The sequence below is a fragment of the Haloarcula sp. MBLA0163 genome (assembly GCF_055632435.1).
On the sequence record NZ_CM145745.1, the window covers coordinates 2,559,583 to 2,990,681 of the forward strand.

General features: G+C 68.1%; 473 protein-coding genes, 9 tRNA genes, 3 rRNA genes and 3 pseudogenes (2 of these 488 only partly in view). 241 read left to right on the forward strand and 247 right to left on the reverse strand.

Going from position 1 to position 431,099, the window contains the following annotated elements:
- A protein-coding gene (gene mutL, locus ACV7GQ_RS13600; protein ID WP_470310772.1) for a DNA mismatch repair endonuclease MutL crosses the window boundary here: on the reverse strand, positions 1–274 show its 5' portion. 1,808 nt of this gene lie to the left of the window's left edge; the window shows 274 of its 2,082 coding nt (coding positions 1–274); it begins with the start codon at positions 272–274; its stop codon lies off the left edge, out of view.
- 129 nt (positions 275–403) lie between these two features.
- Between mutL and ACV7GQ_RS13605 the strand changes: the two genes are divergently transcribed.
- Together ACV7GQ_RS13605 and ACV7GQ_RS13610 are read left to right on the forward strand one after the other, a co-directional pair.
- A complete protein-coding gene (locus ACV7GQ_RS13605) occupies positions 404–559 on the forward strand; it encodes a hypothetical protein (protein WP_470310773.1) in 156 nt (51 codons plus the stop codon).
- Between the two features lie 84 nt (positions 560–643).
- On the forward strand, positions 644–1,900 hold the full coding sequence (locus ACV7GQ_RS13610; protein ID WP_470310774.1) for an HAD family hydrolase: 1,257 nt from the start codon (positions 644–646) through the stop codon (positions 1,898–1,900).
- A gap of 5 nt (positions 1,901–1,905) precedes the next feature.
- Here ACV7GQ_RS13610 and ACV7GQ_RS13615 read toward each other — a convergent pair whose 3' ends face one another.
- On the reverse strand, positions 1,906–2,514 hold the full coding sequence (locus ACV7GQ_RS13615) for a DUF4397 domain-containing protein (protein ID WP_470310775.1): 609 nt from the start codon (positions 2,512–2,514) through the stop codon (positions 1,906–1,908).
- Positions 2,515–2,665: 151 nt separating this feature from the next.
- Between ACV7GQ_RS13615 and ACV7GQ_RS13620 the strand changes: the two genes are divergently transcribed.
- Positions 2,666–3,175, forward strand: a complete 510-nt coding sequence (locus ACV7GQ_RS13620) for a hypothetical protein (protein ID WP_470310776.1) — start codon at positions 2,666–2,668, stop codon at positions 3,173–3,175.
- Here the strand turns inward: ACV7GQ_RS13620 and ACV7GQ_RS13625 are convergent.
- Entirely contained in the window at positions 3,172–3,930 is a 759-nt protein-coding gene (locus ACV7GQ_RS13625) for a hypothetical protein (protein ID WP_470310777.1), read from the reverse strand. The two genes, ACV7GQ_RS13620 and ACV7GQ_RS13625, sit on opposite strands and share 4 nt — an antisense overlap.
- Before the next feature lie 85 nt (positions 3,931–4,015).
- Between ACV7GQ_RS13625 and ACV7GQ_RS13630 the strand changes: the two genes are divergently transcribed.
- From ACV7GQ_RS13630 to ACV7GQ_RS13655, 6 genes are all read left to right on the forward strand, one after another.
- On the forward strand, positions 4,016–4,615 hold the full coding sequence (locus ACV7GQ_RS13630; RefSeq protein ID WP_470310778.1) for a class I SAM-dependent methyltransferase: 600 nt from the start codon (positions 4,016–4,018) through the stop codon (positions 4,613–4,615).
- A 54-nt stretch (positions 4,616–4,669) separates the two neighbouring features.
- Positions 4,670–4,858, forward strand: coding sequence for a hypothetical protein (locus ACV7GQ_RS13635; protein ID WP_470310779.1), 189 nt, complete (start codon positions 4,670–4,672; stop codon positions 4,856–4,858).
- A gap of 38 nt (positions 4,859–4,896) precedes the next feature.
- Complete coding sequence (locus ACV7GQ_RS13640; protein WP_166968223.1) at positions 4,897–5,067, forward strand: hypothetical protein; 171 nt, start codon at positions 4,897–4,899, stop codon at positions 5,065–5,067.
- Positions 5,068–5,141: 74 nt separating this feature from the next.
- Positions 5,142–5,627, forward strand: coding sequence for a DUF7992 family protein (locus ACV7GQ_RS13645; protein WP_470310780.1), 486 nt, complete (start codon positions 5,142–5,144; stop codon positions 5,625–5,627).
- Between the two features lie 133 nt (positions 5,628–5,760).
- Complete coding sequence (locus ACV7GQ_RS13650; protein ID WP_470310781.1) at positions 5,761–6,174, forward strand: hypothetical protein; 414 nt, start codon at positions 5,761–5,763, stop codon at positions 6,172–6,174.
- Positions 6,175–6,268: 94 nt separating this feature from the next.
- Entirely contained in the window at positions 6,269–6,559 is a 291-nt protein-coding gene (locus ACV7GQ_RS13655; protein WP_470310782.1) for an SUI1 family translation initiation factor, read from the forward strand.
- 8 nt (positions 6,560–6,567) lie between these two features.
- On the opposite strand, the gene mutS (ACV7GQ_RS13660) is transcribed toward ACV7GQ_RS13655, so the two are convergent.
- From mutS (ACV7GQ_RS13660) to ACV7GQ_RS13670, 3 genes are all read right to left on the reverse strand, one after another.
- Complete coding sequence (gene mutS, locus ACV7GQ_RS13660; protein ID WP_470310783.1) at positions 6,568–9,261, reverse strand: DNA mismatch repair protein MutS; 2,694 nt, start codon at positions 9,259–9,261, stop codon at positions 6,568–6,570.
- 51 nt (positions 9,262–9,312) lie between these two features.
- Complete coding sequence (locus ACV7GQ_RS13665; protein ID WP_470310784.1) at positions 9,313–9,861, reverse strand: hypothetical protein; 549 nt, start codon at positions 9,859–9,861, stop codon at positions 9,313–9,315.
- Positions 9,862–10,087: 226 nt separating this feature from the next.
- Positions 10,088–14,746: a multicopper oxidase domain-containing protein gene (locus ACV7GQ_RS13670; RefSeq protein WP_470310785.1), complete on the reverse strand. Its 4,659-nt coding sequence runs from the start codon at positions 14,744–14,746 to the stop codon at positions 10,088–10,090.
- A 292-nt stretch (positions 14,747–15,038) separates the two neighbouring features.
- On the opposite strand from ACV7GQ_RS13670, the gene ACV7GQ_RS13675 reads away from it, so the two are divergent.
- The 3 genes from ACV7GQ_RS13675 to ACV7GQ_RS13685 are packed head-to-tail and all read left to right on the forward strand — an operon-like array spanning position 15,039 to position 18,717.
- Entirely contained in the window at positions 15,039–15,467 is a 429-nt protein-coding gene (locus ACV7GQ_RS13675) for an arsenate-mycothiol transferase ArsC (protein WP_470310786.1), read from the forward strand.
- A 40-nt stretch (positions 15,468–15,507) separates the two neighbouring features.
- On the forward strand, positions 15,508–17,637 hold the full coding sequence (locus tag ACV7GQ_RS13680; protein WP_470310787.1) for a peptidase: 2,130 nt from the start codon (positions 15,508–15,510) through the stop codon (positions 17,635–17,637).
- A 57-nt stretch (positions 17,638–17,694) separates the two neighbouring features.
- The gene (locus ACV7GQ_RS13685) at positions 17,695–18,717 is read left to right on the forward strand and encodes an AIR synthase family protein (RefSeq protein ID WP_470310788.1); all 1,023 of its coding nucleotides are present in this window, start codon (positions 17,695–17,697) and stop codon (positions 18,715–18,717) included.
- Positions 18,718–18,719: 2 nt separating this feature from the next.
- Here the strand turns inward: ACV7GQ_RS13685 and ACV7GQ_RS13690 are convergent, their stop codons facing one another.
- Entirely contained in the window at positions 18,720–18,884 is a 165-nt protein-coding gene (locus tag ACV7GQ_RS13690) for a DUF7331 family protein (RefSeq protein ID WP_470310789.1), read from the reverse strand.
- Between the two features lie 171 nt (positions 18,885–19,055).
- Between ACV7GQ_RS13690 and thiD the strand changes: the two genes are divergently transcribed.
- Complete coding sequence (gene thiD / locus ACV7GQ_RS13695; RefSeq protein ID WP_470310790.1) at positions 19,056–20,420, forward strand: bifunctional hydroxymethylpyrimidine kinase/phosphomethylpyrimidine kinase; 1,365 nt, start codon at positions 19,056–19,058, stop codon at positions 20,418–20,420.
- A gap of 120 nt (positions 20,421–20,540) precedes the next feature.
- A complete protein-coding gene (locus ACV7GQ_RS13700) occupies positions 20,541–21,176 on the forward strand; it encodes a DsbA family oxidoreductase (protein WP_470310791.1) in 636 nt (211 codons plus the stop codon).
- Here ACV7GQ_RS13700 and ddh read toward each other — a convergent pair.
- From ddh to ACV7GQ_RS13720, 4 genes are all read right to left on the reverse strand, one after another.
- Complete coding sequence (gene ddh / locus ACV7GQ_RS13705) at positions 21,173–22,099, reverse strand: D-2-hydroxyacid dehydrogenase (RefSeq protein WP_470310792.1); 927 nt, start codon at positions 22,097–22,099, stop codon at positions 21,173–21,175. The two genes, ACV7GQ_RS13700 and ddh, sit on opposite strands and share 4 nt — an antisense overlap.
- 107 nt (positions 22,100–22,206) lie before the next feature.
- Entirely contained in the window at positions 22,207–22,467 is a 261-nt protein-coding gene (locus tag ACV7GQ_RS13710) for a hypothetical protein (protein WP_470310793.1), read from the reverse strand.
- A gap of 105 nt (positions 22,468–22,572) precedes the next feature.
- Positions 22,573–22,755: a hypothetical protein gene (locus ACV7GQ_RS13715; protein WP_470310794.1), complete on the reverse strand. Its 183-nt coding sequence runs from the start codon at positions 22,753–22,755 to the stop codon at positions 22,573–22,575.
- A 140-nt stretch (positions 22,756–22,895) separates the two neighbouring features.
- Positions 22,896–23,717: an IS5 family transposase gene (locus ACV7GQ_RS13720; protein WP_470310795.1), complete on the reverse strand. Its 822-nt coding sequence runs from the start codon at positions 23,715–23,717 to the stop codon at positions 22,896–22,898.
- 158 nt (positions 23,718–23,875) lie between these two features.
- Here ACV7GQ_RS13720 and ACV7GQ_RS13725 point away from each other — a divergent pair, with 158 nt between their 5' ends.
- Together ACV7GQ_RS13725 and ACV7GQ_RS13730 are read left to right on the forward strand one after the other, a co-directional pair.
- Positions 23,876–24,970, forward strand: a complete 1,095-nt coding sequence (locus tag ACV7GQ_RS13725) for a sulfite exporter TauE/SafE family protein (RefSeq protein WP_470310796.1) — start codon at positions 23,876–23,878, stop codon at positions 24,968–24,970.
- A 24-nt stretch (positions 24,971–24,994) separates the two neighbouring features.
- A complete protein-coding gene (locus tag ACV7GQ_RS13730) occupies positions 24,995–25,435 on the forward strand; it encodes a universal stress protein (RefSeq protein WP_470310797.1) in 441 nt (146 codons plus the stop codon).
- Positions 25,436–25,445: 10 nt separating this feature from the next.
- Here ACV7GQ_RS13730 and ACV7GQ_RS13735 read toward each other — a convergent pair whose 3' ends face one another.
- Genes ACV7GQ_RS13735 through ACV7GQ_RS13745 form a run of 3 tightly spaced genes read right to left on the reverse strand, consistent with a single transcriptional unit; the run spans position 25,446 to position 27,285 of the window.
- The gene (locus ACV7GQ_RS13735; RefSeq protein ID WP_470310798.1) at positions 25,446–25,778 is read right to left on the reverse strand and encodes a thioredoxin family protein; all 333 of its coding nucleotides are present in this window, start codon (positions 25,776–25,778) and stop codon (positions 25,446–25,448) included.
- A gap of 54 nt (positions 25,779–25,832) precedes the next feature.
- Positions 25,833–26,675, reverse strand: coding sequence for a hypothetical protein (locus ACV7GQ_RS13740; protein WP_470310799.1), 843 nt, complete (start codon positions 26,673–26,675; stop codon positions 25,833–25,835).
- Positions 26,668–27,285 (reverse strand): DUF7344 domain-containing protein, encoded by a 618-nt coding sequence (locus tag ACV7GQ_RS13745; protein ID WP_470310800.1) that lies wholly within the window; start codon positions 27,283–27,285, stop codon positions 26,668–26,670. The genes ACV7GQ_RS13740 and ACV7GQ_RS13745 overlap by 8 nt, the downstream gene beginning before the upstream one ends.
- A 423-nt stretch (positions 27,286–27,708) precedes the next feature.
- Between ACV7GQ_RS13745 and ACV7GQ_RS13750 the strand changes: the two genes are divergently transcribed.
- The 8 genes from ACV7GQ_RS13750 (at position 27,709) to ACV7GQ_RS13785 (ending at position 36,389) form a co-directional block, all read left to right on the forward strand.
- Complete coding sequence (locus tag ACV7GQ_RS13750) at positions 27,709–28,323, forward strand: hypothetical protein (protein ID WP_470310801.1); 615 nt, start codon at positions 27,709–27,711, stop codon at positions 28,321–28,323.
- A 5-nt stretch (positions 28,324–28,328) separates the two neighbouring features.
- Positions 28,329–28,886 (forward strand): hypothetical protein, encoded by a 558-nt coding sequence (locus ACV7GQ_RS13755; RefSeq protein WP_470310802.1) that lies wholly within the window; start codon positions 28,329–28,331, stop codon positions 28,884–28,886.
- Positions 28,887–29,087: 201 nt separating this feature from the next.
- Complete coding sequence (locus tag ACV7GQ_RS13760) at positions 29,088–29,918, forward strand: hypothetical protein (protein WP_470310803.1); 831 nt, start codon at positions 29,088–29,090, stop codon at positions 29,916–29,918.
- 3 nt (positions 29,919–29,921) lie between these two features.
- Entirely contained in the window at positions 29,922–30,839 is a 918-nt protein-coding gene (locus ACV7GQ_RS13765; protein WP_470310804.1) for a hypothetical protein, read from the forward strand.
- A 56-nt stretch (positions 30,840–30,895) separates the two neighbouring features.
- Positions 30,896–32,044, forward strand: coding sequence for a S26 family signal peptidase (locus ACV7GQ_RS13770; RefSeq protein ID WP_470310805.1), 1,149 nt, complete (start codon positions 30,896–30,898; stop codon positions 32,042–32,044).
- A gap of 81 nt (positions 32,045–32,125) precedes the next feature.
- A complete protein-coding gene (locus ACV7GQ_RS13775) occupies positions 32,126–33,274 on the forward strand; it encodes a DUF5305 domain-containing protein (protein ID WP_470310806.1) in 1,149 nt (382 codons plus the stop codon).
- Positions 33,275–33,325: 51 nt separating this feature from the next.
- Entirely contained in the window at positions 33,326–36,052 is a 2,727-nt protein-coding gene (gene mutS, locus ACV7GQ_RS13780) for a DNA mismatch repair protein MutS (protein WP_470310807.1), read from the forward strand.
- Positions 36,053–36,125: 73 nt separating this feature from the next.
- Entirely contained in the window at positions 36,126–36,389 is a 264-nt protein-coding gene (locus tag ACV7GQ_RS13785) for a HalOD1 output domain-containing protein (protein ID WP_470310808.1), read from the forward strand.
- Here ACV7GQ_RS13785 and nucS read toward each other — a convergent pair.
- The 3 genes from nucS to ACV7GQ_RS13800 form a co-directional block, all read right to left on the reverse strand.
- On the reverse strand, positions 36,386–37,114 hold the full coding sequence (nucS, locus tag ACV7GQ_RS13790; protein ID WP_470310809.1) for an endonuclease NucS: 729 nt from the start codon (positions 37,112–37,114) through the stop codon (positions 36,386–36,388). The two genes, ACV7GQ_RS13785 and nucS, sit on opposite strands and share 4 nt — an antisense overlap.
- Positions 37,115–37,123: 9 nt before the next feature.
- Complete coding sequence (locus tag ACV7GQ_RS13795; RefSeq protein ID WP_470310810.1) at positions 37,124–37,558, reverse strand: DUF6735 family protein; 435 nt, start codon at positions 37,556–37,558, stop codon at positions 37,124–37,126.
- 68 nt (positions 37,559–37,626) lie between these two features.
- On the reverse strand, positions 37,627–39,024 hold the full coding sequence (locus ACV7GQ_RS13800; RefSeq protein ID WP_470310811.1) for a PAS domain S-box protein: 1,398 nt from the start codon (positions 39,022–39,024) through the stop codon (positions 37,627–37,629).
- 179 nt (positions 39,025–39,203) lie between these two features.
- Between ACV7GQ_RS13800 and ACV7GQ_RS13805 the strand changes: the two genes are divergently transcribed.
- Positions 39,204–39,491, forward strand: a complete 288-nt coding sequence (locus ACV7GQ_RS13805; RefSeq protein ID WP_220617266.1) for a DUF7577 domain-containing protein — start codon at positions 39,204–39,206, stop codon at positions 39,489–39,491.
- A gap of 63 nt (positions 39,492–39,554) precedes the next feature.
- Here ACV7GQ_RS13805 and ACV7GQ_RS13810 read toward each other — a convergent pair whose 3' ends face one another.
- Genes ACV7GQ_RS13810 through ACV7GQ_RS13825 form a run of 4 tightly spaced genes read right to left on the reverse strand, consistent with a single transcriptional unit; the run spans position 39,555 to position 43,199 of the window.
- On the reverse strand, positions 39,555–40,097 hold the full coding sequence (locus tag ACV7GQ_RS13810) for a hypothetical protein (RefSeq protein WP_470310812.1): 543 nt from the start codon (positions 40,095–40,097) through the stop codon (positions 39,555–39,557).
- Positions 40,098–40,157: 60 nt separating this feature from the next.
- Positions 40,158–42,278, reverse strand: a complete 2,121-nt coding sequence (locus tag ACV7GQ_RS13815) for a type B DNA-directed DNA polymerase (protein WP_470310813.1) — start codon at positions 42,276–42,278, stop codon at positions 40,158–40,160.
- Positions 42,278–42,565, reverse strand: coding sequence for a DUF8156 family protein (locus ACV7GQ_RS13820; protein ID WP_470310814.1), 288 nt, complete (start codon positions 42,563–42,565; stop codon positions 42,278–42,280). Before ACV7GQ_RS13820 ends, ACV7GQ_RS13815 begins: the two co-directional genes overlap by 1 nt.
- A 1-nt stretch (position 42,566) precedes the next feature.
- On the reverse strand, positions 42,567–43,199 hold the full coding sequence (locus tag ACV7GQ_RS13825) for a hypothetical protein (RefSeq protein ID WP_470310815.1): 633 nt from the start codon (positions 43,197–43,199) through the stop codon (positions 42,567–42,569).
- Positions 43,200–43,307: 108 nt separating this feature from the next.
- On the opposite strand from ACV7GQ_RS13825, the gene ACV7GQ_RS13830 reads away from it, so the two are divergent.
- The 3 genes from ACV7GQ_RS13830 (at position 43,308) to ACV7GQ_RS13840 (ending at position 44,574) form a co-directional block, all read left to right on the forward strand.
- A complete protein-coding gene (locus ACV7GQ_RS13830; RefSeq protein WP_470310816.1) occupies positions 43,308–44,147 on the forward strand; it encodes an aldo/keto reductase in 840 nt (279 codons plus the stop codon).
- 9 nt (positions 44,148–44,156) lie between these two features.
- Positions 44,157–44,342 (forward strand): hypothetical protein, encoded by a 186-nt coding sequence (locus tag ACV7GQ_RS13835; RefSeq protein ID WP_470310817.1) that lies wholly within the window; start codon positions 44,157–44,159, stop codon positions 44,340–44,342.
- A gap of 94 nt (positions 44,343–44,436) precedes the next feature.
- A complete protein-coding gene (locus ACV7GQ_RS13840) occupies positions 44,437–44,574 on the forward strand; it encodes a hypothetical protein (protein ID WP_166968190.1) in 138 nt (45 codons plus the stop codon).
- A gap of 152 nt (positions 44,575–44,726) precedes the next feature.
- On the opposite strand, the gene ACV7GQ_RS13845 is transcribed toward ACV7GQ_RS13840, so the two are convergent.
- The 5 genes from ACV7GQ_RS13845 to ACV7GQ_RS13865 all read right to left on the reverse strand — a co-directional run bounded on the left by ACV7GQ_RS13845 (position 44,727) and on the right by ACV7GQ_RS13865 (position 50,569).
- The gene (locus ACV7GQ_RS13845) at positions 44,727–44,891 is read right to left on the reverse strand and encodes a DUF1059 domain-containing protein (RefSeq protein WP_470310818.1); all 165 of its coding nucleotides are present in this window, start codon (positions 44,889–44,891) and stop codon (positions 44,727–44,729) included.
- Positions 44,892–45,057: 166 nt separating this feature from the next.
- Entirely contained in the window at positions 45,058–45,282 is a 225-nt protein-coding gene (locus ACV7GQ_RS13850; protein WP_470310819.1) for a hypothetical protein, read from the reverse strand.
- A gap of 258 nt (positions 45,283–45,540) precedes the next feature.
- Positions 45,541–45,663 (reverse strand): 5S ribosomal RNA (rrf, locus tag ACV7GQ_RS13855).
- A gap of 129 nt (positions 45,664–45,792) precedes the next feature.
- Positions 45,793–48,721, reverse strand: a 23S ribosomal RNA gene (locus ACV7GQ_RS13860).
- 377 nt (positions 48,722–49,098) lie between these two features.
- A 16S ribosomal RNA gene (locus ACV7GQ_RS13865) occupies positions 49,099–50,569 on the reverse strand.
- The 16S, 23S and 5S rRNA genes sit together here, the layout of an rRNA operon.
- 648 nt (positions 50,570–51,217) lie before the next feature.
- On the opposite strand from ACV7GQ_RS13865, the gene ACV7GQ_RS13870 reads away from it, so the two are divergent.
- The 4 genes from ACV7GQ_RS13870 to ACV7GQ_RS13885 all read left to right on the forward strand — a co-directional run bounded on the left by ACV7GQ_RS13870 (position 51,218) and on the right by ACV7GQ_RS13885 (position 54,578).
- Positions 51,218–51,901 (forward strand): hypothetical protein, encoded by a 684-nt coding sequence (locus ACV7GQ_RS13870; protein WP_470310820.1) that lies wholly within the window; start codon positions 51,218–51,220, stop codon positions 51,899–51,901.
- Positions 51,902–52,261: 360 nt separating this feature from the next.
- Positions 52,262–52,963, forward strand: coding sequence for a hypothetical protein (locus ACV7GQ_RS13875; protein ID WP_470310821.1), 702 nt, complete (start codon positions 52,262–52,264; stop codon positions 52,961–52,963).
- 208 nt (positions 52,964–53,171) lie between these two features.
- Entirely contained in the window at positions 53,172–53,369 is a 198-nt protein-coding gene (locus ACV7GQ_RS13880; protein ID WP_470310822.1) for a hypothetical protein, read from the forward strand.
- A 564-nt stretch (positions 53,370–53,933) separates the two neighbouring features.
- Positions 53,934–54,578, forward strand: coding sequence for a helix-turn-helix domain-containing protein (locus tag ACV7GQ_RS13885; RefSeq protein ID WP_470310823.1), 645 nt, complete (start codon positions 53,934–53,936; stop codon positions 54,576–54,578).
- A 59-nt stretch (positions 54,579–54,637) separates the two neighbouring features.
- Here ACV7GQ_RS13885 and ACV7GQ_RS13890 read toward each other — a convergent pair whose 3' ends face one another.
- Together ACV7GQ_RS13890 and ACV7GQ_RS13895 are read right to left on the reverse strand one after the other, a co-directional pair.
- A complete protein-coding gene (locus ACV7GQ_RS13890; RefSeq protein WP_470310824.1) occupies positions 54,638–55,282 on the reverse strand; it encodes a class I SAM-dependent methyltransferase in 645 nt (214 codons plus the stop codon).
- Complete coding sequence (locus ACV7GQ_RS13895; protein ID WP_470310825.1) at positions 55,279–55,977, reverse strand: hypothetical protein; 699 nt, start codon at positions 55,975–55,977, stop codon at positions 55,279–55,281. Before ACV7GQ_RS13895 ends, ACV7GQ_RS13890 begins: the two co-directional genes overlap by 4 nt.
- A 786-nt stretch (positions 55,978–56,763) precedes the next feature.
- Between ACV7GQ_RS13895 and merB the strand changes: the two genes are divergently transcribed.
- The 4 genes from merB to ACV7GQ_RS13915 all read left to right on the forward strand — a co-directional run bounded on the left by merB (position 56,764) and on the right by ACV7GQ_RS13915 (position 61,045).
- Positions 56,764–57,444 (forward strand): organomercurial lyase, encoded by a 681-nt coding sequence (gene merB, locus ACV7GQ_RS13900; protein ID WP_470310826.1) that lies wholly within the window; start codon positions 56,764–56,766, stop codon positions 57,442–57,444.
- 13 nt (positions 57,445–57,457) lie between these two features.
- Positions 57,458–58,087 carry a class I SAM-dependent methyltransferase gene (locus tag ACV7GQ_RS13905; protein WP_470310827.1) on the forward strand — a complete coding sequence of 210 codons (630 nt, stop codon included), beginning with the start codon at positions 57,458–57,460 and terminating at the stop codon, positions 58,085–58,087.
- A gap of 654 nt (positions 58,088–58,741) precedes the next feature.
- Positions 58,742–59,851 carry a hypothetical protein gene (locus ACV7GQ_RS13910; RefSeq protein ID WP_470310828.1) on the forward strand — a complete coding sequence of 370 codons (1,110 nt, stop codon included), beginning with the start codon at positions 58,742–58,744 and terminating at the stop codon, positions 59,849–59,851.
- A gap of 378 nt (positions 59,852–60,229) precedes the next feature.
- The gene (locus ACV7GQ_RS13915) at positions 60,230–61,045 is read left to right on the forward strand and encodes a hypothetical protein (protein ID WP_470310829.1); all 816 of its coding nucleotides are present in this window, start codon (positions 60,230–60,232) and stop codon (positions 61,043–61,045) included.
- Positions 61,046–61,368: 323 nt separating this feature from the next.
- Here the strand turns inward: ACV7GQ_RS13915 and ACV7GQ_RS13920 are convergent, their stop codons facing one another.
- From ACV7GQ_RS13920 to ACV7GQ_RS13945, 6 genes are all read right to left on the reverse strand, one after another.
- Positions 61,369–61,653: a type II toxin-antitoxin system RelE family toxin gene (locus tag ACV7GQ_RS13920; RefSeq protein WP_470310830.1), complete on the reverse strand. Its 285-nt coding sequence runs from the start codon at positions 61,651–61,653 to the stop codon at positions 61,369–61,371.
- A complete protein-coding gene (locus ACV7GQ_RS13925; RefSeq protein ID WP_220617978.1) occupies positions 61,643–61,939 on the reverse strand; it encodes a ribbon-helix-helix domain-containing protein in 297 nt (98 codons plus the stop codon). The genes ACV7GQ_RS13920 and ACV7GQ_RS13925 overlap by 11 nt, the downstream gene beginning before the upstream one ends.
- Positions 61,940–62,186: 247 nt before the next feature.
- Complete coding sequence (locus tag ACV7GQ_RS13930) at positions 62,187–63,191, reverse strand: tyrosine-type recombinase/integrase (protein WP_470310831.1); 1,005 nt, start codon at positions 63,189–63,191, stop codon at positions 62,187–62,189.
- Entirely contained in the window at positions 63,188–63,523 is a 336-nt protein-coding gene (locus ACV7GQ_RS13935) for a hypothetical protein (RefSeq protein WP_470310832.1), read from the reverse strand. Before ACV7GQ_RS13935 ends, ACV7GQ_RS13930 begins: the two co-directional genes overlap by 4 nt.
- A complete protein-coding gene (locus ACV7GQ_RS13940) occupies positions 63,516–64,100 on the reverse strand; it encodes a J domain-containing protein (RefSeq protein WP_470310833.1) in 585 nt (194 codons plus the stop codon). The genes ACV7GQ_RS13935 and ACV7GQ_RS13940 overlap by 8 nt, the downstream gene beginning before the upstream one ends.
- Positions 64,097–64,423: a hypothetical protein gene (locus ACV7GQ_RS13945; protein ID WP_470310834.1), complete on the reverse strand. Its 327-nt coding sequence runs from the start codon at positions 64,421–64,423 to the stop codon at positions 64,097–64,099. The genes ACV7GQ_RS13940 and ACV7GQ_RS13945 overlap by 4 nt, the downstream gene beginning before the upstream one ends.
- 359 nt (positions 64,424–64,782) lie before the next feature.
- On the opposite strand from ACV7GQ_RS13945, the gene ACV7GQ_RS13950 reads away from it, so the two are divergent.
- On the forward strand, positions 64,783–65,028 hold the full coding sequence (locus ACV7GQ_RS13950) for a PhiH1 repressor (protein ID WP_470310835.1): 246 nt from the start codon (positions 64,783–64,785) through the stop codon (positions 65,026–65,028).
- Between the two features lie 6 nt (positions 65,029–65,034).
- Here ACV7GQ_RS13950 and ACV7GQ_RS13955 read toward each other — a convergent pair whose 3' ends face one another.
- On the reverse strand, positions 65,035–65,271 hold the full coding sequence (locus ACV7GQ_RS13955) for a hypothetical protein (RefSeq protein ID WP_470310836.1): 237 nt from the start codon (positions 65,269–65,271) through the stop codon (positions 65,035–65,037).
- A gap of 207 nt (positions 65,272–65,478) precedes the next feature.
- Between ACV7GQ_RS13955 and ACV7GQ_RS13960 the strand changes: the two genes are divergently transcribed.
- A complete protein-coding gene (locus ACV7GQ_RS13960; protein WP_470310837.1) occupies positions 65,479–65,991 on the forward strand; it encodes a hypothetical protein in 513 nt (170 codons plus the stop codon).
- Here the strand turns inward: ACV7GQ_RS13960 and ACV7GQ_RS13965 are convergent.
- On the reverse strand, positions 65,986–67,050 hold the full coding sequence (locus ACV7GQ_RS13965; RefSeq protein WP_470310838.1) for a Cdc6/Cdc18 family protein: 1,065 nt from the start codon (positions 67,048–67,050) through the stop codon (positions 65,986–65,988). The genes ACV7GQ_RS13960 and ACV7GQ_RS13965 overlap by 6 nt on opposite strands.
- A 132-nt stretch (positions 67,051–67,182) precedes the next feature.
- On the opposite strand from ACV7GQ_RS13965, the gene ACV7GQ_RS13970 reads away from it, so the two are divergent.
- Positions 67,183–68,136, forward strand: coding sequence for an AAA family ATPase (locus ACV7GQ_RS13970; protein ID WP_470310839.1), 954 nt, complete (start codon positions 67,183–67,185; stop codon positions 68,134–68,136).
- Between the two features lie 2 nt (positions 68,137–68,138).
- Positions 68,139–68,783, forward strand: a complete 645-nt coding sequence (locus ACV7GQ_RS13975) for a hypothetical protein (protein WP_470310840.1) — start codon at positions 68,139–68,141, stop codon at positions 68,781–68,783.
- 29 nt (positions 68,784–68,812) lie between these two features.
- Here ACV7GQ_RS13975 and ACV7GQ_RS13980 read toward each other — a convergent pair whose 3' ends face one another.
- The gene (locus ACV7GQ_RS13980; RefSeq protein ID WP_470310841.1) at positions 68,813–69,106 is read right to left on the reverse strand and encodes a DUF7692 domain-containing protein; all 294 of its coding nucleotides are present in this window, start codon (positions 69,104–69,106) and stop codon (positions 68,813–68,815) included.
- A gap of 401 nt (positions 69,107–69,507) precedes the next feature.
- Positions 69,508–70,185 (reverse strand): annotated as a pseudogene (locus ACV7GQ_RS13985) (IS6 family transposase).
- Between the two features lie 150 nt (positions 70,186–70,335).
- Between ACV7GQ_RS13985 and ACV7GQ_RS13990 the strand changes: the two are divergent.
- From ACV7GQ_RS13990 to ACV7GQ_RS14015, 6 genes and pseudogenes are all read left to right on the forward strand, one after another.
- Positions 70,336–71,841, forward strand: coding sequence for a PKD domain-containing protein (locus ACV7GQ_RS13990; RefSeq protein ID WP_470310842.1), 1,506 nt, complete (start codon positions 70,336–70,338; stop codon positions 71,839–71,841).
- 868 nt (positions 71,842–72,709) lie between these two features.
- Positions 72,710–73,444, forward strand: a complete 735-nt coding sequence (locus ACV7GQ_RS13995; protein ID WP_470310843.1) for a hypothetical protein — start codon at positions 72,710–72,712, stop codon at positions 73,442–73,444.
- A gap of 4 nt (positions 73,445–73,448) precedes the next feature.
- On the forward strand, positions 73,449–74,399 hold the full coding sequence (locus ACV7GQ_RS14000) for an MPN domain-containing protein (protein WP_470310844.1): 951 nt from the start codon (positions 73,449–73,451) through the stop codon (positions 74,397–74,399).
- 237 nt (positions 74,400–74,636) lie between these two features.
- A complete protein-coding gene (locus ACV7GQ_RS14005; protein ID WP_470310845.1) occupies positions 74,637–74,930 on the forward strand; it encodes a hypothetical protein in 294 nt (97 codons plus the stop codon).
- A gap of 300 nt (positions 74,931–75,230) precedes the next feature.
- Positions 75,231–75,467: pseudogene (locus ACV7GQ_RS14010) on the forward strand (tyrosine-type recombinase/integrase); the annotation flags it as partial.
- 203 nt (positions 75,468–75,670) lie between these two features.
- Complete coding sequence (locus ACV7GQ_RS14015) at positions 75,671–76,396, forward strand: hypothetical protein (protein ID WP_470310846.1); 726 nt, start codon at positions 75,671–75,673, stop codon at positions 76,394–76,396.
- A 181-nt stretch (positions 76,397–76,577) separates the two neighbouring features.
- Here ACV7GQ_RS14015 and ACV7GQ_RS14020 read toward each other — a convergent pair whose 3' ends face one another.
- The gene (locus tag ACV7GQ_RS14020; RefSeq protein WP_470310847.1) at positions 76,578–76,835 is read right to left on the reverse strand and encodes a DUF8053 family protein; all 258 of its coding nucleotides are present in this window, start codon (positions 76,833–76,835) and stop codon (positions 76,578–76,580) included.
- Positions 76,836–76,990: 155 nt separating this feature from the next.
- Between ACV7GQ_RS14020 and ACV7GQ_RS14025 the strand changes: the two genes are divergently transcribed.
- The 15 genes from ACV7GQ_RS14025 to ACV7GQ_RS14095 all read left to right on the forward strand — a co-directional run bounded on the left by ACV7GQ_RS14025 (position 76,991) and on the right by ACV7GQ_RS14095 (position 87,688).
- Positions 76,991–77,167 carry a hypothetical protein gene (locus ACV7GQ_RS14025; RefSeq protein ID WP_470310848.1) on the forward strand — a complete coding sequence of 59 codons (177 nt, stop codon included), beginning with the start codon at positions 76,991–76,993 and terminating at the stop codon, positions 77,165–77,167.
- Complete coding sequence (locus tag ACV7GQ_RS14030) at positions 77,164–77,433, forward strand: hypothetical protein (protein WP_470310849.1); 270 nt, start codon at positions 77,164–77,166, stop codon at positions 77,431–77,433. The genes ACV7GQ_RS14025 and ACV7GQ_RS14030 overlap by 4 nt, the downstream gene beginning before the upstream one ends.
- A complete protein-coding gene (locus ACV7GQ_RS14035; RefSeq protein ID WP_470310850.1) occupies positions 77,430–78,920 on the forward strand; it encodes a hypothetical protein in 1,491 nt (496 codons plus the stop codon). Before ACV7GQ_RS14030 ends, ACV7GQ_RS14035 begins: the two co-directional genes overlap by 4 nt.
- 2 nt (positions 78,921–78,922) lie before the next feature.
- A complete protein-coding gene (locus ACV7GQ_RS14040; protein WP_470310851.1) occupies positions 78,923–79,375 on the forward strand; it encodes a hypothetical protein in 453 nt (150 codons plus the stop codon).
- Between the two features lies 1 nt (position 79,376).
- Positions 79,377–79,721: a hypothetical protein gene (locus tag ACV7GQ_RS14045; RefSeq protein ID WP_470310852.1), complete on the forward strand. Its 345-nt coding sequence runs from the start codon at positions 79,377–79,379 to the stop codon at positions 79,719–79,721.
- Entirely contained in the window at positions 79,711–80,142 is a 432-nt protein-coding gene (locus ACV7GQ_RS14050) for a hypothetical protein (protein ID WP_470310853.1), read from the forward strand. Before ACV7GQ_RS14045 ends, ACV7GQ_RS14050 begins: the two co-directional genes overlap by 11 nt.
- 2 nt (positions 80,143–80,144) lie before the next feature.
- Complete coding sequence (locus ACV7GQ_RS14055; protein ID WP_470310854.1) at positions 80,145–80,432, forward strand: hypothetical protein; 288 nt, start codon at positions 80,145–80,147, stop codon at positions 80,430–80,432.
- A gap of 82 nt (positions 80,433–80,514) precedes the next feature.
- Positions 80,515–80,898: a hypothetical protein gene (locus ACV7GQ_RS14060; RefSeq protein ID WP_470310855.1), complete on the forward strand. Its 384-nt coding sequence runs from the start codon at positions 80,515–80,517 to the stop codon at positions 80,896–80,898.
- Positions 80,891–81,367 (forward strand): hypothetical protein, encoded by a 477-nt coding sequence (locus tag ACV7GQ_RS14065; protein ID WP_470310856.1) that lies wholly within the window; start codon positions 80,891–80,893, stop codon positions 81,365–81,367. The genes ACV7GQ_RS14060 and ACV7GQ_RS14065 overlap by 8 nt, the downstream gene beginning before the upstream one ends.
- A complete protein-coding gene (locus tag ACV7GQ_RS14070; protein ID WP_470310857.1) occupies positions 81,360–81,587 on the forward strand; it encodes a hypothetical protein in 228 nt (75 codons plus the stop codon). Before ACV7GQ_RS14065 ends, ACV7GQ_RS14070 begins: the two co-directional genes overlap by 8 nt.
- Positions 81,584–83,269: a hypothetical protein gene (locus ACV7GQ_RS14075; RefSeq protein WP_470310858.1), complete on the forward strand. Its 1,686-nt coding sequence runs from the start codon at positions 81,584–81,586 to the stop codon at positions 83,267–83,269. The genes ACV7GQ_RS14070 and ACV7GQ_RS14075 overlap by 4 nt, the downstream gene beginning before the upstream one ends.
- Positions 83,259–84,026 carry a hypothetical protein gene (locus tag ACV7GQ_RS14080; RefSeq protein ID WP_470310859.1) on the forward strand — a complete coding sequence of 256 codons (768 nt, stop codon included), beginning with the start codon at positions 83,259–83,261 and terminating at the stop codon, positions 84,024–84,026. The genes ACV7GQ_RS14075 and ACV7GQ_RS14080 overlap by 11 nt, the downstream gene beginning before the upstream one ends.
- Positions 84,023–85,171 (forward strand): ATP-binding protein, encoded by a 1,149-nt coding sequence (locus ACV7GQ_RS14085; protein WP_470310860.1) that lies wholly within the window; start codon positions 84,023–84,025, stop codon positions 85,169–85,171. The genes ACV7GQ_RS14080 and ACV7GQ_RS14085 overlap by 4 nt, the downstream gene beginning before the upstream one ends.
- A gap of 172 nt (positions 85,172–85,343) precedes the next feature.
- Entirely contained in the window at positions 85,344–85,640 is a 297-nt protein-coding gene (locus ACV7GQ_RS14090) for a hypothetical protein (protein WP_470310861.1), read from the forward strand.
- Positions 85,641–85,642: 2 nt separating this feature from the next.
- On the forward strand, positions 85,643–87,688 hold the full coding sequence (locus ACV7GQ_RS14095) for an outer membrane protein assembly factor BamB family protein (protein ID WP_470310862.1): 2,046 nt from the start codon (positions 85,643–85,645) through the stop codon (positions 87,686–87,688).
- A 111-nt stretch (positions 87,689–87,799) separates the two neighbouring features.
- On the opposite strand, the gene ACV7GQ_RS14100 is transcribed toward ACV7GQ_RS14095, so the two are convergent.
- From ACV7GQ_RS14100 to ACV7GQ_RS14170, 15 genes are all read right to left on the reverse strand, one after another.
- Positions 87,800–88,399, reverse strand: coding sequence for a hypothetical protein (locus tag ACV7GQ_RS14100; RefSeq protein ID WP_470310863.1), 600 nt, complete (start codon positions 88,397–88,399; stop codon positions 87,800–87,802).
- Positions 88,400–89,037: 638 nt separating this feature from the next.
- The gene (locus ACV7GQ_RS14105; RefSeq protein ID WP_470310864.1) at positions 89,038–90,669 is read right to left on the reverse strand and encodes a DUF7845 domain-containing protein; all 1,632 of its coding nucleotides are present in this window, start codon (positions 90,667–90,669) and stop codon (positions 89,038–89,040) included.
- Complete coding sequence (locus ACV7GQ_RS14110; RefSeq protein ID WP_470310865.1) at positions 90,666–91,262, reverse strand: hypothetical protein; 597 nt, start codon at positions 91,260–91,262, stop codon at positions 90,666–90,668. The genes ACV7GQ_RS14105 and ACV7GQ_RS14110 overlap by 4 nt, the downstream gene beginning before the upstream one ends.
- A 221-nt stretch (positions 91,263–91,483) precedes the next feature.
- Positions 91,484–92,002, reverse strand: coding sequence for a PD-(D/E)XK family putative nuclease (locus ACV7GQ_RS14115; protein ID WP_470310866.1), 519 nt, complete (start codon positions 92,000–92,002; stop codon positions 91,484–91,486).
- Positions 91,999–92,130: a hypothetical protein gene (locus ACV7GQ_RS14120; protein ID WP_470310867.1), complete on the reverse strand. Its 132-nt coding sequence runs from the start codon at positions 92,128–92,130 to the stop codon at positions 91,999–92,001. Before ACV7GQ_RS14120 ends, ACV7GQ_RS14115 begins: the two co-directional genes overlap by 4 nt.
- Positions 92,123–92,488 (reverse strand): hypothetical protein, encoded by a 366-nt coding sequence (locus ACV7GQ_RS14125; protein WP_470310868.1) that lies wholly within the window; start codon positions 92,486–92,488, stop codon positions 92,123–92,125. The genes ACV7GQ_RS14120 and ACV7GQ_RS14125 overlap by 8 nt, the downstream gene beginning before the upstream one ends.
- On the reverse strand, positions 92,485–92,901 hold the full coding sequence (locus ACV7GQ_RS14130) for a hypothetical protein (protein ID WP_470310869.1): 417 nt from the start codon (positions 92,899–92,901) through the stop codon (positions 92,485–92,487). Before ACV7GQ_RS14130 ends, ACV7GQ_RS14125 begins: the two co-directional genes overlap by 4 nt.
- Before the next feature lie 219 nt (positions 92,902–93,120).
- Positions 93,121–93,450: a hypothetical protein gene (locus ACV7GQ_RS14135; RefSeq protein ID WP_470310870.1), complete on the reverse strand. Its 330-nt coding sequence runs from the start codon at positions 93,448–93,450 to the stop codon at positions 93,121–93,123.
- Between the two features lie 173 nt (positions 93,451–93,623).
- Positions 93,624–93,695 (reverse strand) — tRNA-Ala (locus ACV7GQ_RS14140).
- Between the two features lie 142 nt (positions 93,696–93,837).
- Entirely contained in the window at positions 93,838–94,149 is a 312-nt protein-coding gene (gene rpsJ / locus ACV7GQ_RS14145) for a 30S ribosomal protein S10 (protein ID WP_135305362.1), read from the reverse strand.
- A 3-nt stretch (positions 94,150–94,152) separates the two neighbouring features.
- The gene (tuf, locus tag ACV7GQ_RS14150; protein ID WP_470310871.1) at positions 94,153–95,418 is read right to left on the reverse strand and encodes a translation elongation factor EF-1 subunit alpha; all 1,266 of its coding nucleotides are present in this window, start codon (positions 95,416–95,418) and stop codon (positions 94,153–94,155) included.
- Positions 95,419–95,571: 153 nt separating this feature from the next.
- Positions 95,572–96,525, reverse strand: coding sequence for a homoserine dehydrogenase (locus ACV7GQ_RS14155; protein ID WP_470310872.1), 954 nt, complete (start codon positions 96,523–96,525; stop codon positions 95,572–95,574).
- Complete coding sequence (locus tag ACV7GQ_RS14160) at positions 96,522–97,055, reverse strand: amino acid-binding protein (protein ID WP_470310873.1); 534 nt, start codon at positions 97,053–97,055, stop codon at positions 96,522–96,524. Before ACV7GQ_RS14160 ends, ACV7GQ_RS14155 begins: the two co-directional genes overlap by 4 nt.
- 89 nt (positions 97,056–97,144) lie before the next feature.
- A complete protein-coding gene (locus ACV7GQ_RS14165; RefSeq protein WP_470310874.1) occupies positions 97,145–97,366 on the reverse strand; it encodes a hypothetical protein in 222 nt (73 codons plus the stop codon).
- A gap of 165 nt (positions 97,367–97,531) precedes the next feature.
- Positions 97,532–99,718 carry an elongation factor EF-2 gene (locus ACV7GQ_RS14170; RefSeq protein WP_470310875.1) on the reverse strand — a complete coding sequence of 729 codons (2,187 nt, stop codon included), beginning with the start codon at positions 99,716–99,718 and terminating at the stop codon, positions 97,532–97,534.
- Positions 99,719–99,905: 187 nt separating this feature from the next.
- Between ACV7GQ_RS14170 and ACV7GQ_RS14175 the strand changes: the two genes are divergently transcribed.
- Positions 99,906–100,703 (forward strand): DUF5781 family protein, encoded by a 798-nt coding sequence (locus ACV7GQ_RS14175; protein ID WP_470310876.1) that lies wholly within the window; start codon positions 99,906–99,908, stop codon positions 100,701–100,703.
- Here the strand turns inward: ACV7GQ_RS14175 and ACV7GQ_RS14180 are convergent.
- The 5 genes from ACV7GQ_RS14180 to ACV7GQ_RS14200 all read right to left on the reverse strand — a co-directional run bounded on the left by ACV7GQ_RS14180 (position 100,700) and on the right by ACV7GQ_RS14200 (position 103,865).
- Positions 100,700–101,413: an energy-coupling factor transporter transmembrane component T family protein gene (locus ACV7GQ_RS14180; RefSeq protein WP_470310877.1), complete on the reverse strand. Its 714-nt coding sequence runs from the start codon at positions 101,411–101,413 to the stop codon at positions 100,700–100,702. The genes ACV7GQ_RS14175 and ACV7GQ_RS14180 overlap by 4 nt on opposite strands.
- On the reverse strand, positions 101,407–102,111 hold the full coding sequence (locus ACV7GQ_RS14185; protein WP_470310878.1) for an energy-coupling factor ABC transporter ATP-binding protein: 705 nt from the start codon (positions 102,109–102,111) through the stop codon (positions 101,407–101,409). Before ACV7GQ_RS14185 ends, ACV7GQ_RS14180 begins: the two co-directional genes overlap by 7 nt.
- The gene (locus tag ACV7GQ_RS14190; RefSeq protein WP_470310879.1) at positions 102,108–102,692 is read right to left on the reverse strand and encodes a biotin transporter BioY; all 585 of its coding nucleotides are present in this window, start codon (positions 102,690–102,692) and stop codon (positions 102,108–102,110) included. The genes ACV7GQ_RS14185 and ACV7GQ_RS14190 overlap by 4 nt, the downstream gene beginning before the upstream one ends.
- A 124-nt stretch (positions 102,693–102,816) precedes the next feature.
- Complete coding sequence (locus ACV7GQ_RS14195) at positions 102,817–103,434, reverse strand: 30S ribosomal protein S7 (protein WP_188999249.1); 618 nt, start codon at positions 103,432–103,434, stop codon at positions 102,817–102,819.
- Positions 103,435–103,436: 2 nt separating this feature from the next.
- Positions 103,437–103,865, reverse strand: coding sequence for a 30S ribosomal protein S12 (locus ACV7GQ_RS14200; protein ID WP_470310880.1), 429 nt, complete (start codon positions 103,863–103,865; stop codon positions 103,437–103,439).
- A gap of 218 nt (positions 103,866–104,083) precedes the next feature.
- Between ACV7GQ_RS14200 and ACV7GQ_RS14205 the strand changes: the two genes are divergently transcribed.
- A complete protein-coding gene (locus ACV7GQ_RS14205; RefSeq protein WP_470310881.1) occupies positions 104,084–105,469 on the forward strand; it encodes a HAMP domain-containing protein in 1,386 nt (461 codons plus the stop codon).
- Positions 105,470–105,481: 12 nt separating this feature from the next.
- Here the strand turns inward: ACV7GQ_RS14205 and ACV7GQ_RS14210 are convergent, their stop codons facing one another.
- Genes ACV7GQ_RS14210 through ACV7GQ_RS14235 form a run of 6 tightly spaced genes read right to left on the reverse strand, consistent with a single transcriptional unit; the run spans position 105,482 to position 113,616 of the window.
- The gene (locus ACV7GQ_RS14210; RefSeq protein ID WP_470310882.1) at positions 105,482–105,907 is read right to left on the reverse strand and encodes a NusA-like transcription termination signal-binding factor; all 426 of its coding nucleotides are present in this window, start codon (positions 105,905–105,907) and stop codon (positions 105,482–105,484) included.
- Complete coding sequence (rpoA2, locus tag ACV7GQ_RS14215; protein ID WP_470310883.1) at positions 105,907–107,082, reverse strand: DNA-directed RNA polymerase subunit A''; 1,176 nt, start codon at positions 107,080–107,082, stop codon at positions 105,907–105,909. The genes ACV7GQ_RS14210 and rpoA2 overlap by 1 nt, the downstream gene beginning before the upstream one ends.
- A gap of 2 nt (positions 107,083–107,084) precedes the next feature.
- Positions 107,085–109,994, reverse strand: a complete 2,910-nt coding sequence (locus ACV7GQ_RS14220) for a DNA-directed RNA polymerase subunit A' (RefSeq protein ID WP_470310884.1) — start codon at positions 109,992–109,994, stop codon at positions 107,085–107,087.
- 1 nt (position 109,995) lies between these two features.
- The gene (rpoB, locus tag ACV7GQ_RS14225; RefSeq protein WP_470310885.1) at positions 109,996–111,822 is read right to left on the reverse strand and encodes a DNA-directed RNA polymerase subunit B; all 1,827 of its coding nucleotides are present in this window, start codon (positions 111,820–111,822) and stop codon (positions 109,996–109,998) included.
- 1 nt (position 111,823) lies between these two features.
- Positions 111,824–113,389 (reverse strand): DNA-directed RNA polymerase subunit B'', encoded by a 1,566-nt coding sequence (locus tag ACV7GQ_RS14230; protein ID WP_470310886.1) that lies wholly within the window; start codon positions 113,387–113,389, stop codon positions 111,824–111,826.
- Positions 113,389–113,616: a DNA-directed RNA polymerase subunit H gene (locus tag ACV7GQ_RS14235; protein ID WP_166968171.1), complete on the reverse strand. Its 228-nt coding sequence runs from the start codon at positions 113,614–113,616 to the stop codon at positions 113,389–113,391. Before ACV7GQ_RS14235 ends, ACV7GQ_RS14230 begins: the two co-directional genes overlap by 1 nt.
- 288 nt (positions 113,617–113,904) lie before the next feature.
- On the opposite strand from ACV7GQ_RS14235, the gene ACV7GQ_RS14240 reads away from it, so the two are divergent.
- From ACV7GQ_RS14240 to ACV7GQ_RS14255, 4 genes are all read left to right on the forward strand, one after another.
- Positions 113,905–113,977: transfer RNA gene (locus ACV7GQ_RS14240), tRNA-Asp, on the forward strand.
- A gap of 301 nt (positions 113,978–114,278) precedes the next feature.
- Positions 114,279–114,929: a hypothetical protein gene (locus ACV7GQ_RS14245; RefSeq protein WP_470310887.1), complete on the forward strand. Its 651-nt coding sequence runs from the start codon at positions 114,279–114,281 to the stop codon at positions 114,927–114,929.
- 136 nt (positions 114,930–115,065) lie between these two features.
- Positions 115,066–115,377: a winged helix-turn-helix transcriptional regulator gene (locus tag ACV7GQ_RS14250; protein ID WP_470310888.1), complete on the forward strand. Its 312-nt coding sequence runs from the start codon at positions 115,066–115,068 to the stop codon at positions 115,375–115,377.
- A gap of 41 nt (positions 115,378–115,418) precedes the next feature.
- Positions 115,419–115,907: a metallophosphoesterase family protein gene (locus ACV7GQ_RS14255; RefSeq protein WP_470310889.1), complete on the forward strand. Its 489-nt coding sequence runs from the start codon at positions 115,419–115,421 to the stop codon at positions 115,905–115,907.
- 12 nt (positions 115,908–115,919) lie between these two features.
- Here ACV7GQ_RS14255 and ACV7GQ_RS14260 read toward each other — a convergent pair whose 3' ends face one another.
- The gene (locus tag ACV7GQ_RS14260) at positions 115,920–116,258 is read right to left on the reverse strand and encodes a hypothetical protein (protein WP_470310890.1); all 339 of its coding nucleotides are present in this window, start codon (positions 116,256–116,258) and stop codon (positions 115,920–115,922) included.
- 117 nt (positions 116,259–116,375) lie between these two features.
- Here ACV7GQ_RS14260 and ACV7GQ_RS14265 point away from each other — a divergent pair, with 117 nt between their 5' ends.
- Together ACV7GQ_RS14265 and ACV7GQ_RS14270 are read left to right on the forward strand one after the other, a co-directional pair.
- Positions 116,376–117,149: a coenzyme F420-0:L-glutamate ligase gene (locus ACV7GQ_RS14265; protein ID WP_470310891.1), complete on the forward strand. Its 774-nt coding sequence runs from the start codon at positions 116,376–116,378 to the stop codon at positions 117,147–117,149.
- Entirely contained in the window at positions 117,136–118,119 is a 984-nt protein-coding gene (locus ACV7GQ_RS14270) for a 5,10-methylenetetrahydromethanopterin reductase (RefSeq protein ID WP_470310892.1), read from the forward strand. The genes ACV7GQ_RS14265 and ACV7GQ_RS14270 overlap by 14 nt, the downstream gene beginning before the upstream one ends.
- Here the strand turns inward: ACV7GQ_RS14270 and ACV7GQ_RS14275 are convergent.
- The gene (locus ACV7GQ_RS14275; protein WP_470310893.1) at positions 118,067–118,294 is read right to left on the reverse strand and encodes a DUF8024 family protein; all 228 of its coding nucleotides are present in this window, start codon (positions 118,292–118,294) and stop codon (positions 118,067–118,069) included. The genes ACV7GQ_RS14270 and ACV7GQ_RS14275 overlap by 53 nt on opposite strands.
- 91 nt (positions 118,295–118,385) lie before the next feature.
- On the opposite strand from ACV7GQ_RS14275, the gene ACV7GQ_RS14280 reads away from it, so the two are divergent.
- The 5 genes from ACV7GQ_RS14280 (at position 118,386) to yciH (ending at position 123,347) form a co-directional block, all read left to right on the forward strand.
- A complete protein-coding gene (locus ACV7GQ_RS14280; protein ID WP_470310894.1) occupies positions 118,386–118,682 on the forward strand; it encodes a DUF7573 domain-containing protein in 297 nt (98 codons plus the stop codon).
- A gap of 171 nt (positions 118,683–118,853) precedes the next feature.
- Complete coding sequence (locus tag ACV7GQ_RS14285) at positions 118,854–119,813, forward strand: AAA family ATPase (protein WP_470310895.1); 960 nt, start codon at positions 118,854–118,856, stop codon at positions 119,811–119,813.
- A gap of 1 nt (position 119,814) precedes the next feature.
- Positions 119,815–120,789 carry a DUF58 domain-containing protein gene (locus tag ACV7GQ_RS14290; RefSeq protein ID WP_470310896.1) on the forward strand — a complete coding sequence of 325 codons (975 nt, stop codon included), beginning with the start codon at positions 119,815–119,817 and terminating at the stop codon, positions 120,787–120,789.
- Positions 120,786–122,999, forward strand: coding sequence for a transglutaminase TgpA family protein (locus ACV7GQ_RS14295; RefSeq protein WP_470310897.1), 2,214 nt, complete (start codon positions 120,786–120,788; stop codon positions 122,997–122,999). Before ACV7GQ_RS14290 ends, ACV7GQ_RS14295 begins: the two co-directional genes overlap by 4 nt.
- 54 nt (positions 123,000–123,053) lie before the next feature.
- Positions 123,054–123,347 (forward strand): stress response translation initiation inhibitor YciH, encoded by a 294-nt coding sequence (gene yciH / locus ACV7GQ_RS14300; RefSeq protein WP_004516073.1) that lies wholly within the window; start codon positions 123,054–123,056, stop codon positions 123,345–123,347.
- 93 nt (positions 123,348–123,440) lie between these two features.
- Here yciH and ACV7GQ_RS14305 read toward each other — a convergent pair whose 3' ends face one another.
- Together ACV7GQ_RS14305 and engB are read right to left on the reverse strand one after the other, a co-directional pair.
- Positions 123,441–123,779: a HalOD1 output domain-containing protein gene (locus ACV7GQ_RS14305; protein WP_470310898.1), complete on the reverse strand. Its 339-nt coding sequence runs from the start codon at positions 123,777–123,779 to the stop codon at positions 123,441–123,443.
- Between the two features lie 179 nt (positions 123,780–123,958).
- Entirely contained in the window at positions 123,959–124,576 is a 618-nt protein-coding gene (gene engB, locus ACV7GQ_RS14310; protein WP_470310899.1) for a GTP-binding protein EngB, read from the reverse strand.
- A gap of 115 nt (positions 124,577–124,691) precedes the next feature.
- Here engB and ACV7GQ_RS14315 point away from each other — a divergent pair, with 115 nt between their 5' ends.
- The 3 genes from ACV7GQ_RS14315 to ACV7GQ_RS14325 all read left to right on the forward strand — a co-directional run bounded on the left by ACV7GQ_RS14315 (position 124,692) and on the right by ACV7GQ_RS14325 (position 127,804).
- Positions 124,692–125,972, forward strand: a complete 1,281-nt coding sequence (locus tag ACV7GQ_RS14315) for a TIGR00341 family protein (RefSeq protein ID WP_470310900.1) — start codon at positions 124,692–124,694, stop codon at positions 125,970–125,972.
- Between the two features lie 61 nt (positions 125,973–126,033).
- Positions 126,034–126,747 (forward strand): SIMPL domain-containing protein, encoded by a 714-nt coding sequence (locus ACV7GQ_RS14320; protein ID WP_470310901.1) that lies wholly within the window; start codon positions 126,034–126,036, stop codon positions 126,745–126,747.
- A 76-nt stretch (positions 126,748–126,823) separates the two neighbouring features.
- On the forward strand, positions 126,824–127,804 hold the full coding sequence (locus ACV7GQ_RS14325; RefSeq protein ID WP_470310902.1) for a calcium/sodium antiporter: 981 nt from the start codon (positions 126,824–126,826) through the stop codon (positions 127,802–127,804).
- A gap of 3 nt (positions 127,805–127,807) precedes the next feature.
- Here ACV7GQ_RS14325 and ACV7GQ_RS14330 read toward each other — a convergent pair whose 3' ends face one another.
- Positions 127,808–128,806 (reverse strand): NOG1 family protein, encoded by a 999-nt coding sequence (locus ACV7GQ_RS14330; protein WP_470310903.1) that lies wholly within the window; start codon positions 128,804–128,806, stop codon positions 127,808–127,810.
- 147 nt (positions 128,807–128,953) lie between these two features.
- Between ACV7GQ_RS14330 and ACV7GQ_RS14335 the strand changes: the two genes are divergently transcribed.
- Positions 128,954–129,982, forward strand: coding sequence for a DUF7972 family membrane protein (locus ACV7GQ_RS14335; RefSeq protein WP_470310904.1), 1,029 nt, complete (start codon positions 128,954–128,956; stop codon positions 129,980–129,982).
- A 73-nt stretch (positions 129,983–130,055) separates the two neighbouring features.
- The gene (locus tag ACV7GQ_RS14340) at positions 130,056–130,373 is read left to right on the forward strand and encodes an ASCH domain-containing protein (protein ID WP_470310905.1); all 318 of its coding nucleotides are present in this window, start codon (positions 130,056–130,058) and stop codon (positions 130,371–130,373) included.
- A gap of 52 nt (positions 130,374–130,425) precedes the next feature.
- Here the strand turns inward: ACV7GQ_RS14340 and ACV7GQ_RS14345 are convergent, their stop codons facing one another.
- From ACV7GQ_RS14345 to pdxT, 4 genes are all read right to left on the reverse strand, one after another.
- Positions 130,426–131,142: a hypothetical protein gene (locus tag ACV7GQ_RS14345; RefSeq protein WP_470313170.1), complete on the reverse strand. Its 717-nt coding sequence runs from the start codon at positions 131,140–131,142 to the stop codon at positions 130,426–130,428.
- Positions 131,143–131,265: 123 nt separating this feature from the next.
- Positions 131,266–133,176: a PAS domain-containing sensor histidine kinase gene (locus tag ACV7GQ_RS14350; protein ID WP_470310906.1), complete on the reverse strand. Its 1,911-nt coding sequence runs from the start codon at positions 133,174–133,176 to the stop codon at positions 131,266–131,268.
- Positions 133,177–133,294: 118 nt separating this feature from the next.
- Positions 133,295–133,588, reverse strand: a complete 294-nt coding sequence (gene hisE, locus ACV7GQ_RS14355; protein ID WP_220617941.1) for a phosphoribosyl-ATP diphosphatase — start codon at positions 133,586–133,588, stop codon at positions 133,295–133,297.
- Between the two features lie 42 nt (positions 133,589–133,630).
- Positions 133,631–134,224, reverse strand: a complete 594-nt coding sequence (pdxT, locus tag ACV7GQ_RS14360) for a pyridoxal 5'-phosphate synthase glutaminase subunit PdxT (RefSeq protein WP_470310907.1) — start codon at positions 134,222–134,224, stop codon at positions 133,631–133,633.
- 120 nt (positions 134,225–134,344) lie between these two features.
- Here pdxT and ACV7GQ_RS14365 point away from each other — a divergent pair, with 120 nt between their 5' ends.
- Positions 134,345–135,379, forward strand: a complete 1,035-nt coding sequence (locus ACV7GQ_RS14365; protein ID WP_470310908.1) for a PrsW family intramembrane metalloprotease — start codon at positions 134,345–134,347, stop codon at positions 135,377–135,379.
- On the opposite strand, the gene ACV7GQ_RS14370 is transcribed toward ACV7GQ_RS14365, so the two are convergent.
- The 3 genes from ACV7GQ_RS14370 to gap all read right to left on the reverse strand — a co-directional run bounded on the left by ACV7GQ_RS14370 (position 135,376) and on the right by gap (position 138,589).
- A complete protein-coding gene (locus ACV7GQ_RS14370) occupies positions 135,376–135,954 on the reverse strand; it encodes a riboflavin synthase (RefSeq protein ID WP_470310909.1) in 579 nt (192 codons plus the stop codon). The genes ACV7GQ_RS14365 and ACV7GQ_RS14370 overlap by 4 nt on opposite strands.
- Before the next feature lie 278 nt (positions 135,955–136,232).
- On the reverse strand, positions 136,233–137,435 hold the full coding sequence (locus tag ACV7GQ_RS14375; RefSeq protein ID WP_470310910.1) for a phosphoglycerate kinase: 1,203 nt from the start codon (positions 137,433–137,435) through the stop codon (positions 136,233–136,235).
- 146 nt (positions 137,436–137,581) lie between these two features.
- On the reverse strand, positions 137,582–138,589 hold the full coding sequence (gap, locus tag ACV7GQ_RS14380) for a type I glyceraldehyde-3-phosphate dehydrogenase (protein ID WP_470310911.1): 1,008 nt from the start codon (positions 138,587–138,589) through the stop codon (positions 137,582–137,584).
- 198 nt (positions 138,590–138,787) lie between these two features.
- On the opposite strand from gap, the gene ACV7GQ_RS14385 reads away from it, so the two are divergent.
- Entirely contained in the window at positions 138,788–139,174 is a 387-nt protein-coding gene (locus tag ACV7GQ_RS14385; RefSeq protein WP_470310912.1) for an Hsp20/alpha crystallin family protein, read from the forward strand.
- Positions 139,175–139,374: 200 nt separating this feature from the next.
- Here the strand turns inward: ACV7GQ_RS14385 and ACV7GQ_RS14390 are convergent, their stop codons facing one another.
- The 3 genes from ACV7GQ_RS14390 to ACV7GQ_RS14400 form a co-directional block, all read right to left on the reverse strand.
- Positions 139,375–140,253 carry an ATP-grasp domain-containing protein gene (locus ACV7GQ_RS14390; protein ID WP_470310913.1) on the reverse strand — a complete coding sequence of 293 codons (879 nt, stop codon included), beginning with the start codon at positions 140,251–140,253 and terminating at the stop codon, positions 139,375–139,377.
- A gap of 61 nt (positions 140,254–140,314) precedes the next feature.
- The gene (locus ACV7GQ_RS14395) at positions 140,315–140,515 is read right to left on the reverse strand and encodes a hypothetical protein (protein ID WP_470310914.1); all 201 of its coding nucleotides are present in this window, start codon (positions 140,513–140,515) and stop codon (positions 140,315–140,317) included.
- 180 nt (positions 140,516–140,695) lie between these two features.
- Positions 140,696–141,229 carry a 50S ribosomal protein L16 gene (locus ACV7GQ_RS14400; protein ID WP_470310915.1) on the reverse strand — a complete coding sequence of 178 codons (534 nt, stop codon included), beginning with the start codon at positions 141,227–141,229 and terminating at the stop codon, positions 140,696–140,698.
- 171 nt (positions 141,230–141,400) lie between these two features.
- On the opposite strand from ACV7GQ_RS14400, the gene ACV7GQ_RS14405 reads away from it, so the two are divergent.
- Together ACV7GQ_RS14405 and ACV7GQ_RS14410 are read left to right on the forward strand one after the other, a co-directional pair.
- A complete protein-coding gene (locus ACV7GQ_RS14405) occupies positions 141,401–142,399 on the forward strand; it encodes a glutathione S-transferase family protein (RefSeq protein ID WP_470310916.1) in 999 nt (332 codons plus the stop codon).
- Positions 142,400–142,472: 73 nt separating this feature from the next.
- Positions 142,473–142,976, forward strand: coding sequence for a type IV pilin domain-containing protein (locus ACV7GQ_RS14410; RefSeq protein ID WP_470310917.1), 504 nt, complete (start codon positions 142,473–142,475; stop codon positions 142,974–142,976).
- Here the strand turns inward: ACV7GQ_RS14410 and ACV7GQ_RS14415 are convergent.
- On the reverse strand, positions 142,973–144,022 hold the full coding sequence (locus tag ACV7GQ_RS14415; protein ID WP_470310918.1) for a TrmB family transcriptional regulator: 1,050 nt from the start codon (positions 144,020–144,022) through the stop codon (positions 142,973–142,975). The genes ACV7GQ_RS14410 and ACV7GQ_RS14415 overlap by 4 nt on opposite strands.
- Before the next feature lie 136 nt (positions 144,023–144,158).
- Between ACV7GQ_RS14415 and ACV7GQ_RS14420 the strand changes: the two genes are divergently transcribed.
- Positions 144,159–146,558, forward strand: a complete 2,400-nt coding sequence (locus ACV7GQ_RS14420) for a glycoside hydrolase family 15 protein (RefSeq protein WP_470310919.1) — start codon at positions 144,159–144,161, stop codon at positions 146,556–146,558.
- A gap of 80 nt (positions 146,559–146,638) precedes the next feature.
- The gene (locus ACV7GQ_RS14425; RefSeq protein WP_470310920.1) at positions 146,639–148,645 is read left to right on the forward strand and encodes a DUF7997 domain-containing protein; all 2,007 of its coding nucleotides are present in this window, start codon (positions 146,639–146,641) and stop codon (positions 148,643–148,645) included.
- Positions 148,646–148,762: 117 nt separating this feature from the next.
- On the opposite strand, the gene ACV7GQ_RS14430 is transcribed toward ACV7GQ_RS14425, so the two are convergent.
- Positions 148,763–149,935 carry an ABC transporter ATP-binding protein gene (locus tag ACV7GQ_RS14430; RefSeq protein ID WP_470310921.1) on the reverse strand — a complete coding sequence of 391 codons (1,173 nt, stop codon included), beginning with the start codon at positions 149,933–149,935 and terminating at the stop codon, positions 148,763–148,765.
- Positions 149,936–150,074: 139 nt separating this feature from the next.
- On the opposite strand from ACV7GQ_RS14430, the gene ACV7GQ_RS14435 reads away from it, so the two are divergent.
- Positions 150,075–152,618, forward strand: coding sequence for a glycoside hydrolase family 15 protein (locus ACV7GQ_RS14435; protein WP_470310922.1), 2,544 nt, complete (start codon positions 150,075–150,077; stop codon positions 152,616–152,618).
- A gap of 18 nt (positions 152,619–152,636) precedes the next feature.
- Here ACV7GQ_RS14435 and ACV7GQ_RS14440 read toward each other — a convergent pair whose 3' ends face one another.
- Positions 152,637–154,706, reverse strand: a complete 2,070-nt coding sequence (locus tag ACV7GQ_RS14440; RefSeq protein WP_470310923.1) for an alpha-amylase family glycosyl hydrolase — start codon at positions 154,704–154,706, stop codon at positions 152,637–152,639.
- Positions 154,707–155,001: 295 nt separating this feature from the next.
- On the opposite strand from ACV7GQ_RS14440, the gene ACV7GQ_RS14445 reads away from it, so the two are divergent.
- The 3 genes from ACV7GQ_RS14445 to ACV7GQ_RS14455 are packed head-to-tail and all read left to right on the forward strand — an operon-like array spanning position 155,002 to position 158,342.
- Complete coding sequence (locus ACV7GQ_RS14445; RefSeq protein WP_470310924.1) at positions 155,002–156,285, forward strand: extracellular solute-binding protein; 1,284 nt, start codon at positions 155,002–155,004, stop codon at positions 156,283–156,285.
- A gap of 12 nt (positions 156,286–156,297) precedes the next feature.
- On the forward strand, positions 156,298–157,260 hold the full coding sequence (locus ACV7GQ_RS14450) for a carbohydrate ABC transporter permease (protein ID WP_470310925.1): 963 nt from the start codon (positions 156,298–156,300) through the stop codon (positions 157,258–157,260).
- On the forward strand, positions 157,260–158,342 hold the full coding sequence (locus ACV7GQ_RS14455; protein ID WP_470310926.1) for a sugar ABC transporter permease: 1,083 nt from the start codon (positions 157,260–157,262) through the stop codon (positions 158,340–158,342). The genes ACV7GQ_RS14450 and ACV7GQ_RS14455 overlap by 1 nt, the downstream gene beginning before the upstream one ends.
- A gap of 18 nt (positions 158,343–158,360) precedes the next feature.
- Here the strand turns inward: ACV7GQ_RS14455 and ACV7GQ_RS14460 are convergent, their stop codons facing one another.
- Positions 158,361–159,095: a sugar phosphate nucleotidyltransferase gene (locus ACV7GQ_RS14460; RefSeq protein ID WP_470310927.1), complete on the reverse strand. Its 735-nt coding sequence runs from the start codon at positions 159,093–159,095 to the stop codon at positions 158,361–158,363.
- A gap of 75 nt (positions 159,096–159,170) precedes the next feature.
- On the opposite strand from ACV7GQ_RS14460, the gene ACV7GQ_RS14465 reads away from it, so the two are divergent.
- Positions 159,171–159,332, forward strand: a complete 162-nt coding sequence (locus tag ACV7GQ_RS14465) for a hypothetical protein (protein WP_470310928.1) — start codon at positions 159,171–159,173, stop codon at positions 159,330–159,332.
- Between the two features lie 54 nt (positions 159,333–159,386).
- The gene (locus tag ACV7GQ_RS14470; RefSeq protein ID WP_470310929.1) at positions 159,387–160,130 is read left to right on the forward strand and encodes a DUF429 domain-containing protein; all 744 of its coding nucleotides are present in this window, start codon (positions 159,387–159,389) and stop codon (positions 160,128–160,130) included.
- A gap of 67 nt (positions 160,131–160,197) precedes the next feature.
- Here the strand turns inward: ACV7GQ_RS14470 and ACV7GQ_RS14475 are convergent, their stop codons facing one another.
- Genes ACV7GQ_RS14475 through ACV7GQ_RS14485 form a run of 3 tightly spaced genes read right to left on the reverse strand, consistent with a single transcriptional unit; the run spans position 160,198 to position 160,786 of the window.
- Positions 160,198–160,392, reverse strand: coding sequence for a cold-shock protein (locus ACV7GQ_RS14475; RefSeq protein ID WP_162317206.1), 195 nt, complete (start codon positions 160,390–160,392; stop codon positions 160,198–160,200).
- Positions 160,393–160,394: 2 nt separating this feature from the next.
- Positions 160,395–160,589, reverse strand: coding sequence for a cold-shock protein (locus ACV7GQ_RS14480; protein WP_250874649.1), 195 nt, complete (start codon positions 160,587–160,589; stop codon positions 160,395–160,397).
- A gap of 2 nt (positions 160,590–160,591) precedes the next feature.
- The gene (locus tag ACV7GQ_RS14485) at positions 160,592–160,786 is read right to left on the reverse strand and encodes a cold-shock protein (protein WP_166968122.1); all 195 of its coding nucleotides are present in this window, start codon (positions 160,784–160,786) and stop codon (positions 160,592–160,594) included.
- A 155-nt stretch (positions 160,787–160,941) separates the two neighbouring features.
- Between ACV7GQ_RS14485 and ACV7GQ_RS14490 the strand changes: the two genes are divergently transcribed.
- Both ACV7GQ_RS14490 and ACV7GQ_RS14495 read left to right on the forward strand, forming a co-directional pair.
- Positions 160,942–162,003, forward strand: coding sequence for an ATP-binding protein (locus tag ACV7GQ_RS14490; protein ID WP_470310930.1), 1,062 nt, complete (start codon positions 160,942–160,944; stop codon positions 162,001–162,003).
- 38 nt (positions 162,004–162,041) lie between these two features.
- Positions 162,042–162,551, forward strand: coding sequence for a hypothetical protein (locus ACV7GQ_RS14495; protein WP_470310931.1), 510 nt, complete (start codon positions 162,042–162,044; stop codon positions 162,549–162,551).
- Here ACV7GQ_RS14495 and ACV7GQ_RS14500 read toward each other — a convergent pair.
- The gene (locus tag ACV7GQ_RS14500) at positions 162,545–163,570 is read right to left on the reverse strand and encodes an NADP-dependent oxidoreductase (protein ID WP_470310932.1); all 1,026 of its coding nucleotides are present in this window, start codon (positions 163,568–163,570) and stop codon (positions 162,545–162,547) included. The two genes, ACV7GQ_RS14495 and ACV7GQ_RS14500, sit on opposite strands and share 7 nt — an antisense overlap.
- Before the next feature lie 117 nt (positions 163,571–163,687).
- Here ACV7GQ_RS14500 and ACV7GQ_RS14505 point away from each other — a divergent pair, with 117 nt between their 5' ends.
- Positions 163,688–164,029, forward strand: a complete 342-nt coding sequence (locus ACV7GQ_RS14505; protein WP_470310933.1) for a hypothetical protein — start codon at positions 163,688–163,690, stop codon at positions 164,027–164,029.
- Positions 164,030–164,109: 80 nt separating this feature from the next.
- Entirely contained in the window at positions 164,110–165,105 is a 996-nt protein-coding gene (locus tag ACV7GQ_RS14510) for a DUF7972 family membrane protein (RefSeq protein WP_470310934.1), read from the forward strand.
- Position 165,106: 1 nt separating this feature from the next.
- Here ACV7GQ_RS14510 and ACV7GQ_RS14515 read toward each other — a convergent pair whose 3' ends face one another.
- Together ACV7GQ_RS14515 and ACV7GQ_RS14520 are read right to left on the reverse strand one after the other, a co-directional pair.
- Complete coding sequence (locus ACV7GQ_RS14515; protein ID WP_470313171.1) at positions 165,107–166,924, reverse strand: outer membrane protein assembly factor BamB family protein; 1,818 nt, start codon at positions 166,922–166,924, stop codon at positions 165,107–165,109.
- Between the two features lie 129 nt (positions 166,925–167,053).
- On the reverse strand, positions 167,054–167,593 hold the full coding sequence (locus ACV7GQ_RS14520; protein ID WP_470310935.1) for a hypothetical protein: 540 nt from the start codon (positions 167,591–167,593) through the stop codon (positions 167,054–167,056).
- A 149-nt stretch (positions 167,594–167,742) separates the two neighbouring features.
- Here ACV7GQ_RS14520 and ACV7GQ_RS14525 point away from each other — a divergent pair, with 149 nt between their 5' ends.
- Both ACV7GQ_RS14525 and ACV7GQ_RS14530 read left to right on the forward strand, forming a co-directional pair.
- Complete coding sequence (locus ACV7GQ_RS14525; protein ID WP_470310936.1) at positions 167,743–168,615, forward strand: DUF5995 family protein; 873 nt, start codon at positions 167,743–167,745, stop codon at positions 168,613–168,615.
- Between the two features lie 92 nt (positions 168,616–168,707).
- On the forward strand, positions 168,708–169,682 hold the full coding sequence (locus ACV7GQ_RS14530; RefSeq protein WP_470310937.1) for a succinylglutamate desuccinylase/aspartoacylase family protein: 975 nt from the start codon (positions 168,708–168,710) through the stop codon (positions 169,680–169,682).
- Here ACV7GQ_RS14530 and ACV7GQ_RS14535 read toward each other — a convergent pair.
- The 3 genes from ACV7GQ_RS14535 to ACV7GQ_RS14545 all read right to left on the reverse strand — a co-directional run bounded on the left by ACV7GQ_RS14535 (position 169,652) and on the right by ACV7GQ_RS14545 (position 171,249).
- Positions 169,652–170,455 carry an HpcH/HpaI aldolase family protein gene (locus ACV7GQ_RS14535; RefSeq protein WP_470310938.1) on the reverse strand — a complete coding sequence of 268 codons (804 nt, stop codon included), beginning with the start codon at positions 170,453–170,455 and terminating at the stop codon, positions 169,652–169,654. The genes ACV7GQ_RS14530 and ACV7GQ_RS14535 overlap by 31 nt on opposite strands.
- A 251-nt stretch (positions 170,456–170,706) precedes the next feature.
- A tRNA-Phe gene (locus ACV7GQ_RS14540) sits at positions 170,707–170,780 on the reverse strand.
- 395 nt (positions 170,781–171,175) lie between these two features.
- A tRNA-Val gene (locus ACV7GQ_RS14545) sits at positions 171,176–171,249 on the reverse strand.
- Positions 171,250–171,334: 85 nt separating this feature from the next.
- On the opposite strand from ACV7GQ_RS14545, the gene ACV7GQ_RS14550 reads away from it, so the two are divergent.
- From ACV7GQ_RS14550 to ACV7GQ_RS14560, 3 genes are read left to right on the forward strand one after another with little or no spacing between them, the layout of a single operon-like run.
- Positions 171,335–171,913: a DUF192 domain-containing protein gene (locus ACV7GQ_RS14550; RefSeq protein WP_470310939.1), complete on the forward strand. Its 579-nt coding sequence runs from the start codon at positions 171,335–171,337 to the stop codon at positions 171,911–171,913.
- Positions 171,914–171,953: 40 nt separating this feature from the next.
- Entirely contained in the window at positions 171,954–173,870 is a 1,917-nt protein-coding gene (locus tag ACV7GQ_RS14555; protein WP_470310940.1) for an ABC transporter ATP-binding protein, read from the forward strand.
- Positions 173,871–173,914: 44 nt separating this feature from the next.
- A complete protein-coding gene (locus tag ACV7GQ_RS14560) occupies positions 173,915–174,826 on the forward strand; it encodes an NAD(P)H-binding protein (RefSeq protein WP_470310941.1) in 912 nt (303 codons plus the stop codon).
- On the opposite strand, the gene ACV7GQ_RS14565 is transcribed toward ACV7GQ_RS14560, so the two are convergent.
- Both ACV7GQ_RS14565 and ACV7GQ_RS14570 read right to left on the reverse strand, forming a co-directional pair.
- Positions 174,823–175,482: a potassium channel family protein gene (locus ACV7GQ_RS14565; RefSeq protein WP_470310942.1), complete on the reverse strand. Its 660-nt coding sequence runs from the start codon at positions 175,480–175,482 to the stop codon at positions 174,823–174,825. The two genes, ACV7GQ_RS14560 and ACV7GQ_RS14565, sit on opposite strands and share 4 nt — an antisense overlap.
- Entirely contained in the window at positions 175,482–176,930 is a 1,449-nt protein-coding gene (locus ACV7GQ_RS14570; RefSeq protein WP_470310943.1) for an APC family permease, read from the reverse strand. Before ACV7GQ_RS14570 ends, ACV7GQ_RS14565 begins: the two co-directional genes overlap by 1 nt.
- 150 nt (positions 176,931–177,080) lie before the next feature.
- Here ACV7GQ_RS14570 and ACV7GQ_RS14575 point away from each other — a divergent pair, with 150 nt between their 5' ends.
- Together ACV7GQ_RS14575 and ACV7GQ_RS14580 are read left to right on the forward strand one after the other, a co-directional pair.
- A complete protein-coding gene (locus ACV7GQ_RS14575; RefSeq protein ID WP_470310944.1) occupies positions 177,081–177,524 on the forward strand; it encodes a hypothetical protein in 444 nt (147 codons plus the stop codon).
- Positions 177,525–177,600: 76 nt separating this feature from the next.
- Positions 177,601–178,470, forward strand: a complete 870-nt coding sequence (locus ACV7GQ_RS14580) for a hypothetical protein (protein ID WP_470310945.1) — start codon at positions 177,601–177,603, stop codon at positions 178,468–178,470.
- Between the two features lie 33 nt (positions 178,471–178,503).
- Here ACV7GQ_RS14580 and ACV7GQ_RS14585 read toward each other — a convergent pair whose 3' ends face one another.
- From ACV7GQ_RS14585 to coxB, 3 genes are read right to left on the reverse strand one after another with little or no spacing between them, the layout of a single operon-like run.
- Entirely contained in the window at positions 178,504–178,770 is a 267-nt protein-coding gene (locus ACV7GQ_RS14585; RefSeq protein ID WP_470310946.1) for a cytochrome C oxidase subunit IV family protein, read from the reverse strand.
- Between the two features lie 9 nt (positions 178,771–178,779).
- Positions 178,780–181,338 (reverse strand): cbb3-type cytochrome c oxidase subunit I, encoded by a 2,559-nt coding sequence (locus ACV7GQ_RS14590; RefSeq protein ID WP_470310947.1) that lies wholly within the window; start codon positions 181,336–181,338, stop codon positions 178,780–178,782.
- The gene (coxB, locus tag ACV7GQ_RS14595) at positions 181,335–182,090 is read right to left on the reverse strand and encodes a cytochrome c oxidase subunit II (protein ID WP_470310948.1); all 756 of its coding nucleotides are present in this window, start codon (positions 182,088–182,090) and stop codon (positions 181,335–181,337) included. Before coxB ends, ACV7GQ_RS14590 begins: the two co-directional genes overlap by 4 nt.
- A 120-nt stretch (positions 182,091–182,210) precedes the next feature.
- Between coxB and ACV7GQ_RS14600 the strand changes: the two genes are divergently transcribed.
- Positions 182,211–182,732: a DUF6789 family protein gene (locus ACV7GQ_RS14600; protein ID WP_470310949.1), complete on the forward strand. Its 522-nt coding sequence runs from the start codon at positions 182,211–182,213 to the stop codon at positions 182,730–182,732.
- A gap of 191 nt (positions 182,733–182,923) precedes the next feature.
- On the opposite strand, the gene ACV7GQ_RS14605 is transcribed toward ACV7GQ_RS14600, so the two are convergent.
- The 3 genes from ACV7GQ_RS14605 to ACV7GQ_RS14615 form a co-directional block, all read right to left on the reverse strand.
- Positions 182,924–183,367 carry a DUF5790 family protein gene (locus ACV7GQ_RS14605; RefSeq protein ID WP_470310950.1) on the reverse strand — a complete coding sequence of 148 codons (444 nt, stop codon included), beginning with the start codon at positions 183,365–183,367 and terminating at the stop codon, positions 182,924–182,926.
- 100 nt (positions 183,368–183,467) lie between these two features.
- A complete protein-coding gene (locus ACV7GQ_RS14610; RefSeq protein WP_470310951.1) occupies positions 183,468–184,571 on the reverse strand; it encodes a DUF7544 domain-containing protein in 1,104 nt (367 codons plus the stop codon).
- A 70-nt stretch (positions 184,572–184,641) separates the two neighbouring features.
- Positions 184,642–184,989, reverse strand: coding sequence for a dihydroneopterin aldolase family protein (locus ACV7GQ_RS14615; RefSeq protein WP_470310952.1), 348 nt, complete (start codon positions 184,987–184,989; stop codon positions 184,642–184,644).
- Positions 184,990–185,064: 75 nt separating this feature from the next.
- Here ACV7GQ_RS14615 and azf point away from each other — a divergent pair, with 75 nt between their 5' ends.
- Positions 185,065–185,838, forward strand: coding sequence for an NAD-dependent glucose-6-phosphate dehydrogenase Azf (gene azf / locus ACV7GQ_RS14620; protein ID WP_470310953.1), 774 nt, complete (start codon positions 185,065–185,067; stop codon positions 185,836–185,838).
- On the opposite strand, the gene ACV7GQ_RS14625 is transcribed toward azf, so the two are convergent.
- Both ACV7GQ_RS14625 and ACV7GQ_RS14630 read right to left on the reverse strand, forming a co-directional pair.
- Positions 185,835–186,446, reverse strand: coding sequence for a DUF309 domain-containing protein (locus ACV7GQ_RS14625; protein WP_470310954.1), 612 nt, complete (start codon positions 186,444–186,446; stop codon positions 185,835–185,837). The two genes, azf and ACV7GQ_RS14625, sit on opposite strands and share 4 nt — an antisense overlap.
- A 141-nt stretch (positions 186,447–186,587) precedes the next feature.
- Positions 186,588–186,660 (reverse strand) — tRNA-Arg (locus ACV7GQ_RS14630).
- Positions 186,661–186,794: 134 nt separating this feature from the next.
- Between ACV7GQ_RS14630 and ACV7GQ_RS14635 the strand changes: the two genes are divergently transcribed.
- The 4 genes from ACV7GQ_RS14635 to ACV7GQ_RS14650 all read left to right on the forward strand — a co-directional run bounded on the left by ACV7GQ_RS14635 (position 186,795) and on the right by ACV7GQ_RS14650 (position 190,355).
- A complete protein-coding gene (locus ACV7GQ_RS14635) occupies positions 186,795–187,283 on the forward strand; it encodes a hypothetical protein (protein ID WP_470310955.1) in 489 nt (162 codons plus the stop codon).
- A 149-nt stretch (positions 187,284–187,432) separates the two neighbouring features.
- Positions 187,433–188,854 carry a single-stranded DNA binding protein gene (locus tag ACV7GQ_RS14640; RefSeq protein WP_470310956.1) on the forward strand — a complete coding sequence of 474 codons (1,422 nt, stop codon included), beginning with the start codon at positions 187,433–187,435 and terminating at the stop codon, positions 188,852–188,854.
- A 55-nt stretch (positions 188,855–188,909) separates the two neighbouring features.
- On the forward strand, positions 188,910–189,347 hold the full coding sequence (locus tag ACV7GQ_RS14645) for a histone (protein ID WP_470310957.1): 438 nt from the start codon (positions 188,910–188,912) through the stop codon (positions 189,345–189,347).
- Positions 189,348–190,355: a histone deacetylase family protein gene (locus ACV7GQ_RS14650; RefSeq protein WP_470310958.1), complete on the forward strand. Its 1,008-nt coding sequence runs from the start codon at positions 189,348–189,350 to the stop codon at positions 190,353–190,355.
- Here the strand turns inward: ACV7GQ_RS14650 and cca are convergent.
- Positions 190,334–191,731, reverse strand: coding sequence for a CCA tRNA nucleotidyltransferase (gene cca / locus ACV7GQ_RS14655; protein WP_470310959.1), 1,398 nt, complete (start codon positions 191,729–191,731; stop codon positions 190,334–190,336). The genes ACV7GQ_RS14650 and cca overlap by 22 nt on opposite strands.
- A gap of 96 nt (positions 191,732–191,827) precedes the next feature.
- Here cca and ACV7GQ_RS14660 point away from each other — a divergent pair.
- The 3 genes from ACV7GQ_RS14660 to ACV7GQ_RS14670 all read left to right on the forward strand — a co-directional run bounded on the left by ACV7GQ_RS14660 (position 191,828) and on the right by ACV7GQ_RS14670 (position 192,427).
- Positions 191,828–191,900: transfer RNA gene (locus ACV7GQ_RS14660), tRNA-Asn, on the forward strand.
- A gap of 108 nt (positions 191,901–192,008) precedes the next feature.
- Positions 192,009–192,083 (forward strand) — tRNA-Ile (locus ACV7GQ_RS14665).
- A gap of 113 nt (positions 192,084–192,196) precedes the next feature.
- Entirely contained in the window at positions 192,197–192,427 is a 231-nt protein-coding gene (locus tag ACV7GQ_RS14670) for a HalOD1 output domain-containing protein (protein ID WP_470310960.1), read from the forward strand.
- An 86-nt stretch (positions 192,428–192,513) separates the two neighbouring features.
- On the opposite strand, the gene ACV7GQ_RS14675 is transcribed toward ACV7GQ_RS14670, so the two are convergent.
- Complete coding sequence (locus ACV7GQ_RS14675) at positions 192,514–193,239, reverse strand: hypothetical protein (protein WP_470310961.1); 726 nt, start codon at positions 193,237–193,239, stop codon at positions 192,514–192,516.
- Positions 193,240–193,403: 164 nt separating this feature from the next.
- On the opposite strand from ACV7GQ_RS14675, the gene ACV7GQ_RS14680 reads away from it, so the two are divergent.
- Complete coding sequence (locus ACV7GQ_RS14680) at positions 193,404–193,583, forward strand: HVO_0416 family zinc finger protein (RefSeq protein WP_220617875.1); 180 nt, start codon at positions 193,404–193,406, stop codon at positions 193,581–193,583.
- Positions 193,584–193,779: 196 nt separating this feature from the next.
- Here the strand turns inward: ACV7GQ_RS14680 and ACV7GQ_RS14685 are convergent, their stop codons facing one another.
- The gene (locus tag ACV7GQ_RS14685; protein WP_470310962.1) at positions 193,780–194,277 is read right to left on the reverse strand and encodes a PadR family transcriptional regulator; all 498 of its coding nucleotides are present in this window, start codon (positions 194,275–194,277) and stop codon (positions 193,780–193,782) included.
- Positions 194,278–194,409: 132 nt separating this feature from the next.
- Between ACV7GQ_RS14685 and ACV7GQ_RS14690 the strand changes: the two genes are divergently transcribed.
- The 3 genes from ACV7GQ_RS14690 to ACV7GQ_RS14700 all read left to right on the forward strand — a co-directional run bounded on the left by ACV7GQ_RS14690 (position 194,410) and on the right by ACV7GQ_RS14700 (position 196,999).
- Positions 194,410–194,760 (forward strand): ArsR/SmtB family transcription factor, encoded by a 351-nt coding sequence (locus ACV7GQ_RS14690; RefSeq protein WP_220617873.1) that lies wholly within the window; start codon positions 194,410–194,412, stop codon positions 194,758–194,760.
- 26 nt (positions 194,761–194,786) lie between these two features.
- Entirely contained in the window at positions 194,787–195,086 is a 300-nt protein-coding gene (locus tag ACV7GQ_RS14695; protein WP_220617872.1) for a DUF7521 family protein, read from the forward strand.
- 71 nt (positions 195,087–195,157) lie between these two features.
- Positions 195,158–196,999 (forward strand): UvrD-helicase domain-containing protein, encoded by a 1,842-nt coding sequence (locus tag ACV7GQ_RS14700; RefSeq protein WP_470310963.1) that lies wholly within the window; start codon positions 195,158–195,160, stop codon positions 196,997–196,999.
- Between the two features lie 4 nt (positions 197,000–197,003).
- On the opposite strand, the gene ACV7GQ_RS14705 is transcribed toward ACV7GQ_RS14700, so the two are convergent.
- Positions 197,004–198,119: an RNA ligase gene (locus ACV7GQ_RS14705; RefSeq protein WP_470310964.1), complete on the reverse strand. Its 1,116-nt coding sequence runs from the start codon at positions 198,117–198,119 to the stop codon at positions 197,004–197,006.
- 88 nt (positions 198,120–198,207) lie between these two features.
- Here ACV7GQ_RS14705 and ACV7GQ_RS14710 point away from each other — a divergent pair, with 88 nt between their 5' ends.
- Positions 198,208–198,882 carry an RNA ligase partner protein gene (locus ACV7GQ_RS14710; protein WP_220617869.1) on the forward strand — a complete coding sequence of 225 codons (675 nt, stop codon included), beginning with the start codon at positions 198,208–198,210 and terminating at the stop codon, positions 198,880–198,882.
- Here ACV7GQ_RS14710 and ACV7GQ_RS14715 read toward each other — a convergent pair.
- Complete coding sequence (locus tag ACV7GQ_RS14715; RefSeq protein ID WP_470310965.1) at positions 198,879–199,127, reverse strand: DUF7533 family protein; 249 nt, start codon at positions 199,125–199,127, stop codon at positions 198,879–198,881. The two genes, ACV7GQ_RS14710 and ACV7GQ_RS14715, sit on opposite strands and share 4 nt — an antisense overlap.
- A gap of 91 nt (positions 199,128–199,218) precedes the next feature.
- Between ACV7GQ_RS14715 and ACV7GQ_RS14720 the strand changes: the two genes are divergently transcribed.
- On the forward strand, positions 199,219–199,710 hold the full coding sequence (locus ACV7GQ_RS14720; RefSeq protein ID WP_470310966.1) for a metallophosphoesterase: 492 nt from the start codon (positions 199,219–199,221) through the stop codon (positions 199,708–199,710).
- A gap of 15 nt (positions 199,711–199,725) precedes the next feature.
- Here the strand turns inward: ACV7GQ_RS14720 and ACV7GQ_RS14725 are convergent, their stop codons facing one another.
- Complete coding sequence (locus ACV7GQ_RS14725) at positions 199,726–200,790, reverse strand: type II glyceraldehyde-3-phosphate dehydrogenase (RefSeq protein ID WP_470310967.1); 1,065 nt, start codon at positions 200,788–200,790, stop codon at positions 199,726–199,728.
- Between the two features lie 172 nt (positions 200,791–200,962).
- Between ACV7GQ_RS14725 and ACV7GQ_RS14730 the strand changes: the two genes are divergently transcribed.
- The 4 genes from ACV7GQ_RS14730 to ACV7GQ_RS14745 all read left to right on the forward strand — a co-directional run bounded on the left by ACV7GQ_RS14730 (position 200,963) and on the right by ACV7GQ_RS14745 (position 204,086).
- Entirely contained in the window at positions 200,963–201,916 is a 954-nt protein-coding gene (locus ACV7GQ_RS14730; protein WP_470310968.1) for an aminopeptidase, read from the forward strand.
- 91 nt (positions 201,917–202,007) lie between these two features.
- Positions 202,008–202,661: an HVO_0476 family zinc finger protein gene (locus ACV7GQ_RS14735; RefSeq protein ID WP_470310969.1), complete on the forward strand. Its 654-nt coding sequence runs from the start codon at positions 202,008–202,010 to the stop codon at positions 202,659–202,661.
- A gap of 1 nt (position 202,662) precedes the next feature.
- The gene (locus ACV7GQ_RS14740; RefSeq protein ID WP_470310970.1) at positions 202,663–203,292 is read left to right on the forward strand and encodes a protein-L-isoaspartate(D-aspartate) O-methyltransferase; all 630 of its coding nucleotides are present in this window, start codon (positions 202,663–202,665) and stop codon (positions 203,290–203,292) included.
- A 65-nt stretch (positions 203,293–203,357) separates the two neighbouring features.
- Positions 203,358–204,086, forward strand: coding sequence for a protein-L-isoaspartate O-methyltransferase family protein (locus tag ACV7GQ_RS14745; protein WP_470310971.1), 729 nt, complete (start codon positions 203,358–203,360; stop codon positions 204,084–204,086).
- Here ACV7GQ_RS14745 and ACV7GQ_RS14750 read toward each other — a convergent pair.
- The gene (locus ACV7GQ_RS14750) at positions 204,083–204,526 is read right to left on the reverse strand and encodes a DUF7382 domain-containing protein (protein WP_470310972.1); all 444 of its coding nucleotides are present in this window, start codon (positions 204,524–204,526) and stop codon (positions 204,083–204,085) included. The genes ACV7GQ_RS14745 and ACV7GQ_RS14750 overlap by 4 nt on opposite strands.
- Positions 204,527–204,601: 75 nt before the next feature.
- On the opposite strand from ACV7GQ_RS14750, the gene ACV7GQ_RS14755 reads away from it, so the two are divergent.
- From ACV7GQ_RS14755 to ACV7GQ_RS14765, 3 genes are read left to right on the forward strand one after another with little or no spacing between them, the layout of a single operon-like run.
- The gene (locus tag ACV7GQ_RS14755; RefSeq protein ID WP_470310973.1) at positions 204,602–205,654 is read left to right on the forward strand and encodes an ATP-binding protein; all 1,053 of its coding nucleotides are present in this window, start codon (positions 204,602–204,604) and stop codon (positions 205,652–205,654) included.
- Between the two features lie 28 nt (positions 205,655–205,682).
- Positions 205,683–206,078: a CrcB family protein gene (locus tag ACV7GQ_RS14760; RefSeq protein ID WP_470310974.1), complete on the forward strand. Its 396-nt coding sequence runs from the start codon at positions 205,683–205,685 to the stop codon at positions 206,076–206,078.
- On the forward strand, positions 206,075–206,422 hold the full coding sequence (locus ACV7GQ_RS14765) for a fluoride efflux transporter FluC (RefSeq protein WP_470310975.1): 348 nt from the start codon (positions 206,075–206,077) through the stop codon (positions 206,420–206,422). Before ACV7GQ_RS14760 ends, ACV7GQ_RS14765 begins: the two co-directional genes overlap by 4 nt.
- A 21-nt stretch (positions 206,423–206,443) precedes the next feature.
- Here the strand turns inward: ACV7GQ_RS14765 and ACV7GQ_RS14770 are convergent, their stop codons facing one another.
- Genes ACV7GQ_RS14770 through ACV7GQ_RS14780 form a run of 3 tightly spaced genes read right to left on the reverse strand, consistent with a single transcriptional unit; the run spans position 206,444 to position 209,276 of the window.
- A complete protein-coding gene (locus ACV7GQ_RS14770) occupies positions 206,444–207,451 on the reverse strand; it encodes a metal ABC transporter permease (protein ID WP_470310976.1) in 1,008 nt (335 codons plus the stop codon).
- Positions 207,451–208,194, reverse strand: coding sequence for a metal ABC transporter ATP-binding protein (locus ACV7GQ_RS14775; protein ID WP_470310977.1), 744 nt, complete (start codon positions 208,192–208,194; stop codon positions 207,451–207,453). Before ACV7GQ_RS14775 ends, ACV7GQ_RS14770 begins: the two co-directional genes overlap by 1 nt.
- A complete protein-coding gene (locus ACV7GQ_RS14780; RefSeq protein ID WP_470310978.1) occupies positions 208,191–209,276 on the reverse strand; it encodes a metal ABC transporter substrate-binding protein in 1,086 nt (361 codons plus the stop codon). The genes ACV7GQ_RS14775 and ACV7GQ_RS14780 overlap by 4 nt, the downstream gene beginning before the upstream one ends.
- Before the next feature lie 120 nt (positions 209,277–209,396).
- Here ACV7GQ_RS14780 and ACV7GQ_RS14785 point away from each other — a divergent pair, with 120 nt between their 5' ends.
- Entirely contained in the window at positions 209,397–210,500 is a 1,104-nt protein-coding gene (locus ACV7GQ_RS14785; protein WP_470310979.1) for an aminotransferase class V-fold PLP-dependent enzyme, read from the forward strand.
- 4 nt (positions 210,501–210,504) lie between these two features.
- On the opposite strand, the gene ACV7GQ_RS14790 is transcribed toward ACV7GQ_RS14785, so the two are convergent.
- Both ACV7GQ_RS14790 and ACV7GQ_RS14795 read right to left on the reverse strand, forming a co-directional pair.
- Positions 210,505–211,266, reverse strand: coding sequence for a hypothetical protein (locus ACV7GQ_RS14790; RefSeq protein ID WP_470310980.1), 762 nt, complete (start codon positions 211,264–211,266; stop codon positions 210,505–210,507).
- Entirely contained in the window at positions 211,263–212,009 is a 747-nt protein-coding gene (locus tag ACV7GQ_RS14795) for a hypothetical protein (RefSeq protein ID WP_470310981.1), read from the reverse strand. Before ACV7GQ_RS14795 ends, ACV7GQ_RS14790 begins: the two co-directional genes overlap by 4 nt.
- 119 nt (positions 212,010–212,128) lie before the next feature.
- Here ACV7GQ_RS14795 and ACV7GQ_RS14800 point away from each other — a divergent pair, with 119 nt between their 5' ends.
- A complete protein-coding gene (locus ACV7GQ_RS14800; RefSeq protein ID WP_470310982.1) occupies positions 212,129–213,442 on the forward strand; it encodes an eIF2B alpha/beta/delta subunit family protein in 1,314 nt (437 codons plus the stop codon).
- Between the two features lie 8 nt (positions 213,443–213,450).
- On the opposite strand, the gene ACV7GQ_RS14805 is transcribed toward ACV7GQ_RS14800, so the two are convergent.
- From ACV7GQ_RS14805 to ACV7GQ_RS14830, 6 genes are all read right to left on the reverse strand, one after another.
- Positions 213,451–214,197 carry an MBL fold metallo-hydrolase gene (locus ACV7GQ_RS14805; RefSeq protein ID WP_470310983.1) on the reverse strand — a complete coding sequence of 249 codons (747 nt, stop codon included), beginning with the start codon at positions 214,195–214,197 and terminating at the stop codon, positions 213,451–213,453.
- A 53-nt stretch (positions 214,198–214,250) separates the two neighbouring features.
- Positions 214,251–215,294 carry a PhoU domain-containing protein gene (locus tag ACV7GQ_RS14810; protein ID WP_470310984.1) on the reverse strand — a complete coding sequence of 348 codons (1,044 nt, stop codon included), beginning with the start codon at positions 215,292–215,294 and terminating at the stop codon, positions 214,251–214,253.
- A 105-nt stretch (positions 215,295–215,399) separates the two neighbouring features.
- On the reverse strand, positions 215,400–216,314 hold the full coding sequence (gene pstB / locus ACV7GQ_RS14815; protein ID WP_470310985.1) for a phosphate ABC transporter ATP-binding protein PstB: 915 nt from the start codon (positions 216,312–216,314) through the stop codon (positions 215,400–215,402).
- Positions 216,307–218,958: a phosphate ABC transporter permease PstA gene (gene pstA / locus ACV7GQ_RS14820; protein ID WP_470310986.1), complete on the reverse strand. Its 2,652-nt coding sequence runs from the start codon at positions 218,956–218,958 to the stop codon at positions 216,307–216,309. The genes pstB and pstA overlap by 8 nt, the downstream gene beginning before the upstream one ends.
- Positions 218,955–220,076, reverse strand: coding sequence for a phosphate ABC transporter permease subunit PstC (gene pstC, locus ACV7GQ_RS14825; RefSeq protein ID WP_470310987.1), 1,122 nt, complete (start codon positions 220,074–220,076; stop codon positions 218,955–218,957). Before pstC ends, pstA begins: the two co-directional genes overlap by 4 nt.
- 68 nt (positions 220,077–220,144) lie before the next feature.
- A complete protein-coding gene (locus ACV7GQ_RS14830) occupies positions 220,145–221,296 on the reverse strand; it encodes a substrate-binding domain-containing protein (protein WP_470310988.1) in 1,152 nt (383 codons plus the stop codon).
- A 303-nt stretch (positions 221,297–221,599) separates the two neighbouring features.
- Here ACV7GQ_RS14830 and ACV7GQ_RS14835 point away from each other — a divergent pair, with 303 nt between their 5' ends.
- From ACV7GQ_RS14835 to ACV7GQ_RS14845, 3 genes are all read left to right on the forward strand, one after another.
- Positions 221,600–223,510, forward strand: a complete 1,911-nt coding sequence (locus ACV7GQ_RS14835) for an alpha-amylase family glycosyl hydrolase (protein ID WP_470310989.1) — start codon at positions 221,600–221,602, stop codon at positions 223,508–223,510.
- Between the two features lie 2 nt (positions 223,511–223,512).
- Positions 223,513–225,150, forward strand: coding sequence for an alpha-amylase family protein (locus ACV7GQ_RS14840; RefSeq protein WP_470310990.1), 1,638 nt, complete (start codon positions 223,513–223,515; stop codon positions 225,148–225,150).
- A gap of 878 nt (positions 225,151–226,028) precedes the next feature.
- The gene (locus tag ACV7GQ_RS14845) at positions 226,029–227,108 is read left to right on the forward strand and encodes a TrmB family transcriptional regulator (RefSeq protein ID WP_470310991.1); all 1,080 of its coding nucleotides are present in this window, start codon (positions 226,029–226,031) and stop codon (positions 227,106–227,108) included.
- Here the strand turns inward: ACV7GQ_RS14845 and ACV7GQ_RS14850 are convergent.
- From ACV7GQ_RS14850 to ACV7GQ_RS14860, 3 genes are read right to left on the reverse strand one after another with little or no spacing between them, the layout of a single operon-like run.
- Positions 227,099–229,330 (reverse strand): glycoside hydrolase family 3 N-terminal domain-containing protein, encoded by a 2,232-nt coding sequence (locus tag ACV7GQ_RS14850; RefSeq protein WP_470310992.1) that lies wholly within the window; start codon positions 229,328–229,330, stop codon positions 227,099–227,101. The genes ACV7GQ_RS14845 and ACV7GQ_RS14850 overlap by 10 nt on opposite strands.
- A 56-nt stretch (positions 229,331–229,386) precedes the next feature.
- A complete protein-coding gene (locus tag ACV7GQ_RS14855; protein WP_470310993.1) occupies positions 229,387–231,060 on the reverse strand; it encodes a CRTAC1 family protein in 1,674 nt (557 codons plus the stop codon).
- 2 nt (positions 231,061–231,062) lie between these two features.
- Positions 231,063–232,382 (reverse strand): DUF7405 family protein, encoded by a 1,320-nt coding sequence (locus tag ACV7GQ_RS14860; protein WP_470310994.1) that lies wholly within the window; start codon positions 232,380–232,382, stop codon positions 231,063–231,065.
- Positions 232,383–232,573: 191 nt separating this feature from the next.
- On the opposite strand from ACV7GQ_RS14860, the gene ACV7GQ_RS14865 reads away from it, so the two are divergent.
- The 5 genes from ACV7GQ_RS14865 to ACV7GQ_RS14885 are packed head-to-tail and all read left to right on the forward strand — an operon-like array spanning position 232,574 to position 238,574.
- On the forward strand, positions 232,574–234,361 hold the full coding sequence (locus tag ACV7GQ_RS14865; protein WP_470310995.1) for an ABC transporter substrate-binding protein: 1,788 nt from the start codon (positions 232,574–232,576) through the stop codon (positions 234,359–234,361).
- Between the two features lie 21 nt (positions 234,362–234,382).
- Complete coding sequence (locus ACV7GQ_RS14870; protein ID WP_470310996.1) at positions 234,383–235,387, forward strand: ABC transporter permease; 1,005 nt, start codon at positions 234,383–234,385, stop codon at positions 235,385–235,387.
- Positions 235,374–236,393: an ABC transporter permease gene (locus tag ACV7GQ_RS14875; protein WP_470310997.1), complete on the forward strand. Its 1,020-nt coding sequence runs from the start codon at positions 235,374–235,376 to the stop codon at positions 236,391–236,393. The genes ACV7GQ_RS14870 and ACV7GQ_RS14875 overlap by 14 nt, the downstream gene beginning before the upstream one ends.
- A gap of 1 nt (position 236,394) precedes the next feature.
- A complete protein-coding gene (locus ACV7GQ_RS14880; RefSeq protein WP_470310998.1) occupies positions 236,395–237,483 on the forward strand; it encodes an ABC transporter ATP-binding protein in 1,089 nt (362 codons plus the stop codon).
- A complete protein-coding gene (locus ACV7GQ_RS14885) occupies positions 237,480–238,574 on the forward strand; it encodes an oligopeptide/dipeptide ABC transporter ATP-binding protein (RefSeq protein WP_470310999.1) in 1,095 nt (364 codons plus the stop codon). The genes ACV7GQ_RS14880 and ACV7GQ_RS14885 overlap by 4 nt, the downstream gene beginning before the upstream one ends.
- A 127-nt stretch (positions 238,575–238,701) precedes the next feature.
- Here ACV7GQ_RS14885 and ACV7GQ_RS14890 read toward each other — a convergent pair whose 3' ends face one another.
- Positions 238,702–239,799 carry a Gfo/Idh/MocA family protein gene (locus ACV7GQ_RS14890; RefSeq protein ID WP_470311000.1) on the reverse strand — a complete coding sequence of 366 codons (1,098 nt, stop codon included), beginning with the start codon at positions 239,797–239,799 and terminating at the stop codon, positions 238,702–238,704.
- A 202-nt stretch (positions 239,800–240,001) separates the two neighbouring features.
- Here ACV7GQ_RS14890 and ACV7GQ_RS14895 point away from each other — a divergent pair, with 202 nt between their 5' ends.
- Positions 240,002–240,463 (forward strand): hypothetical protein, encoded by a 462-nt coding sequence (locus tag ACV7GQ_RS14895; RefSeq protein WP_470311001.1) that lies wholly within the window; start codon positions 240,002–240,004, stop codon positions 240,461–240,463.
- Positions 240,464–240,482: 19 nt separating this feature from the next.
- Here ACV7GQ_RS14895 and ACV7GQ_RS14900 read toward each other — a convergent pair whose 3' ends face one another.
- Positions 240,483–240,941 carry a universal stress protein gene (locus ACV7GQ_RS14900; protein WP_470311002.1) on the reverse strand — a complete coding sequence of 153 codons (459 nt, stop codon included), beginning with the start codon at positions 240,939–240,941 and terminating at the stop codon, positions 240,483–240,485.
- A 152-nt stretch (positions 240,942–241,093) separates the two neighbouring features.
- Here ACV7GQ_RS14900 and ACV7GQ_RS14905 point away from each other — a divergent pair, with 152 nt between their 5' ends.
- Positions 241,094–241,327, forward strand: a complete 234-nt coding sequence (locus ACV7GQ_RS14905) for a hypothetical protein (protein WP_470311003.1) — start codon at positions 241,094–241,096, stop codon at positions 241,325–241,327.
- A gap of 7 nt (positions 241,328–241,334) precedes the next feature.
- On the opposite strand, the gene ACV7GQ_RS14910 is transcribed toward ACV7GQ_RS14905, so the two are convergent.
- Positions 241,335–242,237 (reverse strand): HEAT repeat domain-containing protein, encoded by a 903-nt coding sequence (locus tag ACV7GQ_RS14910; protein WP_470311004.1) that lies wholly within the window; start codon positions 242,235–242,237, stop codon positions 241,335–241,337.
- Between the two features lie 139 nt (positions 242,238–242,376).
- Between ACV7GQ_RS14910 and ACV7GQ_RS14915 the strand changes: the two genes are divergently transcribed.
- A complete protein-coding gene (locus tag ACV7GQ_RS14915; protein ID WP_470311005.1) occupies positions 242,377–242,535 on the forward strand; it encodes a hypothetical protein in 159 nt (52 codons plus the stop codon).
- Between the two features lie 912 nt (positions 242,536–243,447).
- On the opposite strand, the gene ACV7GQ_RS14920 is transcribed toward ACV7GQ_RS14915, so the two are convergent.
- The 9 genes from ACV7GQ_RS14920 to ACV7GQ_RS14960 form a co-directional block, all read right to left on the reverse strand.
- The gene (locus ACV7GQ_RS14920) at positions 243,448–243,813 is read right to left on the reverse strand and encodes a rhodanese-like domain-containing protein (protein ID WP_470311006.1); all 366 of its coding nucleotides are present in this window, start codon (positions 243,811–243,813) and stop codon (positions 243,448–243,450) included.
- A gap of 67 nt (positions 243,814–243,880) precedes the next feature.
- The gene (locus ACV7GQ_RS14925) at positions 243,881–244,423 is read right to left on the reverse strand and encodes an NUDIX hydrolase (protein ID WP_470311007.1); all 543 of its coding nucleotides are present in this window, start codon (positions 244,421–244,423) and stop codon (positions 243,881–243,883) included.
- A complete protein-coding gene (locus tag ACV7GQ_RS14930) occupies positions 244,420–244,842 on the reverse strand; it encodes a hypothetical protein (protein WP_470311008.1) in 423 nt (140 codons plus the stop codon). Before ACV7GQ_RS14930 ends, ACV7GQ_RS14925 begins: the two co-directional genes overlap by 4 nt.
- Positions 244,842–245,255 (reverse strand): DUF5809 family protein, encoded by a 414-nt coding sequence (locus tag ACV7GQ_RS14935; RefSeq protein ID WP_470311009.1) that lies wholly within the window; start codon positions 245,253–245,255, stop codon positions 244,842–244,844. Before ACV7GQ_RS14935 ends, ACV7GQ_RS14930 begins: the two co-directional genes overlap by 1 nt.
- A 24-nt stretch (positions 245,256–245,279) precedes the next feature.
- The gene (locus ACV7GQ_RS14940; RefSeq protein WP_470311010.1) at positions 245,280–245,687 is read right to left on the reverse strand and encodes a DUF5810 domain-containing protein; all 408 of its coding nucleotides are present in this window, start codon (positions 245,685–245,687) and stop codon (positions 245,280–245,282) included.
- A gap of 43 nt (positions 245,688–245,730) precedes the next feature.
- Positions 245,731–246,225, reverse strand: a complete 495-nt coding sequence (gene rimI / locus ACV7GQ_RS14945; protein WP_470311011.1) for a ribosomal protein S18-alanine N-acetyltransferase — start codon at positions 246,223–246,225, stop codon at positions 245,731–245,733.
- A gap of 315 nt (positions 246,226–246,540) precedes the next feature.
- Positions 246,541–247,623, reverse strand: coding sequence for an aminopeptidase (locus ACV7GQ_RS14950; RefSeq protein WP_470311012.1), 1,083 nt, complete (start codon positions 247,621–247,623; stop codon positions 246,541–246,543).
- A 38-nt stretch (positions 247,624–247,661) separates the two neighbouring features.
- Entirely contained in the window at positions 247,662–248,129 is a 468-nt protein-coding gene (locus tag ACV7GQ_RS14955; protein ID WP_470311013.1) for a DUF4188 domain-containing protein, read from the reverse strand.
- Positions 248,126–248,416: an SHOCT domain-containing protein gene (locus tag ACV7GQ_RS14960; protein WP_470311014.1), complete on the reverse strand. Its 291-nt coding sequence runs from the start codon at positions 248,414–248,416 to the stop codon at positions 248,126–248,128. The genes ACV7GQ_RS14955 and ACV7GQ_RS14960 overlap by 4 nt, the downstream gene beginning before the upstream one ends.
- Positions 248,417–248,543: 127 nt before the next feature.
- Between ACV7GQ_RS14960 and ACV7GQ_RS14965 the strand changes: the two genes are divergently transcribed.
- The 6 genes from ACV7GQ_RS14965 to ACV7GQ_RS14990 all read left to right on the forward strand — a co-directional run bounded on the left by ACV7GQ_RS14965 (position 248,544) and on the right by ACV7GQ_RS14990 (position 253,233).
- Positions 248,544–249,611, forward strand: coding sequence for a Brp/Blh family beta-carotene 15,15'-dioxygenase (locus ACV7GQ_RS14965; protein ID WP_470311015.1), 1,068 nt, complete (start codon positions 248,544–248,546; stop codon positions 249,609–249,611).
- Positions 249,612–249,663: 52 nt separating this feature from the next.
- A complete protein-coding gene (gnd, locus tag ACV7GQ_RS14970; protein ID WP_470311016.1) occupies positions 249,664–250,566 on the forward strand; it encodes a phosphogluconate dehydrogenase (NAD(+)-dependent, decarboxylating) in 903 nt (300 codons plus the stop codon).
- A 96-nt stretch (positions 250,567–250,662) separates the two neighbouring features.
- Positions 250,663–251,247, forward strand: a complete 585-nt coding sequence (locus tag ACV7GQ_RS14975) for a 2Fe-2S iron-sulfur cluster-binding protein (protein ID WP_470311017.1) — start codon at positions 250,663–250,665, stop codon at positions 251,245–251,247.
- A gap of 49 nt (positions 251,248–251,296) precedes the next feature.
- Positions 251,297–251,369, forward strand: a tRNA-Arg gene (locus tag ACV7GQ_RS14980).
- Positions 251,370–251,471: 102 nt separating this feature from the next.
- On the forward strand, positions 251,472–252,173 hold the full coding sequence (locus tag ACV7GQ_RS14985) for a lysostaphin resistance A-like protein (RefSeq protein ID WP_470311018.1): 702 nt from the start codon (positions 251,472–251,474) through the stop codon (positions 252,171–252,173).
- A 46-nt stretch (positions 252,174–252,219) separates the two neighbouring features.
- Complete coding sequence (locus ACV7GQ_RS14990) at positions 252,220–253,233, forward strand: Gfo/Idh/MocA family protein (RefSeq protein WP_470311019.1); 1,014 nt, start codon at positions 252,220–252,222, stop codon at positions 253,231–253,233.
- Here ACV7GQ_RS14990 and ACV7GQ_RS14995 read toward each other — a convergent pair.
- Positions 253,220–254,281 carry a zinc-dependent alcohol dehydrogenase family protein gene (locus ACV7GQ_RS14995; RefSeq protein ID WP_470311020.1) on the reverse strand — a complete coding sequence of 354 codons (1,062 nt, stop codon included), beginning with the start codon at positions 254,279–254,281 and terminating at the stop codon, positions 253,220–253,222. The two genes, ACV7GQ_RS14990 and ACV7GQ_RS14995, sit on opposite strands and share 14 nt — an antisense overlap.
- Positions 254,282–254,360: 79 nt before the next feature.
- Here ACV7GQ_RS14995 and ACV7GQ_RS15000 point away from each other — a divergent pair, with 79 nt between their 5' ends.
- The 3 genes from ACV7GQ_RS15000 to ACV7GQ_RS15010 all read left to right on the forward strand — a co-directional run bounded on the left by ACV7GQ_RS15000 (position 254,361) and on the right by ACV7GQ_RS15010 (position 257,015).
- Entirely contained in the window at positions 254,361–255,683 is a 1,323-nt protein-coding gene (locus ACV7GQ_RS15000) for a M28 family peptidase (RefSeq protein ID WP_470311021.1), read from the forward strand.
- A 146-nt stretch (positions 255,684–255,829) separates the two neighbouring features.
- Positions 255,830–256,252, forward strand: coding sequence for a DUF7344 domain-containing protein (locus ACV7GQ_RS15005; protein WP_470311022.1), 423 nt, complete (start codon positions 255,830–255,832; stop codon positions 256,250–256,252).
- A 16-nt stretch (positions 256,253–256,268) separates the two neighbouring features.
- Positions 256,269–257,015, forward strand: a complete 747-nt coding sequence (locus ACV7GQ_RS15010; RefSeq protein WP_470311023.1) for a DICT sensory domain-containing protein — start codon at positions 256,269–256,271, stop codon at positions 257,013–257,015.
- Positions 257,016–257,434: 419 nt separating this feature from the next.
- Here the strand turns inward: ACV7GQ_RS15010 and ACV7GQ_RS15015 are convergent, their stop codons facing one another.
- Positions 257,435–258,127 carry a hypothetical protein gene (locus tag ACV7GQ_RS15015; protein WP_470311024.1) on the reverse strand — a complete coding sequence of 231 codons (693 nt, stop codon included), beginning with the start codon at positions 258,125–258,127 and terminating at the stop codon, positions 257,435–257,437.
- A gap of 109 nt (positions 258,128–258,236) precedes the next feature.
- Here ACV7GQ_RS15015 and ACV7GQ_RS15020 point away from each other — a divergent pair, with 109 nt between their 5' ends.
- Genes ACV7GQ_RS15020 through queC form a run of 3 tightly spaced genes read left to right on the forward strand, consistent with a single transcriptional unit; the run spans position 258,237 to position 260,194 of the window.
- The gene (locus ACV7GQ_RS15020; protein ID WP_470311025.1) at positions 258,237–258,686 is read left to right on the forward strand and encodes a 6-pyruvoyl trahydropterin synthase family protein; all 450 of its coding nucleotides are present in this window, start codon (positions 258,237–258,239) and stop codon (positions 258,684–258,686) included.
- The gene (locus ACV7GQ_RS15025; protein WP_470311026.1) at positions 258,686–259,468 is read left to right on the forward strand and encodes a 7-carboxy-7-deazaguanine synthase QueE; all 783 of its coding nucleotides are present in this window, start codon (positions 258,686–258,688) and stop codon (positions 259,466–259,468) included. The genes ACV7GQ_RS15020 and ACV7GQ_RS15025 overlap by 1 nt, the downstream gene beginning before the upstream one ends.
- A 27-nt stretch (positions 259,469–259,495) precedes the next feature.
- On the forward strand, positions 259,496–260,194 hold the full coding sequence (gene queC / locus ACV7GQ_RS15030; RefSeq protein WP_470311027.1) for a 7-cyano-7-deazaguanine synthase QueC: 699 nt from the start codon (positions 259,496–259,498) through the stop codon (positions 260,192–260,194).
- Between the two features lie 4 nt (positions 260,195–260,198).
- Here the strand turns inward: queC and ACV7GQ_RS15035 are convergent, their stop codons facing one another.
- The 4 genes from ACV7GQ_RS15035 to ACV7GQ_RS15050 all read right to left on the reverse strand — a co-directional run bounded on the left by ACV7GQ_RS15035 (position 260,199) and on the right by ACV7GQ_RS15050 (position 262,345).
- Positions 260,199–260,582 carry a methylglyoxal synthase gene (locus ACV7GQ_RS15035; protein WP_470311028.1) on the reverse strand — a complete coding sequence of 128 codons (384 nt, stop codon included), beginning with the start codon at positions 260,580–260,582 and terminating at the stop codon, positions 260,199–260,201.
- A 41-nt stretch (positions 260,583–260,623) separates the two neighbouring features.
- Positions 260,624–260,902 (reverse strand): HalOD1 output domain-containing protein, encoded by a 279-nt coding sequence (locus ACV7GQ_RS15040; RefSeq protein ID WP_470311029.1) that lies wholly within the window; start codon positions 260,900–260,902, stop codon positions 260,624–260,626.
- Between the two features lie 91 nt (positions 260,903–260,993).
- Positions 260,994–261,656, reverse strand: a complete 663-nt coding sequence (locus ACV7GQ_RS15045; protein WP_470311030.1) for a helix-turn-helix domain-containing protein — start codon at positions 261,654–261,656, stop codon at positions 260,994–260,996.
- A 224-nt stretch (positions 261,657–261,880) separates the two neighbouring features.
- Entirely contained in the window at positions 261,881–262,345 is a 465-nt protein-coding gene (locus tag ACV7GQ_RS15050; protein ID WP_470311031.1) for a deoxyuridine 5'-triphosphate nucleotidohydrolase, read from the reverse strand.
- A gap of 137 nt (positions 262,346–262,482) precedes the next feature.
- Between ACV7GQ_RS15050 and ACV7GQ_RS15055 the strand changes: the two genes are divergently transcribed.
- Positions 262,483–264,459, forward strand: a complete 1,977-nt coding sequence (locus tag ACV7GQ_RS15055; RefSeq protein WP_470311032.1) for an aconitate hydratase — start codon at positions 262,483–262,485, stop codon at positions 264,457–264,459.
- A gap of 179 nt (positions 264,460–264,638) precedes the next feature.
- Here the strand turns inward: ACV7GQ_RS15055 and flaJ are convergent, their stop codons facing one another.
- The 17 genes from flaJ to ACV7GQ_RS15140 form a co-directional block, all read right to left on the reverse strand.
- A complete protein-coding gene (flaJ, locus tag ACV7GQ_RS15060) occupies positions 264,639–266,387 on the reverse strand; it encodes an archaellar assembly protein FlaJ (protein WP_470311033.1) in 1,749 nt (582 codons plus the stop codon).
- Positions 266,388–266,389: 2 nt separating this feature from the next.
- Positions 266,390–268,063, reverse strand: a complete 1,674-nt coding sequence (locus ACV7GQ_RS15065; protein WP_470311034.1) for a type II/IV secretion system ATPase subunit — start codon at positions 268,061–268,063, stop codon at positions 266,390–266,392.
- A gap of 15 nt (positions 268,064–268,078) precedes the next feature.
- Positions 268,079–268,840 carry an archaellum protein ArlH gene (gene arlH, locus ACV7GQ_RS15070; protein WP_220617814.1) on the reverse strand — a complete coding sequence of 254 codons (762 nt, stop codon included), beginning with the start codon at positions 268,838–268,840 and terminating at the stop codon, positions 268,079–268,081.
- Complete coding sequence (arlG, locus tag ACV7GQ_RS15075; RefSeq protein WP_470311035.1) at positions 268,837–269,295, reverse strand: archaellum stator protein ArlG; 459 nt, start codon at positions 269,293–269,295, stop codon at positions 268,837–268,839. The genes arlH and arlG overlap by 4 nt, the downstream gene beginning before the upstream one ends.
- Complete coding sequence (gene arlF, locus ACV7GQ_RS15080) at positions 269,296–269,739, reverse strand: archaellum stator protein ArlF (protein WP_470311036.1); 444 nt, start codon at positions 269,737–269,739, stop codon at positions 269,296–269,298.
- Positions 269,723–271,324 (reverse strand): FlaD/FlaE family flagellar protein, encoded by a 1,602-nt coding sequence (locus tag ACV7GQ_RS15085; RefSeq protein WP_470311037.1) that lies wholly within the window; start codon positions 271,322–271,324, stop codon positions 269,723–269,725. The genes arlF and ACV7GQ_RS15085 overlap by 17 nt, the downstream gene beginning before the upstream one ends.
- A 240-nt stretch (positions 271,325–271,564) precedes the next feature.
- The gene (locus ACV7GQ_RS15090; RefSeq protein WP_470311038.1) at positions 271,565–272,086 is read right to left on the reverse strand and encodes a chemotaxis protein CheD; all 522 of its coding nucleotides are present in this window, start codon (positions 272,084–272,086) and stop codon (positions 271,565–271,567) included.
- Complete coding sequence (locus tag ACV7GQ_RS15095; protein ID WP_470311039.1) at positions 272,086–273,303, reverse strand: chemotaxis protein CheC; 1,218 nt, start codon at positions 273,301–273,303, stop codon at positions 272,086–272,088. Before ACV7GQ_RS15095 ends, ACV7GQ_RS15090 begins: the two co-directional genes overlap by 1 nt.
- On the reverse strand, positions 273,304–273,663 hold the full coding sequence (gene cheY / locus ACV7GQ_RS15100; RefSeq protein ID WP_220617808.1) for a chemotaxis protein CheY: 360 nt from the start codon (positions 273,661–273,663) through the stop codon (positions 273,304–273,306).
- Between the two features lie 108 nt (positions 273,664–273,771).
- A complete protein-coding gene (locus tag ACV7GQ_RS15105) occupies positions 273,772–275,829 on the reverse strand; it encodes a hypothetical protein (protein WP_470311040.1) in 2,058 nt (685 codons plus the stop codon).
- Positions 275,826–276,302 carry a hypothetical protein gene (locus tag ACV7GQ_RS15110; RefSeq protein ID WP_470311041.1) on the reverse strand — a complete coding sequence of 159 codons (477 nt, stop codon included), beginning with the start codon at positions 276,300–276,302 and terminating at the stop codon, positions 275,826–275,828. The genes ACV7GQ_RS15105 and ACV7GQ_RS15110 overlap by 4 nt, the downstream gene beginning before the upstream one ends.
- Before the next feature lie 45 nt (positions 276,303–276,347).
- The gene (locus ACV7GQ_RS15115; protein WP_470311042.1) at positions 276,348–276,917 is read right to left on the reverse strand and encodes a DUF7500 family protein; all 570 of its coding nucleotides are present in this window, start codon (positions 276,915–276,917) and stop codon (positions 276,348–276,350) included.
- Between the two features lie 102 nt (positions 276,918–277,019).
- Complete coding sequence (locus ACV7GQ_RS15120) at positions 277,020–277,631, reverse strand: archaellin/type IV pilin N-terminal domain-containing protein (protein ID WP_470311043.1); 612 nt, start codon at positions 277,629–277,631, stop codon at positions 277,020–277,022.
- A gap of 352 nt (positions 277,632–277,983) precedes the next feature.
- Positions 277,984–278,259, reverse strand: a complete 276-nt coding sequence (locus tag ACV7GQ_RS15125; protein ID WP_220618007.1) for a DUF7521 family protein — start codon at positions 278,257–278,259, stop codon at positions 277,984–277,986.
- Positions 278,260–278,351: 92 nt separating this feature from the next.
- Complete coding sequence (locus tag ACV7GQ_RS15130) at positions 278,352–278,687, reverse strand: ArsR/SmtB family transcription factor (protein ID WP_470311044.1); 336 nt, start codon at positions 278,685–278,687, stop codon at positions 278,352–278,354.
- 155 nt (positions 278,688–278,842) lie between these two features.
- A complete protein-coding gene (locus ACV7GQ_RS15135) occupies positions 278,843–279,568 on the reverse strand; it encodes an RAD55 family ATPase (RefSeq protein WP_470311045.1) in 726 nt (241 codons plus the stop codon).
- Positions 279,569–279,652: 84 nt separating this feature from the next.
- Positions 279,653–280,087, reverse strand: coding sequence for a chemotaxis protein CheW (locus ACV7GQ_RS15140; protein WP_470311046.1), 435 nt, complete (start codon positions 280,085–280,087; stop codon positions 279,653–279,655).
- A gap of 171 nt (positions 280,088–280,258) precedes the next feature.
- On the opposite strand from ACV7GQ_RS15140, the gene ACV7GQ_RS15145 reads away from it, so the two are divergent.
- The 5 genes from ACV7GQ_RS15145 (at position 280,259) to ACV7GQ_RS15165 (ending at position 286,253) form a co-directional block, all read left to right on the forward strand.
- Positions 280,259–281,329 carry a protein-glutamate methylesterase/protein-glutamine glutaminase gene (locus tag ACV7GQ_RS15145; RefSeq protein WP_470311047.1) on the forward strand — a complete coding sequence of 357 codons (1,071 nt, stop codon included), beginning with the start codon at positions 280,259–280,261 and terminating at the stop codon, positions 281,327–281,329.
- Positions 281,329–283,272: a chemotaxis protein CheA gene (cheA, locus tag ACV7GQ_RS15150; RefSeq protein WP_470311048.1), complete on the forward strand. Its 1,944-nt coding sequence runs from the start codon at positions 281,329–281,331 to the stop codon at positions 283,270–283,272. Before ACV7GQ_RS15145 ends, cheA begins: the two co-directional genes overlap by 1 nt.
- Complete coding sequence (locus ACV7GQ_RS15155; protein ID WP_470311049.1) at positions 283,269–284,078, forward strand: CheR family methyltransferase; 810 nt, start codon at positions 283,269–283,271, stop codon at positions 284,076–284,078. Before cheA ends, ACV7GQ_RS15155 begins: the two co-directional genes overlap by 4 nt.
- A complete protein-coding gene (locus tag ACV7GQ_RS15160) occupies positions 284,075–285,307 on the forward strand; it encodes a HEAT repeat domain-containing protein (protein ID WP_470311050.1) in 1,233 nt (410 codons plus the stop codon). Before ACV7GQ_RS15155 ends, ACV7GQ_RS15160 begins: the two co-directional genes overlap by 4 nt.
- Positions 285,308–285,380: 73 nt before the next feature.
- Positions 285,381–286,253 carry a CheF family chemotaxis protein gene (locus ACV7GQ_RS15165; RefSeq protein ID WP_470311051.1) on the forward strand — a complete coding sequence of 291 codons (873 nt, stop codon included), beginning with the start codon at positions 285,381–285,383 and terminating at the stop codon, positions 286,251–286,253.
- Here the strand turns inward: ACV7GQ_RS15165 and ACV7GQ_RS15170 are convergent, their stop codons facing one another.
- The 5 genes from ACV7GQ_RS15170 to tenA all read right to left on the reverse strand — a co-directional run bounded on the left by ACV7GQ_RS15170 (position 286,254) and on the right by tenA (position 291,659).
- Positions 286,254–288,179 carry a hypothetical protein gene (locus tag ACV7GQ_RS15170; RefSeq protein WP_470311052.1) on the reverse strand — a complete coding sequence of 642 codons (1,926 nt, stop codon included), beginning with the start codon at positions 288,177–288,179 and terminating at the stop codon, positions 286,254–286,256.
- Complete coding sequence (locus ACV7GQ_RS15175) at positions 288,176–288,640, reverse strand: hypothetical protein (RefSeq protein WP_470311053.1); 465 nt, start codon at positions 288,638–288,640, stop codon at positions 288,176–288,178. The genes ACV7GQ_RS15170 and ACV7GQ_RS15175 overlap by 4 nt, the downstream gene beginning before the upstream one ends.
- An 87-nt stretch (positions 288,641–288,727) precedes the next feature.
- Positions 288,728–290,254 (reverse strand): sodium:solute symporter family transporter, encoded by a 1,527-nt coding sequence (locus ACV7GQ_RS15180; RefSeq protein WP_470311054.1) that lies wholly within the window; start codon positions 290,252–290,254, stop codon positions 288,728–288,730.
- Entirely contained in the window at positions 290,254–290,997 is a 744-nt protein-coding gene (locus tag ACV7GQ_RS15185) for a TenA family protein (RefSeq protein ID WP_470311055.1), read from the reverse strand. Before ACV7GQ_RS15185 ends, ACV7GQ_RS15180 begins: the two co-directional genes overlap by 1 nt.
- Entirely contained in the window at positions 290,994–291,659 is a 666-nt protein-coding gene (tenA, locus tag ACV7GQ_RS15190) for a thiaminase II (protein WP_470311056.1), read from the reverse strand. Before tenA ends, ACV7GQ_RS15185 begins: the two co-directional genes overlap by 4 nt.
- 109 nt (positions 291,660–291,768) lie before the next feature.
- Between tenA and ACV7GQ_RS15195 the strand changes: the two genes are divergently transcribed.
- Positions 291,769–292,695, forward strand: a complete 927-nt coding sequence (locus tag ACV7GQ_RS15195) for a thiamine-phosphate synthase family protein (RefSeq protein WP_470311057.1) — start codon at positions 291,769–291,771, stop codon at positions 292,693–292,695.
- A gap of 152 nt (positions 292,696–292,847) precedes the next feature.
- Here ACV7GQ_RS15195 and ACV7GQ_RS15200 read toward each other — a convergent pair whose 3' ends face one another.
- From ACV7GQ_RS15200 to ACV7GQ_RS15210, 3 genes are all read right to left on the reverse strand, one after another.
- Entirely contained in the window at positions 292,848–293,726 is an 879-nt protein-coding gene (locus tag ACV7GQ_RS15200) for a CheF family chemotaxis protein (RefSeq protein ID WP_470311058.1), read from the reverse strand.
- 82 nt (positions 293,727–293,808) lie between these two features.
- Entirely contained in the window at positions 293,809–294,237 is a 429-nt protein-coding gene (locus ACV7GQ_RS15205) for a DUF7112 family protein (protein WP_470311059.1), read from the reverse strand.
- Positions 294,234–294,623 (reverse strand): 30S ribosomal protein S6e, encoded by a 390-nt coding sequence (locus ACV7GQ_RS15210; protein WP_470311060.1) that lies wholly within the window; start codon positions 294,621–294,623, stop codon positions 294,234–294,236. Before ACV7GQ_RS15210 ends, ACV7GQ_RS15205 begins: the two co-directional genes overlap by 4 nt.
- 155 nt (positions 294,624–294,778) lie before the next feature.
- On the opposite strand from ACV7GQ_RS15210, the gene ACV7GQ_RS15215 reads away from it, so the two are divergent.
- Complete coding sequence (locus tag ACV7GQ_RS15215; protein ID WP_470311061.1) at positions 294,779–295,081, forward strand: hypothetical protein; 303 nt, start codon at positions 294,779–294,781, stop codon at positions 295,079–295,081.
- A gap of 1 nt (position 295,082) precedes the next feature.
- Here ACV7GQ_RS15215 and ACV7GQ_RS15220 read toward each other — a convergent pair whose 3' ends face one another.
- Both ACV7GQ_RS15220 and ACV7GQ_RS15225 read right to left on the reverse strand, forming a co-directional pair.
- Positions 295,083–295,505 (reverse strand): dCTP deaminase/dUTPase family protein, encoded by a 423-nt coding sequence (locus ACV7GQ_RS15220; protein WP_470311062.1) that lies wholly within the window; start codon positions 295,503–295,505, stop codon positions 295,083–295,085.
- Between the two features lie 56 nt (positions 295,506–295,561).
- Positions 295,562–295,867 (reverse strand): Hsp20/alpha crystallin family protein, encoded by a 306-nt coding sequence (locus tag ACV7GQ_RS15225; RefSeq protein ID WP_470311063.1) that lies wholly within the window; start codon positions 295,865–295,867, stop codon positions 295,562–295,564.
- Between the two features lie 113 nt (positions 295,868–295,980).
- Here ACV7GQ_RS15225 and ACV7GQ_RS15230 point away from each other — a divergent pair, with 113 nt between their 5' ends.
- A complete protein-coding gene (locus ACV7GQ_RS15230; RefSeq protein WP_470311064.1) occupies positions 295,981–296,412 on the forward strand; it encodes a DUF5807 family protein in 432 nt (143 codons plus the stop codon).
- A gap of 153 nt (positions 296,413–296,565) precedes the next feature.
- Here the strand turns inward: ACV7GQ_RS15230 and ACV7GQ_RS15235 are convergent, their stop codons facing one another.
- Positions 296,566–297,657 (reverse strand): DHH family phosphoesterase, encoded by a 1,092-nt coding sequence (locus ACV7GQ_RS15235; protein ID WP_470311065.1) that lies wholly within the window; start codon positions 297,655–297,657, stop codon positions 296,566–296,568.
- 43 nt (positions 297,658–297,700) lie between these two features.
- Positions 297,701–298,168, reverse strand: a complete 468-nt coding sequence (locus ACV7GQ_RS15240; protein ID WP_470311066.1) for a universal stress protein — start codon at positions 298,166–298,168, stop codon at positions 297,701–297,703.
- 99 nt (positions 298,169–298,267) lie between these two features.
- On the opposite strand from ACV7GQ_RS15240, the gene ACV7GQ_RS15245 reads away from it, so the two are divergent.
- Positions 298,268–298,705, forward strand: coding sequence for a universal stress protein (locus tag ACV7GQ_RS15245; protein WP_470311067.1), 438 nt, complete (start codon positions 298,268–298,270; stop codon positions 298,703–298,705).
- Here ACV7GQ_RS15245 and ACV7GQ_RS15250 read toward each other — a convergent pair.
- Positions 298,702–299,223, reverse strand: a complete 522-nt coding sequence (locus ACV7GQ_RS15250; RefSeq protein ID WP_470311068.1) for a GNAT family N-acetyltransferase — start codon at positions 299,221–299,223, stop codon at positions 298,702–298,704. The two genes, ACV7GQ_RS15245 and ACV7GQ_RS15250, sit on opposite strands and share 4 nt — an antisense overlap.
- Positions 299,220–299,591 (reverse strand): universal stress protein, encoded by a 372-nt coding sequence (locus ACV7GQ_RS15255; protein ID WP_470311069.1) that lies wholly within the window; start codon positions 299,589–299,591, stop codon positions 299,220–299,222. Before ACV7GQ_RS15255 ends, ACV7GQ_RS15250 begins: the two co-directional genes overlap by 4 nt.
- A gap of 100 nt (positions 299,592–299,691) precedes the next feature.
- On the opposite strand from ACV7GQ_RS15255, the gene ACV7GQ_RS15260 reads away from it, so the two are divergent.
- Positions 299,692–300,357: a DUF5806 family protein gene (locus ACV7GQ_RS15260; protein ID WP_470311070.1), complete on the forward strand. Its 666-nt coding sequence runs from the start codon at positions 299,692–299,694 to the stop codon at positions 300,355–300,357.
- A 15-nt stretch (positions 300,358–300,372) separates the two neighbouring features.
- Here the strand turns inward: ACV7GQ_RS15260 and ACV7GQ_RS15265 are convergent, their stop codons facing one another.
- From ACV7GQ_RS15265 to ACV7GQ_RS15275, 3 genes are all read right to left on the reverse strand, one after another.
- On the reverse strand, positions 300,373–300,552 hold the full coding sequence (locus ACV7GQ_RS15265; protein ID WP_470311071.1) for a hypothetical protein: 180 nt from the start codon (positions 300,550–300,552) through the stop codon (positions 300,373–300,375).
- Between the two features lie 84 nt (positions 300,553–300,636).
- Complete coding sequence (locus tag ACV7GQ_RS15270; protein ID WP_470311072.1) at positions 300,637–301,941, reverse strand: dihydroorotase; 1,305 nt, start codon at positions 301,939–301,941, stop codon at positions 300,637–300,639.
- 54 nt (positions 301,942–301,995) lie between these two features.
- The gene (locus ACV7GQ_RS15275) at positions 301,996–302,676 is read right to left on the reverse strand and encodes a lipoate--protein ligase family protein (RefSeq protein WP_470311073.1); all 681 of its coding nucleotides are present in this window, start codon (positions 302,674–302,676) and stop codon (positions 301,996–301,998) included.
- A gap of 80 nt (positions 302,677–302,756) precedes the next feature.
- Here ACV7GQ_RS15275 and ACV7GQ_RS15280 point away from each other — a divergent pair, with 80 nt between their 5' ends.
- Both ACV7GQ_RS15280 and ACV7GQ_RS15285 read left to right on the forward strand, forming a co-directional pair.
- Positions 302,757–303,944: an MFS transporter gene (locus ACV7GQ_RS15280; RefSeq protein WP_470311074.1), complete on the forward strand. Its 1,188-nt coding sequence runs from the start codon at positions 302,757–302,759 to the stop codon at positions 303,942–303,944.
- 45 nt (positions 303,945–303,989) lie between these two features.
- Entirely contained in the window at positions 303,990–304,820 is an 831-nt protein-coding gene (locus tag ACV7GQ_RS15285; RefSeq protein WP_470313172.1) for a DUF8155 domain-containing protein, read from the forward strand.
- Between the two features lie 12 nt (positions 304,821–304,832).
- Here the strand turns inward: ACV7GQ_RS15285 and ACV7GQ_RS15290 are convergent, their stop codons facing one another.
- On the reverse strand, positions 304,833–305,405 hold the full coding sequence (locus ACV7GQ_RS15290) for a cysteine hydrolase family protein (protein WP_470311075.1): 573 nt from the start codon (positions 305,403–305,405) through the stop codon (positions 304,833–304,835).
- Positions 305,406–305,485: 80 nt separating this feature from the next.
- Between ACV7GQ_RS15290 and ACV7GQ_RS15295 the strand changes: the two genes are divergently transcribed.
- The 8 genes from ACV7GQ_RS15295 (at position 305,486) to ACV7GQ_RS15330 (ending at position 313,136) form a co-directional block, all read left to right on the forward strand.
- A complete protein-coding gene (locus tag ACV7GQ_RS15295; protein ID WP_470311076.1) occupies positions 305,486–306,967 on the forward strand; it encodes an Hvo_1808 family surface protein in 1,482 nt (493 codons plus the stop codon).
- Entirely contained in the window at positions 306,960–308,294 is a 1,335-nt protein-coding gene (locus ACV7GQ_RS15300) for an Hvo_1808 family surface protein (protein WP_470311077.1), read from the forward strand. Before ACV7GQ_RS15295 ends, ACV7GQ_RS15300 begins: the two co-directional genes overlap by 8 nt.
- Before the next feature lie 99 nt (positions 308,295–308,393).
- A complete protein-coding gene (locus tag ACV7GQ_RS15305; protein WP_470311078.1) occupies positions 308,394–309,890 on the forward strand; it encodes an ATP-binding protein in 1,497 nt (498 codons plus the stop codon).
- 102 nt (positions 309,891–309,992) lie between these two features.
- Positions 309,993–310,184, forward strand: a complete 192-nt coding sequence (locus ACV7GQ_RS15310; RefSeq protein WP_470311079.1) for a hypothetical protein — start codon at positions 309,993–309,995, stop codon at positions 310,182–310,184.
- A 96-nt stretch (positions 310,185–310,280) separates the two neighbouring features.
- Entirely contained in the window at positions 310,281–311,432 is a 1,152-nt protein-coding gene (locus tag ACV7GQ_RS15315; protein ID WP_470311080.1) for a nicotinate phosphoribosyltransferase, read from the forward strand.
- Between the two features lie 135 nt (positions 311,433–311,567).
- Positions 311,568–311,852 carry a DUF6360 family protein gene (locus ACV7GQ_RS15320; RefSeq protein WP_470311081.1) on the forward strand — a complete coding sequence of 95 codons (285 nt, stop codon included), beginning with the start codon at positions 311,568–311,570 and terminating at the stop codon, positions 311,850–311,852.
- 74 nt (positions 311,853–311,926) lie between these two features.
- The gene (locus tag ACV7GQ_RS15325) at positions 311,927–312,226 is read left to right on the forward strand and encodes a CPCC family cysteine-rich protein (RefSeq protein ID WP_470311082.1); all 300 of its coding nucleotides are present in this window, start codon (positions 311,927–311,929) and stop codon (positions 312,224–312,226) included.
- A 34-nt stretch (positions 312,227–312,260) separates the two neighbouring features.
- Complete coding sequence (locus ACV7GQ_RS15330; protein WP_470311083.1) at positions 312,261–313,136, forward strand: winged helix-turn-helix domain-containing protein; 876 nt, start codon at positions 312,261–312,263, stop codon at positions 313,134–313,136.
- Here ACV7GQ_RS15330 and ACV7GQ_RS15335 read toward each other — a convergent pair.
- Positions 313,133–313,711 (reverse strand): NADPH-dependent FMN reductase, encoded by a 579-nt coding sequence (locus tag ACV7GQ_RS15335; RefSeq protein WP_470311084.1) that lies wholly within the window; start codon positions 313,709–313,711, stop codon positions 313,133–313,135. The two genes, ACV7GQ_RS15330 and ACV7GQ_RS15335, sit on opposite strands and share 4 nt — an antisense overlap.
- 76 nt (positions 313,712–313,787) lie before the next feature.
- Positions 313,788–314,642, reverse strand: coding sequence for a ZIP family metal transporter (locus tag ACV7GQ_RS15340; protein WP_470311085.1), 855 nt, complete (start codon positions 314,640–314,642; stop codon positions 313,788–313,790).
- Positions 314,643–314,729: 87 nt separating this feature from the next.
- Here ACV7GQ_RS15340 and ACV7GQ_RS15345 point away from each other — a divergent pair, with 87 nt between their 5' ends.
- On the forward strand, positions 314,730–316,085 hold the full coding sequence (locus ACV7GQ_RS15345; protein ID WP_470311086.1) for an aryl-sulfate sulfotransferase: 1,356 nt from the start codon (positions 314,730–314,732) through the stop codon (positions 316,083–316,085).
- Here the strand turns inward: ACV7GQ_RS15345 and ACV7GQ_RS15350 are convergent.
- Together ACV7GQ_RS15350 and ACV7GQ_RS15355 are read right to left on the reverse strand one after the other, a co-directional pair.
- Complete coding sequence (locus tag ACV7GQ_RS15350; RefSeq protein WP_470311087.1) at positions 316,082–317,218, reverse strand: site-2 protease family protein; 1,137 nt, start codon at positions 317,216–317,218, stop codon at positions 316,082–316,084. The genes ACV7GQ_RS15345 and ACV7GQ_RS15350 overlap by 4 nt on opposite strands.
- Positions 317,219–317,277: 59 nt before the next feature.
- Positions 317,278–318,123, reverse strand: coding sequence for a PPC domain-containing protein (locus ACV7GQ_RS15355; RefSeq protein WP_470311088.1), 846 nt, complete (start codon positions 318,121–318,123; stop codon positions 317,278–317,280).
- Positions 318,124–318,281: 158 nt separating this feature from the next.
- On the opposite strand from ACV7GQ_RS15355, the gene thiE reads away from it, so the two are divergent.
- Positions 318,282–318,926, forward strand: a complete 645-nt coding sequence (thiE, locus tag ACV7GQ_RS15360; protein WP_470311089.1) for a thiamine phosphate synthase — start codon at positions 318,282–318,284, stop codon at positions 318,924–318,926.
- Here thiE and ACV7GQ_RS15365 read toward each other — a convergent pair whose 3' ends face one another.
- On the reverse strand, positions 318,927–319,175 hold the full coding sequence (locus ACV7GQ_RS15365; protein ID WP_470311090.1) for a glutaredoxin family protein: 249 nt from the start codon (positions 319,173–319,175) through the stop codon (positions 318,927–318,929).
- Between the two features lie 80 nt (positions 319,176–319,255).
- On the opposite strand from ACV7GQ_RS15365, the gene ACV7GQ_RS15370 reads away from it, so the two are divergent.
- The 3 genes from ACV7GQ_RS15370 (at position 319,256) to ACV7GQ_RS15380 (ending at position 322,207) form a co-directional block, all read left to right on the forward strand.
- On the forward strand, positions 319,256–320,191 hold the full coding sequence (locus ACV7GQ_RS15370; protein WP_470311091.1) for an oxidoreductase: 936 nt from the start codon (positions 319,256–319,258) through the stop codon (positions 320,189–320,191).
- Positions 320,192–320,263: 72 nt separating this feature from the next.
- The gene (locus tag ACV7GQ_RS15375) at positions 320,264–321,052 is read left to right on the forward strand and encodes a VOC family protein (protein ID WP_470311092.1); all 789 of its coding nucleotides are present in this window, start codon (positions 320,264–320,266) and stop codon (positions 321,050–321,052) included.
- A 69-nt stretch (positions 321,053–321,121) separates the two neighbouring features.
- Entirely contained in the window at positions 321,122–322,207 is a 1,086-nt protein-coding gene (locus ACV7GQ_RS15380) for a hemolysin family protein (protein ID WP_470311093.1), read from the forward strand.
- On the opposite strand, the gene ACV7GQ_RS15385 is transcribed toward ACV7GQ_RS15380, so the two are convergent.
- Positions 322,204–322,506, reverse strand: a complete 303-nt coding sequence (locus ACV7GQ_RS15385) for a cupin domain-containing protein (RefSeq protein ID WP_470311094.1) — start codon at positions 322,504–322,506, stop codon at positions 322,204–322,206. The two genes, ACV7GQ_RS15380 and ACV7GQ_RS15385, sit on opposite strands and share 4 nt — an antisense overlap.
- Before the next feature lie 42 nt (positions 322,507–322,548).
- On the reverse strand, positions 322,549–323,784 hold the full coding sequence (locus ACV7GQ_RS15390; RefSeq protein WP_470311095.1) for a DUF2238 domain-containing protein: 1,236 nt from the start codon (positions 323,782–323,784) through the stop codon (positions 322,549–322,551).
- Positions 323,785–323,861: 77 nt separating this feature from the next.
- Between ACV7GQ_RS15390 and ACV7GQ_RS15395 the strand changes: the two genes are divergently transcribed.
- Both ACV7GQ_RS15395 and ACV7GQ_RS15400 read left to right on the forward strand, forming a co-directional pair.
- Positions 323,862–324,392 (forward strand): hypothetical protein, encoded by a 531-nt coding sequence (locus ACV7GQ_RS15395; protein WP_470311096.1) that lies wholly within the window; start codon positions 323,862–323,864, stop codon positions 324,390–324,392.
- Positions 324,393–324,474: 82 nt separating this feature from the next.
- Positions 324,475–324,636 (forward strand): ribbon-helix-helix protein, CopG family, encoded by a 162-nt coding sequence (locus ACV7GQ_RS15400; RefSeq protein WP_470311097.1) that lies wholly within the window; start codon positions 324,475–324,477, stop codon positions 324,634–324,636.
- 20 nt (positions 324,637–324,656) lie between these two features.
- Here ACV7GQ_RS15400 and ACV7GQ_RS15405 read toward each other — a convergent pair whose 3' ends face one another.
- From ACV7GQ_RS15405 to ACV7GQ_RS15420, 4 genes and pseudogenes are all read right to left on the reverse strand, one after another.
- A complete protein-coding gene (locus ACV7GQ_RS15405) occupies positions 324,657–325,889 on the reverse strand; it encodes an MBL fold metallo-hydrolase (protein ID WP_470311098.1) in 1,233 nt (410 codons plus the stop codon).
- Between the two features lie 25 nt (positions 325,890–325,914).
- Positions 325,915–326,592, reverse strand: a complete 678-nt coding sequence (locus ACV7GQ_RS15410) for an SOUL family heme-binding protein (RefSeq protein ID WP_470311099.1) — start codon at positions 326,590–326,592, stop codon at positions 325,915–325,917.
- A 326-nt stretch (positions 326,593–326,918) separates the two neighbouring features.
- A pseudogene (locus tag ACV7GQ_RS15415) lies at positions 326,919–327,215 on the reverse strand (WNWW family protein); the annotation flags it as partial.
- Between the two features lie 141 nt (positions 327,216–327,356).
- Positions 327,357–328,211 (reverse strand): sulfurtransferase, encoded by an 855-nt coding sequence (locus ACV7GQ_RS15420; protein ID WP_470311100.1) that lies wholly within the window; start codon positions 328,209–328,211, stop codon positions 327,357–327,359.
- Positions 328,212–328,478: 267 nt separating this feature from the next.
- Here ACV7GQ_RS15420 and ACV7GQ_RS15425 point away from each other — a divergent pair, with 267 nt between their 5' ends.
- Positions 328,479–329,264, forward strand: a complete 786-nt coding sequence (locus ACV7GQ_RS15425; RefSeq protein WP_470311101.1) for a sulfurtransferase — start codon at positions 328,479–328,481, stop codon at positions 329,262–329,264.
- An 18-nt stretch (positions 329,265–329,282) separates the two neighbouring features.
- Here the strand turns inward: ACV7GQ_RS15425 and ACV7GQ_RS15430 are convergent, their stop codons facing one another.
- A complete protein-coding gene (locus ACV7GQ_RS15430) occupies positions 329,283–330,287 on the reverse strand; it encodes an AI-2E family transporter (protein ID WP_470311102.1) in 1,005 nt (334 codons plus the stop codon).
- Between the two features lie 65 nt (positions 330,288–330,352).
- On the reverse strand, positions 330,353–331,033 hold the full coding sequence (locus ACV7GQ_RS15435; protein WP_470311103.1) for a class I SAM-dependent methyltransferase: 681 nt from the start codon (positions 331,031–331,033) through the stop codon (positions 330,353–330,355).
- 90 nt (positions 331,034–331,123) lie between these two features.
- Between ACV7GQ_RS15435 and ACV7GQ_RS15440 the strand changes: the two genes are divergently transcribed.
- From ACV7GQ_RS15440 to ACV7GQ_RS15450, 3 genes are all read left to right on the forward strand, one after another.
- Entirely contained in the window at positions 331,124–331,567 is a 444-nt protein-coding gene (locus ACV7GQ_RS15440; protein ID WP_470311104.1) for a DUF2391 domain-containing protein, read from the forward strand.
- A gap of 46 nt (positions 331,568–331,613) precedes the next feature.
- Entirely contained in the window at positions 331,614–332,192 is a 579-nt protein-coding gene (locus tag ACV7GQ_RS15445) for a DUF7090 family protein (RefSeq protein ID WP_470311105.1), read from the forward strand.
- 88 nt (positions 332,193–332,280) lie between these two features.
- On the forward strand, positions 332,281–332,439 hold the full coding sequence (locus tag ACV7GQ_RS15450; RefSeq protein WP_044952319.1) for a DUF7563 family protein: 159 nt from the start codon (positions 332,281–332,283) through the stop codon (positions 332,437–332,439).
- A gap of 84 nt (positions 332,440–332,523) precedes the next feature.
- Here ACV7GQ_RS15450 and glmM read toward each other — a convergent pair whose 3' ends face one another.
- Entirely contained in the window at positions 332,524–333,846 is a 1,323-nt protein-coding gene (gene glmM / locus ACV7GQ_RS15455; RefSeq protein WP_470311106.1) for a phosphoglucosamine mutase, read from the reverse strand.
- 52 nt (positions 333,847–333,898) lie between these two features.
- Entirely contained in the window at positions 333,899–334,069 is a 171-nt protein-coding gene (locus ACV7GQ_RS15460; protein ID WP_470311107.1) for a hypothetical protein, read from the reverse strand.
- 59 nt (positions 334,070–334,128) lie between these two features.
- Between ACV7GQ_RS15460 and rpiA the strand changes: the two genes are divergently transcribed.
- Positions 334,129–334,809, forward strand: coding sequence for a ribose-5-phosphate isomerase RpiA (rpiA, locus tag ACV7GQ_RS15465; protein ID WP_470311108.1), 681 nt, complete (start codon positions 334,129–334,131; stop codon positions 334,807–334,809).
- A gap of 47 nt (positions 334,810–334,856) precedes the next feature.
- On the opposite strand, the gene ACV7GQ_RS15470 is transcribed toward rpiA, so the two are convergent.
- On the reverse strand, positions 334,857–335,024 hold the full coding sequence (locus tag ACV7GQ_RS15470) for a DUF1931 domain-containing protein (RefSeq protein ID WP_220617743.1): 168 nt from the start codon (positions 335,022–335,024) through the stop codon (positions 334,857–334,859).
- 255 nt (positions 335,025–335,279) lie between these two features.
- Here ACV7GQ_RS15470 and larB point away from each other — a divergent pair, with 255 nt between their 5' ends.
- The 5 genes from larB (at position 335,280) to ACV7GQ_RS15495 (ending at position 338,532) form a co-directional block, all read left to right on the forward strand.
- Positions 335,280–336,053 (forward strand): nickel pincer cofactor biosynthesis protein LarB, encoded by a 774-nt coding sequence (gene larB, locus ACV7GQ_RS15475; protein WP_470311109.1) that lies wholly within the window; start codon positions 335,280–335,282, stop codon positions 336,051–336,053.
- A 105-nt stretch (positions 336,054–336,158) separates the two neighbouring features.
- Positions 336,159–336,308 carry a DUF7563 family protein gene (locus ACV7GQ_RS15480; RefSeq protein ID WP_220617741.1) on the forward strand — a complete coding sequence of 50 codons (150 nt, stop codon included), beginning with the start codon at positions 336,159–336,161 and terminating at the stop codon, positions 336,306–336,308.
- 27 nt (positions 336,309–336,335) lie between these two features.
- Positions 336,336–336,623: a GIY-YIG nuclease family protein gene (locus ACV7GQ_RS15485; RefSeq protein ID WP_470311110.1), complete on the forward strand. Its 288-nt coding sequence runs from the start codon at positions 336,336–336,338 to the stop codon at positions 336,621–336,623.
- A 43-nt stretch (positions 336,624–336,666) separates the two neighbouring features.
- On the forward strand, positions 336,667–338,055 hold the full coding sequence (locus ACV7GQ_RS15490; protein ID WP_470311111.1) for a phosphoglucomutase/phosphomannomutase family protein: 1,389 nt from the start codon (positions 336,667–336,669) through the stop codon (positions 338,053–338,055).
- A gap of 24 nt (positions 338,056–338,079) precedes the next feature.
- A complete protein-coding gene (locus ACV7GQ_RS15495; RefSeq protein WP_470311112.1) occupies positions 338,080–338,532 on the forward strand; it encodes a pyridoxamine 5'-phosphate oxidase family protein in 453 nt (150 codons plus the stop codon).
- A gap of 9 nt (positions 338,533–338,541) precedes the next feature.
- On the opposite strand, the gene ACV7GQ_RS15500 is transcribed toward ACV7GQ_RS15495, so the two are convergent.
- The 3 genes from ACV7GQ_RS15500 to samp2 are packed head-to-tail and all read right to left on the reverse strand — an operon-like array spanning position 338,542 to position 339,707.
- On the reverse strand, positions 338,542–338,961 hold the full coding sequence (locus tag ACV7GQ_RS15500) for a GNAT family N-acetyltransferase (RefSeq protein WP_470311113.1): 420 nt from the start codon (positions 338,959–338,961) through the stop codon (positions 338,542–338,544).
- A 3-nt stretch (positions 338,962–338,964) separates the two neighbouring features.
- Entirely contained in the window at positions 338,965–339,456 is a 492-nt protein-coding gene (locus tag ACV7GQ_RS15505; protein ID WP_470311114.1) for a peroxiredoxin family protein, read from the reverse strand.
- A gap of 50 nt (positions 339,457–339,506) precedes the next feature.
- Positions 339,507–339,707, reverse strand: coding sequence for a ubiquitin-like small modifier protein SAMP2 (samp2, locus tag ACV7GQ_RS15510; protein ID WP_470311115.1), 201 nt, complete (start codon positions 339,705–339,707; stop codon positions 339,507–339,509).
- Between the two features lie 164 nt (positions 339,708–339,871).
- On the opposite strand from samp2, the gene ACV7GQ_RS15515 reads away from it, so the two are divergent.
- Positions 339,872–340,849 carry a replication factor C small subunit gene (locus tag ACV7GQ_RS15515; RefSeq protein WP_470311116.1) on the forward strand — a complete coding sequence of 326 codons (978 nt, stop codon included), beginning with the start codon at positions 339,872–339,874 and terminating at the stop codon, positions 340,847–340,849.
- A gap of 3 nt (positions 340,850–340,852) precedes the next feature.
- Here ACV7GQ_RS15515 and ACV7GQ_RS15520 read toward each other — a convergent pair whose 3' ends face one another.
- Positions 340,853–341,734: a hypothetical protein gene (locus tag ACV7GQ_RS15520; protein ID WP_470311117.1), complete on the reverse strand. Its 882-nt coding sequence runs from the start codon at positions 341,732–341,734 to the stop codon at positions 340,853–340,855.
- A gap of 234 nt (positions 341,735–341,968) precedes the next feature.
- On the opposite strand from ACV7GQ_RS15520, the gene ACV7GQ_RS15525 reads away from it, so the two are divergent.
- The 7 genes from ACV7GQ_RS15525 (at position 341,969) to ACV7GQ_RS15555 (ending at position 348,983) form a co-directional block, all read left to right on the forward strand.
- Entirely contained in the window at positions 341,969–342,589 is a 621-nt protein-coding gene (locus tag ACV7GQ_RS15525) for an archaellin/type IV pilin N-terminal domain-containing protein (RefSeq protein ID WP_470311118.1), read from the forward strand.
- A gap of 46 nt (positions 342,590–342,635) precedes the next feature.
- Positions 342,636–345,419 carry an alanine--tRNA ligase gene (alaS, locus tag ACV7GQ_RS15530; RefSeq protein ID WP_470311119.1) on the forward strand — a complete coding sequence of 928 codons (2,784 nt, stop codon included), beginning with the start codon at positions 342,636–342,638 and terminating at the stop codon, positions 345,417–345,419.
- An 88-nt stretch (positions 345,420–345,507) separates the two neighbouring features.
- Complete coding sequence (locus tag ACV7GQ_RS15535) at positions 345,508–346,395, forward strand: DUF4013 domain-containing protein (RefSeq protein ID WP_470311120.1); 888 nt, start codon at positions 345,508–345,510, stop codon at positions 346,393–346,395.
- Positions 346,396–346,440: 45 nt separating this feature from the next.
- Positions 346,441–347,214 carry an alpha/beta fold hydrolase gene (locus tag ACV7GQ_RS15540; RefSeq protein ID WP_470311121.1) on the forward strand — a complete coding sequence of 258 codons (774 nt, stop codon included), beginning with the start codon at positions 346,441–346,443 and terminating at the stop codon, positions 347,212–347,214.
- Positions 347,215–347,240: 26 nt separating this feature from the next.
- Entirely contained in the window at positions 347,241–347,762 is a 522-nt protein-coding gene (locus ACV7GQ_RS15545; RefSeq protein ID WP_470311122.1) for a zinc-ribbon domain and TM2 domain-containing protein, read from the forward strand.
- Positions 347,763–347,772: 10 nt separating this feature from the next.
- Complete coding sequence (locus ACV7GQ_RS15550) at positions 347,773–348,210, forward strand: DUF2085 domain-containing protein (protein ID WP_470311123.1); 438 nt, start codon at positions 347,773–347,775, stop codon at positions 348,208–348,210.
- Between the two features lie 59 nt (positions 348,211–348,269).
- The gene (locus tag ACV7GQ_RS15555; protein WP_470311124.1) at positions 348,270–348,983 is read left to right on the forward strand and encodes a type 1 glutamine amidotransferase; all 714 of its coding nucleotides are present in this window, start codon (positions 348,270–348,272) and stop codon (positions 348,981–348,983) included.
- Here ACV7GQ_RS15555 and ACV7GQ_RS15560 read toward each other — a convergent pair.
- Positions 348,980–349,474: an HPP family protein gene (locus ACV7GQ_RS15560; protein WP_470311125.1), complete on the reverse strand. Its 495-nt coding sequence runs from the start codon at positions 349,472–349,474 to the stop codon at positions 348,980–348,982. The genes ACV7GQ_RS15555 and ACV7GQ_RS15560 overlap by 4 nt on opposite strands.
- 80 nt (positions 349,475–349,554) lie before the next feature.
- On the opposite strand from ACV7GQ_RS15560, the gene ACV7GQ_RS15565 reads away from it, so the two are divergent.
- Positions 349,555–350,082: a hypothetical protein gene (locus ACV7GQ_RS15565; protein WP_470311126.1), complete on the forward strand. Its 528-nt coding sequence runs from the start codon at positions 349,555–349,557 to the stop codon at positions 350,080–350,082.
- Here the strand turns inward: ACV7GQ_RS15565 and ACV7GQ_RS15570 are convergent.
- The 4 genes from ACV7GQ_RS15570 to ACV7GQ_RS15585 form a co-directional block, all read right to left on the reverse strand.
- Positions 350,060–350,200 (reverse strand): hypothetical protein, encoded by a 141-nt coding sequence (locus ACV7GQ_RS15570; RefSeq protein WP_470311127.1) that lies wholly within the window; start codon positions 350,198–350,200, stop codon positions 350,060–350,062. The genes ACV7GQ_RS15565 and ACV7GQ_RS15570 overlap by 23 nt on opposite strands.
- A 32-nt stretch (positions 350,201–350,232) precedes the next feature.
- Positions 350,233–350,700, reverse strand: coding sequence for a cupin domain-containing protein (locus tag ACV7GQ_RS15575; RefSeq protein ID WP_470311128.1), 468 nt, complete (start codon positions 350,698–350,700; stop codon positions 350,233–350,235).
- Positions 350,701–350,793: 93 nt separating this feature from the next.
- Positions 350,794–350,958 (reverse strand): DUF6757 family protein, encoded by a 165-nt coding sequence (locus tag ACV7GQ_RS15580; protein WP_166967712.1) that lies wholly within the window; start codon positions 350,956–350,958, stop codon positions 350,794–350,796.
- 54 nt (positions 350,959–351,012) lie between these two features.
- Positions 351,013–351,786, reverse strand: coding sequence for a PHP domain-containing protein (locus ACV7GQ_RS15585; RefSeq protein WP_470311129.1), 774 nt, complete (start codon positions 351,784–351,786; stop codon positions 351,013–351,015).
- A gap of 146 nt (positions 351,787–351,932) precedes the next feature.
- Between ACV7GQ_RS15585 and ACV7GQ_RS15590 the strand changes: the two genes are divergently transcribed.
- On the forward strand, positions 351,933–352,220 hold the full coding sequence (locus ACV7GQ_RS15590) for a DUF5789 family protein (RefSeq protein WP_166967708.1): 288 nt from the start codon (positions 351,933–351,935) through the stop codon (positions 352,218–352,220).
- A 69-nt stretch (positions 352,221–352,289) separates the two neighbouring features.
- Here ACV7GQ_RS15590 and ACV7GQ_RS15595 read toward each other — a convergent pair whose 3' ends face one another.
- The 6 genes from ACV7GQ_RS15595 to ACV7GQ_RS15620 form a co-directional block, all read right to left on the reverse strand.
- Positions 352,290–352,529: a DUF7120 family protein gene (locus ACV7GQ_RS15595; protein WP_470311130.1), complete on the reverse strand. Its 240-nt coding sequence runs from the start codon at positions 352,527–352,529 to the stop codon at positions 352,290–352,292.
- A gap of 48 nt (positions 352,530–352,577) precedes the next feature.
- On the reverse strand, positions 352,578–352,988 hold the full coding sequence (locus ACV7GQ_RS15600; protein ID WP_470311131.1) for a DUF8057 family protein: 411 nt from the start codon (positions 352,986–352,988) through the stop codon (positions 352,578–352,580).
- The gene (locus tag ACV7GQ_RS15605) at positions 352,985–353,671 is read right to left on the reverse strand and encodes an RAD55 family ATPase (protein WP_470311132.1); all 687 of its coding nucleotides are present in this window, start codon (positions 353,669–353,671) and stop codon (positions 352,985–352,987) included. Before ACV7GQ_RS15605 ends, ACV7GQ_RS15600 begins: the two co-directional genes overlap by 4 nt.
- A 73-nt stretch (positions 353,672–353,744) precedes the next feature.
- Positions 353,745–354,449 (reverse strand): Nmad3 family putative nucleotide modification protein, encoded by a 705-nt coding sequence (locus ACV7GQ_RS15610; RefSeq protein ID WP_470311133.1) that lies wholly within the window; start codon positions 354,447–354,449, stop codon positions 353,745–353,747.
- A 30-nt stretch (positions 354,450–354,479) separates the two neighbouring features.
- The gene (locus ACV7GQ_RS15615; protein WP_470311134.1) at positions 354,480–354,728 is read right to left on the reverse strand and encodes a DUF7577 domain-containing protein; all 249 of its coding nucleotides are present in this window, start codon (positions 354,726–354,728) and stop codon (positions 354,480–354,482) included.
- Positions 354,729–354,816: 88 nt separating this feature from the next.
- Positions 354,817–355,719: an acyltransferase gene (locus ACV7GQ_RS15620; RefSeq protein ID WP_470311135.1), complete on the reverse strand. Its 903-nt coding sequence runs from the start codon at positions 355,717–355,719 to the stop codon at positions 354,817–354,819.
- Positions 355,720–355,853: 134 nt separating this feature from the next.
- Here ACV7GQ_RS15620 and ACV7GQ_RS15625 point away from each other — a divergent pair, with 134 nt between their 5' ends.
- Positions 355,854–356,864, forward strand: coding sequence for a lysostaphin resistance A-like protein (locus tag ACV7GQ_RS15625; protein WP_470311136.1), 1,011 nt, complete (start codon positions 355,854–355,856; stop codon positions 356,862–356,864).
- A gap of 57 nt (positions 356,865–356,921) precedes the next feature.
- A complete protein-coding gene (locus ACV7GQ_RS15630; RefSeq protein WP_470311137.1) occupies positions 356,922–357,974 on the forward strand; it encodes an aldo/keto reductase in 1,053 nt (350 codons plus the stop codon).
- A gap of 381 nt (positions 357,975–358,355) precedes the next feature.
- Here the strand turns inward: ACV7GQ_RS15630 and radA are convergent, their stop codons facing one another.
- The 4 genes from radA to htpX form a co-directional block, all read right to left on the reverse strand.
- Positions 358,356–359,402, reverse strand: coding sequence for a DNA repair and recombination protein RadA (radA, locus tag ACV7GQ_RS15635; protein WP_470311138.1), 1,047 nt, complete (start codon positions 359,400–359,402; stop codon positions 358,356–358,358).
- Positions 359,403–359,554: 152 nt separating this feature from the next.
- Complete coding sequence (locus ACV7GQ_RS15640) at positions 359,555–359,995, reverse strand: hypothetical protein (protein ID WP_470311139.1); 441 nt, start codon at positions 359,993–359,995, stop codon at positions 359,555–359,557.
- A gap of 3 nt (positions 359,996–359,998) precedes the next feature.
- Entirely contained in the window at positions 359,999–360,616 is a 618-nt protein-coding gene (gene pspAB / locus ACV7GQ_RS15645) for a PspA-associated protein PspAB (protein ID WP_470311140.1), read from the reverse strand.
- A 178-nt stretch (positions 360,617–360,794) separates the two neighbouring features.
- Entirely contained in the window at positions 360,795–361,676 is an 882-nt protein-coding gene (gene htpX, locus ACV7GQ_RS15650) for a zinc metalloprotease HtpX (RefSeq protein ID WP_470311141.1), read from the reverse strand.
- 123 nt (positions 361,677–361,799) lie between these two features.
- On the opposite strand from htpX, the gene ACV7GQ_RS15655 reads away from it, so the two are divergent.
- From ACV7GQ_RS15655 to ACV7GQ_RS15670, 4 genes are read left to right on the forward strand one after another with little or no spacing between them, the layout of a single operon-like run.
- Positions 361,800–362,693: an NAD-dependent epimerase/dehydratase family protein gene (locus ACV7GQ_RS15655; protein WP_470311142.1), complete on the forward strand. Its 894-nt coding sequence runs from the start codon at positions 361,800–361,802 to the stop codon at positions 362,691–362,693.
- Between the two features lie 53 nt (positions 362,694–362,746).
- Positions 362,747–363,880: a 60S ribosomal export protein NMD3 gene (locus ACV7GQ_RS15660; RefSeq protein ID WP_470311143.1), complete on the forward strand. Its 1,134-nt coding sequence runs from the start codon at positions 362,747–362,749 to the stop codon at positions 363,878–363,880.
- Positions 363,873–364,910, forward strand: coding sequence for a class I SAM-dependent methyltransferase (locus ACV7GQ_RS15665; protein WP_470311144.1), 1,038 nt, complete (start codon positions 363,873–363,875; stop codon positions 364,908–364,910). Before ACV7GQ_RS15660 ends, ACV7GQ_RS15665 begins: the two co-directional genes overlap by 8 nt.
- A 41-nt stretch (positions 364,911–364,951) precedes the next feature.
- The gene (locus ACV7GQ_RS15670; protein WP_470311145.1) at positions 364,952–365,845 is read left to right on the forward strand and encodes a hypothetical protein; all 894 of its coding nucleotides are present in this window, start codon (positions 364,952–364,954) and stop codon (positions 365,843–365,845) included.
- Here the strand turns inward: ACV7GQ_RS15670 and ACV7GQ_RS15675 are convergent.
- Entirely contained in the window at positions 365,842–366,993 is a 1,152-nt protein-coding gene (locus tag ACV7GQ_RS15675) for a tubulin/FtsZ family protein (RefSeq protein ID WP_470311146.1), read from the reverse strand. The two genes, ACV7GQ_RS15670 and ACV7GQ_RS15675, sit on opposite strands and share 4 nt — an antisense overlap.
- A gap of 175 nt (positions 366,994–367,168) precedes the next feature.
- Entirely contained in the window at positions 367,169–368,896 is a 1,728-nt protein-coding gene (locus tag ACV7GQ_RS15680) for a helicase C-terminal domain-containing protein (protein ID WP_470311147.1), read from the reverse strand.
- Between the two features lie 168 nt (positions 368,897–369,064).
- Between ACV7GQ_RS15680 and ACV7GQ_RS15685 the strand changes: the two genes are divergently transcribed.
- Positions 369,065–369,259, forward strand: a complete 195-nt coding sequence (locus ACV7GQ_RS15685; RefSeq protein ID WP_166967680.1) for a cold-shock protein — start codon at positions 369,065–369,067, stop codon at positions 369,257–369,259.
- A gap of 110 nt (positions 369,260–369,369) precedes the next feature.
- On the opposite strand, the gene ACV7GQ_RS15690 is transcribed toward ACV7GQ_RS15685, so the two are convergent.
- A complete protein-coding gene (locus ACV7GQ_RS15690; protein ID WP_470311148.1) occupies positions 369,370–369,585 on the reverse strand; it encodes a DUF7561 family protein in 216 nt (71 codons plus the stop codon).
- Between the two features lie 66 nt (positions 369,586–369,651).
- Between ACV7GQ_RS15690 and ACV7GQ_RS15695 the strand changes: the two genes are divergently transcribed.
- The 3 genes from ACV7GQ_RS15695 (at position 369,652) to ACV7GQ_RS15705 (ending at position 372,366) form a co-directional block, all read left to right on the forward strand.
- Positions 369,652–370,512, forward strand: coding sequence for a YkgJ family cysteine cluster protein (locus ACV7GQ_RS15695; protein WP_470311149.1), 861 nt, complete (start codon positions 369,652–369,654; stop codon positions 370,510–370,512).
- 86 nt (positions 370,513–370,598) lie between these two features.
- Complete coding sequence (locus ACV7GQ_RS15700) at positions 370,599–371,642, forward strand: NAD(P)H-binding protein (protein ID WP_470311150.1); 1,044 nt, start codon at positions 370,599–370,601, stop codon at positions 371,640–371,642.
- Complete coding sequence (locus ACV7GQ_RS15705; RefSeq protein WP_470311151.1) at positions 371,632–372,366, forward strand: DUF7530 family protein; 735 nt, start codon at positions 371,632–371,634, stop codon at positions 372,364–372,366. The genes ACV7GQ_RS15700 and ACV7GQ_RS15705 overlap by 11 nt, the downstream gene beginning before the upstream one ends.
- Here the strand turns inward: ACV7GQ_RS15705 and ACV7GQ_RS15710 are convergent.
- A complete protein-coding gene (locus ACV7GQ_RS15710) occupies positions 372,353–372,526 on the reverse strand; it encodes a DUF5786 family protein (RefSeq protein WP_220617700.1) in 174 nt (57 codons plus the stop codon). The genes ACV7GQ_RS15705 and ACV7GQ_RS15710 overlap by 14 nt on opposite strands.
- 157 nt (positions 372,527–372,683) lie before the next feature.
- On the opposite strand from ACV7GQ_RS15710, the gene ACV7GQ_RS15715 reads away from it, so the two are divergent.
- Both ACV7GQ_RS15715 and ACV7GQ_RS15720 read left to right on the forward strand, forming a co-directional pair.
- Positions 372,684–373,658: a DUF5784 family protein gene (locus ACV7GQ_RS15715; protein ID WP_470311152.1), complete on the forward strand. Its 975-nt coding sequence runs from the start codon at positions 372,684–372,686 to the stop codon at positions 373,656–373,658.
- Positions 373,659–373,714: 56 nt separating this feature from the next.
- Positions 373,715–374,158, forward strand: coding sequence for an acyl-CoA thioesterase (locus tag ACV7GQ_RS15720; protein ID WP_470311153.1), 444 nt, complete (start codon positions 373,715–373,717; stop codon positions 374,156–374,158).
- 97 nt (positions 374,159–374,255) lie between these two features.
- On the opposite strand, the gene ACV7GQ_RS15725 is transcribed toward ACV7GQ_RS15720, so the two are convergent.
- Positions 374,256–374,327: transfer RNA gene (locus tag ACV7GQ_RS15725), tRNA-Thr, on the reverse strand.
- 65 nt (positions 374,328–374,392) lie between these two features.
- Positions 374,393–375,049: a DUF7114 family protein gene (locus tag ACV7GQ_RS15730; protein ID WP_470311154.1), complete on the reverse strand. Its 657-nt coding sequence runs from the start codon at positions 375,047–375,049 to the stop codon at positions 374,393–374,395.
- 60 nt (positions 375,050–375,109) lie between these two features.
- Between ACV7GQ_RS15730 and ACV7GQ_RS15735 the strand changes: the two genes are divergently transcribed.
- From ACV7GQ_RS15735 to ACV7GQ_RS15745, 3 genes are all read left to right on the forward strand, one after another.
- Entirely contained in the window at positions 375,110–375,814 is a 705-nt protein-coding gene (locus ACV7GQ_RS15735; protein WP_470311155.1) for an enoyl-CoA hydratase/isomerase family protein, read from the forward strand.
- Between the two features lie 66 nt (positions 375,815–375,880).
- A complete protein-coding gene (locus tag ACV7GQ_RS15740; RefSeq protein ID WP_470311156.1) occupies positions 375,881–377,854 on the forward strand; it encodes a DUF460 domain-containing protein in 1,974 nt (657 codons plus the stop codon).
- Positions 377,855–378,026: 172 nt separating this feature from the next.
- Positions 378,027–379,019, forward strand: coding sequence for a sensor histidine kinase (locus tag ACV7GQ_RS15745; protein WP_470311157.1), 993 nt, complete (start codon positions 378,027–378,029; stop codon positions 379,017–379,019).
- On the opposite strand, the gene ACV7GQ_RS15750 is transcribed toward ACV7GQ_RS15745, so the two are convergent.
- Positions 379,016–379,213: a DUF7470 family protein gene (locus ACV7GQ_RS15750; protein WP_220617693.1), complete on the reverse strand. Its 198-nt coding sequence runs from the start codon at positions 379,211–379,213 to the stop codon at positions 379,016–379,018. The genes ACV7GQ_RS15745 and ACV7GQ_RS15750 overlap by 4 nt on opposite strands.
- A 38-nt stretch (positions 379,214–379,251) precedes the next feature.
- The gene (locus ACV7GQ_RS15755) at positions 379,252–379,665 is read right to left on the reverse strand and encodes an SCP2 sterol-binding domain-containing protein (RefSeq protein WP_470311158.1); all 414 of its coding nucleotides are present in this window, start codon (positions 379,663–379,665) and stop codon (positions 379,252–379,254) included.
- 106 nt (positions 379,666–379,771) lie between these two features.
- Here ACV7GQ_RS15755 and eif1A point away from each other — a divergent pair, with 106 nt between their 5' ends.
- The 5 genes from eif1A to ACV7GQ_RS15780 all read left to right on the forward strand — a co-directional run bounded on the left by eif1A (position 379,772) and on the right by ACV7GQ_RS15780 (position 383,299).
- Complete coding sequence (gene eif1A / locus ACV7GQ_RS15760; RefSeq protein ID WP_220617691.1) at positions 379,772–380,059, forward strand: translation initiation factor eIF-1A; 288 nt, start codon at positions 379,772–379,774, stop codon at positions 380,057–380,059.
- Positions 380,060–380,101: 42 nt separating this feature from the next.
- Positions 380,102–381,040 (forward strand): serine/threonine-protein kinase Rio1, encoded by a 939-nt coding sequence (rio1, locus tag ACV7GQ_RS15765; protein WP_470311159.1) that lies wholly within the window; start codon positions 380,102–380,104, stop codon positions 381,038–381,040.
- 108 nt (positions 381,041–381,148) lie between these two features.
- Positions 381,149–381,697: a KH domain-containing protein gene (locus ACV7GQ_RS15770; RefSeq protein ID WP_470311160.1), complete on the forward strand. Its 549-nt coding sequence runs from the start codon at positions 381,149–381,151 to the stop codon at positions 381,695–381,697.
- 91 nt (positions 381,698–381,788) lie between these two features.
- Positions 381,789–382,154: a cupin domain-containing protein gene (locus tag ACV7GQ_RS15775; protein WP_470311161.1), complete on the forward strand. Its 366-nt coding sequence runs from the start codon at positions 381,789–381,791 to the stop codon at positions 382,152–382,154.
- A 149-nt stretch (positions 382,155–382,303) separates the two neighbouring features.
- On the forward strand, positions 382,304–383,299 hold the full coding sequence (locus ACV7GQ_RS15780) for an AAA family ATPase (RefSeq protein WP_470313173.1): 996 nt from the start codon (positions 382,304–382,306) through the stop codon (positions 383,297–383,299).
- Between the two features lie 30 nt (positions 383,300–383,329).
- Here the strand turns inward: ACV7GQ_RS15780 and ACV7GQ_RS15785 are convergent, their stop codons facing one another.
- Positions 383,330–383,491 (reverse strand): FmdB family zinc ribbon protein, encoded by a 162-nt coding sequence (locus ACV7GQ_RS15785; RefSeq protein WP_470311162.1) that lies wholly within the window; start codon positions 383,489–383,491, stop codon positions 383,330–383,332.
- 221 nt (positions 383,492–383,712) lie between these two features.
- On the opposite strand from ACV7GQ_RS15785, the gene thsA reads away from it, so the two are divergent.
- Entirely contained in the window at positions 383,713–385,395 is a 1,683-nt protein-coding gene (gene thsA, locus ACV7GQ_RS15790; RefSeq protein ID WP_470313174.1) for a thermosome subunit alpha, read from the forward strand.
- Positions 385,396–385,525: 130 nt separating this feature from the next.
- On the opposite strand, the gene ACV7GQ_RS15795 is transcribed toward thsA, so the two are convergent.
- Positions 385,526–386,704: a thiolase family protein gene (locus tag ACV7GQ_RS15795; RefSeq protein ID WP_470311163.1), complete on the reverse strand. Its 1,179-nt coding sequence runs from the start codon at positions 386,702–386,704 to the stop codon at positions 385,526–385,528.
- Between the two features lie 330 nt (positions 386,705–387,034).
- Between ACV7GQ_RS15795 and ACV7GQ_RS15800 the strand changes: the two genes are divergently transcribed.
- Positions 387,035–387,187 (forward strand): hypothetical protein, encoded by a 153-nt coding sequence (locus ACV7GQ_RS15800; RefSeq protein ID WP_470311164.1) that lies wholly within the window; start codon positions 387,035–387,037, stop codon positions 387,185–387,187.
- A 54-nt stretch (positions 387,188–387,241) separates the two neighbouring features.
- Entirely contained in the window at positions 387,242–388,192 is a 951-nt protein-coding gene (locus ACV7GQ_RS15805) for an AEC family transporter (RefSeq protein ID WP_470311165.1), read from the forward strand.
- Between the two features lie 9 nt (positions 388,193–388,201).
- On the opposite strand, the gene ACV7GQ_RS15810 is transcribed toward ACV7GQ_RS15805, so the two are convergent.
- Positions 388,202–388,465 (reverse strand): hypothetical protein, encoded by a 264-nt coding sequence (locus ACV7GQ_RS15810; RefSeq protein WP_470311166.1) that lies wholly within the window; start codon positions 388,463–388,465, stop codon positions 388,202–388,204.
- Between the two features lie 90 nt (positions 388,466–388,555).
- Between ACV7GQ_RS15810 and ACV7GQ_RS15815 the strand changes: the two genes are divergently transcribed.
- A complete protein-coding gene (locus ACV7GQ_RS15815; RefSeq protein ID WP_470311167.1) occupies positions 388,556–389,086 on the forward strand; it encodes a Rieske (2Fe-2S) protein in 531 nt (176 codons plus the stop codon).
- Between the two features lie 5 nt (positions 389,087–389,091).
- On the opposite strand, the gene ACV7GQ_RS15820 is transcribed toward ACV7GQ_RS15815, so the two are convergent.
- The 4 genes from ACV7GQ_RS15820 to lrp all read right to left on the reverse strand — a co-directional run bounded on the left by ACV7GQ_RS15820 (position 389,092) and on the right by lrp (position 393,175).
- On the reverse strand, positions 389,092–390,495 hold the full coding sequence (locus ACV7GQ_RS15820) for a protein kinase domain-containing protein (protein WP_470311168.1): 1,404 nt from the start codon (positions 390,493–390,495) through the stop codon (positions 389,092–389,094).
- Between the two features lie 65 nt (positions 390,496–390,560).
- The gene (locus ACV7GQ_RS15825; RefSeq protein WP_470311169.1) at positions 390,561–392,045 is read right to left on the reverse strand and encodes an MATE family efflux transporter; all 1,485 of its coding nucleotides are present in this window, start codon (positions 392,043–392,045) and stop codon (positions 390,561–390,563) included.
- The gene (locus tag ACV7GQ_RS15830; protein WP_470311170.1) at positions 392,042–392,638 is read right to left on the reverse strand and encodes a TetR/AcrR family transcriptional regulator; all 597 of its coding nucleotides are present in this window, start codon (positions 392,636–392,638) and stop codon (positions 392,042–392,044) included. The genes ACV7GQ_RS15825 and ACV7GQ_RS15830 overlap by 4 nt, the downstream gene beginning before the upstream one ends.
- Before the next feature lie 78 nt (positions 392,639–392,716).
- Positions 392,717–393,175, reverse strand: coding sequence for an HTH-type transcriptional regulator Lrp (gene lrp / locus ACV7GQ_RS15835; protein ID WP_470311171.1), 459 nt, complete (start codon positions 393,173–393,175; stop codon positions 392,717–392,719).
- A 126-nt stretch (positions 393,176–393,301) separates the two neighbouring features.
- Here lrp and glnA point away from each other — a divergent pair, with 126 nt between their 5' ends.
- Positions 393,302–394,657 carry a type I glutamate--ammonia ligase gene (glnA, locus tag ACV7GQ_RS15840; protein ID WP_470311172.1) on the forward strand — a complete coding sequence of 452 codons (1,356 nt, stop codon included), beginning with the start codon at positions 393,302–393,304 and terminating at the stop codon, positions 394,655–394,657.
- A 12-nt stretch (positions 394,658–394,669) separates the two neighbouring features.
- On the opposite strand, the gene ACV7GQ_RS15845 is transcribed toward glnA, so the two are convergent.
- Genes ACV7GQ_RS15845 through ACV7GQ_RS15855 form a run of 3 tightly spaced genes read right to left on the reverse strand, consistent with a single transcriptional unit; the run spans position 394,670 to position 398,289 of the window.
- Positions 394,670–395,560 carry a phosphatase PAP2 family protein gene (locus ACV7GQ_RS15845; protein ID WP_470311173.1) on the reverse strand — a complete coding sequence of 297 codons (891 nt, stop codon included), beginning with the start codon at positions 395,558–395,560 and terminating at the stop codon, positions 394,670–394,672.
- Positions 395,557–396,801 carry a YihY/virulence factor BrkB family protein gene (locus ACV7GQ_RS15850; protein ID WP_470311174.1) on the reverse strand — a complete coding sequence of 415 codons (1,245 nt, stop codon included), beginning with the start codon at positions 396,799–396,801 and terminating at the stop codon, positions 395,557–395,559. The genes ACV7GQ_RS15845 and ACV7GQ_RS15850 overlap by 4 nt, the downstream gene beginning before the upstream one ends.
- 51 nt (positions 396,802–396,852) lie before the next feature.
- On the reverse strand, positions 396,853–398,289 hold the full coding sequence (locus ACV7GQ_RS15855; RefSeq protein ID WP_470311175.1) for an MATE family efflux transporter: 1,437 nt from the start codon (positions 398,287–398,289) through the stop codon (positions 396,853–396,855).
- A gap of 89 nt (positions 398,290–398,378) precedes the next feature.
- On the opposite strand from ACV7GQ_RS15855, the gene ACV7GQ_RS15860 reads away from it, so the two are divergent.
- Complete coding sequence (locus ACV7GQ_RS15860; protein ID WP_470311176.1) at positions 398,379–398,795, forward strand: hypothetical protein; 417 nt, start codon at positions 398,379–398,381, stop codon at positions 398,793–398,795.
- Positions 398,796–398,799: 4 nt separating this feature from the next.
- On the opposite strand, the gene ACV7GQ_RS15865 is transcribed toward ACV7GQ_RS15860, so the two are convergent.
- On the reverse strand, positions 398,800–399,903 hold the full coding sequence (locus ACV7GQ_RS15865) for a tRNA (guanine(26)-N(2))-dimethyltransferase (RefSeq protein WP_470311177.1): 1,104 nt from the start codon (positions 399,901–399,903) through the stop codon (positions 398,800–398,802).
- Between the two features lie 44 nt (positions 399,904–399,947).
- Entirely contained in the window at positions 399,948–401,633 is a 1,686-nt protein-coding gene (locus tag ACV7GQ_RS15870; protein WP_470311178.1) for a histidine kinase N-terminal 7TM domain-containing protein, read from the reverse strand.
- 95 nt (positions 401,634–401,728) lie between these two features.
- Here ACV7GQ_RS15870 and ACV7GQ_RS15875 point away from each other — a divergent pair, with 95 nt between their 5' ends.
- Positions 401,729–402,076, forward strand: a complete 348-nt coding sequence (locus tag ACV7GQ_RS15875; protein ID WP_470311179.1) for a hypothetical protein — start codon at positions 401,729–401,731, stop codon at positions 402,074–402,076.
- 216 nt (positions 402,077–402,292) lie between these two features.
- Here the strand turns inward: ACV7GQ_RS15875 and hisH are convergent, their stop codons facing one another.
- From hisH to ACV7GQ_RS15900, 5 genes are all read right to left on the reverse strand, one after another.
- Complete coding sequence (hisH, locus tag ACV7GQ_RS15880; RefSeq protein WP_470311180.1) at positions 402,293–402,943, reverse strand: imidazole glycerol phosphate synthase subunit HisH; 651 nt, start codon at positions 402,941–402,943, stop codon at positions 402,293–402,295.
- 326 nt (positions 402,944–403,269) lie between these two features.
- A complete protein-coding gene (locus ACV7GQ_RS15885) occupies positions 403,270–403,857 on the reverse strand; it encodes a uracil-DNA glycosylase (protein WP_470311181.1) in 588 nt (195 codons plus the stop codon).
- Positions 403,858–403,901: 44 nt separating this feature from the next.
- On the reverse strand, positions 403,902–404,453 hold the full coding sequence (locus tag ACV7GQ_RS15890; protein ID WP_470311182.1) for an endonuclease dU: 552 nt from the start codon (positions 404,451–404,453) through the stop codon (positions 403,902–403,904).
- Positions 404,450–404,641, reverse strand: a complete 192-nt coding sequence (locus tag ACV7GQ_RS15895; RefSeq protein ID WP_470311183.1) for a DUF5786 family protein — start codon at positions 404,639–404,641, stop codon at positions 404,450–404,452. Before ACV7GQ_RS15895 ends, ACV7GQ_RS15890 begins: the two co-directional genes overlap by 4 nt.
- A 122-nt stretch (positions 404,642–404,763) precedes the next feature.
- Positions 404,764–405,483, reverse strand: coding sequence for a ThuA domain-containing protein (locus ACV7GQ_RS15900; protein ID WP_470311184.1), 720 nt, complete (start codon positions 405,481–405,483; stop codon positions 404,764–404,766).
- 103 nt (positions 405,484–405,586) lie between these two features.
- Here ACV7GQ_RS15900 and ACV7GQ_RS15905 point away from each other — a divergent pair, with 103 nt between their 5' ends.
- On the forward strand, positions 405,587–406,198 hold the full coding sequence (locus ACV7GQ_RS15905; RefSeq protein ID WP_470311185.1) for an MBL fold metallo-hydrolase: 612 nt from the start codon (positions 405,587–405,589) through the stop codon (positions 406,196–406,198).
- A gap of 72 nt (positions 406,199–406,270) precedes the next feature.
- Here ACV7GQ_RS15905 and ACV7GQ_RS15910 read toward each other — a convergent pair whose 3' ends face one another.
- The gene (locus ACV7GQ_RS15910) at positions 406,271–406,420 is read right to left on the reverse strand and encodes a 50S ribosomal protein L40e (protein ID WP_166967608.1); all 150 of its coding nucleotides are present in this window, start codon (positions 406,418–406,420) and stop codon (positions 406,271–406,273) included.
- Positions 406,421–406,501: 81 nt separating this feature from the next.
- Here ACV7GQ_RS15910 and ACV7GQ_RS15915 point away from each other — a divergent pair, with 81 nt between their 5' ends.
- Positions 406,502–407,569: a hypothetical protein gene (locus ACV7GQ_RS15915; RefSeq protein WP_470311186.1), complete on the forward strand. Its 1,068-nt coding sequence runs from the start codon at positions 406,502–406,504 to the stop codon at positions 407,567–407,569.
- A 148-nt stretch (positions 407,570–407,717) separates the two neighbouring features.
- Here ACV7GQ_RS15915 and ACV7GQ_RS15920 read toward each other — a convergent pair whose 3' ends face one another.
- Entirely contained in the window at positions 407,718–408,233 is a 516-nt protein-coding gene (locus tag ACV7GQ_RS15920) for a DUF367 family protein (RefSeq protein ID WP_470311187.1), read from the reverse strand.
- An 89-nt stretch (positions 408,234–408,322) separates the two neighbouring features.
- On the opposite strand from ACV7GQ_RS15920, the gene ACV7GQ_RS15925 reads away from it, so the two are divergent.
- The 3 genes from ACV7GQ_RS15925 (at position 408,323) to ACV7GQ_RS15935 (ending at position 410,674) form a co-directional block, all read left to right on the forward strand.
- The gene (locus ACV7GQ_RS15925; protein WP_470311188.1) at positions 408,323–409,672 is read left to right on the forward strand and encodes a redoxin domain-containing protein; all 1,350 of its coding nucleotides are present in this window, start codon (positions 408,323–408,325) and stop codon (positions 409,670–409,672) included.
- Positions 409,665–410,012: a nuclear transport factor 2 family protein gene (locus ACV7GQ_RS15930; RefSeq protein WP_470311189.1), complete on the forward strand. Its 348-nt coding sequence runs from the start codon at positions 409,665–409,667 to the stop codon at positions 410,010–410,012. The genes ACV7GQ_RS15925 and ACV7GQ_RS15930 overlap by 8 nt, the downstream gene beginning before the upstream one ends.
- A gap of 185 nt (positions 410,013–410,197) precedes the next feature.
- Positions 410,198–410,674 carry an NUDIX hydrolase gene (locus ACV7GQ_RS15935; RefSeq protein WP_470311190.1) on the forward strand — a complete coding sequence of 159 codons (477 nt, stop codon included), beginning with the start codon at positions 410,198–410,200 and terminating at the stop codon, positions 410,672–410,674.
- Positions 410,675–410,677: 3 nt separating this feature from the next.
- Here ACV7GQ_RS15935 and serS read toward each other — a convergent pair whose 3' ends face one another.
- Complete coding sequence (serS, locus tag ACV7GQ_RS15940; RefSeq protein ID WP_470311191.1) at positions 410,678–412,060, reverse strand: serine--tRNA ligase; 1,383 nt, start codon at positions 412,058–412,060, stop codon at positions 410,678–410,680.
- Positions 412,061–412,207: 147 nt separating this feature from the next.
- Here serS and ACV7GQ_RS15945 point away from each other — a divergent pair, with 147 nt between their 5' ends.
- From ACV7GQ_RS15945 to ACV7GQ_RS15955, 3 genes are all read left to right on the forward strand, one after another.
- The gene (locus tag ACV7GQ_RS15945) at positions 412,208–413,110 is read left to right on the forward strand and encodes an MBL fold metallo-hydrolase (protein WP_470311192.1); all 903 of its coding nucleotides are present in this window, start codon (positions 412,208–412,210) and stop codon (positions 413,108–413,110) included.
- Positions 413,111–413,168: 58 nt separating this feature from the next.
- Positions 413,169–415,145 carry an AMP-dependent synthetase/ligase gene (locus ACV7GQ_RS15950; protein WP_470311193.1) on the forward strand — a complete coding sequence of 659 codons (1,977 nt, stop codon included), beginning with the start codon at positions 413,169–413,171 and terminating at the stop codon, positions 415,143–415,145.
- Positions 415,146–415,253: 108 nt separating this feature from the next.
- Positions 415,254–417,200 (forward strand): cation:proton antiporter domain-containing protein, encoded by a 1,947-nt coding sequence (locus tag ACV7GQ_RS15955; RefSeq protein ID WP_470311194.1) that lies wholly within the window; start codon positions 415,254–415,256, stop codon positions 417,198–417,200.
- Here the strand turns inward: ACV7GQ_RS15955 and ACV7GQ_RS15960 are convergent.
- Both ACV7GQ_RS15960 and ACV7GQ_RS15965 read right to left on the reverse strand, forming a co-directional pair.
- Positions 417,197–417,646, reverse strand: coding sequence for a PaaI family thioesterase (locus tag ACV7GQ_RS15960; protein ID WP_470311195.1), 450 nt, complete (start codon positions 417,644–417,646; stop codon positions 417,197–417,199). The two genes, ACV7GQ_RS15955 and ACV7GQ_RS15960, sit on opposite strands and share 4 nt — an antisense overlap.
- A 281-nt stretch (positions 417,647–417,927) precedes the next feature.
- Entirely contained in the window at positions 417,928–418,593 is a 666-nt protein-coding gene (locus tag ACV7GQ_RS15965; RefSeq protein WP_470311196.1) for a DUF47 family protein, read from the reverse strand.
- Between the two features lie 207 nt (positions 418,594–418,800).
- Here ACV7GQ_RS15965 and ACV7GQ_RS15970 point away from each other — a divergent pair, with 207 nt between their 5' ends.
- A complete protein-coding gene (locus ACV7GQ_RS15970) occupies positions 418,801–419,841 on the forward strand; it encodes a TrmB family transcriptional regulator sugar-binding domain-containing protein (protein WP_470311197.1) in 1,041 nt (346 codons plus the stop codon).
- A 21-nt stretch (positions 419,842–419,862) separates the two neighbouring features.
- Here the strand turns inward: ACV7GQ_RS15970 and ACV7GQ_RS15975 are convergent, their stop codons facing one another.
- The 3 genes from ACV7GQ_RS15975 to ACV7GQ_RS15985 all read right to left on the reverse strand — a co-directional run bounded on the left by ACV7GQ_RS15975 (position 419,863) and on the right by ACV7GQ_RS15985 (position 423,170).
- On the reverse strand, positions 419,863–420,996 hold the full coding sequence (locus ACV7GQ_RS15975; RefSeq protein ID WP_470311198.1) for a thiolase family protein: 1,134 nt from the start codon (positions 420,994–420,996) through the stop codon (positions 419,863–419,865).
- A 72-nt stretch (positions 420,997–421,068) separates the two neighbouring features.
- The gene (locus tag ACV7GQ_RS15980; RefSeq protein WP_470311199.1) at positions 421,069–421,551 is read right to left on the reverse strand and encodes a pyridoxamine 5'-phosphate oxidase family protein; all 483 of its coding nucleotides are present in this window, start codon (positions 421,549–421,551) and stop codon (positions 421,069–421,071) included.
- A 53-nt stretch (positions 421,552–421,604) separates the two neighbouring features.
- Positions 421,605–423,170: a YegP family protein gene (locus ACV7GQ_RS15985; RefSeq protein WP_470311200.1), complete on the reverse strand. Its 1,566-nt coding sequence runs from the start codon at positions 423,168–423,170 to the stop codon at positions 421,605–421,607.
- Positions 423,171–423,320: 150 nt separating this feature from the next.
- Here ACV7GQ_RS15985 and ACV7GQ_RS15990 point away from each other — a divergent pair, with 150 nt between their 5' ends.
- From ACV7GQ_RS15990 to ACV7GQ_RS16010, 5 genes are all read left to right on the forward strand, one after another.
- Positions 423,321–424,676, forward strand: a complete 1,356-nt coding sequence (locus ACV7GQ_RS15990) for an ATP-binding protein (protein WP_470311201.1) — start codon at positions 423,321–423,323, stop codon at positions 424,674–424,676.
- 83 nt (positions 424,677–424,759) lie between these two features.
- Positions 424,760–425,032, forward strand: a complete 273-nt coding sequence (locus tag ACV7GQ_RS15995; RefSeq protein ID WP_470311202.1) for a hypothetical protein — start codon at positions 424,760–424,762, stop codon at positions 425,030–425,032.
- Between the two features lie 49 nt (positions 425,033–425,081).
- Positions 425,082–425,957, forward strand: a complete 876-nt coding sequence (locus ACV7GQ_RS16000) for an MBL fold metallo-hydrolase (protein ID WP_470311203.1) — start codon at positions 425,082–425,084, stop codon at positions 425,955–425,957.
- A gap of 66 nt (positions 425,958–426,023) precedes the next feature.
- Complete coding sequence (locus ACV7GQ_RS16005; protein ID WP_470311204.1) at positions 426,024–426,323, forward strand: hypothetical protein; 300 nt, start codon at positions 426,024–426,026, stop codon at positions 426,321–426,323.
- 24 nt (positions 426,324–426,347) lie between these two features.
- Positions 426,348–426,521: a hypothetical protein gene (locus tag ACV7GQ_RS16010; protein ID WP_470311205.1), complete on the forward strand. Its 174-nt coding sequence runs from the start codon at positions 426,348–426,350 to the stop codon at positions 426,519–426,521.
- Between the two features lies 1 nt (position 426,522).
- Here the strand turns inward: ACV7GQ_RS16010 and ACV7GQ_RS16015 are convergent, their stop codons facing one another.
- On the reverse strand, positions 426,523–427,473 hold the full coding sequence (locus tag ACV7GQ_RS16015; protein ID WP_470311206.1) for a DUF5787 family protein: 951 nt from the start codon (positions 427,471–427,473) through the stop codon (positions 426,523–426,525).
- Between the two features lie 135 nt (positions 427,474–427,608).
- Between ACV7GQ_RS16015 and ACV7GQ_RS16020 the strand changes: the two genes are divergently transcribed.
- Both ACV7GQ_RS16020 and ACV7GQ_RS16025 read left to right on the forward strand, forming a co-directional pair.
- Positions 427,609–428,994 carry an APC family permease gene (locus ACV7GQ_RS16020; RefSeq protein WP_470311207.1) on the forward strand — a complete coding sequence of 462 codons (1,386 nt, stop codon included), beginning with the start codon at positions 427,609–427,611 and terminating at the stop codon, positions 428,992–428,994.
- Positions 428,995–428,997: 3 nt separating this feature from the next.
- Positions 428,998–429,648, forward strand: coding sequence for a potassium channel family protein (locus ACV7GQ_RS16025; RefSeq protein ID WP_470311208.1), 651 nt, complete (start codon positions 428,998–429,000; stop codon positions 429,646–429,648).
- On the opposite strand, the gene ACV7GQ_RS16030 is transcribed toward ACV7GQ_RS16025, so the two are convergent.
- On the reverse strand, positions 429,645–430,529 hold the full coding sequence (locus ACV7GQ_RS16030) for a DUF7351 domain-containing protein (RefSeq protein ID WP_470311209.1): 885 nt from the start codon (positions 430,527–430,529) through the stop codon (positions 429,645–429,647). The genes ACV7GQ_RS16025 and ACV7GQ_RS16030 overlap by 4 nt on opposite strands.
- Before the next feature lie 324 nt (positions 430,530–430,853).
- Here ACV7GQ_RS16030 and ACV7GQ_RS16035 point away from each other — a divergent pair, with 324 nt between their 5' ends.
- A protein-coding gene (locus ACV7GQ_RS16035; RefSeq protein ID WP_470311210.1) for a translation initiation factor IF-2 subunit gamma crosses the window boundary here: on the forward strand, positions 430,854–431,099 show its 5' portion. Its footprint extends 987 nt past the window's final position; the window shows 246 of its 1,233 coding nt (coding positions 1–246); the start codon lies at positions 430,854–430,856; its stop codon lies beyond the right edge, outside the window.

Genomic DNA, 431,099 nt, shown 5'->3' on the forward strand with positions numbered 1-431,099 from the left:
CCACCCCGCCCTCGAGGTCGGCGATGTCGCGAATCTTCGAGGTGGTGTGTTGCTCGACGGCGCGCTGGACGCTCTCGCGGTCCATCCCGACGCCGTCGTCGGTGACGCGGATGCCCTCGGTGCCGCCCGCTTCGACGGCCACGGTGACGCGGTTCGCGTCGGCGTCGATGGCGTTCTCGACGAGTTCCTTGACCACGGAGGCGGGTCGTTCGACCACCTCGCCGGCCGCGATGCGTTCGACGGTCCGGTCGTCGAGTTGCTGGATGTCGGTCATGGCGGCCCTCGCATAGTCGTTGCCCCTCGGTAACGGACGGGGCGACTTGAGACTGTCTCCGGCGAGTGTCGGTCGGCATATGAAAATAGTTAACACGACACAGTCCTGAGCCCCGCTCGGTGAGCTACCATGTGCCACCACAGAGGCGACATCCCCGATTGGAGCCGTGAACGCGCCGACGAGCCGGCCGACGAGGACGCGGACGGAGAGCCGGAGACGCCGTCGTTCATCAACGAGGAGGAGACGGACGTCGAGGTGCTGACCGACGGCGGCGACGACGAGTAGGTCGGCGCCCGTCACCCGCTTTTTCGACGGCGCGAACCGTACAGTGAAGTGTACGGACAGCGACAGCCACGGCAACGGAGACAGATGGAACAGTACGACCAGCTCTACCGCCTCTACGAGACGGCAGACACCGAGACGTTGCGGGCCTATCAGGAGTTCGTGGACCTCCTGCCGCCGCTCAGCTCCCCCGTCGCGCTGGACCAGTGGGAGGACGCCCGCGAGGAACTGGACGCGCGGAAGGCCGAGATAGCCGAGGCGTTCCCCGCCACGGGCGAGACGTACGCCGACATCGCCGCCCGGCTGACCCGCGAGGAGGCGTTCACCGCGCTCGACCTCTTCTCGAAGTACGACCGGTCGGTGAACGTCCTCGTCCTGGACGTCGACGAGACGCTCCGGTCGGCCGGCGACACCGACAACGAGATCCCGCGTGACACGCTGTACCTCCTCACCGAGTTCCAGGAGCGGGGCGTCCCCATCGTCGTCTGCACCGGGCAGACCCTGGAGAACGTCAAGGGGTTCATGATCCAGGGCCTCGGCAACGAGGTCGTCTCGTCGGGCTCGCTCTCTATCGTCTACGAGTCCGGCAACGGCGTCTTCACGCCGAAACACGGCGCTCAGACCAAGCAGTTGCTGTACGAGCGACTGGACGAGGAGGTGGTCGACGTGTTCGACGCCGTCCGCGGGCGGGTCCTCTCGGAGGCCCCCGACGACGTGAGCCACGGCACGCACCTGCAGGGCAACGAGTTCAACGTCACGCTCAAGCCCAACGCCGAGGTGGGGAGCGACACCGCCGTCGAGATCGTCGACGAGGCGCTGTGTTACCTCTGCGGGCTGGTCGGTGAGTGCGTCGCCGAGGCCGTCGGCGTCGACGTCGCGGACCCGGCCGCTCTCGCCCGGGCGTACTTCGCGCGGGACCCGGAGATTCAGGCGGTGTTCGACGAGGCGGGCCTCTCGACCGACGCCGACCTCGACGCCGCGCCGCCGGCGTTGCTTGACCTCTTCGAGCGCATCGACCTCGGCTACTACGAGGGCGACGCCGCCGAACTCGTCAGTCTGGAACTGGACAAGTCCGCCGGCGTCGAGCAGGCCTTCGAGGTGCTGGGCATCGACGACCCGTTCGCGCTGGTGATGGGCGACAGCAAGAGCGACCTGCGGGTGATGGAGTGGGTCGCCGAGAACGACGCGGGCATCGCCGCCGCCCCGGACCACGCCTCGAAGGCGGTCCTAGACCACGTGCGGGCCCACGACGACCTCGTCTACGAGGCCGGCGAGGCGAGCTCGGTCCTCAACATCGTCTACGGGCTGGACCTCATCGCGCGGCTGAACGAACGCCGGTCCTGAACGCCTCACTCCCCGGGCGCGACCAGTTCGACCGCGTCCGCCTCGACGACGGCGGCGAGCGTCCCGGCCTCCAGCTGCCCGAGCGCGATGGCCGAGTACGCGGTCCCGCCCTCGAGGGAGATGCCGTCGAGTTCGAGTTCGACCCGGCCGCGGTCCGTCGGCCGAACGGACAGGTCGTGCGTGCCGGCCTCGACCGGGCGGTACTCGCTGGCCTCGCGGAACTCGACGGCCTCGACGACCGACGCCGTCTCGCCGACGTCGAGCGAGATGGTCGGTGCGTCCGGCGACGCGTGGACGAGTCGGAGGTGCGCGACGTCCGCGGGGACCTCGCCGGCGTCGTCGCGCAGGAGCGTCGCCTCGATGTCGGTTATCAGCCCCGTCGCCAGCACCGTGTACGCGGTGGCCGGCGACAGCGAGACGGTCCGTTCGACGACGGTGGCGGTGCTCCCCGCCGGAGCGATGGCCACCTCGTGGTCGCCGGGGTCGACGGCGGCGTAGTCGCTCAGCGTCGCGTACTCGACCTCCTCGAACCGCGTCGTCCCGTCGACGCTGACGTCCACGTTCGGCGCGTCCGGACAGCAGTGCCCGATGCGCAGTTGCGTACTGTCTGCCATGTCTTGCTCACCGACCGAGTCGACACCGCCGGCGCGTTTCGTTATGTGGCTGATAGGGGCGAGTAAGGCCGGGGAACCCGACGCACCCCCGCCCCTACCGTGGTACACGCTACCACGGAACAGTTAGACGGCTCGCGGTCGTACCCCGACCATGGACCTCGAACAGGTGTTCGGTCAGGTTCCGGATCCGGCCTCGCACTCGTTCCCGGAGTACGCCCTCGGTCAGGGGGACCCGGTGCGCCCGGTGGCGGTCACCGAGGCGGAACTGTCGACGTTGCTGTCGCTGTACGAGCGGTTCGCCGGCGTCGACCCGGGCGGCGTCGACTCGAACCCGTTCTTCCGGGCGACGAGCGAGTTCCTCGAGCAGACGTTCGGGACGACGCTCAAACGCCCCGACGAACAGCTCCACGACGACATCGCCGCGATGCTCAACGACTTCTCGGACGACCTCGGGGGCCGAGCGATAGGCGTCGTCGACGCCACGCCGGCCCACCACCGGACGCTGTACTTCTTCCTGACCAGTTGCAAGGCCTACCACGTCGCGCCGTACGTCCGGTTCACGCCCGACGCGGAGGCCGTCCAGACGCTGTACGACGTCTACGAGCGCGTGAGCGAACAGGAGTTCTACCTCAAGCGACCGAAGTCCGTCCTAGAGAGCTAGCGTCGGCCCATCGGCGTCGAACACCGCAGACAGAGCGTGTGGTCGGCCGCCCAGTTCACGTCCGTCGACCCACACGCCGGGCACCGGAAGCTCGCGTTGTCGTACTCGGTCGTGCCGCGGTGGGCCGCGAGGTGGCCCGCCTCGACGCACCGGTCGAGCAGGCTCGGGAACCGCTGGCGCTTGAACGCCGCGCGGTGTCCGAGGAACCGACCGGCGTCGGCCGGGTCGGGCCCGTGGAGGTCCGACCACGAGACGGCGATTTCGCCGTCGTCGAGCCCCCGGGCGACCTGCTGGATGGGGAGCGCGGCCGCCTGCAGCAGCGGCGTCGTCGCCACCGACTGCGGGTCGTCGATGGCGTCGCCAGCCGTCTCGTAGGCCGTCTCGGCGTCGTCGTAGGCGTCTGCCACGCCGTCCAGTCCGCCGACGACCCGGAAGTCCGCCGCGAACTCGCGGAGACAGGCCGCCTGCGCGGGCCCGTCGAGCGCGCTCGTCAGGTCTCGCGTGACGGCTTCGCCTTCGACGGCACGGTGCGTCGCGCGCTCCGGTGCCCCGGCCACCCGGTAGCTCACGCCCGCGAGGACGAGCAGCTGCAGGGCGCGGCTGACCCACCCCTTCTCGTCGGCGTCGAACGGTGACTGCCCCTCGCGTGGTTCGGCTAACGTCGCCCACGCCGCCCGGGAGTAGGCGTCGCCCGCCGCCCGGTAGTCCCGCTCGGCGAGGGCCCCGACCGCGTCGGACCGATAGTCGCTGTCCATGTCTGCCGGTAGGCCCGGACGGCAAGAAACGTTCCGTCGTCGGCGGGTCCCGGGCGCTGATACCGCTGGCGCCCTACTGGCCGGTATGGAGCCAGACGAGATACGGCGAGCGTGGGACGACGTCGCCGAGACGTACGCACGGCGGCGCGACCCGGACGGGTCCGACGCCGCTCTCGTCGCGGACTTGCTGGACGAACTGCCACCGAACCCGACCGTTCTGGACGTGGGGTGTGGCGACGGCGCGCGCACGCTGGCGAACCTCCCGCCGGGGAGCATCGGCCTCGACTTCTCCCGCCGGGGCCTAGAACTGGCGACGGAAACGGTCCCCGGCGCGCGGCTGGTGCAGGGTGACATGACCGCGCTCCCGATCGCCGACGACAGCGTCGACGGCATCACCGCCTACCACGCCGTCTTCCACGTGCCCCGGGAGCGCCACCCCGAGGTGTACCGGGAGTTCGCACGCGTCCTGCGTCCGGGGGGCCTCGTCCTCACGACGCTCCCTACCGGCCGGTTCGAGACCGTCCGCCGGGGCTGGATGGGCGGATCGATGTTCTTCTCCGCGCCCGGGCGGTCGGCGACGCTCGACCAGTTGCGCGCGGCGGGGTTCGCCGAGGTGTGGACCGAGACGGCCGACGACCCGCTCGGCACGTCGACGGAGTTCGCGTTCGCTCGACGCGGGCCCTGACGGCGGTGGCGCCGCCGGACAAGACATTTACCGGAGGCGTGGGAGCGGACGGCTATGGTCCACTGTCCCGACTGCGAGACCTCCCTCACCGACGCCTCGGACGTCGAGTTCGCCGAGATGGACGCCACCACCGGTTTCCTCGCGGCCTCCAAGCGGTTCTACGTCGCCAGCTGTGCCGAGTGTGGCGAGACCCTCGGGAGCGGCGTCGCCGGCGCGAAAGCCGGGGGCGGCGGGGCCGTCTAGGAAGAAGACATTTATCGCCGCCCGACGAGTCGGCGGCCATGGTCCACTGCCCTGAATGCGACGCGACCCTCGAAGCGAAAGACGACGTGGAGTTCGTCGAGATGGACGCCACCACCGGCTTCTTCGCCGCCTCCAAGCGGTTCTACCTGGTCGCCTGCACCGAGTGCGGCGCGGCCATCGGGAGCGGCGTGGCGGGCGCGAAGGCCTGATTCGGGGGGTGGCCCCCGCCGTGAGAGCGCCGGTCAGCGGTGCGTATTTCTAGTTGGGCGGTCTACACGACGACATGGCGCTCGACGTCTCGGTTCCGGACCCGCCGTCGCTCCGCGGCCCGCAGCCGCGGGGCGGGTACCAGGCAATCGACGACCCGGACGAGGAGGAGGTCGAGGACGACTACCGCCGCGAGGAGGTCGAGCGCGTCCTCGCCGACGGCGCGTGGCACGACGCCTTCGAGGAGTGGACGACACAGACCGGCCTGACGGCCGCCGACTTCGACGTGGTCACGCGATACGACCTCGTCGAGGGGTTCGACTTCTACTGGGACCCCGCGACCGACGAGGTAGACTACCGCGCGCCGGCCGTGCCCGACGAGGCCCGCGACGACCTCGACGCCGACGACGTGGAGGAGATAGAGTCCGAACTGGACGCGCTCGGCCGCGTCGTCTCGGAGATGCTGGAGAACGACTACCTCCTGCGGGACGACGAGACGTTCGGCTTCTTCGACGACGAGGCGCCCGAGGAGACGTTCGACCACGACGACCGCGAGGGGTGAGTCGGGACCGGCCGCGCTCCGTCGCCCGGACCGCGGGACACCACCGGCCCAGTCGACGGCGGCGACGCCGTCGGATGCGGCGACGGGACACGTCACCCCAAGAGTGAGGCGTCGACCCGTGCTAGCTCGGAACATGGGCCCACAGCAGAGCGGCGGCGGCGACGGACCCGCACGGTCGGTCCGGGCCGGGGTGGTCGTCGCGGCGGCCGTCACGCTGCTCGGTGTCGGCACGCTCGGCGCGCTGGCGTACGCCGACCTCACCACGACGGTGACGCGCGAGGAGTTCGCGGCGTACCACGAGAACTGCTCGGCCCTCGCCGGACAGACCCGCCTCGTCGACGGCGGCCTCGGCCTGCGCGAGGTGACGTTGAACGAGACCCACGTCCGGCAGTGTGAGAACACGACCTACGAGGCGTACCGGCGACAGCGGCGGCAGTCGCTCCGCACCGCACCTATCGGACTGGCCCAGTGGGGGTGGTTCGGCGGGATGGGACTGCTGTTGACGGTCGGCGGCGCGCTCCTCCTCCGGCGTGAACTGGCGTCGTAGCGCCCGACGGCGGCGCTCGGTGGCGTCCGGGCGAGCCTTCGGCGTTCGCCGACGACACGGTCTTGTCCCGCGGCCACCTAGAGAGCGTGTTACAGTGACCGACGACGACCCGTTCGAGAACCTGGACGTCCCGGAGGACCCGACCGCCGACCTGGACCGCGCGACCCAACGCCTCTCGGTGCGCACCGAAGAGCGGCGCTACGGCAAGCAGATGGTGCTCGTCGAGGGGTTCGAGGGTGACACCGACGTCGAGTCGCTCGCCTCGGAGCTGAAGAGCGCGCTCGGCACCGGTGGCACGGTCAAGGAGGGACACATCGAACTGCAGGGCGACCACGCGGAGCGCGTCCGCGAACTCCTCGCAGAGAGAGGGTTCGAGGTCGCCTGAGACCGCCCTCACGCCTCGTCTAGCTCGTCCTGCCACTGCTGGACTGTCGCCATCAGCTCGACCGGCGGCGTCTCGTTGACGTCCAGTTCCGACAGCGCCGCCAGCACGTCCTCGGCGTCCTCGCCGAAGCGGTCGGCGAGCGTGTCCTCGACCGTTTCGGCCGGGCCGCCGTCGGCGCTCGTCGGTTCGTCGCCGGCCCCGCCGAACGTCCCCGAGGAGAGGTCGAAGACGGCCTGTGTCGTCCCGCCACCGCCGCTCCCGCGGGCCTCGATGGCCTTCTCCTCGCGCAGACGGTCCAGCACCTCCTGCGAGCGGTCGACCACCGGGCCGGGGACGCCGGCCATGTCGGCGACGTGGATTCCGTAGCTCCGGTCGGTCGGACCGTCCCTGACGGTCCTGAGGAACGTCACGCCGTCCTCGCCGGCCGATTCGGGTTCGCCGGCGACGGCGACGTGGACGTTCTCGACGCGGTCGAGGTGGTCCGCGAGCGTCGTCAGTTCGTGGTAGTGCGTGGCGAACAGCGTCTTCGCGCGCACCTCGTTGTGGAGGTACTCCGTCGCGGCCCACGCGATGCTGATGCCGTCGAACGTCGCCGTCCCGCGGCCGACCTCGTCCAGAATCACGAGCGAGTCCTCGGTCGCGGAGTGGAGGATGTTCGACAGCTCCTGCATCTCGACCATGAACGTCGAGCGGCCCTGCGCGAGTTCGTCTAAGGCGCCGACGCGGGTGTAGATGCCGTCCACGAGGCCGACGGTGGCGTCCCGCGCGGGGACGAAACTCCCGGCCTGCGCGAGCAGCGTGATGAGCGCGGCCTGTCGCATGTACGTCGACTTCCCGCTCATGTTGGGCCCGGTGACGACGAGGAACTGCCGGTCGCGGTCCAGATAGAGGTCGTTGGGGACGAACTCGGTGGTCTGCTCGACGACCGGGTGGCGACCGGCCTCGATGGAGAGGTCGTCGCCGTCGGTGACGTCGGGTCGGGTCCAGTCGTTCTCGACGGCGTGGACCGCCAGCGACGCCAGCGCGTCGATTTCGGCGAGGGTCCGACCCACGTCCTGCAGGAGCGTCGCGTGCTCGGCCACCCGCTCGCGCAGGGCCTCGAACAGCTCGTACTCCATGTCGTGGCGGCGCTCCTCCAGTCGGAGGACCGCCCGCTCCTTCTCGTCGAGTTCTGGGATGGTGTAGCGTTTAGAGTTCTTCAGCGTCTTTATCTCCTCGTACTCGTCGGGGACCGTGTCGGTCTCCGATTTCCCCACCTGAATGTAGTAGCCGTCGGTCTTGTTGCGGTCGACCGAGAGGTGGGTGATGCCGGTTCGCTCCTTCTCCCGCTGGGGGAGCGTCTCCAGCCACTCCAGCGCGCTCTCGTGGTCGTCGATGACCTCGTCCAGACCGTCGTCGTAGCCCCGCCGGAACAGGCCGCCCTGCGTGACCGTCCCGGGCGGGTCAGAGACGAGGGCGTCGTCCAGCTCCGCGGCTAAGTCGGCGGCGGCCTCCCGGTCGGCGCCCGAGAGCGCGTCGGCCAGCGGCGAGTCGGCCAGTCGCTCGGTCTGCTCGACGGCGTCGGCCACCTGCGGGAGGAGTTCGAGCGTCTCCTGTGCGGCCCGGAGGTCGCGGGCGTCGGCGCTCCCGGAGGTGGCACGGGAGGCCAGTCGTTCGAGGTCGTAGGCGTCCGAGAGGGTCTCCCGGATGGTCTCGCGGGCCATCGCCTCGCGGGTCAGCGCCGCCACCGACGACTGCCGGCGGTGGAGTTCCCCGCGGTCACGGCGGGGGCGCTGGAGCCACCGCCGGAGGAGTCGCCCGCCCGCGGCCGTCGTCGTGTGGTCGACGGTGTCGAACAGCGACCCCGACGTCCCGCCCTGCATCGTCTCGGTAAGTTCGAGATTCCGCTGGGTGGTCGCGTCCAGCGCGACGTGTTCGCGGGCGCCGTAGGCCTGCAAGCGGGTGACCGCTGCGAGCGTCCCGACGCCGGTCTCCTCGACGTACGAGAGGACGGCGCCGGCGGCGGCGATGGCCGCGTCGTCGTCGGCGATGCCCACGCTCGATAAGGTCTCGGCGCCGAACTGCTCGCGCACCCGGTGGCGGGCCCGGCCGGGCGCGAACGCCTCCGAGGCGTGCAGGGAGACGGCGGCGTCCGAGCGCTCCGAGAGGGCGTCCAGGAAGCCGTCGTCGTTCCGCAGGTCGGGGCCGGGCAGGACCTCCGCCGGGGCGAACGTGTACAGTTCGGTGAGGACGGCGCCGGGGTCGGCGTCGTCCAGTTGGGTCACCTGGAACTGGCCCGTCGTCACGTCGGCGAAGGCCAGTCCGTAGGTGTCGCCGTCCCGGCCAGACTGCCGGACGACGGCGGCGAGATACTGGGCCGAGGCGTCGCCGGTCTCGAGGTGCGTGCCGGGGGTCACCACCCGCGTTATCTCGCGGGCGTGGCCGTCGGCCGTCTCGTGTTGGTCGGCGACGGCGACGCGGTAGCCCCGTTCGACCAGCGCGGAGACGTACGGCGTCAGGTCGTCGACGGGGACGCCGGCCATGGGATAGGAAGACCCGTGGGAGGACTTCTGGCTCACCTTCAGGTCCAGTTCCTCGGCGACCAGTTCGGCGTCCTCGGCGAAGAACTCGTAGAAGTCGCCGCACTGCATCGTCAGAATGTCGGCGTCGGTCTCCTCCTTGAGCGAGAGGAACTCCCCGACGATACCCGTCGCCTCTGTCATGACCGTTCATCTGTCCGTCCCCGGGGTAAGGATTGCGGGAGCGGCGCGACCCTACGGCGCTAGTCGCTCCAGTTTCTCGACCTGGAGTTCGGTGACGTCCCGAAGACTCTCCAGCGGCCCGTCGTCGTAGAGTCCGACGTTGAGCGAGAGGTTGCGGTAGGTGACGATGGCGTGAGCCTCGTCGCCGAAGGTCACGAGCGTGCCCACGTCGCCGTAGGAGAGGGACGTGGCCGTGGCGTCGTACTCCTCACGGTAGAGTTCGACGAGGTTGTCGTGGTCGAAGACGGCACCGTCGACGCCCATCCGTCGAGAGAGGTCCAGACTCATCTGGTGGGACAGTTCGCCGTCGACGAACACCTCGTAGCCGACACTGAAAGTATCTTCCCGACGGTTCGAGGGGCTCTGCACCCACGTCGCTCCCGACGGGAGTTCCTCGCGCGTGAGGACCAGCGTCTCCGGATGGGTCTCGAACAATGCGACGGTCGGTGTCGACGTCGGCGTCGGGCCGACCGTCGGCAGCGAGTCGGAACAGCCAGCCAGTACCGCGACGCCGGCCAGCGAGAGAAACCCGCGGCGGTCGTAGCGAGGGATATCGGACATACACCTGAAAATTCAGGTGCAAAGGATAATGTTGCTGGTCCCGGCATGTCCCGACCACGACAGGCCCCCTCCGCGTGGTCGTCCCCGTACGGAACGCGGGCCGCACGTAGCTGTCGACCGCGCGCCGAGGAGACAGTCACGGAGTGCGCCCTCGAGAACCGCGTCGAGTAGCCACCGGCGCAGGGATTGTGGGAGCGGACGGCGAGACCGGGCGTCACCGACGGAGTTAGCCGTCGGTCTCGGTTTCGTCGTCGGTCGTGGTGCCGTTCCCGTTCCCATTCCCGTTTCGGTCCATCGGGGTCGCGGCGTCGGCGAACGCGGCGACGGCCTCGACACGCGTGTTGGTCGTCCGGCGGACGAACTCGGCCACGTCCGACCGTGGCGGCGAGTCCACGAGGTCACGGAACGGTCGCCCGCCCGGGACGACGAACGTCTCGTCCATCCCCGTCTCGACCACGATGTCGCTGGCGCCCTCGCCCTGTCGCGGCCGGAGACGGACGACGGAACCGACTCGCTCACCCGTCGTCGTCCCGAGCAACTGGAGCGTCGCGTCGGCGAGACTCGTCACTTCGCCCGGGTTCGTGTCGGTGAACACGTAGACCGCGCCGGCGTTCATCGCCCCGACGTCGCTGTCGGGAACGCCGACGACCACGTCCTGTTGGCCCGTGCCGGTCACGTCGCCCACCTGCACGACGTAGCCGGGTCGCGCGGACAGCGGGACGTTCCCCGCCCGGTCGGGCAACGGCTGGATGGCCTCGTCGGGGAACCGGTCCGGTTGCTGGCGGACCCGGAAGATACCCCACAGGCCCGCTTCGAGGCGGCGGCGCTGTTTCGTCTCCTGATAGATGTAGTCGCCGTTGCCGCTGCCGCTCCCTAACCCGCCGGCGCCGCCGAGCAGGCTGAACGTCTCGGCCTTGCCGGGGCTGAGTTGGCCGTCGACGCCGATGACCGGCGACTGAGCGACACCCTGGAACCGCTCCCACTGGTGGTCCGCGAGGTGGAACGCGACCGCCCGGGCCTTGTCGGCGCCGCTGGCGACGCGGAACCGGACCGGGTCGTCCGTGAGCGCCTTCCAGATGGGCGTGTTCGGGTCGCCGTGGACGCGCGAACTGTAGACGAGGTGCTGAGCGTCGTTGTTCTCGAACCGGCGGATGAACGGCTCCGAGCGGTAGTTGACGCCGCCGTACCCCTGGTCCTCGGTGTCGCCGAGTTGGGTGCAGGGGTCGTTCGGGTTCTCGATGTCGGGTCCCGGCGGGACCACGCAGTCGTCCGGGTCGTCGCGGTTCAGCACGAACTGGCCGTCGGCGAAGATGAGCGCGTTCTCGCGGAAGTCCGGAACGTCGCCGGCGGTCTGTATCATCGACTCGGCGCTGGTGACGGACGCTTCGCCCGTCCGCGAGTCGAGCGTGACCGAGTCGCGCGGTTCGACGACCAACTGACCGAACGCGCCGTGGTGTCGCGTGCTCCGGACGTCGGCCATGTCCCACAGGAGCGAGGTGCCCACCGCGCCGCTGGCGAACCAGCGGTAGGTGATGGTCTCCCCCCGGTCGACGGTCGTGTCGTAGTTGAACCCGACCGTCGACCCGTTCGAGCCGTTGACGTCGTAGTCGAGCAAGAGTGGGTGGAGTGAAATGCGCTCTGACCGATCCCACGGCTGTGAGACGCGCATCTTCGGGTGTGGGTGGTCGTCGTCGGGGTCTTCGGGCAGGTCGTTGGTGAGGTTTATCTCGATGCAGTCGCCCTCGTTGGCGTGGAGCGTCAGCGGTTCGACCGGGCGCTCGCCGTTCCTGATCTCCTCGACGTAGCGGTCCAGCGCGAAGACGACGCCGTACTCGTCGTGGTCGCCGTAGTCGTTGTAGGGGATGTCCACCTGAAACGCCGTCACGTCGAACGACCGCACCGTCGCGTCGTCGGGACAGGGGTCGCCCGGGTCAGGTGCCTGTGGTGGGATTTCCCCGACGTTCCTGTTCTGTCGGGCGTCTTTATCCGGTGGCCGCGTCATGTCGTCGCCCTCTGCATAGCGGAGTTTCGCTCGCTGGCCCTCCTCGGTCCAGTCGAAGTCGGCGAACGGGGCCGGGTGGCCCATCGCTTCGAGGTCATCCTCGTCGATCGACTCGTCTGGGGCCGCCCGGCCGGGAAGCGCCTGAAGGTGGGCCACCTCGCTGCCCCAGATACGGGTCAGGCCCCACATCCCGGTCCACATGTCGTCTATCATGTTCGCGCCGTATCGGTAGTCCCGCACCGGCAGGTCGTCCGGGTTCGTGATGTGGTCGAAGTCGGGGTCCGTCTCCGTGGACGGCACCGTGAACGTGAACGCTTCCGAGGTGCCGATGACCTGCGAGACGGTATCCTGCTGTGCGAACCCTTCGGGGTCGAACTGGAGGCCGTGGAGGCCGAAGTTGTGCTGTTCCTCCCAGGATCCCTGGAAGAGCCGGAACCGCAGTTGGTCGCCCGCGTAGGCTTCGAGAACCGGCGTCTCGGGGTCGCCGTGAACCTGCGAACTGTGGACGTAGGCCGGGTCTTCGTCGTCGCGGTGATAGAACGGCGAATTGCGGTAGTTGATGGCCATCGTCCCGGCGTTCTGGTTGTGCTCGCTGTCTGGGTTGACGAAGTCGCCGGTGTCCGGGTCTCTCAACTGCGCGAAGTCGTGGTAGTGGAGCGCCTGCTCGCGGAAGGCCTCTCCCCCGGGCGGGTCGATGATGGCCTGCGCGCCGCTGTAGATGGGGTCACCCGAGTAGGGGTCGGTCCACGTGGAGCCCTCGGGCTCGACGATGAGCCCGCAGAACAGGCCGTGCATCCCCTCTTCGACGCCGACGATGTGGTCGTGGAAGAAGATGGCGCCCTCCTCGTCGGCGTACCAGCGATACCGCATCGTGTCGCCGGGGTCGGTCGCCTGGTCGTAGTTGAACCCCGTCGTGACCGACTCCGAGCCGAGCTGGTCGAACCCGACGAAGTGCGGGTGGACGGAGGCGGGGAATTCCTCCTCGACGAGTTCGTTCTGAAGGCGGACCTCAATACAGTCGCCGACGTTGGCCCGGACGAACAGCGGTTCGGGGTTCAATTCCGCGTCACGGAGCAGTTCGGCATCGTCGACGTCGATAGTCTCCTCCACGCTCCCATCGGGGTCCTTGAGACGGACCTGGTCGAGGACGTAGACCAGTGCCTCCGGGTCGTAGTCGCCCGAATCGTTGTAGACAATGCGGCCGTCGTTGCCCGGTCGCATCACCGAGATGGTGTACTCGACGATGCGCTCTGGGTCGGGGCGCTGACAGGGGTCGGCGTACGGCGCGCCGGGGACGATGTCCTCGGCTGGACCGAACACCTGCTCTTCGACGTCGGTCGGCTGACGCGGGTTGTTCTCCGACGAGAGCGGCGGCTTCGGTGCCAGATTGCCGATTGGACTCTCGTCCGGGTCGAGGTCGTACACCTCGCGGATGGCGTCGGCGACGAACTCCGGGTAGCCCGGCGTGTCGTCGTCCGGCCCGATGAGGCCGCTGGAGTTCGGGAGCGGCACCAGGTCGGGTTGCACCTCGTCGTGGATGCGCATGATGGCCCACATCCCCTCGGCGTAGTGCGGGAACAGGTGGCAGTGAAAGAGGACGTCACCGGTCGACTCGTGGACGTAGCCGGCGCCTACCTCGAACGCGTCCTCGAAACTGGTGCCCGGGCGAAGCGTCCGGGGGCCGTGACCGGCGACAAGGTACGCGTCGAACGTATCCCCGAGGCCGATGGTCTGGGCGTCGATCGTGTCGGCCGCCGTCCGCGGCACCTCCTTCCAGCGGTGCTGGTGGAGGTGGTGGACGTGGTTCTCCTCCAGCGAGGCCCCGACGAAGGTGTACTTCACCGGGTCGCCCTTGTACGTCTCGAAGACGTTGTCACCCCCGCCGGGGTCCCCGTTGGTCCAGGAGTTGTAGAACTCAGCGTCGCGTTGGCCGAGCGGGTCCGCCCGGTAGTTGATGGCGTGTATCGTCTGTTCCACGTCGCTGTCGGGCCACTGTACCTCCGGTTCCATCCCCTCGGGCGTGTGGTAGAACGGGACGAACTCCCGGTAGGTCGTCCCCAGCCCGTTGGGGTCGTGGACGACGGCGCGGGTCCCGCTCCGGAGTTCGCCCCCGGTCTCGGGGTCGGTCCACGTCGCACCTTCGGGTTCGACGACGACGGCCCCGAACAGGCCCCGCGAGAGGAGGTTCGCCTCCTCGGGGGGTTCGTCGGCGCTGTCGACGGCCTGATTGGCCCCGTCGTAGAAGAAGTGCGTCCCCGTGTGGGTCGCCTCCCAGCGGTACTGGACGGTGCCCCCCGGCGGTGCGGTCGTGTCGGGGTTCAGGCCGACGGCCATCCCGTCGGAGGTGCGCACGTTGTACGGCAGGGCCGTCTGGTGCATCGAGGCACGCCGGTCGAGGTGGTTCACGAAGCGAATCTGTATCGTGTCCCCCTCGTTGGCCCGGATGACCAGCGGTTCGATGACCGAGGTGTCGACCGCGTCTTCGTCTGGGTCGTCGTCCGGTGGTCCCTGTCCCTGTCCGGGGTTGGAGTCCGTCTGGGACGTCGTCGCCTCATCTTCGACCAGCGAGAACCCGTCGTCGGGGGCGACGCCCGACGCCGCGCGCACGGCGTCGAGGTTCTCCTCCAGCACGTACATCACGCCGTTCGGTTGGTGGAGACCGTACTGGTTGTAGAAGATGTCCACCTCGACGGCGTGGACGGTGAACCGCCGGGTCCGACCCTCGTTCGGTCGGTTCTGTGACCGAGCGGTCTGTGAGTCCGCCTCGCCGTCGAGCAGCGTCGTCGAGAGCGGGAGCACGCCGAGTCCCTGAACGAACGTCCGGCGCTGGACCGGCGCCACGTCATTTGGGGTGTCGATGTCGTCGTCTGTGTCCGATGGCATTCGCCTTACCAGTCAGACGGGGTAAGTTTGGTAACGACCCAGTTTCCGGTTGTAAAATCATACTAACACGTCGCAGGGCGTGGCTGGTGTGCCACACCATCTCATCTCACAGAGACGTACGCGGCGACGAACCGGTGACACGGACGCTTGGGGGGGGGTTCTGCAAATAGCACTCAGGAGTGGTATATAGACCATACTGCACCGAAACCGCCATTTAGCCGTCTCCGAAACACCCCGTCACAGACCGGACGACTGGTCCCGAGCGACGGCGACTACCCGGTCTCGACCGACTATGACAGACACGTACCGCGTCGCCTTCGTCTGCGTACAGAACGCCGGCCGCTCCCAGATGTCGACCGCCTTCGCCGAACGGGAGGTCGCCGAACGCGGCCTCGACGACCGCGTCGAGATCGTCACCGGCGGGACCCACCCCGCCGACCACGTCCACCCGGAGGTCGTCGAGACCATGCGGGCACTCGGTTTCGACCTCTCCGAACGGACCCCGCGCGAGGTCACCACCGAGGAACTGGCGGCCTGCGACCTCGTCGTCACGATGGGGTGTTCGACCCTCTCGCTGGACGCCGACGTCGAGGTCCGCGACTGGGCACTGGACGACCCCGACGGGCGGGACGCCGAGGCCGTCCGGGCGATTCGCGACGAGGTGCGTGAGCGGGTGGCCGACGTGTTCGACGACGTCGAAGCGCGGTTAGAGGCGGCGTAAGCGGTCAGCTATATCAACCGTGAGGCGGTAACGGGTCACAATGCGCGTGGCGCACCGCGGCTGGGGGGCCCTCGCCGTCGCACTCCTGCTCGTTCTCACGTCGGTCGCTCCAGTGGCCGGGACGGGCGACGCGTCCCAGGAGGTCCGCCCGCCGGACACCGATATCGAGTACCCGGCGACGGGTCCCAGGGGCACCTCGCCGAGCACCGCCCCGGCGCAGATGGCGGGCCCCACCCTGACGCAGGTGGCCGACGAGGACGCCATCCGCCAGACCCAGACGTACGCGCTGACGCCGGAGACTCCCGGTGAAGTGGGGGTCGAACTGGCCTACGCGATTCCGGACCGCGTCGTCTCGCTGGAGACGCGGATTCCGGCCAACGCGACGGGCGTCGAGGCCGACGGTTTCGAGCGGGTCAACGAGACCACCTTCGAGTGGGACGGCACCACCGCGACGGCGACCATCGACTACCGCGTCGAGCCCAACAAGACCATCGAGCAGAGCGGTCCCGAGGGGGCCGACGGTCGGTACGTCTACGTCGACGCCGGCGAGTGGGCGCTCATCAGCCGGTCCCAAACGCCGACGCGGTGGCGCTACACCGGTACGGACCCGGTCGTCTTCCGACAGAACGTGACGACGGCCGGGCCGGGCGCCGCCGGCGACCAACTGGTGTATCTCGGTCCGGTCGCGACCTTCGAGCGGACCGACAACGGGCAGACGTTCCGCCTCGTGGTCCCGGAGCGCGCACAGCTGATGGCGTCGCCGACCGAGATACTCGACTCGCTCGTGAACGCCTCGGACGCCCTGCAGGTCGGCGCCCGCGACGAGGACGTGTTCGTCGTCGCGGCCCCGACCGACGACGTCGGCTGGGGCGTCCGGGGGTTGGAGACCGGCGGGTCGGACATCTGGGTACGCGACAGCGAGCGGCTGGCCACCCCCGACAACGTCTGGCTCCACGAGTACGTCCACAGCAGGCAGGCGTTCACGACGACGCGCGAGACCCGCTGGCTGACCGAGGGGACCGCGGTGTACTACGCGGCGCTCCTGACGCTCGAACAGGACCGCATCGACTTCGCGGCGTTCCGCGACGCCATGGCCGACGGCCAGCGCGACGTCTACGCGGACGTGGTGCTGGCCGACCCGTCGACGTGGGACCGCAACGCCAACTACGTCAAGGGGCCGCTGGTGGCCGGCCGCGTCGACGAGGAGGTGCGCCGCCAGACCGACAAGGAATCGACGTTGCAGGCGGCCTTCAGGCGACTGAACGGACTGAACCGGCCGGTGACACAGGAGACCCTCCTGGGCGCTATCGAGCGGGTCGGCGGCGACACCGCGCGGGCGGAGACGGTCGACTACACGGAGACCACGGCGCCGGTGACGATGTGGAACCAGACGGTCCACGCCCGCGTGTTCGCCCAGTTGCCCGCCAGAATCGGCTACGCCCTCCCCAACGGGACCGTCGACAGCGGCTACCGCGTCGACGGGCCCTACCGGACCGCCACTCTGACGAACACCACGCCGATACGGCTGGCGACCGGGGAGACGCTGACCGTCGACGCCGTCGTGCGCAACGCCGGCGGGACCGAGGGGGCCTACAACGCGACGCTCGCGGTCAACGACACGGTCGTGGCCAACGAGACGGGGCGCATCGGGCCCGGCAACGAGACGGTCGTCCCGCTCTCGCACACGTTCGCGACGCCCGGGCGGTACGTCCTGAGCGTCGACGGCGACACCGTCACCGTGGTCGTCGAGCGGCCGGCCGAGACGCGCGTCACCGGCGTCGAGGTCAGTTCCCGCACGGCGACGCAGGGCGGGTCCGTCGTCGTCACCGCGACGGTGGTCAACGACGCGCAGGTGCCCGCCGACGGGACGGTCGTGTTCACCCGGGACGACGAGACGGTGGCGACCCGCGAGGTGTCGCTCCCGCCCGAGAACACGACCCGCGTGGCGAGCGGCGTCACCCTTCCGCAGTCCGGCGACGTCTTCCTCTCGGCGAACGACGCCCCGCCGGTCGCGGTGACGGTGACGCCCGCGAACGAGTCGACCCCGACGGTCGTGACGGAGACGCGGACGACCAGCACGACCGGCGGGTCCGGGCCCGGATTCACCGCCGTCGGGTCGCTGGTGGCGCTCCTGGTGGCGCTCGGGGCCCTCGCCCGTCGGCGCCGGTAGCGACAGCGCGGCCCGTCGATAGCCACCGATTAGTACCACCCCGTAGTAGCCACCGCCATGCCAGAGCTAGGTAAGGTCGACCGCGAGTTCTTCGGCGAGTACATCTACCCGAACCTCGGTGCCGACCGCGAGGACGTGACGCTCGGCCCGCAACACGGCGTCGACTTCGGCGTCGTAGACGTGGGCGGAAAGGCGGTCGCGATGGCGACCGACCCGGTGTTCGTGATGCCGTCGCTCGGGTTCGAGCGCGCGGCGTGGTTCGCCTTCCACATCCTGCTGAGCGACGTCGCGGTGTCGGGCCTGCCGCCGACGCACCTCTCCGTCGACTTCAACCTCCCGCCGGAGATCACCGACGAGGAGTTCCGGACGGTCTGGGAGACCTTCGACGCGGAGGCCCGCGAGCTGGGCGTCTCGGTCGTCACCGGCCACACCGGCCGCTACGCCGGGTGCAACTACCCGATGGTCGGCGGCGCTACCTCCATCTCGGTCGGCGAGTTCGACCAGTTGGTCCGCCCCGACGGCGCGCAGGTCGGCGACCGCGTCGTCGTCACGAAGGGGCCGGCCATCGAGGCCACGGGCCTGCTCTCCATCCAGTTCGAGTCGCTGATGGAGGGCGAGATGGCCGCCGACGACGTCGCCGCCGCCACCGACCGCTTCTACGACATGAGCCCCGTGCAGGACGCGCTGACCGCGGCCGCGGCCGGGCCGGTGCACGCGATGCACGACGCCACGGAGTGTGGCATCTACGGCGGCCTCTACGAGATGGCCCGCGCCGCCGACGTGGGGGTCGAACTGGAGACGGAGAAGGTCCCGATACAGCCGGGGGTCCGGGCGGCCTGCGAGTTCTTCGGTATCGACCCGTGGATATCAATCAGCGAGGGGACGCTGCTGGCGGCCGTCGACCCCGACGGCGTCGACGACGTGCTGGACGCACTCGAAGCGGAGGGCATCCCCGCCGCCGACGCCGGTGTCGTCACTGACGGGAGCGGGTTAGTGGTCGACGGCGAACCCACGGACCACCCCGGGGTCGACCCCTTCTGGGGGACCTTCGAGGAGTACATGGGGAAACTGCAGGAGTGAGTCTACGCGCTTGTTCGCTCCGACGAGGCGCCTACTTCGACGGCGTAGCTGGACTGTAACCACGCTTCTGGGTTGTCCGTGTCGTAGACGACGACGTCGCCGCCGCCCGTGGTGAAACTGCCGTACCGCTCGTCTGCCTCGCCGGAGTCGTTCGGAGCCGGTTCCATTGTCGTACACCGGTTGTGGGAGGTTCTCACACATAAGCGTTTCTCGGGTGTGATATGAAGTATTATTAGCATACTAGGACGGGGCGCTGGCTGTCGGTTTCGTCGGCGCGCTGTCACGCCGGCACCTGCCAGACCAGCACCGCTTTGGGGCCGCCGGTCCAGTCGCCGAACATGACACGCGCGGACGCACCGGTCACGCCGCCAGTCGTCCTCACCATCGCGGGCAGCGACTCGGGCGGTGGCGCCGGCATCCAGGCGGACCTGAAGACCATCGAGGCCGGCGGCGCCTTCGGCACCAGCGCCGTCACGAGCGTCACGGCACAGAACACGACCGGCGTGCAGGGGAGCCACCTCCTGCCGACCGAGGACATCGCGGCCCAGATTCGAGCGGTCCGCGAGGACTTCGACGTGGCCGCCGTCAAGACCGGGATGCTCGCGGTGAGCGACGTCGTCGACCTCGTGGTCGCGGAGACGCCCCTGCCGAACCTCGTCGTCGACCCGGTGATGGTCGCCACCTCGGGCGACCGCCTCCTGGAACCCGAGGCCGAGGCCGCCTACGAGCGGCTTATCGCCGAGGCGACGCTGGTCACGCCCAACGCCGACGAGGCCGAGGTGCTGACCGACCGGCCCATCGACGAGCCCGGCGACGCCGAGGCGGCGGGCCGGGACCTCGTCGAGATGGGCGCCGACGCCGCCCTCGTCAAGGGCGGACACGTCCCCGGCGACGACGTCGTGGACGTGCTGGTGACCGAGGACTCGGTGACGACGTTCCGTCACGACCGGGTCGACACCGCGGCGACCCACGGGTCCGGGTGTACGCTCTCCTCGGCCATCGCCACCAGACTGGCCCACGGCGACGACCTCTCGGACGCCGTTGCGGCCGGGGTCGACCTGCTCGCCCGGGCGGTCCGCTACAACCTCGACGTGGGGGAGGGCCCCGGCGCGGTCCACCACGCGGTCGAGACGCGCAACGAGGCCGCGCGCCACGAGACCAGCGAGGCCGTCGAGCGGGCGGTGGCGGCCCTCGTCGACCGCGACGTCTCGCCGCTCGTCCCCGAGGTGGGGCTGACCGTCGCCGGCGCGACCCCCTACGCCGAGACGCCCGACGAGGTGGCCGCCGTCGAGGGCCGCATCACGCGGACGCTGGACGGCGTCCGGCCGAACCGCGGGGTGCGCTTCGGCGCCGGCGGCACCGTCGCACAGTTCCTGCTCGCGGCCCGCGAACACGACCCGGCGCTGCGGTTCGCCGTGAACTGTCGCCTGACCGACGCCGTCGAGGACGCCCTGTCGGACCTCGCCGGCACCGTCTCGGACTACGACCCGAGCGAGCGACCGGCCGACGTGGCCCCCGGCGGCGCGACGGCGTGGGGCGTGGGGCGGGCCTTCGAGACGAGCGAGGAATCGCCGGTGGCCGTCGTGGACCGCGGCGAGGTGAGCGTCGCCGGGAGCGTCACCCTGTTGGCGGCCGACAGCGAGACGCTGGTCGGGCGGGTCGAGACCCTGCTGGACGCCGTCGCGGGCGAGAACACCGACTGAAACGACGGCGACGAGCATCCGTCCCGCACCGCGCGGACCGACCGGTCGAAGCCGCGGTCGTGCGCCAGTCGGACACGACCGGGCCCCGCTCTTAACGAGTGAGGGGGTAAGAGGCCGTACATGAGCGAGACACAGGGGAACGAGCGCATCACGGTGTACTCGGACTACGTCTGCCCGTTCTGCTACCTCGGGCGCGAGTCCCTGCGGCAGTACCAGTCGACGCGGGAGTCGGACCTGGAGATAGACTGGCACCCGTTCGACCTGCGGAGCCAGAAGCGCAACCCGGACGGCACCATCGACCACTCCGTCGACGACGGGAAGGACGACGAGTACTACGAGCAGGCCAAACAGGGCGTCCGCCGTCTGCAGGAGAAGTACGACGTGGAGATGGACCTCGACATCGCCACCGACATCGACTCCCTGCCCGCGCAGGTCGTCTCCTACTACGTCAAGGAGCACTACGACTACGAGACGTGGCTGGCGTTCGACGTGGCCGTCTTCGAGGCGCTCTGGCAGGAGGGACGCGACATCGGCGACGAAGACGTGCTGGTCGAACTTGCCGCGGACGCCGGCGTCGACGCCGACGAGGTGCGCTCGGCGCTGGACGACGACGACCTCCGGGCGAGGGTCCGCGAGCAGTTCACCGCGGCTCAACAGCAGGGCGTCACGGGCGTCCCGACGTTCGCCTACGACGGCTACGCCGCCCGCGGGGCGGTGCCGCCGGAGCAGCTCGAACGGCTGGTCGAAGGGACCTAGGCGACGCGGTTCCGCAGCGACTCGCCGCGCATCGCCCGCTCGACGTTCTCGCTGACGAGTCCGGCGATGTCCTCGTGGTAGTGGTTCGTGAACGCCGCACAGTGCGGCGACATGATGACGTTCTCGTAGTCCCACAGCGGATGCTCTTCGGGGAGCGGTTCCTCCCAGTAGGCGTCGATGGCGGCTCCCGCGATGTCGCCGTCCTCGAGCGCCGACAGCAGGGCGTCCTCGACGACGACGGCCCCGCGAGCGACGTTGACGAGGTAGGCGTCGTCGGGCATGGTGTCGAGGACGCCGGCGTCGATTAGCCCCTCGGTGGCGTCGGTCAGCGGGACGGCGAGGACGACGAAGCGAGCGTCGGCGACGGCGGTGTCCAGTTCGTCGGGCGTGTACACCCGCTCGACGCCGTCGACGGGGTCGCCCGAGCGCCGGACGCCGACCACGTCCATCCCCATCGCGTCGGCCCGTCGCGCGACCCCCTGTCCGATGGTCCCGAGGCCGACGACGCAGACCCGTTCGCCGGTCAGCGTGAACGGCACCTCGTAGGCCTCGTGGTCCCAGACGCGGTCGTGTTGCTGGTCCCGGTAGACGTGGAGGCGGCGAGCGAACATCGTGAGGTAGCCGACCACCGTCTCGGGCACCGTGTCGCCGTGGATGCCCGTGCTGTTGGTGAGGGCGGTGCCGCTGGCCGCGTACGCGTCGGTGTCGAACTCGTCGTACCCCGCCCGGACACCGTGGACCCACGCCGCGTCGTGGAAGGCCTCGCGGGGCGAGAACGTCACGACGCAGTCGCCGGGACCGTACCGTTCGCCGTCCGTGACTCGTTCGACGGGGACCGACAGCGACGACAGCGACTCGACGAGCGACGACAGCGGGAACGCCCGGCCGGCCGACTCGTGGACCGCGATGCGTTGGATGTCCATACCGACCCGTTGTGGAGGGGCCTGTTAGTGGTTTCGTGCTCGGCGGGCACCGTCTCCGGAGAGCCCCTCCGCGTGCGACACGAGTCCCCCGACCCGGGGAGGGCGGGTCAGGGTTCCCAGAACGCGTCCGGGCCGTGGTCGTCCTGCCACGCGAACGCGAACAGCGTCCGGGCCGGGAGCTGTGGCGGCGAGCGACCGTCCTCGCTCTCGTCCGTGAGCGGGCCCCAGACCGTCTCGTCCGAGCTGAACGTCGTTTCCCCCTCGCTATCTCGCTCGAACGCGTGGCCGTCGTTCTCGTAGGCGTACAGCGACCCGTCGGCTTCGAAGACGACGACATCCCGGCCGCCGACCGTGTCGGTGACGGTCACGGTGGCGTCGCTACCCGGGTCGCGTGCAAAGCCGTTGCCGGTGAAGCGGTGCGGACACCCGCTGGTACGGGCAGAACGTCAGAGAAGAACGGTCGACCGACGCCGCTAGCGACGACCGGTACGGGCCTCGACGCGCATCTCAACGTAGCGGTCCGACCACGTCTCGACGTGGGTCCGGATGGCCCGTCTTACCGTCGCGATGAGTCCGTCCGTCGGGGCGCGGTCGACTGCGTCGTGACTGTCGTCGTAGGACTGCTCTGCCTCCATGGGCCCCTCTGGAAAACTCATTACGTCACAGAGTAGCACAGCCGGTACAATAAACATTAGGGATTCACCTACGCGTGTGCGACCGCAGGCGTGTTGAACAGTTAGTGACCCCTCAGGCCCGGTATTTGTGGCTCTGTAGTTTCGGTACACGGCGGTTGATTTCACGGATATCGAACGCTCCGGCGAAGGTTGTAGACGGTGGCTTTCAGCAGCATCTCACGGAACTCCAGCCACCAGCTTCGCGCACGCACGGCAGCGCCGAGCGTGCGCTTGATCGACGAGAAGACGGTTTCTGACATGGATCGCTGGTGGTACCGATCACCGTCTATGCGGGCGTTATGGGCGTGATCGAGCGGGTTCATGATCCTGTGCTTGATCAGCGGTCTGATGCCGTTGTCGCGGAGTTCGTCGCGGAAGGCTTTGGCGTCGTAGCCTCGGTCGGCGGCGAGGCTCCGCAGGTCGCCGGCGTTGCGCCGGGCGACCTGCGGGCCGATCTTCGCATCGTGTTTCTTGCTCGTTGTGGAGTGGATGTCGGTGATGTACAGCGTTTCGACATCCACCAAGGCAGTGACTTTCAGCGCTCGGACGCGGTAGTTCGTGCGGTTAGCGTAGTGGCGGCTGGGCTGATCACGGTCGAAGCCGGTCGAATCGATAGCAGCGTGGCCAGTGCGTTTCTCGGCTGATGCGCCGAGAAACGCACGCCACGTCTTGGTCGGAATACGCTCAAACCACGTGCGGAGAACGGTGTAGTGTGGAAGTCTGGTGAGCCCAATCTCGTCGAGAACGCCGGGCATTTCGGAGAGCAAATCCACGGCGACGCGGTAGGATTTGCCCAGCTCGATACGGAGTGCATGCACGGTGAGCATCGCCCATTCAGCGAACCCGCCACCCCCTTCGGGGTCGGCGGGTTCGTCCGGATTAGCGACAACTGATTTAGCCTTCGCCACCGTAACACGCGTGAAGAGACGGAATTCCGAAGTCACAACACTCCGTCTCTTCGCTTTCTACCGAGATAACGCAGTCGTAGCCCTCGCGTCTAGCGAAACTACAGAGCCGTATTTGTAACGAATCATCGCTCGAAATATCGAACGATACGACAACGCACTTAAGTCCCGATTTACTACACTGGCTTCACGATTCAATGACCACGTCGTCATCGTCCGGTAGCATCCAGAAGACCTTCCTCAAGTACCAACACGTCTTCGTGTTCCTCGCGCCACTGGCGTTCGTGGTCGGTGTGTACTTCTTCGCACCTACCAGTGGCTCCGGGACGGGCTACTGGCTCGAATACTGGTGGCTGTTCCTCGCGTTCATCACCGGCGCCACCATCGTCAACACGGTCGGGATAAGCGGGTCGGCGCTGTTCGTGCCCTTCCTCATCTTCGTCTTCCCGGTCGTCGCCGGCGAGACGCTCACGCCGGAGACGCTGGTGAAGATCGGCCTCATCAGCGAGTCGTTCGGCCTCTCCAGTTCGGCGCTGGCGTTCATCCAGTACGGCCTCGTCGACCGCCGGCTGGCGCTCAGCCTCGTCCTCGGCGGCATCCCGTTCGTCGTCGCGGGCGCGCTCCTCTCGTTCGTCATCCCGGCACCGGTGTTCCACGCGCTGCTGGGCATCGCCCTCATCGCCGCGTCGTTCCTGCTGTTCAAGGCCGACCTCGGACACGAGGAGCCCGGCGCCGCCGGCGACGAGGAGGCCGGCGTCTCCGCGGACGGCGGCACCGGCGCCAACCTCCCGAACGATGCCGACAAGCTCGGTCCCGCCGGCGTCGAGAAGGACGAGAACGGCACCGTCACGCGGGTCGACAAGGACGGGAACGACTACACCTACTCACACGGCGGCTACCTCGAGCGCTTCGCCAACTACAGCATCGGCGGGGTCTTCCAGGGCCTCGCCGGGTTCGGTATCGGCGAACTGGGCATCATCTCGATGCTCCGCACCGACGTGCCCGTCCGGGTCGCCATCGGGACGAACCACATCGTCGTGGCGACGACGGCCATCCTCGCGTCGCTCGTCCACGTCTTCGGCGGCGGCCTCGTGCCCGGCGCCCACAGCATCGACCTCGCGTCGACGCCGTGGAACATGGTCGTCTGGACGGTGCCGGCGACGGCCACCGGTGGCCAGATCGCCCCCTACGTCTCCGCCGCGCTCGATACGTCACTCATCAAGAAGGGCGTCGGCGCGCTGTTCGCCGTCATCGCCGTCGCGCTGTTCCTGATGGCAGCCGGTGCCTTCTAACCGCGGCGCGTTCTCCCTTCGAGTATGTACGACGACATCCTCCTACCGACCGACGGCAGCGACGGTATCGCCGCGGCCGCCGAACACGCCGGGCACTTCGCCCACCGCTTCGACGCGACGGTCCACGTCCTCTCCGTAATCGACACGCGCAACCGCTTCGAGAGCCCGACCGCCGGCCTCTCGGCCGAGGCGTGGACGGAGGCCGAGCGCGAGCGGGCCGAACAGGCCGTCGAGGACACCGTCGCGGCGCTCCCCGACAACCTGCCCGTCGAGACGGCCGTCGTGGAGGGCGTCCCGCGGTCGGAGATCCTCTCACACGTCGAGGACGAGGCGATGGACCTCGTCGTGATGGGGACCCACGGCCGGACCGGACTGGACCACTACCTCATCGGGAGCGTCGCGGAGAAAGTCGTCCGTCGCTCGCCGGTGCCGGTCGTCACGGTGCGGTTGACCGGCGAGGAGTAGCGTCCCCGACTCAGCCGGACTCGACGAACGCGACGAGGTCGGCCGTCGGGACGAACCCGTCGGCCCGCCGGTCGACTAGCTCGCCGTCGACGAACAGCAGGAAGGTCGGCACACTCCGGACGGCGAACGCCTCGACGGCGTCTAAGTCCTCGCGAGGGTTGAACACGAGGACGGTGGCGTCGGTGGCGCGGGCGACGTTGTCGAGGATGGGCTCCATCGACCGGCAGATGGTACACCCCTCGGTGCGGACCATCACCAGCACGCGGTCGCCGTCACGCAGGTGTTCGTCCATCTCCTCGCGGGTCCGGACGGTCACGGGCCGGTCGTGGTCTGACGTGCTCATGGCGTCGGTAGGCGCTCGACCCGGGTAAGCGTTACAGCGCCGCCCGTCCCGGGGCTACCCTGGACACGTCAGTCCGTCGTCCGTCGACGCGAGGTCGGCGGGGTCGACGGCGCCCGCACACACCGGGTCGGCCGGGTCGTTCGAGCCCGCCGGGTCGCCCTGGCCTGCTGACTGGACGACCAACCCGTCGTCGGTCCGTCGCAGGTCCGGGTGGACGTAGGTCCGGTCCGTCGCGTCGAGCGTGACCGCGACGACGGTCTCGTTCCCGCCGACGGCGGGGCGGACGTTCTCGCCGCCAGCGGCGAGGTCCACGTCGCGGGCGGCGAGTTCACCCGATTCGAGGGTCCAGACCGTCCCCTTCGTGCCCGCGAGGGCCTCGGGGCCGTCGACCCGTGCGTTACCGGCGCCCTGGAACAGGACCGTCACGGAGGGGCACTCGACGGCGTACTCGACGTGGCGCGGCTCGGTCGTCTCGGCGAACACGTCGGCGCCGTCGGCCGTCACGTCGAAGGAGACGTTCGCGTCCTGCGTCCCGGACGCCCCGCACCGCAGCGCGACCGGGACGTCGAACTCCTCGCCGACGCCGACCGACCCGCGTGTGACGGTGTCGCCCGTCGGCGTCGCGTCCAGTCCGTCGTCGGTGTCGACGGTGTACGTGACGGTGAAATCGACCGGCTGCGTGAACTGGTTCCGGACGGTCAGGAACGCGTTCTCGACCGTCGCCCCGTCGAGCGACACCTGAGTGTCGGGGTACGTCAGCGACATGTACGCGTCTGCGTCGCCGACGACGTCGACGCGCACCTGCCGGTCGGCGGAGACGGCGCTGAACCCGCCGCTGCCGACGGCGAGGGCGGCGACGGCGGCCACGGCGAGCACCACGGCGAAGCGGCTAGACATCCTCCACCTCTGGGGGCGACTCACCCGACCCCAGTCGCATCCGTCGCGAGAGGTAGTAGTGCGAGGCCGACGAGACGCCGAAGGTCCCCAGCAGGAACACCGTCCACCCGACGAACGGGACCACGGCGAACGGCTGGACGCCCATCCAGGAGAGCGTGACGAGGATGCACCCGATGGCGCTGAGGCCCATGTAGTAGAAGCTCCACGGGATGTCGTAGCGGTCGACGAGCTCCAGATAGATGTCGAGGTCGGCGGCGGCGTCGGTCAGCTCGACGGTGCCGTCGCGCTGGTGGAACTCGACGACGCCGGTCTCGTCCATCTTCGGGAGGTGGAACTGCTGGAGCGACGTGTACACCGTCTTTCGCTCGCTGGCGGAGATGTCCCGGACCGTCGTGTCGTTCTCCCACGCCGCGACCTGCTCGGCGAGGTCCGACAGCGGGACCGCACGCTCGGTGTCCTGCAGGTGGTGGAGCGTGTACCGCCGTCGGCGGTTGCTCAACATCTCGAACGTCTCGTCCCGCGAGAGTTCCGTCGAGTGGTCGTCTCGCTGTGTCTCTGTCTCGGCGCGTTGCGACTGGTCTCGTGGCGACGGTGACGTGGCCTTGCTCATTCGGACATCCCACCCCTGGGAGACGGCGGTGTGGACGGTACCCACACGATAGCTGACAGTTCGCACTTCTGTTGAAAAGTGAACACGACATAAAGGTATTGACTGTTCATCACTTCGTACCCGTTTCCGTACCGGTTTCCGGAACTCCCGCACAGTCGACGGCAGCGGCCGTCAGAACCGCAGAAAACGGCGATATACGCGCTTCAAACACTGTATGCGGTCGTCCGGTCGCCGAGACGCGGCCCGGTATAGAGTGCTTGCTTCCCGACGGCGACCGACAAAGACCGTTTGCCGATGCTCAATCAGACTGAGTGGTACTTTCAAAGTCCTTACTACAATGCGGATAGGGGGTGTGGCCTCAGGTAGCGTCCGACCCACCGGCGGTCGGTGGGGGGTGCGGGCGCCCAACGAGGTAGACCAACGATGCAACGACGCAAGTTCCTGATCGGAATGGGATCGCTCGCCGCCGGCTCGGCGGCTGCAATGGGTACTGGTGCGTTCTCGAGCGCACAGGCGAATCGGACCGTCTCTATTGATGTCGAGGGAGATGCAGACGCATACCTCGCACTATCGGAAGGTCCGAACGGGGATGTCGCCGAAGATGTTGTCGTTGACAACGGTGGCGAAATCAAGCTCGCATTCAACGGTCGCAATACCCTTGGTCAGGGCCTGAACCAGGACGCGATTACCGAGTTTACGAACGTCCTGACGGCAAAAAACCACGGTACGACGGATGTGTGGCTAGCTGCCGATACGAGCTCAATTCGGAACGCAGACGCTATTGACGACTTTAGCGTATTTGCACACTCCACCGAGCTTAAAGAATCAGTCGAATATGACGGCGAATACGTAAATAAAAACGGTGGCTACGCAGCCTCGCTTGAACAGCCAGACGGAACTGGCCAAACTCATATCGGTCTCGCGCCGGGTGACGATGTGAATCTCTCATTCGAAATCGACACGAACGATGAGAGCCTTGACAAGGACCTGACGCTCCCGATAATCGCGGTTGAGCAGGGTGGCCGCTACGGGTATTAGACAGTATGAACCGACGGAAGCTCCTACAACTGATAGGAGCTTTGACGGCGACAGCCGTGCCCGTCGGTGCGGGGGCGTTCTCCAGCACGAGTGCAGCGCGAACAGTGTCGATGTCGGTCGTAGAGGACAGAAATGCGTATCTAAAGTTCATCCCCGACGACGACTCGGGACTGGTCCGGTCCAACGTCTCGGACGGGACCATCGAGTTCGCAATCCCCGGGTTGCGAAACTATCCGGGGAACGAGGACGCGCCCGAAGGCGAGGGCCTCAATCCGGGATCGACATACGCGTTTACCGACCTCGTCGAAGTGACAAACCAGGGAACCGACAACGTCGAACTCTTCAGCCGGTCCGGGCCGCTGCCACCAGAGCTCAATGCGGTCGGCCTCGTCGGCCCATCAGGCGAGTCGCTCGTCGGTCAGGATGACGCGCTCCCCCTCAGTGTGGGTGAAACGGTATCAATCGGGCTTCTCGTCGAGACTGCCCCGGACGCCGACACGGCTGGCGGGCGGTTCGACGCGTCCTTCGAAATCGTGGCTGAGGCACCCGAAGCATCCGGGTAGTCAGATTTTGATTCCGTTCGGCTCGTCGGAGCGTCCGTTGTTCCGACACCGACCGACTATCTGGGCCCCTTGGTCAGAGCCTCAACGACCCGGCGGTACCCGCTCGCATTCTTTGAACCGTGTTCAAACACCGGAATACAACAAATAAATAGCGTATAGAGGTAGCCACACGAGCAACCTGAAACGCCATCTCGTTCCGCGATGAACAGAACACTCCCACTCTTCCTCGCCGCCCTCGCCCTCGCGTCGACAGCCCTGCTCGTCCCGACCGGCGCTGTCCCGTTCGACCCGCTCGGGACCGACACAATCGGCGACGACCTCGTCCTCCAACCGGCAGATACCGAGAACGGGGACTACGCCGTCCTGAACGAGGACGACGAGATAGAGCTCCTCCTCACGGACGCGAACCCCTACGTCGACGGGGAGGGCGTCGATGACGGCGCGGTCACGACACTCCCGCGCGTGTTCACGATGACCTACACCGGCGACCGGTACGCCGACGTGTGGCTCACCGACGACGCCGACGACGTGCGGTTCTACCGCGGCGAGGACGCGACCGAGAGCATCGAGAGCGCCGAGCACAGCGTCTCTCTGGGGCCGGGCGAGACCGTCGCGGTCGGCCTTCGCGTCGACACCCGCGGCGACCACGACGTCGAGGACGCCCAGCAGTTCACCGTCCACGCCGGCCTCGCCGAACCACGTGACGATGGAGACGACGACGACGATGACGACGAGGACGACGAGGACGACAGCTACGAGTCGCAAGTGGTGACACCAACGCCGACGGAGACGTCGACAGCCACGGGCAGCGAGACGGCGACCGAAACGGACACCGAGACGGCGACCACGACCGAGACGACCGAGCGGCCGGGACGGCCGACGGCGAGCGAGACGGAGCCAGCGCCGACCCGGTCCCCGGAGGGGAGCGGGACGACGGAGATCGCCGGCCTCGGTCTCGGGCCGCTGCTGGCCGTGGTCGCCTTCCTGGCGGGACTGGTCGTGGCGCTCGTCGCGGTGCGGCGGTACAGCTGACCGATGCTCGGGAGCGACCGGCCGGCGTCGGCGCGCCGCACGCTGTGGTCCCGGGCGACGGCGGCCGACCTGCTGTTGCTGTGTTCGGTCCCCGTGATACTGCTGGCGGTGGCGTCGCTGCCCCGCGCGACCCGCCAGTCGCTGGCGTTCGAGTACACGGCACCGACCCTCGGGACGGCCCTCGCGTCGTCGTTCGTCCACCTCGACACGGCCCACCTGGTGACGAATCTGGTGGGCTACGCGCTCGTCGTGCCCGCCGCGTACCTCCCGAGCGTCCTGAGCGGGGACCGGGAGCGGTTCCGCGTCGCGTTCGTCTCGTTGCTCCTCGTCTGCCCGGTCGCGCTGCCGTACCTGAACCTGGCGGTCGCGCGCCGGGGCGCCAGTCTCGGCTTCTCCGGCGTGTTGCTGGCCCTGTACGGCTACCTCCCGCTGGCGCTGGCGACCTACCTCGACCGGCAGTTCGGCGTCGGCCGGGACCGGAAGACGGCGCCGCTGCTGTTCTTCGTCGGCGTGACGGTCGTCTCGCTGCTGACGCTGGCCGCCGTCGCCACGAACCCCGTCCGGGTCCCGGTCCGCGGCGTCGTCGTCCCGGTCACGCGGGTCCTCGTCGCGACGCTGGTCGGACTCGTCGCCGCACTCGTCCTCGTCGTGGCGCTGTACGCCCTGTCGACGGTCGACGAGTGGCGGGCGGTGGGGCCGACGCTCCACGCCGCGACGCGCCAGTCGGGGCACTTCGAACTGGCCGTCGTGGCGACGGTGGTGTTCCTCGCGGTCCCGGTCGCCACGTTCCCGGTCGACCCCGTCGTCGACGGCGCCGTCGTGAACCTCTACACGCACCTCGTCGGTTACGCGCTGGGGTTCACCGGCCCGTACGTGACACTCGAAGTCCGGCGGTCGCTGGTCCCCCCGACGGAGGCGTGAGTGCGCGTCGTCGACTCGTCACCAGACTTATATGACAGCGAGGCAGACACTCGGTGATGGCACTGCGGAGAGGGGTGGCGATAGCGGTGGAGGGAGCGGTCGCGCTGTTCCTCGTCGCCATGGTCGCCGGACAGGTACTCGGCCAGCCGGTGCTGCTCGGCTACGTCACGACGGGGAGCATGCAGCCGACGCTGGAACCGGGCGACGGGTTCGTCGCCGTCCCGGCGGAGGTGGCCGGCCCCGTCGAGGAGGGCGACGTCGTCACGTTCCGCGCCGAGGAGATCCAGGGCGGCGGGCTCACCACCCACCGCGTCGTCGGCGAGACGGAGCGGGGGTACGTCACGCGCGGCGACAACAACCCGTTCACCGACCAGGACGGCGACGAACCCCCGGTGACGGAGGCACAGATAGTCGCCGTCGCCTGGCGACCCGGCGGCGAGGTGCTGGCGGTCCCGGGCGTCGGAGCGTTCGTCGGCCTGACACAGGACGTACTGACCGAGGGACAGCGGCGACTGGCCGCGGCGCTGGGCACCCGCTCGCTCCTGGGCACGCAGGGGGTGGCCTACCTGCTCGTGGGCCTCTCCGTCGTGGCGTACGTCGTGGATCTGGTGGTCGGCGGCGGCCGGCAGCGCCCCGAGCGGGACGCCAGCCGCGAGACGGGGACGAGCGTCCGTCTCGTCGTCGCCGTCTTCGCGGCGGCGGTCGTCCTGTCGGCGACGGCGACGATGGTCGTCCCGGCCGGCCCGCAGGAGTTCGGCGTGGTCAGCGCCGAGAGCGACTCGCCCGGTATCCGCATCATCGAACAGGGGACGACGGAGTCGGCGCGCTACGTGCTGGGCAACGGCGGGTTCGTGCCGATGGTGACGTACGTCGACCCGGCCAGCGACGGCGTCGCGTTCGAACCCAGTGCGGTGGTGATACCGCCCCAGTCGACGGTCAACGCGACGCTCACGCTGACCGCCCCGCCGGACACCGGCTACTACCGCTACTTCGTCGTGGAGCACCGGTACCTGCTCCTGTTACCACAGTCGACGATACGGTCGCTCTACGAGGTCCACCCGTGGGCGCCCATCCTCGCCATCGACGGCCTGCTGGGCGGGTCGTTCTACCTGCTCGGCGTGGCGCTCGTCGACACCGGGCGGGTCCGGTCGCGGTCCCGTGACGGCCCGTCCCGCCTCGACCGCCTCCGCTCGCGGCTCACGTAGTGTTAGAACCCAACAAGTTACCACACACTAACTATTATGTCTGACAGCATGCGTCGCCGGACCAGTCGGTTTCGGAGGATAGTGGCCGACAACGTCGCGCTCGTGGTCGTCTGCGTCCTGCTGGTCGGGGCCGTCGGGGGGTACCTCACCTACGCCACACACGTCGCCCCCGGGACAGAGACCCAGACGCGCCAGACCGCCTCGTGGGAGTCCAGCGGTGCGTTCACCCACCGGGCGACGGTCGTGAACGGGAGTCGAGCCTTCGACGAGGGGGCCGTGCTCCGGAACCGGACGGTGTACTTCCAGCAGGTGACGCCGCGCCTGAACGGGTCGTTCGCGTACACCTACGCGGCCAGCAGGGGTGGTGACCTCGGCGTTGACACCACCGTGTCGCTCGTCTTCCGGTCCGTCGAACCGTCCGAGGAAGGGGACGACACCGTCTACTGGCGCGTCGAACGGACGCTGAACCGGGCGAGCGAACGGTCGCTGGCGCCCGGCGAGCGGACGACGGTCCCGTTCTCGGTCGACGTGAGCGAGGCCGCCGCCGAGGCGGCTCGCATCGACGAGCGGGTCGGTGGGACGCCGGGGACCGTCGAGGTCGCCGTCGTCGCTCGAACCGTCCTCTCCGGGCAGCGGAACGGCCGGTCGGTCGACGCCACCAGGACCTACCGCCTCCCGATGACGGCCGAGGGGAACGTCTACCGCGTCGAGGACCCCGGGGCGGTGACGACCTCGGGCGGCCAGACCGAACGCGTCACCGTGCCCGCCGAGTACGGGCCGCTCCGCCGCGTCGGCGGGCCGGGGCTGCTGGTCGTCGCGCTCGGCGCCCTCGCCGGCCTCGGCTACGGCCGGCGGACCGGCTGGCTGACCGTCACCGACGCCGAACGGCGGTGGCTGGCCTACCAGTCCGCCCGCGAGGAGTTCGACGAGTGGATAACGACCGGACGCGTGCCGCCCGAGGTGGGCGCGCCGCCCGTCGTGGAGGTCGACTCGCTCTCCGGACTCGTGGACGTGGCCATCGACACCGACGACCGGGTCGTCGAAGACGAGCGCCGGAACGCCTGCCTCGTGCTCGGCGACGACCACTGGTACCGCTACGACGTCCCGACGGACCCGGCGACCGAGGAACGGGACGCCCCGATCGAGGCCGAAGCGACGACCAACGGCGACGGTCCCGCCGACGCGGCGGCACGCGACGTCGAACTCGCCGCGGACGACGAGGGCGAGTGACGCCGGGACGCGACCGCGGGGTATTTCTACGGGCCGGTCCGGTGTGAGGGCATGGACGCTGCGCTTGGCCCGCCCGAACAGATGGCCGAGCTGGACGACGACCTGACGCCGATGATGGCGCAGTACTACGAGCTCTGCGAGCAGTACGACGACGCGCTCGTCCTCTTCCAGGTCGGGGACTTCTACGAGGCCTTCTGTGCCGCCGCCGAGCGGGTCGCACGGCTCTGTGAGATAACGCTGACCCAGCGGACCGACTCCACCGGCGAGTACCCGATGGCGGGCATCCCCATCGACAACGCCGAGTCCTACGTCGAGACGCTGCTGGACGCCGGCTACCGTGTCGCCATCGCCGACCAGGTCGAGGACCCGGACGAGGTCAGCGGCGTCGTCGAGCGCGCGGTCACCCGGGTCGTCACGCCGGGGACGCTGACCGAGTCGGAACTGCTGGGCGGGGCCGACAACAACTACGTCGCGGCGCTGGCCGCCGGCGACGGGTACGGCCTCGCGCTCGTGGACGTCTCGACCGGCGACTGCTACGCCACGAGCGTCGCCAGCGAGACGGCCGTCGCCGACGAGCTGAGCCGGTTCGGCCCCGCCGAGGCCATCGTCGGTCCCGACGTCGACGTGGACGAGGACGCGGTGTTCGGCCCGGCCTGTCTCGTCACCGCGTACGACGCCGCCGCCTTCGGGCGCGAGCGGGCCGAGGAGCGCATCAAGCGGTACTTCGGGCCGCCCGAGCGGTTGCTGGCCGGCGACGCCGAGCGACGCGCCTGTGGCGCCCTGCTGTCGTACGCGGAGTACACCCGCGGGAGTGCGGGTGCCGTGGGACCGGACGGCGAACCGGTCGACCCCGACGTGGACCCCGAGCGGACGCTGGACTACCTCAACCACCTCACGCGGTACGACCCCCGCGAGTACATGCTGCTGGACGCGGTGGCCGTCGAGAGCCTCGAGCTGTTCGAGCGCCGCTCCGTGCGGGGCCACGAGAACCGCACCCTCGTGGACACGCTGGACGAGACGGCCTGCGCGCTGGGTCGGCGCGAGTTGACCGACTGGCTCCGCCGACCGCTGCTGGACACCGACCGCATCGACGCGCGCCACGAGGCCGTCGCAGAACTTCAGCGGGACCCCGCGACCCGCGAGCGCCTGCACGACCTGCTGGCGGACGTCTACGACCTCGAGCGGCTCATCTCCCGGGTCTCGCGGGGTCGGGCGAACGCGCGGGACCTGCGCTCGCTGGCGGCGACGCTGTCGGTGGTGCCGGACGTGCGCGACGCCCTCAACGACGCCGACGCCCGCCTGCTGGCGGACCTCCACGCGACGCTGGACCCGCTGACGGAGACCCGGGAGGAGATAACGGCCGCGATTCGCCCGGACCCGCCGCAGGCGGTCACGGAGGGCGGCGTCGTCCGCGAGGGGTACGACGACGAACTCGACGCCCTGCGCTCGACGGAGCGGTCGGGCAAGGAGTGGATAGACAGCCTCGAGGCCGACGAACGGGAGCGGACCGGCATCGACTCGCTGAAGGTCGGCCACAACTCGGTCCACGGCTACTACATCGAGGTGACCAACGCCAACCTCGAGTCGGTGCCCGACGACTACCAGCGCCGCCAGACCCTCAAAAATAGCGAGCGGTTCTACACCCCCGAACTGAAGGAGCGCGAGGAGGAGATTCTGCGCGCCGAGAGCGAGGCCGACGACCTGGAGTACGAGCTGTTCTGTCGGGTCCGGGACGCCGTCGCCGACGAGGCCGAGCGCGTGCAGGCGCTGGCCGACCGCCTCGCCCGACTGGACGTCCTCGTCGCCTTCGCCGAGGTGGCCGCCCGCCACGACTACTGCCGGCCGACCGTCGGCGGCGACGGCATCGACGTCGAGCGGGGTCGCCACCCCGTCGTCGAGCGAACGGAGGACGCGTTCGTCCCCAACGACACCCACCTCGGGAGCGGTCCCGTCGGGGACCGCAGTGCAGACGAAACCGACCCCTTCTTCGCCGTCCTCACCGGCCCCAACATGAGCGGGAAGTCCACCTACATGCGACAGGTCGCGCTCGTCTGTCTGCTGGCACAGGCGGGCAGTTTCGTCCCCGCGTCGTCGGCCGACCTCCCGGTGCTCGACCGCGTGTTCACCCGCGTCGGCGCCAGCGACGATATCGCCGGGGGCCGGTCGACGTTCATGATAGAGATGACCGAACTGGCGACCATCCTGCAGGAGGCGACGGCGGACTCGCTGGTGCTGCTGGACGAGGTCGGGCGTGGCACCTCGACGGCCGACGGCCTGGCCATCGCCCGCGCCGTCACCGAGTACCTCCACGACGAGGTGGGCGCCTACACCCTCTTCGCGACCCACCACCACGACCTGACAGAGGCGGCCGGCGACCTCGCCGGCGTCGCGAACCGCCACTTCGAGACGAGTCGGGAGGACGGCGACGTGGTGTTCGACCACGAACTCGCGCCCGGCGCGGCGGCGGCCTCCTACGGCGTCGAGGTCGCCGAGATGGCCGGCGTCCCCGAGCGGGTCGTCGAGCGGTCGCGGACCGTCCTCGCGGCCGACGAACCCGACGACACGTCGGCGGACGCCGCCCCGACCGGGGCCGCCCTCTCGGCCAACGGCCACGGAGCGACAGACGAGGGAGGACGGGGGGAAACGGCCGAGGTGGTCCGGGAGACGACGGCCGCCGACCTCGAGCGGACCCTCCGCGAAATCGACGTCGCGACGACGACGCCGGTCGAGGCACTGACCCTGCTCGCAGAGCTCAAGGACCGCGCCGAGCGAGAGTGATGCCTGAGGAGAGTTTACCGAATACTAACCAGTTAGGTAGACACGTTTTATTTCACTCTACCTAGTGGCAGGTATGCACACGACACCAGACGCCGCGGCGACCACGCCGGACCTCTCGACGACGGTCGACCAGACGGACTCGGTCGCCGAGACCGTCGTCCGAGCGGTCGCGGCGGTCGAAGACGACCCCGTCGAGGCGTTGCCCCCGCTGACGACGGCCGTCGACCCCGACGCGTTAGCGGCGCTGTTCGGTGCCGAGACGGTCGGCCACGTCTCCTTCACTTACTACGGGCACACCGTCGTCATCTCGTCGGCCGGCGACGTCGCCGTCTACTAGGGCGGTTCCAGCGAGACGAACTCCAGTCCCTTCTCGGCCAGCAACTGTCGTGCGCGGTCGGTCACCGACGGCGCGACGAGGATGCCCCGGACCTCGGTGTCGGCGTGGAGGTCCCGCCGGAGCGCCTCGACGTACCGGTCCAGTTGCCCGACCGCGTCGGGGCCGACGCGGCGGCGCTTCAGCTCCACGACGACGGTCCGGCCGGCCGCGTCCTCGCCGTAGACGTCGACGGCGCCGGCGGGCGTCTCCCGTTCGGTCGCCAGCGGCGTGAACCCCGACTCGACGAGGTCCGGCGCGTCCAACACCCGCTCTTTCAGGTCCGCCTCGGTCCCCGTGACGGCCAGTTCCTCGGGGTCGCTCACGTCGAAGGCCGCGGCGTGGGCCACCGTCTCGAAGACGATCTCCAGTTCCTCCTCGGGCGTCGTCCGCTCGGACCGGACCACGAGTGCGCCGTCGGCGACGGCGACGCTGTGGTCACACCCCGGCGGTTGCCAGTTGACCGGTTGCTGGCCCTCGTCGGTGTGGACCAGCGCGGCCCCGTCGGGTTTCAACGTCACGTGGCGGTCCCCGGGGCCGAGCGAACTGGCCGCTCGCCCCTCGTACTCGACGGTGCAGGGGCCGAACAACGTCACCATCGCCCCACGGGCTATCGCCCGTTCGACGAGGTCGCGGGCGACGTCGGGGGCGGGGTAACTGAGCGTCTCGACGGCGCTGTCGGCGGTCACGGCCGGCGGTTAGCGGTCGCCGCGTAAAAAGGGCGCGTCGTCGGGCAGGTGGACCGCGTCGGCCCGGTCGCGGAGCGCGGCCAGCAGCCCGTGCCGGACCGTCTCGGCGTCGACGCCCCGGGCGACCGCCTCACAGCCGCGCGACTTCTCCTCGACCCACCACGCCCGCAGCGCCGCCGGCTCGTCGGTGCGTGCGAGGGCGACGTCACCGGGGTCGTCGAGCGTCGGGTCCAGCCAACAGACACAGTACCGCCGGACCGACCCGTCACGGACGACGACCTGTTCGACCGTCGCGTCGAGTCGGTCCCGGACTGTGGCGGCCGACCACCCGCTCCCGAGCGGGCGCGACTGCGCGACCGGGTCGGCGTCGACGCCCCAGTGTGCGACCCGGCAGTCGAAGCGGCCGTCCCCGCGGGCGACGAGGACGAGGGTCCGGCGACCCATCAGCGGCCACTGGCCTCCAGCGCGGACATACCGGTCGGTGGTCGCCTCCCCCTACTTGAACGCTCGCGCTACGCGTCGGCCCGCGGGAGCAACACCGTGACGGTGTTGCCCGCCCCCTCCTCGTCGGCGAACTCGATGGACCCCCCGGAGAGGTCGACCACCCAGTACACCAGCCAGAGCCCCAGGCCGGTCGTGTGGTAGACGTCGTCCATCTCGTGGTCGCCGGTCAGCACCTCGACCTCCTCGTCGGGAATCGGGGAGCACCCGTCCCGGACGGACAGTTCGACCCACTCGTCGAGCGTCCGGATCGCGAGCGAGACGTTCGGGTCGCCGGCCTCGGAGTGTTCGATGGCGTTCTCGAGGAGTTCCTCGACGGCGAGGCGAACCCGCGGGAGTGCGACCACGTCGGCCCGGTCGGGCGCGGTCGTCTCGATGGTCGCCTCCGGGGCGGTGGCCCGCACGTCCCGCATCACTTCGTCGACGGCGGCCACGAGGTCGAACGCCTGTGGGACGCCCGCGTCGGTCAGCAGCGAGATTATCTCGCGCTGCTTGTCGGCGCTGTCGAGCAGGTCCGTCACGACCCGTTCTATCGTCTCGACGCGTGGCTCGACGGCGTCGCCGGTCTCGTCGGCGATGACGTCTAAGTTGCCGAGCAGGGTCGTCATGTCGTTGCGGAGGTTGTGCCGCAGGACGTTCTCCATCACGACGAGGTGTCGCTCGCGGCGGCGCCGGTCCGTGACGTCGCGCGTGAACCCCGCGATGCGGACCACCTCGCCGTCTTCGATAACCGGGTTCCCCCGCACCCAGACCCAGACGCTGTAATCGCGCTCCGGGTTCACGCGGTACTCGATGTCGGCCGGTTCGCCGGCCGAGAGCCGGGCCATCGCGGCCTTCACGTCCGGCACGTCCTCGGGGTGGATGGCGTCGATGAACGTCTGGGGGTCGTCCTGGAGCGCCTCGGGTGACATGCCGTATATCTCCTCGAAGGCGCCGTTGACGAACAGCAACTCCTCCCAGTCGCCGTCGAACAGCCACAGCACGTCGCTGACGGTGCGGGCCAGTTCGAGCAGGTGCGCCTCGGTCTGTTCGCGCTCCTGCCGGGCCTCGATGCGCGGCGTCACGTCCCGTGACGTGACGACGTAGCCGCCGAGAGCGGCGTCGGTGTGGTTCGAGAACCGGCTCTCCAGCCAGACCCACGAGTCGTCGCTGGCGGCGTGGCGGTAGGTGACCGTGTCGCTCTGCTCGCTGTCGGCGTCGACGACGCGCTCGAAGGTCGCCCTGACGGTGTCGAGGTCGTCGGGATGGATGTAGTCGAAGGCGTTCGTCCCGACCAGCGTGTCCGGTTCGTACCCGAGGATGCGCTCCGCTGCGTCGTTGACGAACTGGTACTCTCCGTCGGCGTCGACCACGACGATCTTGTCCCGCGTGTGGTCGAGGAGGAGAGAGAGCTCCTCGGCGAACCCCATACTGCTTGTCTAAACCCTGGTGGCATAAACTATTAGACAGACTCAGTGACAGGTCCGGAGAGCCTGCCTCGGCGGCGGTCGACCCGTGGCGACCGGTGTACGGTCGCCGCAGGGGTCCGGTACGGCGGCCATGTGAACCATGCACAACCCTCAAGTATAGCGTCACCGTATAATCACGTATGATGGGGAGCGAATGGCTGTACGGCGCCATCGCCCTGCTCGTCGGTCTACACGTACTGACGATGCTGTACGCCTACCGGCGGCAGAGCGACCCCGCCTCCGGCGCCACGCAGTCCGACCCCGAGATGACGCCGCGGGCCCCCAGCGACGACGCGACCGAGACCATCGACTGTGCCCACTGCGGGGCCACCAACGAGCGTGGGTACCAGTTCTGTCGGGAGTGCGTCGCCGACCTCTCCAGCGGCGCGCCACAGCGCCAGTCCGTCGAACACAGCCAACCCTACTGACAGGCGTCTTCGACCCGAGACGGTTCTCTCCGCAGCGACGAGCGCCGAGACCGGAGTCCGCGGTCAGCTCTCGCGGTCGCTCGTGGCGGCGGCCGACCCGCCCGCGCTCCCACCTGCCCCCGCGCTCGCCGACCCGCCGGAGGCGTTCGCGTCGCTGAAGTACGTCCCGACGAGCCGGTCGTCGTGCGTGACGACGAGCGTGAAGTCCTCGGGCGTCGAGACGTTCAGCGTCGCGTTGTACCGCACCGAGAGGTCGCAGTTCGCGCTCGCCGCGCCCGGGTCGCGGGCGACGTCGAGGACGTACCGCCCCGGCCCGAACCGGTCCAGCGAGGCCGAGAGCGTCGTGTCGTGGGCGTCGACGGCGATGGTCCGGTTGATGTGGACCCGTCGGCCGCCGGGGACCGGTCTGCTGACCGTGGCGTCGGGACCGGTCCGCGCGTCCGCACAGCGGGTGTCTATCTGCTCGAACGTGTGGAGTGACGTCTCCTCGAAGGCCGGGTCCTCGCCGCCGAACTGCAACGGCGTCGTCGAACCGACCGCGACGGTGGCCGCGCCGCTGACGGCGACGAGGGTCAACAGGCCGGCGAGGGCGTATCGTCGGTCCATACGCGAACGTCGTGTGCACTGCCCTAAGCGGCGGCGGTGGCTACAACCGCGGTTTGAGCGTCAGTCGAACGCCGACAGCGTCGTCTCGGTGGTGTCCCGGAGGTGTCGACGCACCCGCTCGCGGTCCCACCCGAGCGGCGACACCACCTCGGCGGCCGCCCGGACGAGACGCGCCCGGTAGCAGTCGGCGTCGTACCCGGTGGGAGCCTCGAAGTCGAGGCGGACGCGGTCGCGCGACTCCGTCCCGTCGTCGACGACCACGTAGCGGACGTCCTGTCCCGGGCGGCGCTCGATACCGTGGTCCCGGTAGCGCTCCAGCGCGGCGACGGTGCGCGACCGCCGGTCGTACCCCGAGAGGGGCTTCGAGACGCGCGTCCGAACGACGAGGTCCGCGGGGTCGACGGCGCCCCGCTCCAGTCTGGCCAGGTGACGACCGAGGCGGTCACAGACGGCGGCGGGGTCGCGGTGCCGGTCCAGCGACCGCAGGAGGTCGCGCTGGGCCGACGCGACGAACTCGCAGGTCGAGCGCCGCCGGGCCGCGAGCCCGCGAATCTTGAACGCGTCGTCGTCGGCCACCTTCCCGACGTAGCTGGTGAGCGACCCGCCGCGCCCGGTCTGCTGGGGGACGAACGCGGCCCACGCGAAGTCGTCCTCGTGCTCCAGCGGGATGCCCACGGCCTCGCTGATGGCGGCCGTGAGGTCGGCGACGGGCGTCGGGTCGGCGACGCGGGGCGTGATCCAGAGGCTGTCGACGATGCCGTGGAGCACGCGCCAGCCGCCCGCTTCGAGGCGCCGTTTCGCGTCCAGCAGTATCTCGCGGGCGTAGGCGTTGATGGCCTCGTGACACTCGATGCGGCCGAACTTGCTGTTGCGGTACCCCTGATAGCCGAAGCAGGTTACCAGAATCCATTTCAGCGCGTCCGAGCGTGCGGCCAGTCGCTCCTGGGCCTCGCCGTCGGCGTCGGCGAGGGCCGACTTGAGGTCGGCCCGGTCGTCGAGGATTGGCTTCAGTACGCTCGGGACGAAGCCGGGGTCGTCACAGACGCTGTAGTCCAGTCCCGGCACGTCGTCGCCGTCGTGGCAGTCACAGCGGACCGTCTCGGGGCTGAGGTTGTACTCACACATGATGCGCGGGTACAGCGAGGCGAAGTCGACCTCGACGACGTCCTCGTGGAATCCCACGTCGGGTTCGAACGTGAACCCGCCCCGGTCGGCGTCGTGGAGCGTGCGGGCGGGCTTGAACGCCTCCGGTTCGCGGGCACGCCACGGGACCAGCACGTCCCGGGACCGCGCCTCGCGTATCTGGATGGCCGTGAACACCGTCCCGATAGAGGACCGGGAGAGCGCCTGCAGGGGGAGCCACGACCGCTCGACGAGGTCCAGCAGGCCCGGGAGGCCGGCCTCGCCCCAGAGGAAGCTGTTCGACCGGTCGACGATGGCCCGCCCCGGGACGGCGTAGCGCGCCGGCGAGTGGCCGACGCGACCGTAGCTCTGGTAGGTGTTCGCGCCGGCGAGCCGACGGTGGCCCGGCTCGCGGCCGAGGTGGCAGTCGACGCCGAGGGCGTCGGCCCGGTCGTGGAGCAGCGGCACGAGGTCGGCGCTCGACAGCACCAGCACGTCGGGGTCGCGCGCGGCCAGTCGGCGAGCGAGCGCGCGCAGGACAGCGCCGTCGTCGGCGCGCCGCGTCTCGACCAGCCGCCGGCCGTCACAGCGCAGTTCGGTCAGGTCGCCGTCGGCCAGCGCCGCGGTCGGGAGCGAGAGCGAGAGCGAGCGCAGGTCCGCTTCGGGCACCGGACTCGTCCCCGTCGTGAGACAGTAGCGCGCCGTCGGGTCGAGGTCGACGTCGTACAGCCTGACGGTCCCCGGCGCCCACCGGTCGGGTTCGTGGACACAGCGTATCTCACGGGCGAGCGTCCGGAGTTCGCCGGGCCGCTCGCAGTCCACCCGCAGGACCCGGTCCCTGTCGTCCGCCCGGAGCGACGTGAACCGGCGCTCGAACCCCGTGTCGGCCACCTTCGGGTCGACGGCCAGTCGCTCCCGGAGCGTCGTCAGGACGTCCCCGGGCGCGGCGGCGTACAGCGACGGCGCGTACCGGCGGTCCTCGCGGACGGTCGCCCGTTCCCCGTCCGCCCGTGACCAGACGCGGACGCACTCGTCGGTCACCGCGACGGCGAACGCCATCAGCGGGGCCCTCCGTCGGTGTCGCCCTCGGCCTCGCCCTCCAGTTCGGCCACGCGCTCGCGCAAGCGCCGGAGCTCCGTCTCGTGGGCGAGGAGCATCGACACGAGGACGAGCGTCTCCCGGTCCGGGTCGTTGGCGTACCCCGCGGCGTCGGCGTGTCGGCGAGCGCGCTCGAACAGGCGCTCGAAGTCGTCGGCCGCCTCGTGTCGCAACGCCCGGCGGTAGTCCCGCCAGCGACCCTCGTAGTCGGCGAGGAAGTCGCGGTAGGTGGGGTTCGTCCGCCCCATCTCAGCCCACCACCAGTTCGACCGGGTCCGCCGTCGTCGGGCCTGGGTCGCCGACGGCGCCGCAGACGTCGACCCAGTACGGGATGGTCGTCTGCCACCAGCCGTCCCGCCAGTAGCCCGGCGGCGTGTGTCCCGGGGCGTCGACGGCGTAGCCCAGCGGCGTGTCCCGGCAGGTCAGCTCCGTGTCGGCCCGGTCGCGGAGCGACTCGCGGTGCGCGTCGGTCGCCGTCGGTGCGGAGACGAGGACCGGAACGTCGAGTGCGTCCGCGAGCGTCGCCAGCAGTTCGCAGGTCGCGCCGTAGAGCCGGTCGTACTCGCTCTCGGGCCCGTCGGCCCCCTCGTACAGCGCCGGGACGTTCGGCGCGACGACGAGGTCCGTGCGGCCCGAGGCGGCGTCGACGGCACGGCGGACGAGCGCGTGGTGCTGGTGGGCCGTGAACGCGCGAGCGACGCGGACGCCGCGGAGCGCGCCTCGGTCGCCGTCGGCCGTCAGGGCGTACGTCGAGGCCGCGCCCCCGGCGTCCACCCACAGCGTCTCCGCCGCCTCGGTCGACCGGACGAGGCGGGCGACGGCCCCTCGGCCGTCCGGCTGGTCGACGTAGACGAGTCCGGGTTCGAGCGGTGGCGTCTGCATGGCACGCCACACCATTGCGGGTGGTCGGGCCTAAAGTCGAGCCTCGGGTGCGGAGTGGAACTGGAAGTGGTCCAAACGGTTTTGCCGGCGGGGGGCCTCCGACCGACCATGTCAGTCCCAACGACGACACTCCCCAGTGGCGACGAACTCCCGATGGTCGGCGTCGGCACGTGGAACCTCGACTCCGACACCGTCGGCGACTCGGTTCGAGCGGGGTTAGACGCCGGGTACGCCCACATCGACACCGCCGAGGGGTACCACAACGAGGCCGCTATCGGCGAGGCACTCACGGACTACGACCGCGAGGACGTGTTCCTCACCTCGAAGGTCCTGCCGAAACACCTGGACTACGAGTCCGTCATCGCGTCCTGCGAGGCGTCGCTGGAGCGCCTCGGGACCGAGTACCTGGACCTGTACCTGGTCCACTGGCCCAACCCGGCCATCTCGCTCCGGGAGACGCTGGACGCGATGGCCACGCTCCACGACCAGGGGAAGGTGCGGAACGTCGGCGTCTCGAACTTCAGCGCCTACCAGCTCAGCGCCGCCCACCACGTCAGCGACGTGCCCATCGCCGTCAACCAGATCGAGTACCACCCGTGGAACACCCAGGACGACGTCGTCGAGTACTGCCGGGAGACCGACACCGTCGTCGAAGCCGCGGCACCCCTCGGCCGGACGGAGGTGTTCGACGACCCGACGGTACGGGCCATCGCCGACGCCTACGACCGGCCGCCGGCGCAGATCGTCCTCAAGTGGGCCGTCGAGAACGGCGTCGTCCCGCTCCCGAAGTCCACCTCGGCCGAGCACGTCCGCGCGAACCGCGACCTGTTCGACTGGGAGCTCGCCGACGAGGACCGCCGGCGCATCGACGACATCGACCACCACCAACCGGTGTACGACTATCCCGCCCGTGACTGGTCGGGCGACACCTACGGCATCTCGCGGTGAGCCGGGTCGATGGTGACGCCCCCCGCGCCCGGTCGCTGGGACGCCGCGGCCGCCGCCAGCGTCGCCGCCCTCCTCGTCGTCGCGTACGTTGTCGTCCCCGACGCGACGGTCCAGTACGGCGCGTGGCTCCTCGTCTTCTGTATCTGGATGGCGTGGTTCGTCGCCTTCGGCGCGCGCTGGCTCTACGGTGAGTGACACTCAACCATCACGCGAAATCGCAGGACGTGAAGCTTTTACTCGAATCCGTGTCAGCGAGAATTTATTTACTCCCGGTCGCTATACACACTCGATGCCTCGCATCGAAGTCTCGGAGAACCTGTACCGGCAACTCGAGGACGAAGCCGACGGCGAAACAATCGACGACACCCTCTGGAAGATGGTCGGTACCTACCGCCGCAAGCACAACCCCGAATCAGACCGACGATAAGACGCCCGTGACGATTCCTCTGTCGCCCGTGTGGTGAGCGGCTGCTGTCCAGTGACCCGAATCCAGACCGCGACGCAACCCGTTGGTGGATAACCGCTACCAGACAGACCGCGAATAAAACTGCCCGAGCGATGGGTGGTTATGCCGTCGACTCAGACAGTCGTCCAGGCGCCCCTGATGTCCGCCGCAGACATCTCCGTGTCGTGCGTCTCTTTCGCGTGTGTCTGAACGAACTCGATGAGCTCGTCCTCGTTCTCGGAGCGAATCACGAAGTCACAGTCGTATCCCGAATCTCGACAGACTATCTCTTTTGCCATCGTTTCGTACCTCGATAAGAGAGAGCGCAGCGACCCATTTGGTTACGAAGTCGCTAGCTGACCGGTGTTGACGCCGCCGTCGAGAAAGGTCGTCTTGTCCGTTCCTCCGACCGGTGGTCGAGACGACGAAGGGCGGTCGCCGCCCGCGGCACGTAACCGACCGATATCAGCCACTGTGACGTTCTTCCTGTAGCGCCCGTGCCTCTTCGACCGGGACGGTAATCCAGCCCTCGTCCTCTTCGAACTTGAGTTGGACCATCCCCTCAGGAATGTCCACGTCCACCGTGGTCGAGTGTTCGGCGACGAGATGGTGTGCGTACTGCCCCCAAGCCGCGTCCTCCGCGGGCGCGATGGGTCGCCACGAGCAGTCCGGGTGCGAGCAGTGTACCATACCTTACCACGCTTTTGCTCGACGGCCATATGAGGCTTTCTCAGCCCGGAAATCTGGTAGTTCGGTCCTATAGACACGACGTTCTGCTGTCGCTGTACGGGAACCTCGAGTCGGGCGACCTGGCACAGCGAAACGGGATTACGTGCGTCGTGCGCGGTCGAGAACCGTCTGCTCGACAGCGCCGCCGCTCGCTCTACATGCAAAAAGCCCCGCGGAGAGATGACTCTCCGCGAGGCTCGATGAAAGTATGAGTATGAATGGTGGCGGCGAACCAGCTTTCCCAGAGGCTCGCGCACTCCAGTACTCCCTGGAACGCTGGCGGGCTTATCTTCCGTGTTCGGGATGGGTACGGGAGGCAACCCCGCCGCTATGGCCGCCTAACGCCGAGTCGCGGAGTCGAACCGCGATACTCCAACTCGGTCGGGTCGATACGTGTACGTGCGATCCAGTTTGCGCCTGGACTCGTCCAGTCGACGAGTAAATCGTCGGTGAAGCGAGTCACAGTGCGTATGAATGATGGCTTCAGGTTGTTAGTTCTCGTGGGCTCAACACTTCGTTACCTCAGTGCGTACACCCCGAGTCTATCGACCCTGTCTTGTACAGGGACCTTCGGCGGTGTCTCTTTTCCAGGTGGGTTTCGAGCTTAGATGCGTTCAGCTCTTACCCCGTGCCGCGTGGCTACCCGGCGACTGCCCTCTCGGACAACCGGTACACCAGTGGCGGCCAATCGTAGTTCCTCTCGTACTATACGATCGTTCCCGTCAGACACCATGACACACCCAGTAGATAGCAGCCGACCTGTCTCACGACGGTCTAAACCCAGCTCACGACCTCCTTTAATAGGCGAACAACCTCACCCTTGCCCGCTTCTGCACGGGCAGGATGGAGGGAACCGACATCGAGGTAGCAAGCCACTCGGTCGATATGTGCTCTTGCGAGTGACGACTCTGTTATCCCTAGGGTAGCTTTTCTGTCATCAATTGCCCGCATCAAGCAGGCTAATTGGTTCGCTAGACCACGCTTTCGCGTCAGCGTTCCTCGTTGGGAAGAACACTGTCAAGCTATCTTTTGCTCTTGCACTCTTCGCCGGGTCTCTGTCCCGGCTGAGATAGCCTTAGGGCGCGCTCGATATCTTTTCGAGCGCGTACCGCCCCAGTCAAACTGCCCGGCTACCGGTGTCCTCCTCCCGGAGTGAGAGTCGCAGTCACCGACGGGTAGTATTTCACTAGTGCCTCGGTGGCCCGCTAGCGCGGGTACCTGTGTAGCGGCTCCTACCTATGCTGCACATCGGCGACCACGTCTCAGCGACAGCCTGCAGTAAAGCTCCATAGGGTCTTCGCTTCCCCCTGGGTGTCTCCAGACTCCGCACTGGAATGTACAGTTCACCGGGCCCAACGTTGGGACAGTGATGCTCTGGTTAATCCATTCATGCAAGCCGCTACTGATGCGGCAAGGTACTACGCTACCTTAAGAGGGTCATAGTTACCCCCGCCGTTGACAGGTCCTTCGTCCTCTTGTACGAGGTGTTCAGATACCTGCACTGGGCAGGATTCAGTGACCGTACGAGTCCTTGCGGATTTGCGGTCACCTATGTTGTTACTAGACAGTCCGAGCATCCGAGTCACTGCGACCTGCTCCGTTCCGGAGCAGGCATCCCTTATCGCGAACTTACGGGACTAACTTGCCGAATTCCCTAACGTCGGTTGCTCCCGACAGGCCTTGGCTTTCGCCGCCATGGACACCTGTGTCGGTTCTCGGTACGGACACCATGCTCGTCTTTTCACGGGCCCCAGGTTGAATCACGTTTCCCTATCCCGCCGTTCGTCCGCTTCCTGCCGTTACGGCTTCCACGGAGTTGGACGGTTCGACCGGGCGAAAACCCGGCGTGATCGACCCCAGGGCGTCGACTTTCACTGCATAGTGGCACGGGAATATTAACCCGTTTCCCATTTTGTCTCAGTCGAGTTGCGGTGAGACTTAGGACCGGCTAACCCTCAGCTGATCAGCAGTGCTGAGGAACCCTTATCCATTAGGCCGTCGGGGTTCTCACCCGACTATCGCTGCTACTATGGCCAGGATTTTCGTCACTATTCGGTCCACAGGAGTTCTCACCCCTGCTTCCATCCAAATAGAGCGCCAACCTACTCGGTCACCTTTTGACAGGTGCGGATAGGTCTCGGTGGTGGATTTGAGTCCCGATCATTTTGGGCGCCTCAAACCTCGGCCGGTAAGCTGTTACGCTTTTCTTAGAGGGTAGCTGCTTCTAAGCTCACCTCCCGGCTGTCTAGGGCTCGAGACCACCTTCAGAGGATTACACTTAATCCACACTTGGGGACCTTAACCTATCTCTGGGTTGTTCCCCTCCTGGTGCACAGGCTTACCCCGCACACCGGAATCCCCGCGTCGAACGGCGTTCGTAGGTTTGGAGTTTGACAGGTGTGCCGACTCCTCTCGGAGGCGGTCACACCAATCGGTCGCTCTACCCCACGAACTACCTCGGCGGAGGTCATGCTTCGACATGTTTCGGTTGGAACCAGCTGTTGCCGGACTCGATGGGCCTTTCACCCCTACACATAGATCACGAGAGGGTATTGTAGGACACCAACTCTAACAGGCTTCCACGTGCCTTTCGGCACGCTTCACCTTGTCCATGCGTAGATCGTCCGGATTCGGGTCGTGTCCACGTGGCTCCCCGCCCTTGAAGACGGCGGCCCTCGCCGTGAGGCTGCGGCCATGTCGGTTTCCCTGTGCCTCCCCGGATGCTCCGGTTAGACTTGCCATGTAGACACACTCCCTGGCTCGTTTTTCAAAACGTACGATAGAACATCGGCTTCCCGTGAGTCTTACTGGACGCTCGCGCGTCGGTCATTCGTCAGGGGACCTTGTATGCCCTATCGCTCCATCGCCAACTGAGTTCAAGCTCTATTTCGCCTCCCTTCTGAGGGTACTTTGCAGCGTTCGTTCACACTACTTGTGCACTATCGGTCTCGAGGAGTGTTTAGCCTTCGCAGTCGATGCCTGCGACGTTCGCGAGGGATATCCAACCCCCGCTACTCTGGAACTGACGCACGCCGTACTGGCCGTCATTACGGGGTTGTCACCCTGTATCACGCCCTGTTCCAAGGGACTTCATGCCGACGGTCGAGCGATGGGAGTCAGTCCGAACACCACATTGGTCGTGAGACCTTCGGTTTGGGCTGTATCGCGTTCACTCGCGGTTACTGACGACATCACGTTGCGTTTTCTTGTCCTCCCGATACTGAGATGTTTCAGTTCTCGGGGTTCCTCATTGCGCGAAGCAATTGCTGTGGGGATTCCCATTCGGAAATCCTGAGTTCTTCGCCTCCGTGCGGCTCCCTCAGGCTTTTCGCAGCTTGGCACGTCCTTCTTCAGCTCTCGAGCCGAGCTATCCACCAGTTGGCATAGTAGCCAACGTCGTTGTGACTCGTTACACTGAACGAGTCCAGTGGACGCCTGGATCGCACGTACACACGGTTTCATCCTCGCCCCCAAGGTGGTAGGTGGTGGGCGAATCGACCCTTCCCAGCCTCGGTTTCACCCGGGCTGGTGCATCTGTCGTCGTACCGTGTTCGAGCGCCGGCCCCCACTTGAGGGGCACGGTTTCGAACGCGGCACGAAGTACGGACCTGCCGGGAGTTGCACCCGGCGTCTCCGTGGGGAGACTCCGTCTCGGAGGGGTCTTTGTGAGCCCAGCGGGCCCATACAGTCGTCAGTGGTTACGCGCTGACAGTGCGGGTGACTTGTGGTCACCAGTCAGTTAAGGTGGGTCGAGGCAGAGCCTCGATCCCGGGCTGTAGGAGGTGATCCAGCCGCAGATTCCTCTACGGCTACCTTGTTACGACTTAAGCCCCCTTGCGGAGCCCAGATTCAACCAGGGTATCCTGGCTTCATCCGGACCCCACTCGGGTGCTTTGACGGGCGGTGTGTGCAAGGAGCAGGGACGTATTCACCGCGCGCTTCTGACACGCGATTACTACCGAATCCAGCTTCATGCGGGCGAGTTTCAGCCCGCAATCCGAACTACGACCACGTTTGGAGATTAGCTCCGCCTCTCGGCGTGGCATCCCACTGTCGTGGCCATTGTAGCCCGCGTGTTGCCCGGTCCATTCGGGGCATACTGACCTACCGTTGCCCGTTCCTTCCTCCGCTTTAGCAGCGGCAGTCTCCGTAGTGTACCCGACTACCTCGAGGGTATCGCTGGCAACTACGGATGCGGGTCTCGCTCGTTGCCTGACTTAACAGGACGCCTCACGGTACGAGCTGACGGCGGCCATGCACCTCCTCTCAACAGCTCGAGTAAGTTCGTCAAACTGACTGTCGTTACTGTTGTCGGGACCGGTGAGATGTCCGGCGTTGAGTCCAATTAAACCGCAGGCTCCTCCGGTTGTGGTGCTCCCCCGCCAATTCCTTTAAGTTTCATCCTTGCGGACGTACTTCCCAGGCGGCTCGCTTATCGTCTTCACTACGGCACATCACGCACTCATGGTGCGTGACATACCTAGCGAGCATTGTTTACAGCCAGGACTACCCGGGTATCTAATCCGGTTCGAGACCCTGGCTTTCGTCCCTCACCGTCGGGTCCGGTCTCTCGACGTGCTTTCGCCATTGGTGGTCCGTCCAGGATTACGGGATTTCACTCCTACCCCGGACGTACCCGTCGAGTCTCTCGGCCCCAAGCTGTGTAGTTTCCACCGGACGCCGGCCAGTTGAGCTGGCCGATTTCCCAATGGACTTACACAGCAGGCTACGGACGCTTTAGGCCCAATAATATCGGCCATCACTTGGACTGCCGGTATTACCGCGGCGGCTGGCACCGGTCTTGCCCAGTCCTTGTTCCTGTACCACCTTACGGTACAGAAAAGCGAGGACTATATGCCCTCGCACTCGGAGTCCCCCTATCGCACTGGCGTGCAGTGTAAAGGTTTCGCGCCTGCTGCGCCCCGTAGGGCCCGGTATCTTGTCTCAGATACCGTCTCCAGGCTCTTGCTGTCACAACCTGTACCGATTATGGGCATGGTGGGCCGTTACCCCACCATCTACCTAATCGGCCGCAGCCACATCCTACAGCGCCGGGGCGTTTCTCACTCTCGACACTCCAGTCTGAGAGTGATATCCGCTATTGGCCTCAGTTTCCCGAGGTTATCGCGGTCTGTAGGGTAGTTTGGCCACGTGTTACTGAGCTATACGCCGCGAGTCTGAACTCGCACGACTAGCATGGCTAAATCGGACTCCGATAGCAATGGCCTCCGGCAGGATCAACCGGAATGTGCTGACATGGGTCAGCGGCGGAAGTGGTTGCACTCCGTCGGAAGCGTAACCCATCGACTCCTACGTCGATGGTGACTACTGTATGGGTCCGTGGGCTCACATCAGATTCCATCTTGACGGCGGACCGCAGGGGTGGAATCCTCATGTTGGGTGGCCCGTCGCCGGGTGGCGACGGACCGTGTCGGCCCGGGGCGACCCGGGGCGACCTTCGCATCATATCCGATGGGAGGGGTATACATAAATGACTCGTCTCACGGACGCCCTGTGCCGACCCCACATAGCGCATACGTGTGGCGGTTTCACACGCTTTTGGTCCGTAGATGGAAAGTTAGAGCCCAATATAAAACACGACGGGGTCGGCAGGTAGCAGCACGACCCGCCGTTAAACGCCTGAACACCACTGTCGTCCCACTGCCCCGTTCGAGAATCGATGCCGGAGGGACGTACCCACGGTCGGGGAGGTAAGTGACGCCACAGCGGATCGAAGCTACCGTCGGCACGTCGGCAGGCGCGGCCGGCAGTAGCGCGCTGGCTTCCGCGAACACCGCCTCGAGTCCATCCAATCGCTCGTACTCCCGACCGAGAAAGGTCGTCCGCCGTTTTAGTCACCAGAAAGCACTTCCAGACACCACCGAGAATCGAGGGTATGAAGCGGCGAGCCCTCCTCGCAGCGGCCAGCTGTGTATCTGTCGGCGTTGCTGGGTGTCTGAGCACGCTCGACTCCGAACGTAGTGGCAGGAGGTACGAGAGATGCGACCAGACGTTCGTGAGACTGGGGTCGCTCCCGACTCCCGCAGAAGAAGAGGCGACCACCGCCATCACGGATGGGGTGTACGAGACTGATGGCGAGCTGTTGCTCCCCGACGTGATCGACCTCGACACCAGCTATCTCCACGGTGGTGAGACGACGTACTACGAGATGACCGCCACGAGTGGTGATGGCGTCGAACGCCTCCGTACCGAGAGGGTACGACCCAAGAGAACCAGCCTCCCGGCGATTATCAACAGGATGGAGACTGAGCTGACCGTCGATACCCGCATAACCAGTGCAGACGAGCTGGTGTTCGAGGACACGGTCATCCTCCCCTCGGGGACTGAGAGCGACCTCGACGATGGGACGTACGGATATGGGGGGTATCAGGCCGAACTCACTATTTCGACTGGTACGGAGACCCGGGAGGCGACGGTGGGATGGCGCGTCAACCACATCCACGGGCTGGGCGACCTCGTCATTTCCGCGGACGGCGTGCAGATGACCGACGGCCCAACGGCGGAGCGAGAGGGGTGTGAGTGGAACGACGAGGGGGACCTCGTGAGCGACGACAGGTGAGCGCCGCTGTACCTACGCCGGCACAGGGCCGTCAGTCTGCCCTGCGTTCTCGGGTTCGTCGTCGGCTTCCGTTCCTGTCGACCATGCGCCTCGTAACACAAATTTGCGCCGTTGTACTGGATGAGTGGCATACTTCGAACGTCAACTCGCGTCTGGATGCCGACTCGTGCTGAACACGCCCTCTGTACGGGTCACCCCGCTACCGACAGCGGTCGGGTAGTCCGACCGGCTCCTGGTGAATACAGGGCGCGCATGCCCCACTTTTTGCCAGGAATTCGTCCCTCTACACTATGCCCCGCGTCAACAGCTTGTGTAGTACTGAAATGTACTTTTATTGTTGTTTGTTACCAAGGTGCTCACATGACCACCGTAGAGTCAGGGGCGACGGCAGACGAACAACCAACCTCACAACGTACCGGGACCCTCCAGCCGTTCCCCGGTCGGTTCATCCCGGGCGTGTGTTTCGAAAGTGGTCACTGTGTCTGGCTACTCGATTTCACGGATTCGCCGACCCGATTTGCGTCGTATACTGAGTTGTGGATCATCACACCGGATGGCGAGCGAGTGCTGTACACTGACCCCGGGGCGGCCGCCGAAGAGGTACTCACGTACCACGACTTTGACCGAACCGTCGGTGCTGACATCCGGCACCAGCGACAGACGGGGACTACCGAGTTGGAGATGGAAGCATCCGACGGAACAACATTCGAGATGCGGGTGACGACCGGCCAGACCATCGGCACACGCATATTGAACGCCGTCATTGCCCTGACGCCACAGTCGGTTTTGCAAAGTAATCTGGGAACGACGATCAGCACCGCGTCGCTGAACCTCCTCGTCGATGCGAACGGATTGAGAATTGCTGGGCGCACAGAGACCGGCCGACGATACCGACTTGACGCCGACAGCTTGGAGCGGCTCACTGGTGGGACCGCAGTTCTAAACGGGACGGACCTTGGCGACGTCGTTTCTCCGTCCCGAGCCATCGAATTCGGCGACGCGAAAACGACTGCCGACGGGTTGTACGCCCCTGGAACGCTCCATTTGGAACGGGTCAGCTAACACTCCACTGAATACGCCTCTGTATCGGTCACGTCGGTACTGACAGACTCCGAGTAGTTCGCAAGGGCAGTGCTGCATGCAGGGCGCTAATCGGTCAGAGGTTGTCCGCTGAAAGACGGGGTCGTGAATCAGCCAGTACGGGGGATGGGGTCACCACTGTGATGCTTCTCTGGAAAAAACCTATACGCCATTCGAGGTAGGTGTCGCTATGGAGGAGTGGGTCAAATTCATACTCCTCGCCGTAGCTCTGTTCGTCGTTATCGCCGGTAGTGCCTCGCTCTTTCTCCCACCGGACGTTGTTTCAACGGTGCCGGTGAGCATCGCGGCTCTCGTGGTTTGTTGGTCTGGTGCGTATTGGGTCGTCTATTATCGAGGCGGTAAGGGCCTCCTCGGGTCTGGTGGATAAGCACTCACTGAGCAGTTGGTACAGAAGAATAGCCGAAAGGAACGAGGGCCAGTGCTGCACACAGCCTCTGTGTTCAGCAGCGAACGACTGACGAAACCCTATGACAATGCGCGAATGGACTCGCCGGGATACCATGACGCCGCATGAAAGAATCGAATAAATCCTGTCGCCGTCAGGCAGTCTCGAAAGCAGACTCAGCACCAGCAGTGGGTCGGTAGTGGAACCGGCTAAGTCTCGACACACAAATCAAGGGTTGTCCAGTATCTTCCAGATACGCCGTGGCCGATACAAAGGCTAGATTCAGCAACAGCGGTTGGTTCTATCCTGCTCATGTCGGCGGACAGCGGGACACTGAGTTGCGCCGTAGTACCCGCTCACGGGACTGCTGCAGCCCGCGATTGCGTGCCGAGACGTTGGCTGATGGACAGGAAACACGACCCCAATTGATCACTTCGCTCTCCGAGGTGGGGGGAGCGTAGTCGGTTGCCAGCGTCTGCGAACCCTGTTTCGGACATTGCAAGACTGGAGTAGGATTTATTGAAAAGACTCGTCTATAGTCGTATAATGCGCGAAGCTATCGTCACGATGAGTGACGAAGCACTCCAGGAGATGGGGCTCGGTGACTTGGTTGCCTACACCAAGGACGCCGGTATCCGTGAACTAGAGGAACTCGACTGCCACGGAAACGGCGGCGTGATGCAACTCGAAGTCGAGGAGAAACTCGAAGGCGAGCGCCTCTCGGCGTTCGAGGCAGTCTCCCAGTGGGAATTCGTCGCAGAGAAAGAAGATACCTATCTCTACCTGATCGAAATCATCGCGCCGGATCTGACCGACGAAATCACCGACTACGGCGATAAGCTGGTCGGGACCTGTGATCCCTCGATGACCGAACACGGTGCCACGATGGAACTTGTCGGTCCCCAGCAGACGATCAGCAAGACTCTCCAGGAGTACGAGGCTGCCGGCATCTCGCCGGAACTGGAGAAACTCGGCGACTACGACGGCACCGACACAGATCTCGATGCGCTCACAGAACGCCAGAGGGAGATCGTGCACACTGCCTACGATATGGGGTTTTACGAGGTTCCCCGTGAGGTGTCGACAGAAGAGGTGGCCGCTGAACTGGCTGTAGACGCCTCGACTGTGGCCGAACACCTTCAGCGGGCCGAGCGAAACCTCCTCTCCCAGAAATTCGGGGCACAGGGGTAACCCGCTGGTTGCGTGTCGTCTGTTCTTGGAACGGTCCGGTAGCCTCGGGTATCCCGCAGTCAGACGTTCGCTGTCGTGATCGAGGACACCTTGTGGGATGGCGCTGCGATCGTCACTGTGTAGACTCCGCCGAGGAACGATTCCCCGGTAGTGAGTTCGAGGTCGGTATCGGCCATCATCGGTTCCAGGCGACGGGTGAGGTCAGCAAACAGAAACCGAGCGAGTGGGTTGATCGCACGACGAAGCAGCGACGGCTTCGTGCCCTCGGGAACGAACTTGTCATAGATTGAGACACGTCCTTCGGAATCGAGGACGCGTTCTGTCTCGGCGACGACTCTCTCGGGCTGGGGGACCACCGACAGGATCAGATGGAGCAAGACGGCGTCGAAGGAGTCGTCGTCGAACGAAAGCGACCGGCCGTCCCCGACTCGGGCGTCTACATCCAGCCCAAGCGAGTCGCCTCGTCTCTCCGTCCGTCGAACCATCGCTGGCGTCACGTCGACGGCAGTGACCTCCACTCCTGCGGGCAGGTATTCGAGATCGATTCCGGTTCCGGATCCCGGGATGAGGACGCGGTCGCCGGGCTGGATGTCGAGCCGTTCGATAGCACGTCTGCGGCCCCGCTCCAGCGGCTTCGCCCCCCAGTCGTAGACCGGCGCGTACAGCCCGTATCTGGCTCGATTTAGCCAGTTTGACAGATTCATACTGTGCTTCTCGATTGGGACTCGGGACTATCGCGATACAGCGTGACACCCACGACGAACAGCCATGCGAAGCTGAGTGCCTGGGAGACGATAGCAACCAGACTCGCCGGGGACCGGACGGGCGCAAACGTTACGAGCGCCACGACACCCGCAAGTGCAGTCGTCACGCCGACGAGACCACCGAGCCAAAGGAGCGCCCGATGAGTCAGTCGCGTCCCCGCCAGCGCCAGCGCGAGTGCCGTAATCGCACTTCCGAGGACGATCGCGAACATGAGCATGTGACCAGTACCGAAGGGGTGGAGGAGCGGCGGTGACAGCATCTCGTGGGCGTGCTGCTGGTAGGCAATCACATCGACATACACCCACGTCGCCCACTGGAGTGTGTGGAGTACACCTAGTCCGACGAGCCCACTAGCCACGTAGCCGGCGATACCAGTCCGTGACGCAGGAATGGCGACGACGAGCCGTACCGTTCCGATAGCGACGAATGCCGACGCCACGAACCATAGCACGTGACTCAACATCCACGGGACCGGTGTGGATGCGCCTGGCTGACCACTCTGTGTGAGGACGGCACTTCCCGCGAAGAACGCAATCGCCCCACAGAGAAACGCCGCCCCTCTCTTCCGGGTCATGTCGGCAATCAACTCGCTGGCCGTCCGTTCGGTGCCTGCTGTGGTTGGTTCAGTCGCCACGTTGTCTCACCGTATTCCGCAACTCGAACGGGAGTCTAATCGGGATTCCTCCCTGTCTGCTGGGCAGATTTAAGTCGTGTTGATGGTAGGACCGCTGTCGATACGGCCGGCAAACGTATCTGACGAAGAGTTGATGCTTGACGCGACCGACTGCGGTGACGATTTCTATCACTGGAAGGGACGATGGCCACCGCAGTTATTCGACCACTCAGTCAGAACGAAGCCACAACGAGTATCGGGTGTATCAGGAGGGTCGAGACCATCAGTAGCGTCGCAGAGACGATCGCTGCATAACTCAGCGATACCAGTAGGGGGAGAGGCACGCCGACTAATCCCCTCTTGTGTGTGCGTGTTGGCGATCGTTCTCCGGGGTGGAGGTTGTGGATACACTGGGTGTCACCTCGAGAGTACAGAGGGCATACTGGGAAGTTTCTCTGACGCCCATGATACTGGATGGTTTGTGTGACGCTCTCATCGGCCAGGCGAAGGATCACCGTCCTCGAGGACAGTGACGACGTGCCATGCATTTTGCACTGCGACGAGACTGGCTCCAGCCAGAGCCTGCCGATATCCACTTCCTTCTCGACGAAACCGATTGTACAGGGGATCGAAACGGGACCAACGGGTGTTCGTGGGTCGAATCGTTGGGAGGGGATACACGAACAGGAACAGCGGAATCACCTGTTCTCGTCATCGCGCGCAGTATAACACACGGTTCCAGTAATAAACCAGCCCACATCACTGGGAGCAAAGACGACGCTGTAGCGTCTCGTATGTTTAGATGCGATGTACGACACAGACAGCGAGACTACGACAGTCGGCGTCACCGATGGATGCTGTGGCGTCAACGCACAGGAGACGAATGCCGAAGATGGCCCCCGTCACTGGCTCGGGGAAGGCGGGCTCGACCAGCGCCTCCCCGAGGACTTTCGAACAGCGCTCGGACGCTTCGTCGGGGTCGACTCAGTCGATACGCTGGCCGAATGGTGCGCGCAGATCCGGCGACAAACCGGCGGTGGCGCCATCGATATCGGTCAGCTTTGCCACACCGAGGAGGAAACAGACCACTGGGGAGAGGTAACTGGCGAGCGCCACCACTTCCAGTGTTTCTACGACGCGATCATCCTCGCTGCACTGGAAGACAAACCCGTCGACGTTCACACGGTCAGCCCCGGCGGAGTGGTTATCGAAGCCCACGCAGTGGGTACCCAAGAACTGTCAGTCAATCCCGAAACGGCTGTCTTCTCGCTGGGCATCGGACTGGATGCTCACGAACGGTCAGGTGGCGACCCGACGCTTGAGGACAGTTATGCTGCTATCTGTCCGTACGTCAAAGCCTTTCCCGATCGCGGTGCGTACGACACGTGGGCCGATGTCGTTCCCGCCGCAACCGTAGCCACGCCACTCGCAGGTGCGACAGCGTTCGCTCGAGCGCTGACCGCGGAGGGCGATGATGACCGAAAATAACACGAGCCCGTCCATGCCCACCGGATATCGGCGACATACCCTCGCCGATGTCAGGGAAACCTACCGTGAGCAGGCCACGACGATGGCCAGGATGGACTGGCTCAATCGGGCGTTCACGGGTCGGTATCGTCGAGCGCTGTTTGGCGATGCGACCGGCCGAGTCCTCGACGTGGGCTGTGGCGTCGGAACCAACGCCCAGTATCTCGGACCAGAGACTGAGTACGTTGGCATCGACATCAGTAATGCGGTGCTCACAGAGGCAAGTCAACGTCTTGCCGACAGCCCTCAGGAAACGACACTGTACGAGATGGATGCCCAGGATCTCGACTTTCCAGACGGTAGTTTCGATACCGTCATATCCTCACTGTCGACGTGTACGTTTCCTGATCGGGTCGAGGCACTCTCGGAGATGGGGCGTGTCTGTTCGCCCGATGGACGGATTCTACTGTTAGAGCACGGTCGAAGCAGCGTCGGACCCATCGCCCGTTTTCAAGACTGGCGGGCAGATGCACACTTCGAGAAACATAGCTGTCGGTGGAATCAGGAACCACTCGCCGTTGTCGCCGAGTCGCCACTGACGACTATCGAGTCATCATCCGCCTTCCTCGGCATGATTACTGCTATCGAAGCCCGTCCAGCGTAACGATGGTGTTTGTGGAGACAAGCGAGTGAATCTACGCACTGGAACGGGGGGACGCCACGTAGTTGCCCCAGACGAGTGCTGTGTAGCTACTTTGTTGTTTGGCTACGGATTTGGCGGCGATACGAGTTCTGCTGCATGTGTGCGGTGTATGCAGCACTCACTCTGAAACGTATCAGTTCGCATGGTCGTCAAATACGGCAAATCACAGGACGACGACGGATGCGACACGATTCGTGATGATATCACATGTCGGCAGAAAGAGCTAATTAGAATATAAAGGCCCTATACTGGTCGAAAATAGGCGATTCATCAAGAGTGGACTCGCCGGGATACGATGACGCTGCGTGCAAGAATCGATTAAACCCCGTTGCCTTCGGGTGGTTTCGAGAATCGTCTCGCCACAAGCGTCGAGTCAGCTATCAATCCCCCAGATCAAGAGTGTATCCCGTATCTGTCAGAAGCGTCGTGCGAGATACAGAGAGTGAGTTCAGCACGACGACTCCGTTTCTTCCAAGTGGTTCCTGCTGAACGTCCACTTAGTTTGAGTGCGTCGTCAGCACTCACTCCGCTCTGGTAAGTTCATCCTATTGCCACTATGGAGCCAATAGCAATCGTCGATACAACTCGATAAACGAAAAGATCTCAATGGCCCGGATGGTCCTCGTTGCACTGGTTCTCGCAGCAGTCACCCTAGCTGGGGCAGCAACTGCTAGTGTCCCAATGTCCCAGCAAACGCCTGCACAGTCACCAGTGACGACACCACAGGAGAAAGCGAACGAGACGGTCGATTATCCACCTGGCACGTCTGCGGACGGTATCGACAACGTCACACGACTCCTCGAGGCCCACCGATCGGCGTTGAACACCACCAACCACACGGCGCACTTGGAGTGGGACTACGTCACCCCTGCATCCAGTCGGGAATCTGCTGGCTTCACGGTTGTGCCGATATCGATCACGAGTACTCGTGGCGCGAACCGGTCCCTCGTCAGGTTTGATGATCAAGTTGTGAATACATTCTGGGTCACCGACAACGCAACCGCGGTCAAAACGAGTATCGAATCCGCTGAAGCCCAGAACGCGCATTATTCGTATCACAATCGCCCGCAACACTGGGAGGCAGCGATGAGTGAGACGCTACACCAGTGGGTGAACACGTCCACGTATGTGTTCACGGGGACTTTTACACGAAACAACCGGACCCTGTACGAGTTCTGGGCCACCGGGCTCCGTGGTAACGCCACGACCGTCCAGAGCGCTCACGCGCGTGTGTCGGTTGACCGCAATGGCTTGATCCACGACGTCGTCACGACACGAACTCTCCGCCGCGGGAACCATACGGTGACGGCCCGACTGAACTACAACGTTCAAGGAATTGGTACAGCTGCACCGACTCGGCCAGACTGGGTCACCGAAAAACTCCCCCATCTGGACGCAGAAGCCATGGGGAACGGCACGGTCATCGCACTCGAACACCGCGGCGGCATGACCGTCAGGAACGCAACCATCAGTACCTACATCCCTGGTGGTCTGGAGATTAGGACGCAGATCACGGGTTTCGAGCCTGGCGAAACCCTATATCTCTATCGAACCCAAGACAATCCCGACCGCATACTGGTGCGCGAGAACGAGGCGCCCGCAATAAACGAGTCCTTCACTCCCGTCGGCGAAAACCCGGTTGGCGTCAGCATCTTCAGATACCCGACATACAGTTCAGGAGAGAATGAACGCCTCCGTATCGAACTTGAGCCGAGCAATAGCTGAGTTGTGGTGGATGTGCTCCCGTGTATCTGTGAGACTTCTTTGGCCGTGAACACTTGGCTCTGCTCGCTTTCTTGCCTATACTAATCGGTCACTCCACTTCGCTGATTGCCACTGGATCATGCTGACTATGCGCTGTGTATGCAGCAACGTCTTTTCGATCTACTCTGAGTCTGTCAGTAACGGTGTGACCGATACAGAGAATGAATACAGCAAACCACCGTCGTTTCTTCCAGCCTACTTCTGATGAATCACCCGAACAGTAGACCCGCTCAATGACCAAACGACTGTTTCGACCTTCTTACGAATCAATCCGTTTTCCGAGCCAATCTGGCCCTTGACCCACAACAGTTAATTGTGTGATTCTTCTGTCATAGCATCGTGAATAGTTGGAGCAATTGGCTAGCATCCGGCTCAGAGATTCTGCGCGAGCAGGCAGTTCGAATTCCGCTCCCAGATGTGGAGGCAGAACGGGATTTCCATCAAAATATGATGCGAATTGCAGCCGCTGGCGACCGAAAGAGTGAGTTACTCGACAACCCAGATGTCCCGTTAACAGAAGTCTACGAGGACGAGCTGGGTGAAATGAGACAGAGTTTCGAGCACCGCTTGCAACAAGTCGCTGGCGAGGATTACTACGATATTGCAACTGCGTATCTCGAAGGGGAACGTGACGACTGGATTGGGGCACTCGCAGCGTACTATCTGGAGTGCTATTATCGGTTACAGGAACGCTATACGGTTGACGAGCAAATCTTCTTCTTGATAATCCTCCGGTACCCGGAGTGTTTCACTGTAAACCTTAGTTTCCTCACCGGCGATTTCAGCTCCGACGCAGTCAGATACGAGTCCTCCAAGCACGTTGATGCCGATCTCGACGACCATGGTCGAGAACAGCTCCACGCCGACTGCCAGTACTCACAGCACCGGGCTGCGCAATACCTTCGAGAGAACGTCGATTGCATTCGAGACGCCGTCCCTGACCCGGATACTACCCCGTTCGAACAGCGCCAATACGGAGGGTTTGTACATGTTACGGGTAGACACGGATCGACGTTCAAAGAGATACTGGGGCACTGCTCCCCGGATTCAGATCGGTTCGATGAGAAACCATCGACACCTGGCCTCGTTCCGGAGGGACCAGAGGCCAAGCGCGCCAAGCAAGAGTACCTCACTGATTACGAGGTCCTGATCTGATAAATACTCTGTTTGTACTGACCGATTCGAGTCGGTGGAATCGTGTGCCGAACTGATGGCCGATATGCGCCCTGTATTCAGCACAGCCGTCAAAATGTATCAGGGCACAAGGCGATTAAATGCGGCAAATCACACGACAGCAAAGGATTCGTCACGAAGCGTGAAAGAACCGGTTCAGCCCAAATCGACGAAACAGCCGTGTTAGGCCATCTATTCGGCGAGTTGTCGATAGAGAATGAGTGGACTCGCCGGGATACGATGACGCTACGTGAAAGAATCGATTATATCGGACCGCAATCAGGCGATTATGAATCTGGGATGTTCTAATCGTCGTCAGCAGTGTAGGCACCACTCCGATGTTCAATTCGATGGACTTCCAGTACCGATCCGCTTCGATCGAGTGTACAGGCGAGTCGGTACTGCCCAACCCGGAGTTTCGAGAACGGGCCACCAGTCAGCGGTTCGAGAAAGTCGTCGGGTTCGCGCCATTCTGACTCGACGATTTCATCCAATTTCGAGATAATCCGGTCCTGTACGTGCGGGTCGAGGGAATCGAACTGGTCGGCCGCCCTCGTCGTGAACTTCCACGTCCACTCGTCACTCGTCATCTTCGTCTCGACCCATCAGCTCGACGACTTCCTCACGCGACACTAACTCTGCGTCGCCAGACCGCAGTTCGTGTTCACTGGCAGCAATCTGTTTCCATCCCTCGCGAGAGAACTCGGGGTGTTTCACCGCGTCGCGTGCTGCGTATCGGAGGAACTCACTCCGCGAATTGAATCCCTCCTCTTTCCACGTTGTGTCGATGTCTTCGAGGAACGCCTTGCTCAGCCGGAGGTTGATCTGGACCATCTCTGGTCCATCATCGCCGGTCGTGGTGTCTGCATCAGACATATACAAGTGCTTTACGCTCACATATACAAAACCTTGCCGCTGGACTGAACAAGAGAGTGGCCTCTGGGGAGGAGATACTCATTAAATGACATCCGTCATGGAGCGTGATGAATTCACGAAAATTTACTCATGCCTCTCGAGAAGCAGCTATAGAACACTCCTAACTGGGATATAAGTAGGAATGGACTCGCCGGGTAGGTCTGCCCATTTGAGTCGCTGTACTTCCTGGAAATGTGCGTCTGAGATATCATTCTAAGTGCTTCTTTCGGACTTCCATCTTCTCACGCGCGGTTCTCGCATCGTAGTGCTCGTACAGGACATCGAGCGACACGTCCATCCGCTCCGAGACCGTCTCCGGAGGCACATCGTCGTTCAAATGATCGGTGATAGCCCCGCGGCGAATCGCGTGGGGCGACCTCGAGGATGGACACTTACTGGGGACGTTTCTCGAACCGACCGCCTCACAGTCTACCGGGTCACGGTCATGGGGACACTCTCCGTACTCGCAGGGCCACGTGGCCCGCTGAACCCACTTGTAGACCGTATCACCCGTCGGCCGGCCCTTTCGCGAGGTGATGAGCGGCTCGCGGCCGTAGTCGTCGGTGACGTCGTGCCGGTTCTCGGAGACGTACTCGTCGACGACCTGGAACTGTTCGGGACCGAGATAGACCCAGCGATTCCCGTTCTCGCCATTCTTGAGCTTCGTCTCCGTCTCCGGTCGATGTTCCAGCACGAGGGCGTTCTCGTCGGGTCGCATATCCTCGAGGTCGAGCGAACACAGTGCCGACCGCCGCATTCCCGTGTACCAGAGGATGGTCATGACGGCGTGCCGGCGACTCGCGTACTGGTAGCGGTCCAAGTACTCGAGAATCATCTTCGCGCGCTCGGCGTCCAAGTGGACGTCGCGGGACTCCGCACCGTCGGGAAGTTCTGGCGCATGAACCTTCTCGGCGAGTCCGTTGGTCACCGCCTCGATATCTGCCCAGAACCGGAGAGCGACTCGGATCGTCGAGAGCTGTTTCTGAAGGGTGATAGCCTTCAGGTCACTCCGTCGCCACGCCACGAAGTCCGACAGGTCGCGACCGGTCAGGTTGTTCAGGTTCCCGACGTCGCGCTGCTCGCACCAATCAAGAAAGGCATTCAGTCGCGTACGCGCGTTCTCTAGAGTAGACTTCCGAACGCTCGGTTCCCGATGACGGAGGAAACGCTCGACGCCCTCCTCTGGGGAGAGCGGCTGAAGGTCGTCGCTCACGCAGCACCCTCCTGACCGTCGGCTTTGCCGCGGTAGTCCCAGTCGAGCGACTCACCGTTCCACGAAACCTCGTAACGATAGGGGCCGTGGGGACAGGTCGAGCAGTTCGCCTTGCCGCACTCGACTTTTTTCACGACCGTCGTCGTCCCACCACCCTCGAGGTCGTCGACGTCGGCTCCGTCCGGAAGTGCATCGACGTGCTCCTCGTCGGGAGATTCACGCTCGTCGATGAGGTCGTCGACGAGTCGACGAATCGCCCGAAGGGTGTCGAGGTCCTGCCGGGTGATGCCGTCGTAGACGTACGCGGGAATCGGGGACGCCGGGTCACCCATCGAGCATCACCTCCCGTGCTCGCTTCAGGCGCTTGAACGCGTACTCGTCTCCGTTCGCCGTGTCCGGATGGACTTGCTTCACCTTCTCCCGGAAGGCGTCGCGAACGCGTTCGTCGGCGGCACCACGCGAGACGCCCAGAATTTCGTGAGCAGGGGGTGCATCGGCGATTACGGCGTCTTCGTCACCCGACGGGAGTCGAGCGTTCGAGAACTCGGCTTCGCCGGTCACGACGGCGCGCTGCTCCATCTTGCGCTTCTCGTGGATGTAGTGGCCGATCTCTCGGACGTTGTCTCGGAGGTCGCTGTACTGGTCACAACCGACGGCGAACTGCTCGCCGTCCATTGTCCAGTATACGACCACCGATGGGTCGTCAGGGTTGGCCCGAGAGTAGGGTCGACTGTCCCGTTTCCGCTGCTCGGCGTCGGTCGAGAGCCGCCAGTCGTCAACGCCGAGTCGATCGAGTTCTGCCTCGAGTTCGTCGAGTGCCCGACCGAGTGAGACCTCGAAGCTCCGGTGTGGATACCGTTCGACCGGCGGCGTCCGCTCGAAGCCCGCGGGCCACTCGAGATTGCTCACGCCGGGACACCTCCGAGTCGGTCGCTACAGCACTGGATGGCTTCTCCACGAGAAGTGTGGGGGTCACCGCAGAGGTCGCAGGTGTAGGTCTCGGGGTCAGCACACGATTCCGTCAGGAACTGGTGGACCGAATCACTCGCGAGCCCGCAGTCGACGCACTCGAACATCTCCCGATGACAGTCACCGGTCCACACGACGACGCTGAGAGTCTCGTGTCCGGCGACTGTCGTCGTCTCCGTCTCACCGAGGTATCCTGCGACGACGTGGTCGTCGGGACGGTTCGGTGGCGAGTGTCCGACGGTCGGGGCGTCGACGTCGGTCACGCCGTCCCTCCTGTCACAACTCGATTTCGGCCGTCTGCACGGCCGGCTATACCGCTGGTCGATGGGCTAGTTTCAATAGCCCGGTTTACGTCGTATTTCATGGCTTCTCGAAACCCTAGGCCGGGTTCAGAAGCCGAGTCCGACGTGCACCAACACGTCGGGCATTCCTATGCCCAGATGAACTCGACTTCCAGTTACCCGTGAAGCTCCCAGTCACATAATGCTTACTGAGAGTTCCGAAGTGGATGCTGAGATATACCTAATTACTAAGTTCTTTCTAGCAGTAAGGTGGAGTAACCGACGCTACTATGAGTTCTACAGTGAACAGGGCTAATACGATGCGAGAACCTGCGGATTGGATGGTACCCAGTGACGATAGGATACTGGAGCTTCTCCGAGAGGAGGGGAACCTGACGCCGCAGGCAGTCGAAGATTTTGGTGGCCCTGTCGCTGGTCACGCAAGTAACCGTCTCCCGAAACTTGCACGCTACGGGCTTGTCAAGCGAATATCGCGTGGTCTTTACCGCATTTCCGACAAGGGCGAAGAGTATCTCGACGAGGAACTCGATGCGAGCGAGCTCGAGCCTATCGAAGACAGCGACTGACATTTCTCAGGCCCGTGCAAGTCGTGCGGTCACGTCGTCGATCCACTCGGGCACATCCATATCGGCGAGCGTGTCGTCGCGCCAGCTCGTCACGACCTCGACGTCGCCGGTCCGACTCAGATCGATGCGCCACCTGCGGCCGTCGTCGGCGGTGATGTCGAACCGTGCCCCGCCTTTGGCGAGCGACTTCACGTGCTCTACTTCGACCTCAATGCCAGAGTATACCTCCATGGTGTCGGGCATACATCGACGACTGACGGGGTGATTGGGGTTAAAAAGGTGCTACACTTCCGCGAGAAAGGTGGCACCATCGCCATTACAGAAGTGCGTTCATTCGACGGTCTATCAGCTATCAACTCCAAATATCGCGTCATAACAAGTCGAAGGGTTTTATTTAACATTCTGAGGGGTAGTCGTAATGTGTTTATCAATCAACTCTAATCTACCAACATGGAAAATTCTGACTGGGCGCGCATTTTACGTCACTTGAATAAAAACGATGGAAGTCACTTAGCCAGCGCCGATATCAATGGAAAGACAGCAGAAGATAAGCATCATCTCAAAGAGATGCACACCCAAGCTCTTCTGAAGAGCCTATCAAATGAAGTTAGGCTGTCAGATGAGGACACAGAGAATGTAGATAGCACGCTTAAACACATGCAGAATGTCGGACTGATTGAAATAAACAAAGATGTTGGATTTTCTGAGGCCGTTCTAACTGAAAAGGGGTTTGATGTTGCTCATGACAGGAATTTAAAGAAGGCCAGCATTGGCACAAACCGGGGGATATTCACATTAACTTCAATTTTGGCCGTCACAGGTATGATTCAAGCAATAGATATTATGGGGTACAGCACCAGGTCTGTCAGGATGGGTGGTGCTTTGATTTTTACATTTGTTGTACTTGCCTTCGTTTTTGATGACAAATTGGTCGATATCATAACTCGGCTGAAGCGGTTATGACTCACATTTACTTTTGAGATTCAAAGCAATCGGAGGTCCGACATCCTCGTCACAGACACGGTATTCTCTATGCCGGTTTTCACCCACAACTTCGATTAGGTCGTAATCCTCCAACTTCGAGAGCTTCGTCCGTCGAGCCCGTTCGGAGACCGGCGTCCGTTCGCGACCGTAGTAGACATCGTCGGCGACCTCTTCGTACCGAGTGTGCAGCTCTGCAGGCTCTAACCCGTCACCGACACGAATCAGCTCGTACAGCAGTTGATGGTGGAAGGGGAGCGTATGTAAGTTCGACTCGCGGATGTAACGGCGGGCGAGTTTGAAACAGACATCCATCTCCCACTCCCCAATCGAGTCGTGGTCGTTCCGCTCCGCTTCGAGAGCCGCCTGTCGGAGTGCCTGAATCCCGTTCCGTGCGACACCGGCGACCTCGTCGGCGATGGTCTCAAGCTGAGTCCTAGTGACGCTCTCGGGTGGGAGCCCACGCCGAGTTCGTGCCTCGAGTATGTCCGCGAGTTCGTCGACGCCGTAGCGTTCGAGCCCGACAGTCTCGAACGTGAACCGTCGCTTGACTGGCGGTTCGACCTTCGCGAGCCAGTCGTCTTGGTCATGGCAGATGGCGGTGACAGCGAGCTTGTCGACGTCGGCGAGCCGAACGAGTGCGTCGGTCTCGGGGAGGTCGTCGGCTTCGTCGAGGATGACGATGACCGGTTCATCGACGCGATCGTGCAGTTCGCTACAGAGATCTTCCTGGGGCGTGTTGACTGGCAGGCGCTCACCGGGGAGTTCGTTCAGGGTCGAGCGGATGACACCCGCCGTCGATTTGCCGAGACAGCGCACGAAGGCAGATTGGACATCGGCTTGTTCGGTGAGCTTCTCCAGCGAGTGCCGGGCGAGTACTGTCTTTCCCACGCCGCTGGGACCGTGGAGGAGAACGTCGTTCGCAGAATCGCCGTCAAGGGCAGGTTCCCACGCTCGCGAGAGTTGACCCACAGCGGCTTCTCTGTGTAGGAGGCGACGGGGAAGGTGCTCGTCGTCGAATACTTGCGGGTCGGTTATCATCGCGTGTCAGGATGATGGCAGACGGGTATATAAACTGGTGCTAGAGTTCCGGGAGACTCATCGAGTCCTAGGCGAACTGTGACTGTTTCAACTACCCCAAGAATCATACTAACTCCGTAAAATTGTCTGATAATGCTTGAATCAGTAAAAATTCGCAATTTTCGAGGAATTAACAAGACGGAGGGGTCGATTAATTTGTCCGACTTTACGCTAATCTTGGGGCGTAATAATGCGGGCAAATCCAGTTTTCTCGAGGCTATTTATCTAATATTGGGTGGGAATGGTAGAATACATAATGGCAAAAAGGTGGATTATGTCAAAAGTGACAGAGGCGGCAACAATCTCGCTTACAGGTATTCGGGGGAAGCAGAAGTAGATTTTAAAATTAAGGGCACCAATGGGAAAACAATAATTTCGTCAAATGTTCACGTTGAAAAATTCGGCAACATGGGACGTAAAAACCGTCCATCACAGAATGTCCTTTCAAACCATGGCATCAATGTCGAGAATACTAATGATGTTACGATGCTGATTCGGTCAGGGAAACAGGAATCAGCGCAGATGTTAGAATATCTGAAGAAGCGTCGGGCACAAATTGAGAAGGCGAATGGACATACTCGAGCAGCGGAGTTGATTAATGAGTGTATTGGGGACCAATATTCTGAAATATATTTAGAAACACTTGAAGCAAGAAAGAATCCCCCAAATAGAGACCCATATTATGTGAAAATCAAAGATTTAGGGACTGGAATCGCGCGCATGATTCCAATATTTTTAGCAGTTGAAACGTACGAGCCGGAAATTCTGCTCTGGGATGATATCGCATCATCTCTGCATCCGAGCCTGATGAGGACAGTCTTAAAATGGCTGAATGAAAAAGACATTCAAGTTATTGCGTCAACTCATAGTATCGACGTATTATCCACAGTATTGGATGTAATGCCGGATGATGGGTCCGTTCTTCAATTTTCAAAATCCAATGACGATATCCTATCTCATAATTCACTGACTTTGGATGAGTTAGAGATACTAATGGACAGTGCTGGATTGGATCCCAGGTTTCTCTCAGAAGAATTTGATTTATGAAGGTGGTGAAAGAAAAAGACGACAGTGGACCTGTCGCATCTGTAGTCCTTACAGGAGACGGCAGAACGGATCGTAAGCGGTTGGGACATCTTGCTAAGCACTATGACGAAAATCAGCAGCTTGTGTTCCCTATGAGACCAGATCGGAATCTGTCTATTGTCGGGAAAAAGCGAGAGACCCCTACTAATCAAAAAAGGGGTTTTGACGCATTGGATGCGCTCCCAATTTTCAAAGCAAAATTCACAACGCGAAGTTTTCTGTTCATCACGGATCGAGAGCACGTCCGGGATAGTCCCGAGGATGATTTAGAACAGAAGATCCAGGATATCGCTAGAGACAATAACTATTCAATCAATCAATTGGAAGAGGGTGCATTTAGATGTGAGTTGGAGGTTGGCTCACAAAATATGAGGGTGTATTCTGCTATAATCGGTGACGAATTTGAGTGTATGGAAGATGGGATAGCCACTCTACTTTACCACCGATGGGGAACTGAGCTAGAGGCAGAGGACCGGCACGACCTGAAACGCCAAATCAAAGATATTCTATCCGGTGGGAGAGAGAAGGAGTTTCTCAGGGAGTCGTCTCGAGAGAATCTGGAAAAGGCGTTCCCAAATCTAGACTCGGTTTTGAAATGCTACGAGTAGAAACGCTGAGTAGGTGACAGAATAGACGATTATTTTTCAGTCCTGATGACTACTTCTGTTTCTAGTTCCACAGACATCTGCCTAGTTGATAATCTCTCAGCCACTTCCTCCAGGACCTCGTCACCCACATGCTCGGCAAGGTATTCAATCGCTTCACGCTTGTTACGAATATCCTGATAAGAGTGCTGAGTCGCCGATATGACTGCGGCAGTATTGTTCCCGACATCAAAGACTTCCTTCGCGTTTTGGATGGACTCATATCGGTGTCCGTAGCCATCCTCAGGATCGGTTCTAATACGAACTTGACTCGGGATCTTCCCCATATTCGTGGCCACGGACCCAAGAGTCCTAGTTTTATCGATGAACTCAAACAGTACAGTATATAAACAAATCCTGAAACTACTACGGACAGAGCGCAATTTTACCTGAACAGTATATTTTCACCAACCAGAATGATGAGTAGTGGCCACCGTTGGTGGGTGGGTTGTGGCCACTACCACGAATCGGTTTTCGTCGAGGCTCAACCCCATGGAGTCCGTTCCAAATGCAGTTTCTAATAGATTCAACCGATTTCGAATCGTACTCTGAGATGTGGTGTGGGCAAAATCAATCCTACACCGATGGCCGTACGGGTGATTGTGAATAAGATGTTAGTTATAATCGGATATGATTGTTTGCTGTCCTTTGGTGTCCTCACCGTCGTCAACATCATCAACGGCACTGTCTAGATAGCCTCCTGAGCTGGTGTTCGATCATTCAACGCCTGATGCGGTCGCTGACAATTGTAGTAATGAACAAACACTGCAAGCCACTGGCGGACGCTCAGCTGACTGCTCACCCACGAATGATGGAAACGGTCGACTCGCATTTTGAACGTCTGAAACCACTTTTCGATCAGGTTTCGGTTGGTGTAATCGACCCGACCGTTGATTCCTAATCGAAAGAAGGCAGTCCGATATCCGAAAGCATCTGTAAGAAACACTGCTTCCGAGCAGTCGTGTTTCTCGGTGACTGCATGAAGAAATGCAGCCGCCGAATCGGTACCATGTCGGTCGAACAGAGCGATATCCAAGATCAGCTTCGTGTCGAGGTCTATTGCAGCGTACAGCCACGACTGATCGCCATTGATTTTGACAGCCGTCTCGTCGACCGCGACCCGCCTCGGCTTTGCCGTCGGCGGGTCTGGCAGGCTGTCAGAGAGCCGATGCACCTACTGCCAGATTGCCTGGAACGAGCGATCTACGCCGAGAAGCCGGAGAATTGCTTCTATTTCTCGGAGAGAAAGACCAGCAGCATGGAGCCGAACGGCGAACGCCCGGACGGGCGCCGCCGTTCGCTCCCGCTACCAACATTCAAGCGTAGCGGTGTCTAACCTCTCCTTGAGCAGGTCTGAGAGTAGCATGAATCACTCACTCTTCGACCTGTTCGTTCCTTAACTAGACGGTGCCGGAACTACCGAGTATAGTTGACTCAGATGTGAAATCATAGGTAAACACCACCGGTAGGCTGACCACAAGTATTCTCTATCAAGAGTCCTAAGATATACATAATTATGGGTAGGGTTGGTCTGGCTATAATTGGATTCCTGGTCGTTTTTATACTTGTCATTGTTGGATTGGCCCAACCGGCGGCGGGGATTGAGTCAAAACAAATCCATCTCTCTGGGAGCTATGATGGAGTTCCAGATAAAAAAGTTGTATCTGAATGGGGCTACACCGCATACGAGACGAAGGGCTTAGAGGCAAGCAGTTCTCCGAGAGCAGTAATTGATTGTGAAAAAAATGTGGTTGTCAAGCCAAATTATCCAGACTGCTCGGGCGAACGCAGTTCAGATCCTGACGGGCATATAGATAGATACATTTGGAAAGATGGCACAGGATCAACCCTCCATACTGGAAAAGAGTTCGTTCCCACAATAGGCGGAATCTGGGATAACCCTGGAACCTACAATATTACTCTCCAGTTAGTTGTCGTGGATGACGATGGCAATAGAGATAGGGCAACAGAGACCATTCAAATGACCGATAACGAATCTCCGAACCCGGACGTTCATTGCCGACCCACTACTATTGCTGTAGGCGAACGCATTCACTGCTATGGTAACAACTCAGAAGATCGGGATGGCCATATAGATGAGTATGAGTGGTCAATTGAGGAGTTATCTCAGACATCTACCATAGGCTATTCAGGAGAGTATTTCACACACAGATTTACTGAAGAGGGAGAGTACGAAATCCGTCTAAGAGTGGAGGACAATCGTGCTGCTTCAGAAACAGATACGCAACTAATTATCGTTGAACCCGCACCTGAGCCGACTATTTCGACTAATGTATCTAAACCAAGCATCCGGCAGTCGTTCACATTACGAGCAGATTCGAACGTCACTGTTGACGAGTATGAGTGGGATATTGACGATGACGGTGTATACGAAAAGAAAGGAAAAGTAGTTCCTGTGCAGTTTTCCAGCGCAGGGACCCATAGAGTCCGTGTTAAGTCAGTGATCGGTAGCCACAAACAAATCTCCTCAGAGGTTATTGATGTGCAGGACAGCGCAAATTTCCAACTTACATCGAATAGGGACCAGATCGAATCAGGCGATACAGTTCAGCTTCAGTTGAGTGCTAGTAACCAAGTCAATGATCGATCGATGGAGGTGAAATTAGAATTTACGCTACCCGATACGGGGATCTCAATTAGTAGTGTTGCAGGCGCTAACCCCACTAGTCGTAAATCTACTAACTTCTTCACCGTTGGCCCTGGCGACGACCGTAATATAGTGATCCGAATGCGAATTAACGACCCTGGTGAGTACAATATCGGGGGTCAAGCAGTCTACTACTTCGGGAGAGAAAATCAGCGTAGGGATGTGCAATTGAATACAGTAGAAGTCAACGCAACTGAAAACGGTGCTAACGAACAGGGTACGGAAATAGTCTCACCGAACGCTGAGCAGGAAGGCATCGAACCACAGCCAATTACGGGAGCGGGTGATGGATTTAACATAATCGTGACTATACTCGCTGTCATTACTACCATTCTGTGGGTCAAGCGATCTTAATACAGTGAGAATATCCCCGCCGACTACAATGTGAGGATGGCACCGTAAACGGTGTCAAGGTTAGAGCGTAGCATTGTGGAGTGTGGCGAAGGCTTTGAGCCATGACCTAGTGGATTTGGTGGAGCTGCGATACGGAAATCGGTACCAGAAGCGTCTGGTTCGATATTTGAACAGGCCGAACCAAGCTTCGATGAGTGACCGATTTCCCCACATTTCGCGTTCGTACTCGCAGTGTAGGAGTTCAAGCGGCTAGTCGTACCACAGGCCGCGTTCGGCCCGCACCCGCGGGCGACCGCGGCACCGTTTGAGTACGTCCTTGAGAAACAACAGCGCATCCAAACTTGACCGACCGGGCGAGAAATCCACAGCTAGCACTTCTAATGTGTCACAATCGACTACCGCCCACACGTAGACCTCCTCGCTGTCGATTTCGATTTTCGTCTCGTCGACGGCGGTCTCTTGTCGGTCCCGGCAGTCAAGCTTAAACGCCGCTTCAACCGGTGAAACCACTTTCTAATAGCTTCATAGGACCGGTTCACGAACGGCGCTATCTTTCTGTACGACAAGCCGCATGGTACAGAAACGCCGCGAGGACACGCTGCTCCGTCGGCGTGTCCTCACGTGAAAATACTTCTTTCTCGCGTGCCTTCTCGACCATGCGGTCGAGCATTGTGAACTCACCAACTTACCCTAGCTCAACCGCTTCCTTCACGCTAAGATTGACACCGCTCTGCAACCATCTCTCTACCATACTAACGACACATGCAGATCTCCTGACTGGCCTGAAACGACCAGTCCCGAATTTACATATAAACTTTACAGGAAAGAGTTTAAGTAAAGTTAGTCAAATGGTAAACACGTGCAGCGCATGACTGAACTCAGAACGTTCGCACAGATTGCAGTGGTGATGGTTGCGGCAGCAGGGCTAATGATAGCCGGGACGGCCGGTGTCGTTGCCCAAGAAAACAGTACCGAGACGGCGACGGACACCCCGACGCCGACGGCGACTCAGACGGCAGAATCGTGTGACCCACAGATGCCGCCACAACTCGATTCCACCCGTCTGTACACTGGCCAGTCAGAGATAACCAGTGAACAGGAGGGAAGAATCGAGGGTGGATTCGCCCTCGATCCGACCTACGAGTGTGATGTTCGGGTCCAGGTCCGTCTTGAGGTTCCGTCTGGCATGAGCGTTGAGGGAACGACGGATTCGTTCTCCGCTGGTGCCGGCATGTACTCCGGGACGTTCGTCCTTTCGCCAAACCAGGGGATTCGTGACATCAGTGCACGAGTCTACAGCACCAATACTGGTGACCGGACTGTCACTGCCTACGTGACCGCGTGGCCGGTCGGTCACAAGGACATGGCCACCGAGATCGACGGAATGTCGCTGACGTTCGACGTCGTCGAGCCCAACCCCGGGCCTGAGGAGAATCAGCAGGAACAGGCCACCGAAGCTGGCGGCCAGAGCAGCAACGGTGACGAAGGCAGTGGACTCCCCGTTGATCCCATCGTGGGTGCCCTGCTGGGGCTGCTGGGGCTCGCACTGGTGGCAATGATGTTCGTTGGCCCGTGGAGTATCAACGTCGGCGTGAACAGCTAATCCCATGTTCGACTGGTTGTTCAATAGGCTTGGAAACGGTCGCGGAGGGCAAGAGACATCACAGAACGCCAGCTCGGACGTCACTGTCTCGACGAATGCCTCCGGCTTCACGTCGGTCAACGTGACCTCTGACGACCCGTCAGGCGTCCTCGATTCCGATTGGTTCGCTTCACGGGTAATCGAGGTTGATCCCGATGATGGAGGGAGTGGTGGAGATGATACATCGATCTCCACACCCGGTAGCACTCCCGATCCTCATCCGTCCACGCCATCGACACCAGGCCGGTCAGCACCGGAATCTGACACTGTCAGTCCGGATAGCCCGGCTGTTGATCCGCTTGATCCGGAGACGACCGATCCGGATGATGCGCCGCCGATTGCTGATCAGTACGATCGGGGCATGTTCGTCCTCCCGTCGAATCGGCACCTGGTGAGTAACATGAGTGCCGCAGGGAAAGACGGTGCCAGAAAGCGCGTCGAGACGGGATACATCATCGCTGGGTCGACCTATACCGTCCCGAACGTGGTGTTCAGGCTGGATGACCCGGAGTGGTTCACGAAAGCTACACCCACCACTCTCGCCACAAGGATGGGGAAGGTGGCTCGCGCCATCGAACGCGCCTACCCTGGCGATACGCATCCGAAGTTGGTCGTGTGGGTACACACGCACCCCAACAGTACGGCCAAGCCGAGTGATACTGACCGCAGCGGAAGAAGTGCGCGAGAGGCCTTCAGCAGTGTGTTCACCTCCGATGACTTCGAGTTCTTCAACGCGATCCATGCGTACAACGAACTTGATCAGGAGGTGACCGTCGACAAGCGGTACCGTCCGGAAGAGCGGGTCAACGGCGTCAAATGGGACGGAGATACGTATCAACATACCCTAAGTCTCTGGGACCCCTCGTTCGAAACACCGCGCTCGGCTGCGGTCCACGACGCGGATACTACAGAGTAAAATATGATTCCTGACCGTCTTCAGACCGAACTTGCGAAATTAGACCGATCCACTCTCGATGGACTGCAGAGTCTGCTCATGGACAATCCGGCGAGGCTTCGCGACTTTCTGATTGCGAATGGATATATCTCTGCAGATGGCGTTCAGACGAATGCCTCCCCAGATGAGCTCCCGCGGCGCCTCGAGTTACTGAATACCTGTGTCTCGCAAATGGGTGTGCCACGGAGTTCCGAAGAGATGGTCGACTTTGTGAAGAACTCCTGTGATGAGCTTGTCCAGGAATATAATTCGGCCTCCCATCGTTCTTGGCTCTCTAAGCAGCTCAACGAGCTAGTGGAGCGCGGAGAGATTGGCCGGTTCAAGGATGGACGTGTCGTGAAGTATACCGACAACCCGACGTCTGGTATCCGGTACTGGGCGCTCCAGAACAACCTGGATCCCGATTCGCTCGGCGATCGACACGTCGACGAGATTGTCGAATCCACAGGAATGCCTAGACCGACTGTCCGCGACGGACTTGACGAGCTGTGAACTCTCCGCCTGGGTTTTCGAGGTCCGGTCAGTTAGTATAATCAACCAGATTAAATTCTGTTGTTGAGGTCGCTCAACTTCTCAGCAATTCGATTCTGTAACAAAGAGAGTTCTCTCACATCCTCAGATAAATCATCTATTTGTGATACTATGATTTCTTGAGAGTCTTCCAGTTGATCGACGCGGTCCTCCAATTCATCAATTCGTTCCTGTAACTGCTCGTTGGCGGGATTATCTCCCATGAATATATATTCAAATGTGTAGGAATTTCAAAAAGGCACCGTCTGGTTAAGGAACGAACAGGTCGAAGATGCAGCCGACCACGCCGCCGACGAATTGGGCGACAACGACTACCGACGGATATCTACGCACGACCTCCGGCGCTGCTGGGCGAACCACTTACTCGTCGAGGAGAACGTCTCCCCTCGAATCGTGATGGCACTCGGTGGATGGTCGTCCTACGATGCGATCGAGCCGTATCTGGCAGCCCCGACCGAAGAGAATATTATCAAGTCGATGGCTGACGTAGGTCGTTGACCAACTCCGAAGGCAGATCTACTCTGCCGAGAACAACCGGTAGATTACGATTCTTTAGCCCTGTTGAAATCTCAGACAGCTCATTACTGAGGAACAGGTCCGACGGAGCCAGAAGAATTTGAAAGTGGGGACTATTTGTCCGATATCACTGCACCAAACATGCCTATGAATTAATACAACGGGGCTGCAGATTCATATACAATATGAAAGAAGACTGGGGTAAACAGAAACAGGCCGAGATGCTTGACCTTTGGGAAACGTACTTCCCGAATCACAAATCTGGATTTGAACTGTTTACCAGCCCTATTCGAGATGACGCAGATATTGTCATCGTCGGATATAACCCAGGTGGGGGAGAGCGAGATGCCGATGAATACCACTCGTATATGAAGCCGTTTCTAAAAGATGAGCCGGAATTTGGTCTTCCGGACAGTGGTCACTACGAACCCGGAAATAAATCCTACACCGTCGCAAATAAAATGCGCAACTATCTATTCCAAGGAAAGGAACATCTTCTTAGTACGTCAATCGAGACAAATTTCTATCCACTCCGGACGAAAAACAAAAGTCATCACCGAGATGTACTTGACAACGCTTCGGAGGAAGCGGTTAAGGCATACGAACAATTTTCCCGTGAAACGCTTCGAGAGGTAATTGAGTATTCAAAACCCGACACAGTGTTAGATTTCAGCGGTAAGTTCGCTGCCCCCGGCCTGTGCGACGAACTCGGGTTCAGACATACGCACCGTCGCACCAGTTCCGCCGTTAAGCATGACTCAGGTGTCGAAGTTAAGGTCGATGTCGCAGACGCACACGATGATCCAGGTCCCACAGTTGTTTCGCTGAGTCACCACATCTCAGCACCATCAATCGCACAGGTACATTTAGATCTTCTCGAACATGCTGTCACCAGAGAACTCCCTGAATAAGAGTAAGTGTCAGAAGCCGAAATCCACATTTTTAGATCATATTTGGTTGGGTAAATTCCACCAACCATGTCCTTCTAACAACATTCTTTATATTCGGCAGACAACTTCTGGAAGTCACTAGGTAGATTGCTAACCGGCAGATTAACTCACTGGTCTTTACTGATCTCTTCTCGATCAGTAATCACTCACCCTGGCGCCGTCCGAGAAAATTCTCTTCAAGGATACGCTCAGCGGCAACACGCTGAATCGCCTCGCACTCGGTCAATTCCGGCACATCGCCATCGCACACACGGACCGCGTAGACTCGCTCACCGAGTCGGTCGACAGTGAGGTGCGATTCGTCGGGTTCGCCACTGTCGTCGAGGAGGCCGTCTCGATCGAGGAAATCCTTCGGGATAGTCGCCACACCACTCCCGTTGCGGTTCTGGAGCTTCTGCATAGCGGAAGAGATATATCTAGGTTATTAAACGTACCTTCTATGGTGACGCTGGTGCACCGTCGGTACACTTTCTGTGTACTCAGCGGCGGGTATATGGCCTGAGACTCGCATTCGCGGCCAACCCGCGGTCGAACCGCGGGCCTGTACCCCTACCCATGACCGACCACCCGTCCGGTGGCGACGAATCGCCGGACAGCGCGGACGACACCGCGAATCGACCGTTCCGAACTGAGTGGCGAAACGTCGACGAGCGACGGCGCGAGCGAGCCCGCCGCGAGGCGGCCGGTGCCAGCCGCGACCTCGCCGGCGAACTGCTGGCGGGTGGCACATGAACGACCGCGCCACCCTCGTCCATCTCGCCGGCTACGCGACCATCGCGTCGATCCTCGCGACGGCGAACTGGGCCGGCCTGTCGGCCATCCTGCTGGCGCTCCCGCTCGTACTGGGAACGCTCTGGGTTGCCGGCCGACGGGGCGCACGAACCCTCGTCGACCACGCAAAGGCCGACATGGACCAGCCAACGCCGACGCCAGCGACCGACGGCGGCACCGACCAGCCGACCACGGGTAGCGACCGGAACCGCCACCAGAACGAATGAGACGCGCAATACTGGCCGTATTCCTCACCCTGACGGTTATCGCATCGCCCATCGCCGGGACCGCCACCGCGGCGCCCGGCCTGAACTTCAATTCCGACAAAGCACCGAATCCGACCGCCGTCGAGGACGAACTCGTTATCGACGAGTGGGACAACTCGGAGATGTCCTCGGCAACACAGTACTACAACGACTCCGGTGAGATAACCGAACTCCCGGCGACGGTCAACCAGTCCCAGGACACGCCCGTCGGCGTCCGCTTCGACCAGATCGACGCCGACGCGTATCACCTGTTCCCGCGCATCGACGGTGAATCGTCGAACTCGGCGAACTGGACCGTCGCGTCGGACTGGACGACCTCAAGCGGGGCCTCCTCGTCCATGTCGGTGACCGACGCTGACGCCGATGGCGTCGACAAACTCCAGTTCGCCGCCACCGTCGCCAGCGGGGAGACCGCAACGGCGGCGTACGCCGAGAACGTGTCTATCGAGTCCGACCCCAACAAGCGCGTGCTAACGACGGTCCTGAACGTCGACACGCTCTCCGGAACCGCCGAGATACGGGCCGTCGACGCCGACGGTGACTACCGCTACGCCGAGATCAACGGGTCGGCCGACGCTTCGGCGGACGATATCGCGGCCAACAGTACGGGCAACGGCATCGTCTTTGCCGAGAAGCTCTCGAACCTCCCGCTGGCCGGCAGCGGTGACGGCAACTTCGACGGCATCCAGACAGTCGAGATCGTCGGCGTCGACAACGACGTGACGGTCACGATGGCCGGCCTCGATCTGGACAAGAAGAGCGAGGCCGACCTCGCTGAGATCGAGCGCGACACTGACGGCGACGGCGAGCTCGAGACGACGACGGTCACGAACTACTACGAGGGCGGCGTCGCCAACATCACCGGCCTCGACACGCTGGGCGGCATCTACGACGACGCGGTCATCAACGACCTGCACGTCTACGACGTCCAGTACCAGCTCTCTGACATCACCGACGACGAGGAGTACTCGACGAACGTCTCGTCGGCGGACGACTACAACTACCCACAGAAGCTCGAACTGTACGCGGACATGGAAGTGCCATCGGCCATCGACCTGAGCCACGGCACAATCACGCTTGAGTTCGAGCAAGGACTTGTCGAGTCGCGCTATGCTATCGCCGAAGTCGCGACCGGCGCCGACACGACCGAGGACTTCGGCAACCTCACCGACCAGGACGGCGCCTACACGAGCGTCACGGACACGTTCGGCTCACAGGGCTCGACGGCGACGTTCGTCACCGACGCCAGCGCTGACACGAACTACCGTGTCCACATGGTCATCCTCTACCAGAACGATGAGGTCGACACCATCCAGCAGTCGCTAACTGGCGGCCCGACTGGGACATCGGACAACGGGTTCTTCTCGTCCATCTGGGCGCAGGTAACCGGCGTCGTCGGCGTCATCCTCGGCGCTGTCGGCCTGAAGCGGAAGCTCGGAGGGTCGTAACCGTGTCGGCTGGTGGGCCACGAGTCCGGAGTCTGTTCGACCGGGCGGCCGACGCGGGGAGCATCGGCGCCGTCCTCTTCCAGGGGATCGGCGCCGTGTTGTTCGCGTTCGGCGCGGCGCTCGCCAGCGGCATCTTCACGCTGGCGGACGTGTTCATCGTCCCGACGCAGGTGTTCATCGCCGTCGCCGGCGACCTCATCAACGCCGTGTTCGGCGGGGCGGCTCAGATTATCAACTTCGGGGCCATCGCCAGCGCGTTGTCGATCGGCCCGGGCGGCCGGTTCGCCAGCCCGCTGTCGTTCGTCTTCGCCTTCGCCATCGTGCTGCTGGCGTTCTACGTCCTGTTGGCGTACATCAGCGAGGAGGATACGACGAACTTCTTCCCGCTGATTGGGACCGGCTTCGACGTCCCGACGCCGGGCATCATCGACGCCGAAGAAGAGGAAGAGGGGTAGCATGGTCGAAATCAGCGACTACATCGCCGAGAACGGCGTCTCGATCCGCTGGGGGCGACTACTGACCCTCATCTTCGGGGCGAGCATCCTCGCGTACTTCCAGGGCACCATCTCGGCGTTCCTGTCGCTGGTCGACGTCCCACTGGGGCTACTGTCCGGCTTCACCGACTTCCTCGGGACGACGGTCGAAGTCGTCTACGGCCTGCCGGCGGTCATCATCGACCGCGGGTTCGCGGCGGCGATACCGTACGTCGCCGAGGCCGGACTCGCCGGCTACGTCGTGGCGCTGGTGATCGTGCTGGCAACGCTGTATCCGATAGCGTGGGTGGTGTCTCGTGTCCGCTGATGACACCGAGACGCTGTTCACGCTCCAGGCGCCGAAGAGCGTCGCGAAGACGCTGTTTCAGTTTGCATCGAATCCGGTCGCGTTCGTCGGGAGCATCATCTCGGCGTACATCATCAACGCAGTGCTGAACGTCGGCGCCTTCGGCGTGAACACCATTCTGGCGATGTTCGACGTCGTCGCCGGCACGTTCGACGTCATCCGGGTGACGCTGACCAACGCGTTCGGCGCGCTGGGTGTCGATCTCCTCGGTGCGTACTCGGCGGTCCAGCAGGCGATTGCGGGGGTAATAGCCAGCGCTGGATGGGCCGCACCGCTTCTCGCGGTCGGGTTCGCTGCCGTGCTCGTGTACCTCGGCTGGGAGCTGCTGAAACGGCTGCCGGCGATCGCCTGGAAACTGTACATGCTGATTCCCGGGACCTGACCATGAAACGACTCAAGAACCTACTGCTGCACCCGCTGACGACGGTCGCGGTCGTCGTGAGTGCCGTCGGCCAACTCAGTATCGGCTGGGTAGAGCCGGCGTGGGCACTCATCTCGACGACGTCGCCGTACTGGTTCCCGGCGATTGCGACGACGGCGACGACACTCTTGCCCGAGGTCGGCTACGGGTCGGAGGGCACGACGCTGCTGATTGCGGCGGCCATCGTGTTCGTCGCCGTCCAGCTCGACCGCCTCGTCAACCGGGTGCAGACGTTTCTCGACAACAGATGACACGAACTCCACACACTGAACAGTCGTCTCGACACCCCGCACCGAGCGGGCGAACCAACAGCGGACCGGGCGGTGAGCGATAGTGCCAACGATGGACCCGGTGGCCGGCATCGGCGTGTTCGTCGCCATCCTCGGCACGGTGTTCCTCCTTCGGTTCGCCGTCGCATACGCCCGGAGTGAGGACCTCAGCGTCTCGTGGGACCGAACTACGCAGTGGGTGACGGCCATCGCGATGGCTGTCGGTGGCGCCGTGATGATGGGGCTCGTCCAGTTCGGCGACCTCGTCGGCATGGCTATCGAGTTCGTCGTCAGTCACCCGTACTTCGTCTCGAACTTCGCCGTTGGCGGTCTCGGCGCTGGGGCGTTGTCGGGCGTGGTCTCGCTCACCGTGTCCCAGTACGTCGGTATCGCGCTGGCGATCATCAGCCTCGTCTTCCTCGTCGTGGAGGTGGACGAGTATGTCTGACCTCGTCGAGCTCGACGACGTCCGACTGTCGGACCTCTCAATCGGCGGTTGGCTGGGGCTCGCGATTGCTGGCGTCGGCCTGTGGGCCATCGGAAACACAGTGATCGAGTGGGCGATGCTCGGTAGTGACCCGGTCGTCGGCCTCGTCGCTGGTGGATTCTTCACCCTCATCGGCGCCATGCTGGCCTACGACAACGGCCGACCGGAGTGTGAGGCACACTGTGAGGCCTGCGGCGGGCACATCCGGTCGCAGTCGAGTCGTGACGGCGTCAGCGAGTACGTCGAAGTGCACGCCTCGGGCACGCCTCGCCGCGCCCGGCTCGGCCCGCTCTCGGTCGTGACGGAGCGGTGCACGGACCAGTGGACGTACTGCTCGGGCGACTGTGCGGCCGCCGACGCCGAAAGCCGACTCCTCGTCGGCCACGTCGAGACCGAAGCCGTCCAGGCCGCGGAGGTGACCGATGACTAAGCCGTACTCGCTGGCGACGCTGACCCATCCACAGGTCGCGCCGGAAGCGATAGCGACGCTCACCGGCTTCGGAGCGGCGGCATACATCGGCGCGGCGACCGCGTCAGCGGGCCAGTACTCGCTGGCCGGGTTCGCGCTACTCGTTGCGCTGGGCCTGCTGGTGGCGCTGAAGCGGGTCGACAGACGCGCACGAATGCTGGAGGACCTCGACAAGCGATGAATCGGGCGCCCATCGCGCTGCTGGCGCTGGTCGGGCTGCTGGTCCTCTCGCCGGTCGTCGGCGTCGCCGACGCCCAACAGGCGACGAACGAGACGGCCGGCAACGCCAGCGCCAGCGACGAGAGCGGGCTCACCCTCGACGACCTCACGAAGACTGGCCCACGACAGGCGAACTCCCCACCGAGCGTACGGATGGGACAAGACCAGTTCTTCTGGGTCGTCTACTGGCCAGCCAACAACCCCTTCGCCAACCCCGGTGCGACCGACAGCGGCGAGTACCTCCCACCCGGTCACACGGTCGGTCGGAACGCGGTCTATCTCCGCACCTGGACCTACGGCGACCAACAGGAGACCGTGCATGTCGCCTACTGGGAGAAAGGCCAGAAAACGGTCCAGCGGGGCAACACGACCACGACTGTCCCGGTCGCGAGGAACGTCACGCACGTCACGCACGACGTCACGTTCGAGCGAGGCCGGCCCACAGTGAAGATCCCACTTCGCCAGCACGACGAGGCAGTGCGCGTGACGATGTGGATCGAGGGCAAGGAGTACGCGCGATGGGCCAACTTCGGCCACAAGAGTATCGCCACCACCCAGTCGGTGGACATCAACAGCGCCGGTGACTACATCGCCAGCGTCATCGTCGATTTCCTGCTGATCATCGTCATTGGCGGGTTCGCCGTCGGCTGGCTCTGTAAGTGGGCGCTGGACCGTGCAGGAATCGGCCCACAGTACGGCTATCTGCCGTGGGTGTTTGCCCTCTCGCTGGGGACGGGCCTCGGTGGCCTGTTGTTCTACGAGGGGCTGGCGAATCTCGTCGTAAACGCCCAGTACATCGTCTCGTTGTATGTCGTGGGCCTGTTCGGCATCATCCTACTGGAGACGTACACCGAGAACGTCTCGAAGGCCGGATTCGTCCGGCCAACGCTGGAACACGCCGAGTCGCCGACCGGCGACGACGCCTTCGATATCGTCGACGCGGAGGTTCGCGAGGAGAAGATTGTCCGGAAGCCCGACGGGACGGTCTCGGTCGTCACGCCGGGGCTGTTCCCGTTCCTCGCTCGTGTGTTCGGCAAGAGTGCCGAGCTGAAGAACGTCGAGCAACTCCGGACGCGGGTCCCCGTCGACGGTAAGTGGGACGAGATGTTCCTCGTCGACCCCGAATCGCCGGAACTGCTGTTCTACGAGAAGGAGGGCTGGACATTCGACTGGCCGCCCCTGAACCGCGTGCACGCCGGGGAGTGGCTGGCTATCGGCGGCGCCGTTGTGCTGGCGCTAGCGTCGATCCACTTCGGCGTGGCATCGACGCTGGCCGTCGGGACCGTCACGACGGCCGGCCTCCTCGTGTGGCTGGCGACGCCAGTCGACGGCAAAGCCGCGGTGCGACCGGCGCCAGTCCATCTCCGGACCGCGTTCGGGACGATGGTCCAGTACGCCGAGGACGTCGACGACGCGAAACGCTTCGACGAGGTGAAAGCCCAACTCGACAGCGAGCGCATCAGCAAACAGCGCGACGTCGACCGCGAAGTCGCCGACCACGACCGTACCCTCGTCGAGGACATGCTGGACCCGGACGAGAAAGTCCCGGCGGCTGTCGACGACGGTGAGCGGGACGACGAGGTGACCGAGAACCGGCGCGACGGCCCGCCACTCGGGAACGGGGAGGTGGCTGATGACGACTGACGCCACGCCGGACCCGTACCGCCCGGCGCTGGTCACGCTGTCCGAAGACGTTCGCGAACGCGCCGACGAACTCCGTGACGGCCTCTCCTCGGAAGACCGGGTGCTGCGCTGGTTGCAGGAGATGACGATTCGCACTCTCGGCCGGCTGGACCGACGGGTCTACAGTGACCTCACGCGGCAGTTCCGCGGCCAGCAGGGTGTCCTTCTCGGCGCGCTGGTGGTGCCGGCGGAACGTCGCGGCCGAAACCGAGACCTCGCTACCGACACGGCCGAGAGGCTCCGAGAGCGGCTACTGGCGAACTACGTCCTGCCCGCCCACCGGGACGCGTTCCGACACCTTCGGGCCGACGCGACGGAATACGTCGACGCGGCTGGCGACGACGACAGTCACGCACCGGACCGGCAGAAGTTCGTGGCGATGCGACCGGCGCTGACTGAACTCGAACAGTGGCAAGAACGCGTCCTCGACGACCTGTTGGCGGGCTTCAACGAACGTGGTGAGATACTCGACTGGGGCCAGGACGTCCTCCTTGCGACGCACGGCGAACTCGGCAAAGAGTGGGTCACTCGTGTCCACGAGGAGGACTCGACGGTCGAGGTACTGACCGGCGACAGTCCACGACACAAGCGAGCGCGTCGTCTGTTCGCGGCCTACCACGTGCTCCCGCAGTTCCGCGCTGGCGTGCGTGTGCTGAGTGGGCGGGCCGGCGAGGTCGCGGACGAGACCAGCGAGCAGCAGGAGGCGAAATACGCATGAGTTCGATTGAATGGGGAGACGAGAGTCTCGCCGACGACGAAACGACGCGTGAGGTGCTGACACAGTTCGCCGATCCGGTACGGTCGACCGAGCAGGCGACCGGGAACTCCTCGCGGTGGACCGACGCACGACACATGCGAGAGCAGTTCGGTATCCCGCGCTGGAACGCCTCACATTTCGAATACGAGGGCGTCATCCCGAACTGCTGGGAACACTCATGGAACGCAGGCGGTGAGCGCATCGCGGGCGGAACCGACTTTCTCGCCCGCGGCAAGCCCGGCAAGGGCAAGTCCACGCTGGCGAACTACGTCGCCGTCCGGATGATGGGCATCAACGACGAGAAAGTCGTCTGGCGTGGGTCGTCCAGCCGTTCGGAGTGGCTCCCGCTGGCACCGTGGACGGTCCTCTGTCTGCCAGAAGATGTCGAGGTGAGCGCCCGTCTCCAGAGCAAAGATCCGACCGAACCAGCGGTCGTCCTCGACGTGGACCAGCTGGAAGAGATCGTCCGCGAGGTCCGCCGGTACTCCGACCCCGTGGACTTGAACCGGCGCGTGCTGGACGCCGGCACGTTCCACGTCGTCTACCCGGACCCACAACTGCGTGGCTGTCAGGAGATACTCGAACGCGACCCGGAGAAACAGTACGACACGCCACCGAACCGTGAAATGCTGTTCTCCGAGACCGATCCCGCCAGTCACTGGTGGTTCGCCTGGGCGCTCGGCCGTGTCAACCACGGCCCGCACCACTGGACGACGTGGATTTGTGACGAAATAGGCGACATCGCGCCCCAGAGTGCGATGAAAGACCAGTACGGAACACTCCAAAAAATCGAACTGCTGAAAGACATGTGGGTCGACGCCCGGAAGTTCGGACTGTCAATCTTCCTGTTCGGGCACTCCGAGGTCGACATCCACCGGCACATCCGGCACAAAATCCGCTGGCGTATCCAGATGCCAGGGACGGCCAATCCGACGACCGCCAGCGACGTCGTCGGATTCGAATCGGTTCGGATGAATCGGAAGGTCACCGACGAGTACCCCATCGGCAAGGCGTTGATGTACAATGAGACGAACTTCGACACCTTCCGCTGGAAGGACATGCCGGCGGCGACTTCGTACAAACTCAAAATCGAGGTGGGACGATGATTCTGTGCTCGCTTTTTTCGAAAAATCGCTCGGTGACCACCGGGGTCAAGCGACCAGAATCGGCCCGAATCGAGTCGCTCGGCCGGCCGCGATCGCCCCCTAACGCGCGCGCAGTTCAGATGAGAGCGCAGGGGTCCCCCCGCGGGGGCGCAGTTGGAGGTACGCTCGCGTGATGGCTGCCGTCGTCTACGAGCTCGTCCGAGGGCTCCTCGAACTGCTGGCGAGTCACGTCGGCGTCGAGGGCGTCGCCATCGGCGGGCTGGCGGCAGTCGTCGTCGCGCTGTGGTACCTGCGCGAGGCCGCCGACGCGTTCGTGGTCCTCGCTCGGTACTCGCGCGTATTGTCGCTCATCGGGTTCGTCGTGCTGGTGCTGACGGTCGTCGGGACCTGGAGCGGCGTCGTCGACGTCGAGAGTGCGGCGTCGGCGGTTGGACAGTTCGTTAGTCGAGTTTCGGAGGTGCTACACTGAGAATGCAAGACAAAAATAGCAGTCGACGAATTGGACAGTTGCGCCAATTACTGCGGGTCGGGACGGTAGCGCTACTACTCGTGACGGCGACGGTTGCGCCGTTGTACGGGTTCGGCGAACAAGCCTCTCTCGCAGATACCGCGCGCGCCGGGGCGGCCCCACCGGATGACAATGTCGTCTTTATTGGGCAGAACAGTGGATACGTGACGGCTGTTTATGAAAAAAATCGAAGTGTTGCATGGAACGTCTCAGTACATAATGGGAATCAAGTGGCGGCGTTGGAATCATCGGCTGACGACGCATATCTATACAGTGGCGGGAATGACGAGCGCGTGGCAAAAATAGAATCAGAGGATGGGTCGGTTGTTTGGTCAAACTCCCAAATAAACGGGAATGTTGAAGCACTGGCTGTGGACGGCAACGGTCCAATATATGTTGGGACAACGAAAAATTTCGTTTATAAAATATCATCAGACGGCGAGATAATGTGGAACGAGTCTGACGGGAATTATGTCACCGACGTTGCCGTGTCCCCTGACGGGAATGTCGTTTACAGTGGAAATCGGAACAACGAGGTTATAGCCAGAGATACGTCAGATGGCTCCAAAAAATGGACGTATAGTGCCGGGAGCGGGCGGGTTTACAGCGTCGAAACTGGGCCAAACGGAGAATACGTATATTCCACGCACAAGCAGAGCTATTCGTATGTGAGGAAACTTCGCGCTTCTAACGGGTCTAAAATATGGGAATATCAAGACGGCGCAACATACTTCGCAGATTTGACGGTCAACTCGTCAAATTACGTATGGGGCGTTAATTCCGACCAAGAGTTACATGGGTTAGACCCCAGCGGCAGTCAGTTCACGTACGACAGTAATGTCGGGTACAATTCGAGGATAGAACTGACCGAGAGCGAAGAATATCTGTATAATATGGACCGCAATATCGAATTGCGGCACGCATCTAACACGTCTGTCGTCTGGAAAGACATCTCCACTCTGGATTACTTCGGGTCGTTTGAGCCGGGGCGGCTTGTTAGCGCTACATCAACAGTCTCCGGTCGCATCACCGACCCGTCCGGCGACCCACTCTCGGGCGTGACCGTCTCGACGGACACCGGAACATCGACGACGACAAACGCCACGGGCTACTACACGTTGGACCTCGGTGACGGCAACTACACGATTACGGCCGACTCCTCGGAGTACGGAAAGATGTCGCAAGACGTCGAAGTGGCCGGCAGCGCCGTCTCGGGCGTCGACTTCGGCTATGGCTTCGAGATGGAGTTCGGCATCGACGACCGAACAGAGGGCAACCTCTTCGCCGACGATCCGACACTGTACACCGAGCGACCGGGCGGAACGGTCTCGCTCACCTCATTCAACCACAACACGAAGGCATTCGTCGGGCTGGTCGACGGCCGAACGTACAACTTCACGATTATCAGCGACTATCCGGCAGTGTGGGAGACAAAGGGGTTCATCGCCGTCGAGTCGATTCAGCAGGCGACGTTCATCATCAACGCGCCCGAAAGAGCGACCACAGAGACGAACGGGACGGCGACGCCGACGCTGGACGAACGCCTCGACGTCCGGTTCAACGAACTGGAATCCTCGCTGAGCGGCGACGGGACACAAGTCACGTTCGAGTCGCCGGAGCCCGTCGAAGAGTTCGACTACACGATTCGGAACGAGAGCGGCGACCCGGTCTACAACGGCACGCGAGAGTTCGACGAACCGACGCGGTTCTATCAGGGCCAGCTCTCCGATAGCGTGACGAACAACGCCTCGCAGGTCGAGAACCCGACGCTGGACTACGCCGGCGAGTACGCGAACGGGACGGCGTTCAACGGCACGACGGATCTCTCGGGCACGCTCGGCGGTGGCTCCGCGTTCGGCCCGACCGGGACGGGCGGCGGTGGCGGCACGGCGTCGACGGTCGCGGGCGTAGGCCTGCTGGCCGGCGCGGCCGTCCTCGCGTACCGGCGCTTCGGGAACGGCTCGATCGGCCAGACAGTCTCGAACGTTGCACGCCAGCTGGGGCCATGAGCGCCTTCGAGACGCCGCCGGTCCAGTGTCAGCGCTGTGCGTCGGCGGCGTCCCATCCGAACGGCTTGCATCCAGACTGGTGTCCGGCCTGTGGGCGACGGCGTAAATAAATCAATTACTGAATTTGAAATCTTCAATACCTGGAAGGCCATCTGGTGCAAAGTAATCAAACAAGCCGAGTATTGCAGCGTACACCAACCCCATATAACAGAATAAAATAGCGGTTAAACCGTAGGTTAAGAACGTCTCTCCGGGAATTCCAGTGAGAGCACCGCCAATTGCGAACACGCCGAGAAGCACGGGTATAGAGGCTATAGTCGGGAGAGTAAGAGAGATGATGGCTAATTTGACATAGTGTGGCTCAAGAGCTTCTCTGACAGTGATTTCTTGAGTTCCTTCGATTGTAATATCTGGTGGTTTTGGATGGTCAGTCTCTGGATAACTCCACCAATAGATTCGACCCTGACCGAACTGCTTGGATTTGCAAAGCCCGATTTCTTCCAAGGTTTGCAATTTGTCACTCACGGTTTCTCTGCCGTGACTCGTGTCTAGTTCTGACTGAACGTGTCTGCTTGACCAGATGCATTCATCTGGGTGGTCGTACAGTACCGATGCTACCTCTGCAGGGAGCAACTCATCGCCTCTAGTCGATTTTGGATCAGTTTTCAGCTTCGATCGGACCTCTTCTGGCAGATTATCAAATCTCGACATAGCTAATCGCCGGTTGCCGAAAGCGAATCGTGTCTTGTCGAAAGAAGTTCGTGAATAGGCAAAGCTGCGTCTATAATCCGGCTAAATGACCTTCTCAGACGTTTAAACTGATGATGCTATCACAGCATCCGACCAAAAGACGGGTCGTACAGTCTGCAAACCAAGAGGTGAAGAATGATGAGTAGTCTTGCGGAGCTCGCACTAGGGATTGTGATGACACTGCTTCCACTATCAATCTGGATTGCGGTGACGAGTGTTCTTCCCTACAGTCCAGGGCCACTTATGAATTTCATCGCACTGCTGGCGTCTCTGGCACTAGGTCTATTCTTCTATATCCAAACCCAGCAGCAGAAATAAGATAATCAGGGGAGTCTAACCCCTCCGTTTCTCCTGGTTCAACTGGAGTCTGCGGTCAGCAGTGCGGCCGGCGGTGTGTATTTTTGGCCCCATGTCTCCTTAGAGACACGGCCTAAGGGGTGCTGCCCGCTGGATGGGTACGCAACCAATGATCAACTGCCGATGAAACCGAAATAAGTCGGGAAGCGACTCGACCCGAAACGGGGGTTTCGGGGGTCGGCCGCGCCACTACTTATAAAGAATCAGGTCGCTGGATAGTGATGCCTCTCGGCTGTCGGGCGCTACCGGAGGGTTCTGGCCGGGCGCTCGTACTGCGTGCCGTCGATGGCGACCTCGACGACAGCGTCCAGCAGCGTCGCCGGGTCACGACCGTCGGCCTTCCAGGCGCGGATCATCTCCCCGATGACGTCGTCGACGAGTGGCTGGTTCGTCGACTTCAGCTCCGAGAGCACCGTATCAATCCGGACGACTGGGCGCTGCCCCTCGTGGTTGGACGCCTCGAACTCCGCGCCGTACTTCGCGAGCCACCGGTCGAACACCGACGACGCCGACTGCCGGACGTCCATATCGACGATCTGGGCCGCACGCTGCCCGGCGGACTCGATAGCGGACTCGACGGAGTCGACGAGCGCACGAACCTCCTGCCTGAGCTTCTCGCTCACGAACTGGACGTGACCGTTGTCACTCTCCAGGACGTCGGGGATGCGCTGGAGCGCTCGATACACGGTTGATAGCGACGTGCCAGTCGCATCGGCCAGCTTTTCGGCGTGCATCCCGCCATCGGTCGCGAGCGTCTCCGTGATCGCTTCGTCGGCTGGCGTCATATCCCGGAGGCAGGTCACCAGCAGGTGTTCCTGGTCGGCTTCGAGCTGTGGCAGTGGGTCAGCGTGCAGCGGGACCGAGTCATCCGCTTCGCTCGCGTCGAAGTGGTCGTCAGCGACGTAGGTCGTCCCGCCGGCGTCAGTGGGAACTTCTGCCCACGAGAGGACGGACAGGAGCCGTTCGTCGAGTTCGCGGACGATATCGTGCCGGTCGACCCAGTCAACCGAGCCGCTGTCGGTCCGGCCACCGACGAACTTCGCACCGACCTTCGGATGGTACAGCGGATCGCCGGGCTCGAAGTGGTCGGGGTGCTCGGGGAGATAGCTTTTGAGTTGGCCACCGAGGTGGTGGTGCGAGACCAACTCCTCAGCACTGGTCGACCCGTGCCGAACGACGACGTGGTGGCCGCGCTCCTCCTCGTTGTCCCACTTGTGCATCCCCTTCGTCCCGGAGATGTCCGACAGCAACATCGCCAGTCGGTCCATCACACCGCCAGTGCCGATGAGTTTCTCGTTCATCGACCGCGTGATGCGGACGTACCGCTCCAGTGCAGTGACTCGCCCGGCAAACGGTGCGTCGAAGTACCCGTGATACATGCCCACGTCGGCGTCGTTGGCCAGTTCGAAGACAGCCCGAGCGAGATACTGCGGTACCTCGTCGAGTCGCATATTCGATGGCTGACAGTGGATCGAGAGACCCTCATCCGGGTCAGTGTGGTCGAACGCCGTCGTCGTCGGCTCGCCGTCGGAATCGAGCATGTTCGGGTACCGCGGCGAGATGTTGTAGTTGACCTTCCGACGACCACGGCCCTTGATGTTGATATCGAATTCGTAGAGCCGATCGCCACCGACATCATCAGCCGGTCGTGGCGTGAACCCAGATTTCGAGTAGTTGAACCGGATGGTGACGGGTTCGCCGTCGATTTCCGCGTCCATCTCGTGGTAGCCATCGAACTCGTTGATGAGGAGATCCGACAGCGCCCAGTACGGGTCGAGACCATCGTAGTCGACCAGCTCGCTTTCCCCGTCGTCGGTCGGGGCGTAGTAGAGCCAACACTCGACTTCGTGGTTGTGCGGCACGACTTGCGTCACTCCGACGCACCTCCGTCGGTCGCGTACTCACCGAGCGTCGCGGCCTCCGTACTCGGACTCGTCTCGCTGGTGTCGACGCCGTCGGGCGAGTACCCCTCGGTAAGCCGCTCGGCGGCTTCCTCGTCGCGTTCCCGAAGGTCACCAGCAGTGACACCGCCCTCGTCCTCGCAACAGTCACACGGCCGGCGTGGGCCGTGCGGGAGTCGGTCGGGACGCTCGCCATGCAAGCGAAGCCATTCCTCACGCTGGTCCAGCCGGCGCAGCACCGCCTCGCGGGGCTCGTCAAGATCGACTGCCGAGTCGTAGCGGTCGTTCGCCAGCCGCCGCTCGACAGCCTTCCAGATGCGGACCCGCTCGATGGTGTCGATGCCGTCGATGAGCGAGAACACGACCTTCGCCGCGGTCGTGACGTCCCGATCCTCGACGAGACGGACCTGCTGGGGGCCCGTGCCTTCGTGGTCGATCTGGCGCTTCGTCGACCGCGCCATGAGGTCCTGATCCAACCAGCGGGCCGGGTCTTCGCCCAGCCGGTCGGCGAGGTCGGGACAGCGCAACCGCTCGCGGTGGTCTCCCGCCTGCGTCGTCGACGGCATCAGTCATCGGCCTCCGCAGGGGCGCCGATTTCTTGACCGTAATTTTCAAACAGATGCCACCTATCTGGCCGGACATGGCGCCAGTTCAGTTGGTCTGTGACTGTGGATATACTGCCGTTATAATGGCTGAAACGGGCGATACGTTCAGCCAGTGTCCTGAGTGTGGGAATCAGGGGATATCTGAAGGATAGCTCAGGACGTTTTGACCCCAACACAGCCATCTACCGCTCACCCCCGAGAACGCGTCCGAGCACGTGCGGCCAGCCGAGTTTCGCGAGCGTGCCCTCCCGACGGTCGGTCTCGCGCCACCGCCCACGCAGGTGTTCGTCCAGCAGCGACGCAGGAATCACGGCGATCGCGACCAGCACGCGCTCATCGCTGGGCGTCGTCTCGTAGACAGTCAGCGCGTAGTAGTCGGCGCCGTCCAGCAGCGCCGCGTGCTGGCCGTCGTCGCGACCTTTCAGCACCCATCGACCGCGGGACCGACTCGATCCGTCGCTGGTCCAGCGCTTCGCCGCTTTAATCTCGACCCGAGCGCCGACGGGAACGAGCGGCGTGCCACAGAACACGACGGGCACGTCAGCGTTGACGAGCGACGGACAGAGTAGCTCGGTCACGACCGCGTCGTGATGGGCATCGTCGTCTTCGGCGGCCGTCAGCGCGTCGACGGCACCGACGACGAGGGCCTCGACGTCGAGACCGATGGCCTTCGGGTCGGCCAGTTCCGTGGAGCTACTCACGATCCAACCCTCCAGAACCGCGAGAAGTGATCACGACTGGTCCACGGCTTGACGATAGCGGTACCGCCAGCGTAGGCCCACACCGTCGCACCGAGGAGATGCGCGCGAGCGATGGTGCGCTTACTCACCAGCACCACCTCCGATATCGTCGGCCGACCGGAACAGTCGGGACGAGTCCTTCCGCGTCGAGCAACGCGGGCAGAGGTCGTCGTGCTGGAGCGGCCCATCGTCAGGTTGGTCCGGGTGGAGGTACCGCCAGCGCGACCCAATCGGCGTCTCCTCTCCGCAACCGTCGCACTCGAAGGTATCCTGGCCGCCGTCAGTGGCGACCTCCTGGTCGTCGAGGCCGCAGATATCCCGGAGCGACCGATCGCGATGCGCACGTTCCCACGCGTAGGCGCCGTAGAGCCCACCGACGAACCACGACAGCAGACAGTAGGCAAGGACGAGCGTCGCGGCCTCGCCACCCGACGGGTAGAGCGTCACTGCGACCCCTCCCGGTCAGTCGCCGTGTCTGCTGAGCGATTCTCTGCTTTGGATTCCAGCCAGCGGCGGCACTTGTCGATGAGTATCTGCCGCGTGACGCCAGCTTGCTGTTCGCTCTGGACGACCGCGTTCAGATACGGGACGGCCGCACGCGTCAGGTGGCCGTGCCAGTATAGGACCTCGCGCTCGTCGATGAGTTCCTGTAGCGCGTCTTCAACCGGCGGTTTCTGGACTGGCGTAGAGAATTTCCCGGCGTGCTTTACGAGTCGTCGTTTCGAGGTCCAGAGGTCAGCCCCGACGCCCTGTTCACTGTCAGGGTTCGGCTCCGTACGCTCGTCTATCTCGTCGAGCACCCACTCACGTGGGTCGGTCTTCTGCTCAGCACCGCTCGCAGACTGGCCACCGTCGGTCACTGGCCGACCGCCATCGCTACGAGCGAGGTTGTCTCGATTCGCTTGTGCACGAACCCGGTTGGCCTGCCTGGGCTGAATCTCGCACCAGTGGCGCCAGATGAGGAGCCAATCGCGGGTACAGGGCTCGCACATCTCGTAGCGTGACCCGTTCGCGAACCGAGTCACGGTCGTCCGACCGATGGCACCGCAGGACTCGCATTCGTCGTCGTGCGACACCATCTAGACGTCACCTCCTGCACGGTCCCACTCGAACTCGTGGTCGACCGTGACCTCGTCGTTCAGGACTCGCGAGGCGAGCGTCCGGTCGGGATAGTCGTGATTCCCGAACTCACTGGTATCGGCGTCGTCGCCAGTGTCGATACTCCGGTGGAGTTTCGACCGCGTTCGACCAGTCGTCAGGAACGTCTCGACGTCTTTCTCGGCGACCGTATCCCAGCCGTCAGGGAAACACTGGTCACAGAGCTCGTGTCCGTCGACGCCTCGAGAGTCGGCCGATCGGCGGACCCAGTTCCCGTCCGTGAGACACGGCGTCTCCAGCGTAACCGTCACGCCAGACACCCCTGTTCACTCTGGTTATCGACAGACTGCGGCGTGTCGACTCCCGTAAACACAGGGACTCTCGATAACCGGGGTGTTAGTTCCGGGGAGAGCGGAGTGAACTCTAACGAGTTGAGTTCATTACGGCAAGAATCGGGGACCCTCGAAAGAGGGTTTATTTCAGATGGACTCGCCGGGATTTGAACCCGGGGCCTCTTCCTTGCGAAGGAAGCGATCTGCCACTGATCTACGAGCCCGCGTCGTCTGCCACTCGAACGCGGGGTAGTATAAACCCTGCGCGTGAGGGCGACCTTCGATAGCGATTCACACGGTATGTGGGGTGTGTCCCGGCGTGCGATTCGGGGCGGGTGCCGTCTCGAAGCGGGAGACCGGAGTGGTCTAGTCTTCGAGGACGATCTCGATGGAGACGTCGTTGGGCACCTGGATGCGCATCAGCTGGCGCAGCGCCCGTTCGTCGGCGTCGATGTCGATGAGCCGCTTGTGGACCCGCATCTCCCAGTGTTCCCACGTGGCCGTCCCCTCACCGTCGGGGGACTTCCGGGTGGGAACCTCCAGCGTCTTCGTCGGGAGCGGGACGGGACCGGACAGTTCGACGCCGGTCTTCTCCGCGATCTCCCGCACGTCGGCGCAGATGTCGTCGAGGTCCTCGGGGCTCGTACCCGCGAGCCGAACGCGTGCCTGCTGGGACATGTGTTATCGCTCGTTGACGCTGAGGACCTTCCCAGCGGCGATGGTCTGGCCCATGTCGCGGATGGCGAACGAACCGAGCTCCGGAATCTCGGAGGACGGCTCGATGCTGAGCGGCTTCTGGGGTCGGACCGTGACGACTGCGGCGTCGCCGTTCTGGATGAAGTCCGGGTTCTCCTCTGCGACCTCGCCGGAGGACGGGTCGATCTTCTTGTCGATGGACTCGACAGTACAGGCGACCTGTGCGGTGTGGGCGTGGAAGACCGGCGTGTACCCCTCGGTGATGACCGACGGGTGCTGCATCACGACGATCTGGGCCTGGAAGGTCTCGGCGACCGACGGCGGGTCGTCGGCGGGACCACAGACGTCACCGCGGCGGATGTCGTCCTTGCCGACGCCACGGACGTTGAACCCGACGTTGTCACCGGGCTCGGCCTTCGGGACTTCCTCGTGGTGCATCTCGACGGTCTTGACCTCACCGGAGACGTCGGACGGCTGGAAGCTGACGTTGTCGCCGGTGTTGAGGATACCCGTCTCGACACGGCCGACCGGGACCGTACCGATGCCGGAGATGGTGTAGACGTCCTGGATCGGCAGGCGGAGCGGCGCGTCCGTCGGCGGCTCCGGAGCCGGCAGGTTGTTGAGGGCGGTCAGCAGGATGTCGCCGTCGTACCAGTCCGTGTTGTCGGACTCCTCGGCGATGTTGTCGCCCTCGAAGGCCGAGATGGGGATGAACGAGGCGTTCTCCGTGTCGAAGCGGACCTGGTTGAGGAGGTCCTTGACCTCTTCGACGGTCTGCTTGTAGTCGGACTCGCTGTAGTCGACGAGGTCCATCTTGTTGACGGCGACGATGAGTTCGCCGATGCCCAGCGTGCGGGCCAGGAAGACGTGCTCCTGGGTCTGCGGCTGGACGCCGTCGTCGGCGGCGACGACGAGGACGGCGTTGTCGGCCTGGCTCGCGCCCGTGATCATGTTCTTCACGAAGTCGCGGTGGCCCGGACAGTCGACGATGGTGAAGTCGTAGGCGTCCGTGCTGAACTCCTGGTGGGCGATGTCGATGGTGACACCACGCTCTCGCTCTTCGGCGAGGTTGTCCATGACGTAGGCGAACTCGAAGCCGCCCTTGCCCTTCTCCTCGGCCTCTTCCTTGTGCTGTTCGATGACGTGCTCCGGTACCGATCCTGTCTCGTAGAGGAGTCGGCCGACGAGCGTGCTCTTCCCGTGGTCAACGTGGCCGATGATGGCCAGGTTCTGGTGTTGTTCGTCGCTCATTGTTATTTCTCACGCGCAGGGGCGCTATATCGGAGTCTTTGGCCGGTGGTTCATAAAACGATTTCGAAAGCAATCGCGGGCGAGAACCGCGCTGTCTGGCGATTTGGGACGCGGTGTCACGCGACGGGGGCCGGACACACCGGCAGAAAGTGCCTACAGTTCGGGGAGGCGGCCCACGTCGGCGAGGACGGCGCTGGCCGTCTCGGGGCCGCCGGCACCGCGGCCGGAGATGTTGAGGCGGCCGGCGTGTTCGGTCTCCAGCTGGACGATGTTACGCGTCCCCGTGGGGGCGAGCGGCGCGTTCTCGGGGACGAGTCGGGGGCCGACCCGGACTTCGCCGTCGGCCACCTCGGCGATGAGGCGCACCGTCCGGCCGTCCTCGGCGGCGAGTTCGAGCGCGCTCCCCTGGATGTCCTCGATACCCTCGACGTCGGCGTCCTCGAGCGTGTACTCGCGGCCGTCGTCCGAGAGGACGTTGGCGACGATGACGCCCTTGAGCGCGGCGTCGGTGCCGTCCACGTCGAAGGTCGGGTCGGCCTCGGCCACGCCGAGGTCCTGGGCCTCCGCGAGGACGTGTTCGTACCCGAGGCCCTCGGCGCTCATCCGCGAGAGGATGAAGTTCGCGGTGCCGTTGAGCACGCCCCGGACCGCGTCGATGTGTTCGGGGTCGAAGTCGTCGATGGTCGAGAGCACCGGCATCGCACCGCCGACGGTGGCCTCGAACAGCACCGTCCCCTCGCTCGCCCGCTCGAGGGCGCGCACGTCGGCGTACCGTTCGGCGACGGGCCCCTTGTTCGCGAGGACGACGTGCCGGTCCCGTTCCAGCGCGGCCTCGACGTGACCGAAGCCGGGTTGGGCGTCGCCGAGCGTCGTGGGCGTCGCCTCGACGAGGACGTCGTACTCGCCCTCGAGGGCGTCGGCCGGGTCGGCGTCGCCGACGACGCCGTCGGTCGCTTTGCGGTCGATGGCGCCCGCCACGTCGATGCCGTCGGGGTCGACGGCGGCGCTCTGTGAGTCCGCGTAAGCCGTGACCGTGTGGCCGTAGTCGGCCGCCAGTTCGGCGACCGAGGAGCCGACGGCGCCGGCCCCGAGGACGGCGAGCCTCATAGGTCACCTCCGGCCGCGAGGGGTTCGATGACGCGGAGCTCCTTCTCCGCCGCGAGGGCGCGTACCGTCTCCATCACGCCGTCGGCGGCGCCCTGTTCGGTCGCCAACCGGATGCGCGCGCTGGAGGCGTCCTCGGTCCCCTCGGGAGCGGACAGCGAGAGGTCGGTCACCGTGGCGTTCGTCGACTCCTGGATGCGCGAGAGCGTATCCGAGAGGTCGGAGTCGATGAGGTGCCCCGAGAGGACCACGGTCAGCGTCTCGCTGTACCGCTCGGCGCCGGCCTGGATGACGTTGATACCGGCGTCGCGGACGGCGTCGACGATGGCCTCGAACCGCTCGGGGGTCGCCTCTAGGTCGACCTCCACGGGGATGTGCCCGCGGGGCGTGACGTTGCCCCGCTCGTGGAAGATAGAGAGGAGGTTCCCGCCGTTGTTGGCGATGGGTTCGAGCGCCCGGAGCAGCTCGCCCGGTTCGTCGACCAGTTCGAGCCGCAGTGTGTAGGACCGAACCTCGTCGGTCGAGTCGCTCATCGCCCGCTCACCTCCTGTGGAGTAGTGCCGCTCATTGTGGGAGACTCAGCAGGGGCACGTATAAGAAACCGTCCGTTTAGTCGGCGCCGTCAGGGGAGGTATCGGTCGTAGATGTCGTCTATCAGCTCGTTGAACTGCTCGCCGCGAGGGGACCCCCACGGGTTCCGGGAGAAGTAGTAGATGGCCGCGAACAGCGTCGCAATCCAGAGCGCGACGGCCGGCGGGACGACGAGTTCCCAGAGGAAAACCGACGTGCCGGCGACGAACGTGGCGACGAGGAGGTCGACGATCTGGTGGAGTCGGCTCGACATACACGTGGGTTAGCCGTGCACCGGCCTAAGCGTGGGGGCTCGTCGGCACACGTCCTCCGCGGCGGACGGGTCGCGACACGACGCCGTCGGTGGGTGTCGATACGACAGGAGATGAGGAGAGAAATCGCGGACCGCGCCCGGTGGCGCGGCCGTCGGGCGGACGGCTTAGAAGTAGTCGATGGCGGCGGGCAGTTCCGTCTTCATGCCCTTGCGCTCCCGGATCTCGGTGATCTTCTCGGGCTGGAGGTTGTCGGCCATGACCTGGAAGCCGGCGTTCTCCGTGTTCCAGGAGGCACGACCCTCGGTGGCCGAGCGGATGTCGGAGGAGAACCCGATCATCTCGTCGACGGGCGCGACGCCCTCGACGACCATCAGGTCCCCTTCCTGGTACATGTCGTCGACGCGGCCACGGCGACCCTGAATCTCGCCGGAGGCCGCGCCCATGTGTTCGTTGGGCACGTCGATGCGGACCTGCTGGATGGGCTCCAGCAGCTTGATGTCCGCGTCGATGAGCGCGTTGTGGACGGCCTCACGCACGGCCGGGATGACCTGGGCCGGACCGCGGTGGATGGCGTCCTCGTGGAGACGGGCGTCGTGGAGGCGCAGGAGCGACCCCTGGACCGGCTCCGCGGCGAGGGGGCCGTCGTCGAGGGCCTCTTCGAGCCCCTCGATGACCAGCTCCATCGTCTCGTTGAGGTGCTGGATACCCTTCGTCTCGTCGAGGAGGATGTTGGTCCCGTGGATGTGCTCGATGTTCTGGGAGTCGTCCTTGTCCATGCCGGCCTCCTGCAGCGCCTCGCGGCGCTCCAGTTCGGGCATGTCCATCGAGGCCTCGCCGAGCTTGATCGTCTCGACGATGTCGTCGCTGAGCGGTTCGACGGTGATGTAGAACCGGTTGTGGTTGTTCGGCGAGCGGCCCTCGACCTCGCGGGACTCGCTCTGGGGGGCCTCGCGGTAGACGACGATGGGTTCGCCAGTGTTGATGGGGATGCCCTGGTTGCGCTCGATGCGCTGGCCGATGACCTCCAGGTGGAGCTCACCCTGCCCGGAGATGAGGTGTTCGCCGGTGTCCTCGTTGATCTCGATCTGGATGGTCGGGTCCTCCTTCGCGACCTGCTGGAGCGTCTGGATGAGCTTCGGCAGGTCGTCCATGTTCTGTGCCTCGACGGACTTCGTGATGACCGGCTCCGAGATGTGCTCGATGGACTCGAAGGGGGTCATCTCGACGCTACTGACCGTGGAGCCGGCGATGGCGTCCTTCAGACCGGTGACGGCGGCGATGTTGCCGGCGGGTACCCGGTCGACCTCCTCGCGCTCGCCACCCATGTAGATGCCGACGCTCTGGATGCGGTTCTTGCCCGCGGTCCCGGAGACGTACAGCTCCTGGCCCTTCTCCAGCGTGCCGGAGAAGACGCGGCCGGCGGCGATCTCGCCGGCGTGTGGGTCGACGCCGATGTCGGTGACCATCAGGACGACCTCGCCGTCCTCGTCGACCAGTCGCATCTGCTCGGCGAGTTCGGACTCGTCGTCGCCACGCCAGATACGGGGGATGCGCATCGGCTGGGCGTCGACGGGGTTCGGGAAGTGCTCACAGACCATGTCGAGCACGACGTCCGACAGCGGCGTGCGCTCGTGGAGCTCCTGGCGCTTGTCGGCGCGTTCGAGTTCCATGATCTCGCCGAAGTCCATGCCGGTGCGCTGCATCGACGGCATCGAGACCCCCCACTTGTAGAGGGCGGACCCGAAGCCGACGGTGCCCTCCTCGACGGAGACGGTCCAGTCCTCGACGTCGTCCATCTCCTCGGTCATCCCGCGGATGAGGTCGTTGACGTCCTGGATGACCGAGAGCAGACGCTGCTGCATCTCCTCGGGGCCCTCCTGGAGCTCGGAGATGAGGCGGTCGACCTTGTTGATGAACAGCGTGGGTTTGACGCCCTCGCGCAGTGCCTGACGCAGCACCGTCTCCGTCTGGGGCATGGCGCCCTCGACGGCGTCGACCACCACGAGCGCACCGTCGACGGCACGCATCGCGCGGGTCACGTCCCCGCCGAAGTCGACGTGGCCGGGGGTGTCGATGAGGTTGATGAGGTGGTTCGTCCCCTCGTACTCGTGGGTCATGGAGACGTTCGCTGCGTCGATGGTGATACCGCGTTCCTGCTCGTCCTCCTCCGTGTCCATGGCCAGCTGCTGACCGGCCGTGTCGTCGGAGATCATGCCCGCACCGGCGAGCAGATTGTCCGTCAGCGTCGTCTTGCCGTGGTCGACGTGAGCGGCGATGGCGATGTTCCGGATGTGCTCCGGGTCGTCCATCAGTGTCTCACATTCTTGAACGATTTTCTTGCGTCGGCCCATTATACAGAAGCGTATCCACAGGAGGGTCAAAAGGATAGTGTTTCCGTGTGAGCGTGCTATTCGCACGCGAACGTCCCACTCGGGAGACGGCAGTCCCGTCGACCCACCGGTCGCGACGCCGGCCGGGCGCCGACGGGGCGAATCGCCCGCAAGAGCCATACGTCCGCACGGCGTGTGAACCACACACATGGACGTCCACGTACGGAGTGGGCCGGCCGAACCGTTTCTCAGCGCGCGGGACCTCTTCTCGACCGAGTACGACCTCGACCGACCGGTGACAGTTCGGGTGGAGGCGGACCCGGACGAGCGGACCCGGGTGAGCCACGACGACGACAGCCACCAGCTGACCATCTCGCGGAAGGCCGCGACGAGCGCGATGGCCCGCGAACTCGCCCTCCACGAGTTCGCACACATGCACCACTACGAGCGTGGCCACCCCTCGCACACCCAGTCGACCGAGGAGGCCATCTACCTCGCGCTGGCGGGCCGCTCGGTCGAGCGCCGGAAGCTGACGCACTGCTACCAAATCGCGAACCACATGAAGGACGTCTACGCCGACGACGTCTGGATGGCGATGGCGCCGGGCGACAAACTCGTCGGCTTCCTCGAGGCGAGTCTGGCGGCCGCCGTCGCCGACCGCCCGGCCGAGATGCGCGCGTGGGGGAGCGCCGCCGTGCCGTCCCAGGGCCAGCGACAGACCGGCGCCGCGACCCGACGGACGCCGGCCGCGGACCCGGACATCACGGCGGTCAACGCCGCGTTCGCGCTGGCGCTGTGCGAGCGCCACGACCTCGTGGCCGAGGGCCACAGGCTGTACGACCTCGCACACGCGGCCGCGGAGGACGCCGCCGACGTCGACCTCGCGGAGTTCAAGCGCCACTTCGAGTCGCTCGCGCCGGACCCCGACGAGTCGGAGTTCCGCAAGGCGCTGGTCGACGTGACCAGGGCGTACGCCAGCGGCGAGGGCGGGCGCGCCGCGGACTAGAGGAGTGCCAGTGCCGGCGACAGCGACAGCGCCAGCCCCACCGCCAGCACCGGGTAGTCGGCCCGAGTGAACGCGAGGGGCGGGAGCGTCGGGTTCCACGCGAAACAGCGCGCCCGGAGCGCGACGCCGAGTCGGTCCGACCGTGCGAGCGTCCGCTCCAGCGACCGGACCACGAGCAGTCGCGCCCGCTCCCACGGCGGTCGACGCTCGCCGCCGCGAGCCCGAATCGCGTCGCGGACCTCGCGCACGTCGCCTAGGACGACGGGGAACAGCCGGACGACCAGCGCCGTCCCGACGCCGAGCAACTGTCCGGCCTTCCCCGGGACGAGGCGCTGGACGGCCGCGCGCGTCTCCCGGACCGGCGTGCTCCGCAGGTAGGCGGCGCTCACGAGCAGGACCGGGACGACCCGAGCGACGAGACGGGCCGACCGCAGTGCGGGGTCGACCCGGAACCACGGCGGGCCGAGAGCGACGCCGGCCAGCAGCGGTGCGAGTGCCAGCACCGCGAGTACGACCCGGTAAGAACGGACGACGGCCAGCGGCGAGAGCCGCGCCGCCGCCACCGCCAGCAGGCCGAAGCCCGTCGCACCGACGAGCCACGGTACCGTCGGGTGGGCGACGACGGCGACGGCGAGGCCGAACTGGACCAGCAGTTTCGAGCGGGGGTCGAGCCGGTGGGCGAACGTCTCGTCGGGCCGGTAGCTCAGCATCGCGGGTCACGCACGCCGAGGGCCGGGAGGTCGTCGAGCGCCGTCTCCGGGTCGTCGTCGAGGACGACCCGTCCCTCGTCGAGCCCGACGACGCGGTCGGCCCGCTCGTGGAGGTCACGCAGGTCGTGGGTGACGACGAGGAGGGCGGTCCCGTCGGCATGCAGCGAGTCGAGGTGCGAGAGGACCCGTTCCCGGGCGGGCCAGTCCAGGCCCGCGAGCGGTTCGTCGAGCACGAGGTAGTCGGGTTCCATCGCGAGTGCGCCCGCGATGGCCGCGCGTGCCTGCTCGCCGCCGGAGAGCTCGTCGAGTCGCTCCTCGGCCCGGCCGTCCAGCCCCACTGCCGACAGCGCCGCGTCGACCCGGCGGTCTATCTCGGCCCTGTCGAGGCCGAGGTTCTCCGGACCGAACGCCACGTCGGCGCCGACGGTGGCCGCGACGAACTGGTCGCGGGGGTGCTGGAACACCATGCCGACGGTCGTCCGCGCGACCACCGGCGCCTCGCCCACGTCGGTCCCGTCGACCTCGACCGTCCCGCTGTCGGGGGTCACCAGCGCGTTCAGGTGCCGGACGAGCGTCGTCTTCCCGCTCCCGTTGGGGCCAACGAGCAGGCAGCACTCGCCCGCTGAAATCGAGAGCGACACGTCGTCCAGTACCACGCGGTCGCCGTACCGGAAAGTGAGGTCCCGGACCGCTATCATCGCCGGGCGAGGTAGCCACCCTCGACGATGGCGACGGCGATGCCGAGCTTCAGGAGGTCCAGCGGGACGAACGGGGCCATCACGGCCGCTGCTTTGGGGAGCGGGAGCCCCGTGACCGCCGACAGCCACGGGACGCCGATGGCGTACACGACGGCGAGCGCCGCGACCAGCCCCGCGACCTGGACCGGCACCGACACCTCGGCGAGGGCACGGGGTTCGACGCCGCGGTGGACGACGGCCCCGGCGACGACGCTCCCGACGAGGAACCCGACGAGGAACCCGCCGGTCCCCTGCCCGACGAGGACGTAGCCCAGGCCGGCGTTGCCGTTCGAGAACACCGGGACGCCGGCGATACCGACGAGGAGGTACAGCGCCAGCGCGAGCCCGCCCCAGAGCGGGCCGAGGAGGAGGCCCGCGAAGAACATTCCGAACGGCTGGAGCGAGAACGGCGGGAGCGTTCCGGGCAGCGGTATCGACACCTGTGAGAGCGCCGCCGTCAGCGCCGCGACGAGCACCGCCTGCGTGAAGTGCTTGACCGTCTCGTCACCGACGAGGTCGACCGAGGCGTACTCTTGAGACATACGCTAGCCTCCCACGTCAACCAGAATATAACCGACGGTTCACGGGACCGCGCGCCGACGCCGCGGACGAGGAACGATGCGGCCGCTGGAAGCTGCGAGAGAATCGAAAAGACAGGTCCGCAGATCAGCGAGCGGCGGCCGCGACGCGCTCTTTCTCCTCTTTCTGGTTGACGGCGTACGTCTGGACGTCGTCGTTGGCGGCGCCGATGAGCTGCTGGGCGAGTGCTTCGGCGGCACTGGTGGTCGTCTTGTACGTGCTGCCGTAGACGCCCTCTGCGAGGTACTTCAGGGCCTGGTCGACGCGGCGCTGGGGCGCGACGTCGACGGCCTTCGGGACGGAGATGCCACCGTACTTCAGGCGGACGGTCTCCTCTCGGGGGGCGCTGTTCTCGACGGCGCGGACGAGCACCTGCACCGGGTTCTCCTCGGTGCGCTCGTGGACGATGTCGAAGGCGTCCTGCACGATGGAGGTGGCCAGCTGCTTCTTGCCCGTGTTCTCGTCAGTCTGCATCAGGCGGTTGATGAGGCGCTCGACGACGCTTATCTCGGACTTCTTGAACTGCTTGTCCGCGTGGCGACCCATCGTGTGGGCGATGGGCGTCACGGTGATGTAGCGCTCGGTCGAGGGGTCGGTGTACTCGATGTCGGTCACCGACCACGTACCGAACAGTTCGGCGCGGGCCGTCTCTTCCTCGTCTGTGCCGGCGGGTGCGTCGGGTTCGGGTTGTTCTTCCTCGCTCATGGTTATCGGACCGGTTTCTCGGCGTTGCCACGGACGAGTTCGATCATGGAGACGCCGTTGACCTTCTCGACCTTGTAGTTGACACCGGAGAGGTCGCCCATCGCACGACCCTTCGCCCCACCGATACCGGCGATGGTGACCTCGTCGTGCTCGTCGATGAAGGAGATAGCGCCGTCACCGGGACAGAACGCGGTGACCTGCTTCCCGTTCTTGATGAGCTGGACGCGGACGCACTTCCGAATCGCGGAGTTGGGCTGCTTCGCCTCGATGCCCACCTTCTCCAGTACGATGCCTCGACCCTGCGGCGCGCCCTCGAGCGGGTCGGACTTCTTGCCGAGACCGCGTTCGCGGCGCGCGTAGTCGGAGTCGGACCACCGCTGCTTCTGGCGGTCCTTCTTGAGTTTGCGCGCGGCGTATTTGCCGTTTGCCATAGTACGCGTCGTTATCCAGCGGAGGTACTTAAGACTCTTCTTTCGTCGCCAGCCGATACGGCCGGTGTGTGGCGTTCGCACACACGACGCCGGTCGGTACCGGGGACCCGACGGCGCATTTATTCCACGCTCTCTGTCCTGATACTCACGCCTGATAACTGGACGGGAGAACTTAGGTACACCGTCGAACGACCACCGAACAAGAGCCGACAGTCACGATGAATACAGAAACTTTTCTTCCGGACTTCGTCCGCGCGAGCTACCTGCGGAAGTTCGCTCTCGCCGTCGCCGTCATCGCACTCGTCGTGACGGCGGCCGGACTGGTCGCACAGAGCGCGATAGCGAGCGAGTTGACCGACCAGCGGACCAACGAGCTGCGGACGACGACCCAGCAGGAGGCGGACGGCATGGAGGGATGGCTCGAACAACGGACGCAGACGACCCGGCTGCTGTCGAATCACTACTACGTGAGCGACGCGACGGCGACGCGGGCACAGGGGACGTTCGAGCACGAACAGGAGCGGCTGGGCGGGTCGGTCCACGCCATCAACCTCGTGAACAGGTCGACCAACACGATAGAGCGGAGTACGGTCGAGGGGTACCGCGGCCGCTCGCTGCGTAGCTTCGGGGTCGCCTGGCAGCGCGGGTCGCTCGTTCTCGACGGGCCCAACGACGTCGCACAGTCGCGCGTGTTCGCGCAGGGCGGCCACTTCTACCTCGCGTTCACCAGCAGCGTCCCCGAAACCAACTACCTGACCGTCACGTTCTACAACGTCAGCCAGCACTCGGAGACGTTCAGCAACTCCATCGAGGGCGGGGCGACGCGGGTCGTGGAGACGACCAGCACTGGCAACGAGGTCGTCTTCGCGGGCAACGAGTCGGCAATATTCAGCGCCTACGACGGGGCGGCGGAGTCGCGGGCCGTCTCGTCGGCCGCCAACGGGACCAGCGGGGTCATACAGGACGGCGAGCAGGTGCTGAGCTACGCGCCCGTCGAGGGGAGCAGCTGGGTCGTCGTCAAGAGCGCGCCGACGGCGAACGCCTACGCCCTGCGGAACCGCGTCCAGCGGGACCTGTTCGCGCTCGTCGGCCTCGCCCTGCTGGGCTTCGTCGCCGTCGGCGCGTTCGTCGGCCGGGACATCCGCCGCTCGCTGACCGGCGTCGCCGACCACGCCGAGGCGTTGGCCGCCGGGCAGATCGACGGGAGCGACGGGACCACCGACCGCCTCGACGAGATCGGGCAGGTCGAACGGGCGTTCACCGACATCCAGTCGTACCTCCGCACCGTCGCCGACCAGGCCGACGCGCTCTCCAGCCAGGATTTCGACGACCCGGTGCTCGAGGCGGACGTCCCCGGGCGCCTCGACGAGGTCGGCTCCATCAGCGAGACGACCGCCGGTCAGGCCGAGCGCGTCGCCGCCGCGGCCGAAGAACAGACCGCGACCATCAACGAGGTGACCACGAGCATCGAGTCGCTGTCGGCACAGGCCACCGACCTCCGGGACCTCCTCCGACAGTTCGACGTCGAGTCCGGGCAGGAGTACGCCGGCGACACCGACGTGTTCGACCCGGACGTCGCTGCCGACGGCCAGGGCGACGACTGAGAACGGGCGTCGTCAGGTCAGTTCGATACCGTCGATCTCGAAGTGTCGCTTCGCGAGCTGGCGAGCGGCGTCGATGTTGCGCCCCTCGCGGCCGATAGCCGCACCGCGGTCCTCCTGGGCGACCTCGACGTAGGCCACGGTGTCGTCGTTCTCCGAGACCGTGACGTTGTACACCGCCGCCGGCGCCAGGGCGTTCGCGACGAAGTTCTCGGCCGTCTCGGCGTCCTCCACGAGTTTCACGTCCCGGCCGAGCTGCTCTTCGACGGCCTCGACGGTCTGGCCGCCGGGGCCGATGGCGTCGGCTATCTCCCCGTGTTTGACGAGGTAGACGATCTGGTCGTGGTCCTCGTCGACGACGCAATCCCGGACGGTGACGTCGGCCTCGTCCTCGAAGAGGGCGACCAGTCGCCGCGCTTCGTCCGAGATCTCGACCCGCATCAGTCCTGACTCGCGCCCATGCGGAGGTCGACGTCGCCGGTACCCAGTTTGATGGGCTTGCCGACGATGACGTTCTCGGTGACGCCGTCGAGTTCGTCGACCTCGCCGTGGATGGCGGCGTCGAGCAGGTGGTTGACCGTGACCTCGAACGCCGCGCGGGCGAGCACGGAGTCTTTCGACCCCGAGATGCCGTGGCGGCCGATGGACTCGATGGTCCCCTCGTTGGTCATGATGTCCGCGACCAGCATCAGGTGGCGGACGTTCACGTCGTCCAGCCCCTGCTCTTCGAGGGTGTTCATCGTCTCGTTGATGAGCGTCTCGCGGGCCGCCTCGACGCCGAGGCTCCGGTATATCTCGTGGATGTTGTTACACGTGGTGCGGGAGGCGTCGACGCCCTCGATGCCCAGCACCTCGCCGAAGTCAGAGCCCTCGGTGTAGAGGACGAACTCCTCGCCGTTGTCGGTCTCCTCCTTGCGGATGACGACCCGGGAGATCTCTTCGATGCCCTTGAAGACGATGTCGCGCAGTTCCTCGACGAGCTGGAGCAGGTCCCGGTAGCTCGGCTCCTCGGGGCCGAACTCGATGACGGTGCCGGCCTGCCGGGTCTGGACGCCGAGGTTGGACTCGATGGTCTCGGCGATCTCCTCGGCGATGGCCTCCGTGTCGTTCACGGTGGGCCACCGCTCCAGGAGGGTGTCCTCGTTCAGGTCGATCTGGACGAGCATGTCAGCGACGTTCGTCGAGATGTCACCCAGCGCGAGGATGCGCGTGGCCTCGATCTTCCAGACGACCTCGTGTGCGCGCTCGCGGTCGTCGGCGTACTCCTCGTCCAGATGGACGGTCATCATGGGCGTGTCCGGCGTCTTCCGGGCGTCCACCAGTTCGATGAGGCGCGGGAGCCCCTGCGTGACGTCGATTTCGGCGACGCCCGCGTAGTGGAACGTGTTCATCGTCATCTGCGTCCCCGGTTCCCCGATGGACTGGGCCGAGACGGTCCCCACGGGGTCGAGCGGGTCGACCCGCGTGTCCATGTAGCGGGACTCGACGGCCTTCGCGATGCGGTCGGCGTCCTCGACGCCGACGCCCTTGGCCTCTATCGTGCTGTACACCTCGTCTTTCAGCCGTCGCGGGAGTTCAGTGTCCTCGACGACGGCCTCGATGTCTTCGGATACCATGGTCAGTCATCACCCTCGGCCATCCACCAGTCGTCGGCGTGTTCCGAGAGGTTGGTCCGCTCGGTGCGCTGCCCGAGGAAGCTCTCCTTCTGCTTCTCGCTCTCGAACTCCTCGTTGAGGACGCTGTCGGCTATCTGCTCGACGTCGACGGCGGCCTCGTCCTGGTTGGAGGAGACGTCGACCGGCGACGTGCCGTCCTCGCCGAACTCGAACTGGACGATGGTGTCCGAGGTGTCCCGGACGGTGCCGTCGTACTGCGTCTCCAGTTCGGAGAGCGCGTTGATGAGACGGCGCTGGAGGTACCCGGACTTCGAGGTCCGGACTGCCGTGTCGACCAGCCCCTCGCGGCCACCCATGGCGTGGAAGAAGAACTCCTTCGGGGAGAGCCCCGAGCGGTAGGAGGCCTCGACGAAGCCGTGGGCGTCCGCGGAGAGGTCGCCCTCCTCGAAGTGCGAGAGGGTGCGGTTCTCGTAGCCGCGGTTGATTCGCTCGCCCCGAACTGCCTGCTGGCCGACACAGCCGGCCATCTGGGTCAGGTTCAGCATCGACCCACGCGCGCCGGACTCGGCCATCACGACGGCCGGGTTGTCGTCGTCGAAGTGGTCCTCGGCGATGTCACCGGCGGAGTCACGCGCCTTGCCCAGCGTCTGCATGATCTTCATCTCGAGCGTCTCGTCGACCGTGCGGCCGGGCAGGGACTCGAGGTCGCCGGCCTCGTAGGTCTCGATGAGTTCCTCGACGCGGTCGTAGGCGTTGTCGATGGCGTCGTTGATCTGCTCCTCGGCCGGCCGCGGGATGGACTCGTCGTCGATGCCGATGGAGAACCCGAAGTGCATGATGGAACGCATCGCCAGCGCGGACACCTCGTTGACGAGGATGCGGGCGCGCGTCTTCGAGTAGTCCTTGGCGATGGTGTCGACGACTTCGCCCCCGAACGCGCCGACGGCGTCCTCGTCGATAGTCCCGGAGGTCATCTCCCCGTCCTCGATGGTGACGGTGTCGCCCGCAGAGGACGTGAACTCCAGATTGAGGTCGTCCGGTAGGAGTTCCGAGAACAGCGTGCGGCCGGTCCAGTACTCCTCGCCGGTGTCGTCGACGCCGTCGGCCTCGGGCAGTTCGTCGATGCGGGTCGCCCGAAGCAGGTCGAGCGCCTGCGTCTCGTTGAACTGTGGGTCGGTGTGTGTCAGCAGGTACGTCCCGCTGATGTGGTCCTGGATGGCGCCGATGATGTTCTCGCCGAAGCGCGGCGAGAGCATCTGCTCCTGCACGCGCATGAGGACGCGGGCCTCGGCCCGGGCCTCCTCGTTCTGCAGCGCGTGCATGTTCATCTCGTCGCCGTCGAAGTCGGCGTTGTACGGCGGGCAGACGACGGTGTTCAGCCGGAACGTCTTGTACGGCATCACCACGACCTCGTGGGCCATGATGGACATCCGGTGGAGCGACGGCTGCCGGTTGAAGATGATGATGTCGCCGTCCACGAGGTGGCGGGACACTTCCCAGCCGGCTTCGACCTTCTCGGCCAGTTCCTCGCAGTTCTTCTCGGTCACCTTGAGCCGGCGGCCGTCCGGTCGTCGGACGTAGTTGGCGCCGGGGTGCCCCTCGGGGCCGTTGGCGACGTAGCGGCGGGCGTTGTCGAGGTTCCGCTCGTTGACGTTCATCGTCTGGGTCATCTCGCGGGCGACGCGTTCGGGGACGCCGACCTCGTTCAGCGAGAGGGTCGGGTCCGGCGAGATGACGGTACGCGCCGAGAAGTTGACGCGCTTCCCGGACAGCGAGCCACGGAAGCGACCCTCCTTGCCCTTCAGCCGCTGGGAGAGGGTCTTCAGGGGCCGGCCGGAGCGGTGTCGCGCCGGCGGCGTGCCCGAGATCTCGTTGTCCATGAACGTGGTGACGTGGTACTGCAGCAGTTCCCAGAGGTCCTCGATGATGAGCTGTGGCGCACCGGCCTCGCGGTTCTCCATGAACCGCTGGTTGATGCGGATGATGTCGACCAGCTTGTGGGTCAGGTCGTCCTCGGAGCGCTGGCCGTTGTCCAGCGTGATGGAGGGGCGGGCGGTGACCGGCGGCACCGGGAGCACCGTCAGAATCATCCACTCGGGCCGGGACCGCTCGGGGTTCATGCCGAGCACCTCGATGTCCTCGTCCGGGATGTCCTCGAACCAGTCCCGGATGTCGCTGGGCATCAGCTTGTTCATGTCCTCCTCGGTCAGGTCGACCGAGAGCGCCTTCTCCAGTGCGCGGCGGTCGTCCTGTCGGGGGCGGAACTCGCCGCTGAGGATCTCCTGCACGCGGCCGCTGTCGATGCCCGTCTCCTCGGCGAGGTCCGACGGGGAGATGCGTTCGTCGGACTCCTCCATCGCCTCGGCGATGCGGTCGGGGTAGTCCGCCGAGAGCACCTGCTGGACCTCGTAGTAGGTCGTCGGCTTCTCGTGTTTGATGTCGTACTGCTTCTCGCCGCAGTACGGACAGCGGTCCTTCTTCCGGGCCTGTCGGATGGCGGCCTTCGTCACGTCGTTCAGGTCGCGGCCGAGGTCGCGCGAGCGCTGGAGTTGCTCGGTGAACTCCTCGCGCTCGCTCTCATCGAGACAGAGCCGCGAACACTCGCGGCACGTGCCGCGGAGCAGACGGCGGATGAGCTTCGCGAACCCGACGTGGATGACCGGGGCGGCGAGTTCGATGTGGCCGAAGTGGCCGTTACAGGACCCGCTGTGTTTCCCACAGGTCTTGCACTCCAGTCCGGGGTCGATGACCCCGAGGCGGGGGTCCATCAGCCCCATATCGATGGGGAAGCCGTCGTCGTCGTAGGTGTCGGCCGTGATGACCTTCGTGGCCGACATCTCGCGGTACTCCTCGGGGTCCATCAGCCCGAAACTGAGCTGACCGATCTCCTGTGGTGTCTGTTGGGAACTCATGCTAGACTGCGTCCTCCAGTTCGATTCGCGGAGCGATGCCGAGCGCCTTCATCTCGTCTAAGAGGAGCTTGAACGCGTAGGACATCTCCACCTCGTGGATGTCCGTCTCCTCCTCGCAGTTCGGGCAGTAGATGCGGCGCTGTTCGACGTTCTCGACGGCGGTCATGCCACACTCGCCACAGACGTTGATCCACTCGCGGTCGGACTCGTCGAGCAGACGCTCCTTGAGCGCCATCGCCGCGCCGTGCCCGATGAGCACGTCCCGTTCCATCTCGCCCACGCGGAGGCCACCCTCGCGGGCGCGCCCCTCTGTGGGCTGGCGGGTGAGCACCTGCACCGGCCCGCGCGAACGGGCGTGCAGCTTGTTCGAGACCATGTGGTAGAGCTTCTGGTAGAAGATGTCCCCGACGAAGATGTCGGCCTCGATCTTCTCGCCGGTGACCCCGGAGTACATCGTCTCCTTCCCGCTGGAGTCGAAGCCGTGGGCCTCGAGCGACCCGCGGAGTTCCTCCTCGTCCTCGCCGGTGAAGGCGGTGCCGTCGACGCGGCGGCCTTCGAGCGCGCCGACCTTGCCGCCTATCATCTCGAGGATGTGGCCGACGGTCATGCGCGAGGGGAGCGCGTGCGGGTTGATGATGAGGTCCGGCACGACGCCCTCCTCGGTGAACGGCATGTCCTCCTGCGGTGCGATGTGGCCGACGACGCCCTTCTGGCCGTGCCGGCTGGCGAACTTGTCCCCGAGTTCGGGGATGCGCTCGTCGCGCACCGAGACCTTCGAGAGCTTCGAGCCGTCCTCGCCCTCCATGAGCGTGACGGTGTCGACGACGCCGGACTCACCCGAGCGCATGGTGACGCTGGTCTCCCGGCGCTTCTGCGGGGAGAGGCCGCCCATGTCGTCCGGCTCCTCGAGGAACCGTGGCGGGCTGGTCTTCCCGAGGAGGACGGCGTTCTCGCCGACGTCCGTCTCGGGGTTGACGAGGCCGTCGTCGTCGAGGTGGGTGTACGCCTCCTCGCCGCGAGCGCCCCGGACCTCGTCGTCGGGCATCTCGAAGCGGTCCTCCTGTCCGCCGGGGTAGCGCCGTTCCTCGCCCTCGTAGGTCCGGAAGAAGTGCGACCGAGCGAGCGCGCGGTCGACCGACCCCTTGTTCATCACGAGGGCGTCCTCGATGTTGAACCCCTCGTAGCTCATGACGGCGACGACGAAGTTCTGTGCCGCCGGCCGGTCGTCGTAGCCGATCTGCTCGGTGGTCTGGGTCTTGACCATCGAGAGCTGCGGGTAGTGCAGCAGGTGCTGACGGGTGTCCGGGCGGATGCGGTAGTTCGCGCTCGGCAGTCCCAGCGACTGCTTGATCATCCCCGACCCCATCGTAATCCGCGGGCTGGCGTTGTGTTCGGGGTACGGAATCATCCCCGCACCGATGCCGAACATCAGTTGCGGGTCGACCTCGAGGTGCGTGTGGTTCTCGGTGAGTTCGTCCTCGTCGACGCCGACGAGGATGTCCTCCTCCTCTTCGGCGTCGATGAACTCGACCATGCCGCGCTCGACGAGGTCCTCGAACTCGAGGTCGCCGTTCTTGACCTGCTCGACCTCCTCGTCGGACATCAGCGGCTCGCCGTCCTCGACGACGAGCAGCGGTCGGCGGGCCCGGCCCGCGTCGGCGTTGATGATGACCTCGTCGGTGCGGTCCTTGACCGAGACGTTGACCATCTGGGAGACGTCCCCCCGTCGTCGCGCCTGTCGGACCTGGTCTGCGAGCTGTTCGGGGTCGGGGTGTGTCCCGACCAGACTACCGTTGACGTATACCTTGGCTTCTCGTCCCTGACTCATGTTAGTCGTCCGCGGGCTGCTGTTGGATAGATTCGATACCGGGGATGCCCTGGACCCCCATATCCGCGAGTTCCTGTTTGAGACCCTGTGCGTCCTCGACGTCCTGTGACAGCTCCATCGCCTGCGCGAAGTTCTTCACGAGCCCGCAGTTCGGGCCCTCCGGCGTCTCGGAGGGGCAGATGCGACCCCACTGGGTCGCGTGCAGGTCCCGTGCCTCGAAGTGTGGCTGCGAGCGCGAGAGCGGCGAGCGCAACCGGCGGAGGTGCGAGAGCACCCCCATGAAGTCGGTCCGGTCGACCAGTTGCGAGACGCCGGAGCGGCCGCCGACCCAGTTCCCCGTCGCGATGGGGTGTTCCAGCCGTTCGGTCAGCACGTCCGAGCGGACCACCGTGGAGACAGACAGTTGGCGGTTCCGCATGTTCGCGCGTTCGAGCTGGTACTTCACGTCCCGGGCGAGCTTGTTCAGCGCCGTCCGGAACAGGTCGGTCATCAGGTCGCCGCTGACCTTCAGCCGCTTGTTGGCGTAGTGGTCCTTGTCGTCGGACTCGCGCCGGTCGAGCGCGAGTTCGAAGCAGGCCTCGGCCATCCGGCAGAGGTAGTACGCCTTGTTGATACGGACCTCCTCCTCGTCGACGCCCTCCTCGTGGAGGTGGGGCAGGAGGTAGCGGTCGATGACGTAGTTGGCGCGCTTGAGCTGGTAGTTCTTACCCTGCCCGGAGGCGACGCGCTGGCCGAGCGTCTCGATGGCCTCCTCGGTCGTCTGGACCTCGGCCTCCTCCAGGTTCTCGAGCATGAACTTCACGATCTCCGGGTCCTCGCTCACGCGGTGGACGATCTCCTCGTCGGATTCGAGGCCGAGCGCGCGCACGAGCGTCACGAAGTCGATGCTGCCGGAGACGGACGGGAACGAGACCTCCAGCAGGCCGTCGCGGGTGCGCTCACAGAGCACCAGAGCCCGGTAGCCACGGCGCTGGGAGAAGGTCTTCGCGACCTGCACCTCGTCGCCGTACTTGGTGTCGTACTCCGCGAGGATCTTGTTCGGCGCGAGGTCCTCGCTCGTCATCAGGACGCGCTCGGAGCCGTTGACACAGAAGTAGCCGCCGGGGTCGGCGGGGTCCTCGCCGATGTCGATGAGTTCCTCGTCGGTGAAGCCGGCGATGTTGCACTTGTTCGACCCGACCATGATGGGCATGCGCCCGATCTTGGTCTCGGTCCGGTCGACGACTTCCTCCGGTTCCTCCTCGCCGCCGCGGACGATGGCCATCTCCATGAACACCGGCGCGGAGTAGGTGATGTTCCGGAGACGGGCCTCCTGCGGGTAGAGCAGTTCCTCGCTGCCGTCCGCCTCCCGCACTCGCGGGGTGACCACGCGGACGTCGCCGAGTTCGACCCACACCGGTTCCTGTCCCTCCTTGTCGCCGATGTCGGTGTCGATGGTCTCTTTCTCGTCGACCACCTGCTGCATCCCTCGGTCTAGGAACGCGTTGAACGAGCGGAAGTGATGTTCTGCGAGCCGTTCCTTCGCGAAGTACTCACGCGAGATCGCGCGTCGGTCCTGTGTGTTCATTATTCCACCACCAGCCGATAGACGACTGCCGTATCGGTCGTTCGCGAGTCGCGTTCGATGCGGATGACGTCACCGACCTCCGCGTCGTCCGGGAGTCCCGGGTCGGCGCGTTTGATCTTCGGGAGGTCGGTCTTCTTGATGTCGTACTCGTCGAGCACTGCCTCGAGGTCGTCCTCGTCGACGACGCTGTGGTCGGGGACGAGGTCGTGTTGACTTACATCTACCATGTGTGTGTGCGTGCGTGGGGCCTGCTGCTGGAGAAGGTGGCTGTCACGAGATACTACAGGTCGGTATTGTCGGCACGCATATAACACTTACCAACTTGGCCTGCTGTGGCTACTGGACCCCACAACGCCCACACACAGGCGGTCGTGGGATGGCCTCTCGTACCAGCCAGTTCGGCCAGACCGGATATAGAAGTTTGGGTCCCGTCACGAGTACCCATAACAGGGCGCCTTCCTTTGGAAAGTCTTAATACTACCACCGGGATACGAATGAATGCAGCGAGGCAGCGTGCCCGGATGGTGTAGTGGCCCATCATACGACCCTGTCACGGTCGTGACGCGGGTTCAAATCCCGCTCCGGGCGTCTTCTACTGCGAACGACTTCGGCGAGCACCGCGTGTGCTCGCCATCGTGATCGATCCGTGAGCGAGGCGTCCCGCCGTGCCGTACGCTCGGGGCCGTCGCTCGTCGTCGACAGCCCCGGTTAGCGGCGGTATAACCAAACAGTCGGGTCGAGAACTGCGGCACGTGAGGGGGTCTCCCCCCTCTCCCTGTCATAGGCCCGCCGTGGGGCGGACGTACGGAGACTGACGCCAATCGGGCATAGGCTTTGTCCCGCGACAGCCGTCGACAGACTGTTTAGTGGCGCCCCACCAACAGGGGGCATGGACGACGTCGACGGCGAGGAGATGCCCGGCGCCATCGTCGAGGCGTTCCTCGAGCGCGAGGAGGGCGTGCGGGCGCTACTGGAGGAACTGGAGAAACTGACCATCGAAGGGCGCCACGAGGAGGTGCGCGAGCGCCTCCGGAACCTCGCCGACAGCGACGAGTCCGTGTTCTACACCGTCGCGTTCAGCCTCACCAACTCCCGGCAGTTCTTCGGCGACGTGGAGGCCCAGCTGGACGTGACCGCCGCCGACCGGCTGCGCGACCTCGCGGAGACGTACCCGACGCTGGCCGAACCGTTCAACATCGTGCGCACGGAACGGGCGGAGGACCGCCTGAACCCGGTGACGGACACCAGCTACACCGTCACGTACCACCACGCCGTCGAGTCGCCGATGATAACGTACAGTCCGCTCTCGGGCGACCAGCAGTTGTACGAGTCCCGGGGCACCCCCAGCGAGGTGTTGCGGGTGGCGACGGACCTCGCGTCGGCGACGACCGACGGTCTGGACGTCGCGTTAGAGAACGACTACTCGGTGAACACGGAGGAGCTGAGCACGCTCATCGACCGGCGCGAGGAACTGGAGACCGAGCTGTCGAAGCTCAGGGACCAACTGGACGAGTTGCGACGGACGCCCGTCGAGGAGTAGCGAGAGCGCGACCGGAAGGAGTGGTCGCGGAGTACGAGCGGCGAACGGAGAGCGGACACCCCACCACACGGCCGGTGACACGACCGCAACTGGAGCGTTTATATAGCGCCACGCGTAACCGTAGGTACGATTCTCAATGGGCATAGAGCGACTCGCCAATCAGGTAGAGAAGGAGAGCAGGGACCTCGCGATCCTGGAAGTCGTCATCGAGCAGGGGCCGATAGGTATCGTTCGTCTCTCGGAGGAGACGGGCATCCCCGAGCACAAGGTGCGGTACTCGCTGCGGATGCTGGAGGACGACGAACTCGTCGACCCGACGCCGCAGGGGGCGGTTGCGGCCGACGACATCGACCAGCGCGTCGCCGACATCAACGAGGGCATCGCCGGTCTCGTCGAGCGCCTCGAAGAACTCGAGGACCTCGTCCCGACGGCCGAGGCGGCCGAGTAGCCCGGGCAACCGTTTTCACCGGGGCCGTCGAAGCGGGCGCCATGGACGTCGCACTCGTCAGCGACACGCACATCCCGTCGCGAGCGACGGCGATACCCGACCCCTTCCGCGAGCGCATCGAGGCCGCCGACCACGTCGTCCACGCCGGCGACTTCGACAGCGAGGGGGCGCTGGCGAACGTCAGGGCGATGGCGTCGCGCCTCACGGCCGTCGGCGGGAACATGGACCCGCGCATCGGCCTCCCTGATGTGGCGACGGTCGAACTCGGCGGGGTCACCTTCGTCGTCACACACGGCACCGGGTCACATCGAGGGTACGAGGACCGGGTGGCCGGCATCGTCCGCGAGGAGGCGGGTCCTGACGCCGTCGGCGTCGCGGGCCACACCCACGAGGTGCTGGACACGACCCACGGCGGCGTGCGCCTGTTGAACCCCGGGAGCGCGACGGGCGCGTCCCCCGCGGACCGGGCGACGATGCTGACCGCCACTGTCGCCGACGGCGACCTCGACGTGACGCTCCACGAGCAGTAGCCGCCCGGACACTCACGGCCGTGTCGTCAGGTCGCGTCGTCGGCAACCGACGAGCCGCCACAGCGCCCAGAGACAGCCCACGGCCCCGATGGCGGCGAGGACGGTGCCGACAGGACGGAGACGGGCGGCCGGCAGCGACGCCAGCACACCGGGCGTCGCGGCCGTCGGCACCAGCAGGAACCGCAGGCCGAGGCCGACGACGACGAACAGGCCACCGAGCGCGTAGTCCCGGCGGACCGGCCACGCGGGAACCGCCCCGGAGAGCGTCCGGACGATGTGGAAGACGAACAGGAGGCCGGCGGTCGACCCCATCGCGTGCAGGAGGAGGAACGCGGCCAGACGGGCGTCCATGGCGTCGTTCGGGGCCCGGGCGACAAAACCCCACGGCCGCTACCGGCAGCGATTGCCACCGTCGGCCGTGCTTGCTACTAACGGCGTCCTTTTTCCCGCGGAACCCACAGGAGCAGTATGGACGTCTCCGCGGTCGAGGGACTGCCCGAGGTGCGCCCCGGCGACGACGTGGCCGAACTCGTCGCCGAGCACGCGGACCTGCAGGACGGCGACGTGCTCTGCGTGGCCAGCACCATCGTCTCGAAGGCGGCGGGTCGGCAGGCCGACCTCGACGACTTCGAGCCGAGCGACCGGGCGCGGGACATCGCCGACCGCATCGCGGCCATCGCCGGCGAGGAGAAGGACCCCCGCTTCGCGCAGGCGGTCATCGAGGAGAGCGAGGAGGTCGTCCTCGACGCGCCGTTCATCCTCGCGGTGACACAGTTCGGCCACATCACGGTCAACGCGGGCATCGACCGCTCGAACGTGCCCGACGCCGACCTGCTGTTGCTCCCCGAGGACCCGACGGACTGCGCCGAGCGCATCCGGGCGGGGCTTCGCGAGCGGACCGGGGCCGACGTGGCGGTCGTCGTCACGGACACCTCGGGCCGGCCGTTCCGCCTCGGACAGCGAGGCGTCGCGCTCGGCTGGGCCGGCATCCACGCCGCCCGCGACTGGCGCGGCGAACGCGACAGGGACGGCCGCGAACTCGGCGTCACGGTGCAGGCCGTCGTCGACGAACTCGCCGCCGCCGGGAACCTCGTCACCGGCGAGGGGGACGGCGGCACCCCGGTCGCCCGCATCCGCGGCTTCGAGTTCGGCGACCACGGCGGCAGCGACGACCTCTACCGCCCGCCGGAGAAGGACGTCGTCCGGCAGGCACTCAGGGAATGGTCTCATGTACGGGATTGAACTCACTCCGGAACACCCAGTCGCACAGCTATCCGACTTCGCCGTCCAGGCCGAGCGGGAGGGCTTCGACGCGGTCTTCGCCAGCCACCACTACAACAACCGCGACCAGTTCATGGCGCTGGGCGGGATGGCCAGCCGGACCGACGAGATTCTGCTCGGCCCCGGCATCGCCAACCCCTACGAGACCCACCCCGTGACGCTGGCCTCGCGGACGGCGACGCTGGCGGAGATGAGCGACGGCCGCGCCCTCTTCGGCGTCGGCCCCGGCGACAAGTCCACCATCCGCAACCTCGGGTTCGACCACGACGACGCGCTCCGGCGCGTGCTGGAGACGTTCAAGGTCGCCCAGCGCCTCTGGGACGGCGAACGCGTCGACCACGACGGCACCTTCACCGCCGACGACGCGGGCCTGAACTACGAGGTCGGCGAGGTGCCGGTCTACGTCGGCGCGCAGGGCCCCCACATGACGCGGATGGCCGCCAAACACGCCGACGGGGCGCTGTACAACGGCGCGCACCCGAAGGACCTCGCGTGGGCCCGCGACCAGGTCGAGGACATGGCCGAGGACCGGGTGCCCGACGGCGAGTTCGACCTCGCGGCCTACGCCAGCGTCTCCGTCGCCGAGGACGCCGACGCCGCACGGGAGGCCGCCCGGCCGCCGGTGGCGTTCGTCGCCGCCGGGTCGCCGCCGCCAGTGTTAGACCGCCACGGCATCGACCACGACGTGGCCAGCGACGTCGGCGACGCCATCTCGGCGGGCGAGTTCGAGAAGGCGTTCGGCTTGGTCACGGAGCCGATGCTGGAGGCGTTCTGTATCGCCGGCACGCCGGAGGACGTCGCCGAGCGGACCGAAGCGCTGCGAGAACACGCCGACAGCGTCGTCTTCGCCTCGCCGCTCGGGCCGGACGTCGAGCGGGCTATCGAGCTTCTCGGGGCGGTGGTGACCGACCGCCGCTCCCCGGACGCATGACCAGCGAGAGCGCCGCGCCCAGCGTCAGGTAGCCGAAGACGACGGAGGCGGCGCCGACGAACAGCGTCCCGAACAGGATGAGGATAGCCGACAGCGGGTCGGCGAGTGCGACGTCGGCGAACCGGCCCGGCATCTCGACGATACTCTGTATAAGCTGTGTGAGTAGCCCTTGCATACGCGCCGCTTAGCGGTCGCCCCACTTTGTGCTTCCGTTCGCGGCGACCGAGCCACACAGCTATTTGACGCTCCCGGCCCCAGTGGACACCATGGGAGAGGACGCCTCGCTGGACCAGTTCCTCGGCGGTGGCGACGACGGGGACGACGACGCGGCCGACGGCGACACGGGTGACGACGGCGACGCGACGCCCGCCGACGGGGAGCGTGCGAGCGAGAGTGCCGACGCCGAGACGGCGCCCGGAGACGGCCCGACGCCGGCGACGACGACCTACGCGTGGTCGGACGAGGGCACCCGGTGTGCGGCGTGTGGGGAGGTCGTGGAACGGCGCTGGCAACAGGACGGCGCCCTCGTCTGCGTAGCGTGCAAGGAGTGGGACCGGGCCTGATACGGTCGTGTGTCACAGGTGCGCATCCAGCAGAGTTACGTATTCTCGCCCCGAACTACGGCCAACTGGAACTTCGCACGGTGGTGACGGGCGCGGGGACAAAGCACTTACTCGGCGTCGTACCAAGGCAGGACGCCCCGTGGTCTACACCACCGTGCGGACCCTCCACTCATGACAGATACGGACACCACACGCGGCCAACAGTCGGACAGTGCACTCCGCGAGGCGACTCGCGTCGCGACACAGGTAATCGAGAACGTCGAAGAGGTCATCGTCGGCCACCACGACGAGATCGAGCACATCGTGACGGCGATGCTGGGCCGTGGCCACATCCTGCTCGAGGACGTCCCCGGCGTCGGCAAGACGATGCTCGCCCGCTCCGTGGCCGCGTCGTTCGACGGCGAGTTCAAGCGCGTCCAGTTCACCCCCGACCTGCTCCCGACGGACGTCACCGGCGTCAACGTGTTCAACCAGAAGACCCAGGAGTTCGAGTTCCGCCGCGGCCCCATCTTCGGCAACGTCGTGTTGGGCGACGAGATCAACCGCGCGCCGCCGAAGACGCAGTCGGCACTGCTCGAGGCCATGGAGGAGGGACAGGTCTCCGTCGACGGGACGACATACGCCGTCCCGCAACCGTTCACCGTCATCGCCACCCAGAACACCGTCGAGCAGAACAAGGCCTACGACCTGCCGATGGCCGAGCTCGACCGGTTCATGACGAAGCTCCACCTGGGCTACCCCGAGGCGGGCGAGGAGACGGCGATGCTCGGCGAGGTCGTCGGCCACCACCCGATAGAGGAGCTGCAGCCGGTCGCGACGCTCGAGGACCTGCAGGCGGCCCGGGACACCGTGGCCGACGTGACCGTCGAGGAGCCGATTCGGGCCTACGCGACGCGGCTCGCGCGCTACACGCGCGACCACGCCGAGCTGGGCGTCAGCCCGCGCGGGAGCATCTCGCTGCTGCGGGCCGCACAGGCCCGGGCAGTGTTGAACAACCGCGAGTACGTCGTCCCCGACGACGTCCAGCAGGAGGCCCCAGTGGTCCTCCCCCACCGGATTCGGACCGACAGCAGCGAGCAGACGGCCGCGGACCTCGTCACCGCGGCCCTGAACACGGTCGACGTCGAGTAAGATGCGCCCGACACGTCGCGGCGTCGGTGTCCTGCTGGTCGCCGGCGCCGCCGTCGCGGTCGGCGCGCAGTTCGGCCAGCAGGCGCTCGGCGCGGTCGCCGGTCCCCTGTTCGTGGCCGTCGTCGCCGCCGCCGGGCAGGTGTACTGGGCCGGCACGCCGACGGTCGAGCGCGAGCCGCCCCGCCGCGGGTTCCCCGGCGAACGGCGGAGCGTCGAACTGACCGTCGACGGGAGCGGCGTCGCCCGGATCACCGACCGCCTCCCGGACGGCATCGACGGGACGGCGACGAGCGCCCGCTCGCTGCCGGCCGCCGTCGAGTACGACGTGACCTACGAGCGCCGCGGCGAGCACCGCCTCGGCCCGGTCGACGTCAGCGTGACCGACTCGCTCGGCCTCGTCACCGCCTCGACGACCGTCGACGTGACCGACGAGATACTCGTCTACCCGCCGGTCTACCGACTCGGCGGGCCGGAGGCGTTCGTCCGGACGCTGACCCCCGACGCCGAGGACCGGCAGGCGTTCGACCGCCTCCGGGAGTACGTCCCCGGCGACTCGCTGCGGGACGTCCACTGGAAGTCCAGCGCGAAGCGCGACGACCTGCTCGTCAAGGAGTTCGCCGACCGGAACAGCGACCGCGGCCTCGTCGTCGTCGCGGAGGCCGAGGACGGCCGCGCCGACGAGATGGCCGCCGCCGCCGCGACGGTGGCGATGGGGGCCCTCGAGAGCGGGCTCGCCGTCGAGCTGGTGACGCCCGACGGGAGCGTCGACGCGGGCTACGGCGACACCCACCGAGTCCGCCTGCTCGAGACGCTCGCACGCACCGGCGCCGGGACGACCGGCCGGAGCGGCGACGCCGACGTGCTGGTGACCGCCGACGCCGACGGCGTCACGGTCACCGTCGAGGACAGACAGCAGGCCTTCGAGGACGTGACCGTGAGCCACGACAACCCCCTCGCCGGGGAGGTGGGGTCGTGAGCGTCCTCGCTCGGGTCCGCGGCCGCCTCCCGTGGGACGAGACGCGGCTGCTCGCGCTGCTGTCGGTCGCGCTCGCGCTCGGCGCGCCGCTCCGGACCATGTACCACCTCATCGACGTGGTCGGGTCGCCGACGGCGTTTCTCCTCGTGACGGCCGTGTCGCTCGTCGCGGCGGCCGTCCTCGCGCGAGTGCTGCGACCGATACTCGCGATAGCGGTGGGTGCGGTCCTGTTCGGTGCCGGCCTCGTGTGGTACGTGACGAACCTCTCGACGGACCCGGCGGCGTCCGCGCTCGTCCGCGACACCGTGGCGCTGTTGAGCGGGCGGCGACTGCTCCAGATAGCCAACGTCCGCCTGTGGGTCATCTCCTTCGCGCCCGCCCCGGTGTTCCTCACGACGTACTTCGCGCTCCGTCGGTGGTACGTCACGGCGACGCTCGCGGCCGGGACGGCGCTGGGCTTCTTCGTCCTGACGACGGACGCCGGCGTGGTGACGACGCTGCTCGGCGTCGTCGGTGCGTTCGCGACCATCGGGTTCGGGACGCTCGACACGCTGGACGACGGCGGCGAGCGCGCGGTGACCGAGGACCCGGCCGCCGACCCCAGCACCGGCGACGACGGCATCGACTCGGGGCGGCGCGGCGTGCTCGAACAGCTGGCGGCGATAATCGTCCTGCCGGCGGTACTCTCGCGGCTGCCGTCGGTGGCGGGGACGTCGCTCTCGTTCGCCAACGAGGAGCAACCGACCGTCGAGGGGAGCATCGTCGACGCCGACGAGTCGATGACGGTGCAGGGGGACATCACGCTGACGCCGACGGTGCGCTACACCGTCGAGAGCGAGGAGGCGCGCTACTGGCGGGTGGCGGCCTACGACCGCTACACGGGCGACGGGTGGGTCAGGACGGGGAACGCCAGCCCGTACGACGGGGCGCGCCTCGCCGGGCCACCGGGCGACAGCCGGACGGTCCGGCAGTCCTTCGAGGCGGAGTCCGACATCGGCACCGTCCCCGCCGCCTGGAAGCCGGTGCGGTACAACGGCGATCCGGCCGTCGAACTGACGACCCACGAGGGGTTGCAGCCGGTCGGTGACCTCGCCGCGGGCGACAGCTACCAGGTCGTGAGCGAGGTGCCGGTCGCGACGCCGCGGCAGTTGCGCGAGGCCGGGACGGAGTACCCCGACGAGGTGACCAGCCGCTACCTGCAACTGCCCGAGAGCACGCCCGACCGGGTCGGCGAGACGACGGCGACGCTGACCGCGAACGCCGAGAACCCCTACGAGACCGCGCTCGTCGTCGAGCGCTGGCTCCAGAACAACCGGGAGTACTCGCTGGACGTCGAGCGACCGGAGCGGAACGTCGCCGACCGGTTCCTCCACGCGATGGACCGGGGGTACTGCGTCTACTTCGCGACGACGATGGTGACGATGCTGCGCACGCAGGACATCCCCGCGCGGCTGGCCGTCGGCTACACGCCGGGGGAACAGGTCGACGAGAGCCGCTGGGTGGTCCGCGGCCTCAACTCGCACGCGTGGGTCGAGGCCTTCTTCCCCGGCCACGGCTGGATCCAGTTCGACCCGACGCCCAGCGACCCGCGGGAGGCGGCCGAACAGGCCCGCATCGAGGAGGCCCGTGACGACGGCGTGGAGTCGGTCGACACGGGAGAGACGGGCAACGGCTCCGAGTTCACTCAGACGGAGACGCCCACGCCGCCGCCCCTGACCGAGGACAACGAGACCGCGACGACGGAGACGCCCGAACCGACCAACACCACGAACGAGACGACGACGCCGTTCGGTGGCCCACAGGGCGGTGGCGGCGACGGGGGCGAGACGGGCCTGACCGTCCCCGACCTCCCCTCGCGCGAGGAGACGGCGCTGGGGCTGGTCGCGCTGCTCGGGACCGCGGCCGGACTCCGCAGGGCGGGCGTCACCGAGCGAGTCTCCCGAGCAATCTGGCTCCGCCACCAGCGTCGGACCGACCCGGAGACCGACGTCGAACAGGCGTTCCAGCGAGCGATGTACGTCCTGCAGGACGAGCACCGCCCCCGGGAGGCCGGCGAGACGGTCCGGGCCTATCTCGACGCCGTCGACGCCGACGCCGACGTCCGTCACCTCGCGACGCTCCGCGAGCGGCTGCGGTACGGCGGGACCGTCTCGGAGGCAGCGGCCGACGAGGCCGTCGAAATCGCCGACAGCGTCGTCGCGAACCGGTAAGCCCCGCTTTCCCCCGACAGTGTTTAATACGAAGGTTTCGTACGGCCCGATGTAATGTCGGAAGTCTGCTCGACGTGCGGGCTGCCTGAGGAGCTCTGCGTCTGCGAGGACGTCGCCAAAGAGTCCCAGGAGATCAACATCCGCATCGACGAGCGCCGCTACGGTAAGGAGGTAACGATAATCGAGGGGTTCGACCCGAAAGACGTCGACATGGACTCGCTGTCCTCGGACTTGAAGAGCAAGTTCGCCTGCGGCGGGACCGTCGAAGACGGGCAGATCGAGCTCCAGGGCAACCACACCGGTCGCGTCGAGGACTTCCTCCGCGACAAAGGCTTCAACGTCGCCTGAACTCCTGACACCGGAACGGTTCTGTGGTAGCTACGGCGCGAGTGCCGACAGTGCCCGCGTCGTGGGCCGGTAGACACGTCGAGGCCTGCCCCGTCAGTCACAGCAGGACGGCTCGAAGGTCGGCGTCGGTTCGCCGGTCTGGGAGGGGTCACACACCCGGATGGCCCCGTCGCCGCGGACGAACACGTTCCACCCGGCGACCGTGTAGCTGAGGACGTTGGCCTGTCCCGCCGTGTCGTCGTTCTCGAAGAGCGCGTCGACCGCCTCGAGGTCGATGTACGCCGAGAGCGGGCGGAGCTCGGTCGGTTCGACCCCCTCGGCGGCCGCGACGGCCTCGACGACGGCCACCGACGGCGGCCGCTCGCTATCGGCGCTGTACTCCGCCTCGTGGACGGGGACGCAGGCACAGGATATCGAGAGCTGTCCAGACATCTTACCAACCGTAACGACCACACGTACTTTTATATTTAGGTTGACGTTTGAGAGAGCACGGAGGCAAAAGCGCCGGTGGTCGCAGTCGGTGTGTGCTGGTCACTGGAACCGCGGGACAGGGCACCGTCACGCACGCCACAGCGTTGGCGGGTCGCCCCTGCCCGGAACGCGGCGGGCGGTCAGAAGAACTGGAACAGGTCGTCGCGCTTGGCCTCGTGGAGGTGGTGTCGAACCGCCTCGTTCAGGGCGTCGATGTTCCCCCGTTTCGCCGAGATGGGCGCGATGGTCTCCTGCCACTGTTTCCACGGCGGATAGAGGCCGAGCCGGTCACAGAGGTCGTTCAGCCGTTCGTCTTCGTCGTCGACCTTGTCCATCTTGTTGACGGCGACGACGGGTTCGACGCCCACCTCCCGGAGGAAGTGGAACATCTCGACGTCGTGGGGGATCTCGTCGGGACCGGAGTGGCGGTCGATGATGTCGACGACCGACTTGCCGTCGACGACGAGGATGCCGACCAGTATCTTCTCGGCGTTGGCCTCGACGTACCGGACCACGTCCGTCTTTATCTCCTCGCGGACCTCCTCGGGGACGCCCTTCATGAACCCGAACCCGGGGAGGTCGGTTATCATGAAGTCGGGGCCGGTCCAGTCGTAGTGGTTGGGACTCCGGGTGACGCCGGGGCGCTGGCCGGTGTCGAAGGTGTGACCGGTCACCTCCCGCATCAGCGTGGACTTGCCGACGTTCGACCGGCCGACGAGCACCACTTCGGCGTCGCGGTCCGGGCGTGACTCGAACATACCCCCGGTACAGCGCCGACGGGGAAAAGCGCGTCAGTTTCCGGCGGCGGAGCGGGGCGGGTCGCGGGGCCGGCCATCACCCGGGTTTTTGTCCGGTCGCGTCCCAGCGGTAGCCGTGCGGTTGGTACATCTCTCGGTCCCGACGGGCAAGCGCGAGGCGGCACTCGGCGTCCTGGACGACGAGGGCATCGACTACGTCGTCAGCGACGAGACGAGCAACCGCGACATCGCCGCCGTCGTCTCCTTTCCCCTGCCGACGAACGCACTGGAACCCGTCCTCGAGTCCCTGCGCGAGGTGGGCATCGACGACGACGCCTACACCGTCGTCGTCGACGCGAACACGGTCATCTCCCGCCAGTTCGAGGCCCTCGAAGACCGCTTCGCCGAGGAGGAGGACGAGGACCGCATCGCCCGCGAGGAACTGACCGCGAAGGCCAACGACCTCGCCCCGTCGCTGCCGACCTACGCCATCATGACCGTCATCAGCGCGGTCATCGCCACCGCCGGCCTCCTGCTGGACTCGCCGGCCGTCGTCGTCGGGTCGATGGTCATCGCGCCGCTCATCGGCCCGGCGATGACCGCCAACGTCGGCACCGTCGTCGACGACCACGAGTTGTTCGTGCGCGGGGTCAAACTACAGGCGTTCGGGCTGCTGTTGGCCGTCGTCAGCGCCACCGTCTTCGCCGTGTTCGTCCGGACGGCCAACGTCATCCCGCCGCTGGCCGAGGTCACCTCCGTCGAGCAGATACGCGAGCGGGTCGCGCCCGACTTCCTCTCGCTGGTCGTGGCCCTCGGCGCGGGCGCGGCCGGCGTCATCAGCCTCACGTCGGGCGTCTCGACGGCGCTGGTGGGCGTGATGATAGCCGTCGCGCTCATCCCGCCGGCGGCGACGGTCGGCATCGGCATCGCGTGGGGCGAGCCGCTCGTCAGCCTCGGGTCGGGCGTCCTCCTGCTGGTGAACGTCCTCTCCATCAACCTCGCCGTCCTCGTCGGCCTCTGGTACCAGGGGTACCGGCCCGAACACTGGTTCCGGGAGGGGAACGCCCGGTCGGCGACGGTCAAGCGAATCGGCGTCCTCGTGGCGTCCATCCTCGTGTTGTCGGCGTTTCTGGGCGGCGTGACGCTGGACTCGTTCCAGCGGGCGACGACCGAGGCGGAGCTCCAGGACCGGGTCGAGGGGACCGTCGAGTCGCCGGCCCGCGTCCTCGCCGTCGACGTCGAGCAGACGAACACGGTCATCTTCCAGCAACCGCGCCGGGTCGTCATCACGGTCGGCATCCCGCCGGGCACCGACCCGCCGGGGCTGGCCGCGGAACTGGACGCCGTCGCCGACGCGGCCGCCGGCCGAGACGTCGAGACGTCGGTCCACTACGTCGTCGTCGAGACGGCCTCGTGACGCTCAAAACGAGGTTTGAGCGTTCGACGCGCTAAATATCTCGGGTGGCGTCCACCCGGGTATGGTATCCAGACCACTCGCAATCGCGGGCGTCGTCGCGGTCCTCCTAGCCGGCGGTGCCGGCTTCGCACTCGCGGACGGCGGCGGAACGCCCACGGCAGAGAACGCGACAGTCAGCGTCAGCGCCGACGCGACGGTCGAGCGCGCGCCCGACCGGGCGACGGTCACCGTGGCCGCCGTCGGTCGCGGCGAGACGGCCGCGGCCGCCCGGGACGACCTGACCGGAGACGCCGCCGCCGTCCAGCAGGCCCTCGAGGACGCGGGCGCGAACGTCACGTCCTCGCGGTTCAGCATCCACCCCGAGTACGAACGCACCGAGACCGGCCGCGAGCAGGTCGGTTACGTCGCCGTCCACACCGTCGAGGCCGAGACCGGCGACGTGGAGTCGGTCGGGACGCTCGTCGACGCCGCCGTCGACGCGGGCGCCGACCGGGTGGACGGCATCCGCTACGAACTGAGCGAGTCGACCCGGCAGGATGCGCGTGAAGAGGCCCTGACGACGGCGATGGAGCGGGCCCGCGCCGACGCGGAGACGGTCGCCGCCGCCGAAGGCCGGAGCGTCGACGGCGTCGCCACCATCCAGACGAGCGACAGCGGCCGGTACGTCGTCCGGGCCGAGACCGCGTTCGCGGCCGACGCCGGCGGGAGCACGACCATCTCGCCCGGTCCCGTCACCGTCGACGCGGCGGTGCAGGTCACCTACGAACTCGAGTGACGGACGGGTCGGGGTCGACGACGACCTCGCTCGGGAGGAAGTTTCATTTTCCCGCCACCAGTGAGACCACCCACACATGGTCTCTGGCGGCCCACTCGTCCAGGTCGGTGTCATCGTCCTGTCGGTCCTGGGCCTGTGGCTCGGGGCGCGGCTCCTCGTGGACGCCGTCGTCCGACTCGCTCGCCGCTTCGGTTTGTCGGACCTCACCATCGGGCTGACGATCGTCGCCGCCGGGACCTCCACGCCGGAACTGGCCGTCTCCGTCGACGCCGCGTTCAAGGGCCTGGGCGACATCGCCGTGGCGAACGTCCTCGGGTCGAACATCTACAACCTCGCGTTCATCCTCGGCGTTGTCTTGCTGATTCGCGTGCTCCCGATAACCGAGGCGCTGGTCCGTCGCGACGGACTGGCACTGCTGGTGAGCACGCTCCTCGGGGGCGTCGTCCTAATCGACGGCGGGGTGACGCGACTCGAAGGCGCGCTGCTGGTCGGGTCGTTCGCCGCCTACACCGCGTACCTGCTCCGGAGCGAACAGTCGGCGGATGAACCGTCGGCTACAGCGCCCGCGGAGGCGGTCACGCGGGCGGTCACCGAGCGGGTGGCCTTTCGCGGGCGGGACGCCCTGCTGTTGGTCGCCGGACTGGGGATCGTCCTCGTCAGCGGCGACTACATGGTCCTCGCGGCGTCGGCGCTGGCCCGCGGCGCGGGCGTCTCGGAGTGGGTCATCGGCGGGACCATCGTCGCGGCCGGGACCTCCACCCCCGAGTTCGCCGTCTCGCTGGTGGCGATTCGGCGGGGCAGCCTCGGCGTCTCCGTCGGGAACATCGTCGGCAGCAACATCTACAACATCACGGCCATCGTCGGCGTCGCCGCCGTCGTCCGCCCGCTGACGGTGAGCGGGGCGGCGACGGAGACGCTGCTGTGGCTGGCCGCGCTCTCGGTCCTCATGGTCGCGGCGCTGTGGACCGGGCGCGTGCTGTCTCGACTCGAAGGGGCGCTGTTCGCGGCCTCGGAGATGGTCCGGTGGGCGCTCGGACTGCTGGGCGTCCTCGGGTGACCGCTACTCGTCGTCGAACGGGAGCTCTATCTCGTAGCCGACGGCGTCGATGGCCGCCTGCAACACGGCGTCGACGTTGTCGCCCTCGGTGACGCTCATGTAGTGGTCGGCCTCGACGTCCGTCGAGCGGTCGCTCTTGTTGGCGATGGTCAGCACCGGGGCATCGAAGCGCGCCTCGATGTCGTCCCGGAGGTCGAGTTGCTGTTCGAGGGGGTAGCCACACTCCTCGCTCGGGTCGACGAGGACGAGGACGGCGTCGGCGACGTGTTCCAGGGCGCTGACGGCCTGGGACTCGATCTCGTTGCGCTCCTCCGGCGGGCGGTCGAGCAGGCCCGGCGTGTCGACGAGCTGGTAGCGGATGCGCTGGTCCTCGATGTGACCGACGCGTATCTGGGTCGTCGTGAACGGGTAGGCGGCGATCTTGTTGTCGGCTCGCGTCACCCGGTTGACGAACGAGGACTTCCCGACGTTGGGGTAGCCGGCGACGACGACGGTCGGTTCGTCGGGGCGGATGTCCGGGATGCCTTTCAGCGCGTCGCGGGCTTTCGAGACGGCCGCGAGGTCGTCCTCGACCTCCTCGACGACGTCGGCCATGCGGGCGAACGCCTGCTTGCGGAGTTTCCGGGCGGTGTCCTTGTCGCCGCGGACGAGACGCCCCTCGTACTCCTGGCGGATCTCCTTGGCCTTCCGGCCGGCCCACGACACCTCCGAGAGGTGCTGTTTCAGGGCGTCGACGCCCGGGTCGTCGTCGGCGGGGTAGGCGTCGCCGACGATGGCGTCGGCCAGTTCCACGTAGAACGGGTCCAGGTCGTCGATCGTCGGCCAGGACTGGGCGACGTTCTGGAGGTTGTCCGAGACGATGTTCGAGGCCGTCATCAGCATCGACTGCTGGGCCTCGACGCCCTCTTTGGCGCCGCCGGCCCGCGTCGCCCGCGAGAAGGCCTTGTCGATGACCTCCTCGGCGGTCGGTGTCGTCGGTAGATTCTCGAAAGGATGGCTCATTACGGCGCTGTAGACGGCCGGTGCGTAAAAACGCGTCCACTCGGCTCCCGGCGCCACCCCATCGCATATTACCCCCGGCACCGAGAGATTGGAGCGCATGCTCGCGTTCGGATGGACACGCGTCGGTGAGGGGGCGCGACCGCCGGGATGACAGACCGCATCGCGTGGCTCCGGTTCGAGGCACGGCTGTTCCGGGACGACGCCCTCGAGTGGCTCCTGCTGACCGGCGACCGCCGCCTGGTCAGCGCGCTCCAGCTCGGGGTCCTGGTGACGACGGTCACGGCGGTCGTGAACTCCGGTCTCGTGCCGCTCCGGTCGGACACGCCGGTCCTGTTCCTCCTGTTCGCGCTCATCGCCGGCAACTTCACGCTCATCGCCATCGTCACGTCGCTCAGCCAGTTCGTCCTCGGGCGACGGCTCGAGTCACCGGGCGAGATTCGGGCGGAGATAGACGAGACTATCGCCTACCGCCGGGACGTCGGTGAGACGAGCGGACAGCACCTCATGCCGGTGAAACCCGACGCCTTCCTGTTGCAGCTCTACCGGAACGCCCGCGACGACCTGGAATCGCTCGGCGACGTGACCGACGAGACGCGGACGAAGCGGACCCGCGAGGAGCTCGAGGAGCTCGTCGAGGGACTGACGGCCCACATCGACTACGTGGTCGCCCTCCTGCAGCTCCCGTCGAGCGGGCTGAAACACGCGCTGTTCGTCACGCTGACGACGGACTACGAGAACTACGTCCACCGGACGTGGTACCTCCAGACGGAGTACGACGACGAGTACACCGACGCGGTCAGCGAACCGCTCACCCGGTTGACGGAGACGCTTGAGCACATGGTCGTCGCGACGCGGCTGTTCAAGACGACGTTCATCGAGTCGGAGGTGGCCGAGCTGTCGCGGTACCTCCTCTACGTCGGGCTGCCGGCGCAGATCGCCGCGGTGCTGGTGACGCTGTTCTACACGACGTCCGGGACGCCGCCGTCGGTGTCACACGGGACCCTCGAGGTGCTCGTCCCGGCCGTCCTGACCGCCGGGTTCGCCCCGTTTCTGGTGTTGAGTTCCTACGTCGTCCGCCTCTCCGTCGTGGCCCGACGGACCGCCGAGAGCTTCCCGTTCAGTTCGCAGCTCGACAGCGCGCTCACCTCCCGCGGCGAGTTCGGCGACGACGCCTGAGCCGCCCTGTCCGAGGACGGCGCGCCGGCGGTCGGCGGCACACGTTTTTCTCCGTGGCGTCCCCAACGCCGGTATGGCACACATCGACGCCGGCGAGATACTGCCCAACGAGCACGTCCAGCAGATGGCCGCCGCGGGTCGGGTGACGCAGATGCACCGCGGCCACCAGTACGCCGAGGAGGGCGACACCTTCGAGATAGACGGCCAGCGCTTCGAGGTGACGGACGTGACCCACCGGACGCTCGGCGACATGACCGACGAGGACGCCCGGCGAGAGGGGTCGGAGGACCTCGAGTCCTACCGTGAGCGCCTGAACCGGGTCCACGACGAGTTCGAGTGGGACGACGACAGCGACGTCGTCCGGCACCGGTTCGAGGCCGTGAGCGAGTGACGAACGCCGTCGTACCCCGGCAGCCGGGTCGAGCCGGTCGCGGAGCGACGGCTCAGAACCCGCCGTAGCGGAGGTACACCATGTCCGCGATGAGCAGGAGTTGGACGAGGCCCTGCACGCCGCCGAGCATGGCGTTCTGTTGGCCGATGGCCGAGATGATACCGGCGTCGGGCGCCGCCGAGGTCATCTCCTTGTAGATGCGTATCTCCCCGGGCATCAGGAAGCCGAAGCCCTGCACCGACAGAATCGTGACGAGCGCGAGGGCGACGACGATGGCCGGTTCGGTCATCCGGAGCCGGCCGACGGTCGTCGCGACCCACGCCAGCGACCCGACGGTGGCGACGGCGAAGGGGAGTCGCCACTGCCAGTCAGACCACGCGTTCAGCCGCCACCCCAGCAGGAGCAACACCGGGACGAGGTTCGCCGCCGTGAACAGGGCGAGCCACGGGTCCGGGTTCGTGAAGATGCCCAGTCGGAGCGCCAGCGCGAGGCCCGACGCGATGGTGAGAAACGCCATCGACGGCAGGAAGAACGACGTCTTCGGCGTCAGCTTCTCGAAGACCGCGGCGCTCTGTCGCTCGTCGAGGCTCCCGACGACCGGGCCGAGGATGGCCCCGATGAAGATGTCCGTCCCCGTCCAGAGGACCCCCGCCATGACGTGGACGTACGTGTGGTTCTGGACCGACGCCGTCGTCGTCGCGTAGGTCAGCGCCACCACCGCGACGGCGACCACCCCGCCCGCGAACGCCGGATTCGCCCGTCGCCCCATCCCCGCGACCGTCCCGCGAACTGTCGACGTACTCATACGACGAGTGGGCGGACTGGGACTGCAATAAGTGTCACGCTCGTTTCGGGCGTCGAAAGGGCCCGACACCGCCGGCCCGCGCTCGTCTCACGCCTCGACCGTGTCCACGCCGGTGACCTCGAACCTGGCGCCGCCGTCGGCGCTCTCGGTGACCCGGACGTCCCAGCCGTGGGCCTCGGCTATCTGTGCGACGATGGCCAGCCCGAAGCCGGTGCCGTCGGTCTGTGTCGTGTAGCCGCTCTCGAACACCTTCTCTCGGTCGGCCTCGGGGATGCCGGGGCCGTCGTCGGCGACGTAGAACCCGCCCGGACAGTCGCCGACGGTGACCGTCACGGTCCCCTCGCCGCCGCCGGCGGAGCGGTCCGGGCTGGCCGAGCTGTGCTCGACGGCGTTCCGGAGGAGGTTCTCCAGGAGCTGTTTGAACCGCGTCACGTCGGCCAGTATCCGGGCGTCCGTCTCCACCACCAGCGTCGCCGCCCCCGTCTCCACGGTCGCCCAGCACTCCTCGACGACGGTCCCGACGGCGACCGGTTCGAGGTCGGACACCGCCTCGCCCGTCTTCGCGACCAGCAGCAGGTCTTCGATGAGCGCCTCCATCCGGTTGAGCGCCCGGTCGATAGCGGCCAGGTGGTCGCTCTCGCACTCCTCGCGGACCAGCTCGAGACGGCCCGAGGCGACGTTCAGCGGGTTCCGGAGGTCGTGGCTCACGACGCTGGCGAACCGCTCCAGCCGGTCGTTCTGTGCCGCCAGCTCCCGTTCGCGTTCGCGCAGCTCGTCGTCGCGGGCCACGGCGTCCAGCGCCGCCTCCATGTTGGCGGCGAGAATCTGTCCGAGTGCCACGTCCTGCTCGTCGAACGCGTCGGCGACGGTGGACGCGGCGATGAGGATACCGTGGTCGCCCAGCGGCAGGTACAGTTCGCTCCGGATGGGCGTCTCGGGGTTGTGGACGTCCGGGTCGTCCCGGACGTCGGCGAGCGCCGTCATCTCGCCGCTCTCGTAGACGCGCCACGCGATACTGTCGTCGCCGGTGAACGTCACGAGGTCGCCGACGAGGTCGCGCAGGGCGGCGGTCGAGGCGACCGGTTCGAGGCGCCCGTCCTCGTCGACCAGGTGGACCGCGTTCGCGTCGAGGCCGAGTATCTCCGAGGCCGCCGTGACGCCGATGCCGGCCACCGTGTCCCGGCGGTCACAGCCCAGAAACTTCCGCGTCGCCTCGTGGAGGGCTTCGAGGCGGCGTTCGCGGGTGTCGACGTCGGTCGAGTGCTGGAAGATACCGACGACGGCCGCCGACCCGTCCCACCTGACGGTACAGGCGGTCACCGTCGCGAGGGCCGTCGACCCGTCGCCGCGCCGGACCGTCGTCTCGACGACGTGGGCCGTCTGGCCGGCCGCCCGCTCCGCTTCGAACAGTTCGCTCCCGCCGGTGACGGCGTCGTCGACCGACCGCCCGACGAGGGCGTCGCGTGCCCCGACCTCGAAGAGGTCGCCGGCCGCGGGGTTGGCGTATACGATGCGCCCGTCGACGGCGGCGAGAATCGCGTCGGGCGCGGCGTCTAGGAGCCGCTCGGTGCTGGCCTTCGTCTCGGCGACCGCCCGCGTCGCCCGGTGTCGTTCGACCACGGTGCGGACGCGGCGGGCGAGCAACCGATACTGACCGTCGTCGCCGTCGCGCTGCATGTACTCGGAGACGCCGGCGGCGATGGCGTCGCTCGCCAGCGACTCGCTGCCCTGGGCGGTGAAGAGGACGAACGGGAACTCCGGGTGCTCGGCCCGGACCGCTTGGAGGAAGGCGAGGCCGTCGATGTCGGCCATGGCGGCCTCGCTGACGATGCAGTCGAACGCCGTGTCGTCGAACGTCTCCAGTGCGTCCGCCGCACCCGTGGCCGTCGTGACCGCGAAGTCGCCCTCGGCGCGTTCCAGCCCCGTGGCGAGGGCGTCGAGCGCCTCCGTGTCGTCGTCCACACAGAGTAATTCGATGGGGGGACCGCCGGCATCCATGTCTCGTATCGAGGGTGGAACCGTCTTAAATGGTCTACCTCACGTGGTCTCGACGGGGAGCGTCGCTCCCGCTCACCCCTGTCTCCGGTTCGCGTTCCGGGGCCCCTCTCCGCTCGCGCTACCGCCGCTCCGCCAGTTCGGCCCGCAGGTCCTCGAGGTCCATGTCCTTCATCGCCAGCAGCACCAGCAGGTGGTAGACGATGTCGGCCGACTCGTGGGCCAGTTCCTCGTGGTCGTCGTCTTTCGCGGCCAGAATCAGCTCCGTCGTCTCCTCGCCGAGCTTCTCCAGCACGGCGTTCTCCCCCTTCTCGTGGGTGAACAGCGAGGCCGTGTAGGAGTCCTCGGGGAGGTGCTCCTTGCGGTCCTCGATGACCGCGAACAGGTCGTCGATGACGTCGTCGGCGTCGTCCATACGCCAGGAATCGGCGGGGGATGCCTTCAGGCCGTCGAACCCCTACGACTCCACGGTGTCGAAGAACGCGAGGTCGTGGATGCGGGGGTCCTCGGTCAGTTCGGGGTGGAAGGAGGTGCCGACGACGGGGCCGTCCCGGACCGCGACGGGCCGGCCGTCCCACGAGGCCAGCACCTCGACGCCGTCGGCGACGTAGTCGATGACCGGCGCACGGATGAACACCGCCGGGAACGGCGAGTCCAGCCCGTCGACGTCCAGCGGCGCCTCGAAGCTGTCCTTCTGCCGGCCGAAGGCGTTGCGCTCGACGGTCACGTCCAGCACGTTCAGCGTGTTCACCCGGTCGTCGTGGGCGTCGCTGGCGGCGACGATGAGGCCGGCACACGTCGCCAGCACCGGCTTCCCGGCCTCGACGTGGGCGGTGATCTCGCTGTCGATGCCCTCGCGTTCGATGAGCCGCGAGATGGTCGTCGACTCCCCGCCCGGCATCAGGAGGACGTCGCAGTCCGGAACCAGACCCGATTCGCGTATCTCGACGACGTCCGCCGTCTCCCCGTGGGCCGCCGCCGCACGCTCGATGGCCGCGGCGTGCTCCGACACGTCACCCTGCACGGCGAGGACGCCTGCCCGTAGACTCATGTCACGTGGTAGGCCGGGGACCGTCAAAACCCTCTCGTCTCGACGCAAAGTTGTCGCGGCCGTGGTCCGGCGGCTACCGCGAGCCAAACGGTTAGGTGTCGCGCTCCCCACCACCGGAGTATGGGTAAGCGACGGCGAGACCCGGTCGCGTCGAACGCCGACCGGTCGACGGACCTCTACGAGATAGCCGACTGGGAGGTCCGCTCACGGTTGGACCGGTTCGCACATTGGCTCTACTACGCCGGGCTGTCGGCGCTCCGGGGGCTGGTCATCCTCGTCGCCGTCGCCATCCTGGTGTTACAGGTCGCCTTCGGGAGTCTGGGCGCGCTGGGCGTCCAGCCGCTGTTCGCCGGACTGGCCGCGCTCTCGGCCGTGCCGGCGCTGCTGCTGGCGGCCTACATCTGGTACGCCGACGTGACCACCGCCGAACCGCTGACGCTGCTGGTCGGCACCTTCCTGCTGGGAGTGCTGTTCGCCGGGTTCGCCGGGTTGCTGAACGTCGTGCTGGGCGGTCCGGTGCAGGCCATCGGCTCGGGGTTCGGCCTGTTCCAGCCGGCCGGGACGCTCTTCTTCTTCTTCCTCGTCGTCGGCCCCGTCGAGGAGAGCGTGAAACTGTTGGCCGTCCGCCTGTACGCCTACCGCGACGACCGGTTCGACGCCGTCATCGACGGCGCGGTGTACGGCGCGGCGGCCGGACTCGGATTCGCCACCATCGAGAACGCGCTGTACATCGTCCAGAACACCGACGTCGTCACCGGGACGCTGGCGGCGTTCGACGCCGGGAGCGACATCGCGGCGGTGCGGGCGCTGGCCGGCCCCGGCCACGTCATCTACTCGGCGTTCGCGGGCTACTACCTCGGGCTCGCGAAGTTCAACCCCGAGGACGCCGGCCCCATCGTCCTGAAGGGGCTGCTCGTCGCGACGGTCATCCACGCCACCTACAACTCGCTGTCGGGCGTGGCGACGGGCGTCCTCTCGGTGGTGTTCGGCGTCGACCAGTTGGTCGCCTTCTTCGCGTTCGTGCTGGTGTACGACGGCGTGTTCGGCCTGCTCCTGGTGCGGAAACTGGACGCCTACCGACAGGCCTACCGGACGGCCAACGCGGGGCCGGCGGAGACGGCCTACGAGCCGGAACGGACCGAGTTCGAGCCCTAACAGAGCTGTTCGACGTACTTCGCGACGACGTCGACCTCCAGATGCACGGGGTCGCCGACCGACTTCTCGGAGAGGGTCGTCTCGTCGTACGTCGTCGGGATGATGGCCACGTCGAAGGCGTCCTCGCGCCGGGCGGCGACGGTCAGGCTGATGCCGTCGACCGTAATCGAGCCCTTCTCGACGAGGTAGTCACGCTGGCCCGCCGGGAGCGAGAACGTGAACGTCCAGTCGTCCCCCTCTCGCTCGATACCCGTTATCTCGGCGGTGGCGTCGACGTGCCCCTGGACGATGTGACCGTCGAACCGCCCGTCGGCCGGCATCGCCCGTTCGAGGTTGACCGCGTCGCCCGCCGCGAGGTCGTCGAAGTACGTGCGGGCGAGCGTCTCCCGGGCGAGGAACACCTCGAACCACTCGCCGTCGGCGAACGCCTCGACGGTGAGACAGGCGCCGCTGACGCTTATCGACTGGCCGTGGTCGAGGCCCTCGAAGGGGGCGTCGATGCGAACCCGTCTGCCGCCCTCGTCGTCCACGACTGCCTGTACCTCGCCCGTCGTCTCGACGATGCCGGTGAACATACCGAGGGGTAGGGCGCTGGCGTCGAAAACACTTCGACTCGGGCGGCCGCCGGGGGACGAGACACTTACTCGCAGGCGAGTTGTATTTTTACACAGTTAATCACAAGGAATTTAGTCACCTCGCTCGTAGCGGGTGGTATGCCCGCGATGGCTCCCCGAAAGCGCGACGACGCTGACTGGACGGCCCGACACGCGCGAATCGGCCCCCGTGAGAGTCGGCCGGTGGCGGTCTACGACCCCGAAGACGGGCGCGGCCGACGCCACGCCATGACGAAGCGTTAGCGCTGGAGGACCTCGACGCCGACCAGTTCCGCACCGGTCAGCGCGCGGATGTAGGCCCCGCCGGCGATAGAGACGTGGCCGAACTCGTCTTCCTCCATCCCGTACATCTCGATGGCCCGAGAGGTGTCGCCGCCGCCGACCACCGAGAAGCAGTCGGTGTCCGCGATGGCTTCGAGGACGCCCGCCGTCCCCACGGAGAAGCGCTCGTCCTCGAACATCCCGAGCGCGCCCTTCACGAAGACGGCCTCCGAGTCACGGATAATCGGCGAGTACTCCATGACCGTCTCGCTCCCCACGTCGAGGTAGGAGACGGTCTTCTCCTCGATGTCGTCGACCGACTGCTCGGCCCGGTCGCCGTCGTCCTCGTAGGCCAGGTCGACCGCGAGCGTAATCTGGTCGCGGTGGTCCTCGAGCATCGACTCGATCTTGTCGCTGTTCTGCTCCCACTGGTCGTCGTAGAGGTCGGCGTCGTCGATGTCGTAGCCGACGGGGTAGCCCGCCGCGCGCAGGAACAGTTCGCCGGCGATGCCGCCCAGCAGGAAGTCGTCGACCTTCTCGTCTAAGTGGGTCATCACGTCGATGACGTCGGTGGCCTTGGTGCCGCCGACGACCATCGTGACGTTGCCGTCGAACTCCTTCTGGGCGATGGCGGTGTTGGCCTCGTACTCCGTCTCCATGACGCGGCCGGCGTAGGCGTCCATCACCAGCGGGAAGCCCACCAGTGAGGCGTGCGAGCGGTGGGCCGCGGAGTAGGCGTCGTTGACGTAGGCGTCGAACTCGCCTTTCAGCGTCTGGACGAACTCCGTCTGGGCCTTCACCTCGGGGTCCTCCTCGGGGAGCTCCTCGTCGCACATCCGGGTGTTCTCCAGCACGAGAACGTCGCCGGCCTCCAGGCCGGCTATCTCGTGGATGGCGTCGGGTCCGAACGTGTCGGCGACGAACTCGACGTCGCTGTCGACGTGGGATTCGAGGATGTCGGCGTGCTGTTCGAGCGAGACGAAGTCGTCCCGACCGGGGCGGCCCTGATGGGCCAGCACGGCGACTTCGAAGTCGCGGTCGACCAGTTCGCGGATGGTCTCGGCGTGACGGTCGAACCGGCGGTTGTCCTGCACCTCGCCGTCCTCTACGGGCGAGTTGAGGTCGAGTCGGACGAGGACGCGTTGGCCGTCCTCGAGGTCGTCGAGCGTCTGGAAGGTCATCAGGCGAGACAACGCCGGCCCCGTGTATAGGCGTTTCCGAGTCGAGCGACGGCGACCGCGAGACGGCATCCAGCGCCGATAGCACGCGTAAAGAGACGGTAGTGCCGCTGCACACACGTCGAAAAACACCGCCGGTCAGACGGCGCTTACTGCTCGGTGATGTACTGAGCGACGTCCAGCATCCGGTTCGAGAAGCCGTACTCGTTGTCGTACCACGTCAGGATCTTCGTCATCCCGCTGACGACGTTCGTCGACTGGAGGTCGACCTGCGTGGAGTAGGGGTCCCCGAGGATGTCCGAGGAGACGACGTCCTCGCTGGTGACGCCCAGCACGCCCTCGAGCTCGCCTTCGGCGGCCGCCTCGAAGGCGGCGTTGACGTCGGCCTCGGTGACCTCGTCCTCGAGGTCGACGACGAACTCGGTGATGGAGCCGTTCGGGACCGGGACGCGGATGGCCATCCCGTCGAGCTTCCCCTCCAGCTCGGGGAGGACCTCGGTGGCGGCCTGTGCGGCGCCGGTCGAGGTGGGGATGATGTTCTCGGCGGCGGCGCGGCGACGGCGCGGCTTGCTGTTGGGGCCGTCCATCAGGTTCTGCGAGCCGGTGTAGGCGTGGACGGTCGTCAGCTGTCCGGCCTCGATGCCGAACTCCTCGTCGAGCACCTTCGCGACCGGGGTGATGGAGTTGGTCGTACAGGAGGCGTTCGAGACGACGTCCTCGCCGTCGTACTCGTCGTGGTTGACGCCGTAGACGATCTGCTTGACCGGCTCCTCGCCCTTCGGCGGCGCGGAGATGAGGACCTTGTCGGCACCCGCCTCGAGGTGCTGGCTGGCGTCCTCCTTGGTGCGGAAGATACCGGTCGCCTCGAAGGCGACGTCGACGTCGAGGTCGTCCCACGGGAGCTCCGTCGGGTCCGTCTCGTGGAAGACGCCCGCCTCGAAGTCGGTGCCGTCGACGGTCAGGACGCCGTCCTCGACACTCGCACCCTCGAGGTTGCCCATGACGGTGTCGTACTGGGCGAAGTAGTCGATCTCGTCGTCGTCCATCACGTCGTTGATACCGACGATCTCGACGTCGTCGTTCTCCAGCGAGGCTCGGAATACGTTGCGGCCGATGCGGCCGAAGCCGTTGAGGCCAACGCGAACTGGGTCGCTCATACCGCCTAGTAAACCTGCGCTACGGAGTAAAGTGTTTTCGGAGTTGTTTTCGCGGGTGATTGTTTATGATTATTCCGTATCGAATCTACGGTCTCAGGCGGACGACGCGGCACGGTCGAGTCGAACCGCCGGAGGTGGAAGCAAAGAGTGAGCCCGTCAGAAGGCTTTTCAGACAGAGCGACGTACCGCTTCGTACTGATGAGACGGGACGACAACGACGACCCCTTCGACGAGTTCTTCCGCGAAATCGAACGCATGATGGACGAGATGATGGGTTCCGAAGGGGACGTACACATCGACCGCGACGGGCCGAACGGCGGCGGTGACCTCCACGTCGACGTCCACGAGACCGACGACGAGGTCCGCGTCGTCGCCGACATCCCCGGCGTCGAGAAGGACGCTATCGACCTCAAGTGCGACGGGAGCGTCCTCACAATCGACGCCGACAGCCACCAGCGGGAGTACCACGAGCGACTCACCCTCCCCAGCAAGGTCGACGAACACTCCGCGTCGGCCACCTACAACAACGGCATCCTCGAGGTCACCTTCGACCGCGAGGAGGACTCCGCGGACATCGAGCTGTAGGGTCGTCCCGTCCCCGCTCTCTCCCCCTCTCTGTTCTCGCGCCGTGTTCGTTCGTGCCCGGGTAGCGATGGTTCCGTTCGCCGCCGGTCACACGGTCGCCCGAATCAACCCCGCCAGGTCGTCCCGAGACCACCTTCTTCCCGCTCGGGTGGCCTGCGGCCACCACGCGCGGCGAAAACGTGGGCGAAAAAGCCGGTCGCTCACGCCGTTCGCGACCGGTCCGACGCCGTCGCCCGGATCAGCCCCGCCAGGTCGTCCCAGAAGCCGTCCTCGTACTTCGTCGCGCTGTCGATGGTCGGCCGGGCGTTCGTCTCGTTGACCACCGCGCGCTCCTCGGTCACCAACAGGTCGACGCCGAGGTACGGGACCTCGAGCACCTCCGCCGCCCGTTCGGCGAGCGCGCGCAGGTCGCCGGACAGGTCGACGCCCTCGGCCTCGGCGCCGCGGTGGACGTTGTGCTTCCAGCGCCCGCGCTCGCGGGCCGCGGTCGGCAGGCGGCGCTCCACGGCGCCGACGTACTCGCCGTCGACGACCATCGCCCGGTAGTCCCGCGCGTCGGGGAGGTACTCCTGGACCAGGAACGAGCGGTCCCCGGTCGCCCGGTAGTCGTGGACCAGGTCGAGGTAGTCCGCGACGCCCAGGAACGAGTCGAGGTCGTGGGCCGTGGTCACGCCGACGCCGCGGGTCGTCGAGTTCGGTTTCACGACGACGGGCGGCCCCACCCGTTCGAAGGCGGCGACGAGTTCGGACTCGGCGGCCGGGTTCGACACCATCACCGTCTCGGGGACCGGGACACCCGCCTGCCCCAACCGAGCGAGGACGTCGGCCTTGTTGCGCGACCGGAGGATGGCCTCGCGGTCGTTGACCCACGGCACGTCCAGCAACGCGTCGGCGACGCCCCCCTCCATGATGCGGGAGGGGTAGACGAACCCGACGTCGTAGTCGTCGAACGGGTCGTCGGCCAGCGGGACGGCGCGCTCGCTGGTGTCGACGTGCCCGACAGCGATGTCCCGGGCCGCGAGCGGGTCGGCCATCCGCTCGAACGTCTCGGCCCGCGTGGTGACGGCGAGGTCCAGCATCGTCGTCGCTTGGGCCGGTCGCTACATAGGTGTGTTTCCCGTCGGCGCCGTCGCCGGGGGCCTACGCCTCGCCGCGCCCGCGGCCACGCAGTAGGACCCACAGCACGATGACGGCGCCCTCGGCCCGTGCCACCTGGTACACCCACGGCTTGAGTTCGACGTCGCCGTCTTCAGCCGCGAGGCCCATCCAGAAGTCGACGAGCTTCCGGGGGGCGGCGAGTTCGAGCAGTCCGACCGCCAGCAGCAGCGCTCTGAGGACCATACTGCTAGCTACGACATGTTAGGATAATACTATTTCGGCGGTGGGACTCCCGCCCGGGCGGCTCGCTGAGTGCGTCGCGCCCGGCGGCACGTCAGCGCGACCGCTCGGGGAGACGAGGAGCGAGTCGCCCGAGTGGACGACCAGTGAGAGAACGGCGCCGTGTCAGCGCGACCGGCCGGCTTACGCGATGAGCAGTTCTTCGCCCTTCTCGACCTTGACGCGGCAGGAGGGCGTGATCTTGTTGTAGGCACGGCGGAACGCCTCTTTGACGTGTTCGGCGTCCTCGACGTTACAGTAGGCGGTGAACAGTCGTTCGCCGGCCTGCACGCGGGCGGCGGTACCGACGATCTTCCCGAAGGCCTGTCGCATCCCGTCGGAGACACGGTCGGCCCCGGCACCGGTCGCCTGCTTGTTCTCGCGCAGGACCTGGTGGGGGAACTTCCGCAGGGTCATGCGGTAGTCGCCGTCCTCGCCGAGCTGCTTGATGAGGTGGCGGTTGGCCGACAGGCGGGAGGCCTCGAGCGAGCCGTGGCGAAGCTGGACCGACTCCTCGACGATGAGGCTGATCTGGACGGGGTAGTCCGATTTCTCGGCCGTCTTGCGACCCATCTCGTGCTGTGCGATCTTCGAACCGGGGATGCCCGTGATGTACTCGCGTCGGGTGTACGAGGGCTTGTCGATGTCCCGGTACATCGAGGCAGGTTTGTCCGACATAGGTACTCTTGGCGAATACGTGGCCGAGCGACCTGATAAGGGCTTCGAAGGGCCGCCGTGCGAGTGGGTCGGACCCACACGCCCGGAGCGGCCGGGAGGCGGCCGTCGAGGGTGACACGAGTGTTACCGCGCGGGGTGTTTATCCGGTTCCAGCGCCAACGGCGGAGTACCATGAACATGCTCGTCGACGGCGAGTGGCGGACAGACGCCTACGAGAGTACGAACGACGACGGAGAGTTCGACCGGCAGGACACGACCTTCCGGGACCGGATCGAGGACGACCCTGACGCGCGTTTCCAGCCCGAGGCGGGCCGCTACCACCTCTACGTCTCGCTGGCGTGTCCCTGGGCCCACCGGACGCTGCTCGTGCGTAAGCTGAAGGGGCTCGAGGAGGCCATCAGCGTCGACGTCGTCGACCCGTACCGCGCGGACGACGGCTGGCAGTTCACCCCCGAGAAGGCGGGCTGTACCGAGGACTCGCTGTACGGGTCGGACTACCTCCGGGAACTGTACGTGGAGGCCGACCCCGATGCCACCTGCCGCGTGACGGTCCCCGTCCTCTGGGACAAGCGCGAGGAGACCATCGTCAACAACGAGTCGAAGGAGATCCTCCGGATGCTCGACACCGAGTTCGACGACGTCGCCGAGAACGACGTGGACCTCTACCCCGAGGGGTACCAGGACGAGGTGGACCGCATCATCGACGACATCTACGAGCCGATCAACAACGGCGTCTACCGCGCCGGGTTCGCGAACACGCAGGACGCCTACGACGACGCCGTCGCGGAACTGTTCGACGCGCTGGACCACTGGGACGCGGTGCTGGAGGACCAGCGGTACCTCGCCGGGGACCGCCTGACCGAGGCGGACATCTGCATGTTCACGACGCTGGTGCGCTTCGACGAGGTGTACCACACCCACTTCATGTGCAACCACCAGTTCATCAGGGAGTACGACAACCTCTGGCCGTACCTGCGCGACCTCTACCAGACGCCGGGCGTCGCGGAGACGGTGAACATGGACCACATCACGGAGCACTACTACACCACCCACCCGGACGTCAGTCCGAAGCGCATCGTGCCGATGGGGCCCGACCCGGACTTCGAGGCGCCCCACGACCGCGACGAACTGCCCGGCGACCGCCCCGACGACCTGTTCGCGACGGTCTGACCGGGACTGCCGGCCGATATCGAACGCCGAGGACGTGCGAGTGCTTTTCCCCCCGGAGAGACAGCCGTAGCGCATGGTCAGGGGGAGCGAACGGGGCGTCAGTCCGGTTATCGGCGTGGTCCTCGTGGTCGCCATCACGGTCGTACTGGCGGCAGCGGTGGGCGCCTACCTCGTCGGGGTCACCGGCGAGCAACCCGTAGCGGAGACGCCGCAGACCGCCATCGTCGCCGACTACGGCGAGCGGACGACGGGGAACGGCGAGTACCTGAACCTGAGTTTCGAGAGCGGCGACACGCTCGACCGGGCGAAGCTCTCGCTCGCGGTTTCGGGTGCGACGGACTCGGCGGGCAACCCCGCGCCCCTGACCGGCGACCCGCTGGGGGCGCAGGCGCCGACCAGCATCACGTCGGGCGTCGAGCTATCGATCCACGCGGGTCACTTCGACGAGGCGGACACCGGGGCCGGCGAACACCTCGACCTGAGCGAGGCGACGCTCCGGCTGGTCTGGGACCCGGAGCCGACGACCGAGAGCGAGACGTACGTCGTCTACCGCTGGCCCGACCCGAGCCGTCGCTAGGGGGTCGAGAGCGTGACCTCGTCGGCCTCGTAGTCCTCGATGAACGAGCCGGGGCCGCCGACGGTCACCGTCTCCTCGCCGGTGTCGACGACGAGCGTGTGTTCGATGGGGTAGGCGTTGGTCTGTGGCTCGGCGAGGCCCTGCCGGGTGTCGACGACGGTGCCCTCGAGCGTTCCGGGGTCGTCGTCGGCCTGCACCGGCTGGACGAGGGCCGAGACGTGTACCGCCTCGTCCGCGCGGAGGTGGAGCGTCGCCTCCAGCACCGGCTGCCGGAAGTTCTGGTAGGTGGCCGGGAGCGCACGCGGCTCGGCGACGTATATCTCGCTGGACATGGGCCAGTAGTTCCCGAGGAACGACCCCGAGAGGACCGGGACGAGCTGCTCCTGGACGAAGGCGATGGCGCGCTGGTCGGAGTTCGAGCGGATGATGATGTCCGCGGGCGCGACCAGCCCGAACTGGCCGTCGACGGTGAGCATGATGGGCATCTCCTGGTCCCACGCGCGGGCGACGGAGGCCATCCCCGCGACGTCGTCGCCGGCGACGTCCGTCGCGCTGCTGACCACGAGGAGGACGAGGACGCCCCGGTCGACGGCCGCCTCCAGTTCGTCGGCTATCTCGGGGAGGTACTGTTGGGGCACCGACAGCATGACCTCCCGTTCGGCGTTGGCGAGGTACTCCGTGAGCCGTTTGACCACCGTGACGCGGGACTTGATGACGTCGAACTGCTGGGCCCGCCGCTCCGTGTCGGAGAAGCGCTCGTCGAGCGCCGTCTCCATCTCCTCTAACTGGTCCGACAGCGCCTCGATGACCTCCGAGGGCGGCCGGGCGCGTATCGTCGTCGGGACGACGTGGTCGTTGACCTCGACGAACCCCCGTTTCTCCAGCGACTCGCTGATGCTGTAGACGTACCGCTTCGAGACGCCGGTGTCGTCGGCGATCTCGCTGGCCTTCGCCTCCCCGTTCTGGAGGATAGAGAGATACGTGTCCACCTCCTTCTCAGAGAGCCCCAACTGTGTGAGTCTGTCCGCGAGCGTCGAATCGTCCATGCTAATTTATCATCTCCACTGTGGCAAGTAATTTGGTTTCGGTCCCGTTCGGGTCGCTACCGTCCCGAGGACGCGGATTGTAATAGTTCGTTACGAATTGAGAAGTGATTAAGGTACTGGTCCTGTAGGGTCCCGTATGACAGAGCGAGAGCGACCGACTGCCACGGCGGACGCGACGTGGACGGTCGGCGAGAAATACGGGTTCGGCACTGTCTGTGACCACGACGACGCCGACCCGTCGCGAGTCTGGTACACGCTGACCGAGGGCGCCGTCACCGAAGTCCGGTTCCCGCGGGTCGACGTCATGAACGTCCGCGAACTCGACTTTCTGGTCACCGACGGCGACGGCTACGCCGCCCGGACGTTCCGGGAGCGACGCGACCTGCCGGACGCCGTCGAGCGCGAGACGACGGCGGCCAGCGAGGACGCGCTCCTCTTCCGCCAGACGGCCCGGCCGACCGACGACCACGACTGGTCGCTGACCGTCGACCACGCGACCCACCCCGAGGAGGACGCCCTCCTCCTCGACGTCACCTTCGAGGGCGAAGGGTACGACTGCCACGTCGTCGTCGACTCGGCGCTGTCGGCCCACGCCGACCACGATGTCGCACGCGCACGCGAGGACGCCCTTCTGGCCCGACACGAGCGGCCGGCGGGTGCCGACCCCGCGTTCTGCTACGAGGACGGCGACCCGATAGACGTGGGGCTGGCGCTCGCGAGCGACGACGGGTTCGACTGGACCACGGCCGACGTCCGCGGGGGCGACGTGGAGGCGGCGCTCGTAGAGCGCGGGTCGACCGAGGAGCGACACGCAGAGGCACAGGGGAACGTCGTCCTCGCCGGGACGCTGTCGAGTCACGACACCACGCTGGCGCTCGGGTTCGCCGAGGACGGCGACGACGAGGGCGCGCTGGTGACCGCGGAGGCCGCTCTCGACGGCCCGTTCGAGGACGTCCGGGCCGCCTACGTCGACTCGTGGGCGTCGTACCTCGACGAGGTGGCCGTCCCCGAAAGCGTCGCCGGCGACGACGACCTGCTGGCCCAGTACAAGACCGCCGTGATGGTGATGAAGGCCGCAGACTCCAAGGCGTTCCCCGGCGCCGGCATCGCCTCGCCGTCAGTCCCGTGGGGCGACGCCGTCGACGCCAACGCGCCCATCGACTACGGCTACAACTACGTCTGGCCCCGCGACCTGTATCAGGCCTACACCGCCTTCGACGCGATGGGCGACGTCCAGAGCGCCATCGACGCCACCGAGTACCTCTACGAGTACCAGCAGGAGTCGGACGGCTTCTTCCCGCAGAACACGTTCCTCGACGGGCGCACCCGCTGGGGCGGCGAGCAGCTCGACGAGATAGCCTTCCCACAGGTGATGGCCCAGCAGCTGAAGGAACGCCACGGCTACGACCTCGACGAGGCGGGCTACGGCTACGAGAGTATCCGCCTGTCCAGCGACTACGTCGTCGACAGCGGCCCCAGCAGCCAGCAGGAGCGCTGGGAGGAGGAGAGCGGCTACTCCCCGTCGACGACGGCCGCCGAGATAGCCGGCCTCGTCTGTGCCGCCGACCTCGCGCTCGAGGCCGGCTACCCGGCCGACGCCATCGCCTACCTCGGCGTCGCCGACCACTGGGTCGACCGACTGGAGGACTGGCACGCGACGACGACCGGCACCCAGAAACACACCAACACGCCGTACTACGTGCGCATCACCGACGAGGGGAACCCGGACGACGGGGAACTCCGCACGCACAACAACGGCGGCGGGACGCTGGACGAGCGCAACATCCTCGACGGCGGGTTCCTCGAACTCGTCCGGCTGGGCGTCCTGCCGGCCGACGACGAGACGGTCCGGAACACCGTCCTCGAGTACGACGACGACATCATGGTCGAGACGCCCCACGGCCCGGCGTGGTACCGCTACACCGGCGACGGCTACGGCGAGAAGCGGGTCCAGCCCGGTGCGCCGTGGATGCCGGACGAGACCGGGAAGGGGCGTCTCTGGCCGTTCTTCACCGGCGAGCGCGGCGAGTACGAACTCCTGCTGGAGGACCCGACCTTCGACCCCGAGAGCCTGCTGGCGACGCTGGGCGACTTCGCCAACGACGGGCGGATGCTCCCCGAACAGGTGTGGGACGAACCGGGCGAGAACGACTTCGGCTGGGAGTTCGGCGAGGGCACGTCGAGCGCGACGCCGCTGTCGTGGACCAACGCCCAGTTCGTCCGCCTCGCGTGGAGCATCGACGCGGGCGAACCCGTCGAGACGCCCGCCGTCGTCCGTGAGCGCTACGACGGCGACGCGCCGGCCGACGGGCCGGTCCTCGACGTGGCCATCGAGCGAGCGGACGACGCCGCGCGGGTGACGGGTCACACCGTCGGCGACGACGTCGTGGTGAAGACCCAGACCGAGACCGTCCACACTTCCGGGGGCGACGTCGACATCACTGTCGCCGCCGAGGACGGGGCGCGCGTCACGGTCGTCGCGGCCAGCGGCGACCTCCCCGACGTCGAGACCGCCGTCGCCTACGACCGGGTCTGAGCGGGTCCCCCAGCCGAGTCTGTAAGTGCGAAAAATAATTACACCATATTTTATGGTGGAGGGCGTGTTGCGTAGTGGCAATGACGCTCCGGACATCGCTCGACGACTTCAAACGCCACCGGGACGCCGACAGGAAGTTCCCCGGTGAACTCCGTTCTACGACAGGTCTCTTCGCTGGGCAGGGCGACCGTCTCGTCCACGTCGACACAGACGGCTCGCTGCGGGACTACTCCTACCCGCTCAGCGGTCTCTCCGGCATCGACGCGTCGCGGTTCGGGGTGGGCGACGACTGGTTCGACGCCGACGCCGACCAGCGGTACCGCGGTGAGACGGGCGTCGTCGAGACGGTCCACGACAACGGCGACTGGCGGGTCGTCCAGCGGGACCTGACGCTCGACCGCGCGCACGTCACGCGGTTCGAACTCGACGGCGACGCCCCGCCGGACCTCGACCTCCGGGCGTACCTCCGGTTCGCCCCGGACGGGCGCGAGGGGCAGACGAGCCTGCTGGTCCACGACGGCGCCGTCGAGGCCTACCACCGGCGCGAACACGACTACGTCGGCGTCTCGACCGAGCTGTCCGGGGTCCACGGCCAGATTCCCGAGCGGTTCGACGAACTCGTCGCCGACGACCCCGTCGACTTCCCGCGGACGACCGACGAGGAGCGCTACGAGGACGAGGTGCTGACCGCCGGCGTCCTCGTCACCGCCCCGTTCGAGGACGGGTGCGTCACCCTCGTCACCCTCCTCGCCGAGCGCGGCGAGACGGACCGCGGGGCCGCGCTGTCGCGACTCGACGACGTCGCGGGCGGCGAGACGGAGTTGGAAGCGGCGAGCGAGCGCCGGCGCGACTGGGAGGTCCCCCAGGGGGTCGCCCACCGCGAGACGGTCGTCGACGACCTGCGGGTCGTCTCGCTGCTGTCGGCCGAGAACGGCGCGCGCATCGCCGGCCCCGACTTCGACCCCTTCTACGTCACCTCCGGCGGCTACGGCTACACGTGGTTCCGCGACGACGCCGAGATCTCCCGGTTCCTGCTCGACGGGAGCGACGCGCTGGGCGTCGACCTGACCCACTGGCACCAGCGGTCGGCCGAGTTCTACTGCCGGACCCAACTGGACGACGGGAGCTGGCCCCACCGCGTCTGGCCCGGCGACGAGACGCTCGCGCCGGGGTGGGCCAACGCCCGTCTCGAGAGCGGCGCGGACACGGACTACCAGGCCGACCAGAGCGGGAGCGTCGCCGGCTTCCTCGCGACGTTCCTCCGGACCGGCGACCCCGACGACCCCGAGCGCGTCGAGGCCGCCATCGAACGGGCCGTCGAGAGCTTAGACGACACGCTGGAGGCCGACGGCCTCCCCATCGCCTGCCAGAACGCGTGGGAGAACATGCAGGGCCGGTTCGCCCACACCGCCGCCACCTTCCTCCACGCCTACGCCGCCGTCGCCCGGGCGCCGGTGTCGACCGACCTCCGCGACCACGCACGGGCGCAGGCCGACGCCGTCGTCGAGGGCCTCGACCGCCTGTGGACCGGCGAGTTCTACGCACTCCGGGAGCGCGAGGGCGAACTGGACGAGCGGCTCGACTCCGGGTCGCTGGCACTGGCCGCCGCGATGCGGGAGTACGCCGTCGTCGCACCGGTCGCCGACGAGACGGTCGACCGCCTCGTCACGCACGTCGAGACGACGCTCGCCGGCCTCGAACGCGAGACGGAGGCCGTCCGCGGCCTCGTCCGCTTCGAGGGCGACGAGTGGCGCCAGCACGGACAGGGCGCAGAGAAGGTGTGGACCGTCTCGACGGCCTGGGGCGCCAACGCCGCCGCCGAACTCGGGAGCCTCCTCGACCACCGCGACGACGCCCGGGCGGCCGACGCCTTCCGCCGGTCGCGCGACCTGCTCGGGGAGCTCCTCCCCGGCGGGTCCCTCGCCAGACAGGGCGGGTACCTCCCCGAGCAACTGTTCGACGACGGGACGCCCGACTCCGCGACGCCGCTGGGGTGGCCCCACGCGCTCCGACTGGCGACCGTCGCCCACCTCGACGAGGCGGGCGAACTGCGGTCGGCGGCGGAGCCGAAGGCCCGGACGGAGTGAGCGGCCGCGGGCGCGACGCAGTCGTTCTCCGCGAAACGTATCGGTCGCAGGCGCCACGGCGGCGACGCTGTCGGACGCGCGGGTACCTCGAGAACGGAACCGCAGGCCGACGAGCGGTTACTGCATCGGTGTGACCGCCTCGGCGTCGGTCGCCGTGACGGCCTCGCCCGTCTCGGTGTCGAACAGGTGAACCGAGCCCTCGTCGAAGGCGATCTGCACCACGTCGCCGACCGCGGGTTCGATGTCGGCCGGGACGCGGGCGATGAAGTCCGGCGCGTCCTCGGTGTCGAAGCTCCGGGACTCGGTGCCGAGGTCGAGGTAGAGGTAGTTGTCGCTCCCGATGGGTTCGACGACGTCCACCGTCGCGGGGATGGCGTCGGTGCCGGCCGCGCCGTCCTCGCTGACCCTGACGTGTTCGGGACGGATGCCGAGGACGTAGGACCCGCCGGCGATGTCGCCGAAGGCGCTGGCCCGGCCCGAGGTCAGGTCGTAGGAGAAGCTCCCGTCGGCGCCGGTGAGACGGATGCCGGCGTCGAAGGGGTCGGCCTCGACGTCGACGAAGTTCATCGACGGCGACCCGACGAACCCGGCGACGAACTGGTTGGTGGGGTTCTGGTACACGTCGGTCGGCTTGCCGGTCTGCTGGAGCTCACCGTCGTTGAGGATGACGATGCGGTCGCCCATCGTCATCGCCTCCTCCTGGTCGTGGGTGACGTACACCGAGGTGATGCCCAGCTCCTCCTGCAGGCGCTGGATTTCGGTCCGCATCGTCGTCCGGAGCTTCGCGTCCAGGTTCGAGAGCGGTTCGTCGAACAGGAACACGTCGGGTTCGCGGACGATGGCCCGCCCCAGCGCGACGCGCTGTTTCTGCCCGCCGGAGAGCTCGTCGGGCGTGTCGTCGAGCAGGTCCTCGATACCCATCATCTCGGCGGCGTCGTACACCCGCTGTTCGCGCTCCTCGGCGGACATGTCGGTGCTCATCCGGAGGCCGAAGGCCATGTTCTGCTGGATGGTCTTGTGGGGGTACAGCGCGTAGTTCTGGAACACCATCGCCACGTCGCGGTGGCGCGCGTGGACGTCGGTGATGTCGGCGCCGTCGACGTGGATGCGACCGCTCGTGGGTCGCTCCAGCCCGGCTATCATCCGCAGTGTCGTCGACTTCCCGCAGCCTGACGGCCCGACCACCGTGACGAACTCCCCGTCCTCGATTTCGAGGTTCAGGTCGTCGACCGCGACGATGGACCCGCCGTCGAACTCCTTGCGAAGCGATTTCAGTTCGAGACTCGCCATTACTCCCTGTGTACGCGTCCCGCATGATAAATGTTCCCCAAATCTCCGAATTTGTGAGGGAAAATTTCGTAGAGGTTTTCGTGCCGGCGCGTCTGGGACCGGCAATGGTTCAGGTTCCACGGGCAGACGGGAGGCACAGATGAGGCGACGCCGGGAGTTCATGCGCACCGCGGCCGGCGTCGGCTTCGCCGGGCTGGCCGGCTGTCCCGGCCGGTCCGGGGACGGCGGGACCCCGACGGACGCCACGGAGGCGGGCACGGACGCGACGACGACGGACGGACGAATCGAGGCCGTCCCGCCCCGGTGGACGACCGGGCGGAAGTACGGCTTGGCGACGGTCCCGGATCACGGCGACGCGGACCCGTCGCGCGTGTGGGCGACGTTCACCGCCGGCGCGGTGACGGAGGTCCGGTTCCCGCGAATCGACCTCATGAACCTCCGGACGCTGGAGTTCCTCGTCGTCGACGCCGACGCCGGGCGGACGTGGCGCACCCACGACGCCGACCGGACCGCCGACGACGGCGTCGAGCGCTCGACGACGCTCGCGACGGACGAGGGCCTGCTGTACCAGCAGACCGCCTCGCCGACCGACGGCGACTGGTCGCTGACCGTCGAGTGGGTCACCGACCCCGAACGGGACGCGCTGGTCGGCGACGTGACCTTCGACGGCGCCGACTCGCTGGACCTCTACGCCGTCGCCCGCACCGCCTGTTCACAGAGCGCCGGGGCCGACGTGGGCCGCGTCGCGGACGGCGGGGCCCTCGTCGCGTGGGACGGCACCGAGAACGACAGTCAACACGTCGTCCGCGAGGACGGCGAGCCCTACGCCGTGGCGCTGGGCCTGGCCTGCGAAGGCGGGTTCGACCGCGCCGGCGCGCTCTCGGCCGACGACGGCCAGCGACTGCTGGAGACCGGCGCGTGGACCGACAGCGACGAGACCGAGGACGTGGTGACGCTGGCCGGCCGGCTGCTGTCGGGGGCCGGCGAGACGACGCTGGCACTGGGCTTCGCGACCGAGCGAGACGACGGGGCCGCGGCGGAGACGGCCGCGGCCGCCGCCGACGCGGACGTCGCCACGACCCGGACGGCGTATCTGGACGCGTGGCGCGACTACCTCGCGGAACTCGACGCACCAGACAGCGTCTCCGGCGAACTGCGGACCCAGTACCGCGTCGCCGCGATGACGCTGGCGGCCGTCGAGGACAAGACCTACCTCGGGGCGGGCATCGCCTCGCCGTCGGTCCCCTGGGGCGCCGCCGTCGGCGCGACCCCGCCCAGCGACTACGGCTACAACTTCGTCTGGGCGCGTGACCTCTACCAGTCCTTCACCGCGCTCCGGGCGATGGGCGACGTCGCGGGCGCGCGCCGCGCCCTCGAGTACGTCTTCGAGTACCAGCAGGACGACTCCGGTTTCCTCCCCCAGAACACGTTCGTCGACGGGCGCACCCGCTGGGGCGGCGAGCAAATGGACGAGATAGCCTTCCCGCTGGTGATGGCCTACCAGTTGACCGACCGCCACGGCGTCGCATTCGAGGACGTGAACTACGACTTCGAGAACGTCCGGGCCTCGGCGGACTACGTCGCCAACAGCGGCCCGGCGACCGACCAGGAGCGCTGGGAGGAGGAGAGCGGCTACTCCCCGTCGACCATCGCCGCCGAGATCGCCGGGCTGACCGCCGCGGCGTCGCTGGCCGCCGACGCGGGCGAACGGGACGACGCGCTCCGGTGGCTGGCGACGGCCGACGACTGGGCGCGCAACGTCGAGGAGTGGTGCGCGACGACGACGGGTACCGACGAACACACGACGACGCCGTACTACATCCGGGTCGGCGACGACACGGACCCCGACGACGGCGCGGACCGCGCCCTCGCCAACGGCGGGCCGACGCTGGACGAGCGGAACGTCATCGACGCCGGCTTCCTCGAACTCGTCCGCCTCGGGGTCGTGCCCGCCGACGACCCGACCGTCGAGAACTCCGTCGCCGTCGTCGACGACACCATCCGCGTCGACACGCCGAACGGCCCGGCGTGGTACCGCTACAACGGCGACGGCTACGGCGAACCCGCGAGCGGCGAACCGTGGACGAGCGAAGGGCAGGGCCGCCTGTGGCCAATCTTCACCGGCGAGCGCGGCGAGTACGAACTCCGGCGGGCCGACAGTCCCGACGACCTCACGCCCGAGACCCTGCTCGAAGCGATGGCGGACTTCGCCAACGAGGGCCGGATGATTCCCGAACAGGTCTGGGACCGCGAGGACCCCACCGAGTACGGCTGGGCGTTCGGCGAGGGCACCGGGTCCGCGACGCCGCTGTCGTGGTCGATGGCCCAGTTCGTCCGGTTGGCCCACGGCATCGACGCGGGCGACCCCGTCGAGACGCCCGCCGTCGTCGCCGAGCGGTTCGGCACGGAGCGGCCACGGCCCTCCCTGTCGGTCGCGGACCTCCCGACGACCACCGAGGACGAACCCGTCACGGTGGAGGTGGCGACGGACGCCCCAGAGGTGCTCGTCCACGCCGACGGGACGACCCATCGAGCCACCGTCAGCGACGGGAGCGCGACCGTCGACGTCCCCCTCTCGGGCATCCGGACGACGGTCACCGTCGTCGCCGTCGAGGACACGGGCGCGCTGGTCGAGGCGTCGCTGGCCGTCGACCGACAGACGGTGACCTACACCGGGGACTGAAGGGGAGAGAGCGGCCCGCTACGTCTCGACCGGCGTCACGACCACGTCGGCCACCCGCAGGCCGTCGCCGGTCGCCACGTCCGTCTCCGAGAGCAGGTCGTGGCCGGTCACGTCGGCGTCCAGCGCCACCGTCGCGGCCTCGCTCCCGAAGTTCAGCAGGACGGCCAGCGTCTCGTCGCCGTCCGAGCGGGTGTAGGCGACGACGCTGTCCGGGTCGCCGGCGACGACGTCCCACTCGGCCGGGTCGACACCGGGGGCCCGCAGGGCGGCGTGGGCCTGCCTGAGCGCGACCAGTCGGCGGTGGAAGTCCGTCAGGTCGGCGTCGCCGTCGTGCCAGCACATCGTCCCGCGCTGGTCCTCGACGCCGCGTTCCTGCCCGTAGTATATCATCGGCGCGCCGGGGACGGTGAACGTCGCTCCGACGGCGGCCCGCAGGGGCGCCTCGCCGCAGTCGTCGCGGTAGCGGTCCTCGTCGTGGTTCTCGACGTAGCGCATGTGGACCGACCGGTCGGGGTAGCCCCGCCGCGGCGACAGTTCGAGGGCGTCGAACAGCGCCGTCGCCGGTTCCTCCCCCTTTCCGACGTCGCGGAGCGTGAAGTAGAAGTCCGTGTCGTAGTGGACGTCGAACTCGTTCTCGCGGAAACTCGGGTCTCGGGGCACCGTCTCGTCTAGCAGGAGGAACTCCGAATCCTCGGCTTTCAGTCGCTCGCGGACCTCCTTCCAGAAGCCGTGGGGAACCCCCCACGCCACGTCACAGCGGAAGCCGTCGACCTCGCCGGCCCACTCGTCGACCACGTCGAGCAGCCAGCGCCGGACGTCGAGCGAGTCGTAGTTCACGTTGGGTATCTTCGTCCAGTTGAAGTACAGGCCCGCCGCGTCGTCGCCGGCCCAGTCGACGCCGGTGACGTTCTGGGACTCGGGGACCCGCTCGTAGTAGTCCTCGTAGCCGGGGACGCCCGAACGGTGGAACTGGAAGTACGGGTGGTCCCGCGAGGTGTGGTTGATGACCAGGTCGAAGACGACACGGATGCCCGCGTCGTGGAGCGCGTCGACCAGCGACGCGAACTCCTCGCGCGTGCCGAGGTCCGTCGCGGTGTCGAACAAGTCGGTGATGTGGTAGCCGTGCCGCGTGGGGCTCTGGACGACGGGCGTGAACCACACCACGTCGACGCCCAGCGACTCGATGTAGGGCACGCGGCGTTCGATCTCCGCGAAGGACGTCTCGGCGACGTCGCCGACGAACTCGCGGACGAATATCTCGTAGATGGTGGCGTCGCTCGCCCACTCGGGGGCGTCGGCGGGTCGCTCGAAGGCCACGTCCTCGCCCGCGTGGAGGGTCAGCGTGTCGGCGATGCTGTGCTGTTCCGCCACGGCGACGGCGTGGACCCGCGAGAGGACCGGGAGCGAGTCGACGGGCGCGCGCAGTTCGTCGCCGTCGACGGTCACGTCGGCCGCGGCGAGGGCGTCCCGGTCGTCGAGGTGGAACTCCACGTCGGGGTCGCTTCCGTCCGGGGCCGCGCGTGCGTCGGCGGTGACGACGACGGTGTCGCCCTCGACACGGCCCTGCAGTTCGACGCGGGGTCGGCCCGCCCCCTCGACGGTCGCCTCGTCGTCGGCGAACGGGTCGAACTCGCCGTCGAACGCGAAGATGACGCTGTGGGTACCCGGCGGGAGGTCCGTCTCGAAGACCCACTCGCCGTCGCGCTCCTCGGTGGCCCAGTGGGTGCCCATGGTGAAGTCGTTGAACCGGCCCATGACGACGCAGTCCTCGGCGTCCGGGACGTCGTCGGGGTCGCCCTCCACGACGTCGTCGGCGGTGACGCTGAACCGGACCGTCTCGCGCGCGGTAGCCGGGAAGGCTCGGACCGTCTGCGTGTGCGTGCCGTCCGGCGCGTCCAGTTCGGCGCGATACGTGCCGGCCACGTCCGGTTCGAGGTGGACGACCGGCCCGTCGTCCAGCGAGACGGAGCTGTCTGCGGGCGCGTCGGCGAGTCGCCATCTGAACGTCGCGGCCGGGTCTGGACGGCGCGGTGCCAGTTCGACCGACTCGCCGACCGTACAGAACCGCGGCGGACCGGGGTGGTGCATACGGCATGGCTTGCCACCTCGGTATTTGACTGTTGCCTTTGGTTTCGACGTCTCGGTGAGTCGTCGACCAATCGTTCAACCCGACCGGCCTAGACGTGAGGTATAATTTCGTAGTATTTTTGTATATGGAGGGGAGACGTAGATGCGAACGGCTAGCACGGCGGGCACGTCGGCGGCCGCGGGCCTCGTTTTTCACCACCTCGACGAGCGACTGCAACTGCTAGGTGTATGATGAACATTCGTGACTATCCGAATGATTTAAGTTGTGAAAGACTATTTCATCCATTATCCATCCATGACAATGGACCGCAGAACGCTGATCAAGCACATCGGTGGCGTCGGTGCCGCGGCGGCGCTCGCCGGCTGTAGCGTGCAGGAAGACACTGGCGACGGGAGCTCGGGCTCCGACGGGGAGTCGGGCGGCAGTTCCGACGGCAGCAGCGGAACGGAGAGTCAGGGCCCCGCCGGGACGGCGACGGCCTGGTACTCGCTGGCCGAGAGCGAGCTCGCGAGCCGGGAGGAGATCATCAGCGCGTTCAACGGTGAGAGCCGCCACACCGTCGAAGGCGCGGACATCTCCGACCTGAAGAAGAAGACGTCCAGCGCCATCCCAGCCGGCGAGGGGCCGCAGATATTCGACTGGGCACACGACTGGGCCGGCAACTCCTACGAGCAGGGGTTCGTCGTCGACCAGAGCGACCAGGTGTCGGTCAGCCTCGACCAGTTCACCGAGACGGCCCGTAGCGCCGTCCAGTACAAGGGTAACCTCGTCGGCCTCCCGTACGGCGCCGAGACGGTGACGCCCATCGCCAACATGGACGTCGTCGACTCCATCCCGGAGTCCGTCGACGAGATGGTCACCATGATGGAGGAGCACCACGACCCCGACAACGGTCAGTACGGGCTGGGCTACCCCTTCGACCCGTACTTCGCGAGTGCGTGGCTCCAGGCCTTCGGCGGCTACTACTTCGACCCGAGCGCCGAGGAACCGCTCGGCGTCAACAAGGAGGAGACCGTTCGCGGCCTCGAGTTCGCGCTTGAGAACCTGCGCCCGTACATGCCCAACGACCCGAGCTACGAACCGCAGGCCGCCGCCTTCGCCGAGGGCAACGCCGCGTTCACCATCAACGGGCCGTGGTCGCTGTCCGGCCTCAACAGCAACGACATCAACTACGAGGTCTTCAGCTTCCCCGAGATGAGCGACGGGACGCCGAGCCCCTACACGGGCATCTCCGTCTGGTACTTCGCCAAGCCGATGGCCGACGGCGGCGCCGACGCGAAGGCCGGTCGCCAGTTCGCCGAGTGGTTCGTCACCAACGAGGACCACCTCCTCGGTCTGGCCAACGACCAGGGCGCGATTCCGGTCCTCGACAGCCTCGTCGGCAGCAGCGACCTGCCCGCGGAGGTGCAGGCGTACTCCGAGTCCGCCGGCCAGGGCGTCCCGATGCCCAGCGCCCCCCGCATGAGCGACGTCTGGGGGCCGGTCGGCACCGCACTCACCCAGGCGTTCAACGGCGACAAGACGCCCCAGGCGGCGCTCGACAACGCCGCCGAGCAGATTCGCAGCAACTGGGAGTAAGCCCGGACCAACATGAGTACGGCAACACGCGTCGCGAACCGCGTCGAGAAGGTGCCGTTCCTCAGCCGCGGAGACGCATCGCTCCTGCTGGTGCTCCCCGGCCTGTTCATCTTCTCGGCGTTCATGCTGTTCCCGGTCGTCTACCTCGTGGGGATCTCCTTCACCAACGCCGAACCGGCGAACCTCTTCGCCGGCGAGGGCGTCGTCTCCATCCTCACGTTCGGCGACGCCACCTACGTCGGCCTCCGGAACTACGCCGACGTGTTGACCGACCCGCAGTTCTGGAACTCCTTCGGGGTCACGTGGCTGTTCGTCGCCACGAGCGTGCTGCTGAAGATCCTCACCAGCATCTCCATCGCGCTGGTGGTCACCAGCGACCTCGTTCGCGGGAAGCGGTTCCTGCGCTCGTTCATCATCTTCCCGATGGGCCTGCCGGCCATCTTCACCATCACGGTGTGGCGCGGCATCTTCAGCTCCGCGCAGTTCGGGTTGATGAACCAGTTCCTCACCGGGTTCGGCTTCGAACCGGTCGCGTGGCTCTCGGGCCGCTGGACCGCGTTCATGGCGTACAACATCACGGAGGCGTGGCTCGCCTACCCGTTCATGGTCATCATCACCGTGAGCGCGCTGCAGGACGTCTCCGAGGAGCTCCACGAGGCCGCCGTCGTCGACGGTGCCGGCTTCGTCTCCCGGTTCCTCCACGTCACGCTCCCCTCTATCAAGCGACCGGTGCTGTTCGCGACCATCCTGACCTCCGCCGCGTCGTTCCAGCAGTTCCTCATCCCCTTCGTGTTCAACGAGGGCGGACCCGCACGCGCGAACGAACTGCTCGTCGTCTACGGCTACCGAGAAGCGCTCCAGTTCCAGGAGTACGGTCGCGGGGCCGCAATCAGCATCGTCGCACTCGTCTTCATCGGTGCGTTCATGTGGCTCAACGTCAAGAAGGGACGGCTGGCTGACGGGGTGAACGACTGATGGGACTGCTCGCCAACATCGGGCGGAAGCTCTCGCAGGACGCGAAGAACATCGCGACCACGCCCGCCGACACGCTTCGGAACTGGAAGTACACCGCCGAGGCCGTCCAGCGCGGCGAGGTGCCGGCCTCGGAGGTCGTGAAGGTCGCCGTCTCGACGGTGCTCGCGACGCTGATGGTGCTCGCGCTCCTGTTCCCCATCTACTGGATTCTGATGGCGGCGCTGTCGGGCAGCGGCGCGTCGCTGTACACCTCCGAGAGCTTCACGCTGATCCCGTCGAATCCGACGCTGCAACCGTTCATCTGGGTCGTCGGCGACCTCATCGTGCCGGGGTACGCCATCTCGCTCAGCATCCCGTTGACGGACCTCGCGGTCGTGTTCAACACGCCCCAGGTGACGATACTCGACGCCGCCAACTACGGCATCGAGCGCCCGTCGGACTTCAAGAAGTTCCTCTGGAACAGCGTCACCGTCGCCATCCCGACGGTGCTCATCGCGATGTCGCTCATCATCCCGGCGTCGTACGCGCTCTCCCGGCAGGAGTTCCTGCTCCGCCGGAAGGTGCTGTTCCTCTACGTGCTGATGACGCAGGTCGGCGGCGGTCTCGGCGTCGCCCTGCTCATCGGGATGTACGCCATCTACGTGCAGTTCGGCATCAACAACAGCAAACTGGCCCTGGCGGTGTACTACGCCGCGACGGCCGTGCCGTTCAACACGTGGCTGCTGAAGACGTACATGGACGGCATCCCCGTCTCCTACGAGGAGGCCGCCGTCGTCGACGGCGCGCCGCCGTGGCGCGTGGTCACGGAGGTCATCCTCCCGATGTCCGCCGCCGGACTGGCGACGGTGTTCATCTTCATCTTCCTGACCGGGTGGACCGAGTTCGTCGTCGCCCAGACGCTGCTGGGCACGGAGAACTACACCCTGCCGGTCGGTCTCTACTCGCTGGTCGGCGAGTACTCCATCCCGTGGGCGCGCTTCTCCGCCTTCGCGCTCACCTTCGCGACGCCCATCATGCTCGTGTACCTCTTCGCACAGCGGTACATCGAGGGTGGTCTGTCGTTCAGCGGGATGGAAGGCTGAGGCTCTCGCACCACTACCTCACTCGCCGTTCTCCGTACCGCCGAGCGACTGCAACCGCTCGGTCACCGCCGCCCGGTCCGCGGGGTCGTTGACGTTCCGACACCAGCCCTCCAGTTCGACCGTCTCGACGCGCCGGTCCGCGCGCACGAGCAGGTCGACGGCGTCGGCCAGTTCGTACTCGCCGCGGGCCGAGGGTGCGACCTCGTCGATGGCCGGGCCGACGGCGTCGCCGAAGGCGTAGAACCCCCGCGTGACGAGCGTCGACGGCGGGTCGTCGGGTTTCTCGACGAGGCCGGTGACGCGACCCGCGGCGTCGGTCTCGACGACGCCGGTCCGGCGGGCCTGTTCGCGGGACACCCGTTCGACCAACAGGGTCGCCGCCGCGTCCGTCTCGCAGTGGCGCCGGACCACCGCCTCGAGGTTCGCCCGGCAGACGTTGTCCCCGTTCAGCACGACGAGCGGCGGGTCGGCGACCGGAAGCGCCTGCGCCAGCGCGTGGGCGGTGCCGAGTCGGTCGTCCTGTCTGACGTACTCGAGCGGCGTCCCCCGGTAGCTGTTGTCGTAGCGGGCGACGATATCCGCGCCGCGGTAGCCGACGACGACGACCACCCGGTCGACGCCGACCGACAGGAGCGCGTCGAAGGCGTGTGAGAGCAGTGGGCGACCGGCGACCTCGACGAGTCCCTTCGGCCGGTCGGCGGTCAGCGGACGCATCCGGGTCCCCTCGCCGGCGGCCAGTACCACGCCGTCCATGGGTGACCGGTCGGGTGCGACGGGAAAAAGCCTCTCGGCGGGTCGCTTTTCACCGCCGACGGCCTAGTCGGCCCGATGACCGACGACCGGTTCGACTGCGATACCTGCGGGCGGACGGTCGCCCGCACCGAGGCCGACGTGTCCGGGACCGTCGGCGACCTGGACGGGTGGCAGACCCTGTGCTGTCCCCACTGCGGGGCGCGCCTGCGGACGGTGTTCGTCGGGTCGGATGAGTGACCCACCCGACACGAGCGGGTCAGACCTTTGTGCCCCCGTCACCGATATCCACCGATGGCTGGGCAACTGCACGTCGGCGTCCACTGGAGCGGCGGGTCGTGGCTGGCCGTCGCGTTCGGACCCGACGGCTACGACCACACTGCGGTGTTCGAGGGCATCGGGGACTGCTGGGGCCGCTACGAGGACACTGCCAGCCAGCTGCTGGTCGACGTCCCCATCGGCCTCGTGGAGTCCGGCGACCCCGTCCGGCGGTGTGACACGCTCGCGCGGTCGGTCCTCGGGCCCCGCAGGGAGGCCGTCTTCGACCCGCCGGTGCGGGAGGCGACCCGCAAGCGGCGGTACTCGACGGCCAACCGCGTCAACGAACGGAAGGGCGGCGAAGCGCTCTCGGAGGCCGCCTTCGAGGCCAGCGAGGGCATCGCGATGTGCGACGAGCTCCTCCGGGAGGTGCCCGAGGCCGCCGCCGTCGTCCGGGAGAGCCACCCGGAGGTGTGTTTCCGAGCGTTCGCCGGCGAACCGCTCGAGTACGACCGGGACACCGCCGGTGGGTACGCCGAGCGGATGCGGACGCTGGTCCACTACGACCGCGACGCCGCACCGCTGGTCCAGAACGCCGCCGAGGCCACCGCCGGCCACGACGTGACGGTCGCCGACGTCCTCGACGCCGTGGTGCTCGCCTACACCGCCCGACCGGGCGAGGGGAGACTGCGGACGTTACCGGAGAGCCCACCGACGGACCGGGCGGGCCTGCCGATGGGACTCGTCTACCGGGCGGCGGCGGCGCTCACGGAGTCCTGATGCCGATGGCCCGTCGAGAGCGGTCGCTCGTCGGCGAGTGTAGTGCTGACTGAAGACAGAAACCGTCTTACAGTCGTTCGAGGTTCGTCGCGCGCGGACCCTTGTCCGCCTGCTCGATGTCGAACTCGACTTCCTGTCCCTCTTCGAGGTCGGGGCCGCCGACGTCCTCCATGTGGAAGAAGACGTCCTCGTCCGCGTCCTCGGTGTCGATGAACCCGTATCCGCCCGTGTCGTTGAAGAAGTCGACCTTGCCTTTCGCCATCGTTAGAGCCTCGTGACGTTGGTCGCTCGCGGACCCTTGTCCGCCTGCTCGATGTCGAACTCGACTTCCTGCCCCTCTTCGAGGTCAGGACCGCCGACGTCCTCCATGTGGAAGAAGACGTCCTCGTCCGCGTCCTCAGTGTCGATGAAACCGTACCCGCCCGTGTCGTTGAAGAAGTCGACTTTGCCTTTCGCCATTGTTAGAGCCGTGTTACGTTGGTCGCTCGTGGACCCTTGTCTGCCTCTTCGATGTCGAACTCGAGTTCCTGTCCCTCTTCGAGGTCCGGACCGCCAACGTCCTCCATGTGGAAGAAAACGTCCTCGTCCGCGTCCTCAGTTTCGATAAAACCGTAACCGCCAGTGTCGTTGAAGAAATCAACCGTTCCTTTCGCCATTGCACTCGGAGAGTGACCGGGCCCACGGATAACAGTTCCGGTACGGCTACCGACGGCGTGAAACAGCGGTTCTGGCCGGCTGGAGTGCCCGATGGCGGTGGGGAACGGTAGTCCTTCTTCACAACAATTATAAGAATGCTGAAATTATAGCGGATATGGAACGGAGGGGGGTGTACCGGGCGGCCCCGTGGCTACTCGCCGGTCTGGGCGTCTCGCTGTACGCCATCGCGGCAGTGTGGCATCTCGCCATCGAGGCGACTAGTTTGACGCCCGTGAGCGGCCCGGTCGTCGCGTTCGCGCTGGACGGGGTGGTCCCCCTGACGCTCGTCTACGGCAGTTACCGTCTCGTTCGTGCGGACTTTCCGATAGAGCGCATCTGGACGGTGTTCGTCTGGAGTCTGGCCGGCTGCCTGCTGTTCTCGGTGGTCATCGGCTTGAGCATCTTCATCCGGCAGACCGAGGGCCGGGTCGTCGCCGAACCGGAGTTCATCATGCTGCTGGCCGCCGACGTCGGTGCCGTCGCGGGCGCCGTGGCCGGCTACTTCGCGGCACGGGCGCGCCGGGACGCCGACCGTGCGGCGCGGGCGACCCACACGTTGACGTTCGTCAACGACCTCCTCCGCCACGACATCACGAACGGGCTGACGGTCGTCGACGGCCGTGCGGCGATGCTGGCGGCGGACGCCGAGGACGAGTCGAGGCGCGCGGCCGCCCGGGCCATCCGCGAACAGGTCGAAGAGATGAGCCAGCTGGTGGACAACGCCGGCGCCGTCGCGGCGACGCTCTCGGCGGGGCCGACCGTCCAGCAGCGAGACCTCGTCAGCGTCGTCGGGGACGTCGTCGAGCGAACCCGGGGCACCTACGACGCGACGATAACCCTCGACACGCCCGAGCGTGCGACCGTCTGCGCGAACGAGGCTGTCCGGCCGGTCGTGAAGAACCTCGTGGAGAACGCCATCGAACACAACGACGGCCACCCCACCGTCGAGGTCACCGTCGAACGACGCGACGAGACGGTCAGGCTCCACGTCGTCGACGACGGCCCCGGTATCCCCGAGGACGAGCGCGGGAGCATCTTCGACGCACGCGCGGGAGACACGCACGGGGGCGGCCTCCACCTCGTCGAGACGCTGGTCGAACGGTTCGACGGCGACATCCGGGTGGCCGACGAGCGCGGGGGCGCCCACTTCGTCGTCGACCTGCCCCGCCCCGCGTAGACACACCGTTCTTGTGGGTCCCCGTCGAGAGTCGGGGTATGCTCCGTCGACTGCGGGAGAACGGCCCCGTCGTGTTGGTACCGTTGGCGTGGACCTTCGCCACCGCGGCCCATCTCGACCTGCTGGCGGTTCGGACCGTCCTCGTCGCACACCTCGTCATGGACGCCGTCATCGCCCTCTTCACCGTCCTCTCGTGGCGCGAGATGACCGACGGGGTGCTGCTGGCGTGGCGCCGCGTCCTGCTCGTCGGACTGGCGGTCACGCTCGCCGGGACCGCCGGCCTGCTCGCCGACCCGCCGCTGGACCCGCTCCTCACCGCGACCGTCGTCGGGTGGATGCTCGTCCCGGCGGCCGGCCTCGCGTACACGGGCGTACACGTCGACCGGCACCCGCGGGCCTACACCGTCGGGGCGGCACTGAGCGTCGGCGGTGCCGTCGCGTACACCGTCGGCGTCCTCGCGCCCGTCTCCGTGTTCGTCGTCGCGGGACTGACGCTGACCAACGTCGGTCAGACGGCGGGCATCGTCGCCGCCGTCGCCGACTACTGACCGCCGTCGCGCTCGGCGACCTGCACGAGCTGCTTCCCGATGTTCTCGCCCTCGAACAGGCCGAGGAAGGCGTCCGGGGCGTTCTCGAGGCCCTCGGTGACGGTCTCGCGGTAGGCGACGTCGCCCGCGCCGACCCAGCGCCCGAGCTGTTCGGCCGCCTGCTCGAACCGGGGTTCGAAGTCGCTCACGAGGAACCCCTCGACGCTGGCCCGCGTCTGGATGAGCTGCCCGAGTTTGCGGGGACCGACGGGCACCTCCTCGTCGTTGTACATCGATATCTGCCCGCAGACGGCGACGGACGCGTCGACGTTCAGGCGCGTGAACACGGCGTCGGTTATCTCGCCGCCGACGTTGTCGAAGTAGGCGTCGACGCCGCCCGGTGCGGCCTCGTCCAGCGCCGCCCGGTAGTCGTCGGTCGTCCGGTAGTTGATGCAGGCGTCGAAGCCCAGTTCGTCCTCGACGAACGCGACCTTCTCGTCGGAGCCGGCGAAGCCGACGACGCGGGCGCCCTGGAGTTTGGCGAGCTGGCCGGCGACCGACCCGACGGCGCCCGCCGCGCCGGTGACGACGAACGTCTCGCCGGCCGACGGCTGGGCCACCTCGCGCGTCCCGAAGTAGGCCGTCAGGCCGGGCATCCCGAGGACGCCCAGCCGGGTCGACAGCGGCGCGACGTCGGGGTCGACGGGTGTCAGTGCCGTCCCCGGCGCGGTGGCGTAGTCGGCCCACTCGAACTCCCCGGTGACCACGTCGCCGGCCTCGACGCCGGCGCCGTTGGACGCGACGACCTCGCCGACGACGGCCCCGCGGAGCGCGTCGCCCACGCCCCACGGTTCGGCGTAGGACTCGCCGGCGCGCATCCGGTCGCGCATGTACGGGTCGACGGAGAGGTACAGCGTGCGGACGAGCGCCTCGCCCGGGCCGGGGTCCGGGACGGGCTCCTCGGCGAGTTCGAAGGCGTCGTGGGTCGGTGTTCCCTCGGGGCGGTGCGCCAGCCGATAGACGCGGTTCGTCTCTGGCATCGCACGGTGTACACCCGACGGCAGCAAGGGGCCTTCGAAAGAAGAAACAACCACCGGTTGAAAGTTTATTCGTCGGTAGCCACAGGACATAACCGACGCCGACTCCACGCCCCACACATGGTCGACGACGATCTCGGCACGGCGACGATAGTGTACGAGACACCCGACGACGACACCGTCGAACGGACCGTCCAGAACGAACACATCGCCTACTTCCAGGACCACTGGATACTCAAGACCGACGAGGACGCCGACCGCGACGTCGTCCGTCGGATCCCGCGCGAGCGGGTCCACTACGTCGAGCGGTCGGTGTCGGAGTTCGAGCAGGAGGTCGGCACCCTCCGCAATCAGGTGGAGTCGCTGGCCGACGACGTGCGCTCGAAGCTGCTGGGCGGCGACGAGCGCTCCGAGCAGGAGGCCCACCACATCGACGTCGAGAGCGACGAGAACGCCGAGTAAGCACCGCGTCCGCGACCGCGGCCCGACGTCGCCGCAACCGCCACTTATTGTGCTGGCATCTGAACCGACGACGCAGTTGCATGTCCGAGACCGAACGGTCCGGCTGGTCGGGACCGACCGACCTCCCGGCCAAGCGCTGGGTACTGTTGACCGGGAGCAGGACGGTGTTGGCGGCCGTCGCGCTCCTCGCGCTGGTCGGACTGACGGGGGGCCTGATAGCCGCCGGCGTCGTCTACGTCGGTCCGGGCAGTACGTTCGCGTCCGTGCTGTCCAGCGGGATGCTCGGCGCGCTGGCGACCATCGTCACCGTCACGCTCTCGATCAACCAGCTCATCCTCTCGCGGGTGTTCGGCGCGCCGGCCGACCTCACCGACCGACTGGAGGGGAACCTCGACTTCCGGCGCTCCGTCGAGGACATCGCCGGCGTCGACGCGAGCCCGAACGACCCCGGCTCGTTCCTCTCGCTGGTCGCCCGCACCCTCGAGGAGCGGGCGGCCGAGCTCGAACGGCAGGTCGAGCGTGCGGACGACCTGAGCGAGGCCCACCGCGACACCGCCCAGACGCTCGCGACGGACCTCGTGAGCTACGCCGCCCACCTCGAATCGGGCGAGGAGTCGGATAGCACGTTCGAGGTGCTCGCGCTCACCTTCGGCACCGAGTACGCGGACCTCATGGACGACGTGCGGGCGCTCCAGCGCGGCGCGGGCGAGCAACTCCCCGAGGCGGCCGCACGGGCGCTCGACGACATCCTCGAGCTGCTCAAGGGCATCGCCACCATCCGGCAGTTCTTCAAGACGCTGGCCGTCCAGCAGGACCTCGCCGCGCTCTCCCGGCAACTCATCTACACCGGCGTCCCGGCCCTGCTGGTCACCTTCTACCTCGCGCAGGTGTACGCCGGGCCGGGCGGGTCGCCGACGCTGCCCGTGGTGTCGCTCCCGGTGGTCGCCAGCGTCGCCACCGCCGTCGTCTTCTCGCCGCTGGCCGTCCTCGTCGCCTACATCCTCCGCGTGGCGACGGTGACGCTGTACACCGTCTCCGTCGGGTCGTTCATTCCGCCGGAGGAACGCGCCGAGTAGGTCAGTCGCCGACGTGCAGGACGATGGCCGCCTCGTCGGTGACGCCCTCCTCGTCGGTGACCGTCAGCGAGACGCGCCAGTCGCCACAGACGCCGTCCAGTTCGACGGTCGTCTCCGCGCCGGAGCGCTCGTCGTGCCCGTTGACGGTCCACTGGTAGGACGCGACGTCGCTGGTCCCGGCCGTCGAGGCGCTGGCGTCGAGAGTCACCGTCGCGCCCGTCTCGAAGGTCCGGCCCTCCGCGTCCGCCGGGTCCGTCTCGATGCGGGCCACCGGCCCCTCGTACGTGCTCTCGGAGACGGAGACCGTCTTCCCCATCGAGGCGGTCCACCCGTAGTCGTTCTCGACGGCGAGCGTCACCGTCTGCTGGCCGCTCTCCTCGAACGTGTGCTCGGCCGACTCGGTCACGTCGTCGGTCCGGACGTCCGTCTCGCCGTCGCCGTCGAAGTCCCAGCGGAACGTCGCGCCGCCGGCGACGACGGTGAAGTCGCCGAAGGAGTCGGACCGGTTCTCGAAGGACGCCGGCATCCCCCGCAACACCTCGTCCGGAGCGTCGAAGGCCGGCTCGGGTTCGGCCGAGGCGGCAGACTCCGCACCCGATTCCAGTGCGACGAGCGCCGGTGCGGCGTCGGTCGCCTCGGCGAACTCGCCGACGTACACCCGCCCGTCGACGCCCACCGGCGGGACGACGACCCGGACGTCGGGGCTGGAGCGGTACTGTCCGACGGGGTCGCCGCTGGCGGCGTCCAGCGCGTACACGCCCGCTCGCTCGGTCCCGACGTAGACGGTGTCGCCAGCGACCGACGGCGAACTGCTGACGGTCACCTCCGGCGCGTCGAACGTCCACTCCCGTTCGCCCGAGGCCGCGTCGAACGCCGACAGGCCGTCGCCGTCCGGGAAGTAGACGGTGCCGTCCGCGACGGCGGGCGACTGCTCGGTGAAGTACCGGGGCGTGAAGCCGTCGATGGCGGTCCGCCACTGCTCGGCGCCGTCGAGTGCGAAGGCGAAGAGGGCGTTGTTGGTGGCGAAATAGACCTGCCCCCCGGCGACGGTCGGCGTCGCGATGTTGCCGGTGTAGCGGCCCTCGCGGGGGAAGCCCGCGCCCCACTGCCGTTCGCCGCTCGCGGCGTCGACGGCGTACAGTTCGCCGACGCCGGCGTCCGTCCCCACGGCGAAGTACGCGACGCCGTCGGCGACGGCCGCCGAGGTCATCGACATCGGACTGCCCGGCAGAACCGGCCGGAACGACCACCGCTCGGTGCCGTCCGCCGTGTCCAACGCGGCGAACTCGCCGTCCCGGGTCGGGTTGGGGAGGTAGACGGTGCCGTCGGCGACCGTCGGCGACGCCTCGTACTGGCTGCCGGTGTCGCCGAGCGACCACCGTTGCTCGCCGGTCGCGGCGTCCAGCGCCGCCAGCGTCCCCGCGCGACCCCAGACGAACACCTGTCCGTCGGCTATCGCCGGTGAGCACTGCGCCACGTCCGTCTCCGTGCGCCACCGTTCGGTCCCGTCCGCGTCCACCGCGTGGACGATGCCGTCGCCCGCGTCGTTCGAGACGACGTACAGGGTCCCGTCGGCGACGGCGGGCGCGGAGGCGCACCCCGACGCGCCGGTGCGCCGGAACCGCCACGCCGACCGGAGGTTCGTCGACGGCGCGGCGGCGTCCGTGTATCCGGTCTTGGCCGCGTCGTACTGGAGTTGGGAGGAGGGGACCGACGAGGACGAAGACTGGGCGGCGGCGTAGACCGCGTCGCCCGCCGCGACCCCGCCCGCCGCGAGGCCGAGAGCGGTGAGAACGCTCCGTCTACTGAGGTGTTGCATAGTGAACACCAGGGCACCTCCACCTTTTCCTATGAATCAGATATGTCTCCTGCAGTACGATTAATCAGGGCTTAAGGGGGCGCGTCAGCGGGCCCCCGAGCGCCGTCGTCGTCGGTCGGCCGAGACGGGTCAGGTCACGTCGCGCCGTTCGCTGAACGTCGCCGACCCGCCGTTCCAGTGGACCACCGTCTCGATGGTCACCTGTCCGTCGTTCTGCTTTATCTTCGCGCCGCCGACCAGCCCGACGTCGATGCGCCTGGTCCGGGTGCGCGTCTCATCGGAGGCGAGCGCCCCCAGCGACGCCTCGCCCTGCCAGACGGAGTCGTTGCCCGAGTAGATGGTCGTCGTGACCGTGACGTTCTCCCGCGCGTTCCCGCCGTTGTTCGTGATGGAGACGGTCACGTCACGGCAGGTCTCCCCGCACTGTTCGATGTTGCGGATGTCGATAGTGAACGGGCGCACGTGGTCCTCCGGCGGGGCCTCGCCACCGCCGTTCGAGGCGGACGGCGTCGTCTGTCCCGGCGCGTCGCCACCGCCGGCGAACGGGCCGACGCCGAGGGCGACCATCCCGCCGACGGCGAGGACGAGGACGCCGAGGGCCACGCCGGCCGTGACGACCGCCGCGCTCGCTCGCTGCGACCGTTCTACGCCCGACTGCGGATCTCTCATGCCCCGTCGTACCCCCCGGCAAGGGTTGCTTATTCGCCGGCTAACCGGCCCCGGATTCTGCGACCGAGCGGTCCGGAGACGTTCGCAGACCCTACCGAGCGGCCGCCGACCGCGGAAACGGTTATTCCGTCCGGTGACGAGAGGGCCGTATGGAACCGACCACGCCGGCGGGGGGCCGGCGCACCAGACAGGTCCGGTCCGCGGTCCGCGCCGTCCGCGAGCGACGGCCCGGCCCCGTCGACCGCAAGGGCGACCCCGAGCTCCTGTCGCTGGTCGAGACGCCGTACGCGGACGTCGAAGACGCCCACCGACGCCTCCGGGCGTTGCAGACCGCCTTCGAGACGCGGGCCGACCGCCGGGCCGTCTTTCTCGCCATCTACGCCCGGATGACGGCGGCCGTCGCCGGGCGCGTCCGCCGGGGCGAGTTCGCCGACCCCGACTGGGTGGGGGCGTACCTCGTCGCGTTCGCGAACCGCTACCGGCAGGCGGTGTACGACTACGAGCGCGGCGCGCTCTCCGCCCTGCCGGCCCCGTGGCTGCTGGCGTTCGACGCCGCCGACCGCGGGCAGTCGCTGGTCGTACAGGACGCCGCCCTCGGCGTGAACGCCCACATCAACTACGACCTCGCTCTGGCGCTCGACGACGTCGGCGTCGGGGCCGGGCCGGACCGGGCGCGGAGACGCACCGACCACGACGCCGTCGTCGAGGTCATCCGCACCCTCGTGGACGGGGCACAGCACACGCTGGCCGACCGCGACGCCGACGGCCTCGCGACCCTCGACGAGTCGCTGGGCCGGGTCGACGAGTGGCTCACGGTCGTCACCATCGACGAGTGCCGGGACAGCGCGTGGCGGACGGCCGTGGCGATGACGTCCCGGTTCCGCATCCGCCGGCGCCTCGCCCTGTGGTGCAACGACGTGACCGCCACCGGGGCCGCACACCTCATCCTGAGCTCGCAGGCGAACGACGCCGTCCACGACTCCTTGCTGGACCTCGAACGGTCCCCCGGCGACGGCGAGTGACCACCCCACTCGTCGCGCTCCGAGCCACCCTCACGGCTTAGCCGGCCGATAGGAATAGGGGCTGGGACACTGTGTTCGGACGAGCCCCCGCTATGTCCGGCCCCTCGAAACCCGTCTACGCGGCGCTTGCGGTCCTCGGCGTGGCCCTCGGCGCCCTCGCCCTCGGTATCCTCCCCGTGGGCACGTCGCTCGCCAGTGGCCTCGCGCCTCTCCCGTTCGACGGTCCGGCGGCGCCGGCGACCCCGGACGCGCCGACCACCGAGACGCCGACCGCGGGGACGGAACGCACGCCCGCACCGACGCCCACCGCCACGGTGACCACCCCGACACCCGGTGATGGGGCCCGGCGCTACCGGTACACGCTCCGCGAGGGCGCGAACGCGACGACCGTCCACGTCTCCGACTCCGGGCGACCCGGCCCGACCGTCGTCGTCGTGGGCGGCCAGCACGGCAACGAGCCGGCGGGTGCGGTGGCCGCCAGAGACCTCGCGACGTGGGCAGTCGAACGCGGCACGCTCGTCGTCGTCCCCGAGGCGAACCCGCGCGCGCTCCGTAATCGGACGCGCGAGGTCGACGGCCGCGACCTGAACGCGCAGTTCCCCGTCGGCGACCGGCCGACGAGTCCGCAGGCGCGGGCCGTCTGGCGCGTCCTCGTCCGGCACGACGCCGACGTCGTGGTCGACCTCCACAGTTCCGACGGCATCTACGGCGTCGACGGCGGCGTCGGGCAGGCAGTGTTCCCAACCGTGACCGGCGACGCCGTCCCCCACTCCGAGACGGCTATCGCCCGAGTGAACGACCAGTACGGCCTCGAAGGGACCCGGTCGTTCCGCCGTGGCAACGCCATGGGTCGGTCCGGCCGCTCGCTCACCCGCAAGGTCGCCGGCGACCTGAACGAGACGGCCTACATCGTCGAGACGACGAAACGGAACACGACCCGGCGGACTCGCGTCGAGTGGACGAAGTCGGTCACGTGGGAGCTGCTCCGGCTGCACGGCGTCGTCTCGGGTGAGCGACCGCACGTCCGAGGAGCCGCTCACTCCCGTGGTGGGCGCTCGCCGTCGTAAGCGTCGAACCACCCGTCGACGGTCTGCTTGATGGCGCCGGTCGTGCTCCCGAGATTCAGCATCTGGTAGCCGTCGTTCACCTTCTCGTTGACGTCGTCCATCCCGAAGCCGAGCCCACCGACCGGGACGCCGGCCTCCAGTGCGGCGGAGCGAACCGTCTCGACGGCCTCCTGCACGTCCGGGTGGTCAAGTTCGCCGGGGTGGCCGAACGACACGGAGAGGTCCAGCGGCCCGATGAACACGAAGCCCAGTTCTGGAACGTCCAGAATCTCCGCGATGTTGTCGACGGCGGCCGCCGTCTCGACGGTCGTCCCGACGAGCGTCTCCGCGTCCTCGGTCGCCACGTAGTCGTCGGCGAGCCCCCAGCGACGGGCCCGTGGCGCACCCAGTCCCCGACGGCCCGGGTCGCCGTCGTACCGGAACCGCGCCGATTCGACGGCGTCCCGGACCTCCGCGGCCGTCTCGACGCGCGGGAGGAACACGTTCCTGACACCGAGGTCCAGCGCCTTCCGTACGAGCGTCGGGTCCGTGTCGGGCAACCGAACGAGCAGTTCGGTGCCGGTCCGCTCGGCCGCTCGTAACAGGTCCTCCATCTCGGCCGCGTCCCACGGGTCCGGCCCGCCGTGTTCCATGTCGAGCCAGACGAAATCGAGGCCGAGTTCGCCACAGAACTCCACGAGCGTCGGACTGTACGTGTTCTCGAGCAACCCCAGCGCGACATCGTCGCCGTCGAGCGTGTCGGCGAGGCTGTTCGGTGGCTGTGATGGCGCCATGGGAACACTTGTCACCAGAGTTTCCTAAACGTGTTGTCGGGCCCGATTGCGGCGACACACGCCCTCGACGTGTGGAACAACCGCCGGCGGAGACAACCGGAACCATCCCGTACAACCGACTGTCTGACCGCCCGCACCGATTCGGGCCGCGGTCGACGGCGACCCGCGGATTCGTGTGACTATGTCGATGTGGTTCCCTCGGGAGGTGCATCCGCGACGCTCCCGTCGCTCGGCGGTCGGGTTCGGAGAAGTGCCGCCTCCCGGATTTGAACCGGGGACAGCTCGATCTTCAGTCGAGTGCTCTCCCAGTCTGAGCTAAGGCGGCGTGCACTCTGTGCGAGGACGAGGGTAGAAAAAAGGATTTCGATACCCCGGCGCCATCGGCCGAATCGCGGGCCGCGTCACCACACCACCTACGGGAGGAAGAGGTCGGCGCTGTCGAACTCCGCGCCACAGTCGTCACAGGTGTACTCCGTGCCGTTGTCCGTCGAGACGCGCCCGCTACACTTCGGACACGTCGAGCCGTCTATCATGGCCTGCGGTACCACAGGTCGTAATAAATGGCTTTCGGCAGGTGTCGCTCGAGCGACAGGCTGCGGTGGCGGCGTGAGACGCCGACGGCCGTGTCGGACACGCGCTGCTCGCCGACGAGCGCGAATCCGCTCAGCCACACAGACGCCGCTGGCTCCTCACTACGTTCGTCGCAGTCGCCACCAGAAGTGGGTCCGGGCGGATTCGAACCACCGGCCTCGGCCTTGTAAAGGCCACGTCATAACCAACTAGACCACGGACCCGTGCTTCCAAATTTTCCACCGGCAGGAATAACGCTTTCTCTCTCGGTCGGAACCCTTACCGTCGCCCTGTCCGTCAGTATCGGGCATGAACCGTCGACCGCTGGCCGCCGTCCTCGGCGTCGTCGGCCTCCTCGTCGTCGGCGTCCTCGTCCTCCAGAGCGGCGCGTGGGTCGGCGTCCTCGGGGTCGGCGAGTACGACGAGGGGACGGTGACGGTCCGTGAGGGCACGAACGAGACGGCCACCGGGACCGAGACGGCCACCCGGTCGGCGAACGCCACCACCGTCGCCGTCCGCGACGACGCCGCGCGGTTGGCGACGGTCGAGGTCCGCATCGCCGACACGTTCCAACAGCGGTACGTCGGTCTGAGCGAGACGGCGTCGATGGGGCCGAACGAGGGGATGCTGTTCGTCCACGGAGAGGAGGGCGAGTACGCCTACGTGATGCGGAACATGTCCTTCCCGCTGGACATAATCTTCATCGACGCGAACGGGACCATCACGACCATCCACCACGCGCCGCTCCCGCCCGAGGGGACCAGCGAGTCCGACCTGAAGCGCTACGAGGGTCGCGGGAAGTACGTCCTCGAGATGAACCGCGGGTGGGCCAACCGGACCGGCGTCGCGGTCGGCGACCGGGTGGAACTGCCCGCGGGCGTCGCGTAGCCCGACGGCCTTTTGCGCGTCGACCCCGTGAGAACGGACCATGGACATCGACGCGGCGTCCGACGAGGACGTCTTCGAGGACGCTCGCGACCGCGTCGAGCGGCCGATGTGGCGGCTGTTCACCGAGTACGGGCGCGGCCAGCGCGGGGCCTTCCTGGTCGGCCTCGTCAGCTCCGTCTTCGCCCGGATGCTGGACCTGCTGCCGCCGCTCCTGCTGGCGCTGGCCATCGACGCCGTCATCGAGGGTGAGGCCGGGTACAGCCTGCTGTTCGTCCCGCAGGCGTGGATTCCCGACGGGACGACCGGGCAACTGTGGCTGACGGCGGGCCTCATCGCCGCCTCCTTCGCCGGCGGCGCCATCTTCCACTACTCGCGTAACTGGGGGTGGAACAAGTTCGCCCAGCACGTCCAGCACGCGGTGCGGACCGACACCTACGAGACGATGCAGCGGCTGAACATGGACTTCTTCGCCGACAAGCAGACCGGCGAGATGATGTCGGTGCTCTCGAACGACGTGAACCGGCTGGAGAAGTTCCTCAACGACGGCCTGAACTCCACCTCGCGGCTGGTCATCATGGTCGTCGGCATCGCGGCGTACCTCTTCTACATGAACTGGCAACTGGCGCTGGTCGCGCTGTTGCCCGTCCCCATCATCGCCGTGTTCACCAAGCGGTTCATCGAGACCATCCAGCCCAAGTACGCCGACGTGCGCTCCTCTGTCGGGAAGCTCAACTCGCGGCTGGAGAACAACCTGAGCGGCATCCAGATAATCAAGACGGCCAACACCGAACCGTACGAGGCCGACCGGGTCGAGGACAGTTCCCAGGAGTACCTCGACGCCAACTGGGACGCCATCGAGACGCGCATCACCTTCTTCCCCGGCCTCCGACTCGTCTCGGGACTGGGCTTCGTCGTCACGTTCGTCGTCGGCGGCCTGATGGTCATCGGGGCGGCGCCGCCGGTGCTGTCGGCGTCGCTCTCACCCGGCGAGTTCGTCGCCTTCATCATCTACACCCAGCGGTTCGTCTGGCCGATGGCCCAGTTCGGGCAGATAATCAACATGTACCAGCGGGCCTACGCCTCCGCCGAACGGGTCTTCGGCCTGATGGAGACGCCCGGCCGACTGGCCGAGGCCGACGACGCGCCGCCGCTGTCGGTGACCGAAGGGGCCGTCGAGTACGACGACGTGACCTTCGGCTACGACGGCGACCCCGTCGTCGAGGACATCGACTTCGACGTGGCGGGCGGCGACACCGTCGCGCTCGTCGGGCCGACCGGGGCGGGCAAGTCGACGGTGCTGAAACTCCTCCTCCGGATGTACGACGTCGACGAGGGGGCGGTCCGCATCGACGGGCAGGACCTGCGGGACGTCCAGATTCCCTCCATCCGGCGGGCCATCGGCTACGTCAGTCAGGAGACGTTCCTCTTCTACGGCACCGTCAGGGAGAACATCGCCTACGGCACCTTCGACGCCACCGACGAGGAGATACGGGCGGCCGCGGAGGCCGCCGAGGCCCACCAGTTCGTCCAGAACCTCCCCGACGGCTACGACACGATGGTCGGCGAGCGCGGGGTGAAGCTCTCGGGCGGGCAGCGCCAGCGCATCGCCATCGCCCGGGCGATGCTGAAAGACCCCGACATCCTCGTCCTGGACGAGGCGACCAGCGACGTCGACACGGAGACGGAGATGCTCATCCAGCGCTCGCTCGACGAACTGACGAGCGAGCGGACCACCTTCGCCATCGCCCACCGCCTCTCGACGGTCAAGGACGCCGACACCATCCTCGTCCTCGAGGACGGTCGTATCGTCGAGCGCGGGACCCACGCGGAACTGCTCGCCTCGGAGGGGCTGTACGCCAACCTCTGGGCGGTGCAGGCCGGCGAGATAGACGAGCTCCCGGAGGAGTTCGTCCAGCGGGCGATACGGCGGCGCGCCCGGACCGACGCCGACGACTGAGAACGCGGGGTCGCCATTAAGCCACTGGAGCGACATCTAGCGGTATGCGCGTCCTCGTCACCGGAGCGACCGGCTTCGTCGGTGGCCACCTCGTGCCCGAACTGCTCGCGCGGGGCCACGAGGTGGTCGCCATGACCCGCGACGCCGACAGCTACGACGCGCCGGCCGGCGTCGAGGTCCTGGAGGGGGACGTCCTCGACCCGGACCTGGCCCTTCCGTCCGTCGACGCCGCCTACTACCTCGTCCACTCGATGCAGGCCGGCGAGGACTTCGAGGAACGGGACCGGCGGGCCGCCCGGAACTTCCGCGACGCCGTCGACGCCGCGGGCATCGAGCGCATCGTCTACCTCGGTGGCCTCGGCAACGAGGCGGAGGAGGAGCTCTCGGAGCACCTCCGGTCCCGGCGGGAGGTCGAACACGTCCTCGGGGAGGGCGACGCGGAACTGACGGCGCTGCGAGCGGCCATCGTCATCGGCGAGGGGTCCGCGAGTTTCCAGATCATCCGCCAGCTGGCGGCCCGCCTCCCGGTGATGGTGACCCCGTCGTGGGTCCGCACGGAGTGCCAGCCCATCTACGTCGACGACGTGGTGGCGTACCTCGTCGGGGTGCTGGAGACCCCAGAAACGGCCGGCCAGACCTACGAGATCGGCGGGCCGGACGTGCTCACCTATCAGGAGATACTGACCACGACGGCGCGGCTCATGCTCGGGCGCCCGCCGGTCATCGTCCCGGTGCCGGTGCTCTCCCCGGGGCTGTCGGCCCGCTGGCTCGGCCTCGTGACGGACGTGCCCGTCAGCGTCGCCAAACCGCTGGTCGACGGCCTGCGCAACCGCGTGGTCGTCACCGACGACAGCATCAGGTCGATAGTCGACGTGGACCTGACCCCCTTCGAGGAGAGCGTCCGTCGGGCGCTGCGCGAGTCCGAGAGCGTCGCCGAGCGGCCCGTCGAGGCCTAACCGCGCATCAGGTTCATCACCTCGTCGGCCACCTCGGGTTCGACGGCGACGACGTAGCGCTCGCCCGCGGTCAGCGTCGTGTCCGAGCGGGCGACCCGGTCGCCGTCCTCGTTCGAGACGACCACCGTCCCCGCCGGGAACCGGACCTGCGAGAGGGTCTTGCCGGCGGCCGGGGCCCCCTCCGCGACCCGAACCTGCAGGATGTCGAGGTTCCCCGTCGTGTCCACGAGGCTCTGGACGTCGCTGCCCAGTATCTCGTTGGCCGCGACCCGGGCCCCGGCCAGTTCCGGGAAGAGGACGGCGTCGACGAAGCGGGTGTACGACTCCTTGGCCGCGCTGTCGACGCGGGCGACCGTCCGCACGCCGTCGCCGTCGCTCAGCTCTCTGGCCTCCATGCACACGGCGAGGTTGAGGCCGCTCTCGCCGGTGAGACCGGCGACCACGTCCGCCCCTTCGACGTCGGCCTGTTCGAGGACGTCCGGGTTCGAGGCGTCCCCCTCGATGACCGTCGCGACGTAGGCGTCCGCGATGGTCTCACAGCGGTCCGGGTCCCGTTCGACGATGCGGACGTCGTGTCCGCGGTCGTCGAGGATCACGGCTGTCTGGAAGCCGACGCGTCCGCCGCCAGCGACGATGATGTCGAGTTTTCCGGTCATTAGTCGTCCTCCGCGGGCACTGTGGACTCCTCGACACCGGTCCCGCGCTCGGTGTCCGTTCGCAGGCGGTCGAGCACCAGATAGAACGCCCCGCCCAGCAGGATCCACGCGGCGCTGAGTCCGAGCGCCAGCGGGTCCGTCCGGACGAGGTACTCCACCAGGACGCCGGTCAGTACCAGATTGAGGACGATGCCGATGACCGGCGGCGCCGGGTAGAACGGCATCTCGTAGGGCCGGGTCATGTTCGGGCGCTCCCGCCGCAGCTTGATGACCGAGCCGTTGACGACGACAAAGGAGAGCAGGAAGAACAGGCTGGACATGTTGCCGGCGCTCTTCGTCGGCAGGCCGACGGAGGCCAGCATCACGACGGCGCTGGCGAGGATGGCGACGAACGGCGTCCCGTAGCGGTGGTGGATCTGGCCGAACCGCGGCAGGAGTTGGCCCTCTCGCCCCATGGAGAACGCCACGCGCGAGGAGGCGATGACGACGGCGTTCAGCGCCGTCAGCGTCGAGAAGACGGCCCCGAAGACGATGATCGCGCCGCCGTTCTGGATGACGGGGATGCCCGTCGGCATGAACTCTGTCGCGGCGGCGGCGATGCCGGCCTCGCCCGCCTCGGCGAGCCCCTGTGCCCCCAGCGTCCCGACGGCGACGGTCACCACCGCCAGGTACACCACGACGGTCGCCGCCAGCGAGACGAAGATGGCCTTCGGGATGTTCTCGCGTGGGTTCTCCACCTCCTCGGTGACGGTGGTGATGAGGTCGTATCCCTCGAAGGCGATGAACGTCAGTCCCATGGCCGGGAGTATCGCGGCGGCGCCGGCCCCCTCGGGGAACAGCGGTTGGAACTGCGCCGTCTCGAACATCGGCGAGGTCAGGCCGAAGGCGACGAAGACGAGCAGTATCGTGACCTTCGTCGCGGTGAATATCGTCTCGACGCTCCCGCTGGCGGCCGTCGAGACGGCGTTCAGCGCCACCAGCCCGAGGACGGCGACGAACGCCAGCGCGAACGACGCCGGGAGCGCCACGTCGACGAGCGGGAGGGCGATAGCGCCCACCTCGTCGGGCGGCGCGACGACGCCGTAGACGTGCAGGAGTTCGAGGAAGTTGGGGGCGAACCCCAGCGCGTACAGCGCCCCGGCGATCATGTACGCGAACCACAGCATCCACCCCATCAGGAACGAGGGGAGGTCGGCGAACACCTCGCGGACGAAGGCGTAGCCGCCGCCGCTCTTCGGGATGGAGGCAGCCAGCTCCGCGTACGAGAGGCCGGTGAAGGCCGTGACGACGCCGTTGAGCCCGAAGACGACGATGGCCGCCGGGCCGGCGATCTCGGCCGCCAGCCCCGTCAGCACGAAGATACCCGCGCCTATCATCGCCCCCATCCCTATCATCGTCGCGTCGAGCAGTCCGAGGTTGGCCTCGGGTGCGCGGTCAGACTGGCTCATCGGTGGCGGACGCCTCCGGTCGGTCGTCGGATTCGAGCCCCCATCGACCGCGTGTACGGTCCCCCGACACTTCTAACCGGGGTCCGGAGCCGGCCACGCCCCCCGAAACGGCACAAACAGTTATGATGGAGTGTTATGTACTGACATACCATGACGACCGCGTTTCTCGTGAGCACGGCGGTCATGGGGCTGTTCGTGGTCGCGGTGCTGAGCTGGGTGGCACGGAGTCGCGGCTGGTACCACTACTCGCCGAGCGCCGAGTCCATCGGCTGGGCACACGGCGGCGAGGGGGAGACACAGTTCGGAACGCTGTCCGACGACCCGCGGGTGCTCACCGTGGCGTTCACACTGCTCGTCGTCGGGTTCGTCGGCGGCGTCGTCCTCGTCGTCTCCGGGCCGGTCGAGATGCAGGCCGCGGCGGGGCTGGCCGTCGCCGCGGCCGGCGGGCTCGTCCTCGTGGGCTACCTCCTGCTGGGCGTCTACCTCTCCGCCACGCGACGGGGCCACCCGCGTTCGCTGGCCGTCGCCGAGTCCGCGACGGTGGCCGGCGTCCTCTTCCTGGTCGCCGTGACCGCACAGCTGCTGATGGGGTGAGTCCCCGGCGTCGACGCCGTGCCCGCCGACGGCCCGAGCCCCAACGTTCAAATGCGTATTTGTCGCACAGTCTGTCATGTCGATGGTCGTGCTGCCCGGGTGGCTCGTCGCCGTGCTGGAGGAGGTGGCGCTCGGTGGTGGGGCCCTGCTACTGGTCTGTGGGGGCCTCCTGTGTTACTTCGGGTGGGACCAGCGCCGAACGGCGTCGTTACTCGCCGACGCCGACCCCGTCTCGCCGGAGGCGGCAGAGCCGGGGACCCTCGCACGGGTCCGTGGGACGGTCACGGCGACGGCCGACGGGACGCTCGCCTCGCCGGTCGCCGACCGCGAGTGCGTGCTGGCCGGCTACGAGGTCGAGGAGCAGTCCGACACCCCGACCGACACCACGTGGGAGCGGGCCGCGTGGGGCGTCACGAGCGTCCCGTTCGCCGTCGACGTCGACGGCGGCCGACTGCTGGTCGACGTCGGGGACCACGTGGTCGGGAACGCGACAGACGACGTGTTCACGCCCGAGAGCGTGCTGGTGTCGGCGGGCGTCTCGACGCCCGAGGTCAGGTGCCGGTTCGAGGGGTTCGACACCCACCTCGAGACCGACTACGGGGAGGACCCGCCGCCGCGACTCGCGCGCTTTCTCGACGCGACCGACGGCCTCTCCACGGCCCCGATGGCGTCGGCACCGACCGTCGACGAGAGTCGCCGGCGCTATCGGGAGGGGTGGCTCCGGCCGGGCGACGAGGTGAGCGTCCTCGGGACGGTCACCCGGCGGGCCGACGCCGACACCGTCGCCGGCCGCCCGGACGAGATGGTCCTCACCGGCGACGAGACGCCGCTCCGCCTCTCTACGGACCCGCTGGACGAGGGCGACGGCGGGACCGGTGCCATCCTGACGGGCCTCGCTTTCGGGACCGTCGGCCTCGCCCTGCTGGCGGCGGTGCTCGTCTGGTGAGCCGGCCGACCGGCGCGGGACGGGCGCCCCCGGTCAGACGATGGAGTACGCGGCGGCGGCGGTCAGCGCGAGGGCGGCGACGGTGCCGCCCATGACCAGATACGTCACCGACCGGGGTTCCCAGCGCAGGTGCTGGTAGTAGGCGGCGACGCCGACGGCCTTGACGACCGACAGCACCATGATGACCCCGAAGGCCACCCAGTAGGCGCTGTCGACGAGGCCGGCGAACTCGACGACGGCCTGTGCGGTCGCGAAGGCGAACAACACGACGTATATGACGGTGTATCCTTTCCAGTCCATAGTGTCACCTCAGAGGATGTAGAACAGCGGGAACAGGAACAGCCAGACGATGTCCACGAAGTGCCAGTACAGCCCGAAGTACTCGATGGCCCTGTCGTCGCCCTGGTACGCCCCGTTCCAGGCCCGATAGGTCATGTACGCACAGATGATGAGCCCGATGGTGACGTGGGCGCCGTGCAGACCCGTGGTGAGGTAGAACGTCGACGAGGCGATGTTCGTCGAGAGGTTCCACCCGTTGGGGAACATCTCAGAGTGGATGTGGAACAGGTGTTGCCACTCCAGCCCCTTGTTGACGAGGAACCCGACGCCGAGCGCGAACGTCCCCGCGAGCGCCGCCGTCGTCCCCTTCCTGCTCTCGCGCTCGGCGGCGACCATCGCCAGCACGACGAGGAAACTCGACGTGAGCAGGAGGTAGGTGTTGATGAGCCCCGGCATCGTGACGTGTTCGGCCGGGATGAGGTCGTGGTGCCACTCCGTCCAGCCGTAGGCGACGCGGACGAAGGCGTACGACCCGATGAACGCGCCGAACAGGACGATGTCGCTGGCGAGGAACGTCCACATGCCGAGTTTCATCTTCTCGACGCTGGCGAAGGGCCACCGCTCGGCGATGGGCATCTCCGGCGCGTGGAACGGTTCGCGGGTCATCCCGAACAGCGCCCCGAAGGTCGCGAGGCCGCCGACGGCCGCCATCGAGACGTAGACGACGCTGCCCGTGCGCACGCCCGAGAGGCCGAGGAAGGCGACGAACCCGCCGAGGCTCACGAGGAACGGCCAGAAGCTGGCGTGACTCGCGTGCTCCTCGCCGGCCGTCTCGTGGGCGGGCGTCGCCGGCGTCGCGGTGGCCGCCGTCGTCACCGACGCCGTCCCGCCGTCGGCCGCGGTCCCGCCGTCGGCGGCGACGCCGCTCCCGCCGGACCCGCTCGTCCGTCGGGCGACTTCCTCGTCGTCCATGAACGAGAGCGACCCGTCGGCGTACGTCGGGACGCCGGGGAAGTTCTCCAGGGGCGGGGGCGAGGAGACGGCCCACTCCGCCGTCGTCGCGTAGGCCCACGGGTTGTCGCCGGCGTCCTCGCCGCGCCACAGCGAGACGAACAGGTTGTAGAACATGATGAGCATGCTCGCACCGAGGATGAACCCGCCGACGGTGGCCATCGAGTGCCATATCTGGAGGTCGCGGGAGTACTCGAACACCCGGCGGGGCGTCTCCCACGCGACGAACATCGGGAAGTACAGCAGGTTGAAGCCGACGAAGTAGACGGCGAAGTGTATCTTCCCGAGCGTCTCGTCGTACATCTTCCCGGTTATCTTCGGGTACCAGTAGTAGAGGCCGCCGAACAGGGCCGTCGCCCCGGAGACCATCACGTAGTGGAAGTGCGCGACCACCCAGTAGGTGCCGCGGAACTGGTAGTCGAGGACGATGGCGCCGAGGAAGACGCCGGTGATGCCGCCGACGATAAACAGTATCAGCGCGCCCAGCGAGAACAGGAACGGCGTCGTGAACCGGACCCGTCCCTTCGCCATCGTGTAGATGAGCGAGAAGACCATCAGGTCGAACGGCAGGGAGATACCGATGGTCGTCGCCATGAAGATGGTCTTGATGGGGAGGTTGATGCCCGTGAGGAACATGTGGTGCATCCAGACGACGAAGCTCTGGATGGCGACCAGCACCATCGAGATGATGAACCACTTGCGACCGACCAGCCGTCGCCCGGTGAACGTCTGGAAGCACTCGGCCATCACGCCCAGCGCCGGGAAGAAGACGATGTACACCTCCGGATGGCCGAAGAACCAGAACAGGTGGGCCCACAGCAGCGACGCCCCGGGGTTGTCGGCGTCGGTGGCCAGCGTCGAGCCGTCGTTGGCGAACTGGAAGTACGTCGTCCCGAGGATGTGGTCCGAGGCCAATATCATCAGCGCGGCCAGCAGCGCCGCGAACGCGAACAGCATCATCCAGACGGTGAGGTTGATAGACAGCGAGAAGATGGGGATGTCCCGCATCCGGAGGCCCTCGGCGCGCATCCGGTACATCGTCGTCAGGAAGTTCACCGACCCCAGCGTGACGGCGGCGGTGAACATGATGAGCGCGAGGACGACCGACGTCGCACCGAGTCCCTCACCGGGGATGTACGCCGGCGTATTGAGCGGCGCGTACATCGTCCACCCGCCCGCGAAGGTGGTCCCCTGGAAGAAGGAGACCCCCATCAGGATGCCCGAGAACAGGTACAGCCAGTACGACAGCGCGTTCAGCCGCGGGAACGCGAGGTCGTCGGCCCCGATCTGCAGGGGGACGACGTAGTTGGCGAACCCGAAGGCAAAGGGCGAGATGAACCAGAACACCATCAGCAGGCCGTGGGTCGAGACGGCCTGATTGTACCCGAGGGACCCCAGCAGGTCCGCGCCGGGCGTGATGAGTTCGAGACGGAAGAGGAGCGCCAGCAGGCCGCCGAAGACGAGGAAGAACAGCGCCGTGATGAGGTAGAGGACGCCGATGTCCTTGTGGTTGGTCGTGAGGAACCACCTGCTGACCGAGGACTTGGGCGGCAGGCCGTGGTCGTGGGCCTCGCTCATGCCGGGGCACCTCCCACGCTGGCGGCGGTCTGGTTCGACGACCCGTTCGCGGTGCCGTTAGTCCCCGCGTACCACGACCGGTACTCCTCCTGTGGCAGCACCTCGACGGGGGCGACCATCACGGAGTGCCCGCTTCCGCAGAGTTCGTAGCACTTCGCCTGGTACGTCCCCGTCTCGCTCGCGGTGAACCACGCGTCGGTGGTCTGGCCGGGGATGGCGTCAGTCTTGACCCGCAACTCGGGGATGCCGAAGTTGTGGAACACGTCCCGCGATGTCACCTCCAATCTGACCACCCGGTTCCGGGGCACCTTCAGGGTCGACGTCTCGTGGCCGTTCGGGTAGATGAACGCCCACCCGAAGCGGAACCCCTCGACCTGGACGGTGATGTCCTCCTCGCCCTCTATCGTCGGGCCGTCCTCGACGTAGGCCAGCGAACTGTACGTCCAGGCGATGAGCGAGACGACGATGATGGCGCTGATGCCGAAGGAGTAGAACACCTTCCGGCCCCCCGACCCGCCGGTGGGCATCTCTCCCATCGACGGCCGTTCGACCTTGTCGGCGTAGGGGTCCTCGCCCGCCGTCTCGCGGTACTTGATGGCGTGGTACAGCGTGTACGTCACCACCAGGACGCCGACGGCCGTCCCGAGGACGAGAAACACCTCGAAGATGCTGTTGAACACGTCGGCCGGTGCTCTGACGTCGCCGCCGTGGAGTGGGACGCCGACCACGGCGTGTGGTACCAAGTGACCCATCTTTTCCTCATGATTTTTTGTACCCCATATTAGGTATTGTGGACAGTTCACTTACATATACAGTGCGTTACCCGAACGTGTGCGCGAACTTTTTTGTCCATTGGCATGGTATAACACGACATGCCAGATACGTCACCGGGGGTCGAAGACCCGATGAACGGCGACTCGGTCGCCGAGAGCGAGGAGTTCGACAACCTACGCGGCATCCTCGCCGACGGCGTCGTCGGTGCGGCCGGTGGGCTGGTCGGCACGGCGATGATGAGCGTCGTCCTCCTCATCGCGCAGTCGCTGGGCGCGTTCAGCCTCTCTGACTTCGCCATCCTCACCGAGCTGGTGGGGTTGAGCGGCTACGTCCCCGAAGTGCTGTTCGGGTACATCGTCTTCCTCGGCGGCGGGATGTTCCCGTGGCCGCTCCTGTTCGCGTCGTTGAAAGAGTACCTCCCGGGGCGGTCCGACCCCGTCTCGGGGGCCTTCTTCGGCGCGGCGATGTGGACGGGGTTCGTCCTCGCGTTCTACACCGGCCAGTCCGGACTGGCGCTGGTGCTGTACGCCGTATTGACGCTGGCGGCCCACGTCGTCTACGGCGTCGGTCTGGGCGCGGTGTTCAACTACTTCGCGACGCGGCCGGACTCCATCGTCTGAGTCCCCGCGCTCGCGTGTCCCGGCCTTCCTCGACTACTCGCAGGGCCGGTTAGCGGGGGTACGTCGACGACGGACCGACGGCGGGCGAGACCGAACCGAGAAGAGCGACGTCCGGGCATCGACCGCTGGACGGGACGAGCGGACCGCTGCTCGGGCGCGGCACCGGGTGAGTCGACCGCGACCGTGCGTCGTCAGGCCTCGGCCTCCTCGGCGTCCGCGTCGGCCTCGGTGTCCGCGTCCTCGTCGGCCTCGAACTCCTCGAGCGTGCTCCGGAGCTGCGGGATGGTCGCGGTGAGGTCGCCGACCTGTTCGCGGGCCGCCTCGACGTCCGCGACGAGCTCCTCTATCGTTGCGATCTCCTCGGCGAGGTCGTCGGCGTCCTCGAAGGCGTCGGCGCGTTCGCCCATCGTGTACCACTTCTTGGCGTCCCGCAGGTGGTCCTCGGCGTCGCCGACGTCGAGTGCGCCCTTCAGCGCGTTGAGCACGCCCAGGGTGTTGTCGGCCTCGACGTCCCACACCGCGTCGGCGTCGGGGAGGGCCTCGCGGGCCTCGGCGAGCGACGCCTCGACGTCGCTCCGCATCTCGTTTGCGGCCTCGCCGAACAGTTCGTCGTCGTCCAGACTGGTCTGACTCATGGCTACCAGTTGACGTGGTGCAGGGTTAAAAGCCCGCCTGAAAGTGAAAGTGTAACCACCCGACGTCGGCGGGCGGGCGGGGCGAAAACCGAAAACCCCCTCAGTCGGTCACGTCGGCCCTGACCTCCGGGACCGGGTCCATCTCGGCGTCGATGGCGCCCAGCACGAGCATCGCGTAGTACCGCAGGAACGTCTGCAGCGGCACCTTGACGAGGTTCGCGGCGACGAGCATCGCCAGCGCGAACAGGGCGAGGACGAGGCCCGCCAGCACGCCGGCGACGAGTCCCTGTCCCAGCGCGAACCAGAGGACGGCGGCGGCGAGACCGAAGGGAATCAGCAGGACGACGAAGGCGATGGCGCCGGCGACGGCGCCGACGATGCCGACGCCGATGCCGAGGACGACGGAGAGGGCGAGGTACGCGAGGTACTGCTTCGGGTGCTCGCCGATGGAGGCGAGGAGCCGTCGCCACCCCTGCACGACGCCGTGGTCGCCCTGCAGCATCAGCGGCACGACGAACACCGTCGTGAAGCCGTTGACGACGCCGCTGACGACGGCGAACACGGCGAAGCCGAGAATCAGTAGCGTGGACGACGCGACGAGGGCTTCCGGACCGAGGTTGGCGAGTTCGCCGCCGGCGACGACGAGGAAGAGAACGAGGACGGCGCCACCGGCGAGCAACAGCGTCACGAGACCGAAGACGAGGCGGAACACGAGCAGCCGGACGCCGTTCCCGACGTTCTCGCCGAGGTACCGCCGGACGTGGACCTCCCGCTCGACGAGCGACTGGACGAAGACGAACTCCATGAAGTTGCTGAGCAGGCCGACGACCAGCACGAAGAGGACGAGGGCGAGCAGCGCGACGAGCAGGACGACGCCGGCGCCGGCCAGCGCCTCGGCACCGCCCGGCGGGAGGCCGGGACCGGGCGGCGTGAGCTGTGCCAGCGTGCCGTCAGTGACCGACGGAATCACGTCCAGCGTGCCGGTGAGCGCGAACTCGCTCCCGGAGCCGCTCGGTCCGGTCGGCCCCTGGCCGAAGTCGTTGAAGCTGTTCAGGCTGCGGGCGAAGTTCAGGCCGCTGCCACCGCCGCCGATGAAGAAGACGACGAACGCCAGTCTGAGCCACTTCCGCAGGTCAAACGGGAACAGGAACGCCTGCGTGGCGTCGATGGCGTCGTCGATGTTGTCTATCGCGTGGAGGGACATCACCGGAATTGCACGACCGGCGTGGGTAAAATTTTCGGAGCGCAGCGTGTCGATACCAACCGGCGACGCGTCACTCCCCGACCGAGTCGACCTGCATCAGCGGATAGCCGTCCTCCATCGCCATGCTGGTCTCGACGACACAGCCCTCGTAGTCGATGGTCATGGACACGTCGAGAAAGCGGCCCGTCAGTTCCGTGTAGTCGGCGCCGGCCGCCGCGATAGCCTCGCGGAGCGGGGCCTCGCGGACCTCGACGGTGACCGACTCGCAGTGCGGTTGGTTCTCGATGGCCTCTTCCATCGCCGTCGCCAGCGAGTCCGCGCTGTCGGGGCTCACGGGCGTCCCGGCGAACTGGTGGTACAGCGAACCGAACTTGATGCCGGCCTCGAAACAGGCGACCTGCGGCGTCGTCGGGTCCATACGGAATGGTCGGTCTGCCGGTACATAACGGAACCGCAAGCTACCTATTGTGCGCTGTCTATCCACCGTATACGAATGGACGACCCGGTTCTACTCACAGGCGCGGGCGGCGCGGTCGGGGAGGCCATCCTCGAAGGCATCGGCGACGCCTACGAGTGGAAGCTCATGTACCACAGTCCGCCGGCCGAGGAGCCGTCCCACGAGTACCTCGTCGGCGACGTCGCAGACGACGGGGACGTCGCGGCCGCCGTCGAGGGCGTCGGCGCCGTCATCCACCTCGCCGGGGACCCACGCCCCGAAGCCCCGTGGGACTCGGTGCTGGCGAACAACATCGACGGCACCCAGAAGATGTACGAGGCCGCCGTCGACGAGGGCGTCGAGAAGTTCGTCTACGCCTCCTCGAACCACGCCGTCGGCGCGTTCGAGACCGACCGCCGCACCCCCGATATGTACCGCGAGGACGACGACTTCCTGCTCGACGGGTCGGAGTTCCCACGCCCCGGCAACCTCTACGGCGTCTCGAAGGCCACCGGCGAGATTCTGGGCCGCTACTACCACGACGAACACGGCATCAAGGTGTGCAACATCCGCATCGGGAACCTCACCCGCGGCCACCCGCCCATCGACTACGAGCGCGGCCAGGCGATGTGGCTCTCCTACCCCGACTGCGCCCACATCCACGAGTGCGCGCTCGAGGCCGACTACGAGTTCGAGATCGTCTACGGCATCTCCGACAACGACCGGAAGTACTACTCCATCGACCGCGCCCGCGAAGTGCTCGGCTACCGCCCGCAGGACAACTCCGCCCACTTCGAAGGCGAGGACCGGGTCGTCGAACCGGACGCCTAGTCGAACAGGCCCCGCACGTCGTCGTCTTTCTGCCGTTCGCGCTCGACGTGGTCCCGGAGCCGGTGGTACACCACCGGCCGGTTCTCGCCGTCGCGGACGAACGAGAACAGGAGGCCGACGAACCGCCCCTCCCCGCGTTCGGCCAGTTCGTCGCGCGCGTAGTCGACGGCGTCGGCCACCACCGCCTCGTCGTAGCCGTCGGCCTCCGCAAGCACCGTGGCGGCGACGGCCGTCGCGTCGAAGTCCAGTGCCTCGTAGTCCAGCACCGCACCCTCGTGGGTCAGTTTCGGCGGGTGGTCCCAGTCGACGGCCTCGGGGTCCGCGGCCACCCGAGCGAGGAACGGCCGCACGTCGTCGAGGTTCACGCCGCGGTAGTCGGCCGGCAGGTCCGCGAGGTACTCGCCGGCACTCTCCGCGAGGCCCTGCGCACCCGACCAGTTCCCGTCGCGGCCGTGGTGGACGACGGCGGTGAACTGGATGAGGCCGTGGAGGAACCGCTCGTCGGCACCCTCGTCGAGTTCGAGCCAGTAGTCCTCCCACGCGTCGTGGGCGGCGTGGAACCGCCCGGCGTCGTAGACGGCGACACCGGCCCGGAGGTGGGCGTCCATGCGCGGCGCTACGTGTGGGGTCGGCAAAAGTGGCGTGACGACGCCGTCGCTCGCCGAGTTGGTTCGCGGAGATGTAGCGTCCGGACGGAGTTCCACGCGAGCTGAGCGAGCGTGGAGCTCGCCGGTCGTGAACGAAGTGAACGTCCGGACGGAGATTTGAACTCCGGTCCCTGGCTCCGCAAGCCAAGAGGATAGTCCACTACCCTATCCGGACTCATCTTGACGGAGGGTGGTCGGTATGAAAAGGGTGACGGTTCGACCGCCGCGCGCGACGGGAGAGCACACCACGGTCAAAGCCGGGTTTGAACCATCACAAGGGCCTTCGTGTCCCCGGGTGGTTGTCCGGACGTGCAACGCAGAACCCTACTTCGGCGACTCGGCGCGGTCGGTGCGGTCGGTACGGTCGGCCTGGCCGGGTGTGCGTCAGGCGGTGACCCCGGAGCGAGCGACGGCGGAACAGACACCGGCACGGGGGACGAAGGGCCACGCGTGACCGACAGCGAGTTCACCGTCACACAGCGCGGGTCCGGGACCCAGGCCAGCGAGGCCAGCGTCACCTTCGGGACGGACGCGGTGACCGTCGAGGGGACCATCTGGGGCGCCGATGGCTGCAAGACCGCCGCACTGGCGGGTGCCGACTACGACGCCACGGCCGACGAACTGACCGTCGCCGTCGAGGCGGTCGACCGCGACGACGCCGGCGACGCGTGTACGCAGGCCATCGTCGAGATCGACTACGAGGCGACCGTGCGGTTCGCGGGCGGCCTCCCCGGACGCGTCGTCGTCACCCACGACCACGGCGACGGCCCGACGGAAGTGACGACGGCCGACCGGTGACGCAGAGTCCCCGTCGGGCGGAGGTTTATATCGGGTGGCGCGACCAGCGTCGGACATGGGAACGGCGACGACGGAATCGACGGACAGCAGCGCCCCGCTCGGCCAACGACAACGCTTAAGCGCGGCCCATCCCTGCGTCCCATAGATAGATGGGTGCGATAGAGGACATTTACGCGGACTTAGAGACGGACGTCTCGGAGGAGGAGTTCCGCGAGGCCGTCGCGGAGAAGGTCGAACAGATGGGGGGCCTCGCCGACGAGGAGACGGCCGCGATGTTGCTCGCCCACGAGCTCAACGAGGGCGAGGTCGAGACCGTCGCGGACGTGGAACCGGGGATGGACGAGGTGAAGTTCCTCGCGAAGGTGATGGCCATCGGCGACCTGAAGACGTTCGAGCGGGACGGCGAGGACGAGGACGGCCGCGTCATCAACGTCGAGGCGGCCGACGAGACGGCCTCGATCCGGCTGGCGTTCTGGGACCAGCAGGCCGCCGACATCGACGATGGCGCGTTAGACGTCGGGGACGTGCTGCGGGTGAAGGGCCGACCGAAGGAGGGGTACAACGGCCTCGAGGTGTCCGTCGACAAGGCCGAACCCGACGAGGACGCCACCATCGACGTCGAACCCGGCGACGGCTCCACCGTCGAGTCGCTGACGATGGGGCAGTCCGACGTGACCCTGCGCGGCCTCGTCCTGGACACCGACAGCATCCGCACCTTCGACCGGGACGACGGCAGCGAGGGCAGGGTGTCGAACCTCACGCTGGGCGACGAGACGGGCCGGGTCCGCGTGACGATGTGGGACGACCGGGCCGACCGCGCGGAGGAGCTGACCCCCGGCACCGCCGTCGAAGTCGTCGACGGCTACGTCCGCGAGCGCGACGGGTCGCTGGAACTGCACGTCGGCGACGAGGGAGCCGTCGACGAGATAGACGAGGCAGTCGACTTCGAACCCGACGCCGACCCCATCGAGGCGGTCGAGATCGGTGACACCGTCGACATCGCCGGCGTCGTCCGGTCGGCCGACCCCGTCCGCACCTTCGATCGGGACGACGGCAGCGAGGGCCAGGTCCGGAACGTCCGGATTCAGGACGCCACGGGCGACATCCGGGTGGCGCTGTGGGGCGACAAGGCCGAGAAGGACATCGCGCCCGGCGACGAGGTGCTGGCCGCCGACGTGGAGATACAGGACGGCTGGCAGGACGACAAGGAGGCCTCCGCGAACTGGGCGTCGACGGTGGTCGTCCTGGACGACGGGACGGACGTCGGCAGTGCGCCGGCCCCGTCGGGCGACGACGAGCACGCCGGCCTCTCCTCGTTCGCCGACGGCGACGGCGGTGACGCGTCGGGCGGGTCGGGCGGCGGTGCCAGCAGCCCCGACGACGGCGGCGCACAGGCCGCCGAGCAGGTCGAGTTCACCGGGACGGTCGTCCAGACCGGCGACCCGGTCGTCCTGGACGACGGCGAGGAGACGATGAGCGTCGAGACGAGCGAGCGCGTCCAGTTGGGACAGGAGATCACGGTCCGCGGGGTCGTGGACGGCGACCGGCTGGACGCCGACGACGTGTTCTGAGCGGGAGAGCGCCGCTACGGAAACTCTTAAGGCCGCAACACTCCCGCTTGTGGGTATGAGCGTCGAGCTACCGTTCGCGCCGGTGGACGCCGTCATCCGGCGGAACGCGGACGGGTTACGGGTCAGTGCCGACGCGGCAGAGGAACTGGCTCGTCGGATTCAACGACGGGGAGCGTCGCTCGCGGTCACCGCCGCCGAGGAAGCGACCGCGGACGGCCGGAAGACGCTGATGCCGTCGGACTTCGGCGTCGGACACGTCCCGGACAAGGACAGCCTGGAACTCCCGGTGGCGCCGGTCGACCGCATCGCGCGCCTCGACATCGACGACGACTACCGCGTGGCGATGGACGCCCGCGTCGCGCTCGCGGACATCCTCGAGGCGTTCGCCGACGACGTGGCCGCCGCCGCGGCGACGCTGGCCCGTCACGCCGACCGCCGGACAGTCAAAGCGGCAGACATCGAGACCTACTTCCAACTCGGCCAGTACTACTGAATGAACTTCGGCTACCGCGAGGTCTGTCTGGACCACGACACCGGCCCGCGCCACCCCGAGAGTCCCGACCGACTCCGGGCGGTCAGACGCGCGCTCAAGGACCGCCACGGCGTGGAGTACGTCGCCGCCAGCGACGTCGACATGGGGCTGGTCCACGGCGTCCACGACGCCGACTACGTCGAGGAGTTCCGCGAGTTCTGCGACGACGGCGGGGGGAACTGGGACGCCGACACCGTCGCCGTCGAGGCGACCTGGGACGCCGCGGTGGCCTCGGCCGGGCTGGCCGTCTGGGCCGCCGAGACCGCGATGAGCGGGGTCTCGCGCCGCGACACCCCCTTCGCACTCGGCCGCCCGCCGGGCCACCACGCCGTCTACGACGACGCGATGGGGTTCTGTTTCATCAACAACGCCGCCGTCGCGGCACAGGCGGCCCTCGAGGGCGACGCCGACCGCGTCGCCGTCTTCGACTGGGACGTCCACCACGGCAACGGCACGCAGGACATCTTCTACGACCGCGAGGACGTGTTCTACGCCTCCATCCACGAGGACGGCCTCTACCCCGGCACCGGCGCCATCGACGAGACGGGCGAGGGCGACGCCGAGGGCACGAACCTCAACGTGAAGTACCAACCCGGCGCGGACACCGCCGACTACCTCGCGGCCATCGACGAGGCCATCGCGCCCGCCATCGCCGACTACGACCCGGACCTGCTCGTCGTCAGCGCCGGCTTCGACGCCCACGAGCACGACCCGATATCGCGGATGCGCGTGACCACAGAGGGGTACGGCGCCATGACCCAGCGGATGCGCACGCTCGCCGACGACTGTGACACCGGCCTCGCCTTCGTCCTCGAGGGCGGCTACGGCCTCGACACCCTCTCGGATTCGGTGACGACCGTCCACGAAGTGTTCGACGGCTACGAACCGATGGAACCCGACGACGACGTGAGCGAGGACGCCCGCGACGTCCTCGACCGGGTCGCCGCTCAGGGCTTCGGGTCGAAGTAGTCGGCCAGTTCCACGCCGAACGCGTCGGCCAGTGCCGCTATCTCCTCGCCGACCAGCACGTCGTACCCCGCGTCGAGCGCCGACTCGACGTGGGGGCCGAGTCGCACGTCGAACAGCGCGTCGCTCGTCACGAACGCCGCCGCGTTCGTCACCTCCCGCGACCGCTCGACCACGTAGCGCTCGCCGTCGACGAAGGGGCCGGCCACCGCGGGGTCGTCGGCGTAGGCGCCGTAGAACCCCTCGGCGTGCTCGCGGACGTGGACCGGCGGGCCGTCGTGGCGCTCGACGGCCGGGCGCTCGGCGACGGCGAGTTCGGCCAGGAGCACCGCCTCGCCGGCACCGTCGGATGCGCCCCCCGCGTCGGTGTCGGCGGTGTCCGTGGCGAACGCGGCCGAGCGGAACACGTCGAACCCCCGCCGGTCGAGTTCGTCGGTGAGCCCGCCCAGCGACTTCCGTAACTGCGGCCACAGCTGGTCCTCGACGACGTCGGGCGCGTCGAACCGCAGCGCCACCGGCGTCGTCCCGCGGCGCTCGACAGCATCCCTGACGGCGTCGGCGTCGTACGGGTCGGGGTCGCTGGTCTCGAACAGGTCGGTCCGGGGGTCGGCGAGGAGCGCACGCGCGTAGTGCTGGAACCGCGCCACGTTGGTCGCCGAGCAGACCGCAGCGACGTTGCGCTCGGGGTCGGTCGGGTCGACTACGACGAGCGGGTCGTCGAACGAGACGGTCCCGTGGTCCTCGGGGTCGAAGGTGACCGGCGGGTGCCAGTCGGCGGCCGCCGCGACCAGCTCCCGGAAGCCGCCGTACTCCAGCACCAGCAGTTCGGTCAGGTAGCCCGAGAACCCCCGCGTCCGGAGGTCGCTCCCGTAGACGTCGATACCCTTCAGGAACTGCTTGGTGACCCGGACGTCGCCGGCCAGCCCGTCGTCGAGCCGCGAGTCGAGGTAGCGGGTGTGGAACGGCGTCCGGTCGACGGCCGACTGGATGGCCGTGGCGTCCTCGACGGCGTAGCACGGCACGAGGTCCACGTCGTACCCGTCGCACTCCCCGACCACGTAGGGGTGTTCGGCGTACTCCTCGCGGCCGTCGGGGAGGACGGCGTGGCCCACCTCCAGCCCGTACTCCTCCAGCGTCTCGCGGGGCAGGTCCGGCGGGAACGCGACGAACACGTCCACGTCGCGGTCCCCGGCGGTCCACGTCCCCCTGGCCGTCGACCCGACCTGTATCACCTCGGCCGAGACGGGGAGGTCGGCCACGGCCGCCCGCGCCCGCTCCATCACCGTCTCGGCGGCCCGCTGTAACCGCTCGCGCTCCTCGGCGTCGGGCGAGACCCGCTCGCGGACCCGCTCGACGACGGCGTCGAACTCGTCGCTCATGGCCGGCGATACTCACAGAGTGCGTGAAAGCGTGTCGATGGCGCTCGGAAACGAAAGTCCTATTTAACAACTCCGTCAATCGATGCATGCGAGCAAGCCGCCGTAGCTCAGTTGGTAGAGCACCTGGTTGTTACCCAGGTTGTCCCAGGTTCGAGCCCTGGCGGTGGCGTCCTTCTCTCGGTCCGCTGCCCGACGAGCGTCGCGAGCGGACGGCCCGCGAACCGGCCGACGCGGACCCGACAGGCTAAAGACGTGGAACCGAGAAACGACGCACGAAGGGCCCTTAGCTTAGTCTGGTTAAAGCGATCGGCTCATAACCGATTGAGCGCTGGTTCAAATCCGGCAGGGCCCATCCAACTTCTGCCCGGTTTCTGGTCGAAACGGTGAGCGACGAGGGAGACACCCGACCGGCCAAAGCGATTCGGTGTATCGGTTTTGTACGCGCACCCGGTAGGCCACGGCAGCGTGACCGAAATCACCACGGAGATAGTCCAGTCCCTCGCGGCGGCCGAGGGCGTCGACCCGTCGGAGTTGGACGTCGCACTACACGAGCATCTCGACCCGGACGCGGTGAACAAGCTCTTTCAGAACAGCACCGGCGTCGCGCTGACGGCGACCATCGAGGGGCATCGCGTGACGGTCGACAGCGACGAGTCGGTCACCGTCGAGCGGCGGCAGACGGAACTGACGAACTGACCCGGAGACGGCACGCGATGGACGCAGGGCAGGTCGGCGCTGGGCGAGCGACGTCGGCCGCGTCGAGACTCCGGGGGCTGTCGGGGTCAGGGGACGACGCCGAGGAGGACCGCGAGGACGGCCAGCGCCGCGGCACCGAGGACGAGCGATACGGCCGCGGCGACCCCCGACCGCCGGATCGCCTGTGACCGGTCCGAGTCGGCGATGTACAGGCCGCGCCCGGACAGCTGGACGCCAATCTTCTCGACGTCGAGTCGGGCGTCGTCGGCGGGTCGGAGGTGCCCCTGGACGACGATGGTCTCGCCCTCGTCGACGCGTGCCTCGTAGTACTGGCGGGGGCCGTCGTGGGAGACCCCGGCCAGCGAGACGTCGGGTCGCCTGACCGGGTCGCGCACCGGGTCGGTGACCTGGGCCTCGTTCAGGCGGAGCGTCGCCTCGCTCGGGTCGACGACGACGCTCCCGCTGTAGTCGCTGAGGCGGAACCGGACGGCGTCCTGCCCGCGGGCGAGCTGGTGGTAGGACTGCTCGACGTGACCGTCGAACCCGCGCACGGTCCGGAGGCCGACGACTCGCCAGGCGTAGGCGAGGCAGTCCCGACCCGAGAGCGACGCCTGACACGTCTCATCGATGCGTTCCGCACGCCCCGTCACGGTGACCGTCCCTGACGCCTCGCCGAGGTCGCCGATGGGCGTCGCACGCTGGCGCCAGAGCCGGACCGTCAGGTAGGCCTCGCGGAGCCCGGCACCGAGGAGAAACAGCCCGATGCCCCCGACGATCAGCGTCGGTACGAGGAGGTCGCCACCGATGGCCATACCCACGTCTCAGCCGGCACCGAGGTAAGTGTATCTCCGGACACACTGTCGACGGCGGCGAACCGCGGGGGAACGCCGGTACGGGGTCCACAGATATCGTGTCGGATGGCAACGTTTCGCAGTATCGGTAGCTCTAAATACTGGTGTGCTATACCATAGCATGTATGGCGACCGCACCGAGTGGAGACGACATGTTCGACGAATTCCTCTCCCAACGAGGCCACGACGTCGACGAGACGGGTTGGGAGGAGAACTACAACAAGAAGCAGTGTCCGGACTGTGGCGGCCTTCACGAGTCGGCCGCGAGCGAGTGCTCGGTGTGTGGCTGGACACCGGTAAACTGAGGACGGTTCGACGGCGGTCCGTTTTTCCGCATCCGACGCCGTAGCGGCCGCGCTATCCGGTCGAGTGTCGCGAGAAACGGCCACCGGCCGACGGGGGTCAGTCGTCGACCGGTGGCGTTCGTCGCCCGGGCGCCGAGGGGCCGACGGGGGTCAGTCGTCGGCCTCGTCGACGCCGTAGAACGGCAGACGAGAGCGTTTACAGCGCGTCCAGCGACGTGTGCAGGAACATCCCCAGGAGGAGATGCCTGTACGCCGCGGCCTCGATTCGCGATTCCGCTGCGGCGGTGTCGGTTACCGAGTACTGCTTGGTCTGTACGAGCTCGTGTACCGTCAGCGTGTCGTCGGCTTCGAGTTCGTGCAGACGCGGGTAGACGGTGCCCGGACTCAGGTCCGCGTCGAACAGACGCGACAGTGCCGCCATGAGACCGGTACCGTGCGTCTCGTCGTCGGACAACGCTATCAGCGCGAGCAGGATCTCGTCCAGGCTCTGGGTCACCATCCCGTCGTCGACGGCGAGGTCGCCGTCGGCGACGTCGTCGACGACCGAAGCCAACAGCGACTCCGGGATGACGTCGCGACTAGCTGTGTCGTTCGTTCGTGGGTCACTCGACCCGCCGAGGGGGGTCAGTCGCTCGTCTGGTCGGTCACCCATCGCCTTGCCCGTCGCGACGCGACGGAGGTTGTCTCCGGACATCATCTCACCTGGACGCGATCCGCAAGAGAGCGTAGTGGCCGCGACGTCATATAAACCCACGAGCGTTTTCCGGCTGTGAAACAACCCCGGCTCTCGAAAACGCTTATATGACCGGATGAGAACTCACTTACAGTGGCAGAGGACAAGAGCATCGAGGAGGTTCTCGACACAATCGGCGACCAGCACGCACGACGGGTGCTGGCAGCCATCAGCCGCGAACCGCATTCGGCCAAGGAACTCGCCGAGGAGTGCGACCTCTCGCTGCCGACCGTGTACCGCCGCATCGAACTGCTGGACGAGTACGACCTCGTCAAGGACCACACGCTGGTCGCCGAGGACGGGAACCACTACAAGGTGTACGAGTCCAACTTCGAGTCGACGGTCATCTCGCTGGAGGACGAGGAGTACAAGGTGCGTATCTACCGGGAAGAGAACCTCCCGGACCGGTTCAGTCAGCTGTGGGACGAACTGAACCCCGAGTGACCGCATGACAGGGGAGCACTGAACGGATGGCCGAGGGCGTCGCGATCGCGCGCGGAGCGCTCGTGTTGATGCGGATGGTCGTGTTCGGCCTGACGCTCGGCATCACGCTCATCAGCTTCCAGGCCTACCGGAAGCGACCGTCCGAGCGGCTCCAGTACGCGTTCGTCGGGTTCGCGTTCATCAGCATGGGCGTCGCCATCTCCAGCGTCATCACCCAGCTGAGCGCCGGCGAAGTCGGCGCGCTCGTGCAGGTGTTCTTCCAGATGGCCGAGACCATCCCCTTCATCATCGGGTTCGCGATGCTGTACGTCTCGCTGTATCGGTAGCGGTCCGGCCCGAGTACCCCCGTTTCTCCAAAGCACGTCGTTTATTGGGCCGGGGGCCTAGTATAGGTGCAATGACTGATTCGACCACCGAGGTTGTCCGCCTGTTCGGTGGGCCCGGTAGCGGGAAGACGACGGCGCTGCTCGACCGCGTCGAGGAACTGCTGGAAGACGACGACGTCGACTTCCGGGACGTGCTGGTGGTCTCGTACACGCGGGCCGCGGCCGCGGAGATACGGGAGCGTCTCGCCGAGCGACTGGACCTGACGCCGCGGGCGCTGCGCGGGAACGTCTGTACGATGCACGCGAAGGCGTACGAACTGCTGAACCTCTCGCGGGGCGACGTCGTCGGTGAGGACGACAAGGAGGAGTTCTGCGAACAGTTCGGCATCGAGTACGAGGACGAGTACGAGGGCTCGCGGCGACGCTCGGCCCGGTCGACGACGCTGGGCAACAAGATCATCGCCACCAGTCAGTGGCTCCAGCGGACCCGCCGGGACGTCGCGGACTGGTACGACGTGCCGTTCAAGTGGGACGATGAGGAGGTCCGCCTCCCGCCGGAGATAGACGACAACGCCCAGACCGGCAACAAGTACACGCCGACGTGGCCCACCGACGACGACCGGGTGGACGTGCCCAGCGCAATCCGTGGCTGGCGCACCTACAAGGGCGACAACGACCTGACCGGCTTCGCCGACATGCTCGAACGCGTCGCCCAGCGCTCCCTGCTCCCGAACGTCGACTACCTCATCATCGACGAGTTCCAGGACATCACGACCCTGCAGTACGACGTCTACGAGGAGTGGAAGCCCCACATGAAGCGGGTGCTCATCGCCGGCGACGACGACCAGGTCGTCTACGCGTGGCAGGGGGCCGACCCCGACCTCCTGCTGGAGGAGGACGTCACGCAGGACGAGATTCTCCCCAACTCCTACCGACTGCCCTCCCGCATCCTCAACGTCGTCAACCGCGAGGTGCGCCACATCGAGAAGCGCCAGGAGAAGGACCTCAACCCGCGCAAGGAGGGCGGCCGCGTCGAGGCGGTCCAGAACCCCTCGATGTACGACCTCGCGCGCAACGTCACCGGCACCGTCGACCAGTCCGACGAGACAGTGATGGTCCTCTTCCGGGCGCGCTACCAGATGTTCCAGTTCATCGACGAGTTCATCGGCGACGGCATCCCCTTCTCCTGTCTGACCGACCAGCGGATGTGGACCGACCGGCTGACCCAGTACGTCAACGCCGTCGAGGCCGTCGAGAACGAGGAGACGCTCTCGGTGCTCGAAGCGCGGCGGCTGGCCGACATGCTCGTCGACTCCGCGTTCGGCACCGGGGAGCGCGACGACTTCTTCGACGCCCTCGAGGACATCGAGGAGGACAGCGACTCCGAGGACATCGCCGAGATCGAGATCGACCACACGGTCGTCACCGACCACGTCCCGTTCGTCCCCGACCCCGCCTCGGCGGGCGACATGCTCCGGAAGGTGACGAACTTCCAGGAGCGCACCGTCGACGCCTACTTCAAGGGCGACTACCGCGGGATGGACCCCGACCGCGTCCGTCTGGGCACCATCCACTCCGCGAAGGGGCGCGAGGCCGACCACGTGTTCGTCGCGACGGACCTCACCGAGAAGGTGGTCGAGCAGATGGCCGCCACCGTCGAGCAGAAGGGCATCGAGGTGCCCGGCGTCGACGAGTTCACGAAACACACGAGTCCGGTGCCGACGCTGACCGACAACGAACGGCGCGTGTTCTACGTCGGGATGTCCCGGGCCCGCGAGCGTCTCGTCCTGATGGAGAACCTCGTCGACGGCGCACCGACCCTCCCCATCGACGTGTTGCTGGAGAACGAACCGAGCGAGCGGTCTATCGACGAACTGCTGGACGAGGCCGGCGAGGCCATCGTCGCGGACTGAGCGCTCACTCGTCTATCGTCCCGCCGGAGAGGTAGTAGGCCGTCTTGTCGCGGGTCGAGCGCGCGACCTTCGTGAACGTGACCACGCGCTCGCCGCCCTCGATTTCGTCCCGTTCGACGGCCAGTTCCAGCCCCTTGTCGCGGAAGTACGACAGCAGCGCCTCGATTACCTCGGGGTCGGCCCTGACCGTGTGCGTCTCGCCGACCGGGTCGTCGGCCTCGACGGCCCGGACCGTCTCCACGGCCGGCAGCAGGACCGACTCGCCGAGTCTCCGGGCCCGCTCTCGCACCCGGTCGGGCGAGTCCCCGAACTCGACGGCCTGGAACGCCTCGCGAATGACGCGGGTGAACAGGAAGTCCCGGCCGTAGTCGAACGGGAGCGCGAAGGCGTGTTCGAGGTCGGCGCGGTGGATGGCGCTGGTGGTGTACTTCAGCGCGCGCCGGCCGTCGACGGACTTGAGCACGACCCCCTCCCGGCCGCGGGCATCGAGGTCACGGATGGCCTCTCTCGCGGTCGTGACGGCCGCCGCGGGCGTGAACGTCCCGTAGTGGCGGACCGGGTCGAGGTCGTAGTCGACACAGCACGCCCGCCGGCGGGCGACCGGCATCGGGTCGCCCGTCTCGCGGTGGCGGATACCGAAGACGTAGAAGGCCGCCCCCTCGACCTCCGGGTAGTCGTGCTCGGTGTAGGGGTTCTCCGGGCCGACGAGTTCGCCACAGAGCATCCACTCGGGGTGGTCCTCGAAGAAGCCGTCCGGGTCGAGCGTCCGCTCGACCTTCGCGGTCGTGTACGGGCAGACGAACCCGCTCCGGGTGAACGCCAGCAGGTCGCCGTCGACGCGGGCCACCCGGACGTTGTAGCCGTTGAGTTTCTCCTCGACGGCGACGGGCCCGTCGAACACCTCCTGGACGGCCGGTTCCAGAACGAGCGCCCGCGGCATCGAGGGGTAGCCGCGGACGACGACGTCGTCGACGACGGCGGTGCCGCGTTCGACGCCGTGGCGCGCGTCGGCGAGGTAGCGATACGCCGCCCCGCGGAACCACGCCCGCTCGAAGTGCTCCAGCAGGTCTTCTGGGTCGGTGTCGCCGAGGTCGAAGACCGACGACCAGTCCGGAGCCATGTGTGGGAGTTGTTCGCACAGCGACTAAACGTATCGGGGCCGCCGGCCCCGTCAGCAGACATTAGTGGACAGGCGTCCTACCGCCGGTATGGCCGACCGTCCCCTCAAGCAACGGTTCGTGCTGGACACCTCCCTGTTTCTCACGACGGAGATACGGGGGCCGGACCAGGACGTCGAGGCGGCGTGTCGGGAGCTACTGGAACTCGTCGCGGCGGCGAAACAGATACACAACATCTCCTGTTACATGCCGCCCTCCATCAAGGCGGAGTTGACCGGGATGCTGGAGAACCGCGACGTGAGCGACGACGTGCTGACGAAGCTGGACACGTGGGTCATCACGAAGGCGCCGGCTCACCACGAGGTGATGGTCCCCGCGGACCTCGTCTACAAGTTCATCGACGAGATGTCCGACCGGGTCGACCGCGGCCTGCGCGTCTCCGAGAAGGCCGTCCGGAAGGCCGAGGAGTCCCGCGCCGAGACGGTCGAGGAACACGACCACATGACCGAGGTTGACAAGGTCATCTCGGACCTGCGCGACGAGTACCGCGACACCCTCCGGCAGGGGGTGCTCGACTCCCGCGAGGACTTCGACCTCCTGATGCTGGCGAAGGAGCTGGACGCCGGCGTCGTCACGGAGGACCAGGGCATCATCAACTGGGCGGAGGACTTCGGGCTGCGGTATCTGAAGGGGCGGAGCTTCCCCTCGCTGCTGACGGAGTATCTCGCGGCCGACGACCCCGACCGCTGGCGCTCGGAGCGCTAGTCCTCCTCGGCCGGGTCCTCGGTCTTGACGACGGCGCCCACCGTCTTCTCGGCGACCATGCCCGGGACGTCCGTCGGCGTCGTGAGGTACTGCTCGATGACGACCATCCCGGCGGCGATGCCGAGGTAGACGACGCCGGCGACCAGCTCGCCCCGGACGAGGTGCTCGACGCCGAACAGGCCGACCGGAATCGCCAGTACGACGATGGCCATCAGTCCCAGCGTGTCGAGGATACCCTGTGCCATTGCCCGGAGTTCGCTCCTGTGGGACAAAAGCCTCGCGGGAGCGGGCGCGGCGAGGGGTACGTTCTTGTGACCGCCCGGTGAACGCCAGTCCATGCAGGTCGGTATCGTCTCCGATACGCACGACAACACGGGACTGGTCGAGGCGGCCGTCGAGACGTTCGACGACGCGGGCGTCGAGACGGTCGTCCACTGCGGGGACTTCGTCGCCCCGTTCTCGGCGACGCCGTTCGACGGCGACTGGACGTTCTACGCCGTCCGCGGCAACAACGACGGGGAGTGGGCGCTCGAATCGACCGTCGACGAGTTCGGCACCTACCTCGGGGAGATGGGCGAACTGACCCTCGGCGGCGCGGAGTTCGCGGTGTACCACGGGACCAGCGGCGCCATCGTGGACGCGCTCGTGGAGTGTGGGACCTACGACTACGTCTGTCACGGCCACACGCATCAGGCCGGCACCGAGGAGTACGAGGGGACGGTCCGCATCAACCCCGGCGGCATCGCCATCCCGCCGGCACCGGAGCCGTTCTCGGTGGCGACGCTCGAGACGGAGAGCGGCGACCTGACGTTCCACGAACTGGGCTGACCGGCGGCCGGTCGGTCAGTCGTCGGCGGTGCTTCGGGGGGCGTTCCCCTCGTGTTCGACGAGGCCGCGGCCGACGCCGAGTGCGTCGTTGGTCCGGTCGATGCTCTGTCGGGCGCTGGCGGTCCGTTCCGAGAGGGCGCGCACCGCGTCGATGTTCTCCGGGACCACGTCGGCCTCCTGGTGGATGGCCTGGAACAGGTAGAGGTCGTTGTCCTCGACGGTGACCGACTCCGCCCAGATGCAGTTCTCCCAGACGTCGCCGCGCGGGCGGCCGGCGTCGCGGGTGTACTCCTTGAGTTTCCCGGCCCCGTCGATGCCCAGCGTCTCCGGGATGAGGAACAGGCGCGACTCGCGGCCCAGCAGTTCCCGGACCGCCTCGGCCGAGGGCGTCGACTCCAGCGTGACGTTGACGCTGTGGGTGTGCATCTGGGTCGTCGGCACCTTCATCCCCATCGTGTCGATGTCGAGGTCCGGGAACACCGTCTTGACGTCGGGGCCGTGGTGGGAGGGTATCTCGACCGGGTCGGGGAGTGTGTCGTTGATGGGGCCGCGCGAGGTCTGCCCGGGGTCGCCGCCCCGGCGGACCAGCGTGACGCGCGCCTTCTCGATGCCGTAGGTCTCCTGGAGGGGCGCGAACAGCCGTGAGAGGCCGGTCGTGTTGCAGGAGACCACGCGGGCGCTGTCGGCACCCACGGCGGCGTCGTAGTTGGCCCGAGCGACGAAGCTCACGTCGGCGACGTCGGGGTCCTCGCCGCCCTGGAAGATGGCCGGCGTGTCGTGTTCCTCGTAGAGGCTGGCGTTCGACGCGCCGACGCCGCCGGGCGTCGTGTCGACGACGACGTCGCTGACCTCGACGAGGTCGTGTACCGTGCCGGCGGTGTCGAGACCGGCGGCGTCGAACGGGACCCTGCCGTCCTCGCCGGCCGCGTAGAGGTCGTAGCCGCGGTCGTCTGCGATAGTTGCCTCGAAGTTCGGGGAGCGTTTGGAGACGCCCGCCACCGTCATATCCGGCTGGACACGGACCGCGTCAGCGACCCGTTTGCCGATGGTGCCAAAGCCGTTGATGCCCACGTGGAGCATGGACGACTGTTCACGGGGTGAGAGGATATTCTTTGCGGTTAATAGTGATAGAAATTAACTCGGATAGTTGTACTATCGGACCCTGTTACCACGGCACACGGCCGTGGATTCGACGTTCGTCCACACCCGGATTTCCACCAAGAGTTAATCCCGGCCGGGCCGAGACGCCTGTATGGACAACTCCTCCCTTCGCGCCCCGGCGGAGACGGCCGTCAGGCAGTGTATGGGCCTCCAGTCCGACGAGTCGTGTGCCGTCGTCACCGACGACGAGCGCGAGGCCATCGGCGAGGCGCTGTACCGCGTGGCCAGCGAGATAACCGACGACACCGTCCTCCTGCGCTACCCGCCGGGGAGCCAGCACGGCGAGGAACCGCCCGCCCCCGTTGCCGGCGCGATGCGGAGCGCCGACGTGGTGCTGGCGCCGACGACCAAGAGCCTGAGCCACACAGAGGCCCGCAGCGAGGCCAACGCCGCCGGCGCCCGCGTGGCCACGCTCCCCGGCATCAGCGAGGGCGTGTTCCTGATGGGGCTGGACGCGGACTACGAGGCAATCCGGCGGCACTGCGAGGACGTCCTCGCACAGGTCGAGGACGCCGAGGAGATTCGCGTCACCTCGCCGCAGGGCACGGACATCACGTTCGGGGTCGGGTCGCGCGAGTGGAACCTCGACACCGGCATCGTCCACGAGCCCGGCGAGATGTCGAACCTCCCCGCCGGCGAGGTGTTCCTCGCGCCGGAGACGGCCGACGGGACCTTCGTCGTCGACGGAACGATGCGCCCCCACGGGAAGCTCGACGGGCGCGAACTCCGGTTCGAGGTCGAGGACGGCTACGTCATCGACATCGACGACCCGGACGTCCGCGAACAGGTCGAGACGGCCGCCGACGAGGTGGGCCGGGACGCCTACAACCTCGCGGAACTGGGCATCGGGACGAACGTCGCCGTCACCGAACTCGTCGGGTCCGTCCTGCTGGACGAGAAGGCCGGCGGCACGGTCCACATCGCCATCGGCGACGACCACGCCATCGGCGGCGACACGCACGCCCCCATCCATCTGGACGGCGTCCTGACCGAGCCGACCGTGTACGCGGACGGCGCGGAAGTTGACCTGCCGCGGGGCGAGTGAACGGGCGGGGCGGCGGCCACGCCGTGGCACGGAGAACCACGACGAGAGCCGTGGCGACGACCATTTAGGCCCGGGCGGTCAAGACGGAGGTATGACCGAAGCGACACCCGGAGAGCGCGTCGCGCTCCCCTGTCCGGCCTGTTCGCCGGACCTAGAGACCGTCCACGAGGTACTCAAACCCGGTGGCCACGTCACCGTCCGCTGTACCGACTGCGACCACGTCCACAAGGAACAGTTGCCCGATGAGACGACCCTCCAGCGGGACGTCGTCGTCTCCCAGGACGGCGAGTCGTTCACCGCGCAGGTCGACGTGCCCGAGGACGCCGACCTCGCCGTCGGCGAGGAGTTCCTGCTGGAGACCGAGGAGGCCGTCCTCACGGTCCGCATCACGAGTCTGGAGACCGACGAGGGCCGCGCAGAGGAGGCCTCGGTCGAGGCCGTCGAGACCATCTGGTCCCGCGCGGTCGGGAACGTCGCCGTCAACGTCACGATGCACCCGAAGGACGGGCGCCACGACGAGACCGAGAGCTTCAAGCTGCAGGTGCCCGGCGACTACGAGTTCGTCGTCGGCGAGACCGAGGCGTTCGGCGACGAGGAGTTCACCGTGGAGGGCATCCACGTCCGCGACGACGCCCACGGCTACGACCACGAGAAGATGGACTTCGACGGCGACAGCGCAGTAGCGAAAGACATCAACCGGTTGTACGTCCGCGACGAGTCCTCGACGGCCTGGTCCGCCTGGTAGGATGCCCGACTGGGCCCGCGCTCGCACCGAACTGGTCGACCGACTCCGCGAGGGACGCGTCGACGACGACCGTGTCCTCGCGGCGATGGAAGCGGTCCCGCGACACCGGTTCGTCCCCGAGGAGTACCGGTCCGACGCCTACCGCGACCGACCACTCCCCATCGGCCGGGACCAGACGATCTCTGCGCCCCACATGGTCGCCATCATGGCGGAGCTGCTCGCTCTCCAGCGGGGCGACCGCGTCCTCGAGGTCGGGACCGGCTGTGGCTACCACGCCGCCGTCACCGCCGAACTCGTCGGCGCCGAGAACGTCTGCACCGTCGAGTACCACGACGAGCTGGCCCGGCGAGCGCGCCAGACGCTCGACGCGACGGGGTACGGCGACGTCTCGGTCCGCGCGGGCGACGGGAAGCAGGGGTGGCCAGCGCACGCCCCCTACGACCGCGCGTACCTGACCTGTGCGGCCTCGGAGTTCCCGACAGCCGTCGTCGAACAGGTCAGGCCCGGCGGTCTGCTGCTGGCGCCGCTCGGCGGGACCAGACGGCAGACGCTGATCCGGGCCCGTCGACGCCCCGACGGGTCGCTGGCCCGCGAGGACCACGGCGCGGTGCGGTTCGTCCGGTTGCAGTAAGCCAGGGATACCGCGGCGGACTCGCCGGGCGCGTCATTCATATAGCTCCGGCCGGAACCTCGAGTATGGATCCCGCGGTACTGCGCGGCGACATGGTCGACAGCCTGCAACACGACAGCAAGGGTGTCGTCCAGAGCGCGTGGCTGTCGGCGGCGATGCGTGCGGTCCCGCGCGAGGCCTTCGTCGGCGAGCGAGAGGCCTACTCCGACCGACCGTTCGAGCGGCTCGGAACCCGGGTGCTCTCGCCCAGCACCGCCGCCAGACTGCTCGAAGCGCTGGCACCCGCAGAGGACGACGAGGTCCTCGTGGTCGGGGCCGGCGTCGGCTACACCGCCGCCGTCCTCGCCGAGCGGGTCGGCGCCGCGAGCGTACAGGCCATCGACATCACCCGCCGCCTCGTCGTCGACGCCCGGCAGAACCTCGCGAAGGCCGGCTACGAGGGCGTCCTCGTCGACCGGCGGGACGGCGCCGACGGCCTGCCGGAGTACGCCCCTTACGACCGGATTCTGCTTGAGGCGGCCGCCGTCGAACCGCCCCGTGCCCTGCTCGCACAGCTGGCCGACGACGGCCGGATGGTGATGCCGCTTGGTGCCAACCAGCAGACGCTGGCGACCGTCGACGCCGACGGGGAGGCCCAGCGGCTCGGCAGCGTCGCGTTCCGGCCGATGCTCGTCGAGGGCGAACAGGCCGACACCGTCGAGCGCAACCGGACCCACCGCGAGGACCGGGAGCACGCCCGGCGGAACGCCCAGTCCCGCACCGGGTGGGAGCAGGACTGGATCGACTGGGACTAGCCGCGCACCACGAGCAGGTCCGTGTTCGACCGACTGTCCCGGTAGCTGCTGCTCGCCGGCGGTTTCACGTCGAAGACGACCGTCCCCTCCTGCTGGTTCGCACCCAGCGACGGCGACAGCGAGAGGGTGGCGTTCCCGGCCGCTCCCGTCTCCCCCGTCGCCACGCTGTCGAGCGTCGCCGTCCCGCTCTTCGCGACGACGGTGGCGCCGGAGACCGGCGCGCCCTCCGGGTCGACGACGGTGACGGTCACCTCGCGCTCCCCGGGCGTCGTCACCTCCGGATGGGGTTGCACGTCGACCTCCGTGACCTGCAGCGTCTCGATGCCGGAGATGGTACTCATCATCACGCTCAGACAGGCGACGCCGACGACCAGCGCGATGACCAGCCGTATGGGTAGTCCCTCGATGGCGCGTTCGTCGCGCCACAGTGAGTCGCTCATGGGACGGCGTGGTCCCGGCTCCGCACTTGAACCCTCGGGCGGGGGTTCAAGTACGAACGGGCGGCCAGCGTCGACATGGTCGTGATCGGACGAACGGACGAACGGGGCCCGACGGCGCGACTCGGCCACTACCGGGCGCGCGACGGGAGCCACGGAGCGGCGGTGGACCTGGACCTCGACCGGCCACACGCGGGGCTGGTCGTCGGCAAGCGCGGGTCGGGCAAGACGTACACGCTGGGCGTCCTGCTGGAGGGGCTGGCCGCCACCCAGGGCGTCGCGCCCGTCGTCGCGGACCCGATGGGCGCGTTCGCGCCGCTCTCGGACGCCGCTATCGATTCGGCGGTGGTCGAACCGCGGGTCCGGGCGGACGCGCTGGCCCCGCCGCTGTGGTGTTCCCTGCTCGGTCTCTCCACGGAGAGCGGAGCGGGTGCGCTCGTCTGGCAGGCGGCGACGCGTCGGGACACGCTGTCGGGGATGACCGAGTGGGTCGACGAGAGCGACGCCGACCCGACGGCGCGGCGGGCCGCGAGCAACCACCTCGCGCTGGCGGCGTCGTGGGAGGTCTTCGACCCGAGAGGGCCGTCGGCCGAGCGCCTCTGTGACGGGTCCGTGACGGTCCTCGACCTCTCGGGCGTCGACCCCGCGCCCGCGAACGCCGTCCTCGCGGCCGTCGCCGGGTCGCTGTACGACGCGCGTGTGGCCGAGGAGACGGGACTGCTCCCGTGGCTCCTCGTCGACGAGGCCCACGCGTTCACCGACGGCGTCGCGGGCCGGGCGCTGCGCCGCCTGCTGACGCGGGGCCGCCACCCCGGCGTCAGTTGCTGGCTGGCGACACAGCGTCCCAGCGCGCTCCCGCCGGTCGCCGTCTCGCAGGCCGACCTGCTGGTCGCCCATCGACTGACCAGCGAGGCGGACGTGACGGCGCTGGGGGAAGCGCGGCCCACGTACCTCGACGGCGGTATCGAGGGCCGACTCCCGACGGAGACGGGCGCGGCGCTGGTCGTCGACGACGTGACCGAGTCGGTCCACCACGTGCAGGTCCGCGAGCGGCGAACGCCCCACGGCGGCGAGAGTCCACGCGTCTCCGAGCGGGGGCGAGACGGTGTCAGCGGCGCACATCACAACTGACGAGTAGGGGCACCGCGAGGGGCCGACAATGACCGAGTCGCACGCCCTCTCGCGGGCCGAACCGCTCTTCCTCGTCGCGCTCGGGGGGTTCGTCGGGGCGGTCGTGCGCCACTCCGTCTCGATCGCGGCGCCGAGGGTGGGAGCCGTCGACGGCGCCGTCGTCGGGACGCTCCTCGTCAACGTCGCCGGCAGTTTCGCGCTCGGCGTGTTGCTGTACGAGGCCCACCTCGCGGACGTGCTCTCGGCGGAGACGCGGCTGGTCGTCGGCACCGGCTTCCTCTCCTCGTTCACCACGTACAGCACGTTCGCCGTCCAGACGAGCGGGCTGCCGCCGATGCTCGCTGTCGGGAACGTCGCGGCCAACTACGCGCTCGCGTTCCTCGGCGTGGTCCTCGGCCGCCTCGTCGCGAGGTGGGTCTCGTGAACCCGCTCCTGCTCGTCGGCCTCGGCGGGACGGCGGGCGCGCTGGGCCGCCACCTCGTCGGGACGCGCCTCGAACGCGACCGGGCGGACACGCTCGCCGTGAACGTCCTGGGGAGCGTCCTGCTGGGCGCGCTCGTCGCCGCGCCGGTCGGCGAGTCGGTCACGCTGGCGGTCGGCACCGGCTTCTGCGGGGCGTTTACGACGTTCTCCTCGTTCGCCTTCGAGACGGTGCGACTGGCCGAACTGGGCCACCCCCGCGAGGCGGCGCTGTACGCGGGCGGGACGCTCGTCGTCGCGCTCGCTGGCGTCGCACTGGGCGGATTCGTGGCGACAGCGCTGGCCTGAGCACGGTCAGTAAGCGCAGACTCAGTCGGCGGTCGAGTCGCCGTCGTCGGCGGAGATACGGCCGACCTCTGCGGCCGTCGTGTCACCGAGACGGGTGCGGAGCTTGCCCGCGGCGACCGCGACGACGTATATCGCGACGGCGACGAGGACGATGACGCCGCCGGCCGTCGCCTCGCCGTAGTAGGCGGCGCCGATGCCGAGAATCACGGCGAGTTCGGCGAGCACGACGGACGTGAGCAGCGACGAGCGGAAGCTACGGGAGACCTGTGCGGCGCTGGCGACCGGGACGACCAGCATCGCGGCGACGAGGATGACGCCCATTATCTGCATCGCGCCGACGACGACGAGGGCCGTCAGCATCACCATCAGCCGGTTGTACCAGCCGACCGGGATACCGGAGACGGCCGCCGCCGTCTCGTCGAAGGTGACGTACAGCAGTTGGTTGCGGGTGAGAGCGATGGTGGCGACGACGACGCCGAACAGGACGAGCAGGATGGCCGCGTTCTCGGCGGAGACGGTCGAGAGGTTGCCGAAGAGGTACTGGTTGATGCCGACGGCGAGGCCGCCCGCGTTGAGGCTGATGAGCACCGTCCCGAGGGCGAACCCCGTCGAGAGGACGATGGCCATCGAGACGTCGTTGTACGCGTCGGTCGCCTCGGAGATGAGTTCGATGAGCAGCGCCGCCAGCATCGCGACGACGACGGCGGTGAGGTACGGGGAGACGCCGAGGTTGAGGACCGCGTTGAGGAACAGACCGACGGCGACGCCGGCGAAGGCGGTGTGTGCCAGCGCGTCGCCGATGAGCGCGAGCTGCCGGTGGACGAGGAAGGTGCCGATGAGCGGCGCCATCACCCCGATGCAGAGGCCGACGAGGACGGCCCGGTGCATGAACCCGTACTGGAGGAGTTCGAGGCCGGTGACGGTCCCGAGCCACGACATGAACGCCGACCAGAGACCGAGCAGCCAGTAGAGCGGCCAGAGGACCGCGTCGGTCGGACTCGACTGGAACAGGAGGGCGGGCACAGCCATCAGGCGTCACCGCCGACCGGCATCGCCGTCCCGAAGGCCCGGGCCAGCGCGTCGCTCTCGACGAACGCGTCGGTCGGACCGTCGAAGTACACCTCGCGGTTGAGACAGACGACGCGGGCGGCGTGTTCGGTGACCGCCCGGAGGTCGTGTTCGATGAGCAGGACCGTGATACCGTCGGCGTGCAGCGACGCGAGGAGGTCGTAGAAGGCGTCGACCGACTCGGCGTCGACGCCGACGGTCGGTTCGTCGAGGACGAGGAGGTCCGCCTCGCCCGCGAGCGCCCGGGCGATGAACGCACGCTGGCGCTGGCCGCCCGACAGGTTCGTGATGCGGCGGTCCGCGAAGTCGTACATGCCGACGGTGTCGAGCGCTCGGTCGACGATCCGGCAGTCCTCGGCACCGAGGCGGCCGAACCCGACGTGCGGGTAGCGGCCCATCCGCACGACCTCGCGGACCGTGATGGGCATCTCCTTCGAGGCGCTGGCGTGCTGGGCGACGTAGCCGATGCGCGCGCCGTCGTCGAACGCGTGGGCCGGTTCGCCGAACAGGCGCGCGGTCCCCGCGTCGGGGCGCAAGAGGCCGAGCACGAGTCGCATGAGCGTCGACTTCCCCGAGCCGTTGGGACCGACCACCGCGACGTACTCACCGGGGTCGACGCGCAGCGAGACGTCCTCGACCACCCGTGCGGAGGTGTATCCGAACGACACGTCGGCGAGTTCGGCGACGGGGCCGGGGTCGCTCATTCGAAGTTCCTCCACTCGTCGGCCCAGCCCTCGTACCCGGCCTCGGCCGGCGGTTTGTTCCCGAGGACCACCTCGAAGGTGGGCATGTTGATGTTGTAGGCGATCTCCTCGTAGCCCCAGTTGTTCTCGACCCAGTCCTCGCGGACCCCGGCGTACGGGGTCACCGGGAAGTACGCCTCCACCTGCGTCTCGGCGAGGAGCTGTCTCGCGGGCTTGCGGGACTCGAAGACGCCGTTGGCGATGTACCGGATGTCGTTGTCCTCGATGACCGCCTTGGCCTCGGTGATGTCGGAGGGCTTCACGTCGCCGCTGGCGGCGAGGTTCGTCACGAGCGGGCGCATCCGGACGCCGTAGGTGACGCCGATGTACTGGAAGGCGTTGTGCGCCGCGAGCTGGACGACGTCGCGGTCGGCCGCCTCGAAGACGGCGCGGTAGTCCGCGTCGATGCGCTGGAGGACCTCGGTCTTGTACCGCTCGGCGTTGTCCCGCAGCGTCTCGCTGTGGTCGGGGGCCAGTTCGACGAACCCGTCGGCGATGTTGTCGACCGACGTGGCGGCCCGTCCGGGGTCGAGCCAGAAGTGGGGGTCCTTGCCGCGCTGTGCGCCGACGCCCTCCTCCTCTCGGTCGAGCGTCGCCGCGAGGTCGACCAGTTCGATGCCCTCGCGGACGTTGATGAGGCGCGTGTCGGCGCCGTCGTCCTCGAGGGTCTGGATGGCCCGGTCGGCCCACGGCTGGAAGTCCTCGCCGACGTGGACGAACGCGTCCGCGTCGACGATGTCCTTCGTGACGCTGGCGTTGGGCTCCCAGCCGTGCCCGTGGAGGCCCGTCGGGACGAGGTTCTCGACCGTAATCGGCGTGTCCGCCGCGACGTTCCGGGCGAAGTCGTAGAAGCTGAAGAAAGACGCCACCGCGACCGGCCCGTCGCCCGCCTGTTCCGACCCGTTCGCCGCACTATCGGTCCGACCCGTGCTACCGCCGATACAGCCCGCGAGTCCCGTCGCGATGGCACTGGCACCCGCGGCGAGGGCCTGCCGTCTGGAGACGCGGGGCCCGTGACTGCGCTGACCGTCGTCGTTCGACATGTAGGTGGAGAGAAGGGGCGAACTAAATAATAGTTTTGTTCTAAGGCAAAGTTTAGACTTATCTAATTCGCCGACCCACCACAGCACAGCGCTCAAGACGCCGGCCCGCCTGCCTCCCCTATGGACCCTGCGGAGCTCCGTGCGTCGATACCCGCACTGGACCGGTGTACATACTTCAACACGGGTGCGAGCGGTCCCAGTCCCCGGCCCGTCGTCGGCGCGGCGACCGACTTTCTGGAACGGCACGCCTTCGAAGCGCCCGCCGGCGAGGGCCCCTACGCCGTCGCGTGGGACGCCATCGCCGCCGCTCGCGAGGTGGCAGCCGACCACATCGGCGCTCGGCCCGACGACGTGGCGTTCACGCGGAGCACCGCCGACGGCGTCAACCTCGTCGCGAGCGCCATCGACTGGCACCCCGGCGACGTGGTCGTCCGCACCGACCTCGAACACCCGGCCGGGACCCTGCCGTGGGACCGACTCGCCGACACGCACGACGTCGAGGTCCGGGTGCTCGAGACGGAGCGGGGCCGCCTCGACATGGACGCGGTGAGAGACGCCGTCGCGGACGCGCGACTCGTCGTGCTCAGTTCATTGACGTGGACCCACGGCACCCGGTTGCCGGTCGGCGAGGTGGTCGACGTCGCTCACGACGCCGGCGCACAGGTGCTCGTCGACGCCGTCCAGTCGGTCGGCCAGCACCCCGTCGACGTGACCGAGTGGGGCGCGGACTTCGTGACGGCGGCGGGTCACAAGTGGCTGCTGGGAATCTGGGGCGCGGGGATGCTGTACGTCGACCCGGACGCGCACGACCGGCTCCGCCAGACGCGCATCGGCTACCGGAGCGTCGAGGATATGAACGCCGAGGAGTACACGTACCGCGCGGGCGCCAGACGGTTCGAGGTCGGGACCACCTCGCCGGCCCCCTACGTCGCGCTCGCGGCGGCCATCGAGACGATGGAGGCGGTGGGCCTCGACACCGTCGAGGCGCGGGTCGAGCGCCTGACCGACCGCCTGAAGGCCGGCCTCGACGACCGCCTGCTGAGCCCCGAGGGGTACGAGTCCGGCCTCGTCACGTTCGCCGCCGAGGACCCCGCGGCGACCGTCGAGCGACTCGCGGCGGAGGGCATCGTCGTCCGACCGCTCCCCCACCCCGAGGCCGTCCGCGCGTCGGTCCACGCGTTCAACGACGAGGGCGACGTCGACCGGCTGCTGGACGCGCTGTAGTCGGTCAGCGCCGACCGTGTTCGACGGTCAGGTCCCCGAGGTGCCGCACGCGGACGAGCGGCGTCACGGCGGTCCGCAGTTCTCCGACCCCGGTCTCGACGGCCGGCGAGACGTCGGCGAGCGTCGCCGGATCGTCCGCGTCGTCGGGGGGTGCCACGTCCCCGTCGCCCGCTCGGCGCGTCCGTGTCTCGACGGTCGCCGTTCGCGGCGACAGTTCGAGCGTCAGCGCCTCCCCCGGCGGGACGCGGTAGCGGTCCGCTCCCAGCGCGACGCGGGCCGCCTCGCCGACCCGGGACACCGACGGACGGCGAACGGTCAGCGGCGCGGCCAGTCGGACCGCGGCGACGGGGCGGTAGTCGGACGCGAGTCGCCTCGGCAGCCACCGAACGGTGTCGTCCCGAGCGGCCAGCGCCGTCGCGAGGCGGTCGCCCGTGTCGGTCACGCCGGCGGCGGCCCGCACGACGAAGGCCGCGTCGTCGAGGAGCGCCCGGTCGGCCGCCGTCAGGGGACCGTGCGGGTCGGTGACGAGCCGGCCTTCCCCGGTCGCGACGCGGTACGGCGGCGCCCCGTCGACGTGCAACCGCCGGAGCGTGACGTCCGCGGGCGCGTCCACGTCGAACTCGAGGGCGACGTCGACCACTCGGGTCGTGGGCCCGGCAGACGCCGTGCCGGCGACGCCGAGGAGCGACCCCCCGCCGAGGACGCCACCGGCCCTGAGGACACTGCGCCGGGTGGCGGTGACCCGCGCTGTCGAGTCGTCGCTCATCCCTCGCCCCCGGAGACGGCCGCGGCCGTGCGCTCGACCGCGAGCTTCGTGCAGTCGGTGTAGTTCGGGTTGTACCCCCGAAAGTGCGGGTGGCCGTTGGCACAGGCCCCGTGAGCGGCGTGGCTGTCGTGGTAGGTCACCGCCATCGGCGACACCTCGCCGGAGGGGTAGACCACGCCCGTGTCGTGTTCGTGCATGTGGCTCCCGCGCTCGACCAGCACGCTCGTCCTCGCGAGGTGTCGGTAGCCGATGAGGGCGTGTCCGAGCTCCTGCTTGGTGAACGCGTCGACGCGGGCGGCGTCCTCGGAGGCCGTCCCGACGACCATCCGGCAGTTCGTGGTGAAGGCGAGTTCGTCGAGTTCGTCGGCGCTGAACCCGCCGCCCCCGTCGAACCCGCCGGCGACGCCGTAGTGGAGGCCCCGGGCGCCACACAGCTCCGGGTGGCGCTCGGTGTACGTCTCGAAGGCGTCGACGAACGCCGCCTTCGTCGTGTCGTCGTACTCCGGCCCGCCGTCGTCGGCCACGAACGGTTCCGAGGGGGCCAGCGTGAACGCCGCGTAACCGCCCAGCGCCCCGAACTCGACGAGCTGGTCGAGGCCGTCGACGACGGCCGCCGCCACCGGCCCGCCGTCCACCCACTCGTCGTAGACGGCGTCGTCCGCGGGGTAGAGGAACACGGCGGTCCGGGGACGGCGGCCGAACTCGCCGGCCAGCAGGTCGAAGTGCGGTGTCGTGTCTGCCACGTCGCCACAGAGGGACCACAGATTCATATAGCCTCGCCGTCACTTCCGGGCCGGCGGTCCGGGTCGCCGACTCGACGGCGGCCTCCGGTTTGATTGGGGTCGGGGGCCTATCCGGACGCATGGACGAACGCGCGGTCGTCACCGCGTTCCTCCGCAACGACGGCGAGGTGCTGCTCCTCCGGCGGAGCGACGTCGTCGGGTCGTACCGGGGTCGGTGGGGCGGCGTCGCCGGACACGTCGCCGACGATACGGGACGCGACAGAGAGCCGACGACGGCCGCGTGGGCCGAGATAGCCGAGGAGACCGGCCTCGAAGACGCTGTGACGCTCGTCGCGACCGGCGACCCGTTTCCGGTCGAGGACGCCGACCGCGACACCCGATGGCGCGTCCACCCGTTCCTGTTCGACTGCGACTCGCGGGCGGTCGAGCCGAACGAGGAGACGACCGAGACGGCGTGGGTCCACCCGCCGGAGATACTGCGCCGCGAGACGGTGCCGCGCCTCTGGACCTCCTACGACCGGGTGCGGCCCCGCGTGGCGACGGTCCGGGACGACCGGAGCCACGGATCGGCGTGGCTCTCCCTGCGGGCGCTGGAGACGCTCCGCGACGAGGCGGCGCTGGCCGCCGAGGGACGGGCCGACGACCGCGAACCGGCCGAGCGCGACGGCGACGACTGGGGGGAGCTGGCGGCGCTCGCGAGACGACTCCGGGGCGCCCGGCCGTCGATGGCTGTCCTCGCCACCCGCGTCAATCGCGCGATGTGGACCGCCGGCGACGACCGGACGCCCGCGGCCGTCGAGCGCGAAGCACGGCGAGCCGTCGATCGGGCCGTCGACGCCGACCGCCGGGCGGCCGAACGGGCCGCCGAGGCGCTCCCGGACAGGGTCGCGACGCTCTCGCGGTCGGGTACCGTCACGGCGGCGATTCGAGCGGCCGACCCCGACGCGGTGCTGGTCGCGGAGTCCCGGCCCGGCGGCGAGGGCGTCGGCGTCGCCGAGTCGCTGGCCGACGGGACGGCCGTGACGCTCACCACCGACGCCGCCTTCGCGTTCGAACTCGCCGACTGGGACGCCGACGCCGTCCTCGTCGGCGCCGACCGGGTCCTCCCGGACGGCCGCGTCGTCAACAAGGCCGGGACCCGCGGGGCGGCGCTGGCGGCGGCCGAAGCGGGTGCCGACTGCCTGGTCGTCGCGTCGAGCGACAAGGTCGCGGCGGCGGCCGACTACGACCTCGAACCCCGGGACGCCGCCGAGGTGTACGACGGCGACGCCGACCTGACGGTGGCGAACCCCACTTTCGACGTGACGCCGGCAGCGACGGTGACGGCCGTCGTGACCGAACGGGGCCGACTCGACGCCGACGAGGTCGGGGCCGTCGCCGCCACGCACCGGAAGTGGGCCGCGTGGGACGACGAGGAAAGCGGGAGCGAGTGAGGGTGTGCTCAGTTCTCGTCGAGGACGACGGGGACGCCGGCCTCGGCCACGTCCGCGGCGAACTCGCGGGAGTCGGCTTCGAGGTTCGAGAACGTGTTGTAGTGGACCGGCATGACCAGACGGGGTTCGATGGTCGCGGCGAGGGCGGCGGCCTCGTGGCGGTCCATCGTCGCCCGCGGGCCGATGGGGGGGCAGAACAGCGAGGTGTCGAGCGTGCGGTGGCCCGGCAGGACGTCGCTGTCGCCGGGGTAGTAGACGCGGGTGCCGTTCACCTTGACCATGAACCCACAGCCGAACCCCTCTGGGTGGTACGGCGTGCCGTCGGAGAGGGTGTGCGGGCCATTGGGTTCGTTGTGGGCCGGCGTCGTCCAGATGGGGACGTCGCCGACGGTCACCTGCGTCTTGGCGTCGACCTGTCGCACCTCGTAGGGCAGGTCGACGATGGGCGGGAGGTCGCGTTCGACGTCGCGGCCGTCGATACCCTCGAAGGCGACGACCGTCGTCTCGTCGTTCGCGACCCGGTCGATGCCGTCGGGGTCGTAGTGGTGGACGTGCGTGACACAGACCACGTCGGCGTCCTCGGGTCGGTAGTCGGAACTCGGCGGGTGACCGACGCCGTCCGCGTACGGCTCCCACTCCCCCGTCAGGACCCCGTAGCGTCCGGGGTCGGTGTAGACGACGGTGTCGTCGCCGGCGATGCGGATGGTAGCGTACCCGAGCCAGTCGACGGTCACCCCCTCGTGGTGGACGGTCATTGCCTGCCGTACGCACCGGGAGAGGGATAAATCGGCGGTTTCGGTCGTCGGCCTCACTCCGCCGGTCGACCGTCGACGGTCGCCTCGTCGGTCCGGTCGCCCAGTTCGCCGTCGCGGATGGCGGTCCGCAGGGCGAGTTCGGCGACGTTCCCGCCGTGTTCGGCGGTCCGGCCGATGCTGTCGAGGACGTGAGTGAGCCGGTACGGGGCGGTCGGCGACTCGAACAGGCGGCGGTCGAGCGCCTCGAGGTCCGCCCGGAGGGCGTCGCGAGCGTGGAGCGCCTCGCGGGCCGACTCGACGCCCGCGTCGCCGACGATGGCGCGGACCGCGTCCTCGACGATGTCCCGGGCCGTCGCGGCGAGGTCGGCGACGGACTCGGCGGTGGCGTCGTCCATCGGGTCGTCGAGAGCTTCGGCCGTCGTCGCGATGCGCTCGGCGTGGTCGGCGACCCGCTCGAGCTCTCTGGCCGTGACCCAGCAGACGAACAGTTCCGAGCGGGTCAGCCCCAGCGCGTCCATCTCGTCGAAGCGGGCCAGCCCGCGCTCGAAGTAGCGGTCGACCATGGCGTAGAGGCGGTCGGCCTGGTCGTCCCTGTCGGCGGGGCTGTCGACCGTCGTCGGGCCGGTCAGCGCGGCCGTCGCGTCGCGGTGCATCGACAGCGCGACGAACTGGAGCTGCCGGACGGACTGTCTGATGGACACCTCGCCGGCGTCCAGCAGCGTCCGGACGGTCATCGTCGTCGGCGTCGACTCGGCGACGGTGACGCCGGTCAGCGTCCGGGCGACCCGCTCGACGGCCCGCTGTTGGGCGTCGTCGAACCCGTCGGGCGCGTCGAGTTCGAGCACTTCGACGCCCGCGGCGTAGGCCGCGCGGAGGGCGCGTTCGATACACGTGGGGTCGGCGTGCGGGACCGTCAGGCTGAGCCGGCCCGTCGTCTCGCGGTCGCGCTCCTGTGCCTGGATGACGAGGACGCCGTCGATGTGCGTGTGGAGGTCGACGACCGACCCCGTCTCGATGTCGGCCGCCTCGGCCCACTGTTTGGGGAGCGAGACGGTGTACGTGCCGCCGCCGACCTGCTGTATCTTGCGTGTTTCCATCGGTCGCGTGTGTCGTGGTAGTCACACCCACGCGGCGGGACGACGCCTCGCGTGGGGCACGGTACGGTCGCGGTCGGGGCGCCGGCCGCCGGCGCCCCGAGGGGGTCACCCGAACTTGCCGGTGATGTAGTCCTCGACGCGCTGGCTCTCGGGGTTCTCGAATATCTTGTCCGTGTCGTCGTACTCCACCAGCTCGCCGCCGGTGAGGAAGACGGCCGTCTGGTCGGAGATGCGGGCCGCCTGCTGCATGTTGTGCGTGACGATGACGACGGTGTACTCCTTCGAGAGCTCCTCGACGAGGTCCTCTATCTTCGAGGTGGCGATAGGGTCCAGCGCCGACGCGGGCTCGTCCATCAGGATGACCTCGGGGTCGACGGCGAGACAGCGGGCGATGCAGAGTCGCTGTTGCTGGCCGCCCGACAGCCCGAGGGCGTTGTCGTCGAGGCGGTCCTTGACCTCGTCCCACAGCGCCGCCTGCTTCAGCGAGCGCTCGACGAGTTCGTACTCCGCCTCGGTGTCGTCGCGGCCGAACAGGCGCGCCAGCAGCCCCTTCTCGATGTCGCCGTGCTTGCGCGGGCCGTAGGAGATGTTCTCCCGGATGGACTTCGGGAAGGGGTTGGGCGACTGGAACACCATGCCGATGCGCTTGCGCAGTTCGACGAGGTTGGCGTTCGCGTCGTATATCTCGGTGCCTTCGAGTTCGACCGAGCCGTCGATCCGAGCGGCCTTGATGCGGTCGTTCATCCGGTTGAGACAGCGCAGGTACGTCGACTTCCCACAGCCCGAGGGGCCGACGAGCGCCGTCACGGAGTTCTCGGGGATGTCCATCGAGACGTCCTTCAGGGCGTGGTCGTCGCCGTACCAGACGTTCAGGTCCTCGACGGAGAGTTTCGGCGTCCCCGCGAAGTCGTAGTCGGTCCACGCCTCGCGGACCCGCTCGTCGCTCTCGCCGGCCGTCGTCGTCCGGCTCTCTGTACGCCCCGTCGTCTCCGTCTCGCTGTCGTCAAGCGCGTTACTCATGGGTTAGCTTCCTCCGGAAGTAGGTCCGCGCCGTGATACCCACGGCGTAGAACGTCAGTACGACCAGCAGCAGTACGAACGCCGACGCCCACCCCATCGAGGGGGAGCCGCTGACGCCGGCGGCGATGACCGCCCACACCTGCGTTGGCAGGGACGCCGACGCCGAGAGGAGGGCGTCGTTGGCGACGAACGGCGGTTGCGCGGTGAAGCGAAAGCCGTCGAGCACCTGTGCCGACTCCGTCGCGTTCAGCGTCGACCCCAGCACGAGGATGAGCGGGGCCGTCTCGCCGGCGATGCGGCCGACGCCGAGAATGACGCCGGTGATGACGCCGGGCATCGCGGCCGGCACGACGACGCTCTTGATGGTCTCCCACTGGGAGACGCCGAGCGCCGCACTCGCGTCGCGGTACTCGTCGGGAACCGCCTTGACCGCCTCGCGGCTGGTGATGAGCACCAGCGGCAGGAGCATGAACCCGAGGACGAGCATCCCCGCGAGCAGGGACTCGTCACCGCCCAGCCGCGGGATGAGGAAGGCGGCCCCGAACAGGCCGAAGACGATGCTCGGCGTGCTCCAGAGCGCGTTCGTCGCTATCTCGACCAGCGCGGTGAAGCGGCCCTGCTCGGCGTACTCGGTGAGGAAGACGGCCGCGCCGACGCCCAGCGGCACCGCGAACAGCGTCGCGCCGGTGACCAGCCACACCGTGCCGACGACGGCGGGCAGAATGCCGCCGGGTTCGGCCCCCAGCGGGATGTACGTCTGCATCGTCATCGGCCACGAGAGCGTGCCGGCGTTGGCGACGCTGACGCCGAGGACGGTGAACGACACCTTCGTCACGGCGACGTGCAGCCCCAGCAGCGTCAGGAAGCCGGCGACGCCGGTCAGACCGAGCGACAGTTCCTCGCCCAGCAGGCGCCGCTGGAGCGTCTCGTCGGTCCGGCGTCTCGCGCGGGCGACCAGCACCGTGACCGCGAGCGACGCCACCGCGCCGGCCAGCGCGACGGCCGGAACGAGGTCGACCGGTCCGACGCTCGGCCGGACCGTCGCCGTCGCCTGCAGGAAGAGGGCCGCGGTCAGCAGGGCGAGCCCGCCGAACACGCCGAGGGTGAACAGCGTCGCACCGTCCTGTGCACGGTCGGCCAGCGTGCCCTCACCGGTGAGGACGCCGCCCAGCGGGAGCGCCGCGAGCGCGAGGGCGGCGACGGCGCCCAGCGCGACCACCGCGAGGCCGACCGTCCCGCCCAGCGGGAGACCGAGCGGCGTCGGGCCGACCAACAGGAACAGACCGGTCAGGGCGACGGTCCCCGCGACGGCGAGCGGGAGCGTCCGCCGGGACGTCTCGACCCACTCGAAGCGGCGCCCGACGTTGCGGAGCGAGCCGTACGACCGGAAGAAGTAGACGGCCAGCACCAGCGCCGGGGCGGCGAGCAGGAGCGACCCGACCGTCGGTTCCGGCGTCACGGCGATTGCGGTGTCGAGCGACTGCTGGGCCCGGTTGACCTGTACCGAGTAGGTGAACGGGTAGGCCAGCCGGTCGCCGGTGACGAGCACCGACAGGAGGACGGCCGCCACCGAGCCGACGGCGGCCAGCGGCAGGAGCCGGAACAGGTGGCGCGCACCGGCGTGCCAGTCGTCGCTGCCGGCGGGCGTCCGCGCGGCGTTCACCGCGACCACGAGGGCCGGTGCGAGGAGGACGAGCGCCGAGAGCGCGCCGACGGTGAACCCGTGGAGCGCGTAGCCGACGCCTTTCACCGTCACGAACACGACGATGGTCGCCATGACGGCCACCATCAGGAACGCGTTCAGGTTGATGACGAGGAAGGCACCGAACTCCCGACCGCGGGCGCCGAAGCCGGCGCGGCACTTCGCGGCCGACCACGCCGAGAGAATCGCCCCGAGGAGGACGAACAGCGGGACGACCGCGCCGCCGGTGAAGCCGCCCGACAGCGACTGCGGGTTCCACTGCCAGCCGACGCCGACGGCGGCCGTGGCGATGGTGAGACCGAGCGTGCCGACGACGAGCGCCGCCGGAACCGTCGACCCGACGTCCTCGCGCGGGAGGACCGTCAGGGCCGTGAGCACCAGTCCGGCGCCCAGCGCGACGGCGGCCCACGCCGGCGAGTCGAAGCCGACGAGCGAGCCCCCGACCGCGGTCCCGATGGCCAGTCCGAGCCCGCCGAAGACGACGCCGGCGAGCAGGCCGGCGCTCGTGTTCGGGCTGGTGTCGACCGTCTCCACGCGCGAGGCGAGGCCGGCGGCCGCGACGGCGACGGCCTCGGCGACGAGCACGAGGCCCAGCAGCGTCGCCAGCGTCAGCGGGACCGCGTAGGCCAGCACCGTCAGGCCGAGCGTGCTGCCGACCAGCCCGAGCGCGATGCCGCGGACCCGCTGGGACTCGACCGGCGTGACGTTGGCCCACGAGGCGACGCCGACGGTGCCGACGCCGCCGACGACGACGGCGAGCACCGTCAGGAGCGACTCGCCCAGTGCCGCGCCGCTGGCGTCCAGCGGGACGGCGTCGACGAGCGTGGCCATCGCGAGCGTGAACGTCAGGACGCTCAGCCCGATAGCGGTGTCGAGGCCGCGGTCGTAGACGTTCGACTCCGCGTTGACCAGTCTCGTCTCGGTCGCGTACCCCTCGCTCATGCTTCACCCCGGAGTTTCTCCCGCATCTGGCGCTCGATGTACTGGGAGACGACGCTCATGCCCGCGACGATGACGAACAGCATCACGCCCGCGACGAACAGCACGTCGACCGTGCTCTCCGAGGCGCTCCCGTAGTTGACCGCGATGAGGCTCGTCAGCGTCGCGCTCGCGTCGAAGACGTCGAACAGCGGGTTCGCGAGGCCGACGCCGGCGGCCATGATGGCCGCCACGGCCATCGTCTCGCCGATGGCCCGGCCCAGCCCGAGGATGACCCCGGCGGAGATGCCCGAGAAGGCGGCCGGGATGGAGATGCTCTTCATCGTCTGCCAGCGGGTCGCGCCCATCGCGATGGAGCCGTCACCCATCGCGTCGGGGACGCTCGAGAGGGCGTCCTCCCCGACGGAGACGACCGTCGGGAGCGCCATCACGCCGACGACGACGCCCGCGATGAGGAAGCTCGCGCCGTCGTCGAGGAACGACCGCTGGACGAACCCGTTCAACACCTGGAAGCCGATGAAACCGTAGACGATAGAGGGGATGCCGGCCAGCACCTCGACGCCGGGCTTGATGACCTCGCGCAGGCCGTCGCTGGCCACCTCGGCGATGAACAGCGCGCCGAACAGGCCCAGCGGGCCGGCGATGGCGCCCGCGATGAGGGTGACCATCACCGTCCCCCAGATGGCGGGAATCAGCGAGTAGGCCCCGCCGGCGGGGTTCCAGTAGCTCTCGCCGACCGGCAGGACGGATTCGAGCCAGAAGAACCAGCGCACCTCCCCGCCCTGGACCGGGACGAGCAAGAGGCCCAGCCCGTGTTCGACGAACGCCGGGAGGGCGCTGGCGAAGAGGAAGATGGTGATGAAGGTGACAGTCAACACCGTCAACACGGTGGCGACCAGCGTCAGCAATCGTGCTATCTCGGCCTGGTACGTGACCCACCCCAGTGCGGTCACGAAGATGAACGCGCCGACCATCGGGACGGCGATGGCCGGACGGAAGAGGAACACCAGAATCGTCGCCGCGAGCGTCGCCGCCGACGCGCCGACCGCCAGCAGTGACCCCTCTGTCGCGTCCCCGCCGAGTATCGTCTCTCGTGTAGTCGTTCGTACGTCGTCTATCATATCGGTGTGTCAAAAATCGGTGCGGAAGTCGTGGTCTCTCCCCGGCTGCTGTCCGCGACTCGCGTCGTTCAGACCTGGTCGGGCAGCTTCGCGCGCTGCTCCTCGAGGCGGCGCTGACCGAGCGTGAAGTAGTTGTTCGGCGCCACGAAGGTCTCCTGTCCGAACGGGTGGAGGCACATGTTGATCACGGAGGCCTCCTTCTTCGAGGTGCCTTCCCAGGTGTACATGTGCAGGTCCCGCGAGAGCGGGTACTCCTTGGAGTCCAGGCCGTTCTGCTCGTCCTGGTAGCTGTAGGTCGTCCCCTCCCACTCGAGGGCGATGGGGGCGAGGCCGTCCGTGTTGATGAACGCCAGCGCGAGGTAGCTGATGGCGTTGTCGGCCTGCGCGATGGCCTGTGCGAGGCGCTGGTTCTGGCCGTAGCGGTTGGCGACCTGCGTGTCCTCTTCGGGGTTGCCGAAGACGTTCGAGACGAAGGAGGTGCGGGTCCCCGAGCCCTTGACGCGGCCGAGCACCTGGATCTCCTTGTCCGGGCCGCCGAGCTCGCTCCAGTTCGTGATGCGACCCTTGTAGAGGTCCTTCAGCTGCTGGCCGGTGATCTGCTCGACGCCCGCGTCGGCGATCTCCTGGGAGACGACCAGCGGCTGGCCGTCGACGGCGACGACGTGGTCGACGAACTCGTCGTAGGAGTCGCGGTCCGGGAGCTCGTCCTCGACGTTCCCCGAGGAGTTCCCGATGTCGTGCTGACCGTTCATGACCTTCTCGACGCCGGTCCCGGAGTGCGAGAGGCCGACGGCGAAGGTGAACGGCGGGTCGCCGTCCTCGCCGGGTTCGAACCCGTAGAGGCCCGCCCAGTAGTCGGCGAGGTTCTTCTCGGTGTCGATGTCGTACTCGCCGTGCGGCCAGTACTCGGAGTCGCTGGCCGGCCGGTTGGCGTTCCAGTAGGACGCCGCGGTGTTGGAGACGGGGTAGACCGTCGAGGACCCACCGGCCTCCAGCGGGGAGAGCGACCCGGACTCGCTCCCGCTGTCGGTGCTCTCGGTGTTCTCCATACTCTCCGTGGACTCCCCGTCGGAGCTACTACCGTCGGAGCTACCGCCGTCGGAGCTACCGCCGTCGCCGCTCGAACAGCCGGCGATGGCCGCCGCACCCGAGACCCCGGTGGCCGCGATGAACTTGCGCCGCGAGACACGGTCGGACAGCGTCTTTGAGTCCTGCGTCATCACCTGAAACAGGCGGAAGGAGTATTAAACTCGTTTATAATAGGGGTATTTTGGAGTATGAGCGGACCGTTCCGCTCGGTACCGAGCGTAGCGGTACGGTCGGCTATATAGGCTCTGTAGCTCTCAGTTCGGGGCCGCGCGTCGTCGGTGGACCGGGTGGCCGCGCACCCGACGGTCGGGGCGGCGTCGCCCGCCCCGCCCCGACTCGCCGTCGTTTACAACGGGGGTTGTGGTCGTCTGCAAAATCTATTTACCACCCCTCTTGATAATGCTGGTATGCCCCATCCTGGGCCACCGAGGTTTATGGCTGTCGGCGAGGCCACACAACTGGCCCCACGCGACCCGGACCCGGACGCGACGTATCGCTGGCGAATCGCCGAGCAACCGGCCGCGAGCGCGGTCACGCTCGACGACGACCCGGTCGTTCGGTTCGAGCCGGACGCGCCCGGCGTGTACACCGTCGCGCTCGACGCGCCCGACGGCACCCACGAGCTGACGGTCCGCGTGTTCCCCGGCGACCTGTCGGTCCCCGGTCACTTCCTCGACGAGTTCGCCGGGCGGAGCGGGGACGCGGGCGACGGCACCACCACGGGCGTACCGGCGAGCGGGAGCGGGTCCGGCGTGGCCGCCCACGCCGGCCGCCGCGGTGGTGCGGGCCGTCCCCGCGTCGCCCTCTCCGTCGACGTCGACGACGGCGTCGTGACGGTGCGGGCGGACGCGACGGCGGGCGTCGGCGGCACCGACGACGGGACGCTGGGCGTCGACTTCCGCGTCGACGACCGCGACTCGACCCCGCGCAGTTTCCGCGTGGGCACCCGGAAGGCCGTCTTCGGACTCGACGACGTCGACGATTCGGTCCGGGTCCACGCCGTCGCGCTCGGCAAGCAGTACAGCGTCCCCGACGTGGTCACGGTGCACGGCGACGGCACCGTCGAGTTCCCCAACGAACCGCCGGCGTGGAGCAAGGAGATGTCCATCTACGAGGTGTACGTCCGGGGGTTCAAGGACCCAGACCCGGACCAGTCGGTGTTCGAGGTCATCGCCGAGAACCTCGACTACGTCCGGAGCCTCGGCGTCGACACGCTCTGGCTGACGCCCGTCCTGCAACACGACGGGTTCGACCACGGCTACAACATCACGGACTTCCACGCGCTCGCCGACGACCTCGGCACCGAGGCGGAGTTCGAGCGACTGGTCGAGGCCGCCCACGAGCGGGACATGCACGTCCTCTTCGACCTCGTGTTGAACCACTCGGCGCGGGACCACGCGTTCTTCCGGCGGGCCGAGAGCGGCGACCCCGAGTACCGCGACTGGTACGAGTGGGAGGCCGACGGCAGTCCGGCGACCTACTTCGAGTGGCCCTACATCGCCAACCTGAACTTCCGGAACCTCGCGGTCCGGCGCCACCTGCTCGACGCGGTCGAGAAGTGGGCCGGCTACGTCGACGGCTTCCGGTGTGACATGGCGTGGGCGGTCCCCATCTCGTTCTGGCGGGAGATCCGGGACCGCGTCCGCGCGCAGGACGACACGTTCCTCCTGCTGGACGAGACCATCCCCTACGTCGCCGACTACCACCACCTGGCGTTCCAGACCCACTTCGACACCGAACTGTACAGCGCGTTCCGGTCGGTCGGGGCGGGCGACGCCGACGCCGAGGCCATCACGGACGCCATCGACGAGCGGACGCTGACCGGGTTCCCCGACGACGCGGGGTTCCTCTGTTACATCGAGAACCACGACGAGGAGCGCTACGTCGACGCCTGCGGCCGGGCCGCGACGGAGGCCGCCGCGGGCGCGCAGTTCACGCTCCCCGGCGTCCCGATGCTGTACGCCGGCCAGGAGATCGGCGAGCGCACCCGCCGGGGCGAGATCCACTGGGACCACGCCGACGAGGGCCTGCGCGAGCACTACCGTCGGCTCGCCGAGACCCGCGCGGCGACGCCGGCACTCGGGCCGGCCGGGGACTTCGAACCGGTGGCCTACGAGAGCGACAGCGACGACGTCGTGGCGTTCGCCCGCGAGGCCGACGAGCGCTACGTCGTCGCCCTCCACTTCGGCGAGGGGACCGCGTCCGTCTCGGTCCCCGGGGAGGGAGTGACGACGCGGGACGTGGTGACGGGCACGGACGTGGGCGGCGACGGCGACACCGTAACCGTCGAGAGCGTCGCCGTCCTCCCATCGGAGAACCAGCGGACTGACACAGGAGACACCTAAGCATGATACCGACCTACGACGACGGATGGCACGAGGACGCGGTCGTCTACTCGCTAGACGTGAAGACGTTCAACGACAGCGACGGCGACGGCTGGGGCGACTTCCAGGGCGTCATCGACCGACTCGACTACCTCGACGAACTGGGCGTCGACTGTCTGTGGCTGCGCCCGTTCTACCCGAGTCCGCTCCGGGACAACGGCTACGACGTGGCCGACTACCGCGCGGTCGACGACCGGCTCGGGACGCTCGCGGACTTCCAGGAGCTGTGCGAGCGGGCCCACGAGCGCGACATCCGCATCCTGACCGACCTCGTGTTCAACCACACGTCGAGCGACCACGAGTGGTTCCAGCGCGCCCGCGAGGACCCCGACTCGGAGTACCACGACTACTACCTGTGGACCGACGACCTCGACGGCGCCTACGAGACCATCAACATCTTCCCGGACCGCGAGGACGGCGTCTGGACGTACGACGAGGCCGCCGGGAAGCACTACTTCCACCAGTTCTACCACTTCCAGCCGGACCTCAACGTCGCGAACCCGGCGGTCCAGGAGGAGATATTCGACGTGTTGCGCTTCTGGATAGACCAGGGCGCGGACGGCTTCCGCATCGACGCCGCCCACCCGATGCAACAGGCCAAGGGCCACCACGGCCACCGGCTCGACGACCCGATGGGGCTGTTCAAGGAGATGCGCCGGGTGGTGCGCGACGAGCAGGGCGACGCCGTCCTGCTGGCCGAGGCCGACGACCAGCCGGAGAACCTCGGCCACTACTTCGGCGACGGCGAGGCGTTCGACCTCCTGTTCAACTTCGTGCTGAACGTCCACCTCACCTACGGCGTCGGCGTCAAGGACACGTGGCCGCTGTACCGGGCCAACGAGATACTGCCCGACATCGAGGGGCTCGGCCAGTGGGCGACCTTCCTGCGGAACCACGACGAGTGGAACCTGCTCAAGCTCCCCAACGAGACCATCGACCACGCCCGCGAGTTCTTCGGCGACGACGACGGCGACTCCTGGATATTCGGCCGCGGCCACCGCCTCCGGCTGGCCGACATGTACGACGCCGACCACGACCGCATCGCGATGGCCCACAGCCTCCTGCTCTCGCTGCCCGGGACGCCGGTGTTGCTCTCGGGCGACGAGATCGGGATGGGCGCGGACCTCTCGCTGCCCGAGCGGGAGTCGGTCCGGACGCCGATGCAGTGGGACGACGGCGAGAACGGCGGCTTCTCGTCGGCCGACCCCGCGGAGCTGTACAACCCCGTCGTCGACGAGGGGCGGTTCAGCTACGAGCACATCAACGTCGCCGACCAGCGCGACGACCCCGACTCCCTGCTCTCGCGCGTCCAGCGGCTCGTCCACGCCCACCAGGACCACCCGGTCATCAACGACGGCGAGTACACCATCGTCGACTCCGGACACAAGGACGTGTTCATCCACCGCATCGACCACGAGGGGACGGCCCTCCTGTGTGCGCACAACTTCGCCGACGAGTACCGCGAGCCCGTCGTCGGGTTCGAGGTGCCCGACGTCGACGTCGAGCGGGTCGTCGGCACCGGCGGCTCCCACGTCGAGGACGGCGGGGTCACCTTCCTGCTGGACCCGTGCGACTACGTCTGGCTCAAGGCGGACCTGTAGCACGGGCCGACGCGGCACGACGACACAGTGTCGGCGACGATACCGACCTGCCGTCGGACGGTCACGGTCGATGGACGACCTTTTCAACCGAGGTCGCGTACCGTACGTCGGTGGCGATGACGAGCAGTTACCCCCGCTGAGCCCCTTGTGACGATGCGTTTTCGACCGAGCCACCACCGGCGTACCACGACGAGAGCTACCGAACGACAGCGATAGACAATCGGCAGCACGTTTCGGCCGTTTTCGCTGTGAGTCCGCCAGATACAAACTCATTCACTCTTTTTTCGACAAACGGCCGCAAATCTGACCCCGTTTCAATGATACAGTCCCGAATATGTCCTCAAAATAGCCATATTTCACCATTTGCCACAATACACCCACAGAATATGTCTCTGTTTTCCCTATTTGAGAACCAATATCAGAATTCGGCATCGATATTAGATTGGTCGGCACGTACTGGTGGCGATTCGTCAGGGCCCGCACCGACCGACAGCGACGTCGTTCGTAACATCAGTACACGCGTTAGAGCAGTATCGACCGAGAGTGCTGTTCGTGCCGACGGCGGCAAGGACTCACGACGCTGGAAACCGACATCTGCGGGGTGCTGAGCGGTCCGGACGTATCGTAGAAGATATTTATTCGGCCGTTACACATCGAAAATCGACCTATCAGAAATATCTTCTTTCTGTTTCGTTAATTCTCTGAGTCATTGTCTCAGTTCGTCTTGGTTCTATTCTGCCCCATACTTTTCCATTCTTTGATGTGATAGATTAAGAATTACTCCGTTCCTGGCCCACTCGGCAACAATCACAATATTTCTTATATATCCGGCATCGCTGTGCGATAGACATTCATACCCGGGGCTCGAGGCATGGGACATGGACCGGGACACGCTCAAGCGGGCGCTCGAGAACGCCGACCTCACGGGGTACGAGGCCGAGGCGTACCTGACGCTGGTCGACTACGGCCGGCTGCCCGCCGTCGACGTCGCGAAGAAGTCCAACGTGCCGACCTCACAGGTGTACGAGACGCTCCGGTCGCTGGAGTCGAAGGGGTTCGTCGAGACGATAGACCAGGACCGACTGCACGCAGAGCCGTCGGACCCGGTCGACATCCTCGCGCATCTGCGCGAACGCGGTGAGTTGTTCAGCAACGCCGCCGAGGAACTCGAGGACCGATGGGAGCAGCCGGACCTCAACGACCACCGGGTGGGCGTCGTCAAACACGCCGAGACGGTCCTCGAACACGTCCGGACGCAGGTCCGCGAGGCCGACGTTGCCGTCGAGGTCGCGTTGACCGCCGACCAGTTCGAGTCGCTGCGGACGGACCTCAGGGCCGCCGCGGAGCGGGACGTGATCGTTCACGCCGCGGTCTACTACGAGCCGGACCTGGCCGAGCGGAGCGAGGCGTGGGACCTCTCGGGCCCGAACTTCGAGATGCGGGTCGTCAAGATACCCGGGCCGTTCCTCACCGTCGTCGACCGGAGCCGGACCTACTTCGCACCGAACTCGCGGGCCGCGGAGAACTACGGTATCCTCATCAACGACGACATCCTCTCGTTCATCAACCACTGGTACTTCCAGACCTGTCTCTGGTACTCCTGGGGGCCCCTCTCGTCGAACCAGCAGCTGCCGAAGACGTACATCAGCCTCAAGGAGTTCATCCGGGACGTCACCCCGCTGCACCACGACGGCGCGTCCGTCGCCGTCACCATCGAGGGCCGCGACGTGGCGAGCAGCGAGTTCCGGACGGTCACCGGGACGCTGACGGGCATCTACTACCCCGACATCTTCGTGAACCACGACCCCTCGCTGGAGCGCCTCTCGACGTACTCCATCGTGTGGCTGGACACCGGCGAGGACGAGCTCTCCGTCGGTGGCTGGGGGGCCGTGTTCGAGGACCTCGAGGCCCAGAAGATCACGCTCGAGGCGATCTCGTTCGACGGCGTTCAGTCGTAGGTCGTCTCGATGGTCAGCGGGACCGTCTGCTCGCCGACGCGGACGGTGTACGAACCCGCCTCTGTCTGTCGTTCGCCGTCGCTGTCGACCCGACCGAGTTCGGTGGCGTCGAGTTCGACGGCCACCGTGGTCGCTTCGCCGCCCATCAGCGAGACGCGCTCGAAGCCGCGGAGTTCGCGGACCGGTGTCACGCGTGGACTCGCGTGGTCCGTGACGTACACCTGCACTACGTCGGTGCCGGCGCGGTCACTGACGTTCTCGACCGGCACCCGGACCGTCGTCGTCTCGTGGGGGCCGAGGACCGAGTCGGCCAGCGTCACGTCGCCGTACTCGAAGTCGGCGTAGCTGAGTCCGTGACCGAACTCGAACAGCGGGTCGTACGAGGAGGGGTGTTCGTCCTGTCCGATGGGCGTCGGGTGCGGGAAGTGGTTGAAACGGGTCTGCAGGTGCCCCTCGGAGCGCGGCACCGTGATGGGGAGGCGACCAGCGGGGTCGATATCGCCGAACAGCGTCTCGGCGACTGCCTGCCCGCCCATCGTCCCCGGATAGTACGCCATGAGGATGGCCGGGACGTTCTCGGCCATCCAGTCGACGACGAGTGGCCGGCCGGTGACGAGGACGCCGACGACCGGCGTCCCCGTCGCGTGAATCGCCTCGAGGAGGTCGCGCTGGGCGTCCGGGAGGTGGAGGCTGTGCCGGTTCGGGAACTCGTCGGGGTCGGTGCCGGTGTCGACGGAGGGGCCGAACTCGTGGAGGTACCACGGTTCGCCGACAGCGACGACGGCCACGTCGGCCTCGGCCGCGGCCTCGGCGGCCGCCGCGACGTCGAGCGCGTCGTTTATCGACGTGCCCTGCTCGTAGTCGACGGTGCCGGTCGTCGCCGCCTCGACGCCGTCGCGGATCGTCACGACGTCGGTGCCCTCGGGGTCAGGCACGCTCCAGCCGCCGAGTTGGTGGACCGGGTCGTCGGCGTTCGGGCCGGCGACGAGGACGTCCGCATCGTCGTCGAGCGGCAGGAGCCCGTCGTTCTGCAGCAGTGTCATCGACTCGCGGGCCGTCTCCAGCGAGGCCTCCCGGTGTGGGTCGGCACCGACGACGTCGCGCGCCTCGCCGGGGTCGACGAAGGCGTCCTCGAAGAGGCCCAGACGGAACTTCCGCTCGAGGACGCGCTCGACGCTCTCGTCGACGACGGCCTCGGCCAGTTCGCCCTCCTCGACCAGCGAGACGAGGTGGTCGGCGTGGGCGACGGCGTCGACGGAGGCGACGTCGAGGCCGGCGTCGCGCGTCTGCCTGACGGAGCCGCGGTGGTCCGCGGTGATCCTGTGGTCGTCGTGGAGCATCCGCACGCCGTTCCAGTCCGAGACGACGGTGCCGTCGAAGCCGAGCGTCCCCCGGAGGAGGTCCGTGAGGTACCGCCGCGACCCGTGGGACGGCTCGCCGTCGATGGCGTTGTAGGAGGGCATCACCGACTCGACGTCCGCGTCCAGCACGTCGAGGAACGGGGGCAGGAAGACGTTTCGCAACAGGTACTCGGACACCTCCACGGGCGCCGCGTCCTCGCCGCGTTCGGGTTCGCTGTACGCCGGGAAGTGCTTGGCCGTCGCGATGACCGAAGAGGCGTCGTCGATACCGTCGCCCTGGTAGCCGCGGACCTTCGCGGCCGCCAGCTTCCCACAGAGGTAGGGGCTCTCGCCGAACGTCTCGAACGTGCGGCCCCAGCGGGGGTCCCGGGCGACGTCACACGTCGGGGAGTAGTTCTGGTGGGCGCCGGACCGCCGGACCTCGGTGGCGGTGATGTCGGCGGCCCGTTCCGCCGCCTCGACGTCCCACGTCGCGCCGACGCCGAGCCCGTTGGGGAACGCCGTCCCCTCGGCGACGTAGGCGTGCCCGTGGACGGCGTCGACGTTGAACAGCAGCGGGATACCGAGGCGCGTCTCGGAGAGGGCGACCTCCTGTAGCCGGTTCACGTTCGCTACGATGTCGTCGAGGCGCATGTCCACGGCGCCGCCCCAGCCGAACGAGGCGACGGCACCGACGTCGTGCTCGACGACCTCCTCGGCGACGTCGTCGACGGACTTGAACTCGGAGAGGTGGCCGGCCCACGTCCCGACGAGCTGGCCGACCTTCTCCTCGAGGGTCATCCGGTCGAGGAGGTCCGCGACGCGTTTCGCAGTGGAGACGGTGTCGTCTCTGTACAGGGGTTGCTCCGGCTGTGACTGCATAGTCAGAACAGACAACCACGCCTATTTATAGGTTTGGATGGCCACAGGCCGGCGCGTCAGTCCGAGGCGGCCAGCGGCGCCGTCTCGACGATTCCGGCCTCGGTGATGCGGAGGCGCTGGTTCGCGGCGACGTTCTCGAACCGTCGCTCGGTGCCGTCGGGCCACCGGACGTGGACGGTCACGGTCTCGTGGGCCCCCAGACCGACGTGCTCGACGCGGGAGTCCTGCGAGAGGTAGTCCACGTTGGCCGTCTGTCGGACCACCTGTTCGTCGTCGCCGGCCGTCACGGTGACGACGGCCCCGAGTGCCGTCGCCCCGGCCTCGTCGACGACCCGGAACTGGAGGGCGTTCCGGTCGGCGGCGGCCCCGTTGTCGTAGACGACGAACGGGTCGTCGTAGGTGGCGACGACCAGCTCCTGTGCGCCGTCGTGGTCGTAGTCGAGCGTCGCCAGCCCCCGGCCGTCGGTCTCGGCCATCCCGTTGACGCTCTGGTTCACGCGGGTGAACCCGCCGTCGTCGCCGGCCGCGCTCACGTTGGACTGGAACACCATCGGGTAGGTGTACACCGGGTCCGTCCGGTCGATGCGCACGACGTGCTGGGTCGTGTGGACGAGGTCGCGGTCGCCGTCGTTGTCGAAGTCGGTCGCGCTGGCGGCCCACGCCCACCCGCCGTGGCGCACGCCGAGGTCGTCGGCCCGGTCGGTGAACGTGCCGTCGCCGCCGTTGACGAGGAGGGTGTTCCCCTTCGTCCTGCTGGAGTGGATGACGAACTCCAACAGTCGCTTCAGGCGGTCGTACCGCTCTTCGTCCATGTTGGCCTGAAGGTCCGGGAACCAGATGTTCGAGACGAACACGTCGGGCCGCCCGTCGCCGGTGAGGTCGGCGACCTCGGAGGCCATCCCGTTGCGCGCCGTCGCGCCGCCCAGCGAACGGCGCACGAAGGTGCCGTCGCCGCGGTTGACGTACAGCGTGTCGTCGTTGTAGTCGTTGGCGACGTGGATGTCCGGCCGGCCGTCGCCGGTGAGGTCGACGAAACTCGCCGCCAGACTCCAGTGGTTCCCACGGACCGCGTCGGCGTCGACTCGGCGGAACTCGCCGCCGACGTTCTCGTAGAGGTAGTTCGGGTTCCCGTTGTCCGCCGTGACGGTCGTGTTCAGGTTGAAGTACCCCGCCGGCTTCCGCTCGCGCCACGACCCGGACTGGTAGACGAACAGGTCCGTGTCCCCGTCGCCGTCGTAGTCGGCGGCCGTCGCACCCAGCGGGTAGGTGAGGTTCCCCAGACCGTAGTCGGTCTCCGTGAACGTCCCGCGGTCGTTGCGGTAGGCGTGGACCGCCCCGTCACGGGTGAACAGGAACAGGTCCGGCCAGCCGTCGCCCTCCACGTCGACGAAGGCCGCGCTCTTGACGTGGCCCTCGACGGGTGGCAGCGCGTCGCTCCGGGCGAAGGTCCCGTTCCGGTTCACGAACAGCGCCGGGTCCGACCCGCCGATGGTGAGGACGTCCGGCCACGAGTCGCCGTTCACGTCGGCGACGTAGACGCCGGAGTTGCCGCTGCCGACGCCGGTCCCACGCGCCTCGTAGGTCAGCCCGGCGGCCGCCGTGACGTTCTCGAACTGGAGGCGCGGGTCCTCTCGGGCCGGGGTCTGGTCCGTCCCGAACGCCTCGCCCGCCGAACACCCGGCGAGGACGAGCAACAGCGACAGCGCGACCGCGAGGACACCTGTCCGCATCGTCAGACCACCGGGAGCGCCCACTCGTCACGCGGTGGGGCGAGGTAGCTGCCGCGTCGAATCGCCCCCATGTAGTCGACGATGCCGTGGTCCTCGGCCGGCACCTCGTGGTCGTACTCGTCGACGTTCATCGCCCGCCGGGTCTCGACGAAGTCGGCCATCGTCTCCTGGATGGCGTTGAACTGGAACCCCGCGCCGTCGGACACCGTGTCGGCCACGCCCTCGGTCCGGCGGAGGATGCGGGGTTCGAAGTCCTCGTCGCGGGCGCGGGCCACCTTCTGGGTGTGCCCGACGCGACCGTACTCCCTGGCGTGGGCGTCGACGTTCTCGGCGTCTGCCTCCGTGATGCCGCTGTCGCTCCCGAGTTTCTCGCCCGTTGGGCCGACGTCCTCGGCGCTGTGGGCGGGACAGAACATCTCCGCCGTGCGTTCCTCGCGGGACTGGTCGTACCAGCGGTCGAGGTCGATGCGGAGCGTCGAGGAGGCGATGGTCGTCCCGCCGGCCATCGGGCCGTCGTCGATGGTGACCCGGTCCTCGCTCGGGAGGTTGTCCCGGAACCCGGACTTGAACCCCATCGACAGCGGGGCGTCCTCCGGGATGTCGTCGTTGTCGAGCTTGTCGGCGGGCAGACCCTTCCCGACGTAGCCGGTGTGTCGGTCGACCTTCGAGAAGACGCCCTCGAACGTCGACTCGACGGGGAGGCCGTTGACCGTCTCGACCTCGCCGAACAGCGCCGCCTCCGCGGCGAGGACGACCGACCCGACGTCGCTGGTCAGCACCATCACCGCGTCGTAGGCGTCCGCCTTCCCGGGGTCCTCGCCGACCGCGTCGAGGACGGACTCCGGCGTCGCCAGTCCCTCGGGGACGTCGCCGACCCGGTCGAAGTACCGGGGTGCGTAGCCGAACATGTACAGGAGGCCGCGGTTGAACGCCGCGCCGGCGTCGCCGCCGGTCCCCCACTGGAACGCCCGGTCGAGGAGACTGAGCGTGTCCTCGACCCGTGCGCGTTCGTCGTCCGTCGGCGGGACCGACCCCTCGTAGGCGAGGCCGACGACGACCAGCTGCTGTGGTGGCACCGTGTTCCCGTGTGCGTCGCGGACGAGGTACTCCCCCCAGCGGTGCTGACCGTCGGGGACGGCGTCGGGGTCACCCCGCGGGAACGACGGCTCCGGGTCCGTCGCCGTCTGGGTCCGCTCTCGCTCGTCGTCGAGTTTGGACTGTTCTCGCTCGAGGCACGCCGAGAGGGCACTGGTCCCGCCGATAGCCACCGCCGAACGGACGAAGCTCCGGCGAGAGAGGCCCCGTGATTCGTCTGGGCGCATTGTCACTGGTACCGAATCTCGACTGTTAACTCTTTCGCCGGTCCGCGCGCCGGCGCGACTGCCCCGTCGACCCCGTCGAGAGTGGGCGCTCGCCCCCCGGAACGGACGCCAGTTCGGCGCCGAACCGACGTCTATGTGCATGATTGACCAAAATATTTAATAGTGGTTAGCAGACTCGTCTGACTGTACGCATGTCACAAGCGACCGACGACTACAGCGACCTGATTAGCAGACGGAAGTTCGTCAAATTGACAGGAGTCTCCGGGGCAGCGGCGCTGGCCGGCTGTGGGGGCGACGGCGGCGACGGCGGTGCGACCGAGAGCGAGGACGGCGGGGCCACCGACAGCGATGGCGGGTCGGGGGTGCTCGGCGCGACCCTCACCGGTGCGACGAACAACGGCGTCCCCTCGAATCTCCACGTGAACCCGATGGCGACCCAGAACTACGACTGGATCGCCGGGAACCACCTCTTCGAGCGGTTCGCCGCCTACAACTTCGCCACCCAGGAGTTCGAACTGGCCGGCCTCGAGAGCTGGTCGTTCGAGGGCGAGACGGTCACGCTCACCCTTCGCGAGGACCTCACGTGGGACACCGGCGACCCCGTCACCGCCGACGACGTCATCCTGCAGTTCAAGCTGATGAAGAAGACGGGGGCGACCCTGTGGGACTTCGCCGACAGCGTCGCGAAGGGCGAGGACGACAAGACGGTCGTCATCACGCTGAAGAAACCCTCGAACCCGGAGATAATCAAGCACACGCTGGCCAACGGCGACCTCCGTATCCACGGCTACCAGCCCGTCTACGAGCAGTTCCTCGACAAGGACGCGGCGGCAATCCAGCAGTTCCAGTGGGAGGAGGACATCCACGGCAACGGGCCGTTCTCCTACGAGTCGAAGAACGACCAGGCGTGGACCCTCTCGCGCAACGACGACTTCCACAGCGCGGACAACGTCAACTTCGAGACGTACGAACTCCTGAGCCGACAGGACAACACCGCGCTCCAGCAGGGCCTGATGGGCGGCGAACTCGACGTCGTCACGAGCCTGTTCGCTCCGCCGAAGATCGTCGCGAACTTCCCGGACCGCGTCGAGGAGGTCCAGCTCCCGGCGAAGTGGGGCTACGGTATCATGTTCAACCACGACGACCCCGTCTTCGGGAAGCGGAAGGTCCGCCAGGCGGTCGCCCACGTCGTCAACCGCAAGCAGGTCGCCGAGAACGCCGGCCCCCGGACGAAAGACCCCGCCCCGAAGGTCACCGGTATCGCCCCGTCCGACCAGGAGTCGTGGCTCGGTGACGCCTACGACAGCTTCGAGGGGTACGGGATGGACGCGACTCAGTCCAAGAAGGCTGCCGCCCTGCTCCGCGAGGCGGGCTACTCGAAGTCCGGCGGCAAGTGGCGCGACGGCGACGGCAACACGCTGGGCGGGAGCTACGTCACCCCCGCCGGGTGGACCGACTGGACGACGGCGACCAACACCGTCGTCGACCAGTTGAACGCCTTCGGCTTCGACTTCGACATCAACTCGCTGCCCGGCGGCGACTACTTCGGCGCCTACGTCGAGTCCAACTTCAAGATGGGCGCGTTCTACTGGCTGCCGGGCGGCGCCCGGTCGTCGTTCCCGTACTTCCCGCTGCGCTGGCAGCTGAAGGCCCCCGACATCAGCGGTGGCCACAACTTCTCGACGGGCGAACACACCGTCCCCGCGATGGACGGCTCCGGCGAGATGACGCTGAACCCGCTCGAAGAGATACGTACCGTCGCGACGACCCAGGACGAGGCACAGGTCGCCGAGACGGTCCGGCGCGTCGCGTGGCACCACAACCAGAACCTCCCGGTGCTGGGGCTGGTCGGCAAGCTGGACCAGTCGTGGCTCACCGACGCCGACTGGGACGTCGTCTCGAAGGACGACCCGGCCCGCGGCGTCAAGTGGCCCTCGCACTGGCTCCCCAAGCAGGGCAAGTTGAGCGCGACGAAATAACACCACCAGAGAACGTACGCAATGGTCAACTACTACGTGCGGCGGACCGCCCGAGTGTTCGTCACGATATACCTCGTGGCGTCGCTGACCTTCGGGCTGGTCCGGTTGCTCCCCGGTGGTCCGTTCACGCTGTTACGCGCACAACTCCTCCGGCAGGGCGTGCCGGCCGACGAGGTGGACGCCAGAATCGCGAACCTCCAGAACATCCAGCCCGACGCCCCCCTCTGGCGCCAGTACGTCGACTACATGGCCGCGCTCTTCCAGGGGAACCTCGGCGAGTCCATCTCGCTGGGCGAGCCCGTCGTGTCGATCCTCGCCAGCGCGGCGCCGTGGACGGTGTTCGTCGTGCTCGTCTCGACGGTCCTGGTCTTCGTGGTCGGCATCTTCCTCGGGTCGCTGCAGGCCTACTGGGAGGGCTCCCGGTTCGACCAGGTGCTGACCGGCGTCTCCATCTCCCTGATGTCCGTCCCGTTCTACGTGGTCGCCGTCATCGCGCTGTACGTCTTCGCCTACCAGTTCGGCTGGCTCCCGACGGCGGGGACGGTCGCGAACGGCGTCGAACGGGAGCTCGGGGTGCCGTTCGTCGTCAGCGCCCTGAAACACAGCGTGCTCCCCATCTTCTCGTACACGCTGGGCGCGGCGGGCGGGCAGGCCCTCGCGATGCGCGGCAACAGCATCCAGGTGCTCGGGAACGACTACGTGCAGGTCGCGCGCCTCCGTGGCCTCTCGGACCGGCGTATCGCGACTCGGTACGTCGCGCGGAACGCCATCCTGCCGATGTACACCGGGTTCCTGCTCCTGCTTGGCTTCCGCCTGGGCGGGACCGTCATCCTGGAGCAGATATTCTCCTACACCGGACTCGGCTACTACATGATATCGGCGCTGAACGCCAACGACTACCCGCTGATGATGGGGACGTTCCTCGTCATCACCGTGGCGCTGGTGCTGGGCGTGTACGTCGCCGACCTGACCTACAGCAAGATCGACCCGCGGATCAGCGCAGGTGAGTCAGATGAAGCATACTGAGACGGACAGCACGGGCGTCGACTGGCGGAGCGAGAGCACGTCGGCCCCGGACATGTCGACCAGCGACCGGCTCCGCGAGGTGTACGAGGAGCGGATCCGGACACCGATGGTGGTCGCGTGGGCCGACTGGCGGACGCGACTCGGCTTCCTCATCATCGGGTTCTACGTACTGATGGCGGTCGTCGCGGTGCTGGGTCTGTGGCGCGAACCCTCGACCAGCCAGGCGCCGCGCTACCTCATGCTGTTCGAGAACATGAAATATCCCCTCGGCACGACCGCGTCGGGGGTCGACCTCGCCGCGCTCATCATCCACTCGACGCCGTCCATCCTGCTGATGATCACCGCCGGCGCCGTCTGGGCGACGGGCATCGCGGTCGGTATCGGCACCCTCGCCGGCTACAAGGGCGGGCGCGTCGACCGCACGTTGATGTCCTTCTCGGACCTCGTGATGGCGATTCCGGGCCTCCCGCTCGTCATCATCCTCGCGGTGACGCTGAACCCCGAGAACCCAATCCTGCTGGGCGTCATCATCAACATCAGCTACTGGGCCGGCCTCGGCCGGTCGCTGCGCTCGCAGGTGCTCACCATCCGCGAGAACGACTACGTCGAGGCCTCGCGGACGATGGGCGTCGGCACACCACGCATCATCGCGAAGGACATCGTCCCGAACCTGATGCCGTACGTGACGGTGAACTTCGTGTTCGCGGCGCGCTACGTCATGTTCGCCTCGGTGGGCCTGTACTTCCTCGGGGTCCTGCCGTACTCCACCCAGAACTGGGGCGTGACGCTGAACTTCGCGTACAGCGGCGGCGCGCTGTTCTCGTGGAGCGCGGCCCACTGGCTCCTGGCGCCGATGGTCGCCATCATGGGCCTCTCGCTGGGGCTCATCCTCCTCGGACAGGGGATGGACCGCGTGTTCAACCCCCGGGTCCGGACCCGGATGGCCGGCGAGTCGAAGTCGACGGCCAGCGACGACGAGGACGCCGGCGTGACGGAGGTGCTCTGAGATGGCTCAGGAAGCTACGACGCGACGAGACGGCGACCCGGCGGCGGCGACCGACCCCATCATCGAGATGCGCGACGCCCGAGTCACGTACGACGACGGCGAGACGTTCGTCCTGGACGACGTGAGCATGGCCGTCGAGCGCAACGAGGTCCTCGGCGTCGTCGGCGAGAGCGGCAGCGGGAAGTCGATGTTCGCGTCGGCGATGCTGGACGCGATTCCCGACCCCGGCCGTCTCTCCGGGGAGATCCTCTACCACAAGGAAGACGGGACGACTATCGACGTCCTGGAACTGGGCGACGAGGAGCTCCGCCAGTTCCGCTGGGAGGAGGTCGCGATGGTGTTCCAGGGGGCGATGAGCTCGTTCAACCCCACGATGTCGGTCGGCGGCCACTTCGAGGAGACGCTGAAGGCCCACGACGCCGACGTGACCGCTGGGATGGCGCGCGCTCGGGAACTCCTCACCGACCTCTACCTCGACCCGGAGCGCGTGCTGGACTCGTACCCCCACGAGCTCTCGGGCGGGATGCAACAGCGGGCGCTCATCGCGCTCTCGCTGGTGCTGGAACCGAACGTCCTCGTGATGGACGAGCCGACGGCAGCGCTCGACCTGCTGATGCAGCGCTCTATCCTGATGCTCCTCCAGGAGCTCCAGGAGAAGTACGACCTGACGATGGTGTTCATCACGCACGACCTGCCGCTGGTGGCCGCGCTCGCCGACCGGATGGCCGTGATGTACGCCTTCGACCTCATCGAGGTGGCCCCGCGGGACCGACTCATCGGGAACTCGGGCCACCCATACACGCGGGCCCTGCTGAACGCCACCCCGAACCTCGACGCGCCGTTAGAGGAGATGCGGCCCATCGAGGGCCAGAGCCCCGCCCCCGTCAACGTGCCCTCGGGCTGTTCGTACGCGCCCCGCTGTCCGCTGGCGACCGAGGAGTGCCGTGAGGTCGACCCCGAGTTCTACCGGACCGGGACCGACCACAGCACGGCCTGTCACCACTGGGAGCGGGCGCGCGAGACCATCGACCTGAACTTCGAGGCCGTCGCGGACGACGCCGGCGGCGCCGACACGGAGGACCACCCATGAGCCGGACCCACGACACCGCCGCCACGGCCGCGCAGGACGACGCACCGCTCGTCTCGCTGGAGAACGTCGAGGTCCACTTCGAGGAGGAGCAGGGGCTGTTCGACCTCTTCGAGGACCCCGACGTCGTCAGGGCCGTCGACGGCATCTCGCTGGACATCGAGGAGAACGACGTCCTCGCGCTCGTCGGCGAGAGCGGCTGTGGGAAGTCGACGCTGGGCAAGACAAGCATCGGGCTCCAGCGACCCACCGGGGGCACGGTCCGCTACCGCGGGCAGGACGTCTGGGCGGCCAAGGACGGCCGCGGCGACGTCGACATCCCGTTCGACGAGATACGCTCGTCGCTCCAGATAATCCACCAGGACCCCGGGAGCTCGCTGAACCCGAACCAGCGCATCGTCGACATCCTCGCCCAGCCCATCAAGCTGACCCACCCGGACGTGGGCCGCAGCGAGCGCCGCGAGCGCATCTACTCGCTGCTCGAACGGGTCGGCATGAACCCGGCGGCGGACTTCGCCGACCGCTATCCACACCAACTCAGTGGCGGCGAGCAACAGCGGGTCGCCCTCTCGCGGGCGCTCCTGATGAACCCGGACCTCATCCTCGCGGACGAGGCCATCAGCGCGCTGGACGTCTCGCTGCGGGTGGAGATGATGGACCTGATGCTGGACCTGCAGGACGACTTCGACACCTCGTTCGTGTTCATCTCCCACGACCTCTCGAACGCCCGGTACTTCGCCGAACACGGCGACGGCCGCATCGGCGTGATGTACCTGGGCGAACTCGTCGAAGTCGGGCCGGCCGAGGAGCTCATCGAGGACCCCGGCCACCCGTACACGAACGTCCTGCGGTGGGCGACGCCGGACCTCGCGCTCCACGCGGCCGGCGCGAGCGAGCCGCCGATGCGCAAGATAGACATCCCCGACCCGGTGAACCCACCGAGCGGCTGTCGGTTCCACACGCGCTGTCCGGAGGCGCGGGAGGCGTGTCGGGAGGGCTGTCCGACCCTGTCCGGGGAGGGCACCCACCAGACCGCGTGTTTCCGCACCCAACCAGACCACGAGTACTGGGACAGCGCGCCGCTCGAGGACTGACCGGAATCGGGACGTGGCCACCGGTCGGTCTCCCGGCGGCCTCGGTTGCGGCGGAACCGCACGACCCCCACCCAGGTATCGACCACGGGTGGGACCGCGGGCACGCCACTTGACGGCGGCGCCGCGGTTACTCGTCGGCCGGTTCGGGCGTCAATCGACCCGAGGCGACCATCTCCTCCAGCGGGTGGCCGTCGATGTCGGCGGGCAGGTCGACCCGGCCGTTCCGCTGGACCGACTCGTAGCCGGCGAACAGTATCTCGGTGGTGTTGAGGCCGCGCCGCCCGCTGGTGACCGGTTCGCGAGCCGCCTCGAGGGCGTCGACGACCTCCGCGGCCGACCGGTCCTGGAACGCCGACCCGTAGCGGTCGCCCTCGGACCCGGTGACGTGCATCGTCTCGCCGTCGACGTCGACGGCCTCGCGGTCGCCGCCGTGTGCGACTTCGAGCATCGGGCCGTCGTCCACGTCGATGCGTATCTCGCCGGTCGCTCCCCGGAGCACGAACGAGGCGTCGGCGAAGTCGCCCCCTTCGCCGCCCGAGAGCGTGCCGTAGACACCGTTGTCGTAGCGCCACTGCGCCCACATCTGGTTCTCCTGGTGGGCCCCGAACCGCACGTCCTCCTCGCGGTAGTCGAGCGCGGCCAGCACCCACTCGGCGCCGCGTTCGTCGTTGAACATCCCCGCGAGGTCGACGGTGTGGGCGCCGATGTCGTAGAAGTCGCCCCAGGTTATCTCGACCCGCCGCAGGTCGCCTATCTCGCCGTCGTCCAGCAGGCGCTTCGCCTCGACGAACGGCTTGCCGAAGCGGCGCTGGCGGTTGAACGTCAGCTGCACGTCCCGGCGCCAGCACTCCTGGACCATCCGCTGTGCGTCCGGCCAGTTCGTGGCCATCGGCTTCTCGCAGTGGACCGCGTCGACGGTGTCGCTCCGCGCACAGCCGACCACGACGTCGTGGTGGACCGCCGGCGGCACGGCGACCGTGGCGACGTCCGGGTCCAGTTCGGCCAGCATCGTCCCGTAGTCCTCGTAGACGGCCGCCTCCGGGAGGTCGAACGCCTCGGCGAAGGCGGCCCCGTGCTCCGGGACGACGTCCGCGACGCCGACCACCGAACAGCGGGCGTCGTTCTCGAACGCTTCGGCGTGGCGATACCCCATCGCGAACCCGTCGACCGACGGGTTCGCCGGGTCCGGTCCCGCACCGACGACGACGACGTCGTATGAGTCCATGTCTCGGCTCCAACAACGCCGAACCGCGGTAAAACCGTTACGCCCGGAGCCGTCCCACAGCTATGCGGGCCGCGCACGCCGCCGTCGTCGCTGCGTGGCGCGACGCGACCGGCTCGTCCGCCCGACCGTCGAGTGAGTGTCCCGCCGGGAGTCGTGTTCGCACACCCCAAGATACAAACGGTAACCGGACCAGCGTCCGTCCATGGCTGCTACAGCGATCCGCCACCGGTTCGTCGCCGACGTCGTCGGCCGGCCGTGGTGGGTGACCGCGGCCGGTGCGAGTAGTGTCGTCGTGTACGTCGTCGCCGCGTTCCTCGTCCACGGGCTCGACGGCTGGGCCCGCGTCGTCGTCTGCGGCGGCGCGGTCGGCGGTCTCGTCGCCGGGCTCGCGCTCGGGACGAACGTCTACGACGGGATGGCGGCGGGGGTCCGCGCCGCAGCGACCGGTGCCGCGGTCCTCACGGTACTGGCGACTGCGGTGTTCCTCGCCCTCTGGTACGCCGGCTCCGGACAGGTGTTCCTCTACTGGGCGCCGTTCTACGGCCTCGTCGGCTTCGTCCTGTTCGCGCCCCTCACCGGGTTCGTCGGCGTCGCCGGCGGCGTCGTCGGGGTGCTCGTCCGGCGCTGGGCTCTCCCGGACCGTCTGAACCCGCCGGCCTACTGACCCCGTCGCTTGTCCCCGCTCACTCCGTCAGGACGGTGGTGAAGCCGTCGAAGTTGAGGATGACACGTTGGGCGAAGTCCCCGAAGACGGCCTTCCCGGCGGGCGACCGGGACGTGCCCACGATGAACACGTGGTCGCAGTCGTGCTCGGCGGCGGTGTCGAGGACGTGTCGGGCCCGGGTGGCCGCCGAGTCGACGGCGACCACCGTCGTCGTCTCGACGCCGGTCGCCCCGAGCACCGAGTCGACGAACGCCCCCGCGTCCGCCGCTGCCCCGTCGATGACGGCCGAGTGGTCGTACGCCGCGTGTTCGACCCGCCCGACCGATTCGAGGGTGTCGACGTCGGCGTCGTACTCCGCCTCGTCGAGGTGCCACAACAGGACGAGCTCGCCGTCGGTGTCGTCCACGCAGTCCGCCGCTTCGGCCAGTAGTTCGCGATACGGCTCCGTGTCTCTGAGGCTCACGAGCGCACGTTCCATACACCCGAGACACCCGGGCTCCGAGTATAAAAGTACCGGACAGCGCGGGGTCGACCCGGCGGCCTGTCCACGGCGCTGGTCGGTCGTCCCCGCGTGTCGCCGGCCCCGCGTCCGACCGGGACGTTAATGTCCCTCCAGAGGGATGCGAACGTATGGCACTGACAGACGCCGTCCTCGACGCGGCGTGCAGCCAGCGGGACCGGATGCCGCTGTTGCTCGCCGTCGTCCTCGTGATGGGGGTCCTGCTGGCGTTCTCGTTCCTGTTTCTCCGTCCCGGTACCGCCGCCTACGTCATCGCGCTCGTCGACCTCATCCTAGTCGTCGGGTGTCTCGTCACGTTCGGCGGTACCTACTGGTACTGTACGAAACGAGCGATGGACTGTTGAGGGCGCGCTACTCGGCGAGGAAGGCCGCCGTCTCGTCGGCGAGAGCCGCCACGTCCTCGTCCGGGTCCGACTCCGCGACGGTCTCGAGTGCGTCGGCGTGTCGCCCGTCCTCGAGGAAGCCGAGCGTCTTGACGGCCCGTGCGCGGACGACGCTCTCGTCGGCGTCGAGACACGCGACGACGGCGTCCGCGACTGGGTCGACGGCCGACGGGTCCTCGCGAGCGAGGGCGGCCAGGAGGTCCAGCGCCGCCCCACGCACGACCGGGTCCGGGGCGCCGGTGAGGTCGGCAGCGGTGTCGACGTGGTCGGCGACCGCCGACGGGTCCACCTCGGCCGCCGCGACGGCGACGTTGGCGAACGTCTGCCGGGCGACCCGTTCGTATCGCTGCTCCTCTTGTTCGTGCTGTCGGACCGTCCGCTGGGTCACGCCGTCGTCGACGCGCGCGGCGACCGACGCTGCGTCGTCGTGAGCCGGTGGCTGGCCGAGCCGGTCGAGGAGGGTGCCGACGACCGGCGTGCAGTGGTCCGGTGCCGCCCTGGCGACGGCCGCGAGCAGTCGCGCACCCGCCAGTTGGACCCCACCGAGGTCGGCGTCGGCCAGCGCCGCCGCGCGGTCGAGGACCCCCGTGACGGCGTCGGCATCGGCCTCGGCGGCCCGCGTGAGCGCCGCCGCGGCAGTCTGGACCACGCCGGGGTCGTCGTCACGTAGCGCCCGGCCGAGTGCGTCGACGAGCGGTCGGACGGCGTCGACGTCGGCGTCGGCGAGTGTCACACAGACGCGCGCGCCTCGCTGGCGGACGGTCGCACGGTCGGCGTCGAGGGCCGCCCGTACGTCCGTCGGGTCCACAGACTCGGGCGTCGCGTCGCTCGGTACCACCTCTCGGAGAGGGGACTGGCTGCTACCGGACATGTACGTCTGCTTTCGCGTCGACCGATAAATGTGTACCGGTGCCACGGGGTGACAGACACCGTCGTGCTCGGCGACTCGCCGACGCCGGCCAGCGCGGGTCGAGGGGCGCCGCTATCGGAAGTGCGACGACGATACGGGGGTGTCCGACACAGTAGGTGCCTCGAGCCCCGCAACCGGGCGCCATCGGGCGGCCGGCGAGGGGCAGAACGTCGAGAGCGAACCGACCGCGACGGTGGGGCGCGGCCGGGTCGCGAAAGCGGCGGTGGTGGCAGACCGCCGAGGTGACACGTTCGACTGACGGTTCGCTCTCGCGAGTGCGAGAGCGTACGGCTGGAGTAACGCTACTCCGGTTTCCGGTCGTCGTTCATGGTTCATAACGGCATCGGTATCGGCACGGCGTCTCACCTCTCGCCGATGTCCCCAGACCGCCGGCGACGGCGACGTGACAGGGCGGCGCCAGCGTCGAGACGGCCGGACCGACCAGCAGGCCGTCGGGAACGGGCCAGCCACCACGGAAGGCCCGACGAGCGGCTGGGTTCGCGAAACTATACCGAATCTATCACGACCTTGTTTCAGCTGGAAAGGCGTGAAATCACAACACTCCGCAGTTCCGAATAGGTCTGAAATACGTTATGTACCGGGCGAAAAATTAGTTTCTCTATATCGACGTTTCTGGAGGGTCGTAGCGTGTCGTGGACGGCTGGCCACTTTCGTAACAAGCGTACAGTCGTTATCTTAGAGAGGGAGTCACGCGCAGCGCCTTCCAGTCCGATTCGGAGTCAGGAACGGCGGATGTGCGGGGAAGATAGCTTCAGAAGGCACAAGTGGATATAATTTTTGCCCATCCACCACCATATCTATCATTTCTATATTTGTTTTGGCGCCAGACGAGTTTCTACATCTGCTTTCGATATTTCGAATCCAGATATGATAGTTCTAATTTTACTCCTCCCCCCTATTGGTGCGTACGTGCTACAATTGAGGACATTTCACACTATCTATGCGCATAAGACATTGTATATTCCCGGATTTCGTAGCTATAGTTCTGCGAAGGCGTTCGTCGAGGGACAAAGAGGGACAAGATGGTGAATGGACGGACGAGGCCCTCGAAGCGTATCCAGAGGTCCGTCGCTCGAAGAGATATCGCGTGCCCACCTGCTGTCTGCGGGCCGCCGAATGCTGGCTCGACGCTGCGACCGCCCGGTGACGTTCAGAACGGAGCGTCCGGGCCTTCGTCGGCGGTTGCTTCGGCGGTCTCGGCCGACTGGCCGTCGTCGAGCGGTCCGTCCCACCCGTCGAGGCCGGGTGCGAAGCTCTCGACCGTCCCGTCGAACCCCTCGTAGGAGGCCAGCAGGCGGGCGGCCTGCACGCTCGATTTCCCGTGGGGGCACACCGTCACGACGCGGTCCGCGCCCTCGAACCGTTCGACCTCGTCGACGAGCGACTGGAACGGAACGTTCTCGCTGCCGGGGATGTGGCCGCGCCGGAACGCCGCCGGCGGGCGGATGTCCACGACGCGGGCGTCCTCGTCGTCGAGTAGCGACCGGAGTTCCTCGGTCCCGATTTCGCCGTCCATGTGGGACCGCTAGCGGCCGAGGCCTAAACGTTCACCGGACGCGGGTAGCCGCCGATACCCGCCGGTCTCAGAGCAGGCCCTCCGCCCGTGCGAGCAGGACGCCCTCGATGGTGGCGTCGTTGGCCGGTTCGCGGCGGGCGACGTCGAGCGCGTCCTCGACGGGGACCGTCGTCACCGAGAGGAACTCGTTGTCGTCGAGGCGCCGGTCGACCGGCGTCAGCCCCTCCGCGAAGACGATGCCGCGTCGGTGGCGCAGGACGCCGGTGGAACACCAGAACTCCTCCAGCAGCGAGACGCCGCTGGGGTCGAACCCCGTCTCCTCGCGGAGTTCGCGTGCGCCGGCGGTCGTGTAGGACTCGCCGTCCTCGACGATACCGGCCGGGAGTTCGAGGCACTGCTCGCGGATGGTCGGCCGGAACTGGTCGACGAGGACGAGTTCGTCGCCCGTTCGCGCGACGACGACGACGGCGTCGGGCAGTTCCGCCCAGTAGTAGTCCTTCTCGGAGCCGTCGGGTTGGCGCACGCGGTCGTAGCCGCCGGTGTACCACCCGGTCTCGTACTCCGCCTCGGACTCGACGACGGGCCAGTCGTGGGTCGGCTCTCGGCTCATGGTTGCTGTGTCACCGCGAGGCGGTAAAGCGTACCGTCGTGGCGGACCACCACCGTCTCGTCGTCGGCCGCCTCGGGCACCTGCTGTCGGAGGGCGTCGAGTTCGTCGAACGGCGAGTGCGTGAACGCGCCTTTCAGCCCGACGGGACCGCGCCAGTAGGGGTCTGACCGGCCGTCGCCGTCGCTCCCGTTGGCCGTCGCGTCCGCGAGCGCCGCCGTCGTGTAGGGGTACCGCTGGGCCGAGAGGTTGCTCGCGTTCACCGCGCTCCCGTTGGCCGCGGCGATGCTCTCGTTCTCGGCCGTCGCGGTGAGGTAGTACGGGTCGCCGCTCTTGAGGTAGCTCGGGAGCGCCCCGAGCGCCAGCAGGAGGACGACGACGACGGCCACACCGAGGATGAAGTTCCGGGTGACCGTCCGCATCAGACGACCTCGCTGTATATGCGACCGAACGCCTGCCGGCGGAGGGTGCCGACGGCGGCCCGGCGCTCGGACTGGAACGTCGCCGCCACCGCCTCGTCGGCGAACGGCGGGGCGTGCCAGACGACGTTGGCGACGTTCTCGGACCCGACGAGGGTGACCTCGTGGTCCGTGTCGGCCCGCCACGACTCGAACTCAGCGGTCGTCCCGACGGTCACGGCGAGCGACTCGGCGAAGAGGACGTCGCGCGCCGTCTCGACCACGTCGCTCGTGACTCGCTGTTCGTACTCGTCGGCGTCCAGTCCCATCGCCTTGGCGACCTCCTTGACCACGACCTGTGCGGTCGGGCCGAACGACTCGTAGCGGTCACGCGCCTCGGCGACTGTGGTCGGCGAGAACTGCCCCTCGGTCTCCATGTGCGGGCCTAGGGGCCGGCGGGCTTATTCGGTTTCGCCTTCGGACGCGTCGTCCGCCTCGTCGTCCAGCATCTCGCGGGTGAGGTCGCGGGCCTCGGCGAGGACGGCACGGTCGTCGTCGCTCATCGACCGGCCGCGCTGACTGTCGGCCCCCGGCGGCAGGTCGCTCGTCGGGGTGTGTGCGTGGTCGTGGTCGTGTCCGTCGTCGTCGAGCCCGCTCTCCTCGAACACCTGCGGGAACTCCGTCTCCTCGGCGTGGTCGACGACGGCCTCGGCCAGCTCCGGTTCGCCCATCTGGCCCCAGTCGTCGACGTGGTCGTCCAGCCAGGTCTCGTGGTCGTCGCCACCGGTCAGCGCCGTGAAGGCCAGGTGGTTCGCGAGGTGGCCGGCGTCGGACTGGGGGTCGCCGCACACTGGACAGGCGTATCCCATCGTACGTCCACAGAGACGGCCCGGACGTATATGCCGTCGGGTCTCAGAGCAGGCGGACCATCACGAGCGCGTTCTCGCCGTTGCTGTAGTAGTTCGGGATGGTCTTGCGGTGTTCGAAGCCGAACTGCCGGTAGAGACGTCGCGCCCCGTGGTTGTCGGCCCGGACCTCCAGTTTGACCGAGCCGGCGCCGGTCAGAGCGAGGACGCCGAGGGCCCGTTCCAGCAGTGCGCTGGCGACGCCCTCGCGGCGGTACTCGTCGCGGACCGCGATGTCCTTGATGTGTCCGAGCGGGGTCCCGTGGTTCGGGACGGTGTCGGCGACGACGTAGCCCGCCACCGAGGGGACGTCCTCGGGGCCGTCGGCCTCGGCCACCAGGAACCCCTCCTCGCCGAGGTAGCTCTCCAGCGCCGAGAACGGCCACGGCTGCGGGAACGCCGACTGCTCGATGCGGTGGACCTCCAGCAGGTCGGCCCGCTCGGCCTGCCTCACCCGCGGGCTGTCGGCCCCGTCGGGCCCCTCCGGTGCGACGGTCGTCACGTCTCGGGGTATGGTGTGCCAGCACAAAGGTGTTGTCGCCGACCGGTCGGCCACGGCGTGCCCGCCCACCGGGTCGGAGTATCGCGTTTGAAATTCAGGGGAGGCGACGTATCGCGAGACGGCGGGGCCGGAAGGTTCTTAATTATCACCGTCGAAGCTATGGGTGCACCCACTTTGGGTGCCACCACCCCCCACCCCCACCCCCTCTTTCCGATCTCTTCCGTCCCGAGTGCCGACGCGAGTCCGAGAGCGGCGCGTCTGGCCTTCGCGACGCGCCCGATTCGCCGGTTGGCAGCGGTGGCGCCGCGTCCCGCGCTACTCCCACCGGAACCGACCGTCTGCCTGCACCACGTCGCCGTCGACCTCCAGCCGTGACCCCTCGCCCATCGTCGTGATGAGGTCCTCGTGGACCGCGCTGTCGTTGCCGGCCTCGCCCTCCGGCAGACAGGCGTCGTAGGCCCGGCCCAGCGCCAGGTGGACGGTGCCGCCCATCTTCTCGTCGAAGAGGATGTTGTCGGTGACGCGGTCGACGCCGCGGTTCATGCCGATACCGAGTTCGCCGAGGCGGCGCGCGCCGTCGTCCGTCGCCAGCACCTCCTCGACGACGGCCTCGCCCTGCGCGGCCGCGACGTCGACGACGGCGCCGTCCTCGAAGGTCAGTTCCACGTCCCGCACCCGCCGTCCCTGAATGGTCATCGGCACGTCGAACGTAACGACGCCCTCGGTGGCCTCCGGGGCGGTGAACACCTCGCCCGAAGGGAGGTTGTGCGAGTCGTAGGCGACGCTGGCGGCGGAGTTGACCGCGGTGCGGCCCGCGATGGACATCGTGAGGTCGGTCCCCTCGGTGACGATGCGCACCGTCTCGCCGGCGTCCAGGAGGTCCTTCAACTGCGCCTGTTCCTCGGCCAGCGCGTCCCAGTCCCGGAGGGTGGCGTCGTAGACGAAGTCCGCGTAGGCCTCGTAGGCCATCCCCGCCTGCTGAGCCATCGCGCGCGTCGGGTGCTGGGTCGACACCCAGTCGGTGTCCAGTCGGGCCTCGCGGATGCCCCGCCGGGCCGTCGAGTGGGCCTGTCGCCGGTCGCCGGGCACGTCGGCGGTGCCGGCGGTGTTGTTCGTCCCCTTCAGAATCAGGACGCTGTCGGCCCGTTCGTACATCGCGCGTTCGTACTCGGGGTCGGCGTCGAAGTCGCCGTCGTGGGCCCGGAGGTACGCGCGGGTGAGTTCGTCGGACCCGTACGTCGCGAGCAGGTTCGCGCCCCGCCGGCCGAGTTGCTCGGCGACGGCGACGGCGAGGTCGTGCGCGCCCTCCTCGACGTGTACGACGACGTCGTCGCCCGCCTCGATGCGGGCACTCCAGTCCACCAGCGTCCGTGCGTGTTCGCGTACGCGGTCGTCCATGCCCCGTCGACGGGCGGCGGGCGTGAAAGCGTACCGCCTCAGCGGCCCAGCCGCCCGAGCATCGACGCCCGGTCGCCGTCGGCCGGTACCAGTTCGGACCCGTCGGCGTCGCCCAGCCCCCAGGCAGGCATCCGGTTGTACACCGTCTCGTAGTCGTCCGGGTCGACGACGTACGTCTCGTGCCAGACGCCGACGGCGCCCGTCGGAGCCGTCTCACGGTCGTAGTCGCGCCACGCGTCGCGGTGCAGCGAGCCGCCGTCGTGTGCGTACGAGCGCAGGGCCTCGACCGACTCCCAGTACTGGACGAAGGCGAACGACCGCCACGAGAGCCACGTCCGACTCCCGAGCAGGCCGCCGTCCGCGTCGCGGCGGAGTTCGCGGACCAGCCTCGGCGCGAGCAGGAAGATCGGGAGCCAGCGGTGGAGCGCCCACCAGCGGTTGATTCGCATGCCGACGAGGAAGACGACGAACGAGCCCTCGCGTTCGGCGTGGACACGTCCGGTCACCGTTCGGTCTCCAGCAGGCCCTCGACGCGCGCCTCGAACTCCCGTTCGTCTATCTCGCCGCGCGCGTACCGGTCGCGCAGCGTCGCGAGCGGGTCGTCGTCCGTCGTCGGTTCGCGTTCGCGTCGCCGCCTCGCGACCCCGAGTGCGAGCGGGAGGACGCCGCCGTACCCCACCTGGAAGGCGACCCACGCCCACTGGACACCGAGTGCGAGGCCGCCGAGGTCGACGGCGAGAATTCCGAGCGAGAGGGCGCCTGCGAGCGGCGCCGTGTCGTGTGTCGTGTGCATCTGTACTCGGGAGGACGGACGCCGACCTAATAAACCTGAGTGAGTACTCACTTACAAAGAGCGGCCTGAAAAACGGCCCCAGTATCGCGGGCCACTGTTGACCCGGGATTCGTCCCTAGCGCCCGCTATGAGTGGGAAGACGCTCACGCGGCTCCGGCGGCCGTCACTGCGTGTACCGACGGGTGACAACCGGTTGCTCACGGTCTCGCGGGTGGGCCTGGTCGCCGTCTGTCTGGCGTTCCTCGGCCTCCGGGCGGCGGGCGTGTCGCTGTCCCTGTCGACGCAGGCGGGGCTCTACCTCTTCGGGATGGTCGCGCTGAACCTCCCACACGGTGGGTACGAGCACTTCGCGAACCTCCGTCGGCGCGAGCTGGACTTCCGGTGGCGTTACCTCGGCCTCTACCTGGGACTGGTCGGGGCGTTCGTCGCGCTGTTCGTCCTCGCGCCCGTCGCCGGGCTGGCGCTGGCCATCGGCATCGCGGTGGCGAAGGGGGGGTTCGGTGGCCTCGCGGTGCTCGACGCGACCAGCGGCACCGACCACCTGCCCGCGCGGTGGCAGCGGACGCTCGCCGCGCTCGTCCGGGGCGGCGCGGTGATGGCCGTCCCCATCGTCGCGTGGCCCGGCGTCTTCCAGGCGTTCAGCCACCACATGGTCGCCATCTTCGACCCCGGCGCGCTGTTGCCGTACGCGCCGTACTTCGAGACGACGCGGTGGGTCGTCGGCGGCGGGTGGCTGGCGGCCACACTCGCACACGTCGGGGTCGGCTACTACCGCGGCGGCGGCCGGTCGTGGCTCGTCGACGCGGCCGAGACGGCCCTGCTGGGGGCGTACTTCGTCGTCGTCCCGGTGGTCGTCGCCGTCGGCCTCTACTTCCCGCTGTGGTACTCCACGCGGCAGGTGGCCCGCGACGTGGCCGTCGACGCCGAGCGCGGGACCGGCGGCCCGGACGTCCTCGACTTCGAGGACCCGCAGCGCGTCGCGCTGGCGGCGTGGGGCCTGCTGATGGCCGGCGCGGTGCTGACGTTCCTGCTGGCCGGCCTGCTGTACCGCTTCGCGCCGAACCCGCTGGGCACGGCCTCGCCGCTGGTCGGCGGCGTCGCCTTCTGGAGCGTCTTCGTCTCCATCATCGCCCTGCCACACGTCGTCGTCGGCGGGTGGCTGGACCGTCGGCAGGGCATCTGGTTCGTCCCCTGAGCCCACGCGCGGAACCGGAACCCCTACTTGTCCGCTGGGCGAGTCCTGCCGTATGGAACTAGGCGTCATCGGACTCGGACGCATGGGACGTATCGTCGTCGACCGCGTACTCGACGCCGGTCACGACGTCGTCGTCTTCGACATCGACGACGCGGCGGTGGCCGACGCCGCCGCCGCGGGCGCACGGGCGGCCGACTCGATTCCGGACCTCGCCGACTCGCTGGGCGAGGACAAGCGCATCTGGCTGATGGTCCCCGCCGGCGACCCCGTCGACGCGGCGCTGGACGAACTCGACGGGCTGGTCGACGGCGACGACGTGGTCGTCGACGGCGGCAACTCCTACTTCGAGGACTCTGTCCGCCGCGCGAAGGCGACCGACGCCGCGTATCTGGACTGTGGCACCTCCGGCGGCCCCGCCGGCGCAGACCTCGGCTTCTCGCTGATGGTCGGCGGCCCGCAGTGGGCCTACGACGAGCTCGAACCGGTGTTCGACGCCGTCGCCACCGGGCCGGCGGGCCACGACCGCATGGGGCCGGCCGGGTCGGGCCACTACGTGAAGATGGTCCACAACGGCGTCGAGTACGCCCTGATGCAGGCCTACGGCGAGGGGTTCGAGCTGCTGGCGAACGGCCGCTACGACCTCGACCTCGAAGCCGTCTCCCGGACGTGGAACAACGGCGCGGTCATCCGCTCGTGGCTGCTGGAGCTCTGCGAGGAGGCGTTCCGCGAGGAGGGCAACGACCTCGGCGACGTCGCCGACCGCGTCGAGGGCGGGTCGACGGGCACGTGGACGGTGCAGGAGGCCCTCGAACAGGAGGTCCCGGTGCCGCTCATCTACCAGGCGCTGGCCGAACGGTTCGGATCCCGGGCCGACGACGGCCGGTTCGCCCGTCGCCTCGCGAGTCGCCTCCGCTACGGGTTCGGCCGCCACGACGTGCCCCGCAAGAGCGACTGAGCGGGGGTCGGCGCCGACACCCTCGTTTCTGCGGGGCGGGACGGCGAAACGGCCGAATCCAAAGCTTAGTTAAACCAGTACTCCATAGCCGCGCACATGGTTGAACTCGCAGGGCTCCTCGGCGGGGCCACGCTGACTCTCATCGTGGTGGCGTTCCACTACGCGAAGGGGACCGGCTGGGAGGCCCCGGAGGACATCTCCCAAGAAGTCCTCGAACAGCGCGCCGCGTCGGTCCCGGAGACGGACTTCGCCGAACCGTACAACCGCTCCATCGGCGGTGGCGGTGCGGCCGCAATCCCCGCCGGCGGTGCGGAGGGTGAACTCGCCGAGGGCGAAGAAGCCGAGGAGGAAGACGAGGGCTTCGACCCCGACTCCATCGCCGACGACGAGGTCGAGTACTACGAGATCGAGTTCGCGAAGGAGGGCGAGACCATCGAGGTCGCCAACAACGAGACCATCCTCGACGCCGGCGAGGACGAGGGCTGGGACCTCCCCTACGCCTGCCGGCAGGGCCAGTGTATCTCCTGTGCGGGGCACATCCAGGACGGCCCCGCGGAGGACTACATCCGCCACAGCCAGAACGAGTCGCTGTTCGAGGACGACATGGACGACGGCTACTGCCTGACCTGTGTCGCCTACCCCGTCGACGACTTCACCATCGAGACGAGCGAGTCCCCCTGACTCGCGGGTTCACAACGCTTACAAGCGGTTGCGGAGTACCTCGACACGTGGGCGGCTAGTTCAGCGGACAGAACGCCTGGTTCCGGACCAGATGGTCGGGGGTTCAAATCCCTCGCCGCCCGCTATGCTGCGAGGAACGGACTGAGCAGTGAGACACAGCGCGCGAGCCACCCCCGCGGCTCACGCGGCGTATACTTTTGCCGCCGCCGTGCGCAGAATGACGCATGACGAACGTGAGCGACGCGGCCCGTAGCCTCGGCGTCGCGGCCGGATTGCTCGTCGCCGGACTGGCCGTGAGTGTCGTCTTCGGCGTCGTGTTCACCGTGCCGCTCGTGTTGTTCGGCCCGCCCGTCGGCAGTCCGGGCGGGTTCCTCGTCCTCGCCGCCGCCGGCCAGTTCGCCTTCCTCGTCGTGGGCTCGCTCTACGTCCGACGGCACGGGGGCGTGCGGGTTCGCTGGCCGACGCGGCGGGACGTCCGGTACATGGTCGGGGGCGTGGTCGCGACGCTCGTGGCCGCCGTCGGCCTCAGCGTGCTGTTCGCGTCGCTGGGGCTGGCCCCCGAGGGGAGCGTGTTCGACGACCCCATCATGGCCGACCCCCGGGTGGCGCTCGGGCTGGCGGCGCTCTCTATCGTCCTCGTCGCGCCGGCCGAGGAACTGCTCTTCCGCGGGGCGATCCAGGGGCGACTCCGACAGACGTTCGGCCCCGCCCTCGCGATAGCGCTGTCGAGTCTCGTCTTCGGGAGCATCCACCTGCTGAACTTCACCGGGTCGGTCGTCGGCGCCCTGGCCGGCGTCGCCGTCGTCACCGTCGGCGGCCTCGTCTTCGGCACCATCTACGAGCGGACGGGCAATCTGCTGGTGCCCATCGTCGCCCACGGCGTGTACAACGCCGTCTTGCTGGTGGGGACGTTCCTCTCGGTGTGAGCGACGACGAGGCGGTTTTATTCCCTCGACGGCCGTCGCTGTCGGCATGACGGTCCGAATCGGTGCCATCGGCCTCGGTGGACTCGGTCAGCGGGAGTGTCGACAGTACGCGGCGTTCGACGACGTGGACCTCGTCGCCGGCGTCGACGTCGCGGCCGACGCCCGCGAGACGTTCGAATCGGCGTTCGACCGGCCGGCCTACGGGTCGGTCGGGGAACTGCTCGACGTCCACGGGAGCGACCTTGACGCGGTCAGCGTCTGCACGCCCCACACCCTCCACTACGACCACGCGATGGCGGCGCTCGAACGGGACCTGCACGCCTTCGTCGAGAAGCCGCTGACGACGGAGCTGGCGACGGCGACGGAACTGGTCGAGACGGCGGCCGACCGCGACCGGGTGTTGCAGGTCGGGTTCCAGCGCCACTTCGACCCGCTGTTCGCCGAGCTCCGGCGCATCGTCCAGTCGGGCGAGGTCGGCACGCCCCACACCGTCAACGCCTATCTCGGCCAGCGGTGGATAACCGACCACGAGGGGACGTGGCGAACCACGCCGTCGCTGTCGGGCGGCGGCCAGCTGTTCGACTCCGGCACCCACCTCGTCGACGCGATGCTGTGGGTGCTGGACGCGGAACCGACGACCGTGACCGGCGTCGTCGACGACCGAGGCTACGACGTGGACGTCAACAGCGCGCTGGCGGCGACGCTCGACGCCGACGGGGACCGAGTCACGGCGAGCGTCTGCGTCAGCGGTGCCGGCACCGACGTCGCCCCGGACGACGGCCTCACGGTCTGGGGGACCGAGGGCCACGTCTCGCTCTCGGACGGTGACCTGACCGTGACGACCCCCGACTCGACCCGCGAGGTGCGCGTCGACGGCGACCGGGACTTCGAGACGCTGACCGAGCGGAAACTCCGCAACTTCGTCGACGCCGTCGAGGGGACCGCCGACTCCGTCGTCACCGGCGAGTACGGCCTGGCGGTGACGGCCTTCCTGGAGAGCGCCTACGAGGCGACCCAGCGGGGCGAGACGGTCCACGTCGAGGGTCTCAGAAGTCGGTGACGACTTCGACGCCCTCGGTGTCGTACTCTGTCATCGCCGCCAGCCGGTCCGAGACGTCGTCCAGCGCCACCCGGCGCGTGACGAGGGCGCCGGGGTCGACGGTGCCGTCGGCGACCAGCGCCAGCAGTTCGTCGTACCGCGATGGCGGCATCCCGCGCGAGCCCAGGAAGTCGACGTCCCAGCGGGTCATCCGGTCGGTCGGCAGCGACACCTCGCCGCGTTCGGCGTCGGTGGTCAGCCCGACCTGCACGTGACGCCCTCGCGAGCGGAGGCCCCGGACGCTGTTGCGACAGGTCTCCGCCCGTCCCAGCGCGTCCACGGAGACGTGCGCGCCGCCGTCGGTCAGGTCCCGCACCGCCGCCGGCACGTCGTCGGTCGCCCCGGCGTCCACCGTCGCGCTCGCGCCGACCTCGCGGGCCAGTTCGAGCGGTGCGTCCCGCACGTCGACGGCGACGGCGCGGGCGCCCAGCGCGGTCGCTATCTGCACCGCCGCGAGGCCGAGGCCGCCACAGCCGTGGACCGCGACCCGTTCGCCGGCGGCCACGTCGGCCCGGTGTGCCAGCGCGTGGTAGGCCGTGACGTACCGACAGCCAAGCGCCGCGGCCGCCTCGAAGCCGACGCCGTCGGGGAGCGTCGCGAGGTTGTAGTCGGCCCGCGGCACCGCCACGCGTTCGGCGAAGGCGCCGGGCACCTCGGGTTCGAACCCCAGCGCCCACCCGTCGGCACAGACGTTGCCGTGGCCGTTCCGACAGTGCCGACAGGTGCCGTCGCCGAGGTTGAACGGGACGACGACGCGGTCACCGACGGCTACCGAGGAGATCTGTGCGCCCGTCTCGACGACGCGGCCGGCCGGTTCGTGACCGAGCACCTGTCCGAGGGGGACGTCGTCATCGGCCCACTCACCGTGGCCCTGCCACGCGTGCCAGTCGCTCCGGCAGATGCCACAAGCCTCGACGGCCACGACGGCCCCGTCGGGGTCGGGGTCGGGCGGGTCGACGTCGCGGATGGCGAGCGGGTCGCCGTACCCCTCCAGTACTGCTGTGCGCATGTCCACCCGTTGGACCGGGAGGGGGAAAACGACGGGGGCAGGGCGGGGATTAAACCGCGTCCGGCCCACAGAGGCGGGCATGACCGACAGCGAGTGGATCGGAGAGACGTTCACCAGCGACGTCGGCTGGTCGCATCTGGAGACGCTCGTGGACATCGGCGACCGGATGGCCGGGAGCGAGGGCGAGCGCGAGGCCGCCGCGGCGACGCGGGACGCACTGGCCGAGTACGCCGAGGCCGCCCGCCTCGAACCGTTCGACGTGCAGGGGTGGGTCCGCGGCGACAGCAGCATCGCGGTCGACACCGCCACCGTCGCCGCGGCCGACCGCGAGGTCATCGCACTGCCGCGCTCCCCGTCGGGGTCGGCCACCGGCGACCTGGTCGACGTGGGGTACGGCCTGCCGGAGGACTTCGCGGACGCCGACTGCGAGGGGAAGGTGGTGATGGCCCGGTCGGACGTGCCCGACTGGTACGAGCGCTACATCCACCGCCGGGAGAAGTACTACCACGCCGTCGAGGCCGGGGCCGCGGCCTTCGTCTACCGGAACCACGTCGAGGGGATGCTCCCGCCCACGGGGAGCGTCGGCACCGAGGACGCGCCCATCGGCGAGATACCGGCGGTCGGCGTCGCCAACGAGACCGGCGCGCGACTGGCCCGGCGCTACGCGGGCGACCCGGTCACGGTCGCCGTCGACTGCGAGACGCCCGCCGCGACGAGCCAGAACGTCCACGCCGAACTCGGCCCCGACACCGACGAGCGGGTGCTGGTGACCAGCCACGTCGACGCCCACGACATCGCCGAGGGCGCCAGCGACAACGGCGCCGGCACCGCGGCACTCGTCGAGATCGCCCGGGCGCTGGCCGCCCGCGAGGACGAGCTGGAGAGCCGCGTCGAGTTCGTCGCCTTCGGCGCCGAGGAGGTGGGACTGGTCGGGTCGAGTCGACTGGCCGAGTCCCGCGAGTTCGACGCGGTTCGAGCGGTACTGAACCTCGACGGCGTCGTCCGCGGCCGTACCCTCCAGTGTTTCACCCACGGCTTCGACGCGCTGGGCGCGGCCGCCGAGTCGGTGGCCGACCGGTTCGACCACCCCGTGACGGTCAGCCCCGAACAGAGCCCCCACAGCGACCACTGGCCGTTCGTCGAGCGGGGCGTCCCGGGCATCCACGTCATGAGCGAGACCGGCGAGACGGGCCGGGGCTGGGGCCACACGCACGCGGACACGCTGGACAAACTGGAACGCCGGACGCTGCGCGAGCAGGCGATTCTGCTGACGGACCTCGCGGTCACGCTCGCCGGCGAGCGGTACGACCGGGCGGCCCCCGAGACGATAGCCGCCGCACTCGAAGCCGAGGGGCTCGCGGAGGGGATGCGGATTACCGGCGACTGGCCCTACGACGACTGACCGCGGCGGTCGAGCGGCGTCCGTCCGGGTGAGCTATTCTGCCCGTAACACCGCTGAGAGGCGCGTTTTCCGGACCACCACTCGGAGTTAAAAGCTGGGCAACAACTATTAATGCACCAACCGTAGTCATAAGTGTGTGATAACGCATGACGCCCGCTGACGACAGCCACTCGGTGCTCTCGTTCGACGCTGGGGACTTCGACGGCGAGGGGGTCGGTCCGCCGCCCGACGACCTGTTCAAGGCGCTGGCGAACGAGAAACGGCGGCGCCTGCTCGCGATACTGACGGAGGAAGCGGCCGCCTCGCTCGACGACCTGACGGACGTCCTCGTCGGCTGGGAGGCCACGACCAGCGGGCCCGCGGGTCCCGACGAGTGGGCCAGGGTGAAGATAGAACTCGTCCACGCACACGTCCCCCTGCTGGCCGACACGGGCCTCGTGGTCCACGACGAGAGCGCCGACGAAGTACGGCTGGCGTCCCTCTCCCGCCCCGTCCGTGACTTGCTCAGGTTCGCCGCCGAGTACGAGCGGGCCGTCGAGACGGGACAGCCACCGACACCCGACTCGTGACACGCCCCCTGTGTCGATGACGCTCGGGTCCATTCTCGCCGACGTCGCCGCCGAACGGAAGACGGTCGTCGTCTACGCCCCCGACGACACCGGGAGCGACCTCTCCGAGACGCTCGCGACCAGAAACCTGAGCGTCGAGCACCGGAAGATACCCACCATCAGCGCCGAGGCGTTCGTCGTCGTCAGGGACGACGGTCGGTTCCGCGGTGCGATCTCGCTGTCGGACCTGCTCGTGTTCCTCGCCCCGCCCATCCACCGGCCCGAGGACCTCGACTCGGTCGACGCCGAGTACCGCGCCCTGTTCGAACTGCTCGACCAGACGGTGTTCGTCACCCTCGACCGCCGCCAGTTGCTCGCCACCTCTCGCGAGATAGAGGACCGCGCGTGGCGGACCGGGCGCGGACGACTCCACGTGGGGTTCCAGTCGGTGGCGGCGTTCGAGGCGCAGGCGGCCCTCTACCGTGACCTCGCCACGACCACCGACGTCGACGTCCACGTCTACGTGCCGGAGGGGGCGCCCGACGGCTTCCTCGACGACGCGCCGCTGACGGCCCACACGGACGTCGACGAGGAGCTCGCCCGGTACTGGTTCCTCCTGTTCGACGCCGGCGAGGACCGAGACGCCTCGGCGGGCGAGCCGGCGTCCGGCGGCGACGGTCAGAGCTGTGCGCTCGTCGCCGAGGCGACCGACGAGGACCACTACCGCGGCGTCTGGACGTACGACCCCGACCTCGTGGCGCGCGCGTTCGACGCGGTGACCTGACCCGGGCGCCACCCTCGGGCGCCGAGGGGAGTTGTATAATGAACGAGACAATATTCGAAATATGTTTTTCCCCGCTAGATGGCGTGTAGCTCGCCTCCACGGTGGTGAAAGAACTTACTCGGTTTGAAAATAACATATTCCGTAGACTATTTACCGGTGCGACGTTTGTGTACCGGTGGCGGGCCGTCAGGCCGACTCGGCGACCGGTCTTCCCACCCACCAGCCGGTCGCCAGACCCCATGCCCACATGGCGTCTACACCATTCCACGGCCGACCCATGCCTGCCGTCGTCAGTCAGCCCAACGCGGCCGCTCTCGTGTCAGGAGCGGTCCCGTGCACCAATCCAATCGCTGGTGCCGCGCCGACCCACCACGGCGTGGCACCGACCTGCCGACGCCCCGTAGCGACGGCGTCGCCACTCAGTCTCCGAACGCTTGTTCGGCGTCGGCCTTGGCCTGCGGGATGACGCGCTGTTCGGCGCGGCGCATCGACCGGACGGCCTCGTCGGTGAACTCCACGGTCAGCGACGGGAGTGCCCGCGCCAGTCCACCGAGCACCTCGCCGGGGTCTATCTCCAACTCGAACGCGAAGGCGTCCCGTTCGTCCCGGAGCGGCGTGCTGAACTCGAAGTGCTCCTCGACGACGTCGACGGCCTCGTCGTAGTCGTAGGCCGCGACGACGGCCGTCCAGAAGTCGTCGCTGTCGGCGGCGACGAGGGGGGATAGGGCGTCCCCGAACGCGCGCTGGCGGTCCAGCAGTCGCCGGCGGATGGCCTCGCGTCGCTCGCCGCGGACCGACGGCCGGAGCGCGTCCCAGTACAGGTCCCGGGCCAGGACCTCGTCTTCGTACGCCTCGAACGACGCCTCGGTGTCGGCCGCGTAGTCCAGCACCGGCTCGAACTGGTGGAGGATGGTCCGCTGGTACTCCCGTAGCTTCGGCCGGACGACGTGGCGCTCGAGGGGGTCGCTGTTCTTCAGGAGCTTGCTCGCGGCGCGACTGCCGCCGCTGCGTGACCCACGCAGGACGGCGGCCACGTCGAACGCCGCGTACGTCTCGTCGACGAGGTCCGAGAGGTACGTCTCGAACCCGTCTTCGACCGCTCGTCGTGTCACACGCCCCCCTGAGGACTGGACCGACCTATCGTTTGCGGCGGGTGAGCACCACACACGGCACCTGACCGCGGTCCGAGGGGTTTATCTCCGACGTCGGTAATCACTGGATATGACTCAGCGAATATCTTCCGTCGAGGACCCGGTCGCGGCGGCCGGCGAGCGCGAACTCGTCGTCGGCGGGGACCGGCCCATCCGCATCTCGGCCGGCCATCGCCTCATGCACCACGACGGGAAGTGTTCGCGCCCCCACGGCCACAACTACGAGGTGACGGTCCGCGTCACCGGCGGCCTCACCGACGAGGGGTGGGTCGTCGACAAGGGCGACGTGACCGGCGTCGTCGAGGAGTGGGACCACCGCTTCCTCGTAGAACGCGGGGACCCCCTCGTCGAGGCGTTCGAGGCCAGCGGCGACGGCGACGCCCTCGTCGTGTTGGACCACCCGCCGACGGCCGAGGTGATGGCCGTCGTCCTCGAGTCACGACTGGCCGACAGCCTCCCGGACACCGTCTCCGACGTCTCGGTGTCGGTCCGGGAGACGAGCGAACTCCGCAGCCGCTGATGCCGGTCGCCAGCGACACCGACGGCCTCGGCGAGGCCGTCGAACGGACCGAGGACGGAGAGAGCGACCTGCCCGTCAACGAACTGTTCTGCTCGCTGCAGGGCGAGGGCCGACTGGCGGGGGTGCCCTCCGTGTTCGTCCGGACGAGTGGCTGTAACCTCCGCTGTTGGTTCTGCGACTCGTACCACACCTCGTGGGAACCGACCGGCGACTGGTACGGTGTCGACGACGTCGTCGCGGCCGTCGAGGGGTACGACGCCGACCACGTCGTCCTGACCGGCGGCGAACCGCTGGTCCACGAGGCCAGCGTCGACCTGCTCTCGGAACTGGCCGACCGGGGGTATCACACCACCGTCGAGACGAACGGGACCGTCTACCGGGACGCCCCCATCGACCTCGCGAGCGTCAGCCCGAAGCTCGCCTCCAGCACGCCCACGGCCGACCGCGACCCGAAGGGCGACGGCGAGTGGGCCGACCGCCACGAGGCTCGGCGGCTCGACGTGGCGACGCTGGCGGAGCTGGTCGAGGCCTACGAGACGCAACTGAAGTTCGTCGTCACCGGTCCGGAGGACATGGACGAGATAGAACGTCTCGTCTCCCGCGTGCGCGAGGCGGCCGACGCCGCCCTCCCCGACGACCGCGTCCTCCTCATGCCGGAGGGCCAGACCCGCGAGGAACTGGAACGGACCCGCGGGGTCGTCGCCGACCTCGCCGTCGAGTACGGCTACCGGTACACGCCGCGCCTCCACGTCGACCTCTGGAACGACGCACCGGGCACCTGACTGCCGGCCCACCACATCACACGACACATGACACACGACGACCGCGCTGTCGTCCTCGCCTCCGGCGGGATGGACAGCGCCACGGCGGCCTACGAGGCACAGTCCCGCGGGTACGACGACCTGTACCTGCTGCACACCAGTTACGGCCAGAACACCGAACAGCGCGAGTACGAGTGCGCGCGGGCGCTGGCCGACCACGTCGACGCGGCCGACTTCTGTCACGTCGAGACGAGCCACCTCCGGCAGATAGGCGGGTCGTCGCTCACCGACGAGACGATGGCCGTCGCCGACGCCGACACGGAGAGCGACGAGATTCCCAGTTCCTACGTCCCGTTCCGGAACGCGAACCTGCTGTCGATGGCCGTCTCCTACGCCGAGGCCAACGACTGCGCGGCGGTGTTCATCGGCGCCCACAGCGAGGACTTCTCGGGCTATCCCGACTGTCGCCCGGCCTTCTTCGAGGCGTTCGAACGGGTGGTCGACGTCGGGACCAGACCCGGGACGAGCATCGCCATCGCGGCCCCGTTCGTCGAGTGGTCGAAGACGGACATCGCCGAGCGCGGCCTGGAACTGGGGGTCCCCTACGCGGACACGTGGAGTTGCTACCGCAGCGACGAACCCGCGTGTGGCACCTGCGACGCCTGTGCCTTCCGGCTAGAAGCGTTCCAGCGGGTCGGCGAACGCGACCCGATACCCTACGCGGAGCGACCGACGTACGTCGACTGACGGCTCACTCCGTCTCGGCGTCGGCGGCGACGCCCTCCAGGACGTACTCGGCGGAGGTCCGGGTCGTCGCCATCGGCACGTCGTGGACGTCACAGATACGCAGGAGCGCGGAGATGTCCGGTTCGTGTGGCTGTGCGGTCAGTGGGTCCCGGAGGAAGACGATGGCGTCCATCCTGTCCTCGGCCACCAGCGCGCCGATCTGCGTGTCGCCGCCGAGGGGGCCGCTCTGCTTCCGGTCCACGTGGAGGGCCGTCTCCTCCATGATCCGTTTCCCGGTCGTGCCCGTACTGACGAGGTCGAACTCCGAGAGGAGGTCCTCGTACGCCGTCACGAGGTCTATCATCTCGGGCTTCTCGTCGTCGTGGGCGATGAGTGCGACGCGTACCATGTCACGGCCAACGCGGGCGGCCGGCAAAGTGGTGTCGCCCCTCAGGCCACGGTGACGTCCCCGTCGGCCGTCACGGTCACCTCGTACCCCGCGACCTCGAAGCTGATTCGCTCGCGGTCACCGTCGCCGACCACCGCGCGGAGGTCCGCGGCGTCGACGTACGACTCGACGGCGTCGACGTCGTCGCGGTCGAGGGGCGTCGCCGCGACGACGGCGTCGACGATGACGTCGGCCACCGGTTCGGGGCTGACCCACCCGTCGCCGTCCTCGCCGGCGGTCCCGCCCCGTATCATGTACACTGTCCCGTCGTCCGATTGCATGGTCACGCCTACCCCGTCGAGGGATATAACCGGCTATGCGTGGTTTCAGAACGTGAAACAACCGCCCCGCGGCGGGGCGCCGCGGCGCGTCTCAGTTGTTCGGGAGTCCGAGCTGGTGACGGTCCGGTGCCGCGAGCGTCCGTTCGACGAGCGTCCCCGTCCCGCGGCGCAGCCGTTCGGAGGCCGCCTGACTGGAGATGTCGAGGACGCTCGCCAGGTCCGAGAGCGACGCGTCCCGCGGGACGGTGAAGTACCCCGATTCGAGCGCGAGCAAGAGCACCTCCCGTTGTGGGCCGGTCACGCCGAACGTCTCGGTCGCCTCGTCGGCGTCGTCCTCGACCATCGAACGGACGTCGACGTCGAGGTTCTCCGCGACGACGTGTTCGCGGAACGTGAGGACGGCGCTCCGGTCGGGGAACCGGCCGCGGACCGCCCAGCCGCCGTCGTCGAACGTCGCCCGGACGAACACGCCGTCGGTGTGTAGCAACCCGTCACCGACGGTTTGCAGCGGCGCGTCCGTCGTGTGGACGACGTACCAGTGACCCCCGGCCTCCGGCCCGACGTGGACCGCTCTGGCGACCCCGTCGTCGTCGACCAGCGTCGCGTCGACGCTGCTCTTCTCGTCCGTGCCGACCCAGACCACGGCCCGACACCCGTCCTCGGTACACTGGAGATGTTGCATCGTGACCCCGTCGCCGGCCGACCTGCCGGCGTCACGAAGGAACCCTGTCTCTACGTGAAATTCCACAATCATGTCCTTACGTTCGAGCGGCGGCGGCATAAAACTCAGGCAGACGACCGTCCGACAGAAGACGGGTGTCCGGGCGGACCGAGGGAACGTGCTGTCAGAGGCGTGGCCCGGCGGTCCGAGACACCGTGTAGTATTACCCAGTGATACCTGTTAAATGTACCTGTCCGACGGTTTCACGGCACCCGGCCGAGCGGCTGCCACGGACGTCGGTCCGGGACCGACGCCGCTCAGTCGAGGTTCTCGCGCTGGTAGCTCCCCTCGTAGGTCCCCTCGTGGGCCGCCTCCGCGAGGACCAGCTGGGCGACGCGGGCACCCTGCTCCAGTTCGATGGGGTGGTGGACCTCCAGGAGCCCCTCGCCACGGCCCTCGTAGCCCGCGTCCCAGACGGCCGTGTCCAGCATGCAGGAGTTGCGGAGCAGCGAGGACCGGGGGTACAGAAAGCCGATATGTCCCTCCGGAATGACCACGCGGTCGGCGTACTCGACGACGTAGCCACCGCGCGCCAGCGAGTAGACGCCGTCGTCGGGTTCGAGCTCGCGACGCTCGCCGACCGTCTTGCCGTCCCGCCCGATGCGACCGGGTGCTACCTGCTCGTACACCGCACCCAGCGTCAGGTCGACACCGTTCGGCTGGACCTGCGCCTCCCGCACGTCGCCGAGCCGGTCGGCGACGAACGCGCCACTCTTGAACATGGGGGTGGGTCGACCCCCACGGCGAAAACACTGCTGTTTGTCCGCCGCGGGAAATCGACCGACGCCGGTAGCGGTTGATGAAAAATAGGGCGGAATACGCGGGATTTATACGCGCTGGCAATCGACATGGGGACGTTATGGGACAGACGCTCACGGAAAAGATTCTCGACGACCACCTCGTCGAAGGGGAGCTGACACCCGGAGAGGAGATCGGTATCGAGATCGACCAGGTACTCACACAGGACACGACCGGGACGCTCGTCTGGCTGCAGTTCGAGGCGCTGGGCCTCGAAGAGGTCCAGACGGAGCTGGCCGCCCAGTACTGTGACCACCAGACCTACCAGTTCGACTTCAAGAACACGGACGACCACCGCTTCCTCCGCTCTGCCGCCGGCACGTTCGGCGCGCACTTCTCGCGGCCCGGCAACGGTATCTGTCACAACGTCCACAAGGAGAACTTCGCCGCGCCGGGCAAGACGATGCTCGGCTCGGACTCCCACACCCCGACGCCGGGTGGCCTCGGCGAACTGGCCATCGGCTCCGGTGGACTGGACGTCGCCGTCGCGATGGGCGGCGGCGCCTACTACATCGACATGCCCGAGGTCGTCAACGTCCGACTCGAGGGCGAGCTGCCCGAGTGGGCCACCGCCAAGGACGTCATCCTCGAGCTCCTCCGTCGCCTGTCGGTCAAGGGCGGCGTCGGCAAGGTGCTCGAGTACACCGGCCCCGGCGTCGAGACGCTGACCGTCCCCGAGCGGACGACCATCACCAACATGGGCACCGAACTGGGTGCCACCTCCTCCATCTTCCCGACGGACGAGCAGACCGAGGACTACCTCGAACGCCTCGGCCGCGAGGACGAGTTCGTGGACATCGGCCCCGACGAGGACGCCGAATACGACGACGAGATCGTCGTCGACCTCTCGGACCTCGAACCGCTCATCGCCGAGCCCTCGATGCCCGACAACGTCGTCCCCGTCCGCGAGGTCGAGGGCGTCGACGTCGAGCAGGTCATCATCGGCTCCTGTACGAACGGTGCCTACGAGGACATCCTGCCCTCGGCGAAGATGCTCGAGGGGCGCAACATCGACAAGAAGACCGAGATGATCGTCGCCCCCGGGTCGAAGCAGGCCTCCGAGATGCTGGCCCGACAGGGCTGGACCGCGGAGATGATGGCGGCCGGCGTCAACTTCTCCGAGGCGACCTGCGGTGCCTGTATCGGCATCGGCCACGTCCCGGCTTCGGATTCGGTCTCCCTGCGGACCTTCAACCGCAACTTCGAGGGGCGCTCCGGCATCGAGGACGACAACGTCTACCTCTGCTCGCCGGAGGTCGCCACCGCGGCGGCCATCGCCGGCGAGATCGTCGACCCGCGGGACCTCGCCGACGAGCTCGGCGACCTCGAGGCGCCCGGCCTGGAGATGCCCGACGAGTACATCGGCAACTCCGAGTCGGACCTCATCGCCCCCGACGAGGCCGTCGACGACGACCTCATCAAGGGCCCGAACATCGGCGACGTCCCGCTGAAGGACCCGCTCGAGGCCGAGGTCGGCGGTGAAGCCCTCCTCAAGATGGAGGACAACATCACCACGGACCACATCATCCCGGCCACGCAGGACATCCTGATGTACCGGTCGAACGTCCCGAAGCTCTCGGAGTTCACGCTCTCGCGTGTCGACGACACGTTCGCGGAGCGTGCCCTCGAGTCCGACGGCGGCGTCCTCGTCGCCGGCGAGAACTACGGGCAGGGCTCCTCGCGTGAGCACGCGGCGCTGTGTCCGATGTACCTGGGCATCGAGGCGGTCTGTGCCCAGAGCTTCGCCCGCATCCACAAGGCGAACCTGTTCAACTTCGGTATCGTCCCCCTCGAAATCGACGAGGAGACCTACGAGAAGATCGAGCAGGGCGACGACATCCAGATCGTCGACGACGTCGCCGAGGCCGTCCGCTCCGGTCAGGAGGAGTTCACCATCCGGATCAACGACGACTGGGAGGCCACGGCCACGCTGGACGCCTCCGAGCGCGAGCGCGAGATCCTCGCCGCCGGTGGCAAGCTGCCACACACGAAGGCCCAGCACGAAGAGGGCAGCGGCGCGACGCCCGCCGACGACTGATTCGGCACTCGAACCGAGTTATTTTTTCGCGCCAGTCCGTGAGCGTCGCGACGACCACCGGGAGCGGCCGCCGTGCCGCGACACCGGCGCGCGACCGGCCCTTCGTCCCCGAGTTTTTCGACGATGGGGTCCTGCAGGGTCGGAGACCCACAAAGCCCCCGCGGTAGAACGTGGGCAGCTCAGATGGCGAGGAACTGCGTCACCAGCCACTTCGTGAACGTGCCGGTGATGGCGCCGATCCACGAGAGGACGACGAAGTGCATGTAGGTGTTGGCCTTGTGCCCGCCGTCGACGGTCCGGATCATCAGCGCCGACAGCATCGCCGAGAACATGATGATGATGACCAGCAGGAACTCGATGAGCGGGATGTTGTAGACGCCGGTGTTGATGAGGGAGTTCACGTCGAGCCGGCTCCCGGCGTTCAAATCGAGGGACATCTGGGCGAGGATGTTGACGACCTGCAGGCCGATGAAGAAGGCGAAGGTAGAGGCGGCTGTAATCCCGTACAGCAGACCGACGAGCGTCGTCGTCGCCTGCTTGCGCTTCTGGCGCAGCTGGAGCACCTGGTTCATGTTGGCGGCGATGAGTTCGCCCAGTTGCTTCGGCGACCCGCCCATCTCCCGGCCGATGAGGTACATCTCCGAGAACGTCTGGATGAGGTAGGAGCGACAGTCGGCGGTGAAGAAGCGCCACGCCGCCGTCGGTTCGATGCGCATATTCAGGCGCTTGTACAGGTCGTCGATGTTGTGGGTCAGCGGCCCGAAGTCCTTCTTCCGGAGCGTGCGGAGCACCATCCCCGTCGTCGACTGCTTCGCCCCTTCGGTGGCCCCCAGCGCGCGGATGAAACTGGGGAACTCGTCGTCGCGCGCCTTCACCCTCTGTTCCTCCTGCCGGAAGACGATGCCGGGGACGAGCATCGGAGTGACGGGGACGACGGCGTAGAACGGTAACGGCACCGAGTCGAGGAAGAACAGCAGGTCGTTCAGCGTCACCGGCGAGACGCCGAACAGGCCGCCGACCGTGACGAACGCGAGCAGCGCCGAGAGGCCGACCCCGACGTACATCGACCTGTCCAGTCGCTCCTCGATGGGCGAGGGGTACTCCTCGGGGTGGAACCACACCGGGTCGTACGGCGCCATCGAGCGGATGGCGAGGAAGAAGCCCGACTGGACGAAGATGAACATCACGATGACGGCGCTGACGGTCATCGTCGGGTTCGTCCCCGTGAGGACGGGGAGGACGACGGCGAACACCAGCGCGAACGTCATCGAGAGGATCATCGAGAGGTAGAGGTCCTTCATGACCTCCAGACTGTCTAGCGAGCTCCGGTAGACCGTGGTGTAGTGCTGGATGATCTGCTCCTGTTCGGAGAGCAGGTAGTCCTCCAGCGACTGCCCGGCCCCGAGCGTGTAGGCCAGCCGGTCGAGGAAGTCCGAGAAAGCGTCGCTGGGCACCTCTTTGGCGCGGCGCCGACAGGCGTCGTCGAGGCTCTGGTTCCACGTGTCGACCAGCTGGACGATGCGGTGCATCTCCATGGCGAGCTCGCCGTACTCCTCCTCCTGGGCGAGCGTGCGGAACACCTCCATGCGGTCTATCTTCGTCGTCGCCAGCACCGTCATGTGGGTGATGAGGAGGTGAAAGCGGTTGTTGAGTTCGCGCTTGCGCTGGCTCAGCAGTATCTTCGGGTAGAAGACGGCCGACACCATCGCGAGGAAGCCCAGCAGTGGGATGGGCGCACGGATGGCCATCGGGAGGTCCAGCAGGAGCGCCGCGACGGTCGAGACGACGAAGAAGGCGACCGACGGCAGGAGGATGAACAGGAGGTACCGCTCCAGCGGAATCGTCATCTGGCGGTACGACTCGACGAGGCTCTGGACGGTCTCGGTGATGGTGAGGTCGATGCCGGTCTCGGCTTCGCTCTGGGCCATCGTCAGTTGGGCCTGGAGATGTTGAACGGGATGCCCTCGACGCCGTCGCGCTGGAAGTCGGAGATGAAGTCGTTGACCTCGTGGTAGCCGAGGATGCCCTCCTGGATGGCGCGTTCGATGAGGTTCGCCCGGAACTGCAGGTCGTCGTAGATGTCGCGGGTGTCCTCGTACCCCAGCAGGGTCGCGATCTGCTCCTCGAGGACGTAGGAGTTGTTCATCCCCTGGAAGACGATCTCGTCCTCGACGGGGTCCCAGTTGAACACCTGTCGGGTGACGACGCCGTCCATCTCCTTGGAGTAGCCCTCTATCTCCTGGACGCTCGTGACCCGGCGCAGGACCTGGTCGCCCTGCTTGACGCGGTTCTGGAACAGGGCCACGTCGGCGACGTCCATGAACGTCTCGGGGACGTTGATGGGTTCGCCGGTGAACCGCTGGATCATCGAGACGATGTCGCTGGCGTGGAAGGTCAACATCACCGGGTGGCCGGTCTGGGCCGCCTGGAACGCCATCCGGCCCTCCTCGCCACGGACCTCGCCCACGATGATGTAGTCGGGGCGGGACCGGAGTGCGGCCGCCACGAGGTCGAACATGTCGATGCTGGTCCCCTCGTCCTCGCCCTCGCGGGTGAGCAGTTGCTGCCACGTGTTGTGGGGCGGCAGCACCTCGGCGGTGTCCTCGGCGGTGTAAATCTTCGCGTCGTCGGGGATGAAGGAGGTGATGGCGTTCAGCGTCGTCGTCTTGCCCGAGGCCGTCTCCCCGACGACGAACACCGTCTGTTCGTTCTCGAGACAGAGCCAGAGGTAGGCGGCCAGTTCCGGCGAGAGGGTCATCCACTTCGTGATCTGGAACACCGAGAGGGGAATCTCGTCGCCCTGTCGGATGGTGAGCGAGGGGCCTTTCAGGCTCACGTCGTCGGAGTAGATGAGGTTCAGACGCGACCCGTCCGGCAGCGTCGAGTCGACGATGGGGTCCGAGTCCGAGACCGGGTCGCCCATCCGTTCGCCCATGTTCCGGAGCCACTGGTCGAACGCCTCCTCGCTCTGCCACTCGACGGTCGTCTCCAGCATCCCGTAGACGCCGTGGTCGACGTGGCACTCGCTGCGGCCGATGACGTGGATGTCCTCGTTGGCCGGGTCGCGCATCACCGGTTCGAGCGGCCCGAGACCGACGATGTCCCGGTTGAGGCGGTAGAGGATGTTCTCGTAGGTGGACTGGGTGACCTCGACGCTGCCGACGTCGGTGAGGTTCGACAGGCGCGTGAGGACGCCGCTGTCGGCGTCCTCGTCGCGGACGCGCGTGGTCTCCTGTAGCAGCTCCTCGATGCGGTCGTCGTACTCCGCCTCGTCCTCGGGGGCGGGTTTGTTGACGCTCTTCTGGAGGAGTCGGTTGCGGACCTTCCCGAAGACGGCCCGTTCGTCCTGGTCGAGCTCCGGTTCGATGGCGTAGTACTTCGTGTCCTGTCCGACGTCGCCGTAGATGTGACAGAAGATGGGGCCGCCGACGGGGTAGAGGACGTTCGGGCGGTCGGACTCGAACTCGCCGTCGGCCTCGTCGATGAGCATCGGGAACTCGCCGGTGATCTGCTTGAACTTCTTGAGGTGGTCCCGCAGGTGGGGCCGACGGGCGGCAATCTGTCGAAGTTCGTCCGAGGGTTTCGCGCGTCCGTGGTCTGTCATATCTTAGGTCACCTCTTACGCGACGCTCCGCGATTCGATGACGATGCCGGTCCCCGACCGCACGGAGAACCCGACGGTGTCACCGACCTGTTCGCCCATGCCGGCGAAGCGCAGGACGTTGATCTGCCGGCGCACGTCGTTGCCGACCTCTATCATCTCCAGTTCGATGAACACGTCGGCGATGGCGCGGAACGGGCCGATGGCCTCCTCGTCCAGCGTCGACGGGTCGACGGTGAGCATGATGCACTTCCCCTGCGAGATGATGTCCCTGAAGAAGGAGATTATCTCCAGGGCCGCCTGTCGCTCGTCGTTCTGGCGGACCAGCGCCTCGAATTTCGGGTCGTTCCGGAGGATGGCGTCGAACGTGTCGATGACGACGACGTCGGCGTCCCACATCACCTCCGCCTCCATCAGGCGGCGGAGCAGTTCCTTGCGGTCCTGTTCCTCCTCGCCGCCGGAGAACGTGTTCGAGTCCCCGATGTCGGCGTGCAGGAAGAGGACGTCCTCGTCCAGGATGTGGTCGACCATGTCGTACGACAGGGAGTGCATCTGGTCGAGGAAGCTCCCGACGGTGAGCTCCGTCGAGAGGTACGTCACGTCGTGGCCCTCCTCGCAGAGGCCGTAGGTGAACCGCTGGCTCATCGCCGACTTGCCGGCGCCGTAGTCGCCCTCGACGAGGATGATGCTACCCGGCGGGATGCCCCCGCCCAGTTCCTTGTTCAGTCGGTCGTGGTCGTCCAGTCCCAGCGAGAACAGGTCGGTGCTTGCGAGACTCATACGCGGAACCTGAACACCTCCTCGTCGCCGTTGACGATGACCTTGACGCGGTGGTCACCCGTCGACAGGCCGGCCGTCGCTATCTCGACCCGGACCACCGTCCCGGGTCGCCAGACGCCGCCGGTGTCGTCGAGCAGCGTCACCCCGAACTCGGAGACGAACTGTCCGTCGAGGAACAGGTCCATCTGTCCGGGGTCGGCCCCGAGCGGTTCGGACCCGGTGTTCTTGACGTGGAGCGTGACGTTCTGGTTGCCGTCGCTGTCGTAGACCGCGTCACTGCCGCTGTCGGAGATTATCTCGACGTCGGTCCGGACGTCGCGGCTGACGTCCAGTCCCTGTTCGGAGACGGCGTTGCTCAACTGCCCGATGCTGTCGGTGAACACGCCGGCGACGCTCGCCGCGATCATCATCGAGGCGATGAAGATGATGAGGTGGGAGACGGAGACGCTCGCCATCTAGCTCACCACCTGCGTCGTCTCGACGGCCGAGACGCCGGGGCCGGTGACCAGCTTCACACGACCGGGGTCCGTCGTCAGGCCCGTGGCGTTGACGACGAGTCGTTCCTCGGGGAGCCAGAGGTCCGTCGTCTCGTCGCCGTCGACGGCGGTCCGGTAGCCCGTGAGATACACGTTGTCCGCGAGCAGGTCCACGTCGGCGACGGTCAGGTCCGTCGACCCCGTGTTGACGACGGTGACGTTCAGCGAGTCGGCCGTCGTGTTGTAGGTCACGTCGGTCACGTCGATGGCCGTGTTCTGCTGTTCGAGCGTCCGGTCGGCCTGTGCGTCGCGGGCGTCGTTGACGTTCTCGAACCCGTTGGCCGTCGCCGAGTAGAACATCCCGAACCCGATGAACATGGCGACGAAGATGAGGGCCGCCGAGCCGCTAACGCTGAAGCCCATCGGCACCACCTCCGACGAGTTTCGAGAGCGCGACGGCGTCGGCCCCGCTGTCGTCGTCCAACTGCGAGATGTAGCGGAGGCTCTCGGTGTGGTGGTCGATGGTGAGACCGGTGCCGGCGTCGTCCACGTCGTCGAACCCGCGGAGGTACTCCGTGAGGCTGTCGGCGACGGACGCGTCTATCCAGCCGATGGTCTCGTAGTAGTCTATCGCACGGGACGCCTCGCGGTAGCCCGCCTGACTGACGAGGAACTCCAGCCACTCCACGACGATGAGGTCCGCCGCGAACCCCTCCGGCATCGTCTGGAGGTACGGTTTGCCGCCGTCGCTGTCGGCGTCGTGGTCCGCCCCTGTCGTCGGTTCGGGCTCCGGTTCCGGCTCCGGGTCGGACGTGACCTCGGGTTCCGGCTCCGGTTCAGGGTCCGGGTCGGGGGTGACTTCGGGTTCCGGTTCTGGTTCCGGCTCGGGGTCCGGGTCGACGGCTCCGGCGACGTCGCCCGCCTCGTCGGCGGTGTCGTCCATCGCGTCGTCCTCGATGACCTCGTCGAACAGGTCGTCGTCCTCGAGGCCACCGTCGTCGTCCTCGAGCAGGCCGTCGTCCGCCGAGAGGTCCTCGCCGTCGTCCAGCGTCTCGTCGCCCGCGTCCGTCGCCGCCTCGTCGGCCGACGCCTCGCCCTCGGCCCAGTCGGCGTCGCCGGACTCGTACTCGTCTTTCAATTCGGCGAAGGACTTGCCACCCTCACCGTCGTCGCCGTCGTCGGTGCTCCCCTCGTCCACGTCGAGTCCGTCGTCCATGCTCATGTCGTCGTCCTCCTCGAAGTCGTCGAACCCCTCGTCGAACGACCCGCCGTCGTCCTCGAAGTCGTCACCGCCGAAGTCGTCGTCGGCGAACATGTCGTCGCCATCGTCCATCGCCATACCGCCGCCGTCGTCCTCGACGAGGTCCTCGTCGAAGAAGCCCTCGGCGTCCGCGGTGGCGACGTCGTCGTCGATATCCTCTTCGTCGTCGCCACTGCCGTCGTCGTCGAACAGGCCGAAGGAGCCACCGCCGCCCATGCCGCCGCCCATCCCGGCGTCGACGTCGTCCGCGAAGGGGTTGACCCCGCGCGTGACCATCTCGTAGATGTCCAGCAGTTTCCGGACGTTCTCCTGTACCTCGTCGACCGACTCGGAGATGGACTCGTTCTCGGTGCGGACCGTGTTGACCGTCGAGGAGAGACTGCCGACCTCGTTCTCCAGTTCGTCGATGCGGTGTTCCAGTTCGTCGGTGTCCGGCCCGGTCGCGTCCTCCATGTCGCCGAACTCGTCGTCGCCGAACCCGCCCATGTCGTCGCCGCCGTCGTCGAGACCGCCGAGCCCGCCGAGGTCGTCGCCACCGCCACCCTCTTCGGCCATCAGCCCGCCGCCGTCGGCCATCTCGTCGTCGCCGTCGTCGTCGCTCTCGTCGTCCGACATGATGGAGTCGAACATGTTCTTGATGCTCATACCGACGAGGCCCCCGGAGAGGAGCACCAGCAACGCGGGCACGAGTGCGACCACGTCCGGGGCCGGTGCCTGCAGCGTCGGCAGGAGAGCGAGACTACTCATTAGCCAGTTTATTGCCGCAAACGCCCTTGAATATTCCGTCTAGCCTATCATCGTTGATAATAAAACTGCTATTTCCGCGCACTAAGATGTAAAATTCGCGCTCTCTTGTATGCACTTTTCTTGAGAGGGGTGCTTCAGGTGGAGATTGGCCGCGAAAGCGTCTGAAGGGCGCGTTTCCGGCAGACGGGCGTCAGACATCGTCGGTGATACCCGGGCCGCCCCAGTTATCGGGAGCCGAAATCAAAGCGTCGTCGACTCAGTGTTCGCGCTCTTGACCACGAAGTCGCCGGTGTCGGCCTCCAGTCGGAGCGAGCGACCGTGGTCGCCGCCGACGTCTTCGCCCAGCACCGGGATGTCGAATGCCGCCAGCGTCTCCTTGACCTGGTCCGCGTTCCGGGAGCCGATAGAGGGGCCGTTCTCGGAGAAGTCGAGCATGTCGCTCCCCCCGGCTATCTTCGCGCGCATGCCGTCGCGCGAGGCACCCTCGGCCTCCAGCGCCTCGACGAGGGCCGCGACCCCGGTGTCGGCGAACTTCGCCCGGTTCCCGCCTTCGACGTCCTCCGCCGTCGGCAGCATGACGTGGACGAGTCCGGCGGCACCCGACACCTCGTCGTAGATGCCGACGCCGATACACGAGCCCAGTCCGCTGGTCGTCAGGACGGCCTCGTCGGTCGTCACCCGATACTCGGCGATGCCGACCTTGATACGCTCCGGTTCGCTCTGGCGGGCACTCTCTGTCTCGCTGCCGTCGTACACCTTCATTATTCGAATATCTGTTCGACGTCCGCGTCGGTCTCGTCGGCACGCTCGACGTCTAGGTCCTCGAGCGCTTCTCGCAGTTCCTTCTCGTTGGGCAGCGCGTGTATCTCGGCGTTGAACTCGATGTCGTCGGTCCGCATCGTCGAGTTGATGATGAACGCGTGCTCCTGGTGCTGGCCGACCTGCGCCGCGAGGGGGTCGACGATGGACCGGCCCATGTCGTGGACCAGCCGCGGCGGCGTGTGGTCGACCGACGTCTGGAGGACGTTCGCCCACCCGTCGACGAACCCGCTGGTCATGATGTTGCCCAGCTCCTCGATGGCGGCCTTGTGCTGGTCGGTCACACCGTCGCCCTCGACCTCGACGGGCATCATCGCCTCGGCGACGTTGACCGCCGAGACCTCGTCGAACAGCACCATCAGGTAGCCGCTCGGGACGCCGGTGAACTCCACCACCGTCCCGACGTAGGTGTCGGTCCCGATCTGCTTCGGGACGTCCTCGATGGGGGCGAAACTGATCTGTGTCACCTCCGCCTCGGTCGGGATACCCGTCATCATCTCGACGTTGCCCGCGGCCTGCTGGGTGCCGCTGGTCGTCATCTCGTTGAACGTCTGGAGTTTGTCGATGGGGATGGCGTCGGCCTCGGTGTCGCCGTGCTCCATCATCATCTCGGCGAGCGGGTCGTACTCGGGGAGCATGTAGATGTAGAAGTTGACCGACTCGCCGACCCACTCTATCTCTGACTTGAAGACGAACACCTGCTGGTGCTCGTCGTGTTCGGGGGCGTCGGGCACCACGTCGGCGCCCGACCGTTCGATGTACTCGGGGGGCGAGTGGTCGATGGTGGAGTCGAGGTAGTCGGCCCACCCGTCGATGAACCCGCTCATCATGATGTTGCCTATCTCCTCGACGCTGCTCCGGGCCATCGCCGGGTCGTCGCTCGCCCCCGGCATCAGCGAGTCGGCGATAGTGTCGGCCGAGTCCCGGTCGAAGACGAGGACCGTCTCCCCCTCGAGTGCCCCCTCGAACCCGAACTGGACGCCGACGAACTCCGCCCCGGTGAGGTCGTCGCCCACGTCGGCCCGGCCCAGCAGCGTAATCTTGGTCACGTCGACGACGGCGTCGATGCCCGTCATCTGTGCCAGCGACTGCGTGGCCTGCTGGGCCCCCTCGTGTGCGAGTTGGTTGAACGTGCCGAGCGACTGGATGTCGACGTGCATCTATGACGGGACGACGTCCTCGATGGCCTCGATGACGCTCGGCTTCTGGAACGGCTTCGTGATGTAGCCGTCCGCACCCGCCTTGACCGCCTCTTTCATCTTCTCCTCCTGGCCGACGCTCGTGCACATGATGACGTTCGCGTCCGGGTTGCTGGACTTTATCTCGTCGGTCGCCTCGATGCCGTCACGGATGGGCATCACGATGTCCATCATCACCAGGTCGGGCGTCTCTTCCTTGTACACTTCGACGGCCTCAACGCCGTTCTCGACCTCCCCGACGATGGTGTGGTCCTCTTCGAGAATCTCCCGCAGGAGGTTGCGCATAAACTCCGAGTCGTCGGCAATCAGTACGTCTGGCATGACCTATCGACACGAAGTACCGTGATGAGCTAAATAAAGGTGTCCCGTAAATTATCGCCTCTGATACCGGTGTACTGCGGCCGGATGGGACCCTCGCCGTCCCCCCGCTCACAGCGTCGGCAACAGGTCGGCGACGACCCGGACCAGGTCGAAGGCGTAGGTCCCGTAACCGAAGTACACGAGCCCCGACAGGGCCAGAAACGCCGTCGTGAACCCCGCCGGCAGCGCGAGTCCGACCGCCACGGCCCGGGCAGGCACCCGGTCGGGCGCGACCGTCCGGCCGACCACGGCGCCGGCGCACACGGCCGCGGCCGCGAGGTTCCACAGCGCGTGGTACTGCACGGCCTCCCCGAGTGCCAGGTCGAGGCCCACGATACCGCCGAGGACGACGGCGACTGCCAACAGCAGGCTCGCGGCGTAGGCCCGAGCCAACCACGCAGTCTCGTCGGCTACGGCCGCCCGGACGGCGGGCACCCGACAGACCCCGTACGCCGCGAGCAGGACGACGGGGTGGAGGTAGCGCACCGTCAACTGACTGAACAGCGGTAACCGGGGGAGGTAGACGACCGTCAGGACGACGGCCAGCGCCACGACGAGCGCGTCCGTCTGCCGGCGTGGCGAGAGCGTGCGGGGATTGGGCGGGCGGAGCGAGCCGAACGCGGTTCCGGTCAGTCGTCGCCCCGCGAGTACCGGCAGCGCCAGCAACGCCCCGAGTAGCGGCGTCGCCTCCAGCAAGCTGAGTTCTATCACCTCGTAGTCGTTGAGCCCGTAGCGGACGCCCGGTACGTGGCCGCTCCGGACGAAGACGTGCGAGAGGCGGGTCGGTTCGTCGAGCGTATCGACGCCGTCGGCGACTGCCCCACCGGCGAACGACCATATCGGCCCCACGGCGTCGGCTGTCGCCGTGGCAGCGTCGGCGGTCGACTCGATGAACGACCCGACCGGGTCGGTATCGGGCGGTGTGCTCGCCGACTCGCCTTCGTCCTGTGTGCCGCTCGTACCGTCCCCACCGCCGCCGGTGCTACTCTCCCCATCCGCACCGGAGCTCGTACCGCCTCCACCGCCGCCGGTACCACTTCCGTCGTCCGTACCGGAGCTCGCACCGTCGGTTCCCCCGCTCTCGCCGGTCCCACCGTCCATGTCTGGCGAGAACTCGACGTCTCCGCCGTCGACGTTCGGCAACAGGCGCGGCGGTTCCGCGGGGTTGCCGGAGATGGCGTAGTTCGTCGCCAGCATCGGCGTCGCCGCGAGCAGGAGGACGAGGCCGACGACCAGCAGGTCACGCGGCCGGTTCGACCGCGCGGTCAGAAGGTCGACGGTGCCCAGGACGCCGACGACGAAGAACGCCTCGAACGCGTGGACCCAGGTTATCGCGCCGGCGAAGGCGTACGCCGCCGCTCTAGCCCGGAGAGCAGTCCGGCCGTCGGCCCGTCTGCTCACGGCGAAGGCGTACACCGCGGCGAGCACCAGCGCGGCGACAAGCGTGTGCCGTTTCGGAATCGTGGCCCAGAAGCCGACGGGGGTCGCGAGCCCGAGCGCGGCACCCGCGGCCACCCCGACCCGTCGGCCGTGCCACTCGGCGACCAGCCGGTACAGGACGAGTCCGGCCGTCGCCGCCGCGGCCATCGTCGAGAGCTGGTAGGCCGCCAGCGCGAGTTGAGCCGGGTCGAGATTCGTCGCCGTCAGCACGCTCCCGGCGAAGAGGAGCGCCACGACGACCGACCCTATGGTGACCGTCCGCCCGCGGTCGGCGCCGTCGAGTCGCCCAACCTGCGTGACGAATGCCAGTCCGAGACCGGCCCACAGACCGGCGAGGAGGAGTCGCGGGTCGACCAGTACGGTCAACCCCTCCAGCGCCCAGACCAGCGGCACCGCCAGCGCGAGTTGCCCGTAGTTGCGGCCGTACAGCAATCCGTCGTACCGATGGAGGCCTGGCTGTGACCCCAGCGTGAGCGAGTAGCGAATTTCGGTGACGTGTAACTGCCCGTCCGCGAGTGCGACCAGCGTGTTCGCCGTCGCGTACGTGTCCTGGATGAAGACGCCGACGCGCCACGTCAGCCCGAACCAGCAGAGCAGGCCAAGCCACAGGACCAGTCCGTACCGGTCGGCGAACACCCAGTATGCAACCTCACGGAGACGCCGCTCGGCGCGCTCGAGGGCGCTCACGTCGCCACCTCCACGGTCACGTTCTCGCGGTAGACAGTGCGGTCCGTGGTGAAACTCTGGACGCGGACCGTCAGGATGCCGTCGTACGTCGCCGCCGCTGCAGTCCCACCCGCCAGCCCCTGTGCTTCGGGAGCGAGCCGATAGGTCCCGGGGCCGCGTACGACCGTCGTCGCCAGGAGTTCGACGTCGATAGCCGGCACCGAGACGAGATAGACGAGCCGCGGCCGACCGGTGACCGACGTGACGCGGACCGTCGCCGTCGGCGGCCGGACGTACTCGACGGCGGTGCCGAAACGGCCCTCGGTGAGACGCAGCGCCGAGGTGTCGACGTCCACCGTCGAGACGGTCGCAGTCCCCTCACCGAAGTCGGTCGTGCGCTCGGCCGTCACGTCGACGCCCGCCAGCGGCCCCGTCGCTAGCGAGACGACCACCACGAAGAGTGCGACACCGGTCGTCAGATACCGTTGGCCCATCGTCTGCCGGAGAACGACACCGGCCGGAGTTAAAGTTCTCGACGTTCAGAACTGCGCACCGTTCTGTTCTTCGACGGCTTCGACGAGGTCGGCGATGCTGTCGTCGGGCGAGAGCCCCGTCGACTGCACCATCTGTCTGAAGCTCCCCGGCGGGTACTTCACCGGGACGTTCGACTCCGAGAGGAGGATGCCCAGGACATCCTCGACCGGCGTCGACCCGTCCATCTGCCGACCGTACCAGAGCATGAAGCTCTCGAAGGCGGTGACGATGTCGTTGGAGACGAGTTGCTGCTGGTCGACGTCGCCGTCGAACTTCGCGGTCACGTCGAAGCCGTAGCGACTGTTCGAGTCGGCCATCTTCTCTGCCAGCCACTCGTGGACGTTCGCGTCGGTGAACTCGGGGGTCTCGGGTTCGGGGTCCGGCGACGGCTGTGGGGCCGGGTCCGATTCGGCGGATACCTGATTGCCGTAGGAGTCGTCGGTCCGTACGTCCGGCGAGACGACGTACCGACCCTCGTCAATTTCCGTGACGTGGTCGTCGTCCGCGATGTCCAGCTCCTCCGGGGAGAGTATCTTGCCGTCCTCCGGATTCGGTTCGTCTGACCCCGGGGCCATAGCCACTAGTGCGTAAGGGAGTGGTATAATTCCGTCGCTGGTGGGGTCACAGACGCGTCGCTGGCGGGAGTTCGATAGCGAGAAAAGAGAAAGTGCGCCGGCTTACAGCGTGACTGCGGAGTTACCGGACAGGGTCTCCGGGACGGTCAGAGTAATCGTGGTGGAACCACCGGATTGGGTGTTCACCTGAATCGTCGCCGTCTCGCCCTCCGCGAGGCCACTTCCCTTTATAGCAGTGATAGAGAACTCCAGCGTCGCACGGTCCGACGGATCGTTGAGAACCTGACTGTCAGTAATCGACGAATCATCGTCCTGCACGGTACTGACAGCGAAGTAATCACTGTTCGCCGTCGTTGGGCTATCTGTATCGACGGTCAAATCGTATGATCCGCTAGAGAGGACCATTTGCGCAATCGTACTCCCGATGTCGATGTTCGCTGCACCGGGGGCCTTCTTTACCGTGACTTCAACAGTCCCAACCGTACTGTTCCCACTGAAGATGTCGGTGCCCACCGTACTCACCACTTCAAGCCGGTTGGTCACTTGGTCACTGCTCTGTTGTCCGGTCTCCTCCGCACTGCTCTGGAGGAAACCAGCCGTGTTGATCAGGACGCCCGCGGCGATCGCGGCGACCAGCACCATCGCGATGAACACGATGAGGGTACCGATACCGACCTGGCCGCGGTCGTCGTCGTTTCGTAGTTCCGTGAACATTGATATTTCCGGGCCTGTCTGACCCTACTAACATTCGGCATTTCACCAGTAATAATACCTCCCCCCAAAATATCTATCGTGATAACGCGTATTTCAGAGTCTAATACAGCGTTTGAGCAAGATTTGCCCATCGGAATCGACCGGTTACAAGCGGCGAACACATTCTGTGAAAACGGCGGGTAGGCGACTCCGAACTGTTGGGTCCGTAGTGAACACGCGGTTCCACAGCTACTGTCGACGACACCAGCTAGTGGTAAATGCGGGGTTAATCGGTCACGAAGGCCAGGACGAACCTTGTCAAACAGCGGAGAGAACGCTTCGGCACGGCGGCCCGGCAGCTGTCGGACGGCGGTCACTCGTAGGTGACGAGACTGTACATCACGAACAGGTACCCGAACGTCGTCAGTCCGCTGTTGACCAGCAACAGTGAGCGCACCCCTTCGAAGTCGTTGACGAACGCGCTGATCATCGTCGCGGCCGCACCCGCGACGGCGAGCGAGAACCCCAGCGAGAGGTGGAGCATCGCCTGCCGGGACGTCTGGACGTACGCCCGCATCGCCATCCCGACCATGGTGAGGCCGGCAACGACGAACACGAGCGTCGAGATGGCGTAGAGGAGTTCTATCATCGGCACTACCAACGGCTATGCGAAACCCGTTATTAAATCCACCCGCTAAAATATCTGTCCTGATAATCAGAAGAGGAGGCCAGTCCCGGACGCTATCCGTCCGAGAGCGTCCGCCACGCCTCGTCGAGTTTGTTGGTCACTTCCGAGCGTTCCTCGACGTGGACGGTCAGGTCGTCCTCGAAGTCGACGCTGACCTCGTCTACGTTCCGTCGGTACACCTTGATGCGACGCCGGTCGTCCGAGAGGATGTTGTCGTGGAGTTCCAGCAGGTCGTGTTCGGTGAGTTCGTCGATGCGGCGATAACAGGTAGCGATAGGGATACCGAGCTCGTCGCTCAACTCCTGCGCTGAGACCGGTTCGTCGGTAGCGTCGAGAATCTCGGCGCTGTATTTGTTCCCCAGCGTCTGGAGAAGATCCGCTGAAGCCATCGTTATCAAAACATGAATTTGGCATTTAATAAAACTATCGCCGATGATACTACGTGAGTTCGGCCCGAAGAGCCGGTTACCAGCGAAAAGCCGAGAATCCCACTTAGACAGCCTGAAGCGGTCGTTTCAAGAGTTAATAACGGCTTAAGGGAGGCTTATATCGGGGACTCTTCCTCGCTCATCATCGAGAACGCGCTGGCGTTCTGGTGGACCTTGATGCCACCCCAGTCGATCTCCATCGGATAGATGTCGGTCTCGATGTTCTGCTTGCGCATCTTCGCGACCCAGACGTAGCGGTTGACGCCGGTGTCGGTCGGCGTCTGGATGAGGTAGATGTTGCCGTCGGTGAGGTAGTTCTCGAGTCCGATCTCGGTGTCGGGGAACACCGCGCCCTGTTCGTTTGTCAGGAGCGCGGTCAGGCCGTTCTCCCGGAGGATGTCGGTGAACTTCAGGAGGTAGGTCCGTTTCTCCGTCTCGTCCTCGAAGAACAGTTCGAACATCGCCAGCGAGTCCAGGACGAGCCGGTCGTACGCGTCGTCCTCGAGGTCCTCGAGGAGGAGGTCCATCGACGAGGAGAAGTCGTTCTCCCGGAGGAGCACCTGCTTGTCGTACACCTTGATGTCGCCGTTCTCGACGAACTGGGGCCACTTGTCGAAGCCCAGCGACTCCGCGGCCTGCCGGAGGTCGGACTCGTTCTCCTCGAAGGTGAGGTAGATGCCCTTCTCGTCGAACTGTTCGACGCCGTTGTAGAGGTACTGGAGACAGAGAATCGACTTCCCGGCACCGGGGTTCCCGCTGATGAGGGTCGTCGAGTTGGTCACGATACCGCCGTTGAGGATGTCGTCGAGGCCGTCGATGCCCGTCTTGGTTTGCTCTATCATGTTGTATGAGTCGGAAGGAGGTTGTGTAAGCCTGTGTCGTAGGATGTGAAAAGCCTTGTTCACGGACGCCCGGGAACAGCGGTCTCAGCCCTCGCTGTGGACGATAGCGGGGTCCACCCAGATGACGAAGTCGTCGTCCCGCTTGACGACGCCGCGGATGGACCCCGTGTCGTTGGCGGGCGACTGGTCGACCTGTTCGGGCGATATCTGGACCACCTGGAACACCTCGTCGACGACCCATCCGGCCGCGCCCTGGCTCTGGACGATGGCCGGGTCGAAGACGATGATGCGTTTGCCGTCGGTGTCGTCGTCGATACCGAAGACCACCTTCGGGTCGACGATGGAGGTGGTGCGGCCGCGGAGGTCCATGACCCCCTCGACGTGTGCCGGCGCGTTGGGGACCTGTGTGAGGTCACCGACGTCGACGATCTCGGTCACGTAGTCGATGCTGACGCAGTAGGTCTCCTCGCCGAGTTCGAACTCGAGCACCTGGCCGGTTGTGGCTGACTGGGCTGACATAGCTCCCGAAGTACCAGAACGTGGTCCGTAGGTGCGTATAAATATGTCTGCTGGGCTATCAACTTTGATTACGTGGGCGGTGTCTTTATTTCGGGGCGAACGGGAGTACGGGACAGGAATGCAGATGCTCCGCCCGCGAACGACGACCACGTCACAGGGGCGCCCGTGACGATGGCCGGTGGTGTGCATGCAGTCGTCGCCGACGACTCCCACTTCATGCGAAGTGTCATCTCCGACATCCTCTCCGAGGGAGGAATCGACGTCGTCGCACAGGCCCGGAACGGACGGGAAGCCGTCGAGGCGGTCGTCGAACACGAGCCCGACGTGGTGACGATGGACGTCGAGATGCCCGAGATGGACGGCATCGAGGCCACAGAGCGCATCATGGCCGAGCGACCGACGCCGGTCCTGATGCTGTCGGCCCACACCGACGAGAACGCCGACGTCACCTTCGAGGCCCTCGACAAGGGTGCGGTCGACTTCTTCACCAAGCCGGGCGGCGAGGTGTCGATGGAGATGTCGCGGCTGAAAGACCAGCTCGTCGACATCGTCTCCTCCGTCGCCGAGGTGGACGTCGGCGGTGGCGGGCAGTCGACGCCGCGGGCGACGGACCAACCGAGCGGCCGGTCCACCACCGGGGCGGCGACCTACGCCGCGAACCCGACGCTCGTCGTCGGGTCCTCGACCGGCGGTCCGAAGATGGTCGAGCAGGTGCTGTCGGCCCTGCCGCTGTCGGCGGACCTCCGGATTCTCGTCGTCCAGCACATGCCAGAGGGGTTCACGGGCCGGTTCGCGGAGCGCATCGACGCGCGGAGCGACTACGACGTGCGAGAGGCGACCGACGGCGCGCGGCTCGGCGGGGGCGAGGCGCTCGTCGCCGCCGGTGACCGACACATGGAGGTCAAGAACTACCGGAACGGGCGCCTCCGGGTGAAACTGACGCAGGGCGAGCCGGTCAACAGCGTCCGGCCGGCCGTCGACGTGACGATGGCGACGGCCGCCGACACCATCGAGGACCCGCTCGTCGGCGTCATCCTCACGGGGATGGGCGAGGACGGTGCCGACGGCATCCGGCGTATCAAGGCCGCCGGTGGCCGGACCATCGCACAGGACGAGGCCACGTCGGCCGTCTACGGGATGCCGAAGCGGGCGGTCGAGACCGGCTGTGTCGACGAGGTGCTCCCTATAGACGACATCGCGAACGGAATCCTGGACACGATTACGACAGAGGTGACCCAATAATGGACGACCAGTATCTCGACGCATTCATCCGCGAGAGCGAGGAAGCGATAACGGAACTCAACAACTCCCTGCTCGAACTGGAGTCGGACCCCTCCGACGAGGAGGCGATGGACGCTATCTTCCGCACCGCACACACGCTGAAGGGGAACTTCGGCGCGATGGGGTTCGACGACGCTGCCGACCTCGCGCACGCGATGGAGGACCTGCTCGACGCGATGCGGCAGGGCGAGATGGAGGTCACGTCGGACGTGATGGACCTCGTCTTCGCCGGCGTCGACCAGATAGAGGTCATCGTCAAGGAGATAGAGGCCGACGGTGAGTCACAGACCCGGACCGACGAGACGGTGGCCGAACTCCGGGCCGTCCTCGAGAACGGGGCCGAGGCCGCGGGCAGTGCGAGTGCGGCCGACGAGGCGGCCGACGAGAGCGACACCGACGGGACGGACACGCCGGTCGACGTGGACCTCGACGCGGCTGACGCCGACGGACAGGTCGTCCACGCCGCAGTGGGGGTCGGCGACTCCGACATGCTCGGCGTCGACGCGATGCTCGCGATGGAGGCCATCGAGGACGTCTTCGACATCCTCGCCTCCGACCCCGAGCGGCCGGCCATCGAGGACGGAGAGTTCGAGGCGACGTTCGACCTCTACCTCGACGCTCCGGACGCCGCCACCGTGGACGCGGAGCTGGGGACCGTCGGGAAGGTCGACTCCTTCACCGCGACGGACGTGACCGACGAGCTCGCCGGCGGCGGGACCGACCCGGCGCCCGCCGCGACCGAGGGCGACGGCGAGGAGCACAGCGTCGACGAGATAAAGTCGGTGCGAGTGGACGTCGACCAGCTGGACGACCTGCACGGCCTCGTCGAGCAACTGGTGACCAGCCGCATCAAACTCCGCCGGTCGGTCGAACAGGAGGACCTCGACTCGGCCGGCGAGACGCTGAACGAGCTGGACAAGATCACGGCGAACCTCCAGAACACGGTGATGGACATGCGGCTCATCCCGCTGAAGAAGGTCGTCGGGAAGTTCCCGCGACTGGTCCGCGACCTCGCCCGCGAACTCGACAAGGACATCGAGTTCGAGATAGAGGGCGAGGACATCGAACTCGACCGGACCATCCTCACCGAGATATCGGACCCGCTGATGCACATCCTCCGCAACGCCGTCGACCACGGCATCGAACCGCCCGCAGAGCGTGCGGCCGCGGGGAAACCGGAGACCGGCCACATCACGCTCCGGGCCTCGCGTGAGCGCGACCACGTCATCATCGAAGTGGTGGACGACGGCGCGGGACTGGACGTGACCGGTATCAAGCAGAAGGCCATCGAGAAGGGGGTCCGCTCGGCCGAGGAGATAGAGGCGATGGACGACTCCTCGATATACGACCTCGTCTTCCACCCCGGGTTCTCGACGGCCGACGAGGTGACCGACACCAGCGGTCGCGGGGTCGGGATGGACGTCGTCCACGACACCGTCACCCAACTGGACGGGTCGGTCAACGTCGAGTCGACCGAGGGCGAGGGGACCACCGTGGCGCTGCGCCTCCCCGTGACGATGGCCATCGTGAAGGTGCTGTTCGTGGAGGTGGGCGACGAGGAGTACGGCGTCCCCATCAAGAACGTCGACGAGATAACCGCGACGGACGCGGTCAAGCAGGTCAACGGCAAGGAGGTCATCAAGCACAACGACGACATCTACCCCGTCATCCACCTCGACGACACGTTCGACGTGCCCGGCGAGACGGCCAACGGCGACGGCATGCTGGTTCGCATCCGCGAGTCCGAGCGCCAGGTGGCGCTCCACTGTGACTCGGTCAACAGTCAGGAGGAGGTCGTCGTCAAGCCGCTGGAGGGCATCCTCTCCGGGACCCCCGGCCTCTCCGGGACGGCGGTGCTGGGCGACGGCAACATCGTCCACATCCTCGACGTGGTGACCCTATGAGTAACGGCAACGACCGCCAGTTCGACCGCCTGCTGGAGTTCATCGGGGCGGAGATGGACTTCGAGTCGGGGTTCTACAACGACGCCTACCTCGACCGGCGCATCACGGCGCGGATGCGGCGGACCGACTCGGACACCTACCGCGAGTACAAGCGCCTCCTCGAGCGCGACGACGGCGAGCGCGAACAGTTGCTCGACTCCCTGTCTATCAACGTCACCGGCTTCTTCCGGAACCCGGAGGCGTGGGAGCGGTTGCGACCGGTCCTGCGTGACCTGACCGCCGAGAACCGGCGCGTGCGACTCTGGTCGGCGCCGAGCGCCGACGGCCGCGAGCCGTACTCGGCGGCGATGCTGGCGCTCGACGACCCCGAGGTCGACGCCAGTCGGGTCGAGATCACGGGGACAGACATCAACGCCGACATCCTCCGGGCGGCGCGGCGGGCCACCTACGAGACCTCACAGACGACGGACATCGCCGAGGAGCTGGCGCCGCTGGACGACTACGCCGAGTACGTCGAGGAGGACGACGACACGTTCCGGGTCCGGGACGTCGTGACCGACATGGTCACGTTCGAGCAACACGACCTCATCCGCGGGAACCCGAAGCGGGACTTCGACCTCGTCTTCTGCCGGAACCTGCTCATCTACATCGACAGCGAGTACAAGGTCCCCATCTTCGAGACCATCCGCGGGTCGCTCCACGAGGGCGGCTACCTCATGATAGGGATGACCGAGACGCTCCCGACGGAGTGTCGGGACTCGTTCGACCCGGTCGACAAGCAACACCGCATCTACCGACGGGTATGAGCCTCTACGAACTCGAACGCGACGGCGAGGTGCAGGAGCTCATCCGGCTGCTCCGGGAGAGCGACAACGAGCGAGTCCGGGTCCGGGCGGCCGAGCTACTGGGCAACTTCCCGGAGCACGACGACCGCAGGGACGTGGTCAACGCGCTCGTGCAGGCCGCCCAGGCCGACAGCGACGCCATCACGGCGGCGGCCATCGACTCGCTGGACGAACTCGGCGGCGACGCCATCGAGCAACTCATCGGCGGGATGGCCGGCATCGACCTCGACGACGACGCGGCCGACTGGGTGCGGGCGAAGGCGTTCGTGCAGGCGCTCGACGCCGACGTGCCCGAGCTGCGGATGGCCGCGGCCAACGGCCTGGGCCGACTGGACCAGACCGACGCCGTCCCGAAACTCGCGGCGTGCTTCGAGGACCCCGACCCGCGCGTGCGGGCCCGGGCCGCCCGGTCGGCCGGGAAGATAGGCGACTCCCGGGCGACCGGTCCGCTCGAATCGCTGCTGACCGACCCGAAGGGGGCGGTGCGCCGGGAGGCCGCCGAGGCGCTGGGCAACGTCGGCAACCGGCAGGCGCTGCAGGCCCTGCTCCCGATGTACGAGGACGACACCGAGCAGGTCAGACGCATCGCCGTCGGCGCGTTCGGCAACTTCGAGAACGACCGCCCGGTCGACTACCTCGTGGAGGCGCTCTCCGACGAGTCACCCGGCGTCCGCCGGACCGCCGTCTACTCGCTCGTCGAACTGCTCTCGAACGTGCCGACCGAACAGAGCCACGACATCCGCGAGACGGTGGTCGAGCGGCTCTCGAACACCGACGACCGCAGCGTGGTCGTACCGCTGGTCGAGATCCTCGAGGAGAGCACGCAGGCCGCCCAGCGGCGCAACACCGCGTGGCTACTGGGTCGGGCGACCAGCGAGGCGGAGCGGGGGCGCGTCATCGACGCGCTGGTGAACGCCCTGCGCGACGACGACCAGATGCTCCGGCAGTTCGCCGCGACGAGCCTGGCGGAGCTCGGCGGCGAGGACAACATGGTCGAGCGACGCCTGCTGCGGGTCGTCCAGGACGACGGCGTCGACCCGCAGGTCCGCGGACAGGCCATCTTCACGCTGGGGAAGGTCGGGGGCGAGCGCTCCCGGAAGGTGCTCGACAAGCTCATCGACGAGACGGAGCACGACGTCGTCCGGAAGAAGGCCTTCTCAGCCATCTCGAAGCTGGGTGGGCGGCGATGACCGACCGCCGGCCGGCACAGCCGGGCAGGTTAAGACCGAGCGGGCCGAACCGCCGGTCGATAGCTGAGTAGCGATGGCCGACGGAGAACACGCGCTGGTCGACACGAAGGGGAAGTTCGTCCAGGTCGTCAAGGACGGGCGCAAGCGCAACGACATCGAGTGGCTCCCCGGCCGCATCCTCCTGTCGAACAAGCGGCTGGTGCTGGCGACCAACGACGGCAAACGGACCATCCCGCTGTCGAAGCTCACCAGCGTCTCCGCCAGCCAGATGAACCAGCCGCTGGCGCAGGTCGACGGCTACGTCAAGCTACGGGCCGGTCGCGACGTGACGCTCGTCTCCGCCCGGGCCGACGACGAGTTCCAGGAGGAGCTGTACCGGGCGCTACTGGACCAGATCGTCGTCCTCGTGAAACACCCCGCCGTCGAGGGCGGCGTCGTGCAGGACGCCGGGTGGGAGAAGGCCCGCCTGAAACTCGACGACGAGCACGAGGACACGCTCAACCTCGCCATCGCCAGCGGCACGTTCGTCGAACTGGACATCGACGACGTCGGCACCGTCGAGGTGAAGGAGAAGACCATCCGCGGATCCGAGCGGCCCCTGCTGGAGGTCGAACACACCATCGACGGCACCAGCGTCGAGACGCACATCTCCGGCGGGCGGCGCCACGTCTCGCTCATCGAGGGGCTGGTCCGGCAGGGCGAGCAGCGCAACGCCGCCGACGACGTCGACCTCGCGCCAGAGGAGACGCAGGTGCTCATGGCGCTGTACTCGGGCATCTCCCCGTTCAAGATCCCCGACTTCGTCGACATGGACGTCGACGAGGTCGAGGCGGTCTACGACCGCCTCGTGGAGGCCGACATCCTCGAGCCGGTCCGGACGCGCCGCGAAGTCGAGCTGGAGGCGCGCGGGCGGTCCATCGCCGGCGACGCCATCGCCGACCAGTAGTCAGACCGGCGGCGAACTGCCCAGCAACCGCGCGTAGTGGACGTGCTCGCTGACGACTCGGGAGAGAGGGAGCAGGAACTCCCCGGTCGTCGGGAACAGCGACAGCCCGGCCACGAGGAGGTACACCGTCGTCGCGCCGGCCGCGACGCCGAGGCCGAGCGCGCCGACTCGTCGGCCGTCCCCGGTCGCCGCCATCGCGACGGCCCAGAGCGCGACGCCGGCGGCGACGGTCAGGGCGGCGAGCGCGAACAGTTGGACGGCTTCGCCGAGCACAAGTCGCTCGACCGCGATGGCTGCGAGGTAGACGGGCGTCCCGACGAGGACGGTCCCGCCGTAGGCGAGCGTCAGCGTCCGGGCCTCCGTGGCGACGACCCGGCGGACCGGCGGGAGGCGGACGAGCCAGTAGACGCCGAGGGCGTACAGGGGGTGGAGGTACCGGACCGTGAACATGTGGTGGCGTGGGAGCGACTGGAGGTACAGCCCCAGCAGTCCCAGCGCGTAGACGAGGGTGAACGCGTCGACGACACGGGCCGGCGACCACTGGCGGGGAGAGGAGGCTCCCCAATCAGCACTGGCGAGCCCACGCCGGACGGCCAGCACCGGATACCCGGCCAGCGCCCCGAGCAGCGGCATCGACGCCAGCACGCTGAGGTTGATGGCGGCGTCCTGCGTCGACCGGAGGGTCGGGACGTACCCCGTTCGGACGAAGATGCGGACCAGCACGGTCGGCTGGAGGAGGACCGCGTACGAGTCGACGAACTGGCCGGCGATGCGGCTGACCGACGCGGGCAGTACGGAACCGTCGCCGGCTCCGGAGCCGGCATTTTTCGTACCAGCTCCGGTCCCACCACCGGAGGACCCACCACCGGAGGCCCCGCCACGCCCGCCGGAGAGCACGTCGCCGGTGTAGGAGTGCAGCAGGCGTGGCGGGTCGAGCGGGTTCCCCGAGATGGCCACGTTGGTGAGGAAGAACGGCAACAGCGAGACGAACAGCACGGCTCCGACGGCGAGCAGCGAGCGGTGGTCGTTCGACCGGGCCGTCGACAGGTCGACGACGGCGATGGCGACGAGGAGCACGAATCCGTGTGGGGCGTGAATCCACGTCGTCGCACCCACCCAGACGTACGTCAGCGCGCGGTATCGGGTCATCGTCCGCCGAGTGGTGGCCTCGCGACTCCGGTACAACGTGTACATCGCGCAGACGGCCAGCAGCGCGGTCACACTGTGGCGCTTGGGCAGCGTCGCCCAGAACCCGACCGGGGTCGCGGCGACGGTCGCGACACTGGCGGCAATGCCCAGGCGGCGGTCGTACAGGCGGCACACGAGGCGATACGCGGTAGCGGCGAGGAGGGCAGTCGCCAGCGCCGTCGTCAGTTGCAGCGCCACCAGCGGGAGCCACCACGTCGACAGCGGCGTCGTGAGCGCGAGCGAGGCGGCGAACAGGCCGCCGGCGAGGACGAGACCGACGACGCGTCCGCCCTCGGGACGGTCCAGCCACGCACCGAGCGCCGTGCACACGCCGGCGACGGCCAGCGACCAGAGACCGACGAGCAGGACGCGGACGTCGGCGACCACCGAGAGCGCCCGCAGGACGACGTACCACAGCGCCGAGACGATGACGATGCCGTAGTTCCGGCCGTAGACGCGGCCGTCCACCAGATAGGACCCCGGCGTCGCGCCCGAGGCGGGGCCGTAGACGGGGTCCGTGACGTGCAGGTGCCCGTCGACGACGGCCAGCAGGGTGTTCGCGAAGGTGTACTGGTCGTTCGAGAAGAAGCCGAGGCGCCACGTCAGGCCGACCCAGACGAGCGACGCCAGCGCCAGCGTCGCGCCGACCCGGTCGCCGAGGAGCGCACGCCAGAGTGCGGCTCGCAGTTCCGAGACCTCGACGGTCTCGCCCGCCAGCAGGCGGTCGGTGACGCTCACGACGCCACCTCCAGCGTGACGCGGCGCTGGAGGACGGCGCGGTCACGCTCACCGACGCGGACCCAGACGGCGACGATGGCCTCGTACTGTCGCTCGTCGACCCGGTCGGGACTGACGGTGACGGGGCTGGGGTGCAACCGAAGGCGGCCGTCGCGCCCGGCGAGGTCGTACCGACTGGTCGCGGTCAGCCACAGGCCGGGCACGTCGATGGTGTAGCGGAGCGACGGCGTGCCGGTGACGCCGGCGACGGAGACGACGGCTGGCGGCGCGTCGACGTGGTAGCGCTCGCTTCCGAACCGGCCGCGTTCGAGCGTGAGACCGTCGTCGGGCACCGACTCGACGGACACGGTCGCCCGGTCGGTGGCCGACCGGGTCGACTGGCCCACGACGCCGAGCGGTCCGACGGCGACGGCGGCGACCACGACGACCAGCGAGAACCCGACGAGGAGGCGCCGCTCCATGGATACCGGCGGTTGGCAACCGTGGTATATGACTGTGGTGGGGCGGTTATCAGATCGGAGAAAGGCAGCGAGTGGGTCCCGTCGGGGTCAGTCGCTGGCTTCGGCGCCACCGTCGGTCGCCGGGACGCGTCCGACGTCGGCGAGCCGGTCGAAGTCGAAGGCGGCGTTCGAGACACGACTGGCCACGAGCGTGAGCGCCGTCGAGACGAGGAAGGCGCCGGCGAAGGAGGTGAGGTACAGCGGGTCCGCCGCCGGGAGGAGGTCACCGACGACGGGAATCGCCGTCGTCACGCCGCGCAGGTCCGGGAAGTACGCCAGCCCGACCGCGAGGCCAGCGAGACTGCTGAGGAGGGCGCCGAGTCCGGTGAGGCTGCGGGAGTAGAGCCCGTACACCAGCGGGAAGGCGACAGCGGCGCCCAGCAGGTCGGCGAAGAAGAACAGCCGAAGGACGCTCCGGGCGCGCAGGCTGACGTAGATGGCGGCGACGGCGACGACGACGGTGAGCGCCCGCGCGCCCAGCCTGAGCGTGCGGTCGTCCGGGTCGGCGAGCAATCGCGGGAGGTCGGCCGTGACGAGACTCGCCAGCGCCGAGAACAGCGAGTCGACGGAACTGACCACGAGCAGGAGGGCGAGGAGGACGACGCCGAGCAGGAGCCACTCGCCGAAGGCGCTCTCGACGAGGACGAAGAACGCCACGTCGGCGTTGTACGCCGCGCTGGAGACGTCGGTGACGACGTCGGCGTGGCCGGCGGCGACGACGCCGAGCAGCGCCGCGACGAAGACGATGGCCCCGTTGAGGACGGTGGCGTTGCGGAAGCCGCGAGCCACCGTCTCGCCGTCCCGGGCGGCGTAGATGCGCTGCCACCACGTCTGGTTGACGAGTTCCGCGCCGAGGATGGCGAAGGCCAGACCGAGACCGAACTGGAGGCCCGGGAGGAAGCCGGGGTCGGCGAGCGTGGGGTCGGTCGCGACGACGCCGTCGTAGACGGCACCGGGCCCGCCGAGCGAGAACAGGACGCCGCCGGCGACGAGCGCGAGGAGTGGGAGCACGAGGACGGCCTGAACGGTGTCGGTGACGATAGTCGCCCGGAGGCCGCCGTAGCCCGTATACAGGAGGACGAACCCGCCGACGAGGACCGCGGTCTGCCACTGCGGGACGCCCGCCACGAGCGAGAGTGCCCCGGCGATGCCGGTGAGTTCCGCGGCGACGAAGACGAACATGTACAGCGCGCTGACGAGGACGACGAAGCCGTACATCGCCGATCCGTAGCGGGCGTGGGCGTACTCGGTGAGCGAGTGCCCCTCGGGGAGGAGTTCGCGGACGCGCGGGCCGAGTTTCGAGTAGACCAGCATCGGCACGGCCTCGCCGACGGCGTAGCCGACGACGGCGGCGATACCGAACCCGGCGCCGGCCTCGGGTGCGGCGAGCAGGATCCAGACACCCATCACCGAGGCGACGAGCGTCGCCGTGGTCCGCCCCTCGCCGACGGAGTCGCGGGCGGTGAGGAAGTCGTCGGCCGAGCGGTCCTGGCCACGGGTGTACCAGACGCCCAGCGCGGCGAAGACGGCGAGGGTGACGACGGTCAGCCCCAGCGCGACGGCGGTGGTCACCATCAGCGGTCGCCCCCGTCGGTCGCCGCGCCGGCGGCGTCGTACGCGGCGTCGAAGAACGCGACTTCCAGTTCGACCGTCCGGCAGAACAGGTCCGCGAGGCGGGCCTGCCGACGCTCGCTGGCGGCCGCGCCGGCGCGGTCCAGCTCCCCGCGGAGCCACTCGACGAACGACTCGAAGGCCGGGACGGCGTGGAGGTCGACCCACTCGGCGAGGTAGAACCGCTCGGGCCGGTCGGCGTCGCTGTCCGCGGTCGCCCACGCGAGGTACACCCACTCCGCGGGGACGAGGACGGCCAGCGTCTCGGCGTACCCGCCCTCGCGCGAGGCCCGCAGGAGGAGGTCCCGGAACGCCGCCGTCGTCTCGGTCAGCGTCGGGTCGCCGTAGGTCGACTCGGACACGCCGAGGGCGTCGAACGACCGTTCGAAGTAGTCGTTCTCGTCGTCGGTGAGCGTCCCGAGGAAGTCGACCAGTCGGGACTTGGCGGCCATCGACGGCGCGTCGCCGACCGAATGCCCGAACGCGCCGACGAGCGTCTCCAGAAAGGCGTAGTCCTGTACGAGGTACCGCCGGAAGACGGCGTCGTCGAGTTCGTCGGCGCGGAGTTCGCGGGTGAACCGGTGGTCGGTGGCGGCGTCCCACGACGGGCCCGCCTGCGCCCGGAGCCAGTCGGTGAACCGGGGGTTCTCGCGACCCTCGGCGTAGGCGGCGTAGGTGGCCGACACCGTCGATTGGTCCCCCGTCACACCGACCACTCCTCCTCGCGCCACGCGGCGTCCCAGAAGCGGTACTCGTAGCGGGCCGAGGTCTCGAACAGCTCGCGGTAGCGCTCGCGCTCGGCCGCGGTGGCCTCGGCGGCCACGTCGTCCATCAGGTCCTTACACCACTCGGCGAGGTCGGCGAACTCCTCGCCGGCGTACATCGCTATCCACGCCGCGTACTGCTCGTGGTCGGGGCGGCCCCGTTCGTCGAGTCGCACGGCCGTCTCGTGGAACCCCCACATACAGGGCAGGAGCGCGGCGACGAGGTCGCCGAACGTCCCGGTCGCGGCGACGCGCACGAGGAAGTCCGTGTACGCCCGCGTCGTCGGTGACGGCTCCGTCGCCTCGAGTTCGCCCTCGTCGATGCCGAACTCGGCGGCGTACTCCCGGTGGAGGTCCATCTCGGTGTTGATGGTCGCGTCCAGCAGTTCCGCGAACGTGCCCATCCGCCGGAGGTCCGGGGCGTTGGCGGCCCCCAGCGCGAACACTCGCGCGTACTCCACGAGGTAGACGTAGTCCTGGCGCACCCAGTAGCGGAAGGGGGCCTCGTCCAGGGTCCCCTCGCCGAGCCGTTCGACCATCGGATGGGCGACGACGGCGTCCCATATCGGGTCGCCGACGTCGGCCAGTTCGTCGGTGAAACTCATGGGCGTGCATCGGCGGCCCACGGTAATATAACTTGCTGGTAAAACTCAGTTATACACGACGGGTTTCCGATGTCGAACTGTTAAGCCGCGTGTCGTCCAATCGCGTGGTATGTCGCTCCGGCTACCGAGCGAGATCGTCGTCGAGGACGTGTTGCCGACGCTCCGGGTGTTGCTGGCCCGCGAACTCGCGGCCCACGGGCTCACCCAGCAGGAGATCGCAGCCCACCTCGGCGTGACGCAGGCGGCCGTCTCGACGTACGTCAGCGGCGACCCGGCGCTGGAGTCCCGCATCGCCGACCACCCGCGGACCGCGGCGACCGTCGAGCGGGTCGCCGACGGACTCGCGACCGACGAGATGGACCCCTACGACGCGCTCGCGGCCGTCCTGGAACTCGTCCGCGCGTTCGAGGACCGCGGCCCCATCTGTGAGCTCCACGAGGAGGCGATGCCGGGCCTCGAGGGACTGGGCTGTGACCTCTGTGTCCGGGGGGCGAACCCGGAACTCCGAACCGAGCGGGCGGTGCTAGACAGCGTCCGGGAGGCCAGCCGCGTCCTCGCGACCACGCCCGGCCTCGCCGGGTTCGTCCCGAACGTCGGCACGAACGTCGGGACGGCGCTCCCGGACGCCGAGCGGCGCTCGGACGTGGCCGCCGTGCCGGGCCGCATCTACGTGATGGACAGCAGCGTCGAGGTGCCCTCGAACCCGGAGTTCGGCGCCTCCGAACACGTCGCGACGACGATTCTCGCCGCGATGGCCGTCGACCCCGAGCGTCGGGGGGCGCTGAACCTCACGACCGACGACGCCCTCCTCGCGGCCGCCGAATCCCGCGGCCTCGACACGATGGCGTTCGACGCGGGCTACGAGGACCGCGGCGACCGTCTCCGCGAGCAGTTCGACGCGCGTGGCGCGGTCCCGGACGTCGCCTTCCACCGCGGCGCGTTCGGCATCGAACCCATCACGTACGTCCTCGCAGAGACCGGCGCGGACGCGGCGCGACTGGCCGCCGAGTTGGTCGAGGCGGCGACCGAGGGGTAACGGTTCGGAGTGCGAGAGCGGGCTGCGGTGTGGGAGGAGTGGCCGGGAGCGAGTGACGCCGCGAGTTCAGCCGTTTTCCCCAAGTTTTTGCAAGCGGGGGTGCCCGCAGCACCGACGGCGCGAGGACACCCCGCGCAGTAAAACGTGGGAGCCTAGGCGTTGACGTCCTCGAGGAACCGACTGGCCACGACCTGTCCCTTCGGCGTGAGCGTCGGGCCGTCGGACCCGTCCTGGATGAGGCCGTCGGCTTCGAGGTCCTGCAGGAGCATCGACACCTCGGCCGAGTCCTTCCCGAGGATGCTCGCCAGCGGCATCCCCTCCATGTCGCCGGTCGAGTACATGGCGACCAGCACCTCCTTCTTGTCCTTCGTGAGGTCGACGTCCTGGAGTTCCTCCATCAGACCGGAGTACTCCCGGCGGAGGTACCGCCCGAGGATAGCCATCTTCCGGTTGGAGGCCAGCGCCGCCAGCGTCGTCACCGCGGTGCCGTTCTGCATGTGCCGGACGACCAGCACCGGCCGGGTCCCCCCGGCTATCTCCCTGGTCGTCCGCTCGAAGTCCGAGACCGTCTCGAGGGCGACGGCGAAGGTGTCGTCGCCGCGGCGGAACTCGACGGTGCCCGGGGTCAGGTAGAGGCGGGCCGACCGGAACTCGTCGTCGGTGACCCGGCCGCCGACCCGGGCGCGCTCCGTGACCGTCGTCTCGGTGCCGTTGATGATGGCCTTGAACAGGAGCGTGCCGAACTTCTCTATCTTCTCGTCGTCGGCCTCGATGGCGGCGACGAGCCGCCGGCCGTTCTTCTCGAAGGCGATGGTCACCGTCGACTGGAAGAAGTCGCCGAGGTCGGGCGGGACCTGTCCGATGGCGATGTCGAAGATGGAGTCCAGCGGAATCGTCAGTTTGTCGTCCTCGCTGGCGGCCAACACGAGGCGCTTCTGCGAGAGGACGACGCGCCCCTTGATGGGGTCACCGCGGCTGGCCACCTCGGAGTTGAACTGGCCGACGAAGTCCGCGATGACTGATTCCGACATGTCGCTCGTGGTACCGGTTACAGCCGCCGGTCTATTGAGCGTTTCGCGCCAGTATCAGTCGGGAAAACCGGCGCCGACGTCGTCATCCGTCCAGGTCCCGCGCGATGTCGGACAGCGACGAGTCGGGGGCGTCCGTCGCGGTGTAGACGACGCGGGTGCCCGGCGTCCGGAGACCGTACTGGTGGCCGGCAGTGACGACGTCGAGGTGGGCCGACCCGCCCAGCGAGACGGTGCCGTCGCGGACCCACTCGGCGAGGCGGTTCTCGCCCTCGTGGTCGCGTGCGACGCGTCGGTTGTCGGCGACGTGGGTCACGACGACGTCGCCCTCGATGCTGGTCTCGACGGCCGCGTAGTAGTCGTCGCCGTCCAGCGCCATCCCGACGACGTCGCCGTCCTGCAGGTCGACGGCGTCAGGCAGGACGACGCGTGGTCGGTTGGTGCGGCCGATGGCCTCGACCGCGACGCGGTGTGTCTCGACGGCGTCGTGGTCGCTCGGAACGCGCTCGCTCACTCGTCGTCGGCGCCGAGCAGGTCGTCGACCGACTCGCTGCCGCGGCCGACGATTTTGGCGTTGATCTGGCGGGTCTCGTCGCTGACCTCGCGACCGCGGATGGTGATGCGCTTTCGCTCTCCGTCGGTGGTCGGTTCGAAGCCCACGCCGCCGTCGGACATGATGGACTTCGTCTGGGACCCGCGGACGTCGGACCGCATCGGTCGGCCGGCGGTGTCGGAGCCACCGGTGAGTTCGAGCGTGTAACCGTCGAGGCCGACGGCACCGGCGTCGACCTCGTCGCCGAGTTCGCGGCCGATGAATCGGTTCGCGTCCTGTCCGTCGACGTCGATCTGGTACGTGTGGCCGCTCTCCGGGTCGGAGACAGCGACAGTGAATTCAGCCATACCTGTTGTGTATCTATGGCGCTTCAAAAGCGCATCGAAGCGTCGGTGCCAGCCCTCGTGACCGCCCACCACGGTCCGTCGAGGCCGGTCGCCGGCGTCGAAACGCTAACTGGTAAGGTACGACGGCCTCGGCCGGACGTTGTGTGGATACGGGTATGGACGAGACAGCGACGACGGACGAGCGGGTCGGCAGCGACGAATCGGTACGGGACCTGGGCGACGCGATGGGGACCCTGGGCGAGTCGATGGGCGGTTTGAGCGACGAACTGACGGCGCTGAACGAGGCCGTGGTGGCCCTGCAGGCGACCACCCGACGGGCGAGCGACCACCAGCGAGCGGTCTCGACGTCGCTGTCGCGGGCGGCCGAGACGCTGTCGGGCGACGCCTCGGAACCGCCGGCACGGGCCGGCGGCGACGGGTCGGCGACCGCCGGGGCCGCGGTCCCCGCCGACGACTGACTCACTCGTCGGCGGCGACGATAGTGCTGATGCGGGCGTTCTCCTTGAGTTCGAGTCCGGCGCCGCCGACAGACAGCGGGACCCTGGGCAGCTCGTCGACGTGCAGCGTCGGGTGGGTCGCGCCGCGTTCGAGGAGTTCGGTCCGTGGCTGGACGGTCACCGTCGCCGCGCCGGTCAGCGACTCGTTGAACGCGACGAGGTACTGGCCCTCGCGGAGCGTCCACCACTCGTAGTCGTCGTCCGGGTCGCGCTTCGCGCTGGCGTGGGGCGTCGTCGTCGCCGGTTCGAGTTCGCCGCCGCCGAAGTCGATGCGACCGGGTTCGACCACCTCGGACACCGCGGCGACGGTGAGGTCGAACCCGGGGCTGTCCGTCTGGGTCGGTTCGTGGACGACGTCCGTGACGTACTCGCCGAGGTCGGTCATACGAGGACGTGTCGGCCCGGCGGCGCAAAACTGTGGGGGCGGTCGGCGCCGACCGCTCACGTGATGTCGATGCGTCGCCCCCCGCGCTCTCGGTCGTCGACCGGAAGCGTGACTTCCAGCACGCCGTCCTCTATGGTCGCCGTGATGTCGGCTTCTCGAATCGGGCGCGGGAGCCCGATGGAGCGGTGGAAGACCCGCGAGCGCTCGCCCGGGTCGTGCCGTTCGGCCTCGACGTGGAGCCGCCGGTCGTGCCACCGCAGGTCGACGTCCTCGCGGTCGAACCCCGACAGTTCGACGAGGACGACGAACGCGTCGTCCTCGCGGTACAGTTCGACGCCCTTCGCCGGGTGGTGGGTCGCCATAGCTGTTGGTTCGCTGACCGGAACGAAAAAGCTAGAGGTCGGTGTCCGCGGCCGGGCGGGACCTCGCCCGCGAGAACGCCGTGCTTTTGCGTTCCGAACGACTCGGAGCCAGTATGAGCAAGCACACGGAGTTTCTGGCGGGCGAGCGGCCCGACGACGTCCTCTTCTTCCTCCACGAGGACGCCGTCTCGAACCCCGGCGCGCTGGCGGAGTACGCCGACGCCGTCGAGGACGGCCACGTCCTCGTCCTCCCCGGCGACGACGGACGCAGTGCCTTCCAGTCCGCCACCGGTATCGACCCGATGGGACTCGCACAGGCGGCGATGGGGACCGAGGGCCACGTCGCTGACGACCTGACCGGCGCGGTCTGTCCCGTCGAGGAGGAGGAACCGGAAGAGAACCACACGACGCGGTTCGTCTTCGCCTTCGCCGAGGCCCAGAACGAGGAGGTGGGCGGCCTCTACGCCGAAGGCGACGTGATTCACGCCTACGCCGTCTGTGCCTGCGGCGAGCGCTACAGCGACAAGTGGGTCGTCGAAGCGTAGACCGCCCGACTACCGCTCGGTATCGACGTCTTCCGCTTCCTCTTCGGGTAGGCGCTTGAACGCGTCCACGATGGCCTGTTTCGCCACCGCGCCGTGGGCCGTCCGAGTCCACCTTTTTCTTCGTCGGGTGGTCTCGCTCCGCTCGCGTACCAACTACCGCTCGGTGTCGACGCCTTCCTCTTTCTCTTCGGGCAGTCGCTTGAACGCGTCCACGATGGCCTGTTTCGCCACCGCACCGTGGGTCGTCCAGTGGTGGGCGTAGTCCATCATGTCGTCGTAGATGTCGGGTTTACAGCCGGCGGCCTTCGGGTGGCCGCCGCCGTTGACCTGCCGGGCGACCTCGTGGGCGCGCTCGAAGTTCTCGGTGCCGCGGATGGAGGCCGAGCCGGCAGGCTTGACGACGACGGCGGCGTCGGCGCCCTGTTCGCGCAGGGCCTCGGCGACCTCGTTCTGCGAGCAGCGGCCGTAGGTGACGCCGACGGTCCACTCGCCGACGTCGCGCAGCTCCGCGCGGTCGACGGCCTTCTCGATGAGCGCCTCCTTCTCGACGCGCTTCTCCGCGAGGAACTCGTGGACCTCCGGCGAGAGGTCGGGACCGTGTTCGGCGACGGCCTCGATGTACTCCTCGGGCTCGGCCCAGTACGAGAAGTCCGCGAGGTCGTCGCTGCGCTCGTCGTCGCGGATCCAGAGGTCGTGGTCCCGCGTGACCGCCGCGAGGTCCGTCCACCGCTCGTCGAAGTCGTAGTCCAGCTGTTCGAGCGCGACGTCGGCGGTGCACACCTCGTCGCTCTCCCCGACGGTCCGCTCGACGCCGGCCTCGTCGACTAGGTCACCGAGGTCGTCGTCCCACTGGTGGTGGTCGAACCACGCGACGCGTTCGACGCGGGCGACGAGGTCAGAGAGCGCGCCGAGGTCGGACTCGCTGTCGGGACAGAGGTCACAGACGTAGACGGTCGCCTCGGGGTCGGCGTACTCGGCGGTCCACGCGAGCGCCTCCTGCAGTTCGTGCGGGCCGGCCGGGAGCAGGGCGCCCTCGCCGTGGGCTTCGCGAATCAGGGCGGTGCAGGCCAGTCCGTCGGCGTCGGGGTCGGCGATGACCACCACGCCGGCGCCGTCGAGCGTCTCGGCGGCCTCGGCCTCGGCCTGTTCCTCCTCGTAGGAGTCGGGGATGAAGAAGCCCTCGCCGGGGAGGACGGACTTACGCTCGATAGAGAGGCGGTCGTCGTCGATGAGCCAATCGTCCATGCCCGTACGTGCCGGCCGGCGGCAATGAACCCGGCGGTCCGCCTCAGACCTGTTCGCGCTCGGGGTTGGCCTCGCCCTCCAGCTGGCGCACCGAGAGCACCGGCATCGGTGCCTGTCGGACGATCTCCTCGGCGACGCTCCCGAGCAGGAAGCCGTGTTCGCCGTGTCGCCCCCGCGTGCCGGTGGCGACGACGTCGGCGTCGTGGTCGACGGCGTACTGGCAGATCTCGTCGGCGGGGTCGCCCTGCCGGACCGCGGTGACGACGTCGTCGCCGCCGGCCTCGGCGGCGGCGGTCTCCCGGACGAACGAGAGGGCGCGCCCGCCGGTCGTCGCCAGCGCGCGTTCCAGTTCCTCCCGTACCTCCTCGGGGGTCGACTCGACTTCGCCGGAGTCGACGACGTACAGCGCGTGGACGGTCGCGTCGAAGTGCGCGGCGAGGTCGAGGGCGGCTTCGACGGCCCGTTCCGCGCTGCCGGACCCGTCTGTCGCGATGACCACCGTGTCGAACATGTCTCGGCCTACCGGGGGGACGACCAAAAAGCCGCCCCATCGGCCCAGAGCGCCCGGGATGGGGTGGCTTTTTGTCCGGCCCGGTCGGAGGGGCAGGTGATGGACATCGACCTCGTGCTCGTCCCGGTCGACGGCAGCGACCGGTCCGAGCGGGCGGCCGAGTACGCTATCGCCATCGCCGAGCGATACGACGCCGACCTCCACCTGCTGTTCGTGCTCGACGAGCGCCTCCGTCGCGACATCGACGACGGGCACGTCGACGCCGAGGCGGTCGCGGAGGAACACCGGGCGTTCACCGGTCGCGTGCGCGAGCGGTTCCGGGACGCCGGCCACGACGGCGCCCTCGACACCTCGACCGCGACGGCGTTCTCACAGCACCGGCTGATGCAGACGCCGGGGAGCGTCGTGCTGGACGTGGCCGAGGACGCCGACGCCGACTTCATCGTCGTCCCGCGGGAGGGCGACGGCGAGGAGCCGGTGGGCCGCGCGGCGCTGTACGTCCTCGAGTACGCGAGCCAGCCCGTGCTGTCGGTCTAGAGCCGTATCGCCATCTCTATCTCGAAGCTCTCGGCGTTGCTCGTCTCGAACCCGACCTTCCGGTAGAGGTTGGCGGCGGCGTCGTTCCACCGCTCGACCGTGAGCCACACCTTCTCGATGCCGGCGCGCTGCCCCTGCCCCAGGAGCGTCTCGACGAGAGCAGTGCCGATGCCGGCCCCCTGGAACGACTGGAGGACGAAGATGGCGAGTTCGTGTTCGCCGTGTCGGTCCGGGACGAGCGTCGCGTGGCCGACCACGTCGCCGTCGTGGCGGGCGACGACGTTGACACAGTCGCCGTCCAGAATCGTGTCCAGCCAGTCGCGGATGCCCGCCTCTCTGGCCGGCGGGATGCCCTGTGCCCGGTCGGCCGGGTCGAAGTCGACGTACATCGCGACGACGGCCTCGCGGTCGGCCTCGTCGGCGGGGACGAGCTCGACGGCGCGCCCCTCCTTGTCGGTGACCGTCCGGGGCGGCGCGGGGAACTCACCGGCCGGTTCGTCGGGGTAGGTCCGGCTCATCTGACGAGCGTGACCGGCGTCTGGGCGTTCAACAGGACGAACTCGACGACGGAGCCGAGTTGGATCTTCCCGAGCGTGGAGCGCTCGCCGCCGCCCAGCACGATGCGGTCGAAGCCCTCGCTCTCGGCGATGTCGACCAGTTGACTCCCGGGCGAGTCGCCGCCGATGTACCGTATCGACGCCTCGAAGCCGGTCTCCGAGAGCGTCGCCTCGACGCGTTCTCTGACCTCCTCCGCGTCCGTGTCCGCCTCCTCGTTGTCGAAGATGGCGATCGTGAGGTCGTCGTCGGTCTCCTGTGCGCGGTCGATGGTCTCCTCGAGTGCGTGGTAGGACAACTGGCTGCCCCCGACGCCGAGCAGGATGTGCATACGAGTGGGTTCGGTCGGCATCGCTCAAAAAGCCACCTGACCAGCGAGGCGCGCGGTCGGGGGCGATACGCTTTTTCGGCGCGGGCACACACAGACGGCCATGACACCGCCGGACAGCGACGAGGAGCCGACACGGGTGGTCAGGCCGCACGAACCGGACGACGCGCCCGACGACGGGGCGGACGAGTCGGGCGCCGAGGACGCCGTCGATGGCGGCGTCACGCCGGCCAGCGACGTGCCCGAGGACGTCCGGAAGTACGAGCGGTTCACGAAGATAGAGGGGGGTACCTACGACCGCGCCAACGAGTTCCTCCGCGAGCGGACGTACGTCACCGCCCGCGAGTGGGCCATCGCGCGCCTGTGTGCGGACTTCCGCACCGAGACGGGCGTCGAGATGACGAAGATCGGCGAGAACCTCCCGGAGCTCGTCCCGTTCATGACCGACACGTACACCCCACAGGCGGTCAACCAGGCCCGCGCGTCCTTCGAGGAGAAGGTCCGCAAGGCCGGCGCGACGTTCCTCTACGGCGCGATGTCGGACTTCTTCACCGCCGAGGAACTGGACGACGTGATGTACGAGGCCACCGAGGTGGCGAAGTTCCTGCTGGAGGTCGAGGGCGTCGACCTCGCCGTCGAGGAGGAGATGGAGGCCGAGGACCGCATCTCGACGGTCATGCGCGAAGTCCGCGAGCACTCGGCGGCGCTCCGGCACGACGAGGTCTGCTGTCCGGAGTGTGGCCACGAGTTCGACGTCGACGGCGAGTGAGCGGCCCGGGCGCGTCTAACTCACGCCGAGAACCGTCCCGCACTTCTTGCAGCGCCAGACGTCGCGGATGTCGACTCCGAGCTGGATGCGCGGCGGGCCCTCGCCCGCCTCGACGAGCGTCAGTTCGTCGACCTCCTCGTGTTCGAGGTCGTCGGTGGTCTCGAGTTCGGCGCCGCAGTTCTCGCAGCGTGGCATACGTCCGTATCGCCGCGGTGGCGTAAGACCACAGCGCGAGTATGCGTTGTGGTCACACACCACAGAAAGCGGCATACAACCGGCTCACTCCAGCACTTCGCCGTCCGCGTCGCGGACGTTCTCGCCCTGGTGCCCGTAGAAGACGTCCCCGTCGGGGTCGCGCTCGTACACCATCGTCCCGCGGACCATCGTCCACTCGGGGAAGACGGCCTCGAAGCCCTCGAAGGGGGTCCAGCCACAGTCGGTGTGGAGGTCCTCGCCGCGGATCTCGGTCGTCTCGGTGGTGTCGACGAGTACGAGGTCGGCGTCCTTGCCGGCTTCGACGGCGCCCTTCTGTGGCACGTCGAAGACGTCGGCGGGGTTCGCGGCGGTGAGGTCCCGGACCCGCTCGTAGGTCAGCGCGGTGTCGGGGTCCCGGGCCTCCGCCAGCAGGAGGGGGAGGACCGTCTCGACGCCCGGCACGCCGGAGGGGGCGTCCCAGATGCTCGCGTCCTTCTCCTCGCGGGTGTGGGGCGCGTGGTCGGTCGCGATCATGTCGACGGTGCCGTCGGCCACGCGGTCGTACACCTCGCGGCGGCGCTTCTCGCGGCGGAGCGGCGGGTTCATCCGCCCGAACGTGCCCAGCTCGCCGAGGTCCCTCCGCGAGAGCAGGAGGTGGTGGGGCGTCACCTCCGTCGTCATCCCCGCGTCGGCGGCGACGTCGATGCCCTCCGGCGTCGAGGTGTGGGCGATGTGGATGCGCGCGCCCACCCGTTCGGCGGCCTCGCAGGCCCGCTCGACGGCCTTCGCCTCGGCCTCGGCGGTCCGGTAGGCGCTCCACGCGTCGGCGTCGTCGCGGGCGCGGGCGTCGTCGTTGAAGTAGTCGGCGTCCTCGGCGTGGACCGTGACGGTGACGCCCTCCTCTGTCGCCAGTTCGAGGGCGTCCTCGAAGAGGTCCGTCTCGATGCCCATGTCGCCCGTCGAGTCGGCGAGGAACACCTCGCCCAGCGCGAACAGGCGCCGGCGCAGGAGGACGTTCGGTATCCAGTCGGCCGTGACGCCGCCGTTGATGCCCCAGTCGACGACCGAGTCGGCGGCGAACTCGGCCTTCCGGTCGAAGGCCTCGCCGTCGACGGTCGGCGGGTCGGTGTTGGGCTGGTCGACGACGGTGGTGACCCCACCGGCGGCGGCGGCCCGAGAGCCGCTCTCCCACGTCTCCTTGTGCGGGTAGCCCGGCTGGCGGAAGTGGACGTGCGCGTCCAGCATCCCGGGGAAGAGTCGCTTGCCGGTCGCCTCGATGGTGGCCTCGTCGTCGGGAGCGAGGTCGCGGCCGACCTCGGCGACGGTCTCGCCACGCACCCGGACGTCCCGTTGCCGGCCGTCCGCGAGCGTCGCGTTGCGGATGAGCATACCGTCCCTCGTCCGGGCGCGCCCCTAAGTGTCTCGGAAGCCGCCCCGCCCGAGTCACCCGACGGTGTCGCGAGCGGTCACGGACCGGTCGCCGACGAGTGCCGTCTCGAGGGCGTCGACCACGTCTCCCGGGTCGCCGGTCCCGCCTGCGCGCGCGACGCTCCCCACGGAATCGGGGTCGAACGGTACGTCCAGCGCCTCGTACACCGGGTCGAGTACCGCCCCGATGGCGTCGTGGTCCCGGACGACGACGACGCCGGCGGTGAGCGCCGCGTCCTGTCGAACGCGCTGGGCGAGGCCCGCGACCTTGCCGTCGGCCTGCAACGAGTGGGTGCCCGGGCAGAAGGCGTCGGGCGGCTCGCCCTCGCGGGCGTCGACGCCCACGTCGCCGAGAGCGCGCCGGACCGCCGCCGAGACGCGGTCGTACCGGACGCCGATGTCGCCCCGGCCGTCGTCGACCGGTTCCGCGAGGGCGAAGGCGACGGTGTGGCCGGTGTAGGCGACGGCCCGGCCGCCGACGGCGCGTTCGAGGACGGGGTAGCCCCGGGACGTGGCGGCCTCGCGGGCGCGGTCGTACCCCTCTGTGCGGCGGTCACGACGGCCGAACGCCACCTGTCGGTGCGGGGTCCACACTCGGAGTGCAGGCGTGCCGTCCTGGCCGACGCTCGCGACCAGCTCGCGGGTGCGCTCGTAGTCGCGCTCGTGGTCGCTCGCTCGGCCGCGGAGGAGTCGCATGGCGCTCGGTACGGCGCGGACGGGCAAATGGACTGCGGCGACTCCGGTAGCGGTTTGCCCCTGCCGGGCGACCACCAGGTGTGACGGAGACACCGGACGGGCGGGTGCCGTGGCGGTCCCCGATACTCCGCGTCGCCCTCGCGAGCACGCTCGTGGGCGTCCTCGGGGTGACGCTCGTCAGCCCGCTGTTGCCGGCCATCGCCGAGCAGTTGCGCGTCGGGGACGGGCGGGCGAGCCTCGTCGTCACGGCGTACACGCTCCCCGGCATCGTGCTGGCTCCGGTGGCTGGGGCGCTGGCCGACCGCTACGGCCGGCGCCCGGTCCTCGCGGGCAGTCTGGCCGTGTACGCGCTGTGTGGGCTCGGCGTCGTCACGGCGTCGACGCTCGACGCCGTGCTCCTGTTGCGGGCCGGGCAGGGCGTCGCTGCCAGCGGCGTGTTCAGCCTCGCCGTGACGCTGTTGGGCGACGCCTTCGAGGGGCCACGGCGGACCGCCGCGCTCGGAGTGAACGCCGCGGCCATCTCCGTCGGCGCGGCCGTCTACCCGCTCCTCGGCGGCGTGCTGGGGGCGGGCGGCTGGCGGCGACCGTTCTACCTCTACGCCGTCGGCCTGCCCGTGGCGCTGTGGGCGGCGGTGCGCCTCGTCGACCCGCCGCCGGCGGCAGGTCGGGAGAGCGGGGTCGCCTATCTCCGGCACAGTCTGGCGTCGCTCCCGCGCCGCGCCGTCGCAGTGTTCGCGGCCACGTTCGCGGTGTACGTCCTCCTGTTCGGGGGGCTGTTCACCGCCGTCCCGTTCCTGCTGAGCGGCGCGTTCGGCCTCGCCTCGACGCGCATCGGTCTCGTGCTCTCCGGCGCGGCCCTCTCGACGACCGCCGTCGCCCTCTCGGCGGGCCGCGCGTCGGAGACCCTCTCGCCGACGCGCCTCGTCGCACTCGGGTTCTGTGCCTACGGCGTCGGCCTCCTGACCGCGTGGGCCGCGCCGGGTCCAGTCGTCGTCGCTGCGGGCGCTCTGGTCGTCGGCGCTGGACAGGGCACGGTGCTGCCCGCTGTCGACACGCTCGTCAGCGGGATGGCGCCCCCGCGCTACCGCGCCGGCGTCTTCGGCCTGCGGACCAGCGTCATCTCGCTGGGCGCGACGGTCGGCCCGCTCGCGTTCGCCCTCGCGGGCAGCCGGTTCGGCTACGCGACCGCGCTGCTGGTCGCCGGCGGCGGGGCGCTGGCGACCGGGGTGGTGGGTCTGTGGTACGGACGCCGGCGGGCGACGCGGTGAACGCGGACGACAGGCACATTGCCCGCGACACCCAAGCGGTCGCCGATGGCCGTCACCGTCGCCGCGGACGTGCTCCACCGCTACTACCGCTTCTCGCTGTACAACTCCCCGTTCGACGCCCACGACGAGGGGTGCGCGATAGACCTCTACCCAGAGGGGTCCCGGGCGCCCTCGCCCGTCGCCGGCGAGGTGCTGGACACGAAGGCGGTGCGTGCGCCGCCGAAACCCTACGCCGCCGAGCAGGACCACCTGCTCCTGGTCGACACCGGCGAGTACGTCGCCCGGATGCTCCACGTCGACCCGAGCGTCGAACCCGGTGACAGCGTGGCCGTCGGCGCCGACCTCGGGGAACTCGTCAGAGCGGGCTTCTTCGCGCCGTGGGTCCCGAACCACGTCCATCTGGGGTTCCGAGAGCAGGACGCGAACCCCTACCGGGCGTCGGGGTCGCTGCCGGTCGAGGTGGGTGTCGACGTCGAACCGCTGGCCTGGGACGGGACCGGCACCGTCGTCGAGGCGGGCGAGACGTGGGCGCGACTCGACAGCCCCGCCCATCCCGCCCCCGGGGAGCGGTTCGCGGGCGTAGCCAACGACGGGGGCGGCGTCCTCGACGGCGGCCTCCCGCACTACGAGTGGGGCGGGGTGCTGGGCGCCGGTGCGGGCGACGGGCCGACGCGAGCGAGCGTCGCCGGCCAGCAGGTCGGCACCGCCGACGGCCGAACGGTGGCGTGGGACGACGTGACCGTCGCCGCGAACGGCGACCCGGTGACGGGGCTGGCGCTGTTCTGCTCGCGCGACGACGCCGGCGTGAAACTCGTCGGGGAGGACGTCGACCTCTCGGTAGGCGAGCGCGTCGACGTCACCGTGGAACGGCGCTGAAGCGGCGGTCGCTCAGGCGAACTCGACGGCGTCGCGCTCGGTCACCTCGCCGAACAGCCAGTCGGCGTGGTCGAGGGCGTACTCGCGGTGGTCGGCCTCGATGAAGCCGACGGCGTCCTCGACGAGCACTGGCCGGTAGTCCCGCAGGCCGGCGCTGGCGGCCGTGTGGAGGACACAGACGTTCGCCAGCGTCCCGCAGACGACGAGGTCCTTGATGCCGTGGGCGTCGAGCCACCCCTCCAGTTGCGTCCGGTGGAAGGCGTCGTAGGTGTGTTTCTCCACGACCAGTTCCGCCGGCCGGGGGTCGAGTTCGTCGACGAGGTCGGCCTCCCACGACCCCTCGACGACGTGTTCGCCCCACCGCTCGAACTCGTCGTAGTAGTGGTTCCCCTCGAACTGTTCGGGCGGGTGGACGTCGCGGGTGAAGACGACGCTCGCGTCGGCCTCGCGGGCGCGGTCGACCAGCTCGCCGACCGGGTCGACGGCCGCCCCGCTGTCCGGTGCGTAGAGGCTGCCGTCGGGGTGGCAGAAGCCGTTCTGCATGTCCACCACGACGACGGCCGTCTGGGTCGAGTCCAGTCGCATAGCCGACGGTTCGGCCGCGAGGCCTACCAACCTTACTCCGGGCGTGTGACTTTTCACCGCGCTCCCCCTCGCTAGGGTAGATGCGCCGCCAGTCCGTCGTCCTCCTGTGTGCCGTCGCCCTCCTGCTCAGCGGGTGTCAGGGGTTCGGGGGCAGCCTCGGTTCGCCCGACCGGACGGCGACGCCGACCCCGACGGCCGACGAGGTGTTCACGCTGGACCTCGACACCAACGAGAGCGACGGCGACGACCGTGCGAGCGAGACGGCGCCGCCGGACCCCGAGACGGACGTCCGCGGCTGGGAGGACGGCGTCTGGCACAACGAGACGCTGGCGGTGACCACCGAGGACGGCCTCAACGAGAGCGAACGGGCCGCCGTCGTCGCCCGGTCGATGGCCCGCGTCGAGTTCGTCAGGGGACTGGAGTTCGAGCGGACGGTACCGGTCACCGTCGTCTCGCGTGCGGAGTACCGCAACCGGAGCCACGGCGGCGACCCCGGCGAGTCGCTCCGCCGGTTCGACAACGCGAAGTTCGAGGCGCTGTTCCTCGTCGGCGAGGCCCGGGACGCCATCGCGGTCCAGCGGAGCGAACTTGGGTCGAGCGTGCTGGGGTACTACAGCTCCAGCCGCGAGGCCATCGTCGTCGTCTCGGACGCGGAGACGCCCACGATAGCGGAGTCGACGCTGGCACACGAACTCGTCCACGCGCTGCAGGACCAGCGGTTCGGCCTCGACAGTGACGCACGGACGCGGGACGCGATACAGGGGCGCAACGGCCTCGTCGAGGGCGACGCCGTGGCGACGACCGACGACTACACCGCCCGCTGTGGCGCCGAGTGGGAGTGCCTGCCGGGGGCGGCCGGTGGCGGCGGTGGCGGGGACCGACACTTCGGCCTCGGCTTCCTGCTGTACTTCCCGTACAGCGACGGGGCGGGGCTGGTCGAGGACCTCCGCGACCGCGGCGGGTGGACCGCGGTGAACGACGCCTACGACGAGACGCCCGACGGCGCCCGCGAGGTCATCACGCCGGCCGAGTACCCCGACTGGGAGCCGCGTGAGGTGACGCTGGCCGACCGCTCGACCGACGAGTGGGAGCGGGTCAGACCCGCGACCGGGCGGCCCGACTACGCCGTCGTCGGCCCGTCGGCCATCGCCGCGACGGCGGCGTACACGCTCGCCGACGACTACAACGAGTCGGCCGTCGTCACCCAGCGCGACGTGTTCAACTACGACGGGAACGCGCTCGACGACACCGACCCGTACAACTACGCCCTCCCCGCGACGACCGGGTGGGACGGCGGCCGGATGCACGTCTACACGGACGGGTCGGAGACGGCCTACGTCTGGCGCACCGTCTGGGAGACGGAGGCGGACGCCGCGGCGTTCGCCCGGACGTGGTCGGCCGTCCTCGCACACTGGGGCGGGACCCGGACCGCGGACGACACGTGGGTGCTGGCCGAGTCGAGCCCGTTCACCGACGCCGTCGCCGTCCACGTCTCCGGCGACACCGTCACCGTCGTCAACGCGCCGACGGAACCGGAACTGACCGAGGTCTACGATGCGTAAGGAACTACTACTCGTACTGACTGTCGTCCTCGCTGGCTGTACCGTCCCCGCCTTCGGCGGCAACGACCACCCCGACGCCCCGAACGGGGAGGACACCATCGGCTGGGAGAACGGCTACTGGTACGACGACCCGGTCGACGTGACCACCGAGGACGGCCTCAACGAGAGCGAGCGCGAGGCCGTCACCGCCCGGACGATGGCCCGCGTCGAGCGGCTCCGCGACCGCGAGTTCACCGAGACGGTCCCCGTCGACGTCATCTCGCGGGCCGAGTACCGCAACCGCTCGCGGGGCAACGGGAGTTCGGCCGGTCCGCCGGAAGACCCGTGGAACGACCAGGTGTGGGAGTCGCTGCTGCTCATCGGCGAGGACTCGGGGAGCAGCGAGGCCATCGACGACACGCTCTCGTCGTCCGTGCAGGGGTTCTACTCCCCGAGCCGTGACGAGATCGTCATCGTCAGCCCCACCGAGACGCCCCACATCGACCGGCGGACGCTGGCACACGAGCTCGTCCACGCGCTGCAGGACCAGCAGTTCGGACTGAACGGCTCCGCCGAGACCCAGGACCAGCAGCTGGCCCGCGACGGGCTCGTCGAGGGAGACGCGAACTACGTCCAGTACCTCTATCAGCGCCGCTGTGAGGACGACTGGAGCTGCATCGCCCGGCCCGAGCGGAGCGGCGGTGGCGGCGGCGGTAGCGGCCCGCGGTACCCCGGTCTGTTCACCGTCATCTACCAGCCCTACGCGACCGGGCCGACGTTCATCGACAGCGTCTACGGCGACGGCGGGTGGGACGCCGTCGACGCCGTCTACGAGCAGTACCCCGAGAGCACCGAACAGGTCATCCACCCGGAGAAGTACCCCGACGAGGCCCCCGAGAACGTCACGGTCCCGGACCGCTCGAACGACGAGTGGGACCGCTTCGACCACGACCCGGTGGCCGACACCGTCGGCGAGGCCTCTATCTTCGCCACGATGTACCACAACAACCAGACCGACGCCAGTCGCTACCGCTACCAGAGCGAGCCGTCGGCGGGCTGGGCCGGCGACAGCGTCGTGCCGTACCACAACGCCTCGGGCGCCGGCGGCTACGTCTGGGTGAGCACGTGGGACTCCGAGGAGGACGCCCGCCAGTTCGCGCGGGCCTACCGGGCGGCGCTGGTCGAGGAACACGGGGCGACCCAGCCTCGCACGAACGTCTACGTCGTCCCCGACAGCAGCTCGTTCGCGGACGCCTTCCGCGTCACCCGGTCGGGCGACACCGTCCGCATCGTCAACGGCCCGACGGTCGCGGATTTAGACGGGATTCACCGGCCACGCGGGTCCTGAGCGCGGTCGGGCGCCCCTATCTGTATCGGGGGGCCGTTTATACGCCGGTCGGTCGTACTGTCTCCCAGTGACGGGTGACCGAGGGGGCCGTAGTTACCGATGGCGCACAGAGGCGGGTCACTGATGGGGACGGCGACGGGACGGCGGGCCGTGGTCGGGACGGTCGTCGTCCTCGCCGGGGCCGGCATCCTCGCGACCGGCGTCGGGGACGTCTACGCCGACGCCGTTCGGCAGGCCGACCCGCTGTGGACGACCCTGCTCGAGAACACCGTCTCGCTGAGCATCGGCCTCTCGCTGGTCGGCGCGGGGTACTGGTTCGCGACCGAGGCCGACCGCCTGCAGGTCGAGCGGATGAGCCGGTGGGTCGGGGTGGCCGTCGGCGCGGTCGGTGTCACGGCGGCCCTCGTCCTCGGCGCGCAGGCGCTGCAGTCGCGGTTCAAGCCACTCATCGTCGTGGTCGCCATCACCGGCCTGACCGTGCTCTCTGGCCTCGGCCTCGGCCTGTACGACGCGGACAGACTGGCGACCGAGCGGACGCTCGCGCGCGAGCGGGACAAGTTCGTGGCCCTGTTCGAGAACGTCCCGAACCCGGTCATCGCCGTCCGGTTCGAAGACGAGGAGGTCCGGGTCGAGATGGTCAACCCCGCGTTCGAGGACGTGTTCGGCTACACCGAGTCCGACCTCGCCGGGCGGGACCTCCGCGACGTCCTGCGACCGCCCGACGAGGAACCGGAGCGTATCGACGGCGAGGAGCGGTCGGTGGCCCCGCAGTCCGCCGCCGGGGCCGGCGGGAGCGACTGGACCGAAGTCGAGGTGACGCTGGAGACGGACTACGGACAGCGCGAGTTCGTCCGCGTGACGGCGCCCATCGACGACGAGACCGAGGAGGAGGAGTACGCCTACTACGTCGACGTCACCGACCGAAAGCAGCGCCGCGAGCGCCTCCAGGTGCTCTCGCGGACGCTGCGCCACGACATCCGTAACCGGATGGACGTGGCGTACGGGACGGCGGAGGTGCTCGAGGACACGCTCGACGGCGAGTCCGAGTCCCTGGCCGAGAACATCCAGGGGGCTATCGACGACCTCCGGCAGATAAGCGAGCAGACGAGAGAGGTCGAGAAGGTCGTCTCCGGGGAGTACGAACCGTACGCGGTGGAGCTGGCCGACGTCGTCGGGGACGGCGTCGAGCCGGTTCGCGCCGCCCACCCGAGCCTCGACGTCACCGTCTCGCTCGCGGACACGCCCGCTGTCAGGGGGAACGACGCGCTGCCGGTCGCTGTCGGCAACGTCGTCGAGAACGCCGTCGTCCACAACGACGCCGACGACCCGTCGGTCGAGATCAGCGCCGACGGCACCGCCGAGAGCGGGTACGTCGACCTGCGTATCGCCGACGACGGTCCCGGGATACCCGACCGTGAGGCCGAACTGCTCCAGGACGAACGGGACCGGTCGCAGCTCGAGCACACGAGCGGCCTTGGCCTCTGGGAGGTCAGCTGGATTCTCCGCGACCTCGGCGGGTCGCTGGACTTCACGGACAGAGACCCGCGCGGGACGGTCGTGACGCTGACCCTGCCGGTCGCCGACGCACACGAGTGAGCGACGACGGCCGGCGCCGTCAGGCGGTTGGGTGGCGAGCCCGACACCCACAGGTAGACTGATAGACAGATTATTGTAGTTTGAGGAACACCATTCGGAACGATGCACACACCGTCACAGACGATGGAGCGACCCGAGACGACGTACGGCTGCCCGCTGTGTGAGCATCGCGCTGAGACCACGACCGACGTCTACGTCCACCTGCAGGTGTCACACCGCAAGAGCGAGATAAGCGAGGCGCTCATCGAGGCGACGACCGGCGAGCCCACGCGGTCCGAACTCGCCGGGCAGTGACCGTCGCCGCCGCGCGGACTCCCCCGTGACCCAGCGGGCACGCCGCGACGACCGGTGGACCGGGGTCCTTTTTGAACTACCTTCCGAAGGCCGGGTATGAGCGAGGAGTTCGACGTCGTGCCGCCCGAGGCGATCCGGGAGGGCCGGGCGACCGACGCCTACTTCGACCGGACGATGGAGGCGCTGGACCACGCGGGGAAGGAACCGGACGTGGTCGCAGAGGTGACCGCCAACCAGTTCGCCACGGGGACGTGGAAGCTACTGGCCGGCCTGAAAGACGCCGCGAACCTGCTCGAGGGACGGGCGATAGACGTCGACGCCCTCCCGGAGGGCCAGCTGTTCGACGGTGGCCCGGTCGTGCGGCTCGAGGGACCGTACCGGGAGTTCTGTCGGCTTGAGACGGCGCTGCTGGGCTTTCTCTCTCACCCCACGGGCGTCGCGACCCGCGCGCTGGAGGCGCGCCGGGCGGCCCCCGAGACGTCGCTCCTCTCGTTCGGGTCCCGGCACGTCCACCCGTCGCTGGGCGCGATGATCGAGCGCTCGGCGCTGCTGGGCGGCCTGGACGGCTTCTCGAACGTCGCGGCCGGCGACGTCCTCGGCCGCGAGGCCGGCGGGACGATGCCCCACGCGCTGGTCATCTGTTTCGGCCGCGGGCGACAGGAGGCGGCGTGGCAGGCCTTCGACGAGGCCGTCCCCGAGTCGACGCCGCGAATCGCGCTGACCGACACCTACACCGACGAGGTAGACGAGGCACTCCGGGCGGTCGCCGCCGTCGAGGAACTGGACGGCGTGCGTCTCGACACGACCGGCTCTCGCCGCGGGGACTTCCGGCACATCGTCCGCGAAGTGCGCTGGACGCTCGACGCCCACGGCCACGAGGACGTGGACATCTTCCTCTCCGGCGGACTGGGCCCCGAGCAGCTCCGGAGCCTGCGGGACGTGGCCGACGGCTTCGGCGTCGGGAGCTACGTCTCGAACGCCGACCCGCTCGACTTCTCGCTCGACATCGTCGAGGTCGACGGCGAGCCTGCCGCGAAGCGCGGGAAGCTGACCGGCAAGAAGTCGGTGTACCGGACCGCCGACGGCGGCCACCACGTCGGCCTCGCCGCCCGCGAGGGCCCCGCAGACGCCGAGTCGCTGATGGAGCCGCTCATCCGGGACGGCGAGGTCGTCCGCGAGTTCGACCTCGACGCGGCCATCGAGCGCGCCGCCGCCGACGCCGAGTCGGTCGGGTTCGGCGACGACTGACCGGCCGGCAGCGTCTGCCGGTACCCCGGCCGACCGGTGCCGCCAGCGACGCGACCGGTCCCCACTCACGCCACCGCAGTCCCGCCGTCGGACCGAGTGGCCGAGGTTAAGTTCACAGCGACGCTACGAGCGGGTATGGCAGACCGCATCATGAAGGTCAACGCGTACACGACGTTCGACCTGCTCGACGGCGAGGTAGAGGGCCACGGCTTCGACGAGGAGGCACTCGCAGTGCTGAACGTCACCGCACCCCGGAAGGACCCCGACCACGTCGAACTCCAGCTGGAGATGGACAACACGCAGCTGGACGCGGTGGAGCCCCACGCCGACTCGGTCACCCTCTCGGCGGCACAGGCCCGCGAACTCGCGGCCGAACTCGAGGAGTACGCCGCCAAGGTCGAGGCCGCACAGTCCGAGTAGGCCGCCGTCGTGCGGTCGTCGGCGGGCGTGAACGACCCGATAGTTCTTTGATGTGTCGTCACTTACCACGGGCCATGTCGACCGACACGCCCGGCAACCCCGCCGCACGGGAACTGGGGTACTGCCCGTGCTGTGGCTACCGGACACTCCCGAAGGGACGCCCGGGGTCCTACGAGGTGTGTCCGGTGTGTCACTGGCTCGACGACCCGACCCAGTTCGGCGACGTCGACTACGTCAGTGACACCAACCACGTCTCGCTGGCGACGGCGCGGGAGAACTTCCGGGAACACGGGGCCTGCGACCCGGACGAGGTCGAGGCCTGCGTCTCCGCCGACGGGTTCGACCGGGACCCCAACTGGCCGTACGACAGGTGAACCACTATTAGCGACGCGCGGCAACGCGCCGGGTATGGGCGACCAGCGACGGACGGACATCTCGCCGGAGGAGGCGTTCGCGCTCGTAGGCCACGAGCTTCGCATCCGTATCCTCCGAGCACTGGGCGACGCCGACGGCACGCGCTGTTCGTTCTCGACGCTGCGCGAGCGCGTCGGTGAGCGTGACAGCGGGAAGTTCAACTACCACCTCTCGAAGTTGGAGGGACGGTTCGTCGCGAAGACCGCCGACGGCGTCTACGCGCTGACCTATCCCGGCCACCGGGTGGTGGACGCCATCCACAACGGGGCGTTCCACCGACAGGACGGGCTAGAGGCCGAGCCGGTGTCGGGGTCGTGTCTCGACTGCGGCGGCGATTTGGCGTTCACGTACGACACGCTCAGGGGCGGCCGAATCGCCTGCGTCGAGTGCGAGCGACGACACCTGCGCCACCCCTTCGACCCCGGCGGGTTGGTCGACCGGAGCGGCGACGAGATCGCGCGGGTCTTCGACCGGGTGGCACGCGACGCGTGGGCGCAGGCACAGGCCGACGTCTGCCCGGTCTGTGCCGGACGCGTCAGGCGGTGGGTCAGAACGGACGCGCCGCCGAAGGCCGTCGACGTGCCGGGCCACCCCGTCACCGTCGGCCTCGACTGTCAGCAGTGTAGCTTCCACGGCAACGTCCCCCCGGGGGCGCCCCTGCTGTCGCACCCGGCGGTACAGGGGTTCTGTTACGAGAACGGGGTCGACCTCCGCGCCGAACGGGTGTGGGAACTGCCGTTCGTCGTCGACCCGGACACCGTCACGGTCCGGGACGACGACCCGTGGGAGGTGGCGGTGACCGTCGCCGCCGGAGAGGAGACGCGCGTGGCCGTCGTCGACGAGGCGCTGGCGGTCACGGCGTTCGACTAGTCGTCAGCGGGGACGCCGGGGCACTGCTCGGCGGGGTGGGTCGGCTCGATACCGGCGTAGGCGACGGCCTGTTCGCCCAGGTCGGTCAGTCGTTCGCGGTCCGAGTCGGGGAGGTCGCCGTCGATAGCGTGCGAGTCGGTGACAGCGGCCTGCTGTGGGAGGACCCAGGCCTCGAACGCCCGACAGACACCCCGGAGGTGTTCGAGGGCGGGCAGGGGGAACCCGCCGCCGGAGACTGCCAGCAGGCCGACGGTCGTGTCCTCGAACTCGTCGAAGCCGCAGTAGTCGAGGGCCGTCTTGAGCGGCGACGAGTAAGAGCCGTGGTACATCGGCGTCCCCAACAACACCGCGTCCGCGGCCTCGATGCGGTCCGTGAGCGCCTCGGCGTCCGCGGGCGGGGCCGCGTTCGGGTCGAACGTCGGCAGGTCGTACTCGCGCAGGTCCAGTAACTCGGTGTCGGCACCGCGTCGCCGGGCAGCCGCGAGGGCACACTGGGTCGCTTTGCGAGTGACACTGTCGTCGTTCAGGCTCCCGACGACGCCGACGACCAGCGGTCGGGAAGTGGTCGGTGACATATCCGAGTCGAGGAGTGGCGTCCCCCTTAGTGTTTGGAGAGTTACATTTCTGTAACGTCGCTTACTGAAACGCAGTTCAGCCGGCCAGCGAGATGTCCAGGTACAGCATGACGATAGCGCCGGCCATGAGCCCCAGCGTCGCGATGCGTTCGTGGCCGCTCCGGTGGGTCTCCGGGATTATCTCGTCGGAGATGACGAACAGCATCGCACCCGCCGCGAAGCCCATCGCGTAGGGGAGGAGCGGTGCGACCAGCGTGACGGCGACGGCGCCCAGAATCGCCAGCGGGATCTCGACGACGCCGGCCCGGAGGCCCGCGACGACGGCGTAGAGCCGGCGGTCCAGCCCGGCGTTGACGGCCGCCACCGACACCGCGAGGCCCTCCGGGATGTTCTGGATGCCGATGGCGAGCATCAGCGCCAGCGCCCCGCCCAGCTGTGACGGGTCGGTGGCCGCCGCGCCGAACCCGACGCCGACGGCCAGTCCCTCGGGCACGTTGTGGAGCGTGATGGCGAGGATGAACAGGACGACCCCGGCCAGTCGCTGGTCGTCGACGGGCAGCGACTCGCTCGGAGCGGCGGCGTCCGCACGCTTGTTCCCGGTCAGGAGGTAGTGCGCGTGGGGCAGGAAGCGGTCTGCCTGGTCGAGAAAGAGCGCCCCGAGGCCGACCCCGACGAGCGTCGGGACGGGGTTGCCGCCGGAGTACTCCTCGATGCCGGGGATGATGAGGCTCGTGAACGCCGCCGCCAGCATGACGCCGGCGGCGAACCCCAGCGCGGTGTCGAGCGCCTCCTGAGAGGGGTCCCGCCACACCAACACCAGCGACGCCCCGAACAGGTTCATGCCGGCGATGACGAGGCCGCCGACCAGCCCCGTGACGAGCGGATCGGTGCCGACGAGCGACGAGAACGTCTCGGCGAGTCCAGACTGCATCGTCGTGGCGTGCGTCGGCGTGGGATTTGTAGCTACCGCCCGCCGACCCCGGAAGGCTTTTTTCCGCCGTGGGCCGAGTCGCGGGTGATGGAACGTGCCACGCGCGGTGTCGCCCTCGTCGCTCTGAGTTGCCTCCTCCTCGCCGGAACGCTCGCGGTCGGTGCGGCGACGGCGCCGGAGCGCGGCGTCGCCGGCGACGGCAGCGAGGGCGCGACGCTCGTCGGGTCGCAGGGCGGCGGCCCCGGGTGGCACGAGAAGGGGAGCGTCTACCTCGTCGAGAACGGGTCTATCGCGTGGCGCGAGGACAGCGCCGACAGCTACTTCGACGTGACGATGCTGCCGGACGGCACCGTGATGGCCGGGTTCATGCACTCGGGATACGAGTCCGGGTGTGCCCCCTACGATGCCCCCTGTACGAAGACCGGGTTCCGCATCATCGACCCCGACGCCGCCGGCGGGCCGAGCGTCGTCGACGAGTACGCCTTCCCGGTCCGGACCGCGAAGAACAGCGAGACCCACGACGTCGAGCTGCTGGACTCCGGCGAGTACCTGCTCTCGGACATGGAACACGAGCGGGTCTTCACCGTCCGGGACGGCGAGGTGACCTGGCAGTGGAACGCCTCCTCGTTCTACGACGCGCCGCCGGACGTGACCAGGCGCGACTGGCTCCACATCAACGACGTCGACGCGGTCAACGGGACGCACTACCTCGTCTCGGTGCGCAACGCCAACCAGATATTGCTGGTAGAGCGCGGCGCGGGCGTCGTCGAGGTGATAAACGAGGACCGGGGGAGCGACGACAGCAGCTGCCGCGTCGGCGGCCAGCTCTCGGACTTCGACGGCGACGGCGACGTCCGCTGTGGGAACCCCGAGATACTCGACCACCAGCACAACCCCCAGTGGCTGGGCGACGGCGCCGTCCTCGTCGCGGACTCGGACAACGACCGCGTGGTCGAACTCCACCGCGAGGACGGCCGCTGGGAACCGGCCTGGACGCTGGAACGGGCGGGCGGTATCGACGTCCACTGGCCCCGCGACGCCGACCGGTTGGACAACGGCAACACGCTCGTCACCGACACGCTGAACAAGCGCGTGTTCGAGGTGACGCCGAACGGCACCGTCGTCTGGAGCACGGGGACCCCCGACGACTCGCCCATCCCCTACGAGGCCGAGCGCCTCCCGGAGGGCGAGCGCGTCGGCGCCCAGCTGTACGGGACGACGGGTGGCGAGGACGGGACCGGAACCGCCACCGAGGCGGCGACCGGTACCGGGACGGCGACGGACGGCGGGCGGATTCCGGGGCTCTCGCTGGCGCTCGTCGGCGTCCGGGCGGTGGCGCCGTGGGTGCCGTTCTGGTTCGGCGAGGCCCACCTCGCGCTCTCGGTCGTCGCGCTACTCGGGGTGGCCGCCGGGAGCGTCGACTGGTACCGCCAGCGCGACTAGAAGGGGTCGCCGGTCCCGACGAGGCGGCGCATCTCCATCGCCGAGGCGAAGTCCTCCCGGGAGACGACGTGGACGCCGTCCGGTCCCTCGACGAGGGCGGCGCTCGCCCGCGACGTGTCGAGCGCGACCAGCGCGTCGAACGCCGAGAGGTCGGCAGCCAGTCGCGGCAGGTCCGTCTCCATCAGGTCGGCGACGGTGTCCGAGGAGCGCTCGGCCTGCGAGAGCGCGTGGAAGTCGGCGACGGTGACGACGCCGACCACCTCGCCGTTCTGCGTGACGGTGAACTCCGTCGAGCGGTCGGCGAACATCCGGTCGACCAGCTCCTCGACGCTGGCGTCGGCCTCGATGGTCAGCGCCGTCGGCCGGGCCACGTCGCCGACGGTCAGGCCGTCGAGCAGGTCCGACAGCGCGACGGTCCGGGACTCGCCCGTCGCGGCGGCGTAGATGAACAGCGCGAGCAGGAGCAACAGGGGGCTAAAGGAGAGCGCACCGACGACGGCGAACAGGACCGCGAAGGCCGTCCCGATGCGGGCGGCGATGCGCGTCGCGGAGGCGTACGGGCGAGAGCGCGCGAGCAGCGCCCGCAGGACGCGGCCGCCGTCCATCGGGAACGCCGGGAGCATGTTGAACACCGCGAGGAAGACGTTCGTCACCGCCAGCCAGCCGACGACGAACAGCGAGACGGTCGCACTGGCCGGCAGCGCCAGCAGGCCGGCGTAACAGACGGCGCCGACGAGGATACTGGTTATCGGGCCGGCGACCGCTATCCAGAACTCGCGGTTCCACTCTCTGGGCATCTGCTTGAAACTCGCGAGGCCGCCGAGGATCCACAGCGTGATGGACTCGACCTCGAGGTCGTAGCGCATCGCCGCCCACGCGTGGCCGAGTTCGTGGAACGTGACGCTGACGAACAGGCCGACCGCGGCGAGCGTGCCGACGAGCCACGGCGTCGACCCGGCCTGCAGGCGGGCGAGGTCGAGCGTCGTCCCGGCGAGGCCGCCGACGAGGCCGGCGTACAGTTCTATCTGCGACCCGCTCCCGATGAGCCAGGCGAGCACCGGCAGGAAGACGAGCAGTGAGATGTTGACGCGGATGGGGATGCCCCACACCGTCGTGACGTGGTAGTTTCGCACGGAGGGGGAGACGACTGCCTGTGGCTAATAACTTCGGCACGAGAACGGGGCGAGGGGCCTCAGGGCTCGGCCGTCCGGGCCGAACTGGTGTCGGTCGGCGGCGGGGCCCCCACCGTCACGGCGAGGGCGTAGTCGTTCGTCGCGTTCTGGAAGCCCACGACGACGACGTAGTACGTCCCCGTCTCGCCGGCGAGATACGAGACGCTCTCGCCGTCGGTGACCGACGTGCTCGACTGGAGCACCGACCCGTTGGGGCCCAGCAGGAACAGGTCGAGGTCGCCGCGGTCGTGCGAGAAGTTCAGGCGCACGGAGAGCGGGTCGCCGCTGGCGAGGGCGACCGAGTAGACGTCGACGTCGCCGTCGGTGACGTTCAGGTCGGCGTACTCGCCCGGGTCCAGCGCCGTCGCGTTCCCGAAGTCGTCGTTGGGTTCGAACCGGTCGGGCCCGCCGCCCGGCGTCCCGTCCGCGGTGTCGACCCGCAGGTCGTAGGTCGCGGTCGCCCCCTCGAAGCCAAAGACGACGAGGTAGTACGTCCCCGCGACGCCGGCCACCGTCGAGACGGACTCGCCGTCGGTCGTCGAGGCGCTGGTCTGCTGGAGCGTCCCGTCCGGCCCGTAGAGGAACAGGTCCAGGTCGCCCTCGGCGTGTGCGAAGTCGATGGCCGCCGACAGCGACTCGCCGGCCGAGAGGTCGACCGCGTAGACGTCGACGTCGCCCGCCGTGACGTTCAGCCCCGTGTAGGTGCCGGGGTCGAGCGCCGTCGCGTTCCCGAAGTCGTCGTTCGGTTCGAAGTCGGGCGGCGGCGCGTCGGTCTGTGCGCCGCCGCTGCCGACCGCCGCCGTCGCGGCGAGGCAGACGACGGCGGTCATCGCCAGCGCTCTGAGCGCGCGTCTCGTTGCTCGCATGGTCGCTGGCACTCTCGACCGACGGTTAGTTATGCGCGGGCCGGGAGTCGGTAACTCCCACTTATCGACGGTAGACTCGCTAAAGCGGCCGAAACGGACCGCGAGGACGCCACGCCCGGAACGCAAGAGTCAGAACGCCGCCGCCCGGAGTCACGGCCATGGTCGACTGGGACGTGTATCTGGTGACCGGCGAGTCGCTGTCGGCGGGCCGGACCACCCGCGAGATAGTCGAGGCGGCCGTCGCGGGCGGCGTCGGCGTCGTCCAGTTGCGCGAGAAGGACCGCACCGTCCGCGAGCGCTACGAGATGGGACGCGAGATTCGCGAGCTGACCCGCGAGGCCGGCGTCCCCTTCGTCGTCAACGACCGCGTGGACCTCGCGCAGGCGCTGGACGCCGACGGCGTCCACCTCGGCGACGACGACCTGTCGGTGTCCGTGGCCCGCGAGCTACTGGGCGAGGACGCCATAATCGGGCGCTCCGTCTCGTTCGTCGCGGACGCCGAGGCCGCCGAGGCGGCCGGCGCGGACTATCTGGGCGTCGGCGCGGTGTACGCCACCGGGTCGAAAGACGACATCCCCGACGAGGAACACGGCATCGGGCCGGACCGAGTGGCCGACGTCGCTGCTGCCGTCGACATCCCGGTGGTCGCCATCGGCGGCATCACGGCCGAGAACGCCGGCGAGGTGACCCGTGCGGGGGCCGACGGCGTGGCGGTCATCACCGCCATCACGGAGGCGGACGACCCGGCGGCGGCGACGGCGGCGCTCCGCGAGGCGGTCGAACGGGGGAAAGCCGAGCGGTGACTACCCGGTCAGCTTCCGCCGGAGTCGCCGCTCGTCGACGCGGTACTTGAACGCCGGCGAGCCGTCCAGCAGGACGTACGGGACGCGCTCGCCGTACTCGTCGCGCAGTTCGTCGTCGGTGTCGACGTCGACCAGCGAGAGGTCGAGCGCGACCCCCTCCTCGCCGGCGACCCGTTCGATGGTGTCGACGGCCTCCGCACAGAGGTGGCAGTCCTCGCGCGTGTACACCGTGACGGACACGTCGCTCATCACCGGTCCGTAGCCGCTCGACGGGCAAATGTCCCGCGGCTTGTCGAGGGATTTCTGTGTGTTCGGCCCAACGGAGAGGTATGGCAGGGTGGACAGCCGACGACATGCCGACGATGACCGACAGGACCGTGGTCGTGACCGGGGCCAACAGCGGCCTCGGCTACGAGGGAACGAAGGCGTTCGCCCGGAAGAGCGCGACCGTCGTGATGGCGTGCCGGAGCGTCGACCGGGGCGAGCGGGCCGCCTCGGAGATTCGCCGCGCCGACGGCAGCGGCGACCTCGACGTCCGGGAGTGTGACCTCGCCGACCTCGACAGCGTCGCGGCGTTCGCCGAGGGCGTCCGCGAGGACTACGACGCGGTCGACGTCCTCTGTAACAACGCCGGCGTGATGGCCATCCCGCGACAGGAGACGGCCGACGGCTTCGAGATGCAACTGGGCGTGAACCACCTCGGCCACTTCGCGCTGACCGGCCGCCTGCTCCCGGCCCTGCGGGCGAGCGACGGCGAGGCCCGCGTCGTCACGCAGTCCTCCGGCGCCCACGAGATGGGCGAGATGGACTTCGCGGACCTCCAGTCCGAGCGGGACTACGGGAAGTGGGCGGCCTACGGGCAGAGCAAACTGGCGAACCTCCTGTTCGCCTACGAACTCGAACGGCGGCTGGACGAGAACGGCGACGACGTCCGTAGCGTCGCCTGTCACCCAGGGTACGCCGACACGGACCTCCAGTTCCGCGGCCCTCGCGAGATGGGGTCGTCGCTCCGGATGGCCGGGATGAAGGTCGCCAACGCGCTGTTCGGCCAGTCGGCCGCACAGGGGGCGCTCCCGATGCTGTACGCCGCGACCGCCGAGGACGTCATCGGAGGCGAGTACATCGGGCCCGACGGCCTGCTGGACATGCGCGGCCACCCCGAGTTCCAGCAGTCGAACGCGGCCTCGCGGGACGAGGCCGACGCCGAGCGGCTCTGGGACGTCTCCGAGGAGTTGACCGGCGTCACCTACGACTTCGGCGGGTGAGCGGCCGCGGACAGGCGACCGACTCGGCGCTCGAGCCGACCGCTTTTGTTTGCCCGGGTACTGTGGGAGCGTATGGACGGTACACTCGACCACACGATGATCCGCGTCGCCGACCTCAAGGAGTCGCTGGACTGGTACCAGACCCACCTGGACTACGAGGAGAAGGACCGCTACGAGGGCGACGGGTTCACCATCGTCTACCTCGGGCCCGAGGAGATGCACGAGGACGGCGCGATGCTGGAGATCACCCACAACGAGGGCGAGACGCCCGACATCGGTGACGCGTGGGGCCACATCGCGGTGCGGGTCCCCGAGGGCGAACTCGAAGCGGCCTACGAGCAACTGATGGACGAGGGCGTCGAGGACTACCGCGACCCCGAGTCCTGCGGCGGCCGCTACGCGTTCGTCAAGGACCCGGACGGCCACGAGGTCGAGATCGTCCAGCGCGACCACGGCGCGAAGTGGAGCCTCGACCACACGATGATCCGCGTCGAGGACGCCGACGAGGCGCTGGGCTTCTGGACCCGGAAGTTCGGCTACGACGAGGTGGGCCGCTGGGAGGCCGACACCTTCGCGAACTACTTCGTCGAACCGACCGACGCCGCCCCCGAGGAGATGTCGGTCGAACTCACCTACAACTACGACGGCCGCTCCTACGAGATGGGCGACGGCTGGGGCCACCTCTGTGTCCGACTCGACGACTTACAGGACGACTGGGACCAGCTCATGACCCGGGAGGCCGAGGACTACCGCGACCCCGAGTCCTGTGACGACATGTACGCGTTCACGAAGGACCCGGACGGCCACGAGATAGAACTGCTGGAGCGCGACCCCGAGGCCGACTCGCTGTTCCCGTTCTGAGCACGCCGCGTGGCGGCCCGTCGGGGCCGAACACCACCTTTTCCACGGCCGGGGGAGAACCACCGGCCGATGCAACCCGTCGAAATCGTAGCGAGACTGCTGGCCGGCCTCGGCCTCATCCTCGCCAACGGCTTCTTCGTCGCCATCGAGTTCGCGCTGACGCGGGCCCGGCAGTTCACCGAAGACGAGTTCGTGCGCGGCGGCAACGCCGCCCTGGAGCGAGCGTGGGAGATGACCAACGACCTCGAGATATACCTCACCACCTGTCAGGTCGGCATCACCGCCTCCTCCATCGCGGTGGGTATCGTCGCCGAACCCGCGCTCGCGGCGCTGTTCGAGCCGGTGTTCGCCGGGTCGCGGCTCGCCGGCATCGGCCTCGGAGCGACCATCGCCTTCCTCATCATCAACCTCGTCCACCTGACCCACGGCGAGCAGACGCCGACGTATCTGGGGGTCGAGCGGGCGCGGTTCGTCTGTCGCTACGGGGCGACGCCGCTGTACTGGTTCAACTGGCTCATCTCGCCGCTCATCACGCTCGGCGACGCCGTCGCGAAGTGGACGCTGAAACTGTTCGGCGTCGAGATGACGGGGGCGTGGCTCGAGACCGAGGAGGACGTCATCGAGTCCCGCGCGGACCTCCGGAACAAGCTCGGGTCGGTGCTGAACGAGGGCGACCTCTCCGAGGAGCGCCGCGAGGAGGTGCTGGCGGCCCTGCACGCCGGCGACCAGCAGGTCCGGGACGTGATGGTCCCCCGCGAGGAGATGGTCGTCCTGTCGACGACGCTCGGCGAGACCGAGAACGCCCGCCGGGTCGCCGAGACGCCGCACACACGGTACCCCTTGGTCGGCGAGAGCCTCGACGACTTCCTGGGCATCGTCTACGTCCCCGAACTCGTCCGCGAGCAGGGCGAGGAACCGCTGGACGGCACCCTACTCGACGGCATCGACCTCGAGGCCGTCGCCGCCCCGCCGATGACGATGACGGCGGACACCAGCGTCAGCGACGCCATCGACCGGTTCCAGGCCGAGAGCCAGGAGCTCGCGCTGGTCCTCGAGGACGGCGAGGTCCTCGGGATGCTGACCGTCACCGACGCGCTGGAGGCCGTCGTCGGCGACATCCGCGACCCGATGGACGAACAGGCCGGCGTGGCCTAACGCGGCGGCGTGTAGAAGTTGACCGTCTCCAGCGGGGTCTCGCCGTCGTTCTCGATGCCGTGGCGCTCGCCGGCCTCGATGCGGACCAGGTCGCCCGCGTCGACGCGTTCGGTCGCCCCGTCGACGGTGACGAGGCCGGTGCCAGAGACGACGAACAGCCACTGGTCGCTGTCGGCGTGGTAGTTCTCCGGACCGCCGACGCGCCGGCCGGGGTCGACGGTCATCTCGGCGGCCTGTGCCTCGGCGGTCTCCATGACGACCTCGAAGTAGCGGTCGAAGTCGAGATGCGTGCGTTCCATGGCCGTGCGTTCGGCCGCCGCCGTGGTGTCGGTTGCGGCCCGTCACTCCTCGCGCCGGGCGAGGGCCCCGACGCGGTCGGAGAGCAGGGCCGCGACCCCCTCGAAGTGAGAACTGGTCCAGAGCGCCACGACGACGGCCCCGACGGTGTTGAACACGAGGTCGTTGACGATGTCCGTCGTGCCGTACTGGGCGAGGACGGCCTCGCCGCCGACCAGGGTCGCGAGGCCGCCGCTGGCGAACTCCAGTATCTCCCAGCCGACGCCGACGGCGAGGACGAACAGGACGACGAACGTCGCCCGGAACCCCCGGTCGAACGACACGGCGCCGGTGTGGTCCTCGACGGCGCGGGCGACGGCGTAGCCCATGCCGGCCACGAGCGTCGCCGACACCGTGTGGGTCAGGCTGTCGTACCAGCCCAGCGACTGGTAGAGCCCGACCGCGCCGACGGCGTGCAGCGTCGACGCGAGGGCGAGCCACAGCACCAGCCCCGAGTGCATCCGGTAGTCGTACTCCCGTCGGAACAGTGCCGGCAGGAGCGTGACCGCCAGCGGGCCCCCGCTGTTGACGAGCAGCGTCGGGTCCCGCCGGAGGAGTGCGACCCCGCCGACGCCAATCAGGACGAACTGGAGTGCCCGGGCGGCGAGGCGCGCACGCCGGTCGCCGTCGGCCGACACCGTCGGGCCGTCGGGCGCCGTCGACTCGCGGTCGGCGTCCGCCCGGAGGTGGTCGACGCGGGCCGAGTGCTCGAAGTACTGGTCGAAGACGACGCCGGCGACCACCCCGGCGCCGGTCGCGCCCACGAGGTCCCACATCAGTTCCGTCTTGTCCGTCAGCAACGCCGTCCCCAGGAGCGAGTCGGCGGCGAACGAGGCGACCGCCCACGCGCCCGCGAACGCCATCGTCGTCACGACGACGAAGACGACGGCGAACCGCGGCGTCATCGACAGCGACGTGAACGCGTCGAGGGCGACGGCGACCAGTACGGCCAGCCCCGCGACGGCGAGGAACGGGGTCACGGCGGGCGCGAGGCCGGCCGCGCGGACCGCGACCGGGAGCGAGACGGCCGCCACCAGCTCGCCCGGGAAGGTCGTCGCCGGGTCGCGCTCGTGGACCGGCACGACGAGGACGACGGCGACGAGACAGAGGACGAGCGCCGCCCAGTCCGGTTCGCCGAGCAGGAGGAACTGCCCGGCGGCACCCGCAAGCACCGCGGTCGAGAGCCACGCGACCAGCGCGTCGGACCGGTTGGACCGGAGGAGCGACCGGAGCGTTGCCATCGTCGGACCGACCGGCGCGCGACTGAAAAACGAACCGAGTCCGAACGCTCAACAGCCGGTCGGCCGAACGGGGCGGCATGGAGCTACAGTCGCTCGTCGAGTCGTCGCTGGCCGCGTACGCACAGACACAAGGGCTGGACCCGGACTGGCTGGACGAGGTGGGGGCGACCTACCGCGAGCAGGGGTACCTCACGCGCGAGCAGCTGTACGACATCGCGTACGCCAGTTCGACGCGGAGCGCCTACCACGTCGAGTCGAACCCCGAGGAGCGCTGTCGCGAGGTCACGCGCGACGTCCGGCGCGTCGAGGCCGACTTCTCGAAGGTGCAGCTCCTCGCCGGGCTCTCTGGGTTCAAGGCGCCGACGGCGTCGGCGGTGCTGACCGCGCTGGACCCCGAGCGCCACGCCGTCGTCGACACGCGCGTCTGGGCCTCGCTCGAGCGACTGGGCTATCTCGAGGGGCGCAAGGAGTCGTTCGACGCGGCGGACTACGTGACGATGCTCGGTCCGATTCGGGAGGTCGCCGCCGAGACGGGGTACGACGTCGACGAGGTCGGGTACGCCCTGTTCGCCTACGACGTGGCCGAGCGCGAGGGGACGTTGCACTGAGGGTGTGCCGGCCCGTGTCACACGAACGCAGGACACCCGTCTGACGAGAGTATTTACCCGCCCGCGTCCTGTTTCGAACCCGATGAACGAGACGTTCCTCGACCTCGAAGAGGTCGAACTCGAACTGGACGAGGAGTCGCTCGCGGCTATCGACGAGAAGGCCTTCGCCGACCACCGCGACAACCGCGACGCCGCCATCCGCGACCTGCTGGACGAGTGGCTGAAGACCCACGAGGAGGAGTGAGCGCGGCGCCGTCGCCCGCGTCAGAGTTCGACCGTCTCGCCGAGTCCGGGCGCGCTCGCGGCGAAGCCGTCGGCACGTAACGCGTCGGCGAAGGCCGCCGTCCGGTCGCCGTGGTTGACCAGCACGGCCGTGTCACGGTAGCTATCGAGGAAGTCCAGTAGCCCCTCGCGGTCGGCGTGGGCCGAGAACTGGTGGAGTTCCACCTGCGCGCTCACCGGCAGCACGCGCCCGTCGAGTTCGGCACTGCCGGTCTCCAGGAGTTCGCGGCCGGGCGTCCCCTCGACCTGGTACCCGGTCAGCGCCACCTTGTTCGTCGGGTGCTGGCGGATGGCCGGGACGTAGGTCATCGCCGGGCCGCCCGAGAGCATCCCGCTGGTCGTGATGATGACGGTGTTCTGCTTCGCGATACGCTTCCGCTGGCCGTCGCGGCCGTCGACGAACCGGGCGGCCGAGGTCGCCCCCGCGAGGGCGTCGGCGTCCCGCAGGTACTCGGGGTGGCGCTTCAGTTGCTCGGTGACGCGCTGGCCCATCCCGTCGACGTAACAGTCGACGTCGTGGGCCGCACAGACGAGCATCGCCTCCTGCGTGCGGCCGATGGCGAACGCCGGGACGACGACGGTCCCACCCTCCCAGACGGTCTGGCGGACGCTCTCGACGAACCGCTGCTCGACCGTCTCGCGGGCCTCGTGGGTCACGTCCGAGTACGTCGACTCGCAGATGACGGCGTCGGCCTCGGGCCGGGCGGTGGAGGGCGCGACGAGGCGCTGGTCGCCGGTGTGGAAATCGCCCGTATAGAGCAACCGCGAGTCCCCGTCGTCCACGAGGACGTGCGCGCTCCCGGGGATGTGGCCGGCGTTGTACAGCGTCACCTCGTAGCCGGCGGCCGCGAAGGACTCGCCGTAACCGTGGGTCACCGACGCCTGCGTGAGACGGCGAACGTCGGTGTCGGTGAACGGACAGCGCGGGGTCGACCCGTGGAGCTTCAGCGTGTCCTCGGCGAGCGTCGTCGCGAGGTCGCGGGTCGGCGGCGTCCAGTGGACCGGCGGCAGGTCGCCGCTCGACATCAGCGCCGGCACCGCGCCGGCGTGGTCGAGGTGGCCGTGGCTCACGACGACGGCGTCGGGGTCGACGTCGCCGACGGGGTACTGCGGGGGCGACTCGCTGGCCATCCCGTAGTCGAGCAGGAGCGAGTCGTCCACGAGGACGGCGCTCCGGCCGATCTCGTCGGCGCCGCCGAGGAACTGGACCTCCATCGCCGTCGAGTACGACCCTCGCCGGTTAGTGCTCGTCGGTCCAGTCCCCGCCGGCGACGCCGACCTCGACTTCGTTCCGGCGCATGAACGGCGGCGTCCACGGGTCGTTGTACTGGAGGACGGTCGGGTCGCCGCGGGTCGCGACACCGCGGTCGGCGAGCGTCGACAGCAGTGCGTCGCGTTCGCGGGCGACGCGGTCCTCGGTCGCGTACCACCCGAATCGTCGGACAGCGGCCGTCCGCGGTGGGTCGACGACGAGGCGCACCGCGGGGTCGGTCGGCACCGGCGCCGTCGCCGGCGTGTACGTCGCCGGGAGGTAGAACGCCATCGTCACTGGACCGTCGGCCCCGTCGTCCGTGCGGACCGGCGTCGTCATCGACACCTCGGTGCCGGTCCGGACCGAGACCGTCATCTCGACGGTGGCCCCGTCCGTCGCCACGGGCGCGGTCATCTCGATGCCCTCGCCGGCCTCGTTCGCCCCGGAGAGGTACCGGAACAGGCGTCTGAACGCCGCGCCGCCCGTGGGAGCCGTCGTCTCGACGAGCACCGTCTGCGGGTAGCGCCGTATCTCGACCCCGTCGAACGCCTCGAGCGTCTCGTACGGGACGCGTTCTGTCGAGCGGGCGACATACAGCCCCCAGCCGACCCAGAGCGTGACGGCGGCGGCGAGCGTCACGAGGAGTGTGCGGGTTCGTGCGGGCATACGTGGCGAGACGCACCGCGAGGAGAAAAGTATAGCTCAGGCTATAATACGAAATCACGGCACCGCCCTCTTGCGGTATGTGTCCCTTGTTACCACGCGCATTGTGGTGCGCTACCAATAGCACATAAACAATTATTATGATTGGGGGACAAGATGAACCTGTCATGGCGACACGCCAGCAGACACCGACGACGTACCACACGTGCAGCTGCGGCGAGGACTTCGAGACGACGGAGGAGCTCCTCGAACACGCACGAGAGGCACACGGACTCAGCGTATTCTGACTGGCGTATCGCGCTCCGCTTTCCACGACGTCCGAGCGGCCGCTACGACCGGCTGTCGACGTCCGGCCGGACGCTGAACCGGGCGTAGCCGCCGTGTGAGAGGTCCAGCGCACCCAGCCACCAGTTCCACCGCTCGACGAGCGAGTAGTCGTTGGGGGCGTCCTGCAGGTTCCGGACGACGGTCTCGACGGTCAGTTGGCCGTCGAAGTCGGCGTCGAACTGCCCGGCCTCGGCCAGGTCGCGGGCCTGGCGCGCGACGACGGCGACCGGCTCGCCGTCCGCGTCGAACGTCTCGCGCAGCACCGCTTCGAGTTCCTGTCGGTCCACAGCGAGTGCTCGGCGGCCGTGCTCTTGAAACCACGGCCGAGATGCGGGGCCGCGCGTGCCGAGAGACGCGGTTCGTCCCGCCGGACCCGACGGCGCCGCGTGAGACGTGACTACCCGACCAGCACGCGAAGAAAAGAGCGCTGTCGAACGGACTTAGCTGCCCTTCTCGATGGGGGCGCCGACGAGGTTGCCCCACTCGGTCCAGGAGCCGTCGTAGTTGATGGCGTCGTCGTAGCCGAGCAGTTCGTGGAGCGCGAACCAGGCGACGGAGGAGCGCTCGCCGATGCGGCAGTAGGCGACGACGGTGGAGTCACCGTCGATGCCCTCGTCGGCGTAGAGCTCCTCGAGCTCCTCGCGGCTCTTGAACGTGCCGTCGTCGTTGGTCACGGCCGCCCACGAGATGTTCTTCGCGCCGGGGACGTGGCCACCGCGCTGGGCCGTCTCCTGCAGTCCGGGCGGTGCGAGGATCTCGCCGGAGAACTCCTCGGGCGAGCGGACGTCCACGAGGGGGAGTTCGCGCTCGATGGCGTTCTCGACGTCCTCGCGGTAGGCGCGGATGGACTCGCGCGGGCCGGCGGCCTCGTAGTCGACGGCGTCGAACTCGGGCACCTCGTCTGTGAGCTCGTAGTCGTTCTCGACCCAGTACTCGCGGCCGCCGTCGAGCAGCTTCACGTCGTCGTGGCCGTAGTACTTGAACTGCCAGTAGGTGTAGGCGGCGAACCAGTTGGAGTTGTCGCCGTACAGGACGACCGTGGAGTCCTCGCTGATGCCGTGGGCGCCCAGCAGGTCCTCGAAGTCGTCCTTCGAGAGGATGTCCCGCGTCGTCTGGTCCTGGAGGTCCGTCTCCCAGTTGAACCCGATGGCGCCGGGGATGTGGCTCTCGTCGTACAGTTCCGTGTCCACGTCCACCTCTACGAGTCGGTGGGCGGGGTCGTCGCTCTGGAACTCGTCCAGGTGCTCGCTGACCCAGTCGGCCGAGACGAGCACGTCGTTGGCGTAATCAGTCATTGTGCGACCAACTGTTCGGCCACCACACATATATTACCACGAGTGGCGGCATGTACGGCCACTCCTCCCCCCTGACGGCATATGTTGCCTCTATCACACGAACGTCCAATGTGAACGAGACACACGGCAGGTGGCCGGAACGGCGGACAGCGCGATGGTCCGGCCGGGCCTCGGGACCCCGTCGCGACACTCCCGGCAACAGTTGCCACCACCTTCGACCGGCCCCGATGAGAGTCTTCAAGCGGCCTGAGTCGGAACGGACAGCCGATGACAGACATCGTCTCCGCGGCGTGGGTCGCCGACCACCGCGAGGACGTCCGCATCGTCGACGTGCGCGACGCGTGGGAGTACGACGGCCTCGGCCACCTGCCGGGCGCGGTGAACGTCCCGTTCGACAGCTTCCGCACCAGCGAGGGCGAGGCGGGGATGCTCCCGAGCGAGGCCGACTGGGGCGACATCCTCGGCAACGCCGGCGTCACGAGGGACACCGAACTCGTCGCCTACGACGACCACCACGGGGTCTTCGCCGCCCGCTTCCTGGTGACGGCCGAACTGCTGGGCCACGACCCCGGGAGGCTCCACCTGCTGGACGGGGACTTCTCCAGTTGGCAACTCGAGCGCGAGACGACGGGCGAGGCGCCCGACGTGACGGCCACGGAGTACGACGTCTCGCCGCCCGAGGCCTCGCCGCTGGTCGGGCCGGACGAGGTGGCTGCCGCGGCCGACGACCCCGAGGCCGTCCTCGTCGACACCCGCGAGGCGTCGGAGTACGCCGAGGGCCACATCCCCGGGGCCGTCCTGCTGGACTGGCGCGACCTCGTCGACGACGAGACGCGGGGGCTGTTGCCCCGCGAGGCGGCGCTCGACGTCCTCGAGTCTGCCGGCATCGTCCCGGAGAAGCGCGTGGTGCTGTACTGCAACACCGCCCGGCGCATCAGCCACACCTACGTCGTCCTCCGGCACCTCGGGTTCGAGGACGTGGACTTCTACGAGGGGAGTCTGACCGAGTGGGAGGCCGAGGACCGCCCGCTCGAGACGGGGACGGACGACTGAGGCGCACGTGCCGGCGGCTCACCCCAGTGCCTGCTGTCCCGGCCCCCGTTCCTCAGCCAGCATGTTCGCCGCCTCGACGAGCAAGGCGACGACGACGGGGCCGGCGATGAACCCCACCAGCCCCAGCGACAGCACCCCGCCGGTGAACCCGACGAAGTAGAGGCTGGCCGGCATCCCCGTCGTGTAGCGGGCGAGGCGGGGGCGGATGACCGCGTCCGGCAGGAACCCGATCAACACGAGCCCCAGCACCGTCACGAGCAGTCCGCCGACGACGTCGCCGACGACCACCTCGGCGGCGGCGATGGCGATGACGACCACGCTCGGCCCGACGACGGGGACGAACTGGAGGACGCCGGCGACGACGGCCAGCGAGAACGCGCTGTCGTAGCCCAGCGCCGCGAACACGGCCCACGCCACCAGGAAGGTGCCGAAGGCCGTCGCCGCCTGCAGGACGTAGATGGCGTACAGCGTCCCCCGCAGGCGCTCGTGGAAGCGGGAGACCACGTCGTGGTAGGGGCGCGGAATCGTCCGGTACAGCACCGTCCCGGGCGCGCTGGGCCGCCAGAGCATCGCGTACACCAGAATCGTGAACAGCACCACCTTCAGCGCGATGATGGGCGTCTCGCTGGCGAGCCCCACCGCGAGGTCGGTCAGCGTCGCCCGGAGGCCCGCCAGCGCCGACTGGATGTCGAGCGTGTAGCGCATCTCGCCGACGACGACGGTGACCTCCTCCGGGAGCTTCCGGAAGAACGCGAAGAGGTCCCGGCGGCGCCGGTAGAGGACGACGACGGGCGGGACGAGCACCAGCGACCCGCCGACGAAGGCGATGACCGTCGTCACCGCCGCGGCGAGTCGCTTCGAGAGCCCGTGGCCGACGAACCACTCCGAGAGGGGAAAGAGGACGTAGGCGACGGTTATCGCGAAGAACACGGTCGCCAGTACGCTGGACAGCAACACCGTCGTCAGGAGTGCCAGTGCGGCGAGCAGGCCCGCGAGTACGTACGTCCGCTGGCGAGTAACCACGCACTACCTTTCGTATCGGTCGTCAAAAACGTTCCCGGAGTCGACAGCCGTCTGAAACGAGTCGGTCAGGGCGCGACGCCGACGGTGACGAGCGTCCCGAACTCGCGGTACCGCTCGACCATCGCCTCCCGACTCGCCCAGTCCTCGGTGGGGAACTCGCCGGCGGGCGGTATCTCGATATCGCGGTCCGGGACGTTGTCCTGGACCGCCACCGAGAGGCCGGCCTCGCGGAACGCCGCGCGGTACTCGGCGGCGCTCCAGCGGGTCATCGGCACCTCGACCAGGTCGTCCCACGCGTGGGAGTGGACGTTCTCCTCGTAGTAGTTGACCGCACAGTGGAAGGTACCGCCGGGTCGGAGGACGCGGGCCACCTCCTCGAGGGCGGCGTCGGGGTCCCCGGCGTAGTAGAACGCCTCCATCGAGAAGCAGTGGTCGACGCTGTCGGACTCGAAGGGCAGGTGTTCGAAGTCCCCGACGAGGAAGCCGACGTCGGGGTCGTCGGTGTACGACCGGGCGTTCTCGGCCATCGCCGGCGAGGCGTCGATGCCGTAGGCCCGGCCCGCGTCCTTCGTCTCCTTGAGAGCGCGGCCGGCGTAGCCGCTCCCACACCCCAGGTCGAGGACGGTGTCGCCCGCTTCGACGGGCATCCGGGCCAGTACGTGTTTGGCGGTGTGCCAGTGGCGGTCCTCCATCCCGCGGTCCTTCCCGCGGGCCGCCCAGTCGTCGAACTCGTCGCTGACGCTCATGGCCCAGTGTGGGAGCGGCCCGGGCAAACACCCTTCGACTCGGCTGCCCACTCCGAGAACGTTATCCGACAGGGCCGTGCAGGGACGGGTATGCGCCGCCGTCGCCGCCGCTACCGCGTCGCGGACACCGCCCAGCAGGTCGTCGGGGGGTTCCTGCTGGCCGGTCCGTTCGTCGTCACCGAGGAGGTGTGGGTGCTGGCCGCCAACATGACGACGGTCCACGCCGCACTGGTGGCCGGCATCGTCTTCGCCATCGGGTACGGCGCCCTCTACAAGGCCGACGCGGACCGCGACATCGACCGCGAGGCCGAGGTCGCCGGTATCCCGATACGGTTCGTCTCGCTGATGGTCGTCGCCTTCGGGTCCGTCGCCGTCCTCGCGCTCGCGTTCACCGCGCCCGACACCTTCCTCGTCGAGGGCGGTATCCTCCCGGACCCGACGCCGATGGCCGTCGCCGTGACGACGCTGAAGGCGACCGCCGTCGGCGCCATCTTCAGCGTGGTCGGCGCCGCGACGGCCGACAGCGTGTTCTGAGCGGGACCCGCAGACTTAATGACTGTCGCCCCGCTTTCTCGGCTATATGGAGTACACGCTGGCCATCGACAACACGCCGGACACCGTCGAGGGCGGGACCGGTATCCTCCTCCTGCACCCCAGCACCGGCGAGACGGACCGACTCGACACGGAGTTCCTGTCGACGGACACCGACGCGATGCTGGTCATCTCGACGCGGACCACCGCCCGCGAGGTCAAGCAGAAACTGGAGTACTACGAGGTCGACGAGGACAGCGCGACCATCCTCGACACGCTCTCGGTCGAGCGCGGCTACACCCGCCGACAGTCGGAGAACGTCCGCTACGCCTCGGCGCCCGACGACGTGGCGGGCATCGTCGCCGAGACGGAGACGTTCCTGCAGGACCACGAGGGCAAACTGCGCGTGAGTTTCGACTCGCTGACCGAGCTCATCTACTACGCGGACGAGGACCAGGCCATGGCGGCCGTCGAGGACATCCTCGAACTGCTGGCGGAGTACGACGCCGTGGGGATGTTCCACCTCGCGGAGGGCGTCCACGACGACGACACGGTCGACGAGTTCCGCGCCCTGTTCGACGGCGTCGTCGAACTCGGCGAGGACGGCACGGTCACCAGCGAGTTCTGAGCGCGCCGTCGACCCCGAATCCTCGGGTGTGCGATTATTTACCAAGGCACCAACAATTAAGGCGCTATAGACCGTCGTTCGTACCTGTATGCCGGAATGCCAGAACTGCGGCAATTTTGTAACGGCCGACTACGCGCGTGTCTTCACGCCGAACGGGGTCGAGAAACCGCGGGTCTGCCCGCAGTGTGAGGACAAGATTCGCGACGGGGCCGACGTCCGCGAGGCCCGGTCGACCCGGCGCGGGTAATCGAACTGGGGGTCGAGCGCTCGATTCGGTCGCCCGGGCCGTCTCTCTCCGGGCGTTCTCCGCCGGCCACGAATCCCGACAGCGTCAGGGCCGCGCCGCCGCCAACAGGTCCCGCGCCGTCGCCAACACGTCGTCGGCACGGTCGGCGTCGCGGGCCTCGGCGGTGACCCGGACGAGCGGCTGGGTCCCGCTGGCCCGGAGGAGGAACCACGCGTCCCCGAGGTCGACGCGCACGCCGTCCAGCGTGGTCACGTCGTCGAACTCCTCGAGCACCCGGTCGCGGACCCCCTCCATAACCGTCTCCTTGTCGTCGACCTCGACGTTGTCCCGCCGGATGGGGTACTCCGGGACCTCCGCGGCCCGGTCGGCCAGCGGTCGGTCGGCGTCCAGCGTCACCGCGGTACAGGCAGCCAGCGGCCCGTCTGGACAGAGCGTGTGGTCGGGCCATATCCACGCGCCGCTGGGTTCCCCGCCGAAGGCGACCCCGTCCTCGCTGGCGGCCTCCGCGACGTAGACGTCGCCGACCGGCGTGTACTCCACGTCGACGTCTATCTCGGCGAGGTGGTCGGCCACGGCGAGGCTCGTGTCCACCGGGACGGCGACGCGTTCGCCGGGGCTGGCGGCGGCCCGGGCAAACAGCGCGAGCAGCACGTCGCCCGAGAGGTACGTGCCGTCGCCGGCCACCGCGCGCATCCGGTCGGCGTCGCCGTCGTGGGCGATGCCCACGTCGGCATCGGACTCGGCGACCAGCGTCGCCAGCGACCGGCAGTTCTCGGGGGTCGGTTCGCTCGGGCGGCCGGGGAACGCGCCGTCCGGCTGGCCGTTCAGCGTCTCGACGTGACAGCCCATCGCCTGCAGGACGTCGACGGTGACGCCGCCGGCGCCGTTGCCGACGTCGACGACGACGTGACTGGAGAGGGTCTCGCGGTCGAGTTCGGAGCGAATCGCCGCGGCGTGGCGCTCGCGGGCGCCCGTCGCCCACGACTCGCGGGCGCCGACCTCGTCCCAGTCGGCCGGGTCGAACGCGTCCTCGGCGAGGCGCTCCTCGATGGTCTCGCGCCGCGCCGTGTCGAACGCCTGCCCGGACGGTTGCCAGAGTTTGATGCCGTTGTCCTCGGCCGGGTTGTGGCTCGCCGTGATGGAGACGCCGGCGTCGGCGTCGCGCCACCCGACGGCCCGCCCGACCGTCGGCGTCGACGCCAGTCCCACGTCGACCACGTCCGTCCCGCTCTCGCGCAGGCCGGCGACGAGCGCCGACCGGAGGAACTCACCGCTCTCGCGCGGGTCCCGGCCGACGACCACGCGGTCGCTGTCGACGCCCAGTGCTCGCCCGACAGAGAGCGCGAGGTCGGCGGTCACGGTGTCGCCGACCGGCCCTCGAATGCCGCTCGTCCCGAACAGTGTCATACCGGGTGCGCGAGTGCAGACGGAAAAAGGATGTCGGCACGGGACCCGACGGTCACTCCGGCGACCACTCGCAGGCCGTCCCGGCCGCGAGGCCCTCCTCGTCGACGTGGGCCGACAGACAGCCGTAGTTGCAGAACTGGGCCGTCGGTTCGGCCCCCGGGTCCGTCGAGAGGTACAGTGGGTCGTGGTCCTCGATCGGACTGCCGCAGTACGTACACTCCATGTCTCAGCGGAGCGCCCGGAGCAACAAACGTTTTGTCCGCGTCCGCGGCATCTCCGCACATGAAACAGGGCGGCTCCGACGCGGCGAAGCGCGCGGCCGGCGAGGCGGCGGCCGAGACAGTCGAAGACGGCGACGTGGTGGGCCTCGGGACCGGCAGCACCGCCGCCCACGCCATCCGGGCCGTCGGCCGGCGGGTCGACGCCGGACTGGACGTGGTCGGCGTCCCCACCTCCTTCCAGTCCCGCGAACTCGCCCGCGAGGCGGGGATTCCGCTCGCCGACCTCGACGAAGTGGCGGTGGACCTCGCCATCGACGGCGCCGACGAGGTGGCCGGCGGCGACCTCGTGAAGGGCGGCGGCGCGGCCCACGCTCGCGAGAAGATAGTCGACGCGAGCGCCGACCGCTTCCTCGTCGTCGCGGACCCCACGAAGGAGGCCGAGCGCCTCTCGCATCCGGTGCCGGTGGAGGTCCTCCCCGCGGCCCGGACCACCGTCGCCGACGCCGTCGAGGAGCTGGGCGGCGCCCCCGACCTGCGTCGGGCCGAGCGCAAGGACGGCCCGGTCGTCACCGACAACGGCAACCTCGTGCTGGACTGCGCGTTCGGGGCGATAGCCGACCCCGCGTCGCTGGCGTCGTCGCTGTCGGCGCTCCCGGGCGTCGTCGAACACGGCCTGTTCGTCGGCCTCGCCGACGCCGTCTACGTCGGGAGCGAGGACGGCGTCACGGTCAGGGAGCCGTAGCCGTCGCTGGCGGCGAGCGTCGAAAGAAAGACTGCTCGGAGACGACCTTACAGGTCGCGCGGCTGAACCGTCTTGCGGTCGTTCTCCTCGGCTCGGCGAGCTGCGTCGGCGAGCAGCTCCTCGACCTCGGCGTCGAGGGCATCGTAGAAGTCCGAGGCCACGTTCATGTCATCGAGCTCTTCCTTGACGGCGGCTTTGACGATTAGGTCTGCCATACAAGCCGTTGTAGCGTAGGGGTTGCTTATATACTTTCCCCAATGAGATTGCTCTCGCCGGTATTCACGGGGGTTTGAGAGGTTTTTGGCCGTTGGCCCCTATATAAATAGCCCCGCTATCGGACATATCAGGGTCGGCGGCCTCGTCTCCGAGCGGACTCGGACCGGAATGCGCCGAGTGTCGGCGTCTGGGGCGCTCGCGCGCGCTCACCCCGGACCGACGGATAGGAGTAGCCGGCCCCCCGAGAGGCGGGCATGCGCGACCTACTCGAAGCAGTCGCGGCGGGCGATGTCACCCCCGCCGAGGCGGAGGCGGAGCTCGCCGGCTACGCCACCAGCGGCGCGGGCCGGTTCGACGCGGCCCGGGAGACCCGCTCCGGCGTCCCCGAGGCGGTGCTCGGCGACGGCAAGACGCCCGGCGAGATAGCCGACCTCACGGCGACGGCCGTCGAGACGACGGGCAGGGGTATCGTCACCCGGATCGACGCGCCGGCAGCGACGGCCGTCCGGCGCGAACTGGCGACCGAGGAACCCGAGGCGACCGTCCGGTGGTCGGAGCGGTCGAACTGGCTCGTGGCGACGGCGCCGGGCTTCGAACCCCCGGAGCTGGACGCCGCCGTCGGCGTCGTCACCGCCGGCACCTCCGACGCCGTCCCGGCCGGCGAGGCGGCGATGATCGCCGCCGAGATGGGGGCGACGGTGACCCGCATCTCCGACGTTGGCGTCGCCAGCATCGCCCGGACCATCGACGCCGTGGACCGCCTGCGCGACCAGGACGTGCTGATCGTCGCCGCCGGTCGCGAAGGGGCGCTTCCGACCGTCGTCGCCGGCCTCGTCGACACCCCGGTCATCGGCCTCCCGGTCTCGACGGGCTACGGGCACGACGGCGCGGGCGAGGCCGCGTTCTCCGGGATGGTCCAGTCCTGTACGACGCTGTCGGTGGTCAACATCGACGCGGGGTTCACCGCGGGCGCACAGGCGGGGCTCATCGCCAGACGCGTCGCCGACGCACGGAGCGAGGATGCGTAGGGCCGAACGTGTATTCGGGCGAGAATACCCACACATTTGGGTAAACGAATATCCCTGTGGCTCCCCTCCACACGTACGTCGGCGGTGGTGTCGCCGACGAACACGATGCCTGAATGTGACCATTGCGGCGCGCACGTCTCAGACCAGTTCGCCCGTGTGTTCGCTGACGAGCGCGGACACATCAGGGCCTGCCCGAACTGCTCGGCGAACGCTGGCATTGCCGAGGTATCGAGAGAGCGCGCCCACGAAGTGTGAGGCCCACTGGGCCGCCCGCATCGTGCGATGACCACCACGCGGAGCCCTGTTCACTACGCCTACGTGCTGCGGTGTAGTGACGGAAGCTTTTACACCGGCTACACGACGGACGTCGAGCGCCGGGTGCGTGAACACGACGCCGGCGACGGGGCGAAGTACACCCGTGGCCGGACGCCAGTCGAACTCGTCCACGTCGAGGAGTTCGAGTCCAAATCCGCGGCGATGAGCCGCGAGTACGAGATCAAACAGCTCTCGCGCGCCCGGAAGGAGTCGCTCGTCGAATCCTCGGACGCCGAGACGGCGTTCGACCCCTGAGACGACGCGAGATTTTTTCACCGCGCACCGAGAGGTAGCCGTCATGGACGACGACGACGCCGCGGCGATAGCGTTCGGGACGGACGGGTGGCGAGCGACCTTAGACGAGTTCACCGCGCCGCGCGTGCGGATGGTGGGGCAGGGCGTCGCGACGGCGCTACGGGAGCAGGGGGCGTCGGGGACGGTGGCCGTCGGCTACGACGCCCGCGAGACGTCGCGCGGGTTCGCCGAGGAACTGGCCCGCGTGCTGTGTGCCAACGGGTTCGACGTGCTGGTCCCCGAACGGGACACCCCTACGCCCGTCGTCGCGTGGACGGTCAGAGAGCGCGGCCTCGTGGGGGCGCTCCAGATAACCGCCAGCCACAACCCGCCGGAGTACAACGGCGTGAAGTTCGTCCCCGGGTCGGGCGCGCCCGCGCTCCCGGACGTGACTGAGGACATCGTCGCGAACCTCGGTGACCCCGACCCACTGCCGGAACGTGAGTGGGGGTCGGTCACGGAGGCCGACCTCGTCGCCGACTACGCCGACCACGCCGTCGACTACGCCGACGCGGACCTCTCGGGTCTCTCGGTGGCCTACGACGCGATGCACGGGAGCGGACGGGGGGTCACCGACGCGCTCCTCGAGCGCGCCGGCGCGGACGTGACCGCCCTGCGGGACGAGCAGGACCCCGAGTTCGGCGGCGGGTCCCCGGAGCCGGCGGCCGAGAACGTCGAGGAACTGGTCGCCCGCGTGCGCGAGGGCGACGCCGCCCTCGGGGTGGTCAACGACGGGGACGCCGACCGCATCGGCATCGTCACCCCTGAGCGCGGCTATCTGGACGCGAACCTCTTCTTCGCGGCGCTGTACGACTACCTGCTGGAGACGCGGTCGGGCGACGTCGTGCGGACCGTCTCCACCTCCAGCATCGTCGACCGGGTGGCCGAGGCCCACGGCCAGTCCGCCCACGAGGTGGCGGTCGGGTTCAAGTGGGTCGCCGAGGCGATGGCCGACCACGACGCGCTGCTGGGCGGCGAGGAGTCCGGCGGGTTCGGCCTCACCGACCACCTCCGGAACAAGGACGGCGTGTTGCTGGCGCTGGTGGCCGCCGCGGCCGAGGCCGAGGAACCGCTGGACGCCCGCGTCGACCGCCTGCTCGAGGAGCACGGCGAGATTCACCAGGGCCGGGTCAGCGTCGACTGCCCGGACGAGCGCAAAGCACCGGTGCTGGACGCGCTGGAGGACGAACTCCCCGACTCGGTGGCCGGCGTCGACGTGGCCGGTGTCAACACCGTCGACGGGTTCAAGATCCGGCTAGCCGACGACACGTGGGTGCTCGTCCGCCCCTCGGGGACCGAACCGAAGCTCCGCGTCTACGCCGAGGCCGGCAGCGACCAGCGCGTCACGGAACTGCTGTCGGCGGGCCGCGACCTGGTCGTCCCGCTGGTTTAACTCGCCGGGCCGCGTCGCTCCGGTATGGACCCCGACGTCGAGTTCGCCTACACCGAGGGGCTGACCGAGGCCGAAGTCGAGCACAGGCTGCGCGACGCCACGGACGGCGTCCTCGCGCTGGCCGACGACGGCGACGCCTACGCGATTCCTGTGTTCCACCACTACGAGGACGGGTCGCTGTACGTCCGACTGGGCGAGACCCCCGACAGCCGAAAGGCCGCCTACGTCGAGGCGACCGACACCGCGACGTACGTCGTCTACGAGGCCGACGCCACGGGCGACGACGCCGAACAGCGCGGCTGGAGCGTCCTCGCCCGTGGGCCGATTCGAGCGGTCCCGCCCGACGACCCGGCCTACGACGCCGTCAGTATCAACGACCGGTTCGCCCCCATCCGCGTGTTCGACGAGGCGCTGGACGAACTCGAGCTGACGCTCTACGAGCTGCGCATCGAGGAGCTCGCCGGGCGCGCGAACTGAGCCGGCGGCTCAGCGTTCGCCGCGCCAGCGGCCGGGTTCCGCGGCGGGTTCGACCGAGAACCCGAGGCCCTCGTAGAACGGCTTCACGTCGGCGTCGAACGTCGCGGTGAGTCGCGTCCGCCTCTCGGCGGCGGCCTCGACCAGCGCCGTCCCGATGCCCTGTCCGCGGCGACGGCGGCGGACCGCGACGGCCGCGACGTGGTCGCCGTCGAGGACGAGTGCGCCCAGCACCCGCTCGCCGTCCGCCGGGGGTCGCTGGCCGCTGGTTCGTCCCTCGGACCGAGCGGGCTCCCCGCCCTCGCACGCGACGAGCGTCCCGTCCTCGGCGATGCTGTCGCGGACCGTCTCGACGTCGATAGAGAGCGCCGCCCCGTCGAGGACGTTCATCACGTCCGGCAGGTCGGCGACCGTGGCGTCGCGAACGAACATGGGTCAGCGCGTCCGGGCCTCGTCGATGGCGTCCAGCAGGTCGTCGACGCCGGGCCGGTCGAACGTCGACTTGCTCCGGTAGGACCACGCTACCTCGGGGCCGTCCCGCAGGTCGACGAGGACGGCCTCGGGCATCCGGCCGAGGAAGTCGCTCCAGTCGCCCAGGAAGCCGAAGCGGACCGGCTGGTCGTAGGCGTCGCCGGCCGTCGCGCCGGGGTCGGCGACGAGCGGATAGGGCAGGTCGTAGCTGTCCTGCCACTCCCGGACGCGCTCGGCGGGTTCCGGCACGATGGAGACCACCTCCGTGTCGCGGTCGGCGAACTCGTCGTACCGTCCGGCGACGGTCTGGACCTGCTGGCGGCAGTTCGTGCAGTAGTGGTCCCGCTGGAACAGGAGGAGGGCGAACTCGTGGTCGGCGGCGAGCGCCGACAGCGAGACCGGGTCGGGACCGGGGCCGACGTTGGGCAGCGAGAAGTCGGTCGCCTCGAGAGACATACCCCGGAATTGGGCTTCGAGCGGCAAAAACGGGTGGTTCCGCCGCCGGCTCAACCGCCCTTGATGAGTCTGACCACGCGCACGCGGTCGGCTTCGACCGGCTGGTCCGTCGGGACCGTCCGGTCGTCGACGAGCACCGACACCGCGTGCGGCGAGAGGTCCAGCGGCTCCAGCAGGTCGGCGTAGGTGGCGTCGTCGGCGACCGTGAGGTCGTGGGTCTCCTCGCCGGCCACCTCGACGGTGACGTCCATGGCCGTGTGTATCGGGATGGACGGCTTGAGTGTGTCGGCTGGCGACGGGCGACGAGACGCTGGGGGCTCTCTGGCCCTCCGAGACCGGCCCGTGTGTGCCGAACGCACCTCGTCCGAACACCGCGAGCGGGGCGTTTAAGGCTAGCCCGCGCCTCCGACCGACCATGAGTGAGGCCGAGTCCGAGTCGCGGGCGGGACGCGAAGAGGTGTGGATAGAGAAGTACCGCCCGCAGTCGCTAGACGACGTGATGGGCCACGAGGACATCGTCGGCCGGCTGCAGAGCTACGTCCGGCGGAACGACCTCTCGCACATGCTGTTCTCGGGGCCGGCGGGCACCGGCAAGACCACCTGCGCGACGGCCATCGCCCGCGAACTGTACGGCGAGGACTGGCGCGAGCACTTCCTCGAACTGAACGCCTCCGACGAGCGGGGCATCGACGTGGTCCGGGACCGCATCAAGAACTTCGCGCGGACCAGCTTCGGCGGCCACGAGTACCGCATCATCTTCTTAGACGAGGCCGACGCGCTCACGAGCGACGCCCAGTCGGCGCTGCGCCGGACGATGGAGCAGTTCTCGAACAACGTCCGGTTCATCCTCTCGTGTAACTACTCCAGCCAGATCATCGACCCCATCCAGTCCCGGTGTGCCGTCTTCCGGTTCTCGCCGCTGTCGGACGAGGCCGTCGAGCGTGAGGTCCGCCACATCGCGGACGAGGAGGGGATCGAACTCACCGACGACGGCGTGGACGCGCTCGTCTACGCCGCCGCCGGCGACATGCGCAAGGCCATCAACGGCCTGCAGGCGGCGTCGGTCAGCGGCGACGTGGTCGACGAGTCGGCGGTGTACGCCATCACCTCCACCGCGCGACCGGAGGAGATTCACGACATGGTCCAGTCGGCGCTCGACGGCGACTTCACGGCCGCTCGCGCGACCCTCGACCGACTGCTCACCGAGGAGGGCATCGCGGGCGGCGACATCATCGACCAGTTGCACCGCTCTGTGTGGGAGTTCGACGTCGACGACGAGGCGGCGGTGCGCATCCTCGAACGCGTCGGGGAGACGGACTACCGCATCACGCAGGGGGCCAACGAGACGGTGCAGTTAGAGGCGATGCTGGCCTCCCTCGCGAAGGGACAGTAGGGTTCAGTCCCGCTGTTGGATGTCTATCGCCACGTCGCCCTCGCCCGTGGCGAGTTGGACGATGCGCCCGGAGTAGCGGAACTCTCGGACCCGGTCGTAGGACAACCCGCCGACGCGGACGTCCGCGACCCGGTCCGACGGGTTGTCGTCGTCGCCGAAGACCGCCGAGATGCGGCCCGTCACCCGGATGAACACCCGGACGGACCCCCGACGCGGCCCGGTAACCCGGACGTAACTCTCCCGGTCGTCGTCATCGTCGTCATCGTCGTCGTCGAACCGGTCGAGGTCGATGCGCCGCCCGTCGACGACGATGTCGGGTCGCCGCCGGGACCACTGGACGTCGGTGATGCGGCCGGTGAACTCGAAGGAGTCGACGGACTCCTCGTCGCTCAGGACCGACCGGATGAACCCCGAGCGGGCGACGTCGTCGCTGTCGGCCCGGTCGCCCTTCCGCGCGTCGCCGGAGACGCGCACCTCGACGACGTTGCGCTCGTCGACGGTGTTGAAGATGCGCATCTCCTGGAACTCGTCCTCATCGTCGTCATCGTCGTCGTAGTCGCTCGGGTCGATGCGGCGCCCGTCGACGTAGATACGCGGTTCGGCCTCGCTCCAGCGGATGCGCCGGATCTGCCCGGTGAACTCGAACGTATCGGCGGCCTCGCGGTCGGTGAGCACCGAACGGATACGGCCGTCCTCGGCGCTGTCCGCGTCCTCGGTGCCCGGACCGAGTCGCACGTCGCCGGAGACGACCACCTCGACGACGTTCCGGCGGTTCACGGTGTTCTCGATGCGGAGCGTCCGTCGGCGTTGCTGTGCGCCCGCGCTCTCGAACAGCGACAGCCCGGTGAGCGAGAGCAGACCCTTCGTCAGTGTGCGTCGCTGCATGGCTTCGAAGCGGACGCCTGATGTGCGAATAGTTATACAGCGGTATCGCCGGCTATGCCCGGCTTATCCGCGCCGGCGACGGGACCGAGCGGACGACCGCCCAGCGACACCGCCCACCCGGACGGCGGCCGGGACCCCCGACCGACCGCTGCGGGGCGTTCGCGGCGTTTTCACCCGCGATAATTGCTCACGCAGCTTTATACGAGAGTAGGTGACTAGCTATCAACAACTGAAATGCACAGTTCGAGCGAGCGAGAGCGGGGTGAGCGCGGCCAGGTGGGGATCGGGACGCTCATCGTCTTCATCGCGATGGTGCTGGTCGCGGCCATCGCCGCCGGCGTCCTCATCAACACGTCGGGCTACCTGCAGAGCTCTGCGGAGGCGACCGGACAGGGGGCGAGCGACTCGACGACCAACCGGGTGCAGGTGGTGAGTGCGACCGGTAGTCACTTCCAGAACAACGCGGTCGGGGTGGTGAACATCACGGTGAAGAAGGCACCCGGGTCGGGCAACGTCGACCTCGGGCAGGCGACGGTGCAGTGGGTCGGGCCGAGCGGGTCGTACTACCAGCTGGCCGAGAACGGAGCCTCGGGGGACCCGGACGGCCGGTTCGGCGTCTCGGCGGTGCAGGACGACGACTCCTCCCAGCCGGTGCTGGACTCGACGGAGGACCGGTTCACCATCGCGTTGGACGTCGGGGGCGACGACCTCGGTGGCGGCACGACCCCGTTCGGCGAGAACTTAGGCGAGGGCGAGACGGCGACGGTCCGCATCACGACCGCCTCGGGCGCGACGACGGTGAAGCGAATCGTCGTCCCGAAGACGCTCTCCGGCGCGTCGGCCGTCACCGTGTAGGGCCCTTCGGAACTGTTTTACCCGCTGCTGGGCCAACACTACGCCAATGAGTGACCTCGACGAGGCCTACCAACTCGACTACTTCGACGAGGCCGGATTCCGTCGACAGGAGTGCGCGGAGTGTGGCGACATGTTCTGGTCGCGCGCGGACCGCGACACCTGCGGCGAACCGCCCTGTGCGGAGTACGGCTTCATCGACAACCCCGGGTTCGACGAGGCGTTCACCCTCTCGGAGATGCGCGAGGCGTTCCTGTCTTTCTTCGAGGAGCGCGACCACACCCGCATCGACCCGTACCCGGTGGCGGCCAACCGCTGGCGCGACGATGTCCTGCTGACCCAGGCGTCAATCTACGACTTCCAGCCGCTCGTGACCAGCGGCACGACGCCGCCGCCGGCGAACCCGCTGTGTATCTCTCAGCCCTGCATCCGGATGCAGGACATCGACAACGTGGGCAAGACCGGCCGGCACACGATGGCCTTCGAGATGATGGCCCACCACGCGTTCAACGCCAAGGAGGACATCGAGGACCCCGAGGAGTACGCCTACCAGGGCGAGGTCTACTGGAAGGAGGAGACCGTCGCGTACTGCGTCGAGCTGTTCGAGGAGCTGGGCGCCGACGTGGACGAACTCACGCTCATCGAGGACCCGTGGGTCGGCGGCGGCAACGCCGGGCCGGCCTTCGAGGTCATCTACGAGGGCGCGGAACTGGCGACGCTCGTCTTCATGTCCCTCGAACAGGACCCCGACGGCGAGTACGAGATGAAGGACGGCAACCGCTACTCGGAGATGGACACCTACGTCGTCGACACCGGCTACGGGTTGGAGCGGTGGACGTGGGTCTCGCAGGGCACGCCCACCGTCTACGAGGCCGTCTACCCCGACATGATAGCCTTCCTCAAGGACAACGCCGGGGTCGAACTCACCGACGAGGAGGAGGCCATCGTCCACGACGCCGCGAAGCTCGCGGGCCGGATGGACATCGACGAGGCCGAGGACATCGAGGCCGAACGGGACACCATCGCCGACCACGTCGGCGTCAGCGTCGAGGAGCTGCGCGAGCTGATGGGGCCGCTGGAGGACATCTACGCCATCGCCGACCACTGCCGCACGCTGGCGTACATGCTCGGCGACGGCATCGTCCCCTCGAACGTCGGGACGGGCTACCTCGCGCGGATGGTCCTCCGCCGGACCAAGCGACTGGTCGACGGCGTGGGCGTCGACGCCCCGCTGGACGAACTGGTCGACATGCAGGCCGAGCGATTGGACTACCAGAACCGCGACACCATCCGCGACATCGTCCGCACGGAGGTCGAGAAGTACCGCGAGACGCTCGACAGGGGCGGCCGCCGCGTCCGCCAGCTCGCCGACGAGTACGCCGAGGCGGGCGAGCCCATCCCGACCGAGGAACTGGTCGAACTGTACGACTCCCACGGCATCCAGCCGGACATGGTCGAGGAGATAGCCGACGAGCGCGGCGTCGCCGTCGACGTCCCCGACGACTTCTACTCCGTCGTCGCGGACCGCCACGGCGGCGAGACGGCCGCGACAGAGGAGGCCGGCGTCCCCTACGCGGACCGGCTGACCGAACTGCCCGACACCGACCGGCTCTACTACGAGGACCAGCAGCGCACCGAGTTCGAGGCCGTCGTGCTCGAGGTGTTCGACCGCGACGACGGCCGGTTCGACGTGGTGCTGGACCAGACGATGTTCTACCCCGAAGGGGGTGGCCAGCCGCCGGACCACGGCACCCTCGCGACGGACGACGTGACCGCCGAGGTCGAGGACGTCCAGCGCCACGACGGCGTCGTCCTCCACACCTGCGACACCGACCCCGGCAAGGGCGAGTTCGTCCGCGGGCAGATAGACGCCACCCGCCGCAAACGCCTGATGCAACACCACACGGCGACCCACATCGTCGTCCACAGCGCCCGGCAGGTGCTGGGCGAGCACGTCCGGCAGGCCGGCGCCCAGAAGGGCGTCGACTCCTCGCGCATCGACGTCCGCCACTACGAGTCGGTGACCCGCGAGCAGGTCAAGGAGATAGAGCGATACGCGAACGACCTCGTCCAGGACAACGTCCCGGTCACCCAGCAGTGGCCAGACCGCAACGAGGCCGAGGCGAAACACGGCTTCGACCTGTACCAAGGCGGCATCCCGGCCGGCGAGCAGATCCGCCTGATTCAGGTGGCCGACGACATCCAGGCCTGTGGCGGCACCCACGTCGCCCGCACCGGCGACATCGGTGCCATCAAACTGCTGGGCACCGAGCGCATCCAGGACGGCGTCATCCGCCTGACCTTCGCGGCCGGTGACGCGGCCATCGAGGCGACCCAGCGCACCGAGGACGCCCTCTACGAGGCCGCGGACATCCTCGACGTCGCGCCCGAGGAGGTGCCCGACACCGCGGCCCGGTTCTTCGACGAGTGGAAGGCCCGCGGCAAGGAGATAGAGGACCTCAAGGAGCAACTCGCCGAGGCGCGAGCGTCCGGCGGCGCCGACACCGAGGAGGTGGACGTCGACGGGACCACCGCCGTCGTCCAGCGCATCGACGCCGACATGGACGAGTTGCGCGCCCAGGCCAACGCCCTCGTCGAGAAGGGCCAGATAGCCGTCCTCGGCTCCGGCCGCGACGGCGCGCAGTTCGTCGTCGCCGTCCCCGAGGGCGTCGACGTCGACGCCGGCGAGGTCGTCGGCGAACTCGCCGGCCGCGTCGGCGGCGGCGGCGGCGGTCCCTCGGACTTCGCACAGGGCGGCGGGCCCGACGGCGACGCGCTCGACGACGCGCTCGACGACGCGGCGGAGATCCTCCAGTCCGTCGCGAACGTCTGAGCGGCGGCGTCCGACGCGGTCCGGAGTTAGTACCGGGGCCCACAGGCGGGGAAAGAACGATACCCCTGCCCGCTAGACAGTATCGCATATGCCGTACTGTACGGCCTGCGGGGCCAGCGTCCGGACCGCCGACGCCTTCTGTCCCGAGTGTGGCGCGAAGCGGCACGACCCCGACGGCGGGTCGGGGGCGCCAGACGGACGAACGGAGCGGACGGAGACGGCCGAGTCGGCCCGCGAGCCGGTGGCCGAGGCGTCCGACGAGGCGGACCCGTTCGAGCAGGGACGCCTCTCGTTCGCTCTCTCGTACCCCGCCCGGGACGGTTACGAGCCGTTCCTGCTGGGGAGCATCTTCGCGCTCGTCGGGTCGGTGGTGCCGCTCCTGGCCCTGTTCACGTACGGCTACACGTTCCGGCTGACCGGGGCCGCCGCTGGCGGGCGGCCCGACCCGCCCGAGTTCGACGACTTCGTCGGCCTGTTCGTCGACGGTCTCAGGGCCACCGTCGCCCTCCTCGTCCTCGGCGGCGTGACCGTCGCCGTCGGGGCCTCGGTCGCGGCGCTGGCCGGACAGGTCGGTCTCACCGGCGGGGTCCGCGACCTCGCGGTGGCGCTCGTCGCGCTCGCGGGCCTGTATCTCGCGCCGGCGGTGCTGACCGCCTACGCGGCGACCCGGCGGTTCCCCCGGGCGTTCTCCAGTCGGTATGCCGGGGCCTTCGCCACCTCCACGGGGTATCTGGAGGCGTTCGCTGCGTGGGTCCTCCTCCTGTTCGGGGCGGCGGTGCTGTGGCTGGTGTCGATACTCACGCTGGTGGGGCCGGCGTTCGTCTCGACGTACGCGGGCTACGTCTTCGCGGCGTTCTGGGGTCACCAGTACCGCGAGGCGGCCGACGCGGGTGTCGTCCCCGCCGTCGACCGGGACGCGGCGGAGGGAGCGGCGGCGGACGGGGCAGACGTCCCGCCGACCGCGCGGCCGCCCTGACCCCGACCGAAAGAGCCACCGGCGGGCCGGGCGAACCCCCGCCCGATGCCGACTGCAACGAACCGCGGCGTGTCGCTGCACTACGAGACCGACGGCGACGGGCCGACCGTCGTCTTCGTCGGCGACGTGGGCTACGGCGCGTGGCTCTGGGGCTGGCACTACGACGCGCTGGCCGGCCCCTACGAGACGGTGGTCTGGGACCTGCGCGGCACCGGCGACTCCGACGCACCGGCGGGACCGTACGACGTGGCGACGCTCGCGGCCGACCTCGAGGCCGTCCTCGCCGACCACGGCGTCGGCAGCGCGCACCTCGTCGGCGCCGGCCTCGGCGGGATGATAGCGCTCCGGTACGCCCACGAGTACGCCCGGGCGCGGACGCTGACGCTGTACTGTACGGCGGCCTCGGGCGACGCCGTCGACGCCGACGCGCTCCGGTCGCTCTCGCTCGCCGCCGGCGACGCGGCGTCGCTCGACGGCGCGTTCTCCCCCGCGTTCCGCCGCCAGACCGACCTCGTTGACCGGATCACCGAGTGGCGGCGGGCCGACGACGCGACGGGGGCGGCGTTCGACGCGCAGGCTGCGGCTGCCCTGTCCTTCGAATCTCCGCCGCTGTACGAGGTGACCCAGCCGGCGGAGGTGTACTACGGCGTCGACGACCCCGTGGTCCCCGTCGCGGCGGCCGAGTCGCTCGCGGACGACCTCCCCCGCGGAACCGGCGAGGCCGTCGAGGGACGGCACTGCTGTCACGTCGAACACGCACGGGCGGTCACCGACCGCCTGACGGCATTCCTCGACGAGCACACCGACCACGAGTTTTAACCCGTGCGCTGTCGATTGCGGTAGATATGTCCCCTGCCGACGACGCACCCTCCGACGACGACCCCCCGGCCGACGAGACGCCGGACGAGGGAGCGACCGACCCCGAGGAGCGCGAGCAGACCGACGAGACGACGGACACCGCCTCGATGGCAGAGTACGACCCCGAGACCGGGGCGCGACTCGACGAGTCGACGGGCGGCGCGACCGGGGCGTCCTCGTCGGGCGAGGGCTCGAAGTACTGCCACGCCTGCGGGACCGAGATCGCCGCGGGCGCGGCGTACTGCCCCGACTGTGGCGCCCGACAGAGCGACGTCGAGGCGGGCGAGTCGGGCGACGGCCGCGACGTGGACCGCGTCACGGCGGGCATCTTCGCCATCCTGCTGGGCGGCCTCGGCGTCCACCACTTCTACCTGGGCAACGTCGGGTTGGGGGTCCTCTACCTCTGTTTCTCGTGGACCTTCATCCCGGCGCTCGTCGGCGTCATCGAGGGCATCATCTACCTCACGAAGACCGACGAGGAGTTTCAGCGCCAGTACGGCGGCGACTGAGGCGGCGAGCGTGGACCGCCGTCGCGAACTCCGTCGCGGACTGGCCGCGACGCTCCCGTACCTCCTCTCGCACCACGCCCCCGCGGAGCGGCATCGCTGTCACCGACTCGCCGTCGGTGGGCGGACGCTCCACGTCTGTGCCCGCTGTTCGGGCGTCTACCCCGGCATCGCGCTCGGAGTCGGCGCCTTCCTGCTCGGTGTCGGCCGGGGGGCGTGGCTCCCGGTCGTCGCGCTCGGCCCGCTCCCCGCGCTCCTCGACTGGGCGGCGACGACGTTCGACGAGCGGCGGGGCTCGAACGCCGTCCGGACGGCGACGGGCGGACTGCTCGGCGTGGCGTACGGTCTCGCGCTCCCGTGGGTCCTGACGACGTGGCGGCTCGACCTGCTGGCGGTCGCCGTCGGGTACGGCGCGCTGGCGGGAGTCGGCCTGTGGCTGGCGTCCGAGTGAACGGCAGTTCCTGCCGTGGATGCAGGCATTTTTGGTCGTCCACGCGTTCCCTAGAGTCGATGAGTCTGCGCATCGCCCTGCTGAACGCGGCCCACGACGGCGAGGACAACCGCCGGAACTTCCGGCGGGAAGTCGACGCCGACCTCGTGGAGTACGACGTGACCGAGCGCGAACTGCCCGACACCTTCGCGTTCGACGGCTGTCTGCTCACCGGCTCGCGGGCCTCCGTCTACTGGGACGAGCCGTGGATAGCCGACCTCGAAGCGTGGGTCGGCGAGGCCGTCGACCGGGGGCTGCCGTTCCTGGGCGTCTGTTTCGGGCACCAGTTGCTCGCCCACGCGCTGGGCGGCCGGGTGGAGGCGATGCCGGAGTACGAGATCGGCTACCGGACCGTGGAACACGACGGGGAGAACCCGCTCCTCTCGGGCGTGGACGAGGAGTTCACGGTCTTCACGACCCACTCGGACCACGTCGCCGAGGTGCCGCCGGGCGCTCAACTGTTCGCCGAGAACGACTACGGCGTCCACGGCTTCCGGAAGGGGGACGTGTTCGCGGTGCAGTTCCACCCCGAGTACGACCCCGAGACCGCCGAGGCGGTGACGAAGGGGAAGGACCTCCCCGACGAGCGCATCCAGCGGGTGTTGGACGGCATCACCGAGGCGAACTACCGGGCGGCCTGCGAGGCCAAGCAGGTGTTCGACAACTTCACCGACTACGTGCGGAGCCGGCGGACGGCGGAGGGCGACGCGGCCAGCGTCGCCAGCGACGACTAGCTGCCCAGCCGGGTCAGCAGTTCCTGTTCTGCGACGAGTACGGCGACGGCGACGACGATGATTCCGGCCTGGAGCGGCGAGGAGAGGATCCCCAGACCGACGATGAGCGTCGTCGCGCAGGCCGGCGCGTGCCCGGTGTCGGTGACGAGCATCCCCGCCGTCGTCAGCGCGACGGCGACGACGCCGCTGGCCGCCAGTCGGAAGGTGCCGACGGTGCCCGCGCCCATCGACGCGGTGATGACGACGCCGCCGGCGACGACGTGGTACGCGAGGAGCCCGGCGAGGACGCCGACCGCGTGCCCGCCCAGCACGCGGCGGGCCGACGACTCCGGGGCGGCCGGCCGCGTCGCGAAGAGGTACGCCGTCGGGCCGAGACTGGGGAAGAGGAAGGGGAGGCCGCTGAGCCAGACGACGGCGCCCAGCGCCGACAGCAGCGCCCCCACTCTGATGCCCTGTCGGACCCACACGCGGCGGGTGTACGGTTCGACCACGGTGCCCGAAGGTCCCTGTCGTCGGACAAAACGGTGACGTTCCGCCACAGGCTTTTGTCCCGGTCGGTCGACGGGGACGTATGCGCCTCGTAACGGCCGCTGTCCTGCTGTGTTGCCTCAGCGCCGGGTGTCTCGGGTTCGGGGGCCAGCCGGACGACCCGACCCACGACGTCGAGCTATCGGTGTCGAACGGCGCCGACGAGCCCTACGACGTGACCGCGTCGGTCGTCCCCGACGAACCGACCGGCGTCCGCCTGCAGTACGCCAACGGGACGGTCCGCCAGCGCCCGGTGAGCGCCCTGACCGGCGTCTCGCCGGCCCAGCTGACGAACGTCACCGACGTGCAGCTGGTCGGCGCGAACGTCACCAGCGAGTCGTGGCGCGTGCCGGCCGACAGCGGCATCGGGACGAGTATCGGTGACGTCGCACCGGGCGCGTCGGTGTGGCTCGTCGTCCGGCGGACGACCGGCGAGAGCCGGGTCCGGGCGTGGGCGCAGTTCAGTTGCCGGCCGGGGACGTCGGTCACGCGCGGGGCCGTGACTATCGCCGCCGACGGGACCGTCGCGGTGGCGACGGAGTGTCTGGCTACCGCCGGAGAATCGCGATAGCCAGCGGGACGGCGACGAACAGCGTGACGAGAGCGAACACCGGCGAGAAGGCGGCCACGACGGCGACGAGCGATACGAGGGTGATCAGGGCGACGAGTTTCTGGCCGAGGGAGAGCATCGGCCGGGTCGTCGTCTGGCCGACACCTAAGTCTAGGTGAACCGGCCAGTCCGGGCGTCACACACCGTACAGAACGTCAGGAGCGCGTCGCGGTCGTCGCTCAGCGCGACGCGCTGGGTGGTCCGCTCGCCGCAGTCCTCGCAGTGGCGGACCATCTCGGTCTGGCCGGCGTCCCTCGGGGCGCCCATCGCCAGCGCGACGACGCGTTCCTCGCCGTCGTTGCGGCCGAGCTGCCACTCACCGGGGGCGAAGCGGACGGCTTCACCCGCGTCGACGGTGACGTCGCCCGCCTCCGTCTCGAAGGTGGCGGTGCCCGACTGGACGTAGAACACCTCCTCCTGTTCGGGGTGGCGGTGATAGCCGAGCCCGAACGTCTCACCGGGGTCGAGTTCGTAGTAGTTGAGCGCCAGCGCCGTCGTGTCGAGGGCGTTCGAGAGGGCGCGCTTGACGGTGGCGGGTCCCATCCGGTCGTCGAGGTCGTCGAGACTGACCTGTTCCATGGTCGAGTCTGTGCAGGCGGCGGTAAAACGTTGGTCCGACCGGGCCGGCGACGGGGGAGGGCGACGTCGTCGCCGGCCGACGAGGGCCCCGGTCTACTCCCGGCGGTCGATGTCGAGTTCCTCGTCGAGTTCGTCGAGCCAGTCGGCGTTCTCGAGTTCGGCCATCTGCTCGCGGAAGTGCGTCTTGCAGACCCCGACCTTGACGCCGTCGCTCTCGACGGCGATGTCCGCGTCGCGGTCGCAGTAGTGACACTGCATGAACGGTGATTGGTTCCCGAGGGCATTGAACCCTCGGGTTGTGTGTGCCGTGTGTCAGACGATTTCGGTCCGGACGCGGTGCCACGCGGCCGCGTCCAGTCCCGCGACCCCGAGCGTCTCGTCGTGGGCGTCGCTGCCGCCGGTGGGGACGAGGTCGTAGTACTCGACGGCGTCCGCGACGAGGTCGAGGTCGGCCTCGAAGCCGTACGGGTAGTCGACCTCGACGGCGTCGAGGTGTGCACAGTGGTCCAGCGCGCTCTCGGGGTCGTCGTACCGGCAGGGGTGGGCCAGTCCGACGAGACCGCACGCCTCGGTCAGCAGGGCCACCCCGCGCTCGAAGTCGGGGACCTCGCGGGCGACGAAGCAGGGGCAGTCCGCGCCGATGAGATGCTCGAAGGCGCCCCCGTAGGAGTACTCCGACACCTCGGCGATGGCCCGCGCGATGTGGGGCCGACCCAGCCCCGCGCGCGGTTCGACGGGGAGCGAGACGTCCAGTCGGTCCTCGACGCACTCGATGATGCGCGCGCCGCGCTCGCGGCGGTTCCGCTGGATGCGCTCGCACTCGGCGACGAGCGCGTCGGTCGGGTCCACGCCGTAGCCCAGCAGGTCCAGTCGCTGCCGGTCGGCCTCGACGCGCAGTTCGATGCCGTGGACCACCTCGACGCCGTCGTAGGTGGTGACCGGCCCGTCGAGGTGCGGGTTGACCCGGTCGTGGTCGGTCACCGCGACGGCGTCGAGGCCGGCCGCGCGGGCGGCCGCCGGGACGTCGTCGAACTCGAGCGATCCGTCGGAGTGCGTGGTGTGAACGTGGAGGTCCGCGACGACCATACGGGACCGTACGGCGCCAGCGACAAGCCACTTCCTCTCGAATCGTGGGCCGTGTGAGCGTCTCTCCCGTGTGCCTTAAACGCACTAAGGTATATTAACATTATCAATAGTGAAGGTTTATTATCTACCATGCACTTTTCCGTCGTATGCGAATGATGTCCAACGCGGCAGAGGCGTTCGAAGCGTACGACTACCCCATGACCACCGAGGAACTCATCGAGGCCGAGGGCGACATGACACTGGAGTTGCCCAACGGCACGGAGACGCTGCGTGACGCGCTGAGCCGCTCGGCGCCGGAGACGTTCGAGACGGCCGAAGACGCGCGGCTGACCGCGTACGCCGGCGTCTCCAGCAAGGCCATCGGCCGGAAGGGGTACTCGGACCGCGACCCCATCTGCATGGGCGAGGACGGCCCGGAAGAAGTCTCGTTCTGAGGCCACACCGCCCGCGCGGCCCCCAGCTCAACCTTTTCGCGTGCGCTCACCGCAGAGCGGTCGCGCCGCTCAGAAGCCGAACTCGTCGTCGTCCCGCAGGGCGGGGTCCTGCTGTTCGGCCGCCGTCTGGCCGAACATGTCGTCCTCCATCGACGTCTCGGACTCCTCGGTCGTGGTGTTGTACGCGGAGATGCCGCGCGCGAGGAGGTCCTCGACGGCCTGGTCGCGGTTGAGGAACTCGCCCTGTTCGACGAGGCGCTGGATGTCGGAGTCGACCTGGTCCGGCAACTCGACCTTGATCTTGCTCATACGCGCCGGCTTGTCCGGTCTGGTTTATAATCTTGTTGGGGCCGTGCGCTACCGGTCCAGAAAGTCCGGCCGGTCGACGGCCTCGGTGCTGTCGACGGACTGCCGGTCGAGCAGCTCCGTCGGTTCCAGCGCCTTCGGGAGGCCGTCGCGGCCGCCGGTCGGCGCGTCGTCGGGTTCGACGAACGTCTGCTCGCCCTCGACCAGTTGGGCCCAGACGGCGTCGGCGTCGTCGGCGCCGCCCTCGGCGGCCGCCTTGGCCTCGTTGCGCCCCTCGTCGTACGCGAGTTCGACCATGCTCCGGTGGTACGCCGAGTCCATCTCGGCGTAGATGGCCTCCAGTTCCTCCCGGTTGTACTCGCCGAGGCGTTCCGCGACGCCGATGGCGTAGGCCCGGTCGGTGGCCTCGTCCTTGCCCAGCGTCGCCCAGTCGGCGTCGAACTCGCGCTCGTACCGGCTCATGTGTCGACCTTCGTGTCGGCGTGGACCTGCAGGCCGTGGTCGCTGAAGGATATCTCGCGGATGTCACAGTCGATCGCGGTCCCGCGCATCTTGATGACCTGCACCCCCCGGGTCATGCTCCCGCCCTCGAGGAAGTTGTGGAAGAAGACGACGCCGTGGGCGAGGTAGTGCTCGTCGCTGTAGGAGGAGGGGTCGGTCATCTCGGAGATGAGCAGCGTCGTCGCCTCGGTCTGTTTCAGCGCCGAGAGGAAGCCCGTTATCTCGCTGTCGACGTCGTTCATGAAGTGCTGGAGGAGCATCGTCGAGTCGATGACCACACGCTGGATGTCGTTCTGCTCGATGTAGGCGACCAGTCGGTTGGTCAGGCCGCCGTCGGTGCCGAACTGCGTGATGGTCCGTTTGCCGCTCTCCGTGACGAGGTTGAGGAACTGGACGGCGTCGGACTGCATCGCCCGGTCGAAGCCGAAGTCGTAGCCGGCCATGTCCTGCATCAGTTCGGTCTTCGTCTCGTGCATCGTCACGTAGAGGCAGCTCTCGCCCTCTTTGGCCCCCTGCGTGATGAACTGCGAGCAGAAGGTCGTCTTGCCGCTACCCGGTGGCCCGCTGACGACGTACAGGCGGTCGGTGAGCAACCCCCCTTGTACGAGTTCGTCGAAGCCGGGCACACCGCTGGAGATACGCATACCACCAGCGTGCGCACGTCTGGACATATGTCTTGGTACTCCGTTTTCACCCGTGATAACTCCCTCGGCCGGGTCAGCGCTCGACAGCGCTCGGGTGGTCGTCGGCGAGGTCCAGCAACGTCGCCGTCCCCGACTCGTCGAACCGCATCGGCCGGCGCCACCACGGCCCCTTCCCCGAGTCAGACGAGCGCTCGGTGACCAGCCAGTTCGCGTCCGTCCCGCCGGTCGGTTCAGACAGCGGGACGACCGTCTCGTACAGTCGCGACCCCTCGGGGTCCCCCAGCACGAGGACGCGGGCGTCGAACTCCGCCCGCTTGACGTGGGCGTTCGAGGCGAACACGGCCCGCTCCGCCTCGGGCATCGACCGGTACGCCTCGCCCGTGACGGCGTCCCGGGCCAGCCGGAAGTGGCCGACGAGGAAGGCGCCCCACGACGGCGGCGCCCAGTCGGCGTCGCCGGTGGTCGACAGCGTGGCGTAGAAGAAGAGGTAGTCGCCGGCCGACAGCTCCGAGAGCGGGCCGGCCTTCACCCCGTGTTCGTCACCGTAGGTGTAGCGCTCGCCGCCCGCCTCGGGGAACTCGGGGTCGAAGTGGACCGGTCGGTCGGCGACGCTACTGACGTCCGTCTCCAGGTCGAGGTCGGCGTAGGTCGGCACCGATTCGGCGGTCGGTTTCGACTCGGGAATCGGGATGTACTCGAAGGTCCCGTCCGGATAGCACGGGCCACGAAAGCCGGGTTCGTTGGTGTTGGCCGCGACGTTGATGGCGACGCTCCGCATACACGCTCGTCGCGGCGGGCGAGCAAAGGGCTACCGGAGCGACTCGGTACAGGCGCGGCAGTACCGGACCATCCGGTGGGCCTCGTTGGCCGTGCCGCAGTGGTCACAGCGGACGACGCCCTGCGAGTCGGTCGTCCCCGTCCCGGGCCCGCCGGCCCGGTCGACGCGCCCTTCGGTGGTCTCGGGAGAGGGGTCGCTCCGCCGGAAGTACCGGTAGAGCAGGACCTGCAACAGGCCGAACCCGACGACGTACGCGGCGAGCCACACCCAGGTTTCCATGGGCGTACTCCGCCGAACTGCTACTTCGGTGTTCGGGCCGCAGTTTCAGGAGTGATACTGGCGGACCGGTCGGGTCCGGCGTCGGAGCTCAGCGGTCCGGCGGCGTGAGGTCCCGCTGGAACTCGTCGAAGGGTCTGAAGTCCTCGGGGAGGTCGTAGTCGAGTCGCCGCTCCTCGCGGCGGTCGACGTTCGCGCCCTCCAGCGGGTCGGCCACCGACTCCCAGCCGTCCTTGACGGCGATGGATTTGGCCGGCGTGCCCGCGGCGATGTGGTGGGCGGGGATGTCCGACCCGGCGATGGATTTGGCGGCGAGGATGGCGTTCTCGCCGACGCGGACGCCGGCCCGGACCATCGAGTCGTAGGTCAGGCGCACGTCGTCCTCGATTATCGTGTGGTAGTTGTCGACGTGGGTCTGGTCGACGACGTCGTGGTCGTGGCTGTAGATGTGCGAGTCGTCGGAGATAGAGACCCGGTCGCCGATGGTGAGTTTCCCGCGGTCGTCCAGGTGGACGTCGTCGTGGACGACGACGTTGTCGCCGATCTCGATGTTGTGGCCGTAGGTGAAGGAGATGCCCTTGAAGAAGCGGCAGTTCTCCCCGCAGGAGTCGAAGAGGTGGTCGGCCAGCATCCGCCGGAAGCGGAGCGCGAACTCGACGTTGTCGGCCATCGGCGTCGCGTCGAACTGCCGCCAGAGCCACTGGAGGTGTTTCGAGCGCTTGAACCGCTCCTCGTCCTTCTCGGCGTAGTACTCGCTCTCCAGCGTGGTGTTACACGGGTCGTACCCCTGCAGACGGACCCGTTCGGCCGGGGAGACGTCCTCCCCGGACTGCCAGCGTTCGTACGCGTCCCGGTCCCCGTGGAGGTCGACGAGGACGTCCGTGACCACGTCGCAGGTGTCCTCGTCGCCCGAGAGCCGTTCGTCGACTTCCTCGATGAACGCTCTGAGCCCCTCCTCGGCGAGCGGTGGTAGCGACACGTGGCGCTTGGTCATGTCCCGTACGTCGCCGTCGGGAAAGATATGGGTTTCCGTTACGCGCCCGATAGCCGGTGACATCCGTGTCACCACCACGTCGTCGCCCGGTCCGGGAGCCAACAGTATAAACCGGCGCCGGCCGACACCCCGGCATGGTCAGGTCGGACTTCATCATGGAGGTACGCGGCTACTTCGTCAACCCGGCGGAGCGACGGTTGCGTACGCCGTGGCGCCTCGTCGTCTGGGCGTTCCTCGCGGGGTTCGGCGGTATCGTGGTCAGCGCCGTCGGCGGGACGCTCCCGCTCCCGGCCGGGGACGGCGTCGTCGCGGCGCTGTACGGGATGGCGCGGCAAGTGGGGCTCGTCGTCGCCGCGCTGGCGGTGGCGCTCGGGCTGGGCTATCTGCTCGACCGACGGACGCTCGCCGACTACGGTCTGGCCCCCGACCGGCAGTGGTGGCGCGACGCCGGGTTCGGCCTCGCACTGGGGTTCGCCCTGCCGACCCTGGCCCTCCTCGCGTTGGTCGCGGTCGGGTACACCGCCGTCACCGGCGTCCTGCCCACCAGCCCCAGCGACACGTTCACGTTCGGGTCGACCGGGGCGCTGGTCCGACTCGCCCTGCTGGTCCCGTTCTTCCTGGTCCAGGCCTCCGCCGAGGAGGTCCTCGTCCGCGGGTACCTACTGACGAACCTCGCGGAGGGGCTGGCGGGCACGCTCGGGAAGTGGCGCTCGGTGGTCGTCGCCACCGTGAGCACGGGCGCGCTGTTCGGCGCGCTCCACTTCGCCAACCCGAGCGCCTCGCTGCTCAGTACCGCGAACATCACCCTGTACGGTATCCTGCTGGGCGCGTGCTACGTCCTCACCGGCCGCCTGGCCATCGCCTGTGGCTTCCACGTCGCGTGGAACTACACCCTCTCGCTGTGGAACTTCCCGGTCAGCGGCCTCGACACCGGCGCGGCGCTGCTCGGGACCGAGTCGACCGGGCCGGCGCTCGTGACCGGCGGGTCGTTCGGTATCGAGGGCGGCCTCGTCGCGCTCCCCCTGCTGGTCGTCGGGACGGCCGCGCTGGCGTGGTGGGTCCGCCGCGAGTACGGTGCCGTCGAGGTACTGGAGGACGTCGCCACGCCCGACCTCCGGATACGGAGGCGCTCGATAGACGGCTGACTCGGGTGTCGCTGGTGAACCACGACGGATAAGTGCGGAGACACCCAAGACGGTACCATGAAGTACGATACCCTCGGGAACTCGGGCGTCGAGGTCTCGGAAGTCGGGTTCGGCGCGTGGGTCGTCGGTACGGACTGGTGGGGCGACCGCACGCGCGAGGACGCCGTCGAGATGGTCCAGCACGCCGTCGACCAGGGCGTCACGTTCGTCGACACCGGCGACGTCTACGGCCACGGCGACAGCGAGGAACTCGTCGGCGAGGCGCTGGCCGAGGTCCGCGACGAGGTCACCGTCTCCACGAAGGTCGGCTACGACTTCTACAACAACCCCCAGGCCGGCCACGGCGAACTGCCGAAGAAGGTCACGCCGGAGTGGGTCCGCACCGCGCTCGACCGCTCGCTCGACCGGCTGGACATGGACCACGTCGAGGTGCTGATGCTCCACAACGCCAACGTCGACGAGGTGGACGCGGACGTCCTCGAGACGCTCGACGAACTCCGCGAGGAGGGGAAGGTCGAGGCCATCGGCTGGGCGCTCGGCCCCTCCATCGGCTGGCTGGCAGAGGGCGACGCCGCCGTCGCAGAGGAGTTCGACGTCCTCCAGACGGTGTTCAACCTCTTCGAGCAGACGCCGGGTCGGCACTTCGTCGACACCATCCGGGAACAGGACGCCGACACGTCTATCGTCGCCCGGGTGCCCCACTCCTCGGGCCTGCTGAACGAGCAGGTCACGCCCGAGACGGAACTGGGCGAGGGCGACCACCGCGCGCACCGCCCGACGGAGTGGTACGAGACCGGGTGGGAGAAGGTCGAGTCCATCCGCTTCCTCGAACGCGACGGCGAGCGCACGATGGGACAGGCCGCCATCCAGTGGCTCCTCGCCCACGACGAGGTCGCCTCCGTGACGCCGACGTTCCGGACCACCGAGGACATCGACGAGTGGGCCGCCGCGCCCGACACCCCGCCGCTCAGCGACGAGGAGTTCCAGCGCGTGCAGGACCTCTACGCCGACAACTTCGGTATCGACCGCGACGACGGGATGGACGCCCTGCGCTCCTCGGTCGGCGGCGAGGACCTCGAAGACACCGGCATGAAGTCGGCCGGCGACTGAACCCCCGCCGCTCCCCGTCGAACCCGACGACCGCGTTCTCGGACGGCCGCCGACCCCGAGTGGACGTCCCAGAATCTCCAGTCGAGGGCGGAGCCCCCGGTCACGGGTGGAACCGGCCCGCCGTCGTGTGGTTTTCTCCCACAACCCCCCTGTTTCGACAGGAGATGTACAGCCCTCTGGCGATTCGGCGCCACCCGATTCACTTTCACTCCGGTGCGTCTGACGCCCGACAGACGCCGGATGGGAGCGGGTTCGAGGTGAAACGAGGGGGTTCGGGCCACGGGGGCGTCTCACACGCTCGCACCCCATCGGTCGGCGGTCGCGGCGCTGGTCGGTACCGGACGCGAAAAGGGGACTGCGGGGTCGAACCGGGCCGGCGGCCTACTCGTTCATCAGGCCGCCTTCCTCGACGCGCATGACGCCCTCGCCGTCGGGCAGGTTCGGCGCGTCGACGAGCTTGACGATGCGCTTGTCGCCCTTGGACTTCCGGAGGTAGATACGGAAGGTGGAGGTGTGGCCGAGGATGTTCCCGCCGATTGGCTGGGTCGGGTCGCCGAAGAACGAGTCGGGGTTGGAGGCGACCTGGTTCGTGACGACGACGGCGGTGTTGTTCAGGTCGCCGACGCGCATCAGGTCGTGGAGGTGCTTGTTGAGCTTCTGCTGGCGTTCGGCGAGCTCCCCGCGGCCGACGTACTCCGCGCGGAAGTGCGCGGTCAGCGAGTCGACGGCGAGCAGGCGGACCGGGAACTCCTCCTCCTGGGTCTCGCTGGCTATCTCCTGGGCCTTCTCGGCGAGCAAGATCTGGTGGTTGGAGTTGAACGCCTTCGCGACGTGGATCTTGTCGAGGACCGACTCGACGAGGGCGTCGAGCATCGCCTCGTCGGTGGCGTCGGCCTCGCCCTCCTCGGCGACGCCGTGGAGCACCATCGTGTCCTCCAGCACCTCGTCCGCCTGACCTTTGACCATCTGGTCGATACGCTCGGGGCGGAAGGTGTCCTCCGAGTCGATGAAGATGGCGCTGCCCTCCAGCCCGCCGTGTTCGGCGGGGAGCTGGACGTTGACGGCGAGCTGGTGGGTGACCTGGGACTTGCCGGCCCCGAACTCGCCGTACACCTCGGTGATGGACTGGGTCTCGACGCCGCCGCCCAGCAGGTCGTCGACCTCGTCGACGCCCCACGAGAGCTTCCCGATCTGCTCGCGGCGTTCCAGCACCGTCGCGCCGGTCTCGAACCCGCCGATGTCGGCGGCGTCGCGGGCGGCGTTGATGATGTCGGCGGCCGACGACTCGCCGATGTCGGCCGTGTTCGACAGCTCGCCGGGGGAGGCGACGGCGATTCCCTGGTAGGAGTCGAAACCGTTCTCTTTGAGCTTCTCTGCTGTGGCCGGACCGACGCCCGGCAGGTCTTCGAGGTCCTCGCTTGCGGACATGGATACGACTTTTGCCCGGTGGCATATAAACCCCCGTTAACAGCGTGGTGAAAGTGAAACAGACGGACGGCGGCGGGACGATGGCGGGCGGTATCGGGACGTTTAGAAGGGAAGGGGCAGAGCCGACCGACAGCGGCGCGGCGAGGTCGGTGTCAGAGGCGCCCGCTGCCGATGTACACCAGCGCGAGTCCGCCGACGACGATGAGCGCGCCGGCCTGCAGCCCGGACAGCGAGAGCGTGCCCTGCCCGAACTCGCCGGCGAGCAGGAGCGCGAGCGCGGTCGCGGACAGGAACGGGCGTCCGGCGAGCGTCTCGACGAACGCCCGCGCCGACCAGTAGAGGCCGTCGAGCGTCGAGCGGACGACGGTCGTCGGGGAGCGGTTCCCGTCCGGGTTCTCCGCCGGCTCGAAGTCCGAGAGTGCGTCCGTGGGAACGGATACGACCTCACCCGTGTGCCGTCGGCGACCGTCGACGTCGCCCACGCGCAGGAGCGTCACGTCGTCCGCGCTCGCGCCGACGACGCGGTAGACGCCGTCGGGGTAGTCGGCCCCGCTCGGCCGGTAGTGGTCGTAGACGGCGGGGGTGTCGGCCACGCGCTACTCCCACGGGTGGTCCCCGGCGCGGTCGGGCCACAGCGGGTACCAGAACTCCTTGTCGCTCTCGACGGTGAGCTCGCCGTCGAGGTTGCTCTCCAGCTTGAACTCCGCCGTGGTGTTGCGCTCGTGGTCGCGGTCGGGGTCGGGCGCGAACGGGTAGTACGCCCCGCGGCGGAAGGAGTACACCCAGTAGACGGGGTCGCCGGTGCGCTCGTCCTCGAAGCCGAAGAGGGCGGCCAGTAGCCGCGACCCGTAACGCCGCTCGATGAGCGTGTCGGCGGCGAAGTGGATGGACGTCACCAGGTCCTCGAAGTCGTCGTCGTGGAGGACCACCCACTGGTAGCCGTGGGCGTCCTCGGTGAACTCCGCGACGGTGCCCGTCTCGGCCTCGCCGGCCTCGAGGATGGTCTCGACCTCGTCTGTGGCGTCCTGGAAGTCCGTGCTGTCGACGTCACCGAAGCAGAGGGCGGCGTCGCCGGTGGGTTCGTAGCCGAGCTCGGCCGCCATCGTCACGTAGGCCGTCGACATCCCGAAGAGGTCCTCCGGGTCGGCGTCGCGGGTGGCGTCGGCCTCGGCCTTCACGCCGAGGACGCTCTTGAGTCCGTCCAGCAGTCCCATACCCGTACGTGGTCGGCGGGGGATAAGGCGGTTTTCGTGCGGGGAACGACGAACGACGGCACTGACGACTCGGTCGTGTACAGCCAGAGATTCCCACCGTGTGGAACGCCCACTCGGGAGGGGCTTTCTGGCTGTGAAACATCGGTAAAACCGCGGGGAACCCACCGATACCGGTTCTTCAGACGCCCTCTAGTTCGCGTTCCATGTCCCGGAGCCGGTCGATTCGCTTCTCGGTCTGGGGGTGGGTGCTGAACAGGCGGCCGATCCAGCCGATGCGGATGGGGACGATGAAGAACGCGTTCATCTCCGACTGGCCGCGCAGGTCCTCTTTGGGTACCTTGTCCATGCCGCCGTCTATCTTCATCAGCGCCGACGCCAGCGCCGAGGGCTTGCCGGTGATGACCGCGCCGCCGCGGTCGGCGGCGAACTCCCGGTAGCGCGAGAGCGCCCGGATGAGGAGGAACGAGACGATCCACACCACGAGCGAGGCGAGGATGGCGACGAACACCGGGGCCTGTTGCTGGCCGCCGCGGTCGCGGCCGCCGGTGAACAGCCACCCCCACCGGACGATGAGGAACGCGATGGTCGAGAGGAACGAGGCGATGGTCATCACCATCACGTCGCGGTTCTTGACGTGGGCGAGTTCGTGGGCGACGACCCCCTCCAGTTCCTCGTCGTCGAGCATGCGCATGAGGCCGGTCGTCACGCAGACGGCCGCGTTCTTCTGGGACCGGCCGGTCGCGAAGGCGTTGGGGGTCCGGGAGTCGGCGACGGCGACCTTCGGCTTGGGGAGGTCGGCCTGCTGGGAGAGGCGGTCGACCATCCGGTGGAGGTCGGGGTACTCGTCGGGTTCGACCTCGCGGGCGCCCATCGAGTACAGCGCCAGTTTGTCGCTGAAGAAGAACTGCGCGCCCATGAACAGCGCCATCACCAGCACGATGGCGGCGAAGTTCGCGAAGTACAGACTGAGGAGGCCGATGAAGACGATGTACAGCCCGAACAGCAGGAACATCGTCAGGGCCATCCGACCGCGGAGCCCCCAGTCGGTTTGCCACTGCATACCCCGAGGTACGCGGCCGACGGTCTAAAACCCCGCTATCGTGTGCCCCGCTGGCACGCGGCGACCGACGCCGCCGTGTGCCGGTGTCCCCACGCATTTGTGCGAGCGGCCGTAACGACGGCCATGACCGAGACAGTCGTCGTCACCGGCGGCCGCGGCCGCTCCGGGCGCTGGATATGCGACCACCTCGCGGGCGAGTACCACGTCGTCTGCGTCGACCTCGACCACCCGGGCTGGGAAGTGCCCGAACGCGAGCACGTCGAGTTCAAGGCCGTCGACGTCACCGACGGGGCGGAGGTCCGCGACCTCCTCGCCGAGTACGACCCCGAGTCAGTCGTCCACTGGGCGGCGATTCCAGCCCCCGAACGGCACGCCGGGACCCGCGTCTTCGACACCAACGTCGCCGGCGCGTACAACGTGCTGGACGCCGCGGGCCGGGCCGGCGCCGACGTCGTCTGGGCCTCCTCGGAGAGCGCGTACGGCCTCGCGTTCGCCGAGGAGACGCCCCTGCCAGCGTACCTCCCCATCGACGAGGCCCACCCGATGGCCCCCGAGGACCCCTACGGCACCTCGAAGGTGGCCGGCGAGGAGATAGCGAAGATGGTCGTCCGGCGCGACGGCATCGACGTCGCCTCGGTCCGCCCCTCGTGGATCCAGTACCCCGGCGGGTACGCCTGCCGGGACGTCGCCGAGGGCGACCTCGCCGGCGGGGCGGGCAACTGCTGGTCGTACGTCGACGTGCGTGACGTGGCCTCGCTCGTCTGCGCGGCGCTCTCCGCCGACCTCGGCGGGCACGAGGCGTTCCACGCGGCCGCCGCCGACAACTACGTCGGCCGGCCGACCGCCGAACTGGTCGAAGAGCACTGGGGCGAACGCCCCGAGCAGTGCGAACTGGACGGCGAGCAGTCGGCGCTCTCGACGGCGAAGGCCCAGGGCCTGCTGGAGTGGGAACCGACCCACTCGTGGCGCGAGGCCGCGGACGCCGACATCTCCGAACCGAATCTGCTCGGGGAGTGAGCCGCCGGCGCGGAACGCAATACGTAACCGCCTGAGTCCAGTATCCGGGGACAATGAGCCGGTCTGGAGCCTTCTGCCCGCGCTGTGGCGACGAGATGGCGGAGCCACCCGAGGACCGCCCCGACCTCCCGGGCGCCCAGCGGGACTCCGAGCGCGTGCTGTGTGACGCCTGCTACTTCGAGGAGTTCGACCTCGTGGACGCCCCGGAGAAGATACAGGTCCGCGTCTGCTCGCAGTGTGGCGCGGTCCACAAGGGGAACCGCTGGGTCGACGTCGGCGCCGAGGACTACACGGACATCGCCGTCGAGCAGGTCAGCGAGGCGCTGGGCGTCCACGTCGACGCCCAGTCCATCGCGTGGCAGGTCGCCCCCGAACAGGTCGACCAGAACAACATCCGGATGCACGCCGAGTTCTCCGGCGTCGTCCGCGAGACGCCCGTCACCGAGGAGGTGGTCGTCCCCGTCGCCATCTCCCGGCAGACCTGCGAGCGCTGCGGGAAGATAGCCGGCGGCTCCTTCGCCAGCGTCGTGCAGGTCCGGGCCGACGAGCGCGACCCGACGGACGAGGAGATAGCGCGGGCGAAGACCATCGCCGAGGAGTACATCGCCGACCGGGAGGAGACCGGCGACCGCAACGCCTTCATCACCGAGAAGAAGGAGGTCCCGGAGGGGCTGAACATGAAGATATCGACGAACCAGATGGGGCTGGGCATCGCGAAGCGCATCACTGCCCAGTTGGGTGGCTCGTACTCCGACTCGAAGCGCCTCATCACCGAGGACGAGGACGGCCAGAAGCTCTACCGGATGACCTACGCCGTCCGCCTGCCCCGCTACCAGCAGGGCGAGATAATCGACCCCGAGGACGGCGACGGCCCCGTCCTCGTCCGCTCGGTGCAGGGCAACCTGAAGGGCGTCCGGCTGGCCACGGGCGAGCACTACGAGGCCAGTTTCGAGGAGGGCGAAGCCCCCGACGGGGAACGGCTGGGCTTCCGCGAGGACGGCCAGACGACGACGCTCGTCGCCGTCGAGGACGCGAACGCCGTGCAGGTGCTCGACCCCGACACCTTCGAGAGCGTGACGATTCCGCGGCCCGACTATCTGGACACCGACGCCGACGAACTGACCGTGTTCAAGAGCGCCGCCGGCCTACACGCCCTGCCCGAGAACGGGACCGGCGACGATGCCTGACGGCGACGCCGACCGCGACCAGCGCCTCGCCGTCGTCGTGGGGAAACCGCGGGCCCAGACCGTCATCGACGCGCTGACCGACGAGGGCGTCTACGACGCCGACCGGAGCGTCCGCTCGTGGGACAGCGACAGCGTCGCCGTGCCCGTGACCGCACCGCCCGAGTCCGTCGACGTCCGGGAGGTCGTCCAGCAGGTCGGCGAACCGCGGCTCCGGACCCTCGAGGACCACCTGCGCCAGCGCGGGTGGACCGACGAGGAACTGGCCGCAGCGCCGTCCTCGTGGGCCGTCGTCGGGAGCGTCGTCCTCGTGGACGTGGGCGACGCGCCCCGGCCCGAGGAGGTCGGGCAGGCGTTGCTCGCCCTCCACGGCGAGGCCGACACGGTGCTGGCCCGGGGCGGCATCTCGGGCGCCCACCGCGAACCGGACGTGCGCGTACTGGCCGGCGAGGGCGACACCGAGACGGTCCACACCGAACACGGCACCCGGTACGGACTGGACCTCGCCGAGGTCATGTTCTCGCCGGGCAACAAGGCCGAGCGGGCGCGGATGGGCGACGCCGTCGAGGCCGACGAGCGCGTCCTCGACATGTTCGCGGGCATCGGCTACTTCACGCTCCCGATGGCCAGAGCGGGTGCGAACGTCACCGCCGTCGAGCGCAACCCGACGGCGTTCCGCTATCTGGTCGAGAACGTGATGCGCAACGGCGTCGACGACCGGGTCCAGCCGTACCGGGCGGACTGCCGGGACGTGGTGCCGGAGTTCGCGAGGGAGGCCCGCGCCGACCGCGTAGTGATGGGGTACTACGAGGCGTGGGAGTACCTCGACAGCGCACTCGAAGCGCTGGCCTCCGGCGGCGTCCTGCACCTCCACGAGGCCACGCCCGAGGCGCTGGTCTTCGAGCGACCCATCGAGCGATTGGCGGAGGCCGCGGCCGACGCCGGGCGCTCGGTCGAGGTTCTGGACACCCGGCGCGTGAAGGGCTACAGCGAGGGCGTCGCGCACGTCGTCGTGGACGCCCGCGTCGAGTAGCCGACCACAAACTATTCACCAACCGTCCGACAGATGCGGGTATGCGACGCCGCCAGTTCCTCGCTGCCGTCGCCGTCGGCGCGACCCTCCCCCTCGCCGGCTGTTCGGACCCCCGCGGGTCCATCCGCCTGACGGACGTGCGCGACGACGACGCGCTCGCCGACCGCTGGGCACAGTCCGCCACCGACCTCCCCGACCCGTACCGCGAGCTCGTCGCCGGTGCCGTCGAGGGCGACGCCGACCGCGCGACGGTGACCGACACGCACCCGCCCTTCGAACCCGGCGCCCCCGTGGAGTACGAGGGGTCGTACTACGCGGTCACCTACGCGGAGACCGACGTGCGCACCGAGACGCAGTACACCGTCGAGGCGACGGCGAACCCCGACCCGCCGCCCGAGCGGACCGTCGCGTTCCTGGACCTCCCGTCGGTCGACCAGGAGCGGCTCGTCGACCTGCTGGACCCCGAACGGGGCTGGGACGACGGGGAGACGGTCGGGGCGGCGGTCCGGTACACGGACGCCGCGGAGCAGTCGTCCGTGGTCGTCCCCGACCCCGAGTACGACGGCATCACCCGGGGCGAGACGTTCGGCATCGCCGTCCCCGACAGCCGCGAGGTCGAGGTCTCGGACTACCGGTACGGCGCCGAGGTCCTGGCCGAGGACGCCGCGGGCCTCGCGGCGCTGGCCCGCGAGCGCTTCCGGTTCCCGCTCGCGGACCTGCCCGCCGACCAGCGGGCCATCCTCGACGAGGCGAAGGGGGCCGAGGTCGAGTCCGACGACCCGCCCTCCGAGGCGTTCACGGCGCTCGTCGAGCGGTTTCGGTCACGCGGTGACGCGGCCGTCGCGGTGACCGAGTACGACGGGACGTGGCTCGTCCGCTACGACGGTGGCGACTGGTGGGCCGAGGTCCGGTATCCGGCGGAGATGCAGGGCTAGAACAGCGGTTCGAGGTCCCCGTCGGTGACCGACAGCAGGTCCGCGAGCTTCGTCTCCGAGCTGTCGCTCAGGGCGCGCATCGACTGCTGGGTCTCGATGGCGATGCCCTGGAGTTCCTTGACCCGCGGCACGTCGCTGACTCCCGAGAGGACCACCGCGGCGGCCACCTCGTCGGCGTCCGGGACCGGGAAGTCCCCGCCCCGGACCTCCATCGTCCCCGTCGCCTCCTCCAGCCAGTTGCGGGCCTTCTCGACGCCCTGCCGGCTCAGCAGCTCCGGCGGCCCGGCGACGACGACGAGGGCCCGCTCGGCGCTCGTTATCTCGCAGGGCAGGGAGAGGCGGCCCAGCGTGGCCTGCCGGACCGTCGAGAGGATGCGCGGCGTCGCGTCGGTGGCGTCGGCGGCCTTCTTGCCGCCGAAGAACCCCCGCTTGCGCTCGACCGGCGAGGACGCGTAGCCGAACGAGGAGACCCCGCCGCAGGCGAGCGTGTTGATTATCTCGCTGGCGTCGACTACCTGCTCGGGGACCACGCGGCCGTCGGTCTCGCCGGCGGCGAGGAGCACGCCGAAGCGGCGCGCGAGCTGCTCGTTGGCCCGCGCGAACCCGCTGGCGAGACTGTCCCCGGCGCCGCTCATCGTCTCGTTGTCGTAGACGACGAGGTTGTCCACCTCGCGGACGAAGGTCATGAACGACCGGGCGGCGTTGAGCATGTAGATGCCGCCCTCGTCCTTCGCGGGGAGCAGCCCCAGCCCGTAGACCGGTTCCTCGTACCGCCGGCCGAGTTCCTTCGCGAGGTACGGCGCGACGCCGGACCCGGTGCCGCCGCCGAGGCCGGCGACGAGCATGAACGCGTCCACCTCGTGGGTCGGGACGTCGGCGACGGCGTCCAGCACCTCCTCGCTGTCGGCCTGCGCGATCTCGGCGCCCAGTTCGTTGTCGGCGCCGACGCCGTGCCCTTTCACGCGGTCGGTCCCGATGAGGAGACGGTTGCCGACCGGGACCCGCTGGAGCCCCAGCAGGTCCGCCTTGGCGGTGTTGACCGCCAGTGCGTCGACGACGACGTCGCTGTCCGTCCGGTCGGCGTACTCGAGGAAGGCGTCGGTGACCTTGCCACCAGCCTGACCGACCCCGATGAGTGCGAGGCGCATGCCTGATTGTACGGTAGGGTCGTCTTAACAGTATGCCCGCCGCCGTGGCCCGTCGTAACGCCTAATTAGCCGTCAATCGAACGGGGTGCATGGACAGACAACAGGTGATGGCGGTCTTCCTGGCCTTCCTGATGGTCGGGTCGGCCGTCGTCTACGGGCTCGCGTTCGCGTTCTTCTAGTCCCACACGTCCGAGAGGGGGTGACTGCCCCCGCCCGACCGCGAGCGCGAGCGGTCGTGTCGGCGTCTCGCGCTCGCGCTGACGCCCGAGAGCGCCCGGTCCGGCGCGAAGTCTGGCAGGTCCGGGTCGGACATCCGCACCACCTGTTCGTCGAACCAGTCGGGCATGTCGTGGCGGGCGCGTTCGAACAGGTCGAGGAGCGACGTGTCGGCGAGGTACGTCGCGCCGTAGTCGTCGGGCGCCCGCACGACGCGCCCGCAGGCCTGTATCACCGTTCTGAGCGCCGTCCGGTAGTACCAGCCCCACTGGCCGTCCTCCAGTCGCCGGGCGACCCGCGAGTCCCGCGTGTTCGGATACGGGGCCTTACAGAGGACCTGCCAGCGACAGAGGTCGCCCTCCAGGTCCAGCGCCTCCTCCATCTTCACCGAGAGGAACACGTCGGGGTTGTCGCTGCGCTTCCACGCCGACAGCGCGCCGTCCCGGTCTTCCTTGTCGTGGCTCCGGACCCGCGGGCCGACGCCGAAGTCGGTCAGCAGGTCGTCCAGCTGCTCTTGTATCGCGTAGGAGTGACAGTGAATCAGGCCCTTCTCGTCGGGGTGCTGGGCCATGATGCGGACGATCTGCCGGGCCACCTTCGGCAGGGTGTCGTCGCGGTGGTCGTAGGTCATCTTCCCCTGCGTGACGTCGTACAGCGGTCGGTTCTCGACGGGGAACGTGTGGCCCACCTCCACGAGGGCGACGTCGTCGGGGTCCAGCCCGACGTTGGCGCAGAAGGCGTCCTTGTTCAGAATCGTCGCCGAGAGGAGGGCGAAGCGGTTGCCCCGGTCCCAGACGGTGTGTTGCAGGTACCGCTCGGGGTTCATCGGCTTGATGGTGACCGGCGCGCCCTCCCCGTCCGGTTGGTCGACCACCCACGTCGTCGCGCTCTCCGGGTCGCGGTAGTCCTCCTGGAACCACGAGAGGTCGCTCCGGAGCGTGTTCAGCGAGTCCCGTTCGGCCACCTCGTCGGGGGTGAGTTCGGCGTTGCCCCGCAGCTCCTTCACGCGGCGCTCGGTGAGGTGTTCGAGGCGCTGGGCGAAGGCGACGGCGTCGTCCAGTCCGTCGAGGGCCGGCACGTCGAGGTCGCCCCACATCGGGATGGTCTCCGGCGAGAGGTCGATGGTCGCGTACATCTCCGCCCACTCGCCCAGTCCGTGGGCCTCGTCGACGACGACCACGTCGCGCTTGCCGAACACGTCGCTGCCGGCCGTCTGCATGAAGTACGCGAGCGTCATGGCCGCGATACGCCGGTTGGAGGCGATGGCGCGGTCCGAGAAGTACGGACAGCGGTGTTTCACCTGACAGTCGAACTCCCGTTCGCGCACGCAGGGGGCCTGGTTGACCGGCGTGTCCGTCTCGCCGGGGAGGATGCAGTCGTAGTTGTTCTTCCCCCGGATGACACAGAGGTCCTCTAAGAGGGCGTCCTCGGCCACGTCGTCGAGCTGGGACACCTGCGGGGTCGTGTAGTAGGCGTCGACCACCTGTTCGGCGGCCGCCTCCCCCGCGGTGCGGGCACACCCCGCGATGGCGCGGGCGAGCAGCGACTTGCCGCTCCCCGTCGGCGCACGCACGAGGACGACGTCCTTCCCGCTCTCGAAGGCCGCGCGGACGTCAGAGAGGGCCCGCTTCTGGTTACCGCGGTAGCTCGGGGCGGGGAACTCGTCGTGAATCCGCGCCGGGTACACGCGAGAAGGCAACGCGCCGGTGGGGGTAAACCTTTCCTGTCAGGTGCCGGCGGCGTCGGGCGGCGGGTCCCGCCCCATCGGCGGCGTGCCGCGTGTTCACACCCCCACGGTCGTGTGAGTGGTACCCTCGGAAGCCTTATACATATACCCCCTGTATGTTTGTTTGCAATGGCAAACGGTAAGGTTGATTTCTTCAACGACACAGGCGGTTACGGTTTCATCTCGACTGAGGACGCGGACGAGGACGTTTTCTTCCACATGGAAGACGTTGGCGGCCCGGACCTCGAAGAAGGCGAGGAGATCGAATTCGACATCGAACAGGCCGACAAGGGCCCCCGCGCGACGAACGTCGTCCGCAACTAACGCAGATTTCCGGTCGCGTTAGCGACCACGTCTGACGCGTTTTATCGAACACCACATCCAGAGCGGCAGCGTCGCGTCTCGGCGACGCAGGACCGACGAGCGACGGGGACTCACGACTCCTCGGAGAGCGCCGCCACGTCCGCGGCAGTCACCTCGGCGTCGTCCGGGAGCCGGTCGATGCAGTCGTAACAGAGGAAGTGTTCGGTGCCGTCGCCGAGTTCGAGGACGATGCCCTCCGTCGGTCGACTCTCCTGTGTCCAGATGTTGGCGATACCGCCACCTATCGAGACGCTCTCGCCACAGCCGTCACAGGGCTGTGATGCCATAGGTTCTCTAGCGAGGACGGCGGTAAGGGCCTTTTCTTTTTGCCGGACGACACCGAACCACACGGTATGGAGGTCGACTGCGAGGGCTGTGCCGGCTGTTGCGTCGACTGGCGCCCGCTCACCGGCCGCGACATCGACCACGAGCGCCGCGGCCCGTTCGAGCCGCTCGACGACACGTACAACCTCGTCCCCCTCTCCCGCGAGGAGGTCCGGGGGTTCGTCGACGCGGGGTACGGCGACGCCCTGCGCCCGCGCCTGTGGCGGGCCGAGGGCGACGACCGGAGCGTCACCCTCTCGGGCGTCGACGTCGCGGCCATCGACGGCCGCCCCGTCTTCTTCGTCGGGTTGCGCAAGCCGCCGAAACCGGTCGCGCCGTTCGACCGGCCGCCGACGTGGCTCCGGACCTGCGTGTTCCTCGACCCGACGACGCTCCAGTGTCGCATCCACGACGGCGACCTCTACCCCCACGCCTGCGGCACCTACCCCGGGCAGAACCTGCTCCTCGAGACCGAGACGGAGTGCGAGCGCGTCGAGTCCGTCCACGGCGGCCGCCGCCTGCTCGACGACGACCCGCCGGACGTGACGCCGCTGTTCGGCCCGGGCGCGGTGGGCGAGCGCGTGTTCGCCCACCCCGAACCGGAGCGCGTCGCGGATGCCGTCGAGCGGTTCCGCGACGACGCCCTCACCGACGACGACCGCGCGGAGTTCGTCGCCGTCGCCGCCGCGTCGAGTCCCGGGACGCTCGCCGTCAACGACGACCGGTACGAACGGACGCTGGAGACGGTACTGGCCGCCGACTCGTGGGCCGGTCGGGCCATCGACCGGTGGGTCGGGGCGGCCGACGGACGCGGCGAGCGAGCGCCGGACCCGGAGGTAGCACGGGCCGTCGAGGACGACGACGGCGCGCCGCCGACGCCCGGCTGGTGACCGGACGCCGGGGCACCGCCCCGCCTGCGTGACTGACTCACACGACAGGGCTGCATTTTAACCCCCTGCCGCGCTGTGAATGGACCATGCACGTGCTGGTGACCGGCGCGACGGGGTTCGTGGGGAGCCACCTCGTCCCCGCACTCCGCGCCGCCGGCCACGACGTCCGCGCCCTCGTCAGGGACCCGTCGACGTACGACCCGCCGGACGGCGTCGACGTGGCGACGGGCGACCTGCTGGAACCGGGCAGCTTCGAAGGCGCACTGGACGGGGTCGACGCCGCCTACTACCTCGTCCACTCGATGCGGGCCGGTGACGACTACGCCGAGCGGGACCGCCGGGCGGCCAGACACTTCCGGGCCGCGGCCGACGACGCCGGCGTCGACCGGGTCGTCTATCTCGGCGGCCTCGGCGAGGACGAGGAGATTCGGTCGAAACACCTCCGCTCGCGCCGCGAGGTCGAGTACCTCCTCGCCGACGGCGACTACGACCTGACCGCGCTCCGGGCCGCCATCGTCATCGGCACCGGGAGCGCGAGCTTCCGCCTCATCCGGGAGCTGACCGCGCGGCTCCCGCTGATGCTGACGCCGCAGTGGGTCCGCACCGACTGTCACCCCATCGCCATCGAGGACGTGGTCGAGTACCTCGTCGGCGTCCTCGAGACCCCGTCGACGGCGGGCGAGACGTACGAGATCGGCGGTCCCGAGGTGCTGACCTACGCCGAGATACTCCGCCGCACCGGCGAGGTGATGCACGACGCGGAGCCGCGCATCGTCCCGATACCGATACTGAGTCCGCGGCTGTCGGCGCTGTCCATCGGACTGGTCACCGACGTCCCCTCGACGGTCGCCAGGCCGCTCATCCACGGTCTGAAGACCCCCGTGGTGGCGCGCGACGACAGCATCCAGCAGGCCGTCCCGGTGACGCTGACGCCGTTCGACGAGGCCGTCGGCCGGGCGCTCGACGGCACGCGAGAGCCCGGGCGCGTCCCCGCCGTCGCCGACGGCAGCGAGCGGGCGGATGGGCCACGCGCCGCGTCGGACCGAGCCCCAGACAGCGGCGAGGCGAGCGACGCGAGGTCCCCTTCGCCGGCGCTCTGCTCCGAGGGCGGTGAGTCCGATGAGCGGTGAGAGCCCGCATCCCGAGTACGGCGAGACGTGGGTGTACGAGAGCATCGTCGGTGCGCTGCCGGGGATTCGCCTGCCGACGTGGGCGGCGCTGGCCATCCAACTGGTCGTCTTCGAGGTGGCCGTCGTGGGGCTGTCGTGGTACTACGACGTCTGGAACGCCGCCATCGCGGCGACGGCCGTCGTCTTCGTCGCGACCATCGGGAGCATCGAGATGCTGCGCATCAGCACGCTCATCCGCCGCATCGACGTCCCGCCGACCTACCGGGCGCTGCTGTTCTCCTCGAACATGGAGGTGGTGCTGTCGGTGCTGGCGTACATCGCGATGCTGACCCACCTGTTCGTCTTCGACCCGCAGACCGCCGAGTCCCCGCTGGTGACGACGCTGTTCGGCGAGGAGCCGCCGGTGCTGGTGGTGTACCTGACGCTGCTCATCCTCTGGGACGTGAGCTACCGCATCGGCACGGGGTGGTGGGCCAGCGTCACCGGCCTCTGGCGGTCGCTGCGCTTCCGGTTCGACCCCGAGACCGCGCGGGTGTTCCAGCGGGCCGACCTGGAGACGTGGGGGTTCGGCGTCCTCCAGCTCGTCCTGGTGCCGTTCGTGCTGGACCAGCCGGTCCTGCTGGCGGCGCTGCTGGCACACGTCGCGGCCGTCACGGTGGTCACAGCCGTGTCGGTGACGCTGCTACAGGTCAGGTCGAGAAGGGCCGGCGTTACTCGGAGTTGATCTGCTTGAACTGGTCCAGCAGCTCCTCGGTGGACTCCCCGCTGTCGTAGTCGACAGTCCCGTGATACGCTGTGCGGTCGTCGTCCTCCGATAGGTCGACCTCGTTGTTCTTGCGCTCACGGCGTTCGTGTTCGTCGTCGTCATACGCTCCCATAGACATACGTTACCACACTCGAACTTGCATGTTAGTACGTATCAATGTAACGGTCGTGCACATCGTGGCGTCTCGGGGCCTCTCGCCGCCGTTCTCCGCCGTTCCGCCCCGTCCGACGGCGGGATGCGGAACGCACAAGACCACCGACCGACTACTGACGACCGTGGCTGGCCCACTTCGATTTCGCTACTCGACCGAGCGCTGGAGCGAGGACCGCGTCCGGCGTGACCTCCTCTCTCCCCTGCAGAACACCTTCGGCGCCGAGCTGAACGGCCCGTGGTTCGCCCCGCCCGACGGGTGGGCGGCCCGCCGGCTGGAGATGGACAACGGCGACCTCGCCCTGTTCTGCTGGAACGGCACCGAGGCCTACTGGCTGGGCAACACGCAGACGCCGGAGACGCTCTGGCGGACCAACAAGCGCACGTTCGACGAGGCGCCCGACCCCATCGCCGAGTGGGCCCAGCGCGAACTGCTGGCCCAGTTGGAGGTCGAGGACCCGTGGCTCACCGAGTACGAGTCCCTCGCGCACTTCTTCCTCCCCGTCTTCCTCTCGAAGGACGGCCGGGAGTCGACCCGGACGTTCTTCCGCGACCACGCCGGCGGCTTCCCCGACGCCAGTCAGGCGGAGGGGCTGCGGTTCTACGACGACTTCCTCGCGACCGGCGTGTTGGACGAGTACCGCTACACGATGGCCAGCAAACTCGGCACCAGCGAGGGGTTCGACCTCTCGCGGATGCAGGCGACGATGGGGGAGTTCAACACCGCGAAACTGCTCGTGGACTCGGGCAACGACATCGAACCCGAGGTGGAGCTCGGCTCGGGCCACTCCGTCGACTTCCGCGTCGAGGACACCCTCGTCGAGGTGACCCGCCCCCGCCCGCCGACTCGCCGACAGGTCGACACCGCCATCGGCGCGCTGAAGGCCTCCGGCGACGCGAAGACCCGCGACCAGCTGGCCGCCCACCCCGGCGCGGTGCTGGTGGTGGACTGCACCTCCTTCCACGACGACGAGTGGCGACGGGTGTACGCCGAAGAACCGAGCGTCGGCTACGAACCCCTCGTCGTCTTCCGCTACCGCCCCGACGGCCGCGTCGAGGGGTACTCCCGTGGCTCGGTCCCGTTCCCGCTCCCGTTCTGAGCCGTCGGCGTCACGCACACCACACCGTTATCCTCGCCCAGAGAGTAGCCCGGCGCATGCCCCACATCGCCGAGACGCACATCGTCAACCGGGAGCGCGTCCAGCCCACGCACGCCAACAACTACGAGAGCGCCCACGGGGGTATCGTGATGAAGTGGATGGACGAGATCGGCGCCATGTCCGCGATGCGGGCCGCCGAGGAGTCGTGTGTCACCGCCCAGATGTCCCGCGTCGACTTCGAGCGGCCCATCCCCATCGGCGACAACGCCCGCGTGGAGTCGTGGGCCTACGCCACCGGCCGGACGAGCGTCCGCGTCCGCATCGAGGTCGCCGCCGAGAACCCACGGACCGGCGAGACGGAGGAGACCACCAGCGCCTACGCCACCTTCGTCGCCGTCGAGGACGGCACGCCGGTCCCGGTGCCCGAGCTGACGGTGAAAGGCGAGAAGTGCAAGGAGCTACGGGACCGAGCGCTGGCCGAGGAACCGGAGCGGGAGTGAGCGTGACGACGCCGATGGCGGAGTTCGACCCCATCTCGCACGTCGACACGGAACGCGGCGCGACGAGACGCGCCGCTCGCAATTGGTCTCCGAGAAGAGCCTAGGCCGGAATTTGAATCCGGGGTCTCGTCCTTACCAAGGACGCGCTTTACCGCTAAGCTACCCAGGCGCATTTCGATGTACCCGGCAATTGTCTTTAGGCGTTTCGATTCGGGGCCGGCGTGGCGATTGTTCTCAGTGGTCGGCGGCGGCCTCGGTGCCGTCGCTCGAGTGCTGGTCGGTGCGGGTGTGGGCCGCCAGCGCGTCCGTGACCTCCTCGCCGACGAGGTGGCCGTACGCAGGCAGGCCGTCGCTCCCGAGGCCCGTCGCGAACTCCCGGAGCGTCGGGGTGGGGTGGACCCCGCCGGCGGTGACGCCGGCGACGACGGCGAGTTCGCAGATGTCGACCTCCAGTTCGGCGTCGAGGCTCTCGTCGCCGGTGGTCCGCTGGACCGTCTGGTCGTGGCCGAACGAGCGCACGACCTGCACGGCGGCGTCGGCGGCCTCCGTGCGAGCGAGCAGGTAGAACCCGCGCGAGACGAGGATGTCGGCGATGAGGATGTCGAGGTCGGCGGCGTCGCGGTCGCCGCTCGTCCACGGGTCCTCGTGGGCGAGCTGGCGGGTGAGCCGGAGCCCCTCGTAGATGAGTTGCACGCCGGCGGCCCGGTCGGCGTCGCCGTCGGCGGGGTCTGCCGGGTGCTCCCGGGCGGCGCTGGCGCTGACCAGCGTGAGCACGCCGGGCGAGAGCGAGGCGTCGTCGAGGCGTGCCGTGATGCGTTCGCGGAGACGTTCGGGCTCGACGTCGTCGACCGCCGCCAGCGCGGCTTGGCGGACCGCCGCCACTTCCTCCATTGGTGCGACCTAGCGGCGGGAAGGGCAAAGACCTTTGGAAACAGGGGAGTCAGACTGCGCATGGTCCGGACGACGGTCGACGGCGACGTGCGCGTGCTGACGCTCGACCGGCCGGAGCGGCGCAACGCGCTCGACCGCGAGGCGCTCCGAGAGCTCGACGCCGCCGTCTCGGCGGCGAGCGAGGCGGTCGTCTACCTCCACGGCGCCGGCGACGCGTTCTGTGCCGGGGCCGACCTCGACGTCGTCCGGTCGCTCGACACCGAGGCGGCCAGCGAGTTCGCCGCGCTGGGCCAGCGCGTCGCCACGACCATCGAACAGTACGACGGCGCGGTCGTGGCCGGCGTCGACGGGGCGGCCCGCGGCGGCGGCGTCGAACTGGCGCTGGCCTGCGACCTCCGGGTGGCGACGCCCGGCGCGACGTTCGCGGAGACCGGGGTCAAACTCGGCCTGTTCGGGGCGTGGGGCGGGACGGGGCGACTGCCCCGGATCGTCGGCACGGGCGAGGCGCTGGACCTCGCGCTGTCGGGCCGCACCGTCGACGCCGAGGCCGCCCTCCGGATGGGGCTGGTCTCGCGGGTCGTCGACGACCCCCGTGCCGTCGCCGACGAGGTGGCCGCCGTCGACCACGGGGCGCTGCGGGAGCTGAAGGCGCGGATGCGCGACGACGCCGACCAGCAGACGATAGAGGAACGCGAGCGGGCGGCGTTCGCGCGGCTGGTCGAGGCCGCAGAGTTCGGGAGCGGAGATGCCCACGACGGCGAGTAGCGCACCGGCGGTCGGGGCCCGCCCGCCGGAACGAGATTTATAGTCACGCGTCACCTAGCAGGGTGCGTGAATCGCACGGCAGCGCTCGACGCCGTCGTCTTCGGGGTGGACATCCAGAGCGGCGACGTGCGCGGTGACGCCCCCTCCTACGCGCTGGTGGTGTTCGACGGCGAGGAGATAGAGCGGGACGTGGTGTCCCGGCGGAAGTTGCGCCGCCTAGTCGACGACCGGGAGCCGGACATCCTCGCGACGGACAACATGTACGAACTGGCGGCCGACAAGGACCAGTTGGTCCACTTCCTCGGGTCGCTCCCCGACGAGACGAAACTCGTGCAGGTGACCGGCGACGAGCGCCCGGAACCGCTCTCGCGGGTCGCCAAGCGCCACGGCGTGCCCTACGGGAAAAAGCCCATGAAGGAGGCCGAAGCCGCGGCCCGACTCGCCGCCGCCAACGTCGGCCAGGAGGTGTCGGCCTTCACCGACACGACCGAGGTGAAGGTCTCGCGGGGCCGCTCGACCGGCAAGGGCGGCTGGTCGGAGGACCGCTACACCCGGCGCATCCACGGCGCCGTCAAGAAGGAGGCCCGCGAGGTGGCGTCCGAACTCGACGGCGCGGGGCTGACGTACGAGCGCGAGGTCACCGAGAAGTACGGCGGCTTCTCCAGCGCCGTCTTCCGCGTACAGGCCCGGCCGCAGGACATCCCCGTCTCCACGCACCGCTCGGGCGACACCCGCGTCGAGATAGAGCGGGTCCGCCGGGACGGCATCGAGTTCCGACCGCTGGCCAAACGGCGGGACCACGTCGTCGTCGGCGTCGACCCCGGCACCACCACCGCCGTCGCCATCGTCGGTCTGGACGGCGAGGTGCTGGACGTCTACTCCTCGCGCACCAACGACCGGGCCGACGTCGTCGAGTGGATAATCGAACGCGGGCGGCCGGTCGTCGTCGCCGCCGACGTGACGCCGATGCCCGAGACCGTCGAGAAGTTCCGGCGGTCGTTCGACGCCGCCGGGTGGGAACCGGAGCGGGACCTCCCCGTCGACGAGAAGAAACACCGGACCCGCGAGGAGGCCTACGACAACGACCACGAGCGCGACGCGATGGCGGCGGCGCTGTACGCCTTCGACCACCACGAGAGCCAGTTCGACCGCGTGGCCGGGAAGGTCCCCCCACAGCACGAGGTCGGGCCGGTCGTCGCCCGCGTCGTCGCCGGCGACGAGTCCGTCGAGTCGGTGTTGCGCGACATCGAGGGCGACGACGAGGCCGACGAGGAGTCGTCGAGCCACCAGCCCCGCGAGTTGAGCGACGAGGAGAAGGAGATAAAGCGGCTGGAGGCCCGCATCGACCGCCTCGAGTCCCACGTCGACGACCTGAAAGACACCATCCAGCGGAAGGACGACCAGTTACAGGACAAAGAGAAGCAACTGGAGAAGGCCAGACAGGAGGGCCGCCGGGAGGTCCGCAAGGACCGCGAGGTCACCAGGCTCGAACGGCGCAACGAGGCCCTCGAACGGAAGGTCGAGGACGAACGGGAGAAACGCGAGGAACTGGCCGACAAGCTCGACCGCCTGAAGTCGCTGTGGAAACTCGACCACTCGAACTTCGCCGACGTCGCGGACGAACGGGACGGACTGGTCCCGGTGAAGGTCGTCGAGCAGTTCACGCGCGACGCCATCGAGGCCGCCGACGAGGAGTTCGGCCTCGCCGCCGGCGACGTGGTCATGCTCCGGGACGCCTCCGGCGCGGGGCGGTCGACGGCGGAGCGACTCGCCGACGTCGACCCCCGGATCGTCCTCCGGGACGGCAACCTCTCGGACGCCGCCGACGAGGTGCTGTTCGACCACGACGTCCCGGTCGCGCCAGTCGAGATGGTCACCGTCCAGGAGATAGACGAACTCGCCGTCGCCCGCGAGGCGGCGGTCGAGGCCGCCGTGGCCGACTGGGAGGACCGGGCGGCCGACCGCGAGCAGGCACAGAAGGCGGAGATGGTCGACCAGATAATCAGCGAGCACCGGGCGGACAGACCCGTAGAGGAGTAGCGAGCGCCAGCCCCGCCGCGAAGCGACGCTGTGCCCGGCGGGACACGACCGGGCGTGACGGGCCGCTCCGCGACGGCCGGACGGAGCCGTCAACCTCCGAATACTGGCCCGTTGACGCCTCAGAGAGCGATTTAGAGCGAAGCGTTAAGACCGCCTGTCGGCTACTAGTCGTATGGCGGGGGATGGGCGGATTCTCGAACGCGCGTTGGACACGCTCGACGACGTCTTCTACGTCTACGACGAGCGCGGCCGACTGAGCCACTGGAACAGGCGGTTGAACGAGCTCTTCGGGCTGAGCGACGACGACCTCGACGGCATGTCGCCGCCGGACTTCTTCGAGGCGGGGGACCGGCCGGCCGTCGAGGCCGCCATCGACGAGCTGTTCGCGACCGGCGAGACGGTGGTCGAGGCGTGGGGACAGACCACGGAGGGGCGCGTCCGCTTCGAGTTGACCGGGCGACTCGTCGCCGACGACGACGGGTCGGTGCTGGGGTTTGCCGGCATCGGCCGGGACGTGACCGACCGGTACGAGCAGACCTGGCACCTCGCGAAACAGAACGAGCGGTTGGAGGAGTTCGCCGACATCCTCGCCCACGACCTGCGGAACCCGCTGGCCGTCGCGGACGGGCACCTCGCGCTGGCCCGGCAGGAGTGCGACACGGCGGCGCTGAGCGCCGTCGGTGCGGCCCACGAGCGGATGGAACGCATCGTCGACGACGTCCGGACGGCGTCGAAGGAGGGGACGCTCGCGGCCGACGTCGAACCCGTCGACCTGCCCGCCGTCGCGGCCGACGCGTGGGCGACCGTCGAGACGGGCGACGCCGTCCTCGCCCTGCCGGCGTCGCTGTCGGTCGAGGCCGACGCGGCCCGGATACGGCGGTTGTTCGAGAACCTGTTCCGGAACGCGGTCGAGCACGCCGGCCCGGACGTGACGGTCACGCTGGCGGCGACCGACGACGGGTTCGCCGTCGAGGACGACGGCCCCGGCATCGACCCCGCAGATCGCGAGTCGGTGTTCGTCCCCGGCGTGAGCGGCGCGTCCGAGGGGACGGGGTTCGGGCTGTACATCGTCCGCGCCATCGCGGAAGCCCACGGCTGGACGGTCGAGGCGGGCGAGAGCGAGGCCGGCGGGGCGCGCTTCGAGTTCGACGTGCGGGCCGCCTAGGGCATCCCGCCGCCCATCCCCATGCCGAAGGAGGCCAGCAGGCTCGTGACGAGGCCGTAGACGATGAGGCCGAGGCCGCCGACGACGAGGGCCAGACCGGCCGCGAGAATCAGGTTCTGCCACGCGACGAGGCCGATACCGCCGAACAGGACGACGACCCCGGCGACGCCGGAGAGACCGAGTTTGTCGAGCATACCCCAGTTCGCCCGTCCGGCGGACAAAAGCCCGTCGGTCAGTACTCGAACTCGGTGTCGACACTCTGGGCGGCGCCGACCATCTCGGCGACGGCGTCCTGCCGACGCAGGAGCGTCATCGTGTTGCCGGTGACGTCGAAGGTGCCGTTCATCACGGACTCGGAGACGTCCAGCTCGCCCCGCAGCATCGCGCTCCACGCCTCGTAGGGGCCCCGCAGGGCGAAGTCGTAGTCGGCGTCGCCGTCGACGACGTGGGCGTCGGTGCAGGCGCCGTCGCCGATGGTGACCAGGAACCGTATCGGGTCGCCGTCGTAGGCCTCGTCGGCCTGGATCTCGAAGCAGAACGTCGCGTCGAAGTCGGCGGCCGCCTCGGCGAACGCCTCGCGGTCGTTGATGCGGTCGCGCCACGCCCGCGCCCAGTCCTCGGCATCGGCGGGCAACCTGAGAGTCATGGACGCCGGTTACCGTGGCCGGACCTTGTGCCTTACCACTCGGGCGTGTCGCTGGGCGACTGGCAATCGTACAAAACTTAACCCTCCCGGGGCCGAACACTCTGCTATGAGCGACAACGAGGGCCGAAAAGACCTGCGGATGCCGGACGACGACGAGGTGTTCGCCGTCGTCACGAACATGCTCGGTGCGAATCGCGTCAAGGTACGCTGTATGGACGGGGTCGAACGCACAGCCCGGATTCCGGGCAAGATGCAGAAACGAATCTGGATTCGCGAGGACGACGTGGTCCTCGTCTCGCCGTGGGACTGGCAGGACGAGAAGGCCGACATCACGTGGCGCTACGAGAAGCAGGACGCCGACCAGCTCCGCGAGGAGGGACACATCCAGGAGTAGCGCCCTGATGCACCGCGTGCCAGCGCCGACGGAGGGCCAGCAGTGAGCGACAGCGAGGCGGAGTTCGGCCTGCTCGACACCGACGAGGCCGAGGGCGTCGGCGACGAGTGGGAGGAGATAGACGTCTCCGACACCGAGGCCGACCGCATCGCCCGCAAGCGGGACCGCGAGTTCAGCGAGTTCCGGAAGCGCATCAAGGACGCCGACCAGTTCAAGGTCGAGGCCAGCGTCTTCGACGACGCCACCTACGGCGCGCTGTACAAACTCGTCCAGGACGGCCACATCGACGCCTTCGGCGGCCCCATCTCGACGGGGAAGGAGGCCAACGTCTACACCGCGCTCTCGGGCGACGAGGAGGTGGCCGTGAAGGTGTACCGCATCAACGCCTCGGACTTCAAGGACATGCGGGGGTATCTGGACGGGGACCCCCGGTTCGAGGGCATCGGCTCGGACAAGAAGAAGGTCGTCACCGCGTGGGTCCGCAAGGAGTCCTCGAACCTCGAGCGCGCCCGCCGTGCGGGCGTCCGCACGCCCGAACCCATCGCCGTCGAGCGGAACGTCCTCGTGATGGAGTACCTGGGCACCGAGGAAGGGCGGGCCAAACGCCTCAGCGAGGTCCACATCGAGAACCCGGAGACGGCCTACGAAGTCGTCAAGGAGTACGTCCGCCGCCTCTACGACGCCGGACTGGTCCACGGGGACCTCTCGGAGTACAACGTCGTCTTCCACGAGGGGCAGCTGTACATCATCGACCTCGGACAGGCGGTGACCATCCACCACCCCAACGCCGACGAGTTCCTCGAACGGGACTGCCGGAACGTCGCGAACTTCTTCGCCCGGCAGGGCGTCGACGCCACGCCCGACGAGCTGCTCGCCTACGTCAAGGAGTACGCGACGCCGGAAGACGACGAGGACACCGCGCCGGGGAGCGACGACGACGCCGTGCCACAGGGGACACCCGAGGACCGACGGGAGGAGTGACGCGGGCGGTTCGCTGGTGGGTTTGCAGTCGGCCGGCCGCCCGGAGACGCCGCCGAAACTAGACGCCGAAGTCTTAAACAGGCAGAACCCCGTACTCGGAAGCATATTATGAAACACGTGAAGATTCCGCAGGACCGAATCGGCGTGCTGATCGGCGAAGGTGGTGAGACCATGCGCGAGATCGAGGAGCGGGCGGAGGTCCGTCTGGACATCGACTCCGAGGATGGCACCGTCAAGGTCGAGTCCGTCGGCGACCCCGTGACGGCGCTGAAAGGGCCGGACATCGTGAAGGCCATCGGCCGCGGGTTCGCCCCCGAGGACGCGCTGGCGCTGCTGGACGACGACATGATGATGTTCGAGATGATAGACATCGAGGCCGCCGCCCGGAACAAGAACGACCTCCGCCGTCAGAAGGGGCGTCTCATCGGCGAGGGCGGCCGGACGCGGGAGCTCATGCAGGAGCTGACCGGCGCCGCCGTCGTCATCTACGGGTCGACGCTCTCTATCATCGGCGGGCCCGAACAGGTCGACGCGGTCCGCGAGGCCGCCGAGATGCTGCTGGACGGCGCGCCCCACGGCTCCGTGTACTCCTTCCTCGAGCGCAAGCACAACGAGATGAAGCACAAGGGACTGGAGTACCACCAGTTCACCGGGTGAGCGCCCGGACGGACCGCGCCGCGAGGGTTTCTCTCCGATTCGAGTCGCGTACAGCGGTGGCTGTTTAGTGGGTGGGGACCCACCAGACCGTATGGAGAAGGTCACGCTCGCCGAGGCGTTCGACTCGTTCGAGGAGACGTGGGCGCCCCGCGTCGCCGGCGAACCGAACGACCAGGCGGTCAAACTCGCGAAGGCCGAAGGCGAGTTCGTCTGGCACCGCCACGCCGACGCCGACGAACTGTTTCTGGTGCAGTCGGGCCAGTTGCGCATCGAGTTCCGCGAGGAGGCCGACGTGGTGCTGTCGGCGGGCGAGCTGCTCGTCGTCCCGCGGGGCGTCGAGCACCGACCGGTCGCCGAGCCGACGGCCGAGATACTGCTGTTCGAACCCGCCGGGACGCGGAACACGGGCGACGTCGAGGCCGAGCAGACACAGACGGAGCGACGGCGGCTCGACTGACTGGCAGCCCCCGGTTTCACGGCGCGAGCGGCGTAACATATAACGCCGCGGCCCGTCAACCACAGTGAAGAACGACCGTGTCAGACGACAGCGACGCCGCCGGCGGGACCGACGCCGGCAGCGAGAGCGGCCAGCGCGTCGGCGACGTGATGGACCGGCTGGAGCGGCTTCGAGCCGAGGAGGACGAGCGCTCGGAGTCGGTGTCGGAGGGCGTCCTGCTGGACCAGTTACGGGAGGTCGAGCAACGCCTGCTGGCCTTCGGCGAGGCGCTGGGCGGCGACCCCGAGGACGTGACGGACCTCCCGTTCACCGAGGAGGCGGGGCTGGACCACATGCCCGAACCGCTGTACGTCCGCCACGACACGGCGATGCTGAACCAGGTCACCTCGTGGCTGCTGCAGGACCAGCACATCGGCCTCGTGAGCCCCTACGGCACCGGGAAGTCGGCGTTCCGGGAGATAGTCCTCCGGGACCTCTCGCAACACGACGACTTCGTCGTCACGCACCTGGACAACCCACGGGAGACGACGGCGCGGGCGCTGTACCAGACGGTGCTGGAGGCGGCCTACGCCGCGGGGTTCTCCGTCGACTTCGGGCGCTACTCGCAGGTCCGCAACGGCATCCCGTGGGCGACCGCGGAGGCGAAGGCGGCGGTTCGGGAGGTCGTCCAGCGGGTGCGCGAACACGGGAAGACGCTCCTGCTTGTCGTCGACGAGATAGAGGTGCTGGAGGCCGACCTGCTCTCGCCGCTGCAGGTCGCCGGCGACGCCGGCGTCCGCCTGTTCCTGACCGGCACGCCGGAGGGCAAGCGCCGGGTCGCCGAGATACGCGGGACGCTGGACTCCCGACTGCGCTACTACGAGGGCATCGAACCGTTCTCGCCCGACGACGTGGCCGAGTACGTCGCCCGGTCGCTGGCGTACTTCCGCGGCGAGACCTACGACGGCCAACCGCCGGACCTGTTCACCCGGGCGGCCATCGAGGACGTCCACGAGCGGACAGAGGGGGTCCCGCGCGAGGTGCGCATCGAGTGCCGCGAGCTGTTCACGCGCGCGGCGTTCGTCTGGTACCGCACCGGGCAGGACGTCGACCGGATACAGGTCACGCCGGAACTGCGCCACCGTCGGTTCGGGATGGGGTACTGAGAAGCGCCGACGGCCTCGTCGCCGGCCCGCTCAGACGCGGTTGATGAACGTCACCGCCGCCGACCCGCAGGACTCACAGCGCGGGTCCCGGGTCCCGCCGTCGACTTCGAACACCGCGTCGCAGTCGTCACAGCGGTACTTGTCGACCGACTCCGATGCGAACAGGTCGGTGATGCTGTCGAGGACGCCCATGTCCCGTCCCTCCGGCCGCTAGTTCGTGCGAACACCTAACAAATCCTATGGATAGTTCACGCTTACCCCCCTGAAACGGTCCGGAGAGGCTACTTAAACACACCACGGTAGACAGTGCCACACCGCCGAGAACGGGAGACAGTACGGCGATACATCGTCCGCCACAACAAGCTTTATATAGAATCACATTCAATCATCGTCTGACTATGGCTCAACAGCAGATGGGCAACCAGCCCATGATCGTACTCTCCGAGGAGTCCCAGCGAACCTCCGGGAAGGACGCACAGTCCATGAACATCACGGCCGGGACGGCCGTGGCGGAGGCCGTACGGACAACACTCGGCCCGAAGGGCATGGACAAGATGCTCGTCGACAACTCCGGGTCGGTCGTCGTCACGAACGACGGCGTCACCATCCTCGACGAGATGGACATCGAGCACCCGGCGGCCAACATGATCGTCGAGGTCGCCCAGACCCAGGAGGACGAGGTCGGGGACGGCACGACGACGGCCGTCGTCATCGCCGGTGAACTGCTGTCGAAGGCCGAGGAACTCCTCGACCAGGACATCCACGCCACCATCCTGGCCCAGGGGTACCGCCAGGCCGCCGAGAAGGCGAAGGAGATCCTCGAGGAGAACGCCATCGAGGTCGACGCCGACGACACCGAGACCCTCGAGAAGGTCGCCGGCACGGCCATGACCGGCAAGGGCGCCGAGTCCTCGAAGGACGTGCTGGCCGAACTCGTCGTCCGCGCGGTCCAGTCCGTCGCCGACGACGACGGCACGGTCGACACCGACAACATCCAGATCGAGACGGTCGTCGGCGGCTCCACCGACGAGTCCGAACTCGTCGAGGGCGTCATCGTCGACAAGGAGCGCGTCCACGACAACATGCCGTTCGCCGTCGAGGACGCCGACGTCGCGCTCCTCGATACGGCCATCGAGGTCCCCGAGACGGAACTGGACACCGAGGTCAACGTCACCGACCCCGACCAGCTCCAGCAGTTCCTCGACCAGGAGGAGAAACAGCTCAAGGAGATGGTCGACAAGCTCGCCGAGTCCGGCGCCGACGTCGTCTTCTGCCAGAAGGGCATCGACGACATGGCCCAGCACTACCTCGCCCAGGAGGGCATCCTCGCGGTCCGCCGCGCGAAGAAGTCCGACATCGAGGCCCTCTCGCGCTCGACGGGCGCCCGCATCGTCTCGAACATCGACGACATCACCGAGGACGACCTCGGCTTCGCCGGCTCCGTCGCCCAGAAGGACATCGCCGGCGACGAGCGCATCTTCGTCGAGGACGTCGAGGACGCCAAGGCCGTCACGATGATCCTCCGCGGCGGCACCGAACACGTCGTCGACGAGGTCGAGCGCGCCATCGAGGACTCGCTCGGCGTCGTCGCCGCCACGCTGGAGGACGGCAAGGTCCTGCCCGGCGGCGGTGCCCCCGAGACCCAGCTCGCGCTGGGCCTGCGTGACTACGCCGACTCCGTCGGTGGGCGCGAACAGCTCGCCGTCGAGGCCTTCGCCGACGCCATCGACGTCATCCCGCGCACGCTCGCGGAGAACGCGGGTCACGACCCCATCGACTCGCTGGTCGACCTCCGCAGCAAGCACGACGCCGGCGACGTCACGAGCGGCCTCGACGCCTATTCCGGCGAGGTCGTCGACATGGAGGAGGACGGCGTCGTCGAGCCCCTCCGCGTCAAGACCCAGGCCATCGAGTCCGCCACCGAGGCGGCCGTGATGATCCTGCGCATCGACGACGTCATCGCCGCTGGCGACCTGAAGGGTGGCCAGGGCGACGACGACGACGAGGAAGGCGGGCCCGGCGGCCCCGGCGGCGCGCCCGGCGGCATGGGCGGCGGCATGGGCGGCATGGGCGGCGGCATGGGCGGCATGATGTGAAGTCGGCCTGAGGCCACTCACACCACCCACTCCGCCTGACTCGCCGCACCGCTCGCGAACCGACCCTTTCTCTCTGTTTCCGCACCGCTAGCCGTCGGTCTCCGGCGGCGACCTGCCACGGCTCATGCCGTCAGACCCGCTCGACGAGCGTCGCGATACCCTGCCCGAACCCGATGCACATCGTACACAGCCCGTAGCGGCCGTCGCAGGCGTCGAGTTGGTACGGCAGCTTCCCCAGCAGCGCCGCGCCGGTCGCCCCGAGCGGATGGCCGTGAGCGATAGCGCCGCCCCAGACGTTCGTCTTCGCCCAGTCGGCGCCCGTCTCCTCGAGCCACGCGGCCACGACGGGGGCGAAGGCCTCGTTCACCTCGAAGCGGTCCACGTCGTCGACGGCGAGGTCGTTGCGAGCGAGTAGCTGCTCCGTGGCGGGAATCGGGCCGGTGAGCATCGTCGTCGGGTCGACGCCGACGACGACGCTGTCGACGACGCGGGCGAGCGGGTCCCAGCCGTACGACTCGCAGGCCGCGCCCGAGGCGACCAGCGTCGCGGCGGCACCGTCGACGATGCCCGACGCGTTCCCGGGGTGGACGACGCCCTCGCCCGCCTCGCGGAAGGCCAGCGGCAGGCCGGCGAGCGTCTCGACGTCCGTCTCGGGGCGGGGGTGTTCGTCCTCGGCGACGACGACCGACTCGCCGTCGAGCGTCGTCTCGACGGGGACGACCTGCTCGGCGTACCGGTCCTCGGCGACGGCCGCGCCCCACCGGCGCTGTGAGTCGACGGCGAGTTCGTCGAGTTCGCGGCGCGAGAGCCCCCACTGCTCGGCCATCCGCTCGGCGCCCTCGCCCTGGGTGGTCAGTTCGTCGAAGTGCTCGAAGTAGGTGTCCGTCACGCCGCCCGGGTCGGCGTAGCTGTGGCCCTCCCCCGGCGTGTCGCTGCCCATCGGGACCCGGGTCATGTGTTCGACGCCGCCGGCGACCAGCAGGTCCGCCATCCGGCCGCGAACCTGCCCGGCGGCGAAGGTCACCGCCTGCTGGCCGGAGCCACACATCCGGTTGAGCTGGACGCCGGGGACGCCGTCACCCCACCCGGCGACCATCGGCGCGATGCGGCCGACGTTCAGCCCCTGTTCGCCGACGGGGACGACACAGCCGTAGACGACGTCCTCGACGTCGGAACCGTCGAAACCGTTGCGGGCTTCGAGCGCCGCGAGCGGTTCGGCGGCGAGGTCCTGTGGGTGCGTGTCGCGGAACGACCCCTCGCGCGCGCCGAAGGGCGTCCTGACAGCGTCGACGACGTAGGCTTCCTGCATGCCACCAGCGAGTCAGGCGAGGAACATCACTGTTCGGCCGGCGAGCGGCGGCGTGACGGTCGCCCGACGTAGCGCCACGCGGTGGGCTCGGGTGTCGAGATGGCCACCAGACCGAACGCATCGACGCGTTGTCAGCAGCTACATCGTACGTACTCGAAGATAAACGAGGTGCGAAAGTAGTTAATACGTATGTAGATAGAAAGTATCTAGAAGTGAAATCCCGACAGCTGGCTACCAACAGTGAGCGACCGGTACATACAGTTTTTTGTCCGGGCTGGTTGGCTCTGCTATGGTCGGGTCAACAGTCGACGAGGGACGGAGCGAGACACGATGTCCGTGGTGAAGTGGGTCAAACGAGTGCTGCACGGCGCACAGTCCTGTATCCTCTACGAGTGTCGTATCTGCGGGGTGACGATGGACCGGCGGCTCGACGCCTGTCGCCGGTGTGGGTCGCGTGAGATAGCTCGGTACGAGCTCTGCTGACCGTCGGCGGACCGAAGTCGAAAGGGTTCTTGGCGTCGCTACGAGAGTGCAGCCGTGTCACTGCTGGGTATCTTCGCGTCCGCTATCCTCCCGGTGGTCGGTGTCGCGGCCGTGGGCTTCCTGCTGGGCCGCTACGAGGGCGTCGAGGCCGACGCGCTCACCACGGTCACGGTGTACGTCCTCGCGCCGGCGCTCGTGGTCCACAGCCTGACCACCTCCGAGCTGTCCGGTGGGACCATCGTGCAGGTAGTCGCCGCCGTTCTCGGGTTCACCGCGGCGATGCTGGCCGTCGCCGAACTCGTCGGCCGCCTCTCGGGCCACACCGAACCGCTGTTGGGGGCGTTCGTCCTCGTCACCGTCTTCCCGAACACGGGGAACTACGGCATCCCGCTCGCGGACTTCGCGTTCGGCGCGACGGGGCGAAGCGTCGCGGTACTGGTGACGGCGCTTCAGGGCGTCTTGCTGTACACGCTCGGCATCTACGTGGCCGCACGGGGCGGCGAGAGCAACCCGCTGTCGGACATGCGCCGGGTGTTCGGCGTGCCGCTGGTGTACGCCGTCGTCGTCGCGCTGGCGGTCCGCTGGCTGGGCGCCGTCCCGCCCGCGTCGTCGACGCTGATGGCGACGCTGGAACTGCTCGGGAACGCTTCCATCCCCGTGATGTTGCTCATCCTCGGCATCCAGCTGTCGAACGTCGACGGGACCGACACGCTCCGTCCGGTCGGGGCGGCGAGCGGACTGCGGCTCCTGCTCGCCCCCGTCGTCGGCACGGCCGTCGTCCTGCTGGTCGGCTTCGCGAACCCGACCGTCGCCCGCGTCGTCGTCCTCCTGCTGGCGACACCGACCAGCGTCACGTCGCTCATCCTCGTCGGCGCGTTCAGCCGCGACGCGGACGGCGTCGCGCCCGGCGAGTTCACCAGCGCGACGGTGCTGGTGACGACGGTGGCGAGCGTCCTGACCGTGACGGTGCTGGTCGCGGCGTTGCAGTCGGGCCTCGTGCTGTGAGCGGCCGAGTCACGCCCCTTCGTCTTCCTCGCCTTCGTCGTCCGCTTCGTCCTCGTCCGCCTCGTCGTCCGCTTCCTCCGCTTCGTCCTCGTCCACCTCGTCGTCCGCTTCCTCGTCGTGCTCGAACTCCACTTCGGCTTCCAGTTCTATCTCCACGCCGTCGGCGTCGAGCGTCGCCTCGAACTCGGTGGCGTCCTCGACTTCGGCTTCCAGTTCCTCGGTGTCTATCTCCACCTCGACGTCGACGTCGACGGTGACGTTCTCGGAGTCCATACGGACGGGTTGGGTCGGCTGCCCTAACTCGGTTGTGGAGCGAACGCCGTCCCGACACGGTTATCCCCGGCACGCTCCGACGGACCGGACATGACCGACGACGTGCGGGTGACCGTCGAGCACGACGACGACGCAGAGGTCGTCGAGGTCCGCGGCGGGAGCGGCGAGGTCGCGGCCGGCGACGCGACCGTGCGCTTCGAGTTGGGGGCGTCGGACACCGACGAGTCGCCGGGCCACGAGGACGAAGCGGACGACGAAGCAGACGACGAGTCACGGCGCATCGCCGACCTGGAGACGGTGCCCGGCGACAGTACGATTCGGTTCCGGGCCGTCGGCGGGCGGCGGCGCGTCGACTGCATCCTCCACCGCTCGGGTGACGCCGTCGTCGCGTGGCGCAACTCCTGTCCACACCGCCCCGAAGTGCCGCTGGACACGGGCACGGGCGCTATCGTCTCGGGCGACCAGCTGGTGTGTCACAAACACGGGGCGCGGTTCGAGCGCGACGAGGGCGTCTGTACCGCGGGGCCGTGCGCCGGCGACGCCCTCGACAGCGTCTCGGTGACGGTGCGGGACGGGGCGGTGTACCTCGCCGACGAGCGGTTCGAGCGAGCCGAGCGGTAGGGGAGTCAACCCAGCGACTGCACGAGTCGCCAGCAGTCCCGGCGCACCGCCGCGGCCGTCTCGTAGCGCGTGAGCTTGTCCTTGGCGGTGGCCTTCGCGACGATCTCGTCGACGGCGTCCGGGAGCCGCGGGTCCACGTCGGTCGGAGCCGGCGGTCGCTCCTCGAGGACGCCGCGGCGTATCTCGCCGTAATCGCCCGAGAACGGGGGCCGGCCGGTCAGCAGGCGGTGACACACGGTCCCCAGGGCGTAGACGTCCGTCGCTGCGTCGATGCTGCCGTACTCCCGCGAGAAGTACTCCGGGGCGGCGTAGCGGGGGTCGAGGTACGACGACGGCTCGAAGTGGGCGCGCACGGCGTCCATCAGGCCGACGTTGTCCAGCCGCGGCGCCGGCAGCCCCTCGAGCGACGACGTGGGGTAGACGACCGCCTCGGGGTCGATACCGCCGTGGACGAGGCCGTTGCGGTGGCAGGTCGCGAGAGCGCCGGCGAGGTGAGCCACCTCGCGGAGCGCGCGCTCGGGGCTGGGGCGGCCACGGTCGGCCAGCGACCCGTCGAGGTACGGCGTCGCCACCCACGGCCGCGGGTGGTCGCCCCAGTCGTGGACGGTCACCAGCCCGTCGTGGTCGGCGACGCCGTCCCAGCGGGCCAGCGACTCGGCGACGCTGGCCGCGAACGCCGTCCGGGCCTCGGCCTCGTCGGGCAGGTCGAACAGCCGCAGGGCGACACCGCGCTCCTCGCCGTCGAGGGTCGCACGCGTCCGCAGGACCGACCCGTACCGGACCGCCTGCTCGGGTTCGACGACGGTGAGGTCGTCGAACTCGCCGAACAGCTTGATGGCCCGGAACGCCCGGGACTGCTCGGCCCGGGCCAGTCGGTCGCGTCGGTCGACGGCCGCGGGGTCCCCGCGGCGTTCCCGTTCGGCCGCGCGGTCCGGGTCGGCGGCCGGGCCGTCGTCGGTCCCCCCGCGCTGTGCGACGCCCGGACCGGGGTCCCGCGTGTCGTCGGTCTCGACGACCTGCCGAACCGCGTCGGTGACGCTGCCGCCGTCGGCCCGCTCGGCGAACGACCAGCCCTCGGTCGTCTCGACGGCGGTCCGGAGGCGGCGGGTGGCGCCGGCGTCGGCCAGCGCCCTCTCGACCGCGTCGCCGTGGTCCGCGGCGAGCGTCGCCAGCGTGCGGAGCAACGGCCGGTGGTCGTCGGCGTCCGCGAGACGGTCGACGAGCCGCGTCGCCAGCGGACGGGAGAGCGACTCGTCGGCGTCCGCGAGCAGACAGAGCGCGCGGGCGGCCTCGCGCGGGGCGTCCCCGTCGAGCGCCGCGAACAGGGGGCGGCCGAACACTGCGAGCAGTCGCTCGCCGTCCCCGGCCCCGTCCCGTTCACCCTCGGCCGACTGCGCGCCGGTACGCATTGGTAGGCGGTTGTCGGTACACCCCCATCAACGTACGTCAGACGGCCGTCACACGGCCGGAGACGTCAGTCGTCGGCGACGGCGGTCCCCTCGGTCCGCGGGTCGGCCTCCCGCCACGTCCCGCGGAGGAACCACGTGACGGCGATGCCGGCCGCCAGCACGTTCGAGACGCCGAAGGCCAGCCAGATGCCCCGCTCGGCGAGCGAGAACGCGAAAAGGTCGACCACCGTCGGGCCGAGCCACGCCGGCACCGCCACCGGTCGGGAGGCGACCCACGCGACGGGCAGGCGGATGACCCCGAGCATCGTCACCGCGAGCGCCGCCGCGGTGAGCGTCTTGCCCGACCCGCGGAACCCGCCTGAGTACGAGCGGACGATGCCGATGAAGCCGAAGGTGGGCGCGACCCACTGGAGGAACTCCGCGCCGATGCGGACCACGTCGGGGTCGTCGCTGAACACGCTGACGACCGCGGGCGCGGCGAAGATGGTGACCGCCCCGAGGGCCGTGAGGACGACGAACGAGAACTTCGCGGCGAAGTGGTTGGCCTTCGCGGCGCGGTCGGGCCGGTCCGCGCCGAGGTTCTGGCCGGTCATCGTCTCGACGCCGCGGTCCATCGCGATGGCGGGCATGAACACCAGCGAGAACACGCGGATGCCGACGCCGAAGGCGGCGACCACCGTCACCGAGAACGTCCCGACGATGAACAGCATGGCGTTGACCGACAGCGCCCGGCCGGTCCCCTCGACGGAGGCCGGGACGCCCAGCTCCAGCAGTTTCCGGAGGTAGGCGAGGTCCGGCACCATGTCGCGCGGGTTGACGCGGATGCCCCGGTTCCCGCGGAGCATGATGCCGACGCCGACGGCGAACGCGAGTCCACGGGAGAAGACGGTGGCGACGGCCGCCCCGACGACGCCCAGTTCCGGGAACAGCCAGACGCCGAAGATGAGGAACGGGTCCAGCACGATGTTGAGGACGACGGTGCCGAACATCACGAGCATCGGCGTGATAGTGTCGCCGGCCCCCCGCATCAGCGAGATGAACACGAAGAAGCCGAACATCGTCGAGAGGCCCAGCGAGACGACCTGGAGGTAGCCGGTCGCGCCCGGCAGGACCGACTGGGAGGCTCCGAGCAGCGAGAGGAAGTCCTCGACGAAGAAGAAGCCGATGGCGCCGAGGACGACCGAGGCGCCGACGGCGAACGTGAGCGTCTGCGAGGCGGCGTACTCGGCCGCCTCGGGTTCGTCCGCGCCGGTGTGCTGGGCGACGAGGACGCTCCCCGCCACCGAGAGCCCCATCCCCAGCGAGATGAGCAGGAATATCATCGGGAACGCGAAGGAGATGGCCGCCAGCGCCGTCGTGGAGTACTGTCCCAACCAGAAGGTGTCCGCGAGGTTGTACGCCACCTGCAGGAGGTTCGTGATGACGATGGGAAAGGAGAGGTACAGCAGGGGCTTGCCGATGGGGCCGCTGGTGAGGTTCAGGTCCTCCTGCCCCTTGAACAGCCCACCCAGTCGCTCTCCGAGGGCGGTCAGCCGGCCGCGGACCGTCACGCCTCGACCTCCCGGTCGGTCGCCAGCACGTGGGTCTCGACGTACTCGCCGAGCATCCGCCGCGTACACTCGACCGACTGTCCGGCCGTGACCCGCTCGGTGGCGGCGCCGGTCAGCACCGTCACGACGAAGCGCGCGGTGTCGTCGGGGTCCATCTCCGGGTCGAAGGTGCCGTCCGCGACGCCGGCCTCGAGGATGTCGGTGAGTTCGTCCGCGAGGTACTCGTCGAACCGCGTCAGCCGTTCGCGAAAGCGGGGTTCGTAGGGCGCCTGCGCGCGTATCTCGAGGATGGCCGTCCCGAACTCCTCGCTGTCGTCGTCGGGCTTGTCCAGCACCGCGTCGACGAGCGCGAGCAGCGTCTCGTGGGGGTCCTCGCCCTCGACGTCGGCGGTTCGGTCGACGAACCCGTCGTAGAGGTAGTCGAGGAACGCACACAGCAGGTCGTGCTTGCTGTCGTAGTGGTAGTGCAGCGCCGCCTTGCTCTTCTCGGACTCGTCGGCGATGTCCTGCATCGTCAGGTCGGCGTACCCGTGGGCACACAGCGCGCGGTACGTCGCGGCCATGATCTCTTCGGAGGTGTCGCCGTCGCTCATTACCGGTAACTAACTGACCAGTCAGTCAAGAACCCATCGATATCGCCGGTTCCCCGGTCGGACGAACGGCAGAAAGGGTTACTCGTGGAGGTCCAGTTCGAACTGCTCGTGTTCGGTCGCGGTGTTGAGCACGACCGAGGTGTTGGACTCGTTGATCTCGGGGTCCGTGAGCAGCTCCTTGATCTGGGCGTTCATCCCGTCGGTGTCGGTGAACTTCCCGACGGCGATGATGTCGTAGTCGCCGGTGACCTCGTACACCGAGATCATCTGCTTGTGCTCCTTGAGGTTCTCGGTGACGTCGGGCAGCGAGGACCCCTCTACCTTGAGCTGGATGATGGCCGTGACGTCGTACCCCAGCGCGTCGTAGTCTACCTTCGGTGTGTAGCCGTTGATGATGCCGTCCTCCTCGAGCGCGGAGAGGTGGTTCGAGACGGTCGTCACCGAGACGTCGAGGTCCTCACCGAGGCTTCGGAGACTCGCCCGTCCGTCCCCCAGAAGCGCATTCACCAACTTGCGGTCGAGATTTTCGTACGTCATTACACCCACACACGGCCTCCGGGGATTAGAATTTTACGAATGTCCAACTGCGAGCGGCAGCCTCGGAATCCTTGCGTAAAACGGCAGTATTTTAGTGGTAGCAATGTTCCTACCCGGTGTCCAAAGATGACAAGCGAACTCTCGGCTGAGGCACAGGAGGTACTCGACGAAATCGAAGAAGAGAACGTCGACTTCCTGCGACTTCAGTTCACAGACATCCTCGGTACCGTCAAGAACGTCTCCATCACGGCCGACCAGGCCGAGAAGGCCTTCACGGAGGGCATCTACTTCGACGGGTCGTCCATCGACGGCTTCGTCCGCATCCAGGAGTCCGACATGCGTCTGGACCCCGACCCGTCGACGTTCTCGGTCCTGCCGTGGCGCGAGAACGTCGAGGGCGGCTCCAGCGCTCGACTCATCTGTGACGTCATCAACACGTCGACCGGCGAGCCGTTCTCGGGTGACCCGCGCGGTGTCCTGAAGGACGCCATCCAGCGCGCCAGCGACCTCGGCTTCGAAGTCAACGCCGCCCCCGAACCGGAGTTCTTCCTCTTCGAGGAGGACGAGGACGGCCGCGCGACGACGAAGACCAACGACGCCGGTGGCTACTTCGACCTCGCGCCGAAGGACCTCGCCTCCGACGTCCGTCGTGACATCATCTACGGCCTCGAGGACATGGGCTTCAACATCGAAGCGTCCCACCACGAGGTCGCACAGGGCCAGCACGAGATCAACTTCACGTACGACGACGCCCTGACCACGGCCGACAACGTCGCCACCTTCCGGTCGGTCGTCCGCGCCATCGCGGCCGAACACGACCTGCACGCGACGTTCATGCCCAAGCCCATCCCGCGCATCAACGGCTCCGGGATGCACACCCACATCTCGCTGTTCACCGAGGACGGCGAGAACGCGTTCCACGACGAGGACGACGAGTTCAACCTCAGCGACACGGCCAAGAGCTTCGTCGCCGGTATCCTCGAGCACGCGCCCGCGCTCGCGGCGGTCACGAACCCGACCGTGAACTCCTACAAGCGGCTCGTCCCCGGCTACGAGGCACCCGTCTACGTCGCGTGGTCCGACCGCAACCGCTCGGCGCTCATCCGCAAGCCGGCCGCCCGCACGCCGGCCGCCTCGCGCATCGAGGCCCGCTTCCCCGACCCGTCGTGTAACCCGTACCTCGCCTTTGCCGCGCTCATCCACGCCGGTCTCGACGGCATCGAGAACGACCTCGAGTGCGACGAGCCGGTCCGCGAGAACATCTACGAGTTCGACGAGCAGAAGCGCGAGGAGTACGGCATCACCACGCTGCCGGAGAACCTCGGCGAGGCCGTCGACGCCCTCGAAGCGGACGAAGTCGTGCAGGACGCGCTGGGCGAACACGTCTTCGAGAACTTCGTCGAGGCCAAGCGACAGGAACACAAGGAGTACCTCGTCGACGTCTCCCAGTGGGAGCTCGACCGGTACCTCGAGAAGTTCTAACGGTATCCGACCTCAGATTTTTTCCGCGACGCGCTCGCCGACCAGCGGCAGCGCCAGCGTCAGCGCCATCCCCGTGCCCGCGAGCAGTGCGACCACCGGCGGCATCGACTCGGCGGCGCCGATGCCGACCGCGAGGACCGCTATCGAGAGCGCCCCCAGTCCGACCGTCACCGCCGCACCCCGCCGGGTCGGCTCCGGGACGGTCGGGAGGAGCGGCCACGCGAGCGCCCCGCCCGCCGCGAGTCCGAGGCCGGCCGCCACGTCGCGGGTCAGTCCGCCGGCCGCGACGCCGACAAGCGCGGCCGCCACGGCGAGCGCGAACACCCGCTCGGGGCGACGCAGGCGGGTCACCGCCACCCAGAGGACCGTCAGGGCGATGGCGGCGCCGGCCACCACGTCGGCCAGGTAGTGGACGCCGAGGACGAGACGCGAGAGGGCTATCAGCGCCGCGACGGCGCCGGCCACGGCGTAGCGGGCGCGGTCGGTGCCGACCCGGAGCGTCGCGGCGAACCCGCCCCACACCAGCACGCCCGTCGTCGCGTGCCCGCTCGGGAAGCCGTAGCCGTCGCCGGTGGCCATCGACTCGTAGACCCCGCGGAGGGCCGCGGGGAGGAGGTCCGCGTGGGCCGCCGTTCCCGCGCCCGGCGGTCGGGGGAGGACGAACACCAGCTTCAGGCCGACGGCGAGCGCGACCGCACAGGAGAGCAGGCCGAGGAGGCGCGCCGCTCGGTCCCGGGTCAACCCTCGCCCGAGGCGCGGCGTCTGCGTGCCGACCCAGTAGGCGAGCAGACAGGCCGAGGCGACGAACCAGAAGTCGCCGAGTTGCGTGACCAGCGCGAAGGCGACGACGACCACGCCCGGGAGCGCCGAGAGGAGGTCCGTGAGGCCGACGGCGCGGCTCATTTGCGCCAGTCGCGGACCTTGTCGATGGCGACGCCCGGCAGCCCGGTCACGCGGAACGTGACGCCGACCAGCAACATGAGGACGTACAGGCCGAGCGTCGAGAGCCAGACGACGAGCATCGCCGCCACGGCCCACATGGCCTGGTCCTGCAGGTAGTAGAACGCGCCGAGGGTCATGAGCGTCCCGTAGAGCAGGACGACGTAGGGGCCCCACCCGCGGGCGTGGCCCCGTCGCATCCGCCGGCGGACGTACCGTTTCAGGTCGTCCTTGACCTCGTCGCGGTGGAGCGTCCGGTCCTCGACGTCGTCGCGGAACGACTCGAACTCCTCGCGCAACTGTTCGAGTTCCTCGTCGGTCAGGTCGTCGCCGGCGCCGGTCGCGTCCGGCGGTGGCGTCTCACCCGACGGCCTGTCGGCGTCCTCACTCATCGCTTTGCTGGACCGTCGGAGCGGTTCCTGTTGTAGTTGCCGGTCCATATCGCCCAGCAGGACCTTGTTGAACGCCGCCCCGACGAGCAGTATCTGGCCGGCGAAGTAGAACCACGTCACGAGCAGGAGCGCCCCGCCGATGACGCCGTACAGCTGGAAGTTCCCGGCCTGCGAGGCGTAGACGCTGAACGCCGTCCCGAACACCGTCCACGCGACGGCGGCCAGCAGCGCCCCGGGGAGGGCCTCCCGGAGCGAGAGGTCGGCGTCCGGGAAGAGGTAGTACAGCGGGAGGAAGGCGACGGTGAGGACGGGGACCAGCGCCAGGCCGCCGAGGGCGTCCTCGACGCCGAAGAACGCACCGAGCGACCCGAGGGCGAACAGGCCCGCGAGCGCCAGTCCGATACCGGCCAGCGCCGACACCGCGTCGACGACGGTGTCGAGGAACGAGTCCGCGTCGGTGGTGCCGTAGATACTCGAGAAGGCCATGTCGATGCCGCGGAACACCTTCAGCGCGCCCCAGAGGGTCACGGCGAGGCCGAGTATCGTCGCGCCGCTTCGGCCGGCCGCACTCGTCAGGGCGTCCTCGAGGAGGTCGGCGGCGGCGGGCGACAGCGCCGACCCGACCGCGCCGACGACGCTGTTCGCGAAGGCCTCGCCGCCGAGTATCGACCCGACGACCAGCGCCAGCAACAGCAGCGGGAAGACGGAGACGAACAGGTAGTAGGCGATGCTGGCCGCGAGAAACGATATCTGGTCCTCGCGGACGACGCGGACGAGTTCGCGAACGACGGCGACGACGCGGTTGCGGTCCACGTCGGTGTCTCGGGCGGCCGGTACAAATATCTCCGCGCCCCGTAGCGGCCCCTAATCGTCCAGCGCGGCGTCGGGCCGGTAGGAGCGACTCACCACCCGCCACGTCCCGGAGTCGAACCGGTAGTAGGTGATGGCGGCAGGGACGGCCGTCTCCACGAGGAGCGAGGCGTACAGCGCGAGGACCCCGATGGCCGGGACGAGCACGCCCACGTAGGCGACCGGGAGCGCGAACAGGTACATCCCGGCCAGTTGGGAGTACAGCGGCCACCGGGTGTCGCCGCTGGCCCGGAGCGGCCCGGTCGCGCCGCCGTCGACGCCGCGGAAGACGACGCTGGCACAGGCGACGGCGACGAACACCGTCACCAGCCCCAGTGCCGCGGGTTCGTCGACGAACAGGCGGCCGATCTGTCGGGCGAAGGGGGTGAGCGCGACGGCGACGAGGACGTAGACGCCGATACCGAGACGGAGGACGGTCCGCGCCCACTCTGTGGCCTCCCGCTCGTCGTCCTCGCCCAGCGCCTGTCCGACGAGGCTGCTGGAGGCCAGACTCAGGCCCCAGTTGGGCGTGTCCAGGAGGGCGCGGACCCGGAGGGCGACGACGTACGCCGAGACCACGCTCGGTCCGAACAGGCCGACGATGAACAGGCGCGGGAACTGCGCGCCCGTGCGGGCGAGGTTCGTCCCGACCAGCGGCGTCCCCATCTCGGCGAGGTCGCGGGCCAGCGACGCGTCGAGGAACGGCCGCGAGAGGGATATCCGGACCGGGAAGTCGACCCCGGGCAGGCCGCCGCGGACGAGGCCGACGGCGAACGCGGCGGTGACGAGGACGTTCGCGACGACGGTGCCGACGGCGGCCCCGACGACCCCCAGCCCGAGGCCGAAGATGAGGACGGCGTTCAACACGACGTTGACGACGGCGCCGCCGCCGCGGACGAGCATGGGCGCGTAGGCGTCGTCGGCCCCGACGAGGGTGCGACTGCCGACGAGGTTCAGGGCGGCGAACGGCACCCCGAGGGAGACGACCTGCAGGTAGCGCTCGCCGTAGCCGACGGGGACCGCGCCGGAGCCGACGAGGTCGACCAGGACCCCCGGATAGCGCCAGTAGACCGCCGCCACCGGGAGCGTGATGGCGAGGACGACGGCGGCGCTGGTCGTCACCGTCAGCCCCAGTTCCTCGTGGGCGTCGGCGCCGAACCGCTGGGAGACCATCCCGATGGTCGCGCCGGCGACGCCGCCGCCGAGGGCGAACGCCAGCCCCCAGAACGGCGAGGCGAACCCGACGCCCGCGATGGCGGTCGGCCCGATGGCCAGCCCCACCATCGCCACGTCGGCCGTCGACTTCGACATCCGGGCCAGTCCCGTGACGATGCGGGGCCACGAGAGGTCGGTCGCCCGTGCGATTCGGTCACGGTCGACGAGGCCGGCGCGAGCGAGGAGGCCGCCGACGAACAGCAGGAGGGCACGGACGGGATTGTAGCGGGACGACACGCACACCCCCTTGTCGGTGGCCCCTCAAATGGGTTACCAACCGACCGGGACGCACAGGACTTATAGCCGGCGCGAGCGAGCACCGAGACATGGAGACGGAGATGGCCATCCGGTCGGCGACGATGCAGGTGACGGTGCTGTTGCTCGTCGCGGCCGGCCTGTTGCTCGCGCTGGGGGTGGCCGGCGTCCCGGCCTCACTGCCGCTGGTCGGCGTGTTGCTCGCGCTGGCCGGTGGCCTGTACCTCACCCGTCCCGACGAGGGCGAGGTGGGGTTCGTCGCCGGCGTCGACGTCGACAGCCTGCTGGACGCGCTGTGGCTGGCGCCGGTGCTCGCCGCCGCCCCGCTCGTCCTCGAACTCGGCGCCACGCCCGAGGAAGTGCAGGCGCTGGGGGGGTTGCTCGGGCTGGCCGGGATGTTGAACTACTTCCTGCGGCCGGTGTACCTGCTGCTGTACGGGCTGGTGCGTTCGCTCGGCGGCGGGAACAGGCAGGTCAACGGGCGGTAGCCGACTACTCCGCCGTCGCGTCGCGGATCTCGGTCACGTCGGCGTCCGTCTTGAACGTCGTCCCGCCGTAGTGCGAGCGCGATGCCTCGTAGCCGGCGTCGCGCAGTTTCTCGATGAACGTGTCCATCGCCTCGGCGCCGCGGCCCCACCGCTTGCAGAGGCGGTGCTGGTCGTAGTGGGTCGGCGTGTCGAGTTCGGCCCCGAGCGTCGCCAGCAGCTCCGCGGCGTTCTCGGCCGTGCCCATGTCCTCGGTGAGGTGGTCGCTGACCGACGCGGCGAAGTCGGGGTCGCAGGTCCGGCCCAGCCAGATGGGGCCGGCGGTCTGGAGGTGTTCGTCACAGACCGGACAGGCGTCGGGCGCGTCGGCGATGAGGCCGTAGTCGTGGTCGCGCCACAGGCAGTGCTGGCAGTGGTGGACGTAGCCCAGTTCGTCGATGCAGTCGTTGGCGACCCGCGCGCCGTGCTCGAAGTCGAGGTACGTCCGGGCGTAGTGCTTCGTGGCGTGGCTCAGAATCGGCCGAGCGGCGATGTCGTAGCGGGCCGCCGTGCGGACCATCGCCGACAGCAGGACGCGCATCCCCATCTCGGCGTGGAACTCGGTGTTGCGCGGGACGGCACCGTAACTGCGGACGCCGCTCTCGAAGTGGGCGCCACACAGCGGCGCGGTGTCGGTGGCGGTGACACAGAGCAGGTGTTTCGTCCCCTGCACGGCGGCGTCGGCGAAGGGGATGGGCGTCCCGAACGGGTCGACGTCGACCACGTCGAACGCCTCCGAGTGCATGAGGACGTTGGCGTTCTCGTGGCGGACCTCGCCGGCGAGGTCGTTGCGCGCGAGGTTCTCCTCGCAGAGCGCCACGGCGTCGTCGTCGACGTCACACAGCGTCGTCTCCCACCCGTCGGCGGCCGCCCGCACCCCGCGGATGCCGCTGGCGGCGGTGGCGTCCAGATAGCGCTCGGCGCGGTCCTCTCGCTCCCGGTAGGCCCGCAGGGCCGCCACGGTGAGGTCGCGGTTCAGTTCCTGCACGGGGTTGAAGAACACGTCCGCTCCCTTGCCGGCGTCCGGTTGTTCCGGGACCGAGACGGTGACCTGCCCCTCGCTGACGCGCATACCCGACTCTCCGTGCGGGCGCCGTTAAGTCGTTCGAAGGTGGGTCAGGCCGCCGCCGGGTCGCTAGCGACGGCGCGGTCGCGTGGGAGTCGGACCGTCACCGTCGTCCCGTCGCTCGTGTCGAACTCGAGGTCCCCCTCCAGCGTCTGGACCGCCCAGTGGACCAGCCACAGGCCGATACCGCTCCCGTGGTCCAGGTCCGTCTCGCGGCCGCGGGCCAGCACCGACAGTTCGTGGTCGGGGACGCCCGGTCCGTCGTCGGCGACGGTGAGTACCACGTCGTCGCCGTCGGCGCGGGCCGAGACCGAGACGTCGGCGCCGGGGACGTGCTGCAGCGCGTTCTCGACGAGGTTGGTGACGACGACGCCCAGCAGGGCCGGCTGGGTCCGGACCGTGAGGTCGGCCGGCACCGCGACGTCGACGGTCCCCCCGTACTCCTCGGCGAGCGCCGACGTGACGTCCGCGACGCGTTCGCGCAGGTCGACCGGTTCGACGTCGTCGGCGTCGACGCCGGCCTCCGAGAGCGTGCGGGCCTTGTCGCCGGACTCGACGAGTCGGTCGACGGCCCGCTCGATGGTCGCGGCGTGGTCGGCCTCGTCGCCGTCGAGTTCGGCAGCCAGCAGCTCGGCGCGGGCCTGGATGACGACGCTCTCGTTGCGGACGTTGTGCCGCAGAAAGCGGTTGAGCACCTCCAGGCGGCGCTCGCGCTGTATCTCGTCGGTGATGTCCTGAAAGACGACGGTGTACCCCAGATGGGTGTCGCTCTCGTCGCGCAGCTCCGTCTGCTGGACCTTGTAGACGTCCCGCCGGCCGCCGTTCTCCACGGCGAACCGGTCGTAGGCCTGGCCGACGGCGAACGCGTCGCCGACGAGCAGTTCGTCCAGCGACTCGGTCAGTACCGACCGCTTCTCGACGGCCAGCATCCGCTCGGCGGCTGGGTTGAGGTTCACGATGCGACCGTCGACGTCGACGATGGCCACCGGCGTCGCGATGTCGTCGATGGCCGCCCGCTCGCCCGCCCGGCGGGTCGCCGGGTGGAACTCGAACATGTCGCTGCGGACGAAGGCGTACGAGTCCAGCGCGATGTGTGGCAGGAACGCCAGCGTCGTCAGGTTCGCCGTCGGACCGATGCCCAGCGCCCACACCAGCACCGCGAGGCCGGGCGGGACCGGGCTCAGGCCGACGGCGATGGCCTCCCGGCGGTACAGCGGGCCGTAGCTGATGACGGTGTCGAACACCAGCACCGTCCCGAACATGACGAACAGCATGGCGACGAAGACGACGACGTACCCCAGCGGCTGGAACGTGTACTGGACGAGCGAGGCCCCGTCGACCGTCGTCAGCCGGACGCCGTTCCACAGCAGCGTGTGCAGCGGGTTCGTCAGCGCCAACAGGGACGCGACGGCCGGGACGGCCGCCAGCCCGCGGAACAGCCGACTCTCCAGTATCGTCGTCCGACCGGTGTACCCCAGCGCGAACGCGAGGAAGAAGAACCCGATCCACACCAGACAGACCCACGTCACCGCCTCCAGCCCCCGGCGGACGAGCGGCGTCGAGACGAGGACGGCGACGCCGTAGGTCCCACACCAGACCGTGATGGTCGCGATGGTGGCGACGAACCACTTCGCGCCGGGCTTGCCCCAGTGGTCGCGGAGTTGCGCCAGCAGGTACAGCGACCCCACCCCCGAGGCGAACGACCCCAGCGCGAGCCAGGGGACAGCGCCGACCATGACATGTCGTGGGCCCGCTCCCTGTTTATGCTTCCGGGGCGCTCGCCGACCGAGGGAGACGACGCTGTTTTGTCACACCTCCGCCTAGCCAGCGTGTGACCGCCGTCGACGAGTGGGTGGCGCTGCTGGAATCCGAGGGGGGACTCTCCCCGGAGGCAGTGACGGCTATCGTCGACGCCCACGGCGACCGGGGGCAACGCGCCATCGAGGCCGTCGGCGAGAGCCGCGTGAAGGGGTATCGCGACTTCACCGTCGTCGTCGGCTACGAGGACGAGTACATCGTCGAGGACGGCGGCTGTCACTGCGCCGACGCCGAGTACAACCTCGACAGCGACGACCCCGACGACCTGTGCTGGCACGCCATCGCCGTCCGCGTCGCCGAGGCCGTCGACGCCGTCGACGACCACGACATGTGGTACTCGGACGTCCGGGACTTCCTCTAGCCACTTTTTACTTCGTCGCCTTTCCTCGCGCGCTCGCAGAGCGCGCTGTGGGAAGGCTCCTCGCAAAAACGTGGGGAAAAACCGCCGAACTCGCGGCGATGCCGCGAGTTCGGTGAAACCGCGCCTCCGGCGCGGTATGCTCTCGACGGTGTGCCTGCCCTCCCCCGGGTCGCGCGACAGAGCACGCTCCCGGCCACCGCAACCGTATGCGACCCGCTACCGCCGGTCGGCGCAGTAGTCGACGTAGTTCCGCAGGATGCGCAGGCCCGTCTCGCCGGACTTCTCGGGGTGGAACTGGGTCCCGAAGACGTTGCCGGCCTCGTTGGCGACGATGGAGGCGAAGTCGACGCCGTAGTCGGTGGTGGCGACGACGGCGTCCTGGTCGTCGGGGACGGCGTAGTACGAGTGGACGAAGTAGGCGTACTCGCCGTCGACGCCCTCGACGAGGGGGTGGTCCCGCTGGACGTCGAGCTCGTTCCAGCCCATGTGGGGTACCGTCTGGTCCCGGGAGAAGCGGACGTTCTTCCCGGGGACGAGGTCCAGTCCCTCGGCGTCGCCCTGCCCGGCGTGGTCGGCCTCCTCGCTCGTGGTCAGGAGCATCTGCATCCCGAGACAGATGCCGAACAGGGGTTTGCCCGCCTCGGCCTGTTCGACGAGCGCGTCGCGGAACGGGCCGGCGTTGTCCATGCCCTCGGAGAAGGCGCCGACGCCGGGGAGGACGATGCCGTCGGCGGCGTCGAAGTCGGCCGGGTCCTCCGAGAGCGTGACGCTCGCGCCGGCGCGTTCGAGGCCGCGCGTGACGCTCCGGAGGTTCCCCAGTCCGTAGTCGACGACGACCACCTCGGCGGTGGTCTGTCTGGCGTTCATGCCCGTGGGTAGGCCGAGGCGGGCTAAGTGCGTTCCCCTTCGGACAGGTTTCGCCGGCGGGCGCGGTGCGCCGCGGCGGCGGCGGTAGCGGTCGAAAGGGGGAGCGGTTGCGGTGGCCGGGAGCGAGTGGGGGGGGGCGACGACTGTCGCCCCCGAGCGACCCGGGGGAGGGCAGGCCTGCCGGAGAGGCATACCGCTCGCCGCCGGCGAGCGGTTTCCCCGAACTCGCGGCGACGCCGCGAGTTCGGCCTTTTTCGCCCACGTTTTTGGCCCGGGGTTGAGCGGTCGCCAGCGGCGAGCGCGAACCCCCGGGTGAAAAAGGTGGTCTAGAAGTCGCCCAGCCGCTTCTGCCCGCTCTCGCCGTCGGTGAAGTCGGCGGCCTTCGCCAGCGTCTCGGCGAAGGTGTCCTTCTGGCCGGGGTCGTACAGCGTCGCCGCCGGGTGGACACAGACCATCACGCGCCGCGGTTCGCCCTCGACTCCCACGTCCACCACGTCGCCGGCCTCGCCGGTGACCGCCACGTCCCGGCCGAGCAGGTGCTCGGCGGGCACCTTCCCCAGCGTGACGACGAGTTCCGGGTCGACGCGGTCGATTTCGGTCTCCAGATACTCGCGACAGTTTTCGAGTTCCGCCGTGTGGGGGTCGCGGTTGTCCGGCGGGCGACAGCGCACGCAGTTCGTGATGCGGACGTCGCCGCGGTCAAGTCCCACCTCGCGCAGCCCGTCGTCGAGCACGTCGCCGCTGCGGCCGACGAACGGTTCGCCCTGTTCGTCCTCGTTCGCGCCCGGCGCCTCGCCGACGAACAGGAGGTCCGCGTCCGCCGGGCCGACGCCGTTGACGATGCGCGACCGCGACGCACAGAGCTCCTCGCAGCGCTCACAGTCGACCACGTCCAGCCCGTCCATCTGCTCCATACCCGTCGTTCGGCCCGGGCCGTATCAAGGCCGGCGGTCGGCGCTCACTCGGCGTCGACGAGCCCGCGAGCGGCCAGTCGGGCGACCCGGAGCGGTTCCGGACGGCCGCCCTCGGGCGTGAACGCGCGAACCACGTCGGCGGCCTCGTCGTCGGGCAGTCCCACGGCCCGCACGTACACCGTCTCGTCGTTGACCGCGACCGGGCGGCGGTCGGGCTGGCCGCGGTAGGTCGCCAGGCGGTCGGCGACGGTCTCCGGGTCGTCGAACGCCTCGCTGATGGCCCCTTCCAGCCCCGGCGACGACTCGAAGGTGACCGAGACGGTGGGCAGTCCGGTCCGGTCGTGTATCGCACGCAGGTCGAGGACGTTGAACCACGCGGGGGCGATGCCGGCGACGAGGAGATAGCGGACGTCCTCACGGTCCAGCCGGTCGACCATCGCACAAATAGTCCCGGTCGCGTCACGCCCGCCGACGGTGCAGGTGTCGAAGACGAACCCGTCGACGACGCGGCTGGCACGGACGACGGTGCCCGCGAGGTGGCTGGTTGACTCGCGATACGATTCGGCGACGCCGAGCGCGCGAACGCCGGCTTTCACGTGTTCTGGCTCTCGTCCTCCTTGATGTCTTTCAGCCGGTCGAGCAGTTCGTCGTTCGACGCGGTGAACTCGTACTCGATGTCACCCTCGTGGGCGTTCTCCTCGGCGTCGAGCCCGTCCTCGTCGTCGAACTCTGTGTCGTACTCCTGATTGTCCTGTTCCGACTCGTCGTAGCTCCCGAACCCCATGGTACGTGTACAACTATGCAGTTCACCGTGAAAAATCACTCGCCGGTGGGTACCCCTGCGCTCCCGGCTTCTCGCGCGTGGGCGCGTGAGTCGGCCGTTTACGACCGGTCAGCGGGGGCGGCTCACAGCGACTCGCGCGGGTCGACGTTCCGGTTGCCGGCGTGGGCGTCGGCCCCCTCGTTCGGCGTGGCCCACCGGACGGCGTTGTCCAACACCTGCTGGACGTCATCGCGGTGGTAGATGGGGTACGTCTCGTGGCCCGGCCGGAAGTAGAAGATGTTCCCGCGGCCGCGGTGGTAGCAACACCCGCTGCGGAACACCTCGCCGCCCTCGAACCACGAGGTGAACACCAGTCGGTCGGGTTCCGGGACGCCGAACGGCTCGCCGTACATCTCGGCCTCCTCGATGACCAGCGAGTCGTCCAGGCCGTCGGTGATGGGGTGGCCGGGGTCGACGACCCAGCACCGTTCGCGCTCGCCGACCTCGCGCCAGGTGAGGTCACAGGGCGTCCCGAGCAGTCGCTTGAACGGCTTCGAGGCGTGTGCCGAGTGGAGGACGAGCAGCCCCATGCCGTCGTAGACGCGGTCGGCGACCCGCTCGACCACGGCGTCGTCGACCTCGTCGTGGGCGACGTGGCCCCACCACAGCAACACGTCCGTCTCGTCGAGTACCGACTCGGTGAGACCGTGCTCCGGCTCGTCGAGGGTCGCCGTGCGGGTGTCGTGCCCCCGCTGGGCGAGCGCCTCGGCGATAGCCGTGTGGATGCCATCGGGGTACACCTCGGCGGCGTCCCCGCCTTCCCGTTCGTGGACGAACTCGTTCCAGACCGTGACGGATGCCATGTGCAGGACCTCCGCCTCTCGACGTATAGCTTCGGCGACTGACACGGACAGACGACGCCGCGCCGTCAGTACACTCAAGCGAGTAGCGCCACACGACACGGACATGGAGGTCCACAACGTCACCGCCGACGCCGAGACGTTCACCTGCAACGCCTACCTCGCCATCGGCGAGCGGACCACGCTGGTCGACGCGGGCGCGATGGAGGGCGTGGTCGACGTGATTCGCGAGCACACCGACACGCTGGACGCCATCGTCCTGACCCACCAGCACGGCGACCACGTCGAGCAGTTGGACGCGGTGCTCGACGCGTTCGACGCCCCGCTGTACGCCTACGGCGACCACGCGCGCCGGGACAACGCGCTCGTCGACGGCGAGGAGCTCCTGGTCGGCGACGAGGCCTGCGACGTCGTCTACACGCCGGGCCACGCCGAGGACCACGTCTCGCTGGTCTCGGCGAGCTCGCTGTTCTCGGGCGACGTGGTCGTCCACGACGACGGCGCGTTCGACGACGGGTCGTTCGGCCGCACGGACTACCCCGGTCAGTCCCGCGAGCGACTCATCGAGAGCGTCCGCGAACTGCTGGAGCGGCTGCCCGACGGCGTCGAACACATGTACTCGGGCCACGGGAGCGTCTTCCACGGCGACGTGCGCGAGGTCGTCGAGCGGGCGCTCGAACGGGCCGAGCGCCGCGAACCGAAGTACCCCGACGAGTGACCGGCGCGGCCGCTGGTCGACTCGCGGCGAGTGCCGACCCGAGACGGGCGGCGAGTGAGAACTGAGACGGTCTCAGGCGCTGCGCGTCTCCTTCGCCTTCGGGCGAAGGTTGCCGTAGCCGCACTTCCGGCACTGCTGTGCGCGCTGGGGGTTGCGGGCGTTACAGCGCATGCAGATCTGCTTGTTCAGGATTCGGTCTGACGCTTCCTCGAAGCTAGCCATGCGAGTCGGTTGCCAGTGTGGCCGTTTAAGCTTTGAGTTTCCGACCGGCGCGGTTTTGAGGCCGGCGCCCGACCTCCGGGTATGTACGACCGGGTCGCGGACCTCCCGCTTCACGTCGAGGACTGTGCATTCGAGCTGCGCGAGCGAGCCACCTCCAGCGGCTTCGACCGGGCGACGACCACCGTCGTGCTCTCCGGCGGCGGCGAGACGGGGCGGGGCGAGGACGTCACCTACACCAACGAGGCCCACTACGCGCTGGCCGACCACGCGGTCGACCTGTCGGGCGAGTACACGCTCGACTCGTTCTCGGCGGCGCTCGACGACGCCGACCTCTGGCCGGAGCCACCGGACGAGGACCGGTTCCACCACTACCGCCGCTGGGCGTTCGAGAGCGCGGCGCTCGATCTGGCGCTGACGCAGGCCGACACCAGCCTCGGGGCCGCGCTCGGCCGCGAGTACGACCCCGTCTCGTTCGTCGTCTCGACGCGCCTCGGCGGGTCCGAGGACGACGCCCCGCCGACGACCGACCGCCTCGACTCGCTGCTCGCCGTCCACGACGACCTCGCGTTCAAGCTCGACCCGACGCCGGACTGGAGCGACGACCTGCTGGCCGCGCTCGCGGACTACGACGTCCGCGTCCTCGACCTGAAGGGCCTGTACGAGACGGAGGGCGTCGAGGTGACCGTCGACGCCGACTTCTACCGACGGGTGGTCGACGCCCTGCCCGACGCGCTCGTCGAGGACCCGAACCTGACCGACGAGACGCGACCCGTCTTCGACGGGCGGGAGGAGCGGGTCACGTGGGACGTCCCCATCACGGGCGTCGAGAGCATCGAGGCGCTGCCGTTCGAACCCGCGTGGCTCAACATGAAACCGTCGCGGTGTGGCACCGTGGAGTCGGTGCTCTCGACGGTCGCGTACTGCGAGGAGCGGGGAATCAGCCTGTACGGCGGCGGCCAGTTCGAACTCGGCGTCGGCCGCGACCACGTGCAGGCGCTGGCGTCGCTGTGCTACCCCGACGCGCCGAACGACGTGGCCCCGGGCGGCTACAACGACCCGGAGCCGTCGCCGGACGTGCCGGCCAGTCCGCTCGCCCCGCCGTCGGACCCGTCGGGTATCGGTGTCGGCTTCGGCGACCCTGACAACTGATGGTCAAGCTACAAGATGCGTGGCGTGGTAGCAGTACACATGCGCTGTCCCAACTGCGGCGAACGGATTACCGACGTCCGAGAGGCAGAGACACGCAAGACGTGTCCGCACTGCGACGCGTCGCTGCGGGACCCGGTCATCAGCTGACTCACTCCGCGGCCAGATAGTCGTCCTGCACGGCGACGACGTCCGTCGAGTCCTCGCAGTCCGCGTAGCGGGCGAGCGGTTCCGCGTTCAGTTCGAGGAACGTGTGGCCCCACGAGAACTTCGAGAGTATCTCCTCGGCGTGGTCGCGTTCGCCGAGGATGCACAGGGCGCCGGCGAAGGCCTCGACGGTGTTCAGCTGGAACGCGGTCCCGTAGTTGACCGGGTTGCCGGCGACCAGGAAAGGGAGCGACCGGTGGACGCCCTGTAAGTCGAACGCCTCGCGTTCGGCCGTCTCCCACGAGCAGTCCAGCGCGACCAGTCGCTCGTGGCGGGCGCCGTCGCCGACCGACGGGGCGTCGGCGGGCGAGAGGGCCTGCTCGGCGAAGGGGTTGAGGACGATGCCCGGCGGCGTCGACCGCGTCGCCCGGTGCAGCTCGGCGAGGTCGAAGCGGGCGAGTTTCCGGGCGCTACACTTGTCGGGGTCGTCGTCGCCCTCGTAGCGAACGTGCAGTTCCACACCGTCAGTTCCACCTCAGCCGGCAAAAGCGGCTCGCTCGGCGGGCCGATGTCAACCATCATTAAGTATCGGAAGGTATAGATACGACTGTGATTGGGGAGGGGACGGTGGCGCCCACGTTCGAGTTGCCGGCGCTGGTCGACGGCGAAGCCCGCCGGGTCGCCCTCGAGGAGTACGTCGGCGACGACGTCGTCATCCTCGCGTTCTACCCGGCGGACTTCAACCAGGCCTGCGACGAGACGTCGTGTGACCTCGACGAGCTCGACCTCTTCACGATGCAGAAGGACGTCACCATCCTCGGTATCAGTCCGGACTCGGTGTACAGCCACCGGGCGTTCGCCGAGCGGTACGACCTGAAGGTGCCGCTGCTCGCCGACACCGCCGGCGACGTCGCCGAGGCCTACGACCTGACGATGGTCGACGACGTCGGCCAGCGGCTGGTCGAACGGGCCGTCGCCGTCGTCGACCACGACGGCGTCGTCCGGTACGCGTGGCACACCGACGACCCGACTGAGCTCCCCCGCGTCGAGGAACTCAAGGACGCCATCGCCGACACCGGCGGGGACGACACCGCGTTCGCCCGCTACCGCATCGGGCACGCCCACTACACCGAGGGCCGCCGGGCGTTCACCGCGGCGATGAACGAGTTCGGCGACTCCGAGTGGATGCTGGCCCAGTCGGACTTCCAGCGCGCCCGCGAGGCGTTCGCGGAGGCGGAGGCCCAGTTCGACACCGCGGTCCGGTTCGGCGACGACGAGTCGCTGGCCCCCGTCTACGACGGGGCGCGGACGAAGGCGAGTTCGCTGTGGCAGGCCGCCGACTGGCTGGCACAGGCCGCGAGCGCCTACTCCAGCGGGAACGGTGCGGAGGGGCAGGATCTCCGGGACGACGCCGAGCGACCGCTCGAGACCGCTCGCGGCTATCGGGAACCGCCGGACCCGGACGGCGAGTGGCCGCCGGCGGTGGACGACCTGGAGAAAGCGCCCGAGGAGCTGTCGACCGTCCTCCCGACGGACCCGGACTCCGGCGACGCGACGCTGGGCGTGGACATCGACGACGAGGTGGCCGGGACAGACGACAGGACGGACGACGCGTCCGCGGCCGCCGAAGACGACGCGGCGAGGGACGACCCCGCGGCCGCGGACGGCGAGGCCGAGGGCGAAGGCGAGATCGGCGACGACGAACTGGCCGAGATACAGGCCGAACTGGCGGCGAGTAACGCCGACTCCGAACCGCCGACGGAGGCGGTGCCCGAGGAACCGACCACGATGGTCGACACACTGCCAGGCGACGACGCGGACGACGCCGACGACGCCGACGCAGGCGACGACGAAGGAGCGCACGCGGGCGGCGACGGCGCCGAGACCGTCGACGGCGAACTCGACCTGACCGACCCGGTCGCCGGCGAGCCCGAGGCCGACGGTGACGACGATGACTGACGGCGACGGGACGCCGGCCGACCCCGCCCGTGCGTACTACCGGGCGCTGGACGAGGGCGACTACGACCTGCTGACGCGACTGCTCGCACCGGGGTTCGTCCACGACCGGCCCGACCGGACCATCGAGGGCCGCGACCGGTTCGTCCGGTTCATGCGCGAGGAGCGCCCACAGACGGACACGACTCACCCCATCGACGGCGTCTTCCGGCGTCCGGACGGCGACGACGTGGCGGTGCGCGGCCGGTTGCTCGACGCCGACGGCGACCCCATCGCCCGTTTCGTCGACGTGTTCCAGTTCGCCGACGGCCGCATCGAGCGCATCGAGACGTACACGGACTGAGCGGGGCTGTCGGCCGGCATAGCGAGCGTGTCACGATGTCGACGGCACCCCACCGTGTGAGCCTTTAACACGTGACTAGGCCGGGTACGGACGGCATACTATTCTATCGCACCGTCGGGTCTATCGTCCCTCGGTGAGGATTAGGAGGCGTTTATTTATGTCTCTCAGATGGATGTGCGTAGTGCATGGCGAGACGGCCGAGCCCGCAGAGCGAGCCAGCGACCGAGCGACGGGGTAGCTCCTTCCGCCTCAGAGACGGTGCGAAGGGGCTGGTGACGTCGGCGTCGAAGGTGCTACTGGTCAGAGAGCGCCACGCCGACGGGTCGCCGTTCTGGACGCTCCCCGGCGGCGGCGTCCACCGGCACGAGGACGCGACCGAGGGCCTCCGGCGCGAACTCGGCGAGGAACTCAACTGCCGGGCCCGGGTCGGGCGGCCCGTGACGACGTTCTGGTACGCCCACGACAGCCTCGACGACACCGTCTCGGCGTACACGGTGTTCGACTGCGCGCTGCTCTCGGAACCGGACGCCGACCAGCGGGAGGGGGTCTTCGAGTGCCGGTGGGTCGACCCCGAGTCGCTCCCGGCGTCGACGCTCCCGCAGGTCCGACACGTCTGCCGACACGTCGCCGACCTGTCGTCGCCGGCGGCGGCCGACGACTGAGCGTTACTCCTTCTCGCCGGCGCCGACGGCACTCTCGCCGACCGGTTCGGCGCCCTCGATGACCTCCTGACCGCCCATGTAGGGCCGGAGCGGTTCGGGCACGGTGACGGTGCCGTCCTCGTTCTGGTAGTACTCGAGGATGGCGACCATCACGCGGGGCACCGCGAGGCCGGAGCCGTTGAGCGTGTGGAGGTAGTCGGCGGACTCGTGGCGCTCGGGCCGGTAGCGCAGGCCGGCACGCCGGGCCTGGAAGTCCTCGAAGTTCGAGACGGAGGAGACCTCCAGCCAGCGGCCGCCGACGTCGGGGCCGTCGTCCATGTCGTCGCCGGGCGCCCACACCTCGATGTCGTACTTCTTGGCCTGGGTAAAGCCCATGTCGCCGGTGCACATGTCGAGCACGCGGTAGGGGAGGTCGAGGCGGTCCAGCACCTCGGCGGCCTCCTCGAGCAGGGCCTCGAGGCGGTCGTAGCTGTCCTCCGGCCGGACGAAGTTGACGAGTTCGACCTTGTGGAACTGGTGGACGCGGACGTACCCCCGCGTCTCGGTGCCGTGTTCGCCGGCCTCCCGGCGGAAGTTCGGCGAGAACGCCTGGTGCTTGACCGGCAGGTCGTCGTCCAGTAGAATCTCGTCGCGGTACATGTTCGTCACGGGGACCTCCGCCGTCGGCAGGAGCCACAGGTCGTCCTCGTCGTAGTCGTCGTCCTGTCGCGCGCCGACGCGGTAGGCGTCGTCGTCGAACTTCGGCAGCTGGCCGGTGCCCTCCATCGACGCGGAGTTGACGGGGATGGGCGGGAGGATGTCGGAGTACCCCTGCTCGCGGTGGACCTCGAGCATGAACTGGATGAGCGCGTGTTCGAGGCGGGCGCCCTCGCCCTTCACGAACTGGTAGCCGCCGCCGGTGACCTTCGCACCGCGCTCGAAGTCTAAGATGTCCAGTTCCTCGCCGAGGTCGTAGTGCGGGACGACCTCCTCGGGGAGGTCGCGCAGGTCGTCGAACCCCTCGCGGTAGGCCTCGACGTTGTCGCTCTCGTCCTCGCCGGTCGGCACGGACTCGTGGGGGACGTTCGGCAGTTCCAGCAGCGCCGCCTCCAGCTGGGACTCCAGTTCGTCGGCGCGGTCCTCGACCTCTTGCAGTTCGTCTTTCAGTTCCTGCGAGCGGTCGATGGCCGCCTGAGCCTGCTCCTCCTCGCCCGCTTGCTTGTACTCCCCTATCTTGCTGGATATCTCGTTGCGCTCCTGTCGCAGGCCGTCGCCTCTCGCCTTCAGTTCGCGCCACTCCTCGTCGATGGCCAGAATCTCGTCGAGGTCGACGCCCGTGACGCCCTTGCGTTCGATGGCGTCCCGGACCGTCTCGGGGTTCTCCCGGACGAACTGTCTCGATAACATGACCGACGGTTCTCGACGGCGGAAATTAGGCGTGTCGGTCCTAGTGGCTGCGGGCCGGTCGTCGACGGGACGACCGACGCCGGCGGCGACGGGCGACCGGTCCGAGCGAACACAACCGTTTTCCCGCCACCAGTCGCCAGCCTACCCATGGCAATCGGTGACGTGTACGAGGCGGAGGCGTGCGAGGACGTCTACTACGTCGACACGGGGATGTACGACGTCGCGGAGTACGGGACGGTGTACATCGTCGACGCCGAGCGCCCGGCGCTGGTCGACGTCGGACTCGGCACCAACCACGAGCGCGTCCTCGACGCGATGGCCGAGGTCGGCGTCGACCCCGAGGAACTGGCGGTCGTCGCGCTCACGCACATCCACCTGGACCACTCCGGTGGCACGGGCTTGCTGCTCGACGCGTGCCCGAACGCGACGGTGTACGTCCACGAACTCGGTTCCCGGCACCTCGTCGACCCCGAGCGGATATGGGAGGGGACGAAGGGCGCCGTCGGCGAGCAGATACGGCACTACACCGAACCTGAACCGGTGCCCGAGGAACGCATCGTCGAGGTGACCGACGGCGACGAGATCGACCTCGGCGACCACACGTTCGAGGTGGTCCACGCGCCCGGTCACGCCCCGCACCAGGTGGTGTTCCACGACCCGGCGATAGACGGCGTGTTCGCGGCCGACGCGGCGGGCATCTACACCCCATCGACCGACGAGATGCACGTCACGACGCCGCCGGTGAACTTCGACCTCGAACAGGCGTTAGACGACGTCGAGACCATCCGCGACCTCGACCCCGAGACGCTGCTGTTCGGGCACTTCGGCTCGGCGCCGACCGGCGACAAACTGGAGACGTACGCCGAGCTGCTGGCCGACTGGGTGGCCGCCGTCGAGTCGAAGCGGGCGGAACTGGGCGACGACGACGCGGTAATCGACCACTTCGTCGAGACGGTCGAGACGCCCGACGTCTGGGGCGAACAGAAGGCCGACGCGGAGGTGGCCATGAACGTCCGCGGCGTCCTCGTCTCGCTCGACCGGGAGGCGTAGGTATCGAACCGGAAGTCGGCCGGCAGTTATTTCACGTGGGTTACGATAACGGTTTATAATGCCAGGTGACGGGGATGGGTCGTCCCGAACGGTAGGGGACCAGACACTGGGCGAACTGTTCGAATCGACCGTCGAGACACACGGGGGCCGGCCCGCACAGCGGTACAAGGGCGGGGTCTACGACCGCTCGCTCGCGGGGGTCGCCGTCGACGCGGCGCCGGACGGCGACTTCGGCGCACTGTCCTACGACGAGATGGCCGACGTCGTCCGCAACCTCGCGGCCGGGTTCCGCGACATCGGCATCGGCCCGGACGACCGGGTGGGCCTGTTCGCCGGCACCCGCATGGAGTGGGCGCAGTGTGACTTCGCCCTGTTGGCGGCCGGGGCTGTCGTCACCACCGTCTACAAGAGCTCCTCGCCGGAGCAGGCACGCCACCTGCTCGCCGACCCGGCTGCGACGGCCGTCGTCGTCGAGAACGACGAGCTCCTGGAACGGGTGTTCGCCGTCGAGGACGAGGTCCCCGTCGAGCAGTACGTCGTGATGGACGAGACAGAGAGCGACCGCGAGGACGTCTACGGGCTCGCCGAGGTGTACGAGCGGGGCGAGGCCGTGTTCGACGAGCCCCGGTACCGGACGTGGATAGCCGAGCGCGACCCCGACGACCTCGCGAGCCTCGTCTACACGTCGGGGACCACCGGGCAGCCGAAGGGCGTCCGGTTGACCCACCGGAACTTCGCCGCCAACGCCGCCCAGTGCGAGGCGGGGTACGGCCCGTCGGCCGACCTCCCGTCCGGCCTGCCACGGATCGACGCCGACACACAGACGGTGTCGTACCTCCCGCTGGCACACGTCTTCGAGCGGTTGACCGGCCACTTCTTCATCTTCTCGGTGGGTGGCTGTGTCGCCTACGCCGAGAGCGTCGACACGCTCAAGGATGACTTCCAGTCGGTCCAGCCGAACGTCGCCACGAGCGTCCCGCGGGTGTACGAGAAGATATACGACGCGATCCGCGAGGACGCCGAGGAGTCCGCGGTCGGCAAGCGCATCTTCGAGTGGGCGGTGGACGTGGGCCGGCGCTACCACCGCGAGGAGCTGCCGGGCGTCCCACTGCGGGCGAAGTACGCCGTCGCCGACCGGCTGGTGTTCTCGAAGGTCCGGAACGCGCTCGGGGGCAACGTCGAGATGCTGGTCAGCGGTGGCGGCACGCTCTCGAAGGACCTGGCCGAGCTGTACCACGGGATGGGGCTGCCCATCTACGAGGGCTACGGGCTGACCGAGGCCGCGCCGGTGGTCACGACGAACCCCATCGAGGAGCCGAAGGTCGGCACCATCGGCACGCCGGTCCCGGATATCGACTTCGAGCTCGACACGCACGTCCTCCCCGAGGAGAACCTCGGCGGCGTCATGGGCGAGACGGGCGAACTCCTCGTGAAGGGGCCGAACGTCACCGACGGCTACTGGGAGCTGCCACAGGCGACCGCGGACGCGTTCACCGACGACGGCTACTTCCGGACCGGCGACATCGTCACGCAGCGCCCCGACGGCTACGTCGTGTTCCGGGAGCGCGCCAAACAGCTGCTCGTCCTCTCGACGGGGAAGAACGTCGCCCCCCAGCACGTCGAGGAGGCGATGGAGGACCGGCCGGAGATAGACCAGGCGATGGCGCTCGGCGACGGCGAGAAGTTCGTCGGCGCGCTGGTCGTCCCCGACGTCGATAGACTGGCCGAGCGAGCGGCCGACGAGGGAGTCTCGATTCCCGACGACCCCGAGCGCCTCGCGGACGACGAGAACGCTCACGCCCTCGTCGAGCAGGCGGTCGAGCGGGCCAACGAGTCCCTCGAGTCCCACGAGACGGTCAAGCGGTTCGAACTCCTCGCCGAGGGGTTCACCGAGGACAACGGCCTGCTGACGCCGACGATGAAGAAGATACGCCCGGCTATCAAGGAGCGGTACACCGACCGTATCGGCCGCATCTACGACGAACAGGCGTTCGCCGACGAGGCGCGGGTCGGCGGACAGACCGCCGACGACTGAGCGGCGGCGCGCCGGCCCGCTCGGCGTAACCGGACGGCGGCGCGCCCGTCTGGAGTGAGTGCGTTTATACAGAGGGGTGCCCTTGTGCGGGTTAGATGGAGGACAGCAGTGGCTGGTAGCTCGACACTCCTGATTCCGTTGGTCGCCGGTATCATCGGACTGGGTGTGCTCGCACAGGTGCTCGCCGCCCGGTTGCAGGTCCCGAGTATCATCTTCTACCTGCTCGTCGGTGTCGCCATCGGCCAACCGGGACTCGGCCTCATCGGGAGCGAGACGTTCGGCGGGGCGCTGTCGGCTATCGTCGGCCTCGCCGTCGCCATCATCGTCTTCGAGGGGGCGTACCACCTCCGGTTCGAGCGCATCCGCGAGGCGCCGACGGCGACGTTCCGGCTGGTGACGCTGGGCGCCGCCATCGCGCTGGTCGGGACGGCCGCCGCCGTGAAGTTCGCGTTCGCCGACGAGGCCGTCTCGTGGAACCTCGCGTTCCTCGTCGGGGCCCTGCTGGTCGCGACGGGGCCGACGGTCATCACGCCCATCCTGAACGTCGTCCCGGTCCGGGACCGGGTCGCGACGGCGCTGGAGACGGAGGGCATCGTCAACGACGTGACGGCGGCCATCATCGCCGTCGTCGTCTTCGAGACGGTCAACCCCGGCGCGAGCAGCAACGGCCTGTTGCAGGCGTTCGCGCTCCGACTGGGGACCGGCCTGCTCGTCGGCCTGCTCGTCGCGGGCCTGCTGTACTACCTCCTGCAGTACATCGACCTCTCGCCGGGCGACGCGCCCCGGAACTCCCGCCTGCTGGTGCTCGCGGGGGCGCTGGTCGCGTACGCGGCCGCCAACACCATCGCGACGGAGGCCGGCGTCGCGGCCGTCGCCACCGCCGGGATAGCGCTGGGCAACGTCGACCACCCCTACGAGGAGGACATCGAGGCGTTCAAGGGCGACATCACCCTGCTGGTCCTCTCGTTCGTGTTCATCGCGCTGGCGGCCCAGCTCAGTCTGGACGCGCTCATCGACGTGGGACTGGCCGGCATCGCCGTGGTGCTGGCCGTCGCACTGGTCATCCGACCGCTCCTGGTGTTCGTCTCGACGGTCGGCGACCGCTTCACGCGCGCCGAGAAGCTGTTCGTCAGTTTCGTCGGGCCGCGCGGCATCATCCCGGCCTCCGTCGCGACGCTCTTCGCCGTGGAGTTGAACAGCGTCGCGGAGGAACTGCGGGCGGAGGCGGCCGAGGCGAGCGGACAGGAGGCGACCGAACTGCTGGCGCAGGCGGACCTGCTGACCAGTCAGGCCGAGATTCTGCTCGGAACGGTGTTTCTGGTCATCTTCGCGACGGCCCTGCTGGAAGGCGGGTCGGCGCGGTACATCGCGGAAAAACTGGACGTGATACCAATGCGAGTCATCATCGTCGGCGGCGGACAGGTGGGCCGAGCGCTCGCCAAGCGCCTCGAGGACCGGGGCGAGAACGTCGTCATCATCGAGGAGGACGAAGAGATAGTCGAACGAGGGCGCAACGAAGGGTACACCGTCGAGATCGGCGACGGGACCGACACGGACGTGTTGCGCTCTGCAGGCGCGGACAATGCCAAGACCGTCGTCGCCGCCACCGGGGACGACGACGCGAACCTGCTGGTCTCACAGCTGGCGAGTTCGAAGTTCGACATCGACCACGTCATCGCCCGGGCGAACAACCCGGACAACGTCGAGGCGTTCGAGGACCTCGGGGTCCGGACCATCTCCTCGGCGATGGCGACGGCGTGGGCCATCGACAACCAGATAGAGCGGCCGGCCATCGCCCACTGGATGACCGACGTGGGCCGGACCGGCGACGTCCAGGAGGTCGAGGTACGCAACCCCGACCTCATCGGCAAGCCGGTCCGTGACGTCGGGCCGATGCTCCCGGAGGCCTGTCTCATCGCCCTCGTCAGCGGCGGGGAGCACACGGAGTCGCGGGTGCCGACCGCCGACTACGTCCTGCAGGAGGGCGACATGGTGACGCTACTGGGTCGCCGCGAGTCGGTGCGCGACGGGATGAAACTGGTCGCCGGCGACTAGTCCGAGAGCTGCTCGACGCTGTCGGCGTCGACGCCCTCGGTCCAGGGCGACTGCCCGCCGTCGCCGTCGGTCTTGTACGTCCCGCGGGCGCTGGCGACGTGGTGGTCGGCGGCGTCGTGGACCTCGACGTCGACGACGGCGACGCTCCCGCCGTTCCGGACGACGTCGGCCGTCGCCCGCAGGTCGTCCGTCGCGGGCGCCAGATAGTCGATTCGCATGTCCACCGTCGGAGAGATGGCCCCCGACACCGAGACGACGGCCGCCCCGCCGACGGTGTCGACCAGCGAGTAGGTGACCCCGCCGTGGGCGATGCGGGCGTTCGGGTTCGAAGAGTGTTCGTCGCGCAGCGGGAGACGGGCCTCGGCGTGGCCGTCGCCGACGTCCGTGAGCGATATCCCGAGTTCCTCGACGAACGGGATGTCGTTGAACAGTGCCTGCAGGCTCATACCGTGGGGTGTATCGCCGCCGGTATAAGTCACAGCGAACGGGAGACAACCGAAGAGACGTGGTCGGTGGGTCGTGCCACCGACGGTTGCTACGCCGCGTCGTCCGCCGCCGTCGGCGACGGCGACGGACCTCTGACAGCCCAGCGCCCGGCACCCGAACGAGACAGCGAGCACGTGTAAATTTTTCTATTGTTCCGCTCGGAAGAGACGCGGCGATAGCGAGACCTCGAGGCGGACGGTACCGGAGGTGTGGCTACGGCGCCGCGAGGGCGGCCGGGTCCTCAGTCGGCGCTCCAGCAGAACCGGAGGTGGTCGGCGGCGTCCTCGACGGCGTCTGGCACCGCGTCGAGCGACTGCGAGAGCTCCCTGACCAGCAGTGCGTCCCCGACGGCGCGCTCGTCGAACGCCCGCGAGGTGACCACGTGTCGGCGGTCGTCGCACTGCGACTCGATGCCGGCGACGCGGTCGACGGTCTCGGAGACGTCGGGCGACGGGCCCGCGGTCGTCAGCGACCGGACGTAGCCCCGCGTGACCGAGACGAGGAGGCGGGTCGCTCTGGCCGCCAGTGCGGCGACGTCGGTGAACGCCTCGCGGGTCCGGTCGTCGAGGGCCGGCGAGACGGCCTCGAGGTCCCGGACGAACGTCTCCGCGGCGTTCGGTATCTCGTCGACGCGGGCGTACAGTTCCGCCAGCGCGTCCGCCCGGAGGTAGACGCCGGTGAAGTTCGGCGGCGCGCGGGCGAGGTGGGTCCGAAGCGAGCGGAGGTGGTCGTCACAGTCGGACTCGCGGTCGGCGAGTCGGGTCGTCAGTGCCTCGCGCCGCGCCGGGTCGTCGCCGTACGCGGCGAGTGTCTGTGGCAGCAACAGGACGCAGTCGGCGACTGCGTCGAGGTAGGTCGCCGTCCGCGTCGTGACGATGTCGGCGTACTCGGCCGTCGGTGTTGCCATCACCGGACAGTTCCCGAATGGGGGTTGAAAACGCTACTATGACCGATATATAGCCCTACGACGAGCGCGTGCGTCCGCACTGTCGCCACCCCGTCTGTCGCGACGGCAGCGGGCCCGGCCCGCGGCGAGACGGTGAGCGCCGCCGACTCCCCGCAGAGAGCGTGTGAGCGGTGCAGTAAAGGGGGTCGCTGTCCTCGGGGGGTGTAAATGGATTCGACAGTGGACCGACTGACGCAGTTCGGCCTCTCCGAGGCGGAGGCAGAGACCTATCTGGCAGTCCTCGAACGGGGCTCGGCGACGGTGGCAGAGGTGGGCTCTGCGACCGACATCTCGACGGGGTACGTCTACGACCTCGTCGAGAGCCTCGCCGACCGCGGCCTCGTCGTCGTCGACGACCACCGGACGCCGACGCGGGTACGCGCCGTCGACCCGGAGTCTGCCGTCGAGTCGATGACCGAGGAGCTGACCGAGCTCGAATCGGACCTCTCAGAGCGGTTCACCGACACGGAACGGGACTACCCGGCCATCGAGCTCGTCCGGGCGCGACAGACGCTGTATCAGCGCCTGGAGACGCTCATCGACGACGCCGAGGCGGAGGTGTTCATGATGGTGCCGGCCCCCGTCGCCGACCGCCTCGGCGAACCGCTGGTGCGGGCCCGCGACCGCGGGGTGTTCGTCGCCCTCCTGCTCGGTGGCGAGGACAGCGAGGCCGTCGAACGGGCGACCGACGTCGCGAACGTCGTCAGGACGTGGGAGCCACCGGTCGAGAGCCTCGTGATGATAGACGACGCGGTCTCGGTCACCAGCGACTCCTCGCTGCTGCGTGGCGAACACCGCGACGGCGACTACGGCCTCGTCCTCGAGCAGAGCCCGAAGGCCTCCGGCGCCATCGGGTCCCAGTGGTTCAACTTCTGGGCCGCCGGCGAGGAGGTCGCCAGCGCGGACCCGCGCCCACTGCCGGCTCAGGGCCTCTCCTTCCGGCACGGCGTCTTCGTCGCGACGAAACACGCGGCCGAGAGGGACATCGAAGTGACGGCCGACCTCTTCCCGGGGCAGGACCACGCGACGCTCACCGGGACGGTCGTCGACATCAAACAGGGACTGCTGGAGCCGACCACCTACGACTTCCCGGTCCAGAACACGCTCGTCCTCGAGGTCGACGGGGACCGCGTCACCCTCGGCGGGCCCGGCGCCTTCGTCGAGGACTACTCGGTGCGGTCGCTGACGATTCGAGAACAGAGCGACTGAGCCGGGCGGTACGTGCCCAGGTTACGGCCGGTGGAACTCGATGGCCGCACCCTGGCCGAAGCCGACACACTCCGTCGCGAGGCCGAGGTCGGCGTCGCGTTTCTCCATCTCGTGGACGAGCGTCACCGGGAGGCGCGCGCCCGACGCACCGAGGGGGTGGCCGATGGCGATGGCGCCGCCGTTGACGTTGTAGATGTCGTCGTCGAAACCGAGTTCGCGCTGGCAGTACAGACACTGGGAGGCGAAGGCCTCGTTCAGCTCCACGAGGTCGTACGCGTCCGTGTCGCGGCCGGTCCGCTCGGCCAGTTGGCGCACCGCGGGGACCGGGCCGATGCCCATCACGGTCGGGTCGACGCCGGCCACCTCGTGGGCGCCGATCTCGGCCATCACGTCGAGGCCGCGCTCCTCGGCGAACTCGCGGGAGGTGACCATGAGGCCCGCCGCGCCGTCGGAGACCTGCGAGGCGTTGCCCGGCGTGACCGTCCCGTCGGACTTGAACACGGTCGGGAGGCCCGCGAGCGTCTCGACGTCGGTGTCCCGGCGGATGCCCTCGTCGGCCTCGACCTGACCCTCGTCGGTGTCGATGGGGACGAGTTCGTCGTCGAACCGGCCGGAGTCGGTCGCCTCGGCGGCGCGCCGGTGGCTCCGGACGGCGTACTCGTCCTGTTCCTTCCGGGCGACCTCCTTCTCCTCGGCGACCTTCTCGGCGGTCATCCCCATCTGGAGCTCGCCGATGTTGTAGAGCTCGGCGAGCCGCGGGTGGACGTTGTGGGTGTTCTCGCCCATCTTCACGCGGGACATCGACTCGACGCCGCCGGCGATGAGCACGTCACGCTGGCCCGCCGCGACGGCGTCGGCGGCCCGCATCAGGGCCTCCGCGGAGGAGGCACACCAGCGGTTGATGGTCGACGCCGGGACGCTCTCGCCGAGGTCCGACAGCAGGGCGACGACCCGGGCCATGTTGTTGCCCTGTTCGCCGCGCTGTTGGGCACACCCCCAGAGCAGGTCGTCGACCTCGTCGCTCTCGACGCCGGTGCTGGCGAGCAACTGGTTGACCAGCGGCACCGAGAGGTCCTCGCTGCGCACGCCCGCGAGTGCGCCGTCCTCTTTGCCCTGTGGCGTCCGAACTGCATCTACGATGACCGGTGTCGACATGGACAGGACAACGCCACCGGTCGTGTTAAAAGCTCACAAACTCGGGACCGCGGGACCCGAGTTGTCCCGCGCTCAGGCCGGCGACTGGTCGGGGTCGAACCCCGGCGGCAGACCCGTGTGTTTGATACCCGCCCAGTCGTCGACGGCGAACCGGTAGACGGTCACCGCCTCGGACTCCCGGGCGGCCTCGAACACGTCCGGCCGCCACGCCGTCTCGAGGACCGCCGCCAGTTCGTCCCACTCGGACGCGGGGACGTGCTCGACGGCCCCCGTCAGGAGGACGCTCTCCCAGTTGAAGGGTGACTGGGCGGCGTAAGTGAGGAACCGGACCGTCTCGGCGCGCTCCATCAACGCCCGCTTCCTGCTGTCGGGGCCGCCGACGAACGTGAAGTACAGCGTCGACGCCCCGTCGTAGCCGAACGACATCGGGACGACGTACGGCGCGTCGTCGGCCGGGAGCGCCAGGACGCCGGTCCGCTGGCTCGCGACGAAGTCCCGCATCTCCGCGTCGCTCATCCGCGTGAGGCCGTACTGCTCCATGTCCTCAACTGTCATACGAGTGGAACTTCGTCGCTCCGGAGCATAAGCGTTCGCCGACGGGGCGTGGGCTACGCTTCCTGCTGGTCCGCACCCGGGGCGTGGCGCTTGACTCGCTCGACGGCCGCGACCGCCCCGCTTCGCTTGGGATAGCCCTCGCCGCTGTCGGCGATTATCTCGCCGTTGCGGTGACGGAGTCGCCAACGCCACTCGTCGGCGCGGTCCTCGTATATCTCGAAGGCCGCGTTCCCGACCGTCAACAGGTCGGCCTCGGCGGCGTAGGACTGGACGCGTTCGACCGCGCGGACCGCCTTGTTGCGCTCGGTGTAGCCCTCGCCGCTGTCGGCGATTATCTCGCCGTCGTCGAGCAGGCGCCAGCGGAACTCCCCGGCGTTGTCCTCGTACACCTCGAACTCCTCGCCGACCTCGGCGTTGGGAGCGCGGAACTGGACCTGTTCGGCGGCTTTGCGGGCCTTCGCGCGGGTCGGGTAGCCCTCGCCGCCGTCGCCCAGGATCTCGCCGTTCTTGTGGAGGAGTCGCCAGCGGTACTGGCCGGCCCTGTCCGCGTACACCTCGAAGGCGACGGGGTCGACCTTGAGGTAGGCCGCACCGGGGACGTGCGCCCGGACGCTCTCGAGCGCCCGTCGGACGTTGGACTTCGAGACGTAGCCCTCGCCACTGTCGGCCAGGACGTTGCCGTTGTCGTGACGGAGCCGCCAGCGGAACTCCCCGGCGTTGTCCTCGAACAGTTCGAACGTCCCCTGACTCTCGGGCGCCGGGACCTCGGGGACGTCCTCGGCCGTGTCGTCCTCCGTGGCCGCCTCCAGGAACACGACGGCGCCGCCGGCGGCGTTGGTCTGGACGCTGCGGAGCCCCTGCATGGCCTTCTGTCTGGTCGAGTACCCCTGTGCGCTGTCGGCGACGACGTTGCCGTTCCGGTGGCGGAGTCGCCAGCGGTACTTGCCGGCCCTGTCGGCGTACATCTCGAAGGTGGCCTTGCTGTCCATCGCCGCGGCGATAGTGGCCTGCGCGACGCTCAGTTCCGCCTCGGTGGCGTCGAGCGCCGTCGAGAGGGCGTCACGGGCCGTCTCGCTCGCCAGCAGGTCGTCGGACAACGTGTCGCGCTCGGCAGCCGTCCGTTCGGCCGTCTCGGTCGCCCGTTCGGCCGCTTCGGTGGCGGCCGCCGCCTCCTCGTGGACCCGGTCGTACTCCTCCTGGCGGCCGGTCAACAGCGGTGCGAACACCGCGCCGACGGCCGCCAGCGCGAGCCCGACGACGTAGAGCGTGACCGCAGGGTTCCCCTCTGGCCCGTTCCACCCCGCCGGGTAGATGGTCGTGAACCACACCGTCGCGACGAGACAGACCACCGCGCCGGCGTAGGAGGCGAACAGCGCCCGGCGTGAGAGCGGGAGTCGGAGGGTCGGGCCGACGAACAGCGACGCGAACCCGAGCGCCCCGAGGACGTAGCCGACCTCGCGAAGCCCCGAGCGCGGGGCAGCGGCGTAGAACAGCGCCAGTCCGAGCGTCCCGAGAACCAACCCGACCACGAACAGCCAGTACCCGTACACTTCGTCGTCTGTAGTCGGCGTACCGATACGGCCGCGATACCACCGTGTGAGAACACCATCCGATGCCATGGTAGACGACCACACGCCCCAATCATATAAATCCAGACCTGTTGATTTAAATACCACTGTGCTGGCCGAAAGGGAGCCGGTCGCTTCCGAGCCCCCACGACGCCGGCGCTTCGAGTCACTTATCCCAATCGCGTGGCAACGTAAGTGGGAATGAGCAACCCGGAACTGGACGTCGTCGAGTTCCTGTTGACGACAGCCGTCTACAGCGAACGACGGGACCTCGACCCGGACGACCTACCCCCTGCCTACCGAGAGGTGTTCTGGAGCGACGGCGACATCGAGCGACCGTTGTCGGCGACCAACACGACGGCGAGCGAAGCGACCGGCGTGGAGCGGCCCTGGAGCGCCGTCTCGGGGCTGATGTTCACCGACCGCGACGACTTCTCCGGCAGTATCTCCTTCACCGACCAGGAGCTGGCCGAGGAGTGGTACCTCGAACGGGTCGACGCCGACCGCCTCGCACGCAACCCCGTCCTCGCGGCGGCCTACGGCGACGAGTTCGACGTGGACTACGAGACCGTACGGGCCACGAACCGACCGGCGCGGGCCGACCGCGCGTTCATCGACGCGATGCTGGAGGAGGCGTTCGACAGCGACGACGAGGACGACGAGGAGATGCTGGACCTCGTCGACGTGCGCGCCCCCGCCGAGGTCGAGACGACGCTCGACGACCTCGTGTTGACCCCCGACCAGGAGGGCGAGATCCAGAAGATCGTGAAGGCCATCGAACACCGCGACTACCTCGCCCAGATCGGCCTGCGCGAGATCGGGAAACTGCTGTTCGTCGGCCCGCCGGGCACCGGCAAGACCAGCGTCGCCCGGGCGCTGGCCCACGACCTCGACCTGCCGTTCGTCGAGGTGAAACTGTCGATGATCACGAGCCAGTACCTCGGCGAGACGGCCAAGAACGTCGAGAAGGTGTTCGAGGTGGCCAAACGGCTCTCGCCGTGTATCCTCTTCATGGACGAGTTCGACTTCGTCGCGAAGACCCGCTCGTCGGACGAACACGCCGCCATCAAGCGCGCGGTCAACACCCTGCTGAAGAGCATCGACGAGATCTCGCTGATCCAGGACGAGGTGTTGCTCATCGGCGCGACAAACCACCCCGACCAGCTCGACGCGGCGGCGTGGCGGCGCTTCGACGAGATCGTCAACTTCCCCAAGCCCGACCGGGACATGCGCGCGGACATCCTCCGCATCGTCACCCGGGAGATGGACATCACCGACTTCGACCCGGTGACGCTGGCCGAGCTCACGGAGGGCCTCACCGGCAGCGACCTCCGGATGGTGCTCCGCGAGGCCGTCCTCGAGGCGTTGACCGAGGAACGGACCACGCTCACCCAGCAGGACCTCGAGGACGCCATCAAGGACTTCGAGGAGCGTGACAACCTGAAGAACATGGACATGATAGACGGGGACCACGACGCCCTCGTGGCCGGTGGCGACTTCTCTGACGGGGCCGACGCGGCGAGCGACGGCGGCCACAGCCACGACCACGACCACTGACCGTCGGCGTCACAGCGCGACGGTACCGACGGGACACGTTTTCGAGTCGATACTTATGTGCCTCCGCGTCGTCAGTGACGGCTATGGCAAGCGACGTGTTCACAGACCCCGACGAGACCGCGGCCGACTGGGTCGACGTCCGCATGACCGACCCCGAGGAAGGCGAGTGGGACATCGACGTGGTCGTCGCCGAGGGACAGGTGGAGTTCGTCGACCTGCGCATCCGCCCGGCGCTGCTCTCGGGGTTCATCGAGTGTCTGGTCGACGACGTGGCCGAGGAGCGAGCGAAGGAGATAATCGCCGACACCGCCACGCGGCACGGGCTGGACTCCGAGGACCTCGTCACCGAGGAGTGAGGTCGGGAAAGCGCGGGACTTACCCACGTCGCCGTCCGAGGGGGAAGCGATGGAGGTCACGCTGCTGGGCACCGGCGACACGACGGGGACGCCGACGGTCGACTGCGACTGTGACACCTGCGAGCGCGCCCGCGACCCCGACGCGCCGCTGCGAGAGCGGTTGCGCGAGCGGGGCGTCGACCCGAGCGACGGCGTCGAGCGCTCCCGGTTCTCGGTCTTCGTTCGCAACGAGGAGACCGGCGAGTCCCTCCTCGTCGACGCCAGCCCGGACTTCCGCCACCAGTTCCTGACCCAGGACGTGGGACTCCCCGACGCGGCCATCGTCACGCACGTCCACTTCGACCACCTCGACGGGTTGGGCAACGCCTACCGCCTGTTCGACGACCTGCCGGTCCACGCGGCCGACGAGACGGACCCGGTGACCGGCGAGAGCGTCGCCGAGGGGATACGGAGCCGGTACGACTACCTCGACACCGTCTCCGTCCACGCCCAGACGCCACACGAGACGTTCACCGTCGCCGGGTTCGAGGTGACGCTGGTCCCCGTCGAACACCCGCCGCTGCTGTGTTACGGCCTCCGCATCGAGGAGCCGTCGAGCGGCGCGGTCCTCGCTATCTCGGGGGACACCTGCTACGAGATCCCCGAGCGCTCGAAGGCCGCGCTCTCGGGCGCCGACCTCGCCCTGGTCGAGGGCATCGTCCACGAGGAGGCCTGCGAGTTCCACCCGAAGGGCGGCGCCCACCACGACGAGGAGGGCGTCCCGCGGACCTTCGGCACGAAGCACATGACCCTGCCCGGGGCGCGGGACTTCGCCGCCGACGTCGACGCAGACGCCTACCGCATCGTCCACACCGCCCACTACGTCCCCGCCGACCGCGCCTTCGCCGACGACATCGCCGTCGACGGCGAGCGGTTCTCGCTGTGAGCGCGGCCGGTTCGACCACGTGAAAGCGTCCGCACACTTTTGTGCGAGTACACCGCAGACGGAGGCATGGACAGGCGTGGCGTCGCAGAGACCGTCGGCGGGGCCCTGGTGAGCGCTGGCCTCGCCGTCGTCGGGTTGTGGCTGTTCGCCGGCTACGTCGACTGGGTGCTCGTCGTCGGGCTCGCGGCCGGCGTCGCCATCGCCACGGCCGCGAACTACCGCGCCCGGACGGGCCACGCCGAGAACGTCGCGGCCGAAGCCCCCGACGTGACCGGCGACACCTACGAGGACCACACGGGGGCGGCGGGTGACGGCCGGCCGCTCGCGGACGACCGGACCGACGCCGAGCGCGACCGTATCTCGTAAGTGGACGCCCCGTCATCGGCCACCGTGGACCGTTCGTGGCCGTACCCGCTGGTGGCCGGGGCGATGGCACTGCTGGTCTCCGCGAGCGGCGACCTCCTCGCGACCGGCGCGGTGTCGTGGACGCTGGACGTGGCTATCGCGTTCGCGCTGGCGCTGGCCGTCGACCACCAGTTCCGGACCGCGAGGCGCGCCCGCTGAGTCACAGGAACCGGTCGAGGCCGGACTGCCGCCGGCGACGGCCGTCGGGGTCGGGGTCCCACGGCGTGCGCTCGGCGCGACGGGCCTCGCCGTCGACGGCCGGCGTGTCCGCCGACTCGTAGCCGCCGCAGTCGGCCCCGCACTCCTCGGTCGCCCGGACGGGACGGCCCTTCCACGCACAGTGAGGGAGACCGTCGCCGTCGGGGACACACCGCTCGCAGGCCGGGTACTCGAAGCTCCGCCACCCCTTCGCGTAGGCCCGCTCTGCCAGTCTGGTCCGGGCGCGGGCCTTCTCGCCGGCCGTCACGACGCGCACGTCAGTCCGGGCGGGCGACTGGTCGAGCAGTTCGACGCCGCCCGCGTCGGTGGCCAGCTCGGTCGCCTCGCGGACCACCTCGCGTTCGCCGCTCTCGGGGTCGAACCGCCAGACGCCGACTTCCTCGGGGATGCGGTTGAGGTGGGCGCGCGTGACGTAGTCGGCGGTGGCCAACACCACCCGGTCGACCAGCGCCAGCGAGACGTCGGTGCGCAACTGCGCGTGGAGGTCCCCCGGCCTGTCGAGGTCCGGTTTGTTCTCGATGGCGGTGATGCCCTCGACCCAGTCGGGGTAGCGGGCGGTCTGGCGGACGTAGGTGCGCCCGCCGCGTCGCTCGCGCTCGAAGAAGCCCCGTTCGACGGCGAGCTCGGTCGCCCGCTCGGCGCGGTCCGGGTGGCAGTCGAAGGCGTCCTTCCAGTAGCGGGCCCGGCCCGGCCCCACGTCCGACTCGACGGCCGCCGTCGGGATGCGCTCGGCCGTGATGGCCGCCCTGTCGGCGACGGCCTCGGTCGGGTGGACGACGACGGTGTCGAGGACGCGGCGCCCGTGGACGTGGCCGCCGAGCTGGCGGCTCACGAGGTGGCCCTCCCGTTCGAGGGCCGCACACAGCGCCAGTTCGAAGCCGAACTCCCGCACGGGTACGTCGAGGGGCGAGAGCGACAAAAGCGGCGCGCCCGGGTGGAGATTTATACTACCAGAGTGTGAACTAGTTGATACGTGTGTTCGAATGACACGAAACGGCAACCACGCGCTCCGAGCGGAGGGTGACGCGTGAGTCACGCCGGCGAGCGGTCGCCGGCGGCGACGCTGACGTTGCTGGACGCGACGATGGTCGGCATCGGCGCGATGATCGGCGCGGGCATCTTCGTGCTGACGGGGCTGGCCGTCGAGACGGCCGGCCCCGCGGCCATCCTCGTGTTCGCGCTGAACGGCGGGGTGACGACGTTCACCGCGCTGTCGTACGCCGAACTGGCGTCGGCCATCCCGCGCAACGGCGGCGGCTACGCCTACGTCCGGGAGGTGTTCTCGGCGCCCGTCGCGTTCGTGATGGGGTGGACCCGGTGGTTCACCTACATGATAGCGGGGGCGCTGTACGCGCTGGGGTTCGCCTCGAACTTCATCGAGTTCGGCCACATCTTCGGCGTCACGCTCCCGGGGAACGTGCTGTTCTGGGCGGCGACGGTGGTCGTCGTCTTCGTGACGCTGAACGCCGTCTCGACGGCCGCCAGCGGGAGCGCCGAGACGCTCATCACGCTGGTGAAGATAGCCATCCTCGTGGTGTTCGTCGCCTTCGGCCTGCAGTTCGTCGACGTGGGCGAGTTCACCCCGTTCTTCCAGCGCGGGAACCCCATCTCTGTGCTGCCGGCGATGGGACTGACGTTCATCGCCTTCCAGGGGTACGACCTCATCGCGACGGTGACCGAGGAGGTCGAGGACCCCGAGCGGAACATCCCGCGGGCCATCCTGCTGTCCGTGGCGACGACCGTCGTCGTCTACCTGTTCGTGGTGTTCGTCGCGCTGGGGACGCTGGGCGCGGAGGGACTGGCCGGCGCCGGCGAGACGGCCATCGCGGAGGCCGCCGAGGGGTTCATGCCCGCCTTCCCGCTGCTCGGGAGCGGGGCGGCGCTCATCGCCTTCGGCGCGGTGTTCTCGACGATAAGCGCGCTCAACGCGGTCATCATCGGGTCGAGTCGGGTGGCCTTCGCGATGGGGCGGGAGGCCCAGCTCCCGGCCCGGCTGGGCCGCCTGCACCACCGGTTCGGGACGCCACTGGTCGCCATCGCCGCCTCCGCCGTCGTGATGCTCGTCGCCGTCGCGGTCGTCCCCATCCGACTCGTCGGCAACCTCGCCAGCCTCTTCTCCCTGCTGGGGTTCGTCATCGTGAACCTGAGCGTCGTCCGCCTGCGCCGCCAGCAACCGGACCTCCGCCGGCCGTTCGAGGTGCCGTTCTACCCGGCGACGCCCGTCCTGGGCATCGTCCTCAACCTCCTGCTCGGGGCGTTCATCAGTTTCCAGACGTGGGCGCTCGCGGTCGGATGGCTGGTCGTCGGCGCCGTCGTCTACCTGGTTCTCACCCGTCGCCGGGGCGAACCGGCCGTGCCGACGCCGGAACCGGAGATAAGCGAACCGGAGGTCACCGTTCCACCGGAGGATTGACCCATGTCAGAGTCACTACGCGTCATCGTCGCCGGCGGCGGGACCGTCGGCCTCAGAACAGCCGAACTGCTCGACGACCGGGGCCACGACGTGGTCCTCATCGAACGCGACCCCGAACAGAGCGAGCGGGTCGCCGCCGAGTACGTCGCCAGCATCATCGAGGGCGACGCCGCCCGGCCGGCCGTGTTGCGGCAGGCCCAGCCGGACCGCTGTGACGCCGTCGCGGCGCTGACCGACTCCGAGTCGACCAACTTCGCCATCTGCATGGCCGCCCAGCGGATGGCCGAGGTCCACACCGTCATGCGCATCGACGGCGACCCGGACGAGCTGTACCCGCAGTACGTCGACGGCGTCGTCTCGACGGCGAGCCTGACCGCCCGCGTCGCGGTCAACGAGGTCGTCGGCGGCGGCGTCCGGAGCATCGAGGAGGTGGGCGGGAAGGTCGAGCTACTGGAGGTCGAGATCGCCGAGGACGCGCCGGCCGCCGGGAAGACCCTCGCGGAGGTGCGACTCCCGCGGGGCAGCCTCATCATCGTCGACGCCGAGGGCGAGCGCATCGGCGGCCCCGAGACCGAACTCACGCCGGGCGAGCGGTTCCTCGTCGCCGTGGAGGGGGCCGTCGCCGACGAGGTGATGAACCTCCTGCGCGGTTAGCACTGCCGGCGCGCCGTCTCGACGACCTGCAGGTCACCGTCCAGCGTGACGTGCAGCGCCTCGTCCGCGACGGGGATGCGGACCCGGACCCGCCACGGGTCGGTCGACTCGACGGTGGTGTACTCGTCGTCGACACACCAAGGGAGCGTCCAGTACGGGCGGGCCGCGAGGTCGACGCCGTGGTCCGCGTAGAACGCCGCGACCGTCGAGTCGTCCAGCAGGGAGAGCCCGACGGGCGAGCACAGCTCGTGTCGACACCGTTCGCAGACGAACTCCGCCCGCACCGAGACGTCGAGACAGCACTCCCCCTCCCGGGAGATGACCGTCCGGACCCGGCCGGCACACTCGGGACACACCCCGTCGGCGGCGAGACAGTGGAGGTGGCGCACCCGTTCGGCGAAGGCCGTGGCGGTCTCGTCCTCGCTCCGGTCGACCAGTCCGCCCGGGGGGAACGGGTACTCGCCGTGGGCCTTCCCGCAGTCGGCGCAGTGGATGGCGAACTGCTCGTCGGCGTAGCGGGCCAGCAGCGCCCCGCCACAGCGCGTGCAGGCGCCGTCGACGGCGAACGGGTCGACGTCGGGCTGGTGGGTGAACGTGCCGGCGCGGAGCGCGCGGATGACCTGCGCGCCGGCGTGTCGGAGGCGGTAGCCGTCCTCGCCGTCGGCGACGAACTGGCCGGTGAGTTGCTGGAGGTGGTAGTTGAACTGGCCGCTGTCGGCCAGCGACACCGCATCGAACAGCGTGGAGAACGCCACGGGCGTCTCGTCCGCCCGCCAGAGGGCTTCGAGGATGTCGAGACGCGTCTCGCTGGCGACGACACCGAACGCCGTCGCCGGGTCGATGTCGCCCTCCTCGCCCGGGCGGTCGTCTGCGCGAGCCATGTGCGAGACGTCCGACCACTCGACAAAAAGGGTTCGCAGAAACGAGTTCCTGTAAGCACTCTCATGCTTTCCGCACCGTCGTGCCGGCGAGCTACACGGCTCCGGGACCCGTCCGGGAGCGCGTCGGCGCGCTGGGGCGCGCTCGCGGCCCGCGGGGCGGCCCCGACCGAGCCGGCGCCGTCCACAGCGGCCGGTGACGCCCGCACAGCGGCGCCGTACGGGGGAATCCGGCGGCTGAGAGCACGGACCGCCGACCGGCCACGACCCGCAAACAGTAGGTTTATCAGTCGCACGCGGCGAATCTCCACCAAGATTACTCTCGAAATGACATCGAACAAACAACCGGAGGTGAACATCGGACTCGTCGGCCACGTCGACCACGGGAAGACCACCTTGGTACAGGCGCTGTCCGGCGAATGGACCGACCAGCACTCCGAGGAGATGAAGCGCGGTATCTCTATCCGGCTCGGCTACGCCGACGCCACGTTCCGGCGCTGTCCCGAGGAGGACGAACCGGACGCCTTTACCGTCGACGAACGCTGCGAGGAGCACGACGTCGACACCGACTAC

What these genes read in the sequence shown, in the direction of transcription:
- ACV7GQ_RS13605 (WP_470310773.1), top strand. Translation starts at nt 404, where the DNA reads ATGTGCCACCACAGAGGCGACATCCCCGATTGGAGCCGTGAACGCGCC.
- ACV7GQ_RS13610 (WP_470310774.1), top strand. Translation starts at nt 644, where the DNA reads ATGGAACAGTACGACCAGCTCTACCGCCTCTACGAGACGGCAGACACC.
- ACV7GQ_RS13615 (WP_470310775.1), bottom strand. Translation starts at nt 2,514, where the DNA reads ATGGCAGACAGTACGCAACTGCGCATCGGGCACTGCTGTCCGGACGCG.
- ACV7GQ_RS13620 (WP_470310776.1), top strand. Translation starts at nt 2,666, where the DNA reads ATGGACCTCGAACAGGTGTTCGGTCAGGTTCCGGATCCGGCCTCGCAC.
- ACV7GQ_RS13625 (WP_470310777.1), bottom strand. Translation starts at nt 3,930, where the DNA reads ATGGACAGCGACTATCGGTCCGACGCGGTCGGGGCCCTCGCCGAGCGG.
- ACV7GQ_RS13630 (WP_470310778.1), top strand. Translation starts at nt 4,016, where the DNA reads ATGGAGCCAGACGAGATACGGCGAGCGTGGGACGACGTCGCCGAGACG.
- ACV7GQ_RS13635 (WP_470310779.1), top strand. Translation starts at nt 4,670, where the DNA reads ATGGTCCACTGTCCCGACTGCGAGACCTCCCTCACCGACGCCTCGGAC.
- ACV7GQ_RS13640 (WP_166968223.1), top strand. Translation starts at nt 4,897, where the DNA reads ATGGTCCACTGCCCTGAATGCGACGCGACCCTCGAAGCGAAAGACGAC.
- ACV7GQ_RS13645 (WP_470310780.1), top strand. Translation starts at nt 5,142, where the DNA reads ATGGCGCTCGACGTCTCGGTTCCGGACCCGCCGTCGCTCCGCGGCCCG.
- ACV7GQ_RS13650 (WP_470310781.1), top strand. Translation starts at nt 5,761, where the DNA reads ATGGGCCCACAGCAGAGCGGCGGCGGCGACGGACCCGCACGGTCGGTC.
- mutS (WP_470310783.1), bottom strand. Translation starts at nt 9,261, where the DNA reads ATGACAGAGGCGACGGGTATCGTCGGGGAGTTCCTCTCGCTCAAGGAG.
- ACV7GQ_RS13665 (WP_470310784.1), bottom strand. Translation starts at nt 9,861, where the DNA reads ATGTCCGATATCCCTCGCTACGACCGCCGCGGGTTTCTCTCGCTGGCC.
- ACV7GQ_RS13670 (WP_470310785.1), bottom strand. Translation starts at nt 14,746, where the DNA reads ATGCCATCGGACACAGACGACGACATCGACACCCCAAATGACGTGGCG.
- ACV7GQ_RS13675 (WP_470310786.1), top strand. Translation starts at nt 15,039, where the DNA reads ATGACAGACACGTACCGCGTCGCCTTCGTCTGCGTACAGAACGCCGGC.
- ACV7GQ_RS13680 (WP_470310787.1), top strand. Translation starts at nt 15,508, where the DNA reads ATGCGCGTGGCGCACCGCGGCTGGGGGGCCCTCGCCGTCGCACTCCTG.
- ACV7GQ_RS13685 (WP_470310788.1), top strand. Translation starts at nt 17,695, where the DNA reads ATGCCAGAGCTAGGTAAGGTCGACCGCGAGTTCTTCGGCGAGTACATC.
- ACV7GQ_RS13690 (WP_470310789.1), bottom strand. Translation starts at nt 18,884, where the DNA reads ATGGAACCGGCTCCGAACGACTCCGGCGAGGCAGACGAGCGGTACGGC.
- thiD (WP_470310790.1), top strand. Translation starts at nt 19,056, where the DNA reads ATGACACGCGCGGACGCACCGGTCACGCCGCCAGTCGTCCTCACCATC.
- ACV7GQ_RS13700 (WP_470310791.1), top strand. Translation starts at nt 20,541, where the DNA reads ATGAGCGAGACACAGGGGAACGAGCGCATCACGGTGTACTCGGACTAC.
- ddh (WP_470310792.1), bottom strand. Translation starts at nt 22,099, where the DNA reads ATGGACATCCAACGCATCGCGGTCCACGAGTCGGCCGGCCGGGCGTTC.
- ACV7GQ_RS13715 (WP_470310794.1), bottom strand. Translation starts at nt 22,755, where the DNA reads ATGAGTTTTCCAGAGGGGCCCATGGAGGCAGAGCAGTCCTACGACGAC.
- ACV7GQ_RS13725 (WP_470310796.1), top strand. Translation starts at nt 23,876, where the DNA reads ATGACCACGTCGTCATCGTCCGGTAGCATCCAGAAGACCTTCCTCAAG.
- ACV7GQ_RS13730 (WP_470310797.1), top strand. Translation starts at nt 24,995, where the DNA reads ATGTACGACGACATCCTCCTACCGACCGACGGCAGCGACGGTATCGCC.
- ACV7GQ_RS13735 (WP_470310798.1), bottom strand. Translation starts at nt 25,778, where the DNA reads ATGAGCACGTCAGACCACGACCGGCCCGTGACCGTCCGGACCCGCGAG.
- ACV7GQ_RS13740 (WP_470310799.1), bottom strand. Translation starts at nt 26,675, where the DNA reads ATGTCTAGCCGCTTCGCCGTGGTGCTCGCCGTGGCCGCCGTCGCCGCC.
- ACV7GQ_RS13745 (WP_470310800.1), bottom strand. Translation starts at nt 27,285, where the DNA reads ATGAGCAAGGCCACGTCACCGTCGCCACGAGACCAGTCGCAACGCGCC.
- ACV7GQ_RS13750 (WP_470310801.1), top strand. Translation starts at nt 27,709, where the DNA reads ATGCAACGACGCAAGTTCCTGATCGGAATGGGATCGCTCGCCGCCGGC.
- ACV7GQ_RS13755 (WP_470310802.1), top strand. Translation starts at nt 28,329, where the DNA reads ATGAACCGACGGAAGCTCCTACAACTGATAGGAGCTTTGACGGCGACA.
- ACV7GQ_RS13760 (WP_470310803.1), top strand. Translation starts at nt 29,088, where the DNA reads ATGAACAGAACACTCCCACTCTTCCTCGCCGCCCTCGCCCTCGCGTCG.
- ACV7GQ_RS13765 (WP_470310804.1), top strand. Translation starts at nt 29,922, where the DNA reads ATGCTCGGGAGCGACCGGCCGGCGTCGGCGCGCCGCACGCTGTGGTCC.
- ACV7GQ_RS13770 (WP_470310805.1), top strand. Translation starts at nt 30,896, where the DNA reads ATGGCACTGCGGAGAGGGGTGGCGATAGCGGTGGAGGGAGCGGTCGCG.
- mutS (WP_470310807.1), top strand. Translation starts at nt 33,326, where the DNA reads ATGGACGCTGCGCTTGGCCCGCCCGAACAGATGGCCGAGCTGGACGAC.
- ACV7GQ_RS13785 (WP_470310808.1), top strand. Translation starts at nt 36,126, where the DNA reads ATGCACACGACACCAGACGCCGCGGCGACCACGCCGGACCTCTCGACG.
- ACV7GQ_RS13795 (WP_470310810.1), bottom strand. Translation starts at nt 37,558, where the DNA reads ATGGGTCGCCGGACCCTCGTCCTCGTCGCCCGCGGGGACGGCCGCTTC.
- ACV7GQ_RS13800 (WP_470310811.1), bottom strand. Translation starts at nt 39,024, where the DNA reads ATGGGGTTCGCCGAGGAGCTCTCTCTCCTCCTCGACCACACGCGGGAC.
- ACV7GQ_RS13805 (WP_220617266.1), top strand. Translation starts at nt 39,204, where the DNA reads ATGATGGGGAGCGAATGGCTGTACGGCGCCATCGCCCTGCTCGTCGGT.
- ACV7GQ_RS13810 (WP_470310812.1), bottom strand. Translation starts at nt 40,097, where the DNA reads ATGGACCGACGATACGCCCTCGCCGGCCTGTTGACCCTCGTCGCCGTC.
- ACV7GQ_RS13815 (WP_470310813.1), bottom strand. Translation starts at nt 42,278, where the DNA reads ATGGCGTTCGCCGTCGCGGTGACCGACGAGTGCGTCCGCGTCTGGTCA.
- ACV7GQ_RS13820 (WP_470310814.1), bottom strand. Translation starts at nt 42,565, where the DNA reads ATGGGGCGGACGAACCCCACCTACCGCGACTTCCTCGCCGACTACGAG.
- ACV7GQ_RS13825 (WP_470310815.1), bottom strand. Translation starts at nt 43,199, where the DNA reads ATGCAGACGCCACCGCTCGAACCCGGACTCGTCTACGTCGACCAGCCG.
- ACV7GQ_RS13830 (WP_470310816.1), top strand. Translation starts at nt 43,308, where the DNA reads ATGTCAGTCCCAACGACGACACTCCCCAGTGGCGACGAACTCCCGATG.
- ACV7GQ_RS13835 (WP_470310817.1), top strand. Translation starts at nt 44,157, where the DNA reads ATGGTGACGCCCCCCGCGCCCGGTCGCTGGGACGCCGCGGCCGCCGCC.
- ACV7GQ_RS13840 (WP_166968190.1), top strand. Translation starts at nt 44,437, where the DNA reads ATGCCTCGCATCGAAGTCTCGGAGAACCTGTACCGGCAACTCGAGGAC.
- ACV7GQ_RS13845 (WP_470310818.1), bottom strand. Translation starts at nt 44,891, where the DNA reads ATGGCAAAAGAGATAGTCTGTCGAGATTCGGGATACGACTGTGACTTC.
- ACV7GQ_RS13850 (WP_470310819.1), bottom strand. Translation starts at nt 45,282, where the DNA reads ATGGTACACTGCTCGCACCCGGACTGCTCGTGGCGACCCATCGCGCCC.
- ACV7GQ_RS13870 (WP_470310820.1), top strand. Translation starts at nt 51,218, where the DNA reads ATGAAGCGGCGAGCCCTCCTCGCAGCGGCCAGCTGTGTATCTGTCGGC.
- ACV7GQ_RS13875 (WP_470310821.1), top strand. Translation starts at nt 52,262, where the DNA reads ATGACCACCGTAGAGTCAGGGGCGACGGCAGACGAACAACCAACCTCA.
- ACV7GQ_RS13880 (WP_470310822.1), top strand. Translation starts at nt 53,172, where the DNA reads ATGGAGGAGTGGGTCAAATTCATACTCCTCGCCGTAGCTCTGTTCGTC.
- ACV7GQ_RS13885 (WP_470310823.1), top strand. Translation starts at nt 53,934, where the DNA reads ATGCGCGAAGCTATCGTCACGATGAGTGACGAAGCACTCCAGGAGATG.
- ACV7GQ_RS13890 (WP_470310824.1), bottom strand. Translation starts at nt 55,282, where the DNA reads ATGAATCTGTCAAACTGGCTAAATCGAGCCAGATACGGGCTGTACGCG.
- merB (WP_470310826.1), top strand. Translation starts at nt 56,764, where the DNA reads ATGTACGACACAGACAGCGAGACTACGACAGTCGGCGTCACCGATGGA.
- ACV7GQ_RS13905 (WP_470310827.1), top strand. Translation starts at nt 57,458, where the DNA reads ATGCCCACCGGATATCGGCGACATACCCTCGCCGATGTCAGGGAAACC.
- ACV7GQ_RS13910 (WP_470310828.1), top strand. Translation starts at nt 58,742, where the DNA reads ATGGTCCTCGTTGCACTGGTTCTCGCAGCAGTCACCCTAGCTGGGGCA.
- ACV7GQ_RS13920 (WP_470310830.1), bottom strand. Translation starts at nt 61,653, where the DNA reads ATGACGAGTGACGAGTGGACGTGGAAGTTCACGACGAGGGCGGCCGAC.
- ACV7GQ_RS13925 (WP_220617978.1), bottom strand. Translation starts at nt 61,939, where the DNA reads ATGTCTGATGCAGACACCACGACCGGCGATGATGGACCAGAGATGGTC.
- ACV7GQ_RS13935 (WP_470310832.1), bottom strand. Translation starts at nt 63,523, where the DNA reads ATGGGTGACCCGGCGTCCCCGATTCCCGCGTACGTCTACGACGGCATC.
- ACV7GQ_RS13950 (WP_470310835.1), top strand. Translation starts at nt 64,783, where the DNA reads ATGGTACCCAGTGACGATAGGATACTGGAGCTTCTCCGAGAGGAGGGG.
- ACV7GQ_RS13955 (WP_470310836.1), bottom strand. Translation starts at nt 65,271, where the DNA reads ATGCCCGACACCATGGAGGTATACTCTGGCATTGAGGTCGAAGTAGAG.
- ACV7GQ_RS13960 (WP_470310837.1), top strand. Translation starts at nt 65,479, where the DNA reads ATGGAAAATTCTGACTGGGCGCGCATTTTACGTCACTTGAATAAAAAC.
- ACV7GQ_RS13965 (WP_470310838.1), bottom strand. Translation starts at nt 67,050, where the DNA reads ATGATAACCGACCCGCAAGTATTCGACGACGAGCACCTTCCCCGTCGC.
- ACV7GQ_RS13970 (WP_470310839.1), top strand. Translation starts at nt 67,183, where the DNA reads ATGCTTGAATCAGTAAAAATTCGCAATTTTCGAGGAATTAACAAGACG.
- ACV7GQ_RS13980 (WP_470310841.1), bottom strand. Translation starts at nt 69,106, where the DNA reads ATGGGGAAGATCCCGAGTCAAGTTCGTATTAGAACCGATCCTGAGGAT.
- ACV7GQ_RS13990 (WP_470310842.1), top strand. Translation starts at nt 70,336, where the DNA reads ATGGGTAGGGTTGGTCTGGCTATAATTGGATTCCTGGTCGTTTTTATA.
- ACV7GQ_RS13995 (WP_470310843.1), top strand. Translation starts at nt 72,710, where the DNA reads ATGACTGAACTCAGAACGTTCGCACAGATTGCAGTGGTGATGGTTGCG.
- ACV7GQ_RS14000 (WP_470310844.1), top strand. Translation starts at nt 73,449, where the DNA reads ATGTTCGACTGGTTGTTCAATAGGCTTGGAAACGGTCGCGGAGGGCAA.
- ACV7GQ_RS14005 (WP_470310845.1), top strand. Translation starts at nt 74,637, where the DNA reads ATGGTCGACTTTGTGAAGAACTCCTGTGATGAGCTTGTCCAGGAATAT.
- ACV7GQ_RS14015 (WP_470310846.1), top strand. Translation starts at nt 75,671, where the DNA reads ATGAAAGAAGACTGGGGTAAACAGAAACAGGCCGAGATGCTTGACCTT.
- ACV7GQ_RS14020 (WP_470310847.1), bottom strand. Translation starts at nt 76,835, where the DNA reads ATGCAGAAGCTCCAGAACCGCAACGGGAGTGGTGTGGCGACTATCCCG.
- ACV7GQ_RS14025 (WP_470310848.1), top strand. Translation starts at nt 76,991, where the DNA reads ATGACCGACCACCCGTCCGGTGGCGACGAATCGCCGGACAGCGCGGAC.
- ACV7GQ_RS14030 (WP_470310849.1), top strand. Translation starts at nt 77,164, where the DNA reads ATGAACGACCGCGCCACCCTCGTCCATCTCGCCGGCTACGCGACCATC.
- ACV7GQ_RS14035 (WP_470310850.1), top strand. Translation starts at nt 77,430, where the DNA reads ATGAGACGCGCAATACTGGCCGTATTCCTCACCCTGACGGTTATCGCA.
- ACV7GQ_RS14045 (WP_470310852.1), top strand. Translation starts at nt 79,377, where the DNA reads ATGGTCGAAATCAGCGACTACATCGCCGAGAACGGCGTCTCGATCCGC.
- ACV7GQ_RS14055 (WP_470310854.1), top strand. Translation starts at nt 80,145, where the DNA reads ATGAAACGACTCAAGAACCTACTGCTGCACCCGCTGACGACGGTCGCG.
- ACV7GQ_RS14065 (WP_470310856.1), top strand. Translation starts at nt 80,891, where the DNA reads ATGTCTGACCTCGTCGAGCTCGACGACGTCCGACTGTCGGACCTCTCA.
- ACV7GQ_RS14070 (WP_470310857.1), top strand. Translation starts at nt 81,360, where the DNA reads ATGACTAAGCCGTACTCGCTGGCGACGCTGACCCATCCACAGGTCGCG.
- ACV7GQ_RS14075 (WP_470310858.1), top strand. Translation starts at nt 81,584, where the DNA reads ATGAATCGGGCGCCCATCGCGCTGCTGGCGCTGGTCGGGCTGCTGGTC.
- ACV7GQ_RS14080 (WP_470310859.1), top strand. Translation starts at nt 83,259, where the DNA reads ATGACGACTGACGCCACGCCGGACCCGTACCGCCCGGCGCTGGTCACG.
- ACV7GQ_RS14085 (WP_470310860.1), top strand. Translation starts at nt 84,023, where the DNA reads ATGAGTTCGATTGAATGGGGAGACGAGAGTCTCGCCGACGACGAAACG.
- ACV7GQ_RS14090 (WP_470310861.1), top strand. Translation starts at nt 85,344, where the DNA reads ATGGCTGCCGTCGTCTACGAGCTCGTCCGAGGGCTCCTCGAACTGCTG.
- ACV7GQ_RS14095 (WP_470310862.1), top strand. Translation starts at nt 85,643, where the DNA reads ATGCAAGACAAAAATAGCAGTCGACGAATTGGACAGTTGCGCCAATTA.
- ACV7GQ_RS14100 (WP_470310863.1), bottom strand. Translation starts at nt 88,399, where the DNA reads ATGTCGAGATTTGATAATCTGCCAGAAGAGGTCCGATCGAAGCTGAAA.
- ACV7GQ_RS14110 (WP_470310865.1), bottom strand. Translation starts at nt 91,262, where the DNA reads ATGCCGTCGACGACGCAGGCGGGAGACCACCGCGAGCGGTTGCGCTGT.
- rpsJ (WP_135305362.1), bottom strand. Translation starts at nt 94,149, where the DNA reads ATGTCCCAGCAGGCACGCGTTCGGCTCGCGGGTACGAGCCCCGAGGAC.
- tuf (WP_470310871.1), bottom strand. Translation starts at nt 95,418, where the DNA reads ATGAGCGACGAACAACACCAGAACCTGGCCATCATCGGCCACGTTGAC.
- ACV7GQ_RS14155 (WP_470310872.1), bottom strand. Translation starts at nt 96,525, where the DNA reads ATGAGGCTCGCCGTCCTCGGGGCCGGCGCCGTCGGCTCCTCGGTCGCC.
- ACV7GQ_RS14160 (WP_470310873.1), bottom strand. Translation starts at nt 97,055, where the DNA reads ATGAGCGACTCGACCGACGAGGTTCGGTCCTACACACTGCGGCTCGAA.
- ACV7GQ_RS14165 (WP_470310874.1), bottom strand. Translation starts at nt 97,366, where the DNA reads ATGTCGAGCCGACTCCACCAGATCGTCGACCTCCTCGTCGCCACGTTC.
- ACV7GQ_RS14170 (WP_470310875.1), bottom strand. Translation starts at nt 99,718, where the DNA reads ATGGGCCGACGCAAGAAAATCGTTCAAGAATGTGAGACACTGATGGAC.
- ACV7GQ_RS14175 (WP_470310876.1), top strand. Translation starts at nt 99,906, where the DNA reads ATGGACGTCCACGTACGGAGTGGGCCGGCCGAACCGTTTCTCAGCGCG.
- ACV7GQ_RS14180 (WP_470310877.1), bottom strand. Translation starts at nt 101,413, where the DNA reads ATGCTGAGCTACCGGCCCGACGAGACGTTCGCCCACCGGCTCGACCCC.
- ACV7GQ_RS14185 (WP_470310878.1), bottom strand. Translation starts at nt 102,111, where the DNA reads ATGATAGCGGTCCGGGACCTCACTTTCCGGTACGGCGACCGCGTGGTA.
- ACV7GQ_RS14190 (WP_470310879.1), bottom strand. Translation starts at nt 102,692, where the DNA reads ATGTCTCAAGAGTACGCCTCGGTCGACCTCGTCGGTGACGAGACGGTC.
- ACV7GQ_RS14195 (WP_188999249.1), bottom strand. Translation starts at nt 103,434, where the DNA reads ATGAGCGAGGAAGAACAACCCGAACCCGACGCACCCGCCGGCACAGAC.
- ACV7GQ_RS14200 (WP_470310880.1), bottom strand. Translation starts at nt 103,865, where the DNA reads ATGGCAAACGGCAAATACGCCGCGCGCAAACTCAAGAAGGACCGCCAG.
- ACV7GQ_RS14205 (WP_470310881.1), top strand. Translation starts at nt 104,084, where the DNA reads ATGAATACAGAAACTTTTCTTCCGGACTTCGTCCGCGCGAGCTACCTG.
- ACV7GQ_RS14210 (WP_470310882.1), bottom strand. Translation starts at nt 105,907, where the DNA reads ATGCGGGTCGAGATCTCGGACGAAGCGCGGCGACTGGTCGCCCTCTTC.
- rpoA2 (WP_470310883.1), bottom strand. Translation starts at nt 107,082, where the DNA reads ATGGTATCCGAAGACATCGAGGCCGTCGTCGAGGACACTGAACTCCCG.
- ACV7GQ_RS14220 (WP_470310884.1), bottom strand. Translation starts at nt 109,994, where the DNA reads ATGAGTTCCCAACAGACACCACAGGAGATCGGTCAGCTCAGTTTCGGG.
- rpoB (WP_470310885.1), bottom strand. Translation starts at nt 111,822, where the DNA reads ATGAGTCAGGGACGAGAAGCCAAGGTATACGTCAACGGTAGTCTGGTC.
- ACV7GQ_RS14230 (WP_470310886.1), bottom strand. Translation starts at nt 113,389, where the DNA reads ATGAACACACAGGACCGACGCGCGATCTCGCGTGAGTACTTCGCGAAG.
- ACV7GQ_RS14235 (WP_166968171.1), bottom strand. Translation starts at nt 113,616, where the DNA reads ATGGTAGATGTAAGTCAACACGACCTCGTCCCCGACCACAGCGTCGTC.
- ACV7GQ_RS14245 (WP_470310887.1), top strand. Translation starts at nt 114,279, where the DNA reads ATGGACGACGTCGACGGCGAGGAGATGCCCGGCGCCATCGTCGAGGCG.
- ACV7GQ_RS14250 (WP_470310888.1), top strand. Translation starts at nt 115,066, where the DNA reads ATGGGCATAGAGCGACTCGCCAATCAGGTAGAGAAGGAGAGCAGGGAC.
- ACV7GQ_RS14255 (WP_470310889.1), top strand. Translation starts at nt 115,419, where the DNA reads ATGGACGTCGCACTCGTCAGCGACACGCACATCCCGTCGCGAGCGACG.
- ACV7GQ_RS14260 (WP_470310890.1), bottom strand. Translation starts at nt 116,258, where the DNA reads ATGGACGCCCGTCTGGCCGCGTTCCTCCTCCTGCACGCGATGGGGTCG.
- ACV7GQ_RS14265 (WP_470310891.1), top strand. Translation starts at nt 116,376, where the DNA reads ATGGACGTCTCCGCGGTCGAGGGACTGCCCGAGGTGCGCCCCGGCGAC.
- ACV7GQ_RS14270 (WP_470310892.1), top strand. Translation starts at nt 117,136, where the DNA reads ATGTACGGGATTGAACTCACTCCGGAACACCCAGTCGCACAGCTATCC.
- ACV7GQ_RS14275 (WP_470310893.1), bottom strand. Translation starts at nt 118,294, where the DNA reads ATGCAAGGGCTACTCACACAGCTTATACAGAGTATCGTCGAGATGCCG.
- ACV7GQ_RS14280 (WP_470310894.1), top strand. Translation starts at nt 118,386, where the DNA reads ATGGGAGAGGACGCCTCGCTGGACCAGTTCCTCGGCGGTGGCGACGAC.
- ACV7GQ_RS14285 (WP_470310895.1), top strand. Translation starts at nt 118,854, where the DNA reads ATGACAGATACGGACACCACACGCGGCCAACAGTCGGACAGTGCACTC.
- ACV7GQ_RS14290 (WP_470310896.1), top strand. Translation starts at nt 119,815, where the DNA reads ATGCGCCCGACACGTCGCGGCGTCGGTGTCCTGCTGGTCGCCGGCGCC.
- yciH (WP_004516073.1), top strand. Translation starts at nt 123,054, where the DNA reads ATGTCGGAAGTCTGCTCGACGTGCGGGCTGCCTGAGGAGCTCTGCGTC.
- ACV7GQ_RS14305 (WP_470310898.1), bottom strand. Translation starts at nt 123,779, where the DNA reads ATGTCTGGACAGCTCTCGATATCCTGTGCCTGCGTCCCCGTCCACGAG.
- engB (WP_470310899.1), bottom strand. Translation starts at nt 124,576, where the DNA reads ATGTTCGAGTCACGCCCGGACCGCGACGCCGAAGTGGTGCTCGTCGGC.
- ACV7GQ_RS14320 (WP_470310901.1), top strand. Translation starts at nt 126,034, where the DNA reads ATGGTATCCAGACCACTCGCAATCGCGGGCGTCGTCGCGGTCCTCCTA.
- ACV7GQ_RS14325 (WP_470310902.1), top strand. Translation starts at nt 126,824, where the DNA reads ATGGTCTCTGGCGGCCCACTCGTCCAGGTCGGTGTCATCGTCCTGTCG.
- ACV7GQ_RS14330 (WP_470310903.1), bottom strand. Translation starts at nt 128,806, where the DNA reads ATGAGCCATCCTTTCGAGAATCTACCGACGACACCGACCGCCGAGGAG.
- ACV7GQ_RS14335 (WP_470310904.1), top strand. Translation starts at nt 128,954, where the DNA reads ATGACAGACCGCATCGCGTGGCTCCGGTTCGAGGCACGGCTGTTCCGG.
- ACV7GQ_RS14340 (WP_470310905.1), top strand. Translation starts at nt 130,056, where the DNA reads ATGGCACACATCGACGCCGGCGAGATACTGCCCAACGAGCACGTCCAG.
- ACV7GQ_RS14345 (WP_470313170.1), bottom strand. Translation starts at nt 131,142, where the DNA reads ATGGGGCGACGGGCGAATCCGGCGTTCGCGGGCGGGGTGGTCGCCGTC.
- ACV7GQ_RS14350 (WP_470310906.1), bottom strand. Translation starts at nt 133,176, where the DNA reads ATGGATGCCGGCGGTCCCCCCATCGAATTACTCTGTGTGGACGACGAC.
- hisE (WP_220617941.1), bottom strand. Translation starts at nt 133,588, where the DNA reads ATGGACGACGCCGACGACGTCATCGACGACCTGTTCGCGGTCATCGAG.
- pdxT (WP_470310907.1), bottom strand. Translation starts at nt 134,224, where the DNA reads ATGAGTCTACGGGCAGGCGTCCTCGCCGTGCAGGGTGACGTGTCGGAG.
- ACV7GQ_RS14365 (WP_470310908.1), top strand. Translation starts at nt 134,345, where the DNA reads ATGGGTAAGCGACGGCGAGACCCGGTCGCGTCGAACGCCGACCGGTCG.
- ACV7GQ_RS14370 (WP_470310909.1), bottom strand. Translation starts at nt 135,954, where the DNA reads ATGTTCACCGGCATCGTCGAGACGACGGGCGAGGTACAGGCAGTCGTG.
- ACV7GQ_RS14375 (WP_470310910.1), bottom strand. Translation starts at nt 137,435, where the DNA reads ATGACCTTCCAGACGCTCGACGACCTCGAGGACGGCCAACGCGTCCTC.
- gap (WP_470310911.1), bottom strand. Translation starts at nt 138,589, where the DNA reads ATGAGCGACCCAGTTCGCGTTGGCCTCAACGGCTTCGGCCGCATCGGC.
- ACV7GQ_RS14385 (WP_470310912.1), top strand. Translation starts at nt 138,788, where the DNA reads ATGAGACGGGACGACAACGACGACCCCTTCGACGAGTTCTTCCGCGAA.
- ACV7GQ_RS14390 (WP_470310913.1), bottom strand. Translation starts at nt 140,253, where the DNA reads ATGCTGGACCTCGCCGTCACCACGCGGGCCGAGACGTTCGAGCGGATG.
- ACV7GQ_RS14395 (WP_470310914.1), bottom strand. Translation starts at nt 140,515, where the DNA reads ATGGTCCTCAGAGCGCTGCTGCTGGCGGTCGGACTGCTCGAACTCGCC.
- ACV7GQ_RS14400 (WP_470310915.1), bottom strand. Translation starts at nt 141,229, where the DNA reads ATGTCGGACAAACCTGCCTCGATGTACCGGGACATCGACAAGCCCTCG.
- ACV7GQ_RS14405 (WP_470310916.1), top strand. Translation starts at nt 141,401, where the DNA reads ATGAACATGCTCGTCGACGGCGAGTGGCGGACAGACGCCTACGAGAGT.
- ACV7GQ_RS14410 (WP_470310917.1), top strand. Translation starts at nt 142,473, where the DNA reads ATGGTCAGGGGGAGCGAACGGGGCGTCAGTCCGGTTATCGGCGTGGTC.
- ACV7GQ_RS14415 (WP_470310918.1), bottom strand. Translation starts at nt 144,022, where the DNA reads ATGGACGATTCGACGCTCGCGGACAGACTCACACAGTTGGGGCTCTCT.
- ACV7GQ_RS14420 (WP_470310919.1), top strand. Translation starts at nt 144,159, where the DNA reads ATGACAGAGCGAGAGCGACCGACTGCCACGGCGGACGCGACGTGGACG.
- ACV7GQ_RS14425 (WP_470310920.1), top strand. Translation starts at nt 146,639, where the DNA reads ATGACGCTCCGGACATCGCTCGACGACTTCAAACGCCACCGGGACGCC.
- ACV7GQ_RS14430 (WP_470310921.1), bottom strand. Translation starts at nt 149,935, where the DNA reads ATGGCGAGTCTCGAACTGAAATCGCTTCGCAAGGAGTTCGACGGCGGG.
- ACV7GQ_RS14435 (WP_470310922.1), top strand. Translation starts at nt 150,075, where the DNA reads ATGAGGCGACGCCGGGAGTTCATGCGCACCGCGGCCGGCGTCGGCTTC.
- ACV7GQ_RS14440 (WP_470310923.1), bottom strand. Translation starts at nt 154,706, where the DNA reads ATGCACCACCCCGGTCCGCCGCGGTTCTGTACGGTCGGCGAGTCGGTC.
- ACV7GQ_RS14445 (WP_470310924.1), top strand. Translation starts at nt 155,002, where the DNA reads ATGACAATGGACCGCAGAACGCTGATCAAGCACATCGGTGGCGTCGGT.
- ACV7GQ_RS14450 (WP_470310925.1), top strand. Translation starts at nt 156,298, where the DNA reads ATGAGTACGGCAACACGCGTCGCGAACCGCGTCGAGAAGGTGCCGTTC.
- ACV7GQ_RS14455 (WP_470310926.1), top strand. Translation starts at nt 157,260, where the DNA reads ATGGGACTGCTCGCCAACATCGGGCGGAAGCTCTCGCAGGACGCGAAG.
- ACV7GQ_RS14460 (WP_470310927.1), bottom strand. Translation starts at nt 159,095, where the DNA reads ATGGACGGCGTGGTACTGGCCGCCGGCGAGGGGACCCGGATGCGTCCG.
- ACV7GQ_RS14465 (WP_470310928.1), top strand. Translation starts at nt 159,171, where the DNA reads ATGACCGACGACCGGTTCGACTGCGATACCTGCGGGCGGACGGTCGCC.
- ACV7GQ_RS14470 (WP_470310929.1), top strand. Translation starts at nt 159,387, where the DNA reads ATGGCTGGGCAACTGCACGTCGGCGTCCACTGGAGCGGCGGGTCGTGG.
- ACV7GQ_RS14475 (WP_162317206.1), bottom strand. Translation starts at nt 160,392, where the DNA reads ATGGCGAAAGGCAAGGTCGACTTCTTCAACGACACGGGCGGATACGGG.
- ACV7GQ_RS14480 (WP_250874649.1), bottom strand. Translation starts at nt 160,589, where the DNA reads ATGGCGAAAGGCAAAGTCGACTTCTTCAACGACACGGGCGGGTACGGT.
- ACV7GQ_RS14485 (WP_166968122.1), bottom strand. Translation starts at nt 160,786, where the DNA reads ATGGCGAAAGGAACGGTTGATTTCTTCAACGACACTGGCGGTTACGGT.
- ACV7GQ_RS14490 (WP_470310930.1), top strand. Translation starts at nt 160,942, where the DNA reads ATGGAACGGAGGGGGGTGTACCGGGCGGCCCCGTGGCTACTCGCCGGT.
- ACV7GQ_RS14495 (WP_470310931.1), top strand. Translation starts at nt 162,042, where the DNA reads ATGCTCCGTCGACTGCGGGAGAACGGCCCCGTCGTGTTGGTACCGTTG.
- ACV7GQ_RS14500 (WP_470310932.1), bottom strand. Translation starts at nt 163,570, where the DNA reads ATGCCAGAGACGAACCGCGTCTATCGGCTGGCGCACCGCCCCGAGGGA.
- ACV7GQ_RS14505 (WP_470310933.1), top strand. Translation starts at nt 163,688, where the DNA reads ATGGTCGACGACGATCTCGGCACGGCGACGATAGTGTACGAGACACCC.
- ACV7GQ_RS14510 (WP_470310934.1), top strand. Translation starts at nt 164,110, where the DNA reads ATGTCCGAGACCGAACGGTCCGGCTGGTCGGGACCGACCGACCTCCCG.
- ACV7GQ_RS14515 (WP_470313171.1), bottom strand. Translation starts at nt 166,924, where the DNA reads ATGCAACACCTCAGTAGACGGAGCGTTCTCACCGCTCTCGGCCTCGCG.
- ACV7GQ_RS14520 (WP_470310935.1), bottom strand. Translation starts at nt 167,593, where the DNA reads ATGAGAGATCCGCAGTCGGGCGTAGAACGGTCGCAGCGAGCGAGCGCG.
- ACV7GQ_RS14525 (WP_470310936.1), top strand. Translation starts at nt 167,743, where the DNA reads ATGGAACCGACCACGCCGGCGGGGGGCCGGCGCACCAGACAGGTCCGG.
- ACV7GQ_RS14530 (WP_470310937.1), top strand. Translation starts at nt 168,708, where the DNA reads ATGTCCGGCCCCTCGAAACCCGTCTACGCGGCGCTTGCGGTCCTCGGC.
- ACV7GQ_RS14535 (WP_470310938.1), bottom strand. Translation starts at nt 170,455, where the DNA reads ATGGCGCCATCACAGCCACCGAACAGCCTCGCCGACACGCTCGACGGC.
- ACV7GQ_RS14550 (WP_470310939.1), top strand. Translation starts at nt 171,335, where the DNA reads ATGAACCGTCGACCGCTGGCCGCCGTCCTCGGCGTCGTCGGCCTCCTC.
- ACV7GQ_RS14555 (WP_470310940.1), top strand. Translation starts at nt 171,954, where the DNA reads ATGGACATCGACGCGGCGTCCGACGAGGACGTCTTCGAGGACGCTCGC.
- ACV7GQ_RS14560 (WP_470310941.1), top strand. Translation starts at nt 173,915, where the DNA reads ATGCGCGTCCTCGTCACCGGAGCGACCGGCTTCGTCGGTGGCCACCTC.
- ACV7GQ_RS14565 (WP_470310942.1), bottom strand. Translation starts at nt 175,482, where the DNA reads ATGACCGGAAAACTCGACATCATCGTCGCTGGCGGCGGACGCGTCGGC.
- ACV7GQ_RS14570 (WP_470310943.1), bottom strand. Translation starts at nt 176,930, where the DNA reads ATGAGCCAGTCTGACCGCGCACCCGAGGCCAACCTCGGACTGCTCGAC.
- ACV7GQ_RS14575 (WP_470310944.1), top strand. Translation starts at nt 177,081, where the DNA reads ATGACGACCGCGTTTCTCGTGAGCACGGCGGTCATGGGGCTGTTCGTG.
- ACV7GQ_RS14580 (WP_470310945.1), top strand. Translation starts at nt 177,601, where the DNA reads ATGTCGATGGTCGTGCTGCCCGGGTGGCTCGTCGCCGTGCTGGAGGAG.
- ACV7GQ_RS14585 (WP_470310946.1), bottom strand. Translation starts at nt 178,770, where the DNA reads ATGGACTGGAAAGGATACACCGTCATATACGTCGTGTTGTTCGCCTTC.
- ACV7GQ_RS14590 (WP_470310947.1), bottom strand. Translation starts at nt 181,338, where the DNA reads ATGAGCGAGGCCCACGACCACGGCCTGCCGCCCAAGTCCTCGGTCAGC.
- coxB (WP_470310948.1), bottom strand. Translation starts at nt 182,090, where the DNA reads ATGGGTCACTTGGTACCACACGCCGTGGTCGGCGTCCCACTCCACGGC.
- ACV7GQ_RS14600 (WP_470310949.1), top strand. Translation starts at nt 182,211, where the DNA reads ATGCCAGATACGTCACCGGGGGTCGAAGACCCGATGAACGGCGACTCG.
- ACV7GQ_RS14605 (WP_470310950.1), bottom strand. Translation starts at nt 183,367, where the DNA reads ATGAGTCAGACCAGTCTGGACGACGACGAACTGTTCGGCGAGGCCGCA.
- ACV7GQ_RS14610 (WP_470310951.1), bottom strand. Translation starts at nt 184,571, where the DNA reads ATGTCCCTCCACGCGATAGACAACATCGACGACGCCATCGACGCCACG.
- ACV7GQ_RS14615 (WP_470310952.1), bottom strand. Translation starts at nt 184,989, where the DNA reads ATGGACCCGACGACGCCGCAGGTCGCCTGTTTCGAGGCCGGCATCAAG.
- azf (WP_470310953.1), top strand. Translation starts at nt 185,065, where the DNA reads ATGGACGACCCGGTTCTACTCACAGGCGCGGGCGGCGCGGTCGGGGAG.
- ACV7GQ_RS14625 (WP_470310954.1), bottom strand. Translation starts at nt 186,446, where the DNA reads ATGGACGCCCACCTCCGGGCCGGTGTCGCCGTCTACGACGCCGGGCGG.
- ACV7GQ_RS14640 (WP_470310956.1), top strand. Translation starts at nt 187,433, where the DNA reads ATGGGTGCGATAGAGGACATTTACGCGGACTTAGAGACGGACGTCTCG.
- ACV7GQ_RS14645 (WP_470310957.1), top strand. Translation starts at nt 188,910, where the DNA reads ATGAGCGTCGAGCTACCGTTCGCGCCGGTGGACGCCGTCATCCGGCGG.
- ACV7GQ_RS14650 (WP_470310958.1), top strand. Translation starts at nt 189,348, where the DNA reads ATGAACTTCGGCTACCGCGAGGTCTGTCTGGACCACGACACCGGCCCG.
- cca (WP_470310959.1), bottom strand. Translation starts at nt 191,731, where the DNA reads ATGAGCGACGAGTTCGACGCCGTCGTCGAGCGGGTCCGCGAGCGGGTC.
- ACV7GQ_RS14675 (WP_470310961.1), bottom strand. Translation starts at nt 193,239, where the DNA reads ATGGCCATCGGTGGCGACCTCCTCGTACCGACGCTGATCGTCGGGGGC.
- ACV7GQ_RS14680 (WP_220617875.1), top strand. Translation starts at nt 193,404, where the DNA reads ATGGCGACCGCACCGAGTGGAGACGACATGTTCGACGAATTCCTCTCC.
- ACV7GQ_RS14685 (WP_470310962.1), bottom strand. Translation starts at nt 194,277, where the DNA reads ATGTCCGGAGACAACCTCCGTCGCGTCGCGACGGGCAAGGCGATGGGT.
- ACV7GQ_RS14695 (WP_220617872.1), top strand. Translation starts at nt 194,787, where the DNA reads ATGGCCGAGGGCGTCGCGATCGCGCGCGGAGCGCTCGTGTTGATGCGG.
- ACV7GQ_RS14700 (WP_470310963.1), top strand. Translation starts at nt 195,158, where the DNA reads ATGACTGATTCGACCACCGAGGTTGTCCGCCTGTTCGGTGGGCCCGGT.
- ACV7GQ_RS14705 (WP_470310964.1), bottom strand. Translation starts at nt 198,119, where the DNA reads ATGGCTCCGGACTGGTCGTCGGTCTTCGACCTCGGCGACACCGACCCA.
- ACV7GQ_RS14710 (WP_220617869.1), top strand. Translation starts at nt 198,208, where the DNA reads ATGGCCGACCGTCCCCTCAAGCAACGGTTCGTGCTGGACACCTCCCTG.
- ACV7GQ_RS14715 (WP_470310965.1), bottom strand. Translation starts at nt 199,127, where the DNA reads ATGGCACAGGGTATCCTCGACACGCTGGGACTGATGGCCATCGTCGTA.
- ACV7GQ_RS14720 (WP_470310966.1), top strand. Translation starts at nt 199,219, where the DNA reads ATGCAGGTCGGTATCGTCTCCGATACGCACGACAACACGGGACTGGTC.
- ACV7GQ_RS14725 (WP_470310967.1), bottom strand. Translation starts at nt 200,790, where the DNA reads ATGCTCCACGTGGGCATCAACGGCTTTGGCACCATCGGCAAACGGGTC.
- ACV7GQ_RS14730 (WP_470310968.1), top strand. Translation starts at nt 200,963, where the DNA reads ATGGACAACTCCTCCCTTCGCGCCCCGGCGGAGACGGCCGTCAGGCAG.
- ACV7GQ_RS14735 (WP_470310969.1), top strand. Translation starts at nt 202,008, where the DNA reads ATGACCGAAGCGACACCCGGAGAGCGCGTCGCGCTCCCCTGTCCGGCC.
- ACV7GQ_RS14740 (WP_470310970.1), top strand. Translation starts at nt 202,663, where the DNA reads ATGCCCGACTGGGCCCGCGCTCGCACCGAACTGGTCGACCGACTCCGC.
- ACV7GQ_RS14745 (WP_470310971.1), top strand. Translation starts at nt 203,358, where the DNA reads ATGGATCCCGCGGTACTGCGCGGCGACATGGTCGACAGCCTGCAACAC.
- ACV7GQ_RS14750 (WP_470310972.1), bottom strand. Translation starts at nt 204,526, where the DNA reads ATGAGCGACTCACTGTGGCGCGACGAACGCGCCATCGAGGGACTACCC.
- ACV7GQ_RS14755 (WP_470310973.1), top strand. Translation starts at nt 204,602, where the DNA reads ATGGTCGTGATCGGACGAACGGACGAACGGGGCCCGACGGCGCGACTC.
- ACV7GQ_RS14760 (WP_470310974.1), top strand. Translation starts at nt 205,683, where the DNA reads ATGACCGAGTCGCACGCCCTCTCGCGGGCCGAACCGCTCTTCCTCGTC.
- ACV7GQ_RS14770 (WP_470310976.1), bottom strand. Translation starts at nt 207,451, where the DNA reads ATGGCTGTGCCCGCCCTCCTGTTCCAGTCGAGTCCGACCGACGCGGTC.
- ACV7GQ_RS14775 (WP_470310977.1), bottom strand. Translation starts at nt 208,194, where the DNA reads ATGAGCGACCCCGGCCCCGTCGCCGAACTCGCCGACGTGTCGTTCGGA.
- ACV7GQ_RS14780 (WP_470310978.1), bottom strand. Translation starts at nt 209,276, where the DNA reads ATGTCGAACGACGACGGTCAGCGCAGTCACGGGCCCCGCGTCTCCAGA.
- ACV7GQ_RS14785 (WP_470310979.1), top strand. Translation starts at nt 209,397, where the DNA reads ATGGACCCTGCGGAGCTCCGTGCGTCGATACCCGCACTGGACCGGTGT.
- ACV7GQ_RS14790 (WP_470310980.1), bottom strand. Translation starts at nt 211,266, where the DNA reads ATGAGCGACGACTCGACAGCGCGGGTCACCGCCACCCGGCGCAGTGTC.
- ACV7GQ_RS14800 (WP_470310982.1), top strand. Translation starts at nt 212,129, where the DNA reads ATGGACGAACGCGCGGTCGTCACCGCGTTCCTCCGCAACGACGGCGAG.
- ACV7GQ_RS14805 (WP_470310983.1), bottom strand. Translation starts at nt 214,197, where the DNA reads ATGACCGTCCACCACGAGGGGGTGACCGTCGACTGGCTCGGGTACGCT.
- ACV7GQ_RS14810 (WP_470310984.1), bottom strand. Translation starts at nt 215,294, where the DNA reads ATGGAAACACGCAAGATACAGCAGGTCGGCGGCGGCACGTACACCGTC.
- pstB (WP_470310985.1), bottom strand. Translation starts at nt 216,314, where the DNA reads ATGAGTAACGCGCTTGACGACAGCGAGACGGAGACGACGGGGCGTACA.
- pstA (WP_470310986.1), bottom strand. Translation starts at nt 218,958, where the DNA reads ATGAGCGAGGGGTACGCGACCGAGACGAGACTGGTCAACGCGGAGTCG.
- pstC (WP_470310987.1), bottom strand. Translation starts at nt 220,076, where the DNA reads ATGATAGACGACGTACGAACGACTACACGAGAGACGATACTCGGCGGG.
- ACV7GQ_RS14830 (WP_470310988.1), bottom strand. Translation starts at nt 221,296, where the DNA reads ATGACGCAGGACTCAAAGACGCTGTCCGACCGTGTCTCGCGGCGCAAG.
- ACV7GQ_RS14835 (WP_470310989.1), top strand. Translation starts at nt 221,600, where the DNA reads ATGGCTGTCGGCGAGGCCACACAACTGGCCCCACGCGACCCGGACCCG.
- ACV7GQ_RS14840 (WP_470310990.1), top strand. Translation starts at nt 223,513, where the DNA reads ATGATACCGACCTACGACGACGGATGGCACGAGGACGCGGTCGTCTAC.
- ACV7GQ_RS14845 (WP_470310991.1), top strand. Translation starts at nt 226,029, where the DNA reads ATGGACCGGGACACGCTCAAGCGGGCGCTCGAGAACGCCGACCTCACG.
- ACV7GQ_RS14850 (WP_470310992.1), bottom strand. Translation starts at nt 229,330, where the DNA reads ATGCAGTCACAGCCGGAGCAACCCCTGTACAGAGACGACACCGTCTCC.
- ACV7GQ_RS14855 (WP_470310993.1), bottom strand. Translation starts at nt 231,060, where the DNA reads ATGCGGACAGGTGTCCTCGCGGTCGCGCTGTCGCTGTTGCTCGTCCTC.
- ACV7GQ_RS14860 (WP_470310994.1), bottom strand. Translation starts at nt 232,382, where the DNA reads ATGCGCCCAGACGAATCACGGGGCCTCTCTCGCCGGAGCTTCGTCCGT.
- ACV7GQ_RS14865 (WP_470310995.1), top strand. Translation starts at nt 232,574, where the DNA reads ATGTCACAAGCGACCGACGACTACAGCGACCTGATTAGCAGACGGAAG.
- ACV7GQ_RS14870 (WP_470310996.1), top strand. Translation starts at nt 234,383, where the DNA reads ATGGTCAACTACTACGTGCGGCGGACCGCCCGAGTGTTCGTCACGATA.
- ACV7GQ_RS14875 (WP_470310997.1), top strand. Translation starts at nt 235,374, where the DNA reads ATGAAGCATACTGAGACGGACAGCACGGGCGTCGACTGGCGGAGCGAG.
- ACV7GQ_RS14880 (WP_470310998.1), top strand. Translation starts at nt 236,395, where the DNA reads ATGGCTCAGGAAGCTACGACGCGACGAGACGGCGACCCGGCGGCGGCG.
- ACV7GQ_RS14885 (WP_470310999.1), top strand. Translation starts at nt 237,480, where the DNA reads ATGAGCCGGACCCACGACACCGCCGCCACGGCCGCGCAGGACGACGCA.
- ACV7GQ_RS14890 (WP_470311000.1), bottom strand. Translation starts at nt 239,799, where the DNA reads ATGGACTCATACGACGTCGTCGTCGTCGGTGCGGGACCGGACCCGGCG.
- ACV7GQ_RS14895 (WP_470311001.1), top strand. Translation starts at nt 240,002, where the DNA reads ATGGCTGCTACAGCGATCCGCCACCGGTTCGTCGCCGACGTCGTCGGC.
- ACV7GQ_RS14900 (WP_470311002.1), bottom strand. Translation starts at nt 240,941, where the DNA reads ATGGAACGTGCGCTCGTGAGCCTCAGAGACACGGAGCCGTATCGCGAA.
- ACV7GQ_RS14905 (WP_470311003.1), top strand. Translation starts at nt 241,094, where the DNA reads ATGGCACTGACAGACGCCGTCCTCGACGCGGCGTGCAGCCAGCGGGAC.
- ACV7GQ_RS14910 (WP_470311004.1), bottom strand. Translation starts at nt 242,237, where the DNA reads ATGTCCGGTAGCAGCCAGTCCCCTCTCCGAGAGGTGGTACCGAGCGAC.
- ACV7GQ_RS14920 (WP_470311006.1), bottom strand. Translation starts at nt 243,813, where the DNA reads ATGGACGGCGAAATCGGGACCGAGGAACTCCGGTCGCTACTCGACGAC.
- ACV7GQ_RS14925 (WP_470311007.1), bottom strand. Translation starts at nt 244,423, where the DNA reads ATGAGCCGAGAGCCGACCCACGACTGGCCCGTCGTCGAGTCCGAGGCG.
- ACV7GQ_RS14930 (WP_470311008.1), bottom strand. Translation starts at nt 244,842, where the DNA reads ATGCGGACGGTCACCCGGAACTTCATCCTCGGTGTGGCCGTCGTCGTC.
- ACV7GQ_RS14935 (WP_470311009.1), bottom strand. Translation starts at nt 245,255, where the DNA reads ATGGAGACCGAGGGGCAGTTCTCGCCGACCACAGTCGCCGAGGCGCGT.
- ACV7GQ_RS14940 (WP_470311010.1), bottom strand. Translation starts at nt 245,687, where the DNA reads ATGGGATACGCCTGTCCAGTGTGCGGCGACCCCCAGTCCGACGCCGGC.
- ACV7GQ_RS14950 (WP_470311012.1), bottom strand. Translation starts at nt 247,623, where the DNA reads ATGGACGACCGCGTACGCGAACACGCACGGACGCTGGTGGACTGGAGT.
- ACV7GQ_RS14960 (WP_470311014.1), bottom strand. Translation starts at nt 248,416, where the DNA reads ATGCACACGACACACGACACGGCGCCGCTCGCAGGCGCCCTCTCGCTC.
- ACV7GQ_RS14965 (WP_470311015.1), top strand. Translation starts at nt 248,544, where the DNA reads ATGAGTGGGAAGACGCTCACGCGGCTCCGGCGGCCGTCACTGCGTGTA.
- gnd (WP_470311016.1), top strand. Translation starts at nt 249,664, where the DNA reads ATGGAACTAGGCGTCATCGGACTCGGACGCATGGGACGTATCGTCGTC.
- ACV7GQ_RS14975 (WP_470311017.1), top strand. Translation starts at nt 250,663, where the DNA reads ATGGTTGAACTCGCAGGGCTCCTCGGCGGGGCCACGCTGACTCTCATC.
- ACV7GQ_RS14985 (WP_470311018.1), top strand. Translation starts at nt 251,472, where the DNA reads ATGACGAACGTGAGCGACGCGGCCCGTAGCCTCGGCGTCGCGGCCGGA.
- ACV7GQ_RS14990 (WP_470311019.1), top strand. Translation starts at nt 252,220, where the DNA reads ATGACGGTCCGAATCGGTGCCATCGGCCTCGGTGGACTCGGTCAGCGG.
- ACV7GQ_RS14995 (WP_470311020.1), bottom strand. Translation starts at nt 254,281, where the DNA reads ATGCGCACAGCAGTACTGGAGGGGTACGGCGACCCGCTCGCCATCCGC.
- ACV7GQ_RS15000 (WP_470311021.1), top strand. Translation starts at nt 254,361, where the DNA reads ATGACCGACAGCGAGTGGATCGGAGAGACGTTCACCAGCGACGTCGGC.
- ACV7GQ_RS15005 (WP_470311022.1), top strand. Translation starts at nt 255,830, where the DNA reads ATGACGCCCGCTGACGACAGCCACTCGGTGCTCTCGTTCGACGCTGGG.
- ACV7GQ_RS15010 (WP_470311023.1), top strand. Translation starts at nt 256,269, where the DNA reads ATGACGCTCGGGTCCATTCTCGCCGACGTCGCCGCCGAACGGAAGACG.
- ACV7GQ_RS15020 (WP_470311025.1), top strand. Translation starts at nt 258,237, where the DNA reads ATGACTCAGCGAATATCTTCCGTCGAGGACCCGGTCGCGGCGGCCGGC.
- ACV7GQ_RS15025 (WP_470311026.1), top strand. Translation starts at nt 258,686, where the DNA reads ATGCCGGTCGCCAGCGACACCGACGGCCTCGGCGAGGCCGTCGAACGG.
- queC (WP_470311027.1), top strand. Translation starts at nt 259,496, where the DNA reads ATGACACACGACGACCGCGCTGTCGTCCTCGCCTCCGGCGGGATGGAC.
- ACV7GQ_RS15035 (WP_470311028.1), bottom strand. Translation starts at nt 260,582, where the DNA reads ATGGTACGCGTCGCACTCATCGCCCACGACGACGAGAAGCCCGAGATG.
- ACV7GQ_RS15040 (WP_470311029.1), bottom strand. Translation starts at nt 260,902, where the DNA reads ATGCAATCGGACGACGGGACAGTGTACATGATACGGGGCGGGACCGCC.
- ACV7GQ_RS15045 (WP_470311030.1), bottom strand. Translation starts at nt 261,656, where the DNA reads ATGATTGTGGAATTTCACGTAGAGACAGGGTTCCTTCGTGACGCCGGC.
- ACV7GQ_RS15050 (WP_470311031.1), bottom strand. Translation starts at nt 262,345, where the DNA reads ATGTTCAAGAGTGGCGCGTTCGTCGCCGACCGGCTCGGCGACGTGCGG.
- ACV7GQ_RS15055 (WP_470311032.1), top strand. Translation starts at nt 262,483, where the DNA reads ATGGGACAGACGCTCACGGAAAAGATTCTCGACGACCACCTCGTCGAA.
- flaJ (WP_470311033.1), bottom strand. Translation starts at nt 266,387, where the DNA reads ATGGCCCAGAGCGAAGCCGAGACCGGCATCGACCTCACCATCACCGAG.
- ACV7GQ_RS15065 (WP_470311034.1), bottom strand. Translation starts at nt 268,063, where the DNA reads ATGACAGACCACGGACGCGCGAAACCCTCGGACGAACTTCGACAGATT.
- arlH (WP_220617814.1), bottom strand. Translation starts at nt 268,840, where the DNA reads ATGAGTCTCGCAAGCACCGACCTGTTCTCGCTGGGACTGGACGACCAC.
- arlG (WP_470311035.1), bottom strand. Translation starts at nt 269,295, where the DNA reads ATGGCGAGCGTCTCCGTCTCCCACCTCATCATCTTCATCGCCTCGATG.
- arlF (WP_470311036.1), bottom strand. Translation starts at nt 269,739, where the DNA reads ATGGGCTTCAGCGTTAGCGGCTCGGCGGCCCTCATCTTCGTCGCCATG.
- ACV7GQ_RS15085 (WP_470311037.1), bottom strand. Translation starts at nt 271,324, where the DNA reads ATGAGTAGTCTCGCTCTCCTGCCGACGCTGCAGGCACCGGCCCCGGAC.
- ACV7GQ_RS15090 (WP_470311038.1), bottom strand. Translation starts at nt 272,086, where the DNA reads ATGAAGGTGTACGACGGCAGCGAGACAGAGAGTGCCCGCCAGAGCGAA.
- ACV7GQ_RS15095 (WP_470311039.1), bottom strand. Translation starts at nt 273,303, where the DNA reads ATGCACGTCGACATCCAGTCGCTCGGCACGTTCAACCAACTCGCACAC.
- cheY (WP_220617808.1), bottom strand. Translation starts at nt 273,663, where the DNA reads ATGCCAGACGTACTGATTGCCGACGACTCGGAGTTTATGCGCAACCTC.
- ACV7GQ_RS15110 (WP_470311041.1), bottom strand. Translation starts at nt 276,302, where the DNA reads ATGGGCCAACGGTATCTGACGACCGGTGTCGCACTCTTCGTGGTGGTC.
- ACV7GQ_RS15115 (WP_470311042.1), bottom strand. Translation starts at nt 276,917, where the DNA reads ATGGCCCCGGGGTCAGACGAACCGAATCCGGAGGACGGCAAGATACTC.
- ACV7GQ_RS15120 (WP_470311043.1), bottom strand. Translation starts at nt 277,631, where the DNA reads ATGTTCACGGAACTACGAAACGACGACGACCGCGGCCAGGTCGGTATC.
- ACV7GQ_RS15125 (WP_220618007.1), bottom strand. Translation starts at nt 278,259, where the DNA reads ATGATAGAACTCCTCTACGCCATCTCGACGCTCGTGTTCGTCGTTGCC.
- ACV7GQ_RS15130 (WP_470311044.1), bottom strand. Translation starts at nt 278,687, where the DNA reads ATGGCTTCAGCGGATCTTCTCCAGACGCTGGGGAACAAATACAGCGCC.
- ACV7GQ_RS15135 (WP_470311045.1), bottom strand. Translation starts at nt 279,568, where the DNA reads ATGATAGAGCAAACCAAGACGGGCATCGACGGCCTCGACGACATCCTC.
- ACV7GQ_RS15140 (WP_470311046.1), bottom strand. Translation starts at nt 280,087, where the DNA reads ATGTCAGCCCAGTCAGCCACAACCGGCCAGGTGCTCGAGTTCGAACTC.
- ACV7GQ_RS15145 (WP_470311047.1), top strand. Translation starts at nt 280,259, where the DNA reads ATGGCCGGTGGTGTGCATGCAGTCGTCGCCGACGACTCCCACTTCATG.
- cheA (WP_470311048.1), top strand. Translation starts at nt 281,329, where the DNA reads ATGGACGACCAGTATCTCGACGCATTCATCCGCGAGAGCGAGGAAGCG.
- ACV7GQ_RS15155 (WP_470311049.1), top strand. Translation starts at nt 283,269, where the DNA reads ATGAGTAACGGCAACGACCGCCAGTTCGACCGCCTGCTGGAGTTCATC.
- ACV7GQ_RS15160 (WP_470311050.1), top strand. Translation starts at nt 284,075, where the DNA reads ATGAGCCTCTACGAACTCGAACGCGACGGCGAGGTGCAGGAGCTCATC.
- ACV7GQ_RS15165 (WP_470311051.1), top strand. Translation starts at nt 285,381, where the DNA reads ATGGCCGACGGAGAACACGCGCTGGTCGACACGAAGGGGAAGTTCGTC.
- ACV7GQ_RS15175 (WP_470311053.1), bottom strand. Translation starts at nt 288,640, where the DNA reads ATGGAGCGGCGCCTCCTCGTCGGGTTCTCGCTGGTCGTCGTGGTCGCC.
- ACV7GQ_RS15180 (WP_470311054.1), bottom strand. Translation starts at nt 290,254, where the DNA reads ATGGTGACCACCGCCGTCGCGCTGGGGCTGACCGTCGTCACCCTCGCC.
- tenA (WP_470311056.1), bottom strand. Translation starts at nt 291,659, where the DNA reads ATGAGTTTCACCGACGAACTGGCCGACGTCGGCGACCCGATATGGGAC.
- ACV7GQ_RS15195 (WP_470311057.1), top strand. Translation starts at nt 291,769, where the DNA reads ATGTCGCTCCGGCTACCGAGCGAGATCGTCGTCGAGGACGTGTTGCCG.
- ACV7GQ_RS15200 (WP_470311058.1), bottom strand. Translation starts at nt 293,726, where the DNA reads ATGTCGGAATCAGTCATCGCGGACTTCGTCGGCCAGTTCAACTCCGAG.
- ACV7GQ_RS15210 (WP_470311060.1), bottom strand. Translation starts at nt 294,623, where the DNA reads ATGGCTGAATTCACTGTCGCTGTCTCCGACCCGGAGAGCGGCCACACG.
- ACV7GQ_RS15215 (WP_470311061.1), top strand. Translation starts at nt 294,779, where the DNA reads ATGGACGAGACAGCGACGACGGACGAGCGGGTCGGCAGCGACGAATCG.
- ACV7GQ_RS15220 (WP_470311062.1), bottom strand. Translation starts at nt 295,505, where the DNA reads ATGACCGACCTCGGCGAGTACGTCACGGACGTCGTCCACGAACCGACC.
- ACV7GQ_RS15225 (WP_470311063.1), bottom strand. Translation starts at nt 295,867, where the DNA reads ATGGCGACCCACCACCCGGCGAAGGGCGTCGAACTGTACCGCGAGGAC.
- ACV7GQ_RS15230 (WP_470311064.1), top strand. Translation starts at nt 295,981, where the DNA reads ATGAGCAAGCACACGGAGTTTCTGGCGGGCGAGCGGCCCGACGACGTC.
- ACV7GQ_RS15235 (WP_470311065.1), bottom strand. Translation starts at nt 297,657, where the DNA reads ATGGACGATTGGCTCATCGACGACGACCGCCTCTCTATCGAGCGTAAG.
- ACV7GQ_RS15240 (WP_470311066.1), bottom strand. Translation starts at nt 298,168, where the DNA reads ATGTTCGACACGGTGGTCATCGCGACAGACGGGTCCGGCAGCGCGGAA.
- ACV7GQ_RS15245 (WP_470311067.1), top strand. Translation starts at nt 298,268, where the DNA reads ATGGACATCGACCTCGTGCTCGTCCCGGTCGACGGCAGCGACCGGTCC.
- ACV7GQ_RS15250 (WP_470311068.1), bottom strand. Translation starts at nt 299,223, where the DNA reads ATGAGCCGGACCTACCCCGACGAACCGGCCGGTGAGTTCCCCGCGCCG.
- ACV7GQ_RS15255 (WP_470311069.1), bottom strand. Translation starts at nt 299,591, where the DNA reads ATGCACATCCTGCTCGGCGTCGGGGGCAGCCAGTTGTCCTACCACGCA.
- ACV7GQ_RS15260 (WP_470311070.1), top strand. Translation starts at nt 299,692, where the DNA reads ATGACACCGCCGGACAGCGACGAGGAGCCGACACGGGTGGTCAGGCCG.
- ACV7GQ_RS15265 (WP_470311071.1), bottom strand. Translation starts at nt 300,552, where the DNA reads ATGCCACGCTGCGAGAACTGCGGCGCCGAACTCGAGACCACCGACGAC.
- ACV7GQ_RS15270 (WP_470311072.1), bottom strand. Translation starts at nt 301,941, where the DNA reads ATGCTCATCCGCAACGCGACGCTCGCGGACGGCCGGCAACGGGACGTC.
- ACV7GQ_RS15275 (WP_470311073.1), bottom strand. Translation starts at nt 302,676, where the DNA reads ATGCGACTCCTCCGCGGCCGAGCGAGCGACCACGAGCGCGACTACGAG.
- ACV7GQ_RS15285 (WP_470313172.1), top strand. Translation starts at nt 303,990, where the DNA reads ATGGCCGTCACCGTCGCCGCGGACGTGCTCCACCGCTACTACCGCTTC.
- ACV7GQ_RS15290 (WP_470311075.1), bottom strand. Translation starts at nt 305,405, where the DNA reads ATGCGACTGGACTCGACCCAGACGGCCGTCGTCGTGGTGGACATGCAG.
- ACV7GQ_RS15295 (WP_470311076.1), top strand. Translation starts at nt 305,486, where the DNA reads ATGCGCCGCCAGTCCGTCGTCCTCCTGTGTGCCGTCGCCCTCCTGCTC.
- ACV7GQ_RS15300 (WP_470311077.1), top strand. Translation starts at nt 306,960, where the DNA reads ATGCGTAAGGAACTACTACTCGTACTGACTGTCGTCCTCGCTGGCTGT.
- ACV7GQ_RS15305 (WP_470311078.1), top strand. Translation starts at nt 308,394, where the DNA reads ATGGCGCACAGAGGCGGGTCACTGATGGGGACGGCGACGGGACGGCGG.
- ACV7GQ_RS15310 (WP_470311079.1), top strand. Translation starts at nt 309,993, where the DNA reads ATGCACACACCGTCACAGACGATGGAGCGACCCGAGACGACGTACGGC.
- ACV7GQ_RS15315 (WP_470311080.1), top strand. Translation starts at nt 310,281, where the DNA reads ATGAGCGAGGAGTTCGACGTCGTGCCGCCCGAGGCGATCCGGGAGGGC.
- ACV7GQ_RS15320 (WP_470311081.1), top strand. Translation starts at nt 311,568, where the DNA reads ATGGCAGACCGCATCATGAAGGTCAACGCGTACACGACGTTCGACCTG.
- ACV7GQ_RS15325 (WP_470311082.1), top strand. Translation starts at nt 311,927, where the DNA reads ATGTCGACCGACACGCCCGGCAACCCCGCCGCACGGGAACTGGGGTAC.
- ACV7GQ_RS15330 (WP_470311083.1), top strand. Translation starts at nt 312,261, where the DNA reads ATGGGCGACCAGCGACGGACGGACATCTCGCCGGAGGAGGCGTTCGCG.
- ACV7GQ_RS15335 (WP_470311084.1), bottom strand. Translation starts at nt 313,711, where the DNA reads ATGTCACCGACCACTTCCCGACCGCTGGTCGTCGGCGTCGTCGGGAGC.
- ACV7GQ_RS15340 (WP_470311085.1), bottom strand. Translation starts at nt 314,642, where the DNA reads ATGCAGTCTGGACTCGCCGAGACGTTCTCGTCGCTCGTCGGCACCGAT.
- ACV7GQ_RS15345 (WP_470311086.1), top strand. Translation starts at nt 314,730, where the DNA reads ATGGAACGTGCCACGCGCGGTGTCGCCCTCGTCGCTCTGAGTTGCCTC.
- ACV7GQ_RS15355 (WP_470311088.1), bottom strand. Translation starts at nt 318,123, where the DNA reads ATGCGAGCAACGAGACGCGCGCTCAGAGCGCTGGCGATGACCGCCGTC.
- thiE (WP_470311089.1), top strand. Translation starts at nt 318,282, where the DNA reads ATGGTCGACTGGGACGTGTATCTGGTGACCGGCGAGTCGCTGTCGGCG.
- ACV7GQ_RS15365 (WP_470311090.1), bottom strand. Translation starts at nt 319,175, where the DNA reads ATGAGCGACGTGTCCGTCACGGTGTACACGCGCGAGGACTGCCACCTC.
- ACV7GQ_RS15370 (WP_470311091.1), top strand. Translation starts at nt 319,256, where the DNA reads ATGGCAGGGTGGACAGCCGACGACATGCCGACGATGACCGACAGGACC.
- ACV7GQ_RS15375 (WP_470311092.1), top strand. Translation starts at nt 320,264, where the DNA reads ATGGACGGTACACTCGACCACACGATGATCCGCGTCGCCGACCTCAAG.
- ACV7GQ_RS15380 (WP_470311093.1), top strand. Translation starts at nt 321,122, where the DNA reads ATGCAACCCGTCGAAATCGTAGCGAGACTGCTGGCCGGCCTCGGCCTC.
- ACV7GQ_RS15385 (WP_470311094.1), bottom strand. Translation starts at nt 322,506, where the DNA reads ATGGAACGCACGCATCTCGACTTCGACCGCTACTTCGAGGTCGTCATG.
- ACV7GQ_RS15390 (WP_470311095.1), bottom strand. Translation starts at nt 323,784, where the DNA reads ATGGCAACGCTCCGGTCGCTCCTCCGGTCCAACCGGTCCGACGCGCTG.
- ACV7GQ_RS15395 (WP_470311096.1), top strand. Translation starts at nt 323,862, where the DNA reads ATGGAGCTACAGTCGCTCGTCGAGTCGTCGCTGGCCGCGTACGCACAG.
- ACV7GQ_RS15400 (WP_470311097.1), top strand. Translation starts at nt 324,475, where the DNA reads ATGAACGAGACGTTCCTCGACCTCGAAGAGGTCGAACTCGAACTGGAC.
- ACV7GQ_RS15405 (WP_470311098.1), bottom strand. Translation starts at nt 325,889, where the DNA reads ATGGAGGTCCAGTTCCTCGGCGGCGCCGACGAGATCGGCCGGAGCGCC.
- ACV7GQ_RS15410 (WP_470311099.1), bottom strand. Translation starts at nt 326,592, where the DNA reads ATGCCCGCACGAACCCGCACACTCCTCGTGACGCTCGCCGCCGCCGTC.
- ACV7GQ_RS15420 (WP_470311100.1), bottom strand. Translation starts at nt 328,211, where the DNA reads ATGACTGATTACGCCAACGACGTGCTCGTCTCGGCCGACTGGGTCAGC.
- ACV7GQ_RS15425 (WP_470311101.1), top strand. Translation starts at nt 328,479, where the DNA reads ATGACAGACATCGTCTCCGCGGCGTGGGTCGCCGACCACCGCGAGGAC.
- ACV7GQ_RS15435 (WP_470311103.1), bottom strand. Translation starts at nt 331,033, where the DNA reads ATGAGCGTCAGCGACGAGTTCGACGACTGGGCGGCCCGCGGGAAGGAC.
- ACV7GQ_RS15440 (WP_470311104.1), top strand. Translation starts at nt 331,124, where the DNA reads ATGCGCCGCCGTCGCCGCCGCTACCGCGTCGCGGACACCGCCCAGCAG.
- ACV7GQ_RS15445 (WP_470311105.1), top strand. Translation starts at nt 331,614, where the DNA reads ATGGAGTACACGCTGGCCATCGACAACACGCCGGACACCGTCGAGGGC.
- ACV7GQ_RS15450 (WP_044952319.1), top strand. Translation starts at nt 332,281, where the DNA reads ATGCCGGAATGCCAGAACTGCGGCAATTTTGTAACGGCCGACTACGCG.
- glmM (WP_470311106.1), bottom strand. Translation starts at nt 333,846, where the DNA reads ATGACACTGTTCGGGACGAGCGGCATTCGAGGGCCGGTCGGCGACACC.
- ACV7GQ_RS15460 (WP_470311107.1), bottom strand. Translation starts at nt 334,069, where the DNA reads ATGGAGTGTACGTACTGCGGCAGTCCGATCGAGGACCACGACCCACTG.
- rpiA (WP_470311108.1), top strand. Translation starts at nt 334,129, where the DNA reads ATGAAACAGGGCGGCTCCGACGCGGCGAAGCGCGCGGCCGGCGAGGCG.
- ACV7GQ_RS15470 (WP_220617743.1), bottom strand. Translation starts at nt 335,024, where the DNA reads ATGGCAGACCTAATCGTCAAAGCCGCCGTCAAGGAAGAGCTCGATGAC.
- larB (WP_470311109.1), top strand. Translation starts at nt 335,280, where the DNA reads ATGCGCGACCTACTCGAAGCAGTCGCGGCGGGCGATGTCACCCCCGCC.
- ACV7GQ_RS15480 (WP_220617741.1), top strand. Translation starts at nt 336,159, where the DNA reads ATGCCTGAATGTGACCATTGCGGCGCGCACGTCTCAGACCAGTTCGCC.
- ACV7GQ_RS15485 (WP_470311110.1), top strand. Translation starts at nt 336,336, where the DNA reads ATGACCACCACGCGGAGCCCTGTTCACTACGCCTACGTGCTGCGGTGT.
- ACV7GQ_RS15490 (WP_470311111.1), top strand. Translation starts at nt 336,667, where the DNA reads ATGGACGACGACGACGCCGCGGCGATAGCGTTCGGGACGGACGGGTGG.
- ACV7GQ_RS15495 (WP_470311112.1), top strand. Translation starts at nt 338,080, where the DNA reads ATGGACCCCGACGTCGAGTTCGCCTACACCGAGGGGCTGACCGAGGCC.
- ACV7GQ_RS15500 (WP_470311113.1), bottom strand. Translation starts at nt 338,961, where the DNA reads ATGTTCGTTCGCGACGCCACGGTCGCCGACCTGCCGGACGTGATGAAC.
- ACV7GQ_RS15505 (WP_470311114.1), bottom strand. Translation starts at nt 339,456, where the DNA reads ATGTCTCTCGAGGCGACCGACTTCTCGCTGCCCAACGTCGGCCCCGGT.
- samp2 (WP_470311115.1), bottom strand. Translation starts at nt 339,707, where the DNA reads ATGGACGTCACCGTCGAGGTGGCCGGCGAGGAGACCCACGACCTCACG.
- ACV7GQ_RS15515 (WP_470311116.1), top strand. Translation starts at nt 339,872, where the DNA reads ATGAGTGAGGCCGAGTCCGAGTCGCGGGCGGGACGCGAAGAGGTGTGG.
- ACV7GQ_RS15520 (WP_470311117.1), bottom strand. Translation starts at nt 341,734, where the DNA reads ATGCAGCGACGCACACTGACGAAGGGTCTGCTCTCGCTCACCGGGCTG.
- ACV7GQ_RS15525 (WP_470311118.1), top strand. Translation starts at nt 341,969, where the DNA reads ATGCACAGTTCGAGCGAGCGAGAGCGGGGTGAGCGCGGCCAGGTGGGG.
- alaS (WP_470311119.1), top strand. Translation starts at nt 342,636, where the DNA reads ATGAGTGACCTCGACGAGGCCTACCAACTCGACTACTTCGACGAGGCC.
- ACV7GQ_RS15535 (WP_470311120.1), top strand. Translation starts at nt 345,508, where the DNA reads ATGCCGTACTGTACGGCCTGCGGGGCCAGCGTCCGGACCGCCGACGCC.
- ACV7GQ_RS15540 (WP_470311121.1), top strand. Translation starts at nt 346,441, where the DNA reads ATGCCGACTGCAACGAACCGCGGCGTGTCGCTGCACTACGAGACCGAC.
- ACV7GQ_RS15545 (WP_470311122.1), top strand. Translation starts at nt 347,241, where the DNA reads ATGTCCCCTGCCGACGACGCACCCTCCGACGACGACCCCCCGGCCGAC.
- ACV7GQ_RS15555 (WP_470311124.1), top strand. Translation starts at nt 348,270, where the DNA reads ATGAGTCTGCGCATCGCCCTGCTGAACGCGGCCCACGACGGCGAGGAC.
- ACV7GQ_RS15565 (WP_470311126.1), top strand. Translation starts at nt 349,555, where the DNA reads ATGCGCCTCGTAACGGCCGCTGTCCTGCTGTGTTGCCTCAGCGCCGGG.
- ACV7GQ_RS15570 (WP_470311127.1), bottom strand. Translation starts at nt 350,200, where the DNA reads ATGCTCTCCCTCGGCCAGAAACTCGTCGCCCTGATCACCCTCGTATCG.
- ACV7GQ_RS15575 (WP_470311128.1), bottom strand. Translation starts at nt 350,700, where the DNA reads ATGGAACAGGTCAGTCTCGACGACCTCGACGACCGGATGGGACCCGCC.
- ACV7GQ_RS15580 (WP_166967712.1), bottom strand. Translation starts at nt 350,958, where the DNA reads ATGCAGTGTCACTACTGCGACCGCGACGCGGACATCGCCGTCGAGAGC.
- ACV7GQ_RS15585 (WP_470311129.1), bottom strand. Translation starts at nt 351,786, where the DNA reads ATGGTCGTCGCGGACCTCCACGTTCACACCACGCACTCCGACGGATCG.
- ACV7GQ_RS15590 (WP_166967708.1), top strand. Translation starts at nt 351,933, where the DNA reads ATGCGAATGATGTCCAACGCGGCAGAGGCGTTCGAAGCGTACGACTAC.
- ACV7GQ_RS15595 (WP_470311130.1), bottom strand. Translation starts at nt 352,529, where the DNA reads ATGAGCAAGATCAAGGTCGAGTTGCCGGACCAGGTCGACTCCGACATC.
- ACV7GQ_RS15600 (WP_470311131.1), bottom strand. Translation starts at nt 352,988, where the DNA reads ATGAGCCGGTACGAGCGCGAGTTCGACGCCGACTGGGCGACGCTGGGC.
- ACV7GQ_RS15605 (WP_470311132.1), bottom strand. Translation starts at nt 353,671, where the DNA reads ATGCGTATCTCCAGCGGTGTGCCCGGCTTCGACGAACTCGTACAAGGG.
- ACV7GQ_RS15610 (WP_470311133.1), bottom strand. Translation starts at nt 354,449, where the DNA reads ATGCGGAGCGTCGCCATCAACGTCGCGGCCAACACCAACGAACCCGGC.
- ACV7GQ_RS15615 (WP_470311134.1), bottom strand. Translation starts at nt 354,728, where the DNA reads ATGGAAACCTGGGTGTGGCTCGCCGCGTACGTCGTCGGGTTCGGCCTG.
- ACV7GQ_RS15620 (WP_470311135.1), bottom strand. Translation starts at nt 355,719, where the DNA reads ATGACCAAGCGCCACGTGTCGCTACCACCGCTCGCCGAGGAGGGGCTC.
- ACV7GQ_RS15625 (WP_470311136.1), top strand. Translation starts at nt 355,854, where the DNA reads ATGGTCAGGTCGGACTTCATCATGGAGGTACGCGGCTACTTCGTCAAC.
- ACV7GQ_RS15630 (WP_470311137.1), top strand. Translation starts at nt 356,922, where the DNA reads ATGAAGTACGATACCCTCGGGAACTCGGGCGTCGAGGTCTCGGAAGTC.
- radA (WP_470311138.1), bottom strand. Translation starts at nt 359,402, where the DNA reads ATGTCCGCAAGCGAGGACCTCGAAGACCTGCCGGGCGTCGGTCCGGCC.
- pspAB (WP_470311140.1), bottom strand. Translation starts at nt 360,616, where the DNA reads ATGGGACTGCTGGACGGACTCAAGAGCGTCCTCGGCGTGAAGGCCGAG.
- htpX (WP_470311141.1), bottom strand. Translation starts at nt 361,676, where the DNA reads ATGCAGTGGCAAACCGACTGGGGGCTCCGCGGTCGGATGGCCCTGACG.
- ACV7GQ_RS15655 (WP_470311142.1), top strand. Translation starts at nt 361,800, where the DNA reads ATGACCGAGACAGTCGTCGTCACCGGCGGCCGCGGCCGCTCCGGGCGC.
- ACV7GQ_RS15660 (WP_470311143.1), top strand. Translation starts at nt 362,747, where the DNA reads ATGAGCCGGTCTGGAGCCTTCTGCCCGCGCTGTGGCGACGAGATGGCG.
- ACV7GQ_RS15665 (WP_470311144.1), top strand. Translation starts at nt 363,873, where the DNA reads ATGCCTGACGGCGACGCCGACCGCGACCAGCGCCTCGCCGTCGTCGTG.
- ACV7GQ_RS15670 (WP_470311145.1), top strand. Translation starts at nt 364,952, where the DNA reads ATGCGACGCCGCCAGTTCCTCGCTGCCGTCGCCGTCGGCGCGACCCTC.
- ACV7GQ_RS15675 (WP_470311146.1), bottom strand. Translation starts at nt 366,993, where the DNA reads ATGCGCCTCGCACTCATCGGGGTCGGTCAGGCTGGTGGCAAGGTCACC.
- ACV7GQ_RS15685 (WP_166967680.1), top strand. Translation starts at nt 369,065, where the DNA reads ATGGCAAACGGTAAGGTTGATTTCTTCAACGACACAGGCGGTTACGGT.
- ACV7GQ_RS15690 (WP_470311148.1), bottom strand. Translation starts at nt 369,585, where the DNA reads ATGGCATCACAGCCCTGTGACGGCTGTGGCGAGAGCGTCTCGATAGGT.
- ACV7GQ_RS15695 (WP_470311149.1), top strand. Translation starts at nt 369,652, where the DNA reads ATGGAGGTCGACTGCGAGGGCTGTGCCGGCTGTTGCGTCGACTGGCGC.
- ACV7GQ_RS15700 (WP_470311150.1), top strand. Translation starts at nt 370,599, where the DNA reads ATGCACGTGCTGGTGACCGGCGCGACGGGGTTCGTGGGGAGCCACCTC.
- ACV7GQ_RS15705 (WP_470311151.1), top strand. Translation starts at nt 371,632, where the DNA reads ATGAGCGGTGAGAGCCCGCATCCCGAGTACGGCGAGACGTGGGTGTAC.
- ACV7GQ_RS15710 (WP_220617700.1), bottom strand. Translation starts at nt 372,526, where the DNA reads ATGTCTATGGGAGCGTATGACGACGACGAACACGAACGCCGTGAGCGC.
- ACV7GQ_RS15720 (WP_470311153.1), top strand. Translation starts at nt 373,715, where the DNA reads ATGCCCCACATCGCCGAGACGCACATCGTCAACCGGGAGCGCGTCCAG.
- ACV7GQ_RS15730 (WP_470311154.1), bottom strand. Translation starts at nt 375,049, where the DNA reads ATGGAGGAAGTGGCGGCGGTCCGCCAAGCCGCGCTGGCGGCGGTCGAC.
- ACV7GQ_RS15735 (WP_470311155.1), top strand. Translation starts at nt 375,110, where the DNA reads ATGGTCCGGACGACGGTCGACGGCGACGTGCGCGTGCTGACGCTCGAC.
- ACV7GQ_RS15745 (WP_470311157.1), top strand. Translation starts at nt 378,027, where the DNA reads ATGGCGGGGGATGGGCGGATTCTCGAACGCGCGTTGGACACGCTCGAC.
- ACV7GQ_RS15750 (WP_220617693.1), bottom strand. Translation starts at nt 379,213, where the DNA reads ATGCTCGACAAACTCGGTCTCTCCGGCGTCGCCGGGGTCGTCGTCCTG.
- ACV7GQ_RS15755 (WP_470311158.1), bottom strand. Translation starts at nt 379,665, where the DNA reads ATGACTCTCAGGTTGCCCGCCGATGCCGAGGACTGGGCGCGGGCGTGG.
- eif1A (WP_220617691.1), top strand. Translation starts at nt 379,772, where the DNA reads ATGAGCGACAACGAGGGCCGAAAAGACCTGCGGATGCCGGACGACGAC.
- ACV7GQ_RS15770 (WP_470311160.1), top strand. Translation starts at nt 381,149, where the DNA reads ATGAAACACGTGAAGATTCCGCAGGACCGAATCGGCGTGCTGATCGGC.
- ACV7GQ_RS15775 (WP_470311161.1), top strand. Translation starts at nt 381,789, where the DNA reads ATGGAGAAGGTCACGCTCGCCGAGGCGTTCGACTCGTTCGAGGAGACG.
- ACV7GQ_RS15780 (WP_470313173.1), top strand. Translation starts at nt 382,304, where the DNA reads ATGGACCGGCTGGAGCGGCTTCGAGCCGAGGAGGACGAGCGCTCGGAG.
- ACV7GQ_RS15785 (WP_470311162.1), bottom strand. Translation starts at nt 383,491, where the DNA reads ATGGGCGTCCTCGACAGCATCACCGACCTGTTCGCATCGGAGTCGGTC.
- thsA (WP_470313174.1), top strand. Translation starts at nt 383,713, where the DNA reads ATGGGCAACCAGCCCATGATCGTACTCTCCGAGGAGTCCCAGCGAACC.
- ACV7GQ_RS15795 (WP_470311163.1), bottom strand. Translation starts at nt 386,704, where the DNA reads ATGCAGGAAGCCTACGTCGTCGACGCTGTCAGGACGCCCTTCGGCGCG.
- ACV7GQ_RS15800 (WP_470311164.1), top strand. Translation starts at nt 387,035, where the DNA reads ATGTCCGTGGTGAAGTGGGTCAAACGAGTGCTGCACGGCGCACAGTCC.
- ACV7GQ_RS15810 (WP_470311166.1), bottom strand. Translation starts at nt 388,465, where the DNA reads ATGGACTCCGAGAACGTCACCGTCGACGTCGACGTCGAGGTGGAGATA.
- ACV7GQ_RS15815 (WP_470311167.1), top strand. Translation starts at nt 388,556, where the DNA reads ATGACCGACGACGTGCGGGTGACCGTCGAGCACGACGACGACGCAGAG.
- ACV7GQ_RS15820 (WP_470311168.1), bottom strand. Translation starts at nt 390,495, where the DNA reads ATGCGTACCGGCGCGCAGTCGGCCGAGGGTGAACGGGACGGGGCCGGG.
- ACV7GQ_RS15830 (WP_470311170.1), bottom strand. Translation starts at nt 392,638, where the DNA reads ATGAGCGACGGCGACACCTCCGAAGAGATCATGGCCGCGACGTACCGC.
- lrp (WP_470311171.1), bottom strand. Translation starts at nt 393,175, where the DNA reads ATGACGTACGAAAATCTCGACCGCAAGTTGGTGAATGCGCTTCTGGGG.
- glnA (WP_470311172.1), top strand. Translation starts at nt 393,302, where the DNA reads ATGACAAGCGAACTCTCGGCTGAGGCACAGGAGGTACTCGACGAAATC.
- ACV7GQ_RS15845 (WP_470311173.1), bottom strand. Translation starts at nt 395,560, where the DNA reads ATGAGCCGCGCCGTCGGCCTCACGGACCTCCTCTCGGCGCTCCCGGGC.
- ACV7GQ_RS15860 (WP_470311176.1), top strand. Translation starts at nt 398,379, where the DNA reads ATGGAGACGGAGATGGCCATCCGGTCGGCGACGATGCAGGTGACGGTG.
- ACV7GQ_RS15865 (WP_470311177.1), bottom strand. Translation starts at nt 399,903, where the DNA reads ATGCGCGTCAGCGAGGGGCAGGTCACCGTCTCGGTCCCGGAACAACCG.
- ACV7GQ_RS15870 (WP_470311178.1), bottom strand. Translation starts at nt 401,633, where the DNA reads ATGGTCGGCGCTGTCCCCTGGCTCGCGCTGGGGTCGTTCGCCTCGGGG.
- hisH (WP_470311180.1), bottom strand. Translation starts at nt 402,943, where the DNA reads ATGAACGCCAGACAGACCACCGCCGAGGTGGTCGTCGTCGACTACGGA.
- ACV7GQ_RS15885 (WP_470311181.1), bottom strand. Translation starts at nt 403,857, where the DNA reads ATGGAGCAGATGGACGGGCTGGACGTGGTCGACTGTGAGCGCTGCGAG.
- ACV7GQ_RS15895 (WP_470311183.1), bottom strand. Translation starts at nt 404,641, where the DNA reads ATGGGGTTCGGGAGCTACGACGAGTCGGAACAGGACAATCAGGAGTAC.
- ACV7GQ_RS15900 (WP_470311184.1), bottom strand. Translation starts at nt 405,483, where the DNA reads ATGGCATCCGTCACGGTCTGGAACGAGTTCGTCCACGAACGGGAAGGC.
- ACV7GQ_RS15905 (WP_470311185.1), top strand. Translation starts at nt 405,587, where the DNA reads ATGGAGGTCCACAACGTCACCGCCGACGCCGAGACGTTCACCTGCAAC.
- ACV7GQ_RS15910 (WP_166967608.1), bottom strand. Translation starts at nt 406,420, where the DNA reads ATGGCTAGCTTCGAGGAAGCGTCAGACCGAATCCTGAACAAGCAGATC.
- ACV7GQ_RS15915 (WP_470311186.1), top strand. Translation starts at nt 406,502, where the DNA reads ATGTACGACCGGGTCGCGGACCTCCCGCTTCACGTCGAGGACTGTGCA.
- ACV7GQ_RS15930 (WP_470311189.1), top strand. Translation starts at nt 409,665, where the DNA reads ATGACTGACGGCGACGGGACGCCGGCCGACCCCGCCCGTGCGTACTAC.
- ACV7GQ_RS15935 (WP_470311190.1), top strand. Translation starts at nt 410,198, where the DNA reads ATGGCGAGACGGCCGAGCCCGCAGAGCGAGCCAGCGACCGAGCGACGG.
- serS (WP_470311191.1), bottom strand. Translation starts at nt 412,060, where the DNA reads ATGTTATCGAGACAGTTCGTCCGGGAGAACCCCGAGACGGTCCGGGAC.
- ACV7GQ_RS15945 (WP_470311192.1), top strand. Translation starts at nt 412,208, where the DNA reads ATGGCAATCGGTGACGTGTACGAGGCGGAGGCGTGCGAGGACGTCTAC.
- ACV7GQ_RS15950 (WP_470311193.1), top strand. Translation starts at nt 413,169, where the DNA reads ATGCCAGGTGACGGGGATGGGTCGTCCCGAACGGTAGGGGACCAGACA.
- ACV7GQ_RS15960 (WP_470311195.1), bottom strand. Translation starts at nt 417,646, where the DNA reads ATGAGCCTGCAGGCACTGTTCAACGACATCCCGTTCGTCGAGGAACTC.
- ACV7GQ_RS15965 (WP_470311196.1), bottom strand. Translation starts at nt 418,593, where the DNA reads ATGGCAACACCGACGGCCGAGTACGCCGACATCGTCACGACGCGGACG.
- ACV7GQ_RS15970 (WP_470311197.1), top strand. Translation starts at nt 418,801, where the DNA reads ATGGATTCGACAGTGGACCGACTGACGCAGTTCGGCCTCTCCGAGGCG.
- ACV7GQ_RS15975 (WP_470311198.1), bottom strand. Translation starts at nt 420,996, where the DNA reads ATGTCGACACCGGTCATCGTAGATGCAGTTCGGACGCCACAGGGCAAA.
- ACV7GQ_RS15980 (WP_470311199.1), bottom strand. Translation starts at nt 421,551, where the DNA reads ATGACAGTTGAGGACATGGAGCAGTACGGCCTCACGCGGATGAGCGAC.
- ACV7GQ_RS15985 (WP_470311200.1), bottom strand. Translation starts at nt 423,170, where the DNA reads ATGGCATCGGATGGTGTTCTCACACGGTGGTATCGCGGCCGTATCGGT.
- ACV7GQ_RS15990 (WP_470311201.1), top strand. Translation starts at nt 423,321, where the DNA reads ATGAGCAACCCGGAACTGGACGTCGTCGAGTTCCTGTTGACGACAGCC.
- ACV7GQ_RS15995 (WP_470311202.1), top strand. Translation starts at nt 424,760, where the DNA reads ATGGCAAGCGACGTGTTCACAGACCCCGACGAGACCGCGGCCGACTGG.
- ACV7GQ_RS16000 (WP_470311203.1), top strand. Translation starts at nt 425,082, where the DNA reads ATGGAGGTCACGCTGCTGGGCACCGGCGACACGACGGGGACGCCGACG.
- ACV7GQ_RS16005 (WP_470311204.1), top strand. Translation starts at nt 426,024, where the DNA reads ATGGACAGGCGTGGCGTCGCAGAGACCGTCGGCGGGGCCCTGGTGAGC.
- ACV7GQ_RS16025 (WP_470311208.1), top strand. Translation starts at nt 428,998, where the DNA reads ATGTCAGAGTCACTACGCGTCATCGTCGCCGGCGGCGGGACCGTCGGC.
- ACV7GQ_RS16030 (WP_470311209.1), bottom strand. Translation starts at nt 430,529, where the DNA reads ATGGCTCGCGCAGACGACCGCCCGGGCGAGGAGGGCGACATCGACCCG.